We start from the raw sequence: 373,644 nt of genomic DNA on the forward strand, positions 1-373,644 counted from the left end.
CGGACGGCATTCACTCGATGGTCAGGGAGATGATCGCCCCAAAGATTGGCGCCCGCTTCTCCGGGCTATGCGCCTTCCGTTGTCTGGTCCCCGCCGAAAAGGCACCAGACATGGCTCGTCGTCCAGTGCAAACGCTGTGGGTCGGCCCCGGCCGCCACTTCGTGCACTATCCGGTCTCCGGAGGACGGTTGGTCAACATAGTCGCGATCGTTCCTGCTGGCGACTGGCGGACCGAGTCCTGGACGGCCGATGGCCAGATCTCGGACCTGATCGAGGAGTTCGAGGGCTGGGACGACCGCCTGAATCGGTTAATCGCCGCCGCCACCCACACCAAGCGCTGGGCTCTGTACGACCGGGTCCCGCTCGAACAGTGGACCGAGGGCCGCATCAGCCTTCTTGGCGATGCCGCGCACGCGATGCTCCCGTTCTTCGCGCAGGGCGCAGCGCAAGCGATCGAGGACGGCGCGGTTCTCGCCGCTTGTCTGCGCACTGCCAGCCGCGACTCGCTACCTCAGGCGCTGCGGCGCTACGAGGAGATCCGCCGGCCACGAGCCAGCGAAGTCCAATTGATGAGCCGTGGCAGGGAAGTGCTGAACCACTTGCCAGATGGCCCCGAGCAGCGGCAACGTGATGCTGAGTTCGCGAACAGCCACCCTCTTCGCCAGAGCGCATGGCTGTACGGACACAACTTGGAAGCCGATTTAGTGAAACCAGCATAGGATCCCAAGGTTGAGCGGATCGAATCCCATCCCTTGTGTCACCGCCTTGGCTGCCATCGTCTTCGCCCGCTCGTTGTCGGCGATGCTGCTAGCAAGACGCGACCTTGCGCCCCGACTCTGGCCTCGCGCCTCTCTATCGACGCCGTGATGATCTTCGAAGGCGGGATACAAGCACTCCTTCTGCTTCTCGACGATCATGGCTGACTCGAATTGCGAGACCTCAGCCGTGAGATTCTCCGGGTCGCCTCCCAAGGTTGTGTCCGCCTTCTGGCATGTCTGCGAAGACACGATCAAGCGCCTCTATAGCAGACAATCGTCACCTTCAGCTTTGGGTCGATCTCGGCCGTTACGACATCCAGGTTTTGGTCACGCTAGGTGACCTGTCCGGGCGACACTAGCCCAATGCCCCAATTGCGAGGTAGTCAGGGATGGGGTGCCTTAGCGCATCCCTTGCGCGTCGTCCTAGCCTTCTCCTAAGGTGGGGAACCCTAACTGGCCGCCACCTGCGCCTCGGCGGGAAGCCGCAGGCCCGTTATAAAGCTATCCAATCCCCTTGGAAAGTTCGTCCAAAATAACGGCTGATCTATCGTTTCGATCTATTCCAATAACGGTGCCGCCTCGACAGACGCTTCCGAGGTTTAAAAAAGGGTCCGTGAAAACGAGGGAAGCCCACTGTCTCCCAGCGCATCGAGCAGGTGATTGCGGGCTGCCTCGCGCGATCTCTGCAGCAGATAACCGGGACGCCAGACCAGCGACCCGATCAGATACGGCGCAGGCTGGGCCCGGATATATCCGACTGCGCGGATGCCGCGTTCGAGCATCCACGCTTCGAAGTCGAATCCATCCGGATTGGCGTTTCGTGGGGTCTGTCAACCAACATATGAAAGCCGTTGAATCAGTTAAGGATTCTACGTCTTTATGACAGGACAGTTACGCAGCTAGCTACACAGACGCGGTTGATCACGCATTGTTTATGCTCTTCCGATTCTGCCGCTCGCCTTGCCCGCACATGATCGGCCCTTACTCTTTTCCATTTTTCGTTTGGCAAAAATTGATGCAAAGCGCATTCTAACTACTGCACTTATGCAGACATTTGTGCAACTTTTACCGGTGACTGCAGCTGTTACAGATCCGCACCGCACAATTATTTTTCGTAATTGGACGATTGCAAATTCCTTAGCCCTTGGCATCGCTGTTGCCATGAGCTGAGTCGATCTTTGTTGCCGCCGTTGACATCAGGTGGTGGTGGCGTCTGCCAGGCATGTTGCTTGTGCCTCGGGCAGCTTGGCTATCGCAATGGGGCGGGATTGGTAGCTGCGTGGCTCGCGTGCCGATCTTTCCCAGATTCGAACAAGGGGGGGGTGCGACGTGAAAGTCCTGTCCAAGGAAAAAATTAGGTTGCTGGCAGAAAAAAACGGTTGGTCGCTGGCGTATGCAGAAGGCTTTATCGATGGTGAAGCCTTTCGCCGGCGCGGCAAAACGCTATCTGCGTATGCCCAGATCGGAATCGATGAATATTGCCTGGGCCTCAGAGCCAGTTACTATGAGCAGCAAATTATTGAGCGCCAACACATTACTCAAATGGCGAGCGTTTCCGGACAGCCTACAGCACGCTCGTCATTAAAAGTCTGAAGATTCGGTCGATCCCGTCGATGCTACGATAGTTCCCCGCCGCAGCGGTTAGGCCACCGCAGGCAGCGTTATCGCGTGACAACGTGACGTTCGTCCGTCGCACCTGTGATTTCCTGCCGGATTCTTTTTTCGCCCCAATTATTACTTCGGTTTGGCTTTGTCGCGCTCCGCCGAGCGACGATCCTTTTCAGTTTCAATTGCCCTACACGTCACACATCGGTGTCCGATAGTCGGAGTTTCCTTCTCCTCAAAATTTTGTATTGGCCAGAAGGGGCACTCCGGCATTGAGTGCCACAGTTCCGTACCGATAAGCCGTCTGAACATTTTCTATATTCTTTTTGTACTTCGTACACCGAAATGACGGATGGCGCTTTCCGTTTGCAAGACAGAAAGTATACCAAACACACCGATCGCCTCAGCGTGCCGTGGCCGAGCCGTAAGCTTCCCCAAATCGTAGACACCTTGGGAGTAGAACTTTCTGGCAGGATTATTGGGTCAGGAGGTTCGGATGAAGAAATCGAAATTCACGGAGTTGCAGATCGTGGCGATCCTGAAGGAAGCCGATGCGGGGATGCCGGTCAACGAAATTTGGCGCAAACACGGGATCAGTTCGGCGACCTACTACAAGTGGAAGGCCAAGTACGGCGGGCTGGACATGGCGGAGCTGAAGCGGGTGAAAGAGCTGGAAGCTGAAAACGCCAAGCTCAAGCGGATGTATGCCGATCTGGCCCTGGAGAATCAAGCGATCAAGGCGGTGCTGAACCGAAAACTGTAACGCCATCCGAGCGCCGGGAAGCGGTGCGGATCATGGTGGAGGAACAAGCGTTGTCTTCTCGGCCCTACTCGAACGCGTTCGTCAGGTCGCCCGCATTCGCGCGCACGCCCGGCAGCGGCTCCAGCCCGAAGCGCCGGGTGATGAATTTCAGAATCGACGTCGTATCGTACGGGGTGTGATCCACGGCGCCCTTGCGGGCGAACGGCGACACGATGATCGTCGGCACCCGGCTCCCCGGTCCCCAGTTGTCCCCAACCGGCGGCGCAACGTGATCCCAGAATCCGCCGTTCTCGTCGTAGGTCACGATGATGGCGACTTCGCCCCAGAGTTTCGGGTTGTCGCGGATTCGCGTGATGATCTCGGCGATGTGCGCATCGCCCGACATCACATCCGTGTAGCCGGGATGCTCGTTCAACTTTGCGGTCGGCTTGTAAAACGCCACTTGCGGCAGCGTCCCGTTGTCGATGTCCGCGAGAAAGTCTTCTCCATCCCGCAGGTGTTTCGCGCGATCGGCGCTGCCGGGGGCGAATCGCGCGAAGTAGTTGAATGGCTGGTGATGCGGCTGGAAGTTGGCCTGCTTCGCGTTGTTGATGATCGAGCGATCCGCCAGCGCCTGATTCCAGGCCCCGGCATACCAAGCCCAGGAAACGTCCCTCTCCGAAAGCGTGTCGCCTATGGTCTTCAGCGTCTGCGGCGGAAGCCGGTGGTGATTGTCGGGGTCGGCCAGTGCCGGATCCCCACCCGCCGCCGGGGCGAGCGCACTCGGCTGATACGGCGGCTGCACCGTATTCACGGCATGACCCGCAGGCGTCACTGCACCGTCCTTCAGCAGGATCGGTCCTTCCATCGCGGACTTGGGCGAATCCTTCTGGTGCTCCAGCCTTCCGCTCCCATCTTCGACCGTGACCATATCACCCGGAGCATTCCGGTATTCCGGGGTGCAGGCGCAGACCAGCCAGAAGTGATTGAGGAACGAACCTCCAAAGGCGCCCATGAAGAAATTGTCCGCGAGCGTGAATTCGCGGGCGACGGACCACATCGGCAGCCTGGATCCGTCGTAGTAGCCCATCACCAGCGCGCCGGCGTTCGACATCGCCACGAAGCGGTCGTTGCGGCCACCGTTGATCTGCTCCCTGTTCTGATAAAAGCGGTGGACCAGGTCGCGTGTCTTGACGTCCAGCGGATGGTTGACCGGAGGTTCGTCGAGCCGGAATGGGTGGTTCGGGAGCGTCGCGGGAAAAGTCGGATCGGTCTCCCGGATCCTCAGGTCCTGTTCGTTGGCCCACACGGGCGGCAGCACCTTGAACGGCGTCCCGTCGTGGTCCACTTGCGGCATGTAGTTCGCCAGCGCATTGGCAGTTCCGTTGGCGCCGGGGAACATGCCGTACAAGTTGTCGAAGCTCCGGTTCTCGGCGTAGATAACGACGATATGCCTGATTTTCTCGATCGAGGCCGCGTCGGCCGCAACAGATGGGGAACAGAGGCCGACAACGGAAAGGAATGCCACGAAGACCTGTACGAGCAAACCACAGCGAATCATTTTTCTCTGTTTTCCTTTGCTGAATCTGGAGCAACGGTTCCGCGTTTCAAAGGTGTGCCAAGGCCAATAGGCCCAGGGCTATCCCAAAAGCGCTCAAGCCATAAACGCCCCACTGCAGCCATTTTCTTCGCGTCAGCAAAGCGATAGCGGACAGGGCAATCGCAATCTGCAGCGCAGTCGTGGCTTGCGCCCAGCGATGGTGCAAGTGCATTTGCTCATCACTTTGTTTGTCCCATTCTTTTGATTCCGCCTCGAATGTTTCGGCGGTTTTTTTAATGTCTGCTTTTTCTTCTTTGTAGCGCTCGATGGCCTGCGAGTAATAGTCCCGTTTGTTGCTAGGCGCCAGCTCCATGCCCAGTTCAGCCAAATTTTGTTTGCTACTCTTGGCTTGGTAGTAGTTCCACTGATTGGCAGCCTCGGTCTTCTTGATCGCGGCGTTATTTTTAGCCATGCCGGCATTGGCTTGCATTGCACCGCCTTGGTAGGAAAACAGCGCGCCCACCGTAGCGAGCAAGGCCGTGGTCACTGCAATGCGCCCGGTAAAACTGTCGCCAGCACCGTGCTGCGTGGCGTGCTCCAATTCGTGGTCATGCGGACCGTGTACATGAAAGCCGTCTTCTGACATGACTATCTTCCTTCTCGAATGGTGGGTTGATCAGGTTCCGGTACTCTTGCGGAAAACCCTGTTTGCGCAGGGCATTGTCAAGTTGAACTGGAGCTGATGCAATGGCCGCATGGATACTGTTGATTTCGACCCTGAGCTGACCCGCAATTTTGTCGGCAAGTGACTCATATTGAATCACCCCGATCGCTTGGCCACACAGCGGAGTATGAATGCATTAGTGGGTCTGCCCGAAAGAAATAACAAGGTCAACTGGCAGTAAAAATCAACACACGTCGCGCGTTGATGCGCCAATACGAACTGGCTTTGGCGTTCTTCACCCGCGAATGCCAATGAAGTTGACAGAGCGCTGACGAATGCAGGGATTCGAACTATGTACGTTATATTAAAGGCGTTATTTAAACGCACGGAGGGTGCTTATGTTGGTTCGTAGTCGGAAGGACTTGTATGGCGGCCTGTTGTTGTTGGCCTTCGGCATTGCCGCGATCGTGCTGGCTCGAGACTATGCACTCGGAAGCGCGGCGCGAATGGGTCCAGGTTATTTCCCGCGCATGCTCGGCATTCTCCTGATCGTAATCGGATGTGTGCTGATTCTGATTTCGCTCCGGAACGAAGGATCCCCGATTCCCGCCTGGAAGTGGCGGCCCACTATGGTCGTGCTGGGAAGTGTGGTGCTGTTCGGCGCCATCGTGCAATACCTTGGCTTGGCCTTGTCCACGGTCGTGCTGATTGTGATGTCGAGCGCCGCGAGCACAGAATTCCGAGCTAAGGAAGCCGTGATTAGCGCCATTGGGTTGGCCGTGCTGGCGGTGGCTGTCTTCATTCTCGGACTGAAGCTGCAGTTACCAATCTGGCCCGTGTTTATCTGACGCCATGGAGCTTCTCAACCATCTCTGGCTTGGCTTCAGTGTCGCGCTGTTACCGGCCAATCTTTTATATGCACTCATTGGTTCATTGCTCGGTACCTTGATCGGCGTGCTCCCCGGCATCGGACCGGTGGCGACCATCGCCATGCTGCTGCCGACGACCTACGCCCTTCAACCGGTCTCGGCGCTCATCATGCTGGCGGGCATCTACTACGGCGCGCAGTACGGGGGGTCGACCACATCCATTCTATTAAACATGCCGGGAGAGACCTCGTCCGCGGTGACCTGTCTCGATGGCTATCAAATGGCCCGGCAGGGTCATGCTGGAGCCGCGTTAGCGATCGCGGCGCTCGGCTCTTTCTTTGCCGGCACCGTTTCAACGGTCATGGTGGCGACTGTCGCTGTACCGCTGTCTGAACTTGCGCTGAAATTCGGTCCCGCCGAGTACTTCTCCCTGATGGTCCTTGGACTGATCGGCGCCACGATATTGGCGCACGGCTCCTTACTCAAGGCGATTGGAATGGTCGTTCTCGGCCTGTTGCTGGGGCTCGTGGGCACAGATGTTACCTCCGGCCTTGATCGCTATGCGTTCGGCGTTCCTGAATTGAGGGACGGTATCGGGGTCGTGAGCGTAGCTATGGGCCTGTTTGGTTTTGCGGAAATCATCACCAATCTCGAGAATGTGGAAACGCGCGAGTTGCTTACGAGCAAGGTCGGTGCGCTGTGGATCACCAAAGAACAGTTCAAGCAGGCATGGCCCGCGGTGTTGCGGGGGACCGGACTCGGCTCGCTCCTCGGCCTGCTTCCCGGCGGCGGAGCGATGCTCGCTTCGTTTGCGTCCTACGCCGTCGAAAAGAAAATTGCGAAGGATCCAAGCCGTTTCGGCAATGGCGCGATCGAAGGGGTGGCCGGCCCGGAATCGGCGAATAATGCTGGGGCGCAGTCGTCATTCATTCCTCTTCTCACGTTAGGGATTCCTGAGAACGCAGTGATGGCGCTGATGGTAGGCGCGATGACTATTCACAGCATTCAGCCTGGACCGCAGGTGATGATCTCGAACCCTGGACTGTTCTGGGGGCTCATCGCATCAATGTGGGTTGGTAACCTGATGTTGGTCGTATTGAATCTTCCATTGATCGGGATCTGGATCAAGCTGCTGCAGGTTCCATACCGCATGTTGTATCCTGCGATTCTTCTGTTTTGCGCCATCGGGGTTTACACGATCAGCAATGCGAGCTTCGACGTCATGCAGACGGCGGTGTTTGGCTTTCTTGGTGTTGTCTTTGTGAAATTGGAATTCGAGCCGGCGCCCCTTCTCCTCGGCTTTGTACTGGGGCCCATGATGGAAGAGAACCTTCGGCGGGCCATGCTTCTCTCTCGGGGGGATCCCTCGGTATTCGTCACGCGGCCGGTTTCTCTCGTCATGCTGTTAATGGCAGTTGGTCTCCTTCTGCTTATTGCCGTCCCTAATTTCCGGAAAACTCGCGAAGTGGCGTTCCAGGAGGAAGAATGACGCCGCAACCTTTGTGCGCGCAGACCAGCATTGTCAATTTGCAAATGCTCGCGATGCCGATATCGTGGAAGGGTACGCTGCGGCAATACGCTGGACGGCTCCATCGTGAGCACGCCACCAAGATGGACGTGCGAATTATTGACATTGACTTTGTCGACACGGCCCACTCGGCACGTTCTGCGAACGTGTGTCTATTTTCATTAAAGGCCATTGGCATAAAGAGAAACACCAGACCAGCAGCTGAGAAGTTTTGTCGATACCGCCGACGCGGCGTGTGGGTTGAACGCGATCAGGCCCCGTGGCGCGGCTTAGCGCGGCCACAGCCAGCCGAACGTGCCTGCGGTCAGGAGCGCGTAGATAAACCCGTCCACGGTCGCCTTGATCGTCGTGCGCCAGGCACGGCGATACCAGATCGACATCTGCCAGAGCGCGACCGAGTATCCGAGGAACGCGGTGACCCCGACGAACTGGAAAACGCGAAGGTAGGCCGCGCCGACAGGCAGCGCGCGCCCCGCGACGTACGCGGCGAAAAGCCCAACAACCGCGGAGTAGAGGAACCAGAGCACGAGGTTCTTCGCCATCGGCATGGGGCCATTCGGCATCACCGTGAGCACCATCACCGGGCCCTTCTTCATCTTTTCGGCAAAGTCCTGTGAACGCATCTCCTGTGCGCTCGACGGGCGAGGGACCATGAAGTCGCCCGGCGGTATGGCGAACGGCCGAAGTGCATCCATCACCTTGTCTTCGTTGGGCACTTTTGGGTAGTCGTTCTTATGCCAGCGCGACGCCATGTGGATGATGGAACTCACGACGAAGACGATCACCGACGACAGCAGGATTGGGAGCCACAATGCGGATAGCCCGACCATGACATTCTCCTCTCGTGGGGCGACGCTGCAATTCTGGGATAACTATCGCACTTCGTCAACGCAGCCTAACGGGCCGCAGTTAGCCGCTCAATATGACTTGTTGCGAGCTTGACTCCCCCGACCGAGGCTCGAACGGATGTATCGCATCCAGTGAATGTCCTCTTATCGACCGCGTCCAGCTGTTCCGGGGGCGGCTAGAGCCGCGATCCAACCTATCGGTCAGATCGAATGGCGACACCGATATTTGTAGGCATTGGCAAGGTGCGGGCGGTGAATGACAACCCGGGAGGCTGTCCGTAACCGTCACTTTCGCTCTTTTGCCGAATGGCGAGGACGAGGAGTTCGCGCATGGGGCGAACGTTAACGGGATCGCCATCGCGTGCAAGACTGCGCAGCCTAGGCGGATTCCGTCATACTGCGAATTCGCCACCCACAGGTTTGAAACACACAACCAGTTTATTATCGAAACGGCCTAATCAGGCCGCAGCCCAGTTGCGGCATTGCCAACGACGGACTGTGGTCCGCAAAAATTCGAGTCACCTCCCATTTGATGGGTAGCTTGCGTTACGTTTCCGGGAATGTGACATGATTTAGGCCATGATGTCGCTGGTGCGAATTATGGCAGCACTGCTCTCGGACGACCTCAGGCTCGTACTGCTTCTGTTACGTCCATCAGCGGAAATCCGTGCCGAGAACTTGGTCCTGCGCAAGCAGCTCGCCCAATACATCGAGCGCAGGGTCAGGCCGCGGCGCGTTGATGCTGCGACGCGGATCAGCCTGGCGCTGCTGACCCGTTTGTTCGATTGGCACAATGCAGCGGTCATCGTGCGTCCGCAAACGATCCTCCGCTGGCACCGAGCGGACTGGCGATTATTCTGGCGATTCGAGTGCAAACTGGGTCGCCCTGCGATTCCGGCCGAACTGCGAGTGCTGATTCGCAGAATGGCCGCCGAGAACCCGCTGTGGGGTCAAGAGCGCATTGCCAGTGAATTGTTGCTGAAACTGGGCATTCGAGTCTCACCAAGGACGGTGCGCAAGTACATGCCGAGGCCACCGGCAGGGCAACCACGGGGGGACCAGCGGTGGGCAACATTCCTGATGAACCATGCAAAAGCGATTTTGGCGTGTGACTTCTGCGTTGCTGCGACCGCGACCTTCCGACTGCTCTACGTTTTCGTGGTTATTGAACACGGAAGCCGGCGACTGGTGCGTGTCGACGTCACGGCGCATCCGGGCGCTGAATGGACCTTACAGCAGCTGCGAGAAGTTGCAGGTTTCGACAATTTTCACCGGTATCTGCTTCACGATAGGGACAGCATCTTCGCGAGGCGCCTGGATGAGTCGAGCTGTTGATTTCCGCGCGCAACTGACCCGTCTTTTCATTTCAGGCAGACCCACTTGCGCATTGAAATGCCGTTGTGTTTCCAAGCGGCTGGTATCTGACAGTGCGGGTCACTTGCCGATGAAAATCTGGGTCAGATCGGGGTGGAAATCAACAGGATTGTTATCGAAACGGCCCAATCAGGGCGCAGCCCAGTTGCGGCATTGCCAACGACAGACCCCTCCGGGGGCGCGAACCATTCGATCGCCTTCCCATCTTTTGGACTTCATTTTGAGGATCAACGCGCGCAAAATCTCTAGCTGCGTCTTCGGTGCGTAATGCGCGATGCGCGGCAGCTTGCCTACCAAACTTGATAATTTTATTTCCTGATCAGGATGCGTGGAATCAGTCAGATCAATGAACAGCCATTCCAACTTCATCGGATCAGTTGTCCACTGCTCAGCGACGTTGTTGTACCCCATTGATGTCCCCTTTCCCCGAGTCCCCGGCCCCGGGGACGTGGTGGTAGCAGTAAGAACGCTACCCTGGACAAAGCATCGCTCTTGGCGTGTGGTAGTCAAGCGGAAATTTGCCGTTGAACAAAGGCTTTTTGAGCGTTGCCTTGCAACACGTTCATACGTGTGTGGTGCCGCCCGTTTTTTGCGGCAGATTTTTCTGTTAATGATATTGCAGCGAAACCGAGAAAACGTGACGATGAAATTCCCTGTTTTTCCCATTAAATTCCCTGCTACGCTCGAATTAATTCCCCGTTCCGATTCGCGCCCAAGATCAAGAGGAGTCGATGGACATCTCGACCCTAGACGGTTTTCTGACAGCGATCGCGTGCGGCCCCAGGACCATCATGCCTAGCGAATGGATACGCTGGGTGTGGGACATGGAGAGCGGTGAAGACGCCCCGGAATTCAAGGATCAGGCCCAAGCGCAACATATTCTCGGACTCTTAATGCGCCACATGAACGAGATTGCCAAGACGCTGCACCAAGCACCAAAGGAATATGAACCGATGCTCATGGAGAATCCGAACGGCGGGGACCCAATCCCGATACTCGACGAGTGGTGTTCAGGCTTCATGAAGGGTGTGCAGCTTGATTCCAAAGGCTGGCTACCAGTCATTGCCGGCAAGCCGGATTGGATGTCGACCATCATGCTCTACGGGACAGAAGAAGGTTGGGAGGCTCTTAAGAAGAAAAACCTGTCTTTGGACGAGCACAAGGCGCTGGCCGACGGCTTGGCTGGGACGGTTCAGAAGGTTCATGCTATGTGGCTTGAGCAACGCGATAAGCAAATCGCGGGAGGCACTTTACCAAACGTCGTGCGGCGCGAATCGGTCCGCAATACGAGCAAGGTGGGGCGCAACGAGCCCTGCCCCTGCGGGTCTGGTAAAAAGTTCAAACAGTGTCATGGCAGCCCGGACCGATTGCACCGAACCCTTAACCAGGGTCCGCCGCCCTAATGCTCGCTACCCATTAAAGAAGCGTTTTCATGGCGACGATTCAACCAGTGGATGGCGAATTGGTAATCTAGCGGCCACTGGTGTCTTAAATAGTTCCGGCAAATTTATCCGTAGACGGAGTGGAGAAAGAATTCCCTGTTCTTCCCGATAAATTTCCTGATACGCCCGAATTAATTCCCTGTTCCGAATCGTGCCTGGAGACGGGGTAGATGGCCTGAGAGTCGCTCTGGATGCGAGTCTTGGCGGAGCGGGGCGCGATTTGAACCGCAAAAACATCGGGAATTCCCTGTATTTTTCCCTGTTAGCAGGGAATTTGGGCTGGAGACGGGTTCGCTTGAGACTGCCACCACCGCCAAATATCAATCGGCCTCCTTCACTACGCAACCTGCGATTTTTGTTCTCGGTCTCTGGCACCGGCAATAAGCCTCGAAGTATCAAACCCCTTCACATTAAATGCCGGGCAGTATCGGCACAAAATCCCGCCCATACCCCGTCACTAAGTCACTTTTCATGCGCTCTTCTCCGGTGCACACTTTCGCGTGCCACCTTGCAATTGTCGACGTAGTTTTAATCGCGCAAGGTTATGGAAACCCTATCGGCGCTACGCTGTCGCTTTGAAGCGTTGTGCAACGGGAAATGCGAAGAGATTTCCTGGCGCGGTCGCGAGAATTCAGTCGTCATGGGGATGACGCCGTCTTCGTCCCTTGACTGAGACCGATCTGTTGAGCCCGTTGCAGAAGTGTCCGTGCCGAGGAGTACCTTGGCGGCGGCGTGGTGGTGCGGAGAGCCGTCTAGGGCTATAGTGATCTGCAGCACGGGTGGCTGCGGGCCGACCCATGCGTGTCCTGACCTTTTGTTTGTTCCTGCTCCTCGACGGGGGCATCGCGTCCGGCGCCGGCGGAGGAGTATTCGTGTTGTCGCTCGAAGGCGGGATCGGCCCGGCGACCGCAGATTATGTCCATCGCAATATCGAGCGCGCCGCCGAGCAGCAGGCGCAGCTGGTGGTGCTGAAGATGGACACACCCGGCGGGCTCGACACCTCGATGCGGGCGATTATCAAGGACATTCTTGCCTCGCCGGTCCCGGTCGCCACCTTCGTGGCGCCGAGCGGGGCACGCGCCGCCAGCGCCGGCACTTATATCCTTTATGCCAGCCACTTCGCGGCGATGGCGCCGGCCACCAACCTCGGCGCGGCAACGCCCATCGCAATCGGCGGCATGCCGGGTTCCCCGGAACCTCAGCGCCCGACGCAGGAGCCGGAACGCAAATCCGACAAGAAGGTCCATCGAACCAAGGATACCGAGAAGGACTGGATGGGGGACACCTCGAAGCGCAAGGCGGTATTCGACGCCGCTGCTTATATCCGTGGGCTAGCGCAACTGAGGGGTCGCAACGCCGAGTGGGCGGAGCAAGCGGTGCGCGAGGCCGTGAGCCTGCCGGCCGCGGAGGCGCTGAAGCTGAAAGTGATCGACCTCATTGCGCTCGACCTGCCGGATCTGCTCAGGCAGTTGAACGGCCGCAAGGTAAACGCGGCGGACAAGGTTCGCACGTTGCAAACGGAGGGAGTCGAGCCGACCGCCGTCGAACCCGATTGGCGCAGCCGCTTCCTGGCAGTGATCACCGATCCGAGCATTGCCTACATCCTGTTGCTGCTCGGCATTTATGGCCTGCTGTTCGAGTTCTACAACCCCGGCTTTATGCTGCCCGGGGTGGCCGGCGCGATTTGTCTGTTGATCGCGTTTTACGCGCTGCAGTTGCTCCCGGTGAATTTCGCCGGCGTGGCGTTGCTCACGCTCGGAATCGCGTTCATGACCGCGGAGGTATTCGTCCCCGCCTACGGCTCGCTTGGCATCGGCGGGATCATCGCATTCATGATCGGTTCGGTCATGCTGATCGATACCGATGTCCCCGGATTCGTGCTTCCCTGGCCGCTGATCGGGGCGATCACCGTATTGAGCGCGCTGTTCATCGTGGCGGTGGTCGGCATGGCGATGCGGGCGCGCAGGCGCCCGGTGGTGAGCGGAGCCGAGGAGATCATCGGTTCCGCAGGCGAGATACTCGAGGACTTCGAGAACGAGGGCTGGGCGCGGGTCCACAGCGAGCTCTGGAAAGTCAAAAGCACGGTCCCGCTCAAGCGCGGACAGAAAGTCCGCGTCAGGGCGATTAACGGTCTGGTGCTCGAGGTTGCACCGGAGGAAGGAGACTGACGATGGGCGGATACTTTGGCATTGCTCTTCTAGTGGCGATTGGTCTGCTGCTGTTCGCCGCGCTGCGAGTGCTGCGCGAGTACGAGCGCGGCGTGGTGTTCCAGCTTGGCCGCTTCTGGGCGGTGAAAGGGCCGGGACTGATCATCATCATTCCCGGCATCCAGCAGATGGTACGGGTCGGTCTGCGGACGGTCACGATGGACGTGCCGAGCCAGGATGTGATCTCTCGCGACAACGTCTCGGTGAAAGTAAACGCAGTGGTGTACTTCCGGGTCGTGGACCCGCAGAAAGCGATCATCCAGGTCGAAAATTTCCTGATGGCAACCAGCCAATTGGCGCAGACGACGTTACGTGCAGTGCTTGGCAAGCACGAACTTGACGAGATGTTAGCCGAGCGCGAGAAGCTGAATCTCGATATTCAGAAGACGCTCGACATCCAGACTGATGCCTGGGGAATCAAGGTTGCCATGGTCGAGATCAAGCACGTGGACATCAACGAGACCATGATCCGCGCGATTGCCCGTCAGGCGGAAGCCGAGCGCGAACGGCGCGCGAAAGTGATTCATGCCGAGGGCGAACTGCAGGCTTCCGAAAAGCTACTCCAGGCAGCCCAGACGCTGGCGCAGGCGCCCGAGGCGATGCAACTGCGCTATCTGCAGACACTCAGCAACATCGCTGGCGACAAGAGCTCCACGATCGTGTTCCCGGTGCCGATGGACTTGATCGGTCCGCTGCTCGAGGCGATTAAGAAGCGTGAGCCGCGGTGAGTGGAGCGGGACCATCGGTTTATCGAACGGCGAGGGGTGTCGCGGCCGCTTTCCCTGAGGAGGTGTCACATGTCATCCAAGGAATTTGCGGAGAACAAGAAATTGGTCGAAGCGCTGCGCGAATGCGAAGAACGCTTTGAGGAATTGTTCAAGCTATCCTCCGACTGGTACTGGGAACAAGACGAGAACTTCCGCTTCACGCGAAGTATAGGCGCCATGGGCAAAACCAGCATCGAGCTGGACGGCGATATCGGCAAAACCCTGTGGAGAACGCCTTACATTGCCGACTCGAAGGAACTGTGGGCCGCGCACAAGGAAACGGTGCAGGCGCGCCGGCCGTTTTACGATTTTACCTATCAACGGGTCGGCGCCGACGGCAAGCCACACCATGTCAGCATCAGTGGCCGGCCGGTCTTCGACGCGCAGGGCAAATTCATGGGTTATCGCGGCATCGGCAAAGACGTGACCGAACGCGAGGAAAGCGAAAGAGCCCTGCGTGAGAGCGAAGCACGCTTTCGTGACCTGAACGAGCTGTCATCGGACTGGTATTGGGAGCAAGACGAGAATCTCAGATTCACAACGGTCTCTGGCGGGATCCAGGACAAGGCCGCTTCCAGGCCCGAGAACAGCATCGGCAAAACCCGCTGGGAGCTGGCCAATATCATCATGTCGGACGAGGAGTGGGCCGCGCACAAGGCAACTGTGTACGCGCACAAGCCGTTTTATGATCTGACGTTCAAGCGGATGGGAGACGACGGTTCGCTGCACTATGTCCAAATCAGCGGCCGGCCGATTTTCGACGAGCAGGGTCGCTTCAACGGCTATCGCGGTATCGCCAAAGACATCACCGAACGCATTGCTGCCGAAGAGCGTATCCAATACCTTGCCTATCACGATGGCCTCACGGCCCTGCCGAATCGCTCCATGTTCAGCCAACTCTTGAATCATGGCATCGACCACGCGCGCCGATACAACAAAGGATTGGCCGTACTCTTCCTCGACCTCGACCGATTCAAGAACATCAACGATACGCTCGGGCACGAAGCCGGCGATGCCCTGCTGCAAGAGGTCGGAAAAAGGCTCAAATATTGTGTGCGCCAGAGCGACACCGTGGCGCGCCTCGGCGGCGACGAGTTCGTCATCCTGTTGGAAGAATTGAGCGAGCCTGGGCGGGTGGCTACGGTGGCGGGCAAGATCCTTTCTGCCATCGTCAAACCGTTTCAGATGCTAGGACAGGAATTTCGCGTCACCGCAAGCATCGGCATCAGCATTTACCCGGAAGACGGCCAGGACGAGCAGACGCTGATGAAGAATGCGGACATTGCCATGTACCACGCCAAGGAGGAGGGCAAGAACAATTTCCAGTTCCATTCCGAGCGCATGGACACGCATTCATTCGAACGCCTGGCGCTGGAATCGAGCCTGCGGCGTGCCCTGGAGCGCAACGAGTTTCAGTTGCACTACCAGGCCAAGTTGGATCTAGTTACCGGGCAGATGACGGGCATGGAAGCGCTGATCCGCTGGCAGCACCCGGATCTGGGAATGGTGTCCCCGCTGCAATTCATCCCGCTTGCCGAGGAGACCGGTCTGATCGTGCCGATCGGCAAGTGGGTGCTCAAGACCGCTTGTCTGCAGAACAAGGTCTGGCAAAAAGAAGGTCTGCCGCCTTTGTGTGTGGCGGTCAATCTGTCCGCGCGGCAGTTCGCCGACGAAAACCTGCTTGCGGACATCGCCGCCATCCTCAAGGAGACCGCAATGAATCCGGCTTTCCTGGAGCTGGAAATCACCGAGAGCATGATCATGCACAACGTCGACAAGGCGGTGCAGACACTGACCCAGCTCAAGACACTGGGCATACGGCTCGCCATCGACGATTTCGGCACCGGCTATTCGTCGCTTTCCAATCTCAAGCGGTTTCCGATCGATACCCTCAAGGTCGACCGATCGTTCATTCGCGACCTTCCCGGGGATTCGGAAGACAAAGCCATTACCACGGCGATCATTGCGATGGGCAAGAGCCTGAACATGTCCTTGGTTGCCGAGGGAGTGGAAACGCAGGAGCAAGCCGAATTCCTGCGCGCGCATGCCTGCGACCAATTCCAGGGCTATTATTTCAGCAAGCCGGTCGACAAAGACAAGTTCGGAGAGTTGCTGCGCTCGCGTGTTATTGAGACCAATGCCTGACACCGTTCGCGTTGCGAAAACTTCCACAAGGACTTGGGGCTGTGACCGCAACCTATGAGCTCGATGCTTTGCTCACATTGGACGACTTCTGCGATGCAAGTCCATTTGATCAGCGCGCCGGTACCGATGGAGCAGATTGAAGTCATGCTTGGGCGTTTGTCCATCTGATCCACGGCATATCAAACCGGCAGACCGCAGCCGGCGCGTCAATGCGTTGCTCCCGGCTGCTGCAGCATCCCAATATGTTCGAGATAGCCTCCATCCCATCAGCAAGCCATATGGCTCAATCGTCAACCATGGCTTCCGTGGTGAGAAGACTCGGCGATTCCGCGAGAACACTTGCTCGAATTGCCAGACATCACCCAGCGGGCTTCACCGCAAACGGATGCGCTTGGTGTGCTGCTGCCCAACATCTCGGACCGCACACGGATTGTCTCCCAGGTCACCAACTTGACAGTACCGTTTGGAGAGTCTGTGCGACGGCGTCCGCAGCTCGACTGCAAGCGATGTGGGGGGGAATATGCACTTGGCTTTCTCTGACTATTTTTGTACGGACGGAAATTCTTCGACAAGGTAGTCCGAGAGGAGGAGGCGAGAAAGCTAGGGCGTCCCTCAGAGACCGCTGTCGCGTTGCACATTCGCGGGGGGAGAGGCAATGGCACAAGAGAGGCTCAGCGACAGTCGAGACGCTGCCTCGTTTCTGGTCTGCCGTAGCAACAGCTTTCTGTGCGCGCTCCCGCTTATGAGCGTAGCCGAGACCATGCGCCCGCTTGCGATCGAGCCGCTCGCCGCCATGCCGCCTTTTCTACTTGGAGTCTCCGTCATTCGCGGGGTGCCTGTGCCCATCGTCGACACCGGCAAACTCTTCGGTTCAACCACGTCGACGCGACCGCAGCGGATCGTCACCCTCAAGATTGGCGAACGCCTGGTCGGGCTCGCAGTCGATTCTGTGCTCGGCGTGCAAGCAATTCCGGTCGCGTCGCTCAACGAAGTTCCTCCGCTCCTGCACCAGGTTGGCGACGAAACCGTGTCGGCGATCACCCGACTCGACGCCGAATTGCTGCTCGTTCTGGAAAGTGCCCGGATCGTGCCCGAGTCGGTGTGGGCGGCCATCGACTCAAGGGGAGTTGCGGCATGACGGTTGCGGTCGGTCGCTATGAGGTGGAGCAGTTCCGGGCACTCGTCGCCGATCGACTGGGGCTGTTCTTCGACGACTCGAAACTGGGCTTGCTCGCCGAAACCCTGCGTCGCCGCATCGAAGCCAACCATGACGCCGGCGTGCCATACCTCGATCGCTTGGCGGCACGACACTTACCGCCGGAAGAGTTAGGCCAGCTTGCGCAGGAACTCACGGTCACAGAGACCTACTTCTATCGCGGCCCCGATCAGATTCGGGCATTCATCGAACTTGCATTGCCACAGTGTCTCGCAGCCAGCGCGGGAATGCGCAAGGTTCGGGTGCTCTCGGCAGGCTGTGCTTCCGGCGATGAGCCGTATTCACTCGCCATAGCCATCCGCGAGCAATTAGTGGAGGCCGCCGATCGGGTGTCGATCACAGCGGTAGACGTGAATCCGGCGATGCTGGAGAAGGCGCGCCGTGCCTGTTACAGCACCTGGTCACTGCGCGAGTTGCCGCCACCGCTGCGCCCGCGCTGGTTCCGCACCGAGGGTGCGAGTTTCATTCTCGATGACGCCGTCCGTCGCGCCGTTGCGTTCGAGAAATGCAACCTCGCGCACGACGACTCCGATTTATGGACGCTGCCATCCTGGGACATCGTGTTCTGCCGTAATGTGTTGATGTACTTCGATCCGACGCTGGCGCGGGCGGTAGTGGCGCGCTTCGCGCGCGCTCTCGCACGTGACGGCTATCTGTTTCTCGGTCACGCCGAGACGCTGCGCGGGCTATCGAATAATTTCCACCTTTGCCACACGCACGGGACGTTTTATTACCAGTTAAAGGATGGCGCGCTGGAGCAAGATATCGCCGCACCCTTCCAAGACCGGATCAATTGGGCCGCACCGCCACGGTTCGACGACACTGCGACCTGGGTGGACACGGTACGGCGCGCGGCCGAGCGCATTGATGCCCTGGCTGAAACCTCGAACCAGTTGGCGTCGCCGCCGGTCGTATCACCGCCGGTCCAACCCGCGCCCGATCTGGCGCGCACGCTGGAGCTGCTAAAGAGCGAGCGCTACGATCAGGCGTTGATGCAGCTCAGCACGCTGTCGGCCGAGCAGGCGCGCGAACCGGAAGTATTGCTGCTGCGCGCGGTCTCATTGGCGCACAGCGGCGCGCTGGCGCAGGCGGAGCAGGTGTGCCGCGAATTGCTCGAGCGCGACGAGCTCAATGCCGGCGCGCACTATGTGCTGGCGCTCTGCCGCGAAGGTTTGGGCAACCTCGCGGGCGCGGTCGAGGAGGATCAGACGGCGGTGTATCTCGATTCCGGATTCGCCATGGCGCGTTTGCATCTGGGGATCCTGGCGCGACGCCGCGGCGAGCGCGAGTTGGCGCACCGGGAGTTGTCACAGGCGCTGACGCTGTTGCAACAGGAGGACGCCTCGCGGCTGCTGTTGTTCGGCGGCGGTTTCAGCCGTGAAGCACTTGGTGCCCTGTGTCGGGGCGAGCTCAAAAAATGTGGAGAGCCGGCATGACGCAGTCGGATAACTCGATCGCGGTAACCGTGGCCACCCTGCGGCGTGAGTTCGATAGCAGCTTCGCTCAGCCGCCGGCGACGGACATTGCGCTCCGCGAAAATTTCCTCGCCGTGCGTATCGGCGGCGATGCCTATGCCATTCGCGTGGCCGAGATCGGCGGACTGTATGCCGATCGCCACGTCGTCCCGCTGCCCACGCCCATGCCGGAACTGCTCGGCCTGGCTGGTTTTCGCGGCCAGATTGCGCCGGTGTACGACCTGGCGGCACTGCTCGGGTATGCGCCACGCACGTCGCCGCGCTGGCTCGTGCTCGTGCGGCGGCGTGAGACCGTGGCGCTCGCGTTCGATGCGTTCGAGGGGCAACTGATGGTGTCGCCGGAGCGCATCGTCACGCCGACCAACACGACCGAAGAAGGCGAGACACGGCCGCATGTACGCGGCGCGGTGCAGACCGGCAATGCGTTGCGCCCGATCGTGAATCTGCCATTGGTATTCGACGACATTCAAAAACGGGTGGAAACCGCCCATTCCTCGAAGGAGCGATGAACCATGAACAAGAACTGGACGTTTGGAAGAAAGATAGCGACCGGCTTCGTGGTCTCGTCAGTATTGCTTGTAGGAATCGGCCTGGTTGCGTATCGGAGCATAGACTTGCTCATCACAACCAGCTCCTCGGTCGCTCACACGCACAAGGTTTTGGAGGAGATCGCCGGCGTGTTGAGCCTGTTGAAGGACGCCGAGACCGGGCAGCGTGGATTTATCATCACCGGCGATGAGGGATTTCTCGAACCGTACCTGAATGGGCGCGACGCGGTTCCCAAACTGCTGAAGGATCTCCGGGAGCTGACCGCCGATAACCCCGATCAGCAGCGACGGATAGATCAAGTTGAATCGCTTACGGCGGCGAAATTTGCCGAGTTGAAGCGGACCATCGAGCTTCGCCGGAACGCCAGCCTCGAACAGGCGGTGAAGATCGTCAGTGGCGGCGAGGGCAAGAAGATTATGGATGATCTGCGCCAGGTGTTCGAACAAATGGATCGCAACGAAAGGGAATTGCTTAAGAAGCGCGCGACCGACGCGGAGGGTACCGCGAACAACGCCAGGTCAACCATTCTTTTCGGCACCTTATTGTGCCTTCTGTTCGTGAGCGGCGCCGGTATCTTCCTCACGCGCTCGCTCGGGAGCCAAATCGGCACCGCGGTCGGTTACGTGCAAAGTTCTTCCTCCGAGCTGCAAGCGGCGGCGACACAACAGGCCTCCGGCGCGAGAGAGCAGGCCAATGCCATGAACGAGATCACCACCACCATCAGCGAGCTGGTGGCGACCTCGCGCCAGATCGCCGAGAGCGCGCAGCGCGTGGCGCAGATCGCGGAGCAGACGGCGACGGCGGCTCGTCACGGCGAAGGCACCGTGGAGAAAGGCCAGGAGTCTGTTTCGGGCATCCGGCGCCAGGTGGATCTGGTGGTGAATCACATGCTCGATCTCGGCAAGAAATCGCAGGAGATCGGTGGCGTGCTCGAGATCGTATCGGAACTCGCCGAGCAGACCAATATCCTCGCCATCAACGCCACCATCGAGGCCGCCGGCGCCGGCGAGACGGGCAGACGTTTCGCCGTGGTGGCCGATGAGATCCGCAAGCTTGCCGACCGCGTGGCGAACTCCACCAAGGAGATTCGCGCACTCATTGACGATGTGCGCAGCGCCGTCAACACGACCGTGATGGCGACCGAGAGCAGCGCCAAGGCGGTGGATACGGGCTCGCGCCAGTTCGTCGAGGTCGCGGTCGCATTCAAGCAGATCGCCGGCCTGGTCGGCACAACCACCGACGCCGCGCGCGAGATCGAGCTCTCTACGAAGCAGCAGGCAAGTGCCGCCGAGCAGGTGCGCGTGGCGGTGTCGGACGTGGCGCAGACCACGCACCAAACCGAGGCCAGCACGGGCCAGACGTTGCAGACCGCCTCGCAACTGGCGGGCTTGTCGCGTGAGTTGCTGCGGCTGATTCAGCCGCAGGCGGCCGGCGCGTAGGCAATTCGATGGCTAAGGATCCCTATCGTTTCTTCCGGGTCGAGGCGCGCGAACTGCTGGATCAACTCGCGAAAACGACGCTTGATCTGGAAAAGAGCCCGGCCACCGCGGAGCAAGTGTCGCGGCTGCTGCGACTGGCGCATACGCTTAAAGGTGCGGCGCGTGTGGTAAAACAGCGCGAGGTATCGGATCTTGCGCACGCGGTGGAGGATGCGCTGGCGCCGTACCGTGATAGCGGAAAAGAGATTCCCCGCGAGCACATTGATGGTGTTTTGGCCACGCTCGATGCGATCACCGCCAGGCTGGCGCAGCTTCCGGCGCCGCCGGGTGAAGAATCCGCGACGGCACCCGGAACCACAGCTGAACCGATTAATACCGTGCGCGCCGAGGTGGCCGAGGTGGACGCCCTGCTCGATGGCCTCGGTGAAGTTCACGGCGAGGTGGCCACTCTGCGCCGCGCGATGAATAGCGCTGCGCGTGCGCGCGATCTCGCCGCCTTACTTGCCGACCAACTGGCTACGCCGCGCCTCGCTGACACGCAGCGTTCGGCCGGACCAGCGGCATCGTTTATCAAGGCGCGCTCGCTGGCCGAGGAACTGCATACGGCGATCGCGGACCTGGAACGTAATGTCGCCGGCAGCGTCGAGCGCGTCGACCGCGAACTGCGTCAGGCGCGCGAATTGACTGAAGGCTTGCGGTTGGTGCCGGCCGGGACGATTTTCAATGCGCTCGAACGCGTGGCGCGCGATGCCGCCCACGGCGCCGGCAAGCGCGTCGTATTCGAGACCAACGGCGGCGACACGCGCCTCGACGGACATGTGCTGGATGCAGTGCAAAGCGCGTTGGTACAGCTCGTGCGCAACGCCGTAGCGCATGGCGTCGAGCCCGAGGGCATGCGTGCGCGTGCGGGCAAACCGGTCGACGGTCGCGTAATGATCGAGGTCACGCGCCGCGGTCATCGGGTGTCATTTATCTGTCGCGACGACGGTCGCGGCGTGGACCTGGAAGCGGTGCGGCGGGCGCTCGAGCGCAATGGTGCCTTGTCCCGCGACACCGAGAGCCTCGGCGCCGCTGAACTGTTGCAGCGATTGCTCAGGGGCGGCATCACAACCTCCGGTGCGGTGACCGAACTCTCAGGCCGAGGCATCGGGCTCGACGTCGTGCGCGAAATAGCGGATCGGCTCGGTGGCGAGGTCTTGGTGCAAACGGCCGACGGTTCGGGCACGACCGTTGAGTTGCGCGCGCCGGTGTCGCTCGCCTCGCTCGAGGTGCTGATCGTCGAAACCGGAGGCGAAGCCGCGGCGATCCCGCTCGATGCGGTGCGGGCTACGTTGCGCGTTGCCGCGCGCGACATCTCGCATGCACCCGAGGGCGACGCGATCGTGCACCAGGACCGTCTTATTCCCCTGGTTTCGCTCGCGCCTTCGGTTATGAACAGAAACAAGGACTCCAAGACCAATGGGGATGGGCGGGCCATTTCGGCGGTGATAGTGGCCGGCGCGACCGCGACCGCGGCGGTTGCCGTCGATCGCCTGCTCGGCACCGAGACCATCACGCTGCGTCCGCTGCCCAGGCTGGCGCCAGCGGCGGCAGTCGTGTCGGGCGTGCATATTGATGCCGAAGGCAACCCGCGCCCGGTGCTCAACCCCGAGGCGATCGTCAGTCCCGCGTATCGGTCGGCGGCGCGCGAGCTGGGGCCAGCCGCCGCAGCACATCCGATTCTCGTCATTGACGATTCGCTCACCACGCGCATGCTTGAGCAAAGCATCCTCGAGTCGGCCGGCTTTGAGGTCGAGCTCGCCACTTCAGGCGAAGAGGCGCTCGATAAGGCGCACGCGAATCATTTCGGGTTATTCCTGGTCGATGTCGAGATGCCGGGCATGGACGGGTTCACATTCATCGAACGCTCCCGCGCCGATCCGTTGCTGCGCAACGTGCCCTGCATCCTCGTGACCTCACGCGAGTCCGCCGAAGACCGGAAGCGCGGGGAGGCCGCGGGCGCGGGCGCGTATATCGTCAAGAGCGAGTTCGACCAGGTGGACTTCCTGGACCGGATTGCAAGGCTGATACGGCAATGAATCCTATTCGCGTACTGGTGGTCGAGGATTCGGTCACGATACGCAAGCGCCTGCGCGAGGTGCTCGGCGCTGATCCTGACGTCGAGGTCGTCGGCGAAGCCGAAGACGGCAAGCGCGCGATCGAACTGTGCGAGAGCCTGCGTCCGGACATCATCACGCTGGACATGATGTTGCCGGTTATGAGCGGACTGGCTGCGACCGAGTACATCATGGCGCACTGGCCCACGCCGATTTTGATTGTCTCGTCGTCGACCAATCGCGGCGAGCTGTTCAAGACCTACGAGGCGCTCGCCGCAGGCGCGCTCGACGTCATGGAAAAACCTGCCGGCGATGAGATCGACGGAGTTTGGGAGCGGCGGCTAGTCTCCACCGTGAAGCTGGTTGCGCGTGTCAAAGTTATCACGCATCTGCGTGCACGCCTCGGGTCTGTCGATTCAGCGCGGGCACCGCCGGGGCGAGCCGCGGCGCCGCTGCCGCGGTCGGACAGGGGGCGACCGTATCGAATTGTCGTGCTCGGTGCATCGACCGGCGGCCCGGCAGCGATTCTCCAGGTGCTGCACGCGGTGCCTCGGGAATTTCCGCTTCCCGTGCTGGTAGTGCTGCACATCGGGGAGCCGTTCGGATCGGCCTTTGCGGACTGGCTCGACGGCCAAAGCCCGCATCGGGTGCGCTACGCGCAGGAGGGGCAGCGCCTCGATGCGACCGGTGTGTTCCTGGCACCGCCCGGTCGCCACCTCATTGTGCGCAACGACCGGTTGCATCTGACTGATGATCCGGAGCGGCATTCCTGCCGGCCGTCGGTGGACGTGCTGTTCGAGTCGGTGGCGCGCGAATACGGTGCTGCAGCCATCGCCTGCTTGCTCACGGGGATGGGCCGCGACGGCGCGAGCGGTCTGCTCGATATCCGCAAGGCAGGGGGCTTCACGATCGCACAGGACGAAGCCACTTGCGTTGTTTACGGTATGCCGCGCGAGGCCATTCTGCTTGGCGCAGCGGCATCCGTTCTGCCATTGCCGGAGATTGGCCGGACACTTGCCGCGCTGGTTCACCAAATGGAAGTCTTGAATCAGCGATGAACGGCACCGTCATGATTGTCGACGACAGCCTCACGGTGCGCATGGACCTGATCGAGGCCTTTGCTGCCGAGGGTATGCGTGCAATCGGTTGCGAAACCGCGGCCGCAGCGCGCGAAACGCTCGCCAGGGAATCGGTCGGATTGGTGATTCTCGATGTGCTGCTGCCGGACGGAAACGGCGTCGAACTGGCGAAGGAAATCCGCGCCCACCCCGCGGCGGCAAACGTGCCTATCCTCATGCTCTCCACGGAGGGGGAAGTTCGCGATCGCATCCGCGGCCTGACAATCGGCATCGACGACTACGTTGGAAAGCCTTACGACCGCGACTACGTCGTAGCGCGCGCCCGCGAGCTGCTGGGGCGCAGCCAGGACTTGGCACCGGCCGCGAATGCCACCATTCTGGTCATCGACGACAGTGCCACGTTTCGCGCCGAGCTCTGTGGTGCACTCGAGGGGGCGGGGTACCGCGTGCTGAGCGCCAAAAGCGGCGAGGAGGGTCTGCGCAGCGCGGCGGCGAATCGACCGACGGCGATCATCGTCGACGGTGTGTTACCGGGCATCGACGGCGCGAGCGTTGTGCGGAAGATCCGGCTCGATGCCGCCCTGCGGCAGACGCCATGCGTGCTTCTAACGGGATCCAGCGTCGATCGCAGCGTCGAGTTGCACGCGCTTGATGCCGGTGCCGATGCCTTCGTGCGCAAGGAAGAAGATATGGATATCGTGCTGGCACGAGTGGCCGCAGTGTTGCGTGTCAGCGTCAATGCGAATCGCGAAACGGCAAGCCTGCTGGGCCCGAAAAAAGTCCTCGCCGTCGACGACAGCATGACCTACCTGGAAGAACTGACGACAATCCTATGCGGCGAGGGTTATGACGTCATTCCGGCACGCTCCGGCGAGGAGGCGCTTGAAATGCTCGCGGTGCAGCCGGTCGACTGCATCCTCCTTGATCGGTTGATGCCCGGCATGGATGGCACAGAGACCTGCCGGCGTATCAAGGCGTCCCCCGCCACGCGCGATATCCCGCTGATAATGCTCACGGCGATGGAGGATCGCAATGCCATGATCGAAGGGTTGGGCACCGGCGCCGACGACTATGTACTGAAGTCCAGCGAGGAGGAGGTGCTCAAGGCGCGCGTCCGCGCGCAATTACGCCGCAAGCAGATCGAGGACGAGAGCCGTCGGATACGCTTGCAGCTGCTGCGGAAGGAGCTGGAGGCGGCAGAGGCGCGTGCGGCGAAGGAGCTGGCGGAAACAAAGGCCGCGCTGGTCGAAGAGCTGGAGCAAAAGAACCGTAAGCTCGAAATCTTCGCAAACGAAGCCTGGCGCGCCGAAGAGAAGTTTCGCGCGTTGGCGGAAGCGGCGAGCGACGCGATCCTGTCTGCCGATCAGGAGGGGATGATCGTCTACGCCAACCCCGCCGCGGAGCGCCTGTTTGACTACACGCGCGCGGAACTTCTCGGGCAGCCGCTGACGGGTCTCATGCCCGAGCGCTTCAGGGCAGCCCATGCGGAGGGGTTTCGACGTTATCTCTCGGGCGCTGCGGCGCGCATTGTCGGGAAGGGGGTCGTGGAACTCACCGGTCGACGCAAGGATGGCGGTGAATTTCCTATCGAGCTATCCCTTGGCGAATGGCGCGAGGAAACGCAGCATCAATTCACGGCAATTATTCGTGACATCACCGTTCGCCTGGAAATGGAGCAGCGCATTCGGGCGCTCAACGAGGGCCTCGAACGGCGGGCGGCGGCGCTGGCGGCCGCCAATAAGGAGCTCGAGGCTTTTTCGTACTCGGTATCGCATGACCTGCGCGCGCCGCTGCGCAGCATTGACGGTTTCAGCCTGGCATTGCTCGAAGACTGCGGCGACCAGTTGGACGAACACGGAAAGCATTACCTGCACAGTGTTAGGGAGTCGGCGCAACACATGGCGCAGCTCATCGACGGTCTACTGACGCTGTCGCGCGTTACCCGGCAGGATCTGCGGCGGGCCGGCGTGGACCTCACGGCATTGGCGCGCAAAATCACCGAGCGGCTGCGTGGCGCGCAGCCTGACCGGCCGATGGAGTGCGTCATTGCGGAGGGGTTGAGGGGCGAGGGCGATGCGCAACTCCTTGAAGTGGCGCTGGGGAACTTGCTCAGCAACGCCTGGAAGTTCACCGGCAAGCGCGAACGCGGCCGCATCGAGTTCGGAAGGCAGGAAGATGGCAACCGCAACGTCTTCTTCGTGCGTGACAACGGGGCGGGTTTCGATATGAATTATGCAACCAAGCTCTTCGGCGTGTTCCAACGCCTGCACACGGCGGCGGAATTCGAGGGAACGGGTGTCGGACTGGCCACCGTGCAGCGCGTTATCGATCGCCACGGCGGGCACGTATGGGCGGAAGGCGCGGTAGGGTCGGGCGCCACCTTTTACTTTACACTGGGCAACAAGGAGATCGCGTCATGATCGAGGATCGATCGATTCTGCTCGTGGAGGACAATCCGAAGGACGAGGAATTGACGCTGCGGGCGCTGCGTAAAAATGGGATCTCCAACGAGATTATCGTGGCGCGCGATGGTGTCGAGGCACTGGACTTCCTGTTCGCGCGCGGTTCACACGCGAAACGCGATCCCAATGCGCTACCGCGGCTTGTACTGCTCGATCTCAAGCTGCCCAAAGTCGACGGGTTCGAGGTTATGCGGCAATTGCGCACTCACGAGCGCACCAAGCTGCTGCCAGTCGTGATCCTGACAACCTCCAATGAAGAGCAGGATCGCCTTGCCGGCTACCGTAACGGAGCCAACAGCTACGTGCGCAAGCCGGTTGATTTCAACGAGTTCATGGAGGCAGTACGCCAGCTCGGGCTCTACTGGCTGATTCTGAACGAAGCCCCGCCGGCGCCCCGGGAGTCTTAGAGGTGTGATTCCGGCTCGCGCGCTCAATGAATCTCATCTTCTTCCGATAGAGCAATCATCGGGTCTGGCTTGGTCGCGCCGTTAATGCTGCGCAACTACAGCATGCTTTTTTGCCTTTTTTCTCTAAAGGTCCGGTGGATGTTGCCGTTATGGCGCATAGGCCGTTCAACTATCCAGCAGAAAAAATGCCCCGGCAATCCATGCGCCTTCTAATCGTCGACGATTCTCCCGCCGACGTCGAACTCCTGCGTTTTGAATTCGAAAGAGAGGGCTATAACCCCGTCTCTTGTCGTGTGGAGACCGAGAGCGACCTGCGCGACGCATTGCATACTGCGGAGTGGGATATGGTCATCGCGGACGATTCCATGCCGCGCCTCAACTCGATGCAGGCGCTGAATGCAGTCAAAAAATCCGGACGCGATATTCCATTCATCATCTATTCCGGGACGATGAACCATCGCAACGCTTCGGTTGCGATGCGAGAGGGTGTGCAGGATTACGTGGTGAAGGGCGATTTTGCCAGACTGATTCCGTCGGTCGAGCGCGAGCTCAAAAACGCAGCCGTACGCAAAGCAATGAAGCGGGCGGAATCGCACGTCTATCGCCTGGCCTACTACGACCAACTAACCGGTCTGCCGAACCGCAATTATTTTTGTGAGCGCGTCGGCGAGCAACTCAACGCGCAGCCGGACATGAAAGCGGCAGTGGTATTCGTCGATATCGACAACTTCATGCGGCTCAACAACAGTTTCGGCTACACCATCGGCGATGTGTTGATGCGCCAAGTCGCCTCCCGTATGGAAGAATGTACCGGCGGAAAAGCACTCCTTGCCCGCCTGCGCGGAGATGAATTCGTGATGTTTGTCGCCGGAACATCGGATAGGTCTGACATCGAAGTCTTGATGGCCGCCATCACCCGCAGCTTCAGCCGGCCATTCGCTCACGATTCGCTGGAATTCGATCTTGCGGTGAGCATGGGCATCTGCATGTACCCTGAAGACGGTCAGGATGCCACGACGCTGATCGCCAACGCCGAGGGCGTAATGTCCGAGGCCAAGGCGGAGACGGGCACTTCTTACAAATATTACGACCGCAAAACGGTCGAATTGGCCTCCTGCCGCGTGGCACTGGAAGGGTCGCTGCGCCGCGCAGTGGAGCGCAACGAGTTATTCCTGCAGTACCAGCCCATCGCTGACGTGCGCACCGGGGCAATTCTGGCGACCGAAGCGCTGGTGCGCTGGAGGCATCCGGAGTTCGGCTTCATGTCCCCGGACAAATTTATCCCGATCGCGGACGAAACGGGACTCATCATTTCAATCGGTGAATGGGTATTGAGAGAAGCGTGTCGCCAGACTCGCGCCTGGCACGACCTGGGTTTCCGCGGCTTGGGCATCTCGGTAAACGTTTCAGCGGTCCAGTTCGCCCAAACCCAATTGCTCACCCAAATCAAGAACGCGCTCAACTATAGCGGCCTTGCGCCGCAGTTCCTCGAAGTCGAAATTACTGAAAGCGTCCTCATGCGCGATGCAGAAGCGACAGCCTCCACTTTAAAGGCGCTCAAAGACATGGGGGTGTGCATAGCCATGGACGATTTCGGGACCGGCTACTCCTCGCTTTCCTATCTGAAGCGTTTTCCGATCGACACCTTGAAGATAGATAAATCGTTTACCCAGGATATCTGCGGCAACCACGATGGCTCAAGCATCGTGTCCGCGATTGCAGCTCTTGGCCGGAGCCTGGACCTGAATCTGGTGGCGGAGGGCGTGGAGACGTCCGAACAGAGGGAGTTCCTGGAAACGCAGCAATGCGACCGCATGCAGGGCTATCTGTTGAGTAAGCCACTGCAGTCAGACCACGTTGCACGATTCCTTACCGACATGACGTTGGGAAGGGAGGCCTGAATAGCAGTCTGTCCTGCGAAAGAGAGATGCTTTGTAAGAAAAGCCCTACAACGCTTGTAGATTGGTCCGTACAGCAGATTTGGCTGGCGGCTACTTCTACTCACCCGGATCTTCGCGTCCAATGTCGTCAACGAGAGACACCGTCGTCGGGTACAGACAAGACCGCGCACAACTCTCACTTCAAGCAAATCCGAGGGTTGCCTTAAGGGGATGCAAAATGAACAAAGACAAACTGTTCGATGAAATCCGCGACGCGAACCTCAACTATCTGCTGCTTGCGCAGAGTCTGATCCGGGAAGACCGCGACGCGGCGATCTACCGCCTGGGCGTCAGCGATGAACTGGCGGAACTGCTGGAGACGCTCAGTCCCGCGCAACTCATGAAAATCGCTTCGTCTACTACATTGCTCTGCCGCCTGCGTTATGACGACCGGCTTATCCTCGACATGCTGGTCAGCCATACCAAGGACAAGCCCATGGCGCGTACCCATGCGGCGATTCTGAGCGCCAGTCGCCCGGTAGAAGGCCTGGCCTGATCCAATCCAGCCGACTGCAGCGATCGAGCCGCGGCCATGGCCGGCAAGAGCATCATCAACGAGGCGCATCAGATCGAGCTCGCCATCGAGCTGATCGAGCTTGGAGCAAGACTTCAGGTGCTGGAAGTCGAGACCTCGCTAAGTCGTGAGCGGCTGCTGCGCCTGTACAAGGAAGTCAAAGGCGTATCACCTCCCAAGGGCATGCTGCCTTTTTCGACGGACTGGTTCGTCACCTGGCAGCCGAACATCCATGCCTCCCTCTTCATGGAAATCCAGCGTTTCCTGCTCGCAAATACCCGAACACGCGGCATCGCGGCGACCATCAAGGCCTTCAAGCTTTACCTGGAACATGCGTCCATCGATGGAATGGACCCCATTCTTACGTTTACCCGCGCGTGGACGCTGCAGCGTTATTTCGATTCCAGGCTGCTCGCGCTGAAATCGTGCAAAAAATGCGCGGGCCGTTTCGTCGTCAACTCACTGGATCTGCATAGCCACTACATCTGCGGCCTTTGCGCGCCGCCTTCACGCGCCGGCAAGACACGTAAGGCCGCCGTTACCGCTGAACTCGTTGGTTCGCAATCCTAATTTTCCCCAGCCTTGCGGCGGATTAGCCGGGGGTTTTCCTCGCTTTTCCGGGTATTGACCGGAGTGGACGGCTGCTAGTCTGCCCATCAGTTTCAATAATCCGCATCCTGGAATCGCAATCAATGCTGGTCGTCATCGGCTACATTCTCGTCTGCCTGTCGGTCTTCGGCGGATTTGCTCTGGGAGGCGGCCATCTTGCCGCGCTCCTGCAGCCCATCGAGCTGCTGATGATCGGTGGCGCAGCTTTGGGGGCGTTCTTCGTCGGCAATTCGATGAAGGGCATCAAGGCCACATTCCGCAGCATACCGTCCCTGTTCAAGGGCTCGCGCTACGGCAAGGTGCTGTACATGCAGCTCATGGGATTGCTCTATGAGGTGCTGGCCAAGGTTCGCAAGGAAGGGCTGATGTCGATCGAATCGGATGTCGAAAATCCCAAGGAAAGCCCGATATTCTCCAAATATTCGAAGATTCTCGACGATCACCACGCCGTTGAGTTTCTGACCGATTATCTGAGGCTGATGGTCAGCGGCAATCTGAATGCCTTCGAAATCGAGAACCTGATGGACAATGAAATCGAGACCCATCATCGCGAAGGCGAGATGCCGGTGCACATAATCCAGAAATTGGGCGATGGGCTGCCGGCGTTCGGTATCGTCGCCGCCGTCATGGGCGTGGTGCACACCATGGCCTCGGTCGGCCTGCCCCCCTCGGAGTTGGGCATGCTGATCGCGCACGCGCTGGTCGGAACATTTCTGGGCATCCTGCTCGCTTATGGTTTCGTCGGCCCGCTTTCGACGTTGCTCGAGCAGAAGCTCCACGAATCGAGTAAACCGCTGGAATGCATCAAGGTCACGCTGCTGGCGAGCTTGAACGGCTATGCGCCCGCGCTGGCGGTCGAGTTCGGGCGCAAGGTGCTCTTCTCCACCGAGCGGCCTTCGTTTTCCGAGCTTGAGGATCACGTCAAGCAGGCCAAGAAAAAATAGCGCAGCACCGGCACGCGCGCCAAACCCGGGAAATACAATCGTGTCAGACGAAAGCCAGCGACCGATCATCATCAAGCGCCGCAAGGTTACCCAGGGCGGCGCGCACGGCGGTGCCTGGAAGATCGCCTATGCCGACTTCGTCACGGCGATGATGGCGTTCTTTCTGCTCATGTGGTTGCTGGGATCGACCACCAGAGGCGAACTCGAAGGCATCGCGGATTATTTCAAGAATCCACTGCGACTGACCACACAGGGAGGCAGCGGCGCCGGGGACGCTTCAAGTGTGATCAAGGGCGGCGGCAAGGATCTCACCCGACGTGCGGGCGAGATGGCCCGCGGGGAGATTCGCGACCGCAAGCGCCCGATCGATCTCAAGGCGGCGCGGGCCGAGCTGGAGAAGATCGAAATGGCGCGGCTGGAAGATCTGAAAGGCAAGCTCGACGCCGTAATCGACGCCAATCCCGCGCTGCAGATTTATCGCCGGCAATTGCTGATAGACATCACGACCGAAGGTCTGCGCATCCAGATCGTCGATGAAAAGAACCGGCCGATGTTCGAACTCGGCCGGGCTCAACTGCTGCCGCATACCAAGGATATCCTGCACGAAATCGGCAAGGTATTGAATGACGTGCCGAATCGCATCAGCCTCTCCGGGCACACCGACGCAACCCCGTATTACGGCGGCGAGCGCGGGTACAGCAACTGGGAACTCTCGACGGATCGGGCCAATGCGTCCCGGCGCGAACTCATCGCGGGAGGGATGCGAGAGGACAAGGTCATGCGGGTGGTCGGCCTTTCATCCGCCGTGCTGTTCGACAAAGCCGATCCGCTCAATCCGATCAATCGCCGCATCAGTGTCATCGTCATGAAGAAACGCACCGAAGATACCGTGAGCAACGATGGCCAGCAGGTCGACGTCGGGCAGGGCGAACCGCCTGATCCGGCCGCGCTGATTCCTCAGGCACCGATGCCGCAGACGGCCGCACCGGACGCTCAACCGAAACAATAGGGACGATCATGTCCGCCGCGACCAAACCTTCCCGGCCTGCGCCCACGGCTTACCCGTCGCCATTGTGGCGCGCACTCGCATCACAAGTGGCTGGCTTGATTTCAGTCATCCTTGTCGGCGCGCTCTGGTCCCTGGCAGTCGGCACCGGAATCCCGACTCCGCTATGGACACTGCTGCTGTCGCTATGCGCCGGGGCAATGGCCGCCGTTCTTGGTCTGGCATGGTGGTGGATCGTGCTGAATCTGGTCTTCGCGCCTGCGGTGGCGATTGGCGTTGCCGCTTCGCTGCCGCCGCACTGGTCGGCCGCGGCACTGATTGCGCTGGTATTGGTATATGGCGGCACGCAAGGCACGCGCGTGCCGCTCTATCTCTCGAACTCCGCGGCGGTGCGCGCGCTCCGCGACCTGGTGCCGACGGACCGGCCGCTATGGTTTCTGGATGTTGGCGCCGGTACCGGAACAGTGCTCGCCGCCATCGCATCCAGCCATTCCAATGTTGCAGTCCGGGGCGTCGAGCGTGCCCCGATTCCTTTTTTACTGGCATTTCTGCGCGCCATGTTCTGTCGACGGCGCTATCGGGTCCGTTGGGGAAATTTGTGGTCGACCGATCTGTCGGGCCATGACGTCGTGTATGCCTACCTGTCCCCGGCGCCGATGTCGTCGCTATGGGAAAAGGCGCGCCGTGAAATGCGCCCCGGCTCGCTGCTGGTGAGTTTTCGTTTCATCATTCCCGGCGTTGTGCCTGCGAGGACGATCGGCGCCGGCAGCAACTGCCTTTACGTGTGGCGCTTGCCATGATTCTGGATGCGAACGGACGCCATCCGATCGAGCGCTGGATAGAGGTCATGAGCGCTGCGCAACTGCCGGTGCTCGGGCAGACCTTGCGCCAGATTTCGAAGCTGCGCGCGGACGAAGAGAACGTGCGCCCGCGCGATCTTTCCCAGGTCGTGCTGCACGATCCGTTGATGGCGCTGCGGGTATTGCGTTTCCTGAAGGATCGGCAGAGTGAGCGCGCAATGGTCGAAATCACCACCATCGAGCATGCAATCATGATGCTCGGCGTGTCTCCATTCTTCCGTACGTTTACCAACTTGCGCTCACTGGATGCCGATCTCGCGTCCAAGAAAGTGGCGATGCAGGGTTTGATCGCCGTAGTAGGTCGGGCCCGCCATGCGGCGCTGCATGCGCGGGAGTGGGCGCGCCTGCGCCACGACATCGAATCCGACGAAGTGGTCATCGCCACGCTGTTGCACGACATGGCGGAGATGTTGCTCTGGTATTTTGCTCCGTCGCAGGCGGAAGATATCGAGGCGCGCCTCGCAGCCGATGCGACCCAGCGCAGCGTCGATGTCCAGAACGCGGTCCTCGGCTTCGGTCTCAATGAATTGCAGCTCGCACTGGCGACGGCCTGGAGGCTGCCGCCGCTGATCACGTCGCTGATGGACGATTATCGCGCCGAGCGGCCGCGCGCCCGCAACGTGTTGTTGGCAGTGAATCTGACACGCCATTCCAACAACGGCTGGGAAGATGCGGCCCTGCCCGACGACATCGACGCGATTCGCCGGCTGATCGGACGCCCTCTGCTGGAGGTGAAGCAGCGCATATTTCATACCGCGCTGGAAGCCGGGCGGGATCATGAATGGTATGGCGACCGCGCGCCAGCGATGTGGCTGCCGCCGTTCCCGCTGGATATCGATAGCGCAGAGACGATACCCAGGCCGCGTTTTTCCAGTTCGATATATAACCGCGTCAGACGCATGCTGGTCGCCGATGCCGATGAAGACCTGGTCAATTGGGCCGCCTCCGGCACACCGAACCCGGCCGGTCCTTCGCCCAGTCTCGCAGCGCTGGTGGCGTTGACGTTTCATGGCCTTTACAAGGGCGTCGGTCTTACGCGACAGATTTTCTACAGCCTTGACGAATCGGGAACGCTGGCGCGTGCGCGTTACCTCGGCGGGATACGCGACAGCAGCAAACTGGCGCGTCACGCGCTCCCGATCGGGTTGGCGAATCCGCTTACGCGCAGGCTGGCGGAAAGCGGCGCGGTATGGTGGCGGGGTTTGGCGGACGAGGTGCCGTTGACCGACCTGACGCGCGAATGGCGCGTCGTGGGCGGCGGCGAAGGATTCTTTGCCGGCATGATCCGCACAGCGGACGGCCGCGGCGCACTGCTGTATTGCGACGCCAACAAAGGTTCCATGCTCCTCAATGAGGAGAGATTCAACCAGTTCTGCGAAATCTGCGGGTTGTTGAGCGTCAAGATGGCGGGCCCGATTCCCGAACCGGCTGATCCCGCCGCCTAAATTTCCGTTATTGCATGCCGTTATGCAGGGTAACCGAACATCTGCTCAATCCGGAGAGACAAATGACTGACAAGAATATGAAATTCCTGGTCGTGGACGATTTTTCCACGATGCGGAGGATTGTCCGGAACCTGCTCAAGGAACTTGGTTTCGGCAACGTCGACGAGGCTGAAGACGGCGCCATTGCGTTGCAGAAGCTGAAGGCCGGCGAATTCGATTTCGTGATCTCCGACTGGAACATGCCGAATATGGATGGACTGACGCTGTTGCAGTCGATTCGTGCCGATGAGAGTCTGAAAAAACTTCCGGTACTGATGGTGACCGCTGAAGCGAAGAAGGAAAACATCGTTGCGGCCGCGCAGGCCGGCGCCAACGGCTACGTGGTCAAGCCGTTCACGGCTGCGACGCTGGACGAGAAGCTCAACAAGATTTTCCAGAATATGGAAACGCAGGCCGCCGCCTGAATCCGGCTCGCGCCGCATGCTGAGAAAAAACCAAAATGACCCAGCCCTCCGCCATGGTTGACACCGTCGAGCAGTACTTCCAGTCCGCGCAGACTCCGTTGGAAGAAGCCTATCCCGGCGAGCGTCTGCTGTCCAAGGTCGGCCAGATGACCCGGTCGCTGCACGACAGTCTGCGCGAATTGGGCTACGACAAGGTCCTCGAGAAAGCAGCCGCGCAGATCCCCGATGCGCGCGATCGCATGTCGTACATCGCCAGCATGACCGAGAAAGCCGCCGAGCGCGCGCTGACCGCCACCGAAATCGCACGACCGATCCAGGACGGACTTTCCAACGATGCGGCCAGTCTGGATGAACGTTGGCAGGAGTTGTTCGACGGGAAACTTTCGCTGGAACAGTTCAGGCAACTGGTTGCCGATACCCGCCGATTCCTGACGCAAGTGCCGTCCCGGGCCGAGGCGACCAATGCCCAGCTGATGGAGATCATGATGGCCCAGGATTTCCAGGACCTTACCGGTCAGGTGATCAAGCGGGTGACAGCCGTGACTCATGATCTCGAAAGCCAGCTCGTGCAGTTGCTGGTGGACAACGTTCCCTCCGGGCATCGCGCCGACGCGAATTCCCCCGGCCTCCTCAATGGCCCGGTCATCAAGGCCGATGGCCGTTCGGATGTCGTCACCGATCAGAAACAGGTCGACGATTTGCTGGAAAGCCTCGGATTCTAGAATCCGGGAGGGCCGCACGGACCGACAACGTGAGCGCCGTTCTTCCAGAAAGTCCCGACGAATTCGAACAGCAACCGGACTATCAGGGCTTCGTTCACGAACTTGCGACGCGCGTTTCAGGGCTCGGCAGGGAAGCGGCCGACATCGCGGGTTCGCTCGACGATGCAGTCCAGCTCGGCACCAATCAGGCCAAGGCATTCACCGGATTACGCGAAGAGGTCGGCCGCATGGTCGATTCAAATCTCGGCATCGAATCCGCGGTGGAGCACGCGGGGAAGATTTCCGCCGCAGCGCGCGGCACGGTCGAGCAGGTGGCGCAGGACGTAACGGTCATGAGCAGTGTGCTGGAGCAGGTATTGACGGCGGCAGAAGGCATTTCCCAAATCGCCTTTCAGACCCGTCTTGTTGCTTTCAACGCGGCGGTGGAGGCCAACCGCGTGGGCGAGGCCGGTCGCGGATTCGCGGTCGTGGCAGGTGCAGTGAAGGACCTTGCGCATCAGGTGGAGGAGGCCAGCAAGCGCATCATGAATACCGTTGGGGAACTGGGCAAGAAAGTCGAAGCGCTGGCCCGCGATATCTGCGACGACGGCAGTTCGGGAGAGCGGGACTCCATTCAGGGCGCTTTTCGTGAGTTGCACGGCTGTATCGGCGCGGTGGCGCAAAGCGCACGGGACAACACCTCGATCTGCAATGCCGTTAACGAGTCCGTGGGGTCCTTTTCGCGCGAACTCGACCACACCGGCCGCTCGCTCGGGCGCGCCAGGGGGAGGGTCGATGAATTGCTGGGACTGAGCGAGAAACTGATCGAACTCACTGTCGACAGCGGGCTGGAAACCGAGGATACGCCCTACATTGAATTGGCCATCGAGACCGCGGCGAGGGTCGGACAGCTGTTCGAGCAGGCAGTGGATCGCGGCGAGATCACGCTCGACGATTTGTTCGACGAGGACTATAAGCCGATCCCCGGAACCGATCCTCAGCAGTACACCACGCACTTTCTCGCGCTTACCGATCGCGTCCTGCCACCGATCCAGGAACCGATGCTCGGCTTCAGTCCCAAGGTGGTTTACTGCGCCGCAGTGGATCGCAATACCTTCCTGCCGACGCATAACCGCAAGTTTGCCAAGCCGCAGGGCAAGGATCCGGTATGGAACGCGGCAAACTCCCGCAACCGGCGCATTTTCACCGATCGCACGGGCAAGGCGGCCGGCCGCAACCGCAAACGCTTTCTGCTGCAAAGCTATCGGCGCGACATGGGAGGCGGCCAGCATGCATTGATGAAGGACTTGTCAGCTCCGATCTGGGTAAAGGGGCGACATTGGGGAAATTTTCGAATCGCCTACCGGGTTGACTAGCGCGAAGCGGAAAAGGGGGACTCCTGGGTCCTGCCCTTCCGAATTGGGCCGCAAACGCCCTCCTGTTTGTCGGATTGATCTGACGGCCCGCCCCTAATAATCGTAGCCATAGGAAATGGATATGCCATGGCTGACGAAAACGATTTCGAACGAACAGAACCCGCATCCCCCCGACGGCTCGAACAAGCCCGCGAGGAAGGGCAGGTTGCGCGGTCGCAGGAACTCAATACGTTTGCCCTGCTGGCCACGGTCGGGGCATCGATCTGGGTGTTGGGGGGCCAGCTTCTTTCCGGCCTGACCGGCCTGATGCGCAGCGGGCTCACGCTGTCCGCCGAGGACGGTTTCCGCGCGGAACAAATGGCGCGCATGCTGGGCCGGCACGGAAGCGCCGGCTTCATGACCATTGCACCGGTGCTCGCAGCGGCATTTCTGGCCGCCCTGGTCGCGCCGCTGCTGTTGAACGGCTGGCTGTTCACGCTCAAGCCGTTGCAGCCGAATTTTTCCCGTCTCAACCCGTTCAGCGGCTTCGGTCGCATCTTCTCGGCCCACGGACTCGTGGAACTGGCCAAGGCAATCTCGAAAGTGCTCGTGGTGGGCGGAGTCGCGACCATGGTCATCTGGAACAGTCTCGATGCCGTCCTGTCGCTTTCGCAGGAAACTACCGCCAGCGCCACCAGGCATGCGGCGCGCCTGGTGGGCTGGACGCTGATTCTTATGGTCGGTGGCATGGTGCTTATCGTCGCCATCGACGTGCCTTACCAGCTCTGGAACCACTACCGCAAGCTGCGTATGTCGCGCGCCGAGCTCAAGCGTGAAGCGAAAGAATCCGAAGGCGATCCGCAGATCAAGGCGCGCATCCGCAGCCTGCAACGCGAGGCAGCACGCAAACGCATGATGGCTGAAGTGCCGAAGGCCGATGTCGTCATCACGAACCCGACGCACTACTCGGTGGCGTTGTCGTACAAGGAAAACTCCATGCGGGCGCCGCGCATCGTCGCCAAGGGCCAGGATCTCACCGCCATGCGCATCCGCGAACTGGCGCAGGAACATCGCATACCGATCGTGGAGGCGCCGCCGCTCGCCCGCGCGCTCTATCGCCACACGGATCTCGGGGACGAAATTCCGGAAACACTCTATACGGCAGTGGCCGAGGTGCTGGCCTACGTATTCCAGTTGCGACGCTTCAACCTCGAAGGCGGTCGTGCGCCGCAGTTGCCGGGCGAAATCGTCGTTCCGGCCGACCTCGATCCTCAGCAAGGTAAATCGTGATGGCTGCCGCCGCGGCTTCCGCGCAACGCCTGGCGATCCCGGCAAAGCATCTGAACGTGATGGCCGGGCCCGTGCTGATCATCCTGATCATGGGGATGATGGTGCTGCCGTTGCCGCCGTTCGCGCTCGACGTGCTGTTCACCTTCAACGTCGCGCTCTCGATCATGGTCATGCTGGTCGCACTCTATACCGTGCGGCCCCTCGATTTTTCTGTTTTCCCGACGGTGCTGCTGGTCACCACGCTGCTGCGCCTGTCGCTGAACGTCGCATCCACCCGGGTCGTGTTGCTGCAGGGCCATAGCGGTGGCGACGCCGCCGGCAAAGTCATCGAAGCCTTCGGCCATTTCATGATCGGCGGCAACTACACGGTCGGCCTCGTCGTGTTCATCATCCTGGTGGTGATCAATTTCGTCGTCGTTACCAAAGGTGCCGGCCGAATCGCGGAAGTCGGAGCACGCTTCACGTTGGATGCGATGCCCGGCAAGCAGATGGCGATCGATGCCGATCTGAATGCAGGGTTGATCGGCGAAGAGGCGGCACGCAAGCGTCGTGCGGAAATATCACAGGAAGCGGACTTCTACGGCGCCATGGACGGCGCCAGCAAATTCGTTCGGGGCGACGCGATCGCCGGCATCCTGGTGATGTTGATCAACGTCGTCGGCGGCCTGGTGGTCGGCGTCATCCAGCATGACATGTCGATCGGAGATGCGGCGCACAACTACATTCTGCTGGCCATCGGTGACGGCCTGGTTGCGCAAATTCCCGCGCTGGTGATCTCGGTGGCCGCGGGTATCGTCGTGAGCCGGGTGGGCTCGGATGAACCGATCGGCGAACAATTCGTGGGACAGCTGTTGCGCCGGCCCGAAGCCCTGTCGATCACGGCCGGCATCGTCGGCGCACTTGGCATCGTCCCCGGCATGCCACACATCGCTTTCCTGCTGCTGGCAGCCCTGATGGGCGGCATCGCCTATGCGATGCGCAAGATCCAGGCTGAAGAACCGGAGGCTCCTCAGGCTCCGCAGCCGACGGAGGCCAAAGCCCTCGAGGCGCAGGACGCGTCCTGGAGCGATGTCACCCATGTGGATACGCTCGGACTCGAAGTCGGCTATCGCCTGATCCCGCTGGTCGATCAGGCCCAGGACGGTGAGCTGCTGCGTCGGATCAAGGGCATTCGCCGCAAGTTCGCGCAGGAGATCGGCTTCCTGCCGCCGGCGGTGCATATCCGGGACAATCTGGAGCTCAAGCCAGGCGCCTATCGAATTGCACTGAAGGGCGTGGAGGTCGGCCGCGGCGACGCGTTGCCCGGGCAATTCCTGGCCATCAATCCCGGCCGCGTCAGCGGCACGCTGCAGGGCACGGTGACCGCCGATCCGGCGTTCGGACTGCCGGCGGTCTGGATCGAATCCGCCCAGCGCGAACACGCGCAAGTGTTGGGCTACACCGTCGTGGACGCGAGCACGGTGGTCGCAACGCATCTGAATCATATCGTCCAGCAGCACGCCTCCGAACTCCTCGGCCGTCAGGAGGTACAGCAACTACTCGATCATCTCGCCAAGGACGCGCCGAAGCTCGTCGAAGATCTGGTGCCCAAGATTGTTACGCTGGCCGTGCTGCAGAAGACCTTGCAATCGCTGTTGGAAGAGGGTGTGCACATCCGCGATATGCGCACCATCCTGGAGACCGCCGCCGAGCACGGCACGCGCACGCAGGATCCGCATGAACTTGCGGCGCAGGTTCGTATCGCGCTCGGCCGTGCCATCGCACAGCAGATCGCGCCCGCCGGCAACGAAGTCCAGGTCGTGGCTTTGTCGCCCGATCTCGAACGCCTGCTCATCCAGGCCATGCAGACCGGCGGTTCGCCCGGCATCGAACCCGGCCTGGCCGACGCGCTGGCCGCCGAGGCCGCGACGGCGTCTGCCAAACTCGAGCAGCTCGGGCATTCGCCGGTATTGCTGGTCGCACCGCAACTGCGCGCGCCGCTGTCGCGCTTTCTGCGGCGCACGATTCCGCATCTGCGCGTCATCGCGCACACCGAAATTCCCGACAACCGCAAGATCCGCGTGGCTGCCATTCTCGGAGGTAGGTCATGAACGTAAAGCAATTCTTCGCCACCAATGCGCGCGAGGCGCTGCACCAGGTCAAGCGCGAAATCGGCGCCGACGCCGTCATCCTGTCAAATCGTCGCGTCGAGGGTGGCGTCGAGATTCTCGCAATACCGCATGCCGACGCACGCGCCTTCGATAGTGCGGCCCGCGAACCGGTGGTGGCCAAGAAGCCTGCCGTCGTGCGCACGGCGATGAACAACCCCCCGGTACAGAATTCCCAGACGGTCAAGGTAGAGATGCCCATGCCCGCACACGCGCAGCGGGCGCGAGCCGCTGCTCAATCGAAGCCGGCGCAGCCGGTACCACCGGTTGCCGCGGCTCCGATCCTGGCGCCGGCCACCGAGCAGATCGCGCGCACCGTAATCCGTGAAATCCAATCGATGCGCGGATTGATCAACGAACGGCTCTCCGGTCTGATGTTCGGGGACATGCAGCGCCGCGAACCGGACAAGCTGCGCATGATGTCGACGCTGCTCGCCGGCGGCTTCAGTCCGGCGTTGTCGCGCCGCTTGCTGGAAAAGTCGCCGGCCGATCGCGGCATGACGGCTCTGCGTGGCTGGATCAAGAAAGCGCTCGACAAGAATCTCATCACCAGTACCGCGGACGACATCGTGACCAAGGGCGGTGTTTACGCGCTGCTCGGTCCCACCGGCGTGGGCAAGACCACGACCACCGCCAAGCTGGCTGCGCGTTGCGTAGTGCGCCACGGCGCGGGAAAGCTGGCGCTGCTCACCACGGACAACTACCGGGTCGGTGCACACGAACATCTGCGCATCTATGGGCGCATTCTCGGCGTGTCGGTGCATGCGGTGCGCGATGCCGCCGATCTGGAGATCGCACTGTCCGAACTGCGCAACAAGCACATGGTGCTGATCGATACGGTCGGCATGAGCCAGAAGGATCAGCATGTGGCCGAACAGGTTGCCATGTTCAGTGGCCAGGGTGAAGGTGTCAAACGCCTGTTGCTGTTGAACGCAACCTGCCAGGGCGACACGCTCGAGGACGTCGTGAATTCCTACAAGGGCAAAGGGCTGGCGGGATGCGTCATCACCAAGACCGACGAGGCGGCCAGCCTTGGCGCGGTGATCGACGCGGTGATCCGTCACAGGCTGCCGGTGCACTACGTTGCCAACGGACAGCGGGTGCCGGAAGACATTCATCCGGTAAACCGCGAATACCTGCTGCACCGCGCCCTGTCCGCGGCGAAAGACAACCCGATCCGTGCTCTGTCGGAGCAGGACATTCCCGCCGCCATGATGGGCGCGGAATTCGCCATCTGAGGCGGTGTTGATGAGCCTACAGCCATCCGACCAGGCCGAAGGACTGCGGCGCCTGCTCGGCAAGCAGATCCCGAAAGTGATCACATTGGTCTCCGGCGGCGCGCGCATCGGCAAAACCTGCGCCGCCATCAATCTCGCGGTGGCGATCGCGCAGGCGGGACGCAGCGTGATGCTACTCGACGAGAACCGCGGTCCGCGCAACGTGACCGCTACTCTCGGCATCGATACCGTGGCCGACATGGCCGATACCGTGCGCGGCGGCCGCGCGCTCGAGCAGACACTTGTGCCCGGACCGGAGGGGTTGGTCATTCTCCCGGCCGGACGTGGCGTTCAGGCGCTGGCCGGCATTGACGAGGGTGGCCGCGACAGGCTGGTCGAAGGATTTGCGCGAGTCGGCGGCGCTCTCGATTTCATTCTGGTCGATACCGCAGCGGGCACATCGAGCCGCCTGCTGCCGCTAGCCCATCCCGAGCAGGAAACCATTCTGATTTCCACCAGCAGCGGAACGGGCCAGGCCAATGCGCTGGGCATGATCAAGCTCATGCATCGCGAGCTTGGCGCGTGCAATTTGCATCTGCTGGTTTCGATGACACGCTCGGAAGCCGAAGGCGAGGCGACCTACTACAACCTGGCCAACGTAGCCGATCGGCATCTGGGTGCCGGCCTGGAGTTTTTCGGCGTCGTTCCTTTAGACGAGCGCATTGCCCAGTCGGGCCATGTCGGACGCGCTGCGGTCGAGATGTTCCCGCACGCGCCCAGTTCCGTGCAATGGCGGCGGCAGGCGCAGGAAATCATGCAGTGGCCGCTGCCGCGGGAAGCGGCGGAGGGGATGGATCGTTTCGTTCAGCGTCTGATCCTGGGCAGTCGCGTCCAGGTGGGCACAGTTGCGCTCTCGGCGGCATGAGAGACAAATTGCCCGCGAACATCGCGGGCACAGGCAAGCAGGGGGTTCAGGCATGTACACAGCAACCGGAGCGCAAGACAGGCAGGAGTGGATCCAGCAGTACGCCCCGCTGGTGAAGCGTATTGCCCATCACATTATGGCGAAGCTGCCAGCCAGCGTCGAAGTGGACGATATCATCCAGGCCGGCATGATGGGCTTGATGGACGCGGTCGGCCGCTACGAAGAGACGCAGGGCGCGCAGTTCGAGACTTACGCCGCACAGCGCATTCGCGGCGCGATGTTGGACGAGTTGCGCAACTGCGACTGGTTGCCGCGCGGCATCCGCAAGAACATGCGCACGATCGAGAAGGCGATGCATGCGCTCGAGCAGCGCCTGGGCCGTCAGCCCAGCGAGCACGAAATCGCCAACCAGATGGAGTTGTCGCTACCCGATTACCAGCAGATGCTGCAGGAAGCGCGCGGTCATCAACTGGTCTACTACGAGGACTACAGCGAAGGCGACGATGAACACTTTCTCGACCGTCACGCCGGCCACGCACACCAGAGTCCGTTGGAAAATCTGGTCGAGGAGAGCATGCGCGCGCGCCTGATCGAGGCGATCAAAGACCTGCCCGAACGCGAAAAGATGATGATGGGCCTGTACTACGAGCAGGATCTGAACCTGCGCGAAATCGGCGAAGTGATGGGCGTCAGCGAATCGCGCGTATGCCAGATCCACACCCAGGCCATTGCGCGGCTGCGATCGATGCTAAGGGAAGAACCATGAACCATCGAAAGGCGTAACGCGCTCAATCAGGCGCGATGGATGAAAATTGAATGCCGGTCACGCCGGCATTTTGTTTTCCGGTCACCAGCCGACTTGGCTCCGCGCAGGTCTTTTCTCTCCGAGCAGACAAGAGCCGGTTAATAGGCCCTAATCACCCTTAAGGCGCACGGTCACGGTGCGACGATGTGCGCGGCGCTACGTCGGTTCGAACGCCGGAAGGCAAAGTGCTGCCGCGCATTTAAAAAGTGCTGCTGCGCACTTAAAGAGCGCGCGGGAAGCAAATGCACCAGTAGGGCGTTACCGCGAATTGCGCGGCGTGCTTCGGCTCGCCAATCTGGTCGAGCGGTTTCGCTGAGTGGGAAAAGGGTGGCAATGTCAGGTAAAAATAGTTTATAAACGATATTATTCGATCCGCCAAGTCTCTTCATCGGGAAAACAGTTTGGCACGATGGCAGAGTGGTTATTCAGAGGATTGCTTGTGGGTATTGTCAACTTGCCGCACTCATGATGTGATGCGGCGATGAATACTTCGCGTAGTGTCCTGCCTGCCGGCCTCTACAAGAGACACGGGTTCCTCGCCGGGATCTGCGGCTATCGCGCTTACCTCTATTTCCGGTTCTCCCTCAGCTTCCGTCACATCGGGAAGATGATGGCCAAGCACGGGGCAGTGCTCAGCTATGATACCGTCCGCAATCTGATTTGAATTGCCTTCGCGCAGTTTTATTCGCTGGGCGGATAAGACGGCGCGAAGCAGCGTTTTTCCTCGCTCATACGAAAACTTCGCGACAGAACCTGCGGGAGAACTCGCCGTAATTGAGTGTATGTCACCAGCTTCTCATAATAATAATTCGCGCAATAGCGCTGCAGTACCCCGTCCTCATCCACGCACCGTCGGCTGGTTTGGTACCACCGCCGTCGCCATGGGCGGCATCAATCAAAGCCTGTTCTTGTTCGGCGCGCTCTTTATCGGCCAGGGGGACACTACCGGTCAGGGTAGCGCGGCCGTGCCGTTACTGATCGTTGGCCTGCTTCTGAGCTGGGCGGCGATGCCGGCTTGGACGGAACTGATCATGATGTTTCCGAATCGCGTCGGTGGCATCGCGGCGACCTGCGCAGAAGCGTTTCGGCCCTACAGCCCCGTGCTTGCGAACCTCACGGGCGTCTGCTACTGGTGGGGATGGGTGCCAACCTGCGGCCTGACGGCGCTGCTGTCGGCATCGGCGATCCATCAGTGGTATCTGCCCGGGTTTCCGGTGTCACTCCTCGCGTCTTGCATCGTGCTGTTATTTACGGCGGTGAATCTTTGTGGCGTGAAATGGGTCATGCGTTTCGCCATGCCGATTGCCACGGCTTCGGCGAGTCTTGCGTTTCTCTCCGCGGTGGTTCCGATGTTCAGCGGCCAAGTCGATTGGCAAAGAGCGTTTACATTTCAGCTTACGGTGCCGTTCGAAGGATGGTTCGGCCAGGTCACCAGCGTGATGGCCGGACTGTATCTTATCGGCTTCGCCGCACCGGCTTTTGAACAGTCCGCCTGTCACGTCGGCGAGACCATCAATCCGAACAGGAACGTGCCGCGGGCGATGTTCGCGAGCGCGAGGCTCGCGTCCCTCTACTTCATTGTGTTGCCGGTAGTCTGGCTCGGCGCGCTGGGACCGGAACCGCTGGGCAGGGACCTCGCGCTCGAACTCGGACCGACATTTGCGCCGCTGCTCGGCGGCGCGGCCAAGGCGGCGGCGATCTGGTTCATGATGCTGAACATGTTTCACGGCACGATCGCGCCTCTGGCGGGCGCGGCCCGTACGTTGTCGCAGCTGGCTGAAGATGGCCTGCTGCCAGAATTCATGGCTAAGCGCTCGCGCACGGATGCGCCATGGGTCACGACGATCATCACCGCGGCCATGGCGATCGCGTTTCTTCTGATCGGCGACCCGGTGTGGCTGATCGCGGCGGCGAACCTTACTTATCTCATCGGCATCGCCATGCCAAACGTCGCCGTCTGGCTCCTGCGCCGGAACCATCCGGAGATGGTGCGCCCGTATCGCGCGCCCCGCGGCATGATCACGGTCGGACTGTTCGCGGCCTGCACATGGGCGCTCACTACGGTGCTCGGATTCCAGCAATTTGGTCTTCCGACGGTGCTGACGGGAGTCGCCTTCGCCTATTCGGGTGCGGTACTCTACGCGTGGCGCAAAATATCCGATCGCCGAAAGCTGGGTCTGCCACGAATTGCCCGCACGCTTCATTTGAAGCTCACTGGCGCAATGCTGCTAGTGCTGATGCTGGACGCCGTCGGCTATCTGATTGCGGTGAGCCACGTTCCTGTGCACGACACGGCGCTCATCGCGATGCTGGAAGACGTTTTCGTCGCCGTCGCGCTGCTGACCATCAGCGTCGGCCTGATTCTGCCAGGAATGATCGCACACTCCGCGGTCGAAGTTTCCAAAGCCGCCGAGCGACTGGTAACGGGCACGCTCGCGGATTTCACGCGGTCGATGCGCGCGCTGGCTGCGGGGGACCTCGATGCCGCCAAGGCCCGGTTCGAGTTCGTGCCGGTGGTGGCCCATTCGCGGGACGAAGTCGGGGATATGGCGCTGAGTTTTAACAAGCTCCAAGAGGAGATCGGGCGTGCCGTTATCGGACTGGAAGGCGCGCGCGAGGGTCTTTCGCGCGCGCGCGAGACCACCGAAGCGAACGAGCGCCTGCGTTTCGAGCTCGCCGAGCGCCACCGTGCGGAGGAGCAGTCCCGCGAACAGGCCGCGTTGCTCGACAAAGCCACGGACGCGATCCTGGTAGGGGATTTCAATGACAAGATTGTCTATTTGAACCCGAGTGCGGAGAACCTTTACGGCTGGAAACTCGCGGAGCTCGCCGGCCTGACGGGCGGCGCACCCATTTACCAGGATTCGACAAAATTCGCCGAAGCGAAGAAAGTCGTGCTTGAAAGAGGTGACTGGAGCGGCGATCTGGCGCAGGTCACGCGCGACGGGCGGGATCTGATCGTCGAGAGTCGCTGGACGTTGCTGCGCGACAACGAGGGTAAACCCAAGGCGATTCTCTTCATCAACACCGATATCGCGGCGCGCAAACAAGCCGAGGAGGCGCTGGCCGAGATGAACAACCGCTTGCGCGGGCTGTCGCATCGCGCGGGAATGGCCGAGGTTGCAACGAGCGTCTTGCACAACGTCGGCAACGTCCTCAACAGCGTCAATGTCAGCTCCTCCTGCGTGGCCGATGCTCTAAGAAAGTCCAAGAGCGCCAACTTGTCCAAAGTCGTCGCGTTGTTGCGTCGGCACGAGACCGACTTGGGCGCCTTCCTGACTACCGACGCTAAAGGCATGCAGGTCTTAGGCTATCTCGGGCAACTATCCGAGCATCTGGCCGACGAACAGGCCGCCGTGCTCGAAGAGCTTGCCCAATTGCAAAAACACATCGAGCACATCAAGGAGGTTGTGGCGATGCAGCAAAGTGATGCGCAGATTTCCGGCGTCAAGGAAATCGTCAACATCAACGGCTTGGTGGAAGACAGCCTACACATGAATGTCGGCGTTTTAAGTCGCAACGGGGTCGAGGTCATCCGTGAATTTGAAAACGTACCGCCGATAAACGTCGACAAGCACAAGGTCGTGCAAATCCTGGTGAACCTGGTGCGTAACGCCAATTATGCTTGCGACGAATCCGGGCGCGCAAACAAACGGCTGACCATTCGAGTGGGCAACGGTGATGGCCGAATCAAGATATCCGTGATCGACAATGGCGTGGGAATTCCACGGGAAAATCTGAGCCGCATTTTCAGTCACGGTTTTACCACCCGGAAAGGCGGTCACGGTTTCGGCCTTCACAGCGGCGCGCTGGCCGCGAAGGAAATAGGTGGTTCGTTGACCGTTCACAGCGACGGCCTTGGCCAAGGCGCCACGTTCACACTTGAGTTGCCATACGAGAGGAAGGAAATCTCACATGAATAATTTGAATGCGGACCAACACCGGCGCGTTCTGGTCATCGACGATAGTCGTTCCATCCACGATGATTTTCGCAAGATTCTTTCCCCCGGTAAAACCACACGCCCTGCATTGGACGCCGTCGAGACGGCGCTTTTTGAGATTCCAACGAACACGGATAGGCAAATCCAATGCGAGGTCGACTCGGCCTTCCAGGGACGGGAGGGAGTGACGCTGGTGAAAAATGCCCTTCAGCAGGGGCGTCCTTACGCGATGGCTTTTGTTGACGTGCGCATGCCACCCGGCTGGGATGGCGTAGAAACGACACATGAAATCTGGAACATCGATCCCAACATCCAGATCGTGATATGCACCGCCTATTCCGATTATTCGTGGAACGAGATGGTGGCGAAGCTCGGCCACTCGGACCGGATGATCATTCTGAAGAAGCCGTTTGATATCATCGAAGTGCTGCAACTGGCCACGGCGCTGACCGAAAAGTGGCGGCTGCTCTGGCAGGCCCGGTCAACGATGCAAGATTTGGAGAGAAGGATCGCCCGGCGCACAAGCGAATTGAGCCTGACCAACCACAAGCTTGAGACGGAGGTGGTCGAACACAAACTGGCGGAGACCAAGGTGCTCGAGTCCCGGCGTTGGTTCCACACCGTTTTTCAGGAAAGTCCGATACCCATATTCGTGATACGTGTTGTGGACGGCCGCATCCGCGATGTGAACAAATCGGCACTGGCGCTCTACGGTTACCGGGACGAAGAGATGGTCGGATATCAGATGGCCGAGCTCGACCTCTGGGAGGATCGGGAGAAATTCACGGAGATCCTCACAATCCTGAAAGAGGACCGCCGTATACTGAATCACGAGTGTCAACAACGGAACCGGGCGGGCCAGTCGCTCGACGTGCTGATTTCCTGTGAGACCGAGGTCATGGGGGGCGAGAAAGTGTACATCGCGCAAGTAGTCAATATCACCGACCGCAAGCGGGCCGAAACCCGGGTGCGCCAGCTCAACAGGGAGCTGGAGCGGCGCGTCGAGCGGCGTACCGCGGAATTGCGGGAAACGGTGGCCGAACTCGATTCATTCACCTACAGCGTCGCCCACGACCTGCGCGCGCCGCTGCGCCGGTTGCAGGGTTACTTGCACATGATAACTGCTGAATATGGCGACGGCCTCAGTGCCAAGGGCCGCCACTTTCTGCAGCGGATCGCCATGAACGCGGTGGACATGGGGGCATTGATGGATGGACTGCTCAAGTTAGCCCACTTGGGCCGGCGCGAGGTCGATCGCCAGCCTGTCAACATGACCGAGTTGATGCGGGAAAGCGTTGCGGCGGCGCAGGGCGAGGCGTCGACTAACCTGCGCTTCGTGGTCGGCGAACTGCCGACCGTGACCGGCGATCCGGTCTTACTGAAACAGGTCTGGAACAATCTGATCGATAACGCCGTCAAATTTAGCCAGCATGCCGTGCAACCAACGATCACTATCGACTGGAAGCGGGAGAACGGCTGGGTTTGGTTCTCCGTGGCCGATAACGGAGTGGGTTTCGATAGCGCTTACGCGGACAAGCTGTTCGGGGTATTCCAACGCTTGCATAATCGGTCGCAGTTCGACGGAACGGGGGTCGGACTTTCCATCGTGCGGCGTATTGCATACAAGCATGGCGGAACGGTTTGGGCGGAAAGCCGGCTCAGCGAAGGCGCCTGTATCTATTTTTTCCTCCCGGATGCGGGGATCTGACACCGGTTATCGCGATCCGCACAGCGGTTTCAATGGTATTGGCAAGGTCCCTGCCCGCCTGATTACGAATTCGCCATGAACAGGCCCAGCGGCTACTGAACGATATAGCATTGACGCGGTCATATGAGTCATGGTCCGGAGTTTTGGATCAGGAGCTCGTCGGTCCCTCCCTTCCGATGGGCTCCTTTTTCTACCATTCACCGCGGCCAGTACTTCTCTTAACCCAGTTCCAACTGAGATAACGCTTCTTCGTCGCCGTCATCGCCGGCCGGCGCAATTCCCTTCTTGCGGACCCATTGAGCAAACGCTTCCACGGGCAGTGGCGGGCTAAAAACGTACCCCTGAATGATGTCGCAGCCGTATTGACGGAGGAAGTTCTTCTGCTCGATGGTTTCGGCTCCTTCCGCCACGACTGCCAGTCCCAGCGCGTGAGCCAGCACGATGATAGCCTGGGTGATGGCGGCGTCTTCTTTGTCCTGTGGAAGACCGCGTATGAACGTGCGATCGATTTTGAGCGTGTCAATTGGAAAGCGCTTCAGGTAGCCCATGAATGAGTAACCCGTCCCGAAGTCGTCGATCGACAGTTTCACTCCGATTGAGAAGAGCTCGTTCAGAACGCGGATGTGCGATTCGACATTCTCCATCAGTATGCTTTCCGTCAGTTCGAGCTCGAGCCGATCGGGTGGCAAGCCGCTCTCGCGCAAACTGGAGAGCACCCGTTTCAGCAGGTGATTGTCCTCGAACTGGCGCGCCGAGAGGTTGACCGATACAGTCAGAGCGCCCAATCCCTGCTGTTCCCAGACCATCGCCTGGTGGCACGCCTCGCGCAGCACCCACTCGCCGATGGAGATGATGAGATTGCTTTCTTCCGCAATCGGTATGAATTCCGCAGGGCTCACCTTACCCAACTCTGGATTCTCCCAGCGCAGCAGCGCTTCGGCGCCGACAACGCGGTTTTGCTGGACGTTCACCTTGGGCTGAAAGCTAAGCCGGAACTCCCCATTCTGCAACGCTTTGCGCAAGCTATTCTCGATGTTAAGACGCCGCATCGTGCTCTGGTTCATCTCCTCTTTGAAGACCTGAAAACAGTTCCGGCCCGCGTCCTTGGCGTGGTACATCGCCGTGTCGGCATTGCGGACAAGGCTGGGCGCATCGCTGGCGTGATCCGGATAAAAGGCGATTCCACAGCTGACCGTGGAATAGACCTCACGCGATTCGATGACGTACGGCTTGCCGAGCTTGTCGACCAGCGCTTTTGCCACCAAGTTGGCTGCCTGCTTGTCCGCGGGATTCTCCAGGATCACGGCAAACTCGTCACCGCCCAATCGGCAGACCGCGTCGGCGCGCCGCAGGACCTTGGTCAGTCGCTCGCCTACCGAGTGCAGCAGCGCGTCTCCGGCTTGGTGGCCCTGGCTGTCGTTGACCGACTTGAAGTTGTCCAAATCGAGTAACAGTAAGCCGACGCTGCTATGAAAACGTTTTGCGCGCGCGAGGGCGAAGTCCAGGCGCTCGTTGAAGGTGTGCCGGTTGAGCAGATTGGTGACTGGATCGTAATGGGCCAAGTAGGTGAGCTGTTCCTCTGCCCGCCGGACGGCGGTGCGCAGGCCCGATATCAGCAAGTAGGCGACGCCCATCGCCAGCAAGCCGGTCACTGCCGTTGTGCCAATGAATCCCGCGAGACGAGAGTAGACCAGCCGCAAGCTGCCGCGGACCTGCACTGACCCAAGCTCCCCTTCGCTGTATTGGACGGGATGCACTACATCGATGTGGTCCAGCGAGAAGTGCTCTTGACCCGTGAGCGGATGCGTGGAAGCGTGGCCAGCAGAGGGCTGGCGCTGGTACACCGCGAACGGCTGCTCCCGGTTGTCGTAGATAATCGCGTCGATGACCGTCGGCGATGCACGCAGGGCGGATAGGATCTCGGTTGCGTTCTTACGGTCTCCAAAGGCAAGCGCTGCCTGAGCGTTGTCTCCGACGATTTGGGCTTGTGCTTGAAGATCGTCGTGCAGCGATATCCTGAGCGACCGCATCTCGAAAAACGTGAGGACCGCACCCGCGATCACCAGAGCAATTGCCACCGCGATGAGATTGATCGCATCGGAACGCTGACTTACCCCCAGCCTGGCTAGGACCAGATCGAGTTTTTGGATCATCATTTTCCGAGGACCGATCGTGACAGCCTCAGGAGCTTGGAGCTGATGGATAGACTCTGCCGGCTTGCCGCGTGTGGGTTGATATCGAACACCATTTTCTGATTGGCCACGTCCAGCCCGATAATCATGCCATCGCGCGCCGCCCCTTCCGCATCGGAGATGGTGAGGACGGATTTTCCCTGGAGGGTGACCGCAATCCCGGCCAGACGACGCTTCTCCGAACTGGACACGAACAACAGGTCGCAGGTATCGGGGAGACCCGGTCCCTTGAGCCGCCGTATTCCGATCTTCCTGCCACGTATGGTCTTGTGCTCGAGCGCAGCGATGCTGGCGCCCAATGCGTCCTCTCCCGTCAAGCAGATATAGAAGAGCGGATCACTTCTGTGTTCGCTCTCTTGAGGCCATTCCACGAACAGGGCGAAGTTGTAGATGAGCGCCACCTTAAGAGCGTCTTCGGGGGCCACTTGCGAGCGAGCAGGGCCGGACGCCGAAATCATCAGCGCAATCACGATCCCCAGCAGCAGCGGTTCCCAAGCGCGCGTCATGGCGGCTAAAACCGATAGCTAGCCGACAGTCGATAGATGCGACCATCCTGCACGATGACGTTCTGCACGTGCTCCTCGGACGCCGGGTCGGCGTACGCCTTGTCGAAGAGGTTGTACACGCTGGCCGAGACTACTAACCCCGGAGCGAGCTTTCGAGTCAGGAGCGTGGCGTTGAATATCGCATACGCGCCGGTGTTTTCGCCGCGCAGCGTGCGCCGATTGCTGACGTACTGCGATTCCAATCCGAGCTGGAAGAAATCCCGCCACAGCGGGGTCATGAAGTTCAGTTTGGCCAGAAGACTGGGAGAGTTTGTCATACGCTCCGCCGTTTCGCTTCCCTCGGAATCGACTGCGCGTTGCCACGTCAAGCTGGCCCTTAGCTTGGCCTCGCTGGCCCAGATCTTCTCCGCTTCGAACTCGATGCCATTGACCCTGACGTGCTCGAGGTTGATGAATACGAGGAGGCCATCGACGGGATCAGTCGTCAGGCTGATGAGGTTTCTGATGTCGTAGTGGAAAGCCGACCCGGTCAGCCGGAAACCTCCGGGCAGCCGTTCCTCGGCGACGAACTCATAGGTCGCGATGGTTTCCGGCTCCAGATTGGGATTGGTCTTGAAGCCCGAAGTGGTCGTTGTCCCGTAGTAGAGTTCGTAGGCGTTGGGAGCACGGAAGGCCGTGCCATAGAGCAATTTGAGCGAGGTCGTGTCCCGTGGCTTGAAAATGGCGGCCAGGCGCGGATTGACGGAGTCCAGGCCGGTCGAGTAGTAGTCGTAGCGCAGTCCGGCATTGAAGAGCAGCTTCTGCGCAACGCTGATCTCGTCCTGAGCATAGACCCCATAGCGATAGTCGTGGTGATGATTGTCCAGATAAACCACACGGGGGCTGTCGTCGAAGTTCATTTGTGTCTGCTCGAGATCCTGCTGGTATTCGACGCCGGTTACCAGGCGGTGTCCGTTGAGCGGACTGCTCGTGAGTTTGATCTCGCCATCCCACCAGCGGCCCCTGACGCGATCCTGGTTTACAGTGACCGGCGGATAGTCGAGTACGTAGTCGCCACGATAGTGCCAGTCCGTATAGCTCGCGCGCGCGGAGAGCTCAGTACTTGACCAGGCGGTGTCGTAGGCCAGGCTAAGGGAGTTGCGCCCGTCCACCGTCTGGCTGCGCGGGTCGTTGAAGAGTTGTCCGAAGGAACCGGTGGGGATACCCTTCGTGCGCTCGTGATGGAGGACCCCGAAGCTCAAGCCCGAAGCGCTGAACTTGCCCAGGAAGAACTGCGCCCGCTCGTAATCGAGACCCTGGGCTACGCCATTGTTGGTGGCGGGTGAGTTGAACTCCGGGAAGAACAGGTCGCGGCCTTCGCTGTTCAGACCGGAGGCGGACAGCAGCAGTTCGTGGTCGCCGCCCCACTGGCGGCCGTAGGTCGCTCGTCCGCTCACGGTCTCGGCGCTGGCGACTTCGCCCTTGATCTCGGTCGCGGCGTAGTCATGGCCGTGCTTGGTGACGACGTTGATGACGCCGAGAAAGGCGTTGCTGCCATACATCGAGGAGCCCGGCCCGGGGATGAACTCGACGCGGTCAATGAGATCCACGTCGATGGGAAACTCGTAGCCGATGACCGCCTGGTCGAAGACGTTGTCGTTGATACGGTAGCCGTCCAGGAGCAGCAGAACTCGCGTGTTGTAGTCGCCGGGTCGGGAGAAGCCGCGCACGCCTAGATAGCTGTAATTGCGATCATTGGACACATACAGGCCACGGATGCTCTTCAGGACGTCCGCGAGCGAGCGGTAGCCGTAGGCTTCGATCTCGCTGGCCGTGATCACGGTCACGGCCGAGGGCGCATCCGAGGCCTTTTGCAGGAACTTGGACGCTGCATAGACCTGCACATCCAGGAGCTGTTCCAGAGGCAGTTCAACGAGCTTATCGGCGGACTGCGCCTCTGAAACTGGACCGGCCGCCAGGGTAACGCCGTTCCACAGTGCGAATGCCACGAGAGCGCTGACAAACTTCGACAGGTGCCGTGCGCACGCAGCCCCTGCCTGGCGCAGGGATTGAGGGCGGGACGCTAGGAAATCGGGCTGTTTCCGACGCTGAGTCATTTGCCAGGGGTACGTGTTCGTGTTCGGGATATCGGAAACACTACGGATTTATCGGCAGACAGCCGGTCGTTCTTGAGAGGTTAAGCAGGGGAGCGGCTACCCGGTTCCGGTGTATCCGCGGACAGGCATAGACTGGGTGGCTGGTGATGGAGAGCCAGAGCCAAGTCGCTGCTGCGCGAAGAACCATGAACTATGGAAAGGCGTGATGCCTCAATCAGGCGCGATGGATGAAAATCGAATGCCGGCCATGCCGGCTTTTGTTTTGCGACCAGGAATTGAAAAGCGCTAGTGCGGAGGATTCCTTTCAATATTCAGTGAGCGTCCTCGACGGGTAATCGAGGGGGGTGGCAGGGTACTACTGAGGTGATGGTTTGCAATGTGGTCCAAGACGGTCTAGATTGAATCGCCATGCAGATTGCATTGACCCGAAAATATCAGGCGTCCGAAGTGACGCAAAATAAAGTGTCTTTTAGGAGTTCTGCTTTACGTTAGGCCGACCATGACTGAGAAAACGGAAGAAGAGAAGTTCTTGGAGGCCCACCAAAAGGAACGGGATGTTCTATTCTCAAACGAATCCTTCGTTATCGGCGTTCTTCAAGCAGTTTCTGGCGGCTCACTGTTTGCTGCCTTAGCGCAGTCAGAAACTCTCCTCAAGCTTGCGGGAAAGCTACCATTTCTTACCTTTCTCACATTGATGGGTATCAGTCTGATATCGGCCGTATTCGCCGCGTACTGGAAACATCAATACAAGATGTGGGACGTCAAAGCACGTGTGAGTGGGGCAGGCGGCAATTCAGCAGAGATGAAAATACGCTCGGAATCTTCCAGTACACATTTGGTCGCAATGCGCCAAGCTATGTTTGTTGCCGTGATTGTGTTCGTGTTTGGCCTAGGTAACCTTTTGTTTTTTGCGTGGGCTCGGGCCTTGTGTCCTGCTGTCTCAGCCTAACTTTGGGTCGAGCGGACCGTCCGCACGGTCCGCCCCTCACCAAGGTGTTATCCGTTCCATTACCGGTGCAATCACCATGCCGCTAAGCGATCCATCGATCAAGAAGCTGACGAATCTGATCAAGGACAGCTTTCGCGTTCGCCGGAACCAGCGCCCTCTATATGTTGACCTTGGTGGAAGCCTTGAGCGCATTGCTGCGGCCCAACACCAGGTAATTTTCGGCCGCCGTGGATCGGGGAAGTCCTGCCTCCTCGTGCACTACCTAAATACTACGGCGGACAGCCGTATCCTCCCGATCTACGTTCTCGCTGACGAGTTCAAGAAGCTCACCTATCCGGACATCCTGATCCGGCTACTCGTTGAAATACTTGAATCAATGCCAGTGCGCTGGGCTGTATTCAAAAAACTCCTTCGGAGACCAGCGCCGACTCGCGTCGCGGCCGAAGAACTTCGTAAGCTGTTGGACGTTGCCGACGAGTCAGAGGTAATAGAAGATCGGCAGCACCGCACAGCAGACACAGCCGGTGTCAACGTAAGCGCCCAAGGTGTGGGGCAGGCTGCGATTGGGTCCACAACAGATCAAGCTCAAACGCGCTCCTCCAGGTTCAAGGAGCGGAAAATCGACACCTTGGAAAGACATTTGAGAGACTACAAGAACGCCATCATCAGCGCCGTGAAGACATCAAGGGCAGAGAGAGGCTGTGTCCTGATTGACGATTTCTATCTCATTTCTAGAGAATGGCAGGCCGACGTTTTCGACTATATCCATCGGTTGTTGCGTGACAGCGACGTCTACCTCAAGGTTGCGACGATCCGCCACCGCACGACGCTGCTCCGGAACCGACCGCAGACAGTCGGCGTTGAGTTGGGCCAGGATGTAGAGGAGATCAATCTTGACCGAACCCTGGAGGACCTGGAGGCGACAGAACAGTACCTCCTTCAGATGCTCAGAACGATGGGCGAGCGCGTCGGAGTGACAGACCTCATGGCCTACTTTAACCCGGACGCGCTTCAGGCTCTAACGCTCGCCTCGGGTGGTGTTCCACGCGACTTCCTGAATATCTTCGTCAACGCCGTAGAAGTTGGAGTGCCAGAGGAGCGAGCAAAGTGGCTGACTCCCAGAAACATATACAAGGGAGCCGGCCGCTTGGCGTACCAGACCAAGCTCAAGAATCTGCGTGATGACGCAGGTTTAGACGCCGCGGGTCTTGACCGTGTTCTGGTTGATCTATTGACGTTTTGCCTCAAGGAGAAGCGCAAGACGGCATTCTTGATCTCGCAGGACGAGGCCCAGCAGCATCCTGGAGAACACCGTCTTATTCAGCAGTTGATGGACTTCAAGCTAATCCATGTCGTCGAACCCGACACCTCTGCGGCATCGGGTCGTAGCGGCCGCTATGAAGCGTACACGTTGGACTTTTCTTTGTTCATGGAACCACGACGGAGAAGCATCGAGATAATAGAGTTCTGGCGGAGAGGAGAAGATAGTCATCGCGTTGGCATCCGAGAAGCACCCGTCTATGGGCTGGATCGTGTTGCGCGCGTGTTTGAGGAGGCATCAACTGGTACGAGCCCCGAAGCCTTCTTGGACGAGCCCGACGTAGAGACAGGCGCCAAGGAGCAGCCCCAAGCTCGTAGTGCACGCGAACTGGAGCGAGGTGTTCAGGGGAACCTCTTTGATAGAGTGAACGGTCGGGGAGATCGGTAACAAAATAGTCTGAGGACATGGGTTACACTTTCGGGGTCGCAACCCGGCTGCCGCAGGATCGATCCGAATGTATCTGCCTTCCCACTTCGAAGAAACCCGCGCCGAAGTTTTGCACGAACTGATCCGCAGCCATCCGCTGGGTGCGCTGGTTACGTTCGGCTCCGATGGGCTGAACGCAAACCATGTTCCCTTTGAGATCGACCCCGCGCCCGCGCCGTTCGGTACATTGCGCGCTCACGTAGCGCGGGCGAATCCGGTGTGGCGCGAGTTCTCGAAGGAAGTCGAATCGCTGGTGATTTTTCAGGGGCCGCAAATCTACATCACGCCGTCCTGGTACCAGACCAAAAGGGAAACCGGGAAAGTGGTGCCGACTTTCAACTACATCGTGGTGCATGCCTACGGCGCCATGCGTGTCATCGAGGACGCCGACTGGTTGCGCAAGTTTGTCGGTGGATTGACCGCTCGTTTCGAGGCGGCCCGTGCACAGCCGTGGGCTATCAGCGATGCGCCGGAGGAATTCGTCGCCATGCAGTTGCGTGCAATCGTCGGGATCGAAATTGCCGTTACCCGGCTGGTCGGAAAATGGAAGACCAGCCAGAATCGGCCGGCGGCGGATCAACAAGGCGTCGTGGCGGGATTGCGCGAATCGGACGATGCGGTTGCGCAGGCGATGGCTGACGCGGTCGAACGCAACTGGAAGGCCTAGGGCGCGGGGTGGATTGGTTCACGGGGGGTGTTCGTGCTCGCCGTGTTCGGTTTCTGGATCTCGCACACGGGTTTCCGCTGACCGGATTCAACCACCTGCCTATGCAAATGAAAACGCCGGCGTCTGCCGGCGTTTTCATTTGAACGGGAAGGGGGATCAGCCTTGAGCCAGGCGGCGCGAAGCACCGGAGCCATAATTGGTGATGCCGCTCGTGCTGTAAAGCGAGGTGCGGGGGCCGCTGATCGCGTCGATCGCGCGATCGACATGCGCAAGGCGCTGGTTGACCAGAAATCCGTTTCCGGCGTTCAGTTCGGCAGCGCGCCGCGCCACGTCGAGCAGGTTGCTCCAGATTTCCTGTGCGTCGGGATCGGAGCCGAGAAGTTGCCGTATGCCCGCCGCGGTCCCCGATACACCGGCGACGCCGAGCAGGCGCGCACGCTGTTCGGCACAACGCGAAAGAATTTCCATGAGGGTGGTTTTTTCCGCGGCCAGCCCGGGGAGCGTGTCGGCCTTGCCTTCACCGAGCGCGCCGCGTTCCTGCTCGAGCAGCGTCACGAACGATTGCATCGTAACGAGTTCTTCCGCAACGGCCTTGGCGAAACTGCCAGCATTGGAGCCTGATCGCGCCGGGGTCTGCATCATGTCGGTTATCGCTTGTAAGCGACGATCAGGTCCCGGACGGTCTGCAGCAGACGGTCCGCCACGACGTCCGGATTGACCTTGAAACGGCCCTCCGAGATGGCCTGCTTGATCTCCGCTACGCGGGCCGCATCGACGACTTCGCCGCTGGATACTTGCGCGTCCAGTGCCTGCAACTGGGAGGACAGGCCGCTGAGTTCGACGCTGACGCCAGGCTCGGGCCTGGCCGAATCCGTCTTGCCGCTCTTGCCGGTGACACCTTCACCGGCGATGCTCCCCACGGACTTGAATGAATTATCGATCTTCATGGCAAATCTTCCTTGGTCTGAAGCTGGTTCGATAGTTTATCGGCATTTCCCCTGGGGACTTTAGGCCGCGAACCGCTATTTTATCCACCTGTCGGTCCTGTTATCGGCACCCGCCCACGAGTCCTTGAGCCCTATTTGACCACTTCGACGATCGGCCCGGGACGCACGATGCCGCTGACGACGGCGCCGGTGAGGGTTTTTACCTGAACGCGCTCACCTTCGGGGGCCTTGCCCAGAGAATGGCCTTCCGAACTGATCCTGAATCCGCGCCCATTCACGATCAGGGCGACCAATTGGCCCTGAACGATGGCCGGCGGTTCGTGCACCGCATCGCGGCGCAATGGCTGACCCGCCCGCACGCTGTTGGCGAGACGGCGGCCCATGGCTTGCGAGGCGTCGGTCAGTACACCGGCGGGTAGCTGCGTGAGGTCTCCCTGTTGCACCGAAAAATCGCCGGCGGCGATTTCCTGGCCGAGCGCGAGCGGCCGGGCGGCTATCAAATAACTGGCGGAGACTTTGACGCTGGCCGGCACGTAGATCGTCCAGGCGGAAGGAATTGCACAACGCACGCCGACGGTGGTTTGTCCCCACGCCCGGCTGCCCGCCGGGAAAAAAGTCTGCAACCGCGTGCATGCCGACAACGAAACTCGCGTGTCGATCTTTCCGACTTCGATGGTGACCTGGCCGGGCAGACCTTCGGTTTCCCGCTTCAGGAAACTTTCCGCTGCATTGTTGATCTGCGCGGGATCCTGACGCAACTCGGCTGCGTGCAGCGAGACCACCACTAGCATCGTCGTCAGCAATCCGGTTCGCTTCAACTCCATCTCCTTCGCGTGGCCCGCGTGACTCACCGGCAATTCTTGCCGTCGGATGCAATGATCCCCTGAAAGCGGTGTGCACCGTGTCCCGAATTGAGGGGCCTTTCCGCCTCTTTTCGCAAATTTGCCGTTGCAATGGACAGCCTAGCATGGGCTCCGTGAAAAAGCGGGTCAAGGCCCGCAGGAGCCGCACGGATGAACAAGCTCGACGAGTTGTTGAATTTCAATCACCAGGCGCTGAACCTGCGCTCGCAGCGCCAGCAGGTGCTGGCATCGAACATTGCGAATGCCGATACGCCGGGATACAAGGCGCGCGATTTCGATTTCAAGTCTGCGCTGGCCACGGCCGTGGCGCAGCCGGCGACGACGGAGGCTTCCGGCGGCGCGACACCAGCGCCCCAGCCCGAATTGTTGTATCGAAGCGTGATCCAGCCGTCCATCGACGGAAACACGGTGGACATGGACGTCGAGCGCGCCCAGTTCGCCGAGAACACGGTGCACTACGAAGCCAACATCACGATGTTGACGCATCAGATCCGCATGATGCTCGCGGCCATCCAGGGGTAGTCGATCATGACTTCATTGTTGAAGATATTCGACGTCGCCGCTTCGGCGATGACGGCGCAGTCACAGCGGCTGAACGTAGTGGCCAGCAACCTGGCCAACGCGGACAGCGCCTCCGGTCCCGACGGCAAGGCTTACAAGGCCAGGCAGGTCGTGTTCTCCACGCAGAACATGGGCAGCCCGGAAAACGCCGGGGTACGCGTCACCGGCGTGATCGAGGACCCCTCGCCGATGAAACGACTCTTCGAACCGAATCATCCAATGGCCGACGCCAGCGGATACGTGACCATGCCCAACGTCAATGTCGTCGAGGAAATGGTGAACATGATCTCGGCTTCGCGCGCGTACCAGAACAACGTCGAAGCCATGAACACCGCCAAGACACTGCTGGCGAAAACGCTGACCATCGGCCAGTAATCGCGGAGAAAAACATGACGACGATTGCAGAGCTGCAAAGCACACTGGGTGCATCGACGGCAAAGGCCTCGACGAGTTCCGCTGCCGATGCACAGGACCGCTTTCTCAAGCTGCTGGTGACGCAGATGCAGAACCAGGACCCGCTCAATCCGATGGACAATGCCCAGGTCACGACACAACTGGCGCAACTGAACACGGTGACCGGAATCGAGCAACTCAACAAGACGCTCGGGCAGATGGCCGCGTCCAGTGCTGCGCAGCAGTCGCTGCAGGCGGCGATGCTGGTCGGCCGTGAAGTGCTGGTGGCCGGCAATCAAATCAGTTTCAGCGGGCAGCCCGTGCGCTTCGGCGTAGACCTGCCGCAAGCCGTCGATGGCATGACGATCGATATCGCCGACAGCAAAGGCAATGTCGTGGAGAGTTTTCAGACCGGCGCACAACCGCAGGGCGCGACGACGTTGGAGTGGGATGGCCTGGATGCGTCCGGGACGGCGTTGCCCGCGGGCAAGTATGTCGTCTCGGCCAAGGCCAGTTCAGGCAGCGCGGCAGTGACCGCGACAACGCTTATCAGCGGAAAAGTGCAGTCGGTAGGCAGTGCCGCAGACGGCAGCATCCAGTTGCAGCTATCCGGCGCGGGCAATGTCGGCATCGCCGATATCAAACGATTCTTATAATTCGGCAAGGAGACAGTCATGGCATTTCAGCAGGGTCTGAGCGGTCTGAACGCGGCGTCCAAGGGATTGGACGTCATCGGCAACAACATCGCCAACTCGAACACGGTCGGCTTCAAGTCCTCGCAGGCGCAGTTCGCGGATGTGTACGCCAATTCGCTGCTGGGCGGGGGCAATGCGGTCGGCATCGGCACCCAGGTTGCCACGATTGCGCAGCAGTTTTCGCAGGGCAATGTCTCCTCAACGAGCAATCCGCTGGATGTCGCCATCAACGGCAACGGTTTTTTCCGCATGAGCGACAACGGCGCAATCACCTTCAGCCGCAACGGCCAGTTCCAGCTCGACAAGGCGGGCTTCATCGTCAACGCCCAGGGCCTGTCGCTGACCGGATATCCGGTGGATGCGAATGGCCTGATCGTGCCGTCTTCGCCGACTCCACTGCAAATCCCGACCGGAGACATTGCACCGCAGGTTACTACCACCATGGACGCCACGCTGAACCTGGACGCGCGTCTGGCGCAACCAGTCACCGCGACCTTCGATCCGGCGGATCCGACCAGCTACAACAATTCGACGTCCCTGACGCTGTACGACACTTTGGGCAATCCGCATCTGCTGTCGATGTTCTTCGTCAAGACTGCAACGCCCAATCAATGGAATACGTTTGCCACAGTGGACGGGACGCCGGCTGCGAACGTGGATCTCGGCGGTGGAGCCGGCGTGGCGACGCCGCTCGATTTCAGCACCGGCGGCGTCCTGACAACCGCGATGCCGATTACGGCGACCATCGATCTGGCTGCCGTCGCGACCGACCTCGGGCTGGTCAATGGCGCGACCACGCCGCTGACGTTCACGATGGATTTCCGCGGCACCTCGCAATTCGGCTCCAGCTTCGGCGTCAGCTCGCTGGCACAGAACGGCTATACCTCCGGTCGGTTGGCCGGACTCGCGGTCGGCCAGGACGGCATCATCCAGGGCCGTTACAGCAACGGCCAGTCGCGCAACATCGGCCAGATCGTACTGGCGAACTTCAACAATCCTCAAGGGCTGAAGCCGCTGGGTAACAACCAGTGGGCGGAAGCATCGGATTCGGGTCCGGCGGCGGTCGGCGCGCCGAGCACCGGTTCGCTGGGACTGTTGCAGGCCTCCTCGGTCGAAGAATCCAATGTCGACCTGACCGCCGAACTCGTCAACATGATCACGATGCAGCGCGCCTACCAGGCCAATGCGCAGACGATCAAGACGCAGGATTCAATATTGCAGACGCTCGTCAATCTCCGCTAACGCGGAGATTGAGGGACGAGGGACTGGAGAACAGGGACTAGGGGCTAGGGACTAGAGGGACCTACACCCTTCACTTATTCATTCCTTCACTGTTCACCGTTCACTCTTCACTGATTTCACATGGATCGACTCATCTACACGGCAATGACCGGCGCCAAGCACCTGCTCGATCAGCAGGCGGTGGTGGCGCACAACCTGGCCAATGCCAACACCACGGGGTTCCGCGCCGAGTTGAGCGCGTTTCGTGTCGTCCCCGTGATTGGAGACGGGTTGAACACGCGTGCCTTCGTAGTGGACTCGACAGTTGGTGCGGATCTGGCGCCGGGCGTGCTACAGCAGACTGGTCGCCCGCTCGACATCGCGGTTCAGGGTGGGGGATTCATTGCGGTGCAGACCGCGGATGGCGGCGAGGCCTATACGCGAGCCGGTGATCTCCAGGTCAGCGTAAATGGACAACTGCAGACCCGCAATGGCAATGCGGTGCTCGGGGATGGGGGGCCGATCGCGATCCCGCCTGACTCGACGCTGACGATCGCATCCGATGGCACGATCTCCATGGTGCCGACGATCGGCGTACCCAATGCGGTGGCCACCGTCGGCCGGATCAAACTGGTCAATCCCTCCGAAAGCGAAATCGTGCGTGGCGGCGACGGCTTGTTCCGCATGAAGAGCGGGAACCCCGCCGAACCCGATGCCAGCGTTGCGCTGGCGCCCGGCGTCCTGGAAGGAAGCAACGTCAACGTGGTCGAGGCCATGGTCAGCCTGATCGAGAACGCCCGCCAGTTCGACATGCAGATGAAGATGCTGCAGAACGCGGAGAGCAATGCCTCGCAGGCCATGACGGTTCTGACGGCAAGATGACATCCGGTTCGAGATTCAAGGTACGAGGGTCGAGTTGGATGAATGGCTCGGTCCGCAGTCCTCGCAATCCGGCCCTTTCACTAGGATCAACACCATGATTCGCTCGTTGTGGATTTCGAAGACCGGACTGGAAGCGCAGCAGACCCAGATGGATGTGATCGCCCATAACCTGGCGAACGTCAGCACCAACGGGTTCAAGCGCCAGCGTGCGGTGTTCGAGGATCTGCTGTACCAGACGCTGCGCCAGCCCGGCGCGCAGTCCTCGCAGCAGACCGAGGTGCCATCGGGGATGCAGATCGGTACCGGCGTGCAGCCCATCGCAACCGAGCGCGTCTTCACGCAGGGCAATATTCAGCAGACCGGCAATGCCCTCGATGTGGCGATCCAGGGTGACGGCTTCTTCCAGGTATTGCTGCCGGACGGCACGACGGCGTATACGCGCGATGGCGCATTCCAGTTGAACAGTCAGGGCCAACTGGTTACATCCAGCGGGTACCAGGTCCAGCCTGCGATCACCATGCCGGCGAACGTCATCTCTGTAACCATCGCCAAGGACGGCATCGTTTCCGTTACGCAGGCCGGGTCCAGCACGCCGACGCAAATCGGACAGATGCAGCTTGCGACCTTCATCAATACCGGGGGATTGCAGTCGCGCGGTGAGAACCTTTACCTGGAAACGGCGGCGTCCGGCGCCCCGCAGCCGAACGCGCCGGGCTCGAATGGCGCCGGCCTTCTGAACCAGTCCTACGTCGAGACTTCGAACGTCAACGTCGTCGAGGAACTGGTGAACATGATCCAGACCCAGCGCGCTTACGAAATCAACTCGAAATCGATCCAGACCTCCGACCAGATGCTGGCGAGACTGACGCAATTGTAAAGGCGGGACTCAGGACTCGGGACTCAGGACTGAGTGATTTGTGCCGTGGTCGGCTTTTACTGAGTCCTCAGTCCTTGTCACAAGGGATACGAACCATGCGCTTGTACCGAATTATCTTGATTGCATCGGCGACATTAATGCCCGCCTGTGCCGTCAATCAGCCGCCCATCGTGCACCAGCCGATGACGGCGCGGCCGCTGCCGGACGCGGGGGCGCGCGCGCAGCCGGCGGGTTCGATCTATCAACAGGCCAACTTCCGCCCGCTGTTCGAAGACAGGCGCGCGCGCTTCGTCGGCGACACGCTGACCATCTTCATCACGGAAAAGACCGCCGCGAACAAGAAGTCCGGTGCCGGCGCGGAGCGCACGAGCGCAGTCTCCGCGTCGGTGCCCACCGTACAGGGATTGCCCGGCAAAACGTTCCAGGGACTGGGGCTCGATGCCAGTTCTTCGAACAAGTTCGACGGCAAAGGCCAGGCCGCGGCAAGCAACGATTTCACCGGCACGGTGACCGTGACCGTCATCGAGGTGCTGCCGAACGGCAATTTGCTGGTCAGCGGCGAAAAGCAGATCGCAATGAGCCAGGGCTCCGAATTCATCCGCTTCTCCGGGGTGGTCAATCCGGTGACAGTCAGTGCCAGCAACAGCGTCATTTCCACCCAGGTGGCCGATGCGCGCATCGAATACCGCGCCAACGGCTACATCGACGAGGCGCAAACGATGGGATGGCTTGCGAGATTCTTCAACAACGTACTGCCATTTTGAAAATGCAAATGAAAGATCCCGAAAAACTAAAAGCCGCCGCGTGGTTTCTTGTGCTGATTAGCGCCTTGTGTTTCGGGCCGCTGGCGCGATCCGCGCACGCGGATCGCCTCAAGGAAATGGCGAGAGTGCAGGGCGTGCGCGATAACCAGTTGATCGGTTACGGGCTCGTGGTCGGCCTTGACGGCAGCGGCGACCAGACCACCCAGACCCCGTTCACCACGCAGAGCCTGCAGGCGATGTTGTCGCAACTCGGCGTGCAGTTGCCGCCCGGCACCAGCCTGCAACTCAAGAATGTGGCCGCGGTGATGGTAACGGCAACGTTGCCGGCATTCACCCGGTCCGGACAGACCATCGATCTGACCGTGTCATCGCTCGGTAATGCGAAGAGTCTGCGCGGCGGCACATTGCTGATGACGCCCCTGAAAGGCGCCGATGGCCAGGTGTACGCCATCGCGCAAGGCAACGTTCTGGTTGGCGGGGTGGGCGCAGCGGCCAACGGCAGCAAGGTGCAGGTCAACCATCTGGCCGTAGGCCGTGTTCCGAGTGGCGCGACGGTCGAGCGCGAGGTTGCCACGACCATCGGCCGCGGTGAATACATTTATCTCGAGTCGAATACCACGGATTTCAATACGTCCCGCCAGATTGCGGAAGTGATCAACGCCTTTGTCGGACCGGAGCTGGCCTCCGCCGTCGATGGCAGGGTGGTGCGCGTGCGTGCACCGGTCGAGCAGGACAAGCGCGTGGAATTCCTGGCCCGCCTGGAAAACCTGGAGATCGTACCGGCCAAGAGCGCGGCGAAGGTCATCGTCAATGCCCGCACCGGTTCGGTCGTGATGAACCAGACGGTGACCATCGAGCCCTGCGCCGTCGCGCACGGCAACCTGTCGGTGATCATCAGCACGGAACCGGTCATCAGCCAGCCGAACGTTCTTTCGCTGCGCGGCGACACCGTGCAGGCGCAACGCTCCAACATCGAGATCCGCGAAGACAAGGGCGGCCTCGTCACCATGCCGGCCGGCGTATCGCTTGCCGAAGTGGTTAAGGCGCTCAATTCGATCGGCGCCACACCGCAGGATCTGCTCGCCATTCTGCAGGCCATGAAGTCCGCGGGCGTGCTGCGCGCCGATCTCGAGATCATCTGATCGGGTCCAGATGGCAATCGGCAATGATCCCGCTGCAATCGCGCTGGCTGGCGGCACCCAGGGCGTAGATGCCCTGCGCCTGAAGGCCAGGACCGACCCGAAGGGCGCGGTAAAGGAAACGGCGCGCCAGTTCGAGGCGCTGTTGATGAACGTCATGCTCAAGAGCATGCGCGAGACGGTTGCCCAGGACGGCCTGTTCGACAGCGAGCAGACCCGGCTCTACACTTCGATGCTCGACCAGCAACTGTCGCAGTCCATGGCCAAGCGCGGAATCGGCATCACCGAGGTTCTGGCGCGCCAGTTGACGCCTGCCGCGCAGGCGGCGGCGACGGATGCGGCGGCGCCGACGGCGAAACCCGGCGTCTCACCGTCGAGTCTGCAAGGCACGCCGCCGTCCTTAGCGCCCGCGCAAAATCCTGCGAGCACGTCACAGGATGCGAAAAGCCAGGCGCGGATGTTCATCGAACGCCTTGCACCCGACGCAGAGGCGGTGAGCCGCGACACGGGCATTCCCGTGCGCTTCCTGCTCGGACATGCCGCGCTGGAATCCGGCTGGGGTCGCGCCGAAATTCGGGCGGCCGACGGCACGCCGAGCCACAACCTGTTCGGCATCAAGGCCGGCGCCGGCTGGCCGGGCCGTACCGTCGAGGTGCAGACCACGGAATACGCAGGTGGCGTGGCACAAAAGAAGGTCGAAACTTTCCGCGCTTACGACTCTTACCGGGACTCATTGCGCGATTACGCGAATCTACTGGCGACCAGTCCGCGCTATGCCGAGGTGCTGAAGAACACGAACGACGCCCGTGCCTATGCGCGCGAGTTGCAGGACGCCGGATATGCCACCGATCCGCGTTATGCGGACAAGCTCGCCGGCGTCATCGACGGCAAATTTCTGCGCCTTGTCTAAGCTGGCATGACGTCAAGTTCGCTCGCGGCCTGCCGTTAACAACGCAGGATCAGGGAAGGAAAGCCTTTGGCAACCAATATCTTCGGCATCGGCGTTACCGGCCTGCAGGCGGCCCAGGCCGGTCTGATCACGGCCGGCCACAATATTTCCAATGCCAACACGCCTGGCTATACACGCCAACAGGTCGATTTTTCCAATGCGACCCCGTTGGCAACCGGCAGCGGTTTTTTCGGCAACGGTGTCGATGTCGTCACTGTGAAGCGGTTGTACAGCCAGTTCCTTTCCAACGAAGTTCTGACCGCATCCACGCAATCGAACTCGCTCGACAGCTATTATTCGCAGATTCAGCAGCTCGACAACCTGCTCGCAGACCCGTCAGCCGGATTGTCACCCGCCTTGCAAGATTTCTTCACCGCGGTGCAAGGCGTGGCAACGACGCCGAATGTGGCTTCTTCCCGTCAGGCACTGCTCTCGTCGGCGGAAGCGTTGAGATCGAGATTCCAGGTCATCGACCAGCGGTTGACCGACTTGCGCGACGGCGTTAATTCGGACGTTGGTGCAATGGCACAGGAAATCAGCAATTTCGCCACGCAGATCGCCGACCTGAACCAGCGCATCATCGTGGCTCGCAGCGCCACCGGCGGGCAGCCACCCAACGATTTGCTCGACCAGCGGGATCGGCTGGTGGCGGATCTCAACCAGGACATTCGCGCCACCGTCGTGGTCCAGGACGACGGCGCCTACGATGTTTTCGTCGGCAGCGGACAGCCGCTGGTTGCCGGCACGCTGGCCTACTCGCTGGCCACGTTGCGCGATCCGCTCGATCCCACCAAGCTCACGGTCGGCTACCGAACGGCCTCTGGAGTCGTGCAACTGCCGGAAGCGACGCTCAACGGCGGCAAGCTCGGTGGGCTGCTGGCTTTCCGCAGCGAAGCGCTCGATCCCGCACAGAATGCGCTGGGCCGTGTGGCGATAACGCTGGCCCAGACTTTCAATGCCCAGCATGAGCTGGGACAGGACTTGAACGGACAACTCGGCACGGCCCTGTTCTCGATCGGCACGCCGCAGGTCAATTCCAACCTCAACAACACCGGCAACGCCGTGATCGCGGCCGCGTTCGATTCGACCAACGTCGGCGGACTGACGGCCAGCGATTACCGGCTGAACTACGACGGGGCCAATTTCACCCTGACGCGGCTGGCCGACAACACAACCCAGACCTTCGCCACGTTCCCGCAGAACGTGGACGGCTTCACGCTGACGCTCGCTTCAGGGGCGGCCGCGGCCGGCGACTCTTTCCTGATTCGCCCGACGGTGGCGGGCGCATCGACGCTGGGCGTTGCCATCACCGATCCGTCGAAGATCGCGGCGGCAGCGCCGGTGCGCACCGCGCAAGGCGCGGCGAATACCGGCACGGGAAAAATCAACGCCGGGACGGTCAATTCGGTCGGTGCGAACCTGCAGCAGCCGGTGACCATCACGTTCACCAGTGCAACCACGTTCGACGTGAGCGGCACTGGTACGGGTAATCCCACCGGTCTGACCTATACCGCGGGACAGAACATCGCTTTCAACGGCTGGACCGTACAGATCAGCGGCGCACCGGCGACGGGCGATACGTTCAGCGTTGGCCCGAACACCGGCGGCAGCGGCGACAATCGCAACGCGCTTGCGCTCGCGAGCCTGCAGACCACGAAGATCCTGGACGGCGGCACCGCGTCGTATCAGGGAGCCTATGCGTCTCTGGTCAGCCAGGTCGGTACGCAGACGCGGCAACTGCAGGTCACCAGTGCGGCGCAAGCCGCCGTACTCGAACAGGCGCAGACCGCGCAGCAGTCTTATTCCGGCGTGAACCTCGACGAAGAAGCCGCCAACCTGATTCGCTTCCAACAGGCCTATCAGGCCTCCGGCAAGGTATTGCAGATCGCGTCGACGCTGTTCGACACGCTGCTCCAGCTCGGCAGCCACTGAGAGAGATCGTCATGCGCATCAGCTCCAACACCATCTACGATCTCGGCGTCAGCGCAATGAACCGGCAGCAGACGCAATTGCTGAAGACCCAGCAGCAGATCTCGGCCAATCGACGCGTTCTCACGCCGTCGGACGATCCGATCGCTTCCTCGCGTGCGCTCGAAATTACACAGGCCGACTCGATAAACACGCAATACGGCGCGAATGCGCAAACGGCGTCAGGCCGCCTTTCGCTGACCGAGCAGGCGCTCGGTCGCGTGACGGATTTGCTGCAATCGATCAGGCAGAACGCAATCACGGCCGGCAATGGCAGTTTCACCGCGTCGGACCGCGAATCCGTGGCGCAGGACGTCCAGGCGATGTACGACGAACTCCTGACGGTCGCCAATACCACGGACGGTGAAAGCAATTATCTGTTTTCCGGATTCCAGACGGACCTGCAGCCATTTTCGCCGACTGCCGCCGGTGTGCAGTATCTGGGCGACGACGGGCAACGGCTGGTGCAGGTTGCGAGCGGCCGGCAGGTGGCCGTCAGCGAATCCGGTGCCGATGTATTCACGCGCATACGCCGTGGAAACGGGACATTCGCGGTGTCAGCCCCGGCGGCCAATACCGGCAACGCAACCTACAGCAAGGGTACGGTCACCGACGCCGCCGCGCTCACCGGGGACCAGTATCAGATCGTGTTCAGCGTGACCGGCACGACCACGACCTACGACGTTCTCGACGTAACCGCCGGCACCACGGTGGCCGCCGCACAGCCCTATACCAGCGGCGCATCGATCGCCTTCGACGGCATGAGCCTGGAGGTCAGCGGCACGCCGGCCGCGGGCGATTTGGTGCAGATCGATCCCAGTACCAATCAGGATATTTTCAAGACGGTATCGGATCTTGTCGCTGCACTGAGGGCGCCCGCCGGAGACCCGGCCGCGCAGGCTCGGCTGCAGAACTCGCTTACCGATGCGGTGACCAACCTCGACCAGGACCTCAACAACGTCAGTTCGGTGCGTGCGGGCGTCGGCACGCGCATGCGCGAAACCGACGATCATCAGAACAGCAGCGAAGATCTGTCATTGCAATACAAGCAGGTCCTGTCGAAACTGCAGGATCTGGATTATGCAAAAGCGGTCAGCGATCTGGTCCAGCAGCAGACCAACCTCCAGGCGGCACAGAAGACTTTCCTGCAGACGGCGCAACTGTCGATATTCAACTACCTCTGAGGAGCGGGTCTGGGGAAACCCTTTCGGCTCATCACTTCTGAAGTATTTCCAGTGCCGCAGATGCGCCGGAGGTCAGCAGTTTCTCCATCGGCACCGTCAGGTAGGGCAGCACCAGCGCCAGCATGAAAAATCCCAGCAGCAACGTGATCGGAAACCCGACTGCGAAAATATTGAGTTGAGGTGCGGTGCGCGTCAGCACGCCTAATGCGAGGTTGGTAATGAGCAGCGCCGCGACGACCGGCAATGCCAGTGTCAGCCCGGCTGCGAACATTTGACCGCCCCAGGACACCAGACTGAACGCAGCATGTGCGCCGAACAGATCGGTGCCGATCGGCAGCATGGCAAAACTTTGTGCGAGCGTGGAGATCATCAGCAGGTGCCCATTCAGCGCCAGGAAGAACAGCACCGCCAGCAGGCTCATGAGCTCTGCAATTACGGGCGCGTTGTTTCCGTGCTGCGGATCGAAGAATGTCGCGAATCCCAGGCCCATCTGCAATCCGATCAGTTCGCCCGCCGTATCGACTGCCGCGAACGCGATACGCATCGCCAGACCCATCGCCGTGCCAATGACGATCTGCTGGATCAACACCAGCAGGCCTTCGTATGAGGATGGCGATACGTCGGGAATGGGGCCGGCGAGCGGCGCGATCACGAGCGTCAGAGCCAATCCGAGACCGAGCCGAATGCGCCGCGGTACACCGCGATTGCCAAACACCGGCGCCGTCGAGACCAGCGCGAGGATCCGCGCCATCGGGAATGCGAAGGAGGCGAGAAAGGCGGCTAGTTGGGTGGAAGTGAGGGAGAGCATGATGGGATAGGGGCTAGGGATCAGGGGCTAGGGGCTGGAAGAAAAGCGCTGACAAATTATGTTAAGGCAGTAAAGGCCTGAAGACGTGTTCCCCTAGCACCTAGTCCCTCACCCCTAGCCCCTAGCCCCTGTCTTTCAGCCAATCATGAACGGCAGGTTCTCCAGCAGCCGCCGCATGTAGTCCACCATCATCGTGATCATCCACGGGCCGGCAAGGACCAGCATGACAAGGATCGCGATGAGCTTGGGAATGAACGACAAGGTCATTTCATTGATCTGTGTGGCCGCCTGAAACACGCTGACCAGAAGGCCGACGGCGAGCGCGGAAAGGAGCAGCGGCGCCGATACCAGCAGCGTCAATTCGAGCGCGTGGCGGCCGATGGTCATTACGGATTCCGGTGTCACGGCGAGAAGCTCCTGACCAGGGAGCCGATCAGCAGATTCCAGCCGTCCGCCAGCACGAATAGCATGATCTTGAAGGGCAGCGAAATCATGACCGGAGAGAGCATCATCATGCCCATCGACATCAGCACGCTCGAGACCACCATGTCGATGATCAGGAAGGGGATGAAAATCAGGAAGCCGATCTGGAAGGCCGTCTTCAGCTCCGAGGTCACGAAGGCCGGGATCAGTGCTTTCATCGGCACCTGATCGGGCGTAGCGGCTTCGCTATCGGCCAGCTTCATGAACAAGCCGAGGTCGGCCTCGCGGGTCTGCTTCAGCATGAACTGCCGCAGCGGCACGCCAGCACGATCCATGGCCTGCGTCGCGTTGATCTTGTTCTGCGAGAACGGCTGGTAGGCGTCCCTGTAGATCGAGTCGAGCGTCGGTGCCATCACGAAGAAATTCAGGAACAGCGCCAGACCGACCAGTACCTGGTTGGGTGGCGCGGTCGGCGTGCCGATGGCCTGGCGCAGCAACGACAGCACGATGATGATGCGGGTGAAGCCAGTCATCATCAGCAATAGCGCCGGCAGGAAAGTCAGCGCGGTCAGGAACAACAACGACTGGATCGGCAGGGAGTAGGTCTGGCTTCCGCCGGGTCCCGGCGCGCTGGTGAACGCCGGCAGGCCGGCCTGTTGCGCGAGCCCCGGCAGCGCCGGCACAAGCAGCATCAAGGCGACAAGCCAGCGCACACTCTTAGCCATGGTTGCGGCGCTCGAGAGTCTGTTTCAGCCAGACGGCGAAACCGTTCGGCGCGCCAGGCGCCCGTGCCACTTGATAATTGTCCGGCCGCGGCATGCTGTGAATCTGGGAAACCCGGCCCGGTGCGACGCCGACGACCAGCCAGGTGTCATTGACTTCGAGCAGCAGCACACGCTCGCGATTGCCGACCGCAGTGCCGGCCACGATGCGCAGCGCGCTGCTGCCAGGGGCAACGTTCGGATTGAATCGGCGTATGGCCCACGCGGCAACGAACACCATGCCAAGCACCACAGCCAGGCCGAGCAGCACCTGCAGCACGCTGCCCGCGCCGACCGGCGCGGCCATCGCGTCAGCCGCGAACGCTGCACATGGCATCAATAGCGTCCAGGCCACGGCCCGGACGGCATGGAAGGGCAGAGCACGCATCATCGGTTCAACTGGCGCATGCGCTCGGAAGGCGTGACGATGTCGGTCAGGCGGATGCCGAACTTGTCGTTGACCACCACGACTTCGCCTTGTGCGATCAGGCAGCCGTTGACCAGAACGTCCATCGGTTCTCCAGCCAGTCCGTCGAGCTCGACCACCGAACCTTGAGCGAGCTGCAGGAGGTTTTTGATGGTGATCTTGGTGCGCCCGAGTTCCACGGTGAGCTGCACCGGAATGTTGAGAATCAGATCGATGTCGTTCTTGGCGTCGACCGTTCCGCTCGGTGCGAGTTTCTGGAACACGGGCGCGGCGGAAGATTCGACCGCACTCTGTTCCGCAAGGGCAGCGGCCCAATCGTCGTTCTTCGGTTCTGCAGTAGTGGTTTCGGGCATTGCTGCCTCCGTTGGTTTGGATTGAAAAGGCCTGCGGTCTTTGTCGCGACGTTCCTGGTCAGGCATCGTCCGGACCCGAGAAGCTGTCGTTCATGCTGTGGTTGATCATTCGCAGCACGCGCAGCGCGTACTGCCCGTTGAACACGCCGTAATTGCATTCCATGACCGGGACACCATCGACCTCCGCGGTCAGCTCGGCCGGAATGTCCAGCGGAATCACGTCGCCGACCTTGAGGCCGCTGACCTGGTTCAGCGTGAGCCTCGCGCTGCCGAGATTGGCGACCAGCTCCACTTCGGCTGATTGGACCTGGCGCGACAACAGGCGCACCCAGCGCTTGTCGGCCTCCATGTGGTCGCCTTGCAGGCTCGAATAGAGAATGTCGCGAATCGGTTCGATCATCGCGTAGGGCATGCACAGGTGGAAATCGCCGCTTACCGCTCCGAGCTCGATGGTAAATGTTGTGGTGATCACGACTTCGTTCGGCGTGGCGATGTTCGCGAATTGCGTATGCATCTCCGAGCGCATGTGCTCGAATTTCACCTGGTAAATCGGACTCCAGGATTTTTCGTAAGTCTCGAACACCACTTTCAGCAGTTTCTGGATGATGCGGTGCTCGGTCTGCGTGAATTCGCGGCCTTCGACCCGCGTGTGGAAGCGGCCGTCGCCGCCGAACAGATTGTCGACCACCAGAAACACGAGGTTGGGATCGAAGATGAACAGGGCGGTGCCGCGCAGCGGCTTGGCCTGGACCATGTTCAGGTTCGTCGGCACGACCAGGTTGCGGATGAATTCGCTGTATTTCTGCACCCGCACCGGACCGACGGAAATCTCCGCGCTGCGGCGGATGAAGTTGAACAGGCCGACTCGCATCAACCGCGCGAAACGTTCGTTGATGATCTCGAGCGTGGGCATGCGCCCGCGCACGATGCGTTCCTGAGTGGCGAGGTTGTAAGGCCGGATTCCCTGGCCGTCGTCCGGCTTGTCGGCCCCGGCGTCCTGCTCGCCGGTCACGCCCTTCAGCAGCGCGTCGACTTCATTCTGGGTCAGGAATTCCTTGGTCATGCGCGCGTGTCTTGCCTTACTGGATGACGAAGGATGTGAAGAGCACGCTCTTCACCTTGTAGTCTTCGGGCGACTGCGGTTCTTCGGCTGCAGCCTCGGTTTCTTCGGCGGGCGCTTCCTTTGCCGCTTCGCCGGCTTTATCGCCCTCGGCCGCTTCCTTCTTGATCCTGGGTTGTTCCACAGGTTTGACGGCATCGGGGTCGACAACCGCGGTAATTTCCACGCGCACGGACTCTGCAAGTCTGGCCTTGCCTTCCGGAGTCAACAGCTCCTGCGATGTCTTGGTCGAGAGAAGCATGAGCACACAGTTGCGCACTTCCGGCATGTGCTGCTTGACCTGGTCGACCACTTCCGGCCCGGCAAGGCGTAGCGTCATGTCGGTCTGCAGGAATTGATCGTTGCTCTGCGGCGCCTGCGCGCGCAGGTTGACGACGAAGGGCTCGAGCGGAAGGAACACCGGTGGGGCATCCTTCTTCGCGTGCTTGACTTCCTTGATCGGCGTGGCCTGCGCTTCGCCCTCCGCGGAATGCTTGCCCTTGAGCATGTACCAGGCGCCGCCACCGCCGCCGCCCATAAGCAGGACACTCGCCAGGACGATGATCAGTTTTTTCTTGCCGCCCGGTTTCCTGGCCGTGGGTTCGGCGACTTCCTCTTTGGCGGCTTCGATTTTTGGGCTTTTTGCCATGACACGCCCTCAGTGTGGGATGCAGCCATTATTCAGGCCGGGGGTCTCGATCCATCGCTGGAATAGAGCGGCAAAAAATACCTAATTCGAGGGGCAGGGGCTAGGGGTGAGGGACTAGGGGCTAGGGAAGTGCGAAAGGAATCTCGAGCAACGCCGGAGAAGATTGACAGAAGACAAATCCGAATCGAAATTCTTGCCCTAGCCCCTAGCCCCTAGCCTGTCGCGTCGCCCGCAGCGCTACGCGAACGTATCCACCAGACCGCTGCCTCGACGCAGAGGACTGCCGAGGCGTGGCTGGATCGGAGGTTCCGGTGTCTGGCCGGCGCGTGCGTCCGATCGCGTGCTGCCGTGGGACGGCCGGCCGGAATCGCCCGATCCATCGGTGTTGCCCGCAGTTCGGGCATCGACCGTGGTGTTGCCCAGCGCGATGCCGTTCTCCAGCAGCATTTCCCGCAATCGCGGCAGCGCGGATTCGATCGCCTCGCGGGTGGCGGCGTGTGCGGCGCTGAATTGCACCGACGCGGACGCTTGCGCACCCTGGTCGCCGGTCAGCACGAGTGTGACCTCGATCGGCCCGAGATCCGGGGGATTCAGGCGGATTTCGGCAGATTGCACATTGTTCTTGGCCATCCATACAACGCGGCTGGAAAAGCCATCATCCCAGGTGGGCGAGCCAAACGGCTGGGCCAGTTGTTCCACGTGCGCCACAACGCTCGCAGTGTTCGCCGATTGCGATGGCGCCACCGCGTGACCCGGCGTGCTGCCCACCGTCGGCAGCTGGAAGGCGGGTTCCTGCCGGCGCTCCGAGAGTTCGGCCTTGAGAACTGGAACGGCTACGGGTTCGTGCGCGGCAGTTTTTGCGACCGTCACAGCGGACCCGGCGTCCGCGTCATGTCGGGCATCGGTTGCGCGCAGCGAGTTGGCCGTGTTTTGCATGTCGGCCTGCGGCATGCTCTTGCCGCCATCGCTGCGCACGCGGGCGGAAATTGCGCTGTCGCGAGCGATGACCGGCAATGTGGTGGAGTCGGTCGCCTTGGCCGGCGCGGTCGAGTCGACCGGTGCGAGTGAAGCGGGCATCGGTTGGAGGGCGATCTGTGCAGCGGTCAGTTGTTGCGGATGGAGATCGGCCTTACCGGCGGCGATGGCGTCGAGCAGCGCGGTGGGATCGCACGCGGGCGTGTCGCCACTGGCATTTTTTGTGATTTCGACCGGTTCGCATGCTTGTTCCGGACTCGTTGTGCGTCCGATCCCGGCGCCGAGAAGTCCGGCGAAATCGAGGTCGCCGGCGTCGGCATCCCCGGGATCTGCTGTCGCTGCGGGACCACCCGCAGAGTGGGTCGGGGAAGCCGTCCGTGCCGGATTCGCGATCATGAGTGTGTTCATGAAGTTTTTGCCTGTCGTTTTATCAGGAGGGTGTCTGGCGGCGTTGATGGCTGGCCGCGCTGCGTTCGTCCTGGTCGCGCTGTTCGCTCCTGGATTCGCGCTGCGCTTCGTCGCGCTGGTGACGTTCGTAGAGCACGTCGAAAGACTTCAGCTTGATGCGCGCCAGTTGCCATTCGTGCAGACCCGCCTGGCACTGGATACTGCATTTCGCCAGCATTTCCTTCTGCTGCGCGATGGCCTGGTCGAGCTTGCTTAAGAATTCGTGATAGTTGCGCCATTGTTCGTTACCGATGCCCGACTGGCTGGACCGCTCGAATCGAGACTGGTAGTCCTGTCGGCAGGTCTCCAGCATCTGCAGGGTTTCCGCGGCGGCGCGCTCCTTGGCGCGCAGTTCCGCAAGCGCGGCGGCGGCGGTATCCGCCTGCTTGCGCGTGAGATCCATCACGACTTCGAGTGGAAAACGCTTGGACATGTCGGCTCCTTTTTTCATTGACTCTTGCCGTCTGCGGCGGCGTTGTTGAACAGGCCATGGAGCTGCGTGATCGCGGTCGCAAGCGGCTCGCGGCTGCTCATGTCCTGGCGCAGGAATGCCTCCATGCGCGGCATCATCTCGATGGCCTGATCGAGCTGCGGGTCGCTGCCGGCCAGGTAAGCACCGACGTTGATCAGGTCCCGGCTGCGCTGATGGCGCGAGTAAAGCGATTTCAAGCGGCGACCATTTTCGAGTTGAGATTCGTCGACCAGCGAAGTCATCGCGCGGCTGATCGATGCTTCGACGTCGATGGCGGGGTAGTGTCCGGACTCGGCAAGTTGCCGTGAAAGCACGATGTGTCCGTCGAGAATGGCGCGCGCCGCCTCTCCGATCGGATCCGCCGGGTCGTCGCCTTCGGTCAGCACGGTATAGAACGCAGTGATCGATCCGCCGCCCGTGGTGCCGTTGCCGGCTCTTTCCACCAGCGCCGGCAGCTTGGCGAACACCGATGGCGGATAGCCTTTGGTCGCGGGAGGCTCGCCGATTGCCAGTGCGATCTCACGCTGGGCCATGGCGACACGCGTCAGCGAATCCATGATCAGCAGCACGTTCTTGCCCTGGTCGCGGAAGTATTCGGCCACCGCAGTGGCGTAAGCCGCGCCCTGCAATCTCATCAGCGGCGAAGTGTCTGCCGGCGTTGCGACGACCACCGAGCGCGCCATGCCCTCCGGGCCGAGAATCTTTTCGATGAATTCCTTTACTTCGCGGCCGCGCTCGCCGATCAGACCGACCACCGTCACGTCGGCGGTGGTGTAGCGGGCCATCATGCCGAGCAGGACGCTTTTGCCCACCCCGGAGCCTGCGAACAATCCCATGCGCTGTCCGCGGCCGACTGTCAGCAGGGCATTGATCGCGCGCACGCCGACGTCGAGCGGCGTTTCGATCGGCGCTCGCTCCAGCGGATTGAACGGCCGGCTGTACAGCGGCTGCATCTGGCTGGTGTTCGGTGCTGGCAGGCGGTCGAGCGGTTTGCCGGCGCCATCGAGCACGCGCCCGAGAAGTTCCACACCGACCGGAACATGCTTGCCGCGATCGGCAGCGCGCCGGCGTGGCATTTCCTTGTCGCCTATGCGCAGTGTCGCGACCGGGGCTTCCTGGGGCACGACGCGCGCACCCGGCGTCAGCCCATAAACATCCTGCGACGGCATCAGGAAGAGGCGGTCGCCGGAAAAACCCACGACTTCGGCTTCGACCGAATTGCCGTTCGGCAGCAGCAGTGTGCAAGTGCTCCCCACAGCGAGTTTGAGACCGACCGCTTCCATGACCAGTCCGGCGGCGCGCGTGAGATAGCCGCTCGGGGCCAGCGGCTGGCTCGAGTCGATGCGCGTACGGCAATCGGCGAGGAAACCGGTGAGGCGCTGGGTGCGTCCAGCGGGTGCGGGTTTGGCCTGGGCGTTCATGCCTCGCCTTTATCCTCGCCATTTCCCAGCCAGCCGCCTTCGCGGCCGAGCGTGCCGACAATGCGGCGCCAGCGCGCGTCCAGCGTCGCATCGACCTCACCGTGCGAAGTGCACACCACGCAACCGCCGCGTGTGATTGCGGCATCCTCGACGATGGTCCAGCCGGAAACTACTGTGAGTGACTCTCCCGCGAGTTCGCGCGCGAGCGCGACGTCCTGGGGATGCAGGCGCAGGCACCGCTCTTCACCGAGAACCGGCAAGCTGCGTATTGCTTCCTGGATGACGGGCAGTATCAGTTCCGGTCTGACTTCGAGTGCGCCTCGCAGCATCTGGCGCGCGACGTCGAGGGCGACATCGAGCACTTGTTGCGCGAGCCGCTGATCGAGTTCGGCGGTCTCCGAAGAAAAAGCCCTGGCCAGGGCGGCGAGGCGCTCTGCTTCCGAGCCGGCCCGTTGCCTGCCTTCGTTCAACCCGGTCTGATAGCCATCGAGACGCGCTTGCTGATGGATCTTCTCGACCTGCGCCGCGGTCGTCAGCGCTACCGGACCACGCTTGCCCGGGACATCGAAGCTGTTAAGTTCCCAGCGTTCGTAAGCGGAGAGCTGCTCTTTCGGAATGAGGTTCGGTGCGGCCATGAAGTCAGTGACTGGTGACTAGTTGTTGATGACTGGAAAAGGCAGAGCGTCGCGATCTGTTGATAGTCGTATTGCTGTGTGAATTCAGGTCGTCATTTCTTGGTTTTGCCAGTCACCTGTCACCGGTTACCCGGCGCTGTCGTCAGACAAAGGCATCATCGCCCTTGCCGCCAAGCGCGAGCTGGCCTTCGTCGGCGAGGCGGCGCACCAGTTTGAGGATTTCTTTCTGCTCGCCCTCGACTTCGGACAGACGAACGGGGCCTTTCGATTCGAGGTCCTCGCGCAGCATTTCCGCAGCGCGACTCGACATGTTCCTGAAGATCTTCTCGCGCAATTCTTCGCCGGCCCCTTTCAGTGCGACGATAAGGGACTCGGATTGCACTTCACGCAGGACGAGCTGTATGCCGCGATCGTCGATGTCGATGAGATTGTCGAACACGAACATCTCGTCGAGGATCTTCTGCGCCAGGTCGCCGTCGTACTCTCGAATATTCTCCATTACCGTGCCTTCCACGGTTCCCGGCATGAAGTTCATGATTTCCGCTGCGGCGCGCACGCCGCCCATGGGACTTTTCTTGAGGTTGTTGTTTCCGGAAAGCAGCTTCGTCAAAACGTCGTTGAGTTCCTTGAGGGCCGAAGGCTGGATGCCGTCCAGGGTGGCGATGCGCAGGATCACGTCGTTGCGGGTTCTCTCCGCGAAATGGCCGAGGATTTCGCTTGCTTGGTCGCGATCGAGGTGCACCAGGATGGTGGCGATGATCTGCGGGTGTTCGTTCTTGATCAGGTCGGCGACCGCGGGGGAATCCATCCACTTCAGACCCTCGATGCCGCTAGTATCGCCTCCCTGCAGGATGCGGTCGATCAGCGAGGCGGCCTTGTCATCGCCCAGGGCTTTCTTCAGTACCGTGCGAATGTACTCGTCGGAGTCCATGCCGAGCGCGGTTTTTTCGCCGGCGAGTTTGTGGAAATCGCCGAGGACGCCGTCAATGTTTTCCCTGGTGACGTTTCTCATCGCGGCCATCGCCTGGCCGAGTTTCTGTACTTCGCGCGGTCCGAGATATTTGAACACCGAGGCGGCGGCTTCCTCGCCGAGCGACATCAGCAGAATCGCGCTTTTTTCGATGCCGTCAGCGCTCATCGCCGGCTACCCAGGTGCGAACGATATTGGCGACGAGCTTGGGTTCCTGCCGGGCAAGCTGTTTCGCCGAGTCGAGGTTGCTCTGATAGGACGCTCCGCCCATGACACCAGGCGCCGCACCCGGGGCACCGGCGGGCAATGCCTGTGTTTCGACCGGAGACGGCGTCATTGCGCTGCGAAACATCGGACGCAGCACTTTGAAGAAAAGGAACAGCACCAGACCTGCGATCAGCAGATTCTTGCCGATTTCCTGCGCCAGCGCCCACGTGCCCGGCTGTTTCCAGAACGGCACGGTTTCCAGTGCTTCCGCTTCTGCTACGGTGAAAGCCGTGTTGGCCACGGTCACCGTGTCGCCGCGCGCTTCGGTGTAGCCCATGGCTTCGCGGACCAGCTTGTTGATTTGCGCCATGTCGTCTTCGCTGCGCGGCTTGTAGGAAACCCTGCCGTCCTTCGCGGTGACCTTGCGATAATTCACCACTACGGCGACCGACAGCCGTTTGATATTGCCGATGCTGTGGCGGATGTGCTTCAGGGATTTGTCGACTTCGTAGTTCACCGCGGAATTCTTGTTTGTGCTGCTGCTCGCAGGCGGCGCGGATGGTGTCGTGGCGCCCGTCGCGGCGGGCTGGCCGTTGATCGGCGCCGACGCGGGTGACGGTGGTTGGTTCGACAGGGCGCCGGGAACGCCGCCGCTCTGAGCGCCGCCGGCGCCGCTGCTTGATTCGCTCGAGGTCTGGCTGCGTATCGCCGCTGGCGCCGCGCCCTGGTTCGGACGATAGACTTCCTCCGCCTGTTCGGTCTGCGAGAAGTCGATGTCCGCGGTGACCTGGGCGTGCATGTTGTCGTTGCCGACCACGGGCAGCACGATGGATTCGATGCGCTGGGCGTAATCCTGCTCCATCGTCTTTACGTATTTGAGCTGCCCGGGATCGAGGCCGGTCTGTAGCTGCGAGTCGTTCTGCGCCGAAAGCAGATTGCCGTTCTGGTCGACGACCGTGACATTCTTCACCAGCAGATCCGGGACGCTGCTGGCGACCAGGTGCACGATCGCGCTGACCTGCCCGGGATCGAGTGTGCGACCGGCATTCAGATTGACCAGTACGGAGGCGCTTGATTTCTGTTGTTCGCGCATGAACACGCTGGGTTTCGGTATTGCCAGATGCACCCGCGCGCCACCGACGGCGGAGACCGACTGGATCGAGCGGGCGAGTTCGCCCTCGAGCGCGCGCTGATAGTTGACCTGCTCGAGAAACTGGCTGGTGCCGAGCTTCGGTGTTTCCATGAGTTCGAAGCCGACCAGGCTGCCTTTCGGCAGACCCTGGCTCGCGAGCCTCAGCCTGGCTTCGTGCACATGCGTGGCCGGCACCAGAATGGCGCCTCCGCCATCCGCAAACTTGTAAGGCACGTTCATCTGCGTCAGCGACGCTATGATCGCGCCGCCGTCGCGGTCGCTCACGTTCGAGAACAGCACGCGATAGTCCGGGGCTTGGCTCCACATCCACGCGCCGACGGCAAGCGCCACGGCCGTAGCGGCTGCCAGCATCAGGGCGACAACCTGCCTCCCACCCGGGCCGCTGAGCTGCTGCATGGTCCGTACCGCGGTTCCAGCCATCGAATCACCTCGCTATGCGACTGCCTCATGCGGCCGCCGTGCTTTTGGCAGGCGGATTCCGATGACGGCGATTATGGTCGGCGGGTAGCAATTCAATCGGGTGAAAAGAGGGGCTTTTAGGCGCTTTATCCGGGCAGGGTCTGCAAGCGGGGCGAGGTATTGTGCCGCCATCGCGTAACGGGGTTGGGGACATGGACCACAACAATCACCAGATGCCGGCGACAAGCGTGGAAGCAGGCTCGCCGACGGACGACGAATTGGCCAGGGCAGTCAGGGTCCTGGCGGGCAAGCTCGATCTCAGGTCGCTGGAGCGCCTGGTTATCCTGCAAACGCTGGCTACCGTAAACGGCTCGCGCCGCGCCGCGGTGGCGCGCCTCGGGATCAGCGAACGCACGCTACGCAACAAGCTCCAGCAATACCGGCTGGATACCGTGATTTGAGGCGCCGGCGCGCCCGAGGAGCTGCACAATGGACCGCATATCAGTGGAAAGCGTATTGAGCCAGATCCGCGCGATGCAGGAAATCGCCGCCGGAGGCCAGAAATCCCCCGTGACCGGGGCGCCCGGCAAGGTGGACTTCGCGCAAATGCTGCGAACGTCGCTGGATCAGGTCAGCGGCGCCGAACAGCAGGCAAACAATCTGTCGCAGGCTTTCGAGAAAGGGGATCCGAGCGTGAACCTGCAGGACGTCATGATCTCGATGCAGAAGGCCAATATCTCCTTTCAGACTGTGGTCCAGGTGCGCAATCGTGTGGTGGCGGCCTATCAGGACATGATGAACATGCAGATGTAGTACTAGGGGCTAGGGATGAGGGACTAGGGGGGTAGGGAACTACGTCTTCATACCTTAACTGCCTTGCTCGCTTGTCAGAGCTTTTTTTCTAGCCCCTAGCCCCTAGCCCCTCTTCCCTGATCTTCTATTTCTTCATCCTGAAATTGCGTGAGCGCTCCAGAAACATGATGTAGCGTTGCACCAGGTTTTCGTTCGAGGGTGCCAGATTCAAAAACTGGCAGCCGCAGCGGCGAAAGCTCAGTCCGTTTTTCAGCGGCGTGTCGAACGAGTTGCGCACTTCCAGCGAGACCACCAGCGTACCGACTTCCGGCAGCCCGATGCGGCAGTTCTTGAATACATCACCGATCTGGAAGCCGGTTGCGTCATGATTGTCCATCAGCGCAACCCCGCCGATACTGATGTCCAGCACGATGGTTTCAGCCTGCACGCCGGCACCGCGGTCCGGCAGCGGCAACGTGCAGATCAGTGGTTTCGTGATCGGCGTGGCAATACGGTAGTGCTCGCGGCGCTGGATGCGTACCAGAGTACCGGGCAGCGGAATGCGCAGCGCGGGGCGGCCCTGGTAACGCACTTCGCGAATGTCGCTGGTCGTGAATTTCACCTTGACCTGGTCGTGCGAGGTCACCAGCAACACTTTCTTTGCAGCGAGCAGCCGTTTGTTTGCTGCTGCGTCAGGGGAGACGTCGAGCACGACTTCCGCCGTGTCAGACATCACGGCCAGCAACGATGTCAGCGCGAAATCGGCACCGCCATCCAGATAAGCAGTGACCAGTTGCGTGTTCTGCATGATCTTCTTCAGCACGAAAACGATCTCGGCCGGCTGACTCACGGCGAAGCGGGCATCGTCGTCAAGCTGATTATCCCGGCCCTGCGGCTGGGCGCGGTTTGCGTCCTCTTGTTTCATGTTCCCGGAAACGATCACGGTTGCGTTATCTGTTCGGTGCGGGCGGGGCTGCGAGCCCTTGTTCGACACGATATAGCCAGGCGAGCAATTCCGCCACTGCCACGTAAAGTTGGGGAGGTATGTGCTGGTCGAGGTCTACGTGCATGAGAAGATTGACGAGTTCCGGCGATTCGTGCACGTATACGCCGGCTTCCCGCGCGCGAGCGATGATCGCTTCGGCGATGAGGCCATTACCCTTGGCGACGACCTGTGGTGCCGACTGGCCCTCGCGATAGGCAAGCGCCACCGCCGCGTGGTCAGGTCGTTTCGGGACCATGACTTACCTCGAGTGCATGAATCGGTATGCCGGACGTATTGAAGCGATTTGCCAGCGCCGGCGCCTGTTCGCGCAGACGTCGGGCGTGTTGTTCGGAATCCGCGATGAGCCGCAGTTTTGCGCCGTTCGCGTCCAGTTCGATCCTCGCAAGCAGTTCCCCGATATTGGGCAGCGTCAGTTTCAATTCGGTACGCCATGCTCTCGGTACTTCGCGGTCTTCTTCTGCGTGGGACGCACTGTCACCCACCTGCCATTCCATGAATTGGCCGGGCCATACCTGCCCGCGCCACGCGACGTGGCCGGATTCGAGCGCGCCGAGTTGCTGACGGATGATCGGGAAGGTGTCGGGATGCGCCGGTGAGCGCGCAACCTGCTCGGTTTGCGAAGGCGGATCCGCCTCGGCGCCATGCGCTGACTCCGTCGGCATTGCATCGGCGCGACGGATGGCTTCTTCGGAAACGGGAAAGGCCTGCAGTTCCATCATTGCAGCGGCGGCTGCGGGCTGCATCGGCGCAAGCTTGCCTTGCGGTTCGCGTTGCAATTGCGCGGTCGAGCGTGTGCCCAGAACCCATTGCGCCTGGTGAGACTCGTAAAAAAGACCACTGAGTGCGAGCGCTTCGCGAAGAAGCGTTGCGGCCTGCGGTGCTTCCGGAACGCGCGACTGAAAGACTGGAATCGCGGCACGCGCGGCGGGTTCATCGGGCGCTTCGATCTGGAACTCCCGGAGCATTGCCAGCAACTTACCGGCATCGCTGAGCTTCGATTCGGCCTGGTCGTTCGCGCGCTCGATTCCCAGCAAGGCAAAAGTCGGCCGCGGATTGTCGTTCACATAAACCATGCGCAGCAAATCGCCGGGGCGGGTGCCGTCGGGAAGCTTGAAGTCGTAGCTGCGACCGCGCACCGACACGATATAGCCGGCGCGGGATTGTTGTTCGACGCGTCCGTCGATCGGTTGTCCGGGCCGCAACGGAGGCAGTTCGCGGTCGCCCGCCACAAGCGAAGTGCGCACGGCGCCGACCAGCAGGCGCAATCGGGTAAGTGCCTCCGGACGAATCATGCTTGGGATTGCGCCGCCTCAGCGGCGCTCTGTTTCAGTCCGTTGCGCCAGCGTTATACGCGGCATGCAGCCTGCGCTCGTGCCCTACGCTGGTCAGCAGATGCTGCAATCTCTGCATCCAGGGTTCGGTCAGGTTGCGGATCTCGGCATCGTCCGCGAGCACCTTGCGGATGATTTCGACCTTGCGCCCGAGCACCTGGGGTTCGAGGACAATATCATTTTCGTTCCGGGTGTTCATGAGGCTTTCCACCAGCTTTCGGCATTCTTGTTCGCGATTGACCAGCAGGTCCCAGTCGGCGGCGCGTGCTGCATCCAGCATCTGTGCCGTGACGGCAAGAATATTCTCGTAGGTCCCGATCACTTCTTTGCTGGTCATATTCACTCCCCGCCGACGATGACCGCAGGTTGAGTCTGGTTATTTTTGCCGATCGCTTGCCATGCGTCATTGAGTTCCGCCAGCAACCGACCTACCTCTTCCAGGGGTTCGGCGCGATTGCCGATATTGGCTTCGGTGAGCCTGACCACCATGTACTCGTAGAGGGTGAACAATTTCTCGGCAATCTCGCCACCGCCCTCGCGATCCAGACTCGCCATCAGTCCATCCTGGATTATGGCCACCGCCTTGGATATGGCCTGGGCCTTTTCCGCCGTCCGGCCGATCTGCATGTGCATGCGGGACGCGGAGACGGCGAGCATCGCCCCTTCGAACAACATCAGCACAAGTCCGTGCGGACTCGCGGACATGACGCCGCTCGTTACTCCTACGGTCGTGTAGTTTTTTGCGGAATTCAGGTTGTTCGAGAACATGATTGTGATTGTTGTAGCTATTATTATGATGAGGTCTTGGGAAGATTCGCGAGCTGCTGTGTCAGGAAATTGCTGGTCTGCTGCATGTTGCTCATCAACACGTCTAGCGCGGTAAACTGCGCGCGGTAACGCTTTTCCACGCCATCCAGACGCTGCGACATCGCATCGCTGCGGCGCGTTAGATCGGCGATGGAACGGTTGATCCCGTCCGTGCGCGCCTGCAAAACGCCGCCTGACCCGGCCAGACGATCGGCGAGAGTCGAGAGCGAACTGCCAAAGAAGGTGGCTGCCGCCAGTACCGAGGCAGGATCGGCATCGATCGCTCCTTGCGCCTTGGTGCTGTCGAACGTAAGGGAGCCATCTTTCTGGAAACTTACGCCAAGCTGTGACAACGAGTTGATGGAGCCGCCGCTGTTATTCAGGATCACGCCCAGCGCCGAGCGCAGCCGGCTCAGGATGCTCACCGTGGCGGTATCGCCCTGCAGAAGAGCCTTCAGGGCAGTGGCGCTCTTGATCGCCCTGTTGGTGTCGTTGTACGAGTCGACAATACTCTTGAGTGCGGAACTGATGTTTGTGCTGTCGCGCGCCACGCTGACAGTGACATCGGTGGTGAGCTTCGACAGCTTCAGTGTGACGCCCTGGATAGCGTCGGCAATATTGTTCGTTGGCCGACTGATGGCGATGCCGCTGATGGACAATTGAGCGTCGAGTGCTGTCTGCGTCTGCCGCAGGTTCTGCGTGCCGCCGGGATCGCTGGCAAGGAGCGTGGTGATATCTGCGCTGCCGGTGACGCCGATTTTGAGGCTGTTCCCGGCGCCCGTTGCGTTCGAAGTGATCGTGAGACGATACGGTGCGGCACTTCCGTCATTGACGATGGCCGCGGTTACGCCGGCATTGGCGGCGTTGATCGCATCGCGAATGCCCTCGAGCGTATTGTTCGAACTGCCGATCTGGACTTGTACCGCGGTCCTCGCGGGATCGGCGGTAAAGGTCGCGCCGCTGTAGGTGCCTGAGTTGACGTCGAGCGTTCCGCCGGTAATGCTGCCGAAGCTGAAGGCCAGGGTAGTCGGAGTGCCGTCGCCGATCTTGGCACCGAGCGAGGTCTGCCCGGCGGCAACCAGGCGCTGCGCCTGGGCGAGTTGGGTCACCGTTACGTTGTAGGTGCCGGCAACCGAGGTGGAGCCGGCTGAGCCGCTGACGGAAGTCGAATCGGAAGAACTGAGTTTGTATGCCGTGCTGCTGCCTGCGGTTTTCAATGCGCTGGCGGCAGTCTGGAAACTTGAGAGCGCTCCCTTGATGGTACCGAGAGTTGATAGTTGCGACGTAAATTGGGCTTCGCGTTGCGCCAATGCGACCAGCGGTTGCTGCTCAACTTGCATGAGCCTGGTTACTATGCTGTCGACGTCCAGTCCGGAACCGATTCCGCTCGACGAGATGGCCATGAGATTCGCTCCCGCGGCGGCAATCTTTGCCGCGCCCAAATCACCGGCGGCATGCACGCCCGCCCAATACAGGAATTATCGGGACCGGCGCCGAAAACTTTAGGATGGAACTGATATGGAAAGCGCCGTCAATTCAGGCTTTCTGTTTGATCAGCAAACCCTCAAACCTATCGAGTGCACGGGCGATTGCGAGCATCTCTTCGGATGGAAACTGGCGAATGACCTGCTGGGTACTGGCGTCGATAATACGCACGACAATCTTGCCGGTCGCTGCATCTCTGGCAAATTCGAGATCGGTCGTCACCTGCTTGAGCGCTGCGTTTGCTGCGTCGATTGCGTGCTTGATCTGCGATTCGCTTGGCTCAGTATGTTCGGACCGCAGCAGAGTATCGGCCGGACGCGTGACCGCCGTCGCGGCGGGTTGTGAAACGCCCGGCATCTGAATCGGGACGTTGGACGTCGATGCGATAGGCTGCATGATGCCTCCTGGTGTGCTCGTTAAGGGAGCGTCATCGGCCCGATGCCGGGATTGCCGACCGGGCCGATGACCCTACCGTTGCCGACTTACTTCAGCAGAGACAGCACGCTGTTCGAAGACGCGTTGGCTTGGGCCAGAATCGCCACGCCTGCTTGCTGCAGGATCTGGCCGCGGGTGAGTGCAGCGGTTTCCTGCGCGAAGTCTGCATCGCGGATACGGCTACGTGCGGACGACAGGTTCTCCGACGTGGTTTGCAGGTTCGAAATGGTGTTCTCGAACCGTGCCTGCAACGCGCCGAATTTCGCACGTTGGCCGTTGATGCTGGCAAGCGCCGAGTCGACGATCGACAGGGATCGGTTCGCGGCGGCGACGCTGCCCACATCGAGATCGCCGACTTTCTGCAACTGCCCTGCGGCGGTAACTGCCGTGAAGAAGTCAGTGGTATTGGCGGCGGCGACGTTGAACGTCTTGTCCGAATCGAGCACGATCTGGCCGGTGCCGACTGCGCTAGCAGCAGCAGCAGTTGCAGTGCCGCCAACCGTGACCGTAGTCGAACCGGCGTTGTTGGCGATCGTGATGTTTTCACCTGCCTGGTTGAGCAGCGTGATACCGGTGCCAGCGGTGTTTACTTTGGCGGTAACTCCGGTCTTCGAGGATACGTCGTTGATCGCACTGACTGCCGATGAGAGGCCGTCGGTGTTAACCGTTGCACCCACCGTGAAAGCGACCGTGACAGCGGTCGTGTTGTTCGACGTGACATTGAGGGAATAGCTCGAGCTCGCCGTGAAGGCGGTCAGGTCGAACTGGGTGATCGCGCTGGCGGTTACGCCGGTGTTCGCGGTCTGCGCATTGATCTGGCCGGCAACGGTCTTTGCGCTCGCAGCGGCGGCCGCGGTGATGGTTGCACTGCCTACTGCGCCGTTGATCGTGATGGTGCCGCCGGCAACGCGGCTGGTGGCCGCGGCATTGGAGGCGATCGCGTTCGCTGTGCTGCCCGCAGTCAGATCTCCATCCGGGTTCGACGCGGTTGCGGCCAAGGAGCCGATGCGGTAATTGCCGTACTGGTTGGTGCGGAAGTTACCGGTCGTCGCGGTGATCGTCTGGTTGGCGTTGGCGCCGACCTGGAAGGTTGCGGACCCGAAGCTACCATCGAGCAGTTTCAGTCCGTTGAATTCGGACGTTTGCGCGACGCGGTCCAATTCGGAAGCAAGCTGCGTCACTTCGGCGTTGAGTGCCTGGCGGTCGCCGGCTGAATTGGAAGCGTTGGCCGATTGAACAGCCAATTCGCGGATACGCTGCAGGATGTCCCCTGCGGTCTGCAATGCGCCTTCAGCAGTTTGCGCCAGGGATACGCCGTCATTCGCATTGCGTCGGGCCTGATCGAGACCGCGGATTTGCGCGGTGAACCGTTCCGAAATCGCCAGGCCGGCGGCATCGTCTTTGGCGCTGTTGATGCGCAGGCCGGACGACAAACGCTGCAACGACGTGGCAAGTGCGCTTTGCGAAACGTTGAGGTTTCGCTGGGCGTTCAGCGAGGCAACGTTTGTATTGATAATTTGCGGCATTACTTTCTCCTTTGCCAAGATTTGACTTCTGGCGGCGTTAGGGTCGTAAAGCTCATGACGCCGTCAACGTTGGCCCGCCTCCAAAAGAGGCAACAAAACCGCCGTTACTCCTGATATCGGTTGGCGGAATTGGAACTTTAGGAAAAGAAAAAAGGGGGTCATGCGGAACACTCGGTTCCGCATGACCCGTAAACACCCCGGGGAGGGGCGACTAACCAGCTGATTCAGTTAATCGGCAAGAGCGAACATGACGCGGTTCTTGCCGGAATGCTTTGCACGATAAAGTGCCGCATCGAGGCGCTTCTCCACCTCTTCTTGCGGTTCGCCGAACGCGCGCACGGCGACGCTGGCTGTGAACGTCACGGATATATGATGGTGTCCGCAAACGACGACGTTATTTGCTACGGCCTTCAGCAGGCGATTCAGTGCGGCGAAAGCCGCCTGCTCGTTGCTGTTCGGCAGCAGCGCCATGAACTCTTCGCCGCCGACCCGCGCAAGCACGTCGTTCGGTCGCAGCGTGGTGCGCATCACCTTGGCAAGATGGGTCAGCGCCGCGTCACCCGCGGGGTGGCCGTACGAATCGTTGATACGCTTGAAATCGTCGATATCGATGGATGCGATGCACAACGGCGTGCCATGGCGGTCACTGCGGGCCGCTTCCGCGACGAAGCCTGATTTCATCCCTCGGCGATTAAGAAGCTCGGTGAGCGGATCGACATTGGTCAGCTCGATGGCTTTGTTCAATTCGGCCTTCAGCGCCTCGATTTCGAGTTCGGCGCGCCGAACCTTGTCCTCGGCCAGCGCCAGAGCCCCATCGCCCCGCAGAGAGCGCGTCTCGCCGAGCGCCTCGTCGAGAATATCGACGATTTGCTCGACGCTGCGCGTTGCACGGATGCGCTTGGCAAAGGCTTCGATGCGCTGGTAGTACCCGGCCGGCGCCGCCGGCAGGTTGGACGGAACCTGAAACGGCGAGGCGTCCTCCGCCTTCGGAACCATCAATCGCAGCAAATCGTCGACTAACACAGCCATCATTTCTCCCTCTTATCGAGAACCCGATCGTTCCGGATATTCCGGACCGAGCAGACGATGGTTGCCAATCTAATGGCAATTCCGCAACGGCAAAGCCCGGAAAAGAAGGGGAAAAAGCGGGTAAATCAGCGAATCGTCCCGGCCGGCGGCAGGCGTTAGCCGGACTGCGCGCCGAAATGGCTAGTTTTCGGCGGCGCAGACCCGGTTCTTGCCGGAGCGCTTGGCCTGATAAAGCGCGCGGTCCGCGCGGGACACGGCTGGTTCGAGATCTTCGCTGGAACTGCGCTGAGAGACGCCGCAACTGAAAGTAATCAGCAGTTTTTCATTGTTGTGCAGGAAAAAGCGTTTGGTCAATTCGCGCTGCAGGCGCGCCATCACATCCATGGCTTCGGATACGTCGGAGTCGGGCAACAGGATCACGAATTCCTCGCCGCCGTAGCGCGCGAGCGCGTCCGCGGGGCGCAAATGCTCCTTGATTACCTGCACGATATGCATAAGGGCCTCGTCGCCGGCCTGATGGCCGAGCGTATCGTTGAGCTTCTTGAAGTTGTCGATGTCGAGCAGCGCCACGCACATCGGCGAGCTTTGGCGGTCCGCGCGGGCGGCCTCGCGCTTGAATGCCTCGTCGAGTCCGCGGCGATTGAGCGTGCCGGTCAACTGGTCTTCGCGCGCCCGCTCGGTGAGATGTTCGAGCTCCCGCTCCATCTGCTGGATGCGCGCTTCGGCGGCCTGAACGTGCTGGCGCGCCGTGGTCAGCGCTTTGCCGGTTTGCTCGGTGGCTTCGTGCATGGAGCGGGTGTCGCGCAACAGGTCGCGGATGATGTCGTTCAAGGCCACGAAGGCGTCCGTCTGCTGCAAACGGCTGGAATACGTTTCCAGCTTCGCCTGGTAGTCGCTGGTATCGTCGGACATTCCGCCGAGGCGGTCGATGAAATCCTGCAGCAATGCCTTGAGGCTGGCGCGCGCTTCTTCCAGCGAACGCTTGAGCGCGCCCTGCCTGATCATCAGGTCCTTGATCGCACGCTCCGCTTCCTCGATGACTTCCGGCGTGAGCGGACGATCCAGCACGTTCTTGACGATGGCCACCTGTCCCTGAATCCAATGGTCGCCCTCAACCAGCTCGCGCATGTTGTCCACAATCAGGCGCAACAGGCGCAACAGGGCCTCACGAATCTGCCCGTCGCCGCCGCCATGCAATTCCGCGCGTTGGGTGAAGAGTCGCAAATCGTTGCCGAGCTGGATAAGCGCGGCGGCATCATCGGCCAGGCGCACGCGGCCCGCGAGAGTGCGTGCCTCCCATGCGAGATCGGGTGCGTGACGAAGCAAGGCCGGCAGCGCGACGTCGAGCGCAGTAATCAGGCAATCGCGCAAATGCTGCGCTACGTTCCCCGGCGTGTCCTGCGCCGGGTCGGGGACGCCTTCGGCGGTTTCGATCAGCGTGCGGGCCGCCGGGGTTTCTTCCCAGCCGCTGACCAGGGCGCGCAATCTCGTGAGCAGGGCGTCGGGATCGCGAGGCACGGAATTCAGAAGGGTATCCAGCGCGTCGCGCTTCTTTGCGCGAGTCCATCCCGCATGATTGGTTTCGAAGGACTGCATCAGCGCGCGCAGCGTCTTCGTCCATTCCCTGGAGCCTTGGCGCTCCGCGGTTTGCTCCGGCCTGGTCTTGCCCCCGTCCGTCTGTGCCAGGGCGAGCAATATGGCGCTCAGGTTTTTCCAGTCGCGCCGGGCCAGGACTTTTTCCAGCGTCTTGCGCACGTCGCCAGGCGGGCCAGTCTTGGGAAGTTGTTCGGCGAACTGGGTCAGCTTGCCGGCGAGGTCTTCCTCTTCCTCGCTGCTGCCATGGCCGCCGATGCGATGATAGAGGTCGCGATAGTTGTCGGGGGTTGGCGCAATGCGCTGCGTGGCAAGTTGCCTGAACGTTTCGCGCGCGATATCGGTGGGGTTCAGCGGGGCATTCATCGCCAGCAGGGTGCTGAAAACTGAGAGCCTCGTTTAAGACTACCTTGCCCGCCGTTTTTTTGGCCGGTCGCCTTCGGCCAGCCCCCGTGCGGCACGGCTGACGCGGGAGTCTTCCGGTAGTATCGGCGGCCGCGGCGGAATCTTTAAGCGGGCTTCAGATCAATCGATAAGGCCGTTCTTGACGGCGTAGTGCGCGATTTCGGCATTGTTTTTCAACTTCATTTTTTCCAGCAGACGGGTGCGATAGACGCTGACCGTCTTCGGGCTGATCGACAGCGACTCTGCGATTTCGGTCAGGGACTTTCCGCCTGCCAGCATGCGCAGGGTGTCGAATTCCCGGTCGGACAGCAGCTCGTGCGGACGCTTCTCGGTGGCTTCGCCGATGGATCGTGCCAGTTCTTCGGCAAGTTCCGGACTGATATAGCGGCGACCGGAGGCAACCTGGCGGATGGCCGCCACCAGCTGATGGTGCGCGCTCTGCTTGTTCACGTAGCCGGAGGCGCCGGCTTTGAGCGCTCGCACGCCGAATTCGTCCTCGGCATGCATGCTCAGCATGATGACCGGCAACCCGGGCCTGTCGCGTTTGATTTGCTTCAACGTTTCGATGCCGTTCTTATCTGGCAGGGAGATGTCGAGCAACACCAGGTCGTAGGTGTTCTCGCGCAGCAAGCGCACGGCTTCCGCGCTGGAGCCGGCTTCCGCGGCCACTTCGATGTCGGCAGATTCCGAAACGACCTGGCGAAGGCCGTGGCGCACGATGGTGTGATCGTCGACGATGAGCAGGCGAATCATGTTTGGATTAGGGATAGTAGGTGTTGGAGAGTTCTCTGGAGCGCGGGTTCAGCGCCTTTTCGCTAGAATTCCGCGGCATGAGAGGGCCGCTTGGCGGGCAGGCATACGCGTACCTGTGTGCCGGCGCCGGAGGCGCCCGAAATGTCGATGGTACCACCCAGGAAGTCGGCGCGTTCGCGCATACCGCGAATTCCGTAGGAGCCATTCTTATGCATATCGCCTGCATCGATGCCCTGGCCGTCGTCGGTGACGGTGAGCAGCACCGCGCTGCCGTTGTCTTCGAGCGAAATGTCAACGTGCGACGCGCCGGCATGCTTGGCGATATTGGTCAGCGTTTCCTGGAAGATGCGAAATAGCGCCGTGGAAAACTCCCGGTCGAGCACGATATCCTCGCGCGAACAGACGAAATCGCAGGTGATGCCCATGCGCTTCCTGAATTCCTTGACCTGCCATTCGATCGCTGCCGCCACGCCGTAGTCGAGGACCAACGGACGCAGGCTGCGTGATATCCGGCCCGTCGCCTCGATGGCCGAATCCAGGAGCGCTTCCATTGCGTCCGCCTTTTCGGCCAGCGCCGTCTGGTCCGGGTTGAGACGGCCGCGTATCCAGGCCAAGTCTATCTTCGCCGCCGTCAGCGTGCCGCCCAGATCGTCATGGATTTCCCGGGCGACGTGGGCGCGTTCCTCTTCCTTGACGCGCTCGATGTGCGAAGCCAACTGCCGCAGTTGCTGCTGCTGTCCTTCGATGGACTGCTGGGCGAGCTTGCTTTCGGTGATGTTGGAAATGATGCCGTCCGAGATCACGACGCCGGAAGACAGTCTGCGCACGCTGGCGCGCAGGTTTACCCACTTGATTTCCTGGCCATTGGCACCGATGCGGATGCGGCCTTCCCAGTTGAGCGGCGCCAGCTGGGTGGCTGACTGGATTCGCGCCGCGACGAAGCTGTTGCGGTCCTCCGGCAGGATCATGTCGAGAATCATTTCCGGGTGACTCATCAGTACGTCCGCGGTAACGCCCAGGACGAGATGGCTGCCCTCGCTGACATAGGCAAGATCGGCGCTGCCATCGTCATAGAGCAAAGCCTGGAACACCACGCCGGGCAGATTGGCCGCGATCGCCCGGAAGCGCGCCTCGCTTTCGTTCAGCGCCGCGAGCGCTGCTTCGTATTGCCGCAAGGAATCCAGCTCGCGCAGGTTGCGTTCGACCACGGGCATCAGCCTGTGCAGCCCCTGCTTTGTCACGAGATCGGTGGCGCCGGCCTTGATTACCGCGGCCGCCGACTCCTCGCCGATTGCGCCTGTGACGACGATCATCGGCACCTGCGCTCTAAGGGTTCTGAGGATTTCGAGCGCCTCGATCGCGCTGAAGTTGGGCAGATTGAAGTCGGACAACACAACACTCCAATCGTCCGATTGCAAAGCGGTACGCAGCTGCTCGGCGGTTTCCACGCGCCGGCTGACGACCGAGAATCCGCCGGACGCAAGCGTGGCGAGAATTACCTCCGCGTCCTCCTCGGAATCCTCGACAAGCAAAGCGCGAATCACCCGTTCTTCCATCATTGAGCCCTTATCGTAAAAGTTGCCTCACGGTCGCGTTTGAAGCGCTGAACCAGCCGCAGCCCGGCCCATCCATATAGAAGTAGTGCAATTCCGGTAATGGTGAGCGACACACCGAGAGCCACCATGGTCAGCGCCGAGTGCAGCGCTCCGACATCGACGCTCGCGCTGTTTCCGAACAGGTCCCGGGACAGCAGCGCCAGCAGGGCAACGCCGACGATGACGCCGGCGTACCAGCCCACCTTTTTCAGGGACGGATTGGGCAGGCGTTCCTCAGTTTGTCCTGCATTTGCGCGTGTACGACCCGCGGACAGGTCGGAAGACCACTGCAAGCTGAACCCCCCCCTTGTTGGTGCCGCCCCGGATGTCCGGTCTGCAACAAGGCGGCCACGCGTTCACCATCGCATGTCCCTTCAGGACCCTGCCGAAAAGTATAAACGGGCGGAGGTGGTTCTGCACCGGCAATCCACGAATAGCGGGTCAAGCCATGCCCTGGCGGCCGCGGGTAGCCAGGGTTGCCGGTGTGCTGGGTCCGGTCTTTCCGGACCGCTAAAGCTCCGTGTCCCCGGGCCGTAATAGGCCAAACGAAAGACGGAGGATGAATGTTCGCCGCAGTCCCTCACCGCATGTTCCCGTATGTGAAGGAAAGTTTCATGGGTCCGGAAGAAGCAGAAGGTACCGAACCGCTTGCCCACGCTGAACTGTGGGGTGGATTGGAGCGCGACCTCGAACGCCTGCAGGGGCTGCTGGACGGAGCGGTGGAACAACTGCGCCGTTCCTTTACGAGCATGAGCGAAGCCATGAATTCCGATCCGGCCGGCGAGCGGTTGCGGGAGCGGTTCTGCGACGAGGCCGATCGCGTCATAACGTGCCTGCAGTTTCACGATGTTGCCTCGCAAATGATCTCGAACATGCGCGGACGGGCGGAACTGCTCGAGATTGCCGCCTTGACCGCCGCGCCGGGAGCCATGGCCGAAGCACGCTCACGACTGCTGGCAGAGGCGCTGCAACTCTCGAAGCGACGCCCGGACGTGGATTGCGATCGCAGCGGCGACGTGGATCTGTTTTAGCGATGGTCAGCCACGCAACAGGAACCGGAGGCGGCGACATGGGAAAGAAAATTCTGACGGTGGACGATTCGCCGACGATGCGGCAAATGGTATCGCACACGTTGCGTGGTGCTGGATACGAAGTGATCGAAGCCGAAGACGGAGTGGACGGCCTGGATAAAGCAAAACGCGAGCTTGTGCAACTCGTTCTAACGGACCAGAACATGCCGCGCATGGATGGCCTGACGCTGGTGCAGAGCCTGCGTGCGTTACCGGACTACAAGACGGCGCCGATTCTCGTGCTGACCACGGAATCCGGCGACGAAATGAAAGCAAAAGGCCGCGCGGCCGGCGCCACCGGCTGGATGGTGAAGCCCTTCGATCCGCAACGGCTGGTCGACGTGGTCAGAAAAGTTCTCGGTTGAGCGGAGACGGATGCCATGAGCACGGATATGAGCCAGTTCTACCAGATCTTCTTCGAGGAGGCCGCCGAACTGCTGGCCGAAAAGGAAAACCTCTTGCTCGGGCTGGATCTCGATGCCCCCGATTCCGAGCAACTGAATGCGATCTTTCGCGCGGCGCACTCCATCAAGGGCGGTGCCAGCACCTTCGGTTTCACCGACATGACCGAAGTAACCCACGTGCTCGAGTCGCTGCTCGACCGGATACGCAAGGGCGAAATGAAGCTGACCGGACTGATGGTCGACGCCTTCCTGAACGCGGCAGACGTGCTCAAGGCGCAGCTCGCAGGGCATCGCGATGGCGTCCATCCCGACCCCGCAGCAGCACAACGGATTTGCCAGGCGCTGAAACGTCTGGCTTCCGGTGAACAACCCGCCGCGCCAGCGGAAGTACAGGTCCAGGAACTTGTATCGCCCCTCCACGCGTCACAACGAGCGCCCACCGCCGGACCTGTGGCAGAGCAGATATCCGCGCCGCAGGATGTAAGGCCCGTCCAAGGACAGGTGCCCCGCTACCAGATCGAATTCACACTGGCCGAGGGTGTCCGAACTGCAATGGTGAACAACCTGCGCGCCAATCTTTCCGCGCTGGGCAAACTCGATGCGCTCAACGAGCCAGCCGCGAGCGTGGTTTCTGGCGCTTATGCTTGGCGGCTGGAGACGGACTCTTCGGAAGAAGATATATGGGAGGCGCTGGCCTTCGTGGTCAATCCCGCTGCGCTTAAGATCGAGCGTGAAGGCGTTGTCGCGCAATCCCCGTCCAAGCCGAATCCGGCGGATACCGATTACGGATTTTTCGAACCTTTGTATGACGCGCTGGTGCCGCCGAAGGAAGCGCCCGCCGCGGTCGCCACCGCTTCGATCGCACAGGTTGCGGAGGTGCCAGAGCATGCCACGTCCGCAGCCGCCGAGCCCGCGGCGGCTGGCCAGCCGGTGAAATTCGGTCGCCGGGAAAGCGACAAGAACCCGGCTGCACCAAGTCTCGACGCGACCTCGATCCGCGTCGGCGTCGAGAAGGTGGATCAGCTCATCAACCTGGTTGGCGAACTGGTGATTACCCAGGCGATGCTTGCCCAGACCGTATCGAAAATTGATCCCGTCCTGCACGAAACGCTGGTCAAGGGAATTGGCCTTCTGGAGCGCAACACCCGCGATCTGCAGGAATCGGTCATGTCCATCCGTATGATGCCGATCGGCTTCGTGTTCAGCCGCTTCCCGCGCGTGGTCCGCGATCTCGCGTCCAAGCTCAGCAAGGAAGTGGAACTTAAGACCGTCGGTGAGGGCACTGAATTGGACAAGGGGCTGATCGAGAAGATCGCCGATCCGCTGAATCATTTGGTGCGCAATTCCATAGACCATGGCATCGAAGCTCCGGAGAAGCGCCGCAGTGCCGGGAAGCCTGCCAAGGGCACGATCACGCTGCGCGCCTTCCATCATGGCGGCAACGTCGTCATCGAAGTATCCGACGATGGCGCCGGACTGAACCGCGACAAGATCCTGGAAAAGGCACGCAGCCGCGGCATGGCGGTCTCGGACGCAATGTCGGACCAGGAGGTCTGGCAACTCATCTTCGAGGCCGGATTCTCGACGGCGGAAGTGGTGACGGACGTTTCCGGTCGCGGTGTCGGAATGGACGTTGTGCGCCGGAACATCCAGGCCTTGGGAGGCAGCGTCGAAATCGATTCCGCGCTTGGAACGGGCACCCGCATTTCGATCCGGCTGCCGCTCACGCTGGCCATCCTTGACGGCTTGTCGGTCACGGTGGGAGACCAGCTGTTCATCGTCCCGCTCACCTACATCGTCGAATCTCTGCAGCCGAAGATGGCCGACGTCAAGTCTGTTCGCAACCAGGGAACGGTGGTGCACGTGCGCGGCGAGTACCTGCCGGTCTTGAAATTGCACGAAATGTTCAATATCCAGCCGAAAGTTGCCGATATCGAAAAAGGAATCATGGTGATTCTCGAGTCGGACGGCATCAAGAAGGCGTTGTTCGTGGACGAACTGATCGGTCAGCACCAAGTGGTGATCAAGAGCCTCGAAACCAACTTCCGCAAGATCAGGGGCATCTCCGGAGCCACCATCATGGGTGACGGCAAGGTGGCGTTGATCATCGACGCCGGCGCAGTGGTGCGAGGGACGAAGCAGGAGTTGCGTGCAGTGGCGTGATCGAGTGCGCGCGCCGGTTACTTCAATCAGCGAAGGAGACAGTCAATGAGCCAGGCGACACAAGGCGGGTTACCCGACAATGGCGCGAAATCCGCATCCGCGGTGGCGTCCACGGGAAGCGAATTTCTCACTTTCACACTCGGCGCCGAGGAATACGGCGTGGATATCCTCAAAGTCCAGGAGATCCGCGGTTACGACGCCATCACCAAGATCGCCAATGCGCCCGAATTCATCAAGGGCGTCGTCAACCTGCGCGGCATCATCGTGCCGATCGTGGACATGCGCATCAAGTTCAATCTGGGCAATGTCGAATACAACCAGTTCACCGTGGTGATCATCCTGAACGTTTCCGGACGGGTCGTCGGCATGGTGGTGGACGGCGTCTCGGACGTGATCATGCTCTCCCCTGACAAGATAAGGCCGGCGCCGGATTTCTCGGCCCAGTTCGACATCGAGTACCTGATCGGCCTGGGCACTGTGGACGAGCGGATGCTGATCCTCGTCGACATCGAAAAGCTGATGAACGAGCGCGACATGGCGCTGATGAACGAATATGCCGACGCAGCGTGAACATATCCTGAGAGACGCAGGCCAACCAGCTCGCGATCGGCGCCTCCGACGTGGCGGCGGAGAGCCTGGAAGAACAGGCCCAGCACCTGGCCGACGCGGTGTTGATCTTCAAGCTGTCGCAGGCCTCGGCGAGCTGGGACGGCAGGACCGAGCGTCGCGGGCCGGATCGGCCCCACAACGTCGAGCGGATGCCGGTCAAGGCGGTCGCGCCCAAGGCTCCCGAACACAAGGTCCTTGCCAAGCCAGCCGGGCGCAAGCCGGCGGCGGAGGCCAAGGAGCAGGGGAAGAAACCAGTGGAAAAAGGAACGGTTCATGTCCGCATTTTTAACACTTGAGATTTTGAAAGGAGCCTGAAATGAAGCTGTCCAATTTGAGAGTCGGTATCCGCCTGGGGGCGGGGTTCGGCACGATCCTAATTTTTCTGATCGCAGTGATCACGATCGGGATGGTGAACATGGGGCATCTCCAGGATCGGATGGTGGAAATCGGCCACGTGAACGCAGTGGAGGCGGAGCTTGCGGCGTCGATGCGCGGCAACATGCTGAACCGGATGATCATCCTGCGCAACCTGGCGCTGCTTAGCGACATGTCCGAGATGCGGCCCGAGGCCGATCGTCTAAAAGAGCTCGGTGCAAAGTACGCGGAAACAGAAGTCGAGCTTAACAAAATGTTCGCCGACTTCAACGGCACAGACTTCGAAAAGACTCTGATGGCCAAGATCAAGGAGACCGACACGGCCGCTTTGCCTGTGATGACCAAGGCGGCGGAACTCGGCCTTGCCAACAAGGCTGATCAAGCCACCCGGGTCCTGATGGGGGAACTGCATCCGATGCAGGTTAAATGGCAGGGCCAACTTACCGAACTGGTGGATTTTCAACACAAGAGCAACACCGAGGCGATGGCCGCTGTGGAGAAAGCCTATGCCAATGCGCGCCTGCTGATGTTCGCGCTGGGCGGAATAGCGCTGTTGTGCGGCGCCCTGATGGGATTTTTCATCACCCGCAGTCTGCTGCGGCAGTTGGGGGGTGAGCCGGCGTATGCGCAGGAGATTGCGCGTCGCGTGGCCGATGGGGATGTCTCGACGCTGATTCAGGTGCGCGCGGGCGACAGCGCGAGCCTGGTGGCGACGATGAAGACCTGCGCATCAAGAACGCGCTGGACAAGTGTACGACCAACGTGATGATCGCGGGCGCGGATAACCACATCGCGTACATGAACGATTCGGTGAGCGAGATGCTGACCCGGAACGACGCCGAGATCCGCAAGGTGCTGCCGCAGTTCGACGCGAGAAAGCTCATCGGCGCGAACATCGACGTGTTCCACAAGAATCCGTCGCACCAGAGGAACATGCTGGCGAACCTGCGCGGGGCCTACAGGACCGAGATCAAGGTGGGGCCGCTTTCCTTCGGGCTGATCGCGAGCCCGATTCTGGACGACAAGGGCGGCCGCGTGGGCACGGTGGTGGAGTGGAAGGACCGCACCGCCGAAGTGGCGGTGGAAGAAGAGGTGGCGGGCATCGTCAAGGCGGCGGTGGAGGGTGACTTCACCAAGCGCATCGCGATGGAAGGCAAGGATGGCTTCTTCAAGCTGCTGGGCGAGAACATCAACCAGTTGATGCAGACCAGCTCGGTGGGCCTGAACGAAGTGGTGCGGGTGCTGGCGGCGCTGGCGAAGGGCGACCTGACCGAGAAGATCAGCAACGAATATCACGGCACCTTCGGGCAGTTGAAGGAAGACTCCAACGCCACGGTGGACAAGCTCACCGAGATCGTGGGCCGCATTCGCGAGGCCACCGACGCGATCAACACCGCCTCCAAGGAAATCGCCTCGGGCAACACCGATCTGTCGCAGAGGACCGAAGAGCAGGCCTCCAGTCTCGAGGAGACCGCCTCCTCGATGGAAGAGCTGACCTCCACGGTGAAGCAGAACGCCGAGAACGCCAAGCAGGCCAATCAGCTCGCGATCGGCGCCTCCGACGTGGCGGTCAAGGGCGGCAACGTGGTGGGGCAGGTGGTGCAGACCATGAGCTCGATCAACGAGTCGGCCAAGAAGATCGTGGACATCATCAGCGTGATCGACGGTATCGCCTTCCAGACCAACATTCTGGCCCTGAACGCGGCGGTGGAAGCGGCGCGCGCCGGCGAGCAGGGCCGGGGCTTTGCGGTGGTGGCCACCGAAGTGCGCAACCTCGCGCAACGCTCGGCGGCGGCGGCGAAAGAGATCAAGACGCTGATCGAGGACTCGGTGGGCAAGGTCGACACCTTTGCGGAGCGCAGGAGTTCCCAGCGCGCCACCAACGTAGAGCGGCTGCCGGCCAAACCGGCACCCAAAGCAGCCGAGCGCAAGACAGCCGGACCCCGGAGTAAAGTCGCGGGCGATGCGGCCGTTGGCAAGAGGTAGGAACGGAAATAAGGCGGCACCAAGCTGCGCTTTCCGAAACCGATGACGTTTGGACACCGGAGGATGCCGATGCATTTACCCAAGCCTCTATTGCAGATAAAAGACCTGCTGATTCCGTTGATGGCGGCCGTGGCTTTGGCATGGGCCGGCTGTGACGATACTGGCCAGTGATCCAAAACTATAAGGGTGTTTCGCCGCAACTGACAGGGCAGACGGCCAATAAACCTGGTGGCGCGATCGAATCGAGCCGCAACGAGAACGCAACACGGCGCAATTTCTGAACGGATCTCATGGGTGCAGCGGAAACCGCGGTTACGGGGGGCGATTTCGAATTCACCGATCGTGATTTCGAGAAGGTATGCAAGCTCATCTATGCTCGAGCCGGCATATCGCTCAAGGAGACCAAGCGCCAGATGGTGTACAGCAGGCTGGGTCGACGGCTGCGCATACTCGGACTTGCGCGTTTTGGCGACTATCTCGACCGGCTCGAGGCGAGAAACGACACTGCGGAATGGGAGGAGTTCACCAACGCCCTGACCACCAACCTGACGGCATTTTTCCGTGAACAGCATCATTTTCCGGCGCTCGCGGAACTGCTGCAACGTGCAGCCGCACGCGCAAGTATCACGTTGTGGTGCAGTGCCAGTTCGACCGGGGAAGAGCCTTATTCCATGGCGATGACCACGCTGGATACGCTGGGCCGGCAGGCGTCGAAGGTACGCATCCTGGCCACCGACGTGGACACCAATGTACTGGATAAGGCGAAAGCGGGTATCTACCCGATGGAGCGTCTCGAACGCCTGCCTGAAGGATATGCGAAGCGTTTCTTTCTGAAGGGCGCCGGTGCCCAGGACGGCTATGCGCGCGTCAGACCCGAACTGCGCGAAATGATTACCTTCAGGCAGATCAATCTTCTCGATGAGCAGTGGTCGATCCGTGGGCCACTGGACGGCATCTTCTGCCGCAATGTCATGATCTATTTCGACAAGTCGACTCAACGAGCGATTCTCGAACGGTTTCATCCGCTGCTGCGGCCGGATGCGCTGCTGTTCATGGGGCATTCGGAAAGCCTGCACCATGCCACCGACCTGTTCCGGCTGCGCGGAAAGACCGTGTACCAGCCGCTGCCCGGGCGCAGGCATGGCTGAGAAAACAACGCCGGATGGATTGGCGCGCAACAGCTATTTCGATCCGACGCTGAAGCGGGCGGCGGTGAAGCTGCTGCCGGGCGAATACCACGTGACGACCGAAGATCTGGTGCAGGTCACGGTGCTAGGCTCTTGCGTTGCGGCTTGCATTCGCGATGTCACCAACGGCATCGGCGGGATGAACCACTTCATGCTGCCTGATGCCGGTAGCGGCGAGGCTGACCGTTTCGGCAGCACCGCCCGCTATGGTGTGCACGCGATGGAACTGTTGATCAACAGCCTGCTAAAACTTGGTGCCAAGCGCCACAACTTCGAGGCAAAGGTATTTGGCGGCGGAAACGTGATGCGCAGCCTGAATCACTCAAATGTGGGCGTGCGCAATGCGCAGTTCGTTCTCGAATTTCTCGGCAATGAAAAAATACGGGTCGTTGCACAGGATCTCGAGGACATTTACCCGCGCAAAGTCTATTTCTTTCCGCACGACGGCAAGGCGCGGGTCAAGAAACTGATGAACATGCACAACAGAACGCTGTTCGAGCGTGAGGCGGACTATACGTCCCATTTGCGGCAAACGACCGACACCGTGAGTGGCGGCGACATCGAATTGTTCGGTTAGGAGAAAAAATGCAGAACAATATGCAGACCGTGGCGAGACAGAGTGCGGCTGGAAGCCGTATCCGTGTCATGGTCGTGGACGATTCGGCCCTGGTGCGCAAGCTGCTCACCGAAATCGTCAACGGACAGAAAGATATGGAGTGTATCGGCGCGGCCGCCGACCCGCTGGCGGCGCGGGAGATGATTCGCGCACTCAATCCCGATGTGCTGACACTGGACGTGGAAATGCCGAAAATGGACGGCCTGGATTTTCTGGAACGGCTGATGCGGCTGCGGCCGATGCCGGTTGTGATGGTCTCCACGCTGACCGAGCACGGCTCGGATATAACACTGCGCGCGCTGGAACTGGGCGCGGTCGATTTTGTGCCCAAGCCCAAGCTCGATATCGCCAACACCTTGCGGGACTACAGCGCTGACATAGCCGACAAGATACGCACGGCGGCGGCGGCCCGAATCCGACAACCGGGGGCAAAGGCTGTCGCAAGCGTGGCACTGCCGCCGCTCGGCAATCGTGTTGCCTCAACCGAAAAGCTGCTGATTATCGGTGCCTCCACCGGCGGTACCGAGGCGATCAAGGAGGTGTTGGTGCAATTGCCGCCGGACAGCCCGGGTATTCTGATTGCGCAGCATATGCCGGAGGGCTTTACGAAGTCGTTTGCCGATCGACTCGACAAGATCTGCCGCGTACGTGTCAAGGAAGCAGTGGATGGAGAGCGCGTGCTGCCGGGCCACGCGTTCATTGCGCCGGGACATTCTCATTTGCTGTTGAAGCGCAGCGGCGCGAACTACGTGACGGAACTGTCGCAGTCGCCGCCCGTAAACAGGCACCGCCCGGCGGTGGATGTGCTGTTCCGTTCGGCGGCGCAGTGCGCGGGGAAAAACGCGATTGGCGTGATCCTCACCGGCATGGGCAAGGACGGCGCGGTCGGCATGCGAGAAATGCACGATGCGGGCGCCTACACCTTTGCCCAGGACGAGCAAAGCTGCGTGGTGTTCGGCATGCCCAAGGAAGCCATCGCGAGCGGTGGCGTGGACGAGATAGTGCCCATTCAGGACATCGCGCGACGGCTACTCGGGCGACTGGGTGCAATGGGGACGGCTGGCGTGCGCGTCTGACTCAGAATTTGCCGCTTGAGTCCGGTGCCGGGCAAAGGTAGGCTTCGACGCGAATCTATTGTTGTGATGCGAGGCCATGCGTTATTTCCCGTTGCTGTTGTTTCTTCTGCCGTTGACCGCCGCGGCGCGCGAGTGGGTGGAGATCAGCGCCGATGCCGAATCGGCGTTCTATTTCGACCGCGACAGCCTGAAGCGCGACGGCGATATCGTCGAAGTCCTGCTGCTCTGGAACTTCCCTGAAGTGCAAGTGACGCGCCGGCCGGTCAAGCCATATCTGTCCGCAACACGGCTGACGCGTTACGATTGCAAAACGGGCGGTCGCGCCAATGTCGAATCGACGCTGTACCGCGAAGCCATGGCAAGCGGAGAGGTAACCGAGGTTTACCGCACGCCGGACGCGGAAATCCGCTTCGAATGGGTGAATCCGCAAGCGCCCGGAGGGGAGAGCATGCGTCGCGTCTGTGCGGCCGCTGCCAACTGATCGCGCGACGTGCCGAGTCGGGCTTGGGGGCTCGGTTATAATGGCGCGCCCGCGTCATTCCGGAACCCAATGCTTCAGGCCTGTGAGATCGAATGTGTTCGCGGCAACCGGCGTCTTTTCCGCAATCTGTCTTTTCGACTGGAAGCGAATCAGGCGTTGCGCGTCGGCGGCGAGAACGGCAGCGGCAAGACCAGCCTGCTGAGAATGGTCGCCGGCCTGTCCCCGGTCGAATCAGGCGAAATCCTCTGGAAAGAGGGCCGGATCGCCGCGTCGGGCGAAGACTTCCGGCGCGATCTTCTCTTCCTCGGCCACGCCAACGGGTTGAAGGACGATCTCACCCCGATCGAGAATCTGCGCCATGCACTGGCGCTTGCCGGCATGAAGGTCGGCAGCGCGGCGTTGCGTAACGCGCTCGCCGAACAGGGGCTCGCTGGCGTGGCAGACCTTCCAGTCAAACTGCTGTCTCAGGGACAGAAGCGCCGGGTTGCGCTGGCGCGGCTCTGGTTTTCCGCGCCCAAACCGTTGTGGGTGCTGGACGAGCCGTTTGCCGCACTCGACACCGCATCCGTCCGGCGGACCGCGGCAGTCGTCCTTGCACACTTGCGCGGCGGCGGCATGGTGTTGTTCACGACGCATCAGGAAGTCGAGTTCGCCGGTGCGCAAGTGCAGTCGGTCGAATTGGGGGCGCAGTAATTGGACGCAACGGCGGGCGCCGCCTGCCGCGCCGTCGCAGCCCGCGATCTGCTGATCGCGGCGCGCCGTCGCAGCGATGTGCTCACGACGTTCCTCTTTTTTGTGATCGTCGTGAGCCTGTTCCCGCTCGGTGTCGGGCCGCAGCCGGATACGCTGCGCGAAATTGCGCCGGGGGTGGTGTGGGTGGCCGCGCTGCTCGCCGCGATGTTGTCGCTGGCGAGGATGTTCGGTGCAGACTACGCCGACGGCACACTTGAACAGCTGGTGCTGACACCGCAGCCGCTGACGCTGCTGGTATTGTCGAAGGTGCTGGCGCATTGGCTGACGACCGGTTTACCGCTGGTGCTGATAGCGCCGCTGCTGGGGCTGCAATTCGATTTGCCGGGCGATGCCCTGGCGACGTTGCTGGTGTCGCTCCTGATCGGGACGCCGGCGCTTTCGTTGGTCGGTGCGGTCGGCGCGGCATTGACGCTGGGCGTGCGCGGCGGCGGTGCGCTGACTGCGGTGTTGGTGTTACCGCTTTATGTGCCGGTGCTGGTGTTTGGCGCGGGCGCCGTGACGGCATCGGCAACCGGTATGGGAGTAGCGGGACACTTGTCCCTGCTGGGCGCGATGTCGCTGGCTGCGCTGGTGTTTGCGCCATGGGCAGCCGCAATGGCATTGAGAATTTCACTGGAATAGATTCGCGACATGAACTGGTTCAAGTATTCCTCGCCCCAGACTTTCTATACGCTAGCCGGAAGAATGGTGCCGTGGTTCATGGGCATCGCCGTCGTCCTTGGCCTGATCGGCCTATATATAGCGTTCTTCGCCGCACCTACGGACTTCCAGCAAGGCGATGCGTATCGGATCATCTTCCTTCACGTGCCGGCAGCCTGGATGTCGATGTTCATCTACGTGGTGATGGCGTTCTGGGCCGGCATCGGCCTGGCGTTCAATACCCGGCTGTCGTCGATGATGGGCCATGCGCTGGCCCCGACCGGCGCCCTGATGACCTTCATCGCGCTATGGACCGGCGCCTTCTGGGGGCGGCCGACCTGGGGCGCCTGGTGGGTGTGGGACGCGCGCCTGACTTCCGAACTGATTCTTCTTTTTCTGTATCTGGGTTATCTGTCGCTGGTTGCCGCGATCGACGATCCGCGCCGCGCCGACAAGGCGTCCGCGGTGCTGGCGCTGGTGGGTGCCATCAACGTGCCGATCATTTATTTTTCGGTCAAATGGTGGAATACGCTGCATCAGGGTTCATCGGTCAGCATTACGCGGGCGCCGAGCATGGCCAGCATCATGCTGACCGGCATGCTGGTGATGGTGTTCGCTTTCTGGGCGTATTCGATCGCTGCCGCGTTGATGCGGGTGCGCTGCGAGATCCTTGATCGCGAGCGCAACGCCGCCTGGATGCGCGAGCTTGGTCATCAGTAAACGGCATCCCAAAACCGAAACAAGTCTAAATGCTCATGTCCGATTCTGAATTGATTTTGAGGAAAAAGTATGCAGTGGGATAGTGTTTCGGAGTTCCTGGCCATGGGCGGTTATGGCTTGTACGTATGGGGCGCCTACGCCGTGACCGCGGCGGTCATCGCCGCCGAAGTGGTCACATTGGTACGGCGCGCCAGAACTCTGCGCGTGCAAGCGGGTCGTAGTTCGCATGCGCAATCCGATTGAATGTCGATGAAACCCCGCCATAAGCGCATCGCGCTGATCGTCGCCGGCCTGGCGGTTTTGGGCATTGCGGCAACGCTGGTGTTGAGCGCCTTCCGCAGCAATCTGGTTTTTTTCTTCACCCCGACCCAGGTGGCCGCACACGAGGCACCGCAAGGGCGCAATTTCCGCATCGGCGGCCTGGTTGAAAAAGGCAGCGTCAAACGCCAGCCCGACGGCGTGACCGTGCGCTTCGTCGTGACCGATACTGCGAAGAGCGTACCCGTCCTGTTCACGGGCATCCTTCCCGACTTGTTCAAGGAAGGCAAAGGCGTCGTTGCCCAGGGCAAGCTCGGAGCAGACGGGGTGTTCGCCGCCTCCGAAGTGCTGGCCAAGCATGATGAGAACTACATGCCGCCGGAAGCCGCCGACGCCGTCGAGCGCGCAAACAAGGCGATGCACGAGTCGCAGAAAACTCTGATTCAGAAGCCGTAAACGGTAAATGCCAATGCCCAATGACCGATTGGTCTTGTATGTCAGTCACCCACTTCCGGCCAACTCGCTGTTGACGAGCCGCGGATCGCGCGCCGTCCGGCCTTTTCTGTTCACAATTCACTGTTCACTGGTCACTACCTTATGATTCCCGAACTAGGGCATTTCGCACTGATCGTCGCGCTCTGCATTGCACTCGCGCAGGCGATCCTTCCGTTGGTCGGCGCCGCGCGCGGCGACGTCATATGGATGAGCGTCGGCCGGCCGGCGGCTCAGGGCCAGTTCGTGTTCGTGGTCATCGCCTTCGCCTGTCTGGCGTATTCCTTCATCAGCAACGATTTCTCGGTGCTCAACGTGGCGACAAACTCGAATTCCAGTCTGCCGTGGTTCTACCGCTTTGCCGCAACCTGGGGCAGCCACGAAGGTTCTCTGCTGCTCTGGGTGTTGATGCTGACGGTGTGGATGCTCGCGGTGAGTGTGTTCAGCCGCCATTTGCCGTTGGAAATGGTGGCGCGCATTCTCGGCGTGATGGCGTTGATTTCCGTCGGCTTCCTCTTGTTCATGCTGTTTACCTCCAATCCGTTCCAGCGGTTGCTGCCCGCCGCGCCCGATGGCAACGACTTGAATCCGCTGCTGCAGGATCCCGGCATGGTGATTCATCCGCCGATGCTGTACATGGGTTACGTCGGATTTTCGGTTGCATTTGCGTTTGCCATCGCCGCGTTGCTGGGTGGAAAACTCGACGCCACCTGGGCGCGCTGGTCGCGCCCGTGGACGACCATGGCGTGGGTGTTCCTGACCGTCGGCATCGCGCTCGGCAGCGGCTGGGCGTATTACGAACTCGGCTGGGGTGGCTGGTGGTTCTGGGATCCGGTCGAGAATGCGTCGTTCATGCCGTGGCTGGTCGGTACCGCGCTGGTACATTCGCTGGCGGTTACCGAGAAGCGGGGCGGCTTCAGGGTGTGGACCGTGCTGCTTGCGATCATCGCTTTTTCATTGTCGCTGCTGGGAACCTTCCTGGTTCGCTCCGGCGTGCTGACTTCCGTGCATGCCTTCGCGACCGATCCGGCGCGCGGCGTCTTCATCCTCTTCTTCCTGGTCATCGTCATCGGCGGTTCGCTGGCATTGTTTGCCTGGCGCGCCCCGCGCGTGGGCTTGGGCGGGAGCTTCGAGTTGATGTCCCGTGAATCGGCATTGCTCGCCAATAACGTGCTGTTGCTGGTGGCTTCTGCGTCGGTCATGTTGGGCACTTTGTATCCGCTGTTCCTCGATGCGCTCGGGCTCGGAAAGATTTCCGTCGGCCCGCCTTATTTCGAAGCCGTGTTCGTGCCGCTGATGACGCCGGCACTTTTCCTGATGGGCGTGGGCCCGATCGCGAAATGGAAGCAGGCGCGTGTGCCGGAGATGGCAGCGCGGCTGAAATGGGCTTTCGTCATCGCGCTGATCACGGCGCTGCTGCTGCCGTTCACCCTTGGAAAGTGGACACCCATGATCGCCTTCGGCCTGTTGCTGGCCTCGTGGGTGGCGATCGCCGGTTTCGTGAACCTGAAGCAGCGTGTGGCGTTATTGCGCGCGAGCAGCGGACGCAGCTTCGGCTCCCAATTGGCCGCCATTCCGCGTGGCTATTACGGCATGCTGCTGGCGCATCTGGGCGTTGCCGTTTTCATCACCGGCGTCACACTGGTAAAGGGTTACGAAACGGAAAAGGATGTACGTATGCAGCCCGGCGACACCGTCGAGGTCGGCGGCTACACGTTCCAGCTTGATGGATTAAGCCAGGTGCCGGGACCGAATTACGAGGCGACGCGCGCCACGATAACGGTAGCCAAGGGCGGGGAAAAAGTACGCGCGCTGTATCCGGAGAAGCGCTTCTACCAGGTCCAGCAAATGCCGATGACCGAAGCGGCAATCGATACCGGTCTGACCCGGGACTTGTACGTATCGCTCGGTGAGCCGGTCGACGGTGGCGCCTGGGTTGTGCGCATCTATCACAAGCCATTCGTGGACTGGATCTGGGGCGGCGCATTCCTGATGGCGCTTGGCGGCATTCTGGCCATTTCCGACAAACGCTATCGGCTGGCGCGCAAAGCCGAGCGCGAAGCGTCTGCGGCTGCCAGCGTTGTAATAGCCTGACCGATGGGTCTGCCGTTCACCATTCCCTGTTCCCCATTTACCGTTCACTATTCACCGTTTAAGGCGAAGCACTTATCCCTGAAGGGACACTGATCTTAAATGAAACGCTTTCTCCCGCTCGGCATCTTCCTGGTGCTGGCTGTGTTCCTCGCCCTAGGGTTGAGCCTGGATCCGCGCGAAGTGCCATCGCCGCTGATCGACAAGGCGGCGCCTGCGTTCCGGCTGCCGCAGTTGCAGGATCCGGGCAAAACGCTTGGCACGGAAGACCTCAAAGGCAGGGTCTGGATCCTCAACGTCTGGGCTTCCTGGTGCGTGGCCTGTCTGGAAGAGCATCCGATCCTGGTCGACTTCTCCAAGCAGAACGTATTGCCGATCTATGGGCTTAACTACAAGGACAAGCGCGAGGATGCGCTGAAATGGCTGGACAAGCACGGCAACCCATACATGCTGTCCATAGAGGATAGCGACGGGCGCGTGGGCATCGACTACGGCGTGTACGGCGTGCCGGAAACCTATGTGATCGACCGCAATGGAATTATCCGCTACAAACGTATCGGCCCTGTCACGGTGCGAATACTCCAGGAGAAGATCCTGCCGCTGGTGAGACAGCTTCAGGGATGAAGGCCATTTTCGCAATTCTGTGGCTCGTATTTTCCGCGCAGTGTGCGGCCAGGGAGGCGTCTCCCGCCGCCGACGATCCCGTGCTCGAAAAGCGCGTCGTCAAACTGACTTCCGAACTGCGCTGCCTGGTGTGCCAGAACCAATCGTTGGCGGATTCGCACGCCGATCTGGCGATTGATCTCAAGAACCAGGTGCGCAGCCAGATGCAGGCGGGCAAGAGCGACGCCGAAATCCGCGGCTACATGGTTGCGCGCTATGGCGATTTCGTGCTCTACGACCCGCCATTCAAGGCGAGCACCTTGCTGCTCTGGGCAGGGCCATTCGCATTGCTGCTTATCGGTCTGCTTGGATTGGCGGTTTACGTGCGCGGCCGGCGTCGTCGATTGCCCGATGTCGAGCTGACACCCGTGGACCGTGCGCGCGCCGAGGCGTTGTTGCGCGGCGGATCCGGAAACGAGCTGCAATGATCGCGTTCGCTGGCGCTGCTGTCTTTCTGCTCGTCGCTGCGGTGGTCATTGTGCTGTGGCCGCTGCTGAAGCGCTCGAATTCTCCGGTCGTGGGACGGCATCTGTCCAACCTCGACATCCATCGCGATCAGTTCTCGGAACTCGACAAAGACCTCGAAGCCGGAATGCTGGGCGCGGACCGCTACGAGCAGGCAAAAAATGAACTGGAGAGGCGCGTCCTCGAAGAAGCTGCGGCGCCGGCCGAACCGCCGCAATCGGCAACTCAAGGCAAGGCAGTTGCTATCGTCATCGGCGTCTTCCTTCCGCTGGCGGCCATCCTGTTGTACCTGTATCTCGGCAATCTGCAAGGTTTGGTGGCGCCGCGCCATCCGGCGGCCGATCTGTCGTCGATCACGGCAGATCAGTTCCAGGATATGACTGTCAAGCTGGCGGCGCGCATGCAGCAGAATCCGGGCGATGCGGAGGGCTGGAAAATGCTCGGCCGGGCTTACCGGGCGATGGAGCGCTTCGGCGAAGCCAACGATGCCTACAAGAAAGCGGTGGACCTGAGGTCGCAAGACCCCGACCTGCTGGCGGACTACGCCGAATCGCTGGCGTTGGCCGCAGGGCGCTCGCTGATAGGTGAGCCGACCCGATTGCTGGATCGCGCCTTCAGGCTCGATCCGCATAGCACCAAAGTATTGGCACTATCGGGAAGCGCAGCGTTCGAGCGCAAAGATTACAAGGCTGCGATTCGCTATTGGGAGACGATCATCAAGCAGCCCGGCGTCAGCACCGAGCTTGCGCAAGCGTTGCAGAAGGGGGTCGCCGAATCGAAGGCGCGACTGACAGGCAAGCCGGTAGCGGCTGCTCTTGCCGGGAAAGAGCGCGTGACCGGTGTCGTGGCTCTCGCTGATTCCCTTAGAGACAGGGCCCGGCCGGACGATACGGTGTTCGTTTTTGCGCGCGCCGCGAGCGGTCCGCGCATGCCGCTGGCAATCGTGAAAATAAAAGTCGCCGATCTTCCTTACCAATTTTTATTCGACGATTCGATGGCGATGATGCCGGAGATGAAGCTTTCCCAATTCGCTGAAATCGTGATCGATGCCCGCGTGTCCAAATCCGGTGGCGCGACGCCGTCGGCCGGGGATCTCGAAGGAGCCAGCGACAAGATCAAGCCCGGCCGGAACGGCATTCGCGTAACGATCGACCGCGCGGTCGCCAAGCCATGACGCTGTCGCGCACCCTCCTTGCGGCGTGGCTGCTGTTCATCGGTGGTTCTTTCTCGACGCTGGCCCAGGCGCCGGCCAAGGTCAAGCTCAAGCCGGAGGTCGAGAAGTTCATTGCGCAGATGGTGCAGCAACACCAGTTCGCCGAACCGGCTCTGCGTCAGATTTTCGCCCAGCTGAAAGGTAATGAAGGGGTGGTCAAGGCGATCAATGCGCCGGCGACGTCGAAGCCGTGGTACGAATTCAAAAACATATTCGTGTCCCCGACGCGCACCAGCGCCGGTGTCACCTTCTGGAACGAGAATGCGGAACAGTTGAAGCGCGCGCGGGACATCTACGGCGTGCCGGAGGAGATCATTGTCTCCATCATCGGCGTCGAAACGATCTACGGCAAGCGTACGGGCTCGTTCAGGGTGATCGACGCACTTTATACGCTGGCTTTCGAAATGCCGGAACGAGCAGCCTACTTCCGCGACGAGTTGGAGCAGTTCCTGTTGCTTACCCGCGAAAATGGCCTGGACCCGTCGACGGTGAAAGGCTCTTTTGCGGGCGCGATCGGCATGCCGCAGTTCATGCCGACCAGTTATCGGCGCTTCGCGGTGGATTTTGACAGCGACGGAAAAATAAACCTCTGGGAGAACGTTCCCGACGTCATCGGCAGCGTCGCAAATTATCTGCACTACTTCGGCTGGCTCGCCGGACAGCCAATCGTCGTGCCTGCGCGCATCAGCGGCACGGAGTACAAGGACATCGTCGACAAGGGTTTCAAGCCGCACCTGACGCTGGCGCAGATGCTGCCGAAAGGGATCGAGCCCACGGAGACCGTGCCGTCCGAACTCGTGGCCGGCCTGTTCACGCTGGAAATCGAGCAAGGCCAGGAATACTGGCTCGCGTTCAATAATTTCTACGTCATTACCCGTTACAACCGCAGCAAGAATTACGCGATGGCCGTGTACCAGCTTTCCAAAGCGATCATACGCGAACGCGAAAGCCAGAACTCGGCGCAAACGGCGCCACCGGCGGTAAATCAGTAGCGTTCAATCCCGCCCTTCGGCGGTTTTCTTCAGGCGGTAAAGCAGCTCGAGCGCTTCCTTTGGCGACAGGGCGTCGGGGTCCAGTTCGCGTAACGCTTCCTGCAGGCGATGCTCTTCCTTGTTGTGCTGAGTCGCCGGCACGGAAAAAAGATCGCCCTGCGGATTGCGGGTCGCGGCTTCTTGCTCCAGCTTCGCCAAATGCTTCTTGGCCGCGCGTACCACCGCAACCGGTACACCGGCTAGCTGTGCAACTTGGATACCGTAACTTTGCGATGCCGGGCCTTCCTCGACGGCGTGCAGGAATACGATCTTGTCCTTGTGCTCAACTGCATCCAGATGCACGTTGGCGACTTGCGGGTATTCCTCCGGCAGCCGGGTGAGTTCGAAGTAATGGGTTGCGAACAGCGTGTAGCTCCGGCTCGCTTCCGCAAGATGACGGGCGATGGCGATCGCAAGCGCCATGCCGTCGAAGGTCGACGTTCCGCGGCCGACTTCGTCCATCAGGACCAGAGAGGTGCGTGTGGCGTTGTGCAGGATGTTGGCCGCTTCGGTCATTTCCACCATGAAAGTGGAGCGGCCGCCGGCGAGATCGTCGGAAGCGCCGATGCGGGTGAAGATCTGGTCCACTGGCCCGATGACGGCGGCCCTTGCCGGTACAAAGGAGCCGACATGGGCAAGAAGTACGATCAGCGCGGTCTGCCGCATATACGTGGACTTGCCGCCCATGTTCGGGCCGGTAATCAGCAGCAGCCGGCGCCCATCGTCCAACTGCGTGTCGTTGGCGATGAATTCGTCGATCTGCTTTTCCACGACGCAATGACGCCCGGCCTCGATTTCTATTTTCTCTTCATCGGTGAATTGAGGTGCCGAATAGCCTAGCGTCACGGCGCGTTCGGCGAGCGTGACCAGCGCGTCCAGCTCGGCGAGCGCAGCCGCCAGGCGCTGCAGTGTCGGCAGGTGCGGCGCCAAATCGTCGAGCAGTCTTTCGTACAGATACTTTTCCCGTGCCAGCGCACGATCCTGTGCGGACAACGCCTTGTCCTCGAATGTCTTCAGTTCCGGCGTGATGTAGCGCTCGGCATTTTTCAATGTCTGCCGGCGGTGGTAGTCTTCGGGGACCTTTTCCGCATTGGCGTTCGTCACCTCGATGTAGAAACCGTGCACGCGGTTGTATTCGACTTTCAGATTGGCGATGCCGGTGCGGCCGCGTTCCCGTATTTCCAGCGCGATCAGGAATTCCCCGCAGTTATTCTGGATCGCGCGCAACTCGTCCAGTTCGGCATCGAAGCCGTCGTTGATGACGCCGCCCTCACGGATGATGGCTGCGGGTTCCGGCAGGATCGCGCGCGATAGAAGATCGGTGAGCTCCGGCAGAGGGGCGAGATCGATCGACAAGGCCGCCAGCCGTGGGCTGGAGAGCGGCTCGAGCAAAGATTTGATGGCGGGCAGAGCTGTCAGAGTTTCGTGCAATGCGGACAGGTCGCGCGGCCGCGCATTTCTGAGGGCGATGCGCGCAGTGATGCGCTCAACGTCGCTCACCGGCCGCAGCGCGTTGTGAAGCTTCCGATAAGGGCCTTCCGCGCTTTCTCCGCGCAGGATTGCCACTGCATCCAGTCGGGCCGCCACCACAGTGCGATCGCGCAGCGGATGATGCAATGCGTGCCGCAACCAGCGCGAGCCCATCGTCGTCGCGCAGGTGTCGAGCAGGGACAACAGGGTGGGTTCGGGGTCGCCGCGCAGGGTTTCGGAGATTTCCAGGTTGCGGCGCGTGGCCGCATCCATGCGCACATATTCGGAATCGCGCTCGACGGCGAGCGAGCTCACATGGGCAATCGAGGCAGCCTGTGTCGCGCGAGCGTATTCAAGTAATGCGCCGGCCGCACCGAGAGCAGGACCGAGTTCGTCAGCGCCGAACCCGGACAGGTCGTGCGTATCGAAGTGCCGGAGCAACACGCGATTCGCGGCGTCGCGGTCGAATTGCCAGGCGCTCAGCCGCTTGATTGCTGCGCCCGATGTCTCCAGGCTGGAATCGTTGCAGTCGTCCGCGACCAGAATCTCGGCCGGTTGTAGCCGCTGCAGTTCGGATGCGAGATTCCCCTTTCGGGTTTCCAGCACGACGAAGCGGCCACTCGCGAGCGAAAGCCAGGCGATGCCCAGTGCATCGCCTTGCAGATTGATGGCCAGCAGCAGGTTTTCGCGCCGGTCGTCGAGCAAGGCCGCGTCCGTGAGCGTGCCCGGCGTGACGACACGGGTGACCTGGCGTTCGACCGGACCTTTCGATGTGGCGGGATCGCCGATCTGTTCGCAGATCGCCACCGATTCGCCGAGCTTCACCAGCTTGGCGAGATACTGCTCGACGGAGTGGAAGGGCACGCCCGCCATCTTGATCGGCTCGCCGGCAGAGGCACCGCGTTGTGTCAGCGTGATGTCCATCAGCTTCGCGGCACGGACGGCATCTTCGAAGAACAACTCGTAGAAATCGCCCATGCGGTAGAACAGCAGCGTGTCTGGATGCTGTGCCTTGATGCGCAGGTACTGCTGCATCATGGGTGTGTGTCGGGAAATCACGGTTTCGCCAAGGTCCTTGCCGACGCTGCCGTTTTGCGCTATAAGATATTGTCGTTCCATGGATATTTAACCTTCGCCGATGCGTTTTCTGTTCAAGTCCGGGCAAGTCCTTGCCCAGTTATCCGGTGTAGGTTTAGTGTAGGTCGACCTCCAAGGAGGCTATATGTCGCAAAAACCTATACCGCGCAAACCGGAACCGCTGACTGCCTCGATTATCGCGTACATGCAGCCATGCGAGGAGCGCGCAGACGGGCAGTGTGCCGGATTGCGTGTGCGCTGCTTGGCCTCCGGGAAAAAAGTGTTCTTCTATCGCTACCGCGCCCGCGACGAAGCGTTGCGCGAGATCAAATTAGGGGAGGTCGGACCCCTGACGCTCGCCAAGGCTCGTCTTGCCGCTGCCAGGAAGCGGCTAGAGCGGGAACAAGGCAAAGATCCCCAGCCCGAGAAGCGCGAAGGAGTACCTGCAGGCCCGGCGTGACCGGGTGACGCAGCGCCAGACGGCCTACGCTGTCGAGGATCTGATTGAGGCATACATCAGGGAGGTACTTGCGAAGCAAAAGCGCGGAGCAGAGAGCGCGCGCCTGCTGCGCAGGGACTTCGTTCCCGGCTGCGGTGAGCTACCGCGAGATCATGCGTCGCCGCTTTACGCAATGGCGCGAAGTTATCCATCTGCGACCCGCGATCTGATCGGAAATACTGCTCATCGACGACCGGCTCGCCAATAAGTCGGCATCCTCCAAGCGTATCGGTGTTAAGTTGACAGAACCATCACGCCTCACCCGCACCGGGAAAAGGACGCCCCACATCTCCGCTTCGCAGCGCCGGATGCTCGTCGCGCCGGTGTGCCCACAGGTATAGCGCAGGCAGCACCAGCAGTGTCAGGAGGGTAGCGGATACCAGTCCGCCGATCACTACGATCGCCAGCGGCCGCTGGGTTTCCGAACCGATGGCATGAGAAAGTGCCATCGGCAAGAGGCCCAGCATTGCTAGCAGCGCAGTCATGATCACGGTCCGCAAGCGGTCCAGGGAGCCCTTGTACACCGCGTCGTACACATTTTCTCCCCGTTCTCGCAAGCGGCCGAAATGGGACAGCATGACAACGCCGTTCAGCACCGCCTGTCCGAACAACGCAATAAATCCAATTGCCGCCGACACCGACAGCGGAATGCCGCTCAACAGCAACGCGAATATGCCACCGATCATCGCGAACGGAATGTTCGCGATGATCAGCGTCGCATCTTTGAGCGACTTGAAGGCATCGAACAGCAGTACAAAGATGATGAAGATGGAGAGCGGCACCACCCACGCCAGCCTTTTCATCGCACGCTCTTGGTTCTCGAACTCTCCCGACCAGAAGATCTGGTAGCCTACCGGCAGTGTCACGGCCTTGGCTACGCGCTCCTGCATGTCATGCACGACGCTGCCCATATCGCGCCCGGCGATGAAGATGCCCACTGAAAGCATGCGGCGGCCGTTCTCCCGAGCGATATCCATGGCGCCGCTCTCGACGCGAAAATCCGCTACTTGCGAAAGCGGAATGAATGCACCGTCGGGGGTCGCTATCATGAGATGTTCGAGCCGCGCGGGCTCGCGCTCGTGCTCATCGAGACGAGCCATCACGGAAAAGCGCCGCTCTCCTTCCCAGATCGATGTCGCTTCCTTGCCGGCCAGCGCGGTTTCAATCACATCCTCGATGTCGCCGATATTGAGCCCGTAACGCGCAGAGCGTGCGCGGTCGATCTCGATGCGGTATTGCGGAAGCTGGCCCTCGCGGTCGATAAACGCTCTCGACACGCCGTTAACGCCCCGGACTTCGCTGACGATCGTGCGCCCGATGGCGTTGAGCTTGGCCAGGTCGTCGCCCACCACCTTGACGACAATTTGCCCGTCCACCTGTGAAATGCTCTCGAGCACGTTGTCCCGGATCGGCTGAGAAAAGCTCACTTCGAGGGCAGGAAGCTGGTCCACCGAGGCGTCAAGCTCCGCCAGAATGTCCTGCTTGGTCACGCCGGGCCGCCATTTTTCCTCAGGCTGCAGCACGACAAGTGCCTCGACCTGGCTTGCGAGCTTGGGATCGGTGCCGTCTTCGGGCCGTCCAAGCTTGGAGAAGACGTTTTGCACCTCGGGCGTCCTGCGCAGCAGGTCGCGAATATGCCGGACCTGCAATGCCGCTTCGGCGATGGACACGCTCGGTTCCAGCTGCACATTGACCCAGACGCTGCCTTCATTGAGCTCCGGTAGGAATTCCGTACCGATCCGTGAGGCGGCAAAGCCGCAAGCGACAAGCGCAACCGCGGCGGCGGCGAATAACGTCTCGCCATGAGCCAGCGCCCATGCGAGGGCAGGCGCATACACGGCCTTGCAGGCGCGCAGCAGGCGATTCTCTCCCGAAGGCAATTTGCGCCCGCCAAGCAGCCACAGCGACAGCAACGGCACCAGCGTGAGCGAGACGATCAGCGACGCGATCAAAGCCGACGTGACCGAGTAGGCCATCGGCGCAAAGATGCGGCCTTCCTGGCGCTGCAGCGTGAAGATCGGAATGTGCGCAGCGATGATGATCACCATCGAGAAGAACGTCGGCCGTCCTACCTCGGTGGCGGATTGCAGCACGGAATTCAGGCGCTCGTTGCGATCCGAATCGGGGGGCAATCGCGAAAGCTGCTGGAAAATATGCTCGACAACGATGACCGCTCCGTCAACGATGATGCCGAAATCCATCGCGCCGAGCGACAGCAGATTCGCGGGAATGCCAACGAAGTGCAAACCGAGAAAGGTACCCAGCAGTGCCAGGGGAATCACCGCCGCCACAATCGCCGCCGCGCGCGCGTTGGACAGAAACAGATAAAGCACCAAGCAGACCAGCAACGCGCCTTCCACAAGATTGGTGAACACTGTCTTCAGCGTTCTTTCGATCAGCCACGTGCGGTCGTAGAAAGGCACGACTTTCGCGCCTGGTGGCAGTTGCGAGCGGTTGATCTCCGCGACCTTCTGCTTCAGTGCATCGAGTACCAGCGACGGGTTTTCGCCCTTACGCATCAGCACGACACCGTAGACGATGTCGTCGTTGTCGTCCTGGCCGGCCTGTCCTTGCCGCTGCAACGCACCGATACTGACCCGCGCAATGTCCCGCACCAGCACCGGCACGCCCTTGTTTTGCGCCACCACGACGTTCTCGAGGTCTGCCGCGGAACGCAGCAAACCGATGCCGCGGATCAGGAACTGCTGGCGCCCGTGCTCGACATAGCCTCCTCCCGCATTGGCATTGGAACGGCCGAGTGCCGCGGCGAGTTGCTGCAGCGTAATTTTCAGGTGGCGCATGTGCGGCAAATCGGGCTGCACTTCGTAGGTCTTGACCAGGCCCCCAAAGCTCACGACATCGGCGACGCCGGGCACGGTCTTGAGTTGGCGCTCCATCACCCAGTCCTGCAGCGTGCGCAATTCGGTCGTCGAGAGATTGTCGGCCTGCACCCGGTAACGGTAGATCTCGCTGATCGCCGACGTCAGCGGCGCCATGTCCGGATGGACGCCATCCGGAAGATCGACGTTGCGTAGGCGTTCTGCGACCAACTGGCGGGAAAAGTAGTCGCCGGCATTATCGTTGAACGTGACCACCTGGTAGGACAGCCCGAACTGCGTATGCGAAAACAGGCGGACAGCGTTCGGAATGCCGGACAGCGCTACTTCCAAGGGTACGGTGACCTGCTTTTCCACCTCCTCGGCGGCGCGACCGGGGAAAAGCGTGATGACCGTGACCTGCGTATCGGTGACGTCGGGAAATGCTTCGACCGGCAGGTTCTTGAATGCAATCAGGCCGCCGCCGATGAAAACGAACAACCCCAGAATGACGAACAGCGGCTGGCCTAGCGCGAACCCGATGAGGCGCTTGATCATGCGTGACCCCGGTCAGCGTTTTGCCGAGAGGATCTGCTGCAACAGCAGCGCGCCCTCGCTGACCACTTTCTCGCCGGGAGCGAGACCCTTGGTCACGCGCAGCGTGCCGAAGCCGGCTTCCTCCACCTGCAGCGCGCGCCGCAGGTAGCGTCCACCGGACTCGTCTACGAAAGCATAGTAACGGTCGCCTATCAGCAGGGCGGCCGCGGCAGGAATGCGCAACGCACCCGATCTGGCGATCGTCGTTTCGGCAGTCACGTACATTTCCGGACGCAACCTGCGATCGCGGTTGTCGATTGTCGTGCGTACCTGTACCGCATGCGTCGAGGGATCGATGAAAGCCGCGACATGCTCGATCTTCGCGTCGAACACGGCATCCGGCCAGACCGGCGTGCGTACGCGTACCGTCATGCCGGGCCGAAACACCTCGGCGAGGTTTTCCGGCACATCGATCGCCACCCACAGCCGCGACGGATCGCTGATCACGAACAACGCCGGCGTGCCAGGTTGCGCCTGGTCCGGCCGCACCTCCTGTCCGGGATTGACATTGCTCTCCGTCACTATCCCGGAGACCGGAGTGGTGAGACGGAACTGCTGATCGACTTCCCGGCTGGCGCCAAACAGCTTCTCACGCGCCAGAGTCCGGTCACGTTCCGCTCGCGCTCGCTCGAGGTCGGCATCGGCCGCCTGCAATTCCTTCAGGGCAATCACACCAGCGTCGTACAATTCGTGCGCACGGGCCTGGTTTTTCCCGGCAAGCACGAAATCGGCTTCTGCTTTTCTGACCTCGGCTTGGGCCTGGCCGAAGTCAGGGGACGAAATAAGCGCAAGCGCCTGTCCCGCGCGAACCGTGTCCCCGGGTCGCACCTTGAGCGCGACGACACGACCCGCAACCGGAGAAAATACGCGCGAGGTCCGGGTTTCATCCCACACCACGCGGCCCGGTACCGTGACGGCGTGGCCGGCCTCGGGTTCGGCGGCAACGCTGGTCAGCGCGGACAATTGTTTGCTGTCTCGGGGAAATACGATCTGGTCACCCTCAGCCACCGGCTGCGCGGGCGGCTGCGGCTCAGCCGTGCTGTTGCAACCGCTGATTCCAAATGCGAGCGCGAAACATGCAAGCATCGTCCTCATCGTTCACCCGCCACGTCCCCGCCGGCTGCGCGCCACGCTGCCAGGGCCTTTGCATAGTCGGCATGTGCGGCCGCGGCGTCGAGTTGGGTTGCATTCAGCGAACGGCGCGCATCGAGCAGATCCATCACACCGAGCGCCCCGCGTTTGTAGGCAAACTCGGAGGCCTCGGCGGCTTTCCGCGCGGAAGCGAGCAGTTGCCCGTCGAATCGGTCGACCCGATCGCGGGCCGACGCGAGGTCTGTCAACGCACGCGCGATCTCCGTGCGAGCCAGCGCGCGCACGCGCTCGAGATTATCCTGCGCGGCATACCTATCCGATTCCGCGCGACGAATCTCTCCTTCGTACGAATAGTTCAGGAATAGCGGTACGCTGACCCCGAATCCAATGGTGTTGTTCTGTTGCTGCCCCGGAAATCTCTCGAATTGCGCAAACACGGTAACGTCACGAGAACGCTGCGCGGTAGCCAGTTGCGCGGCCTTGCTCGCCGCGTTCGCACGCTCGACGGCTGCACGTACATCCGGGCGTACATCCAGCACGTCATTGTCCGGCACATCGGGCATCGGTGCCAGCTCGGGCCAGGGATCGGTGGCCTCGATGTTGGCCACGCGCGTTTCCAGCCCAATCAAATAGGCCAGCGCCACTCGCGCGCGTTCGAGATCGGCGGTGTTCTGTCGCAGGTCGTTCTCGGCACGCAGCGCGTCCACCGAGATTCGCGATACATCCGCCGATGCGATGTCGCCGCTCTTGAGCCGCACATTGGCGGCATCGAGCGTTCTGCGGAACGCCATGACCGTTTCACGACTGATCGATACGCGCTCCTGGGCGAGACGCAGGTCGAAGTACGATTGCCGGAGCAAAAATCTCTGCTGTCGCCGTGTTTCGTCCACTCCGGCACTCGCCGCCAGCGCGTTGTGGTCGGCGGCTGCGCTACGCAGATCGCGCTTGCCGCCACGTTCGATCGGTTGTGAAATCTGTAACGCGGTATCCACGCTCTTTTCCCAAGGTGGTCCGGCTCCGATGCGACGCGAATCGATCGACAGCGTTGAAAGTGAGAGAGACGGGTTCGGTCGCTGACCCGCGGTCAGGCGGTCTGCCTGAGCACCCTCCAGCGCCCGCCGCGAGGCGATAAGATCGCGGTTCCGGGAAACAAGCAACGTTTCCGCTGCCGACAACGTTAGGGAAATCGGAGTTTGATCGTTATCATTGGACGCAGCACAGGGAATACTTGCGAGCACGGCAATCAGAACTAGAGATGACTTGTACATGAACAGAACTTGCAGGCGGCAATCGCTTCGACAGACACAGCCTAGTCTCGCAACCTTACTGGAACCTTACGCGCAACGATCATGCGCATACTCGTAGTCGAAGACGATCTTTATCTCGCGGACGGCGTATCGCGCAGCCTGTCCAAATCAGGTCACGCCGTCGATATAGTGACGGATGGATTGACCGGGGAAGCCGCACTTGGCGCGACGTCCTACGACCTCGCGATCCTCGATCTGCAATTGCCGTGGCGCAACGGTCTCGAAGTATTGCGGAATTACCGGGCTGGCGGCGGACTGGCTCCGGTGTTGATCCTCACCGCACGAAGCGCCGTCGCGGATCGCGTCAGTGGGCTGGATGCGGGCGCGGACGACTATCTTGCAAAGCCTTTCGATCTCGCGGAGTTGGAGGCGCGGGTACGTTCAATGCTGCGTAGAGCGAGCTCGGTGCCCGCGCCAGTCCTGCGGCATGGTGCACTAAGCCTCGACACGGTCGGCCGGCGCGTCGAAATCGATGGTGAACGCGTTGATCTTTCGGCGCGCGAGGTCGCGCTGCTGGAGCTGCTGCTGCTGCGTGCCGGACGTGTCGTCAGCAAAGAAGGATTACTCGAAAAACTGTACGGCGCCGAGGAGCACGCGGGAGAGAACGCAGTCGAAGTGTTCGTGCACCGCGTACGCCGGAAACTGGAGCCCGCCGGTGTTAGCATCCGCACCTTCCGCGGCCTAGGATACATGATTGACAAGATCCCAAATGCGTGAATCATCGATACGCCGGCGGCTGATCGCTTGGCTGATGCCCCCTCTGCTTGCGCTCTCGCTGATCGGTGCATTGCTCGCCTATTACTTCGTAGTGGACTTTGCCAATCGCATCTACGACAGATGGCTTCTAGATTCTGCGGTGTCCCTGTCAAAGGAGGTACATGTGCAATCGGGCAAGGTGAGTGCCGATCTGCCTGCTGTGGTCTTGCGCATCCTTGAATACGATGCAGTGGATCGCATCTACTACCGGGTCACCGGCAGCGACGGCAGCGTCTTCGCAGAACAAGGGCGGATTCCGGAACCGCCGTCGTCCGGACCACAGCCCGTGTTTTACGATGGACGAATAGACGGCGTTCCGGTACGCATCGCCGCCCTGCGCGTGGAAGGGGTAGGCGGGAGTGCCCTCGTGCAGGTTGCGGAAACGCTGGTCAAACGACGTACCCTTACCAGCGAAATACTCGCAGTGATGCTGCTGCCGCAGCTATTGCTGATCGGCATGGCCGGCATACTTATCTGGTATGGGGTCGGACGTGGACTCGGGCCGCTCGATCGTCTGCGCAGCGATATCCTGCAACGTTCCCACCGGGATCTCTCACCGCTCGAGGAGTCGCGCGTGCCGGCGGAAGTCGCACCGCTCGTCGACTCACTGAACGATTTGTTTGAGCGGCTCGGTCGGACGGTCGCGGCCCAGAACCGTTTCATCGCTGACGCGGCACATCAGCTTCGCACACCGCTCGCCGGCCTCAAGACCCAGGCCGAGCTTGTCATGCGCGAGGACGACCCGGTTGCAATGCGTGCCGCGCTGGGCCGCGTGCGCGCCGCGATCGATCGCAGCGTGCATCTGGTCAATCAATTGCTAGCGCTGGCGCGGGCGGACCACTCGCATGAGCATCCCTTGCCGACCGTGCCGCTGGAACTCAGCCGGCTTGCACGTGAAACCACCGCGGAATGGGTCGGAAAGGCGCTGGACGCACAATTGGATCTCGGTTTCGAAACGCTGGAAGACGAGGTAGGCATACGGGGCAACGCGGAATTGTTGCGCGAGCTGATGGACAACCTCATCGACAACGCGCTGCGCTATACGCCTGCGGGCGGAACCGTAACAGTGCGCGTCGCACGGCACGAGCAAGGCGCCCTGCTGGAGGTCGAGGACAACGGCCCGGGAATCGTCCCCGCGGAGCGCGAACAAGTGCTGGAACGCTTTCATCGCGTCGAAGGTACGCCGGGAGAAGGATGCGGCATCGGGCTTGCCATCGTACGCGAGATCGTCAATCTTCATGTCGCAACCATCGCGATAGGCGAAGGCGCGCACGGCCGTGGCACGCGCGTGAACATCGTGTTTCCCGCAATCGTGCTGACTGTTGAAAATCTGAAGTCGCAAACCGCTCCCGGCGCAACTCCCGCGTCGGCAACGTTTGGCTGACCGCCGCGTGCGGAACCGGCGCGATATAATTCCGCACACGCGCCTTCACAATCTCAGTTGTATGCTCAGCGATTTACGCCCTATGTGAAGCGGTTTTGTTGAGACGCTGTATGTAGAAGCGAAGCAGATAATAAAATGCAGTCCCCAGCAGGGAATAACGATTTGATATTGGTGGTACAAGCAGCTTCCTTGCAACCCCAAGTAAGCAGAGGCATATAGGATGCCAATGTAATTCTATTTACTGTCTTGAGCGAAATGCGTGCTCAAAGTGTAAGTTGAGAGTGGTGAGCAAGACGCCCTGTCGGGCACGCTGCGCTGCTCATTTGTAAGTATCGTCCATCGGTGAAACTCCTAATCGTGAACTGCCAAGCGCACGATTAGGAGTTTCACCGATGGACTCCTTCAAATGTCAAACTGCTACCGCCACCCCGGCAGCGGACGGGAGGTCTCCCTTGATAGGGTAGCTTCTATGCAACGCAAAGACATCTATTTGTTCTTTTCTACAATATGAATATGAATTCGCGATCCCAGATTACTAATGCAATTCCCTAACGATAGCCTGTCCGCAATCGGATAGATTTATGCGGACCAAGTCCCCGATCTTTAAGTCCGACGAATCAGGAATCTGCGCTGTTCTGTTTTGGTAACCGCGTCCTCTCGAATACCGTACCACCGCAAAACGGCTTCGCTTAATCTCCTCGGGCGGCAGCGCGGCAACACATTCGCGATCGTGAATATCCGTAATGTCTTTCCCCTCGACTATATTATGCACCCATCCCGTCTTCCGATGCTGCGCTTCCGTATTCTGAGCAGTAGGAGAATTTGCGCATCCGGCAACGCCAGCGCCGCTCAGCGCAAAAACAAACCATACTGCACTGTTATGATAGAATGACGCATTGATACGGGCCATGTTGTCGCTCCTTCCTCCAAAATACCGACGTTGATCCCGGGGTAGCGGGATTTTCGAGTTGCCGAATGCCGATTCATCGAATATCCTTCTGACGCTGACGCGAACGATAGCGCATCTTCGGCGTAGAAAAAACTGTGAGCCGGCGTTCTACACTCTCTAGTTCTCTTACTTAAGCATCCAACTTACTTCCCGCGGCTTCCTCCTGGAGTGCGTGACCATCGCTATGCCGTGGCGCCCGCGCCAACTTTAAACGCACCTTTTGCTTCCAATGCGTTACTGCCACTTGGCTTTATGTTGATTTTCACTGCCAGTTGACGCTGTTTTTCATTTCTGCCAGACCCACTTATGCATCTATATCCCGCTGCGTTGCCAAGCGATTGGAGCCCTCTAATGTAGGTCACTTGTCGACAAAAATGCGAGTAAGCCCAGCGCGGAATTCAACAGTCCAAGGCTCCGCAGGCACCAGGCTACGCCCAGACCCGCATGCGCCGGCGTCCTCGCTGCCGCATCGAAAGCGACGGGCCCGCGCAGCTTGAAGAAGCACAAAGTTGCTGTCGGTTATCGCGTACCAGTCGATGGGTTGGGGCTCGACCGACGGTGCGGCCAGCCGCGCCCGAACCCCGGCTTGGCGTACTGCAGCCGGCTACTTGACCGCGAACTCGACCGGGGGAGCGGTCCGGAGCTTGCGCGCGAGGCGGGCAAAATCACGATCGAAGGTCTCGACGCGCGCCGCCCTATGCGACGAAGCGGCAATCATCGCGTCGCCGAAATCCATTCCTGCCTTGTACCAGGACACCACCCGCTCGGTCACGGCACGGTCCTCGACTGTGACACGCTGGATGCTGAGCAAGGCGTCGAGGGCACGGCCGATGTCAGCACGCGAGCTACGATAGTAGCTCTCCAGCGTATAGACCACCTCGGTCAGTGCGGCGCGGCTCACGAAGCAGTCGTTCCCGGCGATAATTTCCAATGCCCGAGGGGACAGCGCCGGATCATCCTTCAGGAGATAGCGCAGCACGATGTTGGTGTCGATGCCGATCATCGCGATGTCCTGCGCTTGCGCTCCTTGCGCACGGCTGCCGCCCGCACTGCCCGCGCGATATCCGCTTCCGTCGCCGCCCGACGCCGTGTCTTGAGGATGCCGTAACCCTCTTCCGGCCCAATGCGCTTTCCCGCCCCGATCGGGCGCAGCAGTATCCCTTCCGCCGTGCGCTCGAAAGCCACCTCGCTACCGACTCGAATCTGCTCAGCGTCGCGCACATGGCGAGGGATCACGACTTGCCACTTGCTGGAAATCTTCGATCTGTCCATGATGGCGCTCCTGATCGTTCAACGATGGTAAGACGTATTTTGCCTGACCGCCGCAGCGCCCGCAACGTGCGGCGCCGCCACGCGGGGATTGGCATGCGCGCGTTGATTGCCACGTCGAATCGAGCCAATTCGTTAACGTTCTTCCAGGAAATTATCACCCACCAAAGGCGAGGAGATATCGAGCCCGGTCAACGCGAGCCTGACATAAATATCTGCAGGAGTTATTAATCTACAAAGGCGGCAATCAAACGCAGCCGGCGAGAAGGCGCGGAAAATGACGCACGATCGGAAAACGCGGCAATGCACCCGACCCGATGCCTTTTAGTAAGGCCTTAGCCCACTACGAATGACGTAGGTTTCGAAAACTGCACAAGCCCATGCGTGCGCTCAATCTCAAGGAGGCAGCCGTCTTCTTGAAGCTGCAGCGCGCCGCCGTGGGACGCATTCCTGCCGCCAAAATCGGCCGGCGCTGGGTGTTCCTAGAAGAAGACCTTGCCGCCTATGTGCGCAAGCAATATCCTGATCAGTGGCAGGCGTTGCAGGGTGAGCATGAGGAGTCCCACCATTTCACTCTACAAACGCAAGGGCTCGCCATTTTGGTGGGTCCGATTCACCCACAACAGACGCCGCGTACAGGAGAGCTCTGGGACTGTCGAACGAGCCCTTGCCGAGCAGTACGAGGCTCGACTGAAGCGGCAGTTGTGGGAGCAAGACCGGCTCGGCGTGAAGCCGCGCCGGAACTGGAAAGAGGCCGTTGTGCAGTACTTGCAGGAGACGCGGCATAAGGCGACGCATGCGGCAGACATCGCCAAGCTGGGCTACCTCGACCGTTACCTGGGCGAGCTGGCGCTCGACGAGATCCGGCGCGATGTCATCGACAAGATCGCTCGCACCAAGGCGAAGGAAGCAAGCGAGCCGACGGCGAACCGCTAACTCGCACTCATCCGGGCAGTGCTTAGGCGCGCTGCGTATGAGTGGGAGTGGATCGAGCGGCCACCGCGGGTGCGACTCTTTCCCGAGCGCAAGCGGCGGGTGCGCTATTTGACGCCTGACCAGGAAGGTGCGCTATTGCGCGCACTGCCCAGACACCAGGCGGACATGGCGCAGTTCGCTCTCGCCACGGGCCTGAGGCAGGCCAATGTGAAGGGCCTCGAATGGAGCCAGGTAGATATGCCGCGCCACATTGCTTGGGTTCATCCCGATCAAGCGAAAGGCAGCAAAGGCATCTGCGTTCCGCTCAACAAGGTCGCGTATCAGGTAGTCCAACGACAATTCAGAAAGCATCCTCGCTTCGTGTTCACGTACAACGGTAAACCAATCATAGCCGTCAACACCAAGGCCGGGAAGAAGGCTCTTCGGGCAGCCGACATTGAAGACTTCCGCTGGCATGACCTTCGACACGCGTGGGCCAGTCGTCACATCCAGGCCGGTACATCGACGGCTGAGCTGCAGGAACTCGGCGGCTGGCAATCGTCAGAGATGGTAAGACGCTACGCTCACTTCGCTGCCGAGCACCTGGCGAGGGCGGCCGCGCGGATCGATCCACCTGATATAAAAATGGCTACGGATGAAGAAGACGAGGAGCAGGTAGTAGCTAACCCCTTGTTCGAATAGTAGGCGGTGCGAGACTTGAACTCGCGACCAACGGATTAAAAGTCCATTTTAAGAAATTCAACTCACCAATTGGCGACGGGCGAGTGCTCTACTATTTCGGTGGAAAGGGCTTCGTCAAACAGTTCCAACTCCCAAGTATTCTGTCGATGTTGCAGCAAGCGCGTATTTCTAATGCTGCTCAAGAAAATCAGGTCTCGGAGGTTTTTTAGTCGTGAACCGCAAAGTGTTGATGTTGTTCAGCTGTACGCGCGCCAGGAGTTCGTTGGCCGTTCGCAGCCGGTGGATGATGACGCTCATGAACTGGCGTGCTGCGATCAGGCTGCGATTGGTGAGGGCGTCAATGCTGCTTGGCGGTATGCATATAAGACTGGTGTTCGCCGTCGCCCGGCATTGTCAAGATTAGCGGGCAATGCCGGGTTGGTTGGGCCGAAGCGGGGTAGCGATGTCCCCAAAATTCATCCCAGAGACTGCAAAACTTACCCGGCTATTTGTGTAGCCATCCCTTTCGGGCGAGAGTGGGAAATATTTCGGCCTACTTTGCCAACTGGACAATGCCTTCAGATTGCATACGCGTGACTTCTTATTACAACTCGCTTGAGCCGGACGCGCTAATTCAGAAGTTCCTTGCCCATCCGCCGCAGGGATTTGATGCGTTCGTGTCGCCGGAGGGTGCGCCAGCATTTCGGACGCGCTTTGACCTGCTGACCACTCTGGATAAGGGTGTCAGGCGGCGCTTGATGGGGCTTCCGCTTTACCGCCACTGGTGCGAGTTATTGCGACCGCGCACTTGCTTTGTGGGGACCACGGTTTCCGAATACGGCCTGTTTCCGCGGCATGTCTCGCCGGCTTCATTGGTGGCTGCGCTGAAGGAGCGATACGCCGATGAGTATCTGTTTCTCATCATCAAGGACGTGCCGCAATCCTCCCCGCTGCTGGATGCGTCAAGCAATGCCCATGCGCGAGATCTGCTCGCTGCGTGCAAGACTGCCGGGTTCGTGCTTCTGGAAGGCCAGGCGTTGGCCTACGTGACGATCGACTTCACTTCCGTGGATGCCTACATCGCGCGATTGTCGTCGGGTCGCCGTAAAGATATCCGGCGCAAGCTCCGCCTGCGGCAGGCCCTTCAGATCGAGTCCGTGCCGACGGGAAGCAACCGTTTCGAAATCCCAGAAGTCCTGGACGAATACTATGCGCTCTACCTCAATGTATTCCGGCAGAGCGAAATTCACTTCGATCTGCTGAGCGCAGACTTCTTCAGAGCGCTGCTGCAGGACGCTTCCAGCGGCGGTATCGTGTTCGAGTACCGCCATGGTGGACAACTGATCGGTTTCAACCTGTGCTTCAGGACAGACGGTAAACTCATCGATAAATACGTAGGTTTCCGCTACCCCGATGCGCGCGCGTTGAATCTTTACTTCATCAGCTGGTTCCATAATCTTGCGTATGCGCTGGAGCAGGGGCTGACGCATTACGTGGCAGGCTGGACCGATCCCGGGATCAAGGCCTACCTTGGGGCGAAATTTACTTTTACCCGGCACGCCGTGCATGTTCGCAACGGCCTGCTCCGGGCGACGCTGCAGCGATTTTCCCGCTGGTTCGAAAGCGACCGCGAATGGCACGAAGGCCACGCCGATGATGCCTCCAGTCGTTCTTGATATCGACGGTTCGGTGGGGGCGTTGCCCGATTCCCTGGTGCTGCCGCTGGGTGCATGGCAGGAGCGCATCCGCTTCGGTTGCGGCATGCGCACGTTCGGTGAATTTTCACAGGCGCTGGTCCGAATGCTGCCCGGCAATCACGGCACGGTCTTCGTTGGCAGCGGGGACTTTCATCATGTCACACATGCGTTGGTCGCTCGTCGCGACGCAGAGGGCATGTTCAAGGTCGTAGTGCTCGACAATCATCCGGATAACATGCGGTTTCCGTTTGGCATCCATTGCGGATCGTGGGTGCGGCACGTCGCGGCATTGCCATGGGTCAGCCATGTTCACGTGCTTGGCATTACATCGCGCGACGTCGGCGTAGCGCATGCCTGGGAGAACTACTTCACCCCGTTGCGTAGCGGCAAGCTAACCAATTGGTGCATTGGCGTTGATACCGGATGGGCAGCACATCTGGGTCTGGGCGACAGGTTTCTTTCGTTCGATTCCGCAGCGGGATTGCTCGACCGATTTACCGAATCTGTTCGCCACGATCCCATGCCGATCTACCTCACCATCGACAAGGATGTACTGAGCCCCGCGGCCGCTCATACCAATTGGGATCAGGGCTGCATGAGCGAAGAAGAAATGATGGAGGCGATCGCCCATTTCCAGGGTCGCCTGATCGGCAGCGACATCACGGGAGACGTCTCGAGTTACCGCTACCGGACCTGGTGGAAGCGTTGGCTTAGTGCGCTGGACCGGCAACCTGATGTGAGCGGTGGCGAGCTCGCCGGGTGGCAGCGTGAGCAGCATGTTATCAACCTGCGTTTGCTGGACGCCATCGCCGCGTGCTACTGAGGCGTCGTGCCTGCTGTGGCGATTCGGCCTATTCCCTGATTGATGTAAATGTGTCGTGACTCAAGAAGGTCTGTTCTTCAGGAAGACAACTGCGCGACGAGTACGGCATTCGTGCCGCCAAAGGCAAAGGCATTCGACATCGCCGCGCGCAATTCCGGCATCCGACGCGCTTCGTTTGCCACGAAATCCAGGCCCAGATCAGGATCCGGCTGGCGCAGAAACATGGTTGGCGGAACGGTGCGTCTGACGAGCGCCTGTACTGTGGCCACGAATTCAATAGCACCCGCGGCTCCCATAAGATGCCCGTGCATGGACTTCGTGGCGCTGATCGCAAGCCGATTGGCATGTTCTCCGAACACGGCACGCAGCGCTTCGGTCTCGACCCGGTCTCCGATCGGCGTGGCCGTGCCGTGTGCGTTGACGTGGCCGATGGCTGTTTCCTCCAGTCCCGCGTCTGTAAGCGCAGTACGCATCGCCCGGGCCTGGCCCGTGGTATCCGGCCTGCTCAAATGCTTCGCGTCGTTGCAACAGGCATAGCCGGCGAGCTCTGCAAGAATGCGTGTCCCGCGCTTTTTCGCTGTCTGCCAGTCCTCCAGGACCACGAACGCCGCGCCTTCCCCCAACACCAGTCCGGTTCGATCGGCCGAGAAAGGACGGCAGGACTCGGCAGGATTCTGTTCATCTTCCGTCGCCAGGACATGCAGCATTTCCCAGCTCTTCAGCACGCCGAAGGTCAGCAGAGCCTCTGTTCCGCCCGCCAGGGCCAGGTCAATCCCCCCCGTGCGTATCGAGCGCATCGCTTCACCTATTGCAACAGCCCCGGAAGCGCAGGCATTGGAATAGGTCAGGCAGGGTCCATATGCTTCGAACAACATCCCGACATGTGCGGCCGCCGCGTTGGACATTGCCAACATTACAGACAAGGGCCGCACGCGGTCCTGGCCGCGGACGAAAACTGCTTCATATCCATCCTCGACGGTCTGGGCACCGCCAAAGCCGCACCCGACAAAAACGCCTCGGCGCTCCGGGGGCGTTCCCGCGTGGGGGAGCCCGGCATTCAGCAAAGCTTCGCGCGCGGACAATATTGCCAGTTGCGATACCCGCTCGGTTTGTGCAATCAAAGTCGGAGGGAAACCAGATAGATCGAGCTTGCCGATGCTTGCACCGAGATGAACGCCAAGTCGGTCGGAGTAGGGGGTGTCCAGACGGCGAATGCCCGACTTGCCCGCCAATAGTGCATCAAAAAAAACGTCGGCCCCGGTGCCCACCGGGGATACGACTCCCAAGCCTGTTACCGCGACCCGGCGCGGGCTGCTCACTAGCTTATGCCTGCTGCCTTCTTTTGAAGCACGGCGTCAACCAGCTTGGCGATATCGCTCACGGTTTCTATCGCGCCGCGTTCGTCGGAAAGCCTTATGGAAAATTCATCTTCAAGCGTGAACATGAACTCAATCGTGGTCAGCGAATCGATGCCCAGATCCGCCAGGGGTTGGTCCGGCCCCAGGCGTTCGGGCGCAAGCTGATATTGCTCCGCCAGCATGGCTTGGATGCGCTTAAGCGTGTCGCTCATGTTATTGATTGGCCTCTTGCATTTGATTGATCTCGTCTCCGACCCCTGATTTTACATGCTGTTCTTGTACTTTATTGAATTGGCAAAACCAGCTACAGGCGCCAACCATAGCCGAGATAGAAGAGGTTGCCCACCCTACGTTCCATGATCGGACTGCTCGCGATCGGATCGCCAAGCCGTGTTACCTCGTAACCGAACAAAATGGTGCTTTTTTGGCCAAAATCGTAGTTGAAGTGCAGACCCGCATTCAGGTCCGTGGCGCTTCCCGGTTTGTAGAAGGGCCGCGAGGCGGTCGTCTCGTTATCTCCGACACCGTAGTAATAATTGGCAACCCGCGAATCCAAACGTTCAATTCCGACGAAAGCCTCCACCGCAAATCTATTGCTGATCTCGATCTGCCGGAAGCCCAGTAATCTGACGATACCCCCATCGCTCGCCCCGGTTACGTCGTGCAGATAGCCCAGACTGAAGCCGCCGACGTCGGACCCGTAGTCGAGGCTTAAACCGGTTTCGACACTCGACTTTCTTGTCATCATCCCGGAGAGTCGATCACCATCGCGTGCATTGAACCCCAGACGGGGTGTCGCGACGACAGCCAGTCCGAGGGTCTTCTCCTGATTGCCTAGTACATAGAGCCCTGCTTGCCAATAGTCTATGTATGCAAAATCACCGAATCGCAAAGAGGCAAGCGGGACGGGAAATGCTCCATAGCGTGCGCCTCCACTGTAACGGGGACTGACTATTCCACCAATCCCAAGCCGTCCGCTGACAAATTTGTCTTCCGCATCGGTGTCCGATGCCTCAGCATACAATTCACTGGCGGCAAACTCGCAAACAACAAAGAGCGCCCACATGATGAATCGCTTGACCGACGGCCAGCGGGAAGGCCTGCCGAGGCCTTGTATCAAGCCTTTGGCAGACGTTGGCGGCCCGTCGGTATCCTCACTTGAAGTCACGATTTGTCTCGCCCTGATTTCAACGGAGTTTTGCGTTATTTCGCATGGACAACCACCACAGATCGAAGCGTACCCTCGCGATCGGACTTGTGCTCGCGATAGTTTTTGACACCGCCGGCCAGCTACTCTGGAAGTTCACGGCGGAGACGTTGCCCAGCACGGCCTCTCTGTGGCCGACAGTCGACGCGATGCTTCGGCAGCCCCTCGTTCTTGTCCTGGTGGGCGTGTTCGTCTGCCAGTTGATAAATTGGTTGAAGGTGCTCGAACACGCCGATCTCAGCTATGCGCAACCCATAACCTCCCTTAGCTACGTCTCGGTGTGCGCATTCTCTGCGCATCTGTTCGGCGAGCACATCGGGCCTGCGAAGGCGGCCGGCATTCTGTGCATACTCTCCGGCGTGTGGCTGGTGAGCCAAAGCAAGCCGCTGGCCGGCTCGGGTCCCGAAAAATGAGCGCAACGCTGGCAGGAGTGCTCCTGATAATTTTGAGTTCCGCGATCGAGGGTTTCGCGCAAGTGTGCCTCAAGCGATCCGCAATCGTGTCGACCGCAAAATCCCGCTGGATAGTTTTGGGCGTTTTGCTCTTCATCTTCGAAGCGCTCTTCTACACCGGCGCGCTCCAGCGGCTGGACATCAGTACTGCTTATCCGTTGGGTGCTCTGAGCTTTGTGTCCGTGACCCTCTTCTCGCGCTGGATGCTGAACGAAACGGTCGATCTAAGACGCTGGATTGGCCTGACTCTGATTGTTTGCGGCGCCGCGCTCGTGGTGGCACAGTCCTAGGCAAATCGGGGCTGCGCGGTTAATTGGTTCCAGCTGAAGTGTGCGCGCTCAGACCGATCCATACGAGTAATTCGAAGCCAAAAGGCCAAAATGCTGCGAATTTTACGAAAGCTGGTGAGCGTCGGCAGCTAAAAGGTGAATTCGATCCGGTGCCAGGTTATTCGCGGCTTTGCGCCGCGCGGTGTCCACCAGGCAGCTACGAAAGAATTCTGCCGAGAGCCTGACGACCTCGTCACGCTGCTGGTCGATCGTGATCATGTGATAGCAATCGTGCAGCAACTCGACCCGAGTCGGACCGCCCAGATGACGCGCCAGGTATTCTGAATTTCTTGGACTGGTAACGTCGTCCTCCTTGGCCTGAAGGACGAGCGCTGGCGTGTGAACCGAGGAAAGTTCTGTCTTGACCAGACTGATGAACTGTCGCAACTCGCGCAGCGAGCGACCTGTCATCCCCAGATTGCCGGCTTCTTCGCTATTGCCGGATATCATGCTTGCATGAATGAATTCCCGCAGACGCTCATTCTTGATGCCGTACGGAAAATTCTCGATAAATCGGTAGCGCCCCCCAACCGGGGTGTGCAAAAACAGCGGCAGCAGAAAGGCAAGCTTGGGCACCGCCCACCCGTCATAAAACAGCGTCGTGGAATACAAGCCGAGCCCGCGAATCCTGCCCGGATGCTGTACCGACAAATGCATCGCCATAAGCGTGCCCATGGAGAGGCCCGCAACGAATACATTTTCGTGGCGTAGAGAAATCTCGCGCCACGCTTTTTCGACGCTACCGTACCAGTCCCGCCATCCCGTCCGCAGCAGATCGTCTTCGCTCCCGCAGTGACCGGCAAGCTGCATGCCGTATGCGCTGAAGCCCTCCTTTGCGAGACCCCGACCAACGGCTTGCATTTCCACGGGCGTGCCCGTAAGACCGTGAATCAGCAACACCGCTGCCTCGCCATTCCCGTAGCAAAAGCTCTTGTCCGCTATGGAAGACTTTGCGATGCTTGGAGCCAAATCGGCGGACGCGCCCGATAGGGGGGCTCTGCCGAGCCAGCCGTGGAGAAACTGCTGCCAACGGTTACCCCGTCCGTTGGGGTCGGGATACGGTTTTAGGCCATTCATTGTCGTATGTACCAGTGGGCCGCGGAAAGCGCCTAGTCGTCGATCGAGTGTAGAGTTGTTATATCAGTTGTCAGGCGGCCCGGCCTCGCGTCACCCGTTGAAACAACTGGTCGAGAAGCTGCATGGCCAGATCGATCTCCTCGTAAGTGATGTCCAGAGAAGGCGCGAGCGTAATGACATTCTTGTGATAGCCGCCTATGTCGAGCACGAGTCCGTAACGCTTGCCGCCGACGTCGAGATCGGCTTTCATCGCTTCGTCAACCATGCGATCGACGATCGCCTTGTCCGGTGTGAAGCCGTCGTCGGCGCAGATTTCTATCCGCAGAGCCATGCCCATCCCGTCGACGTCGCCGATGATCCGGTAGCGGCGTTTCAAATCGCGCAAATTTTCGAGCAGATATGCGCCTTTCTCTCGGGTTAGTGTTTCGTAGTCCGTCTCCGACATGAGCTTCAGGGTTTCGAGGGCCACGGCGGTGCCGAGCGGGTTAGACGAGAATGTCGAGTGCGTCGAACCCGGTGGAAACAGTTCTGGGTTGATGAGTTCCTCGCGTGCCCAAAGACCGGCGATCGGATTGAGGCCGTTTGTAAGCGCTTTGCCGAAAACAATTACATCCGGCTTTACGCCGAAGTTTTCAATCGCCCAGAATTTTCCGGCGCGATAGAAGCCCATTTGAATTTCGTCGTCGACGAGCAGTATCTTGCGCGCCTCCAGTATTTGCTTGAGCTTTTCAAAGTAACCCGGCGGCGGAACGACGTAACCACCCGTGCCCTGAATTGCTTCCACAAAAAAAGCAGCAAATTCCGCCGCACCCGCTTTCGCATCCCATACGCCGTAATACTCGGTGTCAAACAATCTGGCGAACTGGTCTACACAGTAAAGGCCGCAGTCTTCGCGCTTTTTCCCGTACGGGCAGCGAAAGCAGTATGGAAACGGCACAAACTGCGCGCGTTCGCCGAAATGTCCGTACCGTCTGCGGTAGCGATAAGACGAAGTAATCGCGGAAGCACCCAACGTGCGGCCGTGGTAGCCGCCTTCGAAGGCGAACATCAAGCTCTTCCCGGCGGAAGCGTTTCGAACCAACTTGAGTGCATCTTCGATCGACTGCGATCCGCCGACATTGAAGTGGACGCGGCCTTTCATGTCCCAGGTCTTTTCGACTTGCTGTGCGATCCTTTTTGCCAGATCCACCTTTTCCTTGTGGACGTACTGGCTGGCCAGTTGAGGAAGCGTATCGATTTGCTTCTTCAGGGCTGCGTTCAGTCTTGGATTCGCATAACCAAAATTGCAGGCCGAATACCACATCTGCAGATCGAGATAAGGACGATCCTCGGTGTCGTAGAGAAACGAACCCTCGCAACGCGCAAAGATCTTTGGGGGTTCCAGGTAGTGGACCGTATCGCCAAACGAGCAGTATTTGGCTTCGTCTTTTAGGACTTCCTCGTCAGGCGTCACTCGAAATCTCCGTGAAATCATTGTTAAAAACTAAGGTTGTATTTAGCGCGGCAAGTACCGGTAAGAGCTGACGCTTGACATCCAGAAACGAGGAAAAGGGCAAATAGGGAATCGCGTTCGTCGTACAGTATTCGAGCAACCGATCCTTTGCGAATACGAAGTCCGCGCGTGATGCAAGACAAACATCGGATAAACCGTCACCGATGAGAAGCGTGAAACTATCACGACGCGCTTTCTCGCCTCGAGTTGGCGCGATCGCACATTTGCAGGTACCGGCCTGGACATTGCAATCCGGCTTCGAATGCGGAAATTCCAGGCGATAGCGGTTGCCGGGGAGCGTCACCAGCGCGTTGGCCTTCACGCGCAGGTTGGAAAATTTGTTGTTCCCCAGAATGCGCTTGATGGCGTAGTCAATCCCGTCGCTCACGACATGCAAATTGATTTCATCGAATCCTTTGCACCAGTCGACAAAAGACGAGAACGACGGATCGATTTCGACCGTATCAAGATAATGATTGAGGCTCTCATAGTCCGCTTGGATAAGGGAGACTTGGCGCGCCATGCAATCGCGCGATCCTATCTGGCCGGCCAACCATTGCGCTTCAACGTCTTTCCACGACTCGTCCGCGAAGCGTTCAAGCAGGCTGTCTGTGACATCTTCTAACGCGATGGTGCCATCAAAGTCACAGATGATATTCACATCCATTTCGAGTCCGTTCGGTCCCACAACACGATGTCGAAGTCGTTCCTCCTGCCGCACGTAAAGCGACCTCTCACGGTGTGTCATCAGGTTTCTACGCTCATGGTGGTGTTACTTTTAGGATTGTAACGGACGGGCGCCTTATCGGGCCGCTATTGATGAACCAGATCGCGCTGCCTTTAATAACAAAGGCAGCGACACGCCCCCTTGGAAATCAAAAGCGAACTGCGGTAGACGCAATCGAATGAAGAATGCAGTTGCGCGGACATGCCGGTCGCACGATCGTTTTCTTATGTTTCGAATAAACTTCGTTGAACGCCGCGCTGCGTTCCACGTCTGACCAAACCAACATTTGGAGCGTTATTTTAATGGGTCCTGAGTAATATTATCTTGCTGACTGAATAGAATAATCGATATTGCTTAAGCGAAACTTAAATTCGGCAACAGGATGTTTGGCATCACCCCGGTATTCCGGACACTAACCTAAGCTCTGCCAAGCTTTCTCGAACGCGTCCGGGCTGACCAGGCCGAGCGTAGAGTGCCGACGCCGGGGATTGTAGAACCGTTCGATGTAGTCGAACACCTCGGCGCGTGCCTCATCCCGGCTGGCGTACTGCCGGCGGTTAAGCCGCTCACGCTTGAGCGTGGAGAAGAAGCTCTCGATCGCTGCGTTGTCCCAACAGTCGCCCTTTTTGCTCATGCTGCAGCTAATGCCCTGATGGGCCAGCAGGCGCTGAAAGTCTTCGCTCGTGTACTGGCTGCCCTGGTCGCAGTGATGCAGCAGCTCGGTCGGTCTTCCTCTTCGCCAAATCGCCATCATCAGTGCATCGATCACGAGTTGCGCACTCATGTTCGCATTCATCGACCAGCCCACCACCTTGCGACTGAACAGATCCAGTACCACGGCAACATAGAGCCACCCTTCTGCCATCCACAGGTAGGTAAAGTCCGCCACCCATTTGCGGTTCGGACCGACGGCCTCGAATTGCCGATCCAGGATATTGGGCGCAATGCTGTGCTCGGGCCGTAATCCTTCATCGGTGGGACGTCTGCGCCGCTTCGGGCGCGCACGCAGCAAGGCCAAGTGCATCAATCGGGCCGTCCTGCGCTTTCCGCAGTGCTCACCCCAGTCCTTCAGGTCTCGTGCCACCCGCACCGCCCCGTAGGTGCTATCGCTTGCCATGAAACTCGTGCGAATGATCCCCGTCAACCGGGCATCCTCCATTGAGCGCGCTGGGCGCCCGCACGTGCCAGTCGTAGAACCCTGCACGCGATACCTTGAGCATCCGGCACATCGTTCTCACCGGCCAGATCGGCTGATGCCCAGCGATGAAGCCATACTTCACGAGGGTTCCTTCGCGAAGTACGTCACCGCTTTTTTTAGGATGTCGCGCTCGGTGCTCACCCGCTTCAATTCCCGGCGTAACCGATCAATTTCCGCCTGCTGCTCCGTCTTGAGCCCCTTGCCCGGTGTCATCTCCCATTTGCCCGCACCAGCTTCCCGAACCCACTTGCCCAGCATTGCGGCATTGAGCCCCAGTTCCTGCGCCACTTGGGCACGCGACAATCCGGAACGCGTGGCTAGCCTTACCGCCTCACGCTTGAACTCCGCCGTGAATCTCCTTCTTTGCATTGCACACCTCACGTTATCATCTTCTCACTTATCAAAGTGTCCGATTTACCGGGGTGATGCCAATAAGAAAAACTAAATTGAGTCTGGCACGACAGACCGTTTTGCGTTGTTTCCAGAACTTGGCGTTCGGACACTGCGTGTCAGATCAAGTCGCGATACTGCAACATTCTTGGTGCGAATCCGTCGCATCTAGCTCACAAATCCGCACTTCTCTTCATTGTCCTGCGACAAATCCGGCATGGCCCATCACACAGGATGTACGCTCAACAGCCGGACTGAGACCTCTCATCGCAGTTCTTGAGCGTTCGAGACCACAGCCTGAACTCAATCGAGGTATAGGTCGCACTGTAGGTCAAGATAATTTCATCCGATTTTCACAGCGAACACGTACTGCTGCATCACGGGAGAGTAAGCAGAGAAGCGATCGCTTGGAATCATGGTGTCTTGTCGGCGGGCGAATTGCGGGAATTTATCAGTGATGGGGAGAACTGAAGCCATCGGTACGATTCTCGGGGCCGTACATCGCAGCGATCGCCGCACTTACGGTTGATCGAGCGGTGCATTCAGAATCTGGGCGCCCGCATCGTGTGCGGGTTCGGCGCGGTGAATCCGAGTTGGATGCGGTGTTTCTTACTGGGGTGGCCCGTGGAGACGATTTTTCCGACGGCGTTTGAAAAATCATAGAAGTCGCTTCAATCACTGGTTCTGGGGTCAACGGTGTTGATTTCCACGTCGAGCGGACCCGCATTTTTGTCGGCAAGAGACCCATGTCGACAACGAAGCTGGCGAGCGTACTCTGTGCTCCGAAGGTCAGACACCAAAGCCGGATGGCCTCGTGCGACACTTCCACGCCCCGCTGGAGCATCATCTCTTGGATATCGGGAAAGCTTAGGCAGAAGTCGGAAGTAAAGCCAAACCCAGCGGGCGATAGTCTCGCGCGGGACGCGGTAGCCGAGTTATATCGGAGCCCCCAAAGGGATCCATTCAGCCATTGCAGCATCTCCAACTGAAGTTGACAATACGTATCAAACGGCGATCTGAAGAAATTGCGCTCGAGAGGTCACGGCCGTGGCCGATTCAGTCGGAGTGGGCATTTTTTGTCTGTCAGGCAAGTCAGGGCTGAGAAATCTCGCGTATTCCTTGTTTCCAGTCCAGCGCGTCGAGGAGGTGGCTTGATCATGCGAACAATTGTCCTTGTCATTGCGGTCCTTGCCGCACTTTTTTGCCGGACCGCGTTCGGTGCCGCAATGGCGGTCGTCTCATCCTGTGCGCCCGGCAAGGAGCCGACCAAGCAGACGCTGGTGGGAATGCTTACCGTGCACGTGATCTGCGATCGCGTGATATTCGAGATCCCGCTCCGCGGACTCAACCGCGACATTCTCGTAAATACCGAGTTTGCGGCGCTTTCGACGGGCAGTGACTTTGTTGCGCCGGGCTCGGTTGTGGACAACCGCGTTGTCAGGCTTATCAGACTGGGCAACAAGATTTTTCTCGAGGACGTGCGCTATGAAATTCTGGCGCGGGAACAGCCCAACCTGCAGCGCGGCGTCGAGGCGGCCTCACTGCGCACCGTGATCAGGGTTTTCGACATCATCGGCGAGGGCTCTGGAGGTGAAGCACAGATCGACGTGACCAGTGTATTTACCAGCGAGGTCCCGGCAGGTTTCGCGCTCGATCTGATGCGCCACTTCCACATGCGCGCGGTCGATCCGAAACGCTCTTACGTCCAAGCGGTTACGGCTTTCCCCGGAAGCATCGACGTACGCTTCTATCAAACCTGGATGGCGGACCCGGCGGAACTGCGCGGGGCGACCGACAATGAAGATCGCCCGGCCACGCTCGGTTTCATTTTTCACGCGAGCATCCTGGCGCTGCCGCAGACGCCGATGCGCGGGCGCTATGCGGATGACCGGGTGGGTTATTTCACCGTGCCTTTTGACGACTATGGCACCGGGGAACACGGCAGGGTGCGCCGCGCGTACATCCAGCGCTACCGGCTGGAAAAAAAGGACCCATCGGCGGAAGTGTCCGAACCGGTGAAGCCGATCGTATTCTATTTGAGCCAGGAAGTTCCCGACCGGTGGCGCCCGTACATCAAGCGCGGAATCGAGGATTGGCAGAAAGTGTTCGAGAACGCGGGGTTCCGCAACGCCATCCTCGCACGGGACGCGCCGACTTCGCAGGAAGACCCGAATTGGGACCCGGAGGACGTGCGCTACAACGTGGTGCGATGGACACCGAGTGGCCGCCAGAACGCGATGGGACCGGCGGTGATCGACCCGCGCAGTGGCGAGGTGATTTCCTCGCACGCGATCTTCTGGCACGACGTGCTGCGCCTCGCCGAGACCTGGTATTTCACCCAGGTCGGGCCGCTGGACCCGCGCGCGCAGAAACTGCCATTGCCGGAAGAAATAACCGGCGAGATGCTGCGCTATATCGTTTCTCACGAAATCGGCCACGCGCTCGGCCTGCGTCACAACTTCAAGGGCCATTCGGCCTATACGGTTGCGCAACTGCGCAGCCGAGAGTGGACCGAGAAATGGGGCAACTCGGCTTCGATCATGGACTATTCGAGGCTCAACTATGTGGCCCAGCCGGAAGACAACGCCTACCTGTTGCCGAAAATCGGTCCTTACGACTATTTTGCAATCGAATGGGGATACAAGCCGTTCATGCAGATCGCGGTCGTCGATGGCAAGCGTGTCACCCAGTTCATGGGCAGCGACACCGAGTGGAGCCGGCTCGACCAATTGGCCGCGCGCCAGGTCACGGAGCCGATGCTGCGCTTCGGGGGTGAGGACGAATCGGCCGCGGTGGATCCGCAGGTCAATACCAACGTGGTAGGCAGCGATCCGATCGAGGCGGCCGACCTTGGGCTGAAGAACATCGACCGGGTGATGCCGATGCTCATTCCCGGCACGACGCAACTGGGCGGCAGCTACGCACGCATGGCCGAGATGTACGAAACGTTAATCACACAACGCCATCGAGAACTGCTGGCGGTAGCCAAACTTCCGGGCGGCGTGGAGGAGACGCGTTATCAGGCCGGGCGCGGCTCGCCGCCGCCGTTCCAAGCGGTTCCGGCGACGCGTCAGCGTGCTGCGGTGAAGTTCCTGCTCGATCGCGCCTTTCTCACGCCGGGCCCGTTGCTGGATCGTGACGTCTTGTATCGCATGGCGCCTTATGGAGGCGCCAATGCACTGCAGGGCTCCAACGTGCAGTTGCTGCGCAAACTCATCGATGCGGGGGTGTTCGAGCGCATGGCAGAAGCACGGGAGCTGGACCCCGCCACGAAGGGCTATACCGGCATCGACATGCTCTACGACCTGAATGACGGACTGTTCCGCGAACTGGGGGCGCCTGCCCCGGTCATCGAAATGTACCGCCGCAACCTGCAGCGCAATTACGTTCTGCTGTTGCTGGTGGCGGCTGGAGCCGAGAAGGATCCTCAGGCGGCCTCGAACGCGATCGACTCGCGCAACGTCGATTCCAGTCCGCTGAGCATGCAGGCACGCCATCTGTCGAGCCAGCGAGCCGCCTATTCGTCCCTTTCCGAGGTGGCGCAGCAATACCGGAAGGACGGTCATCCCAGCGAGTTTCGCGCCGCGTTGCGGCTCGGCGCGGTAGACCTGCACTCCAAGGTCGACGGGGCAATCGGCCGGGTGAAGCATCCGGCGACGCTGGCGCTGCTGCGCGAGCTCAAAGCGCAACTGGAACGCATGCCCTGAGTCGATCGCCTCGCGACAGGTGGGTCGGGCCGAGGTCCCGGCCTGCGCACGCGATCAGGTAGCCGGTCGGAAGTAAGGCTGCCGGACGAACCGCGCGGCGAGGTGCTCGTGCTTTTCACCACCGACCCTGCGCTGACCCGCGAGCGCCTGCAGCACGCCGCGCACGTGCCGGGTTCGTCGGAGATCTCCGTGCCCAGGGAAATTCTCAATGTGCGGGAGATCCCTCTTCCCGGGACGGCAAAGGTAAACTACGTCGGGCTGAAGGAAGACGCCTACCGCGCGCCAGCCGCTGCTTCCGGTGCTGGCCAGGCAGGAGAAAAACAAACCGGCCGATTTTCGCGGGCCGACCGGTACAGTATCCACGACGTGCCCTCGCGCCGAATGCACGATCATGCGGGCAATCATTCCTCGGCAACACTGCACCAACCAATCCCCGCCGAAACAGCTTCGCGGACTGGCGTGACTGCTTGTTAGAGGTGCGACAAACGCATTTGCCATGACCGACCAAGCGCCAGACTATTCCAAACTGCTCGAATGCCTTGCGGGCCGGCTGCCGGCGTTCCGGCAGGCATTGCTCGAACTGGGCAGGGCCGACCTCGAGCGAGTGGAACTGGCGGCAGGCGAGGTGCTCCTGCGCAAGGGTGAAAAGGCGAATGCGCTATACGTGCTTGTTGCCGGATCGCTTCGGGCCACGACCGTGCAGAACGATGGCCGCGAACTTACCCTGTCCGAATTCGGACCCGGCGAGATGGCTGGCGAGATGGCGATCCTGGCAGGCGGCGGCGTTTACAGCGCGACGGTCTCCGCGGCTGAACACGCCGTGCTCGTCAGGGTGCCGCGGGAGGCTTTCGAACGGATTGCCAAGTCAGCCCCGAACGCCGTCCGCGAAATGGCCGGGGGCATACGCAGACGCCTCGCCCGCGATCAGCTCGCGATCGGCCTGCCGCGGCTGTTCGGACCGCTCGACGAAACCATGCTCAAGTTTGTCGAGGAGCAGGTGGACTGGGTAAGGCTGCACGCCGGCGAAACTCTGTTCGCCGCGGGGGACAAGGGCGAGGAGCTTTATTTCGTGCTCGGCGGGCGCCTGCGGGCTGTGGCCGGCGACGGCCGGGTGCTCAGCGAAATGACCCGCGGTGAGAGCATCGGCGAGATCGCGTTACTGACCGGAGAGTCGCGCACGGCGAGTGTGGTTGCCGTGCGCGACAGCGACCTGGTGCGTGTGTCGCGGCGGGCATTCGACGAAATCGTCGCGAAGTATCCAGCGGTGATGCAGACCATCGCCCGCATCGTGGTGCAGCGCCTAAGGGCGAAGGAACAGGGAGGCGCCGCCGCAAGAACGGGAAAGTGCATCGCGGTGCTCGCGGCGGGCGCCGGGAATGCGACCGTGGACTTTACCGAGCGACTGGCGAGGGCGCTCGAACGCATCGGCCCCACGCTGCATTTGTCGGCGCAGCGGCTCGACGCGCTGCTGAATCGGCCCGGAATCGCCGCAGCCGAAGATGAAGATGCGGCCGGCATCCGCCTGACGGCATGGCTCGACGAACAAGAATCGCATAACCGGTTTCTCATTTACGAAACCGATGGCACCCTCTCTCTCTGGACACGGCGTTGCCTCCGCCAGGCGGATGAAATTCTGCTGGTGGCGGACGCCGGTTCGGATCCTGTGCCCGGCACTGTAGAGAAGACCCTTCTGGCTGCCAAGGACGGCATCTCGAAAGCCCGGCAAAGCCTGGTTCTGTTGCATCCCGACGGCAGCCGTTTGCCGTCGGGGACTTCGCGTTGGTTCGCGAACCGCAATGTCCAGCGCAATTTCCACGTCCGTCTCGACACGGAAAACGATTTCAGGCGCGTGGCGCGCTGCCTGGGGGATGCCGCAATCGGACTCGTTCTCGGCGGCGGCGGCGCGCGCGGCTTGGCGCATATCGGCGTGGTTCGCGCGCTGCGCGAAGCAGGAGTGCCGATCGACATGATCGGCGGCACCAGCGTGGGGGCGGTCATGGCTTCGCTGGTGGCGATGGACCAGGACTGGGATCAGATGCTGGAGACCAACCGGGAGGCGTGGCTACGCAATAAACCGCACAAGGAATACTCGCTGCCGTTCATCTCGCTAATCCGCAGCCGGCGGCTCGACAGCATGGCGAGAAAAATCTGGGGCGAGATCGAGATCGAAGACCTGTGGATCAGCTTTTTCTGTGTCTCCTGCAACCTCTCCACCGCCGCCACGGTAATCCACGAGCGTGGACCCTTGTGGAAGGCCATCCGCGCCAGTGCCTCCTTGCCCGGCGTCTTCGTGCCGGTCCTGAGCGACGGCAATATCCTGGTGGATGGAGGGCTGGTCAACAACCTGCCCGGGGACGTCATGCGCGAGCGAGCCTGCAGGACGCTGATCGTGGTCGATGTCGGATCGGAGCACGAATTCACCTTCAAACTGCCTGAGTTTCCTTCGCCCTGGCAGTTTCTTCGCAGCCGTATTCTGCCGTTCGCAGCGCGAATCGAAGTCCCGAACATCGTCGACGTGCTCATCCGTACGACCGATGTCAGCAGCAGCCAGAAGACGCGCGACGTCAAGAGAAACGCCGACGTCTGCCTCCGACCCCCGATCGACGCCTACGGCGTCCTACAGTTCGAGTTGCTCGACGAGATTGCCGAGGTGGGCTATCGCTACGCTAAAGCGAAGATGGAAGAATTGCGGGGAGAGAAATCGCTGGCGGGAATGTTCCAGGCGGTGTAAGGACCTGTGGTCCGCAATAACTCGATCCGGCCGCTCCTGACAATGCCGCGCTAGGGAGGACTAATTCCTTTGCAGCGATTCCGCCGTTCGATTCGCTAGACAGCGTCTGGCGAATCGTAGCGACCGTACTCGAACAGCCGCGCACGGAGTGCCCCGCGTTTTTTTTGCGCCCCGATTCACGGTGTAGGCCACCGTATAGGTCGGGACGATTCCTGTCGATTTTCATAGCGAAAACGTACTGCTGTATCATCGGCGTATGGGCGGGACCGCTGGGCACTTCAGGTTTCATGTCGTCGCCATTATACGTATCGTCTCTTGGTCGAACCCCGGAATTCGGGATCCGGCCGTTGAATTCACATCGGAGGCGTAAGGCCGTTGCGTCCGATCAACAGACGCCTGACTGTAAACTGGTCGTCGCTTACATCGGCAACGATGAACACTTTGGCGCCCGGCACGATCAGGGCGCGATCGCCGGGCCGGAAGGTGACGATCGGCACACCATCGGGAACGATTACCGTTTTTTCGCCTTCCTTGTAACGTAATGTCAGCGTGCGGCCATTCGGTGAACGCGCAAGGTCAGCTACCGTGGCATTGGTCATGGAACTTTCCGGCTTGAGATCCCATGGGTAATGGCCTTCGCCGGTACCGCGTGCAGCTTCCGGGAATACGACGACTTCGAGCGACTCGAGCTTGCCGTCAGCGCGTGGCAGCGCCGCCGTGCCAATAAATGAGCCGGGCTGGATCGACGTGATGTCGGTCGGTATGACTTCCACCACGCCGGTTTCGTCGGGCACCGTCAGGGAAATGACCTTGCCGCTGCGTTCCTTGATGACGAGTGTCGGTGCGGCGTAACTTTCCACCGTGGCGCGCAGGCGCACGGGTGGAGAACCTTGCGCCGCGGCTACGCCGCAGGCGAGCGCAAGCAACACAATCAGACAGCGTTTCATTAATCGATTAGCCTTTCATTTTCGCAGTGACATGCGACTGGATGACTTGCAGAAGTTGCGCAAAGACCTTCGGGCTGCCTGCAACGATATGACCGCGTTCCATGAATTTGTCGTTGCCTTCGAAATCGGTGACCAGTCCGCCGGCCTCGGTAACCAAGAGCACGCCGGCTGCCATATCCCACGGAGACAGCCCGATTTCCCAAAAGCCGTCGTAGCGTCCGGCTGCAACCGCGGCGAGGTCGAGCGCGGCCGCACCCGGGCGACGCACGCCTGCGCACTTGGTCATGATCTCCTTGAGCATCGCGTTGTACGCGTCCAAGTGCTCGAACATCCGGAACGGAAAGCCGGTGCCGATCAGTCCATCTATCAGTTTGTTGCGCTTCGAAACGCGCAGCCGCTTGTCGTTCAGGAAAGCGCCGCGGCCGCGAGAGGCGGTGTACAGATCGTTGCGGGTTGGATCGAAAATGACGCCGTGCGTCGGTATGCCTTTGTGGAACAGTCCGATGGATACGCAGTATTGGGGAAAGCCGTGCAGAAAATTGGTGGTGCCGTCGAGAGGATCGATGATCCAGACATATTCCGATTCGCCGGAAGCACCGCTTTCCTCTGCTAGAATCGCGTGCTCCGGGTAGGCGCTTTTGATTACGTCGATGATCGCGTCTTCCGCTGTGCGGTCGACTTCGGAGACCAGATCGTTGAGGCTCTTGTGCTTAATAGTCAGTACGTCGAGGTTCTCCGAGGCGCGGCTGATGATGCTGCCGGCACGGCGAGCGGCTTTCACCGCGATGTTGAGCATCGGATGCATGAGGATGGAGTGGTGATAAAGAACGAAGGCGCCATTCTAAAGATTCCGTCGATTCTGTTCCAATGAATAAACCTTCCGCGCTCGGGCGGATTCGAATTATCCTGTCCCACACTACGCACCCAGGCAATATTGGCGCAGCAGCGCGCGCGATGAAGACCATGGGTCTTTCGCGACTGGTTCTGGTCAAGCCGGAGCATTTCCCCCATCCGGATGCCGAAACTTTTGCCACCGGCGCAACAGATTTGCTCGAGAACGCATTCGTCTGCGACAGCCTGAATGAAGCGCTCGCGGGAACGGTGCTGGCGGTAGCCGCGACCGCTCGTCATCGCGACCTCGCTCATGAGGTTGTGGATTGCCGCGAAGCCTGTCGCCGTCTGGTGGAAGAGGCCGCCAGCGGCGAGGTGGCTCTGGTATTCGGTACCGAGCGCTCTGGACTCACTGCCAGCGAAGTCAGTCGATGCCAGTCGATCGCCATGATTCCCACCAACTGGGAATATTCCTCACTTAATCTCGCGCAAGCGGTTCAGGTGTTTGCCTATGAATTGCGCATGAGCGCGGTCGGCGAGCAGATGTATTCGCAACACCCTTCCGAACTGGCCACTCACGACGAAGCCGAAGGTTTCTACCGGCAACTTGAAGACACCTTCTATTCAACCGGTTTTCTCGATCCCAAAGAGCCCAAGCGCCTGATGCAGCGTATGCGCAGGATGTTCGCCCGCGCTCGCATCGAGAAAAAGGAAGTGAACATCCTTCGCGGCTTTCTCAGCGCCATCAAGTCCAAAGTTGAGTAAAATAGTCATATTCCAACCCACAGTAATAAAAGGGTTTTTATGTTCGACAGAGTCAGGGAAGAGATACGCGTTGTTTTCGATCGGGATCCGGCTGCGCGCTCGACCTGGGAGGTTATCACCTGTTATCCCGGTTTTCACGCGATGCTGTTTCACCGGCTCTCGCACCGCTTGTGGGGCTGGGACCTGAAATGGCTGGCGCGCTTCGTGTCCCACATCGGTCGCTGGCTGACAGGTATAGAGATTCATCCCGGTGCCATGATCGGCCGGCGCTTTTTCATCGACCATGGCATGGGCGTCGTGATCGGCGAAACCGCTCTGATCGGTGACGATTGCACGCTGTATCACGGCGTCACCTTGGGCGGAACCTCATGGAACAAGGGTAAGCGTCATCCAACGCTGGGCGACGGTGTGGTAGTCGGAGCGGGCGCCAAGATTCTGGGCCCGATTACCATTGGTCGAGGGGCCAAAATTGGCTCCAACGCAGTCGTCGTGAAGGATGTACCGGAATGCGCCACTGCAGTGGGCATCCCGGCACGTATTCTCGATGATGAGACGAAGAATGCCCGCGAGGAAAGTGCAGCAAAAATGGGCTTCTCGGCTTATGGCATTGGTGCGGATGCAAATGACCCCATGGTGAAGGCGATACACGGCCTTATCGACCATACCGTCTTGGCCGACCTGCGCATCGAATACATCCTCGAACAACTCTCCCGCATGGGCGTCAAAGTTGAAGATGCCCGCGCCACCGCCGACAAGTTCGATCCGACCTACCTCAATCGTATAGTTGACTAATATACTCAGGTTTTGCTAAACTTGAGCGCATTAGTAGGATTTCTACTCCATTGTAATTATTAATTTTTTAGCAGAGGCGACCATGAGATTGACGACGAAGGGACGCTTTGCGGTGACGGCCATGATCGATTTGGCATTGAACAACGCATCAGGCCCGGTAACGCTCGCGGATATCAGCGAGCGCCAGAAAATATCGCTGTCGTATCTTGAGCAGTTGTTCGGAAAACTGCGTCGCAGGTCGCTGGTGACCAGTGTTCGTGGTCCCGGTGGCGGTTACAACCTGGCCAATCCAACGGACCAGGTATCGGTTGCCGACATCATCATTGCGGTGGATGAACCGATCGATGCGACGCAGTGCGGCGGCAAGGAAAACTGTAAGGACGACAAGAAATGCATCACTCACGACCTGTGGACGGACTTGAACAAGCACATCTTTGAATATTTGCGTGCGGTCAAGCTCTCCGAACTGGTTGCGAAACAACTAAAAATATCCAGCGACGTGGCGGTAATGCAAATACACGACAATCGGCCGAACGCTGCAAAGGCGAAGGAGCCGGCGGCTGCGTGAGGAACGGCGCGATGCAGGCCTACTTCGACCATAACGCGACGACGCCGCTCGACGAGGGTGTGTTGGCGGCGATGCTGCCTTACCTCAAGCAGGAGTATGGCAATGCATCCAGCCGCCACGATTTCGGCACGCGTGCGCGCCGGGCGGTAAACAAGGCACGCGAGCAAGTCGCCGGCATCGTAAATGTACAGCCCGTGCAAGTGGTATTCGTTTCAGGTGGTACCGAGGCGAACAACTTGTTTATTCGCGGCGCGGCGGCCTATTTGAAACCCGGTCAGGTTGTCGTCAGTGCAATCGAGCATCCCTGTGTAGCCAAGCCGGCGCAGGATCTTGTGCGCCAGGGCTGGAAGTTGCGAAAGCTTGCGGTTGACAGCCAAGGTCGGGTCGATATCGCGGATGCAGAGGTTGCCTTGCACGAGCCGATTGCGCTGGTTTCAGTCATGTTGGCGAACAACGAAACCGGCGTCATCCAGCCCGTTTCGGAAATCGCCGCAATGGTCCGGGAAAAACGCGCCTGGATGCATACCGATGCGGTACAGGCGTTGGGCAAAATCGCAGTGGATTTCGAGGCGCTCGGCGTACACGCCATGACCCTTTCGGCGCACAAGATTTACGGACCGAAAGGCATCGGTGCCCTGATCGTGGACAAGCGGCTGGAGTTGAAACCGATCATTCATGGTGGCGGTCACGAGGGCGGAATGCGTTCCGGCACTGAAAACGTGCCGGCGATCGTGGGCTTCGGTACTGCCTGCGAACTGGCGGCCCAGCGCATGGAAGCCGTTGCGCAACGTACGCGCAATCTCAGAGACCGCGCTGAAAAAGGTGCAGCGGCGCTGGGTGCGGAAATTTTCGGACCTGGCGCAGAGCGCATCTCGAACACCACGTACTTTGCTTTTCCGGACATCGACGGCGAGACGCTGGTGATCGAACTGGACAAAGCGGGATTCGCGGTCGCGAGCGGCGCAGCCTGTTCCAGTACCAGTACGGAACCGAGCGCGACGCTGCTGGCAATGGGTGTCAGGCCGGAACTTGCGCGCGGCGCGGTGCGGGTCAGTTTCGGGGCGCAGAACACTGCAAGTGAAGTCGAGGATTTTTTACAGGCACTGGGCGCGACGGTGTCCAGACTGCGGCGTTTGACGGCAATCGCCGTTTGACGCGATTGAGAATGACAGTCAGGAGCTTAGGAGCAAACGCAGATGGCGATTACGGTAACTGAAAGCGCGGCAAAACACATTCGCAGCGCACTCGCGAAGAGAGGCGGCGTCGCTCTTCGTTTTGGCATCAAGACAGTCGGCTGCTCTGGTCTGGCGTACACCTTCGATTTCGCTCAGGAGGTCGGCGCCAATGACCAGTCGTTTGAAACCCGCAATGTCACGGTAGTAGTGGACAGGAAAAGCCTGGAGTTCGTGGACGGATCGGTGCTCGACTACGCACGAGAAGGATTGAACGAATCCTTCAAAGTCGAAAATCCGAAGGCTACGGCGATGTGCGGCTGCGGCGAAAGTTTTACCGTCGCCAAAGGCTGATTCGCATCAGGAGCAGCAAGTGAGCGCAGTCATCCAGAATCTGGTCAATCAACCCTATAAGCACGGGTTCGTCACTGACATCGAATCAGACGTCGTTGCCAAAGGATTGGGCGAGGATGTCATCCGGCTGATTTCCGCCAAGAAAGACGAGCCCGAGTGGCTGCTCGAGTTCAGGTTGAAGGCCTATCGGCACTGGCTGACGATGACCGAACCGGCCTGGCCGAACGTCAAGTATCCGAAGATCGACTTCCAGGACATCAGTTATTTCTCGGCCCCGAAGCCGAAAAAGAAGCTCGCCTCCATGGACGAAGTGGATCCGGAGCTGTTGCGCACCTTCGAGAAGCTGGGTGTGCCGATGAACGAACGGCACGCACTGGCCGGCGTGGCGGTAGACGTGATTTTCGACAGCGTCTCGGTTGCCACGACTTACAAGAAGAAACTCGCCGAAGTCGGCGTCATCTTCTGCTCGTTCTCGGAGGCGGTGAAAGATCATCCCGAGCTGGTGCGCCAGTATCTTGGCAGCGTAGTTCCGGCCGGCGACAACTTCTATGCTGCCCTCAACTCCGCAGTGTTTACCGACGGCTCGTTCTGTTTTATCCCCAAGGGCGTGCGCTGCCCGATGGAGTTGTCGACTTATTTCCGCATCAACACCCAGGAATCGGGTCAGTTCGAGCGCACGCTGATCGTCGCCGAGGAAGGGGCCCACGTGTCCTACCTGGAGGGCTGTACGGCGCCAAAGTTCGATACAAACCAGCTGCATGCGGCAGTGGTGGAACTGGTGACGCTGGATAACGCCGAGATCAAGTACTCGACAGTGCAGAACTGGTACGCCGGCGACGAGAATGGCAGGGGCGGCATTTACAATTTCGTCACAAAGCGCGGTTTGTGCAAAGGCGTCAATTCGAAAATTTCCTGGACCCAGGTCGAAACCGGATCAGCGATCACCTGGAAGTATCCGTCCTGTATTTTGCAGGGCGACAACTCGGTCGGCGAGTTCTACTCGGTCGCACTGACCAATCATCATCAGCAGGCGGATACCGGTACCAAGATGATCCATATCGGCAGGAATACGCGCAGCAAGATCATTTCCAAGGGCATCTCCGCCGGTGTCTCGAACAACAGCTACCGCGGCCTGGTGAAGATCGGCGCGAAAGCGGAAGGTGCCCGCAACTTCTCGCAATGCGATTCCATGCTGATCGGCGACAAGTGCGGCGCGAATACTTTTCCCTACATTCAGGTCAACAACAATACCGCGAAGGTCGAGCATGAAGCATCGACGTCGAAGATCGGGGAGGATCAGTTGTTTTATTTCGCCAGCCGTGGCATTGGCGCCGAGGATGCGGTCTCGATGATCATCAACGGCTTCGTGCAGGACGTGTTCGTGCAGTTGCCGATGGAATTCGCGGTCGAGGCGACCAAGCTGCTCGGTCTCAAACTGGAAGGAAGCGTCGGATGATCAGGAAAAACGCCCCGGTCCTGCTGGAGGTTCGCGATCTCACTGCGAAGATCGAAGAGCGGACCATCCTCAAGGGTATCAATTTCACGGTGCGCGCGGGTGAAGTGCACGCGATCATGGGGCCGAACGGCTCGGGAAAAAGCACATTCGCCAAGGTGTTGTCCGGCCATCCGTCTTATCACGTCACCGGGGGCGAGGTGCTGTTCGAAGGAAGGAACCTGCTCGAACTCACGCCGGAAGATCGCGCCCGCGCGGGTGTGTTTCTCGGTTTCCAGTATCCGGTCGAAGTGCCGGGTGTGACCAATAGTTCGTTTCTGCGGCTGGCGTACAACACCGTTCAGGGCGCCCGTGGAGCAGAAGAACTCGATCCGCTGGAGTTCGACGATCTCGTCCGCGGGAAGATGAAGTTGCTTGAAATGGACGCTGCCTTCCTCGACCGTAGTGTCAATGCCGGTTTTTCCGGCGGCGAGAAGAAGCGCAACGAGATCCTGCAAATGGCGCTGCTGACACCAAAGCTCGCCATTCTCGACGAAACCGATTCCGGACTGGACATCGACGCGCTACGCGTCGTGGCGAACGGGATGAACAAGTTGCATACGCCGGATATCGGCCTCGTGCTGGTAACCCACTACCAGCGGCTGCTCAATTACATCGCACCCGATTACGTCCACGTCATGGAAGGTGGCCGCATCATCAAAACCGGCGACAAGTCCCTGGCGCTGGAACTGGAAACCCGCGGCTACGACTGGGTGGCCGCCGAGTTCAAAGGCAAGGCTGCGGCGCAATGCGTGTAGAGAATCGCAACGATTATCTGGACAACCTGCTGCACGGCCGCGCAGCGGTTGCAGACGCGGGAAGTGCCTGGTTGCGGACGTTGCGCATGCGCGCGGTCGAGCGCGCCAACGAATTGACCGTTCCGACCATTCGCGATGAGGAGTGGCGCTTTACCGACCTGTCGCCGCTCTACCGAATTTCCTTCCGACCCGCTGCGATCGCGGGGAGTATCGCGAAGACGCAAATCGAACTCTTCTCGATTCCCGAAGCTGAATCGCGGCTGGTCTTCGTGGATGGGCGCTATTCGGCTGAACTGTCACAGGTAAATTCGGCTGACGGCGTAACCGTTGCCAATCTTGCCGATGTCTCCAGGTCTGCCGAAGCCGTGGCGGAAACGCATCTGGCGAAGTTGGCCGCGATCGAGGGCGATGCTTTTGCCGCCGTCAATACCGCTTTCCTGCACGATGGCGCCCTGATTCATGTTGCGCGGGACCGTGTCGTGGACGCGCCGATCCACTTGCTATTTGTCGCCATTCGCAAGGACAGTGCGGCCTATCCTCGCGTGCTCGTTGTCGCCGAAACCGGCGCGCAGTGCACTGTCGTGGAGGATTTCGTCGGCGTGGCCGATGGGGCTTACCTGACTGATGCGGTGAGCGAGTTTTACGTAGCTGAGAATGCCCGGGTTTCCCACGTCAAGCTGCAGCGCGAGACGCCAACGGCGTTCCACATCGCCAACACTTCGGTCAGGGTGGCGCACAGTGGGCACTATGCCACCTGGACAGTTGCGCTTGGTGCGCGTATTTCCCGGCACAATCTGTCTATCACGCAGGCAGGCGAAGGAACGGAATTTTCGATTGACGGACTCGCGTTGATCAGTGGACGGCAACTGGCGGACATGCACAGCAGCATCGACCATGCGCATGCGCACGGGCGCAGCCGGCAATTGCACAAGACTGTGGTCGGTGGCGGTGCGCATGCCGTGTTCAACGGCAAGATTCTGGTGCGCGAAGGCGCGCAGCAGACGGACTCCGGGCAGCAATCGCGCAACCTGCTGGTTTCCGACAAGGCGCACGTCGATACCAAGCCGCAGTTGGAGATCTTCGCCGACGACGTCAAATGTGCGCATGGCGCCACAGTCGGCCAGATAGAAGCCGATGAGTTGTTCTATCTCAAGAGCCGCGGCCTGTCCGATACGGCGGCCCGCAACCTGCTGACTTATGCGTTTGCCGCGCAGGTCATCGAACGCATCCCGGTGAAGTCCCTGGTAGACCAGTTGGAAAAGACCGTCCTTGAACAGACGCAGACGAGAGAGCCAGCATGACCTCCAGCAGTTCCGTTCTTCAGGCAGTCCAGCCGACCGGTGCACTCGATGTCGAGCGCATACGTGCCGATTTTCCGATACTGAATCTCAAGGTGAACGGCAAGCCGCTGGTGTACCTGGACAACGCGGCCAGCAGCCAGATGCCCCAGCAGGTGATAGACCGCCTGGTGCGCTACCAGACTGCGGAACATGCCAACATCCATCGCGGCGTGCACTATCTGTCGGAAACCGCGACAGCGGCCTACGAGGGGGCGCGCGGCAAGATCCAGCGCTTCATCAATGCCAAGGAAGCCCGCGAAGTCATCTATACGCGCGGTACCACCGACTCGCTGAATCTGGTGATGCACGGATACGGGCGGGCGTTCATCGGGGCGGGCGACGAAATCATCGTTTCCCAGCTCGAACACCATTCCAATATCGTGCCGTGGCAGATGCTGTGCGAGGAGAAGGGCGCGAAACTGCGGGTGATTCTTTGCAACGACGCAGGCGAACTGTTGCTCGACGACTATCGGAAGCTCTTCAACAGCCATACCAAGCTCGTTGCCATTGCTCACGTGTCCAATGCCCTAGGCACGATCAATCCGGTCAAGGAGATGATCGCAACCGCGCATCAGCACGGCGTGCCTGTTTTGGTCGATGGCGCCCAGGGAGTTCCGCATATGAAGGTGGATGTGCAGGATCTCGATTGCGACTTTTATGCTTTTTCCGCTCACAAGATGTGCGGGCCGACCGGTATCGGCGTCCTTTACGGGAAAGCAGGCCTGCTCGAGAAAATGAGGCCGTTCGAAGGTGGTGGCGACATGATCCTGTCGGTCACTTTCGAAAAGACGACCTATAACGTGATCCCGCACAAGTTCGAGGCCGGAACGCCACCGATCGCCGCCGGGATCGGCTTGGGCGCGACGATCGACTACCTGGAAAGCGTGGGCATGGATCGGATCGCGGCGCATGAGCATGATCTGATCACCTACGCGACGGACGCATTCAGGAAACTGAAGGATGTGCGTATCGTCGGTACGGCCCAGGACAAAGCGGGCGTCCTGTCATTCACCGTGAAAGGCGTGCATCCGCATGACGTCGGCACCATCCTCAATGAGGAAGGCGTCGCGGTCCGCACCGGACATCATTGCGCGCAGCCGGTCATGCAACGCTTCGGTATCCCGGCAACCGCGCGTGCATCCTTCTATCTTTACAACACCTTGTCGGAAGTGGATGCACTGGTGGCGAGCATCCACAAGGTGCAGAAAATATTCGGCTGATCCACATCCGATCGAACCGGCCATGGATTCCAAGCATCTCTATCAGGAAGTGATCCTCGATCACAACAAGAAGCCGCGCAACTGGGGCAAACTCGCCGATGCGAGCCATCAGGCTGAAGGCCTAAATCCCCTGTGCGGCGACCATATCTGGCTGTCGCTGAAGATGGATGGCGACAAGGTCGGGAGCATCGCGTTCGAAGGCGAGAGCTGTGCGATCTGCAAAGCGTCGTCGTCGATGATGACCACGAACGTCAAAGGCAAAAGCGTGGAAGAGGCTGAGCAACTGATCCGGGAGTTCCGCGACATGGCGACCGGGCAGCTTGACACAGGCACCCAGCCGAACCATCTCGGACGCCTCAGCGTATTCGCCGGGGTTCGCGATCTGCCGTCGCGTGTGAAATGCGCGATCCTGCCTTGGCACACGCTGCACGCCGCACTCAATTCCGAAGCAACCATATCCACCGAAGGCGACCGGGATCCGGTCGCTACCGAACGCTGATGCCCAAGATCGCCGACCTCGAGTACACGCCGAATCCGAATGCGCGCAAATTCGTCCTCAAGGAGCCGCTGACCAACGGTCTCGCGCGTTCGTTCGAGAACGCGGAGCAGGCGCAGCGCGATGAGCTTGCCGCGAAGCTGTTTGCCATTCCGCATGTGACGAACGTGTTTTACATCGACAACTGGATCACGGTGACCCAGGACGGCGAAGCCGACTGGCAGAACCTGCTGCGCGATGTGGCGACACCGATTCGCGAAGCCCCGGCTGCGGAGAAGGCCTCGGAGGAATTCGCCAAAGCTGCTGCCTGGCTGGCGAAGGATGAAGGCGGTGGCGCGACGCTGTCCGAAAGCGACAAACTCAAGCTCGATCAGATCAACGAGTTGCTGGACGAGGAAGTGCGGCCCTTCCTGCAAGGCGACGGCGGTGATCTCTACGTTGTCGGTTTGGAAGGCAGCACGCTGAAAGTCCACTACCAGGGCGCTTGCGGCACTTGCCCGAGCTCGATTTCCGGCACGCTGGCCGGCATCGAAGGACTGGTCAAGCGCATCGATCCCGAGATGGAAGTAGTTTCCGTATAACGGCGGTAACTGGTGATCGGTAACTGGTGACTGGTAAAAGCAGCGGCTTGGCCGCGTCCGATCCAATCACTACTCACCAATCACCAATCACGGTCTTCCATGTCTGACTGGATTTTTGTCGCCGAGGCCGCAAGCCTCCAGCCCGGCCACTATGAGACCGTCGATCTCGATGGCACGCTGGCGGCGGTGTTTAACGTCAACGGCGAGTTTTACGCGATCGAGGACGTCTGCACCCACGACGGCACGGTGCTGACCAGCGGTACGCCGATCGAAGGCGACGAGATCGTGTGTCCGCGACACGGTGCGCGCTTCTGTGTCAGAACAGGCGAAGCGCTTTCTCCTCCCGCGTACGAACCCACTGCCACGTTTCCGGTGAAGGTCGAAGATGGGAAAGTCTACGTCCGCGACAATCGCTGGGACTGAGAAGTCGAGTCGCTACACAAGTCGCGCCGGTTGCGTAAGGCGGTAACCAAAGCCTTTTCTGACTCATCGAACGCGATTGCTTGCCGCTTGCCAGCAAGTTCGACAGACTATTGGCCTTGTCCCAGCGAAGACTGCCTCAGTGATTTTGTGCAGCGGTTGACATATTTAAGCCGCATCGCTGCGCTCAGCGAAGACACCTGAGCACGGATTCCGATTCCGCAGGCAGACGTTGGAATGCCCAACGACACTTTTGTTGTCAGCCTCTGTCCTACAGGTCCTGCATTATTTCCTGCGCTATTGGTACTTCTCATCAGGACTTGTTACGAACTCCTGGTCGCACCAAAACCGATTTGAACGCCTCAAAACATTCGATCTGCAAGATCTTTTTTCCTCGGTTTTTCGGGCTAGGAGATTGGGCCGGCACTTCGTCCAGAAAGTCTTAAGAAATGACAAGGCGTTACGGGGGAAATCTTAAGCCGGCTAAAGTTATCAAAGTGTGAGATTTGCTCTTGTAATCAATTTGTACGATAAATGGAGCAAAGATGAGTCAAAGCACTGCGTCATAACGGAGCGGCTCACGACTGTCTCCAACTCGCAGTTGCCGTTCTCGTGAAACCCATAATCGTCGGAAGTGGGGGAGAGATGGAAGACTTCAGCAAGCTCAATCTCATCGGGCAATCGCCCGCGTTTCTCGGCGCGGTAGCTTTGATCGGAAAGTATGCGACCTGCGACGCGACAGCCCTCATCGAAGGCGAAACGGGAACCGGAAAAGAGGTGGCGGCCCGCGCGATCCACTACTTGAGCCAACGGCGCGGATTTCCCTTTATTCCGGTTAACTGCGCAGCGCTTCCGGATACTCTGATCGAGAACGAGTTGTTCGGCCATCGGCGCGGCGCGTACACAGACGCTCGCACCGACCAGCCGGGCCTCGTTGCACTGGCGCGTGGCGGCACGCTTTTTCTGGACGAAGTCGACGCACTATCGAAAAAAGGGCAAGTTACGCTGCTGCGCTTTCTTCAGGACCGTCAATTTCGCCCGCTCGGCGCAACGCGCGAGGAGCAGGCCGATGTGCGGGTCGTCGCGGCCAGCAATCGCGACCTCGAAAGAGAGGTAACTGCGGGCGAGTTTCGTCTTGATTTATTCTATCGCCTGAAGCTGCTGCATATTGTACTGCCGCCATTGCGCGAGCGATGCGGAGATCCCAAGTTGCTGGCAGAGCATTTTGTTGGAAGCGCGGCTGGACGCTATGGGAAGCCGCGGCTTCCTGTAGATCGCGCGACGCTCGACTGGTTCGAGCGCTACGCCTGGCCAGGGAATATCCGCGAGTTGGAGAACCTTGTTCATCGCTCCTTCCTACTTGTAGAAGGCCCGCAAATATCGATTGCGGCGCCAGACAACCTTCGCAATGCGTCGCAGGTTCGTTCGGGGCTCAATTATCGCCAAGCGAAGAGCCGGGCGATCGCCGAGTTCGAGTCGCAATTCCTTTCCAACCTGCTCAGCCGGGCGCAGGGTAACGTAAGCGCTGCAGCACGTATCAGCGGTACTGAGCGTCGTCAACTCGGGCGACTGCTGAAGAAGTACGGCATATCCAAGCAGACTCTGCAGGCCTGATTCCTTCGCAAATCTAGCAGCTCGCGATATCTCGTCGGGCCTGCATAGGCGCGCGCGGGTGAATGTTGGCCCGGCGCGGGTCATTTCTGCCCGCGCCTGCAAATCTCAACAGACTTCAGCGCTTACGGAATTTCGCCGCGTTTGTTGGGTCGTGGTCCACCCGACGGCGCGCTGGCTTACATAGAGTCTTATCTTTACAAAACAAATACGTACTGTGTCCAAGTGGATCGGCATGCGGCTTGCATACTCGACAGGCGTATGCGTGGATGCAAGAGACCACTTTGTGGCGGACGTCTCCAATTCATTGAAAGTCAGATTGAGGGACGTGATCGTTCGACACTTCCAGAGGTATCCATCGGCTCGCGACACAGAGCACGGAATAATTTCGTCCTGGCTAACACGCAGAGATTTCGAGAGAACGCCACCGCATCTCATATCGGAAGTGCTAAGCGAATTGGTCGAGGCCGGAATGGTGGAAGTCGACAGAGCAAGAGGGGTTGATCCTTTATACAGCCGTGGCCGGAACTTTATCGATGTGTCCCCGCGGCGCGGGCGCTGAAGAGTCGGATACCGCGTGCCCGAATTTAGTTAATTAGTATGCAAGCGAATTTAAATCATACAACGAGGTGCAATCCATGCCAGTAGCTCTTTCCTACCCAGGCGTCTACATCGAAGAGGTGCCCAGCGGTGTGCGCACAATTAGTGGTGTGTCCACGTCGATTGCGCTATTCCTCGGCTGGGCTGCTCGTGGTGCGACTAACCGCGCAGTGCGACTGACGAGCTTTGCCGACTATGAGCGCGAATACGGCGGGCTCGACACGCGCACGCTACTCGGCTATGCGGTTAAGCAGTTCTATGACAATGGCGGCTCCGACTCCTATGTACTACGCATCGCGGAAAACGATGCGGCGAGCGCAACTTGTTCAATTGGCGATCTCAATATCACGGCCAGTTCACCTGGCGCCTGGGCGGTAGACTATCGGGTACGCCTGGTGCGCCGCCCCGACGATGCTACGCGGTTCCGGCTCGATGTGCTTCACATACCAAGCAACGGAGCCGTAGTCGAGACATTTGAAAACCTGTCGATGAGCGACAGCGACGCGCGCTTCGTCGAAGCCATGGTGAACGAACGATCAGCCTACATGATTGTCACTGCGGCGACGGCCAACACGCCAGCCGAAGCGACGGTTGATCTAGATGCGACTACGCCCGGTGATGATGGAACGGTGATCGGGCCCGCCGCCGCCAGCTTCCGCGCCGCCGTGCTCGCGCGCTTCGGCCTCGGAACCATCACCGACCGCATCGACATTTTCAACATCGTCTGCGTGCCCGGCCTCACCGAAGCCGCGACGATCTCGACCCTTCAGCAGCACTGCCACGACCGTCGCGCCTTTCTTATCGTCGACAGTGCCGAGAACGACACCGTGGCCGGCGTGGTCGCCACGCTGGCGAACAAGACTGGCGCCGACGCGCTGAACTCGGCCCTGTTCTTCCCGTGGGTGCGCTCACCCGATCCACTGCAACAGGGAGCCTTGCGCAACTTCCCGCCCTGCGGGTTCATGGCCGGCATCTTTGCCCGCACGGACGGATCGCGCGGTGTCTGGAAGGCACCGGCCGGGAGTGACGCCAGCCTCACCGGCGCCACCGGGCTCGCGATCACGATGAGTGACGCGGAGAACGGCCAGCTCAATCCGCACGCGGTCAACTGCCTGCGCTCCCTGCCGGTCTATGGCACGGTGGCCTGGGGCTCGCGCACCTTGCACGGCGACAGCGACCGCGGCTCAGAATGGAAGTACGTGCCGGTGCGGCGCACGGCGTTGTTCCTGGAAGAGAGCTTGTACCGCGGCACGCAGTGGGTCGTCTTCGAGCCCAACGACGAGCCATTGTGGGCGCAGATCCGCCTGAACGTCGGAGCCTTCATGCAGACTCTGTTCCGCCAGGGCGCGTTTCAGGGCAAGTCGCCGCGCGAGGCCTACTTCGTCCGCTGCGACAGCACAACCACCACGCAGGCCGACATCAACCTCGGCATCGTGAACATCCTGGTCGGCTTCGCGCCGCTGAAGCCCGCCGAGTTCGTGGTGATCAAGATCCAGCAGATCGCGGGTGACATCCCGACCTAATTGACGGTCGCTTTGCACGTCCTCAAGGAGAAAACGAATGGCACAGTTTTCCGTCAACGCCCAGCGCTTCGATCCGTACAAGAACTTCAAATTTCGTGTCAAGTGGGACGGGCGCTACGTGGCCGGCATCAGCAAGGTGTCGGCGCTGAAGCGCTCCACCGAGGTGGTTGAGCACCGAGAAGGTGGGGATCCTTCCACCTCGCGCAAGTCGCCGGGGCGCAGCAAGTACGAGGCGATCACCCTCGAGCGCGGCGTGACGCACGACACCGAGTTCGAGAAGTGGGCCAACAAAGTCTGGAATTTCGGTTCCGGCCTGGGTGCCGAGGTGTCGCTGAAGGACTTCCGCAAGGATGTACTCATCGAGGTCTACAACGAGGCCGGTCAATTGGCACTGACCTACAAGGTGTTCCGCGCCTGGGTCTCGGAGTTCCAGTCACTACCTGATCTCGACGCCAACGCCAATGCGGTTGCCATTCAGAGCATCAAGCTCGAAAACGAGGGTTGGGAGCGCGACTACGACGTGGTTGAGCCGAGCGAGCCGAGATTTACCGAACCGGCCTGATGCGGGAAACGTGCATGGCCTGCCGACTCGAAGCCGATGCGCTGCTCGCGTTGTGGGAACGAGCGCTGGGGCAGGGCGCGTCGGCGCGCGAAGACGCGCTGCTGGGGGCTCTGCCCGATGCGGCCGCCGCACCCCGCACGCTCGGCGAGCGCAACGCGCGGCTGCTGGCCTTGCATGCGCACCTGTTCGGCAGCGAGCTTGCGCTGTTGAGCCACTGCCCGACATGCGGCAACGCGGCGCAGTTCAGCGTTGACTGCGAGGCGCTGGCGGCACAAACGCCGGCGACTCACGCCGCGTCGCCGCCGCATCGCCTCGACACACAAGGCCACTCGATCGAGTTCCGCCTGCCCGGCAGTGCCGACATCGCCGCCGCGTCCAGCGCGCCAAACGACGATGAGTTCGCGAGTGAACTGCTGGCGCGTTGCGTGCTCGCCTGCACGCGCGACGGCGCGAGCGTGCCGCTACGCGATTTACCTGCGACAGTGCTCGATGCGCTGTCCCAGCGCATGGAATTGCTCGACCCCGCGGCCAGCGTTTCGTTCGAACTTGAATGCCCGCAGTGCGCGGAGCATTGGGACGCGCGTTTCGACGTCGGTCAACTGGTGTTTCAAAAGCTGCAGGCAGCAGCCGAGCGCGTGTTGCTCGACGTCGATGTGCTGGCCCGCGCCTACGGCTGGACCGAACCGGAGGTGCTGTGCTTGAGCCCGGCGCGACGCGCGGCCTACCTCCAGTTGGTCACTGCATGATGGACTTCCTGCGACGCCTGGCTCCGCCACGCGAGGGCGACCGCGCGCGTGCGGTCGCCGTGTTGCCGTCGCGCTTCGCGGGCGACGCGCCGCTGCGTTCGGCCTCGACGCCGAGTGATGTCCTTGTGACGTTCGATGATGCGCCAGCGCCGTCGAGCGCACAGACTCCCTCGCCCGAAATGTACACAGCGGCGCCCGAGCGCTTCATCGCACGAACAGCACAGCGCGCGCCGGTCGGTCCCGAGGCGGTCGACGGCGCGCAGCCGGTGGCGAGCGCGCCCCTCGATACGCCGCACGTGCCGCCACGCGAATCGACATCACTCATGCGCCCGACGCTGCGAGCGGCGAACGCTGACGCAGCAGTCCCCACTTGGCGCCACGACGCCGTCGCGCACGATGAACACGCCGCGATGCATGCGAAGGCCATTGCCGCCGCGCCCGCGCAAGCGAGGCCAGACAGCGAGCCCCCCGTCGTCGCGCCACACATCGTGAGCCCGCTGTCGCATGGCGCCGTGGCCGCGCGCGCGCACCCCGCCGCGGTGCCGCGCCCAGTGATCCACGTCACGATTGATCGCATCGATGTGCGCGCACCTGCCGTGCCGTCGCACGCGGCACCGGCCAAGCGGGCGAGCGCCGCGCCCAGCGTGTCGCTCGCCGACTACCTGCGTGGCAGCGGGCCCATGCGACGCGGAGGCACAGCGTGAGTTCCCCGCTGGCGATAGGCGCCGTCAGCGCCGTCCTGCGCAATTTGCTCGACAACGGTATCGTCGAGCAGGTGGCGCTGGGCACCACGGTGACCGTTACTGCGACCGCGCCCGACATTGTCAAGCTCGATGCGATCGAGGATCCACCGCAGCTCAACATCTTTCTGTACCAGGCCACGCCCAACGCGGCGCTGCGCAACGACGACCTGCCGTCGCGCTCGTCGCGCGGTGATCGCCTCACCAACCCGCCGCTGGCGCTGGACCTGCACTACCTCGTCACCGCCTACGGCAAGAGCGACTTCCAGGCCGAGATCCTGCTCGGCTACGCGATGCACTTGCTGCACGAGCGGCCCATGCTGGACCGGGCGGCCATCCGCCTCGCGCTGGATCCGAGCCCGCTCGATGTGTCGATGCTGCCGCCCGCCTTCCAGGCGCTCGCCGCGTCTGACCTGGCGGATCAGGTGGAGTCGATCCGCATTACGCCGATGGTGATGTCCATAGAAGAAATGTCGAAACTTTGGTCGGCCATCCAATCGCACTATCGGCCGTCGGCGGCCTACCAGGTGTCGGTGGTGCTGATCGATGCGCAACGCCCGGGGCGCAACCCGCTGCCGGTGCTGTCGCGCGGTCTCGTCGACCCGGTGACCTTGCGCGACCGCGGCGTCGTCGTCAGTCCAGACCTGTTGCCGCCGGTGCCCACGTTGTTCGGCGTCGAGCCGCCGGCCAAGCAGGTCGTCGCGCGGCTGGGCGAGTCGGTCGCGGTCACCGGCATCCGGCTGGCCGGCGGCGGCCCCACCGCGCTATTGACGCACCGCTTGGTCACGACGCCGATCGAGATTCCGGTGGTGCCGAACGCGGCCGGCACCGGCTTCTCGCTGGCGCTGCCCAACGATGCGGCGGCGCAGACCAACTTCGTGCCCGGACTATGGCAGTTGAGCCTGCGCGTGATTCCCCCGGGCGAACTGAATCCGCGCGAGACCAACGGCATCGCGCTGCCGATCGCGCCCGACCCGGTTATCGCAGCCGACGCCGGCCTGGGATTGCCCGCCGCCTCCGCGGTGCGCGGCGGTGTGCCGCCGCAGGTAATGGTCACGCTACACTCGCGTCCCCAAGTGAGATTGGGACAGAGGGCCAGCCTCGCGCTCGATGGCACCACGGCCGAGGCGGTAGCCCGTGCAGCGCCGAGTGACCCGCTCGTGTTTAATTTTCCGAACACTGTATCCGCCGGCAACCGTTGGTTGCGTCTGCGCGTGGACGGCGTCGATAGCCCTCTGGTGCTTCGAAGCGTCCCTGCGCCGGTGTTTGACCCGACGCAACAGGTCGCGGTGCCGGCATGAATCGCCGAGCCGACTCCTTGCTACAGGAAGCGGCCTCGCTGGCCTGGCCCGAGCGCAACCAGCGGTGGTTGTCGCAGCGCCTGGCGTTTTGGCGCGAACGCATTGAGCGGCGCGTTGAAAACACGAACGCGGCGATGTTGTCCGAGTCGATCGCGCAGGCAGACGCCGCCGCCGATTTCGAGCCGGCTGCGCTGCAGCTTGGCGCGCTGTTCGGCCTGTCGATGTTTGAACGCGAGCTCCTCGTCCTCGCGGCCGGTACCGAGATCGACGCCGCGTTGCGCGATACCGTCGCGCAGGCGCAAGGCGCGGCGCCGGGTCAACCGGTGCGTCTGAGTTTCGCACTCGCACTGGCCCTTTTGCCCCAGCCGCACTGGGACGCGCTGTCGCCATTGGGCCCGTTGCGACATTGGCTCCTGCTGGAGGTGGACACCCGCCCCGGGTTTACACAAAGCCTGCTGCGCATCGACGAACGCGTGCTGCACTATCTGACCGGTGTGGCGGCATTCGACGAGCGGTTGATGGGCACGGCGAAATTCGAAGATGCTTTGCCCGACGCGTCTGCGATAGACGTCGCGGCTCGCATCGCCGATGCAATGGGTGCGTTGCGCGAACCGCTGGTGATGCTTTCCGATGCGACGCAGGACGCCGCGCGTCGCCGCGCCGGCCGCCTGCTGACCCATCACGCTTTCCAGCGAATGAGCTTACGGACACTGTGGATAGACGTACCCGCTATCGCCGGTGATGCGCGCGAAATCGTCGATATCGCTCGTCGTATCGACCGCGAAGCCGCGCTCGCCTCGGCAGGCGTTGCGCTCGTCATGGACGCCGAGGCTGGCGATGGTGCCAGAACCTTGCGGCTCGTTGCAGCGCTGCGAAGCCCGCTCGTCGTTCTGGGTCTCTTCAGTCCGCTGCAATTGGCCGAACTGCCGGGACGACAGGTGTTGCGCTTCAGCGTGCCGCTGGTAAAGGCCGTGTCGCAAGGCTCGCTGTCTCCGGCGATTCAGCGAGCGGCGGAGCGCGCATTGCAGCAGTTCCGCGTCGATCAAGCGTTGCTTGACCAGGCGCTTGCATCGCTGGCTGACGTTAACGACGAAGCAGCGGTGGAGTCCGAGTTGTGGGACGCGTTGCGGGAATCGGCCCGCGGCGGTCTCGACGCTCTGGCGCAGCGCATCGAAAGCCGCGCGAGCTTCGACGACCTGGTCGTGCCGCCATTCGTCGCCGCGCAGCTGCGCGAGATCGCGAGCCAATTGCGGCATCGCCAGCGCGTCTACGACGACTGGGGTTTCGGCGAACGCCACGGCCGGGGCCTGGGCATCGCCGCGCTGTTCGCCGGCGAAAGCGGCACCGGCAAGACGCTCGCCGCCGAAGCGATCGCCAACGAGGCGCGGCTGGATTTGTACCGCATTGACCTCGCGAGAGTGGTCAGCAAATACATCGGGGAGACTGAGAAAAACCTCTCGAAGTTGTTCGACGCCGCCGAACGGAGCGGCGCAGTGCTGCTATTCGACGAAGCCGACGCGCTCTTCGGCAAGCGCAGCGAGGTCAAGGACAGCCACGACCGCTACGCCAACATCGAGGTGGCGTATCTCCTGCAGCGCATCGAGAGTTATCGTGGTCTTGCGATCCTGACGACCAACCTGAAAAGCGCTCTCGACCGAGCCTTCCTGCGGCGCATTCGCTTCGTCGTGCAGTTCCCGTTTCCCGACCTGGCCGCCAGGGCCGAAATCTGGTGCAAGGTATTTCCGGCGCAGGCGCCGGCCCGGCAGCTGCAATCCCGGCAACTCGCGACCCTTGCACTCTCGGGTGGCAGCATTCGCAATGTTGCGCTGAACGCCGCGTTCATCGCGGCCGCGGGCGCCGGCAAGATCGACGTAGCGGCGATCCAGGCCGCCGTTCGCGCTGAATTCGCCAAGCTCGACCGGCCGCTAGGTGAACTGCGGTTGGAGACTTGAACATGGACCGCGAGATCACATCAAGCCGGGCTAGCGACGGCGCACGGGCGGCCGGCGTTGTATATGTGCAGGTGCGCCGCGTTCAAATAGATCCCGCAGCAGCAGCGGACCCTGCCGCGCTGGAGTTCGCTGTGGCCGTGGCACTCGGCCGTCAGCTGGGCATGGATAGCCCGCTGCCCTTGCAAGCACTTGCGGCAGGACTGTCACTGAGTCTGGCCGCAAACCTGCCGCCGGCGTGGGCCGCAACGAGCGCGCGCGCCAAGCAGTGAGGAGAATGCAGCATGTTCCAATCCCGCAGTCCCTTTTCCCCGACACCGACGGCGAGCATGGTTCGGCCATCGGCTGCCTCGCGCAATGATGCAATATCGCCGGCATCCTTCGGTGCGGTCGATGCGCTCGGAGCAGATGTGCCGGGCTACGGCGACGTCCCGCTGTCGAGCCGGCGTCCGGGCGGTTCGGGCTGGCACGCGAGAGGCCTGCGTGGGAACGCGTCCAGCTTCGACATACCCGCAAAGGCGATATCTGCTGGCGGCTCCGGTACCATCGCCAACAGGTACACGCCCGAGGCCTCGGACAAGAGCACCAAGATCGTCTTCATCCAGGTCATGCGTGAGTCGCTTGACGGTGCCGCCGCCAAGCCTTCGGCCTCCGACCCGAGCTTCGCCTACCAGGATTCGGACACTACCAGCGACATGTACCACGTCGACTACGTCAGCGGCGAGAAGGACCCCTACTACAACGGCGACGATGCGAACGACTTCGGTGCGCAGGGCAATGCAGCGGCCAAGCCGCCGGTGGCGGCGTCGACAACTGACACCCCGAGGTACCCCGACGCCACGTTCCCCGTTGGCACCTCTACACTTCTGTACGAGTTCCGTACCGCAGCCTTTAGTGCCGCCGGCTCCGATGCCGGCACCTATTACGGCTATGCCGACTGGACTTATGCCAAGCCCAAAGGCAGCCCTGACGCCACGGCAATTGTGGGGACCAAGGCCGGTGATCCCGGCAGCAATTTCAAAGATGCCGTCGCATTGTTCTGCTCGAACCATGGCTTCACTCTGCCGCCCGGCGGCGGGCTCGGTAGGGGTACGTCAGCACTGATCGGCGCAGGAATTGGCGGCGCAGTGGGCGCAGCGCTCGGCGCATTCGGTGGTCCGGTCGGTGCGCTCGTCGGCGGGCTGATCGGTGCGGGCGTAGGTGCCATCGCGGGTGCGATCGCAGGCTGACCTTCGACGCAGGCAACGCACCATGAGCCTTATTACAGCCCCCAAACTGGTCAAAGGCGGCCTTGTTGTTCTCAACGCGAGCGGCGGTGTGAAACGCACAATTGCCCTCCAATACAACCCCGACTCGCTAACACGCAGTTATCAGGTGCAGGGCGTGGGCGGCGACGGTGGAGCTGAACGAGCGCAGCCGTTCCGCCTGAAGGGGCCGGCCATCGAGACCATTAAAGTCGATGCCGAGATCGATGCGACCGACGCGCTCGAACATCCCGACCAGAACGCCAACGCCGTGCAGTTCGGCATCGCCCCGCAGCTTGCAGTGCTGGAAAGCCTGGTCAATCCGACCAGCGCGGAGCTGCTGGCGCACAACGCGTTGTTGCAATCCGGCACGCTTGAAATCCTGCCGCCCGAAGCGCCATTGGTGCTGTTCGTGTGGAGCGCGAGCCGCATCGTGCCGGTGCGCGTCACCGAGTTTTCCATCACCGAAGAGGCCTTCGATCCGGCGCTTAACCCGATGCGCGCCAAAGTGAGCCTGGGCCTGCGCGTGATGAGCACTGACGACCTGGGCTTCGATCACCGCGGCGGCAGCATTTTCATCAACCACCTGCGCGGGCGCGAGGCGCTGGCCGGCAAGACCGGTGCGGCGTCGCTTCAGTCGCTCGGTTTGAACAATCTTCCGTGAGTGAACGCCATGACCGACCCTGTCCAACTTCTCATCGATGCCGGCGCGATTCCGAGTGCGCCGTTCGTGCCGCAAAGCCGCTACAACGGTGTGCCCTTGAGCGTGCTGCAACTTCGCCCCGACACACCTAGGCAGGTCTATGTGCTCCGGCGCTTCATTCCCACGCCGAGCACGCTGGCAATCGCGGAGCGGCATGCGGTGTCGGCGCTCGATCGGCCCGACCTGCTCGGTGCCAAACACTTCGGCGATCCGCTGCTGTACTGGCGCATCGCCGATGCCAACGCCGTCGTCGATCCGAACGAACTCACCGACACGTTGGGCCGGCGCGTCGACATTCCGCTACCGCCGGGGATGTGAAATGCAAGGTGGCATCAAGCTCCAACTGCTGATCGGCCCAGTGCCGATTCCTGCGCCGCGGGAGGTGGTGGAGGCGCTGACGTCGGCGAAGGTCGAGGCCGGCGCCGGCGAAACGCAGGCTGGCTTCGAGTTGACCTTCGATCTGCCGGCGCGGTCTCCGCTGCGCACGCTGTTTTTGCTCACAGGCGGCGGCAGCCTGCCGCTGATGCGCGTGGTGCTGGTGGTGCAGATCGGCGGCCACGCCGAGTCAGTGATCGACGGCGTGACCACCAACGTGGAAACGCAGCCGGGCGAGGGCGGCGTAAGCAAGCTCGTCGTCAAGGGCAAGGACTTGAGCGCGCTCATGGACATCATCGAACTCACCGGCCTGCCGTACCCCGCGATGCCGCCGGCCGTGCGCGTGCTACTTGTGCTCGCCAAATACGCGGCCTTTGGCGTAATTCCGATGGTGATCCCGAGCATCGTCGAGGACTTGCCGATTCCGGTGCAGCGTATTCCACAGCAGCGCGGATCCGACTATGAGTACGTGAAGACGCTCGCACAACAGTGCGGGTACGTGTTCTACCTGGAACCGGGGCCCGCGCCGGCCACGTCGAAAGCCTACTGGGGGCCGGAGATCCGCATCGGCGAGCCGCAGCCGGCGCTGTCAACCAACATGGACGCGCTGACCAATGTCGAGCAATTGAATTTCAACTTCGACAAGGAGCGCAAGACGATGCCGATCGTGTTCTTCCAGGAACCGATCAGCAAGGCGCCGATCGGCATTCCGATTCCCGACATTTCTCCGTTGAACCCGCCGCTCGGCTTGGTGCCGCCGCTGCCGCCCAAGCTGGTGAGCTTGGACAACACGGCGCAGATGTCGCCGCTGTCGGCACTGATGACCGGCCTAGCCTATGCGGGGCAGCACAGCGACTCAGTGTTCGGCAATGGCCGGCTCGATGTGACGCGCTACGGACGCCTGCTCAGGTCGCGCCAGCTGGTCGGCGTGCGCGGTGCGGGGCTGCCGTTCGACGGCCTGTATTTCGTCAAGAGCGTCACGCATGACATCAAGCGCGGCGAGTACAAGCAGAGCTTCACGCTGGCTCGCAACGGCTTGGTCTCCACGTTTCCCACGGTGCCCGTATGAGCGCAGGCCCCTTCTTCGGCAAGTACCGCGGCACGGTGATCAACAACATCGACCCGATGCAGATCGGCCGCATCCAGGCGATGGTGCCCGACGTCGCCGGCTTCATTCCGTCGAGCTGGGCCATGCCCTGCGTGCCGGTGGCGGGCATCAACATGGGCATGTTCACCGTGCCCCCGATCGGGGCCGGCGTATGGATGGAGTTCGAGCGCGGCGACCCCGATTATCCGATCTGGGTCGGCGGCTACTGGGGCAGCGCGACCGAGACGCCGGTACTCGCGCACGCCGTGACGCCGGGCTTGGCGGGCATCACGCTGCAGACGACGCTGAAGAACGGCATTGTAATCAGCGACACGCCGGGTCCCACCGGCGGCATCCTGATCCAGACCACCACCGGCGCGATGGTGTCGGTCAGCGACGTCGGCATCATCATTTCCAACGGCAAGGGGGCGGCAATCAACATGACCGGCCCGACGACCGACGTCAATCTCGGCGCGCTGACCATCATCTAGCGAGGACGATGCGATGCCCGCCCCCATCCTCCACCTCGGCGCCACCGTGCTGTGCACCCATGCCGGCCAAGCCACGCCGGCCGCGCCCTTTCCGCGGGTGATGGTGTCGGCGCAGCCGGTCGTCACGCTCGCCACGCCCTACGTGATTGCCGGTTGCGGGCTCACCGGCACGCCCACGCCGCCTTGCGTCAGCGGCCAGTTCATCGTCGGCGCAGGGCGGGTGCTGGCCGGCGGCACGCCTGTGGCCACGCTGATGAGCCAGTCGGTCTGCGTTCCCACCGGTACGCCGATGATGCCCGTGGTCGCGCAGAGCCGCGTCCTCGCCACATGAAAGATCTGCGATGAATACGCTCGACCATCCCTACCACTTCGACGGCCGCGGCCGCACGGCCACGACCGGCAAGCTGGACCACATCCGCGACCTGATCGAGCAGGTGCTGTTCACCGCGCCCGGCGAGCGTGTGATGCGGCCCGACTTCGGCGCCGGCCTGTTGGCGCTGGTGTTCGAACCGAACAGCGGTACGCTCGCCGCGACCACGCAGTTTCTCGTGCAAAGCGGTCTGCAGCGGCACCTGTCCGACCTGATCGCGGTCAACACGGTGACGGTGGAGAACGACGACGCGGCGCTGCGGGTGACGGTGGCGTACACGGTGCTGGAGGACGGCAGCGCGCAGCAGGCGACGTTCGCTCTGCCGGGTAGTGGGGGCGCCGTATGAAGTACTTCTGCTGCGAGAAGCAACGGCTTGAGATCATCAAGCTTTCCGGCAGCGCGAACGCGATCGAATTCCTCGAGGTGCGCGACCACCTCGAACCCGACCTCACGCTGCGCCAGCGCACGCTGTTCGTACGGCTGTTGCGGCCAGGCTTCACGCTGACGCCCGACAACGTGCTGATCGACGGCGGCGAGCGCCTCGCCACCATTCCCATCGAGTGGGTCGCCGTGGGCAACAACCTGCCGGCGGGCACTGATCCCGCGCTGGTCGACGGCATCGACGACCTCCCGCGCACGCTCGTCGTGCGCACGACGGTGTTCGGCGATTTCTCCACCTACACGCTGCACCTGCGTGCGAACTCCGGTAGCGCCCAGCCGCCGGGCGGCTTCGACCCGAAGCTGTCGGACATCGAGTTTTCGTTCAAGGTCGAATGTCCGTCGGACTTCGACTGCGCACAGAAGACACCGTGCCCGCCGGAGGCGCCAGCCAAGCCGGACATCGACTACCTCGCGAAGGACTACAGCGGTTTTCGCCGGCTGATGCTGGATCGGCTCAACCTGCTCGCTCCTGGCTGGCGCGAACGCTCCGCCGCCGATGTCGGCGTGATGCTTGTTGAGTTGATGGCCTATATCGCCGACAACCTGTCGTACCGGCAGGACGCCATCGCCAACGAGGCCTACCTGGCCACCGCGCACAAGCGCGTGTCAATGCGCCGGCATGTCCGCCTAGTCGACTACGCGCTGCACGACGGCTGCAATGCGCGCGCCTTCGTCCACATCAAGGTATCGTTCGACATACCGCTGCCGCAAGGCACGCAGCTGCTGACCCGCCCGAGCACGCCGATGCCCCCGCTGCCGCAGGTGGTGCCCGGCAGCAAGACTTGGCACGGCGCGCTGGCGGCCGGCTCCATCGTCTTCGAGACGGCGCACCCCAAAGGCTTGTTCACTGACCTCAACGAGCTGTTGCTCTACGCCTGGGGCGACCGCGGCTGCTGCCTGCCGCGCGGCGCCACGAGTGCGACCCTGCGCGGCCTGCATCCCGACCTGCAGCCTGGCGACGTGCTGGTGTTCCAGGAGGTCGTGAGCCCGACGACCTTCCTGCCGGAAGACGCCGACCCGGCCAAGCGCTGGGCGGTGCGGCTGACCGAGGTGAAGGCCGGTGTCGATCCGTCCGGCCAGCTGTTCGACGAGCCGCCGGTGGATGGCCCGGTGGACATCACCGAGATCGCATGGGACGCGGCCGATGCGCTACTCTTCCCGCTGTGCCTGTCGGTCAATGAGCGGCCGGGGCTCGAAGTCAGCGTCGCGCTCGGCAACGTCGTGCTCGTCGACCACGGGCAGACGGTGACCGACAATTCGATGGACCCGGTGCCCGTGCCCCGGCTCAAGCGTGTCGCCGTGGCGGCCAACGCGCAGTCGTGCGGACATCCGGAGCCCGAGCCGATTCCGCTGCGCTTCCGCCCGGCGCTCGTGCAGTTCCCGGTGACCCAGGGCTTCGACCTCGCGGCCGATTTGCGTGTGCCGCTCACGCAGGTTGAAGACTGGTTCCCGGCCACGTCGCTGATCCAGCGCGACCCCCACGACGCGCTGCCGCGGATCCCCGACCTGCAGAGCAAGCTCGACACGGTGATCAGTCACTGGATGCCGCGCCGCGACCTGCTGGCGAGCGATGGCGACGCCACCGACTTCGTCGTCGAGACCGAGAACGATGGCCTCGCGCTGCTGCGCTTCGGCGACGACAGGCACGGGCGCCGGCCCGACGAGGGTACGGTGTTCACCGCGACCTACCGCGTCGGCAACGGGATGGCCGGCAACGTCGGGGCCGATGCCATCGCGCACATCGTCACCAACGTGGCCGGCGTGTTCACAGAGGTTACCAACCCGCTGCCAGCCGTCGGCGGCATCGACCCAGAGAACATCGAGGCCGCGCGGCGCGATGCGCCGCAGGCGTTTCGCACGCAAGAGCGGGCTGTGACCGTAGCCGACTACGCCGCCGCGGCGGAGCGCCGCGCCGACGTGCAGCGCGCCGCCGCCACCTTTCGCTGGACCGGCAGCTGGCACACGGTTTTCGTCACCGCTGACCGCTTCGGCGGCGCGGCCATCGACGCACGCTTCAAAGTCCGGCTGCGCCGCCACTTGGAACGCTTCCGCATGGCCGGTTACGACCTCGATCTCGACGGACCAAGCTATGTGGCGCTGGACATCACACTGCACATCTGCGTGCTGTCCGACTACTTTCGCAGCGAGGTGCTGCGCGCGGTGCAGGTGGAACTCGGCACCGGCGTGCTGCCGGACGGCCGGCTCGCGGTGTTCCACCCCGACAACTTCTCTTTCGGCGAAGCGATGTACCTGAGCCGCATCGTCGCCGCCGCGCAGGCGGTGGAAGGCGTGGAGGCGGTGTGGGTGCAGAAGTTCGAGCGCCTCGGCCAACCCGACAGCCTGCCGATGGAAACCGGCGTGCTGCCCATGGGCCGGCTGGAGATCGCGCAACTGGCCAACGACCCGAATTTCCGCGAACGTGGGCGCTTGACGCTGGAAGCAGGAGGCGGCAAATGAGCGACACTGCAAGCAAGGCCCAGCGACCGCCGGGCACCGAGACCTGCGGTTGCTGCGACGGCATCATGGCCAGCACGCCGTCGAGCATCCTCAACCGCGCGGGCCTGAGCGCGATCAGCTACCGCATTGGCGACTACGCGCGCTTCAAGGAAAGCCTGCATGCCGGGCTGTCGTCGTCGCAATGGCCGCAGCTCGCGGGCTTGCGCACGCGCGATGCCGACGACTTCACGCTGGGCTTGATCGACGCGGTGTCCTGCGCGGCAGACGTGCTCACCTTCTACCAGGAGCGGCTGGCCAATGAGTCCTACGTGCGCACGGCGACCGAACGTGTGTCGCTGCAGGAGATGGCCAAGCTGATCGGTTACCGACTGCGACCCGGCGTGGCGGCGGAGACGCGCCTGGCCTTTGCGCTGGAGCCGCCCAAGGCACCGCCGCCGAACCTGCCGCCCGATCCTGGCGCTTTCGTCACCGGAATCCCGACCATGCTGACGCTCGTCGCAGGCCTGAAGGTACAGAGCGTGCCAGGCCAGAACGAAAAGCCGCAGACCTTCGAGACGGTGGAGCAGATTGACGCGCGGCCCGAATGGAATGTGCTGCGGCCGTGGATGTCCGAGCTGCGCAATCCCGGCTTCGGCGCGAAGGAGGCCTATCTCCAGGGCGTGCGCAACAACCTGAAGGCGGGCGATGCGCTGGTACTGGTCGACCACGCCTTCCTCGACCATCCGACGAAGAACAACAACTGGGACTTCCGGCTGATCGACACCGTCGATCTCGATCCGGCGAACGACCGCACCCATGTGCAGTGGCAGCGCCCGCTCGGTTCGGTCTCGCCACTGTCGAACCCTCCGGCCGCGCCGCAAGCGCACGTGCTGCGCCGGCGCGTCGCGGTGTTCGGCCACAACGCGCCGATGTGGCTTTCCATGAACTCACAGCTCCGTGGCGACTACCCGGGCGGCTCGGCCGACAAGGCGACAGTCACGGAATGGCCGGGCTTCACCATCAGCCCCGCCGACCATGCGGCGAACGCGAATGGCGGTTACGTCGACACCGACGTCGTGCTGAGCGAGGTCAGGGGCGGCAGCCTGCTGGTGCTGGCCAAGGGCGAGTTCAATCGGCCCGACGAGAGCTTCCCGTCGGGCACCTATGTCGAGCTGTACAAAGTGACTGGCACGGCCGAGGTATCGCGCGGCGAGTTCGCGATCTCCGGCAAGGTGTCGCGCTTCGCGCTGTCGGGGCAGAACCTGGACACGCAGTTCTTCAAGTTCGTGCGCGAAACCAGCATCTTCGCGCAGTCCGAAGAAATCAAGCTTGCGCCGTTCCCGGTCGTGGATGACGTGATCGGTGACCAGTTGCCGCTAGCGATTCCCGCCGATGGTCTGGTGGCGGGTCGTCGGCTCATTATTCACGGCGATCGGGCCGACGGCAGCGGGCATCTGGTGCACGAGGCAACGATCTCCAGTCTTGCCGCCAACGCCAACGGCGTGATGCTGACCATCGCGCCGCCCCTGTTGGCGGCGTTTAAGCGCGACACAGTGATCGTGCACGCCAACGTCGCGCTGGCCACGCACGGCGAAACGGTGTCGCAGGTGCTGGGTGCCGGCGACGCGAGCAAGAGTTTCCAGCGCTTCGAGTTGAAACGCACGCCGATCACCTACCGTAGCGCCACCAACGAGACCGGCGCCGACAGCGAGCTGACGGTGCGCATCGGCGATATCGAATGGACCGAGAAGTCCACGCTGTTCGGCAGCGGCGCGACCGAACGTGCCTACGCGCTGACCACTGACGAGCAGGGCAAGACCTGGGTCATGTTCAGCGACGGTGTGCATGGCGCGCGGCTGCCCAGCGGTGTGAACAACGTGCGCACCAACTACCGGCAGGGCCTAGGCAAGGAAGGCAACGTCGCGGCCGACAAGCTCACCCAGCTGATGACGCGCCCGCTGGGCCTGAAGAGCGTCAGCAACCCGGTGGCGGCCGAAAGCGGCACCGACCCCGAGCCGGCCGACCAGGCACGGCGCACGATGCCGCTGGGCACGCGCACGCTGGGCCGTGCGGTGTCGCTGCTCGACTACGAGGACTTCGCGATGGCCTTCACCGGCATCGCCAAGGCGCAGGCGCGGGTGCTGCAGCTGGCCGGCGGGCCGACCATCGCGATCACCGTGGCCGGGCAGGACGGCACGGTGCTGTCCACGACAAACCCGGTGTGGACCAACCTGCTGCTCGCGCTGAAGAACAGCGGCGATCCGTATGTGTGGGTCGCGCTGCTGCCGCACCAGGCCAGCACCTTCCGCCTCGGGCTCAAGGTCAAGCGCGATCCGGCCTACGAGCTGAAGCCGCTGCTTGCCGCGGTGGAGGCCGCGCTGCACGCGCACTTCTCGTTCGACGCGCGTTCGCTCGCCCAGCCGGTGCTGCAGTCAGACGTCATCGCTGCGGCGCACACGGTGCCCGGCGTCGTTGCCGTCGACCTGGACTTCCTGTACGGCGGCACCGTGCCCTATGCACAGACGCTGCCGTCGCGGCAGACGCGGCTGCTGGCGTCGCGCATGCAGGTGAGCGGCGGCGTGGCCCTGCCCGCCGAGCTTCTGACCCTCGATCCGGCGCCGTTCGATCGCTTGGAGGAAATGACATGAGCACGCTCAATGCCGAGCGGCTGTACGCGCTGCTGCCCGCCGTCTACCGCATCCGCGACGAGCAGCAAGGCCATCCGCTGCGCGCGCTGGTGGCGTTGATCGCGCAGGAGTTCGAGGCGCTGGAGGAGAACGTCGACCAGCTCTACGACGACCAGTTCATCGAGACCTGCGACGAATGGGTGGCGCCCTACATCGGCGACCTCATCGGCTACCGGCCGCTGCACGGCGTGGCGGCGGCGATCTCGTCGCCGCGCGCCGAGGTGGCGAACACCATCGGCTACCGCCGCCGCAAGGGCACGGCGGCGATGCTCGAGCAACTGGCGCGCGACGTGACCGACTGGCCGGCGCGTGCGGTCGAGTTCTTCGAGCAGCTCGCGACCACGCAGTTCATGAACCACATCCGCCTGCACGCGCAGGTGACGGCCGACCTGCGTTCCACCACCAAGATGCTGCAGCAAGGCGGCGCCTTCAATGCGGTGGCGCACACGGCCGAGATGCGCCGGCCCGAGGCAGGCTCGGGGCGCTACAACATCCCGAACGTCGGCATCTTCCTGTGGCGACTGCAGCCCTTCTCGCTGAGCGATGTGCCACTGATCCCGGACGCGACCGACCCGACGCGCAAGTTCCGCTTCAATCCGCTGGGCGCGGACCAGCCGCTGTTTCGCCTGCCGATCACCGAGACGCAGATCACCCACATCGCGGAACCGGCCAACGTGCCCGACCCGATCAACCTACGGTTGATGGTGCGCGCGGTCGAAGCCGCCGCCGACCCGACCGTGCCGGACGACTACGGCCCCGACGAGAGCGTCGTGCTGCTGCGGCCGAATGCGAATCCCGCTCTGCCGCCAGTGCCCATTCCGACCAGCGACATCTGCGTCTGCGACCTGCGCGACGTGCCCGGCGGCTGGGCACACGAGGTGACGCTGGACGCGAACAAGATCTCGATCGACCCGCGGCTGGGCCGCGTGCTGTTCGGCAGCAACATGACCGGACCGGTACTCGCCACCTTCCACAGCGGTTTCTCGCGACCCATCGGCGGCGGCGAGTACGAACGCAGCCCGTCGGACGTGACGCAAGGCGTGCAGCGCAGCGCGAGCGGGTCCGAAGCGCTGCAGGCGCACCTCGATGCGATCTCGGGCGGCGGGCGGCTCGTCATCGAAGACAGTCTGACCTATGCGCAGACGCCGGTGTTCAAGGTCGATCCGGTGGTGGCGCCGGGCACGCCCGGCTTGGAGGTGGTGGTGACCGCACGCAACGGTGCGCGACCGCTGATCGTGGCCGGCGGTAAGGTGCAGCTGCAGATCGGCGCACGCGGCAAGCTGGTGCTCGACGGCATCGTGATCAGCGGCGCCGAACTGCAGTTCGGCAGCGCGGCCGGTGACAACGAACCGCGCGAGCTGGTGCTACGCCACTGCACGCTGATACCGGGCCTCGCCCTGAACGCCGACGGCAGCGCCGTGGCGCCGGGGGCGCCAAGCCTCGTCGTCGATCATGCGTTCACCCGGGTTACGCTGGAGCAGTGCATCGTAGGCCCGCTGCGCATTGACGAAGACACGACGATCTCGCTGACCGACTGCATCGTCGACGCTGGCTTGCCCGAGGCCATCGCCTACGAAGGCACGGTGGCCGACGGGCCCGGGGCCGAGATGAACATCCAGGACAGCACGTTCATCGGCAAGCTGCATGTGCGGCTGATGCGGCTGGCTTCCGACACGATCTTCTTCGCGCAGTTCGCGGCCGCCGACACCTGGGCCGCGCCGCTGTGGGTTGAGCGCAAGCAGGAAGGCTGCGTGCGCTTTTGCTTCACGCCCAACGGCTCGCTGCTGCCACGCCACTTCCACTGCGTGCCCGACGACCAGCACCCCGACGTGTTGCCGCATTTCACGTCGCTGCGCTACGGCGACCCCGGCTATGCGCAACTGCGCAGCGCCACCGACCGGGCGATACGCGAAGGCGCGAGCGACGGCGGCGAGATCGGCGTGATGCATCCGCTGCACCAGCCGCAGCGCGAGACCAACCTGCGCATCCGCCTCGACGAATACCTGCGCTTCGGCCTGCACGCGGGCATCTTCTACGTGACCTGAACCGAAACGTACCGAACGACTGACTGACGGGAGAACGCCATGGGTGCCGACCTTTCGAGAATCCGCAGCAACCCACTGCTCGACTTCGCCGGCGTGGAGCTCAAACAGGGCGGCGTCGTCCTCGATGCCGACTTCAACGAGATGGTCGCCATCGTCGACCGGCGCCTGCGCGCCGCCGCCAGCGACATCCTCGGCCGCAGCACGGTGTCGTCGACCACGCCCGACGCCTTCAAGATCACCGCGGTGGCCGGCGGCCTGTCGATAGGCAAAGGCCGGCTGTACGTCGATGGCCTGCTGGCCGAGAACCACGGCGTGCCGTCCACCGACCCGGCGAAAAAGCTCTTCGACGGCCAGATGGCCGAGGTCAGCTTCGCCGATCTCTACATCTACGCGACGCAGCCCTACCTGCCCAGCCCGCCGACGCTTCCCGAGGCAGGCCGCCACCTGGTCTACCTCGACGTATGGGACCGCGAGGTTACACACATCGAACGCCCGTCGCTGGTGGAGGTGGCGGTAGGTGTGGAAACCAGTTCGCGCCGCCAGACGGTGTGGCAGGTGCGTGTGCTCGACGGCGACACCGGCAACGCCACCTGCGGCTCGCCCGACGAGGACGTGCCCGGCTGGTCGGCGCTGATCGCACCGTCGACCGGCCGCCTTACCACCGGCACCTTCGACGTTCCGCCGTCGGACGACCCTTGCGAGCTGCCGCCCACCGGCGGCTACCGGGGGATCGAGAACCAGACCTACCGCGTCGAGATCCACGATCCCGGCCAGCCCGGTGCCGGGGCCAACTTCAAGTGGTCCCGCGAGAACGCGAGCGTGGGCAGCCGCGTGGCGAGCATGGTGTCGGCCACGGAGCTGGAGCTCGATTCACTAGGCCGCGACGACGTGCTGCGCTTTAACAGCGACGACTGGGTCGAGATCACTGGCGATCCGCGCGAGTTCTCGCAGCGCTGCGGCGAGATCCGCAAGATCACCGTCAACGAGGCGGCACGCCGCATCACCTTCACGCCGGCCCTGCCGGCCGACATGCTGCCCGCGGCCTTCCCGAGTTCGGACTTCCCGCGGGACTGCAACCTGCGCGTGCGGCGCTGGGACCAGAAGCACGAGGTGCTGCAGACGGGCGCAGGCGGCACGACCTCGGTGTTCCAGGACCTGGATACGGGGACGAGCGGTGTCATCAATGTGCCGGCAGCGGGCAGCATACTGATCCTCGAAAACGGCGTCACCGTGAGCTTCGGCTCGACCGGTGCCAAGGGCTTCAAGGCCGGCGACTACTGGGTCTTCGCTGCCCGCAGCGCCGACGCCTCGGTGGAGATCCTGAGCAACGAGCCGCCGCGCGGCATCTATCACCACTATGAGCGGCTGGGAATCTGGGACGTGGGCGCGGACACGGTGACCGACTGCCGCCACCCCTGGCCGCCGCGCGGCGAAGGACATGATTGCAGCTGCATCGAATGCGTCACGCGCGAGTCGCACAACAGCGGCCAGTTCACGATCCAGGACGCGGTGGACCGGCTGCGCGACACCGGCGGCACCGTGTGCCTCACCGCGGGCCAGTACCAGCTCAAGGTGCCGGTGCAGCTTAACGGCGCGAGGGCGGTGCGCATCCGCGGGCAGGGCGCGGCGACGCTGATCGTCACGCCCGGCGGCGCCTTCAGCATCGCCAACTGCATCGCGCTCGCCATCGAGGACATGGCTATCCTCTCGCTGGGCCGCACCTCGGCGATCAGCGTGCGCACGGCCTTGGGCCTGTCGCTACAGCGCCTCGTCGTCGCGGTGCTGGGCAGCAACGACGCGCGCGGCGCGGGCATTGCGCTGTCGGGCGCGGTGGCGGCGGCGGTGATCCGCGACAACGTCATCGTCGCGCCGGTGGCGGTGCAGGCGATGGACCCGGCGGCGCCGCCCGAGCCCAAGCCGCTGACCTTCCTGCTCAGCGCACTGCTGCGTATCGACGACAACCTCTTGTGGTGCGACCGACAGGCGGTGGCGCTCGCGGGCAACGTGCTGCATCTGATGGGCACGCGCATCAACGGCAATGAGATTATCGGCTGCCGTCAAGGCGCGATTACCGCGCTGGGTTTCTGCGGTCCGGGCGCGTCGATGAAGATCTGCAACAATAGCATCAACGTCAGCGGCACGGGTATCACCGCCGGCGTGGACGGTCTGTGGATCGAGGGCAACAAGCTGACCGCCTCGGTGCAGTCCACGAGCCGCGTGGTCAACGGCTCGGGCATCAGCTTGCGCACCGGGCTGGACCCGGACGGCGCCAACGAATGCCAGATCCTGGCCAACCAGATCAGCGGTTTCGAGGAGGCGGGCATTGCCGTCACCTCGCCGACTCGCGCGCTGATCATCAAGCTCAACATCATCCAGCAGTGCGGCAACGGCATCGTCTCGCTGGACGAGGCGCGGGCCAACGAGGTGTCGATCGAGAACAACCACATTGCCGACATCGGCAGCGCTCGAGCCGACGCGGCGGCCGAGATCGTCGGCGTGGGCGTGCTGCGGGCTGAGGCGGCCACGGTGGCCGGCAACACGATCCGGCGTGTCGGCCTGACAGCCTTGACGTCGCCGCTGCGCGCGGGCGTGGCCAGTACCGGCGTGCAGCGGCTTCGCGTCAGCGGCAACGACGTCACCGACATCGCGCCGCCGGGCAGCTTCGAGACCGGCATCGGCGCGGGCGTGCTGCTGCGCCCGCCCTTCGTGCAGGCCGAGGTCAGCCACAACCAGGTAGACCGCGAATCGCAGACGCTGACCCAGGGCGGCGGCCGCTTCATCACGCTGCAGATCGACGACCCGCGGAGCGACCAGGCAGTGTCGAAGATCGGCGTCTACACGACGGTGCGCGTCGATGCGAATACCACGCTGATCTTGGGCGCGAAGCGGCCCTTCATCAACCGCGCCACCATGGTGGGCGACGCGACCGGTACCCCGGCAGCGTCAGCGGGCGCCGCCAGCGTCAGCGTGCTCGGCAACACGCTGGGCTCGCGCGGAACGGAACCGACCGTGCGCGTGGTCGCCTCCGGCGACTGCCTGTTCGGCGACAACCGCTGCGAACTGCGCGGCGTCGGTAACGCCGCGGTGCAACTCGCCGCCGGCGCGACCATCGTCAATGCCAACCGGGTGCGCGGCGGCGAGCACTCCATCGTGATACGCGGCAACACGAAGAACGCGACGGTGCTGGGCAACATCACCACCGGCAACATCGACCTGATCAACGGCGGCCTGCCCGCGCCGTGGGATGTGCTCAACCTGCGCGGCTGACGCGCGCCGACCAAAGGATCAACACCATGCGCATGATCATCATCAAGCAAGGCACCGACCTGCAGACCCTGGGCACGCGGCTGCTCGGCAACGCCGACGGCAAGGAGGTCACCTTGCAACATCTGCAGCAGCTGAACCCGCACGTGGACTTCCAACGCATCGAGCCCGGCACCGTGCTGCTGGTGCCCGACCAGCCCGGGCTCAAGAAAGACGAAAGCATCTCGGTCAGTGGCCAAGCCTTCGACGCGTTTCGCGACCAGGTGAGTGCCTCGGTGGAAGCTGCTACCACCCGCGTCCGCCACGGCTACGAGGCGCTGGCCAGCCAGCGCTCGGACGTCAACGCGGTGCTCAAGACCGCGGCCGTGAAGCGCCTGCTGGAGTCCGACCCGGAATTGAAGGCTCAGTTGGAGGAGGCCGCCAAGACCTTCAAGCAGGACCAAGCGGCAGCCAAGGCCAGCGAGAGCACGCTCAAGTCGCTGCAGGACGACGCGGCCGCCGAACTGGCGGCACTGGCCAAGCTGCTCGATTAGGTGCGTCGGGCGGTAGTCCGGTCGGGAATTGCGGGATTGCTTGAGGCTGCAGAAATTTCCTTGAGAGGTCACTGGAGCTAATTCAAGGACATTCCACATTTCGAATAGCTGATGTGGGACAAAACGGAGCACACAAGCGTTGCTGCGAGGTCGGCCGACAAAGAGTCGGTGCTTGCGCAACACGCCCTCAAGGCGGCACCATGCATCCTGCTTGCAGGCATCGTGTAGTCGCGGCGTCAAGCGCAACGAGAAGGCAGAGCTTGCTAGACATGGACCGATACGTAAAACTGGCGAGGCGGTGGAAGGGAGAGCGATCATGCACACCGGGAAAATGAGGTATGCGATTGGCGCGCCTTCAAGACGCGACGGCTCTTCCCGTCGCGACAGTCGTGCCAGCGGGCGTTTAGCTTAGCTCGCGCATGACCGATCGCAACTGTGCCGTGCGCACCGTGATATCGGGCATGCTCGCTTCGATGCGCAAGCGATCCGGGCCACTCAGTTTGTAGTTCTTGCGTGACTGCACCAGTTTAATGATCCGGGCCGGGTCGATCGGCGGGTTGGGGATGAATTGCAGCATCAGTGTCTCGGGCCCGGCGTCGATGCGCATGATGCCTAAAGCTTTCGACGCAATGCGCAGCCGGTGAGTTTCCAGCAGGCACTTGGCCGGTCCGGGCGGCAGGCCGAAGCGGTCGATCAGTTCTTCGTGCATCGCTTCCAGTTCTTCGAGCATCTCGCAATTGGCGAGGCGCTTGTACAACACCAGGCGTTCGTGGATGTCGGCGCAATAGGCTTCCGGCAGCAGCGCAGGCGTATGCAGGTTGATCTCCGTGCCGAGATTGAAATTGCCCGAGAGCTCCGGCTCCTTGCCGGCTTTCAGCGACTTCACCGCCGCATTCAGCATTTCGGCGTAAAGCGCGAAACCGACTTCCTGCATTTCGCCGCTCTGCGATTCACCGAGCACTTCGCCGGCTCCGCGGATCTCCAGGTCATGCATCGCCAGATAGAATCCGGACCCCAGTTCTTCCATCATCTGGATCGCATCGAGTCGCTTCTTCGCTTGGGAGCCGACCGCATCTTCGTCCGGCGTCAGGAGGTAGGCGTAGGCCTGGTGGTGCGAGCGGCCGACGCGGCCGCGCAGCTGATGCAGTTGCGCCAGGCCGAACTTGTCGGCGCGATTCATGATGATGGTGTTGGCGGTCGGAACGTCGATGCCGGTTTCAATGATGGTCGTGCACAACAGGACATTGAAGCGCGCCTGGTAGAAGTCCCGCATCACCAGTTCCAGTTCACGCTCCGGCATCTGGCCGTGCGCGATACGGATGCGCGCTTCCGGTAGCAACCTCGTCAGGCGTTCCTCCATGTGACGGATGGAATCGATCTCGTTGTGCAGGAAGTACACCTGGCCGCCGCGTTTCAGCTCCCGCAGCATGGCTTCGCGGATGAGTCCGTCGCCGATCGGGGAAACGAAAGTCTTGATCGCCAGCCGCCGCTGGGGCGCGGTGGCGATGACTGAAAAATCGCGCAGGCCTTCCAGCGACATCGCCAAGGTGCGGGGAATCGGCGTCGCAGTCAGCGTCAGAACGTCCACCTCCGCACGCAAGGCCTTGAGCTGTTCCTTCTGGCGCACGCCGAAACGGTGTTCCTCGTCGATGATGGTCAGTCCCAGGTTCTTGAATTTCACGCCGCGCGATAGAAGCTTGTGCGTGCCGATGGCGATATCGACCAGTCCTTCAGCCAACCCTGCGAGCGCAGTAGAGGACTCTTTGGTCGAGCGAAAGCGGGAAAGCTCAGCGATCCTGACCGGCCAGTCGGCAAAGCGGTCCGAGAAAGTCTGGAAATGTTGTTCGGCGAGCAAGGTGGTCGGCACCAGCACCGCGACCTGTTTGCCATCGGCAACGGCGACGAACGCGGCGCGCAACGCCACCTCGGTCTTGCCGAAGCCGACATCGCCGCAAATCAGCCGGTCCATCGGCCGGCCGCTCTGCATGTCTCCCAGCACGGCGTCAATCGCCGCCGCCTGGTCCGCGGTCTCCTCGAAGGGAAAGCCTTCGCGGAAGCCCTCGTAATCGTGCGGTTTCAGCTTGAAGGCGTAGCCCTGGCGCAAGGCGCGTTGCGCGTAGAGATTCAGCAGCTCCGCCGCGGTGTCGCGAACCTGCGCGGCGGCTCGGCGGCGGGCCTTTTCCCATTGCCCGCTGCCCAGCTTGTGCAGCGGTGCCGCTTCTTCCGATGCGCCGCTGTAACGGCTGATCACGGCAAGCTGCGATACCGGCACATAAAGTTTGTCGCCGGCTTCGTATTCGAGGGTCAGGAATTCCGTTTCTCCTTCGCCAAGGTCCATCGTGGCGAGCCCGAGGTAGCGGCCGATGCCATGCTGTAAATGCACGACAGGGTCGCCGACCTTGACCTCGGAAAGATCGCGCAGCATGCCTTCGGCGACGACGCGGCGCTCGCGCGTCGTGCGCGTACGCACCTGGGATGGATAGAGTTCGTTCTCGGTGACGATGGCAATGCGGTTGTCGGGATCGACGAACCCCGCATGCAGCGGGCCGACCGTCAACATCAGCGGTTGCGTCGATTGCTCGAACGCCGACCAGGATTCGCAGACCACCGGCCGCAGTTGATATTCGTGCAGCAGCCCGAGCATGGTTTCGCGGCGCCCCAGACTTTCCGAGATCAGTAGCACGCGACCCTCGAAGCCTTCGCAGAACGAAGTCAACAGCGACAGCGGATTGTTCGCACGGCGATCGACCGCCACCGGGGGCAAAGCGTTCGTCGATGACGGCAATCCGGGATCTGTCGTCGTGGCGGCACTGGTCAGTTCGATGCGGGAAAAAGGTTTCAGGCCGCCGAAGAATTCATCTTCCCGCAGGAACAGATCGGCCGGCGGCAGCAGCGGCCGGTCCGGGTCGCCGCGCAACAGGTTGTAGCGCGACTGCGTGTCGGTCCAGAATTGCCGCACGGCCTCGGCCACGGCGTGATGCAAGCAGATGTGCGTACCTGGCGGCAGGTAATCGAACAGCGTCGCGGTCTGATCGAAAAACAGCGGCAGGTAGTACTCGATACCTGCCGGCAGGAAACCCTGGCTGACATCCTTGTAGAGCCGGCTCTTGGACGGGTCGCCTTCGAATTTTTCGCGAAAACGGACACGGAACGCGGTGCGTGCGGCATCGTCGGAGGGAAATTCGCGCGCCGGCAGCAGCCGAACGTCGTTGACTTTGTAAATGCTGCGCTGGGTGTCGACGTCGAATGTGCGGATGCTGTCCACTTCGTCGTCGAACAGGTCGATGCGGTAGGGCAGGGCGCTGCCCATCGGAAACAGATCGATAACGCCGCCGCGAAAGCAGAATTCGCCCGGAGAGACGACCTGGGTGACGTGCGTATAGCCTGCGAGGCTCAACTGCTTGCGCAAGGTTTCCGCCGGCAGCTTTGCCCCCTGCCTGAGGAAGAAAGTGTGTCCGGCAATGAAACTGGCGGGGGGCAGCCGGTAAAGAGCCGTAGTGACCGGCACCACGGCAACGTCGAAGGCTTCGTGCGTGATCTGATAAAGGGTGGCGAGACGCTCCGAAATCAGATCCTGATGCGGCGAAAACCTGTCATAAGGCAGCGTTTCCCAGTCCGGCAACAGGAATATCCGCAGTTCGGGCGCAAAGAACGCCAGTTCCATGCGCAGGCGTTCGGCATCCTGCGCGGTCTCGGTCAGGATCAGCAGCGGTCTGGCACTGCGCAAAAGCGTGGCTAGCGCCAGTGCGTCGGCGGAATCGTGCAGTAATGGAAGTCTCGTGCGCGCTCCCGAGGCGGGGGCGAGGTGGGGCAGTTGCATCGTTGCGGCCTGGAAATGAGCCGCAATTATAGTGGAAGCCGGCGCTTCACCGGCCCGACAGAACTGCGCTCAGGAAGTTCGGGCAGAAGCAGAAGAGGTCTGGCCGATGCTATTCGTATTCATTTGGGCGTCAAGTTGGATTAAGATCGTGGGCATTTATTGGGCGGCGGTTGCCGGGGTTCGACCGACAGCCGATAATGTGAGCTTTTCGCCGACTCAATGTCCCGCTATCTTGCCGTCATTCCCGCAGCCGGCACCGGCAGTCGCATGGGTGGAACACTGCCCAAGCAATATCTTGCGGTCGGCGACCGGCCGCTGCTGTATTACGCCATCGCCCGCTTTTGCACTCACCCCGCCATCGATCGCATCTGCGTGATCCTCGCGCCGGACGATCGCCGTTTCGAGACCTATGACTGGAAGCCGTTCGCTGCCAAACTGGAGCCGCTCTACATGGGCGGAGACTCGCGCGCCGCGACGGTGCTCAATGCCCTTGAGGGAATTTCCGGTCAAACCAACGTCGACGACTGGATTTTGGTGCACGATGCCGCACGTCCCTGCCTGAGTGCGCAGATGCTGGATCGGCTTATTGGCGAAGTCGGTGAAGATCGCTCGGGAGGGCTCCTCGCGGTGCCGGTAGCCGATACGCTCAAGCGCGGCGACGACGATCGTCGTTCGATTCGAACCGAGTCCCGCGCCGGACTGTGGCAGGCGCAGACGCCGCAGATGTTCCGCTACGAGTTGCTGCTGCGCGCCTTGCGGTCCTGCGACCTGGGGCAAGCCACCGATGAGGCCGCTGCGGTCGAGGCTCTCGGCTTCAAACCGAAGCTTGTGCAATCCGACGCAACCAACCTCAAAGTCACGCATGCGCACGATCTGGCGCTTGCCGAGTTGATACTGAAGAACATTGGCGTCTTGGCGGCGAAATGAGAATAGGCCAGGGATTCGACGTTCACGCGCTGGTTACGGGACGCGCGCTGATCATCGGTGGCGTGACGATTGCGTTCGAGAAAGGCCTGGATGGGCACTCTGATGCCGATGTCCTGTTGCATGCGGTGTGCGACGCATTGCTCGGTGCGGCGGCGCTGGGCGATATCGGCCGGCATTTTCCCGACACCGATTCTCGCTACAAAGACGCCGACAGCAGGGTGCTGGTGCGCGAAGTTGCGAGCCTGTTGCGCGATGGCGGTTTTCACGTCGTCAATCTCGATTCCACCATCATTGCGCAGGCGCCGAAGATGGCTCCTCACATTCCGGCAATGATCGCAAACATCGCAGCCGACCTGGGCATAGAGCGCGAACGCGTCAACGTCAAAGCGAAGACGACTGAGAGACTCGGATTTACGGGGCGCGGCGAAGGGATCGCCGCGGAAGCGATTGCACTGGTCGAATGGCGGCGGGCATCGGAGATCGGCAGGCGCTGAGCGCCGGTACGCAAAGAGTCTTCTTCGCCCTGTGGCCGGATGCGGGCGTGCGCGCCGATCTTGCACAGGCCGCGCGACGGATGCATCGCGTCGTACATGGCCGGCGTACTCGCGACGACAGCATTCACCTGACCGTGGCATTCATCGGCGAAGTCGACGTGGAAAATCTTCCGCGCTTGCTGGCACCGCCGGCCGGCGTGTTCACGTCAGCTTTTCTTCTTACGCTGGACCAATGGGGATGCTGGGCGCGCAACGGCATCGGCTGGGCAGCGCCGTCGCACATTCCCGAACCATTGCGCGATCTCGCCGCAAATCTGGAAGGCTGGTTGCGAAGTCACGGATTCGAACTGGAGCATCGCGCCTTCACGCCGCACATGACCCTGGTCAGGAAGGCGCAATGCGCGCCGCTACCGGATTCCATCACGCCCATTGCATGGCAGGTCAACGAATTCGCCCTGATCCGCTCGCAACTGGCGTCGGGTGGCGTGCGCTACCGGACGATTCGCGCCTGGCCGCTGGAGTGAAGGGCCTAGGCAGCTTTGGGAACGACAACCGGCAGTTCGACGCGTGCTTCCAGCCCGCCGCCTTCACGGCCCAGCAGTTTCACGTTGCCGCCGTGCATGCGTGCCGCGCGCTCGACGATCGCCAGTCCCAGACCCGAACCTTTGCCGCCGGCGCGCGAAGCCTCCAGGCGCGTGAACGGTTGCATGACCCGCGAGAATTCGTTGTCCGGAATGCCGGGACCGCGATCGAGTACCCGCACCACCGCGCAGTCGCCGACATGTTCGGTCGTTACTTCGATTTCGCCACCGCCATAGCGCATTGCATTGTCCACCAGGTTGGTAACCATGCGCTGCGTCGCGGTCGGTTTCAGCGTAAGCGGTGGCAGGTTGCCCAGACGCGTCCGGATCGATTGGCCACTGCGCGAGAAACGCGCGCATACGCTCGACACGATGTGATTCAGATCTTCGCCCTGCCGCGATGGCTCGTTGCCGCCTTCCCGCGCAAAATCCAGAAATTGGTTGATGATTGCGTCCATGTCCTCGATGTCCTGGATCATCCCTGGCTTCAATCCGTCGTCCTGTGCTTCATCGAGCATTTCCACGCCAAGCCGCAGACGCGACAGCGGCGTGCGCAAGTCATGCGAAATGCCGGCAAGCAGAACGGCGCGATCGGTATCAAGCTGTTGCAGGTTCGAAGTCATCTGGTTGAAGGCGTGCGACAGCGTGCGAATCTCGGTCGGACCGTTTTCGTCCAGCGGCGGGGGTGTCTTGCCCGCGCCGATTTCGCCGGCCGCCGCAGCCAGGGCGCGCAACGGGCGATTGACCCGCAGCATCAGCAGATACCCGCCGGCGATCGCCAGCGTCAACCCGAAAATACTCCAGCCGGTCCACGCCCAGGCCGAAGCCGAACCGCGCGATTCCGGCGGAAACACCACCCAATAGGCCTGGTCCTTGACCTTGATCTTGATCCATAGCGCGCGGGTCGCATCTTCGAGCATGACCAGTGCCTGCGCATCGCCGGAGAAGTCGCGCTTGAGATGATCGCTGATACTGCGCAGCAGCGGCGATTCCGGCAGCGGCACTTCCTCATCGTCCCATGCCGTGGCCGGCAGCAATCTGATGTTCTGTTGGACGGGCAGTTTTTCGCTGAACTTGCGGCGAGCCGAAGCCGGCATGGTTTCCAGCGCGACGCTGACGGTGCTGATGACGCTGGCGATCTGGCTGGCCAGATACTCCGACTGTGCGCGGACGTTATAGGTCCGATACAGCCCGAACCAGATCAACTGGCTCAGCACCAGCAGCGCCGAAATCAGCAGGACTGAACGCGACAGCAGCGATTGCGGAATCCAGTTCATGTTTCAGCCCGGAATTACTTGTTATCGTCGGGAACGAACACGTAGCCCACGCCCCACACCGTCTGGATGTAGCGCGGGTGTGCGGGGTCTTCTTCGAGCAGACGGCGCAACCTCGAGACCTGCACGTCGATGCTGCGATCGAACACGCCGTACTCGCGGCCGCGGGCGAGTTCCATTAGCCGGTCGCGCGACAGCGGCACACGCGGATGCGCGACCAGCGTCTTGAGCATGGCAAATTCGCCTGTTGTCAGTCCCACCTGCTTGCCATGGCGCGTGAGTGAGCGCGTGGCGAGATTGATCTCGAACGGACCGAATTTGACCGGCTTGCGGCTGTCGTCCGGCGCGCCGGGTGACGTCGCCACCGGAGCCTGACGTCGCAGCACCGCGTTGATGCGCGCAACCAGTTCGCGGGGATTGAACGGTTTCGGCAGGTAGTCGTCGGCGCCGACATCCAGCCCGGCGATACGATCGGCTTCATCGCCTTTGGCGGTGAGCATGATGATGGGTGTGCGTCTGCCGGCCGCTCGCAGTCTGCGGCAGACGCTCATGCCATCCTCGCCGGGAAGCATCAGGTCGAGGATGATCATGTCGACATCTTCCTTGCCCATGACTTTGTCCATTGCCGGTGCGCTCGCCACCGCGTGCACGCCGAATCCCTGCTCACCGAGATAGCGGTCGAGCAGGTCGCGCAGGCGCTGGTCGTCGTCGACCACCAGGATGTTTGCGGCTGTCTGGTTCATATGCTTTCTTGCACTTGGCCAAGACCGGATTATGAGGCACCCGGTTCAGGTCATGTAAGCGCTGTGGATCATGCATGTAAGGGCCGTGGAAAGGTTAATCTCTTGCGCATGCAAAACCGGATTTCCGTCGTGCTGGAGGATATTACCCGTCAGCGGGTTGACGCAATCGTCAATGCCGCCAATTCCACTCTCCTCGGCGGCGCAGGGGTGGACGGCGCCATCCATCGTGCTGCCGGTCCGCAGTTGCTGGAAGCCTGCCGCGAACTGGGAGGTTGTCCTACCGGCGAGGCCCGCATTACGCCCGGATTCCGCCTGCCTGCCAAATGGGTGATCCATGCTGTCGGGCCGGTCTGGCGCGGCGGAAACGACGGGGAAGACGAGATGCTGGCGCGCTGTTACCGCAACAGTCTTGCGCTTGCGCCGCGACATGCGATTCGGACGCTCGCGTTTCCACAGATCAGCACCGGCGCCTATGGGTTCCCGATGCGGCGGGCAGCCGCCATCGCTGTCGCGGAGATCTCGGCGTATGTGGCGAAACAGCCCTACATCGACGAAGTGCGGTGCGTGTGTTTCAGCGACGACGCCTTTGCCGCGGTTCGCGATGCGCTCGCATGAGCATCGGCGCGGGGGGGGGGATCTTCGCAGCGTCGGAGCGCAGCGCGCCTGCGTGCGACGGCCGGCGGACTACTTGAGCAGTGCGGCGAAACGTTCGGCGTCGACCGGCCGTCCGCCGAGATAACCCTGGTAAGCCTCGCAACTGAGCGAACGCAGGAAGTCGAGTTGTGCCTTGGTTTCGACCCCCTCTGCAATCACGACCATGCGCAGGCTTTTGGCCAGGTTGATAATCGCCTGCACGATCGCCGAATCGTTCAGATCTTGCGGGAGGTCCTCGACGAAGCTGCGGTCGATCTTGAGCTTGTCGATTGGAAAGCGTTTCAGATAATTCAGGCTGGAATAACCGGTGCCGAAATCGTCGATCGACAGGCTGACGCCCATTTCGTGCAGTTGGTCCAGTGTCTTCGCGGTTTCCTTCGGGTCCTGCATGATCGCGTTCTCGGTGAGTTCGATCTCGAGTTGCTGCGGCTTTACGCCGTGGCGGGAGAAGGCTGACGCCACGCCCTGGACCAGGCTCGAGCGGCGGAACTGGAACGCGGAAAAATTGATCGCGACCGGCACGATGTTGAGGTTCCTGGCTTGCCATTCGGCGATCTGACGGCAGGCTTCGTTCAGCACCCATTCGCCGATCAAGTGGATGATGTCCGATTCCTCGGCGAGCGCAATGAAGCTGTCCGGAAACAGCAATCCATGGTCGGTGTGATTCCAGCGCACTAGCGCTTCAGCGCCGATCAGACCGTTGGTGGCGGTGTCGAACTGCGGCTGGTAGTGCAGCACCAGTTGGTTGTTTTCGATGGCACGTCGCAGCTGATTAGCGAGCACCAGGCGCTCGGCTACCGGAGCGTTCAGTTCCGGCGTAAAGAATTCGAAGCGATTGCGGCCGCTCTTCTTCGAGTGATACATCGCCGCATCGGCATTGCGGATCAGATCCTCGAGTGTCTGGCCGTCGTCCGGGTAGACGCTGATGCCGATGCTCGCCGAGATCTGGATTTCGTGGCTTTCCAGCACGAAAACCTCGTCGAAAATGGCCAGCACTTTTTCGGCGACCAGCGCCGCTTCCGTCGGCTCGCGTAACGCCGAAAGCACGATCAGATATTCATCGCCCGCGTGCCGGCATACGGTATCGGTCTCGCGCACGCATCCACGCAACCTGGCGGCCACCGTCTGCAACAGAATGTCTCCGGCGCGGTGCCCGAAGGAATCGTTCACATATTTGAAACGGTCGAGATCGATGAACAGCAACGCTACGCGCGACTGCATGCGCTTGGCCGCGGCCAACGCCTGCTGCAGCCGGTCCTGGAACAGCGTGCGGTTGGGCAGTCCGGTAAGCAGATCATGATGCGCCAGAAAGCGCACACGCGCATCCATGTCCTTGCGCTGAGAAACGTCTTCCGTGACCCACAGGACCTTGATTGGATCGCCGTCGAGATCGAGCAGGGCATCGCCCTTGGTCCGCAGCCAGCGAAAGCTGCCATCGGCCCACGCGACCCGGTATTCGACGTCGAGGTTTCCGGTGCCGCTCAGGCATTGCTCGAGCGCGTGGCTGAATTTGATCCGGTCTTCCGGGTGCAGGCTCTCCAGCAGGGTGTCGTAGGGCAGGTTGGGTTGATCGCTGCGGATGCCTAGAAGGCGCAGGCTCATGTCCGACGAACGCACCATCGAACTTTTCACGTCGAATTCGCAGGTGCCGATCTCGGCAAACGCCAGTGCCAGTTTTTCGCGATCCAGGCTGGCCTTGAGCGCGTCGAGGGTGCTGCGGGTGATCTCCTCGGAATCGCGAAGCTTCGCCGATGAAGTCTGCAGCTCCGAGCTGGCGCTCTCGAGCTTGCGGTTTACTGCGGCCAGGTGCAATTGGGTATCCGCAAGCTGGCTTTCCAGTTCGGCAATGCGCTGTTCCGGCGTGGGTCCCGCGGCGCTCCGCGTCTTGACGGAAGGTCGCTTGGTCGTCCCGGTTTTGGAGCTGGCGCCCGATCGGGTTTTCTTGGCAGAACTCACTGATTCAGACGCAGGGATTTGTTGTCGTGCCCGGCGCAATATCCACAGCGCCGCGAACTTGCATGGTCGAGCATTAATAGGCCTGGTCGCGCAAGCATCATGCCGGCCTCATTCTGAGCGAAACCCGCCCGGCAGGCAACCTGCTGCAAGGTCGGCGACATGGAGGCCCCGCAACTATTTCGGATGCCAAAACGTGACGGCAAATCCCGCTCAGGCGTGGCCAGGTGAGGCCTCGATCGCCTGGCATAGCGCCTTGGTAACGCTTGCCGTCGTGGCGCGACCGCCCAAATCCGGCGTGAATACGCGGGATCGCGTCACGTGCTCGATGGCGCCCATCAGCCTGGCAGCGGCGCTGAGTTCGCCGAGATGTTGCAGCATCATCACGGCGGTCCAGAAAGTGCCGATCGGATTGGCAATTCCCCGTCCCGCGATATCGAGCGCCGATCCATGGATCGGTTCGAACATCGACGGAAATTGGCGCTCGGGATTCAGATTGGCGGTCGGGGCGATGCCAAGGCTGCCCGATAGCGCGGCGGCGAGGTCGGAGAGGATGTCCGCGTGCAGATTCGTCGCGACCATCACATCCAAAGAGGCCGGCTTCAGCACCATGCGCATGGTGGCGGCGTCGACCAGCATCTTGTCGGTCTGTACGTCCGCATAGTCCTTTGCGATACGCGCGAAAATTTCGTCCCACATTACCATGCCGTGGCGCTGCGCATTGGACTTGGTAATCAGCGTCAGACGCCGTTGCGGGCGGTTGCGCGCGAGTTCGAAGGCGAAACGCTGGATGCGTTCGACGCCGTTGCGTGTGAAGACGGAGACTTCAGTCGCGACTTCCTCCGGCAATCCTTTGTGGGTGCGGCCGCCTTGCCCCGAATACTCCCCTTCGGAATTTTCCCGCACGATCACCCAGTCGAGATCGGCGGGCGAGGCGAGTTTCAGCGGCGGATCGATACCGGGAAGCACGCGCGCCGGACGCACGTTGGCGTACTGGTCGAAGCTCTGGCAGATGTTCAACCGCAACCCCCACAGCGTTACGTGATCGGGCACTTCCTTCGAGCCGACAGCGCCGAAATAGATCGCATCGAACGGCTTGAGCCGATCCAGTCCGTCGGCCGGCATCATTTCGCCGTGCTTCAGGTAGTAGTTGCTGCCCCAGTCGAAATGTTCGAAGCGCAGTGCGAAGCCGCCGTCTCGCTTGGCCAGTGACTCCAGCACCTGGATTCCTGCGGCAATGACTTCGGTGCCGATGCCGTCGCCGGGAATTGCTGCAATGTTGTAAGTTTTCATGAAATTTTCAGTTTTAAATGGCGGAGGCAATTGCCTTGCCCATGTCTTCGGTATTCGCTTTGCCGCCGACATCGGGTGTGCGCGGTCCATCCTGCAGGCACTGCTCGATCGCCTTGACGATCGCGGCGCCGGCCTGCGGGTAACCCAGGTGATCGAGCAGCATCGCTCCCGACCAGATCTGTCCGACCGGGTTGGCGATCTTCTTGCCGTAGATGTCGGGTGCCGAACCGTGCACCGGTTCGAACAGCGATGGATAGTGCCGCTCCGGATTGATATTGCCCGAGGGCGCGATGCCGATCGTTCCGGCCGTCGCCGGTCCCAGGTCGGAGAGGATGTCGCCGAACAGATTCGATGCGACCATGACGTCGAAGCGTTGCGGATGCAACACCATCTGGATCGTCAGCCCGTCGATGTGGTACTGATTGGTCTTCACCTGCGGGTAGTTCTTCGCCATCGCGGCGAAGCGCTCGTCCCAGTAGGGCATGGTGATCGAAATGCCGTTCGACTTGGTCGCTGATGTCACCAGCTTGCGCGGCCGCTGCATCGCCAGCTCGAAGGCGTACTTCATGATCCGATCCACGCCCTTGCGGGTGAAGATCGACTGCTGCATCGCCATCTCGCGATCGGTGCCTTCGAACAGGCGTCCGCCGACTGCGGAGTATTCGCCCTCGGTGTTCTCGCGTACCACGTAATAGTCGATATCGCCCACTTTGCGACCGGCCAGCGGCGGCGTGATTCCCGGCATCAGCCGCACCGGGCGCAGGTTCACATATTGGTCGAAGCCGCGCCGGAACAGGATCAGCGAATCCCACAGGGAAACGTGGTCTGGTACCTTGGCGGGCCAACCGGTGGCGCCGAAGAATATGCAGTCGTGGCCTTCGATCTTCGAGCGCCAGTCGGGCGGCATCCACCAGCCGTACCGGTCGTAGTTGTCGCAACTCCAGTCGAAGTGATCAAAGGACAGGCTGACACCGAATTTCCGCGCCACCGCGTCGAGCACGCGGACACCCTCAGGCATGACTTCCCTGCCGATACCGTCGCCGGCAATGACCGCAATTTTGTAGGTTTTCATTTAAACCCTTGAAAGAGTTTTTTCAGAAATTCACGTTGTTCTTGCCCTTGAGCTTGAGGATCTTGCGCGCATCGTCGGGCGTGGCGACCTCCAGGCCGAGTTCCTCGAGGATGCGGCGGATCTTGGAGACTTGGTCGGCATTGGTCTTTGCCAGTTGTCCCTTGCCGATCCACAGGCTGTCTTCCAGGCCGACGCGCACATTGCCGCCCATGACTGCGGATTGCGTAGCGACGTACATCTGGTTGCGTCCGCCGCCGAGCACCGACCACTGGTATTGATCGCCGAACAGGCGATCCGCCGTGCGCCTCATGTGCAGCACGTCCTCCGGGTGCGGGCCGATGCCGCCGCGAATGCCGAACACCGACTGGATGAACAGCGGCGGTTTCACCAAACCCCGGTCGAGGAAATGCGCCGCCGTATAAAGATGACCGATGTCGTAGCACTCGATTTCGAAACGCGTGTCGTTGTTGCTGCACGACTGCAGGATGTGGGCGATGTCCTTGAAGGTGTTCTTGAAGATGCGGTCGTCCGAACCGGCGAGGTAAGGCTTTTCCCAATCGTGTTTCCACTCCGTGACGCGAGAGATCATTTCGTACAGGCCGAAGTTCATCGAACCCATGTTCAGCGAGGCGACTTCCGGCTTCAACTGCAATGCCGGCTGCAGGCGGTCCTCGATGGTCATCGTCGGCGCGCCGCCGGTGGTCAGGTTGATCACCACGTCCGAGGCGGCTTTGATCTTGGGTAGGAATTGCATGAACATCTTCGGGTCCTGCGTCGGGCGTCCGTCCTTCGGTTCGCGCGCATGCAAGTGCACGACCGCCGCACCGGCTTTAGCTGCGCCGATAGCGGCTTCGGCTATCTCGTCCGGCGTTATCGGCAGATGCGGTGACATCGAGGGCGTGTGGATGGCGCCGGTGACGGCGCAGGTGATGATGACTTTGTTGGCCATTTCCGTTCTCCCGTAACTGTCTCAGCTTCCGATTTTCTTTGCGGCGTCGCGTTTGTGGGCTACCAGCGCCATCAGCCGGCGGTCGCGCCAGGCCTCGCGTTCGGCGTGCTTGTCCTGCGGCAGGATCCTGCGGCGCTCGCCGTCGACCCTGGTTACCAGCGCGTCATCCCACGGATCGTGCTTTACGTTGCTCATCATGCCGTGCAGTACCGGGCCGTAGCGCTTCGCATAGTCCGGTACGCCGCCGGGTGCGTTCAGATCGATGGTCTCGAACGGGCCCATGAACGACCAGCGCAGGCCGAGGCCGTCCTTGATGCATTTGTCGAGATCTTCCACGGAGACGTAGTCCTCTTTCACCAGTCGCCAGGATTCCAGCAGCAGCGCCGCCTGCAGACGGTTCAGGATGAAGCCTTCGACTTCCTTCTTGACGGTGATGGCGACCTGACCGACTTTCTCGTGCAGCGCGCGCGTTTTCGCCACGACATCGGCGCTGGTCCACGGCGCGGGAGAAATCTCCACGATCGGCACGATGTGCGGCGGATTCACCGGATGGGCAACGATGCAGCGATGGCGGCCCTTGAGGCCTTCGCTGAAACGCGATGTCTGGATCGTCGAAGTCGAGCTGGCGAGAATACAATGGGTTGGCGCCGCTTCATCCATCTGGCGATAGACTTCGCGCTTCACGTCCAGTTTTTCCGCGGTGTTTTCCTGCACGTAGTCCGCATCCGCCACGGCATCCGCCAGCGTGGCCGCTGCGGTCACGCGTTTCGCGACAACGTCGGCCGATTCCCTGATCAGTCCGAATTCGTGCAACTCTTCCAGGCCTTCCTTGATGAGTGCGATGGCCTTCGCTGCCGCGCCGGGTGCGGCATCGTACAGCTTGACCGGATGGCCGGCGCGCGCAAACACCATCGTCCAAGCGCGACCGATCAGACCCGAACCGATGATTGCCACTTTTTCCATTTACTAAAGTCCTATAAAGAAAAGAAGCCGCCAAGACGCCAAGGGGGCCAAGAAAATCCGAAGCATTTCTTGGCGCTCTTGGCGTCTTGGCGGCATATCGTTCTAGCCCAGCATTTCCACCCCGGCGCAGACCGAAATCGCCTGGCCGGTGATGTTCCTGCCGATATCGCTGGCGAGGTACAACGCCATGTTGGCGATGTCGTAGGGGCTGACCATGCGATGCATCGACACCCGTTCCAGCGAAATTTTCTTCTGTTCCTCGAAGCTGATGCCCATCGCCCTGGCCTTGGCGTCAATCACACGGTCGATGCGCTCGCCCTCGACCACGCCGGGTTGGATGGCATTGACGCGGATGTTGTCGGGACCGACCTCCATCGACAGGCTCTTGGTGAACCCGACCACGCCCCATTTGGCGGCGGAGTAGGGTGTGCGGAACGGGAAGGCAAGCCGTCCGGCGGCGGAGGACAGGTTGATGATCGATCCGCCGCCGGCTGCCTTGATCAGCGGCATGGCCAGTCGCGAGCAGTAGAACATGCCGTTCAGGTCCACCGCGATACAGCGCTCCCATTCCTCGATTGGAATGTCCTCGACCTTGCCGGTGGGCCCCGCAATGCCCGCATTGTTGATCAGGCAGTCCAGGCCGCCGAGGTGCTTCTTTACGTCGACGAACAACTGGTCGACTTCCTTGAGCTTCGAAACGTCGGTGAGCGACGCGCTCACGCCGGGAAAAGCCTTTGCCGTCGCGTCGATCGCCCCCTGGGCGACGTCGCAGATGTGCATGCGTGCGCCGGCTTTGTAGAACACGTCTGTCATTGCGCGGCCAATGCCGGCGGCGCCGGCGGTGATCAGGACTCGCTGTCCCTTTACAGAAATTTCCATCGCTTATCCCATAAAAATAAAACTCGTGAACCGCTTGGCGGCAAACCGCTTTCACAACCACAAGACCTGCTTGCGGAAATCGAGATCGGTGAGCAGCGGCTGCGCCGGTCCCTCGTGCGACACATGCCCGCGGTCGAGGACGTAGGTGCGGTCGGCGAGCGACAGCACCAGGTCCAGATGATGCTCGATGATCAAAATGGCGACTTCCTGCCGGAGTTGCTCGATCGACTTGAAGACTTCTTCGACCATGGCCGGCGACAGGCCTTCGAACGGCTCGTCCATCAGCAGCAGCTTGACGTTGCCGGATAGGGCGCGGGCAATCGCGACCATCTGCTGTTCGCCGCCGGAGAGCAGGTCGGCTTTGGTGTGGAGCTTTTCGCGGATTCTAGGGAAGTAGCCGTAGATCCTGTCGCGATCCCATTTGACGCCGTCGCCCGTCCGGCGCGCGAGCGCGCCCAAGCGCAGATTTTCCTCCACGGTCAGGCCGGAGAACAGCCTGCGCCCCTGTGGCACCAGGCCGATGCCCAAACGCGCGATCCGTTCCGGCGTACCGCCGCTGGTCACATGGCCGTTGAAAGTGACAGCCCCGGACGCGGGTTGAACGATGCCGAGTATGCTCTTGAAGGTCGACGACTTGCCGGCGCCGTTGCGTCCCAGCAAGCCGACGACCTCGTTGGCGCGCACCATGAGGCTGACATCGTGGAGGATGTGGCTCTTGCCGTAAAAGGAATTGATCTTGTCCAGTTGCAGCAGGACTCCCTGCGAGGACGGATCCCTCCGCGTCCGTTGAGCGGCGAGATGCGCATGACCGCTGCCGATGTACACGCGCTGAACTTCGGGATGCGCGCGCACGGTTTCCGCGTCGCCCTCGACCAGCACCCTGCCTTCGTTCATTACCGTGACGATGTCGGCCATGCCGAACACGCGATCGATGTCGTGCTCGACCAGCAGCACCGCCATATCCCCGGTCAGTCGGCGTATCAGGACGCCGATGCGCTCGCGTTCCGCCGCGGCGAGGCCGGCCAGCGGTTCGTCCAGCAGCAGGACACGAGGCTTTGCCGCCAGCGCCATGCCGATCTCGACCAGCCTCTGTCCGCCATAGGAAAGGCTGGAGATCAGCGCGTGCTCGGTGCTCTCAAGTCCGAGAAATTTCACCAGTTCACGGGTTTCGGCGTTGACTTGCGGCAGGGCGCCGCTGCGCGTCCAGGCGTTGAAGCGCCGCGCATCGCGCGCTTGCACCGCCAACCGCAGGTTCTCCCAAACAGACAGTGCCGGGAACAGGCTGGTGATCTGGAAGGAGCGCGCCAGGCCTTGTTTCACCACTTGTTCGGCAGGGAGGCTTGCGATCGGGGTATTGTCCAGAACGATGCGCCCGGCATCGGGCGCGAACCTGCCGGAGATGGCATTGAACAGGGTGGTCTTGCCGGCGCCGTTGGGTCCGATCAGCGCATGCAGCTTGCGGTCGGCGAGCTTCAGATCCACTCCGGCGACCGCAGTGAAGCCGCCGAATCGCTTGACCACGCCGGCGCAGTTCAGGACCGTGCCGGAAACCGGTGAATGCTCGCGCAGAAAAGCAGGGATCTCCTGACCCGGCTGCGGCGTTACACGCGCGGCCATCGCTCCGATACCTTCCTTCTTCTTGCGCAGAGGCGCAAGCAGGCGCGCGCCGACCCCGACCAGTCCCGAAGGCGAAAACAGGATGAAGGCCATGAAAAGGAGGCCGAACCAGAACTGCCATGCCGAGGTGTAGCCGGTCAGCACCTCGCGGAACATGATGTAGAAAAACGCGCCGAGGGTCGGCCCGAGGAAACTGCCGACGCCGCCGAAGATGGTCATGGCGAGGATTTCCCCGGAGAAATTGACGTGCACCGTGTCCGCGGAAACGAACAGCTTGAGAAAAGCCATCAGGCTGCCGCCCAGGCCGGTGACCGTTGCGGAGATGACGAAGGCCGCGAGCTTGTAACGCAGCACCGGATAGCCTATGAAGCGAGCCCGGTTTTCGTTCTCGCGGATGGCTGCGAGCACCGAACCGAGCGGCGAGTGCACGACCCGCCACATATTCCAGGCAACGGCAAATACGATCACCGCAATCAGGTGATAGAAAACCACCTGGTTATCGAGATCGAGTCCGAAAAACGGCGCACGCTGAATCCCGGAAAGGCCGTTTTCGCCGCCGGTAAACGAGGTCCAGCGGTACACGATGTAAAAGGTCAGCGCGGTGAACGCGAGTGTGAGCAGGGAAAAGTAGACGCCGCGACGGCGCAGCACCAGGAAGCCGACGACCAGGCCAAACGCGGCGGAGAACAGCACCGCGAACCCGAGCGGCAGCCACAGGCTGCCTTTGAACCAATGTATTTGCGACAGCGCAGTGGCATAGGCGGCCAGTCCGAAGAACATGCCGTGACCGAAGGACAGCAGCCCGCTGTAGCCGAGCAGGAGGTTGTAGCCCAGGCCGACCAGCGCAAAGATCGCGATCTCGGTGGCGATGCCCCAGGTAAAGCCGGTGCCGGTGACGACGTGCGGCAGCGCCAGCAGCGCCACCGCGGCGATGAAAAGCGGATGTCTGACGAAGTGGCCCGGCTTCATTCGAACTTCTCGAATTTCTCGCCCATCAATCCGCGCGGGCGGAACAGCAGGATCAGCACCATCAGCAGGTACATCGAGGCTTCCGCCGCGGGCGGGTAGTAATACACGGTGATGCCGCGCACGGCACCGACCAGCAGGCCGGCAACGACCACGCCCCAGAAACTGCCCAATCCGCCGATCACCACCACGACGAAAGTCGCGGTGAGGATTTCGGTGCCCATCGCGGGTTGCACGCCTGCGAGCGGGGCCGAAAGCACGCCCGCCAGGCCGGCGAGCGCCACCCCCAGCGCGAACACCGCCGTCAGGATCGGCCGCAGCGAGACGCCCAGCGCGCGCACCATCTCCGGATCGCGAACCCCGGCGCGCACCACCATTCCGAATGCAGTCTTGTTGAGTAACAGCCAGCACCCGGTTACGGCGGTGATCGCCATCGCGAGTACGAACAGGCGGTAAAAGGAATAGATGAAATCGCCGAGAATCAACTGGCCGCGAAGCTGCCCCGGCAGCGAAAACGGCAGGCCGGTGGTGCCCCAGATCATGCGCAGGCTCTGCTCGGCGGTCAGCGCCAGGCCAAATGTGAACAACAGGCCCAGCATCGGATCCTTGTTGTAGAGGCGCCGCAGGGCAAAGCGCTCGATCAGGATGCCGATCAGCGCCACGCCCACCGGGGAGAGCCCCATCGCGCCGAAAAAGCCGAGTCGTCTTTCGATTTCGTAGGCGAGATAGGCGCCTACGGCATAGAACGCGCCGTGGGCAAGGTTGACCACTCCGCCGAGACTGAAGATCAGCGAAAGTCCCAGCGACAGGACGATGTAGTACGACCCGACCAGCAGGCCGTTGGCGATCTGCTCGAGAAGAAGCACGACTGAAACGAACTCAGCCGCGGCTCACGCGGCCGGCAGGTTGCAGGGGTTTTCCTGTTGCGTGGGCTGGATCAGCTCCAGCGACTCTTTGGGGCCTGGCACGGTCTCGACGACGTCGAAAATGTCCCACTGATCCTTCGACTTCGACTTGTCCTTCACATTGACCACGTACATTTCCTGCAGCAACTGGTGGTCCCAGTCGCGGAACTTGCCCTTGCGCGCTTTGAGCAGATCGAACTCCGCGCCTTTCTCCAGATACTGGACGATCCTGGAAGCCTCGGTACCCTTGGTTTCCGCTACCGTCTGCAGCACGATTCGCACGCCGACGTAATCGCCCCAGGCCTGATTCTCCGGCGGTTGTCCGTACTTCTTCACGAAGCGTTCGGTAAAGGCCCTGGACGAGGGAATGTTCAGGCCGTGATACCACAGGCTCTGCCAGTGGCCTGACAGCGAGTCCAGGCCGGTGGCCCAGAACGGCGCAGTGTCCATCACGCCGCCGGCAAGCTGATAGGGCAGGCCGTACTCCTTGTATTGTTTCAGGAACGTGGTCTGGTCCACGCCGGCCAGATTGAGGTAGACGAAATCGGGCTTGAGCTGGCGGATCTTGAGAATGTAGGCGCTGTAGTCCGCCGTGTTGGTCGGCACGAAATCGTTGTTGAGAATGATGCCGCCGTTCTGCTCCAGGAAGCGCGAGGAAACCTTGTAGAGATCGTGGCCGAAGGCGTAATCCGCGGTCAGAAAACACCAGCGCGCGCCCTTGATCAGGTTTTGCTGCAGTTGCCATGTGCCGATGGTCTTGGTGTACATGGTGTTGCTGCCCTCGATGTGGAACATGTAGCGTTTGCAGTTGGCGCCGCGCAGCGCATCGGAATTGCAGCCGGTGTTGAAGAACGGGATCTTATAGCGCTGTGCCTGCTCGCCGATGGCGAGCCCCGAAGCCGAACTGATCTCCCCGATCAGGCAGATCACCTGGTCGCGCTCGACCAGCTTGTTCGCCTTGGTCACGGCGGTGGCGGGATTGACGCTGTCTTCGGCGATCATCTCGATTTTGCGCCCGAGTACGCCGCCCGCCGCATTGGCTTCTTCGACCGCCAGCACGGCGCCCTTGTAGCCGTACTCGCCCACCTGGCCGAGAAAGCCGGTGCGCGGCGTGATGTGGCCGATACGGATCGCGTCGGATTGCGCGCGCAGGATTGCCGGGAAACCGAACTGCGCCGCAGCAGCAGCGACAGTCAGCGTGGCGGTCTGCTTGATCAGCTTGCGGCGGCCCGGTGCGACCGTCCTTTCGGTTTTCTTGCTCATGGTTCCTCCCCTGATTTTCTGTGGAAGCCCGTTTTTTGCAGGCTGCCGGTTCGAATTCAGCGTTTGAAGCCGGAGCGGATCCAGTCGACGCTCTTCATGCCATCGGGCGGGCTGATCTGGCTGGGCGGGTAATACTTGATATTGATCAGCGTGAGCTTGCCATCAACCTTCTTGACTGTCCCGTAGGGGACATGCTGCACCGCCTGATGGCCTTTGCCCAGCGCCATGTCCACCGTGCCGGCGACCGTTTCGAATTTCAGATATTCCAGCGCCGCAATGAGCTGGTCATCGCTGGGGTTCTGGGTCTTATTGGTTCCCTGTGCCTTCTCGTAGGCGGCCTTGGCACCAAAGAACGCGGTAACGAGGTGATAGGAAGCATAGACCGGTGCGACGTTAAAGCGCTCCTTGAAGGCTTTCTGGAACCATTTGTTCAGGCTGGTCGACGGCGCGAAGGGTCCGTTCGGACCGCGCGCGCCGATCATCGTGCCGTCCGGAAGCTCGGCGCCGAGACGCTCGAGCACGGTTTCTCCGGTGATCATGATGTTCGGCATCTTGGACATCACGCCGCGCGGAGCGGCCTGCAGGATGTAAGCCTCGAGGTCGCCCCCCCAGAGCGAGTTCTGAATGATCTCGCTCTCGCTGCCCAATAGCGCTGACACTTCCGTGTTGTACTGGCCGGCGCCGAGCTTTGGCGTGACGTTGGTGGAAATCTCCGCCGCGGGCCGGAGTATTTTCAAGCTTTCGGTGAAGTCGGCCCATGCATCCTGGCCCCAGGCATAGTTCGGATTGATACCTGAGAATTTTTTCAGGTTCGGATAGTTCTCGACGATATAACGCGCCGCGGCCACATTCTCCTGAGTTGCCATCGTGGTGGTGCGGAACACGTACTTGTAGGACGCCTCCTCGAAAATCCGGTTGGTGGCGCAGTCGAACAGTATGGTGAACTTCTTGAGTTCTTCGGCCACCGGCGCCACGGCAAGGCAGTCTCCACTGGAAATCACGCCGATCACCATGTCGACGTTTTGCCGGGCCACCAGGTTGCGATACTCGGTGACCACCTTGGTCGGTCCGCCAGCCTCGTCGACGTAGACCACTTCGATCGCGCGTCCACCGAAGCCTTTCTTTTCATATCCCGGAATCTGGCCGCCCTTGTTCAATACGTCAACAAGCAGTTCGGCGGCGTTCTTTGCCGGCACGCCAAACGGACCGGCAGCCGGGCCCGACAAAAAGGTGATCACGCCGATGCGCAATGGCACATCCTGGGCCGACGCTGACTGGATGCCGAACAATACGATGAAAAGTGCGGTGATTGCGCCTAGCCGGCGCAGGGTGCTAGTCATGAACGGATCCTCCGGGTAGATCGTTATCGTTATTGACCAGGCGCAGGCCGGTCGAACTGTTAACGCCTTATAAAAGTCGGGCACGGCTGACCCGGATTATAACTAACTAACGTGCACTGCTCCGGTTCGGCTAAAATCGGGTGGCCCGATGGGTTTGATGCATTGGTCTTGGTGTATTTGCGATCCGGCCGCAGCGGATTTGGATTGAACCTTCTCGCCCTCGATACCTCCACGGAATACTGCTCCGTCGCACTGTTGCGCGACGGCGTGTTCACGCTTCGCGAAGAGCACGCCATCCAGCGGCATTCCGAGTTGATCCTCCCCATGGTCGAGGACTTGCTGGTCGCCTCCGGACTTGCGCTCGCGCAACTTGACGGCATTGCTTTCGGCGCCGGCCCCGGCTCTTTTACCGGACTGAGAATCGCGTGCGGCGTGGCGCAGGGTCTGGCCTTTGGGGCGGGGCTGTCCGTGGTTCCGGTCGGCACGCTGGCGGCGCTGGCGCAGGAAGCCGGTGCGCAAAAGGTGATTGCCTGCCTCGATGCGCGCATGGGTGAAATTTATCATGCGGCTTACCGGCGCGATGGGGCGGGTTGGACGGAAATCGCCGCGCCCGGCGTAGGCCCTGCGCGATCGGCGCCCATGCTCGAAGGCGACGGCTGGTTCGGTTGCGGAAGCGGCTTCGCGGTTTACGCCGACGCACTGGCAAAACGCTATGGCCGGCAGCTCGATGGCATCGCGGCCGAACTCCATCCGCATGCGCGCTCGATCGCGCGGCTGGCCGTACCGGTACTGGCAGCGGGCGGCGGCCTGCCCGCAGAGCGGGCGGCGCCGATTTATGTGCGCGACACGGTCGCGCTTAAGATGCACGAACAGCGATGAGCGCCCAACTCGACAAACTGCCCGAATTCCGGCCCATGCGGGCCATCGACCTCGACCGGGTCATGGAGGTCGAGCCGGCCCTTTATTCCCATCCGTGGACACGCGGCAACTTCGACGACTCGCTGAAGGCCGGCTACAGCTGCTGGGTGGTGGAATGCGGGGGAGCGCTGGCCGGCTACGGCGTACTCATGATCGGCGTGCGCGAAGCGCATCTGCTCAATCTGAGCGTGGCGACAGATTGGCAGCGCCGCGGATTCGGCCGCATGCTGCTCGAACATTTCGTGCACATCGCGCGCGGCAGCGACGCAGCGCGGATGTTTCTGGAAGTGCGGCCGTCGAATGTGGCGGCGCGCCGGCTCTATGCCGAGTTTGGCTTCAGGGAGATGACGGTCAGGCGCGGATACTACCCCCTGGGGCGCGGGCGCGAGGATGCGATCCTCATGGGCATTGCCCTGTGAGCCGCCGGGCACTGGTACTGAAGGAATTGGGATTGTTGCCCATTTGGGTGCGGCGTCATGGTTCCAATCCGGACAACGCCGTCGTGGCTGACTCGGCGGCAGCGGATGAATCCATGCCGGTTCAAAATCCGCCGGCCACGGGATCGGCACCCGCGGCAGGCGCCGATCGCGCGGCGCAAATTCACGCGATGGACTGGGTGCAGCTGAAATCTTCCGCGGCCAGGTGCACGGCCTGCGTTCTTCATAAAGCACGCAAGCAGGCCGTACTCGGGGTCGGCGACGAGAAGGCCGAGTGGCTGTTCGTCGGCGAAGGCCCGGGCGCAGAGGAAGATGAGCGCGGCGAACCTTTCGTCGGCCAGGCCGGCAAGCTGCTCGACAACATGCTGGCCGCGATCGCGTTGAAGCGCGGCAACAATGTCTACATCGCCAATGTCGTGAAGTGCCGGCCTCCGGGCAACCGCACGCCCGAGCCGCCTGAAGCGCATGCCTGCGAGCCTTACCTCACCCGCCAGATCGAACTCATCCGTCCGCGCCTGATCGTTGCACTCGGCAAGGTGGCGGCGCAGAACCTGCTCGGCCGCGAAGCGACGCTGGCGAGCCTGCGCGGGCGCGTTCACCAGTATCGCAGCACGCCGCTGATCGTGACTTATCATCCGGCCTATCTGCTGCGCAATCTCGTCGACAAATCCAAGTCGTGGGAGGACCTGTGTTTTGCGGTCGAGACCATGAAGGCATTGAAACAACGGCAGGACGTCCCCAATTGAGGGTCGCGGTCTTCTTCGGGAGAAAATCATGAAACGAATCGTCGCGCTGTGGTTGCTGATTCTGGCCGTATTCGGTCTCAGCGGATGTGGCTACAACACGCTGCAATCCCAGGACGAAAGCATCAAGGCGGCCTGGGGGGAAGTGATCAACCAGTACCAGCGGCGCGCCGATCTGGTGCCCAATCTGGTGAACACGGTCAAGGGTTTCGCGGCGCAGGAGAAGGACGTTCTTCTGGGCGTGACCAATGCGCGTGCCAAGGTGGGTGGCATCCAGGCCACGCCGGAACTGGTGAACGACGCGGCGGCATTCTCCAAATTCATCGCCGCACAAGGCGAAATGACCTCGGCCTTGTCGCGCCTGCTGGTGGTTGCCGAAAACTATCCGCAACTGAAGTCGGACGCCAATTTCCGCGACCTGCAGGCCCAACTCGAGGGCACGGAGAACCGCATCACGGTGGCGCGCCAGCGCTACATCCGCGCGGTGCAGGAATACAACGTCACGGTGCGCTCCTTTCCGAGCAACCTGACGGCCATGCTCTTCGGCCACAAGGTGAAGCCTTCGTTCACCGTGGAAAATGAGCAGGCCATATCGAAGCCGCCCACGGTGGATTTCTCGAAACCCGCTCCCGCGTCAGCGCAGAACAAATAAGCGCATGACCTTCCTCGTGCGTGGAGCTGCGGCCGCGGCGCTGCTGTTCGTCTGTCTGTTCGCCCTGGCCGAAGACAGGCCGATCCCTGCGTTGACCGGCCGCGTGGTGGATGAAACTAACACCCTGACCGCCGAGCAGAAGCGCGCGCTTGAAACAAAATTGCAGGAGTTCGAGCAGCGCAAAGGCAGCCAGATCGCCGTGATGATCATCGGCACGACGTTTCCCGAGCCGATCGAGTCCTACAGCATCCGCGTCGCCGACGCCTGGAAGATCGGCCGCAAAGGCGTGGACGACGGCATCCTCGTCGTCGTGGCGAAATCGGATCGCGTCATGCGCCTCGAAGTCGGCTACGGGCTGGAGGGCGCCATTCCCGACGCTATGGCCAGGCGCCTGATCGATGAAGTTTTCATTCCTGGTTTCCGCGAGGGTAATTTCTACGAAGGGCTGAGCGCGGGCGTCGACCGCATGATCAAGGTCATCGACGGTGAACCATTGCCCGAGGTCAGCCACTCGAACGCCGGCCGCGGCGATCCGCGTTCGATCGAATCTTATTTCGTGTTGTTCATCGTTGCGACACTGGCGTTCGGCGGCCTGCTGCGCAGACTGCTCGGGCGCCTTCCCGCCGGGCTGGTCGTCGGCGCCGGGATCGGATTTCTGGCGTGGCTGCTCGTCGCGCCGCTACTGGTTGCGCTGCTGGTCGGCGCGGTCGCGTTCGTGGTGACGCTATTCGGCGGTGCTATGCCGGGCAGACTGGGCGGCGGTGGATTCGGCGGCGGGGGCTTTGGTGGCGGAGGATTCGGCGGTGGTGGCGGCTTCAGTGGAGGCGGAGGAGGGTTCGGTGGCGGCGGTGCGTCGGGACGCTGGTGAGATGAGCCCGGCGCGCTTGCTTCGTCATCTGATGTCGCCGCACTGGCGCGTACGGCACTCGTTTCCGCCGACGGCGCTGGCACGCATCGAACAGGCCATTGCGCAATCCGAAACACGGCACGGCGGCCAGATACGCTTCGCGGTCGAGCATGCCCTGGACACGGCGTCGCTTCTGCGCGGCTTGTCCGCGCGCGAGCGCGCGCTGGACGTGTTTTCAGCGCTGAAGGTCTGGGATACGGAACACAACAATGGCGTACTGATCTATCTGTTGCTGGCCGATCGCGATGTCGAAATCATCGCCGATCGCGGCATCCATGGACGGGTCGGCGGCGAAGGCTGGGAAACGATCTGCCGCGAAATGGAGAGCGCATTCCGCGGGGGAAACTTCGAACAGGGTGTGTTGAGCGGGATCGAGCGTGTTTCGAGTTTGCTGGAATCCCATTACCCGAGCGACCATCGGGGCCCGAACGAATTGCCCGACAGGCCGGTCGTTCTTTAGGACCCCCCTCTCCCCAACCCTCTCCTGCCAGTGGAGAGGGAGTTCTGAATCAAAAGAAATGGGATGCCTTGTCATCCTGTCGGGGAATTGCGTCATCCGCGATAATTTCCAGACCTGGTAGAAGTGCCCTCCGCTTTTGAAGTTACTCCCTCTCCACTGGCAGGAGAGGGCTGGGGAGAGGGGGGCGTGGCGTTTCTAGCTGCGATCCTGATCGTGCCAGTGTTTACGCGTCAGGTAACCCATGGCTGTCGCGATGAACAGGCCGAAAGCGATGATGATGAGTTGGATCGGAACATCGACCTTGATCATCAGCGCATAGACGCCGAGCAACACCAGGATCGACAGGTTTTCATTGAAATTCTGCACCGCAATCGAGTGGCCTGCTCCCATCAGCAGATGGCCGCGGTGCTGCAGCAGGGCATTCATGGGTACAACAAAGTAACCCCCCATTGCCCCGATCAGCACCAGCAGGACGATCGCGATCCGCCAGTCGGTGACGAACACCATCGTGATGACCAGAAACCCCATCGCGATGCCCACAGGCAGCACGCGAACCGCACGCTTCAGCGAGACATATTTTGCCGCCAGCACCGAACCCAGGGCAATTCCGATCGCGACGACCGCGGTCAGTTGGGTCGCCTTTTCCAGGCTGAATTTCAGCGCCATCGATGCCCAGGTGAGCACGATCAGGCGCAAGGTCGCCCCTGCGCCCCAGAATAGCGTGGTCACGGCGAGGGAAACCTGGCCGAGCGGATCGCGCCACAGCAGCCGAAAGCTGTGCCAGAAATCCTGCATGATGAACACGGGATTGCGTTTTTGCAGCTTGTGGTCGATGGCCACCCTGGGGATGTACAGGTTGATCACCGCCGCGATGAAATAGAAGAACAGGATGACGACGATCGCCAGCTCGGGCGGCGTGTCGATGCCGGTTTCGATGAACGGCAGGTCGACGCGCTCGAAAACGTAGTTCGCGAATCGGGTCCCTACCATGATGCCGCCGAGAATGGAGCCGAGGATGATCGCGGCCACGGTCAGACCTTCCATCCAGCCATTGGCGAGCACGAGTTTCTGGTGCGGCAGAAATTCGGTGAGGATGCCGTACTTGGCCGGCGAATACATCGCCGCGCCGACGCCGACGAGGCCGTATGCCAGCAGCGGGTGCGTGCCCATCAGCATGGCGATGCAGCCGAGCAGCTTGACCGCGTTGGCCACGAACATCACGCGGCCTTTGGGCAGGGAATCCGCGAACGGACCCACGAACGGGGCCAGCACGATATAGGCGAAAACGAAGAACTGCTGCAGCACCGGCGTTTGCCACGCCTGTGCATTCAGGCTCGCCAGCAACGCGATGGCGGCGAACAACAGCGCATTGTCGGCAAGCGCGGAGAAAAACTGTGCGGCGAGGATGGTGTAGAACCCGCGGTTCATGGTGTCGGGGCGGGCGGGAGCGGTGAGTCCGGGTTCTTTACGTTGACAATCATTGCGTCTTCGGCCGGCGGCTTTATACCATATTAAATGTACCGGTATTGCGCGTCCGACATAAACAGCCTGCCTGATTTGGCGCCCGAACGCATAGAATAACGACCGAGCGCCGCTTCCAATTCTCAATGTCGGGAAAACAAACCTTACATGGCCCGCCCGATTCAAGCTAGTTTTGACCTTGCCGCCCTGAAAAACAATTTCGCCATTGCGCGCCGCCACGCCGGTGACGCTGCAATGATGGCAGTCATCAAAGCCAACGCATACGGGCACGGACTGCTGCGTGTGGCGCGCACGCTGGCGGACGCGGAGGGGTTCGCGTTGCTGGAACTCGATGACGCCGTCAGGCTGCGCGATGCCGGCTATCGCCAGCGCATCCTGCTGCTGGAAGGCTTTTTCTCAGCCGCCGAGCTGCCGGAAATATTGCATCACGGATTCACCGTCATGGTGCATGACCGCGAGCAACTGCAGATGCTCAAGACCTTGCACACCGACAAAAAGTTCGACGTGTTCCTGAAATTCAATACCGGTATGAACCGGCTCGGGTTTCCGGCCGCCGCCGCGCACAGCGTGCTGGAGGAGCTGAATGCACTGCCTTGCGTGGGTAAAGTCGTATTGACCACGCATTTTTCCGACGCTGAAGGCGTCAGCGGCATCGACTGGCAAATGCGGGAATTCGAGGGGCGCGTCGCGCGCCCGGGCTACGCGCGCTCGCTGGCGAATTCGGCGGCCCTGCTGCGTTTCCCCGGCGCGCGCGGGGACTGGGTGCGTCCTGGTCTGATGCTCTATGGCGCAAGCCCTCTGGAGGATGCCGGCGCGCTCAAGCTGGGGTTGAAGCCGGTGATGACGCTGAAGAGCGAAATTATCGCCATCCAGCAGCTCAAGCCTGGCGATACCGTCGGTTATGGCAGCCAGTTTTTGGCCGACCGCAGCATGCGTGTCGGCGTGGTCGCGTGCGGCTACGCCGATGGCTACCCGCGTCATGCCTATAACGGCATGCCGGTGGTGATCGAGGGGGTGCGTACGTCGATGGCGGGGCGCGTATCGATGGACATGCTGTGCGTGGATCTGACCAATGTCCCGCACGCGAAAGTTGGCAGCCCGGCGGTGTTGTGGGGAGAAGGCCTGCCGGTCGAGGAGGTTGCGGCGGCGGCGGGCACCGTGAGCTACGAATTGTTGTGCGCGTTGGCGCGGCGCGTGCCCGTGCGCGAAGCGGGCTAAAGGCGATGGCGAAGGTGAAAACGATCTACACCTGCACCGAGTGCGGTGGGCAGACGCTGAAATGGCAGGGCCAATGCCCGCATTGCAACGCCTGGAACACGCTGGTCGAAACCATTGCAGAGAAGACGGTGGGATCGCGCTACCAGTCGGTCACGGAATCCAGCAAACTGCAGAAACTGGGCGAAGTCGACGCTCGCGAAGAGCCGCGCCGGCCTACGGGCATCGACGAACTGGACCGGGTGCTCGGCGGAGGGCTGGTCACCGGCGCGGTGGTGCTTCTCGGCGGCGATCCGGGCATCGGCAAATCCACGCTGCTGCTGCAGGCACTGGCGAAACTCGGCGGCAGTTGCAATGCCGTCTATGTCAGCGGCGAGGAATCGGCGCATCAGATCGCGTTGCGGGCGCGGCGGCTGACAGAGGATGCGGCGGCGCTGAATCTGCTGGCGGAAATCCAGCTCGAGAAAGTCCTTTCGGTATTATCGACGCAGAAGCCCGACGTCGCTGTGATCGACTCGATCCAGACCATCTATTCCGAAGCGCTGCAGTCGGCGCCGGGCAGCGTCGCCCAAGTGCGCGAATGCGCCGCGCAACTGACGCGCTTCGCCAAGTCTTCGGGTACCGCCTTGCTGCTGGTCGGCCATGTGACCAAGGAGGGCGCGCTGGCCGGCCCGCGCGTGCTGGAACACATGGTGGACGCAGTGCTGTATTTCGAAGGGGAAACGCATTCCAGTTTCCGGCTGGTTCGCGCAATCAAGAACCGTTTCGGGGCGGTGAACGAACTCGGCGTGTTCGCGATGACCGATCGCGGCCTGCGCGGGGTGTCCAATCCTTCCGCACTGTTTCTGTCGCATCACGAGACCCAGGTGTCCGGTTCGTGCGTGATGGTTACGCAGGAGGGTAGCCGACCGCTTCTGGTGGAAGTGCAGGCGCTGGTGGATGAGGCGCACGCACCGAATCCGCGGCGGCTGAGCGTCGGTCTTGAACAGAACCGGCTGGCGATGTTGCTTGCGGTGCTGCACCGCCATGCCGGTATCGCGGCGTTCGACCAGGATGTATTCGTGAACGCGGTCGGTGGTGTCAAAATCGACGAGCCTGCCGCGGATCTGCCGGTGTTGCTCGCCATCGTGTCTTCACTGCGAAACAAGCCTTTGCCGGAAAAGCTGGTCGCGTTCGGCGAAATCGGACTGGCCGGAGAAGTGCGGCCCGTGCAGCGCGGACAGGAGCGGCTCAGGGAAGCGGCCAAACTCGGATTCAGACTTGCGATCATCCCGAAGGCGAACGCGCCGAAATCGGCGATCGATGGGATCGAGGTGGTCAGCGTGGAGCGTGTCGAAGAAGCGGTGGCCAGGGTACGCTGAAGGAATTCTTCAGCGCAGCAGGAACAGAACTGCGGCGGCGAACACCATGAGCCCGCTGCCAATCCAGATCAATTTCAGTTGCGCCGCCATCGCGCCGGCCGGCGCGGTATTTTGCCCGCCCGCGGCTGACTGCTGCCAGGTTGCGCTGCCCGACAGCGTGGAAGCTGACGCCGCGGCGGCACGCTTTGCATCCGCCAGCGCTTTGAGGCGGGCGATCTTCTGCGTTTCCGAAAACTTGTCCAGTTCCTTCTCCATGCCGGTCAGCGCGGCAAGCCGCATGGTGGCGTCGAACGAATCGAAAGCCTTCGACAGCCCAAGCCCCGGATGAGCGGTTTCCGTGGCTGAGGAGGGCGCATTCGCCGGTACCGATTCCGCTCCGGATTGCTGGGCGTCTTCGTCCACCATGCCAAGAATGCGCGCTTCCTTGTCTTCCTGCCGCGTCATGGGTGAATCCGGCTCGACGAAAGGCGCATCCACCGGATCGGCGGCGACCCTGGGTGCGGTCGACTCGCCGGAGAGGGCGGAAAGTGCCTGGCGCAGGTCATGCGAGAGATCCTTTGCGGTCTGGTAACGATCATCCAGATTCTTGGACAGCGCCTTCGCAACGATGTAGTTGAAGACATCCGGCAGCTCGGGATTGAGCGTCCTCGGCGCCGGCGGATTGAAATTCAGGGTCTGGTACATCACGCCATGGATATTGTCGGCGACGAAGGGAGACGTGCCAGTCAGCATTTCGTAGAGCACCACGCCCAGCGAAAAGATGTCGGAGCGCGCATCGGCTCGTTTGCCCGAAACCTGTTCCGGGGACATGTACTTGGGCGAACCCAGGATCATGCCGGCGATGGTCTTGACCTCGTTGTTGCGCATGCGCGCGATACCGAAGTCAGTGATTTTCACCAGTCCGTCGTTGAGCACCATGATGTTCGCGGGCTTGATGTCGCGGTGGACGATTTGCCGATCGTGCGCGAATTGCAGGCCTTCGGCGACCTGTGCTCCGATATCGAGCGCATGGGCAACCCGGATCGGGACGCGCGATTGCATCAGCCGGCGCAGCTCCTGGCCTTCCAGAAACTCCATCGCCATGTAAGCGACACGGTCGCTGCGGCCGATGTCGTGAATGGTGACGATGTTGCGGTGGGAGAGGCCGCCCGCCGCCTTGGCTTCCTGGTAGAACCTCGCCTCGTATTCGGCCAGTTCTTCCTTCGGCAGCGTCAGATTGATGGTTTTTATGGCGACGAGGCGATCCAGCATCGGGTCGCGAGCCTTGTAGACCACCCCCATCGCGCCCTGCCCGAGTTCCGAGATGATCTCGTAGCGCCCCAGCGTTGTGACGGACGTGGCGTTGATCATGGCTGCCTGGCCTGTTTCGCCTTGACGCTCTTGAACATCGGACCCCAGATCGGGTGGCCGGCCTCCGCGGGCGCCAGTTCGAACTTCGGATCCAGTTCCAGGGCGATCGTGAATTCCTCGCGGCAGGTGAGTTGCTGGCTGGAAACGCAGGCGATGAAAGCCAGGTATTTGTGTGCCTTGACGCGGTCAGGCCGGCTCAAACCTTCCTCGAGCGCGAACTGCAGGCGCCGCTTCGCGACCCGGTAATTGCCTTCCTCGTAGTTCTGCACGCCTTCCTCCAGGTAGCTGTTGCCGGCGTTGCGGGTTGCGCCGAAATTCTTGAACAGACCGCTCTGGCAGCCGGCCGCGAGCGTGGTGGCGAGAATCAGCAGCAGCGTCAGTCGGAGAGTAAGCATGCTGTCTAGTTGAACTTGTGCTTGATGCGAACCTTCTGATCGGCCTTTACGTCGACGACTTGAGTGTAGACCGGAAAGCCGCCGTTCTTTATTTCAATTTTGCGCTTGCCTGGCACGACCTCTACTTCGTTGACCGGCGGACTGACGCCGATCCGATCCCCATCGACATAGACTTCACCCCACGGCGCGATTGCCAGCGTGATCAGTGCGGTACCGCCCGGCGCAGCAGGCGCATCCGGTTCGGTGGCGGGCTTCTCTCTGGAAAAGAAGGCGAAAGGCGAGAGCTTGGCCTCCTTTTTTTCACTCGAGTCTGATTTCGGTGCGGGCAGGTTGACCTCGGGCTGCGCGATTTCCGCACGGGCGATGGTTCGGGGTTTTTTTTCGGCGGGCTTGCGCGGCACGGACGACATGCCTGCATCCGAGCGTATGGAAAGTGGCGCTTTCTTCTGCACACTGTGCTCGGCGGGTGACGACGACACCGCGGCGACTTCGCCGTGGCCAAGAAGGTTTACCACGACCGCAAGCGTGAATGCGCCGACGGATAGCGTGGCGGTGCCGAAAGCGATGGTGCGGTTGTTCAACCACGGTTCCAGGCGCGCGAGCCAGGGCAAGGTGCCGGTTCCGGTGGCAACCGTCGCGGTGGACGCCTGGTGTTTGCCTTCTTGCGTGGAGACCAGCGCGCGCTCGGCAGGCGAGCGAATGCCGCTGCCTCGGGTGCTGGTATAGCCGACGCTGTAAACCTCGTGTTCGCGCACGTGCTTGTCGGTGCGCGCGCCTTCGTAGTTGAACAGCTTGATATAGCCCTCGGAGATATGGGATACCACTTCGTAATAGGAGCGCGATACCAGTATCTGACCGGGTTTCGCAAATCCCATCACGCGCTGCGCGACGTTGATGCCGTCGCCGATGATGTTGGGCTGGCTATTGAGGTCTCGGACCAGGCGCACCGGGCCGAGGTTGATGCCGATGCGTGCCGGGAGGTTGGACGGTCCGCCGGACTTCGGAGCAAAGGATTCGCGCAGGCTCATGGCCACAAACAGCGCATCCTCGGGATCGCCCAGAAAATTGATGGCCACGCCATCGCCGGTGTCGAGAATGATGCGATCGTTCGGAACGATGTCGCGAATCGACTCCGCGATCAACGCATTGAAACGGTCCTTGAGTTGGATCTGCTCCGAAACCGGTTTCTTGGAGTACTCCGCGATGTCGAGGAACAGCACGCTGCAGATGAACGTGCGGTTGGCGCGCTCGGGCATCATCTGGGCGTCACCTGCGGCTTCGGCATCAAACGGGTTCCTTGGCGGAGCTAGAGCCTTCCGGGGGAGGTGAATCTTATCACCATTCAACTGCCCTTCGGTATAAGGAAATATTAAATTTTCTACTGGCGTCAAGCGCTTTTGGAGCAATCTTCCATGGCTTTCTAGGTTTGGGTAAGGGCCTTCCCGGCGGGTTCCGGGATGGTAATCCCGTATCATTCCGAAAGCTTTGGCGGGCTTGCCTGACTTGCCCCATAACTTAAGTTCTAGTCCTTTTTTTCGGAAAGTTCCGGAGCAACCTTGAACCGCAACAGTCCTTACGAGACCGGTCTGGATCGAAATCCGGCCAATTACGTTCCGCTCTCTCCCCTGTCTTTCCTGGCCCGTGCGGCCGAGGTCTACCCGAACCGGGTCGCCATCATCCACGGAGACGATGAAGCGACGTGGGGCGAAACCTATGCGCGTTGCCGCAAGCTGGCCTGCGCCCTGGCGAGGCGCGGCATCGGTGTCGGCGACACCGTGGCGGTGATGGCGCCGAATGTGCCGGCGATGTTCGAGGCGCACTTCGGCGTGCCGATGACCGGCGCCGTGCTGAACACCCTGAACACGCGGCTTGATGCAGAGGCCATCGCCTTCATGCTGAATCACGGCGAGGCGAAGGTATTGCTGACCGATCGGGAGTTCTCCCCGACGATTGCCGCGGCTTTGCATCACGTAAGGCGCGACGTGCTGGTAATCGACATCGACGATGCGCCGGCCAGCGGTGGTGAGTTCATAGGCGAGATGGACTACGAAGCCTTTCTCGAAACCGGAGATGCGGCGTTCGCATGGACGCTGCCGGGTGATGAATGGAACGCCATTGCGCTGTCCTATACGTCGGGCACGACAGGCAACCCCAAGGGTGTTGTCACGCATCACCGCGGCGCTTACCTTAATGCGGTGGGGAACATCGTGACCTGGGCGATGCCGCATTTTCCGGTCTATCTGTGGACGCTGCCGATGTTCCATTGCAATGGCTGGTGCTTCCCATGGACGCTTGCCGCCGTCGCAGGTACCAGCGTTTGCCTGCGCAGGGTGGAAGCGAAGCCGGTGTTCGACCTGATCCGCCGCCACAAGGTGACCCATTTCTGCGGAGCGCCGGTCGTGCACAACATGCTTGTCAACGCGCCCGCCGAGTTGCGCGCCGGCATCGGTCACAAGGTCTCGGCAATGATCGCCGGCGCTGCGCCGCCGCGGGCGGTCATCGAGGGCATGGAACGCATCGGGGTGGACCTGACGCACGTCTACGGACTGACCGAGGTCTATGGTCCAGCCTCGGTGTGCGCCAAGCATCCGGAGTGGGCGTCTTTGCCGCCCGCGAAACGCGCGGAACTCAACGGCAGACAAGGCGTGCGCTATGAAATGCAGGAAGGCATGGACGTGCTCGACCCGAAGACCCTGCAGCCGGTGCCCCGGGACGGGCAGGTTATGGGCGAGATCTTCTTCCGCGGCAACATCACGATGAAGGGCTATCTCAAGAATCCGCAGGCGACCGAGGAAGCCTTCGCCGGCGGCTGGTTCCATACCGGCGACCTGGCGGTCATCGACGCGGATGGCTACGTGAGGATCAAGGACCGCTCCAAGGACATCATCATCTCCGGCGGCGAAAACATTTCGACGATAGAAGTCGAGGATGTGCTCTACAGCCACCCTCACGTTCTGGAGGCGGCGGTGGTGGCAAAGCCGGACGAAAAATGGGGCGAGACACCGTGCGCCTTCGTCACGCTGAAAATCGGCGCGCCGGCGGTCACCGAGCAGGAGATCATCGTCTTTTGCCGCGAGCGACTGGCCCATTTCAAATGTCCGCGCAAGGTGATATTCGGTCCGTTGCCGAAGACTTCGACCGGCAAGATCCAGAAAAACGTTCTGCGCGAACAGGCCAGATCCGCCTGAACGTCGTTGCCGTTGCGAAGTGCTGCGGTAGAATTCGCATTCTTTCCCGTCTAGCCAAAGGTTTGCGAAATGAAGGTACTGGTCCCCGTCAAGCGGGTGGTGGATTACAACGTCAAGGTGCGTGTGAAGCCGGATGGCTCGGGTGTGGAAACCGCCAACGTGAAGATGTCGATGAATCCGTTCGACGAAATCGCGGTGGAGGAGGCGATACGCTTGAAGGAGGCCGGCGTCGCGACGGAGATCGTCGCGGTGTCGATCGGCACCGCGCAATCCCAGGAGACGTTGCGCACGGCACTGGCGATCGGCGCGGACCGCGCGATCCTGGTCGAGACCGGTGTCGAAATCCAGCCCCTGGCGGTGGCGAAGCTGCTCAAGGCGATCGTAGCCAAGGAGCAGCCAGGCCTGGTGATCATGGGCAAGCAAGCCATCGACGACGATTCCAACCAGACCGGACAGATGCTGGCTGCGCTGCTTGACTGGTCGCAGGCTACGTTTGCTTCGAAGCTGAAAGTCAGCGGCGCCGCCGCGGAAGTCACGCGGGAAGTCGACGGCGGGCTGGAAACGATTTCCGTCAAGCTGCCCGCCGTCGTGACGGCCGATCTGCGCCTGAACGAGCCGCGCTACGTGACGTTGCCGAACATCATGAAGGCGAAAAAGAAGCCACTGCAAACGCTGACGCCGGAAGCGCTCGGTGTCGACGTCGCGCCGCGGCTGAAAACGCTGAAGGTGCAGGAGCCGCCGAAGCGCAGCGCCGGCAAACTGGTCAAGAGCGTGCAGGAGCTGGTCGAAAAACTCAGGAACGAGGCTAAGGTCATCTGATGGCTATTCTGGTTATTGCCGAACACGACAACGCCGTCATCAAGCCGGCGCTACTCAACACGGTCGCCGCCGCACAGAAAATCGGCGGCGACATCGACATACTCGTCGCAGGACATCAATGCGCTGGCGCTGCGAAAGCGGCGGCGGCGATTCCAGGCGTTAAGAAAGTGTTGGTGGTTGATGCGCTCCACTACGCCCACGCGCTGGCGGAAAGTCTCAGCGCGCTGATCGTCTCCATCGCGAGGAACTACAGCCATGTGCTTGCGCCATCCACGAGTGCGGGCAAGAACGTGTTGCCGCGGGTGGCCGCGCTGCTGGACGTGGCGCAGATCTCCGACATCGTCAAGGTCGAATCGGCCGATACCTTCGTGCGGCCGATTTATGCCGGCAACGCGCTGGCCACCGTGCAATCGAGCGATGCGATCAAGGTGATTACCGTGCGTTCAACCGGCTTCGACGCAGCGCAGTCAACGGGCGGATCGGCCGCCGTGGAGAACCTCGGCGCCGGCCCGGACAGCGGACTGTCCTCGATGATCGGGCAGGAGCTCACCAAATCGGCACGTCCGGAACTCACGTCGGCGCGCGCGATCGTGTCGGGCGGACGCGGCATGGGAAACGGCGAGAACTTCAAGATCCTCGAAGCGCTAGCCGACAAACTCGGCGCCGCGGTCGGTGCGTCGCGCGCCGCGGTCGATTCCGGCTTCGTACCGAACGACTACCAGGTCGGGCAGACCGGCAAGATCGTCGCCCCCGAGTTGTACATTGCGGTGGGCATATCCGGCGCGATCCAGCACCTCGCGGGCATGAAGGACAGCAAGGTCATCGTGGCAATCAACAAGGATGCCGAAGCGCCGATTTTCCAGGTTGCCGACTACGGTCTGGTCGCCGATCTTTTCCAGGCTGTGCCGGAACTGACTGCTCAACTTTGATTTTTTTTACTGCGAACACCGAAGAACTTGAACCACGGAGAGCACGGAGAAAGTTAAAACAGGATTTAAGTTTTATTTTTCTGACTGGTTTTCCTTCCTGTACCCCTCAAAGGGGTATTGCGAAGAATCCACCGTGGTGACGAGTTTTCCGGTCTCGATGATTCAGGAGTAGGAAATGTCCACATACGCAGCGCCGATACGCGACATGAAGTTCACGGTCAAGGAATTGGTCGGTCTTGACGACATCGCCGAGTTGCCGGGATGTGAGGATCTCACGCCCGATGTGGTCGATGCCGTGCTCGAAGAGGCGGGCAAGTTTGCCACCGGCGTGCTGGATCCGCTCAACCGCCCGGGCGATACCACGGGCGCGAAATTGGACAACAACGCGGTGACTTCCGCTCCGGGATTCGCGGATGCCTTCAAGCAATTCTCGCAAGGCGGCTGGACCGGGTTGAACTGCGATCCCCAATACGGCGGGCAGGGGTTGCCGCACATCCTCTCCGCGCAGACTTCCGAAATGTGGAATTCGGCCAACATGTCGTTCTGCCTGTGTCCGATGCTCACGGCCGGCGTGGTCGCTTCTCTCATGCGCCACGGCTCGGATGCGCAGAAAGATACTTACCTGCCGAACCTGGTGAGTGGCAAGTGGACCGGGACCATGAACCTTACCGAACCGCAGGCGGGTTCGGATCTTTCCGCAGTGCGCGCTCGAGCCGTACCCGAGGGCGACCATTTCCGCATTTACGGCACCAAGATCTTCATCACCTGGGGCGAGCACGACATGGCAGAGAACATCATCCACATGGTGCTCGCGCGCACGCCGGATGCGCCGGAAGGCGTGAAAGGCATTTCGCTGTTGGTCGTGCCGAAATTCCTGGTCAACGCCGACGGCAGTCCGGGAAAACGCAACGACGTGAAATGCGTGTCGATCGAGCACAAGCTCGGCATCCACGGCAGTCCGACCTGCGTGATGGCTTATGGCGACGCCGATGGCGCGGTCGGCTATCTGGTCGGCGAGGAGAATCGTGGCCTGGAATACATGTTCACGATGATGAATTTCGCGCGGCTTGAAGTCGGCATCGAGGGCGTCGCGATCGCCGAACGCGCTTACCAGCATGCACTCGACTACGCGAGAAACCGAGTCCAGGGCAGGGAAGTCGGCGTCAAGAGCGGGGACCGTGTCAGCATCATTCATCATCCCGACGTGCGCCGCATGCTGATGAGCATGAAGGCGCAGACCGAGGCGATGCGCGCACTGGCGACCCTGGCATCCGCCCATCTCGACAAGGCGTTGCTGCATCCGGACAAAGCCGAGCGCGCCAAAAATCAGGCCATGTTCGATCTGCTGACGCCGGTGGTAAAGGGCTGGTGTACCGAGCAGTCCATCGAAATTGCGTCGACGGGTGTGCAGATTCATGGTGGCATGGGGTTCGTCGAGGAAACCGGCGCAGCGCAATATCTGCGCGATGCGCGCATCACGACGATCTACGAAGGCACCACCGGCATCCAGGCCAATGATCTGGTCGGCCGCAAGCTTGCATACGAGAAAGGCGCCACCATCAAGCTGCTTATCGAGCAGATGCGAGGCTTCGACGCAGAACTTGCAAAGGTCGGCCATCCCGGTCTCGCCGTGATCAGGCGCTCGCTGGCGGAAGGGGTGTCCGCGTTGTCCGAAGCGACCGACTGGCTGCTCGCGACTTTCCCCGGCAATATGAAAGCAGCGTCGGCGGGGGCCGTGCCGTTTTTGAAACTGTTCGGCACCGTGGCCGGCGCCTGGCAGATGGCGCGCGCCGCGCTGATCGCGAAAAACAGGCTGGATGAAAACAACGACGATTACGATTTCTACCGCGCTAAGATCGGCACCGCGCGTTTTTATGCGGAGCACATCGTTCCCCTGGCGGCGGCCTACAAACACGAAATCGTGCATGGCTCGAGCAGCGTACTGGCGCTCGAAGAAGCCCAGTTCTGACATGACGCGGCGCTCACCGCTCGTAGAACAGTAAGATCGGACGCGGCCTTCGGGTTGCGTTTTTTTTGCTCTGTCCGGAAATTTTCCGTTGACAACCGTTCGCAGGCTGACGATCATTCAAACGAACGTTTGAATCGCCTGTTTGACCGCACTTTTCGGGAGGCTCGTTTCCAAAAAAATGCCGGGACGCGTGCGCAATGGCTGAGAACGAGAACCAGGCTATCGATACCAGGGAAAGAATTCTTTGTGCCGCGGAGTCCTTGTTCATGGAACACGGCTACGCGGCCACGTCGCTGCGGCTGATTACAGCCAAGGCCAAAGTCAATCTTGCGGCCGTCAACTACCATTTCGGTTCCAAGCAGGCGCTGATCCGGGAAGTGTTCGAACGCCGCCTTGGTCCGCTGAACGCGGCGCGCATTGCCCATTTGGACGAACTGGAAGCCGCTGCGCGCGGACGCCCGCTGGCCATCGAGCAGATCATCGAAGCCATCATCGCGCCGGTTTTGCACGTCAGCCGGGAGCCGCTGGCGCGCGGTTCCGTTTTTTTGCGGCTGCTCGGGTGGGCGTTTACGGAGCCGGCCGATACCTTGCGCGAAATCCTGCCGGGGCAATATCGCCAGGTGGTAATCCGATTCAAGCAGGCGTTGATGCGGTCGTTACCAGACATGCCGGACCAGGAACTGACCTGGCGCATGCACTTCATGTTCGGCACATTGTCCTACACCATGGCCGGCAACGACGCGTTGAAACTGATCGCAACCTGCAACCTCGATGGCGCGGAGGATGCGGAAGCCATCATGCGCCGGCTGATTCCCTTCCTTGCGGCGGGATTGCAGGCGCCGTTGCCTGCATCGCAAACCAAGCGCAGTCTGCCGGGTCGAAGGGCGGCATGAAGCTCATAGACGAATCGGAAAGAGGAGGAAGAACATGAACGCCGTTCTCTGGGTGGCCGCGGCTGCGGCGCTGTTGTGGATACTGGCCTATGTTCGCGCAGGCGCGATGGCGTGGACCATCGGCATTGGCGCCTACCTGGGCGCGTTGACTCTGTGGTCTGGAGCCGGTGGCGCCACAAAGGCAACGCTGTGGACGCTATTCCTCATTGCTGCCGCGTTGCTGATGGTGCCGCAGTTGCGCCGCGCGTTGGTCAGCGACCCGCTGCTCAACTGGTTCCGCAGGGTGCTGCCGCAGGTGTCGCAGACCGAGCAGGAGGCGCTCGATGCCGGCAGCGTCTGGTGGGACGGTGAACTATTCAGCGGCCAGCCGGACTGGAACAAATTGTTCGGCACGCCGAAGCCGCGCCTGTCGCCCGACGAGCAGGCCTTCCTGGATGGGCAGGTCGACGAACTCTGTCGCATGTGCGATGACTGGGAGATCACCCACGAACTGAATGATCTGCCACCGGCAGTCTGGCAGTTCATCAAGGATCGCGGTTTCCTCGGCATGATTATCCCGCGTCAGTACGGCGGCATGGGATTCTCCGCATACGCCCACTCGCAGGTTGTGCAGAAGCTGGCAACGCGCAGCGCCACGGCGTGCGTCTCGGTGATGGTGCCGAATTCGCTGGGGCCGGCCGAATTGCTGCTGCACTACGGCACCGACGAGCAGAAGAATCACTATCTGCCGCGTCTGGCGAAAGGCCTGGAGATGCCTTGCTTTGCATTGACCGGGCCGGAAGCCGGTTCGGACGCGGGTTCGATTCCGGACTTCGGCGTGGTGTGCAAGGGATTGCACGAAGGCCGCGAAGTGGTCGGTATCAGGCTGACCTGGGAAAAGCGCTACATCACGCTCGGGCCGGTGGCTACGCTGCTCGGCCTCGCATTCAAGCTTCACGATCCGAATGGCCTGCTTGGCACACAAGAGGACATCGGCATTACGCTGGCGCTGATTCCGGCTCGACATCCCGGTGTGAACATCGGCCGCCGCCACTTTCCGCTGAACGCCTCGTTCATGAATGGGCCGAACTGGGGCAAGGACGTCTTCATTCCGATGGACTGGGTCATCGGCGGCCGCGAATTTGCCGGTCAGGGCTGGCGCATGCTCATGGAGTGCCTGGCGGCCGGGCGTTCCATCTCCCTGCCGTCTTCGAGCGCCGGCGCGGCCAAGCTGGCGCTGCGCACCACCAGCGCGTACAGCAGGGTGCGCAGCCAGTTCAAGATTTCCATCGGTAAATTCGAGGGCATCGAGGAAGTGCTGGCCCGTATCGCCGGCAACACGTACGCGATCGATGCCGCACGCACCATGACGGCCGGTGCTATCGACCTCGGCGAAAAACCTTCGGTGATCTCGGCCATCGTCAAATACCACTGCACCGAACGCGGACGCCAGGTGATCAACGACGCAATGGACGTGCATGGCGGCAAGGGCATCTGTCTCGGGCCGAACAACTATCTCGGTCGCGCCTATCAGCAAATTCCCATCGGCATCACGGTGGAAGGCGCAAACATCCTGACCCGCAGCATGATGATCTTCGGCCAGGGTGCAATTCGCTGCCATCCCTATGTACTGAGGGAAATTGCCGCGACGCGCGCCACGGATTCCAGGCAGGCTGGCAGCGAATTCGACGACGCGTTCTGGGACCATGTGCGCTTTGTCCTCTGCAACGCGGCCAGGTCGTTGTGGCAGGGCGTGAGCGGCGCGCAACTGGTCGGCGTGCCTGGTGCACCGGAGTTGCGTGCGTACACGCGACAGCTCACGCGTTTGTGTGCCGGCTTTGCATTCTCGGCCGACGTGGCGATGTTGTTTCTCGGCGGCGACCTGAAGCGCCGGGAAAAGCTGTCCGCCCGTCTGGGCGATATTCTGAGCCAGCTTTACATTGCGTCCACGGTATTGAAGCGCTACGAAGATGACGGCCGTCCGCGGGCCGATCTGCCAGTGGCGAAATGGGCGATAGAAGACTGCCTGAACCGCATCCAGGAAGCGTTTTACGGCGTATTCGAGAATTTCCCGAGCCGCGTCACCGGCTGGATGCTGCGCGTGGTGGTTTTCCCGCTTGGAAAATCGTTTACGGTGCCGAGTGATTACGTCGGTCACCAGATCGCGAAGCTGCTGCTCGAATCGTCGCCGACCCGCGAGCGACTGACCTCCAACGTATTCGTGCTCAGGCATCAGGACGATCCGGTCGGACGTCTGGAACTGGCCATGCAGGCGGCGCCGGCCGGGGAAGCGACGGAATCCAAGATCCGCAGCGCGACGAGGGCCGGCGTGATTTCCGGTCTGACCGAGGAAGCGCGCATTGCGGCGGCAATCGAGAAGGGCATTATCAGCACCGCGGAGGCGATACAGTTCCAGCAGTTCAGCGCGCTGCGCCGCGGCTGCATCATGGTCGACGATTTCCCGCACGACATCGGCCGCACGCAGATCGCGCGTGAACCGGCGAGTGTAACGGCATTGGGCAGCGTGGTATCGCAGAAGACCGCGGCATGAGCGAAGCCGTAAAACTATCGGTGGAAGGTGGCGTCGCCACCATTGTGCTCAACCGGCCGCATGTGATGAACGCGATGGACGGCGAGATGATGCAGCAACTGCGCCCCATTGCGGAAGCGGTGGAGAAAGATTCTTCCGTTCGCGCAGTCGTTCTGCGCGGCGAGGGGGCCGCGTTCATGGCGGGCGGTGACATTGCGGTCTTCCATCGGCATTTGACTGATCTGCCGGAGTTGATCGTGACCTGGGGACGCGAGATGCATGCGGCCTTCCTGGCGTTGCGGCGCATGGGCAAGCCGGTGCTGGCCAGCGTGCACGGCGCGGTCGCCGGCGCGGGATTCAGCCTGATGTGCGCTGCCGATCTCGCGATCGCCGCTGTCGATACCCGCTTCACGCTGGCGTACGCAAACATCGGAGCCAGCCCGGACGGCGGCAGCACCTATTTTCTGCCACGCCTGGTCGGGTACAAGAAAACCATGGAAATGATCATGCTGCCCGACCGCTTCGACGCCGAGACGGCGCGCCTGCACGGGCTGGTGAACTGGGTGGTGCCAAACGACAGGCTCGCTGCGGAGACCGCGCGTATCGCGCAGCGTCTCGCCGCCGGACCGACGCGTGCTTACGCGGAAGCCAAGCGGCTGGTCAATCAATCCCTCGATCCGCTCGGTGCACAGATGGAAAAAGAACTGCAGGCGTTTTCCCGCTGTGCCCGGGGTCCCGATCTGAAAGAGGGCGTGACGGCGTTCGTCGACAAACGCAAGCCGGTGTTCAACGGGAACTGAACGATGGCGGACCTCAAGGACAAGACGGTTTTCATCACCGGCGCGACGCGCGGCATCGGGCGCGAAATCGCGCTGCGCTTCGCGCGCGATGGCGCCAACATCGTGGTGACCGGCAAGACCACGGAGCCCAATCCAAAACTCGCGGGCACGATCCATTCGACTGCGCAGGAGGTCGAGGCGGCCGGCGGCCGGGCATTGCCCTTGCAACTCGACATTCGCGACGAGAATGCGGTGGCAGCGGCGGCAAAAGCGGCGGCGGAAAAATTCGGCGGCATCGACATCCTGGTCAACAACGCCAGCGCGCTCAGCATCACCGGCACCATGGCGACGCCCGCCAAGCGTTATGACCTGATGAACCAGATCAACGCGCGTGGCACTTTCATCTGTTCGCAGGCCTGCGTTCCCCATCTTTCCAAATCGCGTAATCCGCACATTCTTACGCTGTCGCCGCCGCTCAATATGAATCAGAAATGGTTCAAGGAGCACGTGGCCTACACGATGGCGAAGTACGGCATGAGCATGTGCACGCTCGGGATGTCCGCGGAGTTTGCCGCGCAGGGCATCGCGGTGAATTCATTGTGGCCGCGCACGACCATCGCGACCGCCGCGGTCGAGGTCTTTTTTCCGCAGGCGCTGGCCGGGAGCCGCAAGCCCGCGATCATGGCCGATGCGGCCCATGCGATCGTCGTGCGCGACAGCCGTGACGTCACCGGCCACTTCTTCATCGATGAAGAAGTGCTGCGCGGGCAGGGGGTCACGGATTTCGAGCAGTACGCGGTCACGCCGGGAGCGAAGCTTTACACCGACATCTTTCTCGACTGATTCGCGCACGAAAAAGAAAACGACTGGAGGAATCGACATGACGCAGAAAGGCGATGTCATCGCCCCGGAAATCGCGAAAACCCTGGACGGATTGTTCCAGGAACGCGTGCGCCGCTCCGCCGCCGCGCTTGCGTACAAGAATTTCGACGAACCGGGCGTCTGGAAGGATTACACCTGGGGCAATGTCGAGAGGCTGGTTGCACGCTGGCAGGCGGCGTTCGAAGCGGACGGGCTGCAACCGGGCGATCGAGTTGCGATCATGTTGCGCAACAGCGTCAACTGGATCGTGTTCGATCAGGCCGCGATGGGACTCGATCTGGTGACCGTGCCGCTATACACCTCCGACCGTCCCGACAACATCGCCTACATTCTGCAGGACTCGGGCGCCAGGCTGCTGCTGTTCGAGAATCCCGATCAGTGGGAATCGTTCGCGGAAGTGCTCGATCAGTTGGCCGGCCTGAAGCGCGTACTGTGCGTCAATCCGCTGTCCGGACCGTCACCCGATCCGCGCCTGAAAAGCATCGCCGACTGGCTGCCAAAGACCGCGGGCGCGGTCAAGCACGTCAATCACGACAGCACGAAACTGACGAGCATCATCTACACCTCGGGCACGACCGGAAAACCCAAGGGCGTCATGCTGTCGCACCGGAACATGCTGGAAAACGCAGCGGCGGCATTGCAGTGCTTTGAGGTGACGACCCGGGATCTGTTCCTGTCGTTCCTGCCGATGTCGCATACGCTGGAGCGCACGGCGGGCTACTACCTGACCATGATGGCCGGAGCCAGCGTCGCCTACGCCCGCTCTATCCCGCAACTCGGCGAGGATCTCGCCGCGATCCGGCCGACGATCATGATCTCGGTACCGCGTATTTATGAACGCGTCTACGGCGCTATCAAGACCCGGCTCGCCGAGGGCCCGGCATTTCGCCGGAAACTGTTCGAATTTGCAGTCGAGGTCGGCTGGGCGAGATTCGAGCATCAACAGGGCAGGGGACCGTGGAAACCAGCCTTCCTGTTATGGCCGATCCTCGATCGCCTGGTTGCCGGCAAGGTGATGGCGCGCCTGGGCGGAAGATTGCGTGCGGCGGTGAGCGGTGGCGCTGCGCTGTCGCCCGACATCGCCAAACTTTTTGTCGGCCTCGGCCTGCCTATCCTGCAGGGTTATGGATTGACTGAAACCAGCCCTGTGGTCAGCACCAACCGCCTGGACGACAACGTTCCGGCCAGCATCGGCAAGCCGATCCCCGGCGTGCAGGTCAAGCTTGGCGACAAGGATGCGCTGCTGGTCAAGGGCGAGAACGTCATGCTTGGCTACTGGAATCTTCCGGACGCGACCAAGGCGATGTTCACCGCGGACGGTTGGCTGAATACCGGCGATACGGCACGCTTCGACGAAGCGGGGCATCTTTATATCACCGGTCGCCTCAAGGAAATCATTGTAATGTCCAACGGCGAGAAAATTCCGCCCGTGGACATGGAGGCTGCCATCCTGCAGGACAACCTGTTCGAGCAAGTCCTGGTCTTGGGCGAGGGCAGGCCTTTTCTGAGTGCGTTCGTCGTGATCAATCAGGATCAATGGACGAAACTGGCAGGCCAGAACGGGATGCCTCCAACCGTGAACAGCATCATGCGCAGCGAACCGGCGCAAAAGCTTGTGCTGGACCGGGTACAACGACAGATCAAGTCGTTTCCCGGTTATGCGCAGATTCATCGTGTGGCGGTGCTGGCGGAACCGTGGACAGTGGAGAACGGCCTGCTGACGCCCACCATGAAATTGAAGCGCTTGAAGGTGATTGAATCGCACAAGAAGGAGTTCGAAGAGCTTTATGCCGGACACTGACCACAGGCGGTCTCAGGAAGAAACGGCGACGCTGCCGGCAGGACGCGAGCCCACGCTGCGCGTCGTGCCGATGCCTTCGGATGCCAACTACACGGGAGATATCTTCGGCGGCTGGATCATGTCGCAGGTCGATATCGCCGGGGCCATTCCTGCCATCGAACTCGCCAAGGGACGGGTGGCAACGGTCGCCGTCAACTCCTTTGTGTTCAAGCAACCCGTGATGATCGGCGATGTGGTGAGCTTCTACGCCAAGGTCGTGCGCGTGGGGCGCACTTCGATCACGGTGGATGTAGAGGTTTACGCGCGCCGGCGCGCGTTGCTGGAAGTCGTGAAAGTGACCGAGGCGACTTTGACTTATGTGGCCGTGGACGATGAACGGCGCCCGCGGCCTGTCAACCAGGGATCAAGCTAAATTCCGTGCAGTGCTTGGTGTATTCGGTAGTTTCGATTTCAACTCGGAGGGGAAAATGCAGAAAAAATTTCAAAGAAATTTGATTGCACTCGCAGTCGCCTCGACATTGGGCGGCATATCGACATTGGCCTCGGCCGCAGGATTTGCGCTGATCGAGCAGAGCGCCAGCGGCATGGGAAATGCGTTCGCGGGTGCCGCGGCAACAGCGGAGGATGCCAGCACGGTATTTTTCAATCCGGCGGGTATGTCACAGATCCAGGGCAAGCAGATCGCCGTGGGCGGACACCTTATCGATCTGAGCGCGAAATTCAGCAACTCGGGATCAAGCAAGCCGGCGGCGATCGTAACCAATCCGCTGGGCGGCAACGGCGGTGACGCCGGCGGGATGGCAGTCATACCGAACTTCTACTTCGTGATGCCCATCGGAGATCGGGTGAATTTCGGTGTCGGCGTGAATGCGCCATTCGGATTGATGACCGAATACGACGACAATTGGGCGGGACGTTTCCAGGGAATCAAATCAGATTTGAAGGCGGTCAATATCAATCCGTCCATCTCATTCAAGGTAAATGATTCTTTTTCGATTGGTGCGGGTGTCAACTACCAGCGGCTAGACGTAGAGCTGACCAATGCGGTCGTGCTCGGAGCCAACACCGAAGGGCGCGCAAAACTCGAAGCTGACGACACCGCATGGGGATGGAATGCGGGCGTCCTGTTCCAGCCTACGTCGTCCACCAAGATAGGCGCGAGCTACCGCTCGAAACTCGACTACACGCTGGACGGCACAACCACCGTCACTTTCCTCAACGGAGCGCCGGTTACAGCCGTCAGCGGTCCCACGACCGCGGATGTCACCTTGCCGGATTCGTTCTCGCTGAGCCTTGCACAGAAGCTGAATGACGAGTGGGAATTTCTCGCCGACGCGACGTTTACCCGGTGGAGCAAAATCAACCGCATTAACATCGTCAACTCGACCAACGGCACGCTGCGCGACAGTCTGGTGCTGGATTTCGACGACACCTGGCGTTATTCGATCGGCGTGAATTACAAACTGAACGACGGCTGGACCCTGAAGGGCGGCCTGGCGTTGGACCAGACACCGGTGAAGGGCGCGACGACTCGTTCGGTGCGCCTGCCCGACAACGATCGTACCTGGGTCTCACTGGGCGCCGCGATGAAGATCATGCAGAACGGCCGGCTGGACATGGGCTACTCGCATCTTTTCATCAAGGATGCGGATATCAACTTTACACGCAGCCAGCAGGCTCCCGGCTTCACTACGCCGACGCCCGCGCCCGGAACGGCATCAACGGTCGCCGGATCCTACACAGGATCGGTGGATATCTTCAGCGTTCAGTACAGCATCAGCTTCTGATATATGACCCGGCGGCAGGCCGTCGGCCTGCCGCCGCTTCCAAATTCTCCGGCATGGCCATGACCCTGCCGCTGCATTGTTTAAGGAACCGACATGGCCGTTCCATCCCGATTCATCGTTCGCAAGGTCGCCGTCCTCGGCGCCGGCGTCATGGGCGCGCAGATCGCAGCTCATCTGGTCAACGCCGGGGTCGAGGCGATCCTCTTTGAGTTGCCGGCGAAAGAGGGCAATCCGAACGACAACGTGCGCAAGGCCATCGACGGGCTGAAGAAGCTCGAACCCAGTCCGCTGTCCGTGGCTTCCGGCGCGGACTCTATCCAGGCAGCGAATTACGATCAGGACCTGGAGCTGCTGAAGGAGTGCGACGTCGTCATCGAGGCGATTTCCGAGCGCATGGACTGGAAGAAGTCGCTGTACGAGAAAGTCGCGCCCCATCTCGGCGAGAACACCATCTTCGCCAGCAATACCTCGGGACTGTCGATCAACTCGTTGTCCGAAGCGATGCCGGCGCATGCGCGCACCCGATTTTGCGGCGTGCATTTTTTCAACCCGCCGCGCTACATGCACCTGGTGGAGTTGATACCTGGCCGCAGCACCGATCCGGCGATCCTCGACCAACTCGAGGAATTCCTGGTCACCATACTTGGCAAGGGCGTCATCCGTGCCAAAGACACACCCAACTTCATCGCCAACCGGGTTGGCGTATTTTCGATCCTGGCGGCTTTTCACCACACGCAGAAGTTCGGCCTCGGGTTCGACGAAGTCGACGCGCTGACCGGTGCGCTGATCGGACGGCCGAAGAGCGCCACGTATCGTACTGCCGACGTGGTCGGGCTGGATACGCTCGCGCACGTCGTCAATACCATGAAGGAGACGTTGCCGAACGATCCGTGGCACAAGTACTACGACGCGCCGGACTGGTTCAAACAACTCCTCGATCAGAAGGCGCTCGGCCAGAAATCGGGGCGCGGCGTCTACCACAAACAGGGCAAGGAAATCCAAGTCCTCGACCTGGGGAAGAAAGACTACCGGCCTTCCGCGGGCGAGGCCGACGAATCGGTCGTTGCCATCCTGAAGAACAAGAACGTCGCAGAACGCTTTGCGCAATTGCGCGCGAGCCAGCATCCGCAGGCGCAATTCATGTGGGCGGCATTGCGCGACATGCTGCATTACTGCGCAGTGCACCTGGAGGCCATCGCCGACAATGCGCGCGACCTGGACTTCGCCATTCGCTGGGGCTTCGGCTGGAATCAGGGACCGTTCGAAATCTGGCAGGCAGCCGGCTGGCAGCAGATGGTGAAATGGATCGCGGACGACATCGCCGCCGGCAAGACCATGGCCGCCGTCCCCTTGCCAGCCTGGGTGACTGAACCGGCGCGCGATGGCGTGCACAGGGCGCAGGGCTCGTGGAGCGTGACGGAACGCACTTACAAGCCACGATCGACGTTGCCAATCTATCGCCGCCAGCCGTTCCCGGACCGGCTGATCAGCGAAAACGCCGTCTATGGCCACACGGTATTCGAGACCGATGCGGTGAGGATGTGGACGACTGGGGACGACATCGGCATCGTCAGCTTCAAATCGAAGATGCATGCTATCGGCGAGGACGTGCTCGACGGGGTCATGCAAGCCATCGACGAGTCCGAACGCCACTTCAAGGGACTGATCATCTGGCAGACCGAACCGCCGTTTTCGGTCGGCGCCAATCTATCCGGCGGGGCGGCGCGCAAGAGCGAACAGAAGCCGACCGCATTCGCGTCGATGATGAAGAAGTTCAAGCGCGAAGCGGAGTCGGCCATTCTCAAGGCGGCTTTCAAACTCAACGTGGCCGATTCGCTGATGGCCGGGCGCCTGGAGAAAGTGGAGCAGGTGGTGGAACAGTTCCAGGCGACCTCGCAGGCGCTGCGCTACTCGATGATTCCAACGGTGGCGGCGGTCGACGGCTTGGCGCTGGGCGGTGGTTGCGAGTTCACCATGCATTGCGATCGCGCGGTTGCCTCGCTGGAAAGCTACATCGGTCTGGTCGAAGCCGGAGTCGGTCTACTGCCTGCCGGCGGGGGCTGCAAGGAGTTCGCGATGCGGGCGGCGGCTGAGGCAAAGGGCGGCGATGCGTTCACCTTTCTTAAAAACTACTTCCAGAACGTGGCAACTGCGCAAGTGGGAAAAAGCGCGGAGCATTCGCGCGAGCTGGGTTTTCTGCGACCCCGCGACCGCATTGTGATGAACCGGTTCGAACTGTTGCATGCGGCCAAGGCGGAACTGGATGCAATGGCCGAGGCCGGCTACCGTCCGCCGCCAAGAGCGCGCAACATTCCTGCAGCCGGTCGCAGCGCAATCGCGACGTTCAAGATGGCGATGGCCAACATGCTCGCCGGCCGCACCATCTCGGAGCACGATTTCCTGATCGGCAGCAAAGTCGCCTACGTCATGTGCGGCGGCGACGTCGAGCCCGGCACGCTGCTGACCGAGGATTGGTATCTCGACCTGGAACGCCAGGCGTTCATGGAACTCATCGCCACCGAAAAGACCCAAGCCCGCATCGAGCAGATGCTCAAAACCGGCAAACCCCTAAGAAATTAAATCGGAATCACGGAGAACACGGAGGAAAGGCAAGGGCAGAGAAACCATATGAGAGTGGGAATGTGTTATCGGTGGTTACTTTGGCGTCGAGATTGCTTTTAAATCTCATATGCTTTTCCGCTTTCTTTTGGTTTTCCTCCGTGTTCTCCGTGTCCTCCGTGGTTCAAGATTGAAACTGGAGTTTGAAACATGGCCAAACAAGTACAGGATGCATACATCGTAGCGGCCACGCGAACGCCGGTGGGCAAGGCACCGCGCGGCGTATTGAAGCATGCTCGTCCCGACGACATGCTCGCGCATGTTCTGAAGAGCGCGCTTGCGCAAGTGCCCGGTCTCGATCCGTCAGTCATAGACGACGTCGTCGTCGGTTGCGCGATGCCGGAAGCCGAGCAGGGCATGAACGTGGCGCGCATCGGCTTGCTGCTCGCCGGATTTCCGAACAATGTTTCGGGCGTGACCCTCAACCGCTTCTGCTCGTCCGGCCTGCAGGCGGTCGCGACCGCGGCGGACCGGATCCGCCTGGGTGAAGCCGACGTGATGATCGGTGCCGGCACCGAAAGCATGAGCATGATCCCGATGGGCGGCAACAAGATCGTCGCCAACGAACAGTTCTTCGCCAAAGACGAAAACATCGGCATCGCCTACGGTATGGGCATCACCGCAGAGAAAGTGGCCGAGCAATGGAAGGTAAACCGGGACGCGCAGGATGAATTCGCGACCGAATCGCACCGTCGCGCACTGGCTGCGATCGAGAAGGGTGAATTCAAGCAGGAGATCACACCTTACACCCTCAACGAGCACGTTCCGGATTTCGAGCACCATCAGGTCGTCACGCGCAGCAAGGTCATCGACGTCGACGAAGGCCCACGAGCGGGCACGACACGGGAGGTGCTCGCCAAGCTGCGTCCGGCCTTTGCAGCAAACGGCTCGGTCACGGCCGGCAACAGTTCGCAGACTTCGGACGGCGCGGGAGCGGTCATCCTGGCGGGCGAAGCGGCGCTGAAGCGCTTCAACCTGCAGCCGCTTGGACGTTTTCTCGGTTTCGCGGTGGCCGGCGTGCCGCCGGAGATCATGGGCATCGGTCCCAAGTTCGCGATACCCAAGGTGCTCAGGCAGACCGGCCTGAAACTCGACGACCTCGACTGGATCGAGCTGAACGAGGCCTTCGCCGCCCAGAGCCTCGCGGTGATCGGCGATCTCGGCCTGGACCGCAATAAGGTGAATCCGCTCGGCGGCGCGATCGCACTCGGCCATCCGCTGGGCGCAACCGGAGCGATCCGCACGGCAACCCTCCTGCACGGCTTGCGTCGGCGGGGGCAGAAGTACGGCATGGTCACGATGTGCATCGGCACCGGGATGGGCGCCGCCGGCGTATTCGAGTCGCTGAGATGAGTTCTGCCGGGCCATGGCGGACAGTGCAGCCGCGGGAATCGCTGCGGATCTGGTTGCGCCGGCTGGGCTTCAATTTTTTCCCGGCCTTCCGCGCGACCGGCGCGCGCGTCATCTACATCTCCGAGGACATGCGCAAGCTGCGTATCAAGCTGCCGCTCAGCTTCCGTACCAGGAATATCCACGGAACCCTGTTCGGCGGCGCGATGTATGCGGCGACCGATCCGCTGTACGCCATTCTCATCAAGGTCGCCCTCGGTCCCGGATACATCATCTGGGACAAGGCCGGGGCGATCCGCTACAAAAAGCCGGGCCGCTCGACGCTTTACGCCGAGTGCAGCCTGAGCGATGCGCAAGTTGCTTCAGTGAGGAAACGACTCGAATCCGAGTCCTCTGTCGATCTGAACTACGAGATCGAACTGATGGACGAACGCGGCGTGGTGCACGCCGTGGTACAGAAGACGATTTATGCCGCTAGAAAGGAAGTCTACAAACTGCGGCAGGAGGCAGTGCAACGCTAAAGGCCGCCCGGCTGGAATTCCGCCAGCCGGTTCTGCAGGCCAGCGTTTCCAACGCAACCAAGAGGAGAGCGAAATGAATTCGATGAAAGGCCTGTGTGTTGCGATAGCGTTGATGGTGGCGTCGAACTTCGCCGCGGCCGCCGGTTCGCCCGTCGGCACCTGGCGCAGCATCGACGACAAGACCAGGCAGGAGCGGTCGATCATCAGGATCACCGAGGAAAACGGCGAACTCAAAGGCGTGGTGCAAAAGATCTTCGACCAGCCCGGCGACGATCCCGCGCACTTGTGCAAGGAATGCAAGGACGAGCGCAAGGACAAACCGATCGCCGGCATGACCATCCTGTGGGGGCTGAAGAAAGACGGCGATACATGGGCCGGCGGAGAAATATTCGACCCCAAGAACGGCAAGACTTATCGCTGCAAGATGACGCTTTCCGAGGATGGAAAAAGCCTGAACGTGCGTGGCTTCATCGGCATATCGCTGATCGGACGGACCCAGACCTGGCTGCGACAGGAATAGCGGGCGGAAACTTGTCGCAAGCGCAGCCATGAAATCAGGGACGCCGACATGAGCGCGGAAAATAAGCGCAGCGTGCTGCGCAAGCGGGACGGACACGAGGCGAGAGTCACCAATGCGGAACTGTTTTTCGACCTGCTCTACGCGTTTGCGGTCACGCAGTTGTCGCACCATCTATTGGGTGACCTGACGCTGCTCGGTGCCGCGCAGACGCTGGTGCTGTGGTTCGCGGTCTGGTTGGCCTGGCAATACACCTGCTGGGTCACTAACTGGTTCGATCCGGACACGTTGCCGATCCGCGTCATGCTGCTGGCGGTCATGATGGTCGGATTGCTGATGTCCGCGGCATTGCCGGAGGCATTCGGCGATCTCGGACTGGTGTTCGCCGTAGGCTATGCGCTGATCCAGGTCGGACGCACGCTGACTGTACTGCTGTATCTGGGCGGCTCTCACCCACTGACAGCCAACTTCCGCCGCATACTGGGCTGGATGTCGATCTCTGCGGTATTCTGGATTGCCGGCGGACTGGTGCACGGACCGGCACGTCTGTGTCTGTGGGTGATCGCCGTGATGTGCGAGTACTTGTCGCCGATGATAGGCTTCAAACTGCCTGGACTGGGCCGGTCCAAGAGCTCGGACTGGACCATCGAGGGCAGCCATCTGGCGGAGCGTTGCCAGTTGTTCGTGATGGTTGCGCTGGGCGAGTCGATCCTGGTCACCGGCGCCACCATCAGCGACGCGGAACACTGGGACGCGTCGATACTGATTGCGTTCCTGGTTGCGTTCCTCGGTAGCGTGGCTATGTGGTGGATGTATTTCGATACGAGCAGCAAAGCGGGCAGCGAAGCCATCACGCATTCCGACGATCCCGGCCGCATCGGCGCGTACTTCCACTACGTGCACGTCGTCATCATCGCGGGGATTATCGTGTCGGCCGTGGGCAGCGACTTGGTTCTCGCCCACCCGGACGGACACATCGAGACCAAGTACGTAGCGGTACTGATCGGCGGTCCGGCGATCTATCTGCTGGGTAATGCGATCTACAAGCGCGTGGTCTACGGCAGATTCCCTCTTTCGCATCTGGCGGGCCTGGTTGCGCTAGCGGTACTGCCGTCGTTCGCCTGGTTGACCGACCTGCTGATGGTCGGTGGCCTGACGACCTTGATCATGGTGATCGTGGCCGGTTGGGAAGCGCTCTCCCGGCGCACACACCGGCACGCGCATACACCTCATCCCCCGCCTTCTCCCCAGAGCGGAGAAGGTGCGCTGCGCGGGCGGAAAGGCGCGTGACCTAAGTTCCCTCTCCGCCTTCGGGGGGAGAGGTTTCGTCGAGACGGCGAAAGGAAATTGTGGTTGGGGCGGGAGACGAAACTGAGACGCGCTACCCGCAAACGGGTGATTTCATCACTAACGTGTCCGCGCGTCAGGGTGAGGTGGGCAGCTACATGTTCGGGTAATTCGGTCCGCCGCCGCCCTCGGGCGCGATCCAGACGATGTTCTGCGTCGGGTCCTTGATGTCGCAGGTTTTGCAGTGCACGCAGTTCTGTGCGTTGATCTGCAAGCGTGGCCCCGAGGTTTCCGTGACGATCTCGTAGACCCCCGCAGGACAATAACGCTGTTCCGGCGCGTCGTAGAGCGCGAGATTGACCTCGACCGGCACGCCCGGATCCTTGAGCGTCAGATGCACCGGCTGGTCTTCGCCGTGGTTGGTGTTCGAAATGAATACCGACGACAGCCGGTCGAAAGTGACGACACCGTCGGGCTTCGGATAAGCAATCGGGTGGGCCTCGGTTTTTTTCTTCAGGGTTTCGTTGTCGGCGTGATCGTGATGCAACGTCCACGGCGCCTTGCCGCCGAACACGATCTGGTCGATGCCGACCATCGCCGTGCCGGTGAACAGGCCTTTCGACATCCAGGGCTTGAAGTTGCGCGCCCGGTGCAACTCCTCGTACAGCCAGCTCGAGCGGAATTTTTCGGGATAGTCCGTCAGTTCGTCGCCGCTGCGGCCGGCCGACATGGCGTCGATCGCCGCTCCCGCGGCGAGTATGCCCGACTTGATGGCCGCATGGCTGCCTTTGATGCGCGAGGCGTTCAGGAAGCCGGCGTCGTCGCCGACCAGGCCGCCACCTGGAAAGACCAGCGCGGGCAGCGACTGCAGACCGCCCGCCGCGATCGCCCGCGCGCCGTAGGAGATTCGCTTGCCGCCCTCGAGAAAGGGGCGGATGGCCGGATGCGTTTTGTAGCGCTGGAATTCTTCGTAGGGATTCAGGTACGGATTGGTATAGCCCAGCCCGACCACGAAGCCGATGCACGCCAGGTTGTCTTCCATGTGATAGAGGAAGGAGCCGCCGTAGGTTTCCCTATCCAGCGGCCAGCCCGCGGTATGGATCACGAGTCCGCTCTGGTGTTTTTCCGGCTGGATCTGCCATAGTTCCTTCAGGCCGATGCCGTAGACCTGCGGATCGCGGCCGTCGTCGAGCTTGTACTTCGCCAGCAACTGCCGGCCGAGTTGGCCGCGACAACCTTCAGCGAAGAACGTGTACTTCGCATGCAATTCCATGCCCGGCTGGTAGTTGGGACCCGGTTCGCCGTTCTTGCCGACACCCATGTTCCCGGTTGCCACGCCGACGACCGCTCCGCGGTCGTCGTAGAGCACTTCCGCCGCCGCAAACCCCGGAAAGATTTCGACGCCGAGTGCTTCGGCCTGCTGCGCAAGCCAGCGGCATACGTTGCCCAGACTCACCACATAGTTGCCATGGTTCTGGAAACAGGCAGGCAGCAGGAAGTTAGGCATCTTGAAGGCGCTGCGTTCGCGCAAGAACAGAAAGCGATCTTCGGTCACCGGCGCGTTCAGCGGTGCGTCCATCGCCTGCCAGTCGGGGAACAACTCCGCCAGCGCACGCGGATCCATGACCGCGCCGGACAGAATGTGCGCGCCGACCTCGGATCCTTTTTCGATCACGCAGACCGACGCTTCGCTGCCGCGCCCGGCGGCGAGCTGCTTGAGGCGGATCGCACAGGCCAGCCCCGCGGGGCCGGCTCCCACGACGACCACGTCGTACTGCATCGATTCGCGTTCTGCCAATCCATTCTCCTCGCTGTCGGGCGGTGCGAAGCGCTCTGTTAACATTACACGCCGTCGCGAATGATAAACGCTTTCGCATGCCGCCAGAACGGTGTGTCGGTGTAAACCCATGATGAAAAAAGAAGAGGGCAGGCTGGTCCGTGTGGACCGCGTGCCGATGCGCTGGGGGGAGATGGACGCGCTCGGCCACATGAACAACGTTTCCTACTTCCGCTATTTCGAGCAGGCGCGCATTTCCTGGTTCGATTCGCTCGAGATCGACTATCGCCCGGACTCGGAAGGGCCGATTCTCGGCACCATGAGCTGCAAATACGTGAAGCCGGCGGTCTATCCGGTGGATATCGAGATCACGACGTATGCCGGCAAACCTGGCCGCAGCAGTTTCATGTTGTTCCATGAAATGTTCCGCGCCGGCGATCCCGCAGCGCTCTATGCCGAGGCGGAGGCGGTGATGGTGTGGATCGATATTGCGCAAGGCAAATCGCGCGCGTTGCCGGACTGGATGCGCAAGGAACTGGGCGCGGCCGCCTAGCAGATGACCAGGGTTCCCGAGACCTCGCGACTGTCGGGACCCATCAGGTAGAGGTAGGTCGGCATCAACTCTTCAGGCTGACGTTGCGATGCCGCGACCTCTCCGGGGTGGGTCTTCGCACGTGAAGGCGACGCCACCGGGCCAGGAATGACCGCGTTTGCGCGAAGATTGGGTGAGTCTTGCCATTCCGACGCCTGAATTTTCATCAGCGCTTCCACTCCTGCCTTGGAAACGGCATAGCCTCCCCAAAAAGCCGCCGGCGCATGCCCGTGGCTCTCCAGGGTGAAAATCACGGAGGCATCCGCAGAAGGTTTCAGTAGCCGCACGCAAGCCTGCGTCAGTGCGAACGGCGCGACCAGGTTGACGCGTAGCATCCGGTTCCATTCCTCGGCGCTCTGTTGTTCGAGCGGCGAGAGTTTTTCGACGTGCGATGCGTTGTGCAGGATGCCGTCGAGCCTGCCGAGTTGCGATTCGATGGTATAGGCGAGGGCGTCGTAGTCGCGAGTCGTTGCCTTGTCCAGATCGAATGGAATGGCGGCCGGCTGCGGATGTCCCTGGGTTTCGATTTCGTCGTACACGTTCTCCAGCGCTGCGACATCGCGGCCGTGCAACACGACCGTTGCGCCGTGCGCGGCAAATGTCAGCGCGGCGACGCGGCCGATGCCACGGCTGGCGCCGGTCACGAGAATGACGCGGCCCTTCAGCAGGTCCGGGCGCGGACGGTAGTCTTTCAGGTCAGGCATTCTGCAGTACCAGGTTGGCCGCGCGCACGCCGCTGCGGACCGCGGATTCGATCGTGGCCGGATACTCCGAAGCCGTGTAGTCGCCGGCAAGATACAACCCGGCGACCGGGGTGATATTGTCGGGGCGCAGCAGCCCCGGCGTGCACGAGAAGGTCGCTCGTTTTTCCGCGATCACCCGATGCCATCGCGGCTCGCCGAGTCCGGGAAAATTCTCCGCCAGTTCGGCATGGACTGCCCGGGCGAGATCGTCGTGGCCGAGTTCCTGGTGCGCACCGCTCGCGGAAATCACCACGCCGATCAATCCGTCCTGGCCGCAAAGCTGGCCGCGGTCGAACAGCCATTGGGAGTAACGGGTTTCGAGACCGCCCATCCGGAACGGCAGGCGCGATCCCGGAGCGTATTGCAGATAGACCGAGTAGATCGGTTGATAGACGAGCCGGTCGATCATCCGAACGATCGGCGCGAGTTCCGCGTAGAGAGCAAGCAACGCCCCGGCGCGATGCGGGGAGACGGCCAGGATCGCATGGCTGAAGCGCTCGCCACCGTCAGTGAGTTCGAAGCCGTTGTCTTTCTGCCGCACGGCATCCACCGCGAAGCCCAGGCGCACGCTGCCGCCACGTGCTTCCACATAGCGCGCCGCCCGCTCGGGAAAAATCGCGGAGAAATCGAGCGTCGGCAACAGCAAATCGCTGTCTGCACGGCTGCCGTTCAGACTGTCCCGCAAGACATTCAGAAAAACTTGCGCCGAAGCCTGCGAAGGCGGGGTGTTCAACGCCGATACGCAAAGCGGATTCCAGAGGAAACGCGAGACCGCATCCGGTTGTCGTTTCGAAGTCAGCAGGCCTGAAACCGTCGTATCTGCGGCAAGCCGGAATGCGTTGCGTTGTGCCCAAGCCATGAAGCGCGCTGCAGCAACGCGATCGCCGAAGTCGAGACCTCGCGCACACAACAGCGCAGAAAACAGATGCAGCGGCGCCGGGAGCCGTGCGGCCCGCAGACGGAAGACCGGATGGATGGTGAGTTCCAGCGGCAATCTCAGAAGTCCCAGAGGTTCGTCGGGATCTTTGACAAGCTCTATGAGCCGCAGTGTTTCCCGATAGGCGCCGAGCAGGATATGCAGGCCGTTGTCGACTCGCGTGCCGTTGGTTTCGACGCAGCGTGCGCGGCCGCCCAGCACTCGGGCTGCTTCGAATACCGTGACCGGTATTCTGCTGCGTGCAAGTTCCACCGCCGCCGCCATGCCGGCATAACCGCCACCGACGATGGCAACGCGAGGGCGCGCGTTGCCAAGTGACGGGTGACGGGTGACGGGTGACGAGCCCGATCGGGTCACCATCGAGGCCGCAGAGGTTGTCGTGTCACGCGTCACTTGTCACTGGTTTACGCAGTAAGCCACGTCCGCCAGGCGATCCACAACTTGCGGATCGGCGTGAGCGACGTGCGCCGATCGAGAACCTTGTAACCGCCGCCGCGGATTTCCTTGAGCACCGTCTGGTAGATCGCCGCCATCACCAGCCCGGGGCGTTGCGACTTGCGATCTTCGGCCGGCAGCGACGCGAATGCCCGCTTGTAATACTGCTCGGCCCTTTCGATCTGAAATTCGATCAGGCGCCGCAGCTCTTCACTGTCGTGCAGGTGAACGATGTCGGTGGCGGATAGGCCGAAGCGCCCCAATTCGTCGAGCGGCAGGTAAACGCGACCGCGGCGGGCATCCTCCCCGACGTCGCGAATGATATTGGTGAGCTGGAAAGCCGTACCGAGATTCTCGGCGTACTTGAGCGTGGTGGGATCGCGATAGCCAAAAATATCGGCGGCCATCAGGCCGACCACACCCGCGACGCGATAGCAGTAGGACTGCAGCGTGGCGAAGTCCGGATAGCGGTTATAGCGCAGATCCATCTCCATGCCGTCGATGATGTCCTGGAAATGGTTCTGCGGGAGATTGAAGGCTCGCACCACCGGAATGAGCGCCTGTGCGACCGGGTGCTGCGCCGATCCGGCGAATGTTCCGGCAATCTCCTTGCGCCACCATGCGAGCTTGGTGCGCGCCACCTCGGTATCGGTGCATTCGTCCACGACGTCATCGACTTCGCGACAGAACGCATAAAGCGCGGTGATCGCGCGGCGGCGCTCGGGCGGCAGGAAAAGGAAGCTATAGTAAAAGCTCGAACCGCTCTTTGCGGCCTTGTCCTGGCAATACTGTTCGGGTGTCATCGGTAGGCGAGCAGGGAACGGTAGAGCATGAGCGCCCAGTCGAAGGAACTGAGCACCGGTCGATCGCCAAACACGTCGCCGCCGCTCGCTTGCAGCTTTTCAAGGATGCGGTTTCCGCCCATCACGATCATGCGCAGTTCGAGCCCGATGCGGCCGGGCAAAACGCGGCCGAGCGGCGCACCGGCCAGCAGCATCCGCCGGGTACGATCTATCTGGAACAGCATCAGATCGCGCCAGTTGCTGCCGGCATTGCGGTTCGCGATCTGGGACTCGGTTACCGCGTATTCTGCCATTTCATCGACCGGCAGATAAATGCGGTTCTTGCGGTAGTCGATCTCGATGTCCTGCCAGAAGTTGATCAGTTGGAGACCCGAGCAGATATTGTCGGACCAGGCCAGACTACGCGGCTCGGTCGCGCGATAAAGGTGCAGCAGGAGCCGGCCCACCGGGTTGGCCGAGCGCCGGCAGTAGTCCATGACTTCGCCGAAGTCGGCGTAGCGCGTTTTCACGACATCTTGCGAGAACGCGGAGAGCAGATCCCGGAATAGGCCGATCGGGAGGCCGTAAGTCTTGATTGTCGCAGCGAGATCGACGAACAGCGGTGAACCCGGCGTCGCGCCGCTTTCGATCCGATCGAGCTGCTCGCCGAAGCCCGCCAGATTGGCGAGCCGGACCGATGCGGGCCAATCGCCCTCGTCGGCGAAGTCGTCCGCCTGGCGCGCGAAGGCGTAGATCAATTCCACCGGGCGCCTCAGATGGGCGGGCAGCAGTACCGATGCGACCGGGAAGTTCTCGTAATGGTTTACCGCCATCGTTTTTTCACAAGGCGAGACAGGGAGTTAAGCCTGCATGCGCGCCCGCGGCGCGGCGCTTTTCGGGTGACGGCGGGGGGGCATTATATTAGAATGCGGGCAGCGCGAGAGTGGCGGAATTGGTAGACGCACCAGATTTAGGTTCTGGCGCCGAAAGGCGTGAGAGTTCGAGTCTCTCCTTTCGCACCAGAACCTCTGGAAAAACGCGCGGCCCTGTCACCCCTCACCAACCGGAAAAACGGACTGATGCAAACCAACCTGGAATCCCTGAGCTCCCTCGAGCGCCGCCTGTCCGTGACATTGCCGCTTGACAAGGTCAACACCGAAGTCGAATCTCGCCTGAAACGCCTGGCCCGCAGCGTGAAGCTGCACGGCTTCCGGCCCGGCAAGGTGCCCATGAAGATCGTCGAGCAGCAGTTCGGCGGTCAGGTGCGTCAGGAAGTGCTCGGCGACGCCGTGCAACAGAGCTTCGGCGAAGCGGTAAAGGAAAAGAACCTGCGTGTCGCGGGCTATCCGCGCATCGAAGTCAAACCCGGCGACGCGCCGGCGGATAAATTTGAATATATCGCCACCTTCGAGGTCTACCCCGAGGTGGCAATCGGCGAACTTGCTCAGGTGCAGATTGAGCGGCCGGTGGTCAATATCAACGATGCCGAAGTGGACAAGACCATCGACATCCTGCGCAAACAGCGCACTCACTACCATGCCGTGAATCGCGGTGCGCAATCCGGCGACCAGATACGCATGGACTATCGCGGAACGCTTGCGGGTGAAGCATTCGACGGTGGGTCCGGCACCGACCAGAATGCGCTGCTTGGCGGCGGGCAATTGCTCGCCGACTTTGAGAAGAAACTTATCGGCATGAAGGCCGGGGAAAGTCGCGAATTCGACGTGAACTTTCCCGACGATTACCACGGCAAGGAAGTCGCCGGAAAGGATGCGCGCTTCGCAGTTCAGGTCAAGGAAGTACAGGAGCCGCATGTGCCGGAGGCGGATGCGGCATTTGCCAAATCGCTGGGCGTGGCCGACGGCGACCTGTCGAAGATGCGTGCGGACGTGAAGGCGAATCTGGAGCGCGAGGTGAAGCGACGCGCCGAGACGCGTGTAAAGGACCAGGTCATGAAATCGCTGCTCGACGCGACCAAGATCGAAGTGCCCCGGGCACTGCTGGACCTGGAAGTCGAGCGCTTGATGCAGAATATGCGGCACGACCTCCAACAACGAGGTCTCAAGGCTGATCAGATTCCGATGCCGAAGGAGGCGTTCGAGCCCGAGGCGGTCCGCCGTGTAAGTCTCGGGCTGATCCTCGCCGAGATGGTCAGGCTGCACAAGCTCGAAGCAAAGCCGGATCAGATCAAGGCGGTGATTCAGGAATACGCGCAGAGCTACGAGAAGCCGGAAGAGGTGATGCGCTGGTACTACCAGCAACCGGAGCGGTTGCGCGAAGTGGAGTCCATCGTACTCGAGGACAACGTCGTGCAGTGGACACTATCGAATGCCAAAGTCGAAGACAAACCGACCGCCTTCGACGAACTGATGGGGAACGCACAATGATGATGCAAGATCGCTATTACCCTGAACCGCAGGGGCTCGGGCTGGTGCCCATCGTTATCGAGCAAAGCGGCCGGGGCGAACGCGCCTACGATATCTACTCGCGCCTGCTCAAGGAGCGCGTGGTATTTCTGGTCGGGCCGGTTACCGAAATGACGGCCAACCTGATCGTTGCGCAGTTGCTTTTCCTGGAGTCGGAGAATCCGGAGAAGGATATTTCCTTCTACATCAATTCCCCGGGCGGATCGGTTTCCGCGGGCCTGGCGGTCTACGACACCATGCAATTCATCAAGCCGGACGTCAGCACGCTTTGCATCGGCCAGGCCGCCAGCATGGGGGCATTCCTGCTCGCGTCGGGGTCGAAGGGCAAGCGTTTTGCGCTGCCGAATTCGCGGGTCATGATTCACCAGCCGATGGGAGGGTTTCAGGGCCAGGCCTCGGATATCGAGATCCATGCCCGCGAGATCCTGTATCTGCGGGGTCGCCTGAACGACCTGATGGCGAAGCACACCGGGCAGAAAGTGGAGTCCATCGAGCGCGACACCGACCGCGACAATTTCCTCAGCGCCGAAGAGTCGGTAAAGTACGGTCTGGTGGACAAAGTGCTGGTCAGCCGCAGCGAATCTGCGGCGGCCGCCTGAAGGTTCGGCGTCACGCTGGGCGGCATGCCCGCGTCGAACCGGCTGATGGGTTGAATGAAAGGAAAATATGTCTGAAAAACCTGGTGGCGAAAAGCTCCTGTATTGCTCCTTCTGCGGCAAGAGCCAGCACGAAGTTCGCAAGCTGATCGCCGGCCCGTCGGTTTTCATCTGCGATGAGTGCATCGAGCTGTGCAACGACATCATCCGCGAGGAGAGCCATGCCGAGACCGCCGGGAAGGGCGTCAAATCCGACCTTCCGGTTCCGCACGAGATCCGCGAAAGCCTCGACCAATACGTCATCGGCCAGGACATCGCCAAAAAGATTCTTTCGGTCGCGGTTTATAACCACTACAAGCGGCTGAAGACGGTCCAGAAAAAAGACGACGTCGAACTCGCCAAGAGCAACATTCTCCTGATCGGACCCACTGGATCCGGGAAGACGCTGCTGGCGCAAACGCTGGCACGCCTGCTCAACGTGCCTTTCGTGATGGCCGATGCGACCACGCTTACCGAAGCCGGCTACGTCGGCGAAGATGTCGAGAACATCATCCAGAAACTGCTGCAGAAGTGCGACTACGATGTCGAAAAGGCTCAGCGTGGCATCGTCTATATCGACGAGATCGACAAGATCTCGCGCAAGTCCGACAACCCCTCGATCACCAGGGACGTTTCCGGGGAAGGCGTGCAGCAGGCGCTGCTCAAGCTGATCGAAGGCACCATTGCCTCGGTGCCCCCCCAGGGCGGCCGAAAGCACCCGAACCAGGAATTCGTGCAGGTGGACACCACCAACATCCTGTTCGTTTGCGGCGGAGCGTTCGATGGACTCGACCGGATCATCCGTGCCCGCTCGGACAAGGGCGGCATCGGCTTCGGCGCGGAGGTCAAAAGCAAGGACAATCGCAAGGACATTGGCGAAGTGCTGCGCGGGGTCGAACCCGAAGATCTGATCAAGTATGGCCTGATCCCCGAGTTCGTCGGGCGACTGCCCGTGGTGGCCACTCTCGATGAACTTGACGAGGCCGCGCTGATCCAAATTCTGACGGAACCCAAAAATGCTCTGCTGAAGCAATATCAGCGCATGTTCAGCATGGAAGGGGTGGAACTCGAGGTGCGAACGGAGGCGCTGAAGGCGGTGGCCGTCAAGGCGCTCGCCAGGCGTACCGGTGCACGCGGCCTGCGCTCGATCCTGGAACAGGTCCTGCTCGACATCATGTATGACCTGCCTTCGCTCAATAATGTGGAGAAGGTGGTCGTAGATGAGAGCATGATCAAGGGTGATGCCCAGCCGATACTGCTGTACTCGGATAAGCCCAAGGTTGCCGGTTCTGCCTGAGGAAATGGCGGAAAAGCGGAACGAACTTCCTGCCGGAATCTGTTCGCGGGAAGCCGACGTATTACAAGGGTGTTGACCGGTAAGGTTGAAATGGCCAAGCCGCCCCCCACCTTGGATCGTATTGATGTCCTTTTAGGTGACCAATGACTTATCCCGCTGATCCTGCCGAAAACGTCGTTACCTACCCGCTGCTTCCCTTGCGGGACGTGGTGGTATTCCCGCACATGGTGATCCCCCTGTTCGTTGGGCGCCCGAAGTCGATCAAGGCGCTCGAGACGGCAATGGAATCGGGCAAGAGCATCCTGCTGGTGGCCCAGAAATCGGCCGCCAAGGACGAGCCTTCTCCGGAAGATCTTTACGATATCGGCAGTGTCGCCAACATCCTGCAGATGCTCAAGCTGCCCGACGGCACGGTGAAGGTGCTGGTCGAGGGCGTGCAGCGTGCGCGCGTGGTTGCGGTCACGGATGAGAAGACGCATTACCTGGCGGAAGCGGTACCAATCCCGGCGGACGCGATCGAATCCACCGAAGTCGAAGCCATGCGCCGGGCCATGCTCACGCAGTTCGACCAGTACGTGAAACTCAACAAGAAGATCCCTCCGGAAATCCTGACTTCCTTGTCGGGCATCGACGAGCCGGGTCGGCTTGCCGATACCGTCGCTGCGCACCTTCCGTTGAAGCTCGATCAGAAGCAGGCGGTGCTGGAGATGTTCGAGGTCAAAATACGTCTCGAGCACCTCTTGTCGCTGATGGAAGCCGAACTCGACATCCTGCAGGTCGAGCGCCGCATCCGCGGGCGCGTCAAGCGCCAGATGGAGAAGAGCCAGCGCGAGTATTACCTGAACGAACAGGTCAAGGCGATCCAGAAGGAACTCGGCGACATGGAAGAGGGTGCCGACCTCGACGAGATGGAAAAACGCGTCAAGGCGGCGCACATGCCCAAGGAAGCCAGGGCCAAGGCCGAATCGGAATTGAAGAAGCTGCGTCTGATGTCGCCGATGTCCGCGGAAGCGACTGTCGTGCGCAACTACATCGAGACGATGGTCGGGCTGCCCTGGAAGAAGAAGAGCAAGATCAGCAACGATCTCATGAAGGCCCAGGAGGTTCTGGATGCCGACCACTACGGCCTGGAAAAGGTGAAGGAACGCATCGTCGAGTATCTCGCGGTCCAGCAGCGCGTCGACAAACTCAAGGCGCCGATACTGTGCCTGGTCGGGCCGCCGGGCGTCGGCAAGACTTCGCTTGGCCAGTCGATCGCGCGGGCCACAAATCGCAAATTCACACGCATGTCGCTCGGCGGCGTGCGCGATGAAGCCGAGATCCGCGGCCATCGCCGTACCTACATCGGTTCCATGCCAGGCAAGCTGCTGCAAAACATGGCCAAGGTCGGGGTGCGCAACCCGCTGTTCCTGTTTGACGAAGTCGACAAGATGGGACAGGACTTTCGCGGCGATCCGGCTTCGGCGCTGCTCGAGGTGCTCGATCCGGAGCAGAACGACAAGTTCGTCGATCATTACATCGAAGTCGAGTACGACTTGTCGGATGTGATGTTCGTGGCGACCGCGAATACCATGAACATTCCGGCCCCGCTGCTGGACCGCATGGAAGTGATCCGCCTGTCCGGCTATACCGAGGACGAGAAGATCAACATCGCGATGCGCTATCTCCTGCCCAAGCAGGTGAAGAACAACGGACTCAGGGAAGGCGAGATTGCAGTTTCCGAAAGTGCGATACGCGACATCGTTCGCTATTACACCCGCGAAGCCGGCGTGCGCAGTCTGGAGCGTGAAATCTCCAAGATCTGCCGCAAGGTGGTGAAATCGTTACTGACCAAAAAGCGCGAGACGCGGGTCACGGTATCGGCGCGCAATCTCGACCACTATCTTGGAGTGCGTCGTTTTACCTACGGGCTGGCCGAGAAAAACAACCAGGTCGGACAGGTGACCGGACTGGCGTGGACCGAGGTGGGCGGCGAGTTGCTCACGATCGAAACGGTGGTGATGCCTGGCAAAGGCAACATCCAGCGTACCGGCTCGCTCGGCGACGTCATGAAGGAATCGGTGGAGGCGGCACGCTCCGTGGTTCGTACGCGCGCGTCTCGTCTCGGGGTGAAGGACGACGCGTTCGAAAAAAGCGACATCCACGTGCACGTTCCGGAGGGCGCAACGCCGAAGGACGGTCCATCCGCCGGTATCGCGATGACGACGTCGCTGGTGTCGGCACTCACAGGGATTCCAGTTCGGGCGGATGTTGCGATGACCGGTGAAATCACCTTGCGCGGAGAAGTCCTGGCGATCGGCGGCCTCAAGGAGAAGCTGCTGGCGGCGCATCGCGGCGGCATCAAAACAGTGCTGATTCCGGAAGAGAACGTGAAGGATCTCACCGAGATTCCGGATAACGTCAAGAACCGCCTGGAAATCCATCCGGTGAAGTGGATCGATCAAGTGCTGGAGCTGGCACTCGAACGCAAACCGGAGCCGTTGCCGGAAAAAACCGAGCCGGTAGCGATCCCCAAAGTGGATTCGAATGAAGCGATAGCCGCCGTCAAACACTGAAACATTCGTGAGAGAGTAGACGGGAATGCGATTAGCATTCCCGTTTTTTTGTGTGCTGCGCGCGCGCCATATCGCCGGACCCACCGGGAACGCGCTTGACACGCCGATTTTCACCTTGCTATAAAGCATGTCCGGGGATCAAAACTTCAAGAAAATTCCTCTGTCGTCGGCCTTCAGTCGAATGCAGTTTCCTGTTTTTCTCATCAACGAAAAAGCGAAAGGGGATTTAGTGAACAAATTCGAACTCATTGAGGCCATTGCGAAGTCCGCCGATATATCGAAGGCAGCCGCTGGCCGTGCGCTCGACGGTGCCGTGGCGGCAATCCAGATCTCGCTCAAAAAAGGCGGAATGGTGACGCTCGTCGGATTCGGTACTTTTTATGTTGGCAAACGCGCGGCACGCAGTGGTCGCAACCCGCGCACCGGTGCGGCCATCAAGATCAAGGCTGCAAAAGTGCCGAAGTTCCGCGCTGGCAAAGCCCTGAAGGATGCAGTAAACTAGCGCGCTTCGTTGGGCCGCATCAATTGACTCCGCGTGAGTCTGGGGACAGAAAACCATGCAGCGCCGCGGTGCGAATTCGCGCCTGCAACGGGTGCTTAGCTCAGTTGGTAGAGCGTCGCCCTTACAAGGCGAATGTCGGGGGTTCGAGCCCCTCAGCACCCACCAGCGGAACTGACGTGCAGGACAAGGAGTGGTAGTTCAGTTGGTTAGAATACCGGCCTGTCACGCCGGGGGTCGCGGGTTCGAGTCCCGTCCACTCCGCCAGACCCTGGGAGGCGAACGAGAGTTCGCCTTTTTCATTTTGTTGTCCGGGATCGGAGCCGCGTCCGCATCGCCCCGCCGGTTCGGGCATACTCTCGGCTCCGCGACTACCCTGGACTCTGGATAGGACCATGTACGATTTCGTCTACAAGCACAAACGCTGGCTGCAGATCGCGCTGCTGGTACTTATCGTCCCGCCATTTGCGCTGTTCGGCATCGATTTTTATTTCCGCAACACCGATACCGGAGGTTCGCTCGCCAGGATCGGCGACACTCGCATCTCCGAGGTTGAGTATTCCCAGGCATTGCGCCAGGCACAGGAAAAAATGCGCGAGATGACGCGCAACAATCCGGATCCGTCGCTGCTTAACAGCCCGCAGCTCAGGGAGTCGGTGCTGAACGAGTTGATCGAGCGCAAGGTAACGCTGTCGCATGTGGCGAAAGCCGGCATGACGATTTCGGATGCCGAGCTGCAGGGCATGATCGCCGCAGTCGAGGCATTTCACGACCAGTCGGGCAAGTTCTCGCGCGAGCGCTATCGCCAGTTGCTACAGGGACAGGGATTGACCCCCGCGATGTTTGAGAACCAGGCGCGCACGAACATCATGCTCGAGCAGGTGCGCAGCGTTTATTCCGGCTCTGCTTTCATACCTGACTCGGTGGCGGATCGGCTACTGAAAATCCGCGAGCAGGAAAGGGAAGTCGGTCAGGTCGTATTCAATCCGGCAAATTATCGCAGGCAGGTGAAAATTTCCGATGCGGACGCCGAGAAATACTACGCGGAACACAAGGGCGAGTTCCTGGTTCCGGAGCGGGTCAGGATCGAATTTGTGGTGCTGTCCCTGGAGGCGTATCAGCGCAGCATCCAGGTCAGCGACGAGGAGATCAAGAAATTCTATCTGGAGAACCAGAGCCGGTTTCAAACGCCTGAAGAACGCCGTGCCAGCCACATCCTGATACCGGCCGCGGCGACTGCCAGCCCTGAAGAAAAGGCCAAGGCCAAAGCGCAAGCGGAGGATCTGCTCAAGCAGGCGAAGGCGAACCCGAAGAAATTCGGCGAGCTCGCGGCGAAATTTTCCAAGGATCCGGGATCCGCCGAGAAAGGCGGCGATCTGGGTTTTTTCGGACGCGGGTTGATGGTCAAACCTTTCGACGAAGCCGCTTTTTCGATGAAAGTCGGAGACATCGCAGGGCCGGTCGAGACGCAGTACGGTTATCACATCATTCGCCTCGATGCGATCAAGTCCATGCAGAGTACGCCGCTGGAGGCCGTCAAGGCTCAGATCGAAGTCGAAGTGCGCAAGCCCAAGGCGGGCAAAGCCTTCGCGGAAGCGGCCGATAATTTCAACAATCTGGTGTACGAGCAATTCGACAGTCTGCAGCCGACCGTCGATGCGCTGAAGCTGATTTTGCAGAAAAGCGACTGGGTGAGCCGTGCCGGGGGCAACCCGAATCCGCTGCTCAACAACGACAAATTGCTGGCGGCGTTATTCTCCGATGAAGTGCTCAAGAACAAGCACAACACGTCGGCGATCGAAATTCAGCCGAACATGTTGCTGGCGGCACGCGTCATCGAGCACAAACCGTCCGAAGGATTGCCGCTGGACCAGGTGCGCAAGGATATTTTGCAGCATCTGGCAGACCAGGCGGCAACGCAGCTCGCGGAAAAGGAAGGTCGTGCGGCGCTCGATAAACTGAAGAAGGGCGAACCCGTTGCACTGGCATGGTCCGCGGAACAGACGGTCACGCTGCAGAAGCGCCAGGGCTTGCATCCTGAAGCCGCGCAGTCCGTGTTCGGTGCCGACACAGCCAAGCTGCCTGCGTATACGGGTGTCCCTGTCTCGCAGGGCAGGTTCGTGATCTATCGCGTTACCAAGGTCAAGGACGTCACCGATGCCAATCCCGAGCAGCGCAAGGCTTTGGCGAAGCAGTTGACGCAGATGATCGGGCAGGAGCAGTACATCGCCTATCTCGCCAGTCTGCGCGAACGCGCCGACGTCAAGGTCGACAAGAAAAAACTGGATCAGGGTTCCTGATCGAATCTGGCGCACAAAAAGCCCGCATGGTGACCCGTGCGGGCTTCTTTTTATTCGATCTGACCGACTGCCGTAGTATTGAAGCCCGCGTCGACGTAAGTGATTTCGCCGGTGATGCCGCTGGCGAGATCGCTGCATAGGAACGCAGCCGTATTGCCGACTTCGTCGATGGTTACGTTGCGGCGCAACGGCGACTGCTTCTCACAGAGCGACAACAGCTTCCCGAAGCTGCCGATGCCCGCTGCAGCCAACGTCTTGATCGGCCCGGCAGAGATGGCGTTTACGCGAATGCCCTTTGGCCCAAGGCTCTGCGCCATGTAGCGCACGTTCGCTTCGAGGCTGGCTTTGGCGAGCCCCATTACGTTGTAACTCGGGAAAGACCGCTCCGCACCGAGATAAGTCAGTGTCAGCAGCGCTGCGTTGCGGCCCTGCATCATCGGCAGTCCGGCCTTGGCCAGCGCGGCAAAGCTGTACGAACTGACGTCATGGGCGATGCGGAATGCTTCCCGGCTGACGGATTCCAGATAGTCGCCGGCGAGCGCTTCGCGCGGCGCGAAGGCGATCGAATGAATGATGCCGTCGAGGCCATCCCAATGCTTCTTGAGCTCGGCGAACAACGCATCGATCTCAGCGTCGCTGGCCACGTCGCACGGAAGCACCAGTTTGCTGTCGAACTCGGCAGCCAGTTCGACTACGCGATCCTTTACCCGCTCGCCTTGATAGCTGAAGGCAAGCCGTGCACCCTCGCGGCACATGGCCTTGGCGATGCCATAGGCGATGGAGCGGCTGCTCAGCAATCCGGTGATCAATATGTTTTTGTTCTGGAGAAATGCCATGGTGGTTTCCCGTGGAAATCCTTCTCATTATAGCGAAACCCCCAATGCGGCCACTGCCGGGTTGCAAGACAATTAACCGCTGGCGGGGATTCCGCTACACTTGGCCGCGATGAAAGGGCTAATAACAATCGTGGCGCTGGTGCTGCCGGCAGTGCTCGGCGGCTGCAGCGGACCATGGAACGATCCCTATCCGGCACAGGAAGCCGGCAAGAACATCCTCTATTCGTCGTTTTCCGAAAGGCCCAAACATCTCGATCCGGTGCAGTCCTATGCGGAGAACGAGGCGGTATTCACGGCGCAGATCTACATGCCGCCGCTGCAATACCACTATCTGAAGCGGCCCTATGAGCTGACCACGCTGGCGGCCACCGATATTCCGAAATCGATCTATTACGACGCGTCCGATCGAAAATTGCCGGAGACCGCACCGGGCGACAAGGTGGCCTACAGCGTCTACGAGATTCACATTCGTCCCGGCATCATGTACCAGCCGCATCCGGCGCTGGCGAAGGATGAAACCGGAAAATACCGGTATCACCAGCTCGCGCGCGAAGATCTCAGGCACGTCTACGAGTTGAGCGATTTCAAATACACCGGCACACGGGAGCTGGTTGCCGACGACTACGCATTCCAGATCAGACGCCTCGCGCATCCGAAGCTGCACTCGCCGATTTTCGGCCTGATCAGCGAATACATCGTCGGGCTCAAGGACTACGCCGCAAAGCTGCAGCAGGCAGCGAAAACGACGCCGAAGGACGGCTACCTCGATCTCATGCAGTTTCCGCTCGACGGCGTGCAGGTCGTCGACAGCCATACGTACCGCATCCGCCTGAAAGGCAAGTATCCGCAATTCGTCTACTGGCTGGCGATGCCGTTCTTCGCCCCGGTCCCCTGGGAAGCCGAACGTTTTTATTCGCAACCGGGCATGACCGACGGCAAGAATCTTTCCCTGGACTGGTATCCGATCGGCACCGGCGCGTACATGCTGACGGTGAACGATCCGAATCGCATGATGGTCATGGAGCGCAATCCGAACTTTGCGGGTGAGCCCTACCCGTCAGAAGGGGAGGCAGGCGACAAGGAAGAGGGCCTACTCGACGATGCCGGCAAGACTATGCCGTTCGTCGACAAGGCGGTTTTCAGCCTCGAAAAGGAAGCGATTCCGTACTGGAACAAGTTTTTGCAGGGTTACTATGACGCGTCGGGAATCACTTCCGACAGCTTCGACCAGACCATCCAGATGACATCCAGCGGCGAAGTCGCGCTCGTGGAAGGGATGCGCAACCAGGGCATACGACTGCAAACTTCCGTGGCAACCTCGGTCATGTACATGGGATTCAACATGCTCGACCCCATCGTCGGGGGTGAGTCCGAGCGCAATCGCAAGCTCAGGCAGGCCATTTCCATCGCGATCGACCAGGAAGAGTTCATCTCGATCTTTACCAATGGGCGCGGCATACCCGGACAGGGACCGATTCCGCCCGGAATATTCGGTTATCGCGACGGCAAGGAAGGCATGAACCCGTATGTCTACGACTGGGTTGACGGCAAGCCCCAGCGAAAATCGGACGACTATGCGAAGAAGTTGCTGGCCGAGGCAGGCTATCCCAACGGCATCGACAAGGCCACCGGCAAGCCGCTGATCATCTACTTCGACACCACCCTGAGCGGTGTCGGCGGAAAGTCGCGCATAGACTGGCTAACAAAGCAGTTTCAGAAGATCGACCTGCAGATGGTGGTGCGAAACAGCGACTTCAACCGTTTCCAGGACAAGATCCGCAAGGGAACAGCGCAGCTCTTCTTTTTCGGCTGGAACGCGGATTATCCCGATCCGGAGAACTTCCTGTTCCTGTTCTATGGTCCGCAGTCCCGCGTCAAGAGCGGCGAGAACGCCGCGAACTATGCGAATCCGGAATTCGACCGCATGTTCGACCGCATGCAGGTCATGGAGAACGGCCCCGAGCGCCAGGCGCTGATCGATCGCATGGTCGAAATCCTGCGCAACGATGCGCCCTGGGTGTACATGCTTTACCCGAAAGACTACACGCTGGCGCATGCCTGGGTATACAACCGCAAGCCGAACAAGATGGCCAACAACGGTTTGAAGTACCAGCGCATCGATCCGCGTTTACGGGAGAACATGCGGGCTGCGTGGAATCATCCCGTCACGTGGCCGATCGTTGCTCTCCTTGCAGTCCTTGCGCTGGCATTGACGCCCGCGGTGATGTCCTACCGAAACCGCGAACGCGCGAGCGGCAAGCTGCGAGCGGCGTAATTCCTCGACCATGATCACCTATCTCGTCCGCCGCGTGCTTTATGCCATCCCGATCCTGATCGGGGTGAACGTGCTGACTTTCCTGCTGTTCTTCATCGTCAACTCGCCTGACGACATGGCGCGCATGCAGCTTGGGCAGAAACGCGTGAGCGACGAAGCGGTGATGAGGTGGAAACAGGAGCGGGGTTACGACAAGCCGAGCTTCTTCAACTCGCAGGCAAGCGGCGTAAAAAAAGTCACCGACACGATTTTTTTCGAGAAGTCGGTGCCGCTGTTCTGGTTCGACTTCGGTCACGCGGAGGATGGGCGCGACATCGCCCATGAAATCCGCAGCCGCATGATGCCCAGCTTGGCAATCGCGCTTCCGGTATTCGCCGTCGGGCTACTGACTTTCATCACCTTCGCTCTGCTGATGGCGTTCTTCCGCGCGACCTACATCGACTTCATGGGCGTCCTGTTCTGCATTGTGGCAATGTCCATTTCAGGCCTGTTCTACATCATTGGCGGCCAGTACCTGATCAGCAAACTCTGGAATCTCGTGCCGATTTCCGGCTATGCAGGAGGCCTGAATGCCTGGAAATTTCTGGTGCTGCCCGTGATCATCGGCATCATTGGCGGGGTGGGGGCGAGTGCGCGCTGGTACCGCACCATCTTCCTTGAGGAGATCAATCGTGATTACGTGCGGACAGCCCGTGCGAAAGGGTTGTCGGAATGGCGCGTACTCTTTCGCCACGTGCTGCACAACGCCATGATCCCGATCCTCACTGGTGTGGTGGTTGCGATTCCGCTGTTGTTTCTGGGCAGCCTGATCACGGAATCCTTCTTCGCCATTCCTGGCCTGGGAAGCTATACCATTGATGCGATCAGTAGCCAGGATTTCACCGTAGTCCGCGCCATGGTCTTCCTCGGTTCGGTGCTCTACATCGTCGGCCTGATCCTGACCGACATTTCCTACACCATCGCCGATCCGCGCATACGACTGCAATGACGCCGTTCAAGCCCGTCTTTCTGATCACTGATGCGCTGATTTTCGTGCTAATCGCCGTCGTCGCGATTTCGGCCTGGTATATTTCGAGGCACGAGCACCTGTTGGCACCATGGAAGAAGGTGGGCCACAGCCGCAGCGGCATGATAGCCGCCGTTGTCCTGCTCGCATTCGTCACGGTCGGCGTGCTCGATTCCGTGCATTTCCGGCCACGGCTCCCGGGAGGCGAGCCAGGTAAGCCGAACTATGCGGTGGATGTCATCTCCGTTTTCGACGTAATTGCGTCACCGCTGAAAGAGAGGCGGGAGAAAACCTATTCGGCGCCGCTTGCCACGCATCTGTTCTCGAAAGAAACCGTCGAGCTGCCCGATGGCACCGAAGCCCGGATATTCCCGCGACTCATGCATGGCGGTGCGCACCTCGAGGAGCCCGCGCGGGATCGCGGACAGGATATCCTCAAGCGCATCGTAGCGGGCGTCGCTATCGCTGCCGTCGCCTGGAATGTCCTCCTGCTCTGCGTGACGCTATGGCTGTCGCACCGGCATGCCCACAACGTGCGCGAGACCTGGTCGGCGATCTGGCGGGGCCATACGACGATGCCGTGGCGGGAAATGCTGATCGCGAGCGGACTGCTGTTCCTGGTGTTTGTGCCGATGATAGTTCTGTCCGCCCGCTATCATGTACTTGGCACGGACAAGGTCGGCCAGGATGTGTTTTATCTGACGCTCAAGAGCATTCGCACCGGGCTTGTGATCGGCACATTGACGACCTTGGTCATGCTGCCGTTTGCGCTACTATTCGGCATTCTCGCGGGCTACCTGCGCGGATGGGTGGACGACGTCATCCAGTACATTTATACAACGCTCAATTCCATCCCCGGCGTGCTCCTGATTGCCGCATCCGTGCTGATCCTGCAAGGCGTCATCGATCGCCATCAGGACTGGGAATTGCTGCAGACGTCCAGCCAGCGCGCGGACGCGCGGCTATTCCTGTTGTGCATGATCCTGGGAGTCACGAGCTGGACCGGATTGTGCCGGCTGCTTCGCGGCGAGTCCCTCAAGTTGCGGGAACTCGATTACATCCAGGCAGCGCGTGCCTTCGGCGTATCGGGTTATCGCATCGTCACACGCCACATCCTGCCGAATGTCATGCACATCGTGCTAATCGCCATTGTCATGGATTTCAGCGGACTGATTCTCGCGGAAGCGGTTCTTTCCTATGTGGGAGTCGGCGTCGATCCGTCGATGAATAGTTTTGGCACCATGATCAACACGGCGCGTATGGAAATGGCGCGCGATCCGATGGTCTGGTGGTCGCTTGCGTCGGCATTTTCCTTGATGCTGCTGTTGGTGCTCTCCGCCAATCTGTTTGCCGATGCCGTGCGCGATGCATTCGATCCGCGCATCAGGGGCCGGCTCGCAACGCCGGCCTTCCTGTCCAAGTATCTGCCTGCGCCGCGCAGCCGTTGACCCACGATGACCGCCGCTCTGCTGCAAGTTGATAATCTGCGTACCTGGCTGACAGGCAGCGAGGGGGTGGTGCGCGCGGTGGACGGCGTGTCGTTCTCGGTCGGTCGCGGCGAAACATTCGCGCTGCTGGGCGAATCCGGTTGCGGAAAATCCATGACGGCGCTGTCGATTGCGCGGCTGCTGCCGGATGCCGGTCGGATCATGTCGGGTTCCGTGCGTCTCGACGGCCAGGAGCTGCTACAGTTGCCGGAAGCGGCAATGCGGGACGTGCGCGGCAGCAGGATCGGCATGATTTTCCAGGAGCCGGGGACCAGTCTCAATCCGGTAATGAAGGTGGGTTCGCAAATCGGCGAGGTGCTGCTGCGGCATACGACGTTGCGCGGCAGTGCGGTCGATGCCCGCGTGCTGGAATTGCTCGACGCGGTCGGCTTGCCGGATCCGGAGAGCCGCGTGCACGAATATCCGTTCCAACTCTCTGGCGGCATGAAGCAGCGCGTCATGATCGCGATTGCACTGGCTTGCGAACCCAGACTGCTGATCGCGGATGAACCGACCACGGCGCTCGACGTGACGATCCAGGCGCAGGTGCTCGATCTGTTGCGGAGTCTGCAGAAAAAGATGGGCATGTCGATTCTGCTGATTACGCACGATCTGGGCGTGGTCTCCGAGATGGCGCATCACGTTGCTGTGATGTACGCGGGCGAGATCGTCGAGTCGGCGCGACGCGAGGATTTCTTCCGCAATCCGGCGCATCCGTACTCGCGCAAACTGTTCGCGTCGATGCCGGATCGACAGACCCGAGACCGAACGCTGGCGGTCATCCGGGGGCGAGTTCCGCCACTGACCGCGGAGTTTCATGGTTGCCGTTTCGCAGATCGCTGCGATTATGCCTGGCCCCTCTGCCGGACGACCCATCCTGCCTGGTTCGCGGTCGAATCGGATCACGGTGCGCGTTGCCATTTGTACAGCGAAGCGGCGAGAAAAAAGGAAGAAGAAGGCAGTGGCATTGCGGTGGCACAGTCCGCCGCCTGCGGGCCGGTTCATCCCGATACGGATGCGCCGCTACTTGCCGTCGATGACCTGAAGGTCTATTTCCCGATTCGCAAGGGAATCCTCAAGCGCGTCATCGGCCACGTCAAGGCCGTGGATGGCATTTCGCTGTCGGTTCGCGCGGGCCGTACCCTGGCGCTCGTGGGCGAATCGGGTTCCGGAAAGACCACGGTCGGCAAGGGCATCGTGCAGTTGCTACCGTTGTCAGGCGGAAGCGTCCGCATCGATGGAGTCGACCTTTCATCGCTGTCCGCCGGGGAGCTAAGGGGCCGGCGCCGCGATTTTCAGATCATTTTTCAGGATCCGTATAGCTCGCTCAATCCGCGGATGCGCGTGCTGGACATCGTCGAGGAAGGCATGATCGCGCTGGGCGTCAGCGGTGACAGGCACTCGCGCGCCGCCCGGGTGGATGCAATTCTCGTGCAAGTGGGACTTGGTGCGGAGATGAAATACCGCTACCCGCATGAATTCTCAGGCGGGCAGCGCCAGCGCATCGCGATTGCGCGCGCGCTCGCGGTCGAGCCCAGGCTGATCGTGTGCGACGAACCGACCAGCGCGCTCGACGTGTCGGTGCAGGCGCAGATCCTCAATCTGCTGCGCGATTTGCAGAGCCGTCTTTGCATTGCTTATCTGTTCATCACCCACAACATGTCGGTCGTCGAGTATCTGGCCGACGAAGTGGCGGTCATGTATCTCGGAAAAATCGTCGAGCAGGGCAGTGCCGACGAGATCTTGCGCAAACCACAGCACGCCTATACCAGGGCATTGCTATCGGCGGTGCCGAGGGTAAGTGTTGCGGACGAGCGCGAGGCGGGAATTTTGGAGTGAAGTGGTCGGATCGATTCATCCGCCAGTGACAAGCCGGCAGAAGGGATCAGCGGCGGGCAATGCGCGGGTTGCTGTAGATCGTCAGGCGCTGACCTATGCGCAGCTGGTTGCCTGACAGATGATTCCATTCCTTCAAGGCCGCCACGGTGACGCGGTGCTTCAAAGCGATCAAGTACAGGCTGTCGCCGTTTCTCACGCGATAGACCGCCCGGCTGCCGTATAAGTCCTCGGGCGCCTGGAATTCCGGACTGTTCCAGGTCTCATCCAGGTTCGACGCATTCGCGTCTTCGTTCATCGGTACCAGCAGCGACCGCCCGGGCCGGACGGTAACGTGACGGTTGAGACCATTGATTTCGCGCAGGCGGGCCGGCGTGATGCCGAATTTCGCTGCAACCGAATCCGGGCTTTCGTTTTTCTTCAGCGTAACCGTTTGCCACGACACCAGCGGCTGGTCGTAACCCTTCAGGTTGGCGGAGAAAATGCCTGCCTTGTCGATAGGCAGCAGCAGCGTGCGCGAACCGTTCGACACGATGACCGGCCGCGTGTGCCCCGGATTGAGCGAGCGGAAATCATCGACGGACATTTCCGCCAGTTGCGCGGCCACCTGCAGGTCGATATGTTCCGGCGTCGATACTGCCGTGAAATACGGCTGATTGGGGATGTCCTCGAGCGGGAAGCTCAGCAGCGCGGGATTGGTGATGATGTTCCTGACGGCCTGCAGCTTGGGCAGATAGTTGCGCGTTTCGCGCGGCATGCGCAAGTTCTCGTAAGCTGTTGGCTTGCGCTTGGCACGGTTGTGAGCGATGGCCCGCGACACGCCGTTTTCACCCCAGTTGTAGGCGGCAAGCGCGAGTTGCCAGTCGCTGAATTCCTCGTGCAGCTTCTCCAGGTAGTCCATTGCGGCGCGGGTGGCGGCAAGCACGTCGCGGCGTCCGTCATACCACCAGTTCTGCTGCAGTCCGTAGCGTTTGCCGGTCGAAGGCATGAACTGCCATATCCCTACCGCGCGTGCGCGCGAATAAGCGATCGGGTTGTATGCACTTTCGATCATCGGCAACAGTGCCACCTCCATCGGCATGTTGCGCTTGTCGATTTCCTCGACGATGAAATAGAGATACAGGCGGCTGCGCTCGATCATGCGCTGGAAGTAATCCGGGTGATTCAGGAACCATGCCTCATGGCGTGCCACCAGCGGGCTGTCGATTTCGGGCAGAGCGAATCCATGACGGACGCGGTTCCAGAGACTTTCCGGGGCTGGCGTAAGTACCGTGGTGGCCGCTTCAGGATGCGTTTCGACCGGTGCACCCGGCTTCACCTCGCTGTTGTTTCCCTGAGCGGGAGCAGAGGTCGAATCCGGCCTGGAGTCGACTGATGCCGGGGAGGGTGTAGCGGCTTCTTCGGCTTGGAGCGGTGAGGCGGCCAGAGTGGCACAGACGCCGGCCAGAATCGTAAGTAGTTTCTTCATTTTCTTACGCAAGATATTGATATTTTGATTGTATGTTAACAGAGCATTCGGCCCAGTCAAGGTAAACTTTAGACCTGGGCTTGTTCTTTGGTCGGCCATGGCAGGGTCTGCTAAAACCCATCCTTCCATTTGCGCAGGGTCGCAAACACTTCGACCGGATTGGTCATGGCGCGGCCTGCAAAACGGCTGGCTGATGTTGCCACGCCGGGGTCGCCGCTGCGCAAAAACGGATTCGACGCCAGTTCGGATTCGATCGTCGAGGGAAGCGAGGGTCTTCCATCCGCAAGTGCCGCCCGCGCGGATGCCTCGCGCTCATCGATCGCAGGGTTGCCCGGATCGGCGGCGCGGGCAAAGCGCAGATTTGACAGCGTGTATTCGTGGCCGCAATACACGAGCGTGTTGCCGGGAAGCGCTGCGAGTTTGGAAAGCGATGAGTGCATTTGCGCGGCGGTACCCTCGAACAATCTTCCGCAGCCGCAGGAAAACAAGGTGTCGCCGCAGAACAGCACGCCATCGCCGTAATAGGCGATGTGCCCCGCGGTATGGCCGGGGATATCGAACACCCGAAGGTGAAGGCCTGCGCCGGGCACTTCAATGGTGTCGCCTTCCCGCAATGCCCGCGTGACGCCGGGAATCTTCTCGTGCGCCGGGCCGAACACCGGTACGTTATACTTCGACAGCAAAACGGTGTTGCCGCCGACGTGATCGGCGTGATGGTGGGTCGTCAGTATCGCGGCGAGCCGCAGGTTTTCGTTCGACAGATAATCGAGGACCGGATTGGCATCGCCGGGGTCGACTACGACGGCAGCGGAACCGCGGCGCAGACACCAGATATAGTTGTCCTGAAACGCGCGTATCGGAATGATGGTGGTGATATCCATGCCGGTATCTTTGATTCTGCAAAACTGAATGTCAATCCACGTCGAGCCGGCCAGTCTCTCCGAATGGTTTTCCACGCCATTGGGTGTCCGTCTTCTCGATACCGAGTTGCAGTACTTCGACCGTGAACTGGCCGACGTATTCGGCTTCAATGCCATCCAACTCGGCCTTCCGGAATATCCGTACCTGCGCACCAACCGTATGCCGTTTCGCTGCGTGATCGGCAGCGACGGTCCGGTTCGCCTGCGTTCCGATCCCGGTGCATTGCCGCTGCAGACCTCCTCGGTCGATCTCGTGGTCCTGCCGCACACCCTCGAGTTCAGCAGCAATCCACACCAGGTTCTGCGCGAGGTTTCGCGCATCCTGATGCCTGAGGGCCACGTCGTTCTCTCGGGATTCAATCCCTGGAGCCTGTGGGGGGTGCGCCGTCTGGCAGCACGGCGCGACGGCGTTTTTCCATGGTGCGGACAGTTCATCAATCTACCGAGAATCAAGGACTGGATGGCGCTGTTGGGCTTCGAATTGGCCGGCGGACGCATGTGCAGTTATGCACCTCCCCTCACCAGTGAAAAATGGTCGCGCCGGTGGAATTTCATGGAAGCGGCGGGCGATCGTTGGTGGCCGTTTGCCGGCGGCGTCTACTACCTGCACGGCATCAAGCGCGTGCAGGGTATGCGCCTCATCACGCCGCAATGGAAGACGGTCCAGGTGAAGAAAAAAGCGCTGGCCGCGGTGCCCCACAAAACCAATGGGCGTGACGACGCCATGGCGGCCCGGAGAAATCACGCGGCCGGAGATCCGCAGTGAGCGGCGTGGTCGATGTTTACACCGACGGCGCATGCAAGGGCAATCCCGGTCCGGGTGGCTGGGGGGTGTGGATGAAATGGGGCGATCACGAGAAGGAGTTCTGCGGCGGTGAGGCGGAGACGACCAACAACCGCATGGAGATGATGGCGGTGATCGAGGCGCTCGGCTCGCTCAAGCGCAGTTGTACGGTGCGCCTGCACACCGATTCCAAGTATGTGCACAATGGCATCTCGCTCTGGATTCACGACTGGAAGAAGCGCGGCTGGCGCACCGCGGACAAGAAGCCGGTGAAGAATGTCGACCTATGGCAACGCCTCGATGAACTGGTGCGCGATCACAAGATCGAGTGGGTCTGGGTCAAGGGACATGCAGGTGATCCGGGCAACGAAAAAGCAGACGAACTTGCGAACCAGGGCGTCGCAGAAGTCCTGCGCGCAGGGGCTAGGGTCTAGGGGCTAGGGAAGAAAACTATCAAAGGCGGAATTCTGAAAATGCGAAGCACAGCTTACCTTACCCCTAGCCCCTAGCCCCTCAAGCGTATGCGCCAGATCATCCTCGACACGGAAACCACTGGGCTGGATCCCGCACTGGGGCACCGCATCATCGAAATCGCGGCGGTGGAGATCATCAATCGCCGTTTCACCGACAAGCACTACCACCAGTACATGAACCCGGAACGTGAAATCGACGCCGGTGCGATGGAGGTACACGGCATCACGATCGAATTTCTTGCCGATAAGCCGAAATTCCGTGAAGTGGCAAAAGAAATGCTCGAATTCATCGAGGGCGCGGAACTGATCATTCACAACGCGCCGTTCGATATGGCGTTTCTCGATCACGAGCTCGGACTGCTGGAGTTGAAATCCGTAAAGCATTACTGCCCGCAAGTGACCGACACGCTGAAAATGGCCAAGGGGTTGCATCCCGGGAAACGCAATTCGCTCGACGCATTGTGCGAACGCTACCAGATCGACAATTCCGCGCGTTCGCTGCACGGTGCGCTGCTGGATGCGCGCCTGCTGGCGGAAGTCTATCTATCCATGACGCGCGGCCAGGACAGCCTGCTGATGGACATTGGCGAGGCCTCTTCGCCGGTACTCGACAGCGCGTTTTCGACCGCGGACGTGGAATTGATCGTGGTGCGCGCGACACCGGAAGAGCTTGTCGAGCATACCCGTCAGCTCGACGACATCGACAAGGTCGCCAAGGGCGCCTGTCTCTGGAAAAAACTGGAAGCTGCGGGTTAGGCGAAGGATAGGTGGGCGGTACTGGGATCGGCTCGCTGGAGTGACCGTTCCCGCAACGGCGAAGCCAGTTCGAAGGTGACGTTGCAGGAGACCGCCACGCGCGGCCGCTGCCCACGGTAGACGTTCACGTAGTGGAGCAGCCACCCCGGAAAAACCAGCAGCCGTCCCGTTTGCGGCCGCGCGGTGAAGGTCGCGCCGAGGAGGTCGAGGCCCGGCATCGGCCGCCCCCCGTGCCGCGGATCGACGAGCGCGAGCAACCCCGAGTCAGGATGCTCCCCTTCGTCCGCGTTCCCCGCGTCGGTGTAGTACACCGTCGACCAATGCGCATCCGCACGATCGTGCGGGATCGTACAGTCCCCGTTTCGCATCACCATCGCCCACGTGTGCACCCCGATGCGCATCGCCGGCAGTCCCTGTCCCCTTTCCTGCGCGAGACCCTCCACCGTCTCGCGCACCCGCGTCACGATGTATTGGATGAGAGTCCGGAAACACGCCTCCGGGCGCTGGATTTAGTCCAGGGGCGGCTCATTCATCAGCAGCCAAAACAAGCCGAGTTGTCGGACAGCTTCGATAAATTTTTCGTATTCCACCGGCTTGACAATGTACGCATTGACGCCCAACTGATAGCTGTCCACGATATCCTGCTGCTCCCGCGAGGAGGTGAGCACCACCACCGGGACGAGCCTTAGCGTTGGATCGGTCCTGATCTGCCGCAGTACTTCGAGGCCGTCCACCTTTGGCATCTTCAGATCGAGCAGGATGAGGACAGGATTGCCCGGTTCCCGGTCGGCAAAAGGGCCACGGCAGTATAGGTAGTCAAGCGCCTCGGTGCCATCTCTGACCACGTCGACTTTATTCGTAAGCCGATATGGTTGCAGGGCTTTAAGGGTGAGTTCTGCGTCGAGGGCACTGTCCTCTGCAAGGAGAACGCTTTTCGCTCTCATCGCTCTTACCCCCCTTACGCGCGCCGCAGGGCGACGAAAAAGGACGCGCCCTGATCAAGCTTGCCCTCGGCCCAGACGCGGCCACCAAGTCGTTCGACAATGCGCCGCACGGTTGCAAGGCCGATGCCGGTGCCTTCGAATTCGTCGTCCCGGTGCAGACGTTGGAAAACGCCGAACAGCTTGTCCTGATAGCGGGGATCGAAGCCCGCCCCGTTGTCTTTTACCGCGACGATCACTTCATCGCCGTTGCCGGGTTGAGAATCGACCTGGATGATTGGTCGGTCACGCCCACGGGTAAACTTCGCGGCATTGGAGAGCAGGTTCGTGAAAGCCACCCGCAATAGGTCCGCGTCCCCTCGGACAGTCGGCAGACTACCTAATCGCCAATCTATGGAATCCCCTCCGCGTGCGGGCAGGCACTCGCTGCGCGCCGCTTCGACAACGATGTTCAGATCGACGGGTTGCTCACGAATAGCAACACGGCCCGTGCGTGACAAAGCGAGCAGATCGTCAATCAACTTGCCCATTTTGGTGGCCGACTGGGTGATTGCGTCGAGATAGTGCGTCTCGGTGTCATTGAAACTCTTGGACTCTTTGAGAAGAAGCTTCGAAAAGGCATCGATGTGGCGCAGAGGCGCTCTCAGGTCGTGGGACACCGAATAGCTGAATGCCTCAAGCTCTCTGTTGACGGCTTCGAGCTGTGCAGTGCGCGCTTCCAAGGCGCTGTTATTTTCCCGCAGCGCCGTTTCCGCCTGATGACGGCGGATCACTTCATTTTGTAACTCCTGGTTTGTACGCTTGAGCCGTTCCTGACTCGGGATCGCGAGTGCCCGCGGTATCAGTGGCCACAGTAGGATGGCGGTCACGACCGACGCAACCGCAGTGAGCACCTTGACTCCCGCGTCGGCCCAGTAATTGGGTTCCCATATGTTCCAGATCGCGAAAATGTGGGTGGTACCGCAGGCCATCACAAAGACACCGAACAGCACGAAAATCCAGCTGAAGGGGAGATCCTGCCGCTTCTTGACGAAGTACCACAGCGCGACCGGAATCGTGTAATAGGACGCCGCGATGACGGAGTCAGCTATGACATAGCTCCATAGCAGCGATGGCGTCCAGAGGAAACAATGACCGTGCGGCATGAAACCGTTCCCTCCGAAATAATCAGAAAGGCTCTCTATCATGTCTACCTCCCGCTTGATTATCAGCTCTGACGCGTAGCCGCCGTTTCAGTAACACAGAGGCTTAGAAATCCATTGCTTTTACAATGATCTGCCAGTTCTTTTGTATCCGCAATCGCATTGTCAGCTTAACTGATTGCTGATGTACTGCGTCCGTGAACCCCTGCGCGCCAAGTTATTACCGTCACCGTTTCCCGTCCGAGATCATCAGCCGCTGCGTGTGGCTCTATTTCCGCTTCACCCTGAGCTACCGCGACGTGGAGGAGATGATGCATGAGCGCGGGGTAGACGTGACGTATGAAACGGTGCGCGAGTGGTGCTTGAAGTTTGGCCACCTCTACGCCAGACGGCTGCGCTCGCGCAGCCCTCGACCCGGTGACCGTTGGCATCTGGATGAAGTTTTTCTGAAGATCAATGGCCGGTTGCAGTATTTGTGGCGTGCGGTAGACCAGGACGGAGAGGTACTCGATATTCTGGTGCAGTCGCGCCGGAACAAGCCGGCGGCTAGGAAATTCTTTCGCAAGTTGCTCAAAGCTATGCGGTACGTGCCGCGAGTCATCATCACCGACAAACTGGGTAGTTATGCGGCGGCCAAGGCCGAAGTGTTGCCATCTGTCGAACATCGCCGGGACAAAGGGTTGAACAACCGAGCGGAGAATTCACACCAGCTCACCCGGGAGCGGGAACATCGCATGAGAGGCTTCAAATCCCCTGGGCATGCACAGAGATTCCTCTCAGTTTTCGGGGTGATTGGATCATTCTTCCGTCCCGGACGGCATTTACTGGCTGCCGTGAACTACCGCGAGATCATGCGTCGCCGCTTTACGCAATGGCGCGAAGTTATCCACCCGCGACCCGCGATCTGATCGGAAATACGGCTCATCGACGACCGGCTCGCCAATATGTCGGCATCCTCCAAGCGTATCGGTGTTAAGTTGACAGAACCGTTAAGAAGATTGCGGCCGGCGCCCCGGATCTCGCCAAGCAACTCAAGCCACCCTTGCACCCTAACGACTTCGGTAGTAGGGAACTGTTCACTAGATCTGCATTTCGCATCGGAGCCGAACGGCGCCAAGCGCGTTACGCTTCAACTTCGGAATGGCCAACGCGTGGCCGGCGCGGAGGTCACTTCAAGTGGCGCTCGGGGTTACACGAATCAACTCATCGAGCGACCCACGCATGGGTCCGAGAAGGTGTACTTTTATTCACCGCAATACGACCCGCATGCGCAGGCTGCCGAGATCGCGCGGGATGTGTTCTCTGCAAGAGTTCAGGCTGGGGGCCGGCGGAGTTATGTTGACTGACCCCATTTTCCACGAGAGCACGAAGCCGGTGATCAGATCGCGCAGGCGCGTCGCCGGGGTCCCCGCGCTTGCTTGTGCGCTTGGGTTAGTTGAATTCATTTGCCTACTCCTCCGGAAGCGCCGCGCGCTAGGCGGCAGCGACCTCGTGGACGATCTCACCCCGCTCGATCGTGTAGGTCCGCTCTACGAACCCGACACGCTTCACGTCGGATTCGGCCACCAGGATGGATAACCCGGTCCGCTGCACCTCGCGGATCGTCGCCGCAAGCTTCTCGCCCATCCCGGGGGACAGGCCTTCGAAGGGCTCGTCGAGCAGCAGCAGCTTGGTGGCGCTCATCAGCGCACGCGCCAGCGCGGCCATTTTCTGCTGCCCGCCGCTCAACTGCGCCGCCCGCCGACTGGCGAGAGCCGCAAGGTCGGGCATGAGTCCGTAAACGTAATCGAGGCGACCCGATGCGTTCGCAGGGCCGCCGGACCACGCCGGCAGCAGGAGATTGTCGGCGACCGTGAGTCGACCGATGAGCCGCCGGTCCTCGGGCATGTAACCGATGCCCAAGTGCGCGCGCCGGAACGCCGGGATCTGCGCGAGGTCGATGCCGTCCGCGCTGATCCGCCCCGCTAACAGCGGAAGGAGCCCCATCACGCTTCTGAGCGAGGTGGTCTTGCCCGCGCCGTTGCGGCCCACTAGCGCGACCAGACCGCCGCGCGGGACGACGAGCGAGACGCCCCGCAGCACGTCAGCGCCTTGGATGGCCACCTTGACACCTGCAAGGTTCAACATGTCGTCAGGCATGGCCCAGCACTGCTCTGCGCACTTCGGGATCGGCGAGCACGGCGGCGGGCTCGCCCTCCGCGATAACCAATCCCTGGTCGAAAACCAAAACGCGCTGGCTGTAGCGGAGCACGACATCCATGTCGTGCTCGACGAAGATAGTTGTGATCCCGCTGCCGCCGAGCACGCCGAGAAGCGTATCCATCACCTCGAATTTGTCCTCGGTGCTGACACCAGCTGTCGGTTCATCCATGAGGAGCAGTCGCGGCCGCAACGCCACCGCCAGCGCGATGTCGAGCAGCTTCCGGCTGCCTTCGGGCAGTTCGCCGACGCGGCGCGCGGCGTGTGGATCGAGACCAAACTGCGCCAATACCTGCAGGCCTTCGTCGGCCCATCCCGCGCGCTTGAGCGGCTTCCAAACGCCGATGTGGCCGGCGCGAGCAGCGAGAGACAGCAACACCGTCTCCAGCACGGTCATGCCAAGGTAGAGCTGCGGGATCTGGAACGAGCGGGCCACACCGAGCCGGGTGATGGCGCGCGGCGGCAGCGCCGAGGTATCTCGGCCGGCGAGCAGGATACGGCCGCGTTCTGGCTTCAAGTAGCCGGTCGCGAGGTTCAGGAACGTCGTCTTGCCGGAGCCGTTGGACCCGATGATGCCAACGATCTCGCCCTGGTCCACGCGTATGTTCAAGTCTTCGGCGGCGCGGACGCTGCCGAAGAATCGGGTGAGGCCAACGGTCTCCAGCAGCGCGCTCATCGGCCGCCCCGCCGCAGCACCAGCGCGGTCAGGCTCCACACTCCGCCTGGCAGAAAGAAGATGATCAACAGCAGGATAATTCCCAGCGTCATCTGCCAGGTGTAGGGCGACAGCTCGAACGCATAGTTGCGCACGAACTCGAACAGGACGGAGCCGACGACCGGGGCCAGTACGCTCCCGGTACCGCCGAGCACCGCCACGAAAACGAACTCGCCCGACTGGGACCAGAACGCCAGGTCGGGCGTGATATGTCCCACGGACACGGCGATCAAACCGCCTGCCACTGCGGCCAGGCCGCCGGCGATAACATATGACACGTAGATGGCACGCCACACCGAAACGCCCATGTATTCGACGCGCACCTCGTTGTCCTTGATCGCGCGCAGGGTGTAGCCGGTCGGGGACATGAAGAACCGATAGGTGAAGTAGACCAGCAACGCTACGAGCACAACCGTCAGCTCATACATGGCCAGGCGCAGCGACGAGCCGCCGAGCCGGAAGCTGGCTAGCGTCGGTTCAGCAATGCCGAGGCCGTCGGTGCCGCCGGTGATGGCGTACAACTTCAGCAGCATGCCGTACAGGACCATCGAGAAGGCAAGATTGAGCAGCGCGAAGTACACCGCGCGGTAGCGGGCGACGAGCAACCCGAGGAGCGCGCTGGTCGCAACTCCCGCCGCAAGCGCCAGAGCGAGCAACACGAGGACTTCGTGCACGCCCAGGTATTTGACGGCCATCCCGGCCGCGTAGGCGCCGACGGCGTAGTAAAGCGCATGTCCGAAAGTCAGCAGCTTGCCGCGCAACAGGAGCACGATGCCCAGGACGGCGAGCGCCTTGGCGCCCGCCACCGTGAGCAAGAACAGGATCCATCCAGACAGCAGCAGCGGCACACCCACGAGCAGGACGAGCGCGCCCAAGAGGACCAGGACCGCGGTGCGGGTGCGCACAGGCATGCGTCAGATCCTGCGCACCTCGATCTCCCCGAAGAAGCCCTGGGGCCGGAACAGCAGCACCAAGGCCATGATCAGGTAGATCGCGAACAGGTCGAGCTCTGGAAAGAAGTACACCGCGGCCGAGCGGGCCAAGCCCACGACGATGGATCCGAGGGCAGCTCCGCCGATGCTCCCCAGCCCGCCGATGGCGATGACGGCGAAGGACGTGACTAACACTTCCGCGCCCACGCCGGGCGCCAGGGAAAACATCGGCGCGGTGAGCGCGCCGCCGAGTGCAGCCAGCACGGCGCCCGCGGTGAACGCCAATGTGTAGACGCGAGGCACGTTGATGCCGAGCGTCAAGCTGACCTCGCGGTCGGCGATGACCGAGGCAAGCACCTTGCCCAGCCGGGTGCGTGTGACGACAAGCCACAGCAGGCCGCCTACCGCCAGCGCAATGGCCGTGAGCAGAAACGGATACCACGCGTAGTTGATGCCACCCAGGCGGACCCGCCCCAAGTAGCTGTAAGGCATGTCAGCGAAGATCGGGTTGACGCCCCAGGTGAGCTTGACGACGTCTTCGAGGATCAGCGAGATGGAGAAAGTCAGCAGCAGCTGCACCTCTTCGTCGCGCGAGTAGACGCGTCGCAGGAACACACGCTCGATCACCGGCCCGACAACGAGCCCGACGACCACGGCTGCGATGAAAAGAAGTCCGTAGGCGAGCGCAGGCATGGACCCCGTCGCTGCGTAGCGGAGCACGAGGGTTGCGCCCAGGTACGCCCCCAACGCATAGAGGTTCCCATGCGCGAGATTGAGGACGCGCAGTACGCCGTAGGTGAACGTGAGCCCCGCCGAAACGAGGAACAGCCACGAGGCGTACGTGAGCCCGTCCAGTGCGACAACGAGAAGAAGACGCACTGGTGGCTTTCAGCGCATAGCGGACCCGAAGTGCGGGGCGCGCTACCCGACGGCTACCAGGATGTTGATAAACACCGTTCGCGCTGAGCGTAGCGGCGTCAGCCACGGAGTCGAAGCGTCCAAGCCATTGATCGGCTGACGCCCCATGTTTCGACTCCGCTGCCTGTAGCCTGTCCCCGGATCAAGTCCGGGGCAGGCTCTGAGTAACATCGAAGGGCTCAACACGAACGGCTTTCTTGGTGGTTTTCAACAGCCCCGCTAGCACTGCGCGCCGGGGAAGCCGCGATCGATCCAGTCCAGGCTCTTCATCCCGTCAGGCGGGTTCACGCATTTGGCCGGGAACATGCGGACTTCGGAGAATACATTGACCCCCAGAGCGGGGTCGAACTTGAGGATGGCGTAACCCGCGGGTTCGATCGCCTGGTGGCCACCGCCGATGGCCATGGCGATGTGACCGCTGGGGCTGTCGAACTCCAGCCCCTCGAACGCTGCGGCGACCTGCTCCGTGGTCGGCCAGCGGCCAGCCGCTTTGATGGCCTTTTCGTAAGCGGCACGCAGCCCCTGCAGCGCCTGCACAAAATGGTAGGCGCCATGGGCGATGTAATCGTTCTTGGCAAGCCCATACTTCTGCCGGTACAGCGCGATGAATTCCTTGCGCAACGGGTTCTTCTCCATGTCGGGCGACACGATGCCATGCGGCCCGCGCGACCCAATCAGTACCCCCGGCGCGATATCTTTGATGTCCGAGCCCGTGTTGTTGACGACCACCACGCTCTCTTCGAACAGCCCCCTCGCCTTGGCCTGACCGGCAAAGGTCACCAGATCGCCTCCCCAGAAACTGGTGAAGACGACAGTAGGTTTCTCCACGAGCAACTTCGAGATCTCGGCGGAATACTCGCCGGCGAACAGCTTGGGCCACAGCGCGTCGACCACCTGTACGTCGGGCTTGAGCTTGCGCATGCTGCGTTGGAACACCTCCCACGAATCGCGGCCCCACGCGTAGTCCTGGTTGATGCCGGCGATCGTCTTCACCTCCGGGTGGATGCTCAGCACGTACCGAGCTGCGCCCACGCCGTCGATGACGGTGTGTGCGTGCGTCCGGAAAACGTAGGGATGCTTGGCTTCCTCGAACACGCGGTCCGTCCCACAGTCGGACTCGATGGTCAGGACCTTCAGCTCGTCGGCGACCGGAGGCACGGCCAGGCAGTTGGCGCTGGAGATGTAGCCCATGACCGCGCTCACTTTCTCGTCGAGCGCCAGGCGGCGGAACTCGGTTACGACCTTGTCGGCCGGACCCGCCTCGTCGGTGAAGACGGGCACCACTTTTACTCCGCCGATGCCGCCCTCGCGGTTAATCTTCTCGATCCAGACATCGGCGGCGTTGCGGGACGGAATGCCGAAGGGGCCGGATGCCGGTCCCGACAGGAATGCGACTACTGCGATTTTGAGCTCTGCGGGCGCCCCAGCCACAGGGGCGGCTGGCGCACTTCCCGCGGGAATGCTAAGACCGATCGCCGCGATCAACGCGGAATGGAATCTCGAATGCCGGCTCATGACGCCTCCTCCCATGGAGCGACTGACCGATCGCTGGATGAAAATGCAACTCGCACTGAGCCCTTTGACGCCGCTCAGGATAAACTCCGTGCCTTCAGCCAAGGAGTCGAAGTGCGGGTGGCCGCTCATGTTTCGACTCCGCTCCGCTCAACACGAACGGCGTACGGGCGCTCTTCCCCAGCCCGCCAGGGTCAACAGCGCGCTATTCCAATCTATCGGCTCCTCCCCAATGCGTCAAGCGAGCAGTCTTGCTGCATAGCAACGCGACGACGGAATCGCGGTTTCGGAAGAGACTACCTTGTATCGGCCGGCGATCCGGCCATCGAAAGAATGTACGCCGTCAAAGCCTAGCGTTCGTTCTCGCTCAGGGATTCCTTCCAGGCGGGCATGATGTTGGTGCCGCGTGTGCGCCCGTTGCTGATGATGTGGGGTGCGAATTGATAATCAAGCGGCCCCCGGGATCTGGAATAGGCCGTGGCAATACTGCCACCAGCCGTAATGATCAAGTTTGGCAGGGGCGGGCGCTGTTGCGCCGGCGCGTTGAGCGGGAGTCGTGGCGTTGAGCGAGCGATGCACGCACTGCTGGTTGTAATAGCCGCGAAACATTGCCAGCTTCCTGCTGGGTGAAAGAGCTGGGGCCGAATCGCAGTGACCGCTTTAGACTGGCCCGGGTGTCTGGTTTGGGCCGACTCTTGCCGGTCACGCATGAGCGCGCAGTGCCCCGCATTGACCTGCCACGGCTAGCTCGCCTTCGAGCAGATCTGAACCGGCGTGACACGTCCTGAAACCCTAGGAACTAAGCTGCCGGACTCGCACGCAGGATGACGATGTGGCTCTGGAACGTGCCTGCGCCGGACGTATTCACTATCGTAGAAACCTGGACCAAACTTTACTGGGATGTCACCTTCTCCAGTCCCGTCCTGGATTTACCGGGAATAGCCAGCAGGTGGTTAAATACGCTCGAACGTTAATCGTCTTTTACGGAGACAGGACATGAGCGAAATCTATCAGATCGAAAACGTGCCGCTGTTTGCCAATCTACCATCGGCTGAGCTTGCTCCACTGAGGAAGGATGCGGTGCGGCAGCTCTACAAGGCGGGTGAGACCATTTTCAATCATGGAGACCTGCCCGAGCATCTCTATATCGTGGAAGAGGGGATTATCGACATCGTCCTGCCGGCGAAGGGTGAGGAAATCATCCTCGCCACCATCGAAGCCGGCTCTTTCTTCGGCGAGCTTTCGGTCTTCGACAGTCACCCGCGTACGGCCACGGCGCGTGCGACAGCAGACGCCAGCCTCATCTGTATTCCGCTGACTAGCATTGCCGCCCTCACCAATCGCAGCCCGATCGCAGCGCGCCAATTCATGAGCGTCATCATCCACCGGCTGCGCACGGCCGACGAACTGCTGGCGCGCGTACAGTTGAAAAACATCAACGAGGTCATCGATGAACAAATGACGTTCGGCGAAAAAGTGGCCGACTTGGTCGCGCGCTTTGGCGGCTCCTGGATCTTCATCATCAGCTTCTGTGGCTTCTTGGTGCTCTGGATGGCTGTTAATACGGCATACTTCTTCACCTCTCCGCCCGATCCGTTTCCCTACATCTTCCTGAACCTGATCCTGTCCTGCATCGCCGCGCTGCAGGCCCCGGTCATCATGATGAGCCAGAACCGGCAGGCCATTAAAGACCGGCTGCAGGCCGATCAGGATTTCCAGATCAACATCAAAGCGGAGTTCGCGATCCAGCAGATTCACCGCAAGCTCGACGAGCTTCGCTCCGGTCTGATCCAGCACCGCCGGAACATGGAGCTGGAACAGAACGGATGAGTGGCCTTTCCCGGATTTACAGACCCTTGGCCAAAGCCTGCGACGCATCAATTGAATTCACCCGGACTGTTCTGACCCAGAGTCGAGCGACGACACTCGGTCACGAAGGAACGTCGAAAACGTGAACGACCGACATGCTGACTGGAGGCCGCGAATCGGATTTGTGTCGTTCACATAGGCGCGTGCGACGTGCCGTATTGACCTGTCATTGCTGGTCTTGGTCCGAATTCCCCAAATTGGGGCAGTCCGATCCGATGTGACACGTCCCGCAACCGCGAAGACCACAGAACATGCCCAAGCGGTAGGTTATGAGTGGTAGACCGGGATCTAGTGCGGCCCCTGAACGGCTTGTTCAAGCGGATCCCGTGGATTTCATCTTCTAACTGACCAATCAGTAGTTCAGTAACTCGAAATCACAAATAATGATTTCAAACTTTCCTCGTCCTGGTGGCGCAGTCGGCGTAATGCACCCCTGCCTTTGTGGAGCAGGGCGTCGATATGCACTTATCATGCGCTACCGTAGTCAGCGATTGAAATAATCCGAAATTAAATACAAAATTTGCGCGAATCACGAGCGCATTTTTCCATACTCCGATTCGGGGAATGTTTCTAAGTTATTGATTGTTGGTGGGTGGTACTGGGATCGAACCAGTGGCCCCTGCCGTGTGAAGGCAGTGCTCTACCGCTGAGCTAACCACCCCCCCTGTAGAGAGGCGGCATTTAACCATAGCGCCCCGGCCAGGGTCAATTTGGGGGGCGTGCGCCAAGCCTCGGTTTGCAAGGGCCGGGGCGCGGTGGGGCATCGCGTACAATGGCGCCCTTTTCGTCCTGCTGCTTTCAACGTTCCGATGGTCCGTACCCGTTTCGCTCCCAGTCCCACCGGCTATCTGCACATCGGCGGCGCGCGCACCGCGCTGTACTCCTGGGCCTATGCGCGCAAGACCGGCGGCAAGTTCATCCTTCGTGTCGAAGATACCGACGTCGAGAGATCCACCGAAGTCTCTACGCAGGCCATTCTGGACGCGATGGACTGGCTCGGTCTGGACTATGACGAGGGGCCGTTCTATCAGATGCAGCGGCTCGCGCGTTATCGCGAGGTTGCGGAGAAACTGCTCGACAGCGGCAACGCATACCAGTGTTACGCCGGCAAGGAAGAACTCGATGCAATGCGCGAGGAACAGCGCGCGAAAGGCCTGAAGCCGCGCTACGACGGCCGCTGGCGGCCGGAAAACGCGAAGGGCAAAACACCGCCCCCGGGAGTGAAGCCGGTCGTGCGCTTTCGCAATCCAGATGACGGCGATGTGACCTGGGACGATTTGGTCAAGGGGTCGATTACCGTCAGCAACCACGAACTGGACGACCTGGTCATCCTGCGCAGTGACGGTGTGCCCACTTACAACTTCGGCGTGGTGGTCGACGACTGGGACATGAACATGACGCATGTCATCCGCGGCGACGATCACGTCAACAACACACCACGGCAGATCAACATCTTCAACGCGCTCGGCGCGCCGCTGCCGCGCTTCGGCCATATTCCGATGATCCTCGGCGCCGACGGCGAGCGGCTGTCGAAGCGCCATGGCGCAGTCAGCGTGACGCAATATCCGGAAGAGGGCTACCTGCCAGAAGCACTGATAAATTATCTGGCGCGGCTCGGCTGGGGCCATGGCGACGCGGAAATGTTCACGCGCGAACAATTCGTCGAGTGGTTTTCGCTCGAGGCGGTGAGCCGTTCTCCCGCGAAATTCGATCCGGAAAAATTGAAATGGCTCAACGCGCAATACATCAAGCAGGCCGATGATGCGCGGCTCGCCGAACTAGCCGCGCCGTTCCTCAGGATTGCCGACTGCGATCCCGCCAAAGGCCCCGATCTGCGCGCGGTTTCCGCGTTGCTCAAGGACCGGGTCGGCACCATCGAGGAACTCGCGGATGCGGCTGTGTATTTCTACCGGCAACTTCATCCGGCCGAGGAGTTACGGACGCAGTACTACACGGCGGACATCCTGCCCGCGATGAAGGCGTTGCGCGAAAAGCTGGCCTCGGCCGAGTGGAGCAGGGCGGCGTTGAGTGCGGTGATCAAGGAAATCATTACGGCGCATTCAATCAAAATGCCGAAACTGGCAATGCCGCTGCGTGTGATGCTCACGGGGACGGCGCATACGCCGTCGATTGATGCGGTGTTGGAGTTGATCGGCAGGGAAGAGGTGCTGCGGCGAACGGATGAGGAACTGAAGCGGTATCCGGGGTAGTGGCAGTGCGAACAAAATAAAACGCCACCTTCGCGGTGGCGTTTTATTTTTCTGGCGTCTCCACGGAAGCGTGCTATGCCCACCAAAGGATAGAGTGGCGGGGCAACGGGCTCGGCTAGGGCGTTGGCGGAGTTGAGCCAAAACCGCAGAACGCCCAACCAGCCAGAAGCTTGCGAATGGCGGGCGGCAAATTATAAAAGGATTATCATTGTCCAGATGGTTCAAGAGCGGCCAGACGCCGCCTTTCACACAACGGATATTTCAGTTACAGCGTGGAAGGAAAGATAGCGATGCCGACTTGGGGCTTCGTTCTCCTTGTTGCATTACTCGTTGTGCTTTCGCCCTACGTAGCGGGGACGCTTCTACCGTATAAATTTACGGGCAAAGCTTATTTCAAGAAGTTGCTCTGGGGAGACGGCGTGGATTGGAGATCACTGCCCGACGGTTGCATTCGAGACTTCGTCGCAGATGCATTGAATTATGCAAAGTCGGTATCGTCGGCCCAGCAAGCGTGCTAATTCCGAAAGCCTACTTTAATGTTGAATTCGAACGAATGTTGAAAATCCATGCCGCAGGAATTGCAGCTTTGCTCAGGAACGAGAATAGCGGTAATGCGTGGCGAGCACAGGAAGCTCTACTGAAAAAGCATGGCGTGCTTATTCCTACACGGAGGTAGTGATGGCACGGACATTTATAAGCACTGGCGATCTTCGCTCGTGGCTGAACGCTCAATTGAAAAAGTACGATGCCTGCGATGCTTGTTACTTCGGCGCAACTATGGCGTTATCGGAAACTGATTCGGAAGGTTGTAACTGGTCAGATCACTTTTACCTGTAGCGGTCAACCGGCCGATATCTGCGCGCCCGCAGCACGGCAGATTGTGGCCGAGGCGCGAGCCGGGTTCAATATCAAGTAGGCGAACTAGGCTTACCGAAATTCTTGGGGAAGATTCGCTAGCCTAGCAGTTCGAATGCCAAGCGATTCTTTGGGACATCTAAGACCGCTTGGTAGACAGGTAGCGGTATGGAACGCTGAGCGACCCACGACAAAACTCTATCTTTGTCGGCCTCGTCAATCTTGGCGCCAAGAATAATTGCCGAAAGCAATTCGGTTGGGAAAACCCGTGCTTCGGGGCCTCTGTCCGGCTCAAGCATTCGCCACTCGCGCTCGTGTACCCATTCCTCCGTTTTGGTCATTAGGAGTTGCTGTGCCCGCTCGTTTCGGTCATTGCCTAGCAAGTTCGGTACCGGAAGCTCTTTTACGTAGGTCACCGGCATGGCCAGTGCAAAAAACGGAGGGTCTACCACGACTCTGAATTGAAGGCATACGCCGCTATGACTGCTCGCATAGTAGGACCACATAAGAATACTTTCTTGAGTCGAGGACAGGGAAAGAATTCCCGTGCCGTTTACTTCACGTTGAAACCCTTCGGTTACGTTGCGAATGAAAGTCGCAGGATCACCAAGTTTTCGCATCCTCTCCCGGCGCTCCTGCCGCGAGTAGCCATACTTACGCAGCAGTTGCTTTAGATTCTCCCGAAGTTCATCAGGTGATCCATCTGTACGGAATCTAATCCGGCAATCGAAAGGATCGTTGAACTTCTCGGGGGATGCAAAGTAAACCCGCGAATCAACAATTATCTGTCGTACCCATTCGGCCCGTGGCCCTACAAGATCTCGATATCGGTAAAGAAAGCCCGCACCTGAGGATTGGTCTCGGAGTTGTCGATCGTTTTCGTCGGCAGAAGGAAGCATTACGCAAGATTATCGCGCTGAGCTAGCTGCGACCAGAAACGGCATACCCGATTCTGTTATCGAGTTCCAATTCACCTAAGAGCTTTGGTAGTGCGGATGCCTCAACGACCAATACCGTATTTTCCTTGGCTTCGCCAATCGATCCAAATCCCGCTGCCCAGTCAACGGACTGAGCGAGGTTAGGCAGGTGAGATAACTGCTTCCGAAATCTGAGATACGGGACATTCTCGAAGTCTCCATGAGCGATTGTGCCTGTCTCAAGGTCTACGTCTTTCGGATCAAACTTGCACACCTCCAGTTTTGCGGTCGTGGCAATAACACTTACATACACTCTCAGCTGTGCATAGTCATACTTTCGTAGCAAGTACGCTTCTTCTTGCGCTATGGCCTCCGTTGACGAAACGACTGAGGCCGCAATTCGTTCAAGCATGGGCCTTGCTTTGGCGTCCTGTCCTGCAACAACACAGAACTCTGATTCGTAGGAATCTGGATCTATTGGGCAGTCGATCCAGTCGAAGTATTCGGAACGTGATTTAGATAGATACGATGCCCAAAACTTGCAGTGTCTCCTTAGGCCATCTTGGGGCCGGGGCAATAGAAACTGCCACGTAGCTTCTTGGGGACGCTTGCATTCTATGTTCAGAACGAAAGTAGCATGCCGATTCTCAACCACTAAGTCGATAAAGCCCGACTCTTGGGTTCGTTCATTGGTCCATCCATGTTCCTGATGAAGAACCTTCCAACCGTGATACTGCTTGGACGCATCAATTGCATGTGCGAGCCCAATTTGTAGAGGAAATCCGGATAGATTGATATGTTTTAACTTTTCCATGCATCACCAATTGTTCAGTTAACTGCGCAGACCCCGTCGAGTCTTTCCAGAATCCTGCTTAGTGCTTATTGCAACTGCCGATATTCTGACAACTAACCTTTGCGATTGCGGGACTGTTTGATGGTGGTGGATGGCGTCCCCAAGGGGATTGCTCGCGGTTCATGTTGCCTCCGCGATCCGCGAATCCCTCGTAAGCGACCAAGGTCGCGCGAGGGACCGCCGCGCCATAATGCTGCGCGGCGTCCAAGCCGACATTCACTGGATGTCGGCTTGTCGAACCGAGGGGCTCGAATCGAACCTGTGGGGACGCCAAATAAAAAAGCCGGCACAAGGCCGGCTGTTTTTATTTGGCGTCCCCACGGGGATTCGAACCCCGGTTACCGCCGTGAAAGGGCAGTGTCCTAGGCCTCTAGACGATAGGGACTTAAGGCAGATCTTTGCTTCGTGGTGGAGGTAAGCGGGATCGAACCGCTGACCTCTTGCATGCCATGCAAGCGCTCTCCCAGCTGAGCTATACCCCCACGAAAGGGGCGCATTATACGGGCCGGATTTCCCTCTGTAAAGAATGGGAAACGGGTCCGTTCGACAACGAAAAGAAAACGCCCGTTCGTTTCCGAACGGGCGTTACTTTCTTGCTTCCAGCAACCGCCTCCAGTACCTGCGAGGCGGAGAGACTCTACATCAGGCAGTCAACTGCTCACCCAGCGGCAGGTTGCGGATACGCTTGCCAGTTGCCGCGAACACTGCGTTGATGAACGCCGGTGCGAACGGTGGCACTCCCGGTTCGCCAACCCCGCTGGACGGATCATCGATGGTTGCGGCGATGATGTGCGTCCGAACGTCCATCGCACCCTGGCCTATACGCAGCACCGGGTAGTCGTGGAAGTTGTTCTGCTGAACGCGGCCGTTCTTGAAGGTGATCTGATTCAGCTTCGCGAGGCTCAGTCCCATTACCGCGGCGCCTTCGATCTGCGAACGGATACGCTCGGGGTTGACCACAAACCCGCAGTCGATCGCCGTATCCACACGCGGAACCGTCACGTTACCCTTGTCGTCCACCGCGACTTCCACAACAGTTGCCACGTAAGTCAGGAAACTGCGTTGAACCGCTATGCCCAAGCCACTGCCTTTGGGCAACTGACGACCCCATCCGGCTTCCTTGGCGACGCGCTCGACGACACGGCGGGTCCGGGCGGTATCGACCGGATAGGTGTCCCACGGATCGCCGTAATTCCACAACTCGCTCGTCACGGTCTTGCGCGGATCGACGATACGCGGCGGTCCGATCATCTCGAGCAGGAAGTCCTTTGGATCCCGCCCAAGTTCATGGGCCAGTTCCGCCACCATGGATTGCATGGCGAAGGCGTGCGGAATGTTGTTGACCGAGCGGAACCAGCCGATGCGGGTCTGAGCAACGGCCTCACCGGTTTCCAGTCGCAGGTTGGGTACGTCGAATGGCGTGTCGATCAGCCCCAGTCCGAGTTCCAATGCGCTTTCGCGTTTCGGGTCCGGCATGAAGTTGGACATCAACGACGGCGAAACGCTGCGATGGCGCCAAGCCACAACCTTCTTGTTCTTGTCGAGGCCGGCGGTAATGTGCTGGTACGACACGCTGTGATAGAACGAGTGATGGATATCGTCTTCGCGAGTCCACACCACCTTCACCGGCGTGCCGCCCATCGCCTTGGAAAGGATTGCAGCTTCTAGGGCAAAGTCACATTTCGATTTGCGCCCGAAGCCGCCGCCCAGCAGCGTAACGTTGACCCTGACATCGTCTTCCTTCATGCCAAGAGTCTTCGCGACGTCACCACGGGTTCCGCCAGGGCTTTGCACGCACGCCCAGACTTCGGCTTTCCCATCCTTGATCTGTACGACTGCCGCAGGCGGTTCCATCGGAACGTGGACGCCATGCGGAATGTAGTACTCGCGCTCGATGACCTTGTCGGCGCCTGCCAGGGCTTTGTCGACGTCGCCCTCATTGCGCTCGATCTTGCCGGGCCTGCGCGCCTGTGCCTGCATCTTCGCCTTGTACGCGTCCGAATCGTAATTCTTGTTGGGGCCATCATCCCAGGTGACCTTCAGCGCTTCACGTCCCTTGAGCGCCGCCCAAGTGCTGTTCGCGATGACCGCGACGCCACCCAGGGGAGCGAACTTGGCGGGCATGGGCGTTGCCGGGATCTTCACGACCTTCACGACGCCCGGGACTTTCATGGCGGCCGCTTCGTCAAACGTCTTGACCTGGCCGAGGACGACCGGCGGACGTGCAACGACCGCGAACTTCATGCCCGGAACGTGGATGTCCTGCGCGTAGTTGGCTTTACCCGTGGTGATATTGAACAGATCCGTGATCTGGACCTGGCCCTTGCCGATGTAACGGAAGTCCGCCGGATCCTTGAGCGTCAGACTCTTCTGGTCGGGCGTTTTCAGCGTGGCGGCGACCGCGGCGAGTTCGCCGTAGCCCAGCGATTTGCCGGTCGGGATATGGATCACCCTGTGGTTCTCGGCACGGCAGTCCGAATCGGAAACATTCCATGTCAGCGCAGCCGCGTGCTCCAGCATTTGCCTTGCTGCGGCGCCGCATGTGCGCATCGGCTGTATGAAGTGGCGGATGCTGCGCGATCCATCCGTGTCCTGATTGCCGTATTTCTTCTCATCGCCTTCCGCCTGCATGATCCTGACTTGCGACCAATCGGCTTCCATTTCGTCGGCGACCACCATGGGCAGGCTGGTGCGCGAACCGGTTCCCATTTCGGAGCGATGCGTGACAATCGTCACTATGCCGCTCGGATCGATGGAGACGTACACATGCGGATCCCATACGACGCCACCCGGCATTCCGTCCGCGCCGGTCTTGTACGCGGCCATTGCGACGCTTGTGGGTACAAATTGGGCGGCAAGAACCAGTCCGCCGGTGCTCACCACACCCTTCAGGAGGTTGCGGCGGCTGACGTTCGTTACGATGGCCTGACTTTTAGCGGTTTTCATCTCAGGCCTCCTTGGCGGCGGACTTGATCGCCGAAAAAATGCGTTGATAGCAACCGCAACGGCAGATATTCCCGGACATGGCCGCGAAAATATCGTCATCCGAGGGATTCTTGTTCTCTGCAAGCAGTCCGGCTGCGCTCATGATCTGTCCGCACTGGCAATAGCCGCACTGCGGCACGTTCGCCGCACGCCAGGCCTTTTGCACCGGGTGGTTGCCATCGGAGGAGAGCCCCTCAATGGTGGTCACTGCATGATCCGACACATCCTTCATCACCGTGACACAGGAACGGACGGCTTTGCCGTCGATATGCACGGTACAGGCGCCGCAGAGTCCCGTGCCGCACCCGAACTTGGTTCCAGTGAGGGCGAGCTCATCGCGCAGATACCACATGAGTGGCATTTGCGGATCTCCCTCGTAACCCCTCTCTTGCTGGTTTACTTTGAGTTTCATTTGGTTAACCCTCCATCGAGCCTGAAATATTTTTGTTTGTCATGCCTACACTGTTCCTGCAGCAGCGGTCTTCCAATAATAGGTTTAAAAGCTGCGCGGAAACTGTACTCCTTTGGTGGCGCCGGTGTATAGCGTGCAGCCTCATTTTCCCATCCTTATTTCCATCTTATGGGATACAAAATTTCGGATACCCGGAGAACTGCGGCTCCGCACAACGGATTCGGGCATCATCCAACTTTGTGAAATTTGCACCAGAGCGCGAGAAGCAGGGACGACCATGCGTAGAGACAGCCGGCCGCAGTGACGAGAACCGTCTTCCCCTTGTCACCCGATTTTCAGCCCCTTGTTCCCGCCGCGGCGTCATTCAGCATCGACGGTACGCTCTATTCCCCGCGGTTCGACGACATCTACGCTTCTTCCCAGGGCACGCTCGCGCAGACGCAACATGTCTTCCTGAACGGTAGCGATCTGCCGGAACGGTGGCATAAGACTGACCGTTTCACGATTATTGAAACCGGATTTGGCGCGGGGCTGAATTTTCTGGCCACCTGGCGGGCGTTGCGGGAGACCACCGCGAACAGCGTCCGCCTGCATTTCGTATCCGTGGAGAAACATCCTTTCCCTTTGGCGGAACTCGAGGTTATCCATGAACGCTATCCGGAGTTGCGGGACATGGCCACGGCACTGCGCGAGCGCTATCCGCCGCTACTGCCGGGGTTTCATCGTCTGCACTTCGATGGCGGACGGGTGACGCTGACGTTGCTGTTCGGAGACGCGGCCCTGATGCTGCGTCAGTTGCAAGCCAGGGCCGATGCTTTTTTTCTCGATGGCTTTGCGCCCGCGAAGAATCCGCAAATGTGGAGCGACCAGGTTTTTGCGGAGTTGGCGCGACTGGCCAGTCCGAATGCAACGCTTGCGACCTATACGGTTGCATCGGTGGTTTGTCATGGGCTCGCTGCAGCCGGCTTTGCGGTGCAAAAACGTGCGGGTTTTGCGCACAAACGGGAAATGCTTTGTGGCCGCTTTGTGAGGCCGGTGACGGATGTGACGCCCGCGAACGAAAAGCGTGCAATCGTAATCGGTGCCGGACTGGCAGGCACTTCCTGCGCGCAGAGATTGACGGAGCGTGGCTGGAGCGTGGCGTTGATCGAACGGCATCAGGCGCCGGCGCAGGAAGCGTCCGGCAATCCGGCCGGACTGGTGCGGCCGGTGTTTTCTCTCGACTGGAACATGCACAGCCGATTTACCTCGGCTGCTTTTCTCTACGCGAGCCGGCATCAGTCGGCGCTGGAGAAGCTGGGCAGCGGGCCCACTCACGGTGAAGGAGGCGTATTGCAACTGGCCCGCGACGCCAATCACTTCGACAAACAGCAACGTATCGTCGAGCAATTCGCATTGCCGGCCGATCTGATACAAGTCATGCACCCTCGGGAGGCAACTGAGATGACAGGTGTGCCGGTAGCCGGTCCGGCCTGCTGGTTTCCCCGCGCGGTCTGGGCACAGCCGGCCAGCATGTGCCGATCGAATCTCGATGGTTCAGGAGGGTCAGTCAGTAATTTATATGGACACGATGTCGCCGGTCTGCGGCACGTCGACGGGCGTTGGGAGGCGGTCGAAGCCTCTGGAAAGACGCTGGCCAGCGCGGCAGTCATCGTGCTCGCCAACGCTTTCATGGCGAATCGGTTTTCTCAGGCAGCCTGGTTGCCGCTGCGGCCTGTGCGCGGGCAAGTCAGTCTGATGCGACAACTGCCTGGCCGGAATCTCAGAATTGCAGTGTGCAGGGAGGGTTACGTAACGCCGGCGATCGACGGTGCGCACTGCTTCGGTGCCAGTTTCAATGAGGGCATGCTGGAACCGGGAATGCGAACCGAGGACCACGTGGCGAATCTGCGGCGGCTGGAAGCGATGCTCCCCGGGTTCAGTGACGGCGTTGCGCCTGAAATGCTGGGCGGACGGGTTGCTTTCCGGGCAATGAGCGCGGATCGCCTGCCGGTGTTGGGCGCGCTGTCGGACCCGCGACTTCCGGATGCTGCCGGCGAGGACGGCCTGTTTGCCTGCCTGGCCCTGGGGTCGCGCGGCATGACCTGGGCCGCGCTTGCCGCGGAAATCGTGGCAAGCCGCATCAACGGCGAACCGATGCCGGTCGAGACAAGCATGCTCAAGGCGCTGGGCCCGTCGAGATTCTTGGAGAAAAAAGTCCGAAGTACCGGCGCGGCAACCTAGCCAGCCGAGGGTCATGACCGCCGATGTGTCCGACGGCGTGCTCGAAGTTCAACTCTTGCAAGTGCCCGCTTCCGTGATCCAGGCATTGAGTTCTTCGGCCGCTGACGTGGCAATGTCCGAAAAGGCCGCCGCTCCGCCTGCCGCGTTCGGTGTCAGGGCCGGCCGCTCGATACGGAATTCGCGAACCAGCGCTCGCTCGGCAGTCGCCATATCGGTCAGCGTTGCGTGCATGTGCATTACGGCACGGCTATCCTGCTCGGCTGCGAATACCTGGCTGAATTCCGACAGGAAGAGCGTCAAGCTGCATTTTGCCTTCCTGCCGCGGGCGGACGTTCCATTTCCGACCGATTGGCGCAGGCGTATTGTCAGCATGGCGGCCGGCGCACCGGCCCAGCGGCTCGCGGCATAGGGCGCAAGGATGCGCGCGTCGCGGTACTCCAGCCGATACAGCATGTCCGTGGTGCTCAACCACTCTGCGGCACGAACTTCGGCGACGAAGACATCCTGTCCGGGCGGCACTGTCGCCGCAGCGGCGATCCCGAAATCATAGGTTTCGACCGGCAGCTTGCTGCCGGAGGCGCAGCCGGCAAGCAGCGCGATAGCCAGGAATATGATCAGCGTTTTCATTTTCGTGCACCGTTGAATCCGGGTTCGCCCGGTCCTGGTTGCGGCCGCTGAAGCCCGAACACCAGGCTCTGCGGCTCGCGTTCGATCTGCAACATCAGTCTGTGGAAGTCCTGCGTATCCTGACCGAGTTGCTCGACGAGTTGATTGACCTTCGGCAGCGTGCTGTCGGTAATTTCAGACGAGATTTCGGTGCCCAGTTTGTCGAGCTTGTCGGAGAGCTGGCGCATGTTGGCGAGCACCTTGCGCGAATCCTCGACCGCCGGCACGACGGAATTGGTGGCCTGTTCGATGTTCGCCAGCGACCTTCGCAGGCTCTGCTGATTGTCCTCACCCAGAAATTTTTTCGCGCGTTCGGTGACTTCCGGAATCGCGCGCAATGCCGGCTCGAGCTGGGCCGAAGCCTTTTCGAAATTGGCGAGCGTGTTTTCGATTCTGGACTGGTTGGAGTCGCTCGCTATCTTGTTCAGCCGATCGAGCAGATCGGCTGCCTGCTGCAGCAATGCCTTGCTGGATTGCGCGAGGTCGTCGAAAACATTGCCACGCACTTCTATGCGAGCGAGTCCCCCAACCGGGTACTGCATGGGAGCGGGATTGGAGCCGTCATCGTCCAGTACTATGTAGGCGATGCCGGTCAATCCCTGGTAGCCGAGCTGGGCAAAGGTGCCGCGGGTTATCGGCACGCTGTCGTCCAGCCCGACCCGGATCAATATGTTCTTGGAATCCTGTGAGTCGAGCGAAATATCATCGACCTTGCCGATCTCCACGCCGCGGAAGCGGACTGCGGCCTGGCGGTTCAATCCGTTGACCGGAAACTTGGAAACCACGAGGTAGTTGCTGTAACTCTTGGTGTCGCCGCGAAACCAGACGAACGTCGCGGCAAGCGCCAGGCCGAGCAGGATCGTGAACAAGCCGGTCAGCAGAGCGTAAGCGCGGCTTTCCATTTCAGTTCGGGGTTGGCAACGGCTCGGCCGTGGCGAAGAAGCTGGCTATGAAGGGATGCGGGTTCTGCTTGACCTCATCCAGAGGCCCGTCGGCGATGATATGACCTTCGGCGAGTACAGCCACCCGGCTGGCAAGTGTCGACAGCGTGTCCACGTCGTGCGTGACCATGAACACGGTGAGGCTATGCTCGCGCGACAGCGACTGTATCAATTTGACGAAACTGCGGCTGCGGTCTGGATCCAGGCCGGCAGTCGGTTCGTCCAGAACCAGCAACTCGGGATCGAGTGCAAGCGCGCGCGCCAGGGCGACGCGCTTGACCATCCCGCCGGAAAGCTCGGCCGGCATCTTGCCGACGTGGCGCGCTTCGATTTCCACCAGGTTCAGTTTCAACATCACCAGATCACGGATCAGGCGCTTGTCCAGGCTGCGCAATTCGCGCAAAGGCAGCGCCACGTTGTCGAATACGCTCAGTGCCGAGAACAGGGCGCCAGCCTGGAACAGCGTGCCGAAACGCCGCTGCACGGCCAGACGTCTTCGGCGTTCGGCGTTCAGCGGGTCGATTCCGAACAATCTCACTGTTCCGCGTGCCGGCGCATCGAGCCCGATGACAACACGGAGCAGCGTAGTCTTGCCGCTGCCGGAGCCGCCGACGAGGCCGATGATTTCGCCTGCATTGACCTGCATGTCCAGATCGCGATGAATCGTCTGCTCGCCGCGTTTGGTCCACAGGTCTTTCACGTCGATTATCGGCTCGGCCATCAGTCGAATCCCACGTTTCTGAACATGATCGCGAACACCGCATCAAGCAGTATCACGATGGTAATCGCGGCGACGACCGAGGTCGTGATCGAATTGGATACACTTTCCGTATTGGGTTTGGTGCGTAATCCGAAGTGGCAGGAAATCAGGGCAATCGCCATGCCAAAAGTCAGCGTCTTGACCGAGGCTATCCAGATGTTGTCCGGAGAAACGACTTTGGGCAGCGTGCCGAGGAAATAGAAAAAGTTGATGCCGAGTTGGGCGCGGGCGGCCAGCGCGCCGCCTACCAGGGCCGCTGCAATCGCCCAGACTGAGACCAGCGGCATTGCCACTGCCAGACCAACAACCTTGGGGAGCACGAGGCGGGAGATCGGCGAAATCCCCATGGTGATCATCGCGTCGATTTCTTCGGTAATCCGCATGACGCCTATTTGCGCGGTCATCGCCGAACCGGAGCGACCCGCGAGCAGGATGGCGACCAGCAGCGGTCCGAGTTCGCGGATGATCGATATGCCAAGCAGGTTCACGATGTAAACGCCCGCGCCGTAGGCCTTGAGCGTGTCGGCCGTGAGATAGGAAATTACGACGCCGATCAGAAAACCCACCAGTGCGGTGACCGGCATGGCAAGCGCTCCGGCTTTATATATGGTCGCCGAGATTTCACGCCAGGGAATTTGCCGGGGATGCGCGAGCAGGTAGGACGCATCGAGAACCAGCAGGCCTATCAACGCCACCAAAGCCAGCGCATGATCGCCGAACCGGGCTTCGCGCCGTCCCAGAAAGACGATCGGCGCCAGCAGATCCGGGCGCCAGCGCGCCGGCTCCACCGGGGGAACCGCAGCGATGCGATCCAGGATCGCTGAGTGTTCCGGCTTTAGCAGGGCGGCCCGGCGACGATCGCCTCCCCAGGTTCGCCAGATCAACAGCGCCCCTGTACTGTCCAGCGCATCAATCTGGCGCAGATCCCACTTGAGCGTCGGATCGGTCGAAATGGATTTGAGCGCGTTGAAAGTCCTCCCGATGGACGAGCGCAATGCGGCCAGAGTCCAGTCCCCCGAAAGCACGACCACGCGCTCGCCCGCATCGGTCGTTTTTAGCTGCGCCGATCCTTGCGTCATGAAGATGAGGTTATGTCCAGGTCAAAGCGATATGACGGGACGAATTGTAGCGGCAGCGGCTCGCAAGAGCCCGGAAAGGGTCCGGAAATCCCAAGCTGCAAAAAAGTTAAGAGGAGGATTATCAAGAACCTTCAGCAGCCTATGCCTTTGCCTGAGGACACTCGAATTCAAACGGAAAAGGCATCATGCATACCGACATTTGCCGACCACGCTTTTGTGATTACTTGAAGTGAGACATTCAAGCGAATGAAAATAAAGAAAGTTATATTAAAATATCGTGCGACGACCTAGTTAGGAAAAAACAGGATCTTGGCAGTGAGAATCAAACAAACTCACTGAATTATCAGCGATTTGGTATTTGAAAAAGCCAATTGATTCCACTCGCGTAACGGCGAGTGTCCGGTGACGCATCTTCAACGCCTTTTCCTGCGCCTTTGTCCAAGCGGGGCGACACCGAATGAACCTTTACGAGACTAATAGCCAAAACTCGCGTTAGAATGGACAAAGAAACCACAATATAAACAAAACATAAAACGGTTAACTTTAAGAAATTTCCGGCATTTCGAAACGCATGCCGCGATTCTGTCCAGGGGGGGATTTGAATACAAGAAAACACAGCTATCGCGCATTTCGCGGCGCCAGAGTCGAGTAGCCAATGCGCTCCGGTCCTTTCGAACGTTCTCCACGCGACCGACGCAAGACGGATGTCTTGCTGGAAAGCGAGGCCCGATTTCGCGCGCTTGTGCAGAACTCGTTCGACATCATCACCATCCACGATTCAAATGGGATGACGGTGTACGAGTCGCCGGCGGCTTCGCGCATTCTGGGCTATCCGAGCGGCGCGCTGATCGGCAAGACTCCGTTCGAGACTATCCACCCGAAGGACGTCGCCCGCGCGCGTGATGCATTCGACGCGCTGTTGAAAGGCGAAACGGCCATGGCGCCGGTGATACTGCGCTTTCGTCGTGCAGACGGTTCCTGGATTCATCTCGAGGTGTTGGGCAACAACTTGCTTGATCATCCAGGCATCCGCGGCATCGTGCTCACCTCGCGCGATATCAGCGAACGCAAACGTGCCGAGGAACGGGTTCAGTATCTCGCCAACTACGACGTGCTCACCGGCCTGCCGAATCGTTTTCTGATGCAGGACCATCTGACGCAGGTGATAGCTCAGGCGCATCGCAACCGGCTGCGCGTCGCACTCATGCACATCGATCTCGACCGCTTCAAGGTGGTCAATGAGACGCTTGGACATTACGTCGGCGATGCGCTCCTGAAACAGGCCGCGGAGCGTGTCCGCAAGGCAACCCGCGAGGCCGATACCGTCGCCCGTGTGGGAGGCGACGAGTTCACCATCGTATTCCCGAACGTGACCAGTCTGCAGACGCTCTCTGCGGCAGCCGAGGCGATGCTCGATGATCTCGCCCGCCCGTTCCCCAGCGATGGCCAGGAGTTGTTCGTTTCCGCGTCCGTCGGGATCAGCCTGTATCCCGATGATGCCGGCAGCGTTGACGAACTCATCAAGCACGCCGACGCGGCGATGTCCAGCGCCAAGCACCTCGGGCGCAATAATTTCCAGTTCTACACTGCCGGCATGAACCAGGAAGTGCAGGACCGCATGCTGATCGAGGCGGGCCTGCGCACGGCGATACAGCGCGAAGAACTGAGCCTGGTATTCCAGCCGAAGATCGATCTGGCGACCCGACGCATATTCGGCGCGGAGGCCTTGCTGCGCTGGAAGCATCCCAAGCTCGGGATGATTCCGCCGTCGCGCTTCGTGCCGGTGGCCGAAGAGGCCGGACTGGTCGGCCAGATCGGCGAGTGGGTGTTGCACACGGCCTGCCGGCAGATTCGTGAATGGCAGGATGCCGGCTATTCCCTGCAGGTGGCGGTGAACGTTTCCGCCCGCCAGTTTCAGGAGTACGACGTCGCGGAACTGGTGATGGATATCATGCGCGATACCGGGGCACTGGCGAAAAACCTGGAAATAGAACTGACCGAGAGCGCGGTCATGAACGACGCCGAGTCTTCGATCGTGACTCTCGAGAGGCTGGCTGCGCTCGGCGTACAGATCGCCATCGACGATTTCGGCACCGGATACTCGAGCCTTTCCTATCTCAAGCGGCTGCCGCTGGACCTGCTGAAGATCGACCAGTCCTTCGTGCGCGACATCTCTTCCGACCCCAACGATGCGGCCATCGTGCGCGCCATTATCACGCTGGCGCGCAGCCTGGGCATCAAGGTGATCGCGGAGGGTGTGGAAAACGAGGCACAACTGGCGTTTCTCAATGCCTACGGCTGCCAGTACGCGCAGGGTTATCTCTTCGGCCGGCCGCTGACCTCGCCCCAGCTGGTCAAGCTGATCACCACCGGCGAGCTCGAACAGAACATCGCCTGATCGTCGGCGGCCTAGCGGCTGCCGAGTTCCGGGATGATGTTGCGCCCGAGCAGCTCGCCCCGCCGCCGCACCATTAGAATCCGTTCAGGTTCGGCGGCAATGAAATCGATGCGGTTGTCGATCAGCACGACAGCCGGTTTCATGATTTTCGGCGATGGCAGTGTGGGGTCCGAAGCAATAACCGAGGTCGCGTTCGCCCGCTTGCAAGTGGGTCCGGCTCCAATGCATTGCCTCTTGGCTCAAGGGTGATGGCACAAAAGATTCTCGCGTTTGCAGGCAGTCTGCGCAGCGGCTCCTTCAACAAGAAACTGGTCCGCATCGCGGCGGAAGGTGCGCGCGCCGCCGGCGCGGAAGTCACCGAAGTCGATCTGCGCGACATTCCGATGCCGCTTTTCGACGGCGACATCGAGCGCGAGCAGGGACTGCCGCCGAACGCGAAACTGTTCAAGCAACTGCTCATCGAACACAAGGGCATCCTGATCAGTTCGCCTGAATACAACACGGCCATGACCGCCGTGCTCAAGAACGCGATCGACTGGGCTTCGCGTGCGGAACCGGGGGAGCCGCCGCTGGTGGCTTTCAAGGGCAAGGTGGGCGGGCTCATGTCCGCGTCGCCCGGCAACTACGGCGGCGTGCGCAGCCTGGCCATGTTGCGCGCGATCCTCTCGCATCTCGGCGTGGTCGTCATCCCCACGAACCTGAGCATCGCACGTGCCAACGAAGCATTCGACGCAGACGGAAATCTTCAGGACGAGCGCCAGAGAGAAACGATCCGCTCGATCGGCGCCGAAGTTGTAACCTTTGTCCGCAAGCTCGGCTGACGGACGTCTTTCTCCAACTCGGTGCACTTGCCCAGGTCCATGCCTTGGGGCGGTGCATGGGTTTCCGACGGGTAGCGGCCGTCAGTAGTCCGGAAGCGAGAAACTATATTTCGTTCATGAGGTTAGAGCGTCCAGTGGCAGGTTAACCGCGGTGGCACAGCGGTTGCTGGATCGACTTGGGGTTAAGCATGTCCTTCGATTCCTACTACAACGAAATGTATCTGGCTGACGGCAGCGTCCGCAGCCACTACCAGCCGCTCGCGGAATGGATAGCCGAAACGCCGCCCGAGCATATCGTGCAGATGCGCCAGGCCGCGCATCTGCTGTTCCATCGCGTCGGCATCACCTTTGCGGTTTATGGGGAGGAGGCCGGGTCCGAGCGGCTGATCCCGTTCGACATGCTTCCGCACATCATCCCGGCGGCCGAGTGGCGCGCGATCGCGAAGGGACTGCGTCAACGCGCCAAGGCCTTGAATGCTTTTCTGCAAGACATCTACCATGGCCAGGAAATCCTCAGGGCTGGTCGCGTGCCGAAGGAGCGCGTGACCGAGAACAAGCAATTCCGCCCGGAAATGGTCGGCCTCGACGTGCCCGGCGGGATTTATGCGCACGTCGCCGGGATCGATCTGGTGCGCGCGGGAGCGGGCGAGTACTACGTGCTGGAGGACAACCTGCGCACGCCTTCCGGCGTGTCTTACATGCTGGAAAACCGCAAGATGATGATGCGGCTGGTGCCAGAATTATTCGCGCGCCAGTCGATAGCGCCGGTCGAGCACTATCCCGACATGCTGCTGGAGAACCTGCGCAGCGTCGCGCCGACAGGCGTGGAAAATCCGACTGTGGTGGTGTTGACGCCCGGCCAGTTCAACAGCGCGTATTTCGAGCATGCTTTCCTCGCGCAGCAGATGGGCATCGAACTGGTGGAAGGCGCCGACCTGTTCGTCCGCGACGACGCCGTCTACATGCGTACGACCAGCGGGCCGCAACGCGTGGATGTGATCTATCGCCGCATCGACGATGATTTTCTCGACCCGCAGGCATTTCGTGCCGATTCGATGCTCGGCGTGCCCGGACTGGTCGGGTCCTACCGCAAGGGCAAGGTCACGCTTGCCAACGCCATCGGCACGGGCGTGGCCGACGACAAGTCGATCTATCCATATGTTCCGGAAATGATCCGCTTCTATCTCGACGAAGAGCCGCTGCTCAATAACGTGCCGACCTACCAGTTGAGTTTCGCGGACGACCTTGCATACGTGCTGGCTCATCTGGCCGAGTTGGTGGTGAAGGAGGTGCATGGTTCCGGCGGTTACGGGATGCTGATCGGCCCGACGTCTACCGAACGCGAGCGAGAGGCCTATCGGCAGCGCATCCTCGATGCTCCGGAGAAATTCATTGCCCAGCCGACGCTATCGCTGTCTACCTGCCCGATTTTCGTCGAGCAGGGCGTGGCGCCGCGCCATATCGATCTGCGGCCCTTCGTGCTGTCGGGCAAGGACGTGATGATGGTTCCGGGCGGGCTGACCCGCGTGGCGTTGCGCGAAGGTTCGCTGGTGGTGAACTCCTCGCAGGGTGGCGGTACCAAGGACACATGGATAGTAGAGAACTAGGGGCGAGGGACGCCCACGGGATACCGGCCTTCGGCCATAAGGGACGAGGGACGAGGAAGATCGCGGTCTTGTCTCGCCCCTCGTTCCTCATTCCTCGTCCCTCGCGAAGCACATGCTGAGCCGCACGGCGTCAAACCTCTACTGGATGGCCCGCTACGTCGAGCGCGCGGAGAATACCGCGCGCATTCTCGACGTGGCTTACCGCATGTCGCTCATGTCGCAAGCGTCCGAGACGCAGGAGTCGGAATGGCTGGCGCCACTCAACATTTCCGGCACGCTGTATCCCTTCGAGGGGCGCTACAGCACGGTGACCTCCCGGGACGTGATGATGTTCATGGCGCTCGATCCCGACAATCCCGGCTCCATCGTGTCGTGCGCCAAGGCGGCGCGAGAAAATGCGCGCGCGGTGCGAGGCAACGTGACCTCCGAGATGTGGGAAGTTCTCAACTCCACCTGGCTGGAATTGCAGCATCTCACCGAAGACCGGCTGGCGGGCGACGGCGCGCTGACATTCTTCGACTGGGTCAAGGAGCGTTCCCACCTGTTCCGCGGCGTCACCGTCGGCACCGCACTGAAGGACGGCGCTTTCCATTTCAATCGCCTCGGGACGTTTCTGGAGCGTGCCGACAACACCGCGCGCATTCTGGACGTGAAATATCACGTGTTGTTGCCCAAGGTGGAGGATGTGGGCGGGGCCGTCGACTACTACCAGTGGGCGGCGGTGCTGCGCTCGGTGTCCGCGTTCGAATCCTACCGCAAGGTGTATCGGGACGTGATCACGCCGCTGCGGGTCGCCGAACTCCTGATCCTGCGCCGCGACATGCCGCGTTCGCTGCACGCCTGCATGGAAGAGTCGTATGACATCTTCCAGACCATCGCCACTCCTTATTCCGGCGAGGCGCTGCGTCGCGCCGGTGAATTGCATGCCGGATTGCGCTTTGGTCGCATCGATGCGATCTTCAGCAGCGGATTGCACGAGTATCTGACGGATTTCCTGACCCGGCTGCAGGAGCTGGGCGAGGAGGTCAACCGCAGCTTCTTCAATGTCGCTTACGCGTGAATTTAGGCGACGTTGCGGCTGGGTTATCATGAGGTTCCACGACTGATGGAACGTTCATGACCTACTGTGTAGCAATCAAGCTGGATTCGGGAATGCTGTTCGCCGCGGATTCCCGCACCAACGCCGGCGTCGATCACATCGCCACCTTCAGCAAGATGAGAATCTTCGATCAGAAGGACGATCGCATGTTCGTCATCCTGACGTCCGGAAACCTGGCCGTTACCCAGGGGGTGATGAATATCCTGGACCGCCACAAGCACTTCGAGGCCGACAAGGAGTCGATCTGGAACGTAAGCAGCCTGTTCGATGTCGCCACCCTGGTCGGCGATGCGTTGCGCGACATACAGCGGCGGGACGGACCTTATCTCGCGCAAAGCAATATCGATTACAACGCCACTCTGCTGCTCGGCGGCCAGGTCAAGGGCGAAGAGCCGCGCCTGTTCAATATCTATGCGCAAGGCAATTTCATCGAGGCTCTGTCCGATACCATCTATTTCCAGGTGGGCGAGAGCAAGTACGGCAAGCCCATCCTGGACCGCGTGCTGAGCAGTGCGACGCCATATAAGGAAGCCGCGAAATGCGCGCTGATTTCCTTCGACTCGACCATACGCAGCAACATCTCGGTCGGTCTGCCGATCGACCTGGCGTGGTATCCGCGCGATTCACTGCGCATGGGCATGCAGAAACGCATCGGCGAGGGCGATCCGTACTTCTCGATGATCCGCCAGAGCTGGGGCAGCGGAATGCGGAAATTATTTGCCGAACTCCCCAACCCCGACTGGCTTTCCTGAAAGGCATTTGCCACAGAGGACACAGAGGTCACAGAGGAGGGCAAAACTCAAGAATCGGGCAACCGGTATCGTGGAGCGTTTGGAGGTTATTCCTGTCACGTTTGTTTTTCTCTGTGTTCCCTGTGTTCTCTGTGACCTCTGTGGCATAGAAGGTTTTCGATGACAATCCGCGTTGCGCTTACTCACGAGACGACCTACAGCTTCGACCGCCCGGTCAATCTGTCGCCGCATGAAATCCGGCTGCGTCCTGCACCGCATTGCCGCACGCCGATCAACAGCTATTCGCTGACGGTCACGCCGAAGCACTTCATCAACTGGCAGCAGGATCCGTTCGGCAACTGGCTGGCGCGGCTGGTCTTCCCGGACAAGGCCACGGAGCTGAAGGTGACGGTCGATCTGGTGGCCGACATGACGGTCATCAATCCCTTCGATTTCTTCGTGGAGAAATACGCGGAAACGTTTCCTTTCGGCTATCCGGACGCCTTGCTGAAGGAGCTGCAGCCTTTCCTGGAGACTGAGGAACCCGGCCCGTTGCTCTCCAACTGGCTGTCCGTGTTCCGCCGCGAAGTGCTGACCGGAAAACTGGCCATCGTCGACATGCTGGTCGCCGCAAACTCGCGGCTGCAGGGCGGCATCGGTTACATCGTGCGCATGGAGCCCGGCATCCAGGTCTGCGAAGAGACGTTGTCGCTGCGTCGTGGTTCCTGTCGCGACTCGGCATGGCTGCTGGTGCAGATCTTCCGGCATCTCGGGCTCGCGGCACGATTCGCGTCCGGTTATCTGGTTCAGTTGACCGCCGATGTAAAGGCGCTGGACGGTCCGCAGGGACCGGTAAAGGACTTCACCGATCTGCACGCATGGACCGAGGTCTACATTCCGGGCGCCGGCTGGGTCGGGCTGGATCCGACTTCCGGACTGTTTGCCGGCGAAGGGCACATCCCGCTCGCGTGCACCGCGGCACCATCGAGCGCGGCACCGGTCATCGGTTTTACCGATAAATGCGAAGTGCAATTCGGCTTCCGCATGGAACTGGCGCGAATCCACGAAGATCCGCGCGTAACCCTGCCTTACAGCGAGACGCGCTGGACGGACATCGATGCTCTCGCGCGCAAGGTCGACGCCCAGCTTTCCGCCTGGGACGTGCGCCTGACGATGGGAGGTGAACCGACTTTTGTTTCCATCGACGACATGGACGGCGTCGAATGGAACACGGCAGCGCTCGGGGAGAGCAAGCGCGAGCTGGCGGGTGAATTGTGGCTGCGCATGCGCGAGCAGTTCGCGCCCGGCGGCCTGCTGCACGAGGGACAGGGGAAGTGGTATCCGGGCGAGCCGCTGCCGCGCTGGGCGCTGACTTGTCTGTGGCGCGCGGATGGCAAGCCGCTGTGGAAGGACGCTGCCTTGCTAGCCGGGGATCGCGTCGATCTCAGTATCGGTTCCGCCCAGGCACAACGATTCGCGACCAGGCTGGCCTCCAGGCTCGGCCTGCATGCGGACTATGTGATTCCGGCGTACGAGGATGTCTGGCAGGTCGCGCAATCCGAGCAGAAGCTGCCGGTCAATCTCGATCCGCTGACGTTGAAGCTGGGCGATTCGCTGGATCGCAAACGCCTGAGCTCGCTGCTCAACAAAGGCCTGGGCGAAGCGGTTGGCTATGTCCTGCCGCTGAAACCGGAACCGCAACCGAGGCTGAAAGATGCATCCGCCTGGCGTTCGAGTCCGTGGCCGCTCAGGCGCGAGCATCTCTATCTCCTGGCCGGCGATTCGCCCATGGGTTTTCGCCTGCCGCTGGATTCCCTTCCCTGGATTGCGCCGCGGGACGTCGATCCTTTGCATGTGCCGGATCCGTTCCAGGAACGCGGAGCGCTGCAGGAGGCCGGGGTTGCGGTCGCGATCAAAGTTAAAATACCGGTCGCGCCCAAGCTTGAAGCCGGCAAATCGGCGGTCGAAATCATCCACACTGCGCTGTGCGTGCAGGCCCGAGGCGGCAAGCTATGCGTATTCTTTCCGCCGCTGCCTGTCATCGAAGACTGGATCGATCTGGTCGGCGTCGTCGAAACCGTCGCCGCGGAGTTGAAGACGCCCGTGGCGATCGAAGGCTATACGCCGCCTTTCGATCCGCGCATCCGGCGCTTTGCGGTCACACCCGACCCCGGCGTGATCGAGGTCAACATCCATCCGGCGTCGAGCTGGGAGGAATTGAGCAACAACACCCGTGTTCTCTACGAACAGGCGCGCCAGACGCGCCTGGGCACCGAGAAGTTCATGCTCGACGGCCGGCATACCGGAACGGGCGGCGGCAACCACGTCACCATCGGCGGCGCGACCCCGGCCGACAGTCCGCTGCTGCGGCGTCCCGATCTGCTCAGGAGCCTGATCACGTACTGGCAGAACCATCCGGCGCTTTCCTATCTTTTCTCCGGCATGTTCATCGGCCCGACCAGTCAGGCGCCGCGCGTGGACGAAGCGCGTAACGACAGCCTGTACGAACTGGAGATCGCCTTCCAGCAAATGCAGAAGCGGAACCCGCCTGGCGAGGAAGTCCCGGAACCCTGGCTTGTCGACCGGCTGCTGCGCAACCTGCTGGTGGATATCACAGGAAATACGCACCGCGCCGAATTTTCCATCGACAAGCTGTACAGTCCGGATGGTCCGACGGGTCGGCTCGGTTTGCTGGAGTTCCGCGCGTTCGAAATGCCGCCGCACTGGCAGATGAGCCTCGCGCAAATGCTGCTGCTGCGCGCGTTGATCGCGCGCTTCTGGAAAACGCCTTACAACGGCCGTCTCATCCCGTGGGATACCAGCCTGCACGACCGCTTCATGCTGCCGCACTTCGTCGCCGAAGACATGCGCGACGTGGTGAACGATCTGCGCAATGCCGGCTACGCCTTCCAGATGGACTGGTTCGCGCCGTTCTTCGAATTCCGCTTTCCGCGCTACGGCACGCTATCGTGCGACGGCATGCAGATCGAACTGCGCCAGGCGCTGGAACCCTGGCACGTGCTCGGCGAAGAGGCCGCTGGCGGCGGCATGGCGCGCTACGTCGATTCTTCGGTCGAGCGCATGCAGGTTCGTGCCACGCAGATGAACGGCGAGCGTCATGTCATCACCTGCAACGGACGCATGTTGCCAATGGCCTCCACCGGCGTGCGCGGCGAATATGTCGCGGGCGTGCGTTACAAAGCCTGGGCGCCGCCTTCCGGGTTGCATCCGTCCATCGGCGTTCATGCGCCGCTGAAATTCGATGTCGTCGACACCTGGAACGGACGCGCAATCGGCGGCTGCACTTATCACGTCTCCCACCCGGGCGGGCGCAGCTACGAGAGCGTGCCGGTAAACGCCAACGAGGCGGAGGCACGCCGCGTGGCGCGCTTCATGTCCCAGGGGCACACGCCGGGACCGATGGCAGTAGAGACGGAGGCGCCCTCGCGGGATTTCCCGCTCACACTCGACCTGCGGCGCCAGCCCGATCGTGCTGTGGCCTTCCAGGCAACAAGGCTTCAGTCAGAGCAGCAACAACAGTAGAATGCTGGCCGGGCGTTCCGTTGCCGACCTGCCGATTTTCAAGAAATCTGTTGCGAAGCCGATAAACGATGCGTGGCGGCGATCGGAGCCGCGGCATTGGCGTGAGATTCTTAGGCAAATACGATTCCCTCGATGTTCGGTACCTACAATCCCGCGCTGGTCCTGCTTTCGTTGCTGGTGGCGATCCTGGCGGCCTATACGGCTCTGGACCTCGCCGTTCGCGTATCCCATTCGGAAGGTCGGACCGCCCGCCTTTGGCTCGGTGGCGGCGCTGCATCCATGGGAATCGGCATCTGGTCGATGCACTTCATCGGCATGCTGGCATTCCAGTTGCCGGTCCAGATGGGATATGACGTATTCATCACGCTTGCGTCGCTGCTTATTGCGATCGTGGTATCGGGCTTTGCGCAGTACACCGTCAGCCGGGCGACGCTGACATCGGGCAGACTGGTTCTCGGCAGTGTGCTGATGGGGCTGGGCATCTGTGCCATGCATTACACGGGCATGTTCGCAATGCGCATGGTGCCGGCGATTCGTTACGAGCAATGGACATTCATGGCCTCGGTCGCAATCGCGATTGTGGCCTCATTCGTTGCGCTTTGGATTGCCTTTCGTTTGCGCCATGGCCGGCGCAGCGAACGGCTCGCCAAACTCGGCGCCGCCGTTATCATGGGATTCGCCATCAGCGGCATGCACTACACCGGAATGGCTGCCGCGCGCTTCCCGCCGGACAGCATTTGTCAGACCAGCGGAACGCTGCAAAATAACTGGCTCGCCGTCACCATCGCGCTGCTCACACTGTCCATCCTGACAATTACGCTGTTGATGTCGGTGTTCGACGCGCGCCTGGCTTCCAGCACCGCACGCATGGCGCAGAAGCTCCAGCTTGCCAATGCCGCACTTACCCAGATCGCCTTGCACGACCCGCTGACCAAACTTCCGAATCGCTCGTTGCTCGAGGATCGCATCAACCAGGCGCTCGTGCATTCGCGCCGCACCGGGCGGCCGCTGGCGTTGATGTTTCTCGACCTGGATCGCTTCAAAGCAGTCAACGATTCGCTTGGGCACCACGCGGGCGACGAGCTGTTGCGTGCGGTGGCAGGGCGGCTTGTCGAATCGGTACGCAGCGGCGATACGATTTCACGGCTCGGTGGTGACGAGTTCGTAATCCTTCTGCGCGAAGTCTCCGATGCGCAGGATGTCGGCAAGTTGTGTCAGAAGATCCTGGATACCCTGTCTCTGGCTTTCGAAATCGAGGGAAGCCGCCTGCATATGACCCCCAGCATCGGGGTGAGCTTATATCCCTACGATGGCAAGGACGCGCATGAGCTGATCGTCAATGCAGACGCTGCCATGTACCACGTGAAGAAGAGCGGACGCAACAACTACCAGTTCTTCTCGATGGAGATGAACGGGGCCTCGCGCGAGCAGTTGCGGCTTCACAACAACCTGCGCCGGGCGCTCGAGAACAGCGAGTTCGAACTTCACTATCAGCCCAAGTTCAACGCCGACAGCGGAATCATGACCGGCATGGAAGCGCTACTGCGCTGGCGCGATCCGGAGCGGGGACTGATTCCGCCCGGCCAATTCATTCCGGTGGCGGAAGAAAGTGCGCTGATCATCCCGATCGGCGAATGGGTGCTGCGCGAAGCCTGCCGGCAAAACAAATTGTGGCAGGACGAAAGTTACCCGGCGCTGCGGGTGGCGGTGAATCTGTCAGGGTCGCAATTCCGCCAGCGCAACCTGCTCGAGGTGATTGCGCGCGCCCTGGCGGAAACCGGCCTCGCACCGCAGTACCTCGAACTCGAACTTACAGAGAGCGTGCTGATGCACGACGCCCAAGGCGCTGCCAGCACGCTGGAGCAACTCGAGAAAATGGGCGTGCACGTCTCGATCGACGACTTCGGAACCGGTTACTCCAGTCTTGCTTACCTGAAGCGTTTTCCCATCGGCACACTCAAGATCGACCAGTCGTTCGTCCGCGAAATCACTTCCAATCCCGACGACGCCGCAATCGTGCGGGCGATCGTCGGGCTGGCGCACAACCTGCGGCTCTCCGTGGTGGCCGAGGGGGTTGAAACGCAAGAGCAGCTCGAGATGCTGCATCGCCTCGGCTGCGACCAGTACCAGGGCTATTTCGGCGCCCGCCCGCTTCCCGCGGTCGACTTCACCAAGTTGCTCGAAAAGTTACAAACGCGTTATCGCGTTCTCCGCGCATGAGCGGTTGGCCGACGGACGCTGGCGTATGACCATCATGTCACCCAGCGCGGGACGTGGCGGCTTTCAGGGCCTACTGAGATTGTTTGGGGTCGCGGCTGTCGTTGCATGGGCATGGTCTGCGACGGCGCATGCGCAAAGCTGGATCGAGGTGGGCGCCGACACCCAGGCGAAATACTATGTCGATGTGGATTCGATCAGGGTCGACGGCGAAAACGTCAGCGTGCTCAAGCGCGGTATCTTTACGCAGGTTCTGACCGATACGCTCGGCGGGGTGTCGGCGACCTTCAAGGAAACCATCGGCACCGTCGAAATCGATTGCGCGCGCCGCATCAACCGTGTCACGCAGATCGACATGATCGGAGAGAACGGCGAGTTGGTCTGGTCGTCCGGACCGATGAAAAAACGCATGTGGGAGGACGTGCGGCCGAACACGCACGCCGAGACCACGGTCGAAGTCGTCTGCGCGCGCATCAAGAAGAGCTGAGCCGATCGGTCGTCGAACCAAAGCCGCCCTCGGGCGGCTTTTTTGTTTTCATGCGAGTCTGGTACCCTCGCGGGCATCCACGGTCAGGAGGGCTAATGAGAACAAGCTGGTCGGCATTGCTTTTGCTGCTGGGCGCGGCTGCTGCGTCGGCTACCCAGGTGGATTTCTTCTCGCCGCAGGGCGAAGTCAAGGGCGTGCGCCAGGTCGCGGTGCGGTTTTCCGAGCCGATGGTCGCGTTCGGCGATCCGCGTCTGCCCGAGCCTTTCGAAATCGATTGCCCCACACCGGGCAGGGCGCGCTGGGCAGACCAGAAAAACTGGGTTTACGACTTTGCCCACGATCTGCCGGCCGGCCTGCGCTGCACCTTCCGGCTCAAGCCCGACCTGGTGTCGCTCGACGGCAACAGCCTGGACGCAAATCCGTCGTTCGCATTCAGCACCGGCGGTCCGGCCATCGTGCAGATGATGCCGTACGAGGGCAACCGCATCGATGAAGAGCAGATTTTCCTGCTCGGGCTCGATGCACCTGCGACCGAGCAATCGATCGCCGCCAACGCCTATTGCGACATACGCGGCATTACGGAACGTGTTCCGGTACGCGTCATCGGCGGCGACGAGCGCAAAACCTTGCTTGCCGCGCGCCGGGATTTTGTCGACCGGTTTCTGCATGTGCTGTTCAAGGATGGTCGCGAGATCGTGATCGACGGCCGGCCCTTCGGCAAAGGAACGCGTTTCGAGCAGTTTCTTTCCGCTGACGGTGGCGGCAGGTTTCCGATCGCGGTGCTGCAATGCAAGCGCCGCCTGCCGAACAATGCGCAGTTCAGGCTGGTCTGGGGGAAAGGTATTGTTTCGGAGAGTGGTGTTCCCACCAGTCAGGACCAGGTTCTCGCTTACGAGGTGCGCGACACCTTTCAGGCGCGCTTTACCTGCGACCGGGTGAACAAGGATGCGCAATGCCTTCCGATCTTGCCGATGCGGCTGGCGTTCACGGCGCCGGTGCCGCGAGCCGCGGCGGAAAAAATCGCGCTGAAGGTCCAGGGAAAATCGATTCCCGCGGGATTGCCGGACGTGAAGCATGCGCCGGAATTTGTCGACGAGGTGTTCTTCAGCGGGCCGTTTCCGGAGCGAGCCCAGTTCACGATCGAGCTGCCCCCGGAACTCACCGACGACGCCGGCCGCACGCTCGCCAACCAGAAGCGTTTTCCGTTGCCAGTGCGCACCGACGAATATCCACCGCTGGCAAAGTTTCCGGCGCGCTTCGGCATCATCGAAGCGAAGGGCGACGGCATGATGCCGGTGACGTTGCGCAATCTGGAAGCCATTCTCGAAGCGCGCATGGCAAAGACCGGCAAGCAGGACGAGGGCGGCGCCAACCTGGCCGAAAAGGCGGACGCTGCCATCAACTGGCTGAAGAACAAGCTGGACGAGTCGAAGCAGAGCGGTGGCACCGTGCCCGGCAGCTACTCGCGCGTGGCCGATGGCGACGTGATGTCCATCCTTGACTGGATGAAACGCCTGCGCCAGATGGAAAACGAGCGCTGGCGCTACGACGAGAAGACGAGCCAGAACGTGCCCGAATACCGCCTGGGCCAGGCCTCTATTTTCTCCGAGCGCGATCGCGTCACGCGCCTGCAGGTACCGAAACCCGAGGGTGCGCGGGCATTCGAGGTGGTCGGCATCCCGCTGAAGAAGCCCGGCTTTTACGTAGTGGAGCTCGCCAGCCCGCGTTTGGGCGCGGCGCTGCTGAATTCGCGCACGCCTTATTACGTGCAGTCCGCGGCGCTGGTCACGAATCTTGCCGTGCATTTCAAATGGGGTCGGGAATCCTCGCTGGTCTGGGTGACGGCACTGGACAGCGGGGCGCCGGTGCCAAAGGCGCTGGTCTCGATCCAGGATTGCTCCGGGAGGGTCTTCTTCCGCGGACCGACCGACGCGCAGGGACGCGTCCGTGTCGCCGCCGTGCTGCCGGATCGTGAGCGCCTTCCCGGCTGCGTTTCGGATTACGACAAGCAGATCGTGGTCTCCGCGCGACTCGCGGACGACCTGTCTTTCGTCATGTCCGACTGGAACGAGGGCATTGCGCGCTGGCGTTTCAACCTGCGCGAAGGCGGCTGGAACGGACCTTACGTCGTCACCACGGTGTTCGACCGCACGCTGCTGCGCGCCGGCGAAACCGTCAGCATGAAGCATTACTATCGCAGACACGAAACGAAGGGTTTCTCTTTCGTCCCCGTGGACAACCTGCCGAAAAAGATCACGATCGTGCACCAGGGAACGGATCAGAAATACGAAGTGCCGGTGAAGTGGGACGCGCGCAACATCGCGGACAGCACATGGAAGATTCCGGAGGGCGCGAAGAAAGGCACTTATGCCGTGCAGATGACCGACACGCTGGACGCACGTCCAGACGCGCGCGATGCTACGCGGCTTGCGGGCAGTTTTCGCGTCGAGGAGTTTCGCGTGCCGCTGATGAAGGCGGAAATCGTCGGGCCGAAAGCGGCGCAGACCCATCCGAAGAGCGTGGATCTCGATGTGCATCTGCGTTATCTCGCCGGCGGGGGCGCCGCCTATGCGCCGGTGAAAGTGCGAGCGGTCGTGCGCCCGAAGAGCGTGAATTTTGCCGACTACGACGGCTTCGCTTTTGCCAATGGCAAGGTTGTCGAAGGACTGGAGCAACAGGCAGGCGCTCAGTGGTTCGCCGGCGAATACGAGCTTGGCGATGCCGATTCCGAGGAACCGGTACCCGCGCAGCCCGCCAACGGCGTGCGCCCGCTGAAGACGATCGAACTGGGACTGGACGGCGCCGGCTCTGCGCGCGTCACGTTGCCGGGCTTGCCGGCCGCCGACAGCCCTCAGGAAGTCAACGCTGAACTCGAATACTCGGATCCGAACGGGGAACTTCTGACGACTTCGACGCGCGTACCGTTGTGGCCGTCGAAAATTTTGCTTGGCATCAAGCCCGACGCATGGACACTTTCGAAGGATGAGTTGAAGTTCCAGGTGCTCGTACTCGATCTGAACGGCAAGCCGATAAAGCAGCAGCAAGTCGAGGTGCAACTCTATGTGCGCAACATGTTCTCGCATCGTAAGCGGCTGATCGGCGGTTTCTATGGCTACGAGAGCGGCGCAGAGGTCGGGAAACTCGATTCCGCCTGCCAGGGCAAGACCGACGACAAAGGCCGTTTATTCTGTACGGTGAAGCCGCCGGTGTCCGGCAACATCGTCATGGGTGCGGTCGCGAAAGACAAGGACGGCAATCTTTCCTACGCCAATGCGTCGGCGTGGGTGGCCGGCAATGAAGCCTGGTGGTTCGACCAGGCCAACGACGATCGCATGGATGTGATTCCCGAGCGCAAGCGCTACGAACCCGGGCAGACAGCGCAGTTCCAGGTGCGCATGCCGTTCCGCCACGCCGCCGCGCTGGTGACGGTGGAGCGCGAAGGCGTGGTCGATTCGTTCGTGCAGCAACTGTCCGGTAACGCGCCGGTGATCAAGGTTCCGCTGAAAGGCAACTACGCGCCGAACGTATTCGTATCGGTGCTGGCAGTGCGCGGACGCGTTTCCGATGTCCAGCCGACTGCGCTGGTGGACCTCGGCAAGCCGGCGTTCAAGATGGGTGTTGCGGAAATCAACGTCGGCTGGCGCGCGCACGAACTCGGGGTCAAGGTGAGCGCCGACAAGGAAGTCTACAAGGCGCGCGACAAAGCGCGCGTGTCGGTGCAGGTTACACAACGAGCTGGCGGCAAAGCGCCGAAGTCCGGCGAAGTTGCCATCGCGGCCGTCGACGAAGGGCTTCTGGAGTTGCTGCCGAACGATTCCTGGAAACTGCTGGAAGCGATGATGCAGCCGCGCGGCATCGAGGTGAATACCTCGACAGCGTCGATGCAGGTCGTCGGCAAGCGCCACTACGGCCGCAAGGCGCTGGCGCAGGGCGGCGGTGGCGGGCGCCAGACCGCGCGCGAGTTGTTCGATACGCTGCTGCTGTGGAAAGCGAAGGTGCCCCTCGACGAAAAGGGACGAGCGAGCGTCGACATCCCGCTGAACGATTCGCTGACATCGTTCCGGATCATTGCCGTCGCCGACTCCGGCAATGGCCTGTTCGGCACCGGCCAGACCTCGATTCGCGCAACCCAGGATCTGATGTTGGTGTCCGGCCTGCCGCCGCTGGTGCGGGAGGGCGATCGATTCGATGCACGCTTCACGGTACGCAACGCGTCGCAGCGCCAGACCGACGTCGAGGTCAACGGCAATGTCGCAGGCCAGGCCTTGCCGGCGTCGCGCGTCGCGCTCGCGCCTGGCGAGGCTCGCGAAATCGGCTGGGATGTCACTGCGCCGGTCAATGTCGCCCAACTGCGCTGGGAAGTCGCCGCGACGGAGGTGGGGGCGTCCGGCAAGCCGCCAGCCGACCGGCTGAAAGTCCAGCAGAAAGTCATACCCGCGGTGCCGGTGCGCACCTTCCAGGCCACGCTGGCGCAGATCGAGCAACCGCTCGATCTTGCGGTCAAAATTCCGGACGATGCCGTGCCGGGCCGCGGCGGCATTCGCGTTGCGCTCTCGCCGAAACTCGCCGACGATCTTCCCGGCGTGCGCGAGTACATGAGCTTGTATACCTACACCTGCCTGGAACAGCGTGCATCGCGCGCCATCGCCCTGCGCGATAAGGCGTTGTGGGGGCGCACGATGGACGAACTGCCTTCCTTCCTCGATCGCGACGGGTTCGCGAAATACTTCGCATCCGAAAGATTCGGCAGCGACACGCTGACGGCTTATCTGTTGTCGATTGCCAGCGAAGCCGGCTGGGAGATTCCCGCAGGTTCGCTGTCGCGCATGCGCGGCGCCCTGCGTCTGTTTGTAGCCGGCCGCGCCGGGCGCGATTCTCCGCTGCAGACCGCGGACCTGACGATCCGCAAAGTGGCTGCGCTCGAAGCATTGTCTCGTTATCAGCCCATCGAGCCCAATCAGCTCGACTCCATCGAAGCGGCGCCGAATCTGTGGCCGACCTCCGCAGTGCTGGACTGGAAAAATCTGATGAAGCGCAGCGAAGGACTCAAGGATCGCGAGAAGCATCTTTCGGAAACAGAACAGATCCTGCGCTCCAGGCTCAACTTCCAGGGCACCACCATGGGATTTTCCACCGAGAGACTGGACTATCTCTGGTGGCTCATGATCTCGGGGGACGTCAACGCCAATCGCATGCTGCTTGCCGTGGTGGACGACGACAAATGGCGCGAGGACATTCCGCGGTTGGTGCGCGGGACGCTCGGGCGCCAGCAGCATGGACGCTGGAACACCACCGTGGCCAACGCGTGGGGCGTACTGGCGATGGAAAAATACTCGGCCAGGTTCGAATCCGAGCCGGTTGCCGGTCAGGTGCAGGCGCGGCTGGAAACGCAGCAGAACATTCTCGAATGGGACAAGCAGGCCAAAGGCGGCAACTTCGATTTCAACTGGCCGGCCGCGCAGGCGACGCTGTCCGTCAGCCAGAACGGCAGCGGCAAGCCCTGGGTCACGGTGCAGAGCCGCGCCGCGATTCCCCTGAAGCAGCCGCTTTCCAGCGGCTACCGGATTGTCCGGACCGTCACGCCGGTGGAAACCAAGGCGCCAGGCGAGCTGCGACGTGGAGACACGATGCGCGTGCGCCTGGAAATCGAGGCGCAATCGGACATGTCCTGGGTGGTGGTCGATGATCCCGTCCCGGGCGGGGCGGCGATTCTCGGCAGTGGGCTCGCCAGGGATTCGCAGATATTGTCCACCGGCGAAGTCAAGCGCGGCTTCGTCTGGCCGGCGTTCGAGGAACGCAGCTTCGATGCCTTTCATGCTTACTACCGCTTCGTTCCCAAGGGAACCTGGGTGGTCGAGTACACCGTTCGCCTGAACAATCCGGGTCGCTTCGAGTTGCCCCCGACTCGCGTCGAGGCGATGTATGCGCCGGAGATGTTCGGCGAACTGCCGAATGCCGCGGTTACCGTAAACCCGTGACGATTGCGAGAAAAATGCTGAACCACGGAGATCACGGATACCCTCGCGAAGCGTGGAGTACCCTTTTAAGACACGGAGAAATAACTGAGAATCCTGGTTGTGATTTTTTCGGGATGAGATCTTCGACCTTGTCTTTCTCCGTCCTCTCCGTGTCCTCCGTGGTGAAAGGTGTTGTCTTTGCAGTCCTGGCGCTGCTCGCGCACGCAGCCATGGCAGATACCCCGCCCTTCGACGAAGTGAAGAGCCGCTGGACGTCGACCGAAGGCGTCCTGCTCGACCGCCATGGGGCGCCGATCCACGAATTGCGCGTGATCGAGCACGGCAGGCGGCTGGCATGGACGCGGCTGGATGAGATATCGCCGGCGGCACTGGCGACCATCGTCCGCGCCGAAGACAAGCGCTTTTACCAGCATCACGGCGTAGACTGGCTCGCAATGTCGGACGCCGCACTGGACACGCTGCTGTTCTCGCAGCCGCGCGGAGCATCGACCATATCGATGCAGGTCGCCTCGCATCTGGACGCCGCGCTACGGCCGACCCGGCAAAAGCGCACCGTGTCGCAGAAGTGGGACCAGATCGCCGCTTCGCGGGAGTTGGAGAAATCCTGGAGCAAACGCCAGATCCTCGAGGCCTATTTAAACCTCTCGACTTTCCGCGGCGAGCTGCAGGGCGTGGGTGCGGCCTCGCGTGCGCTGTTCGGCAAGGACCCGAGCGGTCTCGACGAGCCGGAGTCGCTGCTGCTCGCCGTGTTGCTGCGCGGACCGAATGCGAAACCGGAAGGGGTGGCGAAAAGGGCCTGCCTGCTTGCCGGAAATATGAAGATCGAAGTGCATTGCGCGCAACTGCAGATGCTGGCACTGTCGGCCCTGCCGGCCGCACCGAGCATTGCGCCGCGTGTCGCACTGGCACCGCATGTGGCGCGGGAGCTGCTCTCGGCGAATCATCCACGCGTGCAGACGACGCTCGATGCCGAATTGCAGGCCTACGCGACGGAGCTGCTGCAGCAACAACTAGCTGCACTTGCCGATAGCCATGTTGCCGACGCGGCCGCACTCGTAGTAAACAATCGCAGCGGCGAAGTACTGGCCTACATCGGCAACGCCGGGACAGCCGCGAGCGCAATCTACGTAGACGGCGTACGTGCGCCCCGCCAGGCCGGGTCGGCGCTGAAACCTTTCCTCTATCAGATGGCAATCGAGCAGAAGCTGATCACCGCGGCTTCGCTGATCGATGATTCCCCGGTGAACCTGATTACCCCCAGCGGATTCTACGTACCCCAGAACTACGATCGCGATTTCAAGGGGCTGGTCAGTGCGCGCACAGCCTTGTCGTCGTCTCTGAACGTTCCGGCCGTGCGCACTTTGATGCTGGTGGGCGCGGATGCCTTTGTCGAACGCCTGCAGACGCTGGGATTCGACGAGGTCATCCACGACGGCGACTTTTACGGCTTCTCGCTGGCCCTGGGTTCGGCCGAAGTCAGCTTGTGGCAATTGACCAATGCCTATCGCGCCATCGCCAACGGCGGACATTGGTCGCCGTTGAGGCTGGAGAGGGCGATGAGGACAGCGCCGACACAGGTGCTCGATCCGGCCGCTTCGTGGATCGTCGCCAGCATGCTCTCCGATCCGCTGGCCAGGAGCGTGACTTTCGGGTTGGAGAATTCTCTGGCTTCGCGCCACTGGGCCGCGGTGAAGACCGGGACCAGCAAGGACATGCGCGATAACTGGTGCGTTGGTTTCAGCGATCGTTATACCGTCGGCATCTGGGTCGGCAATTTCGACGGCAGTCCCATGCGCGATGTGTCGGGCGTCACCGGCGCCGCGCCGATATGGATCGAACTGATCGATTTCCTGCATCGTCGTTCGACTTCGACTCAGCCACCCAGACCGCAGTCGGTGACGTCGCGGTGGATCGAATACGAACAAGAAATCGAGGCGGCGCGCGAAGAATTCTTTGTCGCAGGGACCGAGATCGGCGTAGTTGCCGCAAAGGTAGCGGGAACGATTCACGCAGGAATCGCCTATCCGGGCAACGGCAGCATTATCGCGCTTGATCCGGACATTCCGGACCGCGTGCAGCGAGTGCACTTCGTGGCTGCTCCGCCGTTGCCCGGCCAGCGCTGGCAGCTCGACGGGGAAACGGTCGGCACGCCGAACCAGCCGGTGCTCTGGGCCCCGCAACCCGGGCGTCACGACCTCGTCCTGGTGGATGCAGGCGGCGAAGAACTGGACCGTGTTCGCTTCGAGGTGCGCGGTACGGCGCGGGCGCAATAGCGACTACAAAATGCGTCACGCTCGGTGCCGTGCCGGTCTTATTTTCGGGAGAGGGCACGGATTCCGCTGCACGGGCGCCTAGCAGGCGATCTTGCTGACACGCCTCCCGCCTCGTTAGAGCGGCGTTCGCGTTGCAGTGCGGCAATGCGATGGGGGTGCAATCCGTTTTCGGGAGACCCCGAAGCGGGTCGGGGCTGCTACACTACTGCCCCGAAATCAACGACAATCGGACGCGGCGCGATCGGGAGCAACTCGATCCAAGCCGCGCCGTACATAACAAAACACGAGGAGGGATACAGTGGCCACAACTTTTTCCGCGGAGTTCGAAAAATCGACCTATGGCAAGGTCGCCTGGCGTCTGATTCCGTTTCTGTTCCTTTGCTACATCGTCGCTTTCCTGGATCGCGTCAATGTCGGCTTCGCCAAGCTGCAGATGGCACCCGACCTCAGCTTTTCCGATACGGTCTACGGTTTCGGCGCCGGGGTATTCTTCATCGGTTACTTCATCTTCGAGGTGCCGAGCAACGTGTTGCTCGAACGCATCGGCGCGCGCGTGTGGATCGCACGCATCATGATCACATGGGGCATCATTTCATCCGCGTTCGTGTTTACCCCGAATATGCACTGGGGTTCGGTTGCGACGCTGTTCAACTGCACCGATCCCGAGTTCACTTTCTATTTCCTGCGTTTCCTGCTCGGTGTCGCCGAGGCCGGCTTCTTCCCCGGCATCATCCTCTACCTGACCTACTGGTTCCCCGGTCCGCGCCGCGCCAAGATGGTTGCGTTGTTCATGACCGCGATCGCCATCTCCAACGTGGTCGGCTCGCCGATATCGGGCGCCATCATGCAGTACATGGACGGCATCAACGGCTGGAGGGGCTGGCAGTGGCTGTTCGTGCTTGAAGGACTGCCCTCAGTCGTGATCGGTGTCCTGGTATTCGTTCTGCTGCCAAACGGCCCGAAGACTGCGAAGTGGCTCACACCCCAGGAGCGGGACATGGTGGTCCAGCGCATCCAGGACGAAGATGCCGGCAAGCAGGAACTCGGCAAGCGTGCCCACTTCCTGGATGCATTCAGGGATTACCGCGTCTGGGCACTGGCGGCGGTCTATTTTTGCGGCGTGGTGTGTTTCTACGCGGTGAACTTCTGGATGCCCACCATCATCCAGGAACTAGGCATCGCCAAGACGGATTTCCTGTTGGTCGGACTGATCAGCATGATTCCGTGGGGTCTGGCTGCGGTGGCGATGGTCGTGTGGGGGGCGCATTCGGACCGCACGGGCGAGCGCCGCTGGCACGCCGCCGGCGGGCTGCTGGTCGGCATAGTGGGGCTGATCGGACTGGCAATCGTCGGCAAGAACGCCATACCGGCCATCATTGCGCTGAGTCTGGTGACCGTCGGCATCTTGTCATGGGTGGTGACTTTCTGGTCGCTGCCGACCAGTTTCCTGTCGGGGACGGCGGCCGCTGCGGGCATCGCATGGATCAACTCCGTCGGCAACCTGGGTGGCCACTTCGGTCCGGATCTCATCGGACGCATACGCACGGCAACCGGCGGAGCCAGCGAGGCGGCGTTCTATACCCTTGCGGGCGTGGCATTGCTCGGTGCCATCATCATCCTCGTGCTGCCGAAAACGGAGCAACGCAGTACGGTTCCACAACCGCAGCACTAGGGCAGGGTTTCGGATTGTGGCAAAAAAGCCCGCTTCGGCGGGCTTTTTTCATTGGTGGTCCAGCTACTTGCTCAAACGTCGTGCCAGCGCCAGCAGTTCGTCACCGGTAAAGACCGGCAGCGAGCAACGATTTTGCGCGCATACGTAAGCGGCCGCCCTCGGCAATTCCGGATATTGCACATCCGGATTCGGCATCGGGCCTTCGGCACGATCCCACCATTCGATGCGCTTGTATCCGTCGGGATGACCCTGCGCGCTTGCGAACAGCGCTTGCGCCGCGGCATCGGATTTCGCGCCGACGATGGTGAGGTGAGCCGGACTGCCGGCGAGTTCGGCGTCCGCGATCAGGATGCCGGCCTCGCTGCGGCGCCTGAGTGCGACTTCACGGGTGACCAGAAAACGCATCGCGTATTCCGCGTGAGCCCGGTATTCGTCGTTGCCGGCGTAACGCGCCAGCAGGTTGGCGAAGCGCGCCATCATGATGTTCTCGTCGGATTGCGGCAGAGGCGCAAGCGCGCCGCTTCCCGCCGCCGCGGTTACATAGCCTGCGGTGGCGCCGGCGAAATTGGCGTGAATGAAATGCTCCGCATTCTCGGCATGTCGCAGCCATTCACGCTCGCCCGTGATCTGGTAGAGCGCGAGAAAGCCGCGACCCATCGCCAGTGTATCCTCGAGATAGGGGCCGGCGGCAGCGGATTCATCGTGGCGAAAACCACCGGCCGGAAGCGCCCGCTTGTCGAGCGCCCAGTGTGCGGCCGTGACTGCGCGCCGCCGCACGTCTGTATCGCCGCCGGCCGCGTAGTACGCGGCCAATCCCTGGATCATCCAACCGTTCTCGCGGGCGTACAGATGGGTATCGATCGCCGGCATGCCGCGGCTGCGGCGGTCGGCATCGGACAGCGCGAAATAATCTTCGCTGTGACGGCCCTTTACGAGATCCGCATCCTGGCTCACGTAGAAGGCGCCGTCCTGCGAAAGCAGAAAGCCGGTCGTGTACTCGTAGATCTTCTTCGCTGCGTCGAGGTAACGCCGATCGCCGAGGGCCAGCGCCGCCAGTGAATACAGGCGCATGTGCTCGGCCTGCACGAACATGATTTTTTCGTAGTGCGGGTGTTTCCAGTCGCTGTCGGTCGAGTACTGATAAACGCCGCCCCATGCCGGGTCTATGAGATTGAGCGATCCCGCCAGGGTCTGCGCCGCCATCTTGCGCGCCTGCTGGTCGCCGTTCCTGGCGAGCATCAGCGCGTACTCGACGCTGTCCCGGTCCATGAATTTCTGTTGCTGGAGGAGGCCTCCGAGCTTGAAATCGTGACTGTCGACGAAGCTCTTCTTGAGCGTGCGGCGCACCTCTTCCAGCAGCAACGGACTGGTCGAATATTGTTTCGGTTGCTCGCTGTCGCGGTATTTGACCGGTGTCGGATCCTTGACGATGGCCTCGAGCAGTGAAGCAAAACGCGGCGGCGGAACATAGCCGGAACGTTTGACGATCTCCTTGCCGTCGGCAGCGAACACGATGGTTGCCGGCCAGCCATAATCCTCGTAGCGGCGCGACAGATCCGGACGCGCATCCTGGTCGACCCTGACTGCGATGTAGCGGTCCCGGATCAGTTTTATCACGGCATCGTCGTGATAGGTTTGCTCTTCCATCACGTGGCACCAGTGGCACCAGACCGCTTCCAGATCGAGCAATACGAAACGATGCTCTTTTCTGGCCTGCTCGAAAACGGCTTCGGACCAGGGTTGCCAAGGGATGCTCTCGGCGGCGCAAACCGTGGAACTCAGTGCCAGAACGATGTAAAGGAGCGGGCCGGCCAGTCTGTTCATGAACAATCCTCCGTAGCTAGTGTTGTACGGAGTCGGAGCCGAAATGGATTTGATGGCCGTTATCCGGTACTGAGGCGGATTCCCCGGTAAACTAGCGCCCGCCCGGGCCGCTGACCGCGCGGGCCGTCTATCGATTCGATCATGATCCCGGAAAAAATGTCCCAGTCAGTCCCCGGCCGAGTTCGTGCCGCTCTTGGAAGTGCGCTGTCCGATGAACGCCTGCGCCTGTGGTGGCTACTGGGTGCCCTGTATCTGTGCGTTTCCACGCTGACGCGTGTCGTTCTGGCGGGTGTTGCGATCTCCCAAGGCCAGGCGAGCCTGAGCAACGTGCCCGCCATGATGGCGGTCGGATTGTTGTTCGACATCGTCACGGCACTGGATCTGTTTGCGCTGTTTGCGCTTTATCTCGTGGCGATGCCCGGGCGCATCTACAACAGCAGATGGCATCGATGGCTGCTCGTTGGCACATTCTCGCTGGTGGTTTTCGGCCTGATCTACCTCGGTGCAGTCGAATATTTCTTTTTCGACGAGTTCAATTCGCGTTTCAACTTCGTTGCGGTGGAATACCTCATCTACCCGCATGAAGTGTTCGTCAACATCTGGCAATCGTACCCGGTGGCGAGGGTCATGCTCGCCACCCTCGCGCTGACCGCGGCTGCGATATGGTTCATGCGCAAACCTTTGCTCGGCGAGCGTACGCCTGCCGGTTCGCGGCGTATCCGCCTCGCCACGCTGGCGGTTTTGGCGGCAGCGATCGGTCTGGGGCAGGCGACACTGAACGTAACCGCCGGGCGTTACTCCGACAATCGCGTGGTCAACGAACTGGCGATGAACGGTGTCTATTCCTTCTTCAACGCGGCGCTGAACAGCGAGCTCGATTATCGTACCTATTACCTGTCGATGCCGGACGATGAAGCGGACCAACGCCTGCGCAAGATGATGACGACGCGGCATTCGACGTTTTTTTCCGAAACCGACCACATCGAACGCCATGTCGTGGGCAACGGACCGCCGCAGCATCTGAACGTGGTCGTGCTGCTCGAAGAATCGCTGGGCGCGGAATTCGTCGGTGCCTACGGCGACAAGCGCGGGCTTACGCCCGTGCTCGACAACCTGGCGAAGGAAAGCATGTTGTTCACGCGCGCCTACGCCACCGGTACGCGAACCGTACGCGGCATGGAAGCGGTCTCGGCATCCTTTCCGCCGGTGCCGGGGGAATCCATCGTCAAGCGGCCGCATAACGAAGGCATGTTCAACTGGTCGACGGTGATGGCGAAGAACGGCTACGTCCCGACGTTCATCTACGGCGGGTTCGGCACCTTCGACAACATGAATTATTTTTTCGGCTCGAACGGGTATCGCGTGGTCGATCGGACCGACATGGATGAACCGCACTTCGCCAATATCTGGGGCGTGTCGGACGAAGACCTGTTCCGCAATGCCGTGCGCGTGTTCGACGACCAGCACGGCCGCGGCGAAAAAATCTACTCCATCATCATGACCACGTCGAACCACAAGCCATACACCTTTCCTCCGGGCGTGGAGGGTGTGCCGGTAAAGGGAGGGGGCAGGGACGCGGGCGTACGCTACGCGGACTACGCCATCGGCCGATTCTTCGAAATGGCAAAAGCGAAGCCGTGGTTCGACGATACGCTCTTCGTCATCGTTGCCGATCACGGTGCCAGAGTGTATGGCCGTGAAGATATTCCCATAAGAACCTACGAGATTCCGCTGCTGCTGTACTCGCCGAAACACATCAAACCCGGGCCGGTGGATATGCTCACGAGCCAGATCGACGTGGCGCCGACCGTGCTGGGAATTCTGGATTTCAACTACGATTCGACTTTCTTCGGCATCGACGTGCTCAGGGACAGTCATCCGGGCCGATTGATTCCGTTGAACCACAACCGGGACATCGCGCTGTTCGATGGACGCAATCTGATCGAAATCGGTTTCCGCAAGACTTCGGCACAGTATGTCTATGATGCGGTCACCCATAGCCAGACGCCGGTTGCAGTCGATCCCGAGCGGACGAAGGATGCGATCGCCATTTTCCAGGAAGCCTTCGAGCTGTATAGCGAGCGCCGGTACCGCATCGCCGAGCGGCCTGATTGATCTTCAAGGGCAATTCGGTATAATGCCGGCCTTCCTTGCCTTACCGGGTCCGCATCCCGGAAGGCTTTCCGCCCCGAACGGGGCCTACCCACAAGGAGACAAATCAATGCGGCATTACGAGATCGTTTTCATCGTCCATCCCGACCAGAGCGAACAGGTCCCCGGGATGATCGAACGCTACCGCCAGATGGTGACCTCGCGCGGTGGACACATCCATCGGCTCGAGGACTGGGGCCGCCGTCAGCTGACTTTCCCGATCCAGAAGGTGCACAAGGCGCACTACGTGCTCATGAACATCGAGTGCGACCAGTCCGCTCTGGATGAGCTCGAACATGCGTACAAGTTCAATGATGCGGTGCTGCGCCATCTGATCGTGAACATGACGCGCGCGGTGACCGAGCCTTCCCCGATGATGAAGGAAGAGAAGTCGCGTACCGTGGTCGGCGAAGGCGCCAGGACTGATAGCCCCAGGTCCGAAGGCGGCGAAAAGCCGGCCCCGGCAGAGACCGCTTAGGTCCGGGTGAACCGCAACACGACGGTTTTGAGCGGAACACTGATCGGGCGCGAACAGCTTCGACATACGCCTGCCGGGATGCCCGCGCTGAATTTCAGGATAGGCCACGTTTCCGAGCAGGTCGAAGCAGGCAGGCCCAGAAGCGTCAGCCTCGAGATCGACGGGGTGGCGCTGGGCGAAGTGGCCGAAAAACTGAGCCGGATGCCGCTGGAAGGCGAATACAGCTTCGAAGGCTTCCTGGCGCTGCGCAGCAGGCAGTCGAGACTACCCGTGTTGCATGTGAACAGTTTTGAATTGAATCGAGGATAGATCAATGGCACGTTTCGGAGGCAGTAAAGGCAAAGGCAAGGACAAAGGCAAGGAACGCAGCAATCGCCCGTTGTTCCGTCGCCGCAAGTTCTGCCGCTTTACCGCGGAAGGCATCAAGGAAGTGGACTACAAGGACGTTGAAATCCTGAAGGATTTCATCAACGAAAACGGCCGCATCATTCCGGCCCGCATCACCGGCACGAAGACGCACTTCCAGCGACAACTGTCGGTGGCCATCAAGCGCGCGCGCTACCTGGCGTTGCTGCCGTATACCGATCTGCACTGAGGAGCGCGGACATGCAAATCATCCTGATGGAAAAAGTGCACAACCTCGGCCAGCTCGGCGATGTCGTCAAGGTCAAGGACGGCTTCGCCCGCAATTTCCTGATCCCGCAGGGCAAGGCCAAGCGTGCGACCGAAAAGGCGATCGAGGAATTCAAGGTGCGCCGTGCCGAGCTCGAGGCCGTGCATAACAAGGCGCTCGCGCTTGCCCAGGAGCGCGCGGGCAAGCTCGAAGGCCTGATGATCCAGATCACGCAGAAGGCCGGCGTGGATGGCCGGCTGTTCGGTTCGGTGACCAACTATGACATCGCCGAGTCGCTGAAAGCCCAAGGTCATGAAGTGACCAAGGCCATGGTGCGGCTGCCCCAAGGGCCGCTCAAGCAGGTCGGAGACTATCCCATCACGCTTGATCTCAACGCCGACGTCACGACGACCATTACGGTCTCGGTTCTGGGCGACACTTCGAACTGATTCGCAGGCGGTCGTTAAGAAAAAAAAGGGCTGTGAAAACAGCCCTTTTAATTTTTCTTCTTGCGTGCCTCATCGGCTTCCGAATAATAGCTAGCGTCAGATCCGTTCGCGCCACCTTTTCGCTTTTACAACACCTCCATATCTCATGGCGCCGTTCGCAACGCAACGTGTCGGCGTCGCCGACACCCAGGTCGAGTTCATCAAACTGCCGCCGCATTCGGTGGAGGCGGAGCAGTCGGTGCTCGGCGGGTTGCTGCTCGATAATGCGGCCTGGGACAAGATCGCCGACATGATCGGCGAATCGGATTTCTACCGCGCCGATCATCGGCTTATTTACCGGCATGTCTCGAAGCTGATCAGCAATTCAAGGCCGGCCGACGTCATCACCGTCTCCGAAAGCCTGGAGAGTACCAAGGAGCTGGATGGCATCGGCGGGCTCGCCTACCTCGGCGCGCTGTCGCAGAACACGCCCACCGCCGCCAACATCCGGCGCTATGCAGAGATCGTGCGCGACCGCGCAGTGATGCGCAAGCTGGCCGAGGTCGGCACCGAAATCGCCGAGACGGCTTACAACCCGATGGGCAGGGAAGCGGGGCAATTGCTCGACGAGGCGGAATCGAAGGTGTTTGCGATTTCGGAAGAGGGGGCGCGCGGCAAGCAGGGTTTCCAACAGATTTCTCCGATCCTAACGCAAGTTGTCGAAAAGATTGACGAACTCTACAACTCACCCAGTAAATCCAATGTAACGGGTGTCCCGACTGGATTCACGGATCTGGACGAAAAAACCGCCGGGCTGCAACCTGGGGACTTAATTGTCGTGGCGGGGCGCCCGTCAATGGGGAAAACGTCCCTGGCGATGAATATCGCGGAACATGTTGCTGTAGACGAGCGACTTCCCGTGGGTGTGTTCAGCATGGAAATGGGCGCATCCCAACTTTGCATGAGGATGCTCGGAAGCATTGGAAGGCTGGACCAGCATAAATTGCGTATCGGCAAGCTGGACGATGGAGATTGGAGAAAACTTACCGAGGCGGTTGGAAAATTGAACGATGCGCCGCTTCATATCGACGACACAGCGGCGCTGAATCCGCTGGAACTGCGTGCACGGGCCCGCAGATTACATCGTGAGTACGGCAAATTGGGATTGATCGTCGTTGATTACCTGCAGTTGATGTCTTCCAGCACCCAAGGTGAAAATCGGGCCACTGAGATTTCAGAAATCTCGCGATCCTTGAAAGGATTGGCCAAGGAACTGAATTGCCCCGTGGTCGCGCTATCGCAGCTCAATCGCAGCTTGGAGCAACGTCCGGACAAGCGACCAATGATGTCCGACCTCCGGGAATCAGGTGCTATCGAGCAGGATGCCGATGTAATTCTGTTTATTTATCGTGATGAGGTCTACACCAAGGAGGCCTCAACTGTGAAAGGGCAGGCGGAAGTCATTGTCGGCAAGCAGCGAAACGGGCCAACCGGAACTGTCACCCTAACTTTTCTCGGCGAGTACACTAGGTTCGCCAACTTCGCCGATCCCGGCCGCTTCTGATCCGCGGCTTACAAGCCTTCAGTCTTCACCGCAGAGGACGCGGAGGACGCCGAGGAAAATCAAGAACAGACAGACTCGGAAGTGGCATGCGCTCTGGTAGGCATTGTCAGTCCGACGGGTGATTTGCTTTCAAGTCAGGGCTGATCAATTCTCGCTTGCTACCGGCAAGAAAAGCCGCCACAGCTTTTCTTCGTGTCTTCCTGGGGATCTTTTCGGTTTCGACTTTCCTCTGCGTCCTCCGCGTCCTCTGCGGTGAAAGCCTTAGACCTTAGGACTCTCGCGGTTCAGACCGCGGGCGGATTCTCGCGCGGGAAATGGTTCCTGAACTCGCGCGCGGCCTTCGCCAGTTCGACATCCATCTTTTCCTGCCGGTAGATTGCCATCAGCTTGATCCAGGAATCCCTGTCCTTGGGATCCTTGTGAACCTGGAATTGCAACAGACTCAATGCATTCTGGGTGCGCCCAAGTGCGATGAAACGATCCACGTCCGTGAACATCGAGCGCGTGTTGTCGAGCGCCTGATCCATCTCGAAGAGCACATCGTTCGACAGACCGGCGATCTGAGGCTGAGCCGGCGGCTCGCTTTCGAGCTTGAGATCCACGTCGGTTGTCGGTTGCGTCGCCTGGTTGTCGGGGGCGGGTTCGGGCGCGCGCCCGGGTTCGGTAGTAGGCGGCGGTTCGTCACCGGATTCTCCGGGCTCCGGGCTGGCGGGCGGCAGCCGCGGCGTAGGCGGGGGCATCGGCAGGCTAATCCGTGGAGCCGGCGCCGGCTTCGGGGCGGATTCCAGTTCGCGCATCACAGTTGCCGCGGTCGCCAGCATGCGGTCGAGTTGCTCGTCGGTATCGGCGAGGCCGCGCGTAAACGAACCGCGTCGGCCGAATGCGAAGCCGCTGAGTGCCGCCGCAACGATGAATCCCGCAAACCCGAGCCAGATGTACCAGGAAATCGGCTCGGTCTGCACACGAATTTCCTGACGCGGTGGCGGAGGCGGCGGCACCGGCTTCGCCTCAACGGGCGCGGGCGCGGTGGCCGCCGTCTTTTGCAGTGCCATCAGCGACTGCTCGATGCGTTGCAACTGGCTGTCGATGTTTTCCTGCTGCAGGCGCAATTCCTTGACGCCGGATTCCAGCGCGCGCGCCTTCTCGCCCAGCGCTGGCGAACCAGGTGCAACGGCCGCTGCTTCGGCGCCGCAGAGCTGCATCAGCTGTTTGCACTCCTGCGGTCCGGGTTTGTCACCGAGCGCGAGTGCGCGACGCAACGTGTCCGGTTGGCGCGGCTTGACCGGCACTTCCTCGACGACTTCCGCCGGTGCAGCCTCGGCGGGAGGTGTCGCGACGCTGCCGCTCGGACGGCGTGTGCCGGCAGCGGCCTTTGCGGACGCGGGAGGTTTTGTCTGGGCCGATTTTCGGATCTCGCGCAGGTCCGGAAACCAAAGCACCGTGCCGGCGGCGACTTCCCGGTTGACACCGTTCGGAAACACGTTCGGATTGCCCGCGATGACCTGACGCACCAAATCCTGCTGCAGGGCGCGCTGGCCGGGAAAGATGACTGCAGCGATGCCTTCGACGGTGTCGCCTCGCAGGATACTGAGATGAAAGCCGCGACGTTTCGTCGGCGTTGCGCCGGCGCCCGGCTCCGCGGTCTTCGCGGCGGCTGGCGGGATCAGCGCAACGAAGTGTCGGGCGTAGAGCGGGGCGCCCGCACACTGCACCCGCAGAACCAATGCCAGCGCGGGTGCGGTGATCGGTTCCCTGGTGCTGATTTCGACTGCGCTGCGTGCGGCGTTCAGCTTCAGGTTGGCCGTGCTGAGGAAAGGCATTTCCGAACCCGGAGCATCGCTCTCGGGGCCCATCGACAGGCATTCCGTGGAAATGTGTTCGTCCGGCAGCGAAGCGAGTACGGCGGTCGCCAGAAACGGTTCACCCTGATGGGATTTAACGATGATACGCCACAGGTCAACCGGGGCGGCGAGTGCGGAAACAAGGGTGAAAATCCCGGCCAAGGCCGTTATCGCCTGCCACGCCAACTGTGGGGGGATCGGTCTAAGCACTCGCTTTTAACTAGATGTTGTAAGGTTTCAGTGCATATGCACCATATATAGTGTGCGGCAGTCTAGCCCGAACCCGACTGGGGCGCAACGCCCCGCCAACCAGGGTGCCAATCTGCCAAAGAGCCCCTGTCAGAGAACCTCTGTCATAGAACCTCGGCGGCGTGATCCGCCAGCCGCGAGCGTTCGCCGCGCATCAGCGTGACATGGCCGCTGTGCGCCCAGCCCTTGAAGCGATCCACCACGTAAGTCAGACCGGAACTGCCCTCGGTCAGGTAGGGCGTGTCGATCTGCGAGATGTTGCCGAGGCAAACCACCTTGGTGCCCGGACCGGCGCGGGTGATCAGGGTTTTCATCTGCTTCGGAGTGAGGTTCTGCGCCTCGTCGATGATCAGGAACTTGTTGATGAAGGTGCGGCCGCGCATGAAGTTCAGCGACTTCACTTTTATGCGCGAACGGATCAGGTCGCGCGTTGCCGCGCGACCCCATTCGCCGGCCTCGTCGTCGGTCTTGTTGAGTACATCCAGATTGTCGTCGAGCGCGCCCATCCACGGGGTCATCTTTTCTTCCTCGGTACCGGGCAGGAAGCCGATGTCCTCGCCCACCGGCACGGTGACCCGGGTCATGATGATTTCGGAATAGACCTTGTCCTCGAGGGTCTGCATCAGGCCGGCCGCCAGCGTCAGCAGTGTCTTGCCGGTGCCGGCCTGGCCGAGCAGCGTGACGAAGTCCACATCCGGATTCATCAGCAGGTTCAGCGCAAAGTTCTGTTCCCGGTTGCGGGCGACGATGCCCCAGATGTTGTTTTTCTGATGGGTGTATTCACGGATGGTCTGCAGAATCGCCGTCTTGCCGCTTTGCTCCTTGACCTGCGCGTAGAATGGCTTCTCGGTCTCGAGGAACACGAACTCGTTGACCATCAGACTGTCGCACAGTGGTCCACGCACGCGATAATAAGTGCGGCCGTCCTGCTGCCAGGACTCCATTTCCTTGCCGTGCTGGTCCCAGAAATCCGCCGGCAGTCCGCGCACGCCGGTGTACAGCAGGTCGGTGTCTTCGAGGACCTTGTCGTTGAAATAATCCTCCGCCGCAAAGCCCAGGGCACGCGCCTTGATGCGCATGTTGATGTCCTTGCTGACCAGGATCACCTGTCGTTTGTCGTGGGTTTCTTGCAGGTGTTTCACCACACCGATGATCTGGTTGTCCGCCTTGCCGGCCGCCAGTCGTGCCGGCAACTCGCCCGTAATCGATTCGGTCTGCAGGAACAGCCGCCCGGTTGCCTCCTTGGCACCGGCATTCTCCAGCGGGATTCCCGCGGCGATGTCCTCGACAGCCTTGGAAACGATTTCGTCGAGAAAGCGGCTGGCCTGACGCGCATTGCGAGCGACTTCGGACATGCCTCTCTTGTTGGAATCCAGTTCCTCGAGGGTGACCATCGGCAGATACACGTCGTGCTCCTCGAACCGGAACAAGCTCGTCGGATCGTGCATCAAAACGTTGGTATCGAGAACGAACAGCTTGTTGCGAGGGTGAAGCGTGGTGACCAGGGTGGGGGCGGACGCTTTGCGGTGAATCATAAAGCTGCCCCGGAAGGACGGGAAATGAAGCGAATGCGAGAGTGAATAGAGGATTTACTCCGTCGGGGGATCATCCGCGCTCCTGAGTGTGTCGGTTAAATGGATCTTACGAATTCCAGAACCTCCTGGGCATGGCCGGGCACTCTGACGCCGCGCCATTCCTTGCGAACGCTGCCGCGGGCATCGATGACGAACGTGCTGCGCTCGATGCCGTGCACCTGTTTGCCATACATGTTTTTCATCTTCATGACACCGAACAGATTGCAGACTTTCTCGTCCGGGTCGGAAAGCAGGTCGAACGGGAAACCCATCTTCGACTTGAAGCCTTCGTGCGATTTCATGCTATCGCGCGAAACGCCATGGACGGCGCAACCGAGTTTTGCGAATTCCGCATGCAGGTCGCGGAACTGCTGGCCTTCGGTGGTGCAGCCCGGGGTGTTGTCCTTCGGATAAAAGTAGAGGACCAGCGGGCTTCCCAGGGAGGCTGAGAGCTTGAACGTCTTGCTCCCGGTCGAAGCGATCTCGAAATCGGGAACCTTGAGGCCAACCAGCGAAGTTTCCATTGCCTGAGGCTATGTTTACCGAAACCTTGGTCGAATGCAATACCAAAATGTGGAGTGTAAGGGTGAAGGGTTGGAGCCTGGGAGGTATCAGGTACCGGCGAGAAATTCGCGACCCTGCAAGGCCAGTACGCCGCTGCGACCGGGGATCGGGCCGGTGGCGATTTCGTGTCGCGGCAAATCGTCGAATGTCAGGGATTCCAGGTAGTTGCCGAGCGAGACCAGTTCGTGTCCCTGGTCCCGCCAGCCGTCCAGAAGCTGCTCGAAGAGCGGGGCGAACTTCATGCCTTCCAGTTCGGCGTGCAACGTGAACACGTGTCCGGACGGGGTTTGCTTTCGCGTCAACTCCAGCAGCCGGTCGACGACATTCCCGGCAGTGACGCCATCCAGGCCGATCATTTCGTCCAGCGTGGGCAGCGTCGTGGGCAATTGCGGACAGGCGACAATCTCGCCCTGATAGACCGGCACGAAAGGTCCGCTGCCACGCGTGTCCGAGCAGAAATTGAAACCCAGCCGTTGCGTGAGCCGGTAGGCATGGCGATTCATCTGCCAGCCCGCCGCACCGTGTATGCGCGCTGGTTCGCCGAAAATTTCCTCGAAGCGCTCGCAGGCAAGGTCCATCTGCCGGCGCGTCCACCGCGCATCGGCACGGACTACATTGTCCTGCCACAACACGTGATCCCAGGTGTGGATTCCGACTTCGAACCCGGCATCGCGCACATCGCGCATGACGCCCGCGCATTCCCTTCCAATATCGGGCGCGGGAAGCAGGGTCCCGTAGAGCAGGGTCTTGAAGCCGTAGTGCTTGAGCACGGAGGTACGGCGCACCTTGCGCAGAAATCCGGCGCGAAACACGCGCGTGATGGCTCTGCCGGTGTGATCTGGCCCGACTGAAAACAGAAAACTGGCGCCGGCTTTGCGCGCCTTCAGGATTTCCACCAGGCGCGGCGCGCCCTGACGGGTGCCACGATAGGTATCGACGTCTATCTTGAGGGCCAGTTTCATGAATCAATTGACCAGATTGCGGGCATCGGCCACGTGGCTGCGATAGGCATCGAAGATATTCCTGAGCGCAGTCTGCATGTCGACTTTCGGTTGCCAGCCGAGATCCTTGCGGGTGTTGTCGATCTTCGGTACCCGGTTCTGCACGTCCTGGTAACCGTTGCCGTAATAGGCATCGGAGGTGGTTTCGACCGTTTTTACCAGCTTCGCGGCCGCCTGGTACTCGGGATAGGTGAGGGCGAGATCGACCATCATCTTCGCCAGTTCGCGAACCGAATAGTTGTTTTTCGGGTTACCGACGTTGTAGATTTTGGCGCTGGCGATGCCGTCCCTGTTTTCGATGATCTTCATCAGCGCGTCGATGCCGTCGTCGATATAGGTGAAGGCGCGTTTCTGAGTGCCGCCGTCCACCAGTTTGATGGCCTCGCCGCGCACGATATGGCCGAAGAATTGCGTGATCACCCGCGAGCTGCCTTCCTTCGGCGTGTGGATGTTGTCCAGCCCGGCCCCGATCCAGTTGAAGGGACGGAACAAAGTGTAGTCGAGCCCTTCCTGCTGGCCATAGGCGGCGATGACGCGGTCCATCAACTGTTTGGCGCAGGCGTAGATCCAGCGCGGCTTGTTGATCGGCCCGTAGATCAACTCGGAACTTTCCGGATCGAACTCGCCATCCCGGCACATTCCGTAGACTTCGGACGTGGAAGGGAAGATCACCCGTTTGCCGTACTTCACCGCGTGGCGCACGATCGGCAGATTGGCCTCGAAGTCCAGTTCGAACACTCGCAGCGGCTCCTTGACGTACGTGGCCGGCGTTGCGATTGCCACTAACGGCAGCACCGAGTCGCACTTGCGGATGTGATACTCGATCCATTCCTTGTTGATGGTGATGTCGCCTTCGAAGAAATGGAAGCGCTTGTGGTCGAGCAATGTGGAGACACGCTCGGTCTGCATGTCCATGCCGAACACTTCCCAGTCGGTGGTGTCGATGATGCGCTTGGAAAGATGATGGCCGATGAAGCCGTTTACGCCGAGGATCAGAATTTTTTTCACGTCAGGCTCAGGGTTCAGGAAGGTAATGAAAGGGGGGTGGGGCCGAGCGCGGTATCGATTTCACGAGGCTCGAGCCGCCGCCCGGCAAGTTCGATGTCGTCGATGCGCAAAACGCCGCCATCGGCGCATTGCGCGAAGCAAATCCCGTTTTCCACAAATAGGGTGGGCGCGGAAAAACTGCCGCGGGGTCCGGACTGGCGCAGGGACTTCAGAATGCGCACGGTCTTTCCGGCGATCGTCGTGAAAGCGCCCGGATAGGGCGGAGCGACGCCGCGCACCAGGTTGTGGACCGCCTCGGCGGTGTTGTTCCAGTCGATGCGTCCGTCCTCGGGTTTGCGGCCGCCGAAGTACGATCCGCGCGCCAGCTCCTGTTTGATGCGCGGCGCAGTGCCGGCGATCAACAAGGGAAGACTGCGATGCAGGACGATTTCCGCCGCGAATGTGACCTTGCGGAAGACTTCAGGCGCGGTGTCGTCCGGCAGGATTGGCACCGCCTGCCGGTCGACGATATCACCGGCGTCGGGTTTTTCAACCATGTAGTGCAGCGTGGCCCCGGTTTCCTGTTCGCCCTTGATGACTGCCCAATTGACCGGAACCCTTCCGCGATATTTCGGCAGCAGCGAACCGTGCATGTTCAACGCCCCACGTTTCGCGGCGGCAAGCAGTCGCGAGCCTATCATGTGCCGGAAGTAGAACGAGAACAGGAAATCGGGACTCTCGCCGGTGACTCGCTCGACCGTGGCGGGCAGGTTCGGGTTGTCCGGCGTGATCGCGGGAATACCGTGTTCGCGCGCCACCGCGGCGACACTGTCGAACCAGATGTTCTCGGCCGGATTGTCCTGGTGTGTGACGACCAGGGGCACGGTTACGCCCTGTGCGAGCAGAACTTTCAGGCAGCGCACTCCGACGTCGTGATACGCGAAAACCACGGCGGTGGTCATCGTGGTGTCAGCGGATCGCGGAAGTCTTTTGGAGATCGGCGGGCTTGTCGGCCTGCGCCGTCTCCGGGCGCTCTTCGAGCACGGCGCTGACGATGAAGCGCGGCCGGCGCAGAACTTCCTGGTAGATGCGGCCGATGTATTCGCCCAGCAAGCCGATGCCGAACAGCACTACGCCGAACAGGAAGAACTGCGCGGCGTCCGTCACCGACTGAAACATCCCTTCGGCGGCCTCGCCGCGCACAAGCCGGTGAAAGATCTGGAACACCACCACGCCGGTCGAAGAGACGGCCAGGACAAAGCCGACCAGGGAGAACGCCTGCAACGGCGCCAGCGAGAACCCGGTAACCAGGTCGAAGTTGAGCCGCATCAGCTTGTACAGGGAATACTGGGTCGTGCCGGCCGCGCGCTCTTCGTGCGCGACTTCGACCTCGGCCGGATTGCTGGAAAAAGTGTAGGCCAGCGCCGGAACAAAAGTGTTGACCTCTTCGCATTTGTTGATCGCATCCACGACCTGCCTGTCGTAGGCGCGCAACATGCACCCTTGGTCGGTCATGTGGATGCGCGTAGTGCGCTCCCGCAACCGGTTCAGCAGACGCGAGGCATTGCGGCGAAACCAGGTGTCCTGGCGCTCGGCACGCACTCCGCCGACGTAGTCGTAACCCTCATCCATCTTGGCCAGCAGCTTGCCGATTTCCTCGGGCGGGTTCTGCAAGTCGGCATCCAGCGTCACGATGCGCTTGCCGCGCGAATATTGGAAAGCAGCCATGATCGCCAGGTGCTGGCCGTAGTTGGCGTTGAACAGGATGATCCTGGTGACGTCCGTCCGCCGCTCGAATTGTTTGCGCAACACCGCCGCCGAGCGGTCACGGCTGCCGTCGTTGACAAAAATGATCTCATACGTCATTTCCATCGCGTCCAGCGCCGGATAAAGCCGGGCGAACAAGGCGGGCAGTCCGGCTTCTTCGTTGTAGACCGGGATGACGACCGAAAGGGTGGGTTGGGACATGGGATGATCCGGATGGTGGGCGTCAGCGCCGGGCGCCGGCAAGAGTCTCGGCAACGGCCTGGCAAACGCGATCGACGTCGCTGGCATTCATCGCCGGAAACAGGGGCAACGTCACGGTTTCGCGTGCGATGCGTTCGGCGTTCGGAAAATCGCCCTCGCGGTACCCGAAGCCGCGGCACAGCGTGGTCAGATGCAGGGCCTCATAGGAAATGCCTATGCCGATGCCGCGCACGTGCATGGCGTCGATGAATTGTTTGCGCGTGATGTCGAGCCGCTTGAGCGGCAACAGCACGCAGAACATGTTCCAGCTGTGGCCTTCTTCCTCGCCGGCGTGCGCGTGTGCCGGCATAGTGCATTGCGGTTCGGTGCGCAGATTCGCGAAATAGCGGGCTGCCAGCATGCGCCGTGCCGCATTGAATTCCTCGAGCCGGGCGAGCTGTGCCAGGCCGATGCGGGCGTTGACGTCCGACAGGTTGAACTTCCCGCCGGCGACGTCCACGTCGCGGGTGCCGTCCGGCAGGCGCACGATGCCGTGAAAGCGCAGCTTCTCGAACAACTTCACCTCGGCTTCATCGCTCATCATTAGCGCGCCGCCCTCGATGGTGGTCAAGTTCTTGTTCGGGTGGAAGCTGAACACAACCAGGTCGCCGAAAGCGCCGATGCGCCGGCCCCGCCAGCGCGAGCCGATCGCCAGTGCGGCGTCTTCGATTACCCGCAGCCCGTACTTCTGCGCGATGGCATACAGGCGTTCGAGGTCCACCGGCAGTCCGGCGAAATGCGTCGGCATGATTGCCCTGGTGCGCGGCGTGATTGAAGCTTCCACTTGGTCGAAATCGATGTTGCGCGTGATGACATCGCAGTCCACGAACACCGGCTTTGCACCGACTTTTACGATCATGTTCGGCGCCGCAAAAAAACTCATTGCCGAGGTGATCACCTCGGCTCCGGGGCCGACGCCGGCAACCTGCAGGGCCAGTTCGAGGGCCGCGGTGGCCGAAGTTACGACCCGCGTCGGCCGCCCCTCGTGATATTCAGAAAGGGCCTGCTCGAACTTGAGCACGTTCGGTCCGCCGGCGATCCAGCCCGAGCGCAGTACTTCCGCCACGCCGGCTATGGATTCCTCGTCGATCGACGGACGCGCGAACGGGAGGTAGGAAACGACCGGAGTGCGCGCGGTCACGAGCGTGCCACCAGAAAAACGCCGACGATAATGGTGCCGATACCGATCATGCGCTGCGCAGTCAGCGCTTCGCCGAACAGATACCAGGCGGCGACGGCGTTGACGACATAGCCGATCGAAAGCATCGGATAGGCGAGGCTTACCTCAACGCGCGACAGCGCCATGATCCAGACCACCACACTGACAGCGTAGCAGCCAAGGCCGCTTACGATAAAAGGATTGGAAGCGACCTTGATCCCCACCGGAACCAGGTTGTCGGCAGTAAAGGCGAATGCCCCAATACCGTTGGTGCCGGCTTTGAGGAACAGTTGTGCCGCGGCATTCAGCAGTACGCCCGCGAGTACCAGCATGAAACTGATGAAATTCATGGTTTTGACACGATAACACGGCGCGCATCTTCGGCGAGCAGACGCATCGGCAGTCCGCGTCCCGTCAATTCGCGGTAGATGTCCGGCCCCATGATCGCCAGCGCCTTGCGATCGTTGCGCCAGCGTGCCTCGAACTCTTCAATGGTCGGAATTTCCAGTTCCGGCTCCTGTTTCAGTCCGAAATCCAGTTCATCGCCGTAGTCGACCAGCGTCACGGTTCGTTTGATATAGAAAGGCAGCGTCTGCTCATAGGTGCGCACGCTGTAGAAGGGGGTGTCCGCGTCGAGAAGAGGCCGGATCGTGCCGGCCAGATGTGACGTGGAGTAGGACGGCGACAGCGTTTCATGTCCGGTCATGATGAGTTGAATGATCAGCACCCCCCCGGCGGCGAGCGCAATAACGGCGGCTTCGATGCGTTCGCGCCAGGCGAAAAACATTGCAAGGCAGGAGGCCGCGAGCAACGTCAAGGTGCCCGCGAGTATCCATCTGCCGAACATCGCGTATAGCGCCGCCGGCACATTTTCGCTGGGGTAATTCTCAACGAAGGGCGAGGCGATGGCGCCGGTGAGCGCGAGGATGGCGATCGGCAGGATCAGCCACGTCAACGAGCGCCCGCGGATACGGGCGAGCCATTCGCCGACGAGCAGCGCGAGCGCGGGAAAAATCGGCAGAATATACGACGGCAGCTTGGACTGCGATGCGCTGAAGAACAGAAAAATCACGGCTGCGTAGAGAAGCAGAAACCGCCGCGGCTTGAACGACTGTCCGCCCGGATCGCCTTTCCATGCAGCGATCAGCGCCTGTCCCAGCATTGTCGTCCAGGGCAGCATGCCGGCGATCAGGATCGGGACGAAATACCACCATGGCGCCGTACGGTGATGGATTTGCGTTAAGAAGCGCTGGAAATGTTCATGTATGAAAAAGAAGTGCGCAAACTCCGGGTTGGCGATCGACACCGCGATGATCCAGGGCATGGCGATCGCCAGCATGATCGCGATACCGGGGACCGGTTCGAGCCGTTTCAGGAATGCAATGTCGCGATGAACGAGCGCGTAGGCAACCATGGCAGCGGCCGGCAGGGCCAGGCCGATCAGGCCTTTGCTCAGGAAACCGAAGCCCATCGCCGCCCAGGCCAGCAGCATCCACAAGCGCGTTTCGCGCGTCCTCGCGTCGCCGCGCTGAGCCAGCAGGAAACCGAGCAATCCGAGCGTCATGCAGAACGTGACGCCCATGTCGAGCGTATTGATATGACCGACTACAGCGTAAAGGACGCTGCTCGCCAGAACCATCGCCGAGTAATATCCCGTCCGCCGGCCGAATAAACTCGCGCCGGCGAATCCCACCATCAGCACGCCCGCAAATCCCGTCAGGGCGGCCCACAGACGGGCCGTCCACTCGTGTTCGCCGAAAGCCTTGTAAGCTGCGGCGGTCATCCAGTACTGCAGCGGCGGCTTCTCGAAATACTTGATGCCGTTCAGCCGCGGCGTGGTCCAGTCTCCGGTTACCGCCATCTCCCGCGCGATTTCGGCGTAGCGCCCCTCGTCCGGGCGCACGAGGCTGCGATAATCGAGATTGCCAAACCAGACAATGCAGAACACAAAGACCAGCGTGGCGACGACGCGGGTGCGGACGGTACTGGAATCAAGCATCATGGTTTCGGGTTTCATAGTTTACTGCACCGGGAAGCGTATCGTTACGCGAAGACCGCGTTCATGATCGCCTGCCGCAAGCGCGATAGTTGCGCGATGGCGCGTGACAACGTTTCTGACGATCGCCAGTCCCAGCCCGCTACCGGGCTCGCCGGACCCTTCCTGCCGCGAGAATCGGTCGAAAGCTCTCGCGCGAAAATCCTTCGGAATGCCGGGGCCGTTGTCCTTGACCACAAGGACCGGTTCGCCGTCTTCCGCACTTGCGCTGACATCTATTTTGCCGCCACGCTGGGTGTATCGGATCGCGTTATCGATCAGGTTGCCGAGCATCACGCGCAACGCCTCCGGATCCCCGGTCGTCCACAGCAATTGGTCGCCGTCAATGCCGATATCGATTTCCTTTGCATCCGCAATGGCGGCGTAGTCTGCGACTGCCTGCCTGGCCAGTTGCGCCAGGTCCAGCGGCGTCGAACAGCGTCCGATAAGTTCGGGTTCGTGGCTTGCGAGCGCCAGCAACTGCTGCACGAGATGAACGGCGCGTTTCACACCATCGCGCAATTGCACGAACGCGACCGCCCGTTCTTCCTCGCTGATTGCACGCTCCGCCAGCTGAATCTGCAGCTGCACCGCGGTGAGCGGCGTGCGCAGCTCGTGCGCCGCATCGGCAATGAACGTACGTTGCATCTCCAACGCGTTTCCCAGCCGGTGCAACAGATCGTTGAGTGCCGCGACCAGCGGCTTCACTTCGCCGGGCAGGTTGTCGTCGGGCAGCGGCTGCAGGGCCGACGCCGAGCGTTGCTCGACGGCGTCGGTGACCCTGTTGAGCGGGCGCAGTCCCCTCCCGACGATGATCCAGATCACGATACCAAGCGCTGCAATCAGAAACAGCATCGGCGCCAACGTACGTACGGCAGCGCGTGCGGCGAGCGCTTGCCGGACACCCACCGGCTGGGCGACCTGGATGGTATGCTCGCGCAACCGGATACTGAATACCCGCCACTGGGTGCCCGGGGTCGACTCCAGGGAATAGCCGGATTGGGCGCGCGGCGGCAGTGCGGGCAGTGCATCCGACACGTAGACGAGTGTGCCGGCGCGATCCCATATCTGGATCACGAGATCGTCCTCCTCGTCGACAATCTGAATCGGTGGGCCTATCGGGCTGCCCAGCGAGTCCTCCCGAAAAGACAGAGCGACCTGTCTGAGTTCGTAATCGAAAATTTCGTTGAATTCGTCCTCGACCGTAATATAAATTCCGAGGGTGGCAAAAAGGCCGATGAGCAGGAGCGTCGAAAGCAGCGACACGAGCAGCTGGCGCCGAATGGATTTCATCTCGGCTTGCGCGCCATGTAACCCACGCCGCGGATATTCTTGATGAAGTCCTTGCCGAGCTTCTTGCGCAGAGAGTGGATGTAGACTTCCACCGCGTTGCTCCCTATCTCGCCGTCCCACCCATACAATTTTTCTTCCAGTTGCGCGCGCGACAACACCACCCCCGGCTGGTCCAGGAAGGCCGCAAGAAGCGCAAATTCCTTTGCAGATAGCGCGAGCTCTTTTCCGCGCAGAGACGCTTCGTGCCTGGCAGGATTCAGGATGAGGTTGCCGTGCTGGATCGATGGCGTGGCGCGTCCGGCCCGACGACGCAGCAGGGCGCGGACGCGGGCGGCGAGTTCATCCAGGTCGAATGGCTTTGTCAGAAAGTCGTCGGCACCGCCGTCGAGCGCCTTCACCCGCTCCGCCACGGCGTCCCGTGCGGTCAGGATCAATACCGGAATGAGATTTCCCTGGGCGCGCAGGCTCCCGAGTACTTCGCTACCGCTTTTTTTGGGCAGCGTCAGATCCAGCAGCATGAGGTCGTATATTTCGTTGCCCAACGCCAATTCCGCGGCCCGGCCGTCCTGCACCCAATCGACGGAATAGCCGTCCTGCCGCAAGCCCTGCTGAACGCTGTTGCCAATCATCGAGTCGTCTTCAACCAGCAACAATCGCATGCTTCATTTCTCCCGTGGCGCTTGCCGCACCGAGTTCCAACAGATACCGCAATAATTCTTTCATCCTGTCGCCTCGGGAACGCATAAGCGCCATCTACCCAAGCCCGGAATCTATAGAACGTGACTTAAATCAAACTTAAGGTCGCGCAAACGCCTCTTGTCGACTTCCCGCCATAAGAATCCCCCTCAATATAATCATGGAAATCGTCGTGAAAGGCCGGCGGTCATCCGGTTGCCAACACACAGGTTGCAAATAATCCGAAGAACCCGGAGCGCCGGCTGCGTTCTCGTCGAAACAGAAGAGCTGTGCTACCGTTAACGTGCCGAACACGGGGGCGGACGGCGACAGGGTTGCGTTTCAGCGTCGTGAACGCGGGAGCAGCAGCGGACGCAGCCGGTGATAGACGTTATCGAGGATGCGCGATTGCGCGCCGGCGACCGGGTGAAGCCCGTCGGCCTGAAACATCTTGCGGTCGTCGGCAAAGCCCTGGAGCATGAATGGAACCAGAGACACATTCTGCTGTCTAGCGACCTCCGCGAACAGGCCTTCGAAGCGGCGCGTATAGACCGGACCGTAGTTCGGGGGGATGCGCATGCCGGCGATCACGACTTTCGCACCGGCCTTGCGGCAGGCTTCGGCGATGGCAATCAGATTGCGACGGGTTTGTTCCAGCGGATTGCCACGCAGGCCGTCGTTGGCGCCGAGCGCGACGATGACCACGGCGGGATGATGTTCCTTGAGCGCGGCTGAGATGCGATTGAGCCCGCCGAGCGTGGTCTCGCCGCTGATACTGGCGTTGACTACCCGATAATCGAGTTTGTCGCGCTGGATGCGCTGTTCCAGCAGCGCGACCCAGCCCTCGCCTTGCGCCAGGCCGTAGCCGGCGGAAATGCTGTCGCCCAGGACCAGAATGGTCTGGGCGGCGCGGACCGCCGACGCCGGAACGATGACCAACAGCAGAAAGAGAAGAATCGACCGCATGGCTGAAGAGTTCATGCCGCCCATTGTGAGGGCGGCCGGTTTGACCAAGCAAGTTTTCACGGGCAGCGCCGCGCTGACCATCCTTCAGGACGTGTCCCTGGAGATCGGCCGCGGTGAAGCGGTCGCCATCCACGGCGCTTCAGGTTCGGGCAAGACCACGCTGCTGGCGTTGCTCGCCGGGCTGGACATACCGACTTCGGGGACGGTTCATATCGACGGCGCCGACTTGTTCGCGCTGGACGAAGACGGCCGGGCACGACTGCGGCGCGACCGCGTGGGCTTCGTGTTCCAGTCGTTCCAGTTGCTGCCCGCGCTCACCGCACTGGAAAACGTGATGCTGCCGCTGGAACTCGGCGGCAAACCCGACGCGCGGGACCGCGCTGCGGACTGGCTTGGGCGGGTGGGCCTCGGCTCGCGACTCACGCACTATCCCCGCCAGCTTTCCGGCGGCGAGCAACAGCGTGTCGCGGTCGCGCGTGCTTTTGCCGCCGACCCGAGTGTGCTGTTCGCCGACGAGCCGACCGGCAACCTCGATTCGGCAACGGGCGAAGAGATCGTCTCGCTGATGTTCGAACTGAACCGCGTGGCGAGCACCACGCTGTTGCTGGTCACGCATGATGAAGTCCTTGCGCAGCGCTGCACGCGGCGCATCGGCCTCGCGGCGGGCCGGCTGACGAACGATGAACGGCGCTGACCTCGGCTCCGTCGCGGTACTGAAGCTGGCGACGCGCATGCTTGCGCGCGACTGGCGCGCCGGCGAGCAGCGCCTGCTCGCGCTTGCGCTTATCGTGGCGGTCGCCAGCGTGACGACCGTGGCTTTTTTCGCGGATCGGGTCGGACGATCGCTCACGAGCGAAGCCAATCAATTGCTCGGTGCCGACCTGGTCATCGTGTCCGACAAACCCGTCGCTGACCGCTTCCGGCAGGAAGCGCAGCGCCGCGGATTGTCGACGACGGCTGCAGTGCGGTTTCCGAGCATGACGCAGTTCGCGGGGCGCACGTTGCTGACAGAGGTCAAGGCGATTGCGCCAGGCTATCCGCTGCGAGGCAAGCTGCGCGTTCGATCATCCGAATCCGGGGCGGATTTCGAGCCTCGGCGCATTCCGGCTGCGGGCGAAGTCTGGGTGGATGATCGTCTGCTGCGCCGTCTCGATCTGAAAATCGGCAACCGCGTCGGCCTCGGCGAGCGCGAATTCAAGATTGCCGCCCTGGTGAGCGAAGAACCCGAATCCAGCGCCGGCTTCATCAACCTCGGCCCGCGGCTGATGATGAACGCGACAGACCTGCCCTCCACCGGCCTGATCCAGTCGGGCAGCCGCGTGTCGTACCGGCTGTTTGTCGCCGGCGGTGTTCCGGCGATCGCGTCATTCCGCGACTTTGCCGCGCAGGGGATCGGCCCGGGACAGCGCGTCGAGGATATTCGCGATGCGCGCCCGGAAATCAAGGCGGCGCTGGAGCGCGCCGAGCGCTTCCTCGGATTGTCCGCGCTCATGACGGTGATCCTGGCCGGCGTCGCGGTGGCGCTCGCTGCCCGCCGCTATCTTCAGCGCCATCTGGATGCCTGCGCGATCATGCGTTGCCTCGGCGCCGGGCAGACGCTGATCCTGAGTCTGCATGGTTTGCAGTTTGTCATGATCGGACTGGTTGCGGGCGCACTCGGCTGCGCGGTCGGCTTCGCGTTCCAGTTCGTGCTGGCGGCGGTATTGGCGCCGGTGGTTTCGGTGACTTTGCCTGCACCCGGACTGCGGCCCCTGGTGCAGGGCATGGTCGCCGGGTTCGTGATGCTGCTTGGATTTGCGCTGCCGCCGCTCATCGCGCTGAAGACGGTGCCGACTTTGCGCGTGCTGCGCCGGGACCTCGGTGCGCCGAACTCGATGAGCGTATCCGCCTATCTCCTGGGTGGCGCCGCAGTCGCCGGCCTGGTGCTGTGGCAGGCGCAGGAACTGAAGCTGGGACTCTACGTACTGGGCGGGGTGCTGGGCACGGCGGCGGCGAGTGCCGTGCTGACGCTGGTGGTGCTGCGGTTGTTGTCCTCCGTCGGTCGGTCCGCCGGCTTCAACTGGCGATTCGGTCTGGCCAATCTGCGCCGGCATCGTGCCGGCAGCATGGTCCAGGTGACGGCGCTTGGACTCGGGCTGATGGCGCTGATCCTGCTGACGCTGGTGCGGGCGGATCTGCTCGACAACTGGCGCAACGGCTTGCCGGTCGATGCGCCGAATCGCTTCCTGGTGAACATCCAGCCCGATCAGTTGCAGGCGATCGCGCAGTTCTTCACCGCCAGTGGCGTGCCGCCGCCAAGGCTGTTTCCGATGGTTCGCGGGCGGCTGGTGGAGATCAACGGCAAGCCGGTGTCGTCGCGCGACTATGCAGAGGATCGCGCGCGCCGGCTGGTCGATCGCGAATTCAATCTGTCGTGGACACAGTCGATGCAACCCGACAACGCGATCGTCGCCGGCCGCTGGTTCGACGGCCGCGATGCCGGAAAAGCGGTGCTGTCGGTCGAGGAGGGCATTGCCAAGACGATCGGCGTGAAGCCGGGCGACACCGTGACTTACGACATTGCCGGCTCGCGCCTGACGGCGGAAATCGTATCGCTGCGCAAGGTGGGATGGGATTCTTTCCGCGTGAATTTTTTCGTGATCGCACCGCCGGGCGTGCTGGAAAAATTTCCGGCGAGCTACGTCACCAGCCTGCATCTGGCGGCCGAGCGCTCGGTGCTGCTGGACGCTCTGGTGAAGCGCTTCCCGAATCTACTGGTCATCGACGTGGCGGCAATCCTTGCGCAAGTGCAGCACATGATGGACCAGGTGGTCAGCGCGATCGAATTCGTATTTCTGTTCAGCATCGCGGCCGGCTTGCTGGTGTTGTTCGCTGCCGTCAGCAGCACGCATGACGAACGTGAATTCGACGCGGCGGTGATGCGCACGCTCGGCGCGTCGAGCCGCCAGTTGCGCGCCGTCCAGGCCGCCGAGTTCGCCTTGATCGGTGCGCTGGCCGGATTGCTTGCCGCAGTCGGCGCCACGGCGATAGGGTATGTGCTGGCCGACAGGGTATTGAACCTGCCTTACGCGATCAATCCGTGGGTATGGCTGGCGGGATTGCTGATCGGTGCCGGGGGCGTCACCGTCGCCGGGCTGCTCGGAACCGCGAAAGTGCTGCGCACGCCACCGATGCAGGTGTTTCGCGCGAGCGCGTGATAAACAGGGGCTAGGGACTAGGGGCTAGGGGAAAAATCTTGAGATCACTAGCCCCTAGTCCCTAGCCCCTGCAGTTAACGCTTCACCGGCCCGCGGTCGCGCCAACTTACGTCACCGCACAGCACGCGCATTTCGCCATTGACCAGGCTACCGATGGAAACCGTAATGCACTGATTGGCGCCGGCGATGGAGAGATAGGGCCGCGTCACCTGCACTTTTCCGGGGTGCTCGAGCGCGCGGCGGAAATAGAAGCGCCGCGACCAGTTCGCGCCTTGCGCGTTGGCCACGGGACCAAAACGTTGGTCCGCAACCGCGATGTGGCGCGGATTGACCATGTTTTCGCCGATCTGCCGGCCCTCGCTGTCGAGCAGGTAGCAACGTTCGGCGCCGGCCAGATCGAGAAATCCGCTGGCGGCATGGGTCAGTGGAATGCCGGATTCGATCAAGCTGGCGGCATAGCCGATAGCGTTAATGTAGGGACTGACCTCGCGCCGATGGAATGAAACCTCGGGCAAGGTGACTTCGCGGAAATCGATCCACAACTGATCGAACAGGGCGCGGCTTTTCTCCCTGGCGGGCGGTGACTCGGCCGGTACGGCGAAGTAATAACCCTGCACGAAGTCGGCATCGGCATCCATGGCCATCAGCGCTTCGCCTGCGGTCTCGATGCCTTCCATCAGAACCAGCGATCCCGCCTCGTGCAGCAGCGAGACCATCACTGGCATCATACGTCGGATGCGCAGATTGCTGCCCGCCTGCGTGATCATGGAACGGTCGAGTTTGACGATGTCCGGCTGCAGGTTCCACACCCGGTCGAAGTTCGAATGACCCGCCCCGAAGTCGTCCAGCGCAATCAGGAAACCCTGTTTGCGGAAGAACTGGACGGCCTCGCCCAGCCGCACTTCGTTCAGCACGCCTTGTTCCAGTATTTCGATGACGACCCGATGCGGCGGGAAGCCCGTTTCTTCCAGCAACTGGCCGAGAAAATTGCCGTCGTGCACGCTTTCCAGGAAGACTTCGGTCTGCATATTGAGGAACAACCAGCCGTCGGCCTTGAGATGCAGGAAATTGTGGACATGGACACTGCTTGCAAGCCGGTCGACGGTCAGGGTATGGGAGAAGTCCTGGTCCATCCTGAAAACATCCAGCGGCGAGACCGGATGGCCATTCGGGTCGGTGGGGCGCATCAAGCCTTCGAACCCTACGCTGCGGCTGTGGGCGACGCTGAAGATCGGCTGGAAATGGCTGCGAATGGCGAGGTCGGCGAAATTCCCGACGGTCTGGTTACCGTCAGACTTCAGCAGGTTAGCTATCGACTGCAGGTTTGCCTTGGACGCGGATGCTTGCGGGGTGTTCGAAGGTTTCATCGGGCTTTGGCTTCGGATATTCTTATTTTTTTGGCCGGCAAATAACGCGGTTCGGCTGTCTTTTTGTGCATCGCGGGTCGGCAAACGCATTATACGGAAATTCAATGAATTGCAACCGTCCCTGTGGTACACTTCGCGACCTTTTTCGCCGCACTGCTTTCCATGACACGCAACGTTCGCAACATCGCCATCATTGCCCACGTCGACCACGGTAAAACCACGCTGGTCGACAAGCTGCTGCGCCAGTCGGGCACCTTCGCCGCGCACCAGCATATTGCCGAACGCGTCATGGATTCCAACGACCTGGAAAGGGAACGCGGCATCACCATCCTGGCGAAGAATTGCGCGGTCCAGTACGAGGGCACGCACATCAACATCGTGGATACCCCCGGCCACGCCGATTTCGGCGGCGAGGTGGAGCGCGTTCTGTCGATGGTGGACAGCGTGCTGTTACTGGTGGATGCGGTGGAAGGCCCGATGCCGCAAACCCGTTTTGTCACGCGCAAGGCGCTGGCCCTCGGACTCAAGCCCATCGTCGTGGTCAACAAGGTGGATCGTCCGGGTGCGCGCCCTGATTGGGTCGTGAACCAGACCTTCGATCTGTTCGACAAGCTGGGCGCGGCCGAAGAACAACTCGATTTCCCCGTTGTGTACGCTTCGGCTCTCAACGGTTATGCCACGCTCGACCTGGCCCGGACGAGCACGGACATGCGCCCCCTGTTCGACGCGATCCTGAAGCACGTGCCGGTGCGCGACGCCGATCCCGATGCGCCGCTGCAGTTGCAGATCTGCTCGCTCGACTACTCCAGCTTCGTCGGCCGCATCGGCATTGGCCGGGTGGCGCACGGACGCATTCGCTCCGGACAGCAGGTTGCCGTCATGCAGGGCCCGGATGGCGAGCCGAAGATGGCCAAGGTCAATCAGGTGCTCGTGTTCAAGGGCCTGGAGCGCACGGTGGTCGAGGAAGCCGAAGCCGGGGACATCGTGCTGGTCAATGGCATCGAAGAAGTGGCCATCGGCGTCACCATTTGCGATCCGGCCAAACCCGAAGGCCTGCCACTGCTGAAGGTGGACGAGCCCACGCTGACCATGAATTTCCTGGTCAATACTTCGCCGCTGGCCGGCCGCGACGGCAAGTACGTCACCAGCCGCCAGATCCGCGAGCGGTTGGAGCGCGAGCTGCAATCGAATGTTGCGCTGAAAGTCGAATTCACCGCCGATTCGGACACGTTCGTCGTGTCCGGCCGCGGCGAGCTGCATCTGACCATCCTGCTTGAAAACATGCGCCGCGAAGGTTACGAGATGGCGGTCGGCCGCCCGCGGGTGGTGATGAGAACCGTGAACGGCGTGAAAGAGGAGCCGTACGAATTGCTGACCGTCGACGTCGAGGACGGTCACCAGGGCGGGGTGATGGAAGAACTGGGCCGCCGCCGCGGCGACCTGCAGGACATGCAGGCCGACGGCAAGGGCCGCACCCGTCTCGAGTACCGCATTCCGGCGCGCGGGCTGATCGGCTTCCAGGGCGAATTCCTCAACATCACGCGTGGTACCGGACTGGCCAGCCATATTTTCGACGACTACGGCCCGGTGAAGGGCGACATGGAAGAGCGCCGCAACGGCGTGCTGATTTCCCAGGACGACGGCGAAGCGGTTGCCTACGCCTTGTGGAAGCTGCAGGACCGCGGCCGCATGTTCGTATCCCCGGGTGATGCGCTGTATGAAGGCATGGTGATCGGCATCCATTCGCGCGACAACGACCTGGTGGTCAATCCGATCAAGGGCAAGCAGCTCACCAACGTTCGCGCCTCGGGTACCGATGAAGCCGTGCGACTGGTGCCGCCCATCGAGCTGACGCTGGAGAAAGCGGTGGAATTTATCGCTGACGACGAACTCGTCGAGATCACGCCGAAATCGATTCGCATCCGCAAGCGCCATCTGAAGGAGCATGAGCGCAAGCGTGCGTCGCGGGATACCACGACGGCTGCGGCGTAACCCACCCCCTCTCCCCGGCCCTCTCCCGCAAGGGGAGGGGGAGCCTCCGATTCCCAAAAAACAAACGGGCGACCACTTGGTCGCCCGTTTTTTTTTCTAGAACTCCCTCTCCCCTTGCGGGAGAGGGTTGAGGAGAGGGGGCGGTGTGGTGCTTGGTTTATACTCGTCCGATGCCTGAGTTCTCCCTTGCCCTGCTTGCCATGGCTATTGCCGCCGCGACACTCGTCGCGGTCATCGTCCTGATCTTCATCGTCGTCGGCATGGCGCACCGCCAGGTGACGCATCCCGAATCGCTCGCGCGTGTGCTGGAAGAAAAGCACATGGCGATGCTCAAGGACCTCAACGCCGGCCTGAACAATCTGGGCGATCGCCTCAGCGCGTCGCAGAACGAATTGTTCGAGCGCCTGCGCAACACCATCACGCAGGAACTCACGCAGACCCGCAGCACCGTCGGCGCCCTGCAGGTCAAGCAGGTCGAGGAGCTCTCCGCCACGCGCGAGACGACCACGCTCAAGCTTGCGGAGATGAGCGCCGACCTGCAGGCCAAGCACGACTTGTTGCGCAGCGAAGTGCTGACCCGCATCCTGCAGACGCTGGCCGAGCAGAATCGTGCCGAGCAGGAATTGATCCAGACCACGATGCGCAATGCCTCCGCCCAGCTCGCCGCGTCGATGGAATTGCTGACCAAAACTACCGATTCCCGGCTGGAGCAGATCAGCGGAAAAGTCACCGAGCGCCTCGAGGAAGGTTTCAAGAAAACCAACGAGACTTTCGTCAGCGTGATGGCGCGGCTGGCCACCATCGACGAGGCGCAGAAGAAGATCGACGGGCTCACCAGCAACGTGGTGAGCCTGCAGGAGCTGCTCGGCGACAAGCGTTCGCGCGGCGCCTTCGGCGAAGTGCAGCTAGAAAACCTGGTGCGCAACATCCTTCCGGAGGTCGCGTTCGAGTTTCAATACACTTTCAAGAGTAAGGACCGGGAAGGCAAGGATGTCCGCGCTGATTGCGTGCTCAAACTGCCAGAGCCGACGGGAATGGTCGCCGTGGACTCAAAGTTTCCAATGGAGAACTATCATCGGATGTTTGAAATCGGCGTGGGCGACAACGATCGATTGGTTGCGCAGAGGCAGTTCCGCGTGGACGTTAAAAAACACGTGGAAGATATCGCCGCCAAGTACATCATTCCAGGCGAGACGTCCGATGGTGCGGTTATGTTCGTGCCAGCCGAAGCCGTATTTGCCGAAATCCATGGCTATCATCCCGAAGTCGTGGATTTCGCCATGCAGCGGCGCGTCTGGATCGTATCGCCGACCACGCTCATGGCTGTGCTGAATACCGCGCGTGCAGTCATGAAGGATGTCGCCACCCGCGAGCAGGTTCACATCATCAAGGACGAGCTCGGTAAGCTCGGCAAGGATTTCAATCTGTTCGATCAGCGCCTCGGAAAGCTTGCGGATCATATCCGTCAGGCGCACGAAGATACCGAGAGGCTGCGTATAACCGGCGATAAACTAACACGCCGCTTCAATCGGATCGAAAGGGTAGAGTTGGATCAGCCGGGACAGGTGCGCAGCTTGGAAGAGTCGCTGACGGATGTCTCACAGGAGGACGAGGCGGGCGGCGAGGAGCCGCGGTCCTGATCCGCAGGCGGAAAGCATGTTCGGCTTCAGGCAATGGCGCAGGCGGCGCATCCTACGTAAGTCCGATCTGGGCGATGCGACATGGCGGCGTGTTACCGAACGTTTTTCGTTCGTGGCACGCCTGAACGATGACGAGCGCGCGCGGCTGAAGGATCTGGCGATCCTGTTCATGCACGGCAAGCAGATTTCGGCGGCCGGTGGCCTGACGCTCAACCAGGAAATGAAGCTTGGCATCGCAGTCCAGGCCTGCATCCTGGTGCTCGAACTGGGCATCGAACACTACGATGGCTGGGTCGAGGTCATCGTCTATCCCGACGAGTTCGTCTCGGGCCATGAGTTCCGCAATCCCGAGGGCCTCGTCGAAACCGACGCCATGTCTTACGCCGGCCAGGCTTGGCTCCGCGGTCCCGTGATCCTTTCGTGGGCGGATGTGGAGCACGCGGGTGAGATGGACGGCATGAACGTGGTCATCCACGAGTTCGCCCACAAGCTCGACATGCTCAACGGCGAAGCCAACGGCTTTCCGCCCTTGCATGCCGGCATGGATCGCCGGCTGTGGTCCCAGGCGTTTAATGCCGCCTACAAAGATCTTTGCGTGCGGGTGAAGAGGGAAGAACATACCGAAATCGATCCGTATGCGGCCGAGTCGCCGGGGGAATTCTTCGCCGTCCTCAGCGAGGCTTTCTTCGAGATGCCGGATATCGTGAAGGCGGTTTATCCGCGGGTCTACGAGCAGCTTGCGCAGTTCTACCGCCAGGATCCGGCGAGCCGTGAATTGCCGCGGGAATGGAGGTTGAAATGGACGTGAGGCGAAAGGTGTCAGGCGTGGTGTACGCGGTTGCACACGTGCTCTTCTATGTGGTCATGCTGGGGTGGCTCGCAACGGCCCAGGCGCAACAAACCGTCCTCGAAGTCATCGATCTGAAATACCGCAGCGCCGAGCAGATCGTGCCTATGCTCAAGCCGTTGCTGGCGCCGGGCGGCACCATCAGCGCTTTGCAGAACCGCGTGATCGTGCGCACGACGCCGCAGAACCTCGCGGAACTGCGCAAGGTGCTCGACGCAGTCGATACCATGCCGAAGCGGCTGGCGATATCGGTGCGCCAGGAGGCGGCCGGAACCGGCCTTGCGTCCGAAGCGGAGGTCTCGGGCAGCATCGGTACTGATAGCGCATGGGTGACCGCGCCGGGCAGCCGCAGCAAGCAAGGCGCCACCGCCGAGGTGCGCAAAGGCGACAACGTCGCGCGGGCACGGGTGCTCAGTTCGCAGTCCGCTGCCACCGATCGCGGCGTACAAACCGTGCAGGTGCTGGAGGGTAACGAAGCGCTCATTCGCATCGGGCAATCGGTTCCGATACGCAGCCGCAGCGTAATCCAGACACCGCAGGGTGCGCAGATTTCCGAATCGGTGGAGTACCGCGATGCAGATACCGGATTTCGCGTCAGGCCGCGTGTCAACGGCGACCGGGTCACGCTGGAGATCAGTTCGCGCCGCGATACCGTGGCCGATCAGAATTCGCAAACCTTCAACGTGCAGCGGGTCGATACTGTCGTATCGGGGAGGCTGGGCGAATGGATGGAGATAGGCGGGGTAGACCAGAGCCGCGTGCAGACCGATGGCGGCACGATTTCTCGGCGCAGCGCCAACGTATCGGACGACAGGAAGGTATTTTTGAAAGTAGATTTGGTGCCGTGAGCGTCGTGAATATCGTGAATGTCGTGAATATCGTAAATCGACTTAAGCAAGCATGCGACACGCTTTTCCGGGCTTCACGGCATTCACGATATTCACGACATTCACGGTATTTACGCGGCATCCGCACATGACATCCAGACATTGGCACGTTGCGCTGCTTGTGACTTTCCTGCTGATTCTGGCCTGGTCAGGTATCAAGCCGGTCGATCGCTTCGTATGGTTTCTCGAAGTCGTGCCGGCGATGGTGGCAGCCGTGGTGCTGCTGGCCATTTATCCGCGGGTCAAGCTGACCATGCTGGTCTATTGCCTGATCTGGCTGCACGCCCTGGTGCTGATGCTCGGCGGGCACTGGACGTACGCCGAGATGCCGCTGTTCAACTGGGTGAAGGATGAATACGGTCTGGCTCGCAACTACTACGATAGGCTCGGGCACTTCATGCAGGGCGCGGTGCCGGCGATCATCGCGCGGGAAATCCTGCTGCGCAACGGCGTGGTCAACGGCAAGGGCTGGTTGTTCTTCATCGTCACCTGCATCTGCCTTGCGGTGTCCGCGTTCTACGAATTCGTGGAGTGGTGGGTAGCGGTCGGCACCGGAACCGCGGCCGATGCCTTCCTCGCCACGCAAGGCGACATCTGGGATACCCAGTGGGACATGTTCCTCGCGCTGTGCGGGGCGATCGTGTCGCAGCTCCTTTTGGCTCGTTGGCATGATCGACAACTGGCTGCTCTTGGGCGTGGCTAGACAGGTAATCTGAACTGACAGGGCGCCAATAAACATTCACGCACGCGGCCTATCCCGGAGGCGGGAGCCACAAGTGTCAATTGACGAAATCCTTGATTCCGTTACCATCGTCCGGCCTCCACGCAGCCTATTTCGTGATACGGCGGCAAATAACCCGACTTCGAGGTAACTGTCCTCATGAACAGTGGTCGCCAAACATCTGGAACTCAAGGCATTTCAAGAAACGCCGAAAGGCCTGTACCAGGATCGCCGACGTTTCGGAAGTCGAATTCACGTTAGCTATCCAGAAGAGAAGGCCTAATGAGTACGTCTCGTATAACTGGTCTCTACGGCAGCATGGTCCGAGACTCAACGCGTTTCATCGTGCAGAGTCGCGTAGGTTCAATGCGTGAGCGCTTTGACGTTTATACGGCGCCAACTTTGCGAGAGCTTGTTGTTCGTCTCATTGAGGTCTTTGCTGATGCGGATGCCTCCTTTCTATCGAAGCTTGCTGCTCTCGATGACAAACGGTGGATGGAAAAGCCTCTGAAGCTTCGTCACTACGTTGCAGCCTCCCGAGACCACCTCTACATCGACAGCGCTCATCTTACCGAGGAGAATTCAGTTCAAGTCCGCGGTTATTGGGTCATTACAAACATCGGTCAAACTGAGGTGTCCACATTTTTCAAGCTCTGTAGTGAGGTCGCTGGAGTGCCGTTGCTAAATCTCTCCAAAATACCAATTTGAGCAGAGCTAACATGCGCATCAAAGTCGTTCGCTTCGCTCACTCGACCGCGCAAGAGCTACGCACTTGCGCGGCGCTTTATGCGCGGCGTTATGTGTCATTCGCACAGCACGGCCTGCTATGGCAGAATTGAAGCAACGTGGAGGCTTGACCTATGTCAACAGTGAAGGAAGAACTCACCCGCTTGATTCAGGGGCAGCCTGAGGACAGTTCACGAGAAGAGATCATTCGCGAGCTTGCCTTTCACGCCATGGTCGAGCGGGGGCTCACCGATTCGGACGCGAAGCGCGCCATCTCAAATGAAGAAATGGGGCGGCGCATTCGGTCATGGCAGAAATAAGCTGGACCGACGAGGCTCAGCGCTGGCTTACCGACATCTTTGAATACATTGCTGCGGATAACCCCCAAGCCGCAGCGCGTACGGTGCAGGGTATTTACGATCGGGCACAAGATCTCAAGAGTTTCCCTGAGATCGGTTCGCGCTATACGATCTCATCGCGCCACGTGCGCGTATTGCTCTACGGGCATTACCGAATCGCGTACCTCATCAAAGACGACGGAAACGTGGATATTCTGGGTGTCTTTCATGGGTCGCTCGACATCACCAGGTATCAACTCTAGTGACACATAACCCGGCGTTCAACCCGAGCGCCCAACGGCGTTGCTGTTGGGTACCCGCCGCACTACGCGCTCCGGCGCCCGGTTAGCTGTGCGTTAGAACCCCTTAACCAGGGAACCAATGTTATGAAACGCCTCTTATGGCAAAACGCGGTTATTGGCGGAGTCTTTCTTATTTTCACGATCAGCACGAACGTTGCCTTTTATTATTTCCTGCCTCGCCCGCTCATTCAAAATCAACGAGGGGACATAACCGCGCAAATCGAGACAATTAATGACATTGAACACCTGCGCAAGATTGCGTTGTTGCAAGTAAAGATCGATATAGCGAAGAACAGGATGTTCAATGATTTAATTTATAAGGGTGTTGACGCGTTTGTGGCATTAGGGGTGTTCGGAACCATCATGTTTTTCGTAAATTTCATGTCGTTACTAAAGCTCAAGAAACAAGAGTCGGGAGCGAAGCCATCGTGGCTGAAGTGGTTCTAACTTTAGTTCGAGCGGACGCGCATAGAGCCGCGCGCCGTTCAACAAGACGTTGGGCGTCTCGATGAAGCACCGTGAATCATCGACACGCATGGTCACTATGACTGTTTCCCTTGTGCAGTCGATTGAAAGCGCGCCGGGCAACTTGATTCGTTGACGCCCGCTCATCATCAAAGGAAACATTACTCTCGCAAGAGGCGCTCTCTGGAATCGGGTTCCTGCGTTGAGTTCTGCTCTGAAGCCCGCAAAGACTTCTGGCGCCAGACCTGCCACCTTTCCCTGCCGGCGAATACTTCGATCGAGTCCACAACCGGCAGGTCTTCGACGCAGTCGAACCACGGCTGCATCAGTCTATTGAGTTCGGCCTGGCTGGTACCGAAAGGCGGTCCCTTGGGCGAATCGGCGAAGAAGAAGAATCCTGTGATGACGCCGTTCGGTTTCAACAGCTCCGCACATCGATCGGGGTAGCCACTCCACATTTTCCTGGGCAGGGCGCACAGAAAGGCGCGTTCGTAGATCACATCGAAGGGCTGACCGGCATCGAAGTCGAAGAAATCCGCCAGGCGCACGATGTCCGGGAAGCCGGCAAGATTCCTTCGCGCCGTATCGACGGCGGCAGGGCTGAAGTCGATCGCCAGGACGTCGAAGCCTTTGTCGGCCAGGTAAGCCGCTTCGTAAGCCGATCCACATCCCGGAATCAGCACACGGGCTCCGGGGGACAGGTTTCGCGCGTACCTCTGCAGCGATGCGGGTACCTTGCCCGCATCCCATGGGATGACGTTGTCGCGGTAGCGGCTTTCCCAGAAATCCGGCCTGGAACTGTCCTGTGCCAAACGGGTGCCCTGATCATCAGGGGCGCGTTGCCACCAGGACCGCGACCGGATAGGCGTAGTGAACCCGTGTCCCTTCGAGCCGGATCGGGATGCCGAGTCGATCGTCGCGGGCGGACGTTCTGAAGATCTCGCGAATTTTGTCGTCGTCGCCACGATTGGGAAAGGACCGGCCCAGCAGGTTTTCCAGTTCGTCGCGCAATTCGTAAAACGTGATCCGGGCTTCGGGAAGCCCGGAGGCGGGGAACAATGCCTTCAATTCGGCGACCGGCAGCGCGCGCACATGGGAGGGGTCGCGCAACAGCTCCATGCGGTTGAACTCGGCACCCTTGGCGGAATCGGCGGAGGTGTGCATGTCCGCGACCAGCACGCGCCCACCCGGCGCACAGACGCGGATCATCTCCTTCAGAACGGCGAGCGGTTCGATGAAATGATGGCAGCTGAAGCGCGTGACGACAATGGTAAAGGCGCCGTCGGCATAGGGCAGGGAAGTCGCCTGCCCCTGATCCCAGCTTACGTTGGAGAGGGACTTTTCCCGCGCCACCGCGCGCGCGCGGTCCAGCATGGCGGGTGTCATGTCGATGCCTGTCGCATGACGCACAATCCCGGCGAAAGCGCACACCACATTGCCGCCGCCGCAAGCGACGTCGAGCACCGTATCGTCCGGTCCTGCGCCGACGGAATCGATCAGCAACTGAAGCGCTTTCTCGTCGGCGATTGTTTTGGCCGTCGAGAATGGAATCGCCTGTCTGCTGAACTGATCGACGATCAATTCTTGATGAGTTGCTTCAGTCATTGTGATTGGAATCCGTATTGGGAGTGGCTGTTAATTTCAAATTTTTACCTTTCACCTTCTTCTCGTCTAACCCGACGGCGGCCTTTCGCCGCCGTCAGGTCCGTAGAACATGACCCAGGTACAGAAGTCGTCGGTAAATACCTCAAAGCGGTGTTCGATGCCGGCCGGCACGAACAATACGTCACCGGCATGGAACGAATGGCGCTCGGACCCGTTGACGAACCAGCCGGAGCCCTGCGCGATCACGTAGATCTCGTCGCGGGTGTGCGGTTTCTGCCGGTCCTGTCCGGCCGGACGATACATCTTGACCTGGAGCGTGCCGTGTTCGAATACCGCCGCCGACGGCAGGCCGTCCTTGATTTTCGATACGGCATCGAGCGCGTCCACTATGCTCACCCGCCGCGCGTCCTTGGAGATGGTGTAGTTCTTTTCCGATTTCATGATTTTGTTTTCCTCACCCCTCGCCCCTGCAACTGCTTCCAGCGAAAGCAGTTGCAGGTATGGTCGTTCACCATGCCGGTGGCTTGCATGAAGGCATACATGATGGTGCTGCCGACGAACTTGAAGCCACGCGCCTTCAGGTCCTGGCTCATCGCATCGGATTGCCGGGTGCTGGCCGGCACCCGCTTGTGCGTCTTCCACCCGTTCTGTAAAGGCCTGCCATCGACGAACGCCCAGACGTAGGCGTCGAAACTGCCGAACTCCTTTCGCACTTCCAGGAAAGCCCGCGCATTGGTCACGGCTGATTCGACTTTCAGCCGGTTGCGCACGATGCCGGGATCCTGCAGCAGCCGGGCGATCTTCGCCTCGTCGTATTTCGCGACCTTGCCTGGGTCGAAGCCGGAAAACGCCTTGCGGTAATTCTCGCGTTTGTTGAGGATGGTGGACCAAGACAGGCCGGCCTGCGCGCCTTCCAGGATCAGGAATTCGAACAGCACCCGGTCGTCGTGCTGCGGCACGCCCCATTCGGCGTCATGGTAAGCGACGTAGAGCGGGTTGCCGTTTTCGGCCCAATGACAGCGAGTGACATTCTTGCGACGGGTAGTTTCCATGATGCGGCAACGATATCGATACGGCTATGTTAGCCGGAATTCACGTGATGTCCCGTGTCACAGGTCGAGACGGGATTGCGTGGGTGTTGTGGCGGCGTAGGAGAGGATTCCGTCGATGAGGCGTGCGGGTTTCGTATAGGGGTGCTGCTCGTCGTGCTCGCGATCGACGATATGGAAAACCTCGAGACCCGAGGCTTTCAGTACATCGGATATCAGACCACGGTGGCAGTTCTGCCACGCCTTCTCGGCGCACATGATCGCACAGCGTCGCGACGACGCAGCCCCGAGCAAACGCACGGTACCGGCTCGGAATTCCGCGGTCTGCATGTAATCGGCGTAGCCGCGAAATCCGGCTTGGCGCCAGCCTGTGTTCACCGAGCCCGGCCGCGGCTCGCGGCGGCCACCCAATTCCGGGAAATGCAGATAGTCGATTCCGACTGCAGCGAGCGACTCGGTCAGGGATTCGCCATTGAACTGCGGATGGTGGCGCGAGGAAGGGAAACGCCTGACGTCCGCCATCAGCTCGATGCCATGCGTGTGCAGCAGCGCGATGAATTCCGTGTCAGGCAAGGTCGAGTGGCCGATGGTCCAGATCCGTTGCGGACTTTTCACCGGTGCTTCCCGTGCAGTTACTGCTGGGAGAAGAAGATCAGACGCGGGTGAGCTTGCGCTGCCGCCACTCGTGGATGGCCAGTGCCGCGCCGGCGAAATACAGCGTCGCGATAATCAGCAGTCTCACGTCGGCGATCGGCTCGCCGCGAATGAGCAGGCCGCTCGCCGCGTAGATAGTGCCGACGTGGCCGAATATCATGGCCGCCTGGCTTGTGAAGGCGAGCCTGCCGGGACGCTCGCCCTTTGCATAGAGCGCGATGCCGCGCAGGTTGCTCATGGCCATCGAAAGCAACTGTACCGTCACGCCCACCGCAGCCAGGATCGCAAAGCCGGCCGTGGGCTTGACCCAGTCCGGCGCGACGGCCGACAGCGGCAGGATTAGCAGGTAGACGCCTGCAAAGTAGAACGTAATCTGGATCAGCAGGCCGAGGCCGAGCAGGAAGTTGATTCGCGCAAACACGTATGACGATGCTCCATGACGACGAAGAGGAACATCAGACCAAAGCCGCCGTGCCCCGTCAATCGAACTTACACGCAGTTTTTCCAAGCTCGCACACCTGCCTTGCCCGGAAACGGCCGCTGGCGGGCCGGGGTGCCGGGATCATCCGGCACGCTCAATCAGGCGTTTAGCGGTTCCACGGCCGGTGGCTTGGGTTCAGGCTTCGCACCCATGCCGGTCAGGCTGCGCGCGGCTCAATCGTGGACGTAGTTGGAAACCTCGATCAGGTTCAGGTCCGGATCGCGGAAATACACCGATAGCAGCGTTCCCACCGCACCGGACCGTTTCACCGGCCCGTCGATCAAGTCCACGCCGCAGGCTTCCAGGTGCGCGATGACTTCCGGCAGCGCAACCGAAGTGATCAGGCAAAGATCGCCGGACCCCGGCGTGGGACGATGCGCCTTCGGCTCGAATTCCTTTCCCTGCTGATGCAGGTTGATCTTCTGCGATCCAAAGGCCAGCGCCTTGCGGCCGCCGCCGAAAACCACGACCTGCATTCCCAGCGCCTTGCCGTAGAACGCGCAGGTCGCATCGATGTCTTGCACGGTCAAAACCAGATGGTCGACGGCATCTATTTTCATGGGTGCTTTCGCCGGGCGCGCCGCGCCGTTGTCGTGCCGGCAATGATAGCTGCAATGCTGTAAGCTGGTTTTCCTGCAAACCGGCAGGATCGCCGGCCGCCAGATCCGCTGCAACGACACACCGGAGGAGACAGCTCATGAATTCTTCATGGACACGACGTGATTTCCTGATCGGCGCCGGCGCCACCCTGGCGGCATTGCAGACGCTCGATCATCCCGATCCCTGCTGTGCCATGGCGGCCGATGCAAGCACCGCCGACAAGGAACTGTTCGAGCTCAAGCCGGTGGCGGACGGTATTTACGCCGCGATTGCGGCGCCGCGCTACAAGGTCAATTCGAATGCCGCTGTGATTCTGACCAATGACGGCGTCGTCGTGGTGGATTCCCATTCCAAGCCATCGGCTGCCTTCGCTCTTTATCGTGAAATCCAGTCGATCACGAAGCAACCGATCAAAAGGATCGTCAACACCCATTTCCACTGGGATCACTGGCAGGGCAACCAGGTCTACGCAGAAGCGTTCCCCGGCCTCGAAATCATCACGTCTGAGCGTACCCGCGAGAATCTGACACGGCCGGACGCGGGGTCGGGCGGTGTTGCGTACATCGAAAAGCAACTGGAACTGGTGCCGAAGGAAATCGAAAAACTCGGCAACGACCTTGCATCAGCCACCGACGCCGCGCAGAAAGCGCGGCTGGAAGCGAACCTGCGGCAGACCGAGGCCTACTTGGAAGAACTGCGGCAGTTGAAACCGGCCCTGCCGACCCGGACCTTCGACAAGACGGTCACGCTGAACGTGGGCGACCGCGAAATCCGGATCCTGCTGTTGGGCCGCGGCCACACCGACGGCGACGTATTCATCCACTTGCCGAAGGAAAAAGTGGTGGCGACCGGTGACGCGCTGATCGACTGGATGCCGTTCATGAACGACGGCTATCCGGAGGACTGGGTGCGCACGCTCGACGCACTCGAGAAATTCGATTTCACGCAGATCATTCCCGGCCACGGCGGCGTGATGCCGAAGGAACATCTGACTTTCTTCCGCGGCTATCTTGCCGACCTGGTCTCCGCAGTCAAAACGGCGGACGCCGAGGGCGCCAGCCTCGACGAAATGAAGAGGACGCTGCCCGATCGGCTTGCCGGAAAATACGAGCAGGGCATGTCCAAGCATCCGCTCGGCCAGTATCGCGACCGCATCGGCCTGAACATCGAAATGACTTACCGCAAGGTCATCAGGAAAACCTGACCGGTCGGGCTTGCCGCTTGCGGCATACCAGCAGTACTTCATCGACGTCTTCGGCGTCGATCATGCCGGGACACAGCAACAGTTTTTTCTGGAAGCGCACGCCGAGCGGCATCATCACGCGGTTGTACCACCACATCGCCTGTTCACGCCGGTGCGTGAGCCACCACATGCCGAGGTCGAGCAAGCGCGACGATTTCGGCTGCATGCCGTACACGGCGCTGCTCTCGACCGAGAAACCGTATTCGCTCAATTTGGCCAGCAGACGCTGCGGTTCGTAACGGCGGCAGTGTCCGACGAAATCGTCGAACGGCGTCCAGCGCGAGGGATGCAGCGGCACGGCAATCAGCAGGACACCGCCGGCATCGCACACGCGCGACAGCTCGGACAATGCCGCGTCCTCGTCGTCGACGTGTTCGACGATGTCGAAGGCGCAGACCAGGTCGAACTTTCCGCTGACGAACGGCAGGGCCGTAATCGAACCGAGCGTGACGCTGGCGGCGCGCGGCCGCAGTTGGGCAATCGCCGGCTCGCTCAGGTCGACGAAGTGCGTGCCCTCGACAGGCAGCCGCGGCCGCAGGCCTGGCGCGACTTCCAGCCGGGAATGCAATTGCGAAACCAGTGCGCTCACCAGCGGCCAGGTGTTGAATCGCCGCGGTTCCACAAGACGGGCGTCGCGCCACAGGGCATCGTAGAAGCGGCGGTTGGTCTCCCGCAGTTGCGCATCCGTGCGCCCGGGGGCCGATGTCGTGTCCATGCATTGAAGGCGTTGCCGAGAAAGCCGGATTTTCTCATTAATCTCCGCACGCCGGCGGATGCCGTCGGCGAGGAACGTTTCGCGCTGGCAGCAGTCTCCTTTATGTCGGTGGTCTCCGCCGGCCCGCGATGGCCGAAATTCATGGAACTTGACATCTCTCGCTCCGAATGCCCGCACGGTCCCCCCGGCGATCTTCAAGTCGATTTCCAGGGGCCCGTGGCGCGCGCAGCTATTACGTATGCGCGAGGCAGCCATGCCCGGACGAATCTCGCCGGCGGGCATCTGCGCCTGATGGCCCGGCTTTTTATCGTATTGCTCGTCTGTGCGGGAGGAGGCATGGTTCACGTGGAAAGCGCCTTTGCGACCCCGGCAACGGTTCTTCGCGCGAAATTCACCGAACTGAGGGGCAAGCTCGAGGACAACCCGTTCCAGAAGCCGTTATATCTCGATTCCAGCGAAAATTCCGGCGAGGTGAAGGGCAACCTTTACGCGCTCGTCCAGCATCCGTTTCCGACTGTGCAGTCCGCGCTGAAGGAACCGGCCCACTGGTGCGACATCCTGATCCTGCACCTGAACACGAAGTACTGCCGGGCATCCAGCGAAGGTGCGTGGACTGCGCTCAAGATCAATATCGGCAGAATGTCCGAACAGTCGATCGCGCAAAGCTATCGCGTGGAGTTTTCGTATCGCGTGATCGCGGCCACACCGGATCATCTCGCGGTGGTTCTGGACGCGGCCAAGGGGCCCCTCGGCACTCGCAACTATTCCATCCTGCTCGAAGCCGTTCCACTGCAAGGCGAGCAGACTTTCGTCCATCTGGCGTATTCCTATGCCTGCGGTACTGCGGCGAAAGTGGCGATTCACGCCTATTTGAGCACGGCCGGAAGCAAGAAGGTGGGTTTTACCGTAACGGGCAAGCGTAACGACGGACAGGTGGAATACATCGATGGCCTGCGCGGCCTGGTCGAACGCAACGTCATGCGCTATTACCTGGCGATCGAAGCCTATCTCGGGGCGCTGTCGGTGCCGCCATCAGCGCGGCTCGAGAAACGCCTCAACGACTGGTATGCGGCCGTGGAACGCTATCCCCGCCAGTTGCACGAAATCGGGCAGAAGGAATATCTGGAGATGAAGCGCAGGGAATACCTGCGGCAGCAATCCGAACTCTAGAGACTGGCGCTCAATGTCATTGTCGCGGCCTCGAACTGGAACACATCAGGTTTTCCATCCTCCGCGATTGGCTTCGGGCATATGAGTCTTTCTCCTCGATAAGTGCGGATCAGTCCCGCTTGCGCGATGCCCCGACCGGCAGCGTGCTTGCTCGTTTCATTTCATCCGTGGCGACGATGCCGGGATCGGCGAGATAGGCCTCGACGAAGTCCATGGCGTCCGCACCCCAGAACAGTTCGTCGTCAACGAATAGCGTCGGCACGCCGAATACGCCGCGGGACACGGCTTGGTCGGTTTCCAGCCGCAGAGCGTCCTTGATCGCCTGATCGCCGAGTCGTAAAGGATCGACATCCAGCGAGCGCGCGAGTTCGGCGAATGCCCGCTCATCGGCCGGATCGGCGCCCGTCGTCCAAATGGCTTCGAAGATGCGGCGCACGGCAAGGGGCGTATTGCCGGAAGCGACGGCAAGCCGCAGGTAGGGCAATGGATTGAAGGGATGGACGGCCGGGGAGCGAAATGCGATGCCTTGTTGGGCGGCCCACCAGGTGCACCAGCGGTAAGTCCATACGCGCTTGGGCGGGATCTCCGCCGGCCCTTTCTGTTCCCAATGATTGAGCAGGCCGGCGAACAGGACCGGCCTGTAGCGTACATCCAGCTTTTGCGAGAGCCGTCCGAGGCGGGCCAGCCCGATATAGGCGAAGGGCGAGATGAAATCGAAGTACCAATCGGCTTTTTTCATGATATGTCCTTTGGCGCAGGACTGGGCGGCAGATCCAGTCTAGACGTAGTGCCGGCACCCGGCGACCATCCGATGCCCGTTGCGCAATGCTAGGCAACGTCGACCACGGGCGTCCATTTTTGCTCGCGCCGCGCCAGCTTTTGTTCGGGAGATTCCCCTTCGTACGAAATCGCGGTCGCGACCGGAACGTCGACCGGAGGCGATAGTATGTTGACGTTGAGCGTGGCAAATTGGCCGCGGGCGGAATGGATCGCCGCGGCCACATAAACGCCGCAATCGCGGCAAATGAAGAAGTCGGCGGAACGCGATCCGAAGCGATAGCGATTCAATTTCGACCTATCCGGAATGCTGAACCGAATTGAACCCTCGGGATCCGACGTCGTCCGCGCGCCATGGCTGCGGCAGAAGCTGCATTGGCAGGCACGGACTGTCCATTGGGCCGGCGGACGCGAAGTGCGCAGTTCGAATTCAATCGCCCCGCAATGGCAGCGGCCTTGGAAGATATATGTTGATTCCGTCATTCGCTATCCAACTGTTCTGCGCCGGGATCGCGCAGCGCGTTCGGCTTCAACGGTCGCCGTACTCTGCGGGACTATGGCGCGAGCGGAACATCTTCGTAGCGGAAGAATACTTGTTTTTGAAATGATCGCGCCAGCGCCACCATTTCATCGGCTCCCTTCGAAGGACCGCCGATGCGCAGGCAGGCATCGCATTTGGCGACCAGACGGCGGGAAATCGGATGGAAGATTTCATCGAAGGCGGCATCGCCGATTTGCTTCGAACCGGCGAACTCGATCAGCGGTAGCGCGTGCCACTCGCCGAGCACCGGAAGATGACCGGCCCGGAAGAGCCGCAGAGCCATGTCGGTCATCGCCCGGACATTGCCGGCAATCAGCACGGGATCATCGTTCGTCCCGGACCGGTAGGGCCCGGCCACGAGAATCATGAGAGGGGAAGAGCGTTCAGCGTCGCTGCTCACAGGGGATACCTCATGTATTCAAGATTTGATGGTCATCCGGCGGCAGCGGGGCGGTCCGCAAGTCTGGCCGGGGGTTCACCGTTTTTCGGGCGGGAGGGATCCGATCTTTGCGGCCAGCTCCTTATGTGCGTCCAGATTGACGGGCCGGTGCTTCACGGCGGCACTCGCCGGATATTTGCCCAGGAAATTATCGCCTTTCCAGTTCCTCGTCGGCCGAATCGGACGCGAGGAGAATCCGCCCCCGCAGTTCGGACAGAAGTTCCCGAACAGGCTTTCGACGCAAGTTTTGCAGAAGGTGCATTCGAAGCTGCAGATCATCGCCTCTATCGAGTCGGGCGGCAGCTTACGGTTGCAGTGTTCGCAGGTGGGTCTGAGTTCGAGCATTCTCCATTCCCTTTACTTGTGCGCTGGCGATCGGTCCCTGGTGGCACGGACCGTCAGGTTTCATTTTCATCCGGAACCAGCGATGACCAGTTTATTCCAAGCGTCGCCGCGATGGTTTGCAGGAGCAGGATCGGAAGCTCGGCGGCGATTTGAACAGGCGATTTGAGGAAGTCGCGCTGCTCCGGCGATATCCGCCTGGCCCTGGCGTCTCACGCAACCGCTCCGAACAGAGCACCGACGCCAGCGGTCAGCCCCATGGCCAGTGCACCCCAGAATGTGACGCGCATTGCGCCCACGATCATGCCCGCGCCGCCCGCGCGCGCGGCCAGCGCCCCGAGGAGGGCGAGGAACACCAGCGAAGTTCCCGCGACGAGGGAGATCAGGCTCGCGTCCGGCGCAATGGCTGTGACGAGGAGGGGCATGGCCGCGCCCACGGAGAAGCTGCCGGCCGACGCAAACGCAGCCTGCGTCGGCCGCGCGCTCAACGCCTCGGTGATGCCGAGTTCATCGCGGGCATGAGCCCCGAGCGCATCGTGCGCCATGAGTTGATCGGCGACTTGTTTCGCCAGCGCCGGATCAAGGCCGCGCCCGACATAGATCGCCGCCAGTTCGTGGCGCTCGCCCTGGTCGTCTGATTGGAGTTCCTTGCGTTCTCGCTCGAGGTCGGCCTGTTCGGTGTCCGCCTGCGAGTGGACGGAGACATATTCACCGGCAGCCATCGACATGGCGCCGGCTACCAGCCCGGCGACCCCCGCAACCATGACGTTGCCGTGAGTCGCGTGCGCAGCGGCAACGCCCAGCACCAGGCTCGCCGTTGAAACGATGCCGTCGTTCGCGCCCAATACCGCCGCGCGCAGCCAGCCGATGCGATCAGTGCGGTGTCGCTCCCAGTGACGTAGAGGCATGCTTGAGGCCTGTCTGATGTGGATAGACGCACACTCTACCGGAGAGCGGATGGTCCATCATCACTGCTTCCTTGCGCAGCCTCGACAAACACCAACTGATCGAGGCCACCGCGAACCGCGGCCTCGCGCGTGAGCGCGTACCCAGCCCGCAATGACGACCGAACGAAGCAGTTCGTCGATGAGGAGCCCTATCGATAGTGCTTTTCGCAGGTTCATGGCGTTTGATTCATGCCGCTGACCTGAATGATGGCCCAGGCGATTTATTTGAAAGCGGTTCGACAAACAGCTTGACGTATCGTTATATCCATAAGAATATAGCGTGTGGGTGGCTTGCTGTTGGACGAAAAGGAACGAGTTCGTTCCGCACGTAAACCTCCCATTCGAGCCTCGAGCAGCGCCCCTTCGGGGGTGCTGCTCAATTTTTTCCGACTGAATTCCGACATGAATTGTGAAGCTGCGGCGATCTCGGCGGGAAATTGCGCGAATATCGTTATATTTATATGGATATAACGATAAGGAAATCCTATTCCAGAATGCAGGCGTAATCCATCCAGAAGACGAGGAGATCAAGAACATGAGAAAAACAGCTACCGCATTGCCGTTCCTGCTCGCGAGCATGCTCGGACTGGCAGTGAACACTGCGTTTGCAGACGGACCGGATCCTTATCCGGTCAAGGGCCAGGTCCTGCAGGTTCTGGAAGCGTTCGACAATCCCGAGGGGGCCATTTTCAGTGCTGATGGAAAAACCGTTTTTATTTCCAATTCAGCCGAACTGGGCATGCCGGACAAGGGATTCCACTGGACCCACAAGGGCGGCTACATCAGCAAGCTGTCGGTGCAACCGGACGGCACCCTCAAAATGGTCAAGGAAAAGCTCATCGCTGGCCTGACTGGTCCTTTGGGTATGGCCGTCAGCACGGTCGCGACGAGGAAATTCCCGAAAGGAACGATTTTCCTGGCTGAAGCTTGGGCGCCGCTGGCGGAGGCGGACGGAACCGAGGTCAAGGATCCTTCGGTGCTCGATCCGAAGATCCTTGCGTTCAACGCCGACGGTAAGGTGCTGGGCGCGATCAAGCTCGGCGCAGGGTCCGCCGCCGAGAAAGTCAGCGGAGTAACCGCGACGCTCGCCAATGCGCTGGCTTTCGACCGGCAGGGCAACCTGTATTTGGCCGACACGGGGATTGGCGGTGGTTTGTTCGTTCCGCCGCTCGATACCAAGGGCGGCGGTGTTTACATGTTCCCGCTGGGCTCCTTGGACAGTCTCGCCGAGGGCAAGGATGCGCCGCTGTCTTATATCGGCGTTCCCGACGGCGGACCGGACGGCATCGAAGTGGCGCTGGACGGGGCGATCCATTTCAATACGGTGGGCGTGGCGGCGGGACTCAAGGACCCGGCCGAAGGCGGTATGTACCGCGTCACCAAAGAGGATTTCGCGGCTGGACACCTGCCGGAGCCGTTCGCACGCGGATTGGGTGCGCTTGACGGACTGGATTTTGCCGGCTCGGTGCGGCTGGATACGGAAATCGTCAAGACCAATACTGTGGTCGTCACTCCGCCTTACGGCAAGCCGATGACTCTGATATTCGATCGTGAGAAGAAACTGGCCGGCCCGGCCGACATTGCGGTCAGCAAGCAAAGCGATGGCAGTTATCTGCTGGTGATCCCGGAACTGTCGGCGACTTCTCCGAACAACAAGAACAATCCGGTGACCGTCATCCGGTTGCCGGCGAACTTCGACAAGTTCTGAGCGTTCCGACCAAGCACCTGTAAGCAATCCCGCGACCGGAGGCGATGCCAATGGATATGCAAGTTCCTTTCAATATCAGGACTGCACGTCGGGCAAACCCCGTTCTCTATGCTCGCAATCAGGAAATCTGCAACCGATATGCGGCGGGTGAAACACTCGCCGCGATCGGATCTTGCTTCGGTATCAGTTCTGAACGCGTGAGGAAGATCCTGAAGAAATTTGGTCTGGACAAGACCAATGGCGGTCTTGCCATACGCAACCGCAACAAGCCCCGCAAGCCGCCGGTCAAGCCCTATTCCCTGCGCGTATATGGATGCACAGCCGCGGAGCTCGACAAGTTCACGCATGCGGAGCGCCTGGCTTTCTTGCAGCAGAGAACAAATGGCAAGAGGACGGATGTGCCGTGGCGTCTGACATTGCCGCAATGGTGCGACTTCTGGTTTCGTTCGGGTAAGTGGACGCAGCGTGGCCGAGGACCATTCAAGTACGGCCTCTGCCGCATCGATTCCAGTGGGGCATTTTCAGTCGAAAATGTCCTGATCCTGAAGAACAGCAGGTCGGCAAGACGCGAAATAAGAGCCACCAACCAGTTGCCCGCCTTGGAATTCCACAGGGAGGCATGGATTTTGGCGCGCCTGCAAGCGGCATGGGCTGAAAACCGCAGGACGGCAAATCCGGCGCTTGCGACAAATGCGGTGCAGGAGTCTGCCTACCGCAAATACTGGGAACAAATTGCAAGTAGCGAACGTGAGCGGTTGAAGCGCGCCGAGATTCGTGAAAAGTGAAGCATGAGGTGATCCAGGGCCAGGTTTGCACGGGATTCGAAGTCTCGCGGGATGGCACACGTTTTCGATTGCAGCTAATTGACAACGAGGGGCGGGCGCTTGCGCTGGAATTTCCCACCGCAAGCCTGGACTCCTTGATGAGAGTGCTGCCCGAAATTCAGCAAGTTGCCCTGCCGCGCGGGCGCGGTAACAAGGCCTTGAGAATCATCCGCAGCCCGGAAGCCTGGTCGCTGGAGCGTGACCTGGCAGATGATTCCCTGCTATTGGTGCTGATTACCAGTGGCGGATTCGAGTGGTGTTTTCATCTCGATGATGTGGAAGTCTTCAAGATGGCAACCTACCTGCGCGACGAACGTGCGGTTACGCTGCCTGCGCCGGATATCCGCCAATGACGGAAATGCCGGTTCGAATGCAATCCATCGTCTTCAGGACAAATGACTTTTCCGGCGTTGTTCCCTCTCTGTTTTTCGATACGGCAAGGCACTGCGGAAAGCCGGTCATGCGCCGGAGCCTTCGACGTTGTCTCGTGGCGCCACGGCGCAAAGCCTGACCACCTCGCCGATTACCGGGTTCTCCTTTTGGTTGAACGGCGTCATGAGGCAGGGTTGATTTCTTGACGGCAGCCCGTATTGTAGTTAGCCTTCGTCGTTATATAAGCTGGTATATATCGGTACGCCGAAGGAAATTCGGGCTTGATGACCTCCCAGGAAGTCCTGGTTCCTCTGTTGCTTACCCTCAAGGTCGCGGGTTGGGCGACTTTGCTCGCAACGATTTTCGGGATCGCCATTGCGTTCGCGGTCGCTCGCCTGCGCTTTCTCGGCCGGGAAGTGGTGGACGCCACGATGACCTTGCCGATGGTGATGCCGCCGACCGTGCTTGGCTACTATCTGCTGGTGCTGGTGGGCCGGCGAGGCGTCATCGGCGAATGGCTCTACGACAAACTCGGCATCACGCTCATATTTACCTGGCAGGGTGCGGTGATTGCGGCGGCGGTCGTCGCTTTTCCGCTGGTCTATAAAGCCGCGCGAGCGGCTTTCGAGGGGGTCGAGCGCCAGTACGAGCAGGCTGCCCGCGTACTCGGCAAATCGGAATTCGAAGTCTTTATCTGGGTGACATTGCCGCTCGCATGGCGCGGCATCCTGGCTGGGGCGATGCTTGCATTTGCGCGTGCGATGGGCGAGTTCGGCGCCACGCTGATGGTCGCCGGCAGCATTCCCGGCCGTACCCAGACACTTTCCATAGCAGTCTACGAAGCAGTGCAGGCAGGAAAAGACGACGTCGCGAATTTTCTGGTCGTGGTGACCTCGATCGTTTGCATTTCGATCCTGCTGGCTTCCGGCCGGCTGTTGCAACCGCGTTACGCGAACTGACGCGATGCGCATCGAAGTCGATATCCGCAAAACACTGCGTTCGAACGGGCGCGATTTTACGCTGGACGTGAAGTTCACCTGCGAGGACAACCTTGGCGTGGTATTCGGCCCTTCGGGTGCCGGAAAGAGTTTGACCTTACGCGCCATCGCCGGCCTGGAAAGACCCGATTACGGGCGGATTGTGGTGGGCGAAAAAGTATTGTTCGACTCCATTGCCGGCATCGACGTGCGTGCGAACGCGCGGGCCGTCGGCTACCTGTTCCAGGACTACGCGTTGTTTCCGCACCTGAACGTCGAGGAAAACATAGGATTCGGCGTCAGGCGCTGGTGGGAGCGCAAGCTGCCGATGGAAGCGGCACGTCGTGTCGCGGAACTTCTGGATTTGTTCGAACTGCGCGGGTTGAACAATGCGTATCCCGTGCAATTGTCCGGAGGACAGCGCCAGCGCGTGGCATTGGCGCGAGCACTGATCCGACGTCCGGACCTGTTGCTGCTGGACGAGCCATTTGCGGCGCTTGATCCGCTGCTGCGCGGACGCATGCGTGCCGAGCTGGTCGCCACGCGGGCAATGTTCAAGGTGCCGATGCTGGCCATCACGCATGATCCGGAAGATGTGTCCATGCTTGCCGAGACGGTGATCATTTTGAATGAGGGCAGGGTGGAAAAAGTAGTCGATGTGAAGGCTGCACCCTACAGGGATGGAGAAGGGCGTCTGGATGAAGGATCGATCCGCGAGCTGTTGACGGGATTGGAGGCGGCGGGGCCGCCGCCGCTCCCGCGCAAGACGATTCGCGCGGTGACATAAAAAATTTTATGTTTCGTTATATATGTATCGATATTACGAAAGGGAGAAGGCCGTGAAAGCATCGAAAAAAATAAATTGCAAATGGACCAATTTCAAACAGGGAGCAGCGGCGTTGGCTGTTGGAATGATGACGTTGTCCGGGGTGGCCTACGCGGATGATCCAATCAAGAGACTGCTGGACCTGCAGTTGAAAAAGGGCATCATCACCCAGGAGGAGTACGACGAATTCATGTCCACGACAGGTGCTCCGGCCGAACCGGAGAAAAAAGCGGAACCCGGGAACCAGGTCAGTCCGCCGGACAATGCAACAAGCAAAGGCCCGACATCGACCAGCAGCGAAGGTGGCGTAGCGGTGATCAAGACCGACAATTTCAAGGTCGAAGTATTCGGTACCATCGATTTGTCCGTCGGCTACACAAGTCACTCTCTTGTGCAGAGCGGAGAGATGCCGACTTCAATCGGTCCGTATATTTCCGGCGGGGTGAGATATCCGAGGACGACGCCCACGGGACCCGGTGGCGCGCAGGTGCCTTATCCTGCTTCCAACATGTCCAGCCAGACCGGCATCTTCAATAGCGCGCTCTCGACTTCCTCTTGGGGCATTCGAGCGACCAGGGACATCGGCGCCGACGGCCTCAAGGCTTTCGTCGTTCTCGACTCTGCAATCAACCCGGCCACAGGCCAGTTGACGGACCAGTCTCACAATGAGTCGATCAATTCCAGATATCCGACGACGGCCTACGCCACCAGTTCGTTGAATGGCCAGCTGTTCGCCAAGGAGGCAGTCGGCGGGTTTTCCGGGGACAAATGGGGTCGGATTACCGTGGGTCGAAATACCAACCTGATTAACGATGTGCTAAATAGCTATGCTCCGCTGCAGAAGGCAGGCCTCTTCTCGATCTATGGAAACGGCGTCTATGGTGCAGGGGGAGGCATTTCCGAAAATGGCCGCGTCGACTCGAGCATCAAGTACCAGCACAAGTTAGGGGATGTGAATCTCGGACTGCTGTACGGATTCGGCAGCAATGGCGGTCTGAAGAAAGGTAACCAGGGCTTCGCGGGCAATCTCGGCTATGAAACGGAACGCTTCGGCGTCCAGCTGGTCTACGAGGAATTCAAGGATGTGCTCAAGACTGCCACGGACGCCACGCTGTCCAACGTGATCGACCTGACCGCCTATGACCAAAAAGCCCTGATGCTGGCAGCGAAGTACAAGCTGACCGACAAGCTGCATACGCAAGTCGGCATCCAGCAGGCGCAGCTGAAGGCGCCGACCCCCGATCCCAACATTCCGTTCATCAGCAATCTCTATGGTGAGAATGTCGCCAAGTCCGCGGCCTATGTCGGGGAAACCCAGAAATTCAATATCGGCCACCTCGGGTTCGACTACGATTTCACCGAGAAGCTGAACGCGAACGCCGCCTACATGTGGGTAGGCTTGCCAAGATACAACTTCGGAACGCCCGTGGGCGTGTTTCCCAGCCGCTATCTGGGAGGGTACATCGACGCGTGGGGCGGGCTGCTCACCTACAGACTGTATAAGGGCACGACGCTCTATACCGGCGCGATCTTCTCGCACTACAGGGGAGACGCGTTCGAGTCGAACAGCACGACGATCTTCGTGCACGACATATTCACGGCTTCCACCGGCTTTCGCCTCAGGTTCTAGCATGCGGATGCCACTCTCAACCCAGAAGCGAAGGAGCGACAACGCGATGTACCGGCTACTCATGCAAGTAACGATTGCGCTGCTTGCCTTGCAGTTCGGGGTGAGCGCGATGGCCGCCGATCTGATCGTCTCGGCGGCAGCGAGCCTGACCAATGCCTTTACCGACATCGGGCACGAATTCGAACGTGCACATCCGGATACGAAAGTCGTCTTCAATTTCGCCGGGTCGGGGCAACTCCTGCAACAGATAGCGAAGGGCGCGCCGGTGGATGTCTTCGCATCCGCGGATCAGGAGACCATGGACAAGGCAGAGGTGGAAGGTCTGGTGGAGGCGGGAACGCGCGCGGACTTCGTGCGCAACTCGCTGGTTGTGGTCGTTCCGGTCGACTCGACACTCTCGGTCGCGTCGCTGAATGACCTGACGAAAAGCGAAATCCGCCATGTCGCGATCGGCAATCCAGACAGCGTGCCGGTCGGTCGATACAGCAAGGCAGTACTCACAGCGTCCGGTCACTGGGACGCGTTGGAGCCCAAAGTGGTCAACACGCAGAATGTGCGACAGAGTCTCGACTATGTTTCCCGAGGCGAAGTCGAAGCCGCCTTTGTCTATCGGACTGATGCCGCCATTCTCCCGAACAAGGTGAGAATCGTACTTGAGGTACCCACGCAGAAGCCTATCCTTTATCCCATCGCAGCCATTAGGGCTTCCGGCGATAAAATCGTCGTGAAATATTTCATTGCTTTCGTCCAATCCAATGCCGGGACGAAGATCTTTCAAAAATACGGATTCGGCAAGCCCTGAAACAGTTCAACCAATACGAGGAGGTTGGCAGCATGAAGATCAGTGCCAGGAACCAACTGAAGGGCAAGGTCAAAAGCGTCAAGCATGGGCCGGTCAGTACTGAAGTGGTTATCAGCGTTGCAAATGGCGTGGAGATCACTTCGGTCATCACTGAATCGGCGGCGAAGGAACTGGAGTTAAAGACAGGTTCTGTCGTCTACGCGGTCATCAAGGCCAACAACGTGATCGTGGCAGTGGATTGATCCATGGTTGTGCTGGCAGGACTATCGGCATGAGCATGACGTCGGACATCCGCTGCCGGATGGCGGGGTACTGCCGCATCGCGGCTATACTCCATTGCCTGTTGCCAGCGTTGGCCCCCGCCGCGGAAGACGTCCAGACGCTGCTTACCATCAGGCAAGGGGGGGCGGTGCTCGGGACATTTTCACTCGCTGCCCTGGAAGCTGCCGGTGCCATCGCGGTGACGGTTGAAGATGATTCCGGCCAGTCATCGGATTACACCGGCGTGCCGATCGCGCAATTGCTGGAATCGGTCGGTGTCGCGCTCGGCAAATCCGTGCGCGGTGATCGTCTTACGGAGTTCATGATGCTCCGAGCGGCTGACGGCTACCGGGTGTTGTTTTCGCTGGCCGAGACCGATCCGATATTCCGCGAGCGTGTGCTGCTGCTTTGCTACCGGAAGAACGGCGGTCCACTGCCCGGCAAGGAAGGGCCGCTGCGCGTGGTTGTCGCCGACGAAAAACGACATGCTCGCTGGGTAAGGCAGGTCACGGCGATCGAATTGGGCCGCGTTGAGGAACCGCGCTGACGGTGCGCTGGCATGAAGCATGAAACTGAGCTTGCAGCAGTTGGGGCGGCGGCAGCGGGTATCGCCGGAGGGTTGATTGGTCTCGGAGGCGCGGAGTTCCGTTTGCCATTGCTGCTGGGGCCACTCCGGGTGCCGCTGCGTGAGGCTGTGCCGTTGAACCTGTCAGTGAGTCTGTGCGTGGTGCTGGCTGCACTGCCATTGCGGCTGTTGCAGGCGCCAGCGGTACCGGAGATGCGTTACGTCGCCGGCGCTGTCGCTATCGCGCTGGGAGCAGCCCTCGCGGCGAGTCGCGGTGCGAAGATGTTCGCGAGTTTGCATTCCCTGAATCTCGCGATGCTGATCCGGGGGCTGCTGTTCGTGCTTGGCGCGATCATGCTCGCGGAAGCGGTGTTTCCGTTGTCGCCGTTGGGCTTGTTGGGAACGAATGCCGCAGTCCAGCTAATCGCCGGCGTCCTGGCAGGGATGGCGATCGGGTTGGTCAGCAGTCTGCTGGGTGTTGCCGGCGGGGAACTCATCATCCCAACACTCGTCGTAGGGTTTGGCGTGCCTGTGAAATCGGCCGGAACGCTCAGTATTCTGATCAGCGTGCCCGCGATGATGGTCGGTCTTATGAAGTACCGCCAACTGGGCGCACTTCGGTCTCCATCGATGCGCGGATACTTTCGTTCGCTGGCAACAGACTCGATTGTCGGCGCGCTTGCTGGTGCAGCGATGATTGGGTTCGTACCGGCAGCAGGATTGAAGATCTTGCTGGGCGTGCTGCTGATATGGTCGGCATTCAAAGCGGTGCCAGCGCACAGGAAAGATCAACCGGGTTCTGAGCGATCGAAGGAAGCGTCAAAGGAAAACACATAATGATCAACGCTAGAATTGCTCAAGGATGAGGTGAAGTCCCGTTACTCTCGGTCCGGTCAGTGCCGAGATCGTGGTCAAGGTGACCAGCGAGGTCGAGATCGCCTTCTTTATCACTGAATCCGACGCGAAGGAACTGGACCTGAAGAAGGAAAGCACGGGGTATACGGTGATGAGGGCAATAAACGTGATCACCGCGACCTACTGACCCGGAGCGAATGGCGGTGCGCTAGCTGCCCGGTCCCTGTCTTGCCGGCATAACCCACGCCGTGCCGGATGCATCACGCCGTTCGGCCCACCCACCACCGAGCGCGCGAATGAGCGTGACGCTGGCGAGCATCTGCTGCTGGCGCACCACCAGGCGACCACGCTCGACCTGCAAACGGGTGCGTTGCGCATCCACCAGCTCCAGAACATTGACCAATCCGGCCTTGTAGCGCGCGGTTGCCAGTTGTTCGGCGCGCTCCGCCGCATTCACCGCGCGCAACTGACTCTCATGCTGAAGGTCCAGGATGCGCAATGCGGACAGCGCGGTTTCCACTTCCTTGAACGCAACCAGCAGACGCTCGCGATAGTTGGCGAGACTTTCCGCATAGACCGCGCGGGCGCGATCGACGTTCGAGCGCAAGCGTCCACCGTCGAACAATGGCTGCGCCAGTGATGCACCGAGCAGCCAGATCTGGCTGTCTCGATTCAGCAGATCGGACAGCTCGGCGCTCTCGAAGCCGAGCGCGCCTGTTAGCCTGATCGAGGGGAACAGTGCGGCTTGCGCTACACCTATGTCGGCATTGCGCGCCGAAAGCAGGCGTTCGGCTTCCGCTACGTCCGGGCGCCGCTCGATCAGATCGGCGGGCATGCCGACGGGAATGACGGGAGGTCGCGGCACGAATGGCTCGACACCGAGTTCGAAAGGGCCAGGCATTGCGCCGGTCAGCACGGCAAGTGCGTGCTGCAAATCATTGCGGCGGCGAAGTGCCGCCTGAGCTTCCGATTGCGTGGCGGCAAGCTCGGTTTCGACGCGGGCGAGATCGAGCTCGCTGGCCAGGCCACCGCGTTTACGCGAGGCAACCAGGTCGCGCGCTCGCTCGCGCAATTCGATGCCACGAGTGAGCAGCGCAAGTTCCTCGTCTGCGGCGCGCAACTGGAAATAAACTTGTGCGAGATCGCTTTGCAGTATCAGCAGAACGCCGTGGTAGGCCGCGACGCTCGCTTCCATGCGCCGGCTTGCGGACTCCTCGAGTCGGGAAATCTTGCCCCACAGATCGACTTCGTAGGACGCATACAGGGGCAGCTTGAAGCGGTCCGTCGTGTAGGCAACATTGCCGGGTACCTTGTTCGGCTGATCGGGGCGATTGCCCGATACGCGGTAGCGCGAAGCGTCGGGAAAAAATTCCAGTGTCGGATAACGGCCGGCCTCATTGAAACCGAGCACCGCGCGAGCCTGTTCCACTCTCGCGGCAGCGGCTTGCACGCGCGGGCTGGACACCCGGGCTTGTTCTTCAAGCCGGTTGAGCACCACGTCGCCGTAAATCTCCCACCACCTGCCGCGAATCACTTCGTCGCTCGGCGCGGCTTCCTTCCATGGGCCGGCTTCGATGTATGCGACCGGCAGCGTCGCCTTTGGACGAACATAGTCGGTGCCGGCGCGCATGCAGCCCGAAACCACCATCGCAATTGCCAATGTCAGCAGAAAGCGCGCTTTCATCGGAGTCGAATCAGGACTTGGGTTTTTCTGTCGGCGCCGCAGCCGGTTTGGGCGCGTCTTTCTTATCGCTATGCGCCTGCATTTCCGTCGCTCGTACTTTGGACCCTTCGACCAGACTGTCGCGCGGGTTGTTGATCACGCGCTCGTTGTCCGTCAAGCCGGCGAGGATCTCCACTTCCTTGCCGAAGTCGCGGCCGACTTTCACCGGCTTGATATGAATGACACCGCCGGTATCCACAACGGCCACGCGGGTGCCTTCTCCACCGACCATCAGCGCGTTGATCGGAATCTGAAGATTCGGTTCGGCATTGACCAGGTTGATCTTTGCCTGTGCATACATGCCCGGCAACAGCGGTCCCTCGCGATTGGGCACATGCATTTCCACCACCATGGTGCGTGTGGCCGAATCGAAGGCCCCCGCGCTGCGCATCACCTTCGCGGGGAAGACGCGCTCGCCGAGTTCGGGCACTACCAGGTCAACGGTCATGCCGGGCTTGATCATCCGCATGCTGCTTTGTGGAACGGCTGCATGCACGCGAATCGTGTCTGTTTGCGACAGTTTGAACAGCCAGCCGGAGGAAGACGCACTCCCAGCCTGGATCAATGAGCCGACGTCGACGTTGCGCGCGACGATCGTTCCCGAGAATGGCGCGGTGACGCGCTGGAACGATTTCATTTGCTCGAGCCGGCGCAGATTGGCTTCCGCCGCCGCATAGTCGGCTTTGCGCGCCTCGTGCACTCCGTGCTTCTCGTCGACTTCCTGAGGCGAAACGGCCTCTTCCTTCAGCAGTGCTGCATAACGCTCTGATGTAACCCGCGCCAGCTCCAGATTGGCCTTGACCTGCGCGCGGGATGCGTGCGCCTGATCGAGTTCACGGTCGACTTCCGGCGCCTCGATCTCGGCGAGCACCTGTCCTGCCGTGACCTGATCACCGATATCCACTTGCCAGCGCTTGAGATAACCGTTGGTTCGCGCATAAATGGTGGTTTCCTGCATCGCGTAAAGGCTGACCGGCAATACGATATCGGCCTTCTGGCTGCCCCGCTTCGCGGGCACATACATAACAGCTTGCAACTCATCCTTGCCGGCTTCGGCTTGGGCCACCTTCAAGGCATTCCACTTCGGCCACAAACCGATCGAGAACAGACCCGCCATGACGACGGCGAGCCCGATGACCAGGGCGGTTCCCGAAACCCGGCCGCGCATGGATCGAATGCTGTTGCGGCGTGCATAAACGAATCGTGAAGGCGCGCTCATTTCATTCTCCCTCCCCTGGGGTTCTTGCCTGTTTGCGTCGCACAATATTTCATTTTGAAATAATAATGTCAGAATGAAACATATGATTTCAAACGGTTTTTCTTGTAACCGCCAGCCATAAACTTGTAACATTAAAGCAACATTGTTGCAACAATTGCGGATAGGGAGAGGGCGTTGTGGATCGTCAGGCTGGCGCTGAGCCGGCCCTATACCTTCGTTGTGGTAGCGATGCTGATCGTTCTGCTCGGCATCGTTTCCATCTTTCGCATGCCGAAGGACATTTTCCCGGAAATCGCGGAGCCGATCGTCACATTGATTTGGCAATACGTTGGCATTCCTGCCGATGCCTTCGAAAAGCAGATCACGATTTTTTCCGAACAGCAGATCAATACCACGGTCAGCAACATCAAGCGCATCGAGTCGCATACGATCAACGGCAAGAATGTCATCCGCATCTACTTTCAGCCATCGGTACGGATTGACCAGGCGGTAAGCCAGATCACGGCGACGTCGCAAACGATTATCCGGCGCATGCCGCCGGGGCAGCAGCCGCCGCAGATCGTGCAGTACGATGCCTCCAGCGTACCGATCCTCCAAATCGCGCTCGGTAGCGACACCATGAGCGAACAGCAGCTCTACGACCAGGGGCTATGGCTGGTGCGCAACGAAGTGGTGCCGGTTTCGGGCGCCACGGTACCACTGCCCTACGGCGGGCGGCCGCGGCTGGTGATGATCGATGCCGATCCCCTCCGCATGCATGCGAAAGGCGTGACCGTCAAAGACATCAACGACGCGCTCAATCGCCAGAACGTCAATCTGCCTACGGGATCCACCCAGATCGGATCGCGCGACTACGTACTGAGCATCAACAATAGCCCGGAGAAGATCGCAGAGCTTGGCGACTTGCCGATCAGGACCATCGGTGGCGCAATGGTGTACATCCGCGATGTCGCCGATGTGCGTGACGGCTACAACGAACAGACCAGCCTGGTACGGCACGACGGCCGCAAGTCGGCTCTCATCACGGTGCTCAAGAGCGGCGGCGCGTCCACCCTGGACATCATTCGTGACGTGCGGCAGCGGCTGTCCAACGTGACGCTGCCGGAGGGTCTGTCGCTTTCCTTCCTGTTCGACCAGTCGGTGTTCGTTGTCAATGCGATGCACGCGGTCGTCGTCGAAGGCCTGATGGCGGCGGTACTGACCGGCCTGCTGATCCTGCTGTTCCTCGGAAGCTGGCGCTCGATGGTGGTGGTGGTGACATCGATTCCGCTGGCAATCCTCTTCTCGATCATCATGCTTTCGGCGATGGGGTATTCGCTGAACCTGATGACGCTCGGCGGGCTGGCCTTGGCGGTCGGCATCTTGGTCGACGATGCCACGGTTACCATCGAAAACATCCACCGCCATATTGCGATGGGCAAAGGCCTGAAGCAGTCGATCCTGGACGGCTCGCAGCAGATCGTGGTGCCGGTGCTGGTGTCGATGCTGTGCATCTGTATCGTGTTCCTGCCGGTGCTGCTCCTGACCGGCGCCGCCAGATATCTGTTCACGCCAATGGCGCTGGCGGTCGTGTTCTCCATCCTGGCCTCTTACGGATTGTCGCGTACGCTGGTGCCGGTGATGTCGCGCTATCTCCTGCTGGAGGACGAGCACGGCGATGGTCACGGTGTGATGGCGCGGCTGCACAGCGTCGTCGAAACCAGCTTCGAGCGTTTGCGCCGTAACTACCTTTCCGCGCTGCGATGGGCACTTGCCAGCCGGGTCACCGTCTTCGCGCTGTTCATTGTGCTGGTGATTGGTTCCGCCGGCGCGGTGCTGTTCATCGGTTGGGAATTTTTCCCGGTGGTAGATGCCGGACAGATTCGTTTGCACGTCAATGCGCCGGCCGGCACGCGCATCGATGATACGGGCGTGATTTTCTCGAAGGTTCAGGACGAGATCCGTCGCACGATCGACGCGAAGGACCTGGACGTCATCATCGACAATGTCGGCATCCCGCCTTCGACAAACCTCGCCTATAGCGACAACGTCACGCTGTCATCCGGAGACGGTGAAATCCTGGTATCGCTGAAACCAGATCACCAGGTTGCCACGAAGGAATACGTGCGTCGCCTGCGCCAGAGACTTCCCGAACAGTTTCCGGAGTGCACGTTTTACTTCCAGCCCGGCGACATGATGAACCAGATCCTGAACTTCGGGCTGCCGGCGCCGATCGACGTCAAGATCATCGGCGGCGACTACAAGAATTTTCACCTGGCCAAGGAGATCGAGGCGCGCATGAAACGCATCGCCGGCGCGGTGGATGTACACGTTCACCAGATCATGAATCAGCCGGCGCTGCGCGTCCAGGTGGACCGCACCCGCGCCGCGCAACTCGGCTTCTCTCAGCGCGAAATCGCCGAGAACTTCCTGATCGCATCATCGTCCAGCGTTGTCGTGACGCCGAATTATTGGAACGACCCGAAGACCGGCCGGCCGTATCAGGTCGTCGTGGTTCAACCGCATGAGACGGCGCTCAATTCGGTCGAAGCGGTGCTGAACATACCGCTGCCGGGAAAAGGTCAGTCGCCTACGCAGACCCTGGGCAACGTGGCGACGGTCAAGCACGTGGAGCTGCCGGCAATCATCAATCACGTCAATACGGAGCTTGCGTTCGACGTGTACGCGAACGTGCAGGGCAGGGATCTCGGCGCCGTCGCTTCCGATGTGCGCAAGGTAGTCGATGAATTCATCCCAAAGGCGCTCGAACAGAAGAACAATACCCGCATTGAAATTGCCGGCCAGGCAGAGAGCATGTACGACGCTTTCACCCGCATGGGAATCGGCCTGATCGCCGCGGTGCTGCTGGTGTATTTCATCATGGTCATCAACTTTCAATCCTGGACCGATCCTTTCATCATCATCACGGCGCTGCCCGGCGCTTTCTGCGGAATCATCTGGATGCTGTTCCTCAGCGGAACCAGTTTCAGCGTGCCTTCGCTTATGGGCGCCATCATGAGCGTTGGTGTCGCCACGGCGAACAGTATTCTGATGGTGTCCTTCGCCAATGAGCAGTTGCGCAACGGCATGAGTCCGATCGAAGCCGCCCTGGAAGCCGGCTCGACGCGTCTGCGGCCGGTGCTGATGACGGCGGCCGCCATGGTGATCGGGATGGCGCCGATGGCGAGCGGACTCGGAGAAGGCGGCGAGCAGAATGCGCCACTGGGCCGAGCAGTGATCGGTGGGTTGTTGCTCGCGACCGTTGCCACGCTGTTCTTTGTACCGGTCGTGTTCAGCCTGTTGCGGCGCCATGGCGTGCCCAAGCCGAGATTTGCCGACGACGGCGTTGTCCTGGCCACGGATACTGCGCGGCACTAAGGATTTTTTGTGGATAGGATTTTTTGTAGATGCAATAGTGTTTTTTAGTGAGGAGACAACCATGAAAAGAATAATGCTGCTATGCCTGGCATTGATGCTGCCCGCGTGCGCGCATCTGAATCGGCCCACCACTGATCAGCAATTTGAATCCTATCGGGCAGAAGTCAGGGCAGAGCGTGACACGGGCAGGATTACCGCCGTGGAAGAACAGGAAAAACTGCGCGATCGCTATTGGGAGTTATATGGCAAGGATGCTAACAGCGCCGGCCACTTCGCGTTTTCGATTTCGTTGATGCACAGTGCGCAGGTGGGTAATTTTCCGATGCAGGAAGCGGAAGCATTGATTGCCGCGCGTGAAGAGCAGCTTTTCGCCCTGAAGATGGCTTCGCGGCAGCGGCAGCCCGACTGCACCTACGATTGTCCGTGGAACTGAGGTGCTCTCGATTATCATTTGCCATTTAACGGCTGTGGGGAACGGCAAATGGGCGGTTCGGGTTTCATAGCAGTTGGCGTCGGGGCTGCTCTGGGCGCGTGGCTGCGCTGGTGGCTGGGCATTGCGTTGAATGCCGTCACACCCAATCTCCCTCTCGGCACGCTGGCAGCCAATTTGATCGGCGGTTACCTGATCGGCGTTGCTGTCGAGTATTTCTCCCAACAGGGCGGGCTCCCGGTCGAGATGCGCCTGTTCGTGATCACGGGATTTCTCGGCGGTCTGACGACTTTTTCTTCTTTCTCCGCGGAAGCGGTCGGCTTGCTGATGGAAAGCCGGTATGCGTGGGCAATCCTGCTGATATCGAGCCATCTGATCGGTTCGATCGTCATGACCGTGCTCGGGATTTTCACGGTGCGTAGCGTTACTGCCTGACGGGTCAGGACCGGGCTTCGTTGAGAAGCTTGCGCCCGGCGTCTATGACTTCGGAAGCGGTGAGCCCAGCGGGCCCGATGCCGGCGGCAACCAGCCTGTCTGCTGCCAGGCCGTGCAGATGGACACCGGCAAGCAACGCGAGGTCAGGATCGCCACCTTGGGCAGTAAGCGACGCGATGATCCCAGTCAGCACATCCCCCATTCCCGCAGCGGCCATTCCCGGGTTACCGCTGGTATTCAGGTACCAGTCGCCGTTTTTCAGCGCGCAGACGCTGCCGTTTCCCTTCAGCACCACGGCGGCGTTGAACCGTGCGGACAGCGTGTGCGCAGCCGCGATCCGGTCATGCTGGATTTTGTCCGTACTGGTGGCGAGCAAACGGGCCGCCTCGGCCGGATGCGGAGTCAGGATCGAGGCGCTGGTCCGCGCCGCGAGACTTTTCTGCAGTTTCGGATGGGTCGCGATGAGGTTCAGTGCATCGGCATCGAGAACCAGCGGCGCCTTATGGGCCAGGACGGCGGCAAGAGCGTGCTGCGCCGCCTGAGATTCGCCCAGTCCAGGGCCGACCGCGATGCAGTCTAATCCCTCGGTCTTGAGCAAATCCTGCGCAGCCCGGAGCATCAATTCCGGTTGCACGAGATCCACCGAAGGCGAATCGGCGAACAATCCAAGGAAGACACGTCCGGCTCCCAGTTTCAGCGCCGCGCGTCCCGCCAGTAACGCGGCGCCCACCATGCCGGGCGCGCCCCCGAGGACGCCGACGTTGCCGAACGTACCCTTGTGGCTGTTGCGCCTTCGCAGGGGCAGCACGCTCGCGATCAGGGCGGATTCGATGCGCCAGCCCCGCGGTTCGGTGGTTTCGGGAAGGTCGACGCCGAGTGATTCGAGACGAACTTCGCCGGCGTAGTCCGGACCATCGAGCGTAAACAAACCCGCCTTCAGGCCGATGAACGTAAGCGTATGGTGGGCCCGGGCCGCGCAGCCCAGCACGCGCCCGCTGTCGGCATGCAGTCCGCTGGGAATATCGATGGCGAGGATGGGAACGCCGGAGGCATTGCTCCAGTTCACCAGTTCTGCATGCTTGCCGGTTAGCGGGCGTTCCAGTCCGACGCCGAACAGCCCGTCGACAATCAGATGCCAGTCGCCGCTCGACGGAATCGATTCGTGCAGCGCGCCGCCGGCCGCGCGCCAATCCGCCAGCGCTGCTTTGGCGTCGGCCGAGAGTTTCGCTTCCGGTCCGGTGAATACGACGGTGACGTCGTACCACCATTCCTTGAGCTGGCGCGCCGCAACGAAGGTGTCGCCGCCGTTATTACCCGGTCCGGCGAGCAGCAGGACGCGTTTGCCGCGATCGCCGAGCAAATCGCGCGCGAACTCCGCCACGGCAACTCCCGCGCGCGCCATCAAGAGCGGTGGAGAGGGCTGCGACAGTACCGCCTGTTCGATCTCGTGGATTTCCCTGGCGAGAAAGACCGGGGTGAATGCTCGGGGCATAGGAGACAGTTTAAACCACAGGGAGGCTATAATTCCGCTTTAACGACTCGCCGATGCCTAAATGCCAGATCTTCTGACGCTGCGCGGGCGCAACGCCCTGTCGGAATTCCGCCTCAAGAAGCTCACCCAAGCCCTCAAGAGAACCGCTCCCGTCATTACCGCCATCACCGCGGAATACTGGCATTTCGCCGCGCTGAAAGTTCCGCTGCAGGCCCCGCAGCGCAAGGTCCTCGAACGTATTCTGACCTACGGTCCGGCACCGGCCGGGGTTTCCGAAGCCGGTCGCTTGCTGCTGGTCGTGCCGCGGTTGGGCACAATCTCGCCCTGGGCCTCGAAAGCCACCGACATCGCACATTCCTGCGGGCTGGACACTGTGGAGCGGATCGAACGCGGTGTGGCCTACTACGTCAGCACGAAGCAGGGCGGCCCGCTCGATAAAGCGCAGCAGGCGGCGCTATTGCCGCTGCTCCACGATCGCATGACCGAAACCGTGCTGGATTCGCTCGAAGCAGCGGCGCAACTGTTCCAGCACGTTGCCCCCCAGCCATTGGCCACGATCGACCTGCTGTCCGGCGGCCGTGAAGCACTGGAGCGCGCAAACCGCGAAATGGGGCTGGCGCTGTCGGACGACGAGATCGATTATCTACTGGAGAATTTCCGGCGCATGGGGCGCAACCCGACCGACGTCGAGCTGATGATGTTTGCGCAAGCCAATTCCGAACATTGCCGGCACAAGATCTTCAACGCCGAGTGGATAGTTGACGGCAAGAAGCGGCCGAAGTCGCTGTTCGGCATGATCCGTCATACGCATGCGACGCATCCCGCGGGGACCGTGGTCGCGTACGCCGACAATGCCTCGATCATGGAAGGCGCCGAGATCGACCGGTTCTATCCGGACGCGTCCGGAACCTACCGATACGCCACCGAGCAGACACATATTCTGATGAAGGTGGAAACGCACAATCACCCAACGGCGATTTCGCCCTTCGCGGGAGCGGCTACCGGTTCCGGCGGGGAGATCCGCGACGAGGGCGCGACGGGCCGTGGCTCAAAACCGAAAGCCGGGCTGACCGGGTTTTCCGTTTCCCATTTGCGCATTCCCGGTTTCGTGCAGCCGTGGGAGAAGAACGCCATCGGCAAGCCGGGGCGCATCGCGTCCGCGCTGCAGATCATGCTGGAAGGTCCGATCGGTGGGGCATCGTTCAACAACGAATTCGGCCGTCCGAACTTGTGCGGCTATTTCCGGACTTTCGAGCAATCGGTCGGCGGCGAAGTGCGCGGTTATCACAAGCCGATCATGCTTGCCGGCGGCGTCGGTTCGATTCCTGCCTCGCAATCGTTGAAATCCGGCGTGCCGGCGGGTGCGTTGCTGGTGCAGATCGGCGGCCCCGGCATGCTGATCGGCATGGGCGGTGGCGCGGCATCGAGCATGAATACCGGTGCGAACATCGCCGATCTCGATTTCGATTCCGTGCAGCGCGGCAACGCGGAGATCCAGCGCCGTGCGCAGGAAGTCATCGACCGCTGCTGGGCGATGGGGGAGGACAATCCGATCCTGTCGATTCACGACGTGGGCGCGGGCGGGCTTTCCAACGCATTGCCGGAGCTGGTGCATGGCGCCGGTCGCGGCGGCCACATCAACTTGCGCGACATTCCATCGGAAGAACCGGGCATGACGCCGGCGCAGATCTGGTGCAACGAAGCGCAGGAGCGTTATGTCATGGCAGTCGCGCAGGAGCGCTTCGCCGCCTTCGAAGCCTTGTGCGAGCGCGAGCGCTGTCCTTTTGCGGTGGTCGGAACCGCGTCCGGCGACGGCTGGCTGAAAATCGAGGACCCCAAGTTCGGCAATCATCCGGTCGATATGCAGCTCGAAGTCGTGCTCGGCAAGCCGCCGAAGATGACCCGCGACGTGAAGCGGCGAACGCGCGCGCTTCCCGTGTTGGATTTTTCCGCAATCCATTTCAAGGAGGCGGTGTTGCGCGTGCTGCGCTTTCCCACGGTGGCGAACAAAACTTTTCTGATTTCGATCGGCGACCGCACGGTTGGCGGATTGTGCTCGCGCGATCCGTTCGTCGGCCCCTGGCAGACGCCTGTAGCCGACGTCGCGGTGACGCTGATGGGATTCACGACGTATCGTGGGGAAGCCTTCGCGATCGGTGAGCGGACACCGCTGGCCGTATTCAATGGACCAGCCTCCGGGCGCATGGCCGTGGGCGAAGCGCTCACCAATATCGCAGCGGCGCGCATCGCGAAAATCGGCGACGTCAAATTGTCGGCCAACTGGATGGCGGCGGCCGGCTATCCGGGAGAAGACGCGGTGCTGTTCGATACTGTCGAAGCGGTGGCGATGGAATTGTGTCCCCAACTTGGCATCAGCATCCCGGTGGGCAAGGATTCGATGTCGATGCGTACGGCGTGGCGGGACGGCAAAAAGAACAAGGAGGTCGTTGCGCCGCTGTCTCTGATCGTATCTGCGTTCGCGCCTTGCGTGGATGCGCGTAATACCCTCACGCCGCAACTGCAGCCGCTGGATCGCGACAGCGTGCTGGTATTGATCGACCTCGGTGCGGGGCGCAGCCGGATGGGTGGGTCGGTACTGGCGCAAGTGCATGATCAGGTCGGCGGCGAAGCGCCGGATGTGGATTCTCCCGCGAAGCTGAAGGTGTTCTTCGAGACGGTCCAGCAACTCAACCGGCAAGGCGCCATCCTCGCCTATCACGACCGGTCCGACGGCGGCTTGCTGGTCACGCTTGCGGAAATGATGTTCGCTTCGCATGTCGGCGTGACCGTCGATGTCGAAGGAGAAGTCGTGGCGGCGCTGTTCAACGAAGAACTGGGCGCTGTTCTCCAGGTCAGGTCGACCAGTTTCGATGCCGTGAAGAATGCGTTCGAAGCAGCCGGCCTGTCTGCAGAGTTTTGCCGGTTGGGCACCCTCAATCGCAGCGGCCGGCTCATCATCCATTCGAAGGGCAAAGAGGTCTATAGCGAATCCGGCGTGGCGCTGCAGCGCGCCTGGTCGGAGACTACCTATCACCTGCAACGGTTGCGCGACAATCCGGAATGCGCGCAGCAGGAATACGATCGCATCCTCGATGCCGCCGATCCCGGACTGCATGCCAGGCTGACATTCGATCCCGCGCAAGACATCGCGGCGCCTTTCATCCTCAAGCGCGTGCGCCCGAAGATCGCGATCCTGCGCGAGCAGGGCGTGAATGGCCAGATAGAAATGGCGGCAGCCTTCGACCGCGCCGGATTCGAATCCGTCGATGTGCACATGACGGATATCATCATCGGCCGGCTTGCGTTGTCAGGCTTCAAGGGCTTCGTCGCCTGCGGCGGATTTTCCTATGGCGACGTGCTCGGTGCCGGGGAGGGCTGGGCGAAATCGATTCTGTTCAATGCCCGCGCCCGCGAGCAGTTCGGCCTGTTCTTCCGGCGTGACGATGCCTTCGCGCTCGGTGTCTGCAACGGCTGCCAGATGATGAGCAATCTGCACGAGCTCATTCCCGGTACGGAGCATTGGCCGCATTTCGTGCGCAACCGTTCCGAGCAGTTCGAGGCCCGCGTGGCCATGGTGGAGGTGCCGGAGAGCCCGTCGCTGTTCTTCGACGGGATGGCGGGCAGCCGCATGCCGATTGCGGTCGCGCACGGCGAGGGCTTCGCGGAATTCCGAGATGGCGCCCAGTTGTCGGCGGCTCGCAAGCTCGTAGTACTGCGATTCGTGGACAACCACGGCAAAGTCACCGCGCGCTATCCGCTGAATCCGAACGGTTCCCCGGAGGGCATCAGCGGACTGACCACGCCTGACGGCCGTTTCACGATTGTGATGCCGCACCCGGAGCGCGTTTTTCGCAGCATCCAGAATTCCTGGCGTCCGGCTTCCTGGAAGGAGGATAGCCCGTGGATGAGGATGTTCCGCAACGCGCGACGCTGGGTGAACTGAGCGAACGGGATAAAAAAACGGGAGTATGTACTTGACGAAACCCATCCAAATAGCCGTTTTCCATCATGGGCATGAAAATCTGCCCCAAAACCGCACGATTTCTCGCAAAAAAGTAAAACTTTCCCTTGACTAAAGACATTTAGTTAAGTAAAATGTTTC

At 60.9% G+C, this 373,644-nt stretch carries 330 protein-coding genes, 6 tRNA genes and 3 pseudogenes (1 of these 339 cut by a window edge); 209 read left to right on the forward strand and 130 right to left on the reverse strand.

Annotated features, from left to right (window positions below):
• A protein-coding gene (locus tag HY067_14660; protein ID MBI3529195.1) for an FAD-dependent monooxygenase crosses the window boundary here: on the forward strand, positions 1 to 719 show its 3' portion. Its footprint begins 475 nt before the window's first position; the window shows 719 of its 1,194 coding nt (coding positions 476–1,194); its start codon lies off the left edge, out of view; the stop codon is at positions 717 to 719.
• Here the strand turns inward: HY067_14660 and HY067_14665 are convergent.
• Positions 702 to 917, reverse strand: coding sequence for a hypothetical protein (locus HY067_14665; protein MBI3529196.1), 216 nt, complete (start codon positions 915 to 917; stop codon positions 702 to 704). The two genes, HY067_14660 and HY067_14665, sit on opposite strands and share 18 nt — an antisense overlap.
• A gap of 440 nt (positions 918 to 1,357) precedes the next feature.
• Positions 1,358 to 1,540 carry a hypothetical protein gene (locus tag HY067_14670; protein MBI3529197.1) on the reverse strand — a complete coding sequence of 61 codons (183 nt, stop codon included), beginning with the start codon at positions 1,538 to 1,540 and terminating at the stop codon, positions 1,358 to 1,360.
• Positions 1,541 to 2,087: 547 nt separating this feature from the next.
• Here HY067_14670 and HY067_14675 point away from each other — a divergent pair.
• Together HY067_14675 and HY067_14680 are read left to right on the forward strand one after the other, a co-directional pair.
• Positions 2,088 to 2,351: a hypothetical protein gene (locus HY067_14675; protein ID MBI3529198.1), complete on the forward strand. Its 264-nt coding sequence runs from the start codon at positions 2,088 to 2,090 to the stop codon at positions 2,349 to 2,351.
• Positions 2,352 to 2,859: 508 nt separating this feature from the next.
• Positions 2,860 to 3,126, forward strand: coding sequence for a transposase (locus HY067_14680; GenBank protein ID MBI3529199.1), 267 nt, complete (start codon positions 2,860 to 2,862; stop codon positions 3,124 to 3,126).
• A 64-nt stretch (positions 3,127 to 3,190) separates the two neighbouring features.
• Here the strand turns inward: HY067_14680 and acpA are convergent, their stop codons facing one another.
• Positions 3,191 to 4,666, reverse strand: a complete 1,476-nt coding sequence (acpA, locus tag HY067_14685) for an acid phosphatase (protein ID MBI3529200.1) — start codon at positions 4,664 to 4,666, stop codon at positions 3,191 to 3,193.
• Positions 4,667 to 4,712: 46 nt separating this feature from the next.
• Positions 4,713 to 5,291 (reverse strand): DUF4337 domain-containing protein, encoded by a 579-nt coding sequence (locus HY067_14690; protein ID MBI3529201.1) that lies wholly within the window; start codon positions 5,289 to 5,291, stop codon positions 4,713 to 4,715.
• A 416-nt stretch (positions 5,292 to 5,707) separates the two neighbouring features.
• Between HY067_14690 and HY067_14695 the strand changes: the two genes are divergently transcribed.
• Both HY067_14695 and HY067_14700 read left to right on the forward strand, forming a co-directional pair.
• Positions 5,708 to 6,157, forward strand: coding sequence for a tripartite tricarboxylate transporter TctB family protein (locus HY067_14695; protein ID MBI3529202.1), 450 nt, complete (start codon positions 5,708 to 5,710; stop codon positions 6,155 to 6,157).
• 4 nt (positions 6,158 to 6,161) lie between these two features.
• Positions 6,162 to 7,667 (forward strand): tripartite tricarboxylate transporter permease, encoded by a 1,506-nt coding sequence (locus HY067_14700; GenBank protein ID MBI3529203.1) that lies wholly within the window; start codon positions 6,162 to 6,164, stop codon positions 7,665 to 7,667.
• A gap of 308 nt (positions 7,668 to 7,975) precedes the next feature.
• Here HY067_14700 and HY067_14705 read toward each other — a convergent pair whose 3' ends face one another.
• Entirely contained in the window at positions 7,976 to 8,536 is a 561-nt protein-coding gene (locus HY067_14705) for a hypothetical protein (GenBank protein ID MBI3529204.1), read from the reverse strand.
• A gap of 597 nt (positions 8,537 to 9,133) precedes the next feature.
• On the opposite strand from HY067_14705, the gene HY067_14710 reads away from it, so the two are divergent.
• The gene (locus HY067_14710) at positions 9,134 to 9,889 is read left to right on the forward strand and encodes a helix-turn-helix domain-containing protein (protein MBI3529205.1); all 756 of its coding nucleotides are present in this window, start codon (positions 9,134 to 9,136) and stop codon (positions 9,887 to 9,889) included.
• 168 nt (positions 9,890 to 10,057) lie between these two features.
• Here HY067_14710 and HY067_14715 read toward each other — a convergent pair whose 3' ends face one another.
• Positions 10,058 to 10,339 (reverse strand): hypothetical protein, encoded by a 282-nt coding sequence (locus tag HY067_14715; protein MBI3529206.1) that lies wholly within the window; start codon positions 10,337 to 10,339, stop codon positions 10,058 to 10,060.
• Between the two features lie 320 nt (positions 10,340 to 10,659).
• On the opposite strand from HY067_14715, the gene HY067_14720 reads away from it, so the two are divergent.
• The 30 genes from HY067_14720 (at position 10,660) to HY067_14865 (ending at position 49,083) form a co-directional block, all read left to right on the forward strand.
• The gene (locus HY067_14720) at positions 10,660 to 11,331 is read left to right on the forward strand and encodes a UPF0149 family protein (protein MBI3529207.1); all 672 of its coding nucleotides are present in this window, start codon (positions 10,660 to 10,662) and stop codon (positions 11,329 to 11,331) included.
• An 836-nt stretch (positions 11,332 to 12,167) separates the two neighbouring features.
• The gene (locus HY067_14725; protein MBI3529208.1) at positions 12,168 to 13,538 is read left to right on the forward strand and encodes a nodulation protein NfeD; all 1,371 of its coding nucleotides are present in this window, start codon (positions 12,168 to 12,170) and stop codon (positions 13,536 to 13,538) included.
• Positions 13,539 to 13,540: 2 nt separating this feature from the next.
• Positions 13,541 to 14,305: a slipin family protein gene (locus tag HY067_14730; GenBank protein MBI3529209.1), complete on the forward strand. Its 765-nt coding sequence runs from the start codon at positions 13,541 to 13,543 to the stop codon at positions 14,303 to 14,305.
• A 435-nt stretch (positions 14,306 to 14,740) separates the two neighbouring features.
• A complete protein-coding gene (locus HY067_14735; protein MBI3529210.1) occupies positions 14,741 to 16,489 on the forward strand; it encodes an EAL domain-containing protein in 1,749 nt (582 codons plus the stop codon).
• Positions 16,490 to 17,144: 655 nt separating this feature from the next.
• Positions 17,145 to 17,627 carry a chemotaxis protein CheW gene (locus HY067_14740; protein MBI3529211.1) on the forward strand — a complete coding sequence of 161 codons (483 nt, stop codon included), beginning with the start codon at positions 17,145 to 17,147 and terminating at the stop codon, positions 17,625 to 17,627.
• The gene (locus HY067_14745) at positions 17,624 to 19,141 is read left to right on the forward strand and encodes a protein-glutamate O-methyltransferase (protein ID MBI3529212.1); all 1,518 of its coding nucleotides are present in this window, start codon (positions 17,624 to 17,626) and stop codon (positions 19,139 to 19,141) included. Before HY067_14740 ends, HY067_14745 begins: the two co-directional genes overlap by 4 nt.
• Positions 19,138 to 19,689, forward strand: coding sequence for a chemotaxis protein CheW (locus tag HY067_14750; GenBank protein MBI3529213.1), 552 nt, complete (start codon positions 19,138 to 19,140; stop codon positions 19,687 to 19,689). Before HY067_14745 ends, HY067_14750 begins: the two co-directional genes overlap by 4 nt.
• A gap of 3 nt (positions 19,690 to 19,692) precedes the next feature.
• Positions 19,693 to 21,168 (forward strand): CHASE3 domain-containing protein, encoded by a 1,476-nt coding sequence (locus HY067_14755; protein MBI3529214.1) that lies wholly within the window; start codon positions 19,693 to 19,695, stop codon positions 21,166 to 21,168.
• An 8-nt stretch (positions 21,169 to 21,176) separates the two neighbouring features.
• Entirely contained in the window at positions 21,177 to 23,246 is a 2,070-nt protein-coding gene (locus HY067_14760; GenBank protein MBI3529215.1) for a response regulator, read from the forward strand.
• A complete protein-coding gene (cheB, locus tag HY067_14765; GenBank protein ID MBI3529216.1) occupies positions 23,243 to 24,322 on the forward strand; it encodes a chemotaxis-specific protein-glutamate methyltransferase CheB in 1,080 nt (359 codons plus the stop codon). The genes HY067_14760 and cheB overlap by 4 nt, the downstream gene beginning before the upstream one ends.
• The gene (locus HY067_14770; GenBank protein MBI3529217.1) at positions 24,319 to 26,763 is read left to right on the forward strand and encodes a response regulator; all 2,445 of its coding nucleotides are present in this window, start codon (positions 24,319 to 24,321) and stop codon (positions 26,761 to 26,763) included. Before cheB ends, HY067_14770 begins: the two co-directional genes overlap by 4 nt.
• Entirely contained in the window at positions 26,760 to 27,212 is a 453-nt protein-coding gene (locus HY067_14775) for a response regulator (protein MBI3529218.1), read from the forward strand. Before HY067_14770 ends, HY067_14775 begins: the two co-directional genes overlap by 4 nt.
• Positions 27,213 to 27,397: 185 nt before the next feature.
• Complete coding sequence (locus HY067_14780; GenBank protein ID MBI3529219.1) at positions 27,398 to 29,113, forward strand: GGDEF domain-containing response regulator; 1,716 nt, start codon at positions 27,398 to 27,400, stop codon at positions 29,111 to 29,113.
• Positions 29,114 to 29,330: 217 nt separating this feature from the next.
• Positions 29,331 to 29,648, forward strand: coding sequence for a flagellar transcriptional regulator FlhD (gene flhD / locus HY067_14785; GenBank protein ID MBI3529220.1), 318 nt, complete (start codon positions 29,331 to 29,333; stop codon positions 29,646 to 29,648).
• A 36-nt stretch (positions 29,649 to 29,684) separates the two neighbouring features.
• Entirely contained in the window at positions 29,685 to 30,236 is a 552-nt protein-coding gene (gene flhC, locus HY067_14790) for a flagellar transcriptional regulator FlhC (protein ID MBI3529221.1), read from the forward strand.
• A 122-nt stretch (positions 30,237 to 30,358) separates the two neighbouring features.
• Complete coding sequence (gene motA, locus HY067_14795) at positions 30,359 to 31,219, forward strand: flagellar motor stator protein MotA (protein MBI3529222.1); 861 nt, start codon at positions 30,359 to 30,361, stop codon at positions 31,217 to 31,219.
• 40 nt (positions 31,220 to 31,259) lie between these two features.
• Positions 31,260 to 32,228, forward strand: a complete 969-nt coding sequence (motB, locus tag HY067_14800; GenBank protein ID MBI3529223.1) for a flagellar motor protein MotB — start codon at positions 31,260 to 31,262, stop codon at positions 32,226 to 32,228.
• 8 nt (positions 32,229 to 32,236) lie between these two features.
• Positions 32,237 to 33,025, forward strand: a complete 789-nt coding sequence (locus tag HY067_14805; protein MBI3529224.1) for a class I SAM-dependent methyltransferase — start codon at positions 32,237 to 32,239, stop codon at positions 33,023 to 33,025.
• The gene (locus tag HY067_14810) at positions 33,022 to 34,530 is read left to right on the forward strand and encodes an HDOD domain-containing protein (GenBank protein MBI3529225.1); all 1,509 of its coding nucleotides are present in this window, start codon (positions 33,022 to 33,024) and stop codon (positions 34,528 to 34,530) included. The genes HY067_14805 and HY067_14810 overlap by 4 nt, the downstream gene beginning before the upstream one ends.
• Before the next feature lie 62 nt (positions 34,531 to 34,592).
• Complete coding sequence (gene cheY / locus HY067_14815) at positions 34,593 to 34,994, forward strand: chemotaxis response regulator CheY (protein ID MBI3529226.1); 402 nt, start codon at positions 34,593 to 34,595, stop codon at positions 34,992 to 34,994.
• Positions 34,995 to 35,047: 53 nt separating this feature from the next.
• On the forward strand, positions 35,048 to 35,716 hold the full coding sequence (cheZ, locus tag HY067_14820) for a protein phosphatase CheZ (protein MBI3529227.1): 669 nt from the start codon (positions 35,048 to 35,050) through the stop codon (positions 35,714 to 35,716).
• 29 nt (positions 35,717 to 35,745) lie between these two features.
• On the forward strand, positions 35,746 to 37,071 hold the full coding sequence (locus tag HY067_14825; GenBank protein ID MBI3529228.1) for a chemotaxis protein: 1,326 nt from the start codon (positions 35,746 to 35,748) through the stop codon (positions 37,069 to 37,071).
• A 126-nt stretch (positions 37,072 to 37,197) separates the two neighbouring features.
• On the forward strand, positions 37,198 to 38,340 hold the full coding sequence (gene flhB, locus HY067_14830; GenBank protein MBI3529229.1) for a flagellar type III secretion system protein FlhB: 1,143 nt from the start codon (positions 37,198 to 37,200) through the stop codon (positions 38,338 to 38,340).
• Positions 38,340 to 40,430, forward strand: a complete 2,091-nt coding sequence (gene flhA, locus HY067_14835) for a flagellar biosynthesis protein FlhA (protein MBI3529230.1) — start codon at positions 38,340 to 38,342, stop codon at positions 40,428 to 40,430. The genes flhB and flhA overlap by 1 nt, the downstream gene beginning before the upstream one ends.
• The gene (flhF, locus tag HY067_14840; protein MBI3529231.1) at positions 40,427 to 41,725 is read left to right on the forward strand and encodes a flagellar biosynthesis protein FlhF; all 1,299 of its coding nucleotides are present in this window, start codon (positions 40,427 to 40,429) and stop codon (positions 41,723 to 41,725) included. Before flhA ends, flhF begins: the two co-directional genes overlap by 4 nt.
• A 10-nt stretch (positions 41,726 to 41,735) precedes the next feature.
• The gene (locus HY067_14845; GenBank protein ID MBI3529232.1) at positions 41,736 to 42,629 is read left to right on the forward strand and encodes a hypothetical protein; all 894 of its coding nucleotides are present in this window, start codon (positions 41,736 to 41,738) and stop codon (positions 42,627 to 42,629) included.
• A 52-nt stretch (positions 42,630 to 42,681) separates the two neighbouring features.
• Entirely contained in the window at positions 42,682 to 43,395 is a 714-nt protein-coding gene (locus tag HY067_14850; protein ID MBI3529233.1) for an RNA polymerase sigma factor FliA, read from the forward strand.
• A gap of 520 nt (positions 43,396 to 43,915) precedes the next feature.
• The gene (locus tag HY067_14855; protein ID MBI3529234.1) at positions 43,916 to 44,098 is read left to right on the forward strand and encodes a hypothetical protein; all 183 of its coding nucleotides are present in this window, start codon (positions 43,916 to 43,918) and stop codon (positions 44,096 to 44,098) included.
• Positions 44,099 to 44,216: 118 nt separating this feature from the next.
• Complete coding sequence (locus HY067_14860; GenBank protein MBI3529235.1) at positions 44,217 to 47,357, forward strand: amino acid permease; 3,141 nt, start codon at positions 44,217 to 44,219, stop codon at positions 47,355 to 47,357.
• On the forward strand, positions 47,350 to 49,083 hold the full coding sequence (locus tag HY067_14865; protein ID MBI3529236.1) for a PAS domain S-box protein: 1,734 nt from the start codon (positions 47,350 to 47,352) through the stop codon (positions 49,081 to 49,083). Before HY067_14860 ends, HY067_14865 begins: the two co-directional genes overlap by 8 nt.
• A gap of 218 nt (positions 49,084 to 49,301) precedes the next feature.
• Here the strand turns inward: HY067_14865 and HY067_14870 are convergent, their stop codons facing one another.
• Genes HY067_14870 through HY067_14880 form a run of 3 tightly spaced genes read right to left on the reverse strand, consistent with a single transcriptional unit; the run spans position 49,302 to position 53,769 of the window.
• Positions 49,302 to 51,239 carry an EAL domain-containing protein gene (locus tag HY067_14870; protein MBI3529237.1) on the reverse strand — a complete coding sequence of 646 codons (1,938 nt, stop codon included), beginning with the start codon at positions 51,237 to 51,239 and terminating at the stop codon, positions 49,302 to 49,304.
• On the reverse strand, positions 51,236 to 51,781 hold the full coding sequence (locus HY067_14875; GenBank protein ID MBI3529238.1) for a YfiR family protein: 546 nt from the start codon (positions 51,779 to 51,781) through the stop codon (positions 51,236 to 51,238). The genes HY067_14870 and HY067_14875 overlap by 4 nt, the downstream gene beginning before the upstream one ends.
• A gap of 5 nt (positions 51,782 to 51,786) precedes the next feature.
• Positions 51,787 to 53,769, reverse strand: coding sequence for a TonB-dependent receptor (locus HY067_14880; GenBank protein ID MBI3529239.1), 1,983 nt, complete (start codon positions 53,767 to 53,769; stop codon positions 51,787 to 51,789).
• Positions 53,770 to 54,376: 607 nt separating this feature from the next.
• Between HY067_14880 and HY067_14885 the strand changes: the two genes are divergently transcribed.
• From HY067_14885 to HY067_14895, 3 genes are all read left to right on the forward strand, one after another.
• Positions 54,377 to 54,826, forward strand: a complete 450-nt coding sequence (locus tag HY067_14885; protein ID MBI3529240.1) for a hypothetical protein — start codon at positions 54,377 to 54,379, stop codon at positions 54,824 to 54,826.
• Between the two features lie 76 nt (positions 54,827 to 54,902).
• Positions 54,903 to 56,534 (forward strand): hypothetical protein, encoded by a 1,632-nt coding sequence (locus HY067_14890; GenBank protein ID MBI3529241.1) that lies wholly within the window; start codon positions 54,903 to 54,905, stop codon positions 56,532 to 56,534.
• Positions 56,535 to 56,601: 67 nt separating this feature from the next.
• The gene (locus tag HY067_14895) at positions 56,602 to 57,240 is read left to right on the forward strand and encodes an FMN-binding negative transcriptional regulator (protein MBI3529242.1); all 639 of its coding nucleotides are present in this window, start codon (positions 56,602 to 56,604) and stop codon (positions 57,238 to 57,240) included.
• Between the two features lie 156 nt (positions 57,241 to 57,396).
• Here the strand turns inward: HY067_14895 and HY067_14900 are convergent, their stop codons facing one another.
• The 3 genes from HY067_14900 to flgA all read right to left on the reverse strand — a co-directional run bounded on the left by HY067_14900 (position 57,397) and on the right by flgA (position 59,011).
• On the reverse strand, positions 57,397 to 57,882 hold the full coding sequence (locus tag HY067_14900; GenBank protein MBI3529243.1) for a flagellar protein FlgN: 486 nt from the start codon (positions 57,880 to 57,882) through the stop codon (positions 57,397 to 57,399).
• Between the two features lie 5 nt (positions 57,883 to 57,887).
• Entirely contained in the window at positions 57,888 to 58,187 is a 300-nt protein-coding gene (flgM, locus tag HY067_14905) for a flagellar biosynthesis anti-sigma factor FlgM (protein MBI3529244.1), read from the reverse strand.
• Positions 58,188 to 58,318: 131 nt separating this feature from the next.
• On the reverse strand, positions 58,319 to 59,011 hold the full coding sequence (gene flgA, locus HY067_14910) for a flagellar basal body P-ring formation protein FlgA (protein ID MBI3529245.1): 693 nt from the start codon (positions 59,009 to 59,011) through the stop codon (positions 58,319 to 58,321).
• Between the two features lie 189 nt (positions 59,012 to 59,200).
• Between flgA and flgB the strand changes: the two genes are divergently transcribed.
• The 11 genes from flgB (at position 59,201) to flgL (ending at position 69,683) form a co-directional block, all read left to right on the forward strand.
• Entirely contained in the window at positions 59,201 to 59,572 is a 372-nt protein-coding gene (flgB, locus tag HY067_14915; protein ID MBI3529246.1) for a flagellar basal body rod protein FlgB, read from the forward strand.
• A gap of 6 nt (positions 59,573 to 59,578) precedes the next feature.
• Positions 59,579 to 59,986, forward strand: coding sequence for a flagellar basal body rod protein FlgC (flgC, locus tag HY067_14920; protein ID MBI3529247.1), 408 nt, complete (start codon positions 59,579 to 59,581; stop codon positions 59,984 to 59,986).
• Positions 59,987 to 60,000: 14 nt separating this feature from the next.
• Positions 60,001 to 60,660, forward strand: a complete 660-nt coding sequence (locus HY067_14925; GenBank protein ID MBI3529248.1) for a flagellar hook assembly protein FlgD — start codon at positions 60,001 to 60,003, stop codon at positions 60,658 to 60,660.
• An 18-nt stretch (positions 60,661 to 60,678) separates the two neighbouring features.
• Positions 60,679 to 61,941: a flagellar hook protein FlgE gene (gene flgE / locus HY067_14930; GenBank protein MBI3529249.1), complete on the forward strand. Its 1,263-nt coding sequence runs from the start codon at positions 60,679 to 60,681 to the stop codon at positions 61,939 to 61,941.
• 120 nt (positions 61,942 to 62,061) lie between these two features.
• Positions 62,062 to 62,802 (forward strand): flagellar basal-body rod protein FlgF, encoded by a 741-nt coding sequence (flgF, locus tag HY067_14935; protein MBI3529250.1) that lies wholly within the window; start codon positions 62,062 to 62,064, stop codon positions 62,800 to 62,802.
• A 94-nt stretch (positions 62,803 to 62,896) separates the two neighbouring features.
• A complete protein-coding gene (flgG, locus tag HY067_14940; protein MBI3529251.1) occupies positions 62,897 to 63,679 on the forward strand; it encodes a flagellar basal-body rod protein FlgG in 783 nt (260 codons plus the stop codon).
• Between the two features lie 182 nt (positions 63,680 to 63,861).
• Positions 63,862 to 64,443, forward strand: coding sequence for a flagellar basal body L-ring protein FlgH (locus HY067_14945; GenBank protein ID MBI3529252.1), 582 nt, complete (start codon positions 63,862 to 63,864; stop codon positions 64,441 to 64,443).
• Between the two features lie 8 nt (positions 64,444 to 64,451).
• Positions 64,452 to 65,585, forward strand: coding sequence for a flagellar basal body P-ring protein FlgI (locus HY067_14950; GenBank protein MBI3529253.1), 1,134 nt, complete (start codon positions 64,452 to 64,454; stop codon positions 65,583 to 65,585).
• A gap of 10 nt (positions 65,586 to 65,595) precedes the next feature.
• Entirely contained in the window at positions 65,596 to 66,492 is an 897-nt protein-coding gene (flgJ, locus tag HY067_14955; protein ID MBI3529254.1) for a flagellar assembly peptidoglycan hydrolase FlgJ, read from the forward strand.
• A 66-nt stretch (positions 66,493 to 66,558) separates the two neighbouring features.
• Positions 66,559 to 68,463, forward strand: a complete 1,905-nt coding sequence (gene flgK / locus HY067_14960) for a flagellar hook-associated protein FlgK (protein MBI3529255.1) — start codon at positions 66,559 to 66,561, stop codon at positions 68,461 to 68,463.
• A gap of 11 nt (positions 68,464 to 68,474) precedes the next feature.
• A complete protein-coding gene (gene flgL, locus HY067_14965) occupies positions 68,475 to 69,683 on the forward strand; it encodes a flagellar hook-associated protein FlgL (protein MBI3529256.1) in 1,209 nt (402 codons plus the stop codon).
• Between the two features lie 31 nt (positions 69,684 to 69,714).
• Here flgL and fliR read toward each other — a convergent pair whose 3' ends face one another.
• The 13 genes from fliR to fliF all read right to left on the reverse strand — a co-directional run bounded on the left by fliR (position 69,715) and on the right by fliF (position 80,903).
• The gene (fliR, locus tag HY067_14970) at positions 69,715 to 70,491 is read right to left on the reverse strand and encodes a flagellar biosynthetic protein FliR (GenBank protein MBI3529257.1); all 777 of its coding nucleotides are present in this window, start codon (positions 70,489 to 70,491) and stop codon (positions 69,715 to 69,717) included.
• 135 nt (positions 70,492 to 70,626) lie between these two features.
• Positions 70,627 to 70,896 (reverse strand): flagellar biosynthesis protein FliQ, encoded by a 270-nt coding sequence (fliQ, locus tag HY067_14975; protein MBI3529258.1) that lies wholly within the window; start codon positions 70,894 to 70,896, stop codon positions 70,627 to 70,629.
• Positions 70,893 to 71,639 (reverse strand): flagellar type III secretion system pore protein FliP, encoded by a 747-nt coding sequence (gene fliP, locus HY067_14980; protein ID MBI3529259.1) that lies wholly within the window; start codon positions 71,637 to 71,639, stop codon positions 70,893 to 70,895. Before fliP ends, fliQ begins: the two co-directional genes overlap by 4 nt.
• The gene (gene fliO / locus HY067_14985; protein MBI3529260.1) at positions 71,632 to 72,063 is read right to left on the reverse strand and encodes a flagellar biosynthetic protein FliO; all 432 of its coding nucleotides are present in this window, start codon (positions 72,061 to 72,063) and stop codon (positions 71,632 to 71,634) included. The genes fliP and fliO overlap by 8 nt, the downstream gene beginning before the upstream one ends.
• Positions 72,063 to 72,455, reverse strand: coding sequence for a flagellar motor switch protein FliN (fliN, locus tag HY067_14990; GenBank protein MBI3529261.1), 393 nt, complete (start codon positions 72,453 to 72,455; stop codon positions 72,063 to 72,065). Before fliN ends, fliO begins: the two co-directional genes overlap by 1 nt.
• A 58-nt stretch (positions 72,456 to 72,513) precedes the next feature.
• A complete protein-coding gene (fliM, locus tag HY067_14995; protein MBI3529262.1) occupies positions 72,514 to 73,518 on the reverse strand; it encodes a flagellar motor switch protein FliM in 1,005 nt (334 codons plus the stop codon).
• Between the two features lie 16 nt (positions 73,519 to 73,534).
• Positions 73,535 to 74,203 carry a flagellar basal body-associated FliL family protein gene (locus tag HY067_15000; GenBank protein ID MBI3529263.1) on the reverse strand — a complete coding sequence of 223 codons (669 nt, stop codon included), beginning with the start codon at positions 74,201 to 74,203 and terminating at the stop codon, positions 73,535 to 73,537.
• A gap of 237 nt (positions 74,204 to 74,440) precedes the next feature.
• A complete protein-coding gene (locus tag HY067_15005) occupies positions 74,441 to 75,586 on the reverse strand; it encodes a flagellar hook-length control protein FliK (protein MBI3529264.1) in 1,146 nt (381 codons plus the stop codon).
• Positions 75,587 to 75,608: 22 nt separating this feature from the next.
• Positions 75,609 to 76,058, reverse strand: coding sequence for a flagellar export protein FliJ (gene fliJ / locus HY067_15010; protein MBI3529265.1), 450 nt, complete (start codon positions 76,056 to 76,058; stop codon positions 75,609 to 75,611).
• Between the two features lie 14 nt (positions 76,059 to 76,072).
• Positions 76,073 to 77,518, reverse strand: a complete 1,446-nt coding sequence (gene fliI / locus HY067_15015; protein MBI3529266.1) for a flagellar protein export ATPase FliI — start codon at positions 77,516 to 77,518, stop codon at positions 76,073 to 76,075.
• The gene (locus tag HY067_15020) at positions 77,515 to 78,153 is read right to left on the reverse strand and encodes a flagellar assembly protein FliH (protein MBI3529267.1); all 639 of its coding nucleotides are present in this window, start codon (positions 78,151 to 78,153) and stop codon (positions 77,515 to 77,517) included. The genes fliI and HY067_15020 overlap by 4 nt, the downstream gene beginning before the upstream one ends.
• A gap of 142 nt (positions 78,154 to 78,295) precedes the next feature.
• On the reverse strand, positions 78,296 to 79,291 hold the full coding sequence (fliG, locus tag HY067_15025; GenBank protein MBI3529268.1) for a flagellar motor switch protein FliG: 996 nt from the start codon (positions 79,289 to 79,291) through the stop codon (positions 78,296 to 78,298).
• A complete protein-coding gene (gene fliF / locus HY067_15030; protein ID MBI3529269.1) occupies positions 79,281 to 80,903 on the reverse strand; it encodes a flagellar M-ring protein FliF in 1,623 nt (540 codons plus the stop codon). Before fliF ends, fliG begins: the two co-directional genes overlap by 11 nt.
• 191 nt (positions 80,904 to 81,094) lie before the next feature.
• On the opposite strand from fliF, the gene HY067_15035 reads away from it, so the two are divergent.
• Positions 81,095 to 81,343: a hypothetical protein gene (locus HY067_15035; protein MBI3529270.1), complete on the forward strand. Its 249-nt coding sequence runs from the start codon at positions 81,095 to 81,097 to the stop codon at positions 81,341 to 81,343.
• A gap of 28 nt (positions 81,344 to 81,371) precedes the next feature.
• The gene (fliE, locus tag HY067_15040) at positions 81,372 to 81,695 is read left to right on the forward strand and encodes a flagellar hook-basal body complex protein FliE (protein ID MBI3529271.1); all 324 of its coding nucleotides are present in this window, start codon (positions 81,372 to 81,374) and stop codon (positions 81,693 to 81,695) included.
• Positions 81,696 to 81,819: 124 nt separating this feature from the next.
• On the opposite strand, the gene HY067_15045 is transcribed toward fliE, so the two are convergent.
• From HY067_15045 to HY067_15105, 13 genes are all read right to left on the reverse strand, one after another.
• Positions 81,820 to 82,599 carry a flagellar brake protein gene (locus HY067_15045; GenBank protein MBI3529272.1) on the reverse strand — a complete coding sequence of 260 codons (780 nt, stop codon included), beginning with the start codon at positions 82,597 to 82,599 and terminating at the stop codon, positions 81,820 to 81,822.
• Between the two features lie 25 nt (positions 82,600 to 82,624).
• A complete protein-coding gene (locus HY067_15050) occupies positions 82,625 to 82,915 on the reverse strand; it encodes an EscU/YscU/HrcU family type III secretion system export apparatus switch protein (protein MBI3529273.1) in 291 nt (96 codons plus the stop codon).
• Complete coding sequence (locus tag HY067_15055; protein MBI3529274.1) at positions 82,896 to 83,972, reverse strand: flagellar hook-length control protein FliK; 1,077 nt, start codon at positions 83,970 to 83,972, stop codon at positions 82,896 to 82,898. Before HY067_15055 ends, HY067_15050 begins: the two co-directional genes overlap by 20 nt.
• A 34-nt stretch (positions 83,973 to 84,006) precedes the next feature.
• Complete coding sequence (locus HY067_15060) at positions 84,007 to 84,348, reverse strand: flagellar protein FliT (GenBank protein MBI3529275.1); 342 nt, start codon at positions 84,346 to 84,348, stop codon at positions 84,007 to 84,009.
• Between the two features lie 2 nt (positions 84,349 to 84,350).
• Positions 84,351 to 84,779, reverse strand: a complete 429-nt coding sequence (gene fliS, locus HY067_15065; GenBank protein MBI3529276.1) for a flagellar export chaperone FliS — start codon at positions 84,777 to 84,779, stop codon at positions 84,351 to 84,353.
• Positions 84,780 to 84,802: 23 nt separating this feature from the next.
• Positions 84,803 to 86,221 (reverse strand): flagellar filament capping protein FliD, encoded by a 1,419-nt coding sequence (gene fliD / locus HY067_15070; protein ID MBI3529277.1) that lies wholly within the window; start codon positions 86,219 to 86,221, stop codon positions 84,803 to 84,805.
• Between the two features lie 133 nt (positions 86,222 to 86,354).
• Positions 86,355 to 86,699: a flagellar protein FlaG gene (locus tag HY067_15075; GenBank protein ID MBI3529278.1), complete on the reverse strand. Its 345-nt coding sequence runs from the start codon at positions 86,697 to 86,699 to the stop codon at positions 86,355 to 86,357.
• 86 nt (positions 86,700 to 86,785) lie between these two features.
• Positions 86,786 to 88,264, reverse strand: coding sequence for a flagellin (locus tag HY067_15080; GenBank protein ID MBI3529279.1), 1,479 nt, complete (start codon positions 88,262 to 88,264; stop codon positions 86,786 to 86,788).
• Between the two features lie 228 nt (positions 88,265 to 88,492).
• On the reverse strand, positions 88,493 to 89,293 hold the full coding sequence (locus HY067_15085; protein MBI3529280.1) for a GGDEF domain-containing protein: 801 nt from the start codon (positions 89,291 to 89,293) through the stop codon (positions 88,493 to 88,495).
• A 180-nt stretch (positions 89,294 to 89,473) separates the two neighbouring features.
• Entirely contained in the window at positions 89,474 to 91,252 is a 1,779-nt protein-coding gene (locus HY067_15090) for a diguanylate cyclase (protein ID MBI3529281.1), read from the reverse strand.
• 159 nt (positions 91,253 to 91,411) lie between these two features.
• Positions 91,412 to 92,044: a response regulator transcription factor gene (locus tag HY067_15095; protein ID MBI3529282.1), complete on the reverse strand. Its 633-nt coding sequence runs from the start codon at positions 92,042 to 92,044 to the stop codon at positions 91,412 to 91,414.
• Between the two features lie 62 nt (positions 92,045 to 92,106).
• Positions 92,107 to 93,603 carry a response regulator gene (locus HY067_15100; protein MBI3529283.1) on the reverse strand — a complete coding sequence of 499 codons (1,497 nt, stop codon included), beginning with the start codon at positions 93,601 to 93,603 and terminating at the stop codon, positions 92,107 to 92,109.
• On the reverse strand, positions 93,600 to 93,932 hold the full coding sequence (locus HY067_15105; GenBank protein ID MBI3529284.1) for a hypothetical protein: 333 nt from the start codon (positions 93,930 to 93,932) through the stop codon (positions 93,600 to 93,602). Before HY067_15105 ends, HY067_15100 begins: the two co-directional genes overlap by 4 nt.
• A gap of 270 nt (positions 93,933 to 94,202) precedes the next feature.
• Here HY067_15105 and HY067_15110 point away from each other — a divergent pair, with 270 nt between their 5' ends.
• The 21 genes and pseudogenes from HY067_15110 to mltB all read left to right on the forward strand — a co-directional run bounded on the left by HY067_15110 (position 94,203) and on the right by mltB (position 111,892).
• On the forward strand, positions 94,203 to 94,670 hold the full coding sequence (locus tag HY067_15110; GenBank protein MBI3529285.1) for a hypothetical protein: 468 nt from the start codon (positions 94,203 to 94,205) through the stop codon (positions 94,668 to 94,670).
• A gap of 38 nt (positions 94,671 to 94,708) precedes the next feature.
• On the forward strand, positions 94,709 to 95,074 hold the full coding sequence (locus tag HY067_15115; protein MBI3529286.1) for a response regulator: 366 nt from the start codon (positions 94,709 to 94,711) through the stop codon (positions 95,072 to 95,074).
• 15 nt (positions 95,075 to 95,089) lie between these two features.
• Positions 95,090 to 97,276, forward strand: coding sequence for a chemotaxis protein CheA (gene cheA / locus HY067_15120; protein ID MBI3529287.1), 2,187 nt, complete (start codon positions 95,090 to 95,092; stop codon positions 97,274 to 97,276).
• A gap of 45 nt (positions 97,277 to 97,321) precedes the next feature.
• Positions 97,322 to 97,846 carry a chemotaxis protein CheW gene (locus HY067_15125; protein ID MBI3529288.1) on the forward strand — a complete coding sequence of 175 codons (525 nt, stop codon included), beginning with the start codon at positions 97,322 to 97,324 and terminating at the stop codon, positions 97,844 to 97,846.
• Positions 97,847 to 97,896: 50 nt separating this feature from the next.
• On the forward strand, positions 97,897 to 98,181 hold the full coding sequence (locus HY067_15130; GenBank protein MBI3529289.1) for a hypothetical protein: 285 nt from the start codon (positions 97,897 to 97,899) through the stop codon (positions 98,179 to 98,181).
• 20 nt (positions 98,182 to 98,201) lie between these two features.
• The gene (locus HY067_15135; GenBank protein MBI3529290.1) at positions 98,202 to 99,026 is read left to right on the forward strand and encodes an MCP four helix bundle domain-containing protein; all 825 of its coding nucleotides are present in this window, start codon (positions 98,202 to 98,204) and stop codon (positions 99,024 to 99,026) included.
• 572 nt (positions 99,027 to 99,598) lie between these two features.
• A pseudogene (locus HY067_15140) lies at positions 99,599 to 100,105 on the forward strand (methyl-accepting chemotaxis protein).
• 431 nt (positions 100,106 to 100,536) lie between these two features.
• A complete protein-coding gene (locus HY067_15145; protein ID MBI3529291.1) occupies positions 100,537 to 101,394 on the forward strand; it encodes a chemotaxis protein CheR in 858 nt (285 codons plus the stop codon).
• The gene (cheD, locus tag HY067_15150; GenBank protein ID MBI3529292.1) at positions 101,387 to 102,010 is read left to right on the forward strand and encodes a chemoreceptor glutamine deamidase CheD; all 624 of its coding nucleotides are present in this window, start codon (positions 101,387 to 101,389) and stop codon (positions 102,008 to 102,010) included. The genes HY067_15145 and cheD overlap by 8 nt, the downstream gene beginning before the upstream one ends.
• A gap of 20 nt (positions 102,011 to 102,030) precedes the next feature.
• Positions 102,031 to 103,125, forward strand: a complete 1,095-nt coding sequence (locus HY067_15155) for a chemotaxis response regulator protein-glutamate methylesterase (GenBank protein ID MBI3529293.1) — start codon at positions 102,031 to 102,033, stop codon at positions 103,123 to 103,125.
• A gap of 76 nt (positions 103,126 to 103,201) precedes the next feature.
• Positions 103,202 to 103,606, forward strand: a complete 405-nt coding sequence (locus tag HY067_15160) for a hypothetical protein (protein ID MBI3529294.1) — start codon at positions 103,202 to 103,204, stop codon at positions 103,604 to 103,606.
• Positions 103,607 to 103,675: 69 nt separating this feature from the next.
• Positions 103,676 to 104,299 carry a cytochrome c biogenesis heme-transporting ATPase CcmA gene (gene ccmA / locus HY067_15165; protein ID MBI3529295.1) on the forward strand — a complete coding sequence of 208 codons (624 nt, stop codon included), beginning with the start codon at positions 103,676 to 103,678 and terminating at the stop codon, positions 104,297 to 104,299.
• Entirely contained in the window at positions 104,300 to 104,980 is a 681-nt protein-coding gene (gene ccmB / locus HY067_15170; protein MBI3529296.1) for a heme exporter protein CcmB, read from the forward strand.
• Positions 104,981 to 104,989: 9 nt separating this feature from the next.
• Positions 104,990 to 105,718 carry a cytochrome c biogenesis protein CcsA gene (gene ccsA, locus HY067_15175; protein ID MBI3529297.1) on the forward strand — a complete coding sequence of 243 codons (729 nt, stop codon included), beginning with the start codon at positions 104,990 to 104,992 and terminating at the stop codon, positions 105,716 to 105,718.
• A 69-nt stretch (positions 105,719 to 105,787) separates the two neighbouring features.
• Positions 105,788 to 105,961, forward strand: a complete 174-nt coding sequence (gene ccmD / locus HY067_15180; protein MBI3529298.1) for a heme exporter protein CcmD — start codon at positions 105,788 to 105,790, stop codon at positions 105,959 to 105,961.
• Positions 105,962 to 105,967: 6 nt separating this feature from the next.
• The gene (gene ccmE, locus HY067_15185) at positions 105,968 to 106,432 is read left to right on the forward strand and encodes a cytochrome c maturation protein CcmE (protein MBI3529299.1); all 465 of its coding nucleotides are present in this window, start codon (positions 105,968 to 105,970) and stop codon (positions 106,430 to 106,432) included.
• Between the two features lie 141 nt (positions 106,433 to 106,573).
• On the forward strand, positions 106,574 to 108,562 hold the full coding sequence (locus tag HY067_15190; GenBank protein ID MBI3529300.1) for a heme lyase CcmF/NrfE family subunit: 1,989 nt from the start codon (positions 106,574 to 106,576) through the stop codon (positions 108,560 to 108,562).
• A 99-nt stretch (positions 108,563 to 108,661) separates the two neighbouring features.
• Positions 108,662 to 109,183 carry a DsbE family thiol:disulfide interchange protein gene (locus HY067_15195; GenBank protein ID MBI3529301.1) on the forward strand — a complete coding sequence of 174 codons (522 nt, stop codon included), beginning with the start codon at positions 108,662 to 108,664 and terminating at the stop codon, positions 109,181 to 109,183.
• A complete protein-coding gene (locus HY067_15200; protein ID MBI3529302.1) occupies positions 109,180 to 109,650 on the forward strand; it encodes a cytochrome c-type biogenesis protein CcmH in 471 nt (156 codons plus the stop codon). Before HY067_15195 ends, HY067_15200 begins: the two co-directional genes overlap by 4 nt.
• Complete coding sequence (ccmI, locus tag HY067_15205; GenBank protein MBI3529303.1) at positions 109,647 to 110,861, forward strand: c-type cytochrome biogenesis protein CcmI; 1,215 nt, start codon at positions 109,647 to 109,649, stop codon at positions 110,859 to 110,861. Before HY067_15200 ends, ccmI begins: the two co-directional genes overlap by 4 nt.
• On the forward strand, positions 110,858 to 111,892 hold the full coding sequence (gene mltB, locus HY067_15210) for a lytic murein transglycosylase B (protein MBI3529304.1): 1,035 nt from the start codon (positions 110,858 to 110,860) through the stop codon (positions 111,890 to 111,892). Before ccmI ends, mltB begins: the two co-directional genes overlap by 4 nt.
• A gap of 3 nt (positions 111,893 to 111,895) precedes the next feature.
• On the opposite strand, the gene mutS is transcribed toward mltB, so the two are convergent.
• Complete coding sequence (gene mutS, locus HY067_15215) at positions 111,896 to 114,439, reverse strand: DNA mismatch repair protein MutS (GenBank protein MBI3529305.1); 2,544 nt, start codon at positions 114,437 to 114,439, stop codon at positions 111,896 to 111,898.
• A gap of 184 nt (positions 114,440 to 114,623) precedes the next feature.
• Here mutS and HY067_15220 point away from each other — a divergent pair, with 184 nt between their 5' ends.
• Entirely contained in the window at positions 114,624 to 114,938 is a 315-nt protein-coding gene (locus tag HY067_15220; protein ID MBI3529306.1) for an integrase arm-type DNA-binding domain-containing protein, read from the forward strand.
• Between the two features lie 290 nt (positions 114,939 to 115,228).
• On the opposite strand, the gene HY067_15225 is transcribed toward HY067_15220, so the two are convergent.
• The 3 genes from HY067_15225 to HY067_15235 are packed head-to-tail and all read right to left on the reverse strand — an operon-like array spanning position 115,229 to position 120,750.
• Positions 115,229 to 118,351 carry an efflux RND transporter permease subunit gene (locus tag HY067_15225; protein MBI3529307.1) on the reverse strand — a complete coding sequence of 1,041 codons (3,123 nt, stop codon included), beginning with the start codon at positions 118,349 to 118,351 and terminating at the stop codon, positions 115,229 to 115,231.
• Positions 118,352 to 118,363: 12 nt separating this feature from the next.
• Positions 118,364 to 119,476: an efflux RND transporter periplasmic adaptor subunit gene (locus HY067_15230; protein MBI3529308.1), complete on the reverse strand. Its 1,113-nt coding sequence runs from the start codon at positions 119,474 to 119,476 to the stop codon at positions 118,364 to 118,366.
• Between the two features lie 5 nt (positions 119,477 to 119,481).
• Positions 119,482 to 120,750, reverse strand: coding sequence for a TolC family protein (locus HY067_15235; GenBank protein MBI3529309.1), 1,269 nt, complete (start codon positions 120,748 to 120,750; stop codon positions 119,482 to 119,484).
• 81 nt (positions 120,751 to 120,831) lie between these two features.
• Here HY067_15235 and HY067_15240 point away from each other — a divergent pair, with 81 nt between their 5' ends.
• Complete coding sequence (locus tag HY067_15240) at positions 120,832 to 121,506, forward strand: response regulator transcription factor (protein MBI3529310.1); 675 nt, start codon at positions 120,832 to 120,834, stop codon at positions 121,504 to 121,506.
• Positions 121,499 to 122,929, forward strand: coding sequence for a sensor histidine kinase N-terminal domain-containing protein (locus tag HY067_15245; protein ID MBI3529311.1), 1,431 nt, complete (start codon positions 121,499 to 121,501; stop codon positions 122,927 to 122,929). Before HY067_15240 ends, HY067_15245 begins: the two co-directional genes overlap by 8 nt.
• A gap of 535 nt (positions 122,930 to 123,464) precedes the next feature.
• Here HY067_15245 and HY067_15250 read toward each other — a convergent pair.
• The 3 genes from HY067_15250 to HY067_15260 form a co-directional block, all read right to left on the reverse strand.
• Positions 123,465 to 123,839, reverse strand: a complete 375-nt coding sequence (locus HY067_15250; GenBank protein MBI3529312.1) for a hypothetical protein — start codon at positions 123,837 to 123,839, stop codon at positions 123,465 to 123,467.
• Positions 123,840 to 124,482: 643 nt separating this feature from the next.
• Positions 124,483 to 124,881, reverse strand: a complete 399-nt coding sequence (locus HY067_15255) for a type II toxin-antitoxin system VapC family toxin (protein ID MBI3529313.1) — start codon at positions 124,879 to 124,881, stop codon at positions 124,483 to 124,485.
• Positions 124,878 to 125,150 (reverse strand): AbrB/MazE/SpoVT family DNA-binding domain-containing protein, encoded by a 273-nt coding sequence (locus HY067_15260; GenBank protein ID MBI3529314.1) that lies wholly within the window; start codon positions 125,148 to 125,150, stop codon positions 124,878 to 124,880. The genes HY067_15255 and HY067_15260 overlap by 4 nt, the downstream gene beginning before the upstream one ends.
• Before the next feature lie 564 nt (positions 125,151 to 125,714).
• Here HY067_15260 and HY067_15265 point away from each other — a divergent pair.
• From HY067_15265 to HY067_15275, 3 genes and pseudogenes are all read left to right on the forward strand, one after another.
• Positions 125,715 to 126,764: pseudogene (locus tag HY067_15265) on the forward strand (site-specific integrase).
• Positions 126,765 to 127,315: 551 nt separating this feature from the next.
• A complete protein-coding gene (locus HY067_15270) occupies positions 127,316 to 128,419 on the forward strand; it encodes a GNAT family N-acetyltransferase (GenBank protein MBI3529315.1) in 1,104 nt (367 codons plus the stop codon).
• Entirely contained in the window at positions 128,397 to 129,263 is an 867-nt protein-coding gene (locus HY067_15275; GenBank protein ID MBI3529316.1) for a hypothetical protein, read from the forward strand. Before HY067_15270 ends, HY067_15275 begins: the two co-directional genes overlap by 23 nt.
• Positions 129,264 to 129,340: 77 nt before the next feature.
• Here HY067_15275 and HY067_15280 read toward each other — a convergent pair whose 3' ends face one another.
• From HY067_15280 to HY067_15290, 3 genes are all read right to left on the reverse strand, one after another.
• Positions 129,341 to 130,582 carry a beta-ketoacyl-[acyl-carrier-protein] synthase family protein gene (locus HY067_15280; GenBank protein ID MBI3529317.1) on the reverse strand — a complete coding sequence of 414 codons (1,242 nt, stop codon included), beginning with the start codon at positions 130,580 to 130,582 and terminating at the stop codon, positions 129,341 to 129,343.
• On the reverse strand, positions 130,582 to 130,833 hold the full coding sequence (locus HY067_15285; GenBank protein ID MBI3529318.1) for an acyl carrier protein: 252 nt from the start codon (positions 130,831 to 130,833) through the stop codon (positions 130,582 to 130,584). Before HY067_15285 ends, HY067_15280 begins: the two co-directional genes overlap by 1 nt.
• A 92-nt stretch (positions 130,834 to 130,925) precedes the next feature.
• Entirely contained in the window at positions 130,926 to 131,789 is an 864-nt protein-coding gene (locus HY067_15290; protein MBI3529319.1) for a MipA/OmpV family protein, read from the reverse strand.
• A 44-nt stretch (positions 131,790 to 131,833) separates the two neighbouring features.
• Between HY067_15290 and HY067_15295 the strand changes: the two genes are divergently transcribed.
• Positions 131,834 to 132,241: an EamA family transporter gene (locus tag HY067_15295; GenBank protein MBI3529320.1), complete on the forward strand. Its 408-nt coding sequence runs from the start codon at positions 131,834 to 131,836 to the stop codon at positions 132,239 to 132,241.
• Positions 132,238 to 132,570 (forward strand): EamA family transporter, encoded by a 333-nt coding sequence (locus HY067_15300; protein ID MBI3529321.1) that lies wholly within the window; start codon positions 132,238 to 132,240, stop codon positions 132,568 to 132,570. Before HY067_15295 ends, HY067_15300 begins: the two co-directional genes overlap by 4 nt.
• A 102-nt stretch (positions 132,571 to 132,672) precedes the next feature.
• Here HY067_15300 and HY067_15305 read toward each other — a convergent pair whose 3' ends face one another.
• The 4 genes and pseudogenes from HY067_15305 to HY067_15320 form a co-directional block, all read right to left on the reverse strand.
• The gene (locus HY067_15305) at positions 132,673 to 133,686 is read right to left on the reverse strand and encodes an alpha/beta fold hydrolase (GenBank protein MBI3529322.1); all 1,014 of its coding nucleotides are present in this window, start codon (positions 133,684 to 133,686) and stop codon (positions 132,673 to 132,675) included.
• 70 nt (positions 133,687 to 133,756) lie between these two features.
• Positions 133,757 to 135,160: an aminotransferase class III-fold pyridoxal phosphate-dependent enzyme gene (locus tag HY067_15310; protein MBI3529323.1), complete on the reverse strand. Its 1,404-nt coding sequence runs from the start codon at positions 135,158 to 135,160 to the stop codon at positions 133,757 to 133,759.
• Entirely contained in the window at positions 135,129 to 135,845 is a 717-nt protein-coding gene (locus HY067_15315; protein MBI3529324.1) for an MtnX-like HAD-IB family phosphatase, read from the reverse strand. Before HY067_15315 ends, HY067_15310 begins: the two co-directional genes overlap by 32 nt.
• 472 nt (positions 135,846 to 136,317) lie before the next feature.
• A pseudogene (locus tag HY067_15320) lies at positions 136,318 to 137,472 on the reverse strand (IS3 family transposase).
• A 1,178-nt stretch (positions 137,473 to 138,650) separates the two neighbouring features.
• Here HY067_15320 and HY067_15325 point away from each other — a divergent pair.
• The 3 genes from HY067_15325 to HY067_15335 all read left to right on the forward strand — a co-directional run bounded on the left by HY067_15325 (position 138,651) and on the right by HY067_15335 (position 143,931).
• Positions 138,651 to 141,200 carry a zinc-dependent metalloprotease gene (locus HY067_15325; GenBank protein MBI3529325.1) on the forward strand — a complete coding sequence of 850 codons (2,550 nt, stop codon included), beginning with the start codon at positions 138,651 to 138,653 and terminating at the stop codon, positions 141,198 to 141,200.
• Between the two features lie 108 nt (positions 141,201 to 141,308).
• Entirely contained in the window at positions 141,309 to 141,674 is a 366-nt protein-coding gene (locus HY067_15330; protein MBI3529326.1) for a hypothetical protein, read from the forward strand.
• 22 nt (positions 141,675 to 141,696) lie between these two features.
• Complete coding sequence (locus tag HY067_15335) at positions 141,697 to 143,931, forward strand: cyclic nucleotide-binding domain-containing protein (protein MBI3529327.1); 2,235 nt, start codon at positions 141,697 to 141,699, stop codon at positions 143,929 to 143,931.
• A gap of 353 nt (positions 143,932 to 144,284) precedes the next feature.
• On the opposite strand, the gene HY067_15340 is transcribed toward HY067_15335, so the two are convergent.
• Both HY067_15340 and HY067_15345 read right to left on the reverse strand, forming a co-directional pair.
• Positions 144,285 to 144,878, reverse strand: a complete 594-nt coding sequence (locus tag HY067_15340) for a hypothetical protein (protein MBI3529328.1) — start codon at positions 144,876 to 144,878, stop codon at positions 144,285 to 144,287.
• A gap of 7 nt (positions 144,879 to 144,885) precedes the next feature.
• Entirely contained in the window at positions 144,886 to 145,683 is a 798-nt protein-coding gene (locus HY067_15345) for an inositol monophosphatase (GenBank protein MBI3529329.1), read from the reverse strand.
• A gap of 62 nt (positions 145,684 to 145,745) precedes the next feature.
• Here HY067_15345 and HY067_15350 point away from each other — a divergent pair, with 62 nt between their 5' ends.
• The 32 genes from HY067_15350 (at position 145,746) to HY067_15505 (ending at position 180,375) form a co-directional block, all read left to right on the forward strand.
• Positions 145,746 to 146,474, forward strand: a complete 729-nt coding sequence (locus HY067_15350) for an RNA methyltransferase (GenBank protein ID MBI3529330.1) — start codon at positions 145,746 to 145,748, stop codon at positions 146,472 to 146,474.
• Positions 146,475 to 146,513: 39 nt separating this feature from the next.
• Positions 146,514 to 147,266, forward strand: a complete 753-nt coding sequence (gene cysE, locus HY067_15355; GenBank protein ID MBI3529331.1) for a serine O-acetyltransferase — start codon at positions 146,514 to 146,516, stop codon at positions 147,264 to 147,266.
• A gap of 82 nt (positions 147,267 to 147,348) precedes the next feature.
• Positions 147,349 to 147,834: a Fe-S cluster assembly transcriptional regulator IscR gene (gene iscR, locus HY067_15360; protein MBI3529332.1), complete on the forward strand. Its 486-nt coding sequence runs from the start codon at positions 147,349 to 147,351 to the stop codon at positions 147,832 to 147,834.
• A gap of 11 nt (positions 147,835 to 147,845) precedes the next feature.
• Complete coding sequence (locus tag HY067_15365) at positions 147,846 to 148,988, forward strand: cysteine desulfurase (protein MBI3529333.1); 1,143 nt, start codon at positions 147,846 to 147,848, stop codon at positions 148,986 to 148,988.
• Positions 148,989 to 149,030: 42 nt separating this feature from the next.
• A complete protein-coding gene (locus tag HY067_15370) occupies positions 149,031 to 149,360 on the forward strand; it encodes an iron-sulfur cluster assembly accessory protein (protein ID MBI3529334.1) in 330 nt (109 codons plus the stop codon).
• 19 nt (positions 149,361 to 149,379) lie between these two features.
• On the forward strand, positions 149,380 to 150,816 hold the full coding sequence (gene sufB, locus HY067_15375) for a Fe-S cluster assembly protein SufB (GenBank protein MBI3529335.1): 1,437 nt from the start codon (positions 149,380 to 149,382) through the stop codon (positions 150,814 to 150,816).
• Positions 150,813 to 151,610, forward strand: a complete 798-nt coding sequence (sufC, locus tag HY067_15380) for a Fe-S cluster assembly ATPase SufC (protein ID MBI3529336.1) — start codon at positions 150,813 to 150,815, stop codon at positions 151,608 to 151,610. Before sufB ends, sufC begins: the two co-directional genes overlap by 4 nt.
• Positions 151,601 to 152,911 (forward strand): Fe-S cluster assembly protein SufD, encoded by a 1,311-nt coding sequence (gene sufD / locus HY067_15385; GenBank protein MBI3529337.1) that lies wholly within the window; start codon positions 151,601 to 151,603, stop codon positions 152,909 to 152,911. The genes sufC and sufD overlap by 10 nt, the downstream gene beginning before the upstream one ends.
• Positions 152,908 to 154,170 carry a cysteine desulfurase gene (locus HY067_15390; GenBank protein ID MBI3529338.1) on the forward strand — a complete coding sequence of 421 codons (1,263 nt, stop codon included), beginning with the start codon at positions 152,908 to 152,910 and terminating at the stop codon, positions 154,168 to 154,170. Before sufD ends, HY067_15390 begins: the two co-directional genes overlap by 4 nt.
• A gap of 22 nt (positions 154,171 to 154,192) precedes the next feature.
• A complete protein-coding gene (locus HY067_15395) occupies positions 154,193 to 154,669 on the forward strand; it encodes an SUF system NifU family Fe-S cluster assembly protein (protein ID MBI3529339.1) in 477 nt (158 codons plus the stop codon).
• A complete protein-coding gene (locus tag HY067_15400; GenBank protein MBI3529340.1) occupies positions 154,669 to 155,247 on the forward strand; it encodes a NifU family protein in 579 nt (192 codons plus the stop codon). The genes HY067_15395 and HY067_15400 overlap by 1 nt, the downstream gene beginning before the upstream one ends.
• A 99-nt stretch (positions 155,248 to 155,346) precedes the next feature.
• Positions 155,347 to 155,670 carry a non-heme iron oxygenase ferredoxin subunit gene (locus HY067_15405; protein ID MBI3529341.1) on the forward strand — a complete coding sequence of 108 codons (324 nt, stop codon included), beginning with the start codon at positions 155,347 to 155,349 and terminating at the stop codon, positions 155,668 to 155,670.
• Between the two features lie 642 nt (positions 155,671 to 156,312).
• Positions 156,313 to 157,281 carry a sigma 54-interacting transcriptional regulator gene (locus HY067_15410; protein MBI3529342.1) on the forward strand — a complete coding sequence of 323 codons (969 nt, stop codon included), beginning with the start codon at positions 156,313 to 156,315 and terminating at the stop codon, positions 157,279 to 157,281.
• A gap of 635 nt (positions 157,282 to 157,916) precedes the next feature.
• Positions 157,917 to 159,401 carry a phage tail sheath family protein gene (locus tag HY067_15415; GenBank protein ID MBI3529343.1) on the forward strand — a complete coding sequence of 495 codons (1,485 nt, stop codon included), beginning with the start codon at positions 157,917 to 157,919 and terminating at the stop codon, positions 159,399 to 159,401.
• A gap of 37 nt (positions 159,402 to 159,438) precedes the next feature.
• Entirely contained in the window at positions 159,439 to 159,963 is a 525-nt protein-coding gene (locus HY067_15420) for a phage tail protein (GenBank protein ID MBI3529344.1), read from the forward strand.
• Between the two features lie 41 nt (positions 159,964 to 160,004).
• On the forward strand, positions 160,005 to 160,709 hold the full coding sequence (locus HY067_15425; GenBank protein ID MBI3529345.1) for a hypothetical protein: 705 nt from the start codon (positions 160,005 to 160,007) through the stop codon (positions 160,707 to 160,709).
• On the forward strand, positions 160,706 to 161,413 hold the full coding sequence (locus HY067_15430) for a hypothetical protein (protein MBI3529346.1): 708 nt from the start codon (positions 160,706 to 160,708) through the stop codon (positions 161,411 to 161,413). The genes HY067_15425 and HY067_15430 overlap by 4 nt, the downstream gene beginning before the upstream one ends.
• Positions 161,410 to 162,750 carry a DUF4255 domain-containing protein gene (locus tag HY067_15435; protein ID MBI3529347.1) on the forward strand — a complete coding sequence of 447 codons (1,341 nt, stop codon included), beginning with the start codon at positions 161,410 to 161,412 and terminating at the stop codon, positions 162,748 to 162,750. The genes HY067_15430 and HY067_15435 overlap by 4 nt, the downstream gene beginning before the upstream one ends.
• Positions 162,747 to 164,702 (forward strand): ATP-binding protein, encoded by a 1,956-nt coding sequence (locus HY067_15440; GenBank protein MBI3529348.1) that lies wholly within the window; start codon positions 162,747 to 162,749, stop codon positions 164,700 to 164,702. Before HY067_15435 ends, HY067_15440 begins: the two co-directional genes overlap by 4 nt.
• 2 nt (positions 164,703 to 164,704) lie before the next feature.
• Positions 164,705 to 164,971, forward strand: coding sequence for a hypothetical protein (locus tag HY067_15445; protein ID MBI3529349.1), 267 nt, complete (start codon positions 164,705 to 164,707; stop codon positions 164,969 to 164,971).
• A 12-nt stretch (positions 164,972 to 164,983) separates the two neighbouring features.
• Entirely contained in the window at positions 164,984 to 165,928 is a 945-nt protein-coding gene (locus HY067_15450) for a hypothetical protein (protein MBI3529350.1), read from the forward strand.
• Between the two features lie 22 nt (positions 165,929 to 165,950).
• Entirely contained in the window at positions 165,951 to 166,607 is a 657-nt protein-coding gene (locus HY067_15455) for a hypothetical protein (GenBank protein MBI3529351.1), read from the forward strand.
• 9 nt (positions 166,608 to 166,616) lie between these two features.
• Positions 166,617 to 166,964, forward strand: a complete 348-nt coding sequence (locus HY067_15460; GenBank protein ID MBI3529352.1) for a Base plate wedge protein 53 — start codon at positions 166,617 to 166,619, stop codon at positions 166,962 to 166,964.
• A gap of 1 nt (position 166,965) precedes the next feature.
• Positions 166,966 to 168,090 (forward strand): hypothetical protein, encoded by a 1,125-nt coding sequence (locus tag HY067_15465; GenBank protein ID MBI3529353.1) that lies wholly within the window; start codon positions 166,966 to 166,968, stop codon positions 168,088 to 168,090.
• Positions 168,087 to 168,599, forward strand: a complete 513-nt coding sequence (locus HY067_15470) for a baseplate assembly protein (protein ID MBI3529354.1) — start codon at positions 168,087 to 168,089, stop codon at positions 168,597 to 168,599. Before HY067_15465 ends, HY067_15470 begins: the two co-directional genes overlap by 4 nt.
• Before the next feature lie 13 nt (positions 168,600 to 168,612).
• Complete coding sequence (locus HY067_15475; protein ID MBI3529355.1) at positions 168,613 to 168,930, forward strand: hypothetical protein; 318 nt, start codon at positions 168,613 to 168,615, stop codon at positions 168,928 to 168,930.
• Positions 168,931 to 168,940: 10 nt separating this feature from the next.
• On the forward strand, positions 168,941 to 169,315 hold the full coding sequence (locus HY067_15480; protein MBI3529356.1) for a GPW/gp25 family protein: 375 nt from the start codon (positions 168,941 to 168,943) through the stop codon (positions 169,313 to 169,315).
• Complete coding sequence (locus tag HY067_15485) at positions 169,312 to 171,867, forward strand: putative baseplate assembly protein (GenBank protein MBI3529357.1); 2,556 nt, start codon at positions 169,312 to 169,314, stop codon at positions 171,865 to 171,867. The genes HY067_15480 and HY067_15485 overlap by 4 nt, the downstream gene beginning before the upstream one ends.
• On the forward strand, positions 171,864 to 174,494 hold the full coding sequence (locus tag HY067_15490) for a baseplate J/gp47 family protein (protein MBI3529358.1): 2,631 nt from the start codon (positions 171,864 to 171,866) through the stop codon (positions 174,492 to 174,494). Before HY067_15485 ends, HY067_15490 begins: the two co-directional genes overlap by 4 nt.
• Entirely contained in the window at positions 174,491 to 176,578 is a 2,088-nt protein-coding gene (locus tag HY067_15495) for a hypothetical protein (GenBank protein ID MBI3529359.1), read from the forward strand. The genes HY067_15490 and HY067_15495 overlap by 4 nt, the downstream gene beginning before the upstream one ends.
• 39 nt (positions 176,579 to 176,617) lie before the next feature.
• Positions 176,618 to 179,845, forward strand: coding sequence for a right-handed parallel beta-helix repeat-containing protein (locus HY067_15500; protein ID MBI3529360.1), 3,228 nt, complete (start codon positions 176,618 to 176,620; stop codon positions 179,843 to 179,845).
• 26 nt (positions 179,846 to 179,871) lie between these two features.
• A complete protein-coding gene (locus tag HY067_15505; protein ID MBI3529361.1) occupies positions 179,872 to 180,375 on the forward strand; it encodes a hypothetical protein in 504 nt (167 codons plus the stop codon).
• Positions 180,376 to 180,778: 403 nt separating this feature from the next.
• On the opposite strand, the gene mfd is transcribed toward HY067_15505, so the two are convergent.
• Positions 180,779 to 184,195 (reverse strand): transcription-repair coupling factor, encoded by a 3,417-nt coding sequence (gene mfd / locus HY067_15510; GenBank protein MBI3529362.1) that lies wholly within the window; start codon positions 184,193 to 184,195, stop codon positions 180,779 to 180,781.
• Positions 184,196 to 184,414: 219 nt separating this feature from the next.
• Here mfd and HY067_15515 point away from each other — a divergent pair, with 219 nt between their 5' ends.
• From HY067_15515 to thpR, 3 genes are read left to right on the forward strand one after another with little or no spacing between them, the layout of a single operon-like run.
• Positions 184,415 to 185,122 (forward strand): 2-C-methyl-D-erythritol 4-phosphate cytidylyltransferase, encoded by a 708-nt coding sequence (locus HY067_15515; GenBank protein MBI3529363.1) that lies wholly within the window; start codon positions 184,415 to 184,417, stop codon positions 185,120 to 185,122.
• Positions 185,119 to 185,616, forward strand: coding sequence for a 2-C-methyl-D-erythritol 2,4-cyclodiphosphate synthase (locus tag HY067_15520; GenBank protein ID MBI3529364.1), 498 nt, complete (start codon positions 185,119 to 185,121; stop codon positions 185,614 to 185,616). Before HY067_15515 ends, HY067_15520 begins: the two co-directional genes overlap by 4 nt.
• Positions 185,583 to 186,140 carry an RNA 2',3'-cyclic phosphodiesterase gene (gene thpR, locus HY067_15525; protein MBI3529365.1) on the forward strand — a complete coding sequence of 186 codons (558 nt, stop codon included), beginning with the start codon at positions 185,583 to 185,585 and terminating at the stop codon, positions 186,138 to 186,140. Before HY067_15520 ends, thpR begins: the two co-directional genes overlap by 34 nt.
• A 5-nt stretch (positions 186,141 to 186,145) precedes the next feature.
• Here the strand turns inward: thpR and HY067_15530 are convergent, their stop codons facing one another.
• Positions 186,146 to 187,474 (reverse strand): HAMP domain-containing protein, encoded by a 1,329-nt coding sequence (locus HY067_15530; protein ID MBI3529366.1) that lies wholly within the window; start codon positions 187,472 to 187,474, stop codon positions 186,146 to 186,148.
• A gap of 14 nt (positions 187,475 to 187,488) precedes the next feature.
• Positions 187,489 to 188,214 (reverse strand): two-component system response regulator OmpR, encoded by a 726-nt coding sequence (gene ompR / locus HY067_15535; protein MBI3529367.1) that lies wholly within the window; start codon positions 188,212 to 188,214, stop codon positions 187,489 to 187,491.
• Positions 188,215 to 188,322: 108 nt separating this feature from the next.
• On the opposite strand from ompR, the gene HY067_15540 reads away from it, so the two are divergent.
• On the forward strand, positions 188,323 to 188,829 hold the full coding sequence (locus HY067_15540) for an O-acetyl-ADP-ribose deacetylase (protein ID MBI3529368.1): 507 nt from the start codon (positions 188,323 to 188,325) through the stop codon (positions 188,827 to 188,829).
• A 69-nt stretch (positions 188,830 to 188,898) separates the two neighbouring features.
• Here the strand turns inward: HY067_15540 and HY067_15545 are convergent, their stop codons facing one another.
• The 10 genes from HY067_15545 to HY067_15590 form a co-directional block, all read right to left on the reverse strand.
• Positions 188,899 to 190,824: an EAL domain-containing protein gene (locus HY067_15545; protein ID MBI3529369.1), complete on the reverse strand. Its 1,926-nt coding sequence runs from the start codon at positions 190,822 to 190,824 to the stop codon at positions 188,899 to 188,901.
• Positions 190,825 to 191,034: 210 nt separating this feature from the next.
• The gene (locus HY067_15550; GenBank protein MBI3529370.1) at positions 191,035 to 192,114 is read right to left on the reverse strand and encodes a tartrate dehydrogenase; all 1,080 of its coding nucleotides are present in this window, start codon (positions 192,112 to 192,114) and stop codon (positions 191,035 to 191,037) included.
• Positions 192,115 to 192,127: 13 nt separating this feature from the next.
• Positions 192,128 to 193,186 carry a tartrate dehydrogenase gene (locus tag HY067_15555; protein MBI3529371.1) on the reverse strand — a complete coding sequence of 353 codons (1,059 nt, stop codon included), beginning with the start codon at positions 193,184 to 193,186 and terminating at the stop codon, positions 192,128 to 192,130.
• Between the two features lie 22 nt (positions 193,187 to 193,208).
• Entirely contained in the window at positions 193,209 to 194,135 is a 927-nt protein-coding gene (locus HY067_15560) for a 3-keto-5-aminohexanoate cleavage protein (protein MBI3529372.1), read from the reverse strand.
• Between the two features lie 21 nt (positions 194,136 to 194,156).
• Entirely contained in the window at positions 194,157 to 195,098 is a 942-nt protein-coding gene (locus tag HY067_15565; protein ID MBI3529373.1) for a 3-hydroxyacyl-CoA dehydrogenase, read from the reverse strand.
• Between the two features lie 102 nt (positions 195,099 to 195,200).
• Positions 195,201 to 195,977, reverse strand: a complete 777-nt coding sequence (locus HY067_15570; GenBank protein MBI3529374.1) for an SDR family oxidoreductase — start codon at positions 195,975 to 195,977, stop codon at positions 195,201 to 195,203.
• Positions 195,978 to 196,028: 51 nt separating this feature from the next.
• Complete coding sequence (locus HY067_15575; GenBank protein MBI3529375.1) at positions 196,029 to 198,563, reverse strand: ATP-binding cassette domain-containing protein; 2,535 nt, start codon at positions 198,561 to 198,563, stop codon at positions 196,029 to 196,031.
• Complete coding sequence (locus HY067_15580; protein MBI3529376.1) at positions 198,560 to 199,426, reverse strand: branched-chain amino acid ABC transporter permease; 867 nt, start codon at positions 199,424 to 199,426, stop codon at positions 198,560 to 198,562. The genes HY067_15575 and HY067_15580 overlap by 4 nt, the downstream gene beginning before the upstream one ends.
• 24 nt (positions 199,427 to 199,450) lie before the next feature.
• Positions 199,451 to 200,728, reverse strand: coding sequence for an ABC transporter substrate-binding protein (locus tag HY067_15585; GenBank protein MBI3529377.1), 1,278 nt, complete (start codon positions 200,726 to 200,728; stop codon positions 199,451 to 199,453).
• A gap of 56 nt (positions 200,729 to 200,784) precedes the next feature.
• Complete coding sequence (locus HY067_15590; protein MBI3529378.1) at positions 200,785 to 202,068, reverse strand: ABC transporter substrate-binding protein; 1,284 nt, start codon at positions 202,066 to 202,068, stop codon at positions 200,785 to 200,787.
• A gap of 204 nt (positions 202,069 to 202,272) precedes the next feature.
• Here HY067_15590 and tsaB point away from each other — a divergent pair, with 204 nt between their 5' ends.
• Genes tsaB through HY067_15620 form a run of 6 tightly spaced genes read left to right on the forward strand, consistent with a single transcriptional unit; the run spans position 202,273 to position 206,185 of the window.
• Positions 202,273 to 202,947, forward strand: a complete 675-nt coding sequence (gene tsaB / locus HY067_15595) for a tRNA (adenosine(37)-N6)-threonylcarbamoyltransferase complex dimerization subunit type 1 TsaB (protein MBI3529379.1) — start codon at positions 202,273 to 202,275, stop codon at positions 202,945 to 202,947.
• Positions 202,944 to 203,405 carry a ribosomal protein S18-alanine N-acetyltransferase gene (gene rimI / locus HY067_15600; GenBank protein MBI3529380.1) on the forward strand — a complete coding sequence of 154 codons (462 nt, stop codon included), beginning with the start codon at positions 202,944 to 202,946 and terminating at the stop codon, positions 203,403 to 203,405. The genes tsaB and rimI overlap by 4 nt, the downstream gene beginning before the upstream one ends.
• Positions 203,402 to 204,169: a uracil-DNA glycosylase gene (locus tag HY067_15605; protein MBI3529381.1), complete on the forward strand. Its 768-nt coding sequence runs from the start codon at positions 203,402 to 203,404 to the stop codon at positions 204,167 to 204,169. The genes rimI and HY067_15605 overlap by 4 nt, the downstream gene beginning before the upstream one ends.
• Positions 204,170 to 204,197: 28 nt before the next feature.
• Entirely contained in the window at positions 204,198 to 204,818 is a 621-nt protein-coding gene (locus tag HY067_15610; GenBank protein MBI3529382.1) for a LemA family protein, read from the forward strand.
• A gap of 4 nt (positions 204,819 to 204,822) precedes the next feature.
• On the forward strand, positions 204,823 to 205,686 hold the full coding sequence (locus tag HY067_15615) for a TPM domain-containing protein (GenBank protein ID MBI3529383.1): 864 nt from the start codon (positions 204,823 to 204,825) through the stop codon (positions 205,684 to 205,686).
• 1 nt (position 205,687) lies between these two features.
• On the forward strand, positions 205,688 to 206,185 hold the full coding sequence (locus HY067_15620) for a TPM domain-containing protein (GenBank protein MBI3529384.1): 498 nt from the start codon (positions 205,688 to 205,690) through the stop codon (positions 206,183 to 206,185).
• 195 nt (positions 206,186 to 206,380) lie between these two features.
• Here HY067_15620 and lplT read toward each other — a convergent pair whose 3' ends face one another.
• Positions 206,381 to 207,613, reverse strand: a complete 1,233-nt coding sequence (lplT, locus tag HY067_15625) for a lysophospholipid transporter LplT (GenBank protein ID MBI3529385.1) — start codon at positions 207,611 to 207,613, stop codon at positions 206,381 to 206,383.
• Positions 207,614 to 207,814: 201 nt separating this feature from the next.
• Here lplT and alr point away from each other — a divergent pair, with 201 nt between their 5' ends.
• Both alr and radA read left to right on the forward strand, forming a co-directional pair.
• Positions 207,815 to 208,885 carry an alanine racemase gene (alr, locus tag HY067_15630; GenBank protein MBI3529386.1) on the forward strand — a complete coding sequence of 357 codons (1,071 nt, stop codon included), beginning with the start codon at positions 207,815 to 207,817 and terminating at the stop codon, positions 208,883 to 208,885.
• A gap of 5 nt (positions 208,886 to 208,890) precedes the next feature.
• Complete coding sequence (gene radA, locus HY067_15635; GenBank protein ID MBI3529387.1) at positions 208,891 to 210,243, forward strand: DNA repair protein RadA; 1,353 nt, start codon at positions 208,891 to 208,893, stop codon at positions 210,241 to 210,243.
• A gap of 9 nt (positions 210,244 to 210,252) precedes the next feature.
• Here the strand turns inward: radA and HY067_15640 are convergent, their stop codons facing one another.
• From HY067_15640 to HY067_15650, 3 genes are read right to left on the reverse strand one after another with little or no spacing between them, the layout of a single operon-like run.
• On the reverse strand, positions 210,253 to 211,593 hold the full coding sequence (locus tag HY067_15640; GenBank protein MBI3529388.1) for a serine/threonine protein kinase: 1,341 nt from the start codon (positions 211,591 to 211,593) through the stop codon (positions 210,253 to 210,255).
• Entirely contained in the window at positions 211,590 to 211,988 is a 399-nt protein-coding gene (locus HY067_15645) for a TssQ family T6SS-associated lipoprotein (protein MBI3529389.1), read from the reverse strand. Before HY067_15645 ends, HY067_15640 begins: the two co-directional genes overlap by 4 nt.
• A gap of 5 nt (positions 211,989 to 211,993) precedes the next feature.
• The gene (locus HY067_15650) at positions 211,994 to 213,247 is read right to left on the reverse strand and encodes a PEGA domain-containing protein (GenBank protein ID MBI3529390.1); all 1,254 of its coding nucleotides are present in this window, start codon (positions 213,245 to 213,247) and stop codon (positions 211,994 to 211,996) included.
• Positions 213,248 to 213,544: 297 nt separating this feature from the next.
• Here HY067_15650 and HY067_15655 point away from each other — a divergent pair, with 297 nt between their 5' ends.
• From HY067_15655 to HY067_15730, 16 genes are all read left to right on the forward strand, one after another.
• A complete protein-coding gene (locus HY067_15655) occupies positions 213,545 to 215,176 on the forward strand; it encodes an acyl-CoA synthetase (protein MBI3529391.1) in 1,632 nt (543 codons plus the stop codon).
• A gap of 69 nt (positions 215,177 to 215,245) precedes the next feature.
• Positions 215,246 to 215,995 (forward strand): electron transfer flavoprotein subunit beta/FixA family protein, encoded by a 750-nt coding sequence (locus HY067_15660; protein ID MBI3529392.1) that lies wholly within the window; start codon positions 215,246 to 215,248, stop codon positions 215,993 to 215,995.
• Positions 215,995 to 216,924: an electron transfer flavoprotein subunit alpha/FixB family protein gene (locus tag HY067_15665; GenBank protein ID MBI3529393.1), complete on the forward strand. Its 930-nt coding sequence runs from the start codon at positions 215,995 to 215,997 to the stop codon at positions 216,922 to 216,924. The genes HY067_15660 and HY067_15665 overlap by 1 nt, the downstream gene beginning before the upstream one ends.
• Positions 216,925 to 217,099: 175 nt before the next feature.
• Entirely contained in the window at positions 217,100 to 218,893 is a 1,794-nt protein-coding gene (locus tag HY067_15670; GenBank protein ID MBI3529394.1) for an acyl-CoA dehydrogenase, read from the forward strand.
• Between the two features lie 197 nt (positions 218,894 to 219,090).
• A complete protein-coding gene (locus HY067_15675) occupies positions 219,091 to 219,786 on the forward strand; it encodes a TetR/AcrR family transcriptional regulator (protein MBI3529395.1) in 696 nt (231 codons plus the stop codon).
• 34 nt (positions 219,787 to 219,820) lie between these two features.
• Positions 219,821 to 222,316, forward strand: coding sequence for an acyl-CoA dehydrogenase (locus HY067_15680; protein MBI3529396.1), 2,496 nt, complete (start codon positions 219,821 to 219,823; stop codon positions 222,314 to 222,316).
• On the forward strand, positions 222,313 to 223,095 hold the full coding sequence (locus tag HY067_15685) for an enoyl-CoA hydratase/isomerase family protein (GenBank protein MBI3529397.1): 783 nt from the start codon (positions 222,313 to 222,315) through the stop codon (positions 223,093 to 223,095). The genes HY067_15680 and HY067_15685 overlap by 4 nt, the downstream gene beginning before the upstream one ends.
• Before the next feature lie 3 nt (positions 223,096 to 223,098).
• Positions 223,099 to 223,917, forward strand: a complete 819-nt coding sequence (locus HY067_15690) for an NAD(P)-dependent oxidoreductase (GenBank protein ID MBI3529398.1) — start codon at positions 223,099 to 223,101, stop codon at positions 223,915 to 223,917.
• Positions 223,918 to 223,954: 37 nt separating this feature from the next.
• The gene (locus tag HY067_15695) at positions 223,955 to 225,757 is read left to right on the forward strand and encodes a long-chain fatty acid--CoA ligase (protein MBI3529399.1); all 1,803 of its coding nucleotides are present in this window, start codon (positions 223,955 to 223,957) and stop codon (positions 225,755 to 225,757) included.
• Positions 225,744 to 226,169 carry an acyl-CoA thioesterase gene (locus tag HY067_15700; protein ID MBI3529400.1) on the forward strand — a complete coding sequence of 142 codons (426 nt, stop codon included), beginning with the start codon at positions 225,744 to 225,746 and terminating at the stop codon, positions 226,167 to 226,169. Before HY067_15695 ends, HY067_15700 begins: the two co-directional genes overlap by 14 nt.
• Positions 226,170 to 226,224: 55 nt before the next feature.
• The gene (locus HY067_15705; protein MBI3529401.1) at positions 226,225 to 227,544 is read left to right on the forward strand and encodes an outer membrane protein transport protein; all 1,320 of its coding nucleotides are present in this window, start codon (positions 226,225 to 226,227) and stop codon (positions 227,542 to 227,544) included.
• A gap of 93 nt (positions 227,545 to 227,637) precedes the next feature.
• Entirely contained in the window at positions 227,638 to 230,124 is a 2,487-nt protein-coding gene (locus HY067_15710) for a 3-hydroxyacyl-CoA dehydrogenase/enoyl-CoA hydratase family protein (protein ID MBI3529402.1), read from the forward strand.
• 189 nt (positions 230,125 to 230,313) lie between these two features.
• A complete protein-coding gene (locus HY067_15715; GenBank protein MBI3529403.1) occupies positions 230,314 to 231,516 on the forward strand; it encodes an acetyl-CoA C-acyltransferase in 1,203 nt (400 codons plus the stop codon).
• Positions 231,513 to 232,034 carry a YiiD C-terminal domain-containing protein gene (locus HY067_15720; GenBank protein ID MBI3529404.1) on the forward strand — a complete coding sequence of 174 codons (522 nt, stop codon included), beginning with the start codon at positions 231,513 to 231,515 and terminating at the stop codon, positions 232,032 to 232,034. The genes HY067_15715 and HY067_15720 overlap by 4 nt, the downstream gene beginning before the upstream one ends.
• A gap of 82 nt (positions 232,035 to 232,116) precedes the next feature.
• Positions 232,117 to 232,554, forward strand: coding sequence for a DUF2147 domain-containing protein (locus tag HY067_15725; protein MBI3529405.1), 438 nt, complete (start codon positions 232,117 to 232,119; stop codon positions 232,552 to 232,554).
• Between the two features lie 48 nt (positions 232,555 to 232,602).
• Positions 232,603 to 233,841, forward strand: coding sequence for a low temperature requirement protein A (locus HY067_15730; GenBank protein ID MBI3529406.1), 1,239 nt, complete (start codon positions 232,603 to 232,605; stop codon positions 233,839 to 233,841).
• A gap of 151 nt (positions 233,842 to 233,992) precedes the next feature.
• Here HY067_15730 and HY067_15735 read toward each other — a convergent pair whose 3' ends face one another.
• A complete protein-coding gene (locus HY067_15735; protein ID MBI3529407.1) occupies positions 233,993 to 235,681 on the reverse strand; it encodes an electron transfer flavoprotein-ubiquinone oxidoreductase in 1,689 nt (562 codons plus the stop codon).
• 64 nt (positions 235,682 to 235,745) lie between these two features.
• On the opposite strand from HY067_15735, the gene HY067_15740 reads away from it, so the two are divergent.
• The gene (locus HY067_15740; protein MBI3529408.1) at positions 235,746 to 236,168 is read left to right on the forward strand and encodes an acyl-CoA thioesterase; all 423 of its coding nucleotides are present in this window, start codon (positions 235,746 to 235,748) and stop codon (positions 236,166 to 236,168) included.
• Here the strand turns inward: HY067_15740 and HY067_15745 are convergent.
• Genes HY067_15745 through hpnC form a run of 4 tightly spaced genes read right to left on the reverse strand, consistent with a single transcriptional unit; the run spans position 236,165 to position 239,937 of the window.
• Positions 236,165 to 236,911 carry a YciK family oxidoreductase gene (locus tag HY067_15745; GenBank protein ID MBI3529409.1) on the reverse strand — a complete coding sequence of 249 codons (747 nt, stop codon included), beginning with the start codon at positions 236,909 to 236,911 and terminating at the stop codon, positions 236,165 to 236,167. The two genes, HY067_15740 and HY067_15745, sit on opposite strands and share 4 nt — an antisense overlap.
• Positions 236,904 to 238,247 (reverse strand): FAD-dependent oxidoreductase, encoded by a 1,344-nt coding sequence (locus HY067_15750; GenBank protein MBI3529410.1) that lies wholly within the window; start codon positions 238,245 to 238,247, stop codon positions 236,904 to 236,906. Before HY067_15750 ends, HY067_15745 begins: the two co-directional genes overlap by 8 nt.
• Before the next feature lie 44 nt (positions 238,248 to 238,291).
• Entirely contained in the window at positions 238,292 to 239,125 is an 834-nt protein-coding gene (hpnD, locus tag HY067_15755) for a presqualene diphosphate synthase HpnD (GenBank protein ID MBI3529411.1), read from the reverse strand.
• Positions 239,122 to 239,937: a squalene synthase HpnC gene (hpnC, locus tag HY067_15760; GenBank protein ID MBI3529412.1), complete on the reverse strand. Its 816-nt coding sequence runs from the start codon at positions 239,935 to 239,937 to the stop codon at positions 239,122 to 239,124. Before hpnC ends, hpnD begins: the two co-directional genes overlap by 4 nt.
• 104 nt (positions 239,938 to 240,041) lie before the next feature.
• On the opposite strand from hpnC, the gene HY067_15765 reads away from it, so the two are divergent.
• From HY067_15765 to HY067_15805, 9 genes are all read left to right on the forward strand, one after another.
• Positions 240,042 to 240,126: transfer RNA gene (locus HY067_15765), tRNA-Leu, on the forward strand.
• 57 nt (positions 240,127 to 240,183) lie between these two features.
• Positions 240,184 to 241,491, forward strand: a complete 1,308-nt coding sequence (locus tag HY067_15770) for a trigger factor (protein MBI3529413.1) — start codon at positions 240,184 to 240,186, stop codon at positions 241,489 to 241,491.
• Positions 241,492 to 241,493: 2 nt separating this feature from the next.
• Positions 241,494 to 242,129 carry an ATP-dependent Clp endopeptidase proteolytic subunit ClpP gene (clpP, locus tag HY067_15775; protein ID MBI3529414.1) on the forward strand — a complete coding sequence of 212 codons (636 nt, stop codon included), beginning with the start codon at positions 241,494 to 241,496 and terminating at the stop codon, positions 242,127 to 242,129.
• 67 nt (positions 242,130 to 242,196) lie between these two features.
• A complete protein-coding gene (gene clpX, locus HY067_15780; protein ID MBI3529415.1) occupies positions 242,197 to 243,462 on the forward strand; it encodes an ATP-dependent Clp protease ATP-binding subunit ClpX in 1,266 nt (421 codons plus the stop codon).
• Between the two features lie 143 nt (positions 243,463 to 243,605).
• Complete coding sequence (gene lon / locus HY067_15785; GenBank protein MBI3529416.1) at positions 243,606 to 246,017, forward strand: endopeptidase La; 2,412 nt, start codon at positions 243,606 to 243,608, stop codon at positions 246,015 to 246,017.
• Between the two features lie 229 nt (positions 246,018 to 246,246).
• Entirely contained in the window at positions 246,247 to 246,519 is a 273-nt protein-coding gene (locus HY067_15790; GenBank protein MBI3529417.1) for an HU family DNA-binding protein, read from the forward strand.
• Positions 246,520 to 246,608: 89 nt separating this feature from the next.
• Positions 246,609 to 246,684: transfer RNA gene (locus HY067_15795), tRNA-Val, on the forward strand.
• 22 nt (positions 246,685 to 246,706) lie between these two features.
• A tRNA-Asp gene (locus HY067_15800) sits at positions 246,707 to 246,783 on the forward strand.
• A 128-nt stretch (positions 246,784 to 246,911) separates the two neighbouring features.
• Positions 246,912 to 248,816, forward strand: coding sequence for a SurA N-terminal domain-containing protein (locus tag HY067_15805; protein MBI3529418.1), 1,905 nt, complete (start codon positions 246,912 to 246,914; stop codon positions 248,814 to 248,816).
• Between the two features lie 50 nt (positions 248,817 to 248,866).
• Here HY067_15805 and fabI read toward each other — a convergent pair whose 3' ends face one another.
• Complete coding sequence (gene fabI, locus HY067_15810; protein MBI3529419.1) at positions 248,867 to 249,652, reverse strand: enoyl-ACP reductase FabI; 786 nt, start codon at positions 249,650 to 249,652, stop codon at positions 248,867 to 248,869.
• A 109-nt stretch (positions 249,653 to 249,761) separates the two neighbouring features.
• On the opposite strand from fabI, the gene HY067_15815 reads away from it, so the two are divergent.
• From HY067_15815 to HY067_15830, 4 genes are read left to right on the forward strand one after another with little or no spacing between them, the layout of a single operon-like run.
• Entirely contained in the window at positions 249,762 to 251,927 is a 2,166-nt protein-coding gene (locus HY067_15815) for an ABC transporter substrate-binding protein (GenBank protein MBI3529420.1), read from the forward strand.
• Between the two features lie 10 nt (positions 251,928 to 251,937).
• The gene (locus tag HY067_15820) at positions 251,938 to 252,915 is read left to right on the forward strand and encodes an ABC transporter permease (protein MBI3529421.1); all 978 of its coding nucleotides are present in this window, start codon (positions 251,938 to 251,940) and stop codon (positions 252,913 to 252,915) included.
• The gene (locus tag HY067_15825) at positions 252,912 to 254,381 is read left to right on the forward strand and encodes an ABC transporter permease (protein MBI3529422.1); all 1,470 of its coding nucleotides are present in this window, start codon (positions 252,912 to 252,914) and stop codon (positions 254,379 to 254,381) included. The genes HY067_15820 and HY067_15825 overlap by 4 nt, the downstream gene beginning before the upstream one ends.
• A 6-nt stretch (positions 254,382 to 254,387) precedes the next feature.
• The gene (locus HY067_15830) at positions 254,388 to 256,259 is read left to right on the forward strand and encodes an ABC transporter ATP-binding protein (protein ID MBI3529423.1); all 1,872 of its coding nucleotides are present in this window, start codon (positions 254,388 to 254,390) and stop codon (positions 256,257 to 256,259) included.
• Between the two features lie 46 nt (positions 256,260 to 256,305).
• On the opposite strand, the gene HY067_15835 is transcribed toward HY067_15830, so the two are convergent.
• Together HY067_15835 and gloB are read right to left on the reverse strand one after the other, a co-directional pair.
• On the reverse strand, positions 256,306 to 257,724 hold the full coding sequence (locus HY067_15835) for a transglycosylase SLT domain-containing protein (GenBank protein MBI3529424.1): 1,419 nt from the start codon (positions 257,722 to 257,724) through the stop codon (positions 256,306 to 256,308).
• Between the two features lie 110 nt (positions 257,725 to 257,834).
• Complete coding sequence (gloB, locus tag HY067_15840) at positions 257,835 to 258,599, reverse strand: hydroxyacylglutathione hydrolase (protein ID MBI3529425.1); 765 nt, start codon at positions 258,597 to 258,599, stop codon at positions 257,835 to 257,837.
• Positions 258,600 to 258,633: 34 nt separating this feature from the next.
• Here gloB and HY067_15845 point away from each other — a divergent pair, with 34 nt between their 5' ends.
• From HY067_15845 to dnaQ, 3 genes are all read left to right on the forward strand, one after another.
• Positions 258,634 to 259,410, forward strand: a complete 777-nt coding sequence (locus HY067_15845) for a methyltransferase domain-containing protein (GenBank protein ID MBI3529426.1) — start codon at positions 258,634 to 258,636, stop codon at positions 259,408 to 259,410.
• Positions 259,407 to 259,862 carry a ribonuclease HI gene (gene rnhA, locus HY067_15850; protein ID MBI3529427.1) on the forward strand — a complete coding sequence of 152 codons (456 nt, stop codon included), beginning with the start codon at positions 259,407 to 259,409 and terminating at the stop codon, positions 259,860 to 259,862. Before HY067_15845 ends, rnhA begins: the two co-directional genes overlap by 4 nt.
• 87 nt (positions 259,863 to 259,949) lie before the next feature.
• Positions 259,950 to 260,657 carry a DNA polymerase III subunit epsilon gene (gene dnaQ / locus HY067_15855; protein ID MBI3529428.1) on the forward strand — a complete coding sequence of 236 codons (708 nt, stop codon included), beginning with the start codon at positions 259,950 to 259,952 and terminating at the stop codon, positions 260,655 to 260,657.
• On the opposite strand, the gene HY067_15860 is transcribed toward dnaQ, so the two are convergent.
• Genes HY067_15860 through HY067_15870 form a run of 3 tightly spaced genes read right to left on the reverse strand, consistent with a single transcriptional unit; the run spans position 260,654 to position 262,785 of the window.
• Positions 260,654 to 261,121, reverse strand: a complete 468-nt coding sequence (locus HY067_15860) for a hypothetical protein (protein ID MBI3529429.1) — start codon at positions 261,119 to 261,121, stop codon at positions 260,654 to 260,656. The genes dnaQ and HY067_15860 overlap by 4 nt on opposite strands.
• Before the next feature lie 45 nt (positions 261,122 to 261,166).
• Positions 261,167 to 261,601, reverse strand: coding sequence for a response regulator (locus tag HY067_15865; GenBank protein MBI3529430.1), 435 nt, complete (start codon positions 261,599 to 261,601; stop codon positions 261,167 to 261,169).
• 14 nt (positions 261,602 to 261,615) lie between these two features.
• Positions 261,616 to 262,785, reverse strand: coding sequence for a two-component sensor histidine kinase (locus tag HY067_15870; GenBank protein MBI3529431.1), 1,170 nt, complete (start codon positions 262,783 to 262,785; stop codon positions 261,616 to 261,618).
• 152 nt (positions 262,786 to 262,937) lie between these two features.
• On the opposite strand from HY067_15870, the gene HY067_15875 reads away from it, so the two are divergent.
• On the forward strand, positions 262,938 to 263,648 hold the full coding sequence (locus tag HY067_15875; GenBank protein ID MBI3529432.1) for an IS6 family transposase: 711 nt from the start codon (positions 262,938 to 262,940) through the stop codon (positions 263,646 to 263,648).
• A 339-nt stretch (positions 263,649 to 263,987) separates the two neighbouring features.
• Here HY067_15875 and HY067_15880 read toward each other — a convergent pair whose 3' ends face one another.
• The 6 genes from HY067_15880 to HY067_15905 all read right to left on the reverse strand — a co-directional run bounded on the left by HY067_15880 (position 263,988) and on the right by HY067_15905 (position 269,019).
• Positions 263,988 to 264,185: a hypothetical protein gene (locus HY067_15880; GenBank protein ID MBI3529433.1), complete on the reverse strand. Its 198-nt coding sequence runs from the start codon at positions 264,183 to 264,185 to the stop codon at positions 263,988 to 263,990.
• A gap of 28 nt (positions 264,186 to 264,213) precedes the next feature.
• Positions 264,214 to 264,867 (reverse strand): ATP-binding cassette domain-containing protein, encoded by a 654-nt coding sequence (locus HY067_15885; GenBank protein MBI3529434.1) that lies wholly within the window; start codon positions 264,865 to 264,867, stop codon positions 264,214 to 264,216.
• A 4-nt stretch (positions 264,868 to 264,871) separates the two neighbouring features.
• On the reverse strand, positions 264,872 to 265,615 hold the full coding sequence (locus tag HY067_15890) for an ABC transporter ATP-binding protein (GenBank protein MBI3529435.1): 744 nt from the start codon (positions 265,613 to 265,615) through the stop codon (positions 264,872 to 264,874).
• Positions 265,612 to 266,565, reverse strand: a complete 954-nt coding sequence (locus HY067_15895) for a branched-chain amino acid ABC transporter permease (protein ID MBI3529436.1) — start codon at positions 266,563 to 266,565, stop codon at positions 265,612 to 265,614. Before HY067_15895 ends, HY067_15890 begins: the two co-directional genes overlap by 4 nt.
• A gap of 3 nt (positions 266,566 to 266,568) precedes the next feature.
• The gene (locus tag HY067_15900; GenBank protein ID MBI3529437.1) at positions 266,569 to 267,465 is read right to left on the reverse strand and encodes a branched-chain amino acid ABC transporter permease; all 897 of its coding nucleotides are present in this window, start codon (positions 267,463 to 267,465) and stop codon (positions 266,569 to 266,571) included.
• 258 nt (positions 267,466 to 267,723) lie between these two features.
• Positions 267,724 to 269,019: an ABC transporter substrate-binding protein gene (locus tag HY067_15905; GenBank protein MBI3529438.1), complete on the reverse strand. Its 1,296-nt coding sequence runs from the start codon at positions 269,017 to 269,019 to the stop codon at positions 267,724 to 267,726.
• A gap of 993 nt (positions 269,020 to 270,012) precedes the next feature.
• Between HY067_15905 and HY067_15910 the strand changes: the two genes are divergently transcribed.
• Complete coding sequence (locus HY067_15910; GenBank protein ID MBI3529439.1) at positions 270,013 to 270,846, forward strand: DUF1003 domain-containing protein; 834 nt, start codon at positions 270,013 to 270,015, stop codon at positions 270,844 to 270,846.
• 625 nt (positions 270,847 to 271,471) lie between these two features.
• On the opposite strand, the gene HY067_15915 is transcribed toward HY067_15910, so the two are convergent.
• Positions 271,472 to 271,546 (reverse strand) — tRNA-Val (locus tag HY067_15915).
• A 148-nt stretch (positions 271,547 to 271,694) separates the two neighbouring features.
• On the opposite strand from HY067_15915, the gene gltX reads away from it, so the two are divergent.
• Positions 271,695 to 273,095 carry a glutamate--tRNA ligase gene (gene gltX / locus HY067_15920; GenBank protein MBI3529440.1) on the forward strand — a complete coding sequence of 467 codons (1,401 nt, stop codon included), beginning with the start codon at positions 271,695 to 271,697 and terminating at the stop codon, positions 273,093 to 273,095.
• A gap of 953 nt (positions 273,096 to 274,048) precedes the next feature.
• On the opposite strand, the gene HY067_15925 is transcribed toward gltX, so the two are convergent.
• The 6 genes from HY067_15925 to HY067_15950 form a co-directional block, all read right to left on the reverse strand.
• On the reverse strand, positions 274,049 to 274,849 hold the full coding sequence (locus HY067_15925) for a hypothetical protein (GenBank protein ID MBI3529441.1): 801 nt from the start codon (positions 274,847 to 274,849) through the stop codon (positions 274,049 to 274,051).
• A 22-nt stretch (positions 274,850 to 274,871) separates the two neighbouring features.
• Positions 274,872 to 275,681 (reverse strand): hypothetical protein, encoded by an 810-nt coding sequence (locus tag HY067_15930; GenBank protein ID MBI3529442.1) that lies wholly within the window; start codon positions 275,679 to 275,681, stop codon positions 274,872 to 274,874.
• Between the two features lie 348 nt (positions 275,682 to 276,029).
• A tRNA-Glu gene (locus HY067_15935) sits at positions 276,030 to 276,105 on the reverse strand.
• A gap of 21 nt (positions 276,106 to 276,126) precedes the next feature.
• Positions 276,127 to 276,202, reverse strand: a tRNA-Ala gene (locus tag HY067_15940).
• A 160-nt stretch (positions 276,203 to 276,362) separates the two neighbouring features.
• Positions 276,363 to 278,666 (reverse strand): xanthine dehydrogenase family protein molybdopterin-binding subunit, encoded by a 2,304-nt coding sequence (locus HY067_15945; GenBank protein MBI3529443.1) that lies wholly within the window; start codon positions 278,664 to 278,666, stop codon positions 276,363 to 276,365.
• Between the two features lies 1 nt (position 278,667).
• Positions 278,668 to 279,117 (reverse strand): (2Fe-2S)-binding protein, encoded by a 450-nt coding sequence (locus HY067_15950; protein ID MBI3529444.1) that lies wholly within the window; start codon positions 279,115 to 279,117, stop codon positions 278,668 to 278,670.
• Positions 279,118 to 279,417: 300 nt separating this feature from the next.
• Here HY067_15950 and mnmC point away from each other — a divergent pair, with 300 nt between their 5' ends.
• Entirely contained in the window at positions 279,418 to 281,340 is a 1,923-nt protein-coding gene (gene mnmC, locus HY067_15955; protein ID MBI3529445.1) for a bifunctional tRNA (5-methylaminomethyl-2-thiouridine)(34)-methyltransferase MnmD/FAD-dependent 5-carboxymethylaminomethyl-2-thiouridine(34) oxidoreductase MnmC, read from the forward strand.
• Between the two features lie 48 nt (positions 281,341 to 281,388).
• On the opposite strand, the gene HY067_15960 is transcribed toward mnmC, so the two are convergent.
• Genes HY067_15960 through HY067_15975 form a run of 4 tightly spaced genes read right to left on the reverse strand, consistent with a single transcriptional unit; the run spans position 281,389 to position 284,786 of the window.
• Complete coding sequence (locus tag HY067_15960; GenBank protein MBI3529446.1) at positions 281,389 to 281,967, reverse strand: membrane integrity-associated transporter subunit PqiC; 579 nt, start codon at positions 281,965 to 281,967, stop codon at positions 281,389 to 281,391.
• On the reverse strand, positions 281,964 to 282,908 hold the full coding sequence (locus HY067_15965; GenBank protein MBI3529447.1) for an MCE family protein: 945 nt from the start codon (positions 282,906 to 282,908) through the stop codon (positions 281,964 to 281,966). The genes HY067_15960 and HY067_15965 overlap by 4 nt, the downstream gene beginning before the upstream one ends.
• A gap of 1 nt (position 282,909) precedes the next feature.
• Positions 282,910 to 283,668: an ATP-binding cassette domain-containing protein gene (locus HY067_15970; protein MBI3529448.1), complete on the reverse strand. Its 759-nt coding sequence runs from the start codon at positions 283,666 to 283,668 to the stop codon at positions 282,910 to 282,912.
• On the reverse strand, positions 283,668 to 284,786 hold the full coding sequence (locus HY067_15975) for an ABC transporter permease (GenBank protein ID MBI3529449.1): 1,119 nt from the start codon (positions 284,784 to 284,786) through the stop codon (positions 283,668 to 283,670). Before HY067_15975 ends, HY067_15970 begins: the two co-directional genes overlap by 1 nt.
• 655 nt (positions 284,787 to 285,441) lie before the next feature.
• Here HY067_15975 and HY067_15980 point away from each other — a divergent pair.
• The 11 genes from HY067_15980 to HY067_16030 all read left to right on the forward strand — a co-directional run bounded on the left by HY067_15980 (position 285,442) and on the right by HY067_16030 (position 307,612).
• Entirely contained in the window at positions 285,442 to 287,184 is a 1,743-nt protein-coding gene (locus tag HY067_15980) for an EAL domain-containing protein (protein ID MBI3529450.1), read from the forward strand.
• A 248-nt stretch (positions 287,185 to 287,432) separates the two neighbouring features.
• Entirely contained in the window at positions 287,433 to 288,005 is a 573-nt protein-coding gene (locus HY067_15985) for an NAD(P)H-dependent oxidoreductase (GenBank protein MBI3529451.1), read from the forward strand.
• A gap of 188 nt (positions 288,006 to 288,193) precedes the next feature.
• Entirely contained in the window at positions 288,194 to 289,612 is a 1,419-nt protein-coding gene (locus HY067_15990) for a circularly permuted type 2 ATP-grasp protein (GenBank protein ID MBI3529452.1), read from the forward strand.
• Positions 289,613 to 289,724: 112 nt separating this feature from the next.
• Positions 289,725 to 290,672: an alpha-E domain-containing protein gene (locus tag HY067_15995; protein MBI3529453.1), complete on the forward strand. Its 948-nt coding sequence runs from the start codon at positions 289,725 to 289,727 to the stop codon at positions 290,670 to 290,672.
• 56 nt (positions 290,673 to 290,728) lie between these two features.
• Positions 290,729 to 291,463: a peptidase gene (locus HY067_16000; protein ID MBI3529454.1), complete on the forward strand. Its 735-nt coding sequence runs from the start codon at positions 290,729 to 290,731 to the stop codon at positions 291,461 to 291,463.
• Between the two features lie 159 nt (positions 291,464 to 291,622).
• Positions 291,623 to 294,985: a transglutaminase family protein gene (locus tag HY067_16005; protein ID MBI3529455.1), complete on the forward strand. Its 3,363-nt coding sequence runs from the start codon at positions 291,623 to 291,625 to the stop codon at positions 294,983 to 294,985.
• A 132-nt stretch (positions 294,986 to 295,117) separates the two neighbouring features.
• Positions 295,118 to 297,205 carry an EAL domain-containing protein gene (locus HY067_16010; GenBank protein ID MBI3529456.1) on the forward strand — a complete coding sequence of 696 codons (2,088 nt, stop codon included), beginning with the start codon at positions 295,118 to 295,120 and terminating at the stop codon, positions 297,203 to 297,205.
• 25 nt (positions 297,206 to 297,230) lie between these two features.
• A complete protein-coding gene (locus HY067_16015; GenBank protein MBI3529457.1) occupies positions 297,231 to 297,689 on the forward strand; it encodes a hypothetical protein in 459 nt (152 codons plus the stop codon).
• A 95-nt stretch (positions 297,690 to 297,784) separates the two neighbouring features.
• Positions 297,785 to 303,667: an alpha-2-macroglobulin gene (locus HY067_16020; protein MBI3529458.1), complete on the forward strand. Its 5,883-nt coding sequence runs from the start codon at positions 297,785 to 297,787 to the stop codon at positions 303,665 to 303,667.
• A gap of 113 nt (positions 303,668 to 303,780) precedes the next feature.
• Positions 303,781 to 305,940, forward strand: coding sequence for a penicillin-binding protein 1C (gene pbpC, locus HY067_16025; protein ID MBI3529459.1), 2,160 nt, complete (start codon positions 303,781 to 303,783; stop codon positions 305,938 to 305,940).
• 298 nt (positions 305,941 to 306,238) lie between these two features.
• The gene (locus HY067_16030; protein MBI3529460.1) at positions 306,239 to 307,612 is read left to right on the forward strand and encodes an MFS transporter; all 1,374 of its coding nucleotides are present in this window, start codon (positions 306,239 to 306,241) and stop codon (positions 307,610 to 307,612) included.
• Positions 307,613 to 307,675: 63 nt separating this feature from the next.
• On the opposite strand, the gene HY067_16035 is transcribed toward HY067_16030, so the two are convergent.
• Positions 307,676 to 309,436 carry a thioredoxin domain-containing protein gene (locus HY067_16035; protein MBI3529461.1) on the reverse strand — a complete coding sequence of 587 codons (1,761 nt, stop codon included), beginning with the start codon at positions 309,434 to 309,436 and terminating at the stop codon, positions 307,676 to 307,678.
• A 156-nt stretch (positions 309,437 to 309,592) separates the two neighbouring features.
• On the opposite strand from HY067_16035, the gene HY067_16040 reads away from it, so the two are divergent.
• The 6 genes from HY067_16040 (at position 309,593) to dnaB (ending at position 314,670) form a co-directional block, all read left to right on the forward strand.
• Positions 309,593 to 311,551, forward strand: coding sequence for an LTA synthase family protein (locus HY067_16040; protein MBI3529462.1), 1,959 nt, complete (start codon positions 309,593 to 309,595; stop codon positions 311,549 to 311,551).
• A 106-nt stretch (positions 311,552 to 311,657) separates the two neighbouring features.
• Positions 311,658 to 312,065 (forward strand): 30S ribosomal protein S6, encoded by a 408-nt coding sequence (gene rpsF / locus HY067_16045; GenBank protein ID MBI3529463.1) that lies wholly within the window; start codon positions 311,658 to 311,660, stop codon positions 312,063 to 312,065.
• A gap of 27 nt (positions 312,066 to 312,092) precedes the next feature.
• Positions 312,093 to 312,374: a primosomal replication protein N gene (gene priB / locus HY067_16050; protein MBI3529464.1), complete on the forward strand. Its 282-nt coding sequence runs from the start codon at positions 312,093 to 312,095 to the stop codon at positions 312,372 to 312,374.
• 4 nt (positions 312,375 to 312,378) lie between these two features.
• Positions 312,379 to 312,660: a 30S ribosomal protein S18 gene (locus tag HY067_16055; protein ID MBI3529465.1), complete on the forward strand. Its 282-nt coding sequence runs from the start codon at positions 312,379 to 312,381 to the stop codon at positions 312,658 to 312,660.
• Between the two features lie 11 nt (positions 312,661 to 312,671).
• A complete protein-coding gene (locus tag HY067_16060) occupies positions 312,672 to 313,127 on the forward strand; it encodes a 50S ribosomal protein L9 (GenBank protein ID MBI3529466.1) in 456 nt (151 codons plus the stop codon).
• 145 nt (positions 313,128 to 313,272) lie between these two features.
• Positions 313,273 to 314,670 (forward strand): replicative DNA helicase, encoded by a 1,398-nt coding sequence (gene dnaB / locus HY067_16065; protein ID MBI3529467.1) that lies wholly within the window; start codon positions 313,273 to 313,275, stop codon positions 314,668 to 314,670.
• Between the two features lie 284 nt (positions 314,671 to 314,954).
• Here the strand turns inward: dnaB and HY067_16070 are convergent, their stop codons facing one another.
• The 13 genes from HY067_16070 to HY067_16130 form a co-directional block, all read right to left on the reverse strand.
• The gene (locus HY067_16070) at positions 314,955 to 316,721 is read right to left on the reverse strand and encodes a hypothetical protein (protein MBI3529468.1); all 1,767 of its coding nucleotides are present in this window, start codon (positions 316,719 to 316,721) and stop codon (positions 314,955 to 314,957) included.
• 143 nt (positions 316,722 to 316,864) lie between these two features.
• Positions 316,865 to 318,295, reverse strand: coding sequence for a PhoH family protein (locus tag HY067_16075; GenBank protein MBI3529469.1), 1,431 nt, complete (start codon positions 318,293 to 318,295; stop codon positions 316,865 to 316,867).
• 95 nt (positions 318,296 to 318,390) lie between these two features.
• Positions 318,391 to 318,858 carry a peroxiredoxin gene (locus HY067_16080; protein MBI3529470.1) on the reverse strand — a complete coding sequence of 156 codons (468 nt, stop codon included), beginning with the start codon at positions 318,856 to 318,858 and terminating at the stop codon, positions 318,391 to 318,393.
• Between the two features lie 87 nt (positions 318,859 to 318,945).
• Entirely contained in the window at positions 318,946 to 319,860 is a 915-nt protein-coding gene (locus HY067_16085) for a 4-deoxy-4-formamido-L-arabinose-phosphoundecaprenol deformylase (protein ID MBI3529471.1), read from the reverse strand.
• A 3-nt stretch (positions 319,861 to 319,863) separates the two neighbouring features.
• The gene (locus HY067_16090; GenBank protein MBI3529472.1) at positions 319,864 to 320,907 is read right to left on the reverse strand and encodes a bifunctional UDP-4-keto-pentose/UDP-xylose synthase; all 1,044 of its coding nucleotides are present in this window, start codon (positions 320,905 to 320,907) and stop codon (positions 319,864 to 319,866) included.
• Positions 320,908 to 320,921: 14 nt separating this feature from the next.
• Complete coding sequence (locus HY067_16095) at positions 320,922 to 321,848, reverse strand: formyltransferase (protein ID MBI3529473.1); 927 nt, start codon at positions 321,846 to 321,848, stop codon at positions 320,922 to 320,924.
• 7 nt (positions 321,849 to 321,855) lie between these two features.
• Positions 321,856 to 322,854, reverse strand: coding sequence for a glycosyltransferase (locus HY067_16100; protein MBI3529474.1), 999 nt, complete (start codon positions 322,852 to 322,854; stop codon positions 321,856 to 321,858).
• Positions 322,855 to 322,876: 22 nt separating this feature from the next.
• Positions 322,877 to 324,034, reverse strand: a complete 1,158-nt coding sequence (locus HY067_16105) for a DegT/DnrJ/EryC1/StrS aminotransferase family protein (GenBank protein MBI3529475.1) — start codon at positions 324,032 to 324,034, stop codon at positions 322,877 to 322,879.
• A complete protein-coding gene (locus tag HY067_16110; GenBank protein ID MBI3529476.1) occupies positions 324,031 to 324,402 on the reverse strand; it encodes a 4-amino-4-deoxy-L-arabinose transferase in 372 nt (123 codons plus the stop codon). Before HY067_16110 ends, HY067_16105 begins: the two co-directional genes overlap by 4 nt.
• Complete coding sequence (locus HY067_16115) at positions 324,399 to 326,051, reverse strand: glycosyltransferase family 39 protein (GenBank protein ID MBI3529477.1); 1,653 nt, start codon at positions 326,049 to 326,051, stop codon at positions 324,399 to 324,401. Before HY067_16115 ends, HY067_16110 begins: the two co-directional genes overlap by 4 nt.
• A 21-nt stretch (positions 326,052 to 326,072) precedes the next feature.
• Complete coding sequence (locus tag HY067_16120; protein ID MBI3529478.1) at positions 326,073 to 327,380, reverse strand: sensor histidine kinase N-terminal domain-containing protein; 1,308 nt, start codon at positions 327,378 to 327,380, stop codon at positions 326,073 to 326,075.
• Positions 327,377 to 328,039, reverse strand: a complete 663-nt coding sequence (locus tag HY067_16125; GenBank protein ID MBI3529479.1) for a response regulator transcription factor — start codon at positions 328,037 to 328,039, stop codon at positions 327,377 to 327,379. Before HY067_16125 ends, HY067_16120 begins: the two co-directional genes overlap by 4 nt.
• 358 nt (positions 328,040 to 328,397) lie before the next feature.
• Positions 328,398 to 329,021: an arylesterase gene (locus HY067_16130; GenBank protein ID MBI3529480.1), complete on the reverse strand. Its 624-nt coding sequence runs from the start codon at positions 329,019 to 329,021 to the stop codon at positions 328,398 to 328,400.
• On the opposite strand from HY067_16130, the gene HY067_16135 reads away from it, so the two are divergent.
• Together HY067_16135 and HY067_16140 are read left to right on the forward strand one after the other, a co-directional pair.
• Complete coding sequence (locus HY067_16135; protein ID MBI3529481.1) at positions 329,020 to 329,715, forward strand: ATP-binding cassette domain-containing protein; 696 nt, start codon at positions 329,020 to 329,022, stop codon at positions 329,713 to 329,715. The two genes, HY067_16130 and HY067_16135, sit on opposite strands and share 2 nt — an antisense overlap.
• Entirely contained in the window at positions 329,702 to 332,218 is a 2,517-nt protein-coding gene (locus tag HY067_16140; GenBank protein ID MBI3529482.1) for an ABC transporter permease, read from the forward strand. The genes HY067_16135 and HY067_16140 overlap by 14 nt, the downstream gene beginning before the upstream one ends.
• Before the next feature lie 74 nt (positions 332,219 to 332,292).
• On the opposite strand, the gene HY067_16145 is transcribed toward HY067_16140, so the two are convergent.
• On the reverse strand, positions 332,293 to 333,585 hold the full coding sequence (locus HY067_16145; protein ID MBI3529483.1) for an EAL domain-containing protein: 1,293 nt from the start codon (positions 333,583 to 333,585) through the stop codon (positions 332,293 to 332,295).
• 162 nt (positions 333,586 to 333,747) lie between these two features.
• Here HY067_16145 and typA point away from each other — a divergent pair, with 162 nt between their 5' ends.
• The 9 genes from typA to HY067_16190 all read left to right on the forward strand — a co-directional run bounded on the left by typA (position 333,748) and on the right by HY067_16190 (position 341,485).
• Positions 333,748 to 335,577 (forward strand): translational GTPase TypA, encoded by a 1,830-nt coding sequence (gene typA / locus HY067_16150; GenBank protein ID MBI3529484.1) that lies wholly within the window; start codon positions 333,748 to 333,750, stop codon positions 335,575 to 335,577.
• Between the two features lie 170 nt (positions 335,578 to 335,747).
• On the forward strand, positions 335,748 to 337,217 hold the full coding sequence (gene rmuC / locus HY067_16155) for a DNA recombination protein RmuC (protein ID MBI3529485.1): 1,470 nt from the start codon (positions 335,748 to 335,750) through the stop codon (positions 337,215 to 337,217).
• 16 nt (positions 337,218 to 337,233) lie between these two features.
• Complete coding sequence (locus HY067_16160) at positions 337,234 to 338,025, forward strand: zinc-dependent peptidase (GenBank protein ID MBI3529486.1); 792 nt, start codon at positions 337,234 to 337,236, stop codon at positions 338,023 to 338,025.
• Entirely contained in the window at positions 338,016 to 338,912 is an 897-nt protein-coding gene (locus HY067_16165; protein ID MBI3529487.1) for a hypothetical protein, read from the forward strand. The genes HY067_16160 and HY067_16165 overlap by 10 nt, the downstream gene beginning before the upstream one ends.
• Before the next feature lie 127 nt (positions 338,913 to 339,039).
• A complete protein-coding gene (locus HY067_16170; protein ID MBI3529488.1) occupies positions 339,040 to 339,654 on the forward strand; it encodes a DUF2238 domain-containing protein in 615 nt (204 codons plus the stop codon).
• Positions 339,655 to 340,038: 384 nt separating this feature from the next.
• The gene (locus HY067_16175; GenBank protein MBI3529489.1) at positions 340,039 to 340,380 is read left to right on the forward strand and encodes a hypothetical protein; all 342 of its coding nucleotides are present in this window, start codon (positions 340,039 to 340,041) and stop codon (positions 340,378 to 340,380) included.
• A 152-nt stretch (positions 340,381 to 340,532) separates the two neighbouring features.
• Positions 340,533 to 340,718, forward strand: coding sequence for a hypothetical protein (locus HY067_16180; protein MBI3529490.1), 186 nt, complete (start codon positions 340,533 to 340,535; stop codon positions 340,716 to 340,718).
• Complete coding sequence (locus HY067_16185; protein ID MBI3529491.1) at positions 340,706 to 340,999, forward strand: type II toxin-antitoxin system RelE/ParE family toxin; 294 nt, start codon at positions 340,706 to 340,708, stop codon at positions 340,997 to 340,999. The genes HY067_16180 and HY067_16185 overlap by 13 nt, the downstream gene beginning before the upstream one ends.
• A gap of 123 nt (positions 341,000 to 341,122) precedes the next feature.
• Complete coding sequence (locus HY067_16190) at positions 341,123 to 341,485, forward strand: hypothetical protein (protein ID MBI3529492.1); 363 nt, start codon at positions 341,123 to 341,125, stop codon at positions 341,483 to 341,485.
• Positions 341,486 to 341,664: 179 nt separating this feature from the next.
• Here the strand turns inward: HY067_16190 and HY067_16195 are convergent, their stop codons facing one another.
• From HY067_16195 to HY067_16225, 7 genes are all read right to left on the reverse strand, one after another.
• Complete coding sequence (locus HY067_16195; protein ID MBI3529493.1) at positions 341,665 to 342,315, reverse strand: methyltransferase domain-containing protein; 651 nt, start codon at positions 342,313 to 342,315, stop codon at positions 341,665 to 341,667.
• Between the two features lie 16 nt (positions 342,316 to 342,331).
• Positions 342,332 to 343,108: a methyltransferase domain-containing protein gene (locus tag HY067_16200; protein MBI3529494.1), complete on the reverse strand. Its 777-nt coding sequence runs from the start codon at positions 343,106 to 343,108 to the stop codon at positions 342,332 to 342,334.
• A gap of 66 nt (positions 343,109 to 343,174) precedes the next feature.
• Positions 343,175 to 343,549, reverse strand: a complete 375-nt coding sequence (locus tag HY067_16205) for a cupin domain-containing protein (protein ID MBI3529495.1) — start codon at positions 343,547 to 343,549, stop codon at positions 343,175 to 343,177.
• Positions 343,546 to 344,160: a DNA-3-methyladenine glycosylase I gene (locus tag HY067_16210; GenBank protein ID MBI3529496.1), complete on the reverse strand. Its 615-nt coding sequence runs from the start codon at positions 344,158 to 344,160 to the stop codon at positions 343,546 to 343,548. The genes HY067_16205 and HY067_16210 overlap by 4 nt, the downstream gene beginning before the upstream one ends.
• A gap of 57 nt (positions 344,161 to 344,217) precedes the next feature.
• Entirely contained in the window at positions 344,218 to 344,679 is a 462-nt protein-coding gene (locus HY067_16215) for a DUF488 domain-containing protein (GenBank protein MBI3529497.1), read from the reverse strand.
• Positions 344,680 to 344,809: 130 nt separating this feature from the next.
• A complete protein-coding gene (locus tag HY067_16220; GenBank protein ID MBI3529498.1) occupies positions 344,810 to 345,232 on the reverse strand; it encodes a hypothetical protein in 423 nt (140 codons plus the stop codon).
• Positions 345,233 to 345,465: 233 nt separating this feature from the next.
• Positions 345,466 to 345,852, reverse strand: a complete 387-nt coding sequence (locus HY067_16225; GenBank protein MBI3529499.1) for a VOC family protein — start codon at positions 345,850 to 345,852, stop codon at positions 345,466 to 345,468.
• 137 nt (positions 345,853 to 345,989) lie between these two features.
• Here HY067_16225 and HY067_16230 point away from each other — a divergent pair, with 137 nt between their 5' ends.
• The gene (locus tag HY067_16230) at positions 345,990 to 347,096 is read left to right on the forward strand and encodes an MBL fold metallo-hydrolase (GenBank protein ID MBI3529500.1); all 1,107 of its coding nucleotides are present in this window, start codon (positions 345,990 to 345,992) and stop codon (positions 347,094 to 347,096) included.
• Here the strand turns inward: HY067_16230 and HY067_16235 are convergent.
• A complete protein-coding gene (locus HY067_16235; protein ID MBI3529501.1) occupies positions 347,083 to 347,850 on the reverse strand; it encodes a class I SAM-dependent methyltransferase in 768 nt (255 codons plus the stop codon). The genes HY067_16230 and HY067_16235 overlap by 14 nt on opposite strands.
• A gap of 141 nt (positions 347,851 to 347,991) precedes the next feature.
• Here HY067_16235 and HY067_16240 point away from each other — a divergent pair, with 141 nt between their 5' ends.
• Positions 347,992 to 349,020, forward strand: coding sequence for a hypothetical protein (locus HY067_16240; GenBank protein MBI3529502.1), 1,029 nt, complete (start codon positions 347,992 to 347,994; stop codon positions 349,018 to 349,020).
• 109 nt (positions 349,021 to 349,129) lie between these two features.
• Here HY067_16240 and HY067_16245 read toward each other — a convergent pair whose 3' ends face one another.
• The 5 genes from HY067_16245 to HY067_16265 form a co-directional block, all read right to left on the reverse strand.
• Positions 349,130 to 349,759, reverse strand: a complete 630-nt coding sequence (locus tag HY067_16245) for a 2-hydroxychromene-2-carboxylate isomerase (protein MBI3529503.1) — start codon at positions 349,757 to 349,759, stop codon at positions 349,130 to 349,132.
• A gap of 89 nt (positions 349,760 to 349,848) precedes the next feature.
• A complete protein-coding gene (locus HY067_16250; GenBank protein ID MBI3529504.1) occupies positions 349,849 to 350,280 on the reverse strand; it encodes an aldehyde-activating protein in 432 nt (143 codons plus the stop codon).
• A gap of 71 nt (positions 350,281 to 350,351) precedes the next feature.
• The gene (locus tag HY067_16255) at positions 350,352 to 350,705 is read right to left on the reverse strand and encodes a DUF4406 domain-containing protein (protein ID MBI3529505.1); all 354 of its coding nucleotides are present in this window, start codon (positions 350,703 to 350,705) and stop codon (positions 350,352 to 350,354) included.
• Positions 350,706 to 350,813: 108 nt separating this feature from the next.
• On the reverse strand, positions 350,814 to 351,122 hold the full coding sequence (locus HY067_16260) for a DUF1272 domain-containing protein (GenBank protein ID MBI3529506.1): 309 nt from the start codon (positions 351,120 to 351,122) through the stop codon (positions 350,814 to 350,816).
• Positions 351,123 to 351,331: 209 nt separating this feature from the next.
• Positions 351,332 to 352,027 carry a VIT family protein gene (locus tag HY067_16265; protein MBI3529507.1) on the reverse strand — a complete coding sequence of 232 codons (696 nt, stop codon included), beginning with the start codon at positions 352,025 to 352,027 and terminating at the stop codon, positions 351,332 to 351,334.
• Positions 352,028 to 352,601: 574 nt separating this feature from the next.
• Here HY067_16265 and HY067_16270 point away from each other — a divergent pair.
• From HY067_16270 to HY067_16315, 10 genes are all read left to right on the forward strand, one after another.
• Positions 352,602 to 353,774, forward strand: coding sequence for a hypothetical protein (locus tag HY067_16270; GenBank protein MBI3529508.1), 1,173 nt, complete (start codon positions 352,602 to 352,604; stop codon positions 353,772 to 353,774).
• A gap of 50 nt (positions 353,775 to 353,824) precedes the next feature.
• A complete protein-coding gene (locus HY067_16275; GenBank protein ID MBI3529509.1) occupies positions 353,825 to 354,559 on the forward strand; it encodes a hypothetical protein in 735 nt (244 codons plus the stop codon).
• Positions 354,556 to 354,951 (forward strand): hypothetical protein, encoded by a 396-nt coding sequence (locus HY067_16280; GenBank protein MBI3529510.1) that lies wholly within the window; start codon positions 354,556 to 354,558, stop codon positions 354,949 to 354,951. Before HY067_16275 ends, HY067_16280 begins: the two co-directional genes overlap by 4 nt.
• Positions 354,952 to 355,254: 303 nt before the next feature.
• The gene (gene modB / locus HY067_16285; protein MBI3529511.1) at positions 355,255 to 355,929 is read left to right on the forward strand and encodes a molybdate ABC transporter permease subunit; all 675 of its coding nucleotides are present in this window, start codon (positions 355,255 to 355,257) and stop codon (positions 355,927 to 355,929) included.
• Positions 355,930 to 355,933: 4 nt separating this feature from the next.
• A complete protein-coding gene (locus HY067_16290) occupies positions 355,934 to 356,734 on the forward strand; it encodes an ATP-binding cassette domain-containing protein (protein MBI3529512.1) in 801 nt (266 codons plus the stop codon).
• Between the two features lie 52 nt (positions 356,735 to 356,786).
• On the forward strand, positions 356,787 to 358,403 hold the full coding sequence (locus HY067_16295; GenBank protein ID MBI3529513.1) for a porin: 1,617 nt from the start codon (positions 356,787 to 356,789) through the stop codon (positions 358,401 to 358,403).
• Positions 358,404 to 358,449: 46 nt separating this feature from the next.
• Positions 358,450 to 359,205 carry a molybdate ABC transporter substrate-binding protein gene (modA, locus tag HY067_16300; GenBank protein MBI3529514.1) on the forward strand — a complete coding sequence of 252 codons (756 nt, stop codon included), beginning with the start codon at positions 358,450 to 358,452 and terminating at the stop codon, positions 359,203 to 359,205.
• A gap of 32 nt (positions 359,206 to 359,237) precedes the next feature.
• Positions 359,238 to 359,447 (forward strand): TOBE domain-containing protein, encoded by a 210-nt coding sequence (locus tag HY067_16305; protein MBI3529515.1) that lies wholly within the window; start codon positions 359,238 to 359,240, stop codon positions 359,445 to 359,447.
• A gap of 29 nt (positions 359,448 to 359,476) precedes the next feature.
• A complete protein-coding gene (locus tag HY067_16310; protein MBI3529516.1) occupies positions 359,477 to 360,013 on the forward strand; it encodes a molybdopterin-dependent oxidoreductase in 537 nt (178 codons plus the stop codon).
• Positions 360,014 to 360,025: 12 nt separating this feature from the next.
• A complete protein-coding gene (locus HY067_16315) occupies positions 360,026 to 360,868 on the forward strand; it encodes a sulfite exporter TauE/SafE family protein (protein ID MBI3529517.1) in 843 nt (280 codons plus the stop codon).
• A 226-nt stretch (positions 360,869 to 361,094) separates the two neighbouring features.
• Here the strand turns inward: HY067_16315 and HY067_16320 are convergent, their stop codons facing one another.
• Positions 361,095 to 362,570 (reverse strand): efflux transporter outer membrane subunit, encoded by a 1,476-nt coding sequence (locus HY067_16320; GenBank protein ID MBI3529518.1) that lies wholly within the window; start codon positions 362,568 to 362,570, stop codon positions 361,095 to 361,097.
• Between the two features lie 10 nt (positions 362,571 to 362,580).
• Positions 362,581 to 363,828 (reverse strand): efflux RND transporter periplasmic adaptor subunit, encoded by a 1,248-nt coding sequence (locus HY067_16325; protein MBI3529519.1) that lies wholly within the window; start codon positions 363,826 to 363,828, stop codon positions 362,581 to 362,583.
• Positions 363,829 to 364,002: 174 nt separating this feature from the next.
• Between HY067_16325 and HY067_16330 the strand changes: the two genes are divergently transcribed.
• The 3 genes from HY067_16330 to crcB all read left to right on the forward strand — a co-directional run bounded on the left by HY067_16330 (position 364,003) and on the right by crcB (position 368,050).
• Positions 364,003 to 367,185: an efflux RND transporter permease subunit gene (locus HY067_16330; protein MBI3529520.1), complete on the forward strand. Its 3,183-nt coding sequence runs from the start codon at positions 364,003 to 364,005 to the stop codon at positions 367,183 to 367,185.
• Between the two features lie 73 nt (positions 367,186 to 367,258).
• Complete coding sequence (locus tag HY067_16335; protein MBI3529521.1) at positions 367,259 to 367,618, forward strand: hypothetical protein; 360 nt, start codon at positions 367,259 to 367,261, stop codon at positions 367,616 to 367,618.
• A 48-nt stretch (positions 367,619 to 367,666) separates the two neighbouring features.
• Positions 367,667 to 368,050 (forward strand): fluoride efflux transporter CrcB, encoded by a 384-nt coding sequence (gene crcB / locus HY067_16340; protein ID MBI3529522.1) that lies wholly within the window; start codon positions 367,667 to 367,669, stop codon positions 368,048 to 368,050.
• A 4-nt stretch (positions 368,051 to 368,054) separates the two neighbouring features.
• Here crcB and HY067_16345 read toward each other — a convergent pair whose 3' ends face one another.
• Positions 368,055 to 369,542 carry an NAD(P)H-hydrate dehydratase gene (locus tag HY067_16345; protein ID MBI3529523.1) on the reverse strand — a complete coding sequence of 496 codons (1,488 nt, stop codon included), beginning with the start codon at positions 369,540 to 369,542 and terminating at the stop codon, positions 368,055 to 368,057.
• 61 nt (positions 369,543 to 369,603) lie between these two features.
• Between HY067_16345 and purL the strand changes: the two genes are divergently transcribed.
• Positions 369,604 to 373,485 carry a phosphoribosylformylglycinamidine synthase gene (gene purL / locus HY067_16350; protein MBI3529524.1) on the forward strand — a complete coding sequence of 1,294 codons (3,882 nt, stop codon included), beginning with the start codon at positions 369,604 to 369,606 and terminating at the stop codon, positions 373,483 to 373,485.
• Positions 373,486 to 373,644: the final 159 nt, after the last annotated feature.

Source organism: Betaproteobacteria bacterium, assembly GCA_016194905.1.
Taxonomy (GTDB): domain Bacteria; phylum Pseudomonadota; class Gammaproteobacteria; order Burkholderiales; family JACQAP01; genus JACQAP01.

Excerpts from the sequence above, each read along its gene's own strand:
- HY067_14945 (MBI3529252.1), top strand. The coding sequence starts at position 63,862 with ATGACGGCGCGGCCGCTGCCGGACGCGGGGGCGCGCGCGCAGCCGGCG.
- HY067_16180 (MBI3529490.1), top strand. The coding sequence starts at position 340,533 with ATGTCAACAGTGAAGGAAGAACTCACCCGCTTGATTCAGGGGCAGCCT.
- HY067_15530 (MBI3529366.1), bottom strand. The coding sequence starts at position 187,474 with ATGAACTGGATTCCGCAATCGCTGCTGTCGCGTTCAGTCCTGCTGATT.
- HY067_15890 (MBI3529435.1), bottom strand. The coding sequence starts at position 265,615 with ATGAGCGCGCTGCTGGAGACCGTTGGCCTCACCCGATTCTTCGGCAGC.
- rpsF (MBI3529463.1), top strand. The coding sequence starts at position 311,658 with ATGCGGCATTACGAGATCGTTTTCATCGTCCATCCCGACCAGAGCGAA.
- flgL (MBI3529256.1), top strand. The coding sequence starts at position 68,475 with ATGCGCATCAGCTCCAACACCATCTACGATCTCGGCGTCAGCGCAATG.
- HY067_15960 (MBI3529446.1), bottom strand. The coding sequence starts at position 281,967 with ATGAAAACGCTGATCATATTCCTGGCTATCGCGCTGCTTGCCGGCTGC.
- HY067_15730 (MBI3529406.1), top strand. The coding sequence starts at position 232,603 with ATGAGCGCGGAAAATAAGCGCAGCGTGCTGCGCAAGCGGGACGGACAC.
- HY067_14745 (MBI3529212.1), top strand. The coding sequence starts at position 17,624 with ATGACGGTTGCGGTCGGTCGCTATGAGGTGGAGCAGTTCCGGGCACTC.
- HY067_15670 (MBI3529394.1), top strand. The coding sequence starts at position 217,100 with ATGTCCACATACGCAGCGCCGATACGCGACATGAAGTTCACGGTCAAG.
- HY067_16265 (MBI3529507.1), bottom strand. The coding sequence starts at position 352,027 with ATGCCTCTACGTCACTGGGAGCGACACCGCACTGATCGCATCGGCTGG.
- HY067_15980 (MBI3529450.1), top strand. The coding sequence starts at position 285,442 with ATGCGCTCCGGTCCTTTCGAACGTTCTCCACGCGACCGACGCAAGACG.
- HY067_15825 (MBI3529422.1), top strand. The coding sequence starts at position 252,912 with ATGACGCCGTTCAAGCCCGTCTTTCTGATCACTGATGCGCTGATTTTC.
- flgA (MBI3529245.1), bottom strand. The coding sequence starts at position 59,011 with ATGGAGTTGAAGCGAACCGGATTGCTGACGACGATGCTAGTGGTGGTC.
- HY067_16320 (MBI3529518.1), bottom strand. The coding sequence starts at position 362,570 with ATGAAAGCGCGCTTTCTGCTGACATTGGCAATTGCGATGGTGGTTTCG.
- HY067_14855 (MBI3529234.1), top strand. The coding sequence starts at position 43,916 with ATGAATACTTCGCGTAGTGTCCTGCCTGCCGGCCTCTACAAGAGACAC.
- HY067_15090 (MBI3529281.1), bottom strand. The coding sequence starts at position 91,252 with ATGAATGCCCCGCTGAACCCCACCGATATCGCGCGCGAAACGTTCAGG.
- HY067_15305 (MBI3529322.1), bottom strand. The coding sequence starts at position 133,686 with ATGAATGGCCTAAAACCGTATCCCGACCCCAACGGACGGGGTAACCGT.
- ccmE (MBI3529299.1), top strand. The coding sequence starts at position 105,968 with ATGAAACCCCGCCATAAGCGCATCGCGCTGATCGTCGCCGGCCTGGCG.
- HY067_16035 (MBI3529461.1), bottom strand. The coding sequence starts at position 309,436 with ATGAACAGACTGGCCGGCCCGCTCCTTTACATCGTTCTGGCACTGAGT.
- HY067_15590 (MBI3529378.1), bottom strand. The coding sequence starts at position 202,068 with ATGACTAGCACCCTGCGCCGGCTAGGCGCAATCACCGCACTTTTCATC.
- flhA (MBI3529230.1), top strand. The coding sequence starts at position 38,340 with ATGGCTGCCGCCGCGGCTTCCGCGCAACGCCTGGCGATCCCGGCAAAG.
- purL (MBI3529524.1), top strand. The coding sequence starts at position 369,604 with ATGCCAGATCTTCTGACGCTGCGCGGGCGCAACGCCCTGTCGGAATTC.
- HY067_16115 (MBI3529477.1), bottom strand. The coding sequence starts at position 326,051 with ATGCTTGATTCCAGTACCGTCCGCACCCGCGTCGTCGCCACGCTGGTC.
- HY067_16020 (MBI3529458.1), top strand. The coding sequence starts at position 297,785 with ATGAGAACAAGCTGGTCGGCATTGCTTTTGCTGCTGGGCGCGGCTGCT.
- HY067_15235 (MBI3529309.1), bottom strand. The coding sequence starts at position 120,750 with ATGTACAAGTCATCTCTAGTTCTGATTGCCGTGCTCGCAAGTATTCCC.
- HY067_15395 (MBI3529339.1), top strand. The coding sequence starts at position 154,193 with ATGGATTCCAAGCATCTCTATCAGGAAGTGATCCTCGATCACAACAAG.
- fliS (MBI3529276.1), bottom strand. The coding sequence starts at position 84,779 with ATGTTCTCGAACAACCTGAATTCCGCAAAAAACTACACGACCGTAGGA.
- HY067_15660 (MBI3529392.1), top strand. The coding sequence starts at position 215,246 with ATGAAGGTACTGGTCCCCGTCAAGCGGGTGGTGGATTACAACGTCAAG.
- HY067_15705 (MBI3529401.1), top strand. The coding sequence starts at position 226,225 with ATGCAGAAAAAATTTCAAAGAAATTTGATTGCACTCGCAGTCGCCTCG.
- HY067_16160 (MBI3529486.1), top strand. The coding sequence starts at position 337,234 with ATGTTCGGCTTCAGGCAATGGCGCAGGCGGCGCATCCTACGTAAGTCC.
- HY067_16170 (MBI3529488.1), top strand. The coding sequence starts at position 339,040 with ATGACATCCAGACATTGGCACGTTGCGCTGCTTGTGACTTTCCTGCTG.
- clpP (MBI3529414.1), top strand. The coding sequence starts at position 241,494 with ATGCAAGATCGCTATTACCCTGAACCGCAGGGGCTCGGGCTGGTGCCC.
- HY067_14700 (MBI3529203.1), top strand. The coding sequence starts at position 6,162 with ATGGAGCTTCTCAACCATCTCTGGCTTGGCTTCAGTGTCGCGCTGTTA.
- HY067_15240 (MBI3529310.1), top strand. The coding sequence starts at position 120,832 with ATGCGCATACTCGTAGTCGAAGACGATCTTTATCTCGCGGACGGCGTA.
- sufD (MBI3529337.1), top strand. The coding sequence starts at position 151,601 with ATGCGTGTAGAGAATCGCAACGATTATCTGGACAACCTGCTGCACGGC.
- HY067_16015 (MBI3529457.1), top strand. The coding sequence starts at position 297,231 with ATGACCATCATGTCACCCAGCGCGGGACGTGGCGGCTTTCAGGGCCTA.
- HY067_16135 (MBI3529481.1), top strand. The coding sequence starts at position 329,020 with ATGGCTGAAGAGTTCATGCCGCCCATTGTGAGGGCGGCCGGTTTGACC.
- HY067_15505 (MBI3529361.1), top strand. The coding sequence starts at position 179,872 with ATGCGCATGATCATCATCAAGCAAGGCACCGACCTGCAGACCCTGGGC.
- HY067_15500 (MBI3529360.1), top strand. The coding sequence starts at position 176,618 with ATGGGTGCCGACCTTTCGAGAATCCGCAGCAACCCACTGCTCGACTTC.
- fliN (MBI3529261.1), bottom strand. The coding sequence starts at position 72,455 with ATGCCCGAAACCACTACTGCAGAACCGAAGAACGACGATTGGGCCGCT.
- HY067_15455 (MBI3529351.1), top strand. The coding sequence starts at position 165,951 with ATGAGCCTTATTACAGCCCCCAAACTGGTCAAAGGCGGCCTTGTTGTT.
- sufC (MBI3529336.1), top strand. The coding sequence starts at position 150,813 with ATGATCAGGAAAAACGCCCCGGTCCTGCTGGAGGTTCGCGATCTCACT.
- HY067_15975 (MBI3529449.1), bottom strand. The coding sequence starts at position 284,786 with ATGACGCAAGGATCGGCGCAGCTAAAAACGACCGATGCGGGCGAGCGC.
- HY067_15575 (MBI3529375.1), bottom strand. The coding sequence starts at position 198,563 with ATGAAGCCGGGCCACTTCGTCAGACATCCGCTTTTCATCGCCGCGGTG.
- HY067_14770 (MBI3529217.1), top strand. The coding sequence starts at position 24,319 with ATGAACGGCACCGTCATGATTGTCGACGACAGCCTCACGGTGCGCATG.
- HY067_15750 (MBI3529410.1), bottom strand. The coding sequence starts at position 238,247 with ATGGTGACCCGATCGGGCTCGTCACCCGTCACCCGTCACCCGTCACTT.
- HY067_15835 (MBI3529424.1), bottom strand. The coding sequence starts at position 257,724 with ATGAAGAAACTACTTACGATTCTGGCCGGCGTCTGTGCCACTCTGGCC.
- cysE (MBI3529331.1), top strand. The coding sequence starts at position 146,514 with ATGTTCGACAGAGTCAGGGAAGAGATACGCGTTGTTTTCGATCGGGAT.
- gltX (MBI3529440.1), top strand. The coding sequence starts at position 271,695 with ATGGTCCGTACCCGTTTCGCTCCCAGTCCCACCGGCTATCTGCACATC.
- HY067_16235 (MBI3529501.1), bottom strand. The coding sequence starts at position 347,850 with ATGGACACGACATCGGCCCCCGGGCGCACGGATGCGCAACTGCGGGAG.
- HY067_15055 (MBI3529274.1), bottom strand. The coding sequence starts at position 83,972 with ATGATTCGTCCGGAGGCACTTACCCGATTGCGCCTGCTGGTCGGCGCC.
- HY067_16315 (MBI3529517.1), top strand. The coding sequence starts at position 360,026 with ATGAAGCATGAAACTGAGCTTGCAGCAGTTGGGGCGGCGGCAGCGGGT.
- HY067_15020 (MBI3529267.1), bottom strand. The coding sequence starts at position 78,153 with ATGGCCGCACCGAACCTCATTCCGAAAGAGCAGCTCTCCGCTTACGAA.
- HY067_16230 (MBI3529500.1), top strand. The coding sequence starts at position 345,990 with ATGAATTCTTCATGGACACGACGTGATTTCCTGATCGGCGCCGGCGCC.
- HY067_16210 (MBI3529496.1), bottom strand. The coding sequence starts at position 344,160 with ATGGAAACTACCCGTCGCAAGAATGTCACTCGCTGTCATTGGGCCGAA.
- motA (MBI3529222.1), top strand. The coding sequence starts at position 30,359 with ATGCTGGTCGTCATCGGCTACATTCTCGTCTGCCTGTCGGTCTTCGGC.
- HY067_15260 (MBI3529314.1), bottom strand. The coding sequence starts at position 125,150 with ATGGACAGATCGAAGATTTCCAGCAAGTGGCAAGTCGTGATCCCTCGC.
- HY067_15450 (MBI3529350.1), top strand. The coding sequence starts at position 164,984 with ATGTTCCAATCCCGCAGTCCCTTTTCCCCGACACCGACGGCGAGCATG.
- HY067_15700 (MBI3529400.1), top strand. The coding sequence starts at position 225,744 with ATGCCGGACACTGACCACAGGCGGTCTCAGGAAGAAACGGCGACGCTG.
- HY067_15540 (MBI3529368.1), top strand. The coding sequence starts at position 188,323 with ATGCAAAACCGGATTTCCGTCGTGCTGGAGGATATTACCCGTCAGCGG.
- HY067_16005 (MBI3529455.1), top strand. The coding sequence starts at position 291,623 with ATGACAATCCGCGTTGCGCTTACTCACGAGACGACCTACAGCTTCGAC.
- HY067_15945 (MBI3529443.1), bottom strand. The coding sequence starts at position 278,666 with ATGAAAACCGCTAAAAGTCAGGCCATCGTAACGAACGTCAGCCGCCGC.
- HY067_14875 (MBI3529238.1), bottom strand. The coding sequence starts at position 51,781 with ATGACGCGCGCTTGGGAACCGCTGCTGCTGGGGATCGTGATTGCGCTG.
- HY067_15990 (MBI3529452.1), top strand. The coding sequence starts at position 288,194 with ATGTCCTTCGATTCCTACTACAACGAAATGTATCTGGCTGACGGCAGC.
- HY067_16000 (MBI3529454.1), top strand. The coding sequence starts at position 290,729 with ATGACCTACTGTGTAGCAATCAAGCTGGATTCGGGAATGCTGTTCGCC.
- HY067_15405 (MBI3529341.1), top strand. The coding sequence starts at position 155,347 with ATGTCTGACTGGATTTTTGTCGCCGAGGCCGCAAGCCTCCAGCCCGGC.
- HY067_15310 (MBI3529323.1), bottom strand. The coding sequence starts at position 135,160 with ATGATTTCACGGAGATTTCGAGTGACGCCTGACGAGGAAGTCCTAAAA.
- fliG (MBI3529268.1), bottom strand. The coding sequence starts at position 79,291 with ATGAGCGCTGACGGCATCGAAAAAAGCGCGATTCTGCTGATGTCGCTC.
- HY067_16080 (MBI3529470.1), bottom strand. The coding sequence starts at position 318,858 with ATGGAAACTTCGCTGGTTGGCCTCAAGGTTCCCGATTTCGAGATCGCT.
- fliJ (MBI3529265.1), bottom strand. The coding sequence starts at position 76,058 with ATGTCCAAGCGTTTTCCACTCGAAGTCGTGATGGATCTCACGCGCAAG.
- HY067_15720 (MBI3529404.1), top strand. The coding sequence starts at position 231,513 with ATGAGTTCTGCCGGGCCATGGCGGACAGTGCAGCCGCGGGAATCGCTG.
- HY067_16140 (MBI3529482.1), top strand. The coding sequence starts at position 329,702 with ATGAACGGCGCTGACCTCGGCTCCGTCGCGGTACTGAAGCTGGCGACG.
- HY067_15430 (MBI3529346.1), top strand. The coding sequence starts at position 160,706 with ATGATGGACTTCCTGCGACGCCTGGCTCCGCCACGCGAGGGCGACCGC.
- HY067_15665 (MBI3529393.1), top strand. The coding sequence starts at position 215,995 with ATGGCTATTCTGGTTATTGCCGAACACGACAACGCCGTCATCAAGCCG.
- typA (MBI3529484.1), top strand. The coding sequence starts at position 333,748 with ATGACACGCAACGTTCGCAACATCGCCATCATTGCCCACGTCGACCAC.
- HY067_15190 (MBI3529300.1), top strand. The coding sequence starts at position 106,574 with ATGATTCCCGAACTAGGGCATTTCGCACTGATCGTCGCGCTCTGCATT.
- HY067_15115 (MBI3529286.1), top strand. The coding sequence starts at position 94,709 with ATGGGAAAGAAAATTCTGACGGTGGACGATTCGCCGACGATGCGGCAA.
- HY067_15035 (MBI3529270.1), top strand. The coding sequence starts at position 81,095 with ATGGACCACAACAATCACCAGATGCCGGCGACAAGCGTGGAAGCAGGC.
- ccmI (MBI3529303.1), top strand. The coding sequence starts at position 109,647 with ATGATCGCGTTCGCTGGCGCTGCTGTCTTTCTGCTCGTCGCTGCGGTG.
- fliM (MBI3529262.1), bottom strand. The coding sequence starts at position 73,518 with ATGACCAAGGAATTCCTGACCCAGAATGAAGTCGACGCGCTGCTGAAG.
- HY067_15725 (MBI3529405.1), top strand. The coding sequence starts at position 232,117 with ATGAAAGGCCTGTGTGTTGCGATAGCGTTGATGGTGGCGTCGAACTTC.
- HY067_14890 (MBI3529241.1), top strand. The coding sequence starts at position 54,903 with ATGCCGCTAAGCGATCCATCGATCAAGAAGCTGACGAATCTGATCAAG.
- flgC (MBI3529247.1), top strand. The coding sequence starts at position 59,579 with ATGACTTCATTGTTGAAGATATTCGACGTCGCCGCTTCGGCGATGACG.
- mfd (MBI3529362.1), bottom strand. The coding sequence starts at position 184,195 with ATGCAACTGCCCCACCTCGCCCCCGCCTCGGGAGCGCGCACGAGACTT.
- HY067_15135 (MBI3529290.1), top strand. The coding sequence starts at position 98,202 with ATGAAGCTGTCCAATTTGAGAGTCGGTATCCGCCTGGGGGCGGGGTTC.
- HY067_15050 (MBI3529273.1), bottom strand. The coding sequence starts at position 82,915 with ATGGTCCCGAAACGACCTGACCACGCGGCGGTGGCGCTTGCCTATCGC.
- HY067_14680 (MBI3529199.1), top strand. The coding sequence starts at position 2,860 with ATGAAGAAATCGAAATTCACGGAGTTGCAGATCGTGGCGATCCTGAAG.
- HY067_15925 (MBI3529441.1), bottom strand. The coding sequence starts at position 274,849 with ATGCTTCCTTCTGCCGACGAAAACGATCGACAACTCCGAGACCAATCC.
- HY067_15695 (MBI3529399.1), top strand. The coding sequence starts at position 223,955 with ATGACGCAGAAAGGCGATGTCATCGCCCCGGAAATCGCGAAAACCCTG.
- HY067_15685 (MBI3529397.1), top strand. The coding sequence starts at position 222,313 with ATGAGCGAAGCCGTAAAACTATCGGTGGAAGGTGGCGTCGCCACCATT.
- HY067_15615 (MBI3529383.1), top strand. The coding sequence starts at position 204,823 with ATGACCTTCCTCGTGCGTGGAGCTGCGGCCGCGGCGCTGCTGTTCGTC.
- HY067_16275 (MBI3529509.1), top strand. The coding sequence starts at position 353,825 with ATGGATATGCAAGTTCCTTTCAATATCAGGACTGCACGTCGGGCAAAC.
- HY067_14690 (MBI3529201.1), bottom strand. The coding sequence starts at position 5,291 with ATGTCAGAAGACGGCTTTCATGTACACGGTCCGCATGACCACGAATTG.
- HY067_16060 (MBI3529466.1), top strand. The coding sequence starts at position 312,672 with ATGCAAATCATCCTGATGGAAAAAGTGCACAACCTCGGCCAGCTCGGC.
- fabI (MBI3529419.1), bottom strand. The coding sequence starts at position 249,652 with ATGGCATTTCTCCAGAACAAAAACATATTGATCACCGGATTGCTGAGC.
- flhC (MBI3529221.1), top strand. The coding sequence starts at position 29,685 with ATGGCCGGCAAGAGCATCATCAACGAGGCGCATCAGATCGAGCTCGCC.
- HY067_15740 (MBI3529408.1), top strand. The coding sequence starts at position 235,746 with ATGATGAAAAAAGAAGAGGGCAGGCTGGTCCGTGTGGACCGCGTGCCG.
- HY067_14720 (MBI3529207.1), top strand. The coding sequence starts at position 10,660 with ATGGACATCTCGACCCTAGACGGTTTTCTGACAGCGATCGCGTGCGGC.
- HY067_16010 (MBI3529456.1), top strand. The coding sequence starts at position 295,118 with ATGTTCGGTACCTACAATCCCGCGCTGGTCCTGCTTTCGTTGCTGGTG.
- ccmA (MBI3529295.1), top strand. The coding sequence starts at position 103,676 with ATGCTTCAGGCCTGTGAGATCGAATGTGTTCGCGGCAACCGGCGTCTT.
- cheY (MBI3529226.1), top strand. The coding sequence starts at position 34,593 with ATGACTGACAAGAATATGAAATTCCTGGTCGTGGACGATTTTTCCACG.
- HY067_15620 (MBI3529384.1), top strand. The coding sequence starts at position 205,688 with ATGAGCCCGGCGCGCTTGCTTCGTCATCTGATGTCGCCGCACTGGCGC.
- HY067_15845 (MBI3529426.1), top strand. The coding sequence starts at position 258,634 with ATGTCAATCCACGTCGAGCCGGCCAGTCTCTCCGAATGGTTTTCCACG.
- lon (MBI3529416.1), top strand. The coding sequence starts at position 243,606 with ATGACTTATCCCGCTGATCCTGCCGAAAACGTCGTTACCTACCCGCTG.
- HY067_15345 (MBI3529329.1), bottom strand. The coding sequence starts at position 145,683 with ATGCATCCGATGCTCAACATCGCGGTGAAAGCCGCTCGCCGTGCCGGC.
- HY067_15225 (MBI3529307.1), bottom strand. The coding sequence starts at position 118,351 with ATGATCAAGCGCCTCATCGGGTTCGCGCTAGGCCAGCCGCTGTTCGTC.
- HY067_15745 (MBI3529409.1), bottom strand. The coding sequence starts at position 236,911 with ATGCCTGACCTGAAAGACTACCGTCCGCGCCCGGACCTGCTGAAGGGC.
- flhF (MBI3529231.1), top strand. The coding sequence starts at position 40,427 with ATGAACGTAAAGCAATTCTTCGCCACCAATGCGCGCGAGGCGCTGCAC.
- HY067_14865 (MBI3529236.1), top strand. The coding sequence starts at position 47,350 with ATGAATAATTTGAATGCGGACCAACACCGGCGCGTTCTGGTCATCGAC.
- HY067_15370 (MBI3529334.1), top strand. The coding sequence starts at position 149,031 with ATGGCGATTACGGTAACTGAAAGCGCGGCAAAACACATTCGCAGCGCA.
- HY067_15005 (MBI3529264.1), bottom strand. The coding sequence starts at position 75,586 with ATGAACACACTCATGATCGCGAATCCGGCACGGACGGCTTCCCCGACC.
- HY067_14760 (MBI3529215.1), top strand. The coding sequence starts at position 21,177 with ATGGCTAAGGATCCCTATCGTTTCTTCCGGGTCGAGGCGCGCGAACTG.
- HY067_15895 (MBI3529436.1), bottom strand. The coding sequence starts at position 266,565 with ATGCCTGTGCGCACCCGCACCGCGGTCCTGGTCCTCTTGGGCGCGCTC.
- HY067_15110 (MBI3529285.1), top strand. The coding sequence starts at position 94,203 with ATGTTCGCCGCAGTCCCTCACCGCATGTTCCCGTATGTGAAGGAAAGT.
- HY067_15865 (MBI3529430.1), bottom strand. The coding sequence starts at position 261,601 with ATGAGAGCGAAAAGCGTTCTCCTTGCAGAGGACAGTGCCCTCGACGCA.
- flgM (MBI3529244.1), bottom strand. The coding sequence starts at position 58,187 with ATGAAGATCGATAATTCATTCAAGTCCGTGGGGAGCATCGCCGGTGAA.
- HY067_16145 (MBI3529483.1), bottom strand. The coding sequence starts at position 333,585 with ATGAAACCTTCGAACACCCCGCAAGCATCCGCGTCCAAGGCAAACCTG.
- dnaB (MBI3529467.1), top strand. The coding sequence starts at position 313,273 with ATGGCGCCGTTCGCAACGCAACGTGTCGGCGTCGCCGACACCCAGGTC.
- radA (MBI3529387.1), top strand. The coding sequence starts at position 208,891 with ATGGCGAAGGTGAAAACGATCTACACCTGCACCGAGTGCGGTGGGCAG.
- HY067_14725 (MBI3529208.1), top strand. The coding sequence starts at position 12,168 with ATGCGTGTCCTGACCTTTTGTTTGTTCCTGCTCCTCGACGGGGGCATC.
- mltB (MBI3529304.1), top strand. The coding sequence starts at position 110,858 with ATGACGCTGTCGCGCACCCTCCTTGCGGCGTGGCTGCTGTTCATCGGT.
- HY067_14735 (MBI3529210.1), top strand. The coding sequence starts at position 14,741 with ATGGGTTATCGCGGCATCGGCAAAGACGTGACCGAACGCGAGGAAAGC.
- hpnD (MBI3529411.1), bottom strand. The coding sequence starts at position 239,125 with ATGACACCCGAACAGTATTGCCAGGACAAGGCCGCAAAGAGCGGTTCG.
- HY067_15930 (MBI3529442.1), bottom strand. The coding sequence starts at position 275,681 with ATGGAAAAGTTAAAACATATCAATCTATCCGGATTTCCTCTACAAATT.
- HY067_15155 (MBI3529293.1), top strand. The coding sequence starts at position 102,031 with ATGCAGACCGTGGCGAGACAGAGTGCGGCTGGAAGCCGTATCCGTGTC.
- HY067_15415 (MBI3529343.1), top strand. The coding sequence starts at position 157,917 with ATGCCAGTAGCTCTTTCCTACCCAGGCGTCTACATCGAAGAGGTGCCC.
- HY067_14870 (MBI3529237.1), bottom strand. The coding sequence starts at position 51,239 with ATGATGATCCAAAAACTCGATCTGGTCCTAGCCAGGCTGGGGGTAAGT.
- HY067_15295 (MBI3529320.1), top strand. The coding sequence starts at position 131,834 with ATGGACAACCACCACAGATCGAAGCGTACCCTCGCGATCGGACTTGTG.
- flgB (MBI3529246.1), top strand. The coding sequence starts at position 59,201 with ATGAACAAGCTCGACGAGTTGTTGAATTTCAATCACCAGGCGCTGAAC.
- HY067_16205 (MBI3529495.1), bottom strand. The coding sequence starts at position 343,549 with ATGAAATCGGAAAAGAACTACACCATCTCCAAGGACGCGCGGCGGGTG.
- flgJ (MBI3529254.1), top strand. The coding sequence starts at position 65,596 with ATGGCAATCGGCAATGATCCCGCTGCAATCGCGCTGGCTGGCGGCACC.
- HY067_15270 (MBI3529315.1), top strand. The coding sequence starts at position 127,316 with ATGCCTTCAGATTGCATACGCGTGACTTCTTATTACAACTCGCTTGAG.
- HY067_15475 (MBI3529355.1), top strand. The coding sequence starts at position 168,613 with ATGCCCGCCCCCATCCTCCACCTCGGCGCCACCGTGCTGTGCACCCAT.
- HY067_15645 (MBI3529389.1), bottom strand. The coding sequence starts at position 211,988 with ATGCTTACTCTCCGACTGACGCTGCTGCTGATTCTCGCCACCACGCTC.
- HY067_15390 (MBI3529338.1), top strand. The coding sequence starts at position 152,908 with ATGACCTCCAGCAGTTCCGTTCTTCAGGCAGTCCAGCCGACCGGTGCA.
- ccmD (MBI3529298.1), top strand. The coding sequence starts at position 105,788 with ATGCAGTGGGATAGTGTTTCGGAGTTCCTGGCCATGGGCGGTTATGGC.
- HY067_15200 (MBI3529302.1), top strand. The coding sequence starts at position 109,180 with ATGAAGGCCATTTTCGCAATTCTGTGGCTCGTATTTTCCGCGCAGTGT.
- HY067_14715 (MBI3529206.1), bottom strand. The coding sequence starts at position 10,339 with ATGGGGTACAACAACGTCGCTGAGCAGTGGACAACTGATCCGATGAAG.
- HY067_14750 (MBI3529213.1), top strand. The coding sequence starts at position 19,138 with ATGACGCAGTCGGATAACTCGATCGCGGTAACCGTGGCCACCCTGCGG.
- HY067_15710 (MBI3529402.1), top strand. The coding sequence starts at position 227,638 with ATGGCCGTTCCATCCCGATTCATCGTTCGCAAGGTCGCCGTCCTCGGC.
- flhB (MBI3529229.1), top strand. The coding sequence starts at position 37,198 with ATGGCTGACGAAAACGATTTCGAACGAACAGAACCCGCATCCCCCCGA.
- HY067_14665 (MBI3529196.1), bottom strand. The coding sequence starts at position 917 with ATGATCGTCGAGAAGCAGAAGGAGTGCTTGTATCCCGCCTTCGAAGAT.
- HY067_14845 (MBI3529232.1), top strand. The coding sequence starts at position 41,736 with ATGAGCCTACAGCCATCCGACCAGGCCGAAGGACTGCGGCGCCTGCTC.
- HY067_16120 (MBI3529478.1), bottom strand. The coding sequence starts at position 327,380 with ATGAAATCCATTCGGCGCCAGCTGCTCGTGTCGCTGCTTTCGACGCTC.
- HY067_14810 (MBI3529225.1), top strand. The coding sequence starts at position 33,022 with ATGATTCTGGATGCGAACGGACGCCATCCGATCGAGCGCTGGATAGAG.
- HY067_16100 (MBI3529474.1), bottom strand. The coding sequence starts at position 322,854 with ATGTCCCAACCCACCCTTTCGGTCGTCATCCCGGTCTACAACGAAGAA.
- HY067_15715 (MBI3529403.1), top strand. The coding sequence starts at position 230,314 with ATGGCCAAACAAGTACAGGATGCATACATCGTAGCGGCCACGCGAACG.
- crcB (MBI3529522.1), top strand. The coding sequence starts at position 367,667 with ATGGGCGGTTCGGGTTTCATAGCAGTTGGCGTCGGGGCTGCTCTGGGC.
- HY067_15300 (MBI3529321.1), top strand. The coding sequence starts at position 132,238 with ATGAGCGCAACGCTGGCAGGAGTGCTCCTGATAATTTTGAGTTCCGCG.
- HY067_15440 (MBI3529348.1), top strand. The coding sequence starts at position 162,747 with ATGAATCGCCGAGCCGACTCCTTGCTACAGGAAGCGGCCTCGCTGGCC.
- fliP (MBI3529259.1), bottom strand. The coding sequence starts at position 71,639 with ATGGCTAAGAGTGTGCGCTGGCTTGTCGCCTTGATGCTGCTTGTGCCG.
- modA (MBI3529514.1), top strand. The coding sequence starts at position 358,450 with ATGTACCGGCTACTCATGCAAGTAACGATTGCGCTGCTTGCCTTGCAG.
- HY067_15820 (MBI3529421.1), top strand. The coding sequence starts at position 251,938 with ATGATCACCTATCTCGTCCGCCGCGTGCTTTATGCCATCCCGATCCTG.
- HY067_15220 (MBI3529306.1), top strand. The coding sequence starts at position 114,624 with ATGTCGCAAAAACCTATACCGCGCAAACCGGAACCGCTGACTGCCTCG.
- HY067_15285 (MBI3529318.1), bottom strand. The coding sequence starts at position 130,833 with ATGAGCGACACGCTTAAGCGCATCCAAGCCATGCTGGCGGAGCAATAT.
- HY067_15585 (MBI3529377.1), bottom strand. The coding sequence starts at position 200,728 with ATGAGCAAGAAAACCGAAAGGACGGTCGCACCGGGCCGCCGCAAGCTG.
- HY067_15250 (MBI3529312.1), bottom strand. The coding sequence starts at position 123,839 with ATGGCCCGTATCAATGCGTCATTCTATCATAACAGTGCAGTATGGTTT.
- HY067_16110 (MBI3529476.1), bottom strand. The coding sequence starts at position 324,402 with ATGAATTTCATCAGTTTCATGCTGGTACTCGCGGGCGTACTGCTGAAT.
- HY067_14950 (MBI3529253.1), top strand. The coding sequence starts at position 64,452 with ATGAAAGATCCCGAAAAACTAAAAGCCGCCGCGTGGTTTCTTGTGCTG.
- HY067_15680 (MBI3529396.1), top strand. The coding sequence starts at position 219,821 with ATGAACGCCGTTCTCTGGGTGGCCGCGGCTGCGGCGCTGTTGTGGATA.
- HY067_15275 (MBI3529316.1), top strand. The coding sequence starts at position 128,397 with ATGATGCCTCCAGTCGTTCTTGATATCGACGGTTCGGTGGGGGCGTTG.
- HY067_14900 (MBI3529243.1), bottom strand. The coding sequence starts at position 57,882 with ATGATGCAGACCCCGGCGCGATCAGGCTCCAATGCTGGCAGTTTCGCC.
- HY067_15995 (MBI3529453.1), top strand. The coding sequence starts at position 289,725 with ATGCTGAGCCGCACGGCGTCAAACCTCTACTGGATGGCCCGCTACGTC.
- cheA (MBI3529287.1), top strand. The coding sequence starts at position 95,090 with ATGAGCACGGATATGAGCCAGTTCTACCAGATCTTCTTCGAGGAGGCC.
- HY067_14850 (MBI3529233.1), top strand. The coding sequence starts at position 42,682 with ATGTACACAGCAACCGGAGCGCAAGACAGGCAGGAGTGGATCCAGCAG.
- HY067_15145 (MBI3529291.1), top strand. The coding sequence starts at position 100,537 with ATGGGTGCAGCGGAAACCGCGGTTACGGGGGGCGATTTCGAATTCACC.
- HY067_15045 (MBI3529272.1), bottom strand. The coding sequence starts at position 82,599 with ATGAAACAAGAGGACGCAAACCGCGCCCAGCCGCAGGGCCGGGATAAT.
- ccsA (MBI3529297.1), top strand. The coding sequence starts at position 104,990 with ATGAACTGGTTCAAGTATTCCTCGCCCCAGACTTTCTATACGCTAGCC.
- HY067_15480 (MBI3529356.1), top strand. The coding sequence starts at position 168,941 with ATGAATACGCTCGACCATCCCTACCACTTCGACGGCCGCGGCCGCACG.
- HY067_15490 (MBI3529358.1), top strand. The coding sequence starts at position 171,864 with ATGAGCGACACTGCAAGCAAGGCCCAGCGACCGCCGGGCACCGAGACC.
- HY067_14755 (MBI3529214.1), top strand. The coding sequence starts at position 19,693 with ATGAACAAGAACTGGACGTTTGGAAGAAAGATAGCGACCGGCTTCGTG.
- HY067_14775 (MBI3529218.1), top strand. The coding sequence starts at position 26,760 with ATGATCGAGGATCGATCGATTCTGCTCGTGGAGGACAATCCGAAGGAC.
- HY067_15610 (MBI3529382.1), top strand. The coding sequence starts at position 204,198 with ATGAAACGAATCGTCGCGCTGTGGTTGCTGATTCTGGCCGTATTCGGT.
- HY067_16305 (MBI3529515.1), top strand. The coding sequence starts at position 359,238 with ATGAAGATCAGTGCCAGGAACCAACTGAAGGGCAAGGTCAAAAGCGTC.
- HY067_14885 (MBI3529240.1), top strand. The coding sequence starts at position 54,377 with ATGACTGAGAAAACGGAAGAAGAGAAGTTCTTGGAGGCCCACCAAAAG.
- HY067_16215 (MBI3529497.1), bottom strand. The coding sequence starts at position 344,679 with ATGGCGGACGTCAGGCGTTTCCCTTCCTCGCGCCACCATCCGCAGTTC.
- HY067_15095 (MBI3529282.1), bottom strand. The coding sequence starts at position 92,044 with ATGATTCGCCTGCTCATCGTCGACGATCACACCATCGTGCGCCACGGC.
- HY067_14740 (MBI3529211.1), top strand. The coding sequence starts at position 17,145 with ATGGCACAAGAGAGGCTCAGCGACAGTCGAGACGCTGCCTCGTTTCTG.
- fliR (MBI3529257.1), bottom strand. The coding sequence starts at position 70,491 with ATGCTCTCCCTCACTTCCACCCAACTAGCCGCCTTTCTCGCCTCCTTC.
- HY067_15650 (MBI3529390.1), bottom strand. The coding sequence starts at position 213,247 with ATGATGCCCGAGCGCGCCAACCGCACGTTCATCTGCAGCGTGCTGTTC.
- HY067_16040 (MBI3529462.1), top strand. The coding sequence starts at position 309,593 with ATGTCCCAGTCAGTCCCCGGCCGAGTTCGTGCCGCTCTTGGAAGTGCG.
- HY067_16075 (MBI3529469.1), bottom strand. The coding sequence starts at position 318,295 with ATGATTCACCGCAAAGCGTCCGCCCCCACCCTGGTCACCACGCTTCAC.
- HY067_15565 (MBI3529373.1), bottom strand. The coding sequence starts at position 195,098 with ATGGAAAAAGTGGCAATCATCGGTTCGGGTCTGATCGGTCGCGCTTGG.
- fliE (MBI3529271.1), top strand. The coding sequence starts at position 81,372 with ATGGACCGCATATCAGTGGAAAGCGTATTGAGCCAGATCCGCGCGATG.
- cheZ (MBI3529227.1), top strand. The coding sequence starts at position 35,048 with ATGGTTGACACCGTCGAGCAGTACTTCCAGTCCGCGCAGACTCCGTTG.
- HY067_15985 (MBI3529451.1), top strand. The coding sequence starts at position 287,433 with ATGGCACAAAAGATTCTCGCGTTTGCAGGCAGTCTGCGCAGCGGCTCC.
- HY067_14695 (MBI3529202.1), top strand. The coding sequence starts at position 5,708 with ATGTTGGTTCGTAGTCGGAAGGACTTGTATGGCGGCCTGTTGTTGTTG.
- HY067_15550 (MBI3529370.1), bottom strand. The coding sequence starts at position 192,114 with ATGAAAACTTACAACATTGCAGCAATTCCCGGCGACGGCATCGGCACC.
- HY067_15905 (MBI3529438.1), bottom strand. The coding sequence starts at position 269,019 with ATGAGCCGGCATTCGAGATTCCATTCCGCGTTGATCGCGGCGATCGGT.
- flgE (MBI3529249.1), top strand. The coding sequence starts at position 60,679 with ATGGCATTTCAGCAGGGTCTGAGCGGTCTGAACGCGGCGTCCAAGGGA.
- HY067_15085 (MBI3529280.1), bottom strand. The coding sequence starts at position 89,293 with ATGGCTGTGTTAGTCGACGATTTGCTGCGATTGATGGTTCCGAAGGCG.
- fliF (MBI3529269.1), bottom strand. The coding sequence starts at position 80,903 with ATGGCTGGAACCGCGGTACGGACCATGCAGCAGCTCAGCGGCCCGGGT.
- HY067_16200 (MBI3529494.1), bottom strand. The coding sequence starts at position 343,108 with ATGACTGAAGCAACTCATCAAGAATTGATCGTCGATCAGTTCAGCAGA.
- HY067_15640 (MBI3529388.1), bottom strand. The coding sequence starts at position 211,593 with ATGATCAACGCCACGTCCGTCACAACGCTGGGGCGCTACGAGATCATC.
- HY067_16245 (MBI3529503.1), bottom strand. The coding sequence starts at position 349,759 with ATGAAAAAAGCCGATTGGTACTTCGATTTCATCTCGCCCTTCGCCTAT.
- HY067_16185 (MBI3529491.1), top strand. The coding sequence starts at position 340,706 with ATGGCAGAAATAAGCTGGACCGACGAGGCTCAGCGCTGGCTTACCGAC.
- HY067_15100 (MBI3529283.1), bottom strand. The coding sequence starts at position 93,603 with ATGATGGAAGAACGGGTGATTCGCGCTTTGCTTGTCGAGGATTCCGAG.
- HY067_15495 (MBI3529359.1), top strand. The coding sequence starts at position 174,491 with ATGAGCACGCTCAATGCCGAGCGGCTGTACGCGCTGCTGCCCGCCGTC.
- HY067_16175 (MBI3529489.1), top strand. The coding sequence starts at position 340,039 with ATGCGTGAGCGCTTTGACGTTTATACGGCGCCAACTTTGCGAGAGCTT.
- pbpC (MBI3529459.1), top strand. The coding sequence starts at position 303,781 with ATGAGATCTTCGACCTTGTCTTTCTCCGTCCTCTCCGTGTCCTCCGTG.
- HY067_16125 (MBI3529479.1), bottom strand. The coding sequence starts at position 328,039 with ATGCGATTGTTGCTGGTTGAAGACGACTCGATGATTGGCAACAGCGTT.
- HY067_15365 (MBI3529333.1), top strand. The coding sequence starts at position 147,846 with ATGCAGGCCTACTTCGACCATAACGCGACGACGCCGCTCGACGAGGGT.
- HY067_15445 (MBI3529349.1), top strand. The coding sequence starts at position 164,705 with ATGGACCGCGAGATCACATCAAGCCGGGCTAGCGACGGCGCACGGGCG.
- HY067_15125 (MBI3529288.1), top strand. The coding sequence starts at position 97,322 with ATGAGCCAGGCGACACAAGGCGGGTTACCCGACAATGGCGCGAAATCC.
- HY067_15880 (MBI3529433.1), bottom strand. The coding sequence starts at position 264,185 with ATGAATTCAACTAACCCAAGCGCACAAGCAAGCGCGGGGACCCCGGCG.
- HY067_14895 (MBI3529242.1), top strand. The coding sequence starts at position 56,602 with ATGTATCTGCCTTCCCACTTCGAAGAAACCCGCGCCGAAGTTTTGCAC.
- HY067_15970 (MBI3529448.1), bottom strand. The coding sequence starts at position 283,668 with ATGGCCGAGCCGATAATCGACGTGAAAGACCTGTGGACCAAACGCGGC.
- HY067_15075 (MBI3529278.1), bottom strand. The coding sequence starts at position 86,699 with ATGCAGCCTATCGCATCGACGTCCAACGTCCCGATTCAGATGCCGGGC.
- HY067_15315 (MBI3529324.1), bottom strand. The coding sequence starts at position 135,845 with ATGGATGTGAATATCATCTGTGACTTTGATGGCACCATCGCGTTAGAA.
- HY067_14805 (MBI3529224.1), top strand. The coding sequence starts at position 32,237 with ATGTCCGCCGCGACCAAACCTTCCCGGCCTGCGCCCACGGCTTACCCG.
- HY067_15675 (MBI3529395.1), top strand. The coding sequence starts at position 219,091 with ATGGCTGAGAACGAGAACCAGGCTATCGATACCAGGGAAAGAATTCTT.
- HY067_14670 (MBI3529197.1), bottom strand. The coding sequence starts at position 1,540 with ATGCTCGAACGCGGCATCCGCGCAGTCGGATATATCCGGGCCCAGCCT.
- HY067_15255 (MBI3529313.1), bottom strand. The coding sequence starts at position 124,881 with ATGATCGGCATCGACACCAACATCGTGCTGCGCTATCTCCTGAAGGAT.
- HY067_15060 (MBI3529275.1), bottom strand. The coding sequence starts at position 84,348 with ATGACCAGCAAAGAAGTGATCGGGACCTACGAGAATATTCTTGCCGTC.
- HY067_15870 (MBI3529431.1), bottom strand. The coding sequence starts at position 262,785 with ATGATAGAGAGCCTTTCTGATTATTTCGGAGGGAACGGTTTCATGCCG.
- fliD (MBI3529277.1), bottom strand. The coding sequence starts at position 86,221 with ATGGCCATCTCGTCGAGCGGAATCGGTTCCGGACTGGACGTCGACAGC.
- modB (MBI3529511.1), top strand. The coding sequence starts at position 355,255 with ATGACCTCCCAGGAAGTCCTGGTTCCTCTGTTGCTTACCCTCAAGGTC.
- HY067_16055 (MBI3529465.1), top strand. The coding sequence starts at position 312,379 with ATGGCACGTTTCGGAGGCAGTAAAGGCAAAGGCAAGGACAAAGGCAAG.
- HY067_16130 (MBI3529480.1), bottom strand. The coding sequence starts at position 329,021 with ATGCGGTCGATTCTTCTCTTTCTGCTGTTGGTCATCGTTCCGGCGTCG.
- HY067_16270 (MBI3529508.1), top strand. The coding sequence starts at position 352,602 with ATGAGAAAAACAGCTACCGCATTGCCGTTCCTGCTCGCGAGCATGCTC.
- HY067_15335 (MBI3529327.1), top strand. The coding sequence starts at position 141,697 with ATGACCGACCAAGCGCCAGACTATTCCAAACTGCTCGAATGCCTTGCG.
- HY067_15910 (MBI3529439.1), top strand. The coding sequence starts at position 270,013 with ATGAGCGAAATCTATCAGATCGAAAACGTGCCGCTGTTTGCCAATCTA.
- HY067_16260 (MBI3529506.1), bottom strand. The coding sequence starts at position 351,122 with ATGCTCGAACTCAGACCCACCTGCGAACACTGCAACCGTAAGCTGCCG.
- HY067_15245 (MBI3529311.1), top strand. The coding sequence starts at position 121,499 with ATGCGTGAATCATCGATACGCCGGCGGCTGATCGCTTGGCTGATGCCC.
- rmuC (MBI3529485.1), top strand. The coding sequence starts at position 335,748 with ATGCCTGAGTTCTCCCTTGCCCTGCTTGCCATGGCTATTGCCGCCGCG.
- HY067_16345 (MBI3529523.1), bottom strand. The coding sequence starts at position 369,542 with ATGCCCCGAGCATTCACCCCGGTCTTTCTCGCCAGGGAAATCCACGAG.
- HY067_14730 (MBI3529209.1), top strand. The coding sequence starts at position 13,541 with ATGGGCGGATACTTTGGCATTGCTCTTCTAGTGGCGATTGGTCTGCTG.
- hpnC (MBI3529412.1), bottom strand. The coding sequence starts at position 239,937 with ATGGCGGTAAACCATTACGAGAACTTCCCGGTCGCATCGGTACTGCTG.
- HY067_16255 (MBI3529505.1), bottom strand. The coding sequence starts at position 350,705 with ATGATTCTCGTGGCCGGGCCCTACCGGTCCGGGACGAACGATGATCCC.
- HY067_16095 (MBI3529473.1), bottom strand. The coding sequence starts at position 321,848 with ATGACCACCGCCGTGGTTTTCGCGTATCACGACGTCGGAGTGCGCTGC.
- HY067_14780 (MBI3529219.1), top strand. The coding sequence starts at position 27,398 with ATGCCCCGGCAATCCATGCGCCTTCTAATCGTCGACGATTCTCCCGCC.
- HY067_16250 (MBI3529504.1), bottom strand. The coding sequence starts at position 350,280 with ATGACGGAATCAACATATATCTTCCAAGGCCGCTGCCATTGCGGGGCG.
- HY067_16335 (MBI3529521.1), top strand. The coding sequence starts at position 367,259 with ATGCTGCTATGCCTGGCATTGATGCTGCCCGCGTGCGCGCATCTGAAT.
- HY067_15160 (MBI3529294.1), top strand. The coding sequence starts at position 103,202 with ATGCGTTATTTCCCGTTGCTGTTGTTTCTTCTGCCGTTGACCGCCGCG.
- HY067_15555 (MBI3529371.1), bottom strand. The coding sequence starts at position 193,186 with ATGAAAACCTACAAAATTGCGGTCATTGCCGGCGACGGTATCGGCAGG.
- HY067_16325 (MBI3529519.1), bottom strand. The coding sequence starts at position 363,828 with ATGAGCGCGCCTTCACGATTCGTTTATGCACGCCGCAACAGCATTCGA.
- mutS (MBI3529305.1), bottom strand. The coding sequence starts at position 114,439 with ATGATGCAGCAGTACCTGCGCATCAAGGCACAGCATCCAGACACGCTG.
- HY067_15560 (MBI3529372.1), bottom strand. The coding sequence starts at position 194,135 with ATGGCCAACAAAGTCATCATCACCTGCGCCGTCACCGGCGCCATCCAC.
- HY067_15965 (MBI3529447.1), bottom strand. The coding sequence starts at position 282,908 with ATGGAAAGCCGCGCTTACGCTCTGCTGACCGGCTTGTTCACGATCCTG.
- HY067_15815 (MBI3529420.1), top strand. The coding sequence starts at position 249,762 with ATGAAAGGGCTAATAACAATCGTGGCGCTGGTGCTGCCGGCAGTGCTC.
- cheB (MBI3529216.1), top strand. The coding sequence starts at position 23,243 with ATGAATCCTATTCGCGTACTGGTGGTCGAGGATTCGGTCACGATACGC.
- HY067_15770 (MBI3529413.1), top strand. The coding sequence starts at position 240,184 with ATGCAAACCAACCTGGAATCCCTGAGCTCCCTCGAGCGCCGCCTGTCC.
- fliI (MBI3529266.1), bottom strand. The coding sequence starts at position 77,518 with ATGAACGCCCAGGCCAAACCCGCACCCGCTGGACGCACCCAGCGCCTC.
- lplT (MBI3529385.1), bottom strand. The coding sequence starts at position 207,613 with ATGAACCGCGGGTTCTACACCATCCTCGCCGCACAGTTTTTCTCCGCG.
- fliO (MBI3529260.1), bottom strand. The coding sequence starts at position 72,063 with ATGCGTGCTCTGCCCTTCCATGCCGTCCGGGCCGTGGCCTGGACGCTA.
- HY067_14705 (MBI3529204.1), bottom strand. The coding sequence starts at position 8,536 with ATGGTCGGGCTATCCGCATTGTGGCTCCCAATCCTGCTGTCGTCGGTG.
- flgG (MBI3529251.1), top strand. The coding sequence starts at position 62,897 with ATGATTCGCTCGTTGTGGATTTCGAAGACCGGACTGGAAGCGCAGCAG.
- HY067_15485 (MBI3529357.1), top strand. The coding sequence starts at position 169,312 with ATGAAGTACTTCTGCTGCGAGAAGCAACGGCTTGAGATCATCAAGCTT.
- HY067_15735 (MBI3529407.1), bottom strand. The coding sequence starts at position 235,681 with ATGTTAACAGAGCGCTTCGCACCGCCCGACAGCGAGGAGAATGGATTG.
- flhD (MBI3529220.1), top strand. The coding sequence starts at position 29,331 with ATGAACAAAGACAAACTGTTCGATGAAATCCGCGACGCGAACCTCAAC.
- HY067_15515 (MBI3529363.1), top strand. The coding sequence starts at position 184,415 with ATGTCCCGCTATCTTGCCGTCATTCCCGCAGCCGGCACCGGCAGTCGC.
- HY067_16190 (MBI3529492.1), top strand. The coding sequence starts at position 341,123 with ATGAAACGCCTCTTATGGCAAAACGCGGTTATTGGCGGAGTCTTTCTT.
- flgF (MBI3529250.1), top strand. The coding sequence starts at position 62,062 with ATGGATCGACTCATCTACACGGCAATGACCGGCGCCAAGCACCTGCTC.
- HY067_16240 (MBI3529502.1), top strand. The coding sequence starts at position 347,992 with ATGGAACTTGACATCTCTCGCTCCGAATGCCCGCACGGTCCCCCCGGC.
- iscR (MBI3529332.1), top strand. The coding sequence starts at position 147,349 with ATGAGATTGACGACGAAGGGACGCTTTGCGGTGACGGCCATGATCGAT.
- HY067_15325 (MBI3529325.1), top strand. The coding sequence starts at position 138,651 with ATGCGAACAATTGTCCTTGTCATTGCGGTCCTTGCCGCACTTTTTTGC.
- HY067_15520 (MBI3529364.1), top strand. The coding sequence starts at position 185,119 with ATGAGAATAGGCCAGGGATTCGACGTTCACGCGCTGGTTACGGGACGC.
- rimI (MBI3529380.1), top strand. The coding sequence starts at position 202,944 with ATGAGCGCCCAACTCGACAAACTGCCCGAATTCCGGCCCATGCGGGCC.
- HY067_15690 (MBI3529398.1), top strand. The coding sequence starts at position 223,099 with ATGGCGGACCTCAAGGACAAGACGGTTTTCATCACCGGCGCGACGCGC.
- acpA (MBI3529200.1), bottom strand. The coding sequence starts at position 4,666 with ATGATTCGCTGTGGTTTGCTCGTACAGGTCTTCGTGGCATTCCTTTCC.
- HY067_15410 (MBI3529342.1), top strand. The coding sequence starts at position 156,313 with ATGGAAGACTTCAGCAAGCTCAATCTCATCGGGCAATCGCCCGCGTTT.
- HY067_15805 (MBI3529418.1), top strand. The coding sequence starts at position 246,912 with ATGTACGATTTCGTCTACAAGCACAAACGCTGGCTGCAGATCGCGCTG.
- HY067_16290 (MBI3529512.1), top strand. The coding sequence starts at position 355,934 with ATGCGCATCGAAGTCGATATCCGCAAAACACTGCGTTCGAACGGGCGC.
- HY067_15000 (MBI3529263.1), bottom strand. The coding sequence starts at position 74,203 with ATGGCAAAAAGCCCAAAAATCGAAGCCGCCAAAGAGGAAGTCGCCGAA.
- HY067_16310 (MBI3529516.1), top strand. The coding sequence starts at position 359,477 with ATGAGCATGACGTCGGACATCCGCTGCCGGATGGCGGGGTACTGCCGC.
- HY067_15830 (MBI3529423.1), top strand. The coding sequence starts at position 254,388 with ATGACCGCCGCTCTGCTGCAAGTTGATAATCTGCGTACCTGGCTGACA.
- thpR (MBI3529365.1), top strand. The coding sequence starts at position 185,583 with ATGGCGGCGGGCATCGGAGATCGGCAGGCGCTGAGCGCCGGTACGCAA.
- HY067_14925 (MBI3529248.1), top strand. The coding sequence starts at position 60,001 with ATGACGACGATTGCAGAGCTGCAAAGCACACTGGGTGCATCGACGGCA.
- HY067_15470 (MBI3529354.1), top strand. The coding sequence starts at position 168,087 with ATGAGCGCAGGCCCCTTCTTCGGCAAGTACCGCGGCACGGTGATCAAC.
- HY067_14860 (MBI3529235.1), top strand. The coding sequence starts at position 44,217 with ATGTCACCAGCTTCTCATAATAATAATTCGCGCAATAGCGCTGCAGTA.
- HY067_15350 (MBI3529330.1), top strand. The coding sequence starts at position 145,746 with ATGAATAAACCTTCCGCGCTCGGGCGGATTCGAATTATCCTGTCCCAC.
- alr (MBI3529386.1), top strand. The coding sequence starts at position 207,815 with ATGGCCCGCCCGATTCAAGCTAGTTTTGACCTTGCCGCCCTGAAAAAC.
- HY067_15570 (MBI3529374.1), bottom strand. The coding sequence starts at position 195,977 with ATGGAAATTTCTGTAAAGGGACAGCGAGTCCTGATCACCGCCGGCGCC.
- cheD (MBI3529292.1), top strand. The coding sequence starts at position 101,387 with ATGGCTGAGAAAACAACGCCGGATGGATTGGCGCGCAACAGCTATTTC.
- dnaQ (MBI3529428.1), top strand. The coding sequence starts at position 259,950 with ATGCGCCAGATCATCCTCGACACGGAAACCACTGGGCTGGATCCCGCA.
- HY067_14710 (MBI3529205.1), top strand. The coding sequence starts at position 9,134 with ATGATGTCGCTGGTGCGAATTATGGCAGCACTGCTCTCGGACGACCTC.
- HY067_16085 (MBI3529471.1), bottom strand. The coding sequence starts at position 319,860 with ATGAAACTGGCCCTCAAGATAGACGTCGATACCTATCGTGGCACCCGT.
- HY067_15230 (MBI3529308.1), bottom strand. The coding sequence starts at position 119,476 with ATGCTTGCATGTTTCGCGCTCGCATTTGGAATCAGCGGTTGCAACAGC.
- HY067_15885 (MBI3529434.1), bottom strand. The coding sequence starts at position 264,867 with ATGTTGAACCTTGCAGGTGTCAAGGTGGCCATCCAAGGCGCTGACGTG.
- HY067_15460 (MBI3529352.1), top strand. The coding sequence starts at position 166,617 with ATGACCGACCCTGTCCAACTTCTCATCGATGCCGGCGCGATTCCGAGT.
- HY067_16225 (MBI3529499.1), bottom strand. The coding sequence starts at position 345,852 with ATGAAAATAGATGCCGTCGACCATCTGGTTTTGACCGTGCAAGACATC.
- clpX (MBI3529415.1), top strand. The coding sequence starts at position 242,197 with ATGTCTGAAAAACCTGGTGGCGAAAAGCTCCTGTATTGCTCCTTCTGC.
- ompR (MBI3529367.1), bottom strand. The coding sequence starts at position 188,214 with ATGAACCAGACAGCCGCAAACATCCTGGTGGTCGACGACGACCAGCGC.
- HY067_15080 (MBI3529279.1), bottom strand. The coding sequence starts at position 88,264 with ATGCCGCAAATTATCAATACAAACGTTGCCTCGCTGAACGCCCAGCGA.
- HY067_15340 (MBI3529328.1), bottom strand. The coding sequence starts at position 144,878 with ATGAAACGCTGTCTGATTGTGTTGCTTGCGCTCGCCTGCGGCGTAGCC.
- HY067_15400 (MBI3529340.1), top strand. The coding sequence starts at position 154,669 with ATGCCCAAGATCGCCGACCTCGAGTACACGCCGAATCCGAATGCGCGC.
- HY067_16165 (MBI3529487.1), top strand. The coding sequence starts at position 338,016 with ATGGACGTGAGGCGAAAGGTGTCAGGCGTGGTGTACGCGGTTGCACAC.
- HY067_15465 (MBI3529353.1), top strand. The coding sequence starts at position 166,966 with ATGCAAGGTGGCATCAAGCTCCAACTGCTGATCGGCCCAGTGCCGATT.
- HY067_15195 (MBI3529301.1), top strand. The coding sequence starts at position 108,662 with ATGAAACGCTTTCTCCCGCTCGGCATCTTCCTGGTGCTGGCTGTGTTC.
- HY067_15950 (MBI3529444.1), bottom strand. The coding sequence starts at position 279,117 with ATGAAACTCAAAGTAAACCAGCAAGAGAGGGGTTACGAGGGAGATCCG.
- HY067_15420 (MBI3529344.1), top strand. The coding sequence starts at position 159,439 with ATGGCACAGTTTTCCGTCAACGCCCAGCGCTTCGATCCGTACAAGAAC.